The organism is Citrobacter freundii ATCC 8090 = MTCC 1658 = NBRC 12681, assembly GCF_011064845.1.
Lineage (GTDB): Bacteria > Pseudomonadota > Gammaproteobacteria > Enterobacterales > Enterobacteriaceae > Citrobacter > Citrobacter freundii.
Window position 1 is genome coordinate 172,415 of record NZ_CP049015.1, and the last position, 456,345, is coordinate 628,759.

Here is a 456,345-nt window from a genome sequence, read left to right on the forward strand (position 1 = left end):
GCTGGGTAAAACCACTTACGGTGACGTGTTCCATCAGAACGAAGTGGAGCAATCCACCTACAACTTTGAATACGCCGACGTGGACTTCCTGTTCACCTGCTTCGAGCAGTACGAGAAAGAAGCGCAGCAGCTGCTGGCGCTGGAAAATCCGCTGCCGCTGCCTGCGTATGAACGTATTCTGAAAGCCGCCCATAGCTTCAACCTGCTGGATGCGCGTAAAGCCATCTCCGTCACCGAGCGTCAGCGCTATATCCTGCGCATTCGCACCCTGACCAAAGCAGTGGCAGAAGCTTACTACGCTTCCCGTGAAGCCCTTGGCTTCCCGATGTGCAACAAAGACAAATAAGAGGCGGCCATGTCTGAGAAAACTTTTCTGGTGGAAATCGGCACTGAAGAGCTGCCACCAAAAGCACTGCGCAGCCTGGCTGAGTCCTTTGCTGCAAACTTTACCGCGGAGCTGGACAACGCTGGCATCGCGCACGGCAACGTTGAGTGGTTTGCTGCACCGCGTCGCCTGGCGCTGAAAGTCGCGAATCTGGCGGAATCTCAACCCGATCGTGAAGTTGAAAAACGCGGTCCGGCCATTGCCCAGGCGTTTGACGCTGAAGGCAAACCGAGCAAAGCGGCAGAAGGTTGGGCACGTGGCTGCGGCATCACGGTTGATCAGGCTGAGCGTCTGACTACCGACAAAGGCGAATGGCTGCTATATCGCGCGCATGTGAAAGGCGAAAGCGCTGAAACGCTGCTGCCAAACATGATTGCCACTTCGCTGGCGAAGCTGCCGATCCCGAAACTGATGCGCTGGGGCGCGTCTGACGTTCACTTCGTGCGTCCGGTTCACACCGTGACTCTGCTGCTGGGCGACAAAGTTATTCCGGCAACGATTCTGGGCATTCAGTCCGATCGTGTGATCCGTGGACACCGCTTTATGGGCGAGCCGGAATTCACTATCGATTCTGCCGATCAGTATCCGGAAATCCTGCGTGAGCGAGGCAAAGTCATTGCGGATTACGCTGAGCGTAAAGCGAAAATCAAAGCCGATGCTGAAGAAGCGGCGCGTAAGATTGGCGGTAACGCTGACCTGAGCGAAAGCCTGCTGGAAGAAGTCACCTCGCTGGTAGAATGGCCGGTAGTGCTTACCGCGAAATTCGAAGAGAAATTCCTCGCTGTTCCGTCTGAAGCGCTGGTACACACCATGAAAGGTGACCAGAAGTACTTCCCGGTTTATGCGAACGACGGCAAATTGCTGCCGAACTTTATCTTCGTTGCCAACATCGAATCGAAAGATCCGACCCAGATTATCTCCGGTAACGAGAAGGTTGTTCGTCCGCGTCTGGCGGATGCCGAGTTCTTCTTCAATACCGACCGTAAAAAACGCCTGGAAGACCATCTGCCGCGTCTGCAAACCGTGCTGTTCCAACAGCAACTGGGTACGCTGCGCGATAAGACTGACCGTATCCAGGCGCTGGCGGGCTGGATTGCTGGTCAAATTGGCGCTGACGTTAACCACGCAACGCGTGCTGGCCTGCTGTCCAAGTGCGACCTGATGACCAACATGGTCTTCGAGTTCACCGACACTCAGGGCGTGATGGGAATGCACTACGCGCGTCACGATGGCGAAGCGGAAGATGTCGCTGTGGCGCTGAACGAGCAGTATCAGCCGCGTTTTGCCGGTGATGACCTGCCGTCTAACCCGGTGGCTTGTGCCGTGGCGATTGCTGACAAGATGGACACCCTGGCGGGTATCTTCGGTATTGGTCAGCATCCGAAAGGCGACAAAGACCCGTTTGCGCTGCGTCGTGCTGCGCTGGGCGTGCTGCGTATCATCGTTGAGAAGAACCTGAATCTGGATCTGCAAACGCTGACGGAAGAGGCTGTTCGTCTGTATGGCGACAAGCTGACCAACGCCAACGTGGTGGATGACGTTATCGACTTTATGCTTGGTCGCTTCCGCGCCTGGTATCAGGACGAAGGTTATACCGTCGATACCATTCAGGCCGTGCTGGCTCGTCGTCCGACTCGTCCGGCTGATTTCGACGCACGTATGAAGGCGGTTTCGCACTTCCGTACCCTGGAGGCCGCGTCCGCGCTGGCTGCCGCGAACAAGCGCGTATCAAATATTCTGGCGAAGTCTGAAGAAACGCTGAATGACCGTGTGAATGCGGCAACGCTGAAAGAGCCGGAAGAAATTGCGCTGGCGATGCAGGTTGTGGTGCTGCGCGATAAGCTGGAGCCTGTTTTCGCCGCTGGCCATTACCAGGAAGCGCTGGTTGAGTTAGCGGAACTGCGTGAGCCGGTTGATGCGTTCTTCGAGAAAGTGATGGTCAACGTAGAAGATAAAGATCTGCGTATCAACCGTCTCTCCATGCTCGAAAAACTGCGCGAACTGTTCCTGCGCGTGGCGGATATTTCGCTGCTGCAGTAACGGTCCTGAGCTGACTTAGAAAATGCCGGATGGCAGCTTCGCCTTATCCGGCCTACGAGATAAACACCAGTAGGCCGGATAAGCATTGCGCCATCCGGCATTTTTTTATGTTGTTAGCGCAGCTGTAATTTAGTCAGACAGGTCTGGCTGTCTTCCATGGTCTTAATGGGATACTCCGCTTTTTTGCCGTTGTAGCTTACTGCGATGGTGCCTGCCATATTGCGCGGTAGCCAAACCCCGACGAAGCCATTTCGACCGCTCTTCATCTCTTTTTGTAGCACTACGTCACCCTTGTTATCCGTCACTTTGACATTGAATGTCTTCTCCGGCATTTCTCCCTGGCAACCGGAAAGGCTGTGGTTGAAGCAAGGATGTGTTTGCCATTCATAAGGGGCAAATGACAGATAGAACTTGTCACCGAGCGGCAGGGTATAGATCTGATCGCCTGAAGAGAGCTTCAGTTCAGTGCTGGTGACGGATGCCGAGTAGGGCAGTGGGCGGCTCTGGGGAGACTGGTCAATGGCCTCGACGATTTGCTCGACGGATTTTCCGCTGAGCCCGTGTTCCGCCAAAAAAGTGGCTTCAGGGGTTGCGGCGAACGCGCTACCGGTGGTGAGTAAACCTAAAACCAGCAACAATGAGGATTTCGACATAGCTTCAATTCCTTGTGAACGTTGTGGAATACAGACTGGCTCACTATAAAGCTTGCCCTTAGGGAAAGGTCAAAGGGGCGACGGGTAAAGTAATGCAAAGACGCGTGTGGGCGAGGCGTTTTAAGAAGTACAGATAAAAAAAATCCCCGCCGTTTGGCAGGGATTCAGAATCTTGAGCTTTTTAAGCTTACAGGCTGGTTACGTTGCCAGCTGCCGGGCCTTTAGCGCCGCTTTCGATGGTGAAGGAAACTTTCTGACCTTCGTCCAGAGATTTGTAGCCATCGTTCTGGATAGCAGAGAAGTGTACGAACACGTCTTTAGAGCCATCGTCAGGAGTGATGAAGCCGAAACCTTTGTCAGCGTTGAACCATTTTACGATACCAGTCATTTTACCGGACATAGTGTATTACCTTTTAAAAAATAAGTGTGCCTTTCGGCGATATGGCGTGCTTTACAGATTTTTTAACAGTAAAGGAAATGCTCACTACGAAGGGTATCAACGATAACTCTTGAAGGGACTTGCCTTACTAACTGCTGTAATGGTCTGTACGTCAAACCGTTGAGGGCATTAACTCATTTTACGCATGTGGATGCAACTACTATTTTCTTTTTTGTGGATAACCTTCGTAAGGGAACGGCCCCGTTACAGGACCGTTCTTAAGCAAAATTGAAAAATAGTTCAATCCATCAGTTGCTTACTTAATCTTGGATCTGCCTGGATCAGGCGCATTAACTTCAATTCGGTAGTGGAAGGCTTTACGCGTTTAGACTCCCATTCATGAACCATCGCGACTGTCACGCCCATTACTCGGGCAAAATCATCTGTTTTTAAACCCGTCCCTCGTCGTAACTGTTCAAATTCGGTGAAAGGGTTGGTTTTTTGCGGCAGAGTGACCGTCTGCGATACATCTTTAAAAACAATCTGCTCCAGACTGCTCAGCAGTTCAAACATAGGATCTTTGTATTCCATTGAGAACTCCTACAAATCACACAGCGGGATCGTGAATTTCTTCGAAGCTCATTAAGAGTAGTCGCAAAAAATGAAGTCGGATTCGGGGTTTGAGAGATGGATTCGTTTCAGCAAACGGTGGGCAACAATCTATTGCTGGCTAACGAACTGATAAAGGTCGGGATCTCCGAACGATCGATTCCGATTGTAAAGATGACTAAAATATGACGCCGAGTAGTAAATGCAGCATTGTTTAGCAAAACGAACGGTGGTGGGAACGGTTATTTTCCCCCACAAGATTATGCGGAAAGGGTATCTTGCGGGGCTGACCTGGACTATCCTTGTTAACGTCAGGCACGCGGGTGTCGTTGTGCGCATTTTTGGGTGAAAGGAGTATTAAAATGGCGACAGGTAAGTCCTGCTCTCGCTGGTTTGCGCCTGTTTTGGCGCTCTTAATGGTAGTTGGCCTGAGTGGGTGTTTTGATAAAGAAGGCGATCAACGCAAAGCGTTTATCGATTTTCTGCAGAATACTGCAATGCGTAGCGGAGAGCGTTTACCAACGCTGACCGCCGATCAGAAAAAACAGTTTGGCCCGTTTGTGTCCGATTACGCGATTCTGTATGGCTATTCGCAGCAGGTTAATCAGGCGATGGACTCCGGTCTGCGTCCGGTGGTTGATAGCGTAAATGCGATTCGTGTTCCTCAGGATTATGTGACTCAGCGTGAGCCGCTGCGTCAGGCAAATGGTGCGCTAGGTGTATTAGGGCAACAGTTGCAGAATGCGAAACTACAGGCAGATGCTGCGCATGGCGCGCTGAAGCAGGGCGAAGATCTGAAGCCGGTCTTTGACCAGGTTTACAATAAAGTCGTCACTGTACCTGCAGAGGCGTTACAGCCGCTGATCCCTGCAGCGCAAATCTTCACGCAGCAGTTAGTGCAGGTTGGTGATTTTGTGGCGCAGCAGGATACGCAGGTGAGCTTTGTCGCCAACGGTATCCAGTTCCCAACGTCACAGCAGGCAAGTCAGTACAACACGCTGATTGGCCCGTTGGCTTCTCAACATCAGGCATTTAACCAGGCCTGGACTGCTGCGGTGAATGCCGCTCAGTAATTAAGCCGCTGTAAGATATGGAGGGCCGGGTGAGCGTAAGCGCTACCCGGCCTTTTGTTTATCGCGCGACCTGCGGGTTTACGCAGTTCTTCTCAACGCGTCCTTGCAGCGAATCGATTAAGTTATCCACCGCACAGGCCGCCATGTTATAGCGCGTTTCGTGCGTGGCTGAACCAATGTGCGGCACAGCAACCACGTTTGGCAGCGACAGCAGCGGTGAGTCTGCCGGTAATGGCTCCTGCTCAAACACATCCAGACCAGCGGCATGAATTTCGCCGTTTTGCAGGGCGGCAATCAGTGCTTTTTCATCGACCACCGGCCCACGTCCGGCGTTAATGAAAATGGCGGAAGACTTCATTTTGGCAAACTGTTCGGTGCTGAACAGATGATGCGTTTCGTCGGTTAACGGCAGGATCAGGCAGACAAAATCGGATTCTTGTAACAGCGTATCAAGATCGCAGTAGCGCGCATTGAAGCGTTCTTCTGCTTCCTGATGATGACGGCGCGCATTATAGAGAATCGGCATGCTAAAGCCGAAATGCGCACGTTGTGCCAGCGCCAAGCCAATACGGCCCATGCCGACAATCCCCAGCGTTTTGTGGTGCACATCCGTACCGAACCAGTCCGGGCCGATACTTTTGGTCCATTCACCGACCTTCACCCGTTCAGCCACTTCTACCACGCGGCGAGCGGTGCTTAACACCAGCGCCATCACCGTATCGGCGACGGTTTCTGTCAGTACGGTTGGCGTGTGCATCAACAGTACCTTACGCGCGTTAAGGGCATCGACGTCGAAGTTGTCATAGCCGACGGAAATCGTGGAGGTCGCACGCAGTTTCGGCATTTTCTCCAGTAGAGCGGTATTGACGGCTTCACTGGAGCCCAGTAGACCTTCCGCATTGGCAAACGCTTCGGCGTGCTGTGCGACCGTTTCCGGGCGCAGGTTAGGCACACGAGTCACAGTAAAATGCTCTTCCAGGCGATGCAGTAAATCGTCAGGTAACGCTTTATAGAGAATAATGGACGGCTTCATGCGAATCTCCGTAAGTTAAAATTTAAGCGTGGCGTGCGCCAATAGGTAGCTGTTGATTATTAGCAGGCTTAACAATGAGAGTTAGCCATACTGAGACAAAAAGCGCTACCCCCATAAAAATGTACGAGGCGGACGGGCTGCCGGTAGCGCCATTGAGGTAGCCGACAAACCATGAACCAAAGAATGAGCCTAGTGCGCCCATACTGTTAATCAGCGCCATTGCCCCCCCGGCAACGTTACGCGGCAGCATTTCCGGAATGATGGCAAAGAAAGGACCATAAGGGGCATACATTGCCGCACCCGCAATAACCAACAGCGTGTAAGAAATCCAGAAGTGGTCTGCGCCCACGGCCCAGGAGCCGATAAAAGCGAAAGCAGCTATCAGTAACAGTGGCCAGACAAACAGCTTACGATTTTGCAGTTTATCGGAGGCCCAGGAAACGAGGATCATCGCCGCAGTCGCCGCCAGATAAGGTACGGATGACAGCCAGCCAACCTCAACCATCCCCAGATTTGCACCGCCGTTGCGGATAATCGACGGCAGCCACAGGACAAAACCATAGACGCCAATACTCCAGGTGAAATACTGCATACACAGCAGGATGACGTTACGTGAGCGGAAAGCCTCGCTATAGTTCCGTACGGCTTTGATTCCTTGCTGCTCTTTTTCCAGTTGTGCCTGAAGGGCGGCTTTTTCAGATTCTGACAGCCAACCGACCTGAGACGGTTTGTCTTTTACCAGCACCCACCAGCAGAACGCCCAGATGATGGCCGGGAAGCCCTCGATGATGAACATTTCCCGCCAGCCCAGCGCCTGGATCAGATACCCGGAAACCACGGACATCCACAGGACGGTAACCGGGTTACCGAGGATCAGGAAAGTGTTTGCACGCGAACGCTCGGACTTCGTAAACCAGTTACTGATATAAATCAGCATTGCGGGCATGACCGCGGCTTCAACGACGCCAAGAATAAAGCGGATGGCGGCAAGCATTGGAATATTGCTGACCATGCCGGTTAACGACGCACAGGCACCCCAGAGGATCAGACAGACAAAAATCAGTTTTCGTACGCTGCGACGCTCGGCGTAAATCGCGCCTGGGATCTGGAAGAAGAAATAGCCGAGGAAAAACAGCGCGCCCAGCAGGGAAGAGATCCCTTTAGTAATGCCGAGATCCTCGTTGATACCGGCGGCGGAGGCGAAGCTGAAGTTCGCGCGGTCGAGATACGCCAGGCTGTACGTGATAAACACGATTGGCATGATGTACCACCAGCGTTTTGCTGCATTTGTTGAGCTATTCATAGACTGCCCTCTGATTATGCTGTTACGCCGCCTCTGAATGTAGGGTACAGAGACAGAGTTGGCCGGGAATTTATTCCCCTAATTGTTCACGTGTGGGTAATCCTTCGCTGTCGCCCTGAACCTGAATGGCCAGAGCGCCAATTTTATTGCCGCGGGTCACCGCCTGATGCAGCGAGCGACCTTCCAGCAGGGCGCTGATAACGCCGACCGCAAAGCCATCGCCTGCGCCGACGGTGTCGACCACGTTGTCGACTTTTACCGGTGCGACGCAGCCCTGCTCGCCGTTGGCGGCTTTATACCAGGCGCCATCGGCCCCTGTTTTGATGATCACGGCCTTCACCCCGTGGCGCAGATAAAAGTCGGCGATGGCTTCAGGCGTCTGCTGACCGGTTAAAATCATGCCCTCTTTTAATCCAGGCAAAACCCAGTCGGCCTGGAATGCCAAACGGTTCAGTTTTTCCACCATCTCGGCTTCGCTTTTCCACAGCACAGGGCGTAAATTCGGGTCGAACGAGATGGTCTTCCCTTGTGCTTTCAGTGTGCGGGCGGTATGGGCTAACAGTTCATAAGAGCTGGCAGAAAGTGCCGCCGCTACGCCGCTCAGGTGCAGGTGGCGCGCGCTGGCGAAGTAGGCTTCGTGATAATCCTCAATGCTGAGGTGGCTGGCAGCGGAACCTTTGCGGAAGTATTCCACAATGGGATCGGTTCCATTTTCGACCTTAGATTTAAGCTGAAAGCCGGTAGCGTAACGCTCGTCCTGGGTGACTCCCTGCGCATCAATCCCTTCTTTTTCCAGCGACTTAACGATAAAACGGCCAAAACTGTCGTTGCCTACACGGCTTACCCAACCGACCTTCAGGCCCAGCCGGGCAAGACCGGTCGCCACATTGAGTTCAGCGCCAGCAACGCGCTTGATAAACTGCTCCACATCCGCCAGTTCGCCGGTTTGCGTGGCGACAAACATCGCCATCGCTTCACCAATCGTTACCACATCCAGTGACTTTTTCATGCGTTACTCCTCGCGTAACAACTCGACGTAACGGCGGGTAACCGCCGCCAAATCCTGCCCTTCCAGGGGAAACTCAATGCCGCGTGGAACATCGCCCGGCAGCGTTTTCAACAGCGTCAGCCAGCGCGGATCGGCTGCATCAGGCGGTACGGCACGGTAGCTGTCGCGATGTGCAACGGCGGCTTTGACATGGATATACCCAACGGTTGACGCCAGTTTCTGCGCCGCCTGTTCCGGGGAGTCGCCCACCCACAGCCAGTTGCCCATATCGAAGGTCAGAGATATCGGCAGATTTTGCGTCTGGCAGGCTTCGTTAAAGCGCTGCATCGGCTTCAGGCGTCCGCAGGCGGTCTGATCGTTTTCGACAACCAGTTCCATTCCGCTGTTGTCCAGCCATTCACGTAACACGTTGAACTGTTCTGTATGGGAGAAATGGCCGAGGGAGACTTTTAGCCATAGCGCCTGCAGGGCCTGTGCTTCTTCAAGTAGCGCAGGAAGTCGGGGATTGAGGCTACCGTCCTCAAGGAACAACGGCTCAGGCGCTGAGTAACAGGCCAGCAGGCCGAAGATTTCGATAGCAGATGCCACCGTAGACAGCGTGTGCAGCTCGGCGTCGGTCAGCAATTCGCGGCGGATTTCGACGCCGTCAGCACCGGCTTCAGCGATAATGGGCAGCATTGCCGTTTGCCCGCCAGCGGCCCGTACCTGGTCGTGGCCGTAAGCGGCGGTGACCACCATAATTTTTCTTTTCATGGAAACTCCAGACTAGCGTTCTTGCTATAACGCTAGATGGAACCGGTTCCAAAGAAAAGCTTATGATGTTGAATTTATGATCACCATCACGAAGGAAATTTAACGGGCGGTAGAGCCGCGAACGATCAGTTCGCCGGAGAAGACCTGTTCCTGAATGGCAGCAGAGCCGCCATCGATCCGGCGTACAACCTGCTCAACGGCGGTGTAGCCAATCTGCCAGGTAGGTTGTTTCAACGTGGTAATACCAACGCCCGCCAGTTCGGCCCATTCCAGTTCGTCAAAACCGAGCAGGCCGATATCGCTGCCCCAGTTAAGGCCAATGCGTTTCAGGGCGCGGGCAACCTGTAGTGTGAGAGCGCCATTAGCTGAGATAACAGCTTTGCGCATTCCCCGGTGCTGCTGGTGGAACTGGCGCAGGGTTTCGTCCAGCTGCGTATTGTCCGTGAGCGGGACTTCGGCATTTTGCGCGATAACGCCGGGGTACTGTGCGAGGGTGGCGCGAAAAGCGCTCAGGCGTTCGCGGCGGGTATTCACCATGCCGAGTGGTTCGCTGAGGAACAGGATGGCTTCAAAACCTTGTTCGACCAGATGTTCCGTGGCAACCGTTGCCGCCTGGGTGTTATCCAGCCCGACCATATCACAGGCGAAATCGGGGATTTTACGGTCAATCAGCACCATCGGCAGCGCAGACTGCTGCAGGCGGTTCAGCCCCTCTTCGCGCATCCCGACGGCGTTGACCACAATCCCTTCGACCTGGTAGCTGCGCAGCAGGTCAAGATAATGCAGTTCCTGATCCACTTCGTTGTTGGTGTTACACACCAGCGGGGTAAAGCCTTTATCGCGGCAGGCGGCTTCAATGCCGCTTAACACGTTGACGGAGTAGGGATTGGTAATATCGGCGATGATCAGGCCAATCAGGCGGGTACGACCGTGTTTCAGTCCTCTTGCCATCAGGCTGGGACGGTAGTCGAGATCGGCAATGGCTTGTTCAATGCGGGCCAGTAGCGCGTCGGAAAGCAGGTGCTTTTCACCGTTGAGATAGCGTGAAATGCTGGTCTTGCCGGTTTTTGCGGCTTTCGCCACATCGCTGATGGTTGCCCGTGTTGATTTGCTCATCGCTGATTTCCCTGAATTTCGTGTGAATACCTTAGCGGGAAAATCTGACGAAGCAAGTAATTTGCCCGGTGGCGCTGCGCTTACCGGGCCTACTTGTCGAACGTAGGCCGGGTAAGGCGAAGCCGCCACCCGGCTCAACGATTACTGCATAGGACTCAACGTAATCTCTACGCGACGGTTCTGCGCTTTACCTTCCGCCGTGCTGTTGCTGGCGATCGGATTTGACGGACCCATGCCCTGAGTGCGGATACGATTAGCGGCAACCCCTTGCGTGATTAAGGCGCTGGCCACGGAGTCCGCGCGTTGCTGAGACAGACGCATATTCAGATCCTGGCTGCCGGTGCTGTCGGTGAAGCCCAGCACGTTGACGGCGGTTTTATTGTACTCTTTCAGTACCATTGCCACGCCGGTCAGGGTGTTGGCACCAGCAGGTTTCAGGTTGGCGCTACTGCTGTCGAAGGTGACGTTATTCGGCATATTCAGAATGATGTTATCGCCACTACGCGTCACGCTGACGCCCGTTCCCTGCATTTTGTCGCGCAGTTTGGCTTCCTGCACGTCCATGTAATAACCGACACCGCCGCCAACGGCCGCACCCGCCGCTGCGCCAATCAGTGCGCCTTTACCGCGATCTTTCTTCGAAGAAGAGAGTGCGCCAATGCCCGCGCCGACCAGAGAGCCAATACCCGCGCCAATGCCGGATTTACCTGCTTCGCGTTCGCCGGTGTAAGGGTTTGTTGTGCAGCCAGAAACCGCCAGGGCGCCGCTCACAATGGCAGCAATAACAAAAACACGTTTCTTCATCTTAATTCCTTAATGACTTTTTCTTCTTTGCCACAGCGACCGTGGCGGTTGATTATGACGTGTGAACATGAAGAAAATTCCAGGGAAGACTCTGAAATTTGTAAGTAACATTGAACGGCATAATAAATAAGCCGTCACATCGCATTCAGGAGCGCCATCTTGGCTAATTCACCCGCACATTACTCGGTGTTAACCGCCGCCCACTGGGGACCAATTCTCGTCGACACCGATGGTGAGACGGTTTTCTCCTCGCGTGGCGCGCTGCCCACTTCCCATCCCAACTCTTTGCAAACCGTGGTGCGCGACCAGGTTCACAGTAAAACGCGGGTACGTTTTCCAATGGTGCGTAAAGGCTTTCTCGCCTCGCCGGAGAATCCCCAGGGCGTGCGTGGGCAGGATGAATTTGTTCGCGTAAGTTGGGACGATGCGCTGAATCTTATCCATACGCAGCATAAACGCATCCGTGATAGCTACGGCCCGGCCTCGATTTTTGCCGGTTCCTATGGCTGGCGCTCTAACGGCGTGTTACACAAAGCGGCAACCCTGCTACAACGCTATATGGCGCTGGCAGGCGGTTATACCGGGCATCTGGGGGATTATTCGACGGGGGCTGCGCAGGCGATCATGCCGTACGTGGTGGGCGGTAACGAAGTTTACCAGCAGCAAACCAGCTGGCCTGTGGTGCTTGAGAACAGCGAGGTGGTGGTGTTATGGAGCGCTAATCCGCTGAATACACTGAAGATTGCCTGGAATGCGTCCGATGAGCAGGGGCTCGCTTACTTTGAGGCTTTGCGCGACAGCGGTAAACGGTTGATCTGTATCGATCCGATGCGATCGGAAAGCGTCGAATTCTTTGGCGAAAAGATGGAATGGATTGCCCCGCATATGGGGACCGACGTGGCGCTGATGCTGGGCATCGCGCATACGCTGGTGGAAAACGGCTGGCATGACGAGGATTTTCTCGCCCGGTGTACCACCGGCTATGACCGTTTTGCAAACTATCTGTTGGGTAAATCTGATGATGTTGTGAAAACGGCAGAGTGGGCTGCGGAGATTTGCGGTATACCCGCAACAAAAATACGCGAACTTGCGGCGATATTTCACCAAAATACCACCATGCTGATGGCCGGATGGGGGATGCAGCGCCAACAGTATGGTGAGCAGAAACACTGGATGATCGTCACCCTGGCCGCCATGCTCGGGCAAATCGGGACGCCAGGCGGCGGTTTTGGGCTGTCGTACCATTTTGCCAACGGAGGCAACCCAACGCGCCGGGCTGCGGTGCTGGCTTCAATGCAGGGCAGCGTTAAAGGCGGTACCGACGCGGTAGATAAAATCCCGGTGGCGCGAATTGTTGAAGCGCTGGAAAATCCCGGTGGTTTTTACCAGCACAACGGCATGGACCGCCATTTCCCGGACATCCGCATGTTGTGGTGGGCTGGTGGCGCTAACTTCACCCATCATCAAGACACTAACCGTTTAATTCGCGCCTGGCAAAAACCGGAGCTGGTGGTTATCTCGGAGTGTTTCTGGACCGCCGCAGCGAAGCATGCCGATATCGTACTGCCGGCGACCACCTCCTTTGAGCGCAATGATTTGACCATGACCGGCGACTACAGCAACCAGCACCTGGTGCCGATGAAGCAGGTTGTGCCGCCGCAGGACGAAGCGCGAAATGATTATGATGTTTTTGCCGAGCTGAGTGAACGCTGGGAAGAGGGCGGTTACGAGCGATTCACCGAAGGCAAAAGCGAGCTGGAATGGCTGGAGACGTTTTACAATATTGCCGGGCAACGTGGGGCCAGTCAGCAGGTGACATTGCCGCCTTTCGCCGAGTTTTGGCAGCGCAACGCCCTGATCGAAATGCCGGAAAATGCCGCCAGCGCGCAGTTTATCCGTTTTGCGGATTTTCGCCGCGACCCGCAGGCTCATCCGCTGAAAACGGACAGCGGAAAAATTGAAATCTACTCCGCGAGGATTGCTGGTTACGGCTACGCGGACTGTGCGGGGCACCCGATGTGGCTGGAGCCGGATGAGTGGTTCGGTAACGCCGAACCGGACCAGCTACAGCTGCTTTCCGCCCATCCGGCGCACCGTTTGCATAGTCAGCTTAACTACAGTGCGCTACGTGAGCAGTACGCGGTAGCGGATCGTGAGCCGGTAACGATTCATCCGCAGGATGCCCACGCACGCGGCATTGCGGATGGCGATACGGTCAGGGTGTGGAACCAGCGTGGTCAAGTTCTGGCGGGCGCGGTGGTGACGGCGGGTATTAAACCCGGCGTTATCTGTATTCATGAAGGCGCCTGGCCTGATTTGGATCTCGCAGCGAACGGTATTTGTAAAAATGGCGCCGTCAACGTGCTGACCAAAGATCTCCCCAGCTCGAAGCTGGGGAATGGCTGCGCGGGCAACACCGCGCTGGCGTGGCTTGAAAAATACAGCGGACCCACGTTGACGCTTACGGCGTTTGATCCGCCTGCCAGCCCATAATCCACGTGGGATGGTGAGTCTCTTCCTGCCATGCGCCGTCTTCAATGCGAAAACCCAGCGCATGGTAGAAGTTCACCGCGGATTGATTCTTCTGGTAGACCTCCAGGCTGAGTAACGAAAAGCGCTGCTGCACATGCTGCACCAGCGCTTTGCCGATCCCGCTTCTGATGGCGGCAGGCGCGACAAACAGCGCGCCGAGGAAGCGGTCATCAATGACGCTGACAAAACCTTTGAGCTCGCCTTCTTCTTCCCACACCCAGGTTTGCGCGGCTGGCAGATAAACATCCCGCACCACTGATTCACTTTCGCGCCAGTAGCGCTCTTCGATAAACGGATGGGCATGGATTGTGCTTTCCATCCACAGCGTCAGAATCGCTGATATATCTTCAGCCTTTGATTCACGAATCATGTTGTTCTCCCGGATAACAGATGCAGCTGGTGACATGATCGTTGACCAGGCCGCATGCCTGCATAAAGGAGTAACAAATGGTGGTGCCGACAAACTTAAAACCGCGTTTTTTTAACGCTTTAGACAGCGCGTCTGACGCAGGCGTGGAGGTGGGAATATCGCTCAGGTTGGCGGCGCGGGTCACTTGTGGTTGGTTATCAACAAATGACCAGACGAACTCGCTAAACGACTCTCCGTTTTGTGCCATCGTCAGAAAGGCGCGAGCGTTGCCGATAATGGCCTGAATTTTTCCGCGATGGCGAATTATGCCGGCATCCAGTACCAGCCTTTCCACATCCTCTTCGGTCATGGTCGCCACTTTTTCCGGGTCAAAATGGTGGAAAGCGTGGCGATAATTTTCCCGTTTCTTGAGTACGGTAATCCACGATAACCCGGCCTGCTGGCCTTCGAGGCAGATCATTTCGAACAGCTTTTTGCCATCGGTTTCGGGGACGCCCCATTCCTTGTCGTGGTAGGCAATGTAAAGTGGATCCTGACTGACCCATCCGCAACGCTGCATATTCTTCCTCGCTGTTTTTACTGGCGTAAAAATTTCATTCGGCCCGCCTTGACGCGCCAGCTAAAAAGACAATATTTAATACAAGGCCTGCTGGCCCAAATACTTCACACAATGACAATAATATCGCCGAATTCGGCTCTTTTCTGGAGTCGCGTTGATGCTTATAAGAAACAGTAGTGGTCGCCAAAGGTTAACTCTGGCGAGCGTCATAGTTTGTGCGCTGTCCATCAATACAGCATATGGCTGGCAACAAGAATATATCGTTGATGCGCTGTCAGGGCATACGGCTGAACGTTATACATGGGACAGCGATCACCAACCACGTTATAACGACATTCTGGAAGAACGTATTCGTTCCACTCAGAACGTGGCGGGGCCCGTGGTGAATCTGGCGGATGAGACACCAATGGATGCCACCAGCGGCATGAGTATGGGCTGGAACTTCCCGCTTTCAAGGCAGGTGACAACCGGTCCGGTTGCCGCGCTGCATTATGACGGTTCCACCACATCTACTTACAACGAATTTGGCGATAGCGCGACGTCGGCAACGCAGAACGATCCGCTGTGGCATGCCAGCGTGAGCTCGTTGGGCTGGCGAGTCAATTCGCAGTTCGGTGATGTGCGACCGTGGGCGCAAATCAGCTATAACCAGCAGTTTGGCGAAAATATCTGGAAGGCGCAGTCGGGTCTCAGTCGCATGACGGCGGCGGGTCAGGACGGTAACTGGGTAGATGTTACCGTCGGTGCGGATATGCTGTTGAACCCGCACATGGCGGCTTACGCGGCGCTGTCGCAGGCGGAAAATAGCACCAACAACAGCGACTATATGTACACCATGGGAGTGAGCGCCAAATTTTAACGTAAACAATCATCACATAAACATCTTGATTACATGTTGAGATCAACAATCACACGCACTCCAGCGATAGCGTGTACTAACTCATGCGATAAAATTCAGTAACCCGACTTTTTGTCTCGTCATTCATTCCGCATTCCAGGCATTTCATTCCGTCCTGGCGGCATTTCATGCCGTTTTCCCCTGCTCATAAAAACGCTTCGGTATGGTTGTTGGCAGAGAATTTCCCCTTTTGTTTATGCAGGAAGACTGCCATGAAAACTTCTGATTATCAGCGTACCCGCTGGCTGACACTGATCGGCACCATCATTACCCAATTTGCTTTAGGTTCTGTTTATACCTGGAGCCTGTTTAACGGTGCGCTTTCTTCTAAGCTTGATGCGCCGGTGAGTCAGGTTGCCTTTTCCTTTGGCCTGCTGAGCCTCGGGCTGGCAATTTCTTCTTCCGTCGCCGGGAAACTGCAGGAACGTTTTGGCGTGAAACGCGTCACCATGGCCTCCGGTATTTTACTCGGTGTGGGCTTCTTCTTAACCGCCCACTCTGACAGCCTGATTATGCTGTGGCTGAGCGCTGGTGTGTTGGTTGGTCTGGCGGATGGCGCAGGCTACCTGTTAACACTTTCCAACTGTGTAAAATGGTTCCCGGAGCGTAAAGGGCTGATTTCCGCCTTCGCTATCGGTTCTTACGGTCTTGGCAGCCTCGGTTTTAAATTCATCGATAGCCAACTGTTGAGCACCGTGGGTCTGGAAAAAACCTTCATGATCTGGGGCGCGATTGTGCTGGTAATGATCGTCTTTGGCTCCACGCTGATGAAAGACGCGCCGAATCAGGAAGTGAAAACGAAAAATGGCGTGGTTGAGAATGACTACACCCTGGCGCAGTCCATGCGTAAACCGCAGTACTGGATGCTGGCGGTCATGTTCCTGACGGCGTGTATGAGCGGGCTGTACGTAATTGGCGTGGCGAAAGATATCGCACAAAGTCTGGCACATATGGATGTGGCAACGGCGGCAAACGCGGTGACCGTGATTTCTATCGCTAACCTGTCCGGTCGTCTAGTTCTGGGGATTCTGTCCGACAAAATCTCTCGTATTCGCGTTATCACCATTGGTCAGGTCGTTTCGCTGGTGGGTATGGCGGCACTGCTGTTCGCGCCGTTGAATGATGTGACCTTCTTTACGGCGATTGCCTGTGTGGCATTTAACTTTGGTGGCACCATCACCGTGTTCCCGTCACTGGTGAGTGAGTTCTTCGGTTTGAACAACCTGGCTAAAAACTACGGTGTCATTTACTTAGGTTTCGGTATCGGCAGCATTTGTGGTTCCATTATCGCCTCGCTGTTCGGCGGATTCTATGTGACCTTCTGCGTTATCTTTGCGCTGTTAATTATCTCGCTGGCGCTTTCTACCACTATTCGTCAGCCGCAGCGTAGCGTCTATACCGAGGCACACGCCTGAATCTATTAGTGGTCTGATTAATGCCCGGCGCATATATTTACAAAAATATATGCGCCGTTTGCATTCTCTATAAGCACTTTTCTTCCCTCCTGTGGTCTACTTACCTGCGCTGTAGAATTTTCTTATTATCTGCACTTGTCGCACTTTTCCCCTGTATGGCCTGACAGGCTTTTGCGCAGGGTGTTTTTATCCCTTCCTCCAGGGTTTGTTTGCATGAGATATATCAAATCGATGACGCAGCAGAAGCTGAGTTTCTTGCTGGCGATCTATATCGGTCTTTTTATGAATTGCGCTGTGTTTTTCCGTCGCTTTAGCGGATATGCGCACGAGTTTACCGTCTGGAAAGGACTCTCTGCGGTTGTTGAATTAGCTGGCACTGTGCTGGTGACCTTTTTTTTACTCCGTGTTCTCTCTTTATTTGGCCGACGCGTCTGGCGTGTCCTGGCAACGTTTGTGGTGCTCTGCTCTGCCGGCGCCAGCTATTACATGACCTTCCTGAATGTGGTCATTGGCTACGGTATTATTGCCTCGGTCATGACCACCGATATTGATTTATCAAAAGAAGTCGTCGGCTGGCATTTTATCGTTTGGCTGGTTTCAGTCAGTATTATCCCATTGGTGTTGATTTGGAGTAACCGCTGTCGTTATACCCTGATGAAACAGATTCGTACGCCTGGCATGAGATGGCGTAGCGTAGCGGCGGTTTTATTGGCTGGCCTGATGGTGTGGGCGCCCATTCGTCTGCTCAGCATGCAACAAAAAAGCGTTGAGCGTGAAACAGGGATCGATTTACCCAGCTACGGCGGAGTCGTTGCGAACTCCTATTTGCCGTCAAACTGGCTCTCTGCGCTGGGTTTATACGCCTGGGCGCAGGTGGATGAATCTTCAGACAACAAATCGCTGATGAACCCGGCGAAGAAGTTCACCTACGTTGCCCCCAACAATCTCGACGACACCTATGTCGTGTTTATTATCGGTGAAACCACGCGCTGGGATCATATGGGGATTTTTGGCTATGAGCGAAACACCACGCCAAGGCTGGCTCAGGAGAAAAACCTGGCGGCTTTCCGTGGATATTCCTGTGATACCGCGACCAAGCTTTCACTACGCTGCATGTTCGTTCGTGAAGGTGGGGCAGAGGAAAACCCACAGCGTACGCTGAAAGAACAAAACGTCTTTTCTGTGCTCGGCCAGTTAGGATTTAAAACCGATCTGTACGCGATGCAAAGCGAGATGTGGTTCTACAGCAATACCATGGCGGAAAACATTGCCTATCGTGAACAGATTGGCGCAGAGCCGCGTAACCGTGGCAAAAACGTTGACGATATGCTGCTGATTAATGAGATGCAGCAATCTTTACAGAAGACTGATGATGGCGAAAAGCGTCTGATTATTCTGCACACCAAGGGCTCGCATTTTAACTACACCCAGCGCTACACCCGCGAATATGCACAGTGGAAGCCGGAGTGTGTCAATGTTGATAGTGGCTGCTCGAAAGCTGAGATGATTAATTCATTTGATAATTCGGTAACCTACGTTGATCACTTTATTACCCAGGTGTTTGATCAGCTGCGCGATAAGAAAGCGATCGTGTTTTACGCCGCCGATCACGGTGAGTCAATTAACGAACGTGAGCACCTGCACGGTACGCCGCGTAAAATGGCGCCGCCTGAGCAGTTCCGCGTTCCTATGATGGTGTGGATGTCAGACAAATATCTGGAAGACCCTGACCATGCGAAGGCATTTGCGCACCTGAAGCAAGAAGCTGAGATGAAGGTGCCGCGTCGTCATGTGGAACTGTACGATACCGTTCTGGGTTGCCTTGGTTATACCTCGCCAAATGGGGGGATTAACGAGAATAACAACTGGTGTCGTATCCCGGACGCGAAGAAGGTTACAGCCCAGTAACAGAGCTGCTGACTTTCTCGCCGATCAAATGGCATTTTGATACTAAGGGATTGACGGGCGCGCGGCTGAGCAGTAAGATGCGCCCCGCATTCGGTGATTGGCGCAGCCTGGTAGCGCACTTCGTTCGGGACGAAGGGGTCGGAGGTTCGAATCCTCTATCACCGACCAAATTCAAAAACCCTGCTCAACGAGCAGGGTTTTTTGCTTTATAGCCCAGGAGGATGAGAACCTCCGGGGGTAAGAGGTTCGACTCGAGCGTAGCGAGAGAACGTTGCGTCAGCAACGGCCCGCAGGGCGAGCCACGTAGTGGCGAGTAATCCTCTATCACCGACCAAATTTAAAACCCTGCTCAACGAGCAGGGTTTTTTGCTTTGTAGGCCTGATAAGCGAAGCGCCATCAGGCAAAACATTGCACGGTTTTGGCATTGGCCGGATGGCGGCGCAAGCGCCTTATCCGGCCTACAGACTCAGTTTCATCCCGGCGTGTATGGCGTTATTCCAACCCCACCTTTGACCTTCCTTTTATCTGCAAAAATTGTGCATCACTTCCCACTGACAGTTAACGATTCTGTGACATATTCCATTGCCTTTTTTTATGTTTGCTTGAAACTTTTTTTGCGCTACTTATGGCTGGCGCTGGCATTTTCCGCTGTGCGTTTTAACGTTCATGGCATTAATCGCTCAGATATGCAGCATTCATTGGGAAAATTTGAATAAATTGCATAAATGTTAATCTCCAAATGTTGCGAAGTATGAAGATGTTTATTCTGGCATAGTGCGCGTAGCACAAATTTCCCTGCTGAAAATACCCGCTTGCACTTTTTTTAATCTTTGTTTGCCAATTCTCACCATTGGTGTAAATCGCGGTTACCTGTATTGACGTTTTCACATTCTGTTGACAGATTGTAGGGTATGAGGGGCATTTCATGGAGAATCCGCACTGCAACTCAGTCGCTTATGTGAACGGAATCCCCATCCTCTTAACGCTGACCCGGCCGGGTAAAAAACAAAAAAGGCCAGGCGGTGCAAACCCATTGCAAAGGGTAAAACAACAAACATCACATTTGGAGCAGAAGAATGAGTATTTCCTTGAAGAAGTCAGGGATGCTGAAGCTTGGTCTGAGCCTGGTGGCTATGACCGTCGCAGCAAGCGTACAGGCTAAAACTCTGGTTTATTGTTCAGAAGGATCTCCTGAAGGCTTTAACCCGCAGCTTTTCACCTCTGGTACCACCTATGATGCCAGCTCCGTGCCGATCTATAACCGTCTGGTCGAGTTCAAAACCGGCACAACTGAAGTGATCCCGGGACTTGCTGAGAAGTGGGAAATCAGCGAAGACGGTAAAACCTATACCTTCCACCTGCGTCAGGGCGTGAAGTGGCAGGACAACAAAGATTTCAAACCGACGCGCGATTTAAACGCCGATGACGTGGTGTTCTCTTTCGATCGTCAGAAAAATGCCCAGAACCCGTACCATAAAGTTTCTGGCGGCAGCTATGAATACTTCGAAGGGATGGGTCTGCCAGACCTGATCTCCGAAGTGAAAAAAGTGGATGATAAAACCGTTCAGTTCGTGCTGACTCGCCCGGAAGCACCGTTCCTGGCTGACCTGGCGATGGACTTCGCTTCTATTCTTTCCAAAGAATATGCGGACAACATGCTGAAAGCCGGTTCCCCGGAGAAAGTGGATCTGAACCCAATCGGTACCGGTCCGTTCCAGCTGCAGCAGTACCAGAAAGACTCTCGTATTCTGTATAAAGCATTCGAAGGTTACTGGGGCACTAAGCCGCAGATCGACCGTCTGGTCTTCTCCATTACGCCTGACGCTTCTGTGCGTTACGCCAAACTGCAGAAGAACGAGTGCCAGGTGATGCCGTACCCGAACCCGGCTGACATCGCACGCATGAAGCAGGATAAAAATATCAACCTGATGGAGCAGGCCGGTCTGAACGTTGGCTACCTCTCTTTCAACACCGAGAAGAAACCGTTTGATGATGTGAAAGTCCGTCAGGCGCTGACCTACGCGGTAAACAAAGAAGCGATCATCAAAGCGGTTTATCAGGGTGCTGGCGTTGCCGCGAAAAACCTGATCCCACCGACCATGTGGGGCTATAACGACGACGTTAAAGACTACACCTACGATCCTGAGAAGGCCAAAGCGCTGTTGAAGGAAGCCGGTCAGGACAAAGGCTTTACCGTTGAACTGTGGGCCATGCCGGTACAGCGTCCTTACAACCCGAACGCTCGTCGTATGGCGGAAATGGTTCAGGCTGACTGGGCGAAAATTGGCGTTCAGGCCAAGATTGTGACCTACGAGTGGGGCGAGTATCTGAAACGCGCCAAAGCGGGTGAACATCAGGCGGTGATGATGGGTTGGACCGGTGACAACGGGGATCCGGACAACTTCTTCGCCACCCTGTTTAGCTGTGCGGCAGCGAAAGACGGCTCCAACTACTCTCGCTGGTGCTACAAGCCGTTTGAAGACCTGATCCAACCGGCGCGTGCGACCGACGATCACAACAAACGTATTGAACTGTACAAGCAAGCTCAGGTTGTTATGCACGATCAGGCCCCGGCTCTGATTGTTGCTCACTCCACCGTGTATGAACCAGTGCGTAAAGAAGTAAAAGGCTATGTGGTTGATCCATTAGGCAAACACCACTTCGAAAACGTCTCTGTCGAATAATTAAAAGCAATCAAGGAAGCGCTGCGCCCCGGTATTGTGTAGGCCGGATAAGCGCAGCGCCATCCGGCGTAATGCTTTACCCACGATGCAGTTTGCGTGGGATAAGATTTGTGAGCAATGCAGACTCACGGTTCCAGGCCGTGCGTCATTAGAGAGAATCCGGGTTATGTTGCAGTTCATTCTCCGACGTTTGGGACTCGTCATCCCCACGTTTATCGGTATCACTCTTCTCACCTTTGCCTTCGTCCATATGATCCCCGGCGATCCGGTTATGATCATGGCAGGTGAACGTGGGATCTCCCCTGAGCGTCATGCTCAACTGCTGGCTGAACTCGGTCTGGATAAGCCTATGTGGCAGCAGTACCTCCACTATATCTGGGGGGTTATGCATGGCGATTTAGGTATCTCACTGAAAAGCCGCTTACCGGTGTGGGAAGAGTTCGTACCTCGATTCAAAGCCACGCTGGAACTCGGCGTCTGCGCGATGATTTTCGCCGTCGCAGTGGGTATCCCGGTGGGTGTACTTGCTGCCGTTAAGCGCGGCTCCATTTTCGATCACACCGCCGTTGGCCTGGCGCTGACCGGTTACTCCATGCCGATTTTCTGGTGGGGCATGATGCTGATCATGCTGGTTTCCGTGCAGTGGAACCTGACGCCAGTTTCTGGGCGGGTGAGCGACATGGTGTTCCTTGATGATTCCAATCCGCTGACCGGTTTTATGTTGATAGACACCGCCATCTGGGGTGAAGAGGGCAACTTTATCGATGCGTTGGCGCATATGGTCTTGCCTGCGATGGTGCTGGGTACCATTCCTCTGGCGGTCATTGTGCGTATGACACGTTCGTCGATGCTGGAAGTACTGGGCGAGGATTACATTCGTACCGCGCGCGCTAAAGGTTTGACCCGTATGCGCGTCATCATCATTCACGCTCTGCGTAACGCGATGCTGCCCGTTGTAACCGTTATCGGCCTGCAGGTTGGTACGTTGCTGGCTGGGGCAATCCTGACCGAGACTATCTTCTCGTGGCCGGGGCTGGGACGCTGGCTGATCGATGCGCTGCAACGCCGTGATTATCCGGTAGTGCAGGGCGGGGTACTGCTGGTCGCGACGATGATTATCCTCGTCAACTTGCTGGTAGACCTGCTGTATGGCGTGGTGAACCCGCGTATTCGGCATAAGAAGTAAGGGGCCATCATGTCACAGGTTACTGAAAACAAAGTTATTGCTGCACCGGTGCCGATGACGCCGCTGCAGGAGTTCTGGCACTATTTTAAACGCAACAAAGGCGCGGTTGTTGGGCTGGTGTATGTGGTGGTAATGATCCTGATTGCGGTCTTTGCCAACGTCCTTGCACCCTACAACCCGGCAGACCAGTTCCGCGATACGCTACTAGCTCCTCCTGCGTGGCAGGAAGGCGGTTCCATGGCGCATCTGTTTGGTACTGATGATGTGGGCCGCGACGTGCTGTCCCGCCTGATGTACGGTGCGCGTCTGTCGCTGTTGGTTGGCTGTCTGGTGGTTGTACTCTCCCTGCTGATGGGCGTGGTTCTTGGGCTGATCGCCGGCTACTTTGGTGGAATTGTCGATAACGTCATCATGCGTGTGGTCGATATCATGCTGGCATTGCCGAGCCTGTTACTGGCGCTGGTGCTGGTGGCGGTATTTGGCCCCTCGATAGGCAACGCTGCGCTGGCGCTGACGTTTGTGGCATTGCCGCACTATGTGCGTCTGACGCGCGCCGCTGTGTTGGTGGAAGTTAACCGCGACTACGTCACCGCATCCCGCGTGGCGGGAGCCGGCGCGATGCGCCAGATGTTCGTCAATATTCTGCCTAACTGTCTTGCGCCGCTGATTGTTCAGGCGTCGCTTGGCTTCTCTAACGCCATTCTCGATATGGCTGCCCTCGGCTTCCTGGGGATGGGCGCACAGCCGCCTACGCCGGAATGGGGCACCATGCTCTCTGACGTTCTGCAGTTTGCCCAAAGCGCCTGGTGGGTTGTGACCTTCCCGGGGCTGGCGATCCTGTTGACGGTGCTGGCATTTAACCTGATGGGTGACGGTCTGCGTGACGCGCTCGATCCCAAACTGAAGCAGTAAGAGGTTCGAGATGGCGTTATTAAATGTAGATAAATTATCGGTGCATTTCGGCGACGTAGGTTCCGAATTCCGCGCCGTAGACCGCATTAGCTACAGTGTGAATCAGGGTGAGGTGGTTGGCATTGTTGGGGAGTCTGGTTCTGGTAAGTCCGTCAGCTCGCTGGCGATTATGGGACTGATTGACTACCCTGGCCGCGTTATGGCCGAAAATCTGGAGTTTAATGGTCGCGACCTGAAGCGCATCTCTGAGAAAGAGCGTCGCCAACTGGTGGGTGCGGAAGTGGCAATGATCTTTCAGGACCCGATGACCAGCCTTAACCCCTGCTACACCGTCGGCTACCAGATTATGGAAGCCATCAAGGTGCACCAGGGCGGCAACAAAAAAACGCGTATTCAGCGGGCAATTGATCTGCTGACGCTGGTGGGGATCCCCGATCCGGCCTCGCGTCTGGATGTCTATCCGCACCAGTTGTCCGGTGGGATGAGTCAGCGCGTGATGATCGCGATGGCGATTGCCTGTCGTCCGAAGCTGCTGATTGCCGATGAACCGACAACGGCGCTGGATGTGACCATTCAGGCGCAGATCATCGAGCTACTGCTGGAATTGCAGCAAAAAGAGAACATGGCGCTGGTCTTAATCACGCACGATCTGGCGCTGGTGGCTGAAGCGGCACACAAAATCATCGTGATGTACGCTGGGCAGGTAGTGGAAACCGGGGCCGCGCAGGATATCTTCCGCGCGCCGCGTCATCCTTACACCCAGGCGCTGCTGCGCGCGCTGCCGGAGTTTGCTCAGGACAAAGCGCGTCTGGCCTCACTGCCGGGCGTGGTTCCCGGTAAATATGACCGCCCGAGCGGCTGTTTGCTGAATCCACGCTGCCCCTATGCGACCGACAAATGCCGCGCTGAAGAACCTGAACTGAACCTGCTGGAAGGCGGTCGTCAGTCGAAATGCCACTACCCACTTGATGATGCCGGGAGGCCTGGGCTATGAGTACGCAAAAGGCCGCCGCGCAACAGCCGCTGTTGCAGGCAATTGACCTGAAAAAACACTACCCGGTGAAGAAGGGCATGTTCGCCCCGGAACGCCTGGTGAAAGCGCTGGATGGCGTTTCCTTTACTCTGGAGCGCGGTAAAACGCTGGCGGTGGTAGGTGAGTCGGGCTGTGGGAAATCCACCCTTGGCCGTCTGCTGACGATGATTGAAATCCCGACTGGCGGTGAGCTGTATTACCAGGGACAGGATTTACTCAAGCATGACCCGCAGGCGCAGAAGCTGCGTCGGCAGAAAATCCAGATAGTGTTCCAGAACCCCTATGGTTCCCTGAACCCGCGTAAAAAAGTAGGGCAGATTCTGGAAGAGCCGTTGCTGATCAACTCCACGCTAAGCAAAGAGGAGCGTCGTGAAAAAGCGCTGGCGATGATGGCGAAAGTGGGGCTGAAAACCGAGCACTACGACCGCTATCCGCATATGTTCTCCGGCGGTCAGCGTCAGCGTATTGCCATCGCTCGCGGTCTGATGCTTGATCCGGACGTGGTGATTGCCGATGAACCGGTCTCAGCGCTGGACGTTTCGGTGCGTGCGCAGGTGCTGAATCTGATGATGGATTTGCAGCAGGAACTGGGGCTGTCATACGTCTTTATCTCGCACGACCTGTCGGTGGTCGAGCACATTGCCGATGAAGTGATGGTGATGTATTTAGGCCGCTGCGTGGAGAAAGGGACGAAGGACCAAATCTTCAATAATCCGCGTCATCCGTACACGCAAGCGCTGCTCTCCGCAACGCCGCGCCTGAACCCGGACGATCGCCGCGAGCGTATCAAGCTGACCGGTGAGCTGCCAAGCCCGCTGAATCCGCCACCAGGCTGCGCATTCAACGCCCGTTGCCGTCGTCGATTTGGTCCGTGTACTCAGCTTCAGCCACAGTTAAAAGACTATGGCGGTCAGCTGGTGGCCTGTTTCGCCGTTGACCAGGACGAAAACCCACAGCAATAAACGTGGGTTATGACCCGATAACCGGAGCCTTGTGCTCCGGTTTTTTTATATTTTGTTTTTCCGTCCACAATGTGAGTCCTCTGGCAGAACATTATTCCACAGCGTCTAAAATGTAGTCAGTTTTCCTCTCGTCACAGAAATATCTATTTCGCAGTTGCTAACTATCAGGAGCAAATGTGGTCACGATACGCTGGGATATTAAAACAATTGATCGTCTGTCGATGGTTGAGGATGTCCTGAAGGAATTTTCCTGCTGCGATATCAATATCATCTCCATGAAAGTCACACCTGGACGGATCCTGATTAAATCCTGGTGCCGCCAGCTACAGGATATTTCCTGTGTGCAATCCTGTTTAAGCCAGCGCGCCGATATTATTAATGTCGCTTACCTCTGTGAGGAGATAAGCGAGCTGTCAACGCCGGAGCCGGAACGCCCGCGTTATTTCTCTGACATTATTTGCAGCAGCCAGAGCATGCACGCGCTTATCGAAAAGGCGATAAAAATTGCTGACAGCAAATATACCGTTCTGATCCGTGGCGATACGGGTACCGGCAAAGAGCTGCTGGCCCGGGCTATCCATAATTCCGGGCAGCGACGTTTTTATCCGTTTATTCCGGTCAACTGCTCTGCGCTACCTGAGTCGCTTATGGAGAGTGAATTCTTTGGCTATGAGAAAGGGGCTTTTAGCGGCGCGGATTGTAAAGGCAAAAAAGGGCTGTTTGAAATGGCCGATAAAGGCACCCTTTTTCTCGATGAATTTGGTGAAATGTCGCTGGGCTTACAGGCTAAATTATTGCGCGTCCTGCAGGATGGCGGGATCCGTCGCGTTGGCGGGGCGCAAATTATTCCGGTTAATGTACGCATTATTGTGGCAACCAACGCCAATCTGGAAGATATGGTGGAACAACGTCTGTTGCGCGCCGATCTCTATTACCGCATCAATGTACTTTCCCTGACTATTCCGCCTTTGCGGGAGCGTCCGCAGGATATCAGTCTGTTGATTCGCCACTTTGTGCAGAAATACGCGAAGGAATTCCAACGGCGGATCATTCTGGATAAAGCTTGTTTTGATGCCTTGCACCATCACAGCTGGCCGGGAAACGTGCGCGAACTGGAAAATACCATTATTCGTCTGATGCTAATGGCGGAATCCGATGTCATTACGCCCGAAGAATTAGGGATGGTGAATTTGCCCGCCGCTGAGCAAGGCCCGACAGAACGTCCTTTTAAAGAGCAGGTTTTGTATGCGGAACGCCAGCTTATTGAACAAATGATGGAAGAGAATGTGTCGTCGCGGCATATCGCCAAAGCGCTGGGGGTATCACATACCACGGTACTGAATAAAATTCGCAGCTATCAACTGGAGAGTGTGAGCTAAGCGCCGCCAGGAGCTGACGGCGCAGTTTACGCGGGTTATTCAATCAGCTTCAGTAATGGCGACAGGCACAGCAGGATCCCGTACAGCAGGATTAGCCAGGTTTTCAGCCCGCGTAGTTTTTCCAGTTGTGTGACTTTATAGATCAGGAAAAACGGAATAATACACGACACAATCCCGTACAGCGGGCTGCCTAACTGGAAGAACACCAGTACTGATACGCGAAACGATACCCAAATCACCAGGGTGATAACAATAAAGGTACAAATACCCAGCGTAAGCACCAGAGGATTAATTTTTTCCACGTCAATAACGCGGCTCAGTACGTTAAGAATAATTCCTTTGATCGCCTCGTGGAATCCCAAATAAATACCAAAGAACGCGGTTAATACGGCGAAGATATTTAATACCGTTGAGGTGATATGAATAATCTGTCCCGGAATCACCTGTGCCGCCAGCGCCAGTGCGGAAATATTTTGTTCGAAGGCTGAAACGGCTTCTTCATGGCTAATGGAAAAGGTAAAAGAAAAAGAGAAAAACAGGATGACCGCAATCAGCGTAATGTAACTGATCCGATGCGTACGTATAGCCATACGAGTGGCCAGTACCCGGTCTGCCACCCGTTTGCGGTAGGCGATGTTCATAGGGTTCAACACCTGAATAAACACCGCGGAGAAGAAGCAGAACGGGATGGTTAGCAGCACATCGCGAAAGAACACCGAGGCTTCAGGGAAGGCGCTGATATTAGCGAAGTTCCAGTGCGGAACCATCGCAAAACCAAATACGATGATGATACCCACTTTGACCACTACCATCGGGCCGGAGATTTTGAACAGCAGTTTTTCTCCCCCGGAAGCAATGGCGACCAGCACGGCAAAAATGGCCACTTTGTAGATTATCGACTGTGAAAGATCGGTCTCGGTCAAGCCGAAGGTTTTGATATATGAAGCGCTGTCAAAAACCACGGATAAGGAATAAATAAATATGCCGTGAATAATCATCAGAAAATAGATGACGCCAAGAAATACGCCCCAGTTTTTTCCCAGATAATGACTTATAATGTCCGTGTAGTCATTACAGGTTTCACTTTCTGATAATGTTTTTAAATAAATATCCTGCACAATATAAGTTGCCGGATAAGCAATAATAAAGGCGACAATAAATACCCAAATGCCTGTTAAGCCAATTTGTACCGGCATCAGTACCGTTCCGGCACCAATGGCCATGCCTATGCACAGTAATACCCAGCCAAAATCGTATTTCGTAAACGGTATTTTTTTTGAGAATGGTACGGCGGTTGCTGTATTGTTGCTTAATTGTAATGTGTTGTCCTGCATAGAACCCCCTGCCCAAAATACACGTTCTCCCCGAAAGAGGATTGCGCGTATTGCCAGACTGTTGTGCCTTGATTCTCAACAACCTGAACCGAACGGCGTCGGTTCAGGCCATATTGGTCAGAATGTTGCCTTTCTGATGGCGTGTTCAAGGTCGTTAATAATATCTTCTGGATCTTCAAGACCCACAGAAAGACGGATAAGCCCGTCGGTAATACCTGCTTTAAGCCGTTCCTCTGGCGCAACGGGCGAATGTGTCATAGACGCTGGGTGCTGAATGAGGGTTTCGGTATCACCGAGACTGACCGCGAGGAGGCATAATTGTACAGAATTGATCATCCGTCTGCCAGCCTCGAGGCCGCCAGCGATTTCGAAGCTGATAATTCCACCTGGCAGGCTCATTTGTCGCTGGCCCAGCTCATACTGCGGATGCGATGACAGGCCTGGATAATACACCCGAGTAATGGACGGATGCCCTTCGAGGAAGCGGGCGATTTTCAGCGCATTTTCACAGTGACGCTCCATACGAATGCCCAGCGTTTTAACGCCGCGCAGCGTCAACCACGCATTGAAAGGACTCATGCAGCCGCCGGTGATATCTTTCAGGCCAACAAACCGCGCCTGGTCGATAAACTCCTGCTTACCAACAATGATGCCGCCAATCACATCCCCGTGACCGTTGATATATTTGGTGACGCTGTGCACCACAATATCCGCGCCCAGTTGCAAAGGCTGCTGACAGTACGGCGACATAAAGGTGTTATCCACCACCAGCAATGCGCCTTGCTGATGGGCGATACCGGCTACCGTTTCAATGTCGACCAGCGATAGCGTCGGGTTAGCGGGCGTTTCGATATATACAACTTTGGTTTCCTGGCGCATGGCGGCGCGGATTTCTTCAGGCTTTGCCGCGTCGACAAAGCTGACGTTAATCCCAAACTTCGGCATGCTGTGCGACAAAAACGCGTGGGTACAACCGTAAATCGCGCTGGCGGAAACGATATGGTCACCCTGCTGACAAAGCGTCAACAGCGTTGTGGTGATAGCAGAAATACCGGACGCGGTTGCCAGTCCGGCTTCACCTCGTTCCAGTACCGCCAGCTTTTTCTCCAGCGCATCGGTGGTGGGGTTACCCAAACGGGTGTAAATGTACCCGGACTCTTCGAGCGCAAAGCGGGCGGCACCTTGTTCGGCGCTGTCAAAAACAAACGTTGAAGTCTGGAAAATAGGCGTACTGAGCGCGCCAGTTGAAGGGTCGGGTTGTTGTCCCGCGTGAACGATCTGGGTGTTGAATCCGTAAGTACGACAGTCAGACATGATATCTCCTTTGATTCGGAACAGAACAGCTCACAGTCATATAGCAATCGCTGTGCCAGAAAATAAACTAATGTATATCAATGCTTTAGTGTTTTTATCGTGCGGGTAGCCGTCAGGAAAGTTGCCAGTTGGCAAGAAACTTTCCAGCGATTGGCGGATTTATTAAGCCGTAATTGCGAGGCTTTACGCAGACTGGATCACTCCGGGGTGATGAGACGGAAGTGTTACCGTAGAATCAGCAGCAAGCCGGGTTTACCCGGTGAGGCGCGATGTTGCGGGGGCTTGATCCCCGGCGGCATAGGTTGCTGGAAAGAGAAAACCCCCGCACGTTGTTCGGTATAAACCTGGCAACAAAACGGGGGCTAACTTGAACCTCAACAACTCAAGAATAGCCGCGAACAGTTGCCATTGCAACACAGGCGGCTATATGACGCTCGCACACTTAGGCGTGGCTTTCTGGCACGATTTAGCGGCTCCAATTATCGCTGGCATTATTGCCAGCTTGATTGTGAACTGGCTGCGTAACAGGAAGTAATGCACTTTGCGGGCGTCTGCCTGCCGTAATGGCAACATGCGCCCGAACCAGGCCGCAGGGGTTAACCTTGCGGCCTTTTTCGGCTTAAATGCAGATAAATCTCGTCGCCAGGTGCCTATCCTGTCGCGATAATGCACGCTGGGAAGTTTTCAGATACCGCCTCTCTTAATACCGCTACGATCGGGTATACTCTGACGGCAGTTTCGTCTATCCGTGGAGAGTCAGTTTGCGTGTCAGTCGCTCGTTAACAATTAAGCAGATGGCAATGGTTGCGGCCGTTGTTATGGTGTTCGTTTTTATTTTTTGCACCGTTTTGTTGTTCCATCTGGTCCAGCAAAACCGCTATAACACGGCTACGCAACTGGAAAGTATCGCTCGCTCCGTTCGTGAACCTCTGTCGAACACTATCCTGAAAGGGGATATTCCCGAAGCGGAAGCTATTTTAAGAAGTATTCGGCCAGCAGGCGTGGTAAGTCGCGCCGATGTGGTGCTGCCTAATCAGTTTCAGGCGCTGCGGATGAGCTTTATACCTGAACGTCCGGTTCCGGTTACGGTGACTCGCCTGTTTGAGCTTCCGGTACAAATTTCGCTGCCTATCTATTCTCTTGAACGTTCCGCTAACCCACAACCGCTGGCGTATCTGGTGCTACAGGCGGATTCGTACCGCATGTACAAATTCGTGATGAGTACGCTCTCGACGTTAGTGACCATTTACTTACTTTTGTCGCTAATACTGACCGTCGCTATCTCCTGGTGCATTAACCGCTTGATTGTGCACCCCTTACGTAAAATTGCCCGTGAGCTGAACGACATTCAACAGCAGGACCTGATTGGTTATCAACTGGCATTGCCGCGTCTACATCAGGATGATGAGATTGGTATGCTGGTGCGTAGCTACAATCTTAATCAGCAGTTGATTCAGCGACATAGCGAAGATCAAAGCGACTTAGCAATGCGTTTCCCGGTTTCCGAACTGCCCAACAAGTCGTTTTTAATGGGGCTGCTGGAGCAGGTGGTTACCCGCCAACAGACGACGGCGCTGATGATTGTCACCTGCGAAACCCTACGTGACACCGCGGGTGTGTTAACCGAAACCCAGCGAGAAATCCTGTTACTTACGCTGGTCGAAAAACTGAAGTCTGTATTGTCTCCCAGGATGGTGCTTACCCAGGTGAGTGGCTATGACTTTGCCATTATCGCCCATGGTGTAAAAGAACCCTGGCACGCTATTACGCTAGGTCAGCAAGTACTCACTATCGTTAATGAGCGGTTACCGATTCAGGGTATTCAACTACGTCCTACCTGCAACATTGGGGTGGCGATGTTTTATGGTGATTTAACCGCAGAGCAGCTCTACCGCCGCGCCCTGTCAGCCGTGTTAACGTCGCGTCATAAAGGTAAAAACCAAATTCAGTTCTTTGATCCGTTGCAGATGGAAGAGGCGCAGCAGCGTTTAACCCAAGAGAACGATATTTTAACCGCCATGGATAACCAGCAATTTGCGCTCTGGATGCAGCCCCAGGTTGAGATGTCCAGCGGCAAGGTATTGAGCGCAGAAGCATTGTTGCGGATGCAGCAGCCGGACGGTAGCTGGGAGCTGCCGGAAGGGTTAATCGACAGAATTGAGTCTTGTGGTCTGATGGTGACCGTCGGTTATTGGGTGCTGGAAGAAACATGCCGCCAGCTGTCAGCCTGGCAAGAACGCGGTCTCATGCTGCCGCTCTCGGTGAATTTATCCGCTCTCCAGTTGATGCACCCAAGTATGGTGTCTGATCTGCTGGAGTTGTTAACGCGCTATCGCATTAAGCCAGGCACATTGATTCTGGAAGTGACTGAAAGCCGGCATATTGACGATCCCCACGCCGCAGTGGCCATTTTGCGACCGCTGCGCAACGCGGGCGTGCGCATCGCCCTGGACGACTTTGGCATGGGGTATGCGGGTCTGCGACAGCTACAGCATATGAAGTCGCTGCCGGTGGATGTACTCAAAATCGATAAGATGTTTGTCGATGGCGTGCCCGAAGATTGCAGCATGATCTCCGCCATCATTCAGCTGGCACATAGCCTCAACTTGCAGATGATCGCCGAAGGCGTTGAAACCGAAGCGCAACGCGAATGGTTATCAAAAGCCGGGGTGGAAGTGGCGCAAGGATTCCTGTTTGCTCGACCCGTTCCGGCAAAGATCTTTGAAGAACGTTATCTGGCACCGGAAAACGCTGATTACAAAAGTTAAAAAAGGTCTCGCTTGTGCGAGCCAGCTCAAAATTTTTAACATTTTTGTATCAATTATGATCCAGGTGCATTTCTGTCATGTTGAGTGGGTGTTACTTTAAGGCCGCAGGTTAAACAAAACCTTACAAGACCTGTGGTTTTTACTTTAAGGACACCCTATGAAGACCTCTATATTCAAAAGCCTTTACTTTCAGGTCCTGACAGCAATTGCCATTGGTATTCTCCTTGGCCATTACTACCCTGAATTAGGCGCCCAAATGAAGCCGCTTGGTGATGCTTTCGTTAAGCTCATCAAGATGGTCATCGCACCTGTCATCTTCTGTACTGTCGTGACCGGCATTGCAGGCATGGAAAGTATGAAAGCAGTAGGCCGCACCGGTGCGGTTGCACTGCTCTATTTTGAAATTGTCAGTACGATTGCGCTGATCATCGGCCTTATCATCGTCAACGTGGTGCAACCCGGTGCCGGAATGAACGTCGATCCGGCGACGCTGGACGCTAAAGCGGTTGCCATTTACGCTGAACAGGCAAAAGACCAGGGGATCGTAGGCTTCCTGATGGATATTATCCCGGGTAGCGTGATTGGCGCGTTCGCCAGCGGTAACATCCTGCAGGTATTACTGTTTGCGGTAATGTTTGGTTTTGCGCTGCACCGTCTGGGCAGCAAAGGCCAGATGATTTTCAACGTGATTGAAAGCTTCTCGCAGGTTATTTTCGGCATCATCAATATGATCATGCGTCTGGCGCCGATCGGTGCTTTCGGTGCCATGGCCTTTACCATCGGTAAATATGGCGTCGGAACGCTGGTGCAACTGGGTCAGCTGATAATCTGCTTCTACATCACCTGTATTCTGTTTGTGGTTGTGGTTCTGGGCTCCATTGCTCGCGCAACCGGCTTCAGCATTTTCAAATTCATCCGCTATATCCGTGAAGAACTGCTGATCGTACTGGGTACGTCTTCTTCTGAATCCGCGCTGCCGCGTATGCTCGATAAGATGGAAAAACTGGGCTGCCGGAAGTCGGTTGTCGGGTTGGTTATACCCACGGGCTACTCGTTTAACCTTGATGGGACATCAATCTATCTGACGATGGCGGCGGTGTTTATCGCTCAGGCAACCAACAGCCATATGGATATCTTCCATCAGATAACCCTGTTGGTGGTGCTCCTGCTCTCCTCAAAAGGTGCAGCGGGTGTGACCGGCAGTGGCTTCATTGTTCTGGCCGCGACGATCTCTGCTGTGGGCCATTTGCCGGTTGCGGGTCTGGCTCTGATTCTTGGTATTGACCGCTTTATGTCTGAAGCACGTGCGCTGACTAACCTGGTCGGCAACGGTGTGGCAACTGTCGTCGTCGCTAAATGGGTCAAAGAACTGGACCATAAAAAGTTGGACGATGTGCTGAATAATCGTGCGCCGGATGGCAAAACGCACGATTTATCCTCTTAATCTCGTCACTTATGCCCGTAGTCCCTTCCAGGACTGCGGGCGTTTGCGCATAATTACCCCCTGTGCCTGAAACCGTCGATTCGGCGGCTCGGGATTTTTTCACTTCTTCCGTGACATTTTTATGTTCTCGCGGTCTAACACGAAGTGTTTTTAACGTCATATTCAGAGAGTCCTTTCGAGGGCTGTCTTTTTATTTCCAGGATAGTTGATCAGGGGTTCACATGCAGGGCACAAAAATTCGACTTTTAGCGGGCGGCTTGCTGATGATGGCCACTGCCGGCTATGTGCAGGCAGATGCGCTCCAGCCTGACCCGGCGTGGCAACAGGGCACGCTGGCAAATGGTCTACAGTGGCAAGTGTTAGCCACTCCCCAGCGCCCCAGCGACCGTATTGAGGTCCGCCTGCTGGTTAATACCGGTTCACTCACCGAAAGTACGCAACAGAGTGGTTTCAGCCATGCGATCCCACGTATCGCGCTGACGCAAAGCGGTGGCCTCGATGCCACGCAAGCCCGTTCATTGTGGCAGCAGGGGTTCGATCCCAAACGTCCCATGCCGCCGGTTATCGTTTCCTATGATTCCACGTTGTATAACCTTAGTCTGCCAAACAGCCGTAACGATCTACTGAAAGAGTCACTTTCTTACCTGGCGAATATCTCCGGCAATCTGAGCATCACCTCTGAAACGGTCAATCATGCGCTGAGCAGCGAAGATATGGTTGCAACCTGGCCGTCAGATACCAAAGAAGGGTGGTGGCGTTACCGTCTGAAGGGATCGACTCTGCTGGGACACGATCCCGCCGATCCGCTGAAAACGCCTGTAGATGCGGCGAAAATTCAGTCTTTCTACCAGAAATGGTATACCCCGGACGCGATGACGCTGATCATCGTCGGTAACGTTGATGCACGCAGCGTAGCTGAGCAAATCAATAAAACCTTTGGCGAGTTAAAAGGAAAACGCGAAACGCCTGCACCGGTACCTACGCTCTCTCCGCTGCGAGCAGAAGCCGTAAGCATTATGACCGATGCGGTACGCCAGGATCGCCTGTCTATTATGTGGGATACGCCGTGGCAACCGATCCGTGAATCTGCCGCGTTGTTACGTTATTGGCGCGCTGATTTAGCTCGTGAGGCGCTGTTCTGGCACATTCAGCAAGAGCTAACCAAAAACAATGCCAAAGACATTGGCCTCGGATTTGACTGCCGGGTGCTGTTCCTGCGCGCGCAGTGTGCGATTAACGTTGAGTCGCCAAACGATAAGCTGAACGCCAATCTGGGTACGGTTGCGCGTGAGCTGGCGAAAGTGCGTGATAAGGGACTTCCGGAAGAAGAGTTCAATGCGCTGGTCGCGCAAAAGAATCTGGAACTGCAGAAGCTGTTTGCCACCTATGGTCGTACCGATACCGATATTTTGATCAGCCAGCGTTTGCGCTCGCTGCAAAATCAGGTGGTGGATATTGCGCCTGAACAGTATCAGCGTTTACGCCAGAGCTTCCTCAACAGCCTGAGCGTTGAGATGTTGAATCAGGACCTGCGACAGCAGCTGTCGCAAGATATGGCGTTAATTCTGCTGCAGCCGAAGGGTGAACCTGAATTCAATATGAAGGATCTGCAGGCGACGTGGGATAGCATTATGGCGCCCGTTACCGCAGCGGCAACATCTGTTGAAACGGATGAATCACACCATGAAGTGACGGATATCCCGCCGGTACAATAACCTGTAGGCCGGATAAGACGATTACGCCGCCATCCGGCATTGGAGATGCCGGGGGCGCTTCGCTTGCCCGGCCTACGGTATGCAGACCGGATAATCGACGTTATTGCGGCATAGCGTCGCGTGGGATAATCGCCCCGCGGTGCTGAATCACGGTGCTTGCCGTCAGGTGGCCGCGTTTTGCGGCCTCAGCAGCATCGCCACCGGTCAGACGTACCGCCAGATATCCGGCGCTGAAGGAGTCTCCGGCCGCAGTGGTATCGATCACCTTCTCTTTCGGCAATTTAACGGCCGAAACGTCGATGAGCGCTTCGCCCGCGATGGAAACCAGGCAAGAGTCTGCGCCACGCTTCACAACCACTTCCTGTACACCAGCTGCGTGAGTACGGGCAATCACCTCAGCAACGGGTTTTTCACCCCACAGCGCGTCTTCATCGTCCAGCGTCAGGAATGCGATATTGGTGCATTCCAGCATCTGCTGATACACCTGCTGGGTTTCTTCTTTGCTGCTCCACAGACGTGGGCGGTAGTTATTATCAAAAATGACCTTTCCACCGTTGGCACGGCATTCACGCAGCAACGACAGCAGCTTGTCACGACTTGCCGGGCTTAAAATCGCCAGGCTGATTCCGCTCAGATACAAGTAATCAAATGTCGCCAGCTCTTCGCAAATCGCGGCAGACTGCTCGCTCTCCAGCCAGAATTTTGCGGCGGCTTCATTACGCCAGTAATAGAAGGTGCGCTCGCCAGTGCTGTCGGTCTCAATGTAGTAGAGACCCGGCAGGCGGTTTTCCATGCGCTGGGTTAATGAGGTATCCACGTTTTCACCCTGCCAGGACTCCAGCATTTGTTGGCTAAAACTGTCGGTACCCAGTGCAGTCACATAGTGTACGGAAAGTGCCGTAGCATCGACCTGACGGGCGATATAAACGGATGTATTCAACGTGTCGCCACCGAATCCGCGCTGAACGTCAGCGCCTTTCTGTGACAGCTCAATCATGCATTCGCCAATCACGGCAATCTTTCTGGACATAGTCGTAACCTGCTCTGAAAAAAATTAGCGTTAGTGTGCGCTGTGGGTGTTAAGTGGTCAACTATATTAAAACAACGTTCCATTATTTTTTTGAGCCAGCACGTGTTCTGCGTTGTTTTTGCCGCTTAGTTTTTATTTTTGCGCACAGCTGAACGTAAAGTTCTGCGTCTGAGCGCCGATAACCTTTGACGAGTCCGGTCAGTCACACTCTTATTTACAGGACATCTCAGATGATAAAGCAGGTTACCCAGCAGCTCATTACGCTCGATGCGAGTATTGAAAACTTGCAGGAGAGACGCTATTGGCTGCAGTGCGAGCGTGCTTACACCTACCAGCCAATTTACCAGACCAACGGACGACTGATGGCCGTTGAACTGCTGACTGTCGTGAGCCATCCTGATAATCCATCCCAACGTATTGCGCCAGACCGCTATTTTGCCGAAGTAACCGTCCGACATCGTGTTGATGTGGTGATAGAGCAACTTCTTCAACTTGAGCTGAAAGGGGACTTTTTCAGAGCCAACAACCTGCTGGCTTCCGTGAACGTCGACGGACCAACGCTCATAGCGATGCGCCAGGATCCCGAAATCCTGAAAATCATTGAAGGCCTGCCGTGGCTGCGTTTTGAGCTAGTGGAACATATCCGCTTACCGAAGGGGTCGTCCTTCGCCTCAATGTGCGAGTTTGGCCCGCTCTGGCTGGATGATTTTGGTACCGGAATGGCGAACTTCTCGGCGCTTAGTGAAGTGAGTTATGACTATATCAAAGTGGCGCGAGACCTGTTCGTCATGCTGCGTAAGACGCCGGAGGGACGTAATCTCTTCACACTACTATTACAGCTGATGAACCGCTATTGCCGCGGTGTGATTGTCGAAGGCGTTGAAACGCTGGAAGAGTGGCGCGATGTGCAAAACTCACCGGCTTTTGCCGCACAAGGCTATTTTCTCTCTCGTCCAGTGCCTCTGGACACGCTTGAAGAGGTGATCCTGTCGCTTTGATGAGGACGTAGCACACCTCCTTTTCATCCTGCTGGACTATCTTTAGGACAGGCAAGGAAGGAAGTAGAGAGGTTAGACATGACGAAAACAGGTAAAATAACCACTTCAGTAATAGGGGTTTTCTTGTTGTTGATCGTCGTACTCATCATTGTGATTGCGACATTTGACTGGAACCGGCTCAAACCGACCATCAACCAGAAAGTCTCTACAGAACTCAACCGGCCCTTTGCTATACGGGGTGACCTGGGCGTGGTTTGGGAACGCCAGAAGCAGGAAACCGGCTGGCGTAGCTGGGTTCCGTGGCCGCATGTTCATGCTGAAGATATCATCCTCGGCAACCCGCCAGACATTCCTGACGTTACCATGGTGCATCTCCCGCGTGTTGAAGCTACGCTCGCACCACTGGCACTGCTGACAAAAACCGTCTGGCTCCCGTGGGTCAAGCTGGTCAAACCCGATGCGCGGCTGATCCGTCTGTCGGAGAAAAACAATAACTGGACCTTTAACTTAGCTGGGGACGAAAACCGCGATCCTAATGCGCCGCCATCCGCGTGGTCGTTCCGGCTGGATAACATTCTGTTTGACCAGGGACGCATCGCCATTAACGATAAGGTGACGAAGTCGGAGATTGAGATCCTGGTCGATCCGCTTGGCAAACCGTTGCCCTTTAGCGAAGTGACCGGCGCAAAAGGTAAAGAGAGCAACGCCCGCGTCGAGGACTACGTGTTTGGTCTGAAAGTGCAAGGGCGATATAACGGCGAACCGCTAAGCGGTAGCGGAAAAATTGGCGGAATGCTGGCGCTGCGTGGTGAAGATACGCCTTTCCCGATTCAGGCTGATTTCCGTTCGGGCAATACGCGCGTAGCGTTTATCGGCACGATAAACGATCCGATGAACATGGGCGGGGCGGATCTGCGACTTAAATTCTCGGGAGATTCGCTAGGGGATTTATACGATTTGACCGGCGTGCTGCTCCCGGATACGCCGCCGTTTGAAACCGACGGACGTCTGGTAGCGAAAATTGACCCGGAAAAATCCTCTGTTTTTGATTATCGCGATTTCAATGGCCGCATTGGCGACAGCGATATTCACGGAACGCTGGCCTACACCACCGGCAAGCCGCGACCCATGCTGAAGGGCGATGTGGAATCACGCCAGCTGAGGCTGGCCGATTTGGGGCCGCTGATCGGGGTGGATTCAGGCAAAGGGGCGGAACGGGCAAAACAATCTGAACAGCGCAAAGGTGAGAAGAGCGTTCAGCCTGCGGACAAGGTGTTGCCGTATGACCGTTTTGAAACAGACAAATGGAACGTAATGGACGCTGACGTGCGTTTCAAAGGACGGCGTATTGAGCATGGCAGTAGTCTGCCGATCAGCGATCTCTCCACTCATATCATCCTGAAAAATGCCGACCTGCGTCTGCAACCGCTGAAATTTGGTCTTGCGGGAGGCAGCATTGTTTCCAGCATCCATCTGGAAGGGGATAAAAAGCCGATGCGGGGGCAGGCGGATATCCAGGCTCGCCGCCTGAAGCTTAAAGCGCTGATGCCGGATGTGGAACTGATGCAAAAAACGCTTGGTGAAATGAACGGTGACGCCAGGTTTAGTGGGAGCGGAAACTCGGTGGCGGCGCTGTTGGGTAACAGCAATGGCAACCTGAAACTGCTGATGAATGACGGTTTGATCAGCCGGAATCTGATGGAAATTGTGGGCTTGAATCTGGGGAACTATCTTGTCGGGCAGATATTTGGCGATGACGAAGTGCGGGTGAACTGCGCGGCGGCGAATCTGGATATTGTTAACGGCGTGGCGCGTCCGCAGATTTTTGCTTTTGATACAGAAAACGCAGTCATTAATGTCACCGGTACGGCAAGTTTTGCGTCGGAGCAACTGGATTTAACCATCGATCCGGAGAGCAAAGGGATTCGTATTATTACTCTGCGTTCGCCGTTGTATGTTCGCGGCACCTTTAAGAATCCGCAGGCAGGCGTGAAGGCCGGGCCGCTGATTGCGCGCGGTGCGGTTGCTGCTGCGCTGGCAACGCTGGTGACGCCAGCGGCAGCCCTGCTGGCGCTGATTTCACCTTCTGAAGGGGATGCTAATCAGTGCCGGACAATCCTGTCGCAGATGAAGAAGTGATGAGAGCGCCGGATGAGGTGTAAACACCTTATCCGGCCTACGGGGGATTGCAGTTTGTAGGCCTGATAAGCATAGCGCCATCAGGCAATCAAATTACAGCGATTGATGCCGTGTCTCATGGGTTAACAGCAGCGCAATTAACGTTAACGCCGCCATTGATGCCAGATACGTACCGACTGCCGCCAGACCATAATTCGCCTGCAACCATGCAGCGATGTATGGGGCAACGGAAGCACCAAGAATCGACGAAACGTTGTACGAGAACGACGCTCCCGTATAGCGCACTTCAGTCGGGAACAGCTCCGGCAGCAGCGCGCCCATCGGACCAAATGTCAGCCCCATCAGGCTTAAGCCCAGCAACAGGAAGGCGAAAACCAGCACCGGATTGCCAGAGCCGAGCAGTGGTTTAAAGGCAAACAGCGCAAACAGAATGATAAGCGTGGTGATAATGAGCATGCTCTTGCGACGACCAAATGCGTCGGCCAGCAGGCCCGCCACCGGCACCATGACGCCAAAGCCAATCACCGCCATCATCAGCATCCACAACACTTCATTACGCGGCAGGCCAAGTCCTACAGGCGCGGCAGCGGTGCTGAACGTCATCGAATAGACGGTCATGATATAGAACAGCGTATAGGTCGCCAGCATGATGAACGTGCCGAGGATCGTCACGCGAACATGTTTGGTCAGCAGAGTACCCAGCGGGATTTTCACCTGCTTTTTCGCCGCGGCTACTTTGGCGAAGACCGGGGATTCATGCAGCGAAACGCGAACGTACAGACCGATAATCACCAGTACCGCAGAGAAGATGAACGGTACGCGCCAACCCCAGCTCATGAACTGCTCGTCGGTCAGCAGCCAGGAGAGCAGCAGAAAGGTACCATTGGCGAAGAAGAAGCCAATAGGCGCGCCCAACTGCGGAAATGATCCGTACAGCGCGCGTTTGCGCGGTGGTGCGTTTTCCGTTGCCAGCAGCGCAGCACCGCCCCATTCACCGCCCAGACCTAACCCCTGGCCAAAACGCGCCAGCGCCAGCAGCAGTGGGGCGAAAATGCCGATCGTTTCATAGCCCGGGAGCAGACCAATGACGACCGTCGAAATCCCCATGGTGAGTAACGAAGCAACCAGCGTGACTTTACGGCCGACGCGATCGCCGAAATGCCCGAATACCGCAGAACCGATCGGTCGTGCCACAAAGGCGATAGCAAAAGTCGCCAGGGACTGTAGCGTCGCGGCAGTCGGATCCCCCTGCGGGAAGAAGATATGCGGGAACACGATCACCGCGGCGGTGGCGTAAATATAGAAGTCGAAGAACTCAATGGCGGTGCCAATGAGCGAGGCGACGACGACTTTATTGCGCGAGTTGACCGGGGTGTGTTCCTGTTCGTTGTCGAGCGTTGTGGCTGTTGCTTGCATAATATTTTCTTATTTTTGGCCGAACGAAAGGTCATATTACGCACAGCAAAAGAGACATTTCAATCTGTAACAAACTTTGAGGGTGGTCAAAAATGGAGCAAAAAGGGGATAATTTTTAGGCTTGAGATTTCACTTCCATGAAATGCTTCACATAATTTAAAACTTAGATGATAAAACTGGTTTTTGGTTAAATAAAAGTTACGGGTTGGATTTATTCACTAAATCGGTGAGATCGGGCGGCATTATAATTGCCGGATGGCGCTGCGCTTATCCGGTCTACAAAACTCACCCGTAGGCCGGATAAGACGCGTGCGTCGCCATCCGGTAATTCACAACTTATCCGGCGGTGGCTACTGCGTTTTCCCCGGCATACGCGGGTCGTCTTTGTATTCCGCCGTGGCAATCCAGGCTGCACAAAACAGAGTCAGACGAGCGAAGAAGTAGAAGAACGCCATCAATCCAAGCACGGAACCAAACGCCGCGCCTGACGGCGATTGCACCAGTGACGGCAGGGTATATGTCATGATCATTTTGATGACTTCAAACCCCAGAGCCGCGATAAATGTCCCGCGAATCAGCGCCTTTTTACGCGGTCGGTGACGCGGTAGCCGCCAGAAAATCCAGAAGAACAGTAAGTAGTTGGCGAAAATGGAGATGGTCAGACCGATCAGCCGCCAGGCGGGCTTCAGCCATTCGATACCGTCGAGATACAACGCAGAGATAATCATCTGCTGGGCGGAGCCGGCAATGGAGGTAATGGACAGGGTAACAATCAGCGCAATCAGTAAGCCAATCAATGAGATAAAATCACGCAGATATTTGACCCAAATTTTTTCCTGATCCTGTGGGGTACGCTCCCAGACATCCCGCGACTGGGCACGAATTGCTTCGCGCAGGTTTCCCATCCAGTTAATGCCGGAATAGAGCGCGATGCCAAGCCCTACCAGACCTACAGTGGTACGTTGCTGTACGGCAGTATTAATGGTGTTTTTCAGCGTAGAGGCGAGCGTCGGATCGCTGACGTTCAACAAAATCTTGCTGAAGATATCCTGCAATAGTGTAGGGTGCGAAGCGAGAATAAAACCCGCGGCGGCAAACGACACCATCAGAATAGGGATCATCGACAGAAACGAGAAGTAGGTAATGGCTGCGCCAAACTGATTTCCCATACGATCGTTAAACCGCTCTGCGGCACGGATAAGATGGGCGATGATGGGCTGACGTTGAATTTTATCGGCGAAGGTCAGAGCCGTTTTCAGCGCCTGGTTGGTCTTACCATTGGTTTCTGTATTTTCCTGCTCCAGGGGCTCAATTTTTAGGATGGGGGCGTGCTCAAGTTCCTGAATGGGGCGTTTAATCTCTTTTTCCTGCGTCATCAGGGCAATAATCCTTGTTCTGTTCATTCTCAGGACAGTATAGCTTGTCAGTCCACATAGTCTTTCATCACGCCAGTCAGCCATTCCATAAACAGATGTACCCGGCGAGAGAGGTTGCGTCGATGCGGATAAAGCAGAGAGACCGGCATTGGCTCGGCGCGATATTGCGGCAAAACTTCGACCAGCGTACCGGCGCGCAGGGCATCACGCACGCCAACGCGCGGTACCTGAATAATGCCCAGACCGGCAAGGCATGCCGCGTGATAGGTTTCGGTACTGTTTACCGTTAGCATGCCGCCGGTTTTAACCCATTGCGTGCCGTTTTCTGTCGCCACTTCGAAACCTTGCGCACGCGTTCCCAAATTGACCGAGTAGTGCACCACTGCATGTGAAGCTAAATCCTCCAGGCTTTCCGGATAACCAAAGCGGGCGAGGTACTGCGGGCTGGCGCAGTTAATCTGCGTGAGTTTCCCCAGTGGGCGCGCAATCAGCCCTGAATCTTTCAGCGTGCCTACGCGTACCACACAGTCGAAACCTTCGCGGACCAAATCCACCAGGCGGTCGCTGCTGCTGAGTTCGAGCTCAAGGCCGGGATACTGATGCAAGAAAGTGGGTAAGCGGGGCATCACCAGATTTCTCGCCACGCCAACCGGCATATCGACGCGCAGCTTGCCGCTGATGCTGGACGGATCGTGATGAAATAGTCCATCCAGCTCATCCAGATTGCTCAACAAATCTTTTGCGCGTTCGTAATAGATCATACCGTCTTGTGTGAGCTGAACGCGGCGGGTAGTGCGGTGCAACAACTGCGTGCCCAGATGATTTTCCAGGGCCTGGATTTGGCGAGATACGCTACCTTTAGGAAGACCAAGTGTGTCTGCCGCACGCGAAAAGCTCTCCAGTTCTGCGACGCGGATGAACAACTGCATTGCGTGAATTTTATCCATTCTTATGCCCTATTGTTGTTCCAAATGAAACAGTAATGCGCAACAGACGACATTTATTGTTTTTCTATCACCTAATAAGCTTTATCTCAATCATCACAACGTCGGAAATGAGGTTTCTTATGACGCAACGTATCGCATTAGTGACTGGTGGTAGTCGTGGGCTCGGTAAAAACGCCGCACTTAAGCTGGCTGACAGAGGAACGGACATTATCTTTACCTACAACAGCCAGCAGCAGGCGGCGCTGGATGTGGTTGCTGAAATTGAGCAAAAAGGCAGAAAAGCTGCGGCAATACAACTGAATGTCAGCGATGTGGCTGGCTTTGAGTCCTTTACCCATGAGGTACAAGCGCAGCTGAAGAGCATGTGGAATCGTGAAGCGTTTGATTATTTAGTGAACAATGCCGGAATTGGTCTGTATGGCGCTTTTGCCGATACCTCCGAAGCGATGTTTGATCAATTAGTGAACATTCACTTTAAGGGCCCCTTCTTCCTGACCCAACGTCTGTTGCCGTTGATCCAGAATGGCGGCAGGATCCTGAATGTTTCATCGGGACTGGCGCGTTTTGCACTGCCAGGGTATGCCGCCTATGCCTCAATGAAAGGGGCGATGGAAGTACTGACGCGTTATCAGGCGAAAGAACTGGGAGAGCGGGGTATTTCAGTAAATATCATCGCGCCTGGGGCGATTGAAACCGATTTTGGCGGCGGTCGACTGCGGGATAATAAAGAGCTGAATGCATATGTGGCATCGCAAACGGCGCTGGGACGCGCGGGCTTGCCGGATGATATTGGCGACGCGATTGCCGCGTTGCTCAGTGATGAGCTGGCATGGATGACAGCGCAGCGTATCGAAGTATCGGGCGGAATGTTCCTGTAAATCGCTCGTATCTTATTCAGCTTTTGAGCAATAGAAAACCGGTGCGCCACTCCAGGTAAAAATATAGCTAGTGGCGTTTACCGGTATTATCTGCAATCTAATTCAGCGATCGCGGTGCCGAAAGAAATCCGGGATAAACTTTCTGAATAACTCATTTTTCTTCGACAGCGGATTTGTCTCAGAAGAAACCATGATCACTTCCCCATCCCCCACGGATTCAGAATTTAATTCTTTAAAATGTTAAAAATTCGACATTAAAAATTGAGCGTTCGATCGCGTATGTGAAAACATGGCCTATGTGCTAAAAATTTCGCATAGGAAGAATAATAAATCGTGAATTTCATTTATAACCTTAAATCTACCATAAACGAATACTAAACGACCGCTTCCTCATAGTAGATTGGGATGAAGATTGGAAAGCATTTATAGCAGTCATATAATCCACCATACAAACGGTATGGATTATCTCAACGCTTATATGTAGAGGTGCATGTTCGTCTTCATTTAACGTGGGTATAAGATATGGGCTATCGTCTATATGGATTTATGATTGGTGCTGAAATTCATTTTGACATTTCTAATCGCCGACTGTATCGGCTTACTGGTAGCCATACCGAGAAAAACATCGTTTTTGCGTCAATTTACTTTAATGAAACAATGCTCAGGCTTTTCCTGTATTTATTAATAAATGCCAGGAGCCAGCCGATACCGAAAGAAGAATTATTTGAGAAAATCTGGGAAGCGCATAATCTGAGCCCCTCTGCGCAAAGATTATGGCAAGTCCTGCACAATCTTAATAATAAACTTGGCCTGCTGGGGTTACCCAGGGATTTTATCCTTAATATAAGAGGTCAGGGTTATGTCATCAATTATCCTGATGTCATTCCCGTTTATTACAAAGTGAGCGAACTCCCAACTCATGCTGTCAAAAAAAGGGAGAAAATAGATAACCTGAGTGAGTGATGTCAACCCAGGTATTTGCCCTGAGCATGCAGTGCGAGGGGCTTTTTTTATCGTTATCTTTACTTTTTATTTTCAATGTATTTTCGCTAAATAACGTTATTGTTCGATAGATACCAATAACGGCCAGGGCGATTGGGTCAGGTTCTGATGATTGCTGTGCGGTTGCCCTCAATAGGCCGCCGCACGCTTGAGGCTCGTGATGATTACCACAACCAGGCAACTCCCGATATTATTCTCTGACGCCAGCGAATTACTGGCCCGTTTCCTCACCTGTGCACCGGTAAAAACGTTGAATGCAGCCATTATTCAACGGCAGTTCCAACCGGTGTATCAACCCATTTTTAACAGCCAGACGGGTGAAATTGCAGGTATTGAGGTACTCGCCAGGTGGACGCATCCCCAGTATGGCGCTATTCCCCCTGATATATTTATTCCCCTTGCGGAAGAGCATGGTCTTATCGCCTCGCTGACGCATCAACTTATTCAGCAAGTCATTGCCGACCTGCAGTCGCGGCTCCCCCTTTTCCCAAATGGACTTTACCTTAACCTAAATCTGAGCCCCGAAAACTGCCTCGATCCGCGCTTTGAGTCGGACGTCGTGGCGCTCATGCAAAAGCTTGCCCCGGTTCAGGTTCAACTGGTTATCGAAATTACCGAAAGACGCCCTCTGCACTTTACCCCTCAGCTAAGCGAGTGGTTTGCCGCGTTGAGAAAATCCAATATCGCCGTAGCGTTAGATGATTTCGGGACGGGATACTCGAATCTGTGTTACCTCCACGCGCTGGAACCGGAGTTTATTAAGATAGATAAACTGTTTGTCAGCCAGATTGGTGAGGGGGGCGATACCCGCATTGTCGATACGCTTATTGAGCTGGCGCAGAAGATGGGTCTGCGAATGATTGCCGAGGGCGTTGAGACTCAGGTTCAGGCCGATTATCTGCGCATGAAACGCTGTGATTTTTTACAAGGGTATTATTTATGCAGACCCGTTCCACTTGAAGATCTGATCGGAGTGATGCAATCGCCCGCAACCTTTAGTGTCGATTGATACAGCAATACTGCCTGGGGAAACCACAGGTGATGATCAATTGATGCGACATTTTATTTTGTAACATATTTGTCTGTTACTGTGAGTTCCTTATTTTTATTAGAAAATATAGACTCCAAAAAATTAATATTAATAAGCTGATTTTGAGTATTGGATGTTAAGGATTTCCTTAATGTTTAGCGCCACTTTTGTCCCTTTGTGTGATTATTTGGTTTGAGCTGTAACTATTTGCGATTTCTACTTTTTTCTTCTCCGTCTATCGGTAAAATGGCCCCCGCCAAATGGTGACTTCTTATTTTACCCCTCGGGTAATACCCTTCCGCGTGTTAAGGCTAGTATCTTATTCAGACGGAGATAAGTAATGCAGGTAATAATGTTTGACAGGCAGTCGATATTTATTCATGGAATGAATGTAAGTTTACAAGAGCGTATTCCAGGAGTGGATGTTCAGGGTGTCAGTCAGGCAGATGACCTTTGGCAGAAACTGGAAGACACCCCTGATGCACTGATAATGCTGGATGGCGACCAGGACGCCGAGTTCTGCCGTAACTTGCTACAGCAGATAGCGCAACGCTTTTCGACAGTAAAAGTGCTGGTAACAGCAACGGACTGCCGTAAAAAATGGCTGCAGGAGGTTACGCAATTGAATGTGCTGGCCATTGTTCCACGCGACTCTGACGCGGAAACCTTCACGCTGGCTCTCAATAGCATTGCGATGGGAATGGTATTTATCCCCAGAGATTGTATGACAACCCCCGAGAGCAGCGGGCAAAATATCAGATCGCTTAGTGCGCGTCAGCGAGAGATTCTGACTATGCTTGCCGCCGGAGAATCAAATAAACAAATTGGTCGATTGTTAAATATCAGCACCGGAACGGTCAAAGCCCATCTTGAATCGCTGTATCAGCGCCTCGAGGTAAAAAACCGTACGCAGGCGGCAATGATGTTAAACGACGCTATTTAACGGGCGAATATTTCACAGTCAGAACGATTCTGGCTGTGAAATAACCCCCGAGCAGAATTCTGCAGCACAAAACCGGCTTATCCCCACGCTGAGCATCCACGCAATTAACGCTTCCTGTTGAAACCTTTCTTTTATTTGCGGCATTTTCTGGTGTATGAATTCCTCGCAGATTTCCAGATCCGCGAGCAGTAGTGTTTCTGCCTGCGTTACCGAAACAGGCGCAGGAAAGCTTTCATCGGATGTGATTTCGTGCCCGTAGCCAATCACCCAGACACCATTTTTGTCCTGATACTTTTCCAGTGACAGGCCTTGCCATTGTTTAATAAATGCAACACAAGCGGGCGTGAAATACGTTGAATGGAGTGGCATATTCATCTCTGTACAAAGAGACCTATTTTAAGAAACCGCCTCCGTTACGCCAGTTGTCATACAGCCAGTTTTTTCAGCAAAACGTCTTATTCTGCGGGTGGCTGATAGTCGTGTTTTAACAGGCCGAAAATCCAGTCATCATTCCAGGTTTGATGCAGCCAGTAGCTTTCCCGCAGCGTGCCTTCGTGAATGAACCCGACCTTTTCCAACAGACGCCGTGAGGCTTCGTTTCCTGCGGTGACGCAAGCCGTAAGCCGGCGTAGCCCTCCGGTGGTAAATGCAAAATCGCAAACTGCATGCAGAGATTCAGTACCATAACCTTTCCCCTGCGCTTCAGGGGCGAGCAGAAAACCGACCTCGGCACATTCATTGTTATCATGAATATATCCAGTCACTCCAAGCGGTGCTCCCGATGCCTTATCGCACAGGACCAGACATAGCCAGTGCGGGCTGCCGGGAGACCATTCAGGCAGGCGGGAGTTGAAGGCTATCCGTATCTCCTCTTCAGTACGCGTGTCAGCGACAAAGCGCATCACATCTGGATTCTTCTGTAGCGTTAAGAAGAACGTCCAGTCATTTTCTGTCAGTGGGCGGCAGAGCAGACGTGATGTTTGCAATACAGGCACAGGCTTATCTCCAGAATAATTTTCAATGATTGTGCGGAAGTCACTGTAAAACTTATTTATTTGCTATATGAATGTGTTTTAGTCTACATCGGCACAACGTTGCGTTTAAAAAAGATAATTACATACCATGATGAGGCCGCACGTTTTGGGTCCTTTTAGGGAAGATGATGACCAATAGCGCGTTACAAGCGACATGTACACCCTTTGAACATTGTCTGGGGATTATCCGTCAGGCGTCGATAGAAATATTATTGCTGTTAGGCGTACATGTCACAGAAGGCAAAGACCCTCGGTGGTTTCTCGAACAACTGGATCAGGCTCGACTGAATCTGGGCGGCTGGGGGGCTGTCGCCAGACGGTTGCAGATGAATGATGCGCAATTGAGCCAGTTCACTCTGCGGCTACGCCATCTTCAACAGAGTGTACCCCAATATGAAAATGGCCAGGACGTCAGTGAAAACCAGCTGATTTCAGCGCTGCGCTTTGTGGCCTCTCTGGAACAATTACGCCAGCAACAGCCCATCCTGAAGTATCAAACCGAAATTACACCTGTAGAGCCGGATGCTCAGATGCGGGCGCAGCGTCAACTTCGCGCAATAGAATTAACCCTCAAATCCCTGATTGCGCGGGTATGGCCGGATCAACATCCTCTCAACAGCTTTCTGAAACAGCACTTTGGCGGTGAACGTCTGCGTCGCTGGCTAAGGTTAGGCGAAGGACGAGATGCGCTGGACGGTATGATGTTTAGCGAGTTGGCACTGATGGTCGTCGATAAGAAATTATTCGTTCGCCACTTTACGCAGATTTTTAACGATACCTCGGTGCTGATGTCGTTTGTTGAGCCGCGCATCACGCTACGCATGTTTTTGGATGATTGCCGCCTGGCTCGTAACTGTGTTATCGCGCAACAACCGCTAACCTCAGTACAATTGCTGTTGCTGGACTACCAGTACCGACAGATAACTCATCCTGTGCAACGGGCATTTGAAGAACGGCGTACGCGCATTAATCCTGCGTCGTATCTGGAATCTGATGAGTCCATGGTCCGCCAGTTTTGGGAAACGGCAAAGCAAAAAGACGAGCAAGCGGGAGGCGATAAGCATGAAATCGCAGACAGTATTGATCCGCCGGAGAAGCGAGCCAAACGTTCGGCGGAAGAACGTGAACAGCTGATTTCCGTCATGTTGTGGGTAGCAGTCGGCGTGATGGTGCTGGCGATTTCGCTGGGTGCGTTCTGGTTATTCACTTCGCCAGCGCCACAGGCGTCATCCGGACAATCCGTTGAAATTGTGCAGGAGGAACCGCGACGTGACGCCCCCAGCGCGCGGGAGGCGGTGACCCGAATGGGTATCACCTGGGATGCCTTTAACATGCGGGCGGCTATCGATCGCAATGACACCCGCGTGACGTCACTGTTCCTGCAGGGTGGGATGGACTGGAAGCTGGCGTGGACGGAGCAGGCGTTCTCAGCGGGCAATACCGAGGTGTTGAGACTGCTGCTGCGTTACCCTTCGCAGATGGATGAAAGCAAACCATGCCGACAGTTTATGACTACGCTCAGCCATGCAATGTCAAATGGGGCGTCACTCACATCGCTGCATAAAAGTTATCTGCAAAGTTTTTGTTCCGTGCCTGCGGTCGTTGCGCGTCAGCAATATGATCTTGAGCAGGCCGAGCTGCGTGTTCGCGCCCAGCCCAGCCCTGAGAACAAGAAATGGCAGAGAATTCATGCCGAGTTATACGATGCGATTAACTGACATCCTGATGACTCAGACCGTCAGCCGCTAGGGTTCGCCATACAAACCGATGAGTCGGCGCACCACGCCATTGGTCCAGCCAAAGCCGTCCTGCAACGGATATTCCCCGCCGCCGCCTTCGCGCGGCGCTGCGTCGGCTATATGGTATTTTTCGATCAGTTTGTGGTGCTCCTGATAAAAGAGATTCACCGTTTTCAACCAGTTACGGGCGATTTCATCCCCGAGGTGGTCATCACCGTACAGTTTGAAGCCCTGGATCGCCATCCACTGCAGCGGCGCCCAGCCGTTGGGTTTATCCCACTGTTCACCCGTTTCATGCTCGGTTGCTAAAATCCCACCGGGCGTGAGCAGGCGACTGCGAACCGCGTTAGCAAGCCGGTCGGCTTGTTCATGTGTTGCCATACCGACATACAGCGGCACAATACTGGCGGCAGAGAACAGGGCCATTTGTTCGCGCCGCCAGTCGTAATCGCGATAGCAGCCGTTTTCATCGTCCCACAGATAGCGATTTACCGCATCGCGACGGTCACTGGCTTTCTGGCGAAACTGCGCTTCCGTTTCTTTGTCGCCTTTCAGCGCGGAAATATTGGCGATAGTGCTTTCCAGCTTGTAGAGGAAGGCGTTCAGATCAATCGGGATGAACTGCGTGGTGCGTATGCTGGCAAGGCGGCCTGCATCGCGTAGCCAGCGCGAGGAATAATCCCAGCCCGAGGCCGCGCCCGCGCGCAAATCCCGATACACCTCATTGGGTGGACGACCCGAATGCTTGGCGGTCTCAACGTCTTCAAGCCATGATTCATCACGCGGGGTATCACGATCGTCCCAATAGCGGTTGAGCAGAGAGCCGTCCGACATTCTGATCACGTGACGGTAGGCCTGGTTGAGCACCAGGGAATCGGCGCCATCCATCCAGAATGCGTATTCCATTTTTAGATGTTCAAGGTAGCGACGCGCGCCGCGCACGCCATCTTCTTCAAACAGTTCCACCATCAGCGCAAAAACCGGTGGCTGCGAACGGCTCAGGTAGTAGGTACGGTTACCGTTGGGGATGTGACCATAGTTTTCAATCATCCAGGCAAAGTTATCTGCCATACACTTCAGCAGATCTTCGCGGCCGCTCTCTGCCAGACCCAGCATGGTAAAGTAGGAATCCCAGTAGTAGGTTTCGCTAAAACGTCCACCGGGCACAATATATGACTGCGGTAACGCCAGCAGCGAGGACCAGGGAATGTGATCCTGCGGCTCGCGCGTCAGCACAGGCCACAGTTGATCGATATGCTCTTTTAGCGAGCTTGCCGGATCGGACACATACTCACTGGAGGGCGTTTCCGGTAGCCAGAAATGGTTCTCGACGAAACGTCGCAGATCAAAGTCGCGGTGGCGTTTAACTTTGCGATAGCGGATCAAAATGTCCAGTGGGTCCATTTTGGGCGCACAGTCGGGGAAGGTTTTGCTATCGGCAAACAGTTTCGACGACTGGACGTGTTCGAACAGCTCAAGGTAACGATCGGCCGGGGTTAACGCATCTGAGGCGGGCAGCCCTGCAATCATCTCCGGCTCAGGCTCTGCCTCAATCATTTCATCCAGCTTTAACTCGCACGGATCCATTTCATAAAGCAGATCGATATCGATCGTCATTTCTTCTGAAGGGGCGTGGGGTAGTTTCTGGTTGAGCATAATGAGAAAGACCTCCGATGGACGTTGAAAGATTAAGGCTATTGCCCGGTCGTCAGTTAAGCGTAGACATTCGCTTCGGTGTCTGGTGAGTAAAGCGTGCGGTTGATCACGTTTTAGTGCTGCGTATTATTTAGAAAATAAGACTATCCCAATGAATATAATGAAGAATTCATAATTCTGCGTGACCTGAAGATATTTCATTTTCAGAACATTCGATTGCAACGAGGTGTGAACGGAAAACCATAACGGCTTATCTCCGTAATAGGCACAGGCTATTCTATCGATAGTTATCCCCCATGTAATTGCTTGATACTTATCAAAATAATAAATCCCTTACTTTCTATGATGGTTAAGTCTGATAAAGACTATGCACTCATTATTCTAATTTTTCTGGGTCACAATAACTCACAACGGTGAGGGTAAAATAATGAAAATCATTACCCGTCTTACCGCGATAGCCATAGCTGGCGTCGTGATTTGTTATTTTGGATTATCCGGTTATGTGTGGTATCACGATAATCAACGTAGTAAACAGGCAGATGTTCAGGCCTCTACGCTGGAAGAAAATAATAAAGTATTAGGTTTTTTACGCGAAAAAGGATGCGATTATTGTCACACGCCTTCAGCTGAATTACCTTTCTATTCTTCTTTTCCTGTCGCTAAGCAGTTGATGAATTACGATATTCAACTGGGATACAAATCATTCAATCTTGAGGCCGTTCGTGCGGCGCTGGTCGCAGATAAACCCGTTTCGCAAAGCGATCTGAATAAAATTGAATGGGTGATGCAGTACGACACCATGCCGCCGACGCGTTATACCGCACTGCACTGGGCTGGCAAGGTAAGCGATACGGAGCGAGCAGAGATCCTGGGCTGGATTGCGAAACAGCGCGAGCAGTATTACGCCAGTAACGATACCGCCGCGCAGCATCGTAACGAGCCTGTGCAGCCGATACCGGAAAGCATTCCGACCGATGCCCGTAAAGTGGCGCTGGGCTTTACGCTTTACCACGACCCGCGTATTTCCGGTGACAGCACGATTTCTTGCGCGCACTGCCATGCCCTGAATGCGGGGGGCGTAGATGGTCGCAAAACGTCAATCGGCGTAGGCGGCGCGGTTGGTCCTATCAACGCGCCGACGGTATTTAACTCTGTCTTCAACGTGGAACAATTCTGGGATGGTCGAGCACCAACATTGCAGGCGCAGGCAGGCGGCCCGCCGTTGAACCCTATCGAGATGGCGTCTAAATCCTGGGATGAAATTATTCAGAAACTGGATAAAGATCCACAACTCAAACAAGAGTTTATCGCGGTTTATCCGCAGGGATTCAGCGGAGATAATATTACCGATGCGATTGCTGAGTTTGAGAAAACGCTAATTACGCCAAATTCGCCGTTTGATAAATGGCTACGCGGCGATGAAGCGGCGTTAACTGCCCAGCAGAAACATGGCTATCAGTTGTTTAAAGATAATAAGTGCGCGACCTGTCATGGCGGTATTATTTTAGGCGGGCGTTCATTTGAGCCATTGGGTTTGAAAAAGGACTTTAATTTCGGCGAGGTCACTGCTGCAGATATTGGCCGCATGAACGTCACTAATGAATTACGTGACAAGCTGCGTCAAAAAGTCCCTGGCTTGCGTAACGTTGCGCTGACCGCGCCTTATTTCCATCGAGGTGATGTGCCTACGCTCGACGGTGCGGTAAAACTGATGCTGCGTTATCAGGTGGGTAAAGAACTGCCGCAGGAAGATATCGACGATATCGTGGCGTTCCTCGAAAGCTTAAACGGCGTGTATACGCCATATATGCAGGGTAAGTAGACTTTGCCCTGGTCCTGATTCGGACGTAAAAAAACCGACTTCACGTCGGTTTTTTTACGCTTCAGCCCGAGTTGGTGGCTCTGGCCGAAGTGAGATAGTTATCATCTAACGCTTCAATCCTATTACCTTAACGGTACTATTGCAAGAATGCGCTGGCAGTTACGATTAAAAGAACTGTATACTTATCCAGTTAGCTCTGTAACTTATCCCTTCCGGACGCGCGCTAAACGCTTTCTAAGTCCTGATCGGCGAAACGGGTGGTGCCGTTGGCCGATGCTCTGGCCGGGGTGAGATAGTTATCATCTAACAATGGAGCATGCCCCGTGACAGGCAATGGATGAGTAAGCGGGTGCATTCTCACTCCATCTGATGGAGAAAACGGGTGATTGATAAAGCAATCATCGTTCTGGGAGCGTTAATCGCGTTGCTGGAGCTGATCCGCTATCTGCTGCAACTTTTGAACTGATAGCGGAAACGTAACTAAGGGCAAAGAGCTAACCCCTCTTTGCCCTTTAACACTCATGAAGTGCGATTAACGCATGGTAACGAACTCTTCTGCTGCCGTTGGGTGAATCGCAACGGTGTTATCAAAGTCTTTCTTGGTTGCGCCCATTTTCAGTGCGACCGCGAAGCCTTGCAGCATTTCATCCATTCCAAAACCAATACCGTGAATACCGACAATCTTCTCTTCCGGACCGACGCAAACCAGCTTCATGCGGCACGGCTGACGATGTGAAGTGACAGCGGTATACATCGCGGTAAACGATGATTTATACACTTTTACCTGGTCATCGCCGTGCTGTTCGCGAGCCTGCTGCTCGGTCAGGCCGACGGTGCCAATTGGCGGATGGCTGAAGACCACGGTCGGGATATTGCTGTAGTCCAGATGTTCGTCCGGTTTGTTGTTAAACAGACGCTCAGACAGGCGACGGCCCGCGGCAACAGCAACCGGCGTCAGCTCAACGGCACCGGTGTTATCGCCGACGGCATAAATTCCCGGCACGCTGGTGTTCTGATATTTATCAACGACGATGTAGCCTTTTTCGTTGGTTTTCACGCCAGTAACTGCCAGGTTGAAGTTATCGGTGGCTGGTTCACGACCAATTGCCCAAATCAGGCAATCTACCGTTTCGCTACGACCATCTTCCAGTTGCAGGGTCAGGCTGCCGTCAGCGTTTTTAACGACCGCTTTCGGAATCGCGTGAGTATGCAGAGTCGGGCCTTCGGCGTTCATCACCTCAACCAGCGTGTCGACGATCATCGGGTCGAAGCTGCGTAGCGGCGCGTGTTTACGCACGAACAGATGCGTTTGGGCACCCAGGCCGTTAATCACGCCTGCCAGCTCAACGGCGATGTAACCTGCGCCGACGACCGCAACGCGCTTCGGCAGTGCGGGCAGCTCAAAGAAGCCATCGGAGTCGATCCCGTATTCCACACCCGGAATGTTCGGATGGCTCGGGCGACCGCCGGTAGCAATCAAAATATGATCGGCAGTAATGGTTTCACCGTTCACTTCAATGGTTTTGGCATCCACAAAGCGGGCAAAACCTTTAATCACATCGACATTATTTTTGCCCAGCACATTGTCATACGAGGTATGAATACGATCGATATAAGCGGTACGCGTGGCGATCAGTTTATCCCAGTCGAACTTATTGATGGTGGTGTCGAAACCGTAATCCGGCCCGTACATGTGGATCGCTTCGCGAACCTGGGCGGCATGCCACATCACTTTCTTTGGTACGCAGCCCACGTTAACGCAGGTTCCGCCTAACTCTTTGGCTTCAATAAGTGCGCATTTCTGGCCATACATTGCTGCACGGTTAATGGAGGCAATACCGCCGCTGCCGCCGCCAATAGCGATGTAATCATAGTGCTTGGTCATGACCGCTCCTTCATGTTCATTGTAGGGCGGAGAAGCGTTACGCCATCCGCCAAAATATTCGCGATTGTATACCTGATATTAAAAGGTTCCACCGATGGCTGCGATTACTCCGGCACGATCCAGCTTACCGAGGTATGACCGGTTCCTGCCGGAACCAGTTTGCTGTGCAACCACGGCAGAACGTTGTTCATCTGCTGCTCCAGCTTCCACGGCGGGTTAATCACAATCATGCCAGACGCTGTCATACCGCGCTGATCGCTGTCCGGGCGCACCGCCAGTTCAATTTGCAGAATTTTGCGGATGCCGGTGTCTTCGAGATCGTGGATCATGCGCTTGATTTGCTGGCGCAGAACCACCGGATACCACAGCGCATAGGTGCCGGTCGCGAAACGCTTGTAGCCTTCGTTAATACCGGTGACCACCGCCTGGTAGTCGCTTTTGATTTCGTAGGGTGGATCGATAAGGATCAGCCCACGACGTGAAACCGGCGGCAATTTTGCTTTCAGCTGCTGATAACCATCTGCTTTGGCCACGCGTGCGCGCTCATCTTTCTGAAATTCGCCGCGCAGCAGGGGAAAGTCGCTCGGGTGCAGTTCAGTTAATTGCAGGCTATCCTGTTCGCGCAGCAGCTGGCGAGCAATTAACGGAGAGCCCGGGTAGTAGCGCAACTGACCGCTACGGTTGAAGTGTTGCACTACGCCAATGTAGGGTTCCAGTTCGGCAGGCAAATCGTCCTGCTGCCAGATACGGGCGATCCCTTCCAGATATTCACCAGTACGTTCGGCATGCTCACTGCTCAGCTGATAACGGCCAGCACCAGCATGGGTGTCCAGATAGAGAAACGGTTTTTCTTTCTCTTTGAGCGATTCAATGATCAGGCTCTGGACGGTGTGTTTCAGGACGTCGGCGTGGTTGCCTGCGTGATAACTGTGGCGATAACTGAGCATGGGTAATGAAATTCCGCTGAAATGACGATTTGCCACAGTTTACAGCAGATCGGCACAGATTACCCGTAGGCCCGGTAAGCGCAGCACCACCGGGCGTCTTTCCGTCACGGTTAGCATTGAAATCCTCTACACTTAACCCCATTGTACAAATTAATATGCACAGCGCCGGATACGCGCTTCATTCACTCTTTTCAACAGGACCGCGCTAATGACCAATCCATTGCTGACTCCCTTCGAACTGCCGCCGTTTTCTAAAATTCAGCCTGAGCATGTCGTGCCTGCCGTCACTAAGGCGCTGAACGATTGCCGCGAAAACGTTGAGCGAGTGGTTGCGCAGGGCGCGCCGTACACCTGGGAAAATCTCTGCCAGCCGTTGGCGGAAGTTGACGATGTGCTGGGGCGTATTTTCTCTCCTGTTAGCCACCTGAACTCGGTGAAAAACAGCCCGGAACTGCGCGAAGCCTACGAACAAACGCTGCCGCTGCTGTCTGAATACAGCACCTGGGTTGGACAACATGAAGGCCTGTACAAAGCGTACCGCGACCTGCGTGATGGCGATCATTACGCCACCCTGAACACCGCACAGAAAAAAGCGGTCGATAACGCGCTGCGCGATTTTGAGCTTTCTGGTATTGGTCTGCCGAAGGAAAAACAGCAGCGCTATGGTGAAATCGCCACCCGTCTGTCTGAGCTCGGCAACTTGTACAGCAATAACGTCCTTGATGCCACGATGGGCTGGACGAAGTTAGTCACCGATGAAGCCGAGCTGGCTGGTATGCCGGAAAGCGCGCTGGCTGCGGCGAAGGCCCAGGCGGAAGCCAAAGAGCAGGCAGGCTATCTGTTAACGCTGGATATCCCAAGCTACCTGCCGGTGATGACCTACTGTGACAACCAGGGACTGCGTGAAGAGATGTATCGCGCTTACTCCACCCGCGCGTCTGACCAGGGGCCGAACGCTGGCAAATGGGACAACAGCCCGATAATGGAAGAGATCCTCGCGCTGCGCCACGAACTGGCACAGCTGCTGGGCTTTGAAAGCTACGCCTTTAAATCTCTGGCTACCAAAATGGCGGAAAACCCGCAGCAGGTCCTCGACTTCCTGACCGATCTGGCGAAACGCGCCCGTCCGCAGGGGGAGAAAGAGCTGGCTCAACTGCGCGCCTTTGCGAAAGCGGAATTTGGCGTTGATGAGCTTCAGCCGTGGGACATCGCTTACTACAGCGAGAAACAAAAACAGCACCTCTACAGCATCAGCGACGAGCAGCTTCGTCCTTATTTCCCGGAGAACAAAGCCGTTAACGGTCTGTTTGAAGTGGTTAAACGTATTTATGGCATCACTGCCAAAGAGCGCACCGATGTTGACGTCTGGCACCCGGAAGTTCGTTTCTTCGAGCTGTACGACGAAAACAACGAGCTGCGCGGCAGCTTCTACCTCGACCTGTATGCCCGTGAACATAAACGCGGCGGGGCGTGGATGGACGACTGCGTCGGCCAGATGCGTAAAACCGACGGCACGTTGCAAAAACCGGTCGCCTACCTGACCTGTAACTTTAACCGTCCGGTGAACGGCAAACCCGCTCTGTTTACCCACGATGAAGTGATTACCCTGTTCCACGAGTTCGGCCACGGTCTGCACCATATGCTGACCCGTATCGAAACCGCGGGCGTTTCCGGTATCAACGGTGTGCCATGGGATGCGGTCGAACTGCCGAGCCAGTTTATGGAAAACTGGTGCTGGGAGCCACAAGCGTTGGCGTTTATCTCCGGCCATTATGAAACCGGCGAACCGCTGCCGAAGGAACTGCTGGATAAAATGCTGGCGGCGAAAAACTACCAGGCGGCGCTGTTTATTCTGCGTCAACTGGAGTTCGGTCTGTTTGATTTCCGTCTGCACGCGGAATTTAACCCGCAGCAAGGGGCGAAAATCCTCGATACGCTGGCGGAAATCAAGAAACAGGTCGCCGTGGTGCCGGGCCCAACCTGGGGCCGCTTCCCGCATGCCTTCAGCCATATTTTTGCAGGGGGCTACGCGGCGGGTTACTACAGCTATCTGTGGGCCGACGTGCTGGCGGCGGATGCCTTCTCTCGCTTCGAAGATGAAGGGATTTTCAACCGTCAAACCGGACAATCGTTCCTCGATAACATCCTCACCCGTGGCGGTTCTGAAGAGCCGATGGAACTGTTCAAACGCTTCCGTGGCCGCGAGCCACAGCTGGATGCGATGCTGGAGCATTACGGGATTAAAGGCTGATTTACCCGTCATACTTCAAGCTGCCTCTTCGGCAACTGCGCTCACTCACCCTGGTCACGTACTATTTGTACGTTCCCAGGGATTCCTTCACTTGTTGTCTTGATGCAACTCGAATTATTTAGGGTAAAGCGGAATTGAAAATCTGCTTAATTGATGAAACAGGCGCCGGAGACGGCGCCTTATCTGTTCTGGCCGCCCGCTGGGGACTGGAACACGATGAAGATAACCTGATGGCGCTGGTGATGACGACAGCACATCTGGAACTGCGCAAACGTGACGAACCTAAACTCGGCGGTATCTTCGTCGATTTCGTGGGCGGTGCGATGGCCCATCGGCGCAAATTTGGCGGTGGCCGCGGTGAAGCGGTGGCGAAGGCGGTCGGCATTAAAGGCGATTACCTGCCGGATGTGGTCGATGCAACCGCAGGGCTGGGGCGCGATGCGTTTGTACTGGCCTCGGTAGGCTGTCGCGTACGAATGCTGGAACGAAACCCGGTGGTTGCTGCGCTGCTTGACGATGGCCTGGCGCGCGGGTATGCCGACCCGGAAATCGGTCCGTGGCTGCAGGAGCGTTTGCAGTTGATTCACGCGTCGAGCCTGACGGCGTTAACCGATATCACGCCGCGCCCGCAGGTGGTGTACCTCGACCCGATGTTCCCACATAAGCAGAAAAGCGCGCTGGTGAAAAAAGAGATGCGCGTGTTTCAGTCGCTGGTGGGGCCGGATCTGGATGCGGATGGGTTGCTGGAGCCTGCTCGTCAGTTAGCCACCAAACGAGTGGTGGTGAAGCGTCCGGACTACGCGCCGCCGCTGGCCGACGTGGCAACGCCGAACGCGGTAGTTACAAAAGGGCATCGGTTCGATATTTATGCGGGAACGGCATAGGTCAGCTATAGTGCCCGATGGCGCTACGCTTATCGGGCCTACAGCTCGGTGCCGTTAGTAGGCCGGATAAGGCGGTAGCCGCATCCGGCATCACGGGTTAAACAAACGGTGCCAGCGGATCGGCAATCTCAAACGCTACCGCGCGATCCGCCTTCGGCGGGTAAATCAGCTCGCTGACAATCGACACCTTCAGCTTTTTCGCTTCTGCGCGCGTCAGTTTCACCTGCTGATCCCATCCTTCGCTATACACCGCACCCCAGGCACCAAGATCCAGGCAGGTGACGTAGTTTTCCTGACGATATGGCAGTGGTGTTATGTTTAACAGGTCTGCCGCGGCATTATTACCGGCGAATTTACCCAGCAAGATGGCGTGCTGGCAGGTCATCAGCGCATGATTGCCTTTGTCGTCGGTGGCGGCGTAGGCTACATCGCCAGTGGCGTAGATATCATCGTGACCCACAACCTGTAGATTGGCATTGACATGCAGACGGCCCTGGCGATCGCGCGGGGCGTTAATCTGTGCTGTCAGATTATTAGCCTGAACGCCGACGGTCCAGATAACCGTCTGGGAAGAAATCACCTGTCCATCTTTCAGCGTGACGCCAGAGGCATCCACGCACTCTACTTCCGCATTGACCAGCCACTCGACGCCCAGTTCAGCAGAGGCTTCGATAATCACGTCACGTAATTCCTGGCTCCAGCGTCCACCCGGCTGAGCGCCGCGTTCAACTACGACAACTCTGGTCTTAGAATCAGCGCCCAATATTTCGCGCAAACGACCTGGTAATTCCAGCGCCATTTCAATGCCGGTAAATCCGCCGCCGCAGACCACTACCGTATTGCGAGCCTCACTTTCCGGTTGTAATGCCAGATCGTTAATGTGCTGCTCCAGTACGGCGGCGCTCTCAAGTTGGTCGAGGTCAAACGCGTGCTCGGCGGCACCGGTGACGGTGTCGCGGTTTACGTGACTTCCGCTGGCAAGCACCAGGCGGTCGTAGCGGCGCAGATGAATGTCACCGTTGGCATCTTTCCAGCTCACCTCTTTAGAGTCCGGGAGGATTTGCTCGACGTGACCTTGCAGGAAGTTGACGCCGGTAACGTCAAACAGCGGTTGCAGTGGTGCGACCAGCGTATGAACGGCGCTTTCATAAAAACGTGGGCGGACACGCAGCTCTGGCTGTGGCGCAATTACTGTAATATCAATGGTCTGCTGATGTTTATCCGCCAGTCGTGCGGCGCTTAATGCTGCCCACATACCGGCAAAGCCGGCGCCCACGATCAGAATTTGTTTACGCATTGGGGTTTTCTCACTGGTGACTACGAATTATTTACTCGGATTTTATTTGTCGTAGTTAAGAATTGCAATGCGATCGAGATCCTTTTTGCTTCAAAGGGTGAGGGTTTTTTATTATCTATTTGATAAATATGTATTTAAATTTTTATTGTGAAGAGGGGTTACTTTGCTGTCTGGAATGAGTGAAACGAAAAAGCTACAATAAACTCAGATTAATTTTGACTGAGATAAGAGAATGGCATTCTACAGTTCTGGGGTTGAGTACGGCATTCATAGCCTGATGTGTATGGTCGATAGTAAGGGCGACGCGAGGGATATGAGCGTGCGGGAAATTGCCGAACTGCAAAGTGTGCCATATGACTATCTGGCAAAAATTTTCACCCGTCTGTCCAAAGCGGGTCTGGTGCGCAGCATTGAAGGCAAGGGCGGTGGTTTCCAGTTAGCTAAACCTGCTGAACACATCACTGTACTGGATGTGGTGAATGCTATTGATGGTGATAAGCGCATCTTTGAATGTCGTGAAATTCGCCAGCGGTTGGCGGTATTTGAGGAACATCCACCAGAGTGGGCCTGTGAAGGCATTTGTGGTGTGCGTTCGGTAATGGACATGGCCCAGCAGCGGATGGAAGAAGCGCTCGGTCAGCATACGATTCTGGACTTGGCGCGCAAAATGTACCGCAAAGCGCCGGACACCTTTGTGGTGGAAGTGCAGGAGTGGATAGACGCGCGTAAAGGGTAGCGAGTGAAAATGCCGGATAGGGCAATAGCCGCCATCCGGCACTGAAGGTTATTGCTCGGTGCTCGGCGTATTAATCATGCGGTTCAGCCATGGCACCATAATCGCCATCACCACCGTTACGGCCAGGGTCACCAGACCAATCTTACTGAAGACGTTGGTATAGATAGGCAGCGTTTGCAGCGGGTCGGTGATGTTCTCTGGTACGGCGGTGAATGTCGCGACATAACCCCCCATCAGGAAGGCTGCTGCCTGGGTCAGGAACCACATCCCGAGGATAAAGCCCATCAGGTGTTGTGGCACGAGAGCGGCGACCATAGCCAGCCCCAGGGCGCTAATCAGCAGTTCACCCAGGCTCTGGAACAGATACACCAGCACGATAAACCACGGCGACGTCAGCCCCTGCGCATCGGCAAACCACATTCCGGCTGCAGCGGCGGTCAGGAAACCCAGCGAGCACAGGAACATACCGAGCGTAAACTTCATCGGCATGGTCAGGTCTTTACCTTTGTTGCCCAGACGGGTATAGATTGCAGCCAGTACCGGACTCGCCAGTACCACCCAGAACGGGTTCAGCGCCTGGAAGCTTACCGGGTTGATGGCGAAACCAAGAATTTCATGGTGCACGTTATTGATAGCAAAGAAGTTCAGTGAAGTTGGCATCTGCGCGTACAGGACGTAGAACACCACCGCTTCCAGCATCAGGATAAAGGCCACGAACATTTTGTTGCGCCCGGTTTTATCCAGTTTGAAGGCCTGACGGAAGAAGATGATCGTCACGGCAATTGACAGGACGATCAGCACCAGGTTGGCAATCTGCACGTTGTGCATCAGCCAGGCGCAGATAAATACCATCACTACCGTTCCAGCCAGCACGCAGAATAGATTACGGAAATTCAGCGGCTTATGGTCCGGCTCTGAACCGATATTCTTCACCATTCCACGGCAGGCAAAGTAGACCAAAAGCGCGACAATAAGCCCGGCCCCGCACAGATTATAGGTCACCGCGTAGCCAAACTTATCGGCAATCACCGGTGCCAGCGACAACGACAGCAGTGAACCGATGTTAATCGACATATAAAACAGGGTGAAAGCACCGTCCAGACGGGCGTCTTTCGGTGGATAGCATTTTGACAGCAGGCTTGCCGGGTTGGCTTTAAACAGCCCATTACCGACGGCAATGGTACCCAAAGCAATAAAAATCAGGTCGGGCTTAAGCAGTGACATCCCGGTCATGAAGTAGCCGATCGCCAGCACAATGGCGCCGAGTACCAGCGTGCGCTTGGTACCTAACAGATGGTCGCCGACGTAGCCGCCGATCGAGATCAGGCCGTAGACCAGCGCGGCAAATGCACCAAAGGTGACAAATGCCTGTTCCTGCGAAAAGCCGAGCTGCTTAACAAAAAATACCGCCAGGATGCCCTGAACGCCGTAATAGCCAAATCGTTCCCATAATTCCACAAAGAAGATCATGAAGAACGGACGAGGTTGCTGCAGCAAGCCCGTAGGTGCAGTTTTATTCATATTCCATCGCCTTTCAAAGCCATCCCGAAAAGTATGAACGCGTATGCTTAAACGCGCCGAAAAAGTCTTATTTTGTTATAGACTGCGGTTATTGGCCGCAGGAGTAGAGTATTATAGAGATAGTTTTCGATCCAATTAGTTGATCACACTAATTATGATTTATTTGTTGGATTGATGTACTAATTGCGTCTGAATGATAAAAACAAAAACGCCCGCAAAGGCGGGCGTTTACAGGCTTAACGACTTGTAGCGCGTCGGGTTATCTCCCGACGGCCAGCGTTTTATGCTTCTTCGTCGTCACGCAGCGGAACAATCAGCATGTCGACGTGGACAGTGTTGATCAGTTGGCGCGCGGAGGACATTAGCTTGCTCCAGAAATCCTGGTGATGACCACAAACGACCAGATCCATGTCGTATTTTTTGATGGCATCAACCAGAACCTGACCCAGGTCGCCGCTACCGCTCAGGGTTTCGGTGATAGGGTAGCCTGCGTTGGTGGAAAGCTCGGTTAGCGCGTGGTGGGTTTCTTCAGAAATGCGTTTCTGCATGTCGCCCAGATTCACGTCGATAAGCCCGGTGTACAGGTCGGAATAGTTTACGTCAACGTGGATAAGGGAGACTTTAGCATTGTAAGGCCGCGCCATAGAGACCGCTTTTTCAACCAGAACTTTGCTTTCCGGAGAAAGATCAACCGCGATAAGAATGTGTTTATAAGCCATAGTGTTACTCCTTCCATAAGTTGTCGATGACTAGCCTGCTGGCGTTTACCTGCCGCCGCGTCATCCGCGTCCTGCGAACCTTGCGCGCGGGGCTAGCCCAGTCGTAAAAACGTACCATATAAGGACTATCCTTACATTATAGCGACCAGGATAATCCGTCAATCCGCCTTGCTTGCCAAGCAGTTAAACAAATTTTTTAGTTAATTGCATTGATAGCGATTAACCTTCTGGCAAAAAAATTAACTAATCTCCTACACTATCTAGAGAGGCGTTCGGATGCGTGATACTAATACGAACGGTTCGGCTGTACTCTTCACTGAATGGTTTGGCAGGGTATCGGGGAGCGGTAGTCCCGGAAAGGAGTTCCGTGGGCGGGTCGCCGGGGAGGAGGTATGATAAGCACCATTGCATTGTTCTGGGCTTTATGTGTCGTTTGCATTGTTAATATGGCGCGCTATTTTTCTTCGCTACGCGCACTGTTAGTGGTACTTCGTGGTTGCGATCCATTGCTTTACCAGTATGTAGATGGTGGGGGCTTTTTTACCTCGCATGGGCAACCGAACAAGCAGATGCGTCTGGTGTGGTATATCTACGCTCAGCGTTACCGCGATCATCATGATGATGAGTTTATTCGCCGCTGTGAGCGGGTTCGCGGTCAGTTCATCCTCACCAGCGCGCTATGTGGCCTGGTGCTAATCAGCATGGTTGCGCTGATTATCTGGCACTGATGCCAACGACAGATACAAAAAAAGCGGGTCAGAAAACTGACCCGCTTTTTTACCGTGCATTCGCTTAGATAAGCTTCAGAGAGAGCCAGTAAAGCCCGCCGGAAAGAAGAATTGCGGCTGGCAGGGTGAAGACCCAGGCCATCAGAATGCTGGTCACCGTTTTACGCTGTAAACCGCCGCCATCAACAACCATCGTCCCCGCAACGGAAGAAGAGAGAACGTGGGTGGTGGAAACAGGCATACCGGTGTAGCTGGCGAGACCGATAGAGACTGCGGCGGTCATCTGTGCCGACATCCCCTGGGCATAGGTCATGCCTTTCTTACCGATTTTCTCACCAATGGTGGTGGCTACGCGACGCCAGCCGATCATGGTACCAATGCCCAGCGCCAGTGCGACGGCCATAATGATCCAGATAGGCGCGTACTCAATGGTGCTCAGCATGTCAGCTTTCAGTTTCTTCAGCAGACGCTGATCGTCAGTGCTTACGCCAGGCAGTTTCACCACTTTATCGGTGGTATCAGAGATGCAGAGCATAATGCGACGCAGTTGACCGCGCTGTTCGACGCTTAACTTGTCGTAGGTTTCCAGGTTCGCCAGCATACCTTTCGCACGTTCCAGCGCGTTGATGGTATTCGCCGGGTGGCAATGGAACTCTGTCGTCGTCGCTGGTGCCGCGTCCGTCGGGGACGGAATCAACTGGTCTACGCCTGTGGCCTGTTTAAGGAGGTCAGGACGCTGCTGGAAGAAGACTTCGACGTTATTGATGGCATCACGGGTACGGGTAATCTCGTAACCGGAAGCATTCATATTCACCACGAAGCCTGCAGGCGCTACGCCAATCAGCACCAGCATCACCAGACCAATGCCTTTCTGCCCGTCGTTAGCGCCATGAGAGAACGCCACGCCGATAGCGGAGAGGATTAGGGCAATACGGGTCCAGAACGGCGGCTTTTTCTTGCCATCTTTCTTTTCACGTTCTGCTGGCGTCAGGTGGATACGGGCACGTTTTTTTGTACCGCTCCAGTAGCGACGCAGAATGAAAATAAGACCGCCCGCAACCACCAGACCAACAATTGGCGAGATGATAAGCGAGGCAAAAATACCGATAACTTTCGGAATGTTAAGTGCATCTACCACAGAAGTGCCGGTCATCAGCGCATTGGTTAAACCAATACCGATAATGGCGCCAATTAGCGTGTGGGAGCTGGATGCAGGCAAACCAAAGTACCAGGTACCCAGGTTCCAGATAATTGCCGCCAGCAGCATGGAGAACACCATGGCGAGGCCATGTGACGATCCCATATTGAGCAGCAGATCCGTTGGCAGCATATGCACGATGGCATATGCCACGCTGAGACCGCCCAGCAAAACACCAAAGAAGTTGAACACCGCAGCCATGACCACCGCCAATTGCGAACGCATTGCACGGGTATAGATCACGGTTGCGACAGCATTGGCTGTATCATGGAAGCCGTTAATCGCTTCGTAGAACAGCACAAAAGCCAGAGCAAGCAATAGTAAAAGCCCGGTATGTAAATCCAGGCCAGCAAACAAATGTAGCATAGGACGTTACGCCATTTTGAGGACATGAACGCGGCGCATTATCAGTGACTTTGGCGGCGCGGGCAAAGTGAAATATAGAGTTTTTTTGATTTGTCTCCTGCTTTGTTTTACACCACTAAAGAATTATCCTATATATTTCAGTTAAATACCCTTTATCGGTAGTTTGGTGCTGGTGCGACCACTGAGGAATCTTTACAATTCACACCCGCTTTTTAGAGAGGATCGCAACGTGGAAAGGTTTGATACCGTTATTATAGGCGCTGGCGCAGCGGGTATGTTTTGTGCCGCGCAGGCAGGACAAGCAGGTAGTCGCGTACTGCTGATTGATAATGGTAAAAAGCCGGGGCGTAAGATTCTCATGTCTGGCGGGGGACGCTGCAACTTTACCAATCTTTATGTCGAGCCTGCCGCCTATTTGAGCCAAAACCCCCATTTTTGCAAATCGGCGCTGGCGCGTTACACGCAGTGGGATTTTATCGACCTGGTGGGCAAACACGGTATTGCCTGGCACGAAAAAACGCTAGGCCAGCTGTTCTGCGATGATTCCGCACAGCAAATTGTCGATATGCTGGTAGACGAGTGTGAAAAAGGTAACGTAACTATGCGGTTACGTAGCGAAGTCCTGAGCGTCGAGCGAGAGGGTGATGATTTCATTCTCGAATTGAACGGGATGACCGTGGGCACGAAAAAGCTGGTTATTGCCTCCGGTGGTCTCTCTATGCCGGGGCTGGGCGCGACGCCGTTTGGTTATAAAATTGCCGAACAGTTCGGTCTGAACGTATTGCCAACGCGCGCAGGACTGGTGCCCTTTACGTTGCATAAGCCACTGCTGGAGCAGCTCCAGGTGCTCTCTGGCGTGTCGGTCTCCTCTGTTATCACCGCCGAGGACGGCACCGTCTTTCGTGAAAATCTGCTCTTTACACACCGCGGGCTTTCTGGTCCGGCCGTACTGCAGATTTCCAGTTTTTGGCAGCCAGGCGAATTTGTCAGCATTAATTTGTTGCCGGATGTTGACCTTGCGAGCTTCCTCGATGACCAACGCAGCGCCCACCCTAATCAGAGCTTAAAGAATACGCTTGCTATGCAGTTGCCAAAACGTCTGGTGGAATGTTTACAGCAGTTAGGGCAAATCCCGGACGTCTCGCTGAAACAGCTTAACGTGCGCGATCAACAAACGCTGGTTGAGACGCTGACCGATTGGCGGGTGCAGCCGAACGGTACAGAAGGGTATCGTACCGCTGAAGTCACGCTGGGCGGCGTTGATACCAATGAGCTTTCATCGCGCACGATGGAAGCACGTAAAGTGCCGGGACTCTATTTTATCGGCGAAGTTATGGACGTTACCGGCTGGTTGGGAGGCTATAACTTCCAGTGGGCATGGTCGAGTGCCTGGGCGTGCGCGCAAGATTTAGCGCCAGCCTGACTGTGACGCCCGACAACCTGAGCTGCCGGGCGTTATCATTAGTTCAGACCAAGAAAGTGCTGGGCGATTTTAAAGTAGATAATTAACCCGGTACCGTCGATAAGCGTGGCGATAAACGGGGCTGAAACCACGGCGGGATCAATGCCGATACGCTTGAGCACCATGGGGATCACTGATGACACCACGGCGCTCCACAGCGTAATGCAAACCAGCGTCAGGCTGACGATCAGCGTGATTTCCATACCGATGCCCATCATCCACGCGCGCAAGCACCCTGCCAGGCCCAGCGTCAGAGCGATCAGCAGCGAAGTTGAAACTTCTTTGCGGATCACCCGACCCATATCGCGCAGCCGCACTTCTCCCAGCGCCATTGAACGTACCAGCGTCGAAGTGATCTGCGTACCGCTGTTGCCGCCAGTACCAATTAATAGCGGAATAAAAAAGGCCAGGGCAATTGCAGATTCCAGCGCCTCTTCAAAATGCTGAAGCACGCTGCTGGTATAGGCTTCTGCGACAAACAGCAGCAGGAGCCAGACCGAACGTTTTTTCCACAATGTCCACGGACTAATTTCCAGATAGGGTTTTTCCAGCGGTAGCGTGGCGCCCTGAAGCTGAACGTCTTCGGTAACATCATCTTCCTGTAGATGAGCGATCTCTTTTTCCATCAGACAACCGACCAGCTCACCTCTCTCAACGACAGCAACCAGATCGACTTCGCGTTCGGCTAACTCGGCAACGACCTGCGCCCGTTCATCATCAGGCTTTACATGAAATAAACAGCTGTCCGTAAGATGATTGATGTTCAGCGACGTATCTTTTTCCTGCAATAAGCGCTTGATGGATAACACCCCGCGCAGCGCTTTTCCGGCCACAACAAAGACCTGGCCTGGGATGTCATCCGTTGTGAGTTGGGAGACAAAGTACTCGCGAGCGCCGTTCACGCTGAGATGGTCCGGCAGAGTAATAAAATCGGTGCGCATATATTGGGCGATAGCGTCGCCGTTGAAATCCGGCATAGGATGATGAGCGGCGCAGAGTGGCATAGATGACATGGTGTAATTCCCTATAAAAATCTCTCATAGGGGCGAACAAGACAGGGTTAGCACAGGCAGATCCCTACGTCCTGGTTTTAGCACTGAACAACGTATCTGTCCGATGGTGAAATCGTCAGAAGTTACCTTGGCAACACCTTGATTCGATGGATGCCTGTATTTCCCTGAGTGGTCTCTCTCGATACCAGCAGGGCGGTAACTTGTATTTGTACAGGAGCCTCGCCATAACGAGATCGGTAAATGAGCCGCTATTATAGGGATGCCTAATCATTGATTATGTTTATAGTTGCGATTGTTTATCAATCGTTGATATACGAAATATTTCTTGTGCCAGGGCTGAACTGGAAACGACAACCGAATAGACATATTGAATCCAGGTGTTAGTATTCAATAGACAGCAGTTATGAGTATGCGTGTTTCATTTCCGGCCAGGAACGCTGATGATGACAACATTACTACCCGATTTCACAGCATTTTCGTCACTCACTTCCTTCGCGGCGTGCGTTGCTATTACGCCTGTCCGCACTCTGGCCATTATTTCTCATTCCTTCTCATCCCGGATGGAATCTCCCGCTGAATAGCTGTTCAGTGGGCTTTGTGACACGCATCGTTTGATAACAGGGATTACGGCGGGTCGGATATGGAAAAGATTAAGCGTCATCTGGTGTGGTGGGGCGCGGGTATTGTGGTGGTGGTTGCTGCAATAGCATGGTGGATGTTGCGTCCTGCGGGGATTCCGGAAGGTTTCGCGGCCAGCAACGGCAGAATAGAAGCTACCGAAGTGGATATTGCCACCAAAATTGCCGGGCGTATCGATACGATCCTCGTATCGGAAGGACAGTTCGTTCGTCAGGGCGAGGTGCTGGCGAAAATGGATACCCGCGTGCTGCAGGAGCAGCGACTGGAAGCTGTCGCACAAATCAAAGAAGCCGAAAGCGCGGTGGCGGCGGCACGAGCGCTGCTGGAACAGCGGCAAAGTGAAATGCGCGCCGCGCAGTCGGTGGTAAAACAGCGAGAGGCGGAACTGCAGTCGGTCTCTAAACGTCACGTTCGCTCCCGTTCGCTATCCCTGCGTGGGGCTGTATCCGAGCAACAACTGGATGACGACAGGGCAGCGGCTGAAAGCGCTCGCGCGGCACTGGAATCCGCAAAGGCGCAGGTCTCTGCGGCAAAAGCCGCAATTGAAGCCGCTCGTACCAGCATCATTCAGGCGCAAACCCGCGTAGAAGCCGCGCAGGCTACCGAACGTCGCATTGCCGCTGATATTGATGACAGCGAGCTGAAAGCCCCGCGCGATGGTCGCGTGCAGTACCGTGTCGCCGAACCGGGCGAGGTGCTTTCCGCGGGCGGTCGCGTACTGAATATGGTCGATCTCAGCGATGTCTACATGACGTTCTTCTTACCTACCGAACAGGCTGGTTTATTGAAGATTGGCGGTGAAGCTCGCCTGGTGCTGGATGCTGCGCCGGATCTGCGTATTCCGGCGACCATTAGCTTTGTGGCTAGCGTCGCGCAGTTCACGCCGAAAACGGTCGAAACCAGTGATGAACGGCTGAAGCTGATGTTCCGCGTTAAAGCGCGTATCCCGCCAGAGCTGTTGCAGCAGCATCTGGAGTACGTGAAAACCGGTCTGCCGGGCATGGCGTGGGTGCGTGTTGATGAAAATCGCCCCTGGCCTGACGACCTGGTGGTGAGGTTGCCGCAATGACGCATCTGGCGCTGGTTCCCGTTCCTCCCGTGGCGCACCTTGACGGCGTGAGTCAGCATTACGGGAAAACGGTCGCGCTGAACAACATCACGCTGGATATCCCTGCCCGCTGTATGGTGGGGCTTATTGGCCCGGATGGCGTCGGAAAATCGAGCCTGCTGTCGCTCATCTCCGGCGCGCGGGTCATTGAACACGGCAACGTGATGGTGTTGGGCGGCGATATGCGCGACCCAAAACATCGACGGGATGTCTGCCCGCGCATTGCCTGGATGCCGCAGGGGTTAGGGAAAAACCTGTACCATACGCTGTCGGTGTATGAGAACGTCGATTTCTTTGCCCGGCTGTTTGGTCATGATAAAGCGGAACGCGAAGCGCGGATTACCGAGCTGCTGAACAGCACCGGCCTGGCACCGTTTCGCGACCGTCCCGCCGGGAAACTCTCGGGCGGGATGAAGCAAAAGCTGGGGTTGTGCTGCGCGTTAATCCACGACCCGGAACTGTTAATTCTCGATGAACCCACCACCGGGGTCGATCCGCTGTCCCGCGCCCAGTTCTGGGATCTAATTAACAGCATTCGCCAGCGGCAGACCAACATGAGCGTGCTGGTTGCGACCGCTTACATGGAAGAAGCCGAGCGCTTTGACTGGCTGGTAGCGATGAACGCCGGGGAGGTGTTAGCCACCGGGAGCGCCCAGCAGCTACGCGAACAAACCAACAGCAACACGCTGGAGCAGGCGTTTATCGCGCTGCTACCTGAAGCCCAGCGCCAGGCGCATAAGCCGGTGGTGATCCCACCGTATCACGCTGAGCAGGAAGAGATTGCCATTGAGGCGAAAGACCTGACTATGCGCTTCGGTAAGTTTGTCGCCGTTGACCACGTTAACTTTCGTATTCCGCGCGGGGAAATCTTCGGTTTTCTCGGCTCCAACGGCTGCGGTAAATCCACCACCATGAAGATGCTCACCGGTCTGCTACCCGCAAGCGAAGGTGAGGCCTGGTTGTTTGGGCAAGCGGTTGACCCGAAGAATATCGATACCCGCCGCCGGGTGGGCTATATGTCGCAGGCGTTTTCGCTCTACAGCGAGCTGACCGTCCGGCAAAACCTCGAACTACATGCGCGACTGTTCCATATCCCCGAAGCGGAAATCCCCGGGCGGGTACAAGAGATGAGCGAGCGTTTTTCGCTGACCGATGTCGAAGACGCGTTGCCCGGCGCGCTGCCGTTGGGGATCCGTCAACGCCTGTCGCTGGCGGTGGCGGTGATCCATCGCCCGGAAATGCTCATTCTTGATGAGCCGACCTCCGGGGTCGATCCGGTGGCGAGGGACATGTTCTGGCAACTGATGGTCGATTTGTCGCGGCAGGACAAAGTGACCATTTTTATCTCCACCCACTTTATGAACGAAGCGGAGCGCTGCGACCGGATGTCGCTGATGCACGCCGGAAAAGTGCTGGCCAGCGGCACGCCGCAGGAACTGGTGAAACAGCGTGGCGCCGCCAGTCTGGAAGAGGCGTTTATCTCCTGGTTACAGGAAGCGGCAGGCCCGGCTCCGGAAGCTCAGTTACCGCCAGCCAATGTTCCGATAGCGCATGAAAATAGTCAGCTGCCGCGGCAGGGCTTTAGCCTGCGGCGGTTGTTCAGCTACAGCCGCCGTGAAGCGCTGGAACTACGACGCGATCCGGTACGTTCAACGCTGGCGCTGATGGGCACAGTGATCCTGATGCTGATCATGGGCTACGGCATCAGCATGGATGTGGAGAACCTGCGTTTTTCGGTGCTTGATCGTGATCAGACCGTCAGCAGCCAGGCGTGGACGCTGAATCTGGCGGGATCGCGCTATTTTATCGAACAGCCTCCGCTCACCAGTTATGACGAGCTGGACAAACGGATGCGTTCGGGCGAAGTGGCGGTAGCAATAGAGATCCCGCCAAACTTTGGCCGCGATATCGCGCGTGGCACGCCGGTGAAGATTGGCGTCTGGGTCGATGGCGCAATGCCGAGCCGCGCTGAAACGGTCAGAGGCTACGTACAGGCGATGCATCAGACCTGGCTGCAGGATGTGATGGCGCGTCAACCCAATTCCAGTGGGCAAAACGGGCTGATGACCATTGAAACTCGCTATCGTTACAACCCGGATGTAAAGAGTCTGCCGGCGATTGTTCCGGCGGTGATCCCGCTGCTGCTGATGATGATCCCCTCGATGCTCAGCGCCCTCAGCGTAGTGCGTGAGAAAGAGCTGGGGTCGATTATCAACCTGTACGTTACGCCCACGACTCGCAGCGAGTTTTTACTCGGCAAACAGTTGCCGTACATCGTGCTGGGGATGCTTAACTTCCTGCTGCTGTGTGCGCTGTCAGTTTTTGTGTTCGGCGTCCCGCATAAGGGGAGTTTTTTAACCCTGACGCTGGCCGCGCTGTTGTACGTCACCATTGCCACCGGGCTGGGTCTGTTAATTTCCACGTTTATGAAAAGCCAGATCGCGGCTATTTTTGGTACGGCGATTATTACGCTGATCCCGGCGACGCAGTTTTCCGGGATGATCGATCCGGTCGCCTCGCTCGAAGGGCCTGGACGCTGGATTGGTGAAATTTACCCGACCAGCCATTTTCTGACCATCGCGCGTGGGACGTTCTCTAAAGCGTTGGATCTGACCGATCTCTGGCAGCTGTTTATTCCGCTGGCGGTAGCTATTCCGGTGGTGATTGGTCTGAGCGTATTACTGCTGAAAAAACAGGAGGGGTGATGCGCCGATTACGCAATATTTATAACCTCGGTATCAAAGAGTTGCGCAGCCTGCTGGGTGACAAAGCGATGCTGACGCTGATCGTCTTTGCCTTCACGATTTCGGTTTATTCTTCCGCGACCGTCCTGCCGGGTTCGCTGCATCTGGCGCCGATTGCTATTGCCGATATGGACCAGTCGCAGTTGTCGAACCGGATTGTGAACAGCTTTTATCGCCCGTGGTTTTTACCGCCGGAGATGATCACCGCTGATGAGATGGATGCCGGACTGGACGCCGGGCGCTACACCTTCGCCGTGAACATTCCACCTGATTTTCAGCGTGATGTGTTGGCCGGTCGGCAGCCGGATATACAGGTTAACGTCGATGCCACGCGGATGAGCCAGGCCTTTACCGGCAACAGCTATATCCAGAATATCATCAGCGGCGAGGTGAACAGCTTTGTGGCGCGTTACCGTGACAACAATGAGCCGCCGGTGGCGTTGGAAATGCGTATGCGCTTTAACCCTAATCTGGAACCTGCCCGCTTTGGCGCGGTGATGGCGATTATCAACAACATCACCATGCTGGCGATCGTGCTTACCGGGTCGGCGCTGATCCGCGAGCGCGAGCACGGGACAATAGAACATCTGCTGGTTATGCCGGTGACGCCGTTTGAGATCATGATGGCAAAAATCTGGTCGATGGGTCTGGTGGTGCTGGTGGTTTCCGGTTTATCGCTGATGCTGATGGTAAAAGGCGTGCTCGGCGTACCCATTGAAGGTTCGATACCACTGTTTATGCTGGGCGTGGCGCTGAGCCTGTTCGCCACCACCTCGATCGGAATTTTTATGGGCACGCTGGCGCGCTCTATGCCGCAACTGGGGTTACTGATGATTCTGGTACTGCTGCCGCTACAGATGCTCTCTGGTGGTTCTACACCGCGTGAAAGCATGCCGCAGGCGGTGCAGGACATAATGCTGACTATGCCAACTACCCATTTTGTCAGCCTCGCGCAGGCGATACTTTACCGCGGCGCTGGGTTTGGCATCGTCTGGCCGCAGTTCCTGACGCTGTTGGCGATTGGCAGCGCGTTCTTCCTGATAGCGCTGCTGCGCTTTAGAAAGACGATTGGCACGATGGCGTAATTGGTTGGCTTCATATCTTGACTGCATTGTATGCTGTTATAATATGACTTCAAAGGATGAAGTCATAAGGACATGCGATGAAGGAAAAAGTGTTGTCTTTACGCAAAAAGCAAAAGAACACGCTGGATCAGCTTTTTAAAGCACCGACGCCGCAGGGAATCAAGTGGTCGGAAATTGAGTCACTGATCAAGGCGTTAGGTGGCGAAATCAAAGAAGGACGAGGCTCGCGATGTAAATTTCTTTTAAATAAGAGCATTGCGAGTTTTCATAGACCACATCCTTCTCCGGATACAGATAAAGGCGCGGTCGAAAACGTACGTGACTGGTTAACAAGTATAGGGGTAAAACCATGATCAAACCCAAAACGCCAAACTCAATGGAAATCGCCGGTCAACCTGCGGTGATTAATTATGTCCCTGAGCTTAATGCGTTTCGCGGTAAGTTCCTGGGATTGTCAGGCTATTGTGATTTTGTCTCTGACAGCATTCAGGGGCTGCAAAAAGAGGGGGAGATCTCCTTACGAGAGTATCTTGATGATTGCTCTGCCGCAGGGATAGAACCTTACGCAAACCCGGAAAAGCTGAAGACGTTTACTCTGCGCTATCCAGAGTCTTTCGGAGAACGTTTAAGTTTTGCGGCAGCGGAAGAACAGGTATCAGTCAATACATGGATCATCGAAACGCTCAGCAAAAGTCTCAAACAGGCATAGTTGCTAGTTGGTTTGCTCATTATTGCCAGGGGGGCTTCGCTTGCCTGGCCTACAAACGGTAACGGAGTAGGCCGGATAATGCGTAGCCGCCATCCGGCAACGAAACAGGCAATTACTCTTCTTTCGGCAGGCACTGCAAATGACCGTGGCGCACGCCGCGCTGGGAGATCACGTCATCGGCAAAATGCTGTACATCGCCCATGTCGCCTTTTAGTACGGCGATTTCCAGGCAGTCGTCATGGTTGATGTGCACGTGCAGCGTGGCGACCGATAAATCGTGGTGGTGGTGTTGGGTAGAAACAATGCGGCTCGCCAGGTCACGCTTCTCATGCTCATAAACATACGAGAGCACCGCGAAGCCCTGAGTGCCGTGCTCCTGAGTGGTTTCCTGCGCCAGTGCGCCGCGCAGAATATCGCGGATCGCTTCGGAACGGTTGTTGTAGCCACGGCGCTGACTCAGGCCGTCGAGCGTTTCTAATAAATCGTCATCAAGTGTGATGGTGATACGTTGCATCAGATTTCAACCTTACGATATTGCGCGGCGGCGCACGGGAATGAAAACATTACAGCCTGTGTACGGCGTCGGCGGTCAGGGTAAATGGCGTGGGGGTGCAAACCGCCAGGCTCAGGGTATCGATCTGGCACTGGCTGACGGAGAGTGAGGAGGTCAGTGCGGTACTGTCGACGCTGACGATTTGCCAGGCACTGCCGCCGCGCTGTTTCACGATAGCTTCTTTACGCGTCCAGATGCGCCAGAACGCCGCCAGCTGTTGCTCCGGGTGTTCGGCTTCAACTTCAGCGTGTTCCCCAAGACTGAATACCGTATTTGCCAGCGTTTGCCAGTTATCGCGCGGGCGAATAACTTCAATATCGCAGCCGACTTCCCCTTCGTCGCTGAGCAGCAGGACGATGTCATCGCCGCTATGGCTGAGATTGAACCACAGCGGCGTGTCGGCGGAAAAGGCCGGTTTTCCTTGCTCGCCATAGATGATGTTCGGTAATGGCGAAAGGGCATGGGAAAGCAGCACGCGACCAGCCAGCCAGCGCGCACGGCGAACACCTTGCGGCGCTTGCTCTTTCATCGCGGCAGGCAGTTCGCCAGCGCTTAAAACAGAAACTTTCCCATGAACGATCCGGTACATATCAGGACTAACCTTTAGTAATAATGGGGTTGTGTACCACTCTTCACATGCTGTTTGCAAGTTTATCCCGGTAATCGACTTTTGGGCCTGCCGGGTCCCAGTAAAATTGCCAGTTTGCTACCGCCTGTGGTCGTTTCCATCCAGATTTTACACACGCTGGTTAGCGGCACGGAGAGCAGCATGCCTACCGGGCCGAGCAGCCATCCCCATACCAGCAAAGAGAGGAAGACGATAAGCGTCGATAATCCCAGCCGATGCCCCATCATGCGGGGTTCGAGGATATTGCCAATAACCATATGCACCACCAGGAACAGCGCACCAACCAGTACGCATTCGTAAATGCCGTTGAACAGCAGCGCCTGGATCATGGGCGGGATGGCGGAAATGACCGAGCCAATGTTGGGCACGTAGTTTAGCAGGAAGGCCAGCACGCCCCACATCAGAGCAAACTGAATCCCCATCAGCGCCAGACCCAGCCAGATAATGGCACCGGTCCATAAGCTGAGCAACGTTTTCAGTGCCAGATAGTGAGATACGCCCTTGAGCGCCCGATGCAGCCCCGCAATATGGATTTGTGGGTTGTTCAGCGAAAAGCGCAGCTTATAAGGAACATGACGTACCTCAAACAGCATAAAGACGACCGTCATCACCAGCAGAACGACGCTGGCCATGGCGCCGGAAAGACTTGTCATCAGCGTGGTGGTGAAGGTCATTATTTTGTCGGAGTCCATGCGTTGTAGCATGCGCTCCGGGGACATATGCAGATTTAAAAAGGGAACCATCTCTTGCAGATGCAGGACCTTACGTGTCAGCTCCTTGTTGTATTTGGGTAGCATGGCCATGAATTCCGTAATCGAAGACGCGAGGACGCCGATAAGTGCCGTGAGGACGAACAGCATCACCACCACTACGAGCGTAATGGCAACCGGGCGACGTACTCCCCGGCGAATAAACCAGGCGACCAGCGGATTCAATACAATGGCAAAAAAGAGGGCCAGCAGCAGTTGCACAATGATATCCGCCGCGGCATGAATACCGGCGAGGATCACCACCAAAGCAGCCAGTTTGAGTAAAATGTGCAAACCCGTTTTATCGGGCTGAGCGGTTGTCATATTTTCTTCCTGTTTGCGTTTTTGCATTAAGTGTAGCGGCTGGCTTGCGGCTGAGATTCCTAAACTGACTGCTGATTTCTGCGCGGCAACATGGTAGAAATGAAACACTGTTGTGAAAACGTGGTGACCCTCCATGCCCGAACCCGTCGCTGAACCGACGCTGAGCGGTTTACGCCTTAACCTGCGCATTGTCTCTGTGGTGATGTTCAACTTCGCCAGCTATCTGACCATCGGCCTGCCGCTCGCGGTATTGCCGGGCTACGTCCACGATGTGATGGGGTTCAGCGCCTTCTGGGCTGGGCTGGTTATCAGCCTGCAATATTTCGCTACGCTGCTGAGCCGTCCGCATGCCGGTCGCTATGCCGACCTGCTGGGGCCAAAGAAAATTGTGGTATTCGGGCTATGTGGCTGCTTTTTAAGTGGTCTGGGCTATTTGCTGGCAGGATCAACGAACGGCTGGCCGTTGGCTAGTCTGCTGCTGCTGTGTCTGGGGCGGGTGATTCTCGGAATTGGGCAGAGCTTTGCCGGAACTGGCTCTACGCTGTGGGGCGTGGGGGTAGTTGGCTCAATGCACATCGGACGGGTGATTTCCTGGAATGGCATCGTGACCTATGGCGCGATGGCGATAGGCGCGCCGCTGGGCGTTCTGTTTTATGCCTGGGGGGGCTTACAGGGGCTGGCGCTGACCGTGATGGGCGTGGCGCTGGTGGCGATACTGCTGTCGCTCCCTCGTCCTGCGGTGAAGGCCAGCAAAGGCAAACCGTTGCCGTTTCGCGCGGTGCTCGGGCGCGTCTGGTTGTACGGTATGGCGCTGGCGCTGGCCTCCGCTGGATTTGGGGTGATCGCCACGTTTATTACCCTGTTTTATGATGCCAAAGGCTGGGACGGCGCAGCTTTCGCGCTGACGCTTTTTAGCTGCACATTTGTCGGCACTCGACTGTTGTTCCCAAATGGTATCAACCGTTTAGGCGGGCTGAATGTGGCGATGATCTGCTTTAGCGTCGAGATTGTCGGGCTGCTGCTGGTCGGGATGGCTTCCATGCCGTGGATGGCGAAAATCGGCGTTCTGCTGGCTGGGGCTGGGTTCTCACTGGTTTTCCCGGCGCTGGGCGTGGTAGCGGTAAAAGCTGTCCCGCAGCAAAATCAGGGCGCTGCGCTGGCGACCTACACGGTGTTTATGGATTTATCGCTGGGGGTTACCGGGCCGCTGGCCGGGTTGATAATGACGTGGGCGGGCGTGCCGGTTATCTATCTGGCGGCAGCTGGGCTGGTGGCGGTGGCGTTATTGCTGACATGGCGGCTAAAAAAACGGCCTCAGGTGGTGTCACCGGAGGCCGCGTCATCGTCTTAACCGTTACTGGATAACCAGCGTGTTAATGATGTTTTCTGCGGTAGTCTGCGCTTTTTGCTGATCGTCAGCAGGCAGCGTGATTTGCAGGGTCAGCAGTTGATTGTCCACTTTACCCAGCACTACGGAAGAGTAAGCGGTCTGGCCTTTGGCTGAGATGATGCTGTCTAACTGCTGCAGCGTGTGGCCTTTCAGCTCAATAGATTTATTGGTGACGACCTGCAGCTGCGGGTCGCGGCTACGCTGCTGATCTTCCAGACGTTTTGCCAGCACAGCCAGGTCTTCGTTGGTGTTGTCGCCAACAATCACAATCACCGCTTTCTGGCCGGTTGCGTCAGAATAGACGTGCATATTGTTCGCCTGGGTGCCCAGCTTGCCGCTCTGATCGGTCATATCCGCTGGCAGGGAAAAACTGAGTTTGCCGTCCAGCAGGCTGACCGGTTGTCCGCTGGCGCTACTTTCTGCGGCAGCACCCTCTGCTGGCGCTTTTGTATCGCTATTATCACAGGCTGCAAGCCCCATAACCAGCAGGCCAATACCGACATATTTAACCAGATTGCGCATTGACTTCTTCCTTTCGATAAACGGCCATAACGGCTCATTCGTCCATCTTATCACAACTCGGAAAATGAACCTTTAACTCGTCTGCAATGCAGCGATTTCGGATTTATCTGCCAGCCTTTTCAGCAACATATTCAGCAGCACGCCGTACATCGGCAGGAAGAAAATAATGCTGATCAGCACCTTGAAACAGTAATCGACCAGCGCGATTTCCATCCAGTGCTCGGCCATGAAGGCATCCGGGCTACGCCAGAAAGCGATAAAGAAGAAGGCCAACGTATCGCTGATATTGCCAAATAGCGTGGACGCTGTCGGTGCCAGCCACCAACGACGGTTCTGGCGCAGGCGGTTAAAGACGTGCACATCCAGAATTTGTCCCAGCGCGTAAGCCATAAAGCTGGCGGCGGCGATACGGGCAACAAACAGGTTAAAGTGCAGCAGTGCGCCAAATCCCTGCCACGATCCCATATAAAACAGGGACGAAACGACATAGGAGATCAGCAACGCGGGGATCATCACCGCAAAGATGATACGTCGAGCCAGCGGCGCGCCAAAAATACGCACGGTCAGGTCGGTCGCGAGGAAAATAAACGGAAAGCTAAATGCGCCCCATGTGGTATGGAAACCAAAAATGGAGATTGGAAGCTGCACCAGATAGTTGCTGGAGGTGATCACCAGCAGATGAAATAGCGATAGCCAGAACAACGCTTTTACGCGCTGAGTTTGTGTAAACGGAGTCATATTGTGACCTTTTTGTTGGATGGGGTGAGGGAACCCAATAAAAAACCGTCGCATGATACTGCTTTAAGAGCACATTGCAATGGTTGTTTTTCACGCAATCGTTAACCTGATTGGCTTACGCCACAACAGAGCGTAAAATAACGCCGTTTTTGTATGAATGAGACGACGATGAGCGACCTGTTTACTTCCCCCGACCATACTCTTGATGCCCAGGGACTGCGCTGCCCGGAACCGGTGATGATGGTGCGTAAAACCGTACGTGGCATGCAGGCCGGTGAAACACTGCTGATTGTCGCCGACGATCCGGCAACAACCCGCGATATTCCTGGCTTCTGTACCTTTATGGAGCATGAGCTGGTGGCCAAAGAGACCGACTCGCTGCCGTACCGCTATCTGCTGCGTAAAGGTCACTAGTTTTGTTTGCTGGATGGCGCTAACGCTTATCCGGCCTACAAAGAACGTGTAACCCGTAGGCCGGATAAGGCCACGCCGTCATCCGGCAAAAAACTATCCTTTACGTAACAACCGCAGCGCGTTAGCGGTCACCAGTACCGTTGCCCCCGTATCGGCCAGCACTGCCAGCCACAATCCGGTTATCCCGAGCAGCGTGGTGACGAGGAAAATCCCCTTCAGGCCCAGCGCAATCGCAATGTTCTGGCGAATATTGGCGTGGGTGGCCCGCGCCAGTTGAATCATTTGCACCAGACCGCGCAGGCGGTTGTGGGTCAGGGCGGCATCGGCGGTTTCCAGCGCGACGTCGGTACCGCTTCCCATCGCAATGCCGATGGTAGCCGCTTTCATTGCCGGAGCATCGTTGATACCGTCGCCAACCATCGCCAGCGGCGATTGTCGGTTGAGATGGGTAACGGCCTGCACCTTATCTTCCGGCAAGAGTCCTGCTTTAAATTCGAGACCCAGTTCACCGGCAATGGCGGCCGCTGCACGCGGGTTATCACCGGTCAGGATCACGCCTTTCACGCCAATCTGATCAAGCTCGGCGATAGCGTTGCGAGCGTCGTCGCGCAGCGTGTCCTGTAGGGCCAGCACGCCGAGTACAGTATCGTTACGCAGCACCAGCACCACCGTTTGGCCCGCGCTTTCCAGCTCGCTTATCTGCCCGGCAAAGGCATCAGCAGGCTGCTTACCGGCGGCGCAAATCAGCACGCGCTCGCCGTCGACCAGCGCTTCAATTCCAGAGCCAACCAGAGCCCGTTGCTCTCTTGCGACAGGAATAGTCAGTTCGCGTGTTTGTGCTTCCCGGACAATCGCTTGTGCCAGCGGGTGTGTCGCACCTTGCTCTACTGCTGCCGCCAGTGCCAGCAGTTCAGCTTCACCAATACCGCTTGCCGGATGAATCGCTGTGACGCGCGGTTTACCGATGGTCAGGGTGCCGGTTTTATCAAACGCCACCTGTGTGACTCTACCCAACTGTTCCAGCGCGGCACCGCCTTTGATTAACGCTCCACGACGCGCCGCGGCGGCAAGGCCAGAGGTAATGGCTGCGGGGGTTGAAATCACCAGTGCGCAAGGACAGCCAATCAACAGCAGCGTCAGTCCTTTATAAATCCACTCCTGCCAGGATGCGGCAAACAGCAGCGGCGGTACGAGGGTGACCAGCAACGCAACCGCCATAATGGCTGGAGTGTAAATTCGACTGAAACGGTCAATAAAGCGCTCAATGGGGGCGCGACGTTCTTCCGCTTCTTCAATCAGCTTCAGAATACGATCAATGGCGCTGGCGCCCGGTTCGGAGAGCACTTCCAGCGTAACCAGACGGTCCACGCTGGTGGCACCTGCCGGGACTTTCTCGCCGGTGGCGCGTTCAACCGGGATCGATTCGCCGGTCAGGGCGCTTTCATCAAAGCTGGCAAAACCGGAAACCAGTTTGCCGTCGGCAGGTAAACGCCCACCCGCGGCAACTTCAATAACATCGCCAGGCCGGAGGGTATTGATAGCCACCTCTTCGCGCTCGCCGTTACGCAGGCGCGTGGCGGTTTCCGGTTTGAGCGCCATCAGTGCGCTGACCCCTTTACGGGCACGGCTGGCGGCCCATCCTTCCAGGCGTTCGCCAATTAAAAACAGCAGCAGCACCATGGCGGCTTCCGCCGTCGCGCCGATAAACAGTGCACCAATGGCGGCCACGCTCATCAATGTTTCAATGGCAAAGTAGCTGCCGGTTTTCATCAGACGCAGGGCCTGACGGGCAATGGGATACAGACCGACCAGCGTGGTGGCGATAAACGCTATCTGACCGAAGGGATGATTGAACTGCTCCAGCCCCCAGCTAATCGCCATCATGATAATCAGCGAAATCAGCGGTAGGTTTTCTTTAAAACGTGACTCGGGGGCGGCGTCCGTCGCGTGCTCATCGCGCAGGGTATAGCCTGCTTTTTGCACCGCGTTTTCAACTTGCTGGCGGATATCGGAACCGGCATCGACCACCAGTTTTTCAGTGGCGAACAGAACCTGGACCTGGTTGACGCCGCTGACCTGGCGGACCGCATTCTCTACTTTGCGGGCGCAGGCTGCACAGTCCATGCCCGCCACTTTCCAAGAATAGCGGGTACCTAGTACGGTATCGGATACGGGCGGTGTAGTGGAGCAGCTTCCTTCGCAGCAGCAGTCATCCGCCTTTTGTGGCGCAGGCGCTGGCTTGAAAGAAGAAAATTGTGGGGCCTTTTTGCCACTGGTATCAGGTGTCGACATGGCATCCTCCGGTTGATAATCATTTCGTATTAACCGGAGGATACACTCTGGAGTCGACTCCAGAGTCAAGCGTTTTAAAGATACAACGAACGAACAATCAGGAAATGTCCGGCGAAGTAGCAGGCGGCGGCAATGGCGTTATCGGCGCGAAAGCGACGACGGTAATGGCTACCCAGCCAGACAATATTGCCGATGAACAGGAGCGATGCGCCCATAAATGCCGACAGCGCCGGAGCGGTCGGGCGGAAGAACCACAGCTCACCGGCCATCCAGACCATCATCAGCGTGATGCCAATAAAGGTGCAGATAGCGACACGCAGCTCTTCCAGACGCGTCCAGATCACGGCGATCAGCAACGCCCCCAGTACCACCAGCACCAACGGCAAAGGCCAGAAGAATGACAGCGTCATTTGGCTGGCGAAGTAAATGGTATACAGCAGATGCGACAGGAAGAATGCCCCAACTGCGTACAGCAGGCGTTGGCGCGGCAATAGCGTCAGCGCGTCGCCCAGCAGCGAGGCCAGCAGACCAGCCAGTACCAGGTAACTGATAGCGTTAAACATTGGCGCCTGCCAGGCCAGCAGCGCCAGCAGGAGTAACGTCAGGGGTTTAAAGACCCAGCGTTGCCAGGCGGGCCCACGATAGGAAGCATCCACGAACAACCATGCGGAAAGGCAGACAGCGATAAACGACCAAAGCATCTTAGTTCCTTGAATTCGTTATTTTTTCGTAAGCGGGGTGCTTACGGCTCTACTGTCCAGTGTAGAGGTCGACACTGCCAGATGACAACACCATAACGGGCAATGTATGCTTATTTCCGCATTTTCTGATGGGTTAATACTATGAGCAAACCACCACTTTTTTTCATTGTTATCATTATCTTAATTGTTGTCGCCGCGTCGTTTCGCTTTGTTCAGCAGCGGCGTGAAAAAGCCGATAATGATGCGGCGCCGCTGGTGCAAAAGCAGGTGGTGGTGAGTAACAAACGGGAAAAACCGCTTAACGATCGACGATCCCGTCAACAGGAAGTGAGCCCGGCGGGAACCAGCATGCGCTATGAAGCCAGCTTTAAGCCACAAAACGGCGGCCTGGAGCAGACGTTTCGTCTGGATGCTCAGCAGTACCATGCGCTAACGGTCGGGGATAAAGGCACGCTAAGTTACAAAGGTTCGCGTTTTGAGGGGTTTACGCCGGTGCAATAATGCCGATCGGCGCTGTGTTTATCGCGTCAGCGCCGACAATAAATTTAAATTAAATATATAATGCTTATGAAGTATATTTTTTATTAATTTCTCGATAATTATTTTGTAGGTTACATATTTATTGCTTACCTAAAAACATCGATTGCATCACTATTTTTCCACCCGCCTTTCACTATTCTGCTATTTCAACTTCATCGTATATATAAATATTTTAAAAAATAGACTAAGGAATTTATATGGCGAATACAATGTGGCTGGCCTTAAATGGGCAGGCGCAGGGTTTGATTTCTGCTGGATGTGCTTCGGTAAGTTCAATCGGAAATAAATCACAACCTGCCCATCGTGACCAGATAATGGTAATGACAGTTAACCATGGCATGAGCCGGGTGCAAAATGTGAACCATCAATGTTTGACATTTATTAAGCCGGTAGATAAATCCTCGCCTTTGTTAGGAAAAGCCATAACAGACAATGAAATATTGAGCTGTGAATTTAGCTTCTATCGCACGAGTCCGGCGGGTTTAAACGAGTGTTATTACGTACTAAAACTTATCAATGCCAGAATATCCAGCATCCATTTGCAGGTGCCTCATACCATCGATGACAGTGCGGGTCAGCCAGAAGAAATCATTGAACTGTCTTACGAGTCTATTTCCTGGGAACATCTTATTGCTGGAACCAGCGCATACAGCCTTTGGGATGAGCGAATTTTTTAAGGAGCAATGATGGAAAGCTATTATGACTGGATAGGGAATCATCGTGAAGATATTCTTAGAGGAAATAACTGGCAGCGTAATCAGCGTATCGAGAACGAAATCAGAACGCTGAAAAATAACCTGAATAGCAATACACAACACATTATGCTGCTAACGCTTGAAGAGGCTCAGGGCGTGATTGATGATTTACTGGGCAGTAAACCCGTCAGTTTTTCGACGAATTATGCCGGTAATATCAAAGATACGGCTGATGCGACGAAAAAACTGCTAAAGCTTTTTTCTTATCAGCAGGCCGGGAAGATTGTCTTTACCTTAAAAGGCCTTGGGATTAAAGCAACGCAATATGCTTATCAGGGAAAGCTGTATGTGAAGATTACGGGCTACCCTTCTCTGCGGCGCATTCTTAACGGCACCCGTTACCGGATAAATCATCCTAAAGTACTTGAAGTGGGCATTGGCAGCGCCGGGTTTCGAAATGGCATAATGTCAGGGGCCAGATTCTGCATCTGGTTTTCCGCATGCTGGCGGTTCATTGAGCTGGTGTTTAAATCCGAACATGACGTTGCCGCATTGCTGGGAAACGTGACGATGGATGTGGCGAAGGTGATTGTGAGTGTTTTTGCCTCCAAATTAGCTGGGAGAACCCCTGTGTTGTTCTTATCTTCATGTATTGTAACGAGCGCAGCAGTTCCGGTTTGGGGAGAAATTGTTTGTGCTGTTGCATTAGGTTTCTTTATTGCTTATATCCTCAATGAAGTGGACGAAAAATACGAGCTGTCAGACAAACTTATAGCGTGTATTTGTGAGGGGATGAAAGAGCAGCAAAAAATTGCAGAGTGGAACTCTCGACACTCGGGATATAGCGGTTCACTTTACGGCGGAATTTATTGATATGAGCTTTAATATTAATCTGGAGAATATTAAGAAAAGATGTAAGTCGTTTTTTTTTATGCTTTTTGTTGGTGGGATTAGTTGGGGGTTTTATCACGCCAGTGTGCCAGACATTACCGATCTTATTGAATCCAGGAGCATTGTTTATTTTTTCTGGGGGTCATTTTCTCTGCTGCTGATGTTTCCTGTGGGTTTTTTCTTTACTTTATGTATTGCCTACGTGACCTTTACGAAAAGCATGCAGCCGCCCAAATTCTTCGACAGGGTATTTACTATCGGTATCCATGTTGCGGGTGTAGGGTTTGTTGTTGGAAATATCCTCTCTTTTATTGTTATTTTTTATCCTCTTGGTACTAACTATGTTTTATGCGAGCGTCCAGGCCCGACGTCTGGCACCTATTACACCCGGACCGAAGAGATTTGCGAGCAGGTGAAACACCTGCGGAAAACAAGAGCCAGTAGAGATATTCCAAAACTGAAAGATCAGCTGGACGGCGTATCACCACCGTGATGGTGTTTAACAGGCCCGGCTCGCAACGCGCCGCCGGGCGAAAAGATCGCCGTTATTTCTTCAACTGATCTTTAATCTTCTTCTGCCACACCAGTAGCTCAAAGACGCCGAACAGAAAAATACGGATTTTCTCTCCGTTGGTCATCTGCGGGCCATCTTTAGGCATGGTGCTTTTTAGTAGCGCCAGCTGCATGCCATGCATCAGCACCATAAATATCAGTGCGACGTTAACGAAGATGTTAAGCGGGCGTGGAAAGGGTTGGAAAATATTCAGTAGTAAAAATGCCCAGACGCACAGCATCAGCAGGCGTCCCAGGTTAATCAACATCGTGTTCTCCTCGTGCTTCACGTTGGTACAGGCGATAGGCGACCTGTCCGGCAACTTTCTCACGGTATAGCGACCAGTTCACCGGAACCGGCGGCAAACCGTTTTCTACTTCGCTTTCAACGTAAATATACGCTTCATTTGCCAGCCAGCCATGAGTTTCCAGAAGTGTTAATGTTTCTTCCAGTAACCCTTTGCGAAACGGCGGATCCACAAATACCACGTTATGCGGCGTACCCGTCTGAGCCAAAAATGTCAGCGTATTGGTATTGACGACGCGGGCATGGGAGGCTTTCAGGGTGGCGAGGTTCTTTTGTAGCTGCTGAGATACCGCGCGATCCATCTCCAGAAGCGTCGCATTTGCCGCATAGCGAGAGAGGGCTTCCAGCCCCAGCGCGCCGCTGCCGGCGAAGCAGTCCAGACAGTGAGCATCGACCATTACCGGGGCCAGCCAGTTAAACAACGTTTCGCGCACACGGTCGGTGGTCGGACGCAGGCCGGGGCTGTCCGGAACCGGGAGTTTACGGCCACGCCATTGCCCGCCAATAATGCGGATCTGGCCGCTACCAGAGTGATTCGGTTTTTTCATTTCTATTATTGCTCAATCCGCCTATAGCATGTCATTCCAGGCGGTGATGTGAGTTAAGTTAACCCGTCGCCTTTCAAGTTATCTCTTCGTTGGCTGCACTTACTCACCCGAATCACTTACTAAAAGTAAGCTCATCGGGATTCGTGCGCTTGCCGCCTTGACGTAACTCGAAATTCATTGGGTATAAGTGATAGACTATTTCATCATTTTTTTAGCTGCTATGTACATAGCGTTGACGCTGTGCCATGAAGCAACAGCGGGGGAGTGTAGTCGCAAATGGCGAAAGAGAAAAAACGTGGCTTTTTTTCCTGGCTGGGCTTTGGTCAAAAAGAGCAGGCACCGGAAAACGAGACAGAAGTAAAAAACGAAGAACAACAACCGGTTGCTGAAGAAACTACCGTCGTTGAAGAACAGCCGCGCGCCGAGGAAACCCGTAGCGAGGCGGAAACGCAAGCCTTTGCTGCTGAAGTCGTTGAAGTAACTGAACAGGTTGCGGAAATTGAGAAACTGCAGCCGGAAGAAGAACCTGTCGCCGAACAAGCGCAGCCGGAAATTGAGCCGGTTGCTGAACCCGTTGCTGAAACTGTAGTGGAAACGCCAGCGGCGGTGGTTATCGAACGCGAAGAATTGCCGCTGCCGGAAGAGGTGAAAACCGAAGAAGTTTCTGCCGAAGAGTGGCAGGCCGAAGCGGAAACAGTGGAAATTGTTGAGGCGGCTGAAGAAGAAGCTGAAAACGAGCCGCAACTGACCGACGAAGAGCTGGAAGCCCAGGCGCTGGCCGCTGAGGCTGCTGAAGAAGCGGTTATGGTGGTGCCGGTAGAAGAACCTGCTGTAGAAGAACCGGTAGAAGAAGAGGTAGTCCAGGAGCAGGAAAAACCAACCAAAGAAGGTTTCTTTGCGCGACTAAAACGCAGCCTGCTGAAAACAAAAGAAAACCTAGGTTCCGGATTTATCAGTCTGTTCCGTGGTAAAAAGATCGACGATGATCTGTTTGAAGAGCTGGAAGAGCAACTGCTGATCGCCGATGTGGGCGTAGAAACGACCCGTAAGATCATTGCGAATCTGACAGAAGGTGCCAGCCGCAAGCAGCTTAAAGATGCGGAAGCGCTGTACGGCCTGCTGAAAGAAGAGATGGGCGAGATTCTGGCGAAGGTTGACGAACCGCTGAATGTTGAGGGCAAAACACCATTTGTTATCTTAATGGTTGGCGTCAACGGTGTGGGCAAAACCACCACTATTGGTAAGCTGGCGCGTCAGTTTGAACAGCAGGGTAAATCAGTAATGCTGGCGGCGGGCGATACTTTCCGTGCGGCGGCGGTAGAACAGCTGCAGGTCTGGGGTCAGCGTAATAATATTCCGGTGATTGCTCAGCATACCGGTGCGGATTCCGCGTCCGTTATCTTTGATGCCATCCAGGCGGCGAAGGCGCGTAACGTAGACGTGCTGATCGCTGATACCGCAGGGCGTTTGCAGAATAAATCGCACCTGATGGAAGAATTGAAAAAAATCGTTCGCGTCATGAAGAAGCTGGACGAAGATGCGCCGCATGAAGTTATGCTGACTATCGACGCCAGCACCGGGCAGAATGCGATAAGCCAGGCCAAACTGTTCCATGAAGCGGTGGGCTTAACCGGTATCACTCTGACCAAGCTGGATGGTACGGCGAAGGGCGGGGTTATCTTCTCGGTTGCCGATCAGTTTGGCATCCCTATCCGTTATATCGGTGTGGGCGAACGTATCGAGGATTTACGTCCGTTTAAAGCGGACGATTTTATAGAGGCACTTTTTGCCCGAGAGGATTAACAATGATTCGCTTTGAACATGTCAGCAAGGCCTATCTCGGTGGGAGACAAGCGCTGCAGGGAGTGACCTTCCATATGCAGCCTGGCGAGATGGCGTTTCTGACCGGCCACTCCGGCGCGGGGAAAAGTACCCTGCTGAAGCTGATTTGTGGAATTGAACGGCCCAGCGCCGGGAAAATCTACTTTAGCGGGCATGACATCAGCCGTTTGAAAAACCGCGAAGTGCCGTTTCTGCGTCGTCAGATTGGCATGATTTTTCAGGATCACCACCTGCTAATGGACAGAACCGTGTTTGATAACGTGGCAATTCCGCTGATCATCGCGGGCGCCAGCGGGGACGATATTCGTCGTCGCGTGTCAGCGGCGCTGGATAAGGTCGGGCTGTTGGACAAAGCGAAAAACTTCCCGATTCAGCTCTCTGGCGGTGAACAACAGCGCGTCGGCATTGCCCGTGCGGTGGTGAATAAACCAGCGGTGCTGCTGGCGGATGAACCAACGGGGAACCTGGATGACGCGCTGTCGGAAGGGATCCTGCGCCTGTTCGAAGAGTTTAACCGCGTCGGGGTCACGGTATTAATGGCCACGCACGATATTGGCCTGATCTCCCGTCGCTCCTATCGCCAAATGGTTCTGAGCGATGGACATCTGCATGGAGGCCTGGCGCATGAATAGACGTGACGCTATTAACCAAATCAAACAGTTCGGTGGCCGACTGGATCGCTTTCGTAAATCGGGCGGTGCGCCGGGTGACGGCGGTCGCAACGCGCCTAAGCGTGCGAAGGCCGCGCCAAAGCCGAACTCGCGTAAAACCAATGTCTTTAATGAGCAGGTACGTTATGCGTTCCAGGGCGCGTTACAGGACCTGAAAAGCAAGCCGCTGGCGACATTCCTGACGGTGATGGTTATTGCCATCTCCCTGACGCTGCCAAGCGTGTGCTACATGGTTTATAAGAACGTAAACCATGCAGCAAGCCAGTATTATCCGTCCCCGCAGATCACCGTTTACCTGCAAAAAACGCTGGATGATGATGCGGCGGCGCGGGTGGTTGGTCAGTTGCAGGCCGAGCAGGGCGTGGAGAAAGTGAATTATCTTTCCCGTGACGACGCGCTGGGCGAATTCCGTAACTGGTCTGGATTTGGCGGTGCGCTGGATATGCTGGAAGAGAACCCGCTGCCGGCTGTGGCGGTGGTGATCCCGAAACTGGACTTCCAGGGTACGGAGTCGCTAAACACGCTGCGTGACCGTATCGCACAAATCAACGGTATTGATGAAGTGCGGATGGATGACAGCTGGTTCGCTCGCCTGGCGGCGCTGACGGGCCTTGTCGGACGCGTTTCCGCGATGATTGGCGTGCTGATGGTAGCGGCGGTCTTCCTCGTCATCGGTAACAGCGTGCGTCTGAGTATTTTTGCGCGTCGCGATACCATTAACGTGCAAAAACTGATTGGCGCGACGGATGGATTTATCCTGCGTCCGTTCCTCTACGGTGGGGCACTGCTCGGTTTTTCCGGTGCATTTCTTTCACTGATTTTGTCAGAAATTTTGGTGATGCGTCTGTCGTCAGCGGTGACTGAAGTGGCACAGGTATTTGGAACCAAGTTTGATATCAATGGCTTATCATTCGATGAATGCCTGTTATTGCTGCTGGTGTGCTCGATGATTGGCTGGGTGGCAGCCTGGCTTGCCACGGTTCAACATTTACGCCACTTTACCCCCGATTAAAAAATCTCTGGTATAATCTTTCCCTGCACTGAGTAGTTCGCTCTGCAGGGAAAGAGTCCCTGTGATCTCTTCCCGGCGTATTCATTGTGATGTCACATTTTGTGCGTAATCTATACACATTACGACATGGAACTTGTGGATAAAATCACTGTCTGATAAAAGATTGAATGATATTCTCGTTGCTCATAAGCTCTGGCATGGTTGTTGCTATTGGTTTTAGCCAATGCGCCAGATGAAAAGATTGAGAGGATTTGAATGACCAAAGAAATGCAAAATTTAGCTTTAGCCCCTGTTGGTAACCTGGAATCTTACATCCGGGCTGCGAACGCGTGGCCGATGTTGTCGGCTGACGAGGAGCGGGCACTGGCTGAAAAGCTGCATTACCAGGGCGATCTGGAAGCAGCTAAAACGCTGATCCTGTCTCACCTGCGCTTTGTTGTTCATGTTGCTCGTAATTATGCGGGCTATGGCCTGCCGCAGGCGGATTTGATTCAGGAAGGTAATATCGGCCTGATGAAAGCCGTGCGCCGTTTCAACCCAGAAGTGGGTGTGCGCCTGGTTTCCTTCGCTGTGCATTGGATCAAAGCTGAGATCCACGAATACGTTCTGCGTAACTGGCGTATCGTTAAAGTCGCGACCACTAAAGCGCAGCGTAAGCTGTTCTTTAACCTGCGTAAAACCAAGCAGCGTCTGGGCTGGTTTAACCAGGACGAAGTTGAAATGGTTGCTCGCGAGCTGGGTGTTTCCAGCAAAGACGTGCGCGAAATGGAATCCCGTATGGCGGCGCAGGACATGACGTTTGACATGTCTTCAGACGATGAGTCTGACAGCCAGCCGATGGCCCCGGTGCTGTATCTGCAGGATAAATCTTCTAACTTTGCCGACGGCATTGAAGAAGACAACTGGGAAGATCAGGCCGCGAACAAACTTACCCACGCAATGGAAGGTCTGGACGAGCGTAGCCAGGACATCATTCGTGCACGTTGGCTGGACGAAGACAACAAGTCGACGTTGCAGGAACTGGCCGATCGCTACGGCGTTTCCGCTGAACGTGTTCGTCAGCTTGAAAAGAACGCCATGAAAAAATTGCGCGCGGCGATCGAAGCATAATCTTCCAGCCGACCTGGAAATGCTGATAAACCCTGGATGAAAATCCGGGGTTTTTTGTTTTTATCTCTCCCCCTCTCTCCTGACGTTTATGCTTTTTGTCATCAAGTTGTTATCTGCATGTCAAATTTAGCTATTCCAAAATAATAAAAATCGGGTATGTTTTAGCAGAGTATGCTGCTAAAGCACGGGTGGCTATCCAATAATCGAAATAAAGTGCTGAACAACAACATCACAACACACGTAATAACCACAATAATGGGGATTGTCAGGATGAATATGAAGGGTAAAGCGTTATTGGCAGGATGTATCGCCCTGTCTTTGAGCAATATGGCGTTTGCTAAGGATATTAAAGTTGCTGTCGTCGGCGCGATGTCCGGTCCGGTAGCGCAGTATGGCGATCAGGAATTTACTGGCGCAGAGCAGGCGATTGCAGATATCAATGCCAAAGGCGGCGTGAAAGGCGACAAACTGGTCATGGTGAAATATGACGATGCCTGTGACCCGAAACAAGCGGTAGCGGTAGCTAATAAAGTGGTCAACGACGGGATTAAATATGTTATCGGCCACCTGTGCTCATCTTCCACTCAGCCTGCGTCAGATATCTATGAAGACGAAGGCATTCTGATGATTACCCCAGCGGCAACGGCGCCAGAGCTGACCGCACGCGGCTATAACCTGGTGTTACGTACCACCGGTCTGGATTCCGATCAGGGCCCGACTGCTGCCAAATATATCGTTGAAAAAGTGAAGCCGAAGCGCATTGCGATCGTTCACGACAAACAACAGTATGGTGAAGGCCTGGCGCGTTCCGTGCAGGACAACCTCAAGAAAGCCAACGCTGACGTGGTGTTCTTCGATGGGATCACCGCTGGCGAGAAAGATTTCTCTACGCTGGTGGCGCGTCTGAAGAAAGAGAATATCGATTTCGTTTACTACGGTGGTTACCACCCGGAAATGGGGCAGATTCTGCGCCAGGCACGCGCTGCGGGTCTGAAAACCCAGTTTATGGGACCAGAAGGGGTAGCGAACGTGTCGCTGTCTAACATCGCGGGTGAGTCTGCAGAAGGCTTACTGGTAACGAAACCGAAAAACTACGATCAGGTTCCGGCGAACAAACCGATTGTGGACGCGATCAAAGCCAAGAAACAGGATCCGAGCGGTGCATTCGTATGGACCACCTACGCCGCGCTGCAATCCTTGCAGGCCGGTCTGAACCAGTCTGACGACCCGGCTGAAATTGCCAAATACCTGAAAGCAAACTCAGTGGAAACCGTAATGGGGCCGCTGTCATGGGATGCGAAAGGCGATCTGAAAGGCTTCGAATTCGGCGTGTTTGACTGGCATGCTAATGGTACGGCGACAGACGCCAAGTAATTTTCCTGGCGCCTTTCGCGCTGCAGGTGCGTTGGCTACGTTATTCAACCCCGGTCACTTACTTCTGTAAGCTCCCGGGGACTTCATAACTTGCCGCCTTCCTGCAGCGCGAAATTCTTGGAAAATTGCGAGGTAGTTTTTTATTTTTTCTCCCAGCATGTAGGCCGGATAAGCGTCAGCGCCATCCGGCTTTTTTATCTTTTTTCCCAGCCATTTTCCTGGGCCGTAAACCCTAACGCCTGCATAAACGCGGCCATCACGCTGCGGTCTTCAACGCCGACGTCGGCCATCCACCATGAACTCACGTCAGGGTTTTCCCGGATCACTTCTTCGATCAAATACTGCCCGACGCCGCGGCGGCGGGTGATATCGCGTACGCGCAAGGAATCCAATGCGCCTTGCGTGCCGCTCAGGGTTACGCGAACTGCGCCTAACAGACGCTCGTTAAAGCGCGCGGCGTAGATCCGGTGCGTTTCATCTACGCTTAATGATGAGGCGGAATATTCCGGCCAGATTTTGCCCAGATCAATCTGGTCCTGGTCGCTAAAGTTATCTAAACGAACGATGGTCAGCTTCATTAACAGCATGTCCAAATCACAAAAGATGGAATGAGTGTACCGAAATAATTCGCCCGGATGCTTTCTCTTTTTTATGTGAATAACCAGATTAATAATTTTGTAACAACAGTAATGACAGTTTGAAACCGTAGAGATTGAAAAACAGGCAGAATAATACCCTGGAATGCAGCATTTTATTCGGCTCTTTGTGCCGTTATTTTATGCTGACAAACGTGCTTTTTTTTGTTTATCTATAGTGAAAAGCAGAATATTATCTTTTCTTAATCGACTGAAAAATAGAGATTTTAGCCTGATTTTGCTTAAATGGCTGCGCTAAACCATTAATGAGACTGGTAAAAATAGTGCAGTTCAAAAAAAGCACAGACTGCTTTTTAACCACATAAATACAAAATATTAATTACGTCACGAATGGGGATTCAGGTAATGAAACGGAATGCGAAAACAATTATCGCAGGGGTGATAGCACTGGCAATGTCACACGCGGTCATGGCGGAAGATATCAAGGTCGCTGTTGTCGGCGCGATGTCAGGTCCGGTCGCGCAGTGGGGTGATATGGAATTTAATGGCGCACGTCAGGCCATTAAAGATATCAATGCCAAAGGCGGGGTCAAAGGCGACAAACTGGTCGCTGTGGAATATGACGACGCCTGCGATCCGAAACAGGCTGTTGCGGTAGCGAACAAAATCGTCAATGACGGCATTCAGTACGTTATTGGACATCTGTGCTCATCTTCCACGCAGCCCGCATCAGATATCTATGAAGATGAAGGCATTCTGATGATTTCTCCGGGCGCCACAAACCCGGAACTGACCCAGCGCGGTTACGCTCACATTATGCGTACAGCGGGCCTGGACTCCTCTCAAGGGCCGACCGCCGCGAAATACATTCTGGAGAAGGTGAAGCCGCAGCGCATTGCCATCATTCACGATAAACAGCAATACGGTGAAGGCCTGGCGCGTTCAGTGCAGGACAGCCTGAAAGCGGGCAAAGCCAACATCGTTTTCTTTGACGGTATCACCGCCGGGGAAAAAGATTTTTCTGCGCTGATCGCTCGCCTGAAAAAAGAAAATATCGACTTTGTTTATTACGGCGGCTACTACCCGGAAATGGGGCAAATGCTGCGCCAGGCACGTTCCGTCGGGCTGAAAACCCAGTTTATGGGACCAGAGGGCGTCGGCAATGCGTCGCTGTCTAACATTGCTGGTGATGCCGCTGAAGGCATGCTGGTGACCATGCCAAAACGCTATGACCAGGATCCGGCGAATAAAGCTATCGTCGATGCGCTCAAAGCTGACAAGAAAGATCCAACTGGACCGTACGTGTGGATCACTTATGCAGCCGTCCAGTCATTGGCGACAGCAATGGATCGCAGCGGTAGCAAAGAGCCGCTGGACCTGGTGAAAGATCTGAAAGCACACGGGGCTGATACCGTGATTGGGCCGCTGAAATGGGACGAAAAAGGCGATTTGAAGGGATTTGAGTTTGGTGTCTTCCAGTGGCATGCGGACGGTTCATCGACCGTCGCGAAGTAATACCTGAAGACGAGTTATCCCACCGCCGTGTAAAATGGGCGGGTATAAAAAGGTTACCTTATGTCCGAGCAGTTCCTCTATTTCTTGCAGCAGATGTTTAACGGCGTCACGCTGGGAAGCACCTACGCGCTGATCGCCATCGGTTACACGATGGTGTACGGCATTATCGGCATGATCAACTTCGCCCATGGCGAGGTGTATATGATCGGCAGCTATGTCTCCTTTATGATCATCGCCGCGCTAATGATGATGGGCATTGATTCCAGTTGGCTACTGGTCGCGGCGGGCTTCGTCGGCGCGATTGTGATTGCCAGCGCCTACGGCTGGAGCATTGAACGCGTGGCGTATCGACCCGTGCGCAGCTCTAAGCGCCTGATCGCGCTGATTTCCGCTATCGGGATGTCCATCTTCCTGCAAAACTACGTCAGCCTGACGGAAGGTTCGCGCGATGTGGCACTGCCCAGCCTGTTTAATGGCCAGTGGACCGTTGGCAGTAGCGAAAACTTCTCTGCTTCCATCACCACCATGCAGTTGGTTATCTGGATTGTAACCTTCCTGGCGATGCTGGCGCTGACGCTGTTTATCCGTTACTCCCGTATGGGTCGCGCCTGCCGTGCCTGCGCGGAAGACCTGAAAATGGCCAGCCTGCTCGGCATCAACACCGATCGCGTGATTGCGCTGACCTTTGTGATTGGCGCGGCAATGGCGGCGGTCGCGGGCGTGCTGCTCGGTCAATTCTATGGCGTAATTAACCCATACATCGGCTTTATGGCCGGGATGAAGGCCTTTACCGCAGCGGTGCTTGGCGGCATCGGCAGCATTCCTGGGGCGATGATCGGCGGCCTGATTCTGGGCGTCGCGGAAGCGCTCTCCTCTGCTTATCTGAGTACTGAATACAAAGACGTCGTTTCATTCGCGCTACTGATTCTGGTGCTGCTGGTGATGCCGACCGGTATTCTGGGTCGCCCGGAGGTAGAGAAAGTATGAAACCGATGCATTTTGCAATGGCGCTGCTCTCTGCCGCCATGTTCTTCGTCCTGGCGGGCGTCTTTATGGGCGTTCAGTTAGAGCTTGACGGCACCAAACTGGTGGTGGATTCCGCGGCAGATATTCGCTGGCAGTGGGTGTTTATTGGTACTGGCGTGGTCTTCCTCTTTCAGTTGCTGCGTCCAGCTTTCCAGAAGGGCCTGAAGAGCGTCTCCGGACCGAAGTTTATTCTGCCGGCGATTGACGGCTCCACCGTTAAACAGAAGCTGTTCCTGGTGGCGTTGCTGGTGATTGCCGTGGCGTGGCCGTTTATGGTCTCGCGCGGTACGGTGGATATCGCCACGCTGACGATGATTTATATCATCCTCGGCCTCGGCTTAAACGTGGTGGTGGGGCTTTCCGGCCTGCTGGTGCTGGGCTACGGCGGCTTTTATGCCATCGGCGCTTACACCTTCGCGCTGCTGAACCACTATTACGGACTCGGCTTCTGGACCTGTCTGCCGCTGGCGGGGTTGGTTTCCGCTGCTGCGGGCTTCCTGCTCGGCTTCCCGGTACTGCGCCTGCGCGGTGATTATCTGGCGATTGTGACCTTAGGCTTCGGTGAAATCGTCCGTATCCTACTGCTCAACAACACCGAAGTGACCGGTGGCCCGAACGGTATCAGCCAGATCCCGAAACCGACCTTTTTCGGTCTGGAGTTTAGCCGTACCGCTCGTGAAGGTGGCTGGGATACCTTCAGCAACTTCTTTAACGTCAAGTACGATCCCTCTGACCGCGTCATTTTCCTCTATCTGGTGGCGCTGCTGCTGGTGGTCTTCTCGCTGTTTGTGATTAACCGTCTGCTGCGTATGCCGTTGGGCCGTGCGTGGGAAGCGCTGCGTGAAGATGAAATAGCCTGTCGCTCGCTGGGCTTAAACCCAACGCGCATCAAACTGACAGCTTTTACCATCAGCGCCGCGTTTGCCGGTTTTGCCGGTACGCTGTTTGCCGCGCGCCAGGGCTTCGTCAGCCCGGAATCCTTCACCTTTGCCGAGTCGGCCTTTGTGCTGGCAATTGTGGTATTGGGCGGAATGGGCTCACAGTTTGCGGTGATCCTCGCGGCCATCCTGCTGGTAGTGTCACGCGAGCTGATGCGTGATTTCAACGAATACAGCATGTTAATGCTGGGTGGTTTAATGGTACTGATGATGATCTGGCGTCCGCAGGGCTTGTTGCCGATGACCCGTCCACAGTTGAAGCTGAAAAACGGGGAAGCGAAAGGAGAGCAGGCATGAGTCAGCCATTATTATCCGTTAACGGCCTGATGATGCGCTTCGGCGGTCTGCTGGCGGTAAACAACGTTGAACTGGAACTGCGGCCGCAGGAAATAGTTTCGTTAATCGGGCCAAACGGCGCGGGAAAAACCACGGTCTTCAACTGCCTGACCGGTTTTTATAAGCCGACCGGTGGGACGATTAAGCTGCGCGACCAGCACCTGGAAGGACTACCGGGTCAGCAAATCGCGCGTATGGGCGTGGTGCGTACTTTCCAGCACGTACGTCTGTTTCGCGAAATGACGGTGATTGAAAACCTGCTGGTGGCGCAACATCAGCAACTGAAAACCGGCGTCTTCTCCGGCCTGTTGAAAACTCCGTCGTTCCGTCGCGCGCAGAGTGAAGCGTTGGATCGCGCCGCCACCTGGCTGGAGCGTATTGGTTTGCTGGAGCACGCCAACCGTCAGGCGAGTAACCTGGCCTACGGCGATCAGCGTCGTCTGGAGATTGCCCGTTGCATGGTGACCCAGCCGGAAATCCTGATGCTCGACGAACCCGCTGCGGGACTCAACCCGAAAGAGACCAAAGAGCTGGACGAACTGATTGCTGAACTGCGTAACCATCACAACACCACCATTTTGTTGATTGAGCACGACATGAAGCTGGTGATGGGGATTTCCGATCGTATTTACGTGGTGAACCAGGGCACGCCGCTGGCGAATGGGACGCCGGAACAGATTCGTAATAACCCGGATGTTATCCGCGCCTATTTAGGTGAAGCATAATGGGGGCGAGGATTAATATGGATAAGGCGATGTTATCGTTCGACAAAGTCAACGCCCACTACGGCAAGATACAGGCGCTGCACGACGTCAGCTTGTATATCAACCAGGGTGAAATCGTTACTCTGATTGGTGCCAACGGCGCGGGAAAAACCACGCTGCTCGGCACATTGTGTGGTGACCCGCGAGCGACCAGCGGGCGAATCGTCTTTGATGGTAAAGACATTACCGACTGGCAGACGGCGAAAATCATGCGCGAAGCGGTAGCGATTGTGCCGGAAGGGCGTCGCGTGTTTTCCCGTATGACGGTGGAAGAGAACCTGGCGATGGGCGGTTTCTTTGCCGAGAAAGACCAGTTTCAGGAACGCATCAAGTGGGTGTATGACCTGTTTCCTCGCCTGCATGAGCGTCGTATTCAACGTGCAGGAACGATGTCCGGCGGTGAACAACAGATGCTGGCGATAGGCCGTGCGCTGATGAGCCAGCCGAGGCTGCTACTGCTTGATGAACCGTCGCTGGGTCTGGCGCCGATTATCATCCAGCAGATCTTTAACACTATTGAGCAACTGCGCGAGCAGGGGATGACCATTTTCCTTGTCGAACAGAACGCTAACCAGGCGCTGAAGCTCGCCGATCGCGGCTACGTGCTGGAAAACGGTCATGTGGTGCTGGAAGACACTGGCGATGCGCTACTGGCTAACGAAGCGGTGCGCAGTGCGTATCTGGGCGGTTAATCATTCTCTGAATAGACAAGGGGCCCGCTGTGGCCCCTTTTTATTGCGCTATGTTATTATTGAGAATAGTTATCAATAATAAAAAATGAACATGGAGAAAGGATGATTCGTTCAGGTACCTGCATGATGATTGGCAGTTTGTTTTTGACGCTTTCTTTAACTACCCTGGCCTCGACACCGCCAGCGTTTGACCCGCGCGATCCCGCAATCTGGGAAGAGAAATCGGACAACCCGTTAGCGCAATCCGACTCGCCCTGCGAAGTGTTTACCAGCTCGGTATGCCCGGGCTGGGAAGATGATAAATCAGATATCCAACGTGAACGTGAGCGACGAGAGCAGCAGCGTTTACAGAATGAGTACGAACGACGCTGGCGCAGAGATTAATCTTTCTCCTGCAGCAACAGATAACGCCATCCTGGCCGGGTAAGGCATACCGCTACCCGGCTTTGTTGTGCACCACTCCGCATTTTCCTGTCACTACGCTTTCACCGCCTTGCCATCTGTTTGTCGCCTTACTATCTTTTTTTTGTAATAAAAAAGTTATTTTTCTGTCATTCGAGCATGTCATGTTACCCCCGCGAGCATAAAACGCGTGATATCGCGCATCCGGCACAACAAGAGAGATAACCGATGATATCGTTACGACATACAGCTTTAGGACTGGCACTTAGCCTGGCGTTTGCAGGTCAGGCACTGGCGGTCACCACCATCCCATTCTGGCACTCAATGGAAGGCGAACTGGGTAAAGAAGTTGATTCTCTGGCGCAACGTTTTAATGCCGCCAATCCCGACTACAAAATTGTTCCGCAGTACAAAGGCAACTACGAGCAGAGCCTGAGTGCAGGAATTGCCGCTTTCCGTACCGGAAACGCGCCCGCGCTGCTACAGGTTTATGAAGTGGGTACAGCAACGATGATGGCTTCGAAAGCCATTAAACCGGTCTATGAAGTATTCAAAGAGGCTGGTATTAACTTCGATGAGTCTCAGTTCGTACCGACGGTATCCGGTTATTACACCGACTCTAAAAGCGGACATTTGCTTTCTCAACCGTTTAACAGCTCCACTCCGGTGCTGTACTACAACAAAGATGCCTTTAAAAAAGCTGGTTTAGACCCTGAGCAGCCGCCGAAAACCTGGCAGGACCTGGCGGAGTACACCGCGAAGCTGAAAGCGGCAGGCATGAAGTGCGGTTACGCCAGCGGCTGGCAGGGATGGATTCAGATTGAAAACTTCAGCGCCTGGAACGGTCTGCCGGTAGCAACCAAAAACAACGGTTTTGACGGTACTGACGCAGTGCTGGAGTTCAATAAACCGGAACAGGTAAAACATATCGCTCTGCTGGAAGAGCTGAACAAAAAAGGCGATTTCAGCTACTTCGGGCGTAAGGACGAATCCACTGAGAAGTTCTATAACGGGGATTGTGCCATTACCACCGCCTCTTCCGGTTCGCTGGCTGATATACGCCATTACGCGAAATTCAACTATGGCGTCGGAATGATGCCGTACGATGCCGATGTGAAGGGCGCGCCGCAGAACGCAATTATCGGTGGGGCCAGTCTTTGGGTGATGCAGGGCAAAGACAAAGCCACTTACGAAGGCGTGGCGAAGTTCCTCAACTTCCTGGCGAAGCCTGAAATTGCTGCTGAATGGCACCAGAAGACCGGCTATCTGCCGATCACCACAGCTGCCTACGACCTGACCCGTGAGCAGGGCTTCTATGATAAGAACCCTGGGGCTGATATCGCCACCCGCCAGATGCTGAACAAGCCGCCGTTGCCGTTCACCAAAGGGCTGCGTCTGGGCAACATGCCGCAGATCCGTACCATTGTGGATGAAGAGCTGGAAAGCGTCTGGACCGGGAAGAAAACCCCGCAGCAGGCGCTGGATGCCGCCGTTGAGCGTGGCAATCAGTTATTGCGCCGCTTTGAGCAATCGACCAAATCGTAATGTGAAATGCCGGGTGGCGGCTGCGCCTTACCCGGCCTACAAATGCGCGTAGGCCGGATAAGCGTAGCGCCATCCGGCGCTGTTCAGGAATCAAACTTCCATGTCTTCATCTCGTCCGGTGTTCCGTTCGCGCTGGCTTCCCTATTTACTGGTGGCTCCGCAGCTGGTTATCACCGTTATTTTCTTTATCTGGCCTGCCGGTGAAGCGCTGTGGTACTCGCTACAATCCGTTGATCCGTTTGGTCTTTCCAGCCAGTTTGTCGGACTGGAAAACTTTGTCGCGCTGTTTCATGACCCGTACTACCTCGACTCATTCTGGACCACCATTAAGTTCAGTACGTTAGTCACGGTAAGCGGTCTGCTGGTGTCGTTATTTTTTGCGGCGTTGGTGAATTACGTGGTGCGCGGCAGCCGTTTTTACCAAACGCTGATGCTGTTGCCTTACGCGGTTGCGCCCGCCGTTGCCGCCGTATTGTGGATCTTCCTGTTTAACCCCGGGCGCGGGCTGATTACCCATTTTCTCGGTGAGTTTGGCTATGACTGGAACCATGCGCAAAACAGCGGTCAGGCAATGTTCCTGGTGGTGTTTGCGTCGGTCTGGAAGCAGATTAGTTACAACTTCCTGTTCTTCTTTGCCGCATTGCAGTCTATTCCTCGCTCGCTGATCGAAGCCGCCGCGATTGACGGTGCGGGGCCGGTTCGCCGCTTCTTTAAACTGGCGCTGCCGCTCATTGCCCCGGTGAGCTTCTTCCTGCTGGTGGTGAATCTGGTGTATGCCTTCTTTGACACCTTCCCGGTGATTGATGCTGCCACTGCAGGCGGGCCGGTACAGGCGACCACGACGCTGATTTATAAGATCTATCGCGAAGGTTTTGTCGGGCTGGATCTGGCTTCTTCCGCTGCACAATCGGTGGTGCTGATGTTCCTGGTCATTATTTTGACGGTGGTGCAGTTCCGCTATGTGGAAAGTAAGGTGCGTTACCAATGATTGAGAACCGTCGTGGGCTGACAATATTCAGCCATGCCATGTTGATTATGGGGATCATGGTGATCCTGTTTCCGTTGTACGTCGCGTTTGTCGCGGCGACGCTGGACAACAAAGCGGTGTTTGAGACGCCGATGACGCTGGTTCCCGGCTCGCAGCTGCTGGAAAACATGAAATACATCTGGGTCAACGGCGTGGGCGTCAACAGCGCGCCGTTCTGGCTGATGATGCTCAACAGTTTCATCATGGCGTTCAGCATTACGGTAGGGAAAATTACCGTCTCTATGCTCTCCGCATTCGCCATCGTCTGGTTTCGCTTTCCGCTGCGCAACCTGTTCTTCTGGATGATTTTTATCACCCTGATGCTACCGGTTGAGGTGCGTATTTTCCCGACGGTAGAAGTGATCGCCAATCTGAAGATGCTCGACAGCTATGCGGGTCTGACACTGCCGTTGATGGCATCTGCGACAGCGACTTTCCTGTTCCGTCAGTTCTTTATGACCCTGCCGGATGAACTGGTTGAGGCGGCGCGTATTGACGGCGCGTCACCAATGCGTTTTTTCCGCGATATCGTACTACCGCTGTCAAAAACCAATCTGGCGGCGCTGTTCGTTATTACCTTTATCTACGGCTGGAACCAGTATCTGTGGCCGTTGTTAATTATTACCGACGTCAATTTGGGCACTGCGGTGGCAGGTATCAAAGGCATGATTGCCACCGGTGAAGGCACCACGCAGTGGAACCAGGTAATGGCCGCCATGCTGCTGACGCTCATCCCTCCGGTAATCATCGTGTTAGCCATGCAGCGCGCGTTTGTGCGTGGTTTAGTGGACAGTGAGAAATAAAAATGGCTGGTTTAAAACTACAGGCAGTAACCAAAAGCTGGGACGGCAAAACCCAGGTGATTAAACCGCTGACGCTGGACGTCGCGGACGGGGAATTTATTGTGATGGTTGGGCCATCCGGCTGCGGTAAGTCTACGCTGCTGCGGATGGTGGCCGGGCTTGAACGGGTAAGCGGCGGCGATATCTGGATTGATAATAAACGCGTCACCGAGATGGAGCCGAAGGATCGCGGCATTGCGATGGTCTTTCAAAACTATGCTCTCTACCCGCATATGAGCGTGGAAGAAAACATGGCCTGGGGGCTGAAAATCCGCGGGATGGGCAAGGAGCATATTGCTGAGCGGGTAAAAGAGGCGGCACGTATTCTCGAGCTGGGTGAGCTGCTTAAACGTCGTCCACGCGAGCTTTCCGGCGGTCAGCGCCAGCGCGTGGCCATGGGACGGGCAATTGTCCGTGACCCGGCGGTATTCCTGTTCGATGAACCGCTTTCTAACCTCGATGCCAAGCTGCGCGTACAGATGCGTCTGGAGTTACAACATCTGCATCGCCGACTGAAAACCACCTCGCTGTACGTGACGCACGATCAGGTTGAAGCGATGACCCTCGCCCAACGGGTAATGGTAATGAACAAAGGTATTGCCGAGCAAATCGGCACCCCAGTTGAGGTGTATGAAAAACCCGCCAGCCGCTTTGTGGCGAGCTTTATCGGCAGCCCGGCGATGAATCTGCTCGATGGGCGCATCAGCGCTACGGGTACCCATTTTGAGCTGGAGGGCGGCATGACGTTACCCATTGGCAGAAGCGCCAGGGAGTGTATTGGGCGTAACATGACGCTGGGTATCCGCCCGGAGCATATTGCGCTAAGCTCGCAGGCCGAAGGCGGCGTGCCGCTGGTCGTCGACACGCTGGAAATGCTGGGTGCGGATAATCTGGCACATGGACGTTGGGGTGAGCAAAAGCTGGTGGTGCGACTGGCGCATCAGCATCGCCCGACGGCAGGCAGTACGCTGTGGCTGCATCTGCCAGAACATCATCTGCATCTTTTTGATGGCGAAACAGGACAACGCGTATGAATAACTGGCCTTACCCCCATATTGTCGCCCATCGCGGCGGCGGTAAGTTAGCCCCGGAAAACACCCTGGCGGCAATCGACATGGGGGCGCAATATGGGCATACCATGATTGAGTTTGACGCTAAATTGTCGAAAGACGGTGAGATCTTCTTACTGCATGACGACAACCTGGAACGCACCAGCAACGGCTGGGGCGTGGCTGGCGAATTGAACTGGCAGGATCTATTGCGCGTGGACGCCGGCGGCTGGTTTAGCGGTGAGTTTAAAGGCGAACCGTTGCCGCTGCTCTCGCAAGTTGCTGAGCGCTGTCGCCAGCACGGCATGATGGCAAATATTGAGATCAAACCCACCACCGGGACGGGGGCGCTCACCGGGAAGGTCGTGGCGCTGGCCGCACGTGAACTGTGGGCGGGAATGACGCCACCACTGTTGTCATCCTTTGAAATTGATGCGCTAGAAGCTGCGCAGCAGGCGGTGCCTGAACTGCCGAGAGGTTTGCTGCTGGATGAATGGCGCGAGGACTGGCGTGAGCTGACCACGCGGCTTGGCTGCGTTTCTATTCATCTTAATCATAAGCTGCTGGATGAGGCGCGCGTGGATGCGCTGCGCGATGCTGGGCTACGTATTCTGGTTTATACCGTCAACCGACCCCAGCGCGCGGCAGAACTGCTGCGCTGGGGCGTAGACAGCATCTGTACCGATGCCATTGATACCATTGGTCCGGATTTCCAGCCCAGTTAAGGCCCAATCGTTTTTAACGGAACGTTAGGTTGCGGCGTGCTGGAGGGCTTCAGCATGTCGCCGTTCTTTTTCTCCGACAGCATATGTTGCTTATTCAGCGAGCTGTCCGGATTACGGGTTCCACTCAACATCCCTCCGTTGCTGTTAGGCAGCATTTGCTGCTGTCCAGGATTCAACTCGCCCGGCTGAGACTGCAGCACGCGCTGGGTGTTGGTGTTGATTTGGTTTTCCATATGCTGTTGCTGCATGCGCGTCTGCGTTTGCAACTGCTGGTTGAGCATCCCTTTCTGCTGAATCTGCTGTGATTGCATTTGGGTTTGCATACGCTGCTGACTCGGGATCTGATAACCGGGTTGATTCGGGTTATTCATGGTGTTGATGGGCTGTGCAAAGCCAGCAAACGGCAAGAGCATGGCTAAAAGTAAGAGTCGTTTCATCGCTTTTCTCCTCTCGGGGATCGTTTAAGTTTACTCCTTTCTCGCCGTTACGATGATTATTTCAGAGTTATGCACCAGGCTTAGTGGGGGCCGACCCCCGTACATCTGGAGAATAACGATGATAAAACCGACGTTTTTACGCCGGGTAGCCATTGCTGCTCTGCTCTCAGGAAGTTGTTTTAGCGTGGCTGCCACGCCGGCTGCGCCACCGCCGGTATCCTACGGTGTCGAGGAAGATGTGTTCCATCCCGTTCGCGCGCAACAGGGGATGGTGGCTTCCGTAGATGCTTTAGCCACCCAGGTTGGGGTGGATATTCTGAAACAGGGCGGGAATGCCGTTGATGCCGCTGTTGCCGTGGGCTACGCGCTGGCGGTGACGCATCCGCAGGCGGGTAATCTGGGCGGCGGTGGGTTTATGCTGCTGCGTACCAAAGACGGTAACACCACGGCGATCGATTTTCGTGAAATGGCTCCCGCTGGCGCGACCCGTGATATGTTCCTTGATGAACAGGGCAATGCTGATGCGAAAAAGTCGCTGACATCGCATTTGGCATCCGGCACGCCGGGTACGGTGGCGGGTTTCTCGCTGGCGCTAGAGAAATACGGCACGATGCCGCTGAACAAAGTCGTGCGCCCGGCAATGAAGCTAGCGGAAGAAGGCTTTGTGGTTAACGACGCGCTGGCTGACGATCTGAAAACCTATGGCAGCGAAGTGCTCCCTAATCACGAGAACAGCAAAGCCATTTTCTGGAAAGACGGCGAGCCGCTGAAAAAGGGCGACAAGCTGGTGCAAACGAACCTGGCGAAAAGCCTGGAGATGATTGCCGAGAACGGTCCGGATGCGTTTTATAAAGGGGCGATTGCCGATCAGATTGCGGAGGAAATGCAGAAGAACGGCGGGCTGATGACGAAAGAGGATTTAGCCGCCTATAAAGCCGTGGAACGTACGCCGATTAGCGGTGACTATCGCGGATATCAGGTCTTCTCCATGCCACCGCCGTCCTCTGGTGGTATTCACATCGTGCAGATCCTCAATATTCTCGAAAACTTCGATATGAAGAAGTACGGGTTTGGCAGCGCTGATGCCATGCAGGTAATGGCTGAAGCGGAGAAATATGCCTACGCCGACCGCTCGGAGTATCTGGGCGACCCGGATTTTGTGAAAGTGCCGTGGCAGGCGCTGACCAACAAAGCCTATGCCAAATCACTTGCCGATCAGATTGATATCAACAAGGCTAAGCCTTCCAGCCAGATCAAACCTGGCAAGCTCGCGCCGTATGAAAGCAATCAGACCACCCATTTCTCGGTGGTGGATAAAGACGGTAATGCCGTGGCGGTGACGTATACGCTGAACACCACCTTCGGCACCGGGATTGTGGCGGGAAACACCGGTATTCTGCTCAATAATGAAATGGACGATTTCTCCGCTAAGCCGGGCGTGCCGAACGTTTACGGGCTGGTGGGCGGCGATGCTAACGCGGTTGGGCCGAAGAAGCGTCCGCTGTCATCAATGTCGCCGACTATCGTGGTAAAAGACGGGAAAACCTGGCTGGTTACCGGCAGCCCTGGCGGGAGCCGAATCATCACCACCGTGCTGCAAATGGTAGTCAACAGCATTGATTTTGGAATGAACGTTGCCGAAGCGACCAACGCGCCGCGCTTCCATCATCAGTGGTTGCCCGATGAACTGCGCGTTGAGAAAGGGTTTAGCCCGGATACTATTAAACTGCTGGAGCAAAAAGGGCAAAAAGTCGTGCTAAAAGAGGCGATGGGCAGTACGCAGAGCATTATGGTTGGACCGGATGGTGCACTGTATGGCGCGTCCGACCCACGTTCCGTGGATGATTTAACGGCGGGATACTGATTTTTGATTAATAGCCCGGTGTCAGGCACCGGGCGTTTTGTTGGCTATGCCGTGAGCAACCGCGCTGGGTTATCAATACAGAGCCTGCGTAGAGTATCGTTGTCTACTCCACGGGCGGCCAGATAGGCGAGGAAAACATTCGGGACAAATCCCCAACCGTTCCCCCCATTTTTTGCCCACATCTGTTTGAGAAAAACATCATGGCTTAAAACTATCTGATCGGCGTAACCCAATTCAATCAGATGTGCTACCGCATCTGCGGTTTCCTGAACGCCTGGGGCGATACCTTCTTTTGGGAAAGTGATGTCCAGGCCAATCATGTCAAATTCAAGCCATACGCCGCGATCGAGCATTTTTCGTTGATAGGCAACATCTTTTCCCGAAGGATCTGAATGCGCCAGCGAGACTTTTGCCGGAGAGACGTTCATCTCTTCAAGGACAATATCCAGCACCTCATCACCCAGCCGCAGCCACCCTGGCATATGGATATTCATCGCAGTATGAGGATTATTACGTTGTGCCAGAGAAGCCGCTCGCAGACTGTTGCGTTCCGCCTGCGTAAAAGCGGGTGATACGCCAATTTCACCTATCATGCCGGCGCGAATATCCGTCTCGCCTATCCCCTGATTCAGTTCCTTATCAATAAGTGAGGCTAACAACTCGACAGGTTTGTGGATCCTGGCACTTTCAAACTTCTCCAGATAAGGTCCTGATGAAGCTACGATGTTCAAACCGGTTTTTAATGCCACTTCTCGCAATGACAAGACATCTCGACCGATAGATTCAGAACCTGTCGCGTCGACAATCGTCCTGCCTCCCAGTGACATAAAGTTGTTGATTTCAAAGATGACATCATCAATCTCCTTTCTGTCCATGTTATCGGCGCAGCAGTAGGGATCATGTTTCAATCCCCACTGCAGATCAGCGCTGACCTTTTTCCCCACGAGTTGCTGTGAGAATTCATAATGCGGTTCGTCAACAACCGATGATAAATCGTTAAACAGATGCTCATGTGGTAGCGTCAGACCCATATCCGTGTGCGCCACTGGGCCTGTCACGGTTTGCAGGAAACCTTTCATCCTGACACCTCCATTTTTTGCGCCATTTTGGATGCTCTGTATTCGGGGATGGTGGTAACAATTGCGCCTATTAGCGCAAACAGCGTCCCAATGATCGTGACCAGATAGACCGTATTACCCAGTGACGGGATAAGTTCATCAATCAACACTGAGCCAAGCAATTGACCCGCGGTAGAAGCAACACCGAGCATCAACAGCCCTAAGCCTCTGACCAGAATCGCCATCAGCCCGATGGACAGCAGACCCAGCGGGCCACCGAGATACATCCACCACGTATCGGGTAACTGGACGGTGACATGACCTAATGCGACACGTATCGCCAGCGCAGCGCCCAGCACACAAAAGCCGACGATGAAGTTCCAGGTAATGGAAACCAGCATAGAGCCCGTTGCCTCGGCAACTTTGGCATTTCCAGCGGGCTGCCAGCCAGCGAGTAATCCTGCCAAAAATGGAAGGATAGCGAGCAGGATAAAGGAGGTTGAATGCCACTGTGGTGACACGACAAAAATCGTGGCAATAACAGCGAACAATGCGCCAGTAACGCGCCATGGCGTGAAGTATTTCTTCTCGTCCACACCGACACCAAAACGGTCGCACAGCAGGCCGGAAAGGAGGAGGGCGGAAATTAATGCAGTTTGAAACGTGGCAACGCCCAACGCGCTGGCTGATGCCCCTTCCGAAAATACAACCATCGCCCCGCATAATCCGGCAAACCAATTCCACAAAGGGATTTTCCGCGTTTTTATCAGAGCTGGGATCGACGCGAATTGCTGGCGTGTTTCTTTGCGCGCAATAATAATAAAAAACATGACGACCAGACCACTGGCGAACGAGATTACTGCGCAAGCATTTCCATCCTGCAACCAGTGTCCCAATTGCCCATTAACGGCGGACTGCATAGGGGAAAGCATACCGGCTAAGATAGTTGCAAGCATCAGTAAGGGGGTTGAGTACTTATTCTTGTTCATACATCAATCCTTATATTTTATAAAAGGAGTAACTTTCGTTACTCCATTGTTTTTTATTTTCTGGCGATGAATTGAAGCGTGTTAACCCACAGGTCGGTATAAAACGACCAGGACATAAATTGCTGTGTTCCCCAGTGCGGCGAACAGTCGCTCATGAAGCAGGCGGTTTTACCCTGTTGGTATTCACCAAACACTAACAGCGGGTCATTATTTATTGTTAAGACAACATCGGCATCTTCTCTGGAGACAACCTGGTTATATCCAAGAAATGCCGGGTAGTCGGTGAATCCGTTAACGACAGGATGTTCAGGGGAAATAGCCTCAGCGTAGATACCCTCTGGTTTTTCTACCCGGTCATCGCCGTCAAGCATAATAACTGGCAAAACCTCGGCAAGAATGGTGTTCTTGTAATTAGCTTTTGCCTCAATACCCATAAATGACAGATAGCCGCCAATCATGAGCAGTCCACCACCATTTTTGACATACTCTTTAATTGATTCCAGAGCATTGGGCTTTATTTTTAGCTGATAGAACGTCTCGTTTTGCAACAGAAACGTATTGCTGCCGATATCGCTAATGACAATGACATCGTAACGGTTTAGCTCATCAATGCTTTCTGGAAATGCGATTTGCACGGTGTGAGCAGGCATGTAATCAACTTCTACTCCGCCTTTCTTTAAGCATTCCAGTAACCATGTGGCACCCTCTTCATATTTACTGGAGGTAAAACTGTCATAGCCTTTTGAATGGATCATGTGAATATGCCAGGATTCTCCAATAAAGAGCACCTTTAGTTTTTTCTGTGTATTATTCATAGTCTGCTCCTTGATTTAGTGAGTCGAGATAGTTTGTTTGTAATGCGAACCTTGAATGCGATGAAGAACGGATTCGTTTTCTGGCATGTCAGAGGCATTGGGTGTTTCAACAGCAAGCGAGGCGAATGCACTGGCGTAGCACAATGCAGATGCCAGTGATTTTCCTTTAGCAAGGCCAGATGCGAGTGCACCATTGAAGGCATCACCCGCTCCTGCGGTATTTTTTACAACTGCCGGGAATGCCGGAGAATAGATGAATTGTGTTCCGTCATAAGCGAGGGAGCCTTTGCTCCCTAGGGTGATAATGGTATTTTTGACGCCTTTCTGATGAATAATCTTTGCCGCACTTTTTGCCGACTCAATATCATTGACGGACATGTTTGCCAACAGACCCGCTTCGGTTTCATTTGGCGTGATATAATCAATATTATCAATAATAGTATTGACCATTTCATTGTATGGTGCTGGATTTATAATGACAGGGATATCATTTTTCTGTGCGAGACGAATGGTTTGGTGAAGCGCTTCGTAATTTGTCTCCAGTTGTACGAGAACAATATCTGAATGAACGATGGCTTCTTTTTGTATGGTGATTTCATCAGGGGAAATTGTCATGTTAGCACCGGGGTAGATAGCGATGACGTTATCCCCGGTATCTCCATTCACCATAATAGTAGCAGTACCTGTTTGTGTTTCTTTGGTCTGATAGATAACGCTTTTATGGATTTTTGATGAGTTTATAAAATTAATGGCGTAATCACTGAAATGGTCTGACCCTACTTTAGTAATAAAATGCACATCAGAATCGGCATAGCTTGCAGCTAATGCCTGATTGCATCCTTTACCTCCGGGCGAAAAAATAAATTTATCGGCAAGTAATGATTCGCCTGTCGAGGGGAGCCTCGGTAGGTAACTGATAATATCAACATTGAACGAGCCAATAACACATACATTATTCTTCATGGCAGAGAGACCTTTTTTTATTTTCTGCGCTGATTCATATTTTTCCAGCACATAAGCAATTTCGTTTTTTGCAACGTTATCAAGAGAGTCAAGGGTAATAAATGCACCACCATGACAGCGAGTGAGATATCCCTGTCCGGCAAGTTCATTGAGATCTGAGCGAATAGTTTCCTTTGTTACCTTGAGACTTTTCGCCAGATTTGAAACTTTTACAACTCCCGAAATACTGATTTCTTTCAATATTCTATGATGGCGTTCAAATTTCATTTTTTACCTCACCGTGGTTAAGTTAGTCCCAGGGGAAGTATATTGTTGTGATTGTCACCATAAAGTGATGGCAGAAACCAAAAAAAAACAAAAATGTAATATTAATATTATTAAAGTTAAGATAAATAGCGATGAAGATAGTAAGTAAAATAACCCTATGATTCAGGCGGTTGTTACGCCTGAAGATGACGGCGGAGGCGATGGACTGCAATCAACAACTTTATGCCAGGATTGGATGGCAATTCCGCTTTTGCATGTAACGACGGGGAAATTAAGGATAATGACCTACAGCCTTCTGAACGTTGCAGGTCTTATTAGTTCCTTAAGGAACATACTGTTGCAGTGATTCAGACCAGTGAAATATTTGGCTGCTTTTATCCTGCAGGTTCACGACCTCTAAATCATAAAATCCCTGCGTCTTTGCCGACCGCAATTTCAGGATGTACTTACTCTCGCTGATGTCGTGCTGCCTTGTGCCGTCTTTATTCCAGTCTCCGGCGATATCCGAATAGTAATAAACAAGGTCAGAAAACACGTTGATTATCTTGCTGTCTTTGATGGTGTAGAGTTCCAGCACTTCATAAAACGCCCCGCCGCCGGAGTAGGCATCGGAGTAGCCACCGCGCACCCCGAGCGCCAAAGTATCGGGAGCGATTCGGTACGGTGCCAGATCCAATTTTGTATAATAAGCCAGCGGTCTGACGGACTCATCATCGCTCTCTTTCTCGGCAGCTTTATTCCACGCTGAGATCTGGTTTAATGGTTTTTCCGAGCGGGCAATCGGCTGCAGCTGTTGGTTCTGCCAGGAGAAAACGCCGAGATATAATTTATTGGCGCGTCCGTTGTTGTAGTTTTCCGGACAGGTGTTATCCGCGTACTTTTTTGCCTGCCCGGCATCGGCCTGATTGTCAGCAAAACAGGCAATGCCAATATATTTACCCTCTTTTCCCCAGGCTTTGGCGCCAGTGAGGATCAGATTATTAGGATTTTCGTTCGGCGCAACCCAGCCAATCCACTGGTTCTCTGATAATCCCTGTGGAAGTTCACCAAATCCTTTCGCAGGTGTTGCCCCTGCCATTTGCTCAGCAAAAATCTGTTTGCCTTCAGTATGTTGAATAGCGCTGGGTACGGCATCGAGATTTTGTACGGTAGTGGCAAAAGCTGGGGAGAACGAGGCCAGTAAAGCCAGGGGAACAAACTTTTTCACTATTGCGTCCTTTCAATAAGCAGGGCGATAAGACTCGCCCTTAAATTTATTTCACGCGTGCCATAAAATACGCATCCACGTACTCGCCGTTGCGCAGGCCGTATTTCTTACCTGTCCCTTCGATCTCAAAGCCATGCTTTTTATAGACCGCAACCGCAGGTTCGTTATCCACAAACACTGTTAACTCGATACGGTCGACGCGCAGCCAGTTGTCGCACATGTCGATCATCGTACGGAGAAGCGCGCTGGCAACGCCGCGATTCTGCCAGCGGGCATCAACGCAGATACCAAAATCGGCGACATGGCTGCGGCGCGGGCGCTGAGCAACGTCGATGCAGAGATGTCCGACGACGGTATCATCAATGCACGCGACCAGTTGTTTGATTCCGACCCGTTCGGTTAGTCGCTCTTGCCACATCTCCATGGAAGGATGAGGAACCTGTAGCGTGTTGTGATACACCTCTGGCTGGGCATGGATCTGACGAATTGCGTCGTAATCTTTCGGTTCAGCGTGGCGTATCACTATCTCACTCATTCCTTATCTCCTTCAGGGTTAATTGAGTCTTTACCCTCGCTGAGAAAGAAAATTCCGTCAACTGCATTTTTTTGCAAAAAGAAGTAGACAAGTGCGAATGAGAATGATTATTATTGCTCTGCGTTCAGGGGAACCCCTACGGAGAACCTGAAAGCACGACATTGCTCACATTGCTTCCAGTATTACTTTAGCCAGCTTTTGCTGGCTTTTTTTTTGGGGTTTTGTTTCAGCCTGGCTTACTTGTCATTTTGTCCCCGGGAAGTGCTCGTGCTCCTCACGTACATTTAGTACGCTCCGGGCCCTGCGCGCTTGCCGTGAACAAACTGACCGCGACGCCGACGGCCGATCTTGAGGCATCTGCTTTTGTAGGCCGGATAAGGCAACGCCGCATCCGGCACGATGACAGGATGGATTCAGTCTCCAGCCGCTTTGCGCTATGGTGTAGATAATCATCTTCAAAAGGACTGTCTCATGACCTTACACTGCGCATTTATTGGTTTTGGTAAAAGTACCACTCGCTACCATTTGCCGTACGTCCTCAACCGCAAAAATAGCTGGCATGTCGCGCACATTTTCCGCCGTAACGCCAGGCCGGAAGAGCAGGCGCCGCAGTATTCACATATTCACTTCACCAGCGACCTCGACGAGATCTTAAACGATCCGCAGGTGAAGTTAGTGATCGTTTGTACCCATGCTGACAGCCATTTTGACTACGCCAAACGTGCGCTGGAGGCGGGTAAAAACGTGCTGGTTGAGAAACCGTTCACGCCGACGCTGGCAGAAGCAAAAGTGCTGTTCGAACTGGCGCAAAGCAAAGGGCTGACCGTTACGCCGTATCAGAATCGTCGTTTTGATTCCTGCTTCCTTACCGCCAAAAAGGCGATTGAGAGCGGCAAGCTCGGCGAAATTGTTGAGGTTGAAAGCCATTTCGATTACTACCGTCCCGAGGCGGAAACTAAGCCGGGATTGCCACAGGATGGCGCATTTTATGGCCTGGGCGTACACACCATGGATCAGATTATCTCGCTGTTCGGACGCCCCGATCATGTGGCCTATGACATCCGCAGCCTGCGTAATAAAGCGAACCCGGACGATACCTTTGAAGCGCAGCTGTTTTACGGCGACCTGAAAGCCATTGTTAAAACCAGTCATCTGGTGAAAATCGACTATCCGAAGTTTATCGTCCATGGCACCAAAGGCTCGTTTGTGAAGTACGGCATCGACCAGCAGGAAACCAGTCTGAAGGCCAATATCATGCCGGGTGAGCCAGGTTTCGCTGCTGATGATTCCATCGGAATGCTGGAGTATGTCAACGATGACGGCATCACAGTAAAAGAAGAGGTGAAGCCGGAGGTGGGGGATTACGGTCGCGTCTATGATGCGCTGTACCAGACGCTGACCGCCGGTACGCCTAATTACGTCAAGGAATCTGAAGTTCTAACCAACCTGGAGATTCTCGAACGCGCCTTCGAACAGGCATCTCCGGCGACGATAACCCTCGCCAAATAGCCTGCACAGACTCCTCTGGGTTTATTCATATTTTTTGAACAGAGGAGTCAATTTTCACCCTCTATGATCCCAGGCGGATTGAGTCCACACTTACTCCATCGAAAACATCTGGGGGTGAACACAATGATCTATTTACGCAAAGCTAACGACCGCGGTCATGCGAATCATGGCTGGCTCGATTCCTGGCATACCTTCTCTTTTGCCAACTACTATGACCCGAACTTTATGGGGTTCTCGGCACTGCGCGTGATTAACGATGACGTGATTGACGCAGGCCAGGGCTTTGGCACTCACCCCCATAAAGACATGGAAATCCTGACCTACGTGCTGGAAGGCGCGGTGGAACATCAGGACAGCATGGGCAACAAAGAGCAGGTGCCAGCCGGAGAGTTTCAGATTATGAGCGCCGGGACGGGGATCCGTCACTCGGAGTACAACCCGAGTAATACTGAGAAGCTGCATCTGTATCAGATCTGGATCATGCCGCAGGAAAACGGTATTACGCCGCGCTATGAACAGCGCCGTTTCGATGCCGCTCAGGGTAAACAACTGGTGCTGTCGCCTGATGCCCGCGATGGCTCACTGAAAGTGTACCAGGATATGGAGCTGTACCGTTGGGCGCTGGTCAAAGATGAGCAGTCGGTACATCAGATTGCCGCTGAACGTCGCGTCTGGATCCAGGTCGTTAAAGGCAACGTCACCATTAACGGAACCAAAGCGACTACCAGCGACGGTCTGGCAATCTGGGATGAACAGGCAATTTCTATTCATGCCGACAGCGACAGCGAAGTGTTACTGTTTGATCTGCCGCCTGTCTAAAAATACACGGCATCATTCAAGCCGCATCTGTGTTGGCTTTCCTCGCTCACCCCGGTCGCGTACTTAATGTACGCTCCCGGGGATTTACTGCGTCGCCGCCTTGATGCAACTCGAATGATTTTGTGTATTTCTCACAATAAAAACTCCTTTTTTCTCTGCAAAGGTTCATGCACGTCCGTGGTAAACTGGGGGAATCTATCCCTTTTTAACGCTTCAGGACGATGAAAAAGAAAAGACCCGTACTTCAGGATGTAGCCGACCGCGTGGGCGTGACCAAAATGACGGTCAGTCGCTTTTTGCGTAACCCGGAGCAGGTCTCCGTGGCGCTGCGGGGCAAAATTGCCGCTGCACTTGATGAGCTGGGTTATATTCCCAATCGCGCTCCTGATATCCTTTCTAACGCCACCAGTCGCGCTATCGGCGTGTTGTTACCGTCTCTCACTAACCAGGTTTTTGCTGAAGTGTTACGCGGCATTGAGGCCGTCACCGACGCCCATGGTTATCAAACTATGCTCGCGCACTACGGCTATAAGCCCGAAATGGAACAAGAGCGCCTGGAATCGATGCTGTCGTGGAATATCGATGGCCTGATCCTCACCGAACGTAGCCATACGCCTCGTACGCTGAAAATGATTGAGGTCGCCGGTATCCCGGTGGTTGAGCTGATGGACAGCCAGTCTCCGTGCCTGGATATCGCCGTCGGTTTCGACAACTTTGAAGCCGCGCGCCAGATGACTGCCGCTATCATCGCCCGCGGGCACCGTCATGTTGCCTATCTTGGCGCACGTCTTGATGAACGTACTATCATCAAACAGAGGGGCTACGAGCAGGCAATGCGCGATGCCAACCTGGTGCCGTACAGCGTGATGGTGGAACAGTCTTCTTCCTACTCCTCCGGTATTGAACTCATCCGTCAGGCGCGGCGCGAATACCCGCAGCTCGACGGCATTTTCTGTACCAACGATGACCTGGCGGTAGGGGCGGCCTTCGAATGCCAGCGTTTAGGGCTGAAAATCCCGGATGACATGGCGATTGCCGGATTCCACGGTCACGACATCGGACAGGTGATGGAGCCGCGTCTGGCGAGCGTGCTCACGCCGCGTGAACGCATGGGCAGCATTGGTGCTGAACGCCTGCTGGCGCGCATCCGTGGTGAAGCAGTCACACCTAAAATGTTAGATTTAGGTTTCACCTTGTCACCGGGCGGATCTATTTAAGCCAACAAGTTTGAAGTAGCTCACACTTATACACTTCGAGCACGAATGGATATTGCTTCTCTATTTATCCGGCTGGACAATGTTACCGATAACAGTTACCCGTAACAATTTCCAGATTCTTGTACCAGTGGGGGCAACGCTTTGAGCACGACTAATCATGATCACCACGTTTACGTTCTGATGGGCGTATCGGGCAGCGGTAAATCTGCTGTCGCCAGCGAAGTGGCGCATCAACTGCAGGCCGCGTTTCTTGATGGCGATTTTCTCCATCCGCGCAGCAACATCATGAAAATGGCTTCCGGTGAGCCACTCAACGATGATGACCGAAAACCGTGGTTACAGGCGCTGAATGACGCCGCTTTTGCGATGCAGCGTACCAACAAGGTTTCGCTGATCGTCTGTTCCGCTCTGAAAAAAGTCTATCGCGACCAGCTGCGCGACGGTAACCCGAACCTCTCTTTCATCTATCTGAAAGGGGATTTTGACGTTATCGAAAGCCGTCTAAAAGCGCGTAAAGGCCACTTCTTCAAAACGCAGATGCTGGTGACCCAGTTTGAAGCGCTGGAAGAACCAGGTGCGAATGAAAACGATGTACTGGTGGTCGATATCGATCAACCACTGGACGGTGTGGTCGCCAGCACCATTGAGGTTATTAACCAGGGCAGTAAGTAGTGAGTACATTAACGCTTGTTTTAACAGCAGTAGGGTCCGTTTTATTACTGCTGTTTTTAGTGATGAAGGCGCGTATGCACGCCTTCCTTGCTTTGATGGTGGTGTCTATTGGTGCAGGTCTCTTTTCCGGTATGCCGCTCGATAAAATCGCCGCGACTATGGAAAAAGGGATGGGAGGCACGCTCGGTTTCCTGGCGATTGTTGTGGCGTTGGGGGCGATGTTCGGCAAGATTTTGCATGAGACCGGCGCAGTCGATCAAATTGCCGTCAAAATGCTGAAATCCTTCGGCCACAGCCGCGCGCATTACGCGATTGGCCTGGCCGGTCTGATTTGCGCGCTGCCGCTGTTCTTTGAGGTGGCGATTGTGCTGCTGATTAGCGTAGCGTTCTCGATGGCGCGCCACACCGGTACCAATCTGGTTAAATTAGTCATTCCGCTGTTTGCGGGCGTGGCTGCGGCCGCAGCGTTTCTGCTGCCGGGGCCAGCGCCGATGTTGCTGGCTTCGCAGATGCACGCTGACTTTGGCTGGATGATCCTGATTGGCCTGTGTGCCGCGATTCCGGGCATGATTATCGCCGGGCCGCTGTGGGGTAATTTCATCAGCCGTTACGTTGAGCTGAACATTCCTGATGACATTACCGAGCCGCATCTGGGCGAAGGTAAAATGCCGTCCTTCGGCTTTAGCTTGTCGCTGATCCTGCTGCCGCTGGTATTGGTTGGTCTGAAAACCATCGCCGCGCGCTTTGTGCCGGTTGGTTCTTCAACTTACGAATGGTTTGAGTTTATCGGTCACCCGTTTACCGCGATTCTGGTTGCTTGTCTGGTGGCGATTTACGGTCTGGCGATTCGCCAGGGTATGCCAAAAGACAAAGTGATGGAGATCTGCGGTCATGCGCTGCAACCGGCGGGGATTATCCTGCTGGTGATTGGTGCAGGTGGCGTGTTTAAACAAGTGCTGGTTGATTCCGGCGTCGGTCCGGCGCTGGGCGAAGCGTTAACCGGAATGGGTCTGCCGATTGCCATTACCTGCTTCGTGCTGGCGGCAGCGGTGCGTATCATTCAGGGTTCTGCGACCGTGGCGTGCTTAACGGCGGTCGGTCTGGTGATGCCGGTGATTGAACAGCTAAACTTCTCCGGCGCACAGATGGCGGCACTGTCTATTTGTATCGCAGGCGGCTCGATCGTGGTCAGCCACGTTAACGACGCCGGTTTCTGGTTGTTCGGTAAATTTACCGGCGCAACGGAAGCACAAACGTTGAAGACCTGGACGATGATGGAAACCATCCTCGGTACGGTCGGCGCGATTGTCGGTATGATTGCTTTCCAGCTGTTGAGCTGAGTCTTGTTGCCCGGTGGCGCTTGCGCTTACCGGGCCTGGAAACGAGCACACATCCGCATCGTAGGCCGGGTAAGCGCAAGCGCCACCCGGCTTTTTTACAGCACCATCACACCATCCTCTGTTTTCAACCAACGCGGCGCTTTCAGCGTGTCGGCGAAATACCCCACCAAATCCTGCAGCAAATCACCCGCTACTCGCTCCATATCATCAGAAAGCGTTTTGCTCATCAGCAAATGCGTCAAAAGCTGGCAGTAACGCCCCATCTGGTCTGGCTCAGGCTCGAAAAGGGGAAAACGGGTCGGGAATGTATCTACCGTCAGACTGGCCTGCAGATGCTGCGGTACAGGCTCCGTTAAGGTCGGTTGCAATAATGCGAGACAGGCCGACAAACGTGCACAAATCGCCAGTTTTTCAACCGGGTCATGGCATTCAACCAGTCCTTCGACAAAACGCTCGCAGTTATCCGCCAGTTCGGTGAAATCCGTGGCATGGCTAAAGGGCAGGGTAAATAAAGAGTGTGAAAAGAGAGGGGTAGTCGCCATAGGGCAGCCTCCAGTATGTTTTATTTAAACCACCACCGGAGAGGCTAATCTCGCGGGTGGCAGAATCGAGCGGAGTTAGCCTTACCGGTCATACTGGATACCGGCGCGTCTTGCGACGCCCCCGCTCGACCCGCCATTGAGACGAAATCGGTCGCACGACATAGAAGTATATGTCGCCAGTATGATTTTCAGAAGGCTAATTCTGACACCTGATTTTGCAGGTGCAGCGAGAAGATAAGGCTAATCCACGATGCTGACAAGAGGGCATTCCGGAAGGCGCTTCGCAGAAATGAAAATACGTTATATCAGCGACTTAAAAGCATAAGGAATACCTGAAATTACAGCGCAATGCCGTTCAGTTAAGCATGTAGGGTGAACATGTGATTATTGCTCAGGTTTCCGTTCACCTCAGTGGTGTCATTTCTTTGAAGCGCTGATACCCGTGAACGTGCAAGGGAGGCTCACCGCCGCCTCCCTTGCAACCCAGGCTCCCGGCGGGAAAATCGTCGCTGCGCGAGTTATTCGTCTTATTCCGTCTGCCTGTCGGGTCGGGGCCGAGCCTGCGTCCCTGCAGGCCGTCCCCTTTGCCCGCATCCTTGCGGGCAGACCCGGTCAGCCGTCAACGCCTCATCGATTTTCAGCCGGACCGGTGTCATCGCTTCAACGCTCTGACTTCCAGTTAAATTTGTTTTGCTGTCCAAACCTGTTCAAGTAAAAGCTCAGGTGGTCAGGTGTGGGCTGGTCCGGCTGAAAATTGCCGACGCGTTTCCGTAAGGCCGGGGGAGCCAGCATGGATGCTGGCTCAGGGCGCGTTTTACAGGGACGTTTCCTCGCGCCCGGCCCGGTAGCCTGGAGGAATAAGCGGAGGGTATTGCGCAGCAACAATTTTCCTGCCGGAGAGCCGGGATTGTTAAGGGGGCTGCGTAGCCCCCTTAACACGTTCACCGATGAAGAAACTCCAGAGAAGCAACGAACATAACGTGAACGGAACCGTTCTCTGAAATGCCATGTTCTTCCAGTTTCAACACCATTGCTCGGTGGCGCTATGCTTACCGGGCCTACAAATGAGCACACATCCACATCGTAGGCCGGGTAAGGCGAAGCCGCCACCCGGCGTGAAACGAGTAAATCACCCCTTCATCCACATCCGTACGCCGTCGAGGAACATCTGGGTGGCCATCATCACCAGAATCAGCCCCATCAGGCGCTCCAGCGCGTTCACCCCTTTTTCCCCCAGCAGACGCAAAAACAGCGACGACTGCAACAGAATCACAAACGTACCGCCCCAGGCGATCAGCAGGGCGATTACCAGATGCCCCATCTGATTAGGATACTGATGCGACAACAGCATTAGTGAAGCCAGGATTGTTGGACCCGCTACCAGCGGAATCGCCAGCGGCACGATAAACGGCTCTTCACCCGCCGGAAGCCCGGTGCTATTCCCGGTGGCGCTGGGGAAAATCATCTTAATGGCGATCAGGAACAAAATGATGCCCCCGGAGATAGAAACGGTTTCCGCGCGCAGGTTAAGAAATGCCAGAATTTTCTCGCCCGCAAACAGGAATATCAGCATCACCAACAGCGCAATGAACAGCTCGCGAATCATAATCGCGCGGCGGCGTTTTGGTTCGGTATGTTTCAATACGGACATGAAAATGGGCAGATTTCCGAGTGGATCCATAATCAGGATCAATAAAACTGCCGCTGAAATGATTTCATTCATAACTCAAATTCCCTGATAATTACCACGGACTTTCTGCTTGCTTGCGCAGCGGGATAAGTCGCATTACTGATGGCTTCGCTATCATTGATTAATTTCACTTGCGACTTTGGCTGCATTTTGTATGGTGAAGGATATGCCACCAGGACACTGGCATACATACACAGCACACATCTCTGCAGGAAAAAAACGCTATGAAAAATGTTGGTTTTATCGGCTGGCGCGGTATGGTCGGCTCTGTTCTCATGCAACGCATGGTTGAGGAGCGTGACTTCGACGCCATTCGCCCTGTTTTCTTTTCTACTTCCCAGCTCGGGCAGGCGGCACCGACGTTCGGTGGAACCGCGACCGGCACGCTTCAGGACGCTTTTGATCTGGATGCGCTGAAGGCGCTCGATATCATCGTGACCTGTCAGGGCGGCGATTATACCAACGAAATCTATCCAAAGCTTCGTGAAAGCGGTTGGCAGGGTTACTGGATTGACGCGGCCTCTTCGCTGCGTATGAAAGACGACGCCATCATTATTCTCGATCCGGTTAACCAGGATGTCATCACCGATGGCCTGAATAAAGGTATTAAGACCTTTGTCGGCGGTAACTGCACCGTTAGCCTGATGCTGATGTCCCTTGGTGGCCTGTTTGCCAATGACCTGGTCGACTGGGTCTCCGTGGCGACCTATCAGGCGGCTTCCGGCGGCGGCGCGCGTCATATGCGCGAGCTGTTGTCTCAGATGGGCCATCTGTATGGCCATGTGGCCGAGGAGCTGGCGACCCCATCCTCTGCTATTCTCGATATCGAACGTAAAGTAACGACGCTGTCCCGCAGCGGCGAACTGCCGGTTGATAACTTCGGCGTACCGCTGGCCGGTAGCCTGATTCCGTGGATCGACAAACAGCTCGATAACGGTCAGAGCCGTGAAGAGTGGAAGGGACAGGCGGAAACCAACAAAATTCTCAACACGTCTTCCGTGATCCCGGTTGATGGTCTGTGCGTGCGCGTCGGCGCGTTGCGCTGCCACAGCCAGGCGTTCACCATCAAACTGAAAAAAGATGTGTCTATTCCGACCGTGGAAGAACTGCTGGCGGCGCACAACCCGTGGGCGAAAGTAGTACCAAACGATCGTGAAATCACCATGCGTGAGTTAACCCCGGCGGCCGTTACCGGCACGTTGACCACGCCAGTAGGTCGTCTGCGTAAGCTGAATATGGGACCGGAGTTCCTGTCAGCCTTTACCGTAGGTGACCAGCTGCTTTGGGGTGCTGCGGAGCCATTGCGCCGCATGTTACGTCAACTGGCGTAATGGTTTGTTAATGATCAAAGGGTGCTGAGTCACCCTTTTTTTTGCGTAATACAGGAGTAAGCGCAGATGTTTCATTTTTTACCAGGAGTAAGATAAAGCATTGGCTATTCTTTAAGGGTGACTTAGTACCGGAGGTATTAAGTTGTTGCCTGAAGGTGGGACGACGCAGAGAGGATGCACAATTGTGCTGCGCCGTTCAGGTCAAAAAAAGTGTCGCTACCTGATGTCGAAAATCAGTTGGAAGGGGTGACACCATAAAACAGGATGACAACCATGTCCGTTCGTATCGATAGAGACGTGATTAATGCGCTAATTGCAGGCCATTTTGCGGATCCTTTTTCCGTACTCGGTATGCACCAAACTGACGCTGGACTTGAAGTCCGCGCCCTATTACCTGACGCCACCGAAGTGTGGGTGATCGAACCCAAAACCGGACGCAAAGTCGGCAAGCTGGATTGCCTCGACTCTCGTGGTTTTTTCTGTGCAGTACTTCCCCGCCGTAAAAATTTCTTTCGCTATCAGTTGGCCGTTGTCTGGCATGGACAGCAGAATCTGATTGATGACCCTTATCGTTTTGGCCCATTGATCCAGGATATGGATGCCTGGCTGCTATCTGAAGGTACGCACCTGCGACCTTACGAAACGCTGGGTGCGCATGCGGATACCATGGATGGTGTAACCGGCACGCGCTTCTCTGTCTGGGCACCTAACGCTCAACGCGTGTCAGTGGTTGGGCAGTTCAACTACTGGGATGGCCGTCGCCACCCGATGCGCCTGCGCAAAGAAAGCGGTATCTGGGAGCTGTTTATCCCCGGTGCGCAGCATGGTCAGCTGTATAAATATGAGATGATCGATGCCAACGGTAAGCTGCGAATCAAAGCGGACCCTTACGCCTTTGAAGCGCAAATGCGCCCGGAAACCGCGTCGCTTATCTGTGGTCTGCCGGAAAAAGTGGTGCAAAGCGAGGAGCGTAAAAAAGCCAACCAGTTTGATGCGCCAATCTCTATCTATGAAGTGCACCTGGGGTCATGGCGTCGTCATACCGATAACAACTTCTGGCTGAGCTACCGCGAGCTGGCGGATCAGCTGGTGCCTTACGCCAAGTGGATGGGCTTTACCCACCTTGAACTGTTGCCGATTAACGAGCATCCGTTCGACGGTAGCTGGGGTTACCAACCTACCGGCATGTATGCGCCGACCCGTCGATTTGGTACGCGCGATGACTTCCGCTATTTTGTGAATGCCGCGCATCAGGCGGGGCTGAACGTCATTCTTGACTGGGTGCCGGGCCATTTCCCGTCGGACGATTTTGGTCTGGCAGAGTTTGATGGCACTAATCTGTATGAGCACAGCGACCCGCGAGAAGGGTATCACCAGGACTGGAACACGCTGATCTACAACTATGGCCGCCGTGAAGTCAGCAACTATCTGGTGGGCAACGCCCTGTACTGGATTGAGCGCTTTGGTATCGACGCGCTGCGCGTGGATGCCGTGGCATCGATGATTTATCGCGACTACAGCCGTAAAGAAGGGGAATGGATCCCAAATGAATTTGGCGGTCGTGAAAACCTCGAAGCCATTGAGTTTTTACGCAATACCAACCGTATTCTTGGCGAACAGGTGCCTGGTGCGGTGAGCATGGCGGAAGAGTCCACTGATTTTGCTGGCGTTTCAAGACCGCAGGACATGGGCGGTTTAGGGTTCTGGTATAAGTGGAACCTCGGCTGGATGCACGACACGCTGGACTACATGAAACTGGATCCGGTTTATCGCCAACATCACCACGATAAGCTGACCTTCGGCATGCTGTACAACTACACCGAGAACTTTGTCCTGCCGTTGTCGCACGATGAAGTGGTGCACGGCAAGAAATCGATTCTCGACCGCATGCCGGGCGATGCGTGGCAGAAGTTTGCCAACCTGCGCGCCTACTACGGCTGGATGTGGGCCTTCCCAGGCAAGAAACTGCTGTTTATGGGCAACGAGTTTGCGCAGGGACGTGAATGGAACCATGACGCGAGCCTCGACTGGCACCTGCTGGAAGGCGGTGATAACTGGCATCACGGCGTACAGCGTCTGGTGCGCGATCTGAACCTCACCTATCGTCATCACAAAGCGCTGCACGAGCTCGACTTTGACGCCTATGGCTTTGAGTGGCTGGTGGTGGATGACAAAGAACGTTCGGTGCTGGCTTTCGTGCGTCGTGACAAGGTCGGCAATGAAATCATCGTGGTCAGTAACTTTACGCCTGTGCCCCGCCACGGCTATCGCTTCGGTATCAATCAGCCGGGGAAATGGCGTGAGATCCTCAATACCGATTCGATGCATTACCACGGCAGCAATACTGGCAACGGCGGTGCGGTGCACAGTGATGAAATCGCCAGTCATGGTCGTCAGCATTCACTGAGCCTCACGTTGTCGCCGTTGGCAACGATCTGGCTGGTTCGGGAGGGGGAATGACGCAACTGGCAACCGGCAACGCCACCCCCCATGGTGCAACGTATGACGGCCATGGCGTTAATTTTACTCTCTTCTCAGCCCACGCTGAACGCGTTGAATTATGCGTATTTGACGAGGACGGTTGCGAACTCCGCTACGACCTGCCGGGGCGTAGCGGCGATGTCTGGCACGGCTATCTGGCCAACGCCCGGCCCGGTCTGCGCTATGGCTATCGCGTCCATGGCCCATGGCAACCGCAGCAGGGCCACCGGTTTAACCCAGCCAAGCTGCTGCTCGACCCTTGCGCCCGTCGGGTAGAGGGCGAGTTAAAAGATAACCCGCTGCTGCACGGCGGGCTAAATGAACCGGATCACCATGATAATGCCACCATCGCGCTGAAGGGCGTGGTGGTGTCCGACCATTATGACTGGGAGGATGATGCCCCGCCGCGCACGCCGTGGGGCAATACCGTAATTTACGAAGCGCATGTCAAAGGGTTGACGTATTTGCATCCTGACCTGCCGGAAGAGATTCGCGGAACCTACAAAGCGCTGGGTCATCCGGTGATGATCGACTATTTCAAGCGTCTCGGCATTACCGCGCTGGAGCTGCTGCCGGTGGCGCATTTTGCCAGCGAACCGCGACTTCAGCGGCTGGGCCTGTCGAACTACTGGGGCTACAACCCGGTGGCCATGTTCGCGCTGCATCCGGCCTATGCCTGTTCGCCGGAGAGTGCGCTTGATGAGTTTCGCGACGCGGTAAAAGCGCTGCACAAAGCGGGGATTGAGGTCATTCTCGATATCGTTTTGAACCACAGCGCCGAGCTGGATCTCGAAGGGCCTGTCTTCTCGCTGCGCGGAATTGATAACCGTAGCTATTATTGGATCAGGGACGATGGTGATTACTACAACTGGACCGGTTGTGGGAACACCCTCAATTTGAGCCATCCCGGCGTTGTGGAATACGCATGTGAATGCCTGCGCTATTGGGTTGAAACCTGCCATGTAGATGGTTTTCGTTTTGATTTGGCTTCCGTCATGGGGCGTACACCTGCGTTTCGTCAGGATGCGCCGCTGTTTACCGCGATCCAAACCTGTCCGCTGCTCTCACGCGTGAAGCTGATTGCGGAACCGTGGGATATTGGTGAAGGCGGGTATCAGGTGGGGAATTTCCCCCCTCCGTTTGCCGAGTGGAATGACCATTTCCGCGATGCGACGCGACGCTTTTGGCTCCAGCGTAATCTCTCGTTGGGCGAGTTTGCCGGGCGTTTTGCCGCATCCAGCGATGTGTTTAAACGCCAGGGCCGCAAACCCAGCGCCACGGTCAATCTGGTGACCGCGCACGACGGTTTTACGCTACGCGACTGTGTGTGCTTCACAAATAAGCACAATGAAGCGAATGGTGAGGAAAATCGCGACGGCACTAGCAATAACTACAGCGACAATCATGGTAAAGAAGGATTAGGCGGCACGCTGGACCTGATTGAGCGGCGGCGCGACAGCATTCATGCGCTGTTAACCACGCTGTTGCTCTCCCAGGGGACGCCGATGTTGCTGGCGGGCGATGAGCATGGTCATAGCCAGCACGGCAACAATAACGCTTACTGTCAGGATAACGCCTTAACGTGGCTGGACTGGCAACAGGCAAACAGTGGGCTAACCACATTTACCGCCGCGCTGATTCATCTGCGCCGGCAAATCCCAGCATTAACAGGGGATTGTTGGTGGGAAGAGGGCGATGGCAATGTTCGTTGGCTGAATAAGTACGCACAACCCTTAAGTGCGGATGAGTGGCAAAACGGCCCGAGGCAGATGCAAATCCAGCTTTCAGACCGTTTTCTGATTGCAATAAACGCCACGCTTGAGGTGACAGATATCGTTTTACCTGAAGGGGAATGGCATGCCATTCCCCCATTTGCCGGAGAGGATAATCCGGTGCTTACGGCTGTCTGGCAGGGACCTGCGCACGGACTGTGTGTGTTCCAGAGAAGATAAAAAAGGAGTTAGTCATGGTGAGTTTAGAGAAGAACGATCGTGTAATGTTGGCGCGCCAGCTGCCATTAAAATCTGTTGCCCTGATCCTGGCCGGTGGCCGCGGTACCCGCTTAAAAGATTTGACCAACAAACGTGCCAAACCTGCTGTGCACTTTGGCGGTAAGTTCCGCATTATCGATTTTGCCTTATCCAACTGTATTAACTCCGGGATCCGCCGTATTGGCGTGATCACTCAGTACCAGTCCCACACGCTGGTGCAGCATATTCAGCGCGGCTGGTCGTTCTTTAGCGAAGAGATGAACGAGTTTGTCGATTTGCTGCCTGCCCAGCAGAGAATGCAGGGTGAAAACTGGTATCGCGGTACGGCGGATGCGGTGACCCAAAACCTGGACATCATTCGACGCTATAAAGCGGAATACGTGGTGATCCTCGCGGGCGATCATATTTATAAGCAGGACTACTCACGCATGCTGATCGACCACGTCGAGAAGGGCGCGCGTTGCACCGTGGCCTGTATGCCAGTGCCTATTGAAGAGGCCAGCGCGTTTGGCGTGATGGACGTGGACGACACCGATAAAATTATCGAGTTCGTTGAAAAACCCGCCAATCCGCCAGCCATGCCAGGCGACCCGACCAAATCTCTTGCCAGTATGGGGATCTACATTTTCAACGCCGATTATCTGTATGAACTGCTAGCGGAAGATGATCTCGATGAAAAATCCAGTCACGATTTTGGCAAAGACATTATCCCGAAAATCACCGAAGCTGGCATGGCGTATGCACATCCATTCCCGTTGTCCTGCGTGCAGTCTGACCCGGAATCCGAACCGTACTGGCGCGATGTGGGGACGCTGGAAGCCTACTGGAAGGCGAACCTTGATCTGGCTTCGGTGACGCCTGAACTGGATATGTACGACCAGGATTGGCCAATCCGAACGCACATGGAATCGCTGCCACCGGCGAAATTTGTGCAGGACCGTTCCGGTAGCCACGGAATGACGCTGAACTCGCTGGTTTCTGGCGGATGCATAATTTCAGGTTCGGTAGTGGTGCAGTCCGTTCTGTTCCCGCGAGTGCGGGTGAATTCATTCTGTAACATTGATTCGGCAGTGTTGTTACCTGAAGTGTGGGTGGGACGTTCGTGCCGCTTACGTCGTTGCATTATCGACCGCGCCTGCGTTATTCCTGAAGGCATGGTGATAGGTGAAAACGCGGAAGAAGATGCGCGTCGTTTCTACCGTTCAGAGGAAGGCATTGTGCTGGTCACGCGTGAAATGCTGCGCAAACTGCAGATCAAACAGGAGCGATAATGCAGGTTTTACACGTTTGTTCAGAGATGTTCCCCCTGTTAAAAACCGGGGGACTGGCGGATGTTATTGGGGCGTTACCTGCCGCGCAAATTGCGGACGGCGTGGATGCCCGCGTGTTGCTCCCGGCGTTTCCAGATATTCGTCGCGGCATTCCCGATGCACAGGTCGTGACGCGTCGCGATACCTTCGCTGGACGTATCACGCTGCTTTTCGGGCATTTCAACGGCGTGGGTATTTACCTGATTGACGCGCCGCATCTTTACGACCGTCCCGGTAGCCCGTATCACGACACCAACCTGTTCGCTTATACCGATAACGTCCTGCGTTTTGCGTTGCTTGGCTGGGCCGGATGTGAAATGGCCTGCGGCCTTGACCCATTCTGGCGCCCGGATGTGGTGCATGCGCACGACTGGCATGCCGGTCTGGCCCCAGCGTATCTGGCGGCGCGCGGCCATCCGGCGAAATCGGTGTTCACCGTACACAACCTGGCTTATCAAGGCATGTTTTATGCAAAGCATATGGATGACATCCAATTGCCATGGTCGTTCTTTAATGTGCACGGGCTGGAGTTTAACGGCCAGATTTCGTTCCTGAAGGCAGGGTTGTACTACGCAGACCACATTACGGCAGTGAGTCCAACTTACGCGCGGGAGATTACCGAGCCGCAGTTTGCCTATGGTATGGAAGGTCTGTTGCAGCAGCGTCATCGGGAAGGACGGCTTTCCGGCGTGCTGAACGGCGTGGATGAAAAAATCTGGAGCCCGGAAACCGACCTGCTGCTGGCGTCGCGCTATACGCGTGACACGCTGGAAGAAAAGGCGGAGAACAAACGTCAGCTGCAGATCGCGATGGGACTTAAGGTTAACGACAAAGTGCCGCTGTTTGCTGTCGTGAGCCGTCTGACCAGTCAGAAAGGGTTGGATCTGGTGCTGGAGGCTCTGCCGGGTCTGTTAGAGCAGGGGGGGCAACTGGCGTTACTTGGCGCGGGCGATCCAGTGTTGCAGGAAGGTTTCCTCGCCGCAGCGGCGGAACATCCGGGGCAAGTGGGCGTGCAGATTGGCTATCACGAAGCCTTCTCGCACCGCATCATGGGGGGGGCCGATGTGATATTGGTTCCCAGCCGTTTTGAGCCATGTGGCTTAACGCAGTTGTATGGACTGAAGTACGGCACGCTGCCGCTGGTGCGGCGCACCGGTGGGCTGGCTGATACGGTCTCTGACAGTTCGCTGGAAAACCTGGCGGACGGTATCGCCAGTGGGTTTGTATTTGAAGATAGTAATGCCTGGTCGCTACTACGTGCGATCCGGCGTGCTTTCGTATTGTGGTCCCGGCCTTCGCTGTGGCGGTTTGTACAACGTCAGGCCATGACCATGGATTTTAGCTGGCAAGTCGCGGCGAAGTCATACCGTGAGCTTTACTATCGCTTGAAATAGATATCCAGGAATCACCTATATGAATGCTCCATTTACTTATGCATCGCCCACACTCAGCGTAGAGGCACTTAAGCATTCTATCGCCTACAAGCTGATGTTCACGATTGGTAAGGACCCGGTCATTGCCAATAAACATGAGTGGCTGAACGCCACGTTGTTCGCGGTGCGCGATCGTCTCGTGGAGCGCTGGCTGCGTTCTAACCGTGCGCAATTATCCCAGGAAACTCGCCAGGTTTATTACCTGTCAATGGAGTTTCTGATTGGCCGCACGCTTTCCAATGCACTGTTATCGTTGGGTATTTATGACGATGTCAAAAATGCGCTGGAAGGTATGGGGTTGGATCTGGAAGATCTGATCGATGAAGAAAACGACCCGGGTCTTGGCAACGGTGGCCTCGGGCGCCTGGCGGCCTGCTTCCTGGACTCGCTGGCAACGCTGGGACTGCCGGGGCGCGGCTATGGTATTCGTTATGACTACGGCATGTTCAAGCAAAACATTGTTGATGGCCGACAGAAAGAGTCGCCGGACTACTGGCTGGAATACGGTAACCCATGGGAGTTCAAACGCCACAATACGCGCTACAAAGTGCGCTTTGGCGGGCGTATACAGCAGGAAGGCAAGAAAACGCGCTGGATAGAAACCGAAGAGATCCTCGCGGTTGCCTACGACCAGATTATCCCCGGTTACGACACCGATGCCACCAACACGCTGCGCCTGTGGAATGCCCAGGCCAGTAGCGAGATCAACCTCGGTAAATTTAACCAGGGCGACTACTTTGCGGCGGTGGAAGATAAAAACCACTCCGAGAACGTCTCCCGCGTGCTCTATCCGGATGACTCCACCTATTCAGGACGCGAGCTGCGCTTGCGCCAGGAGTATTTCCTGGTCTCCTCCACGGTGCAGGACATTCTGAATCGGCATTATCAACTGCACAAAACCTACGATAATCTGGCGGATAAAATCGCCATTCACCTCAACGACACCCATCCGGTGCTGTCGATCCCTGAGCTGATGCGTCTGTTGATTGATGAGCACAAGTTCAGTTGGGATGATGCGTTTGAAGTGTGCTGTCAGGTTTTCTCGTATACCAACCACACTTTGATGAGCGAAGCGCTGGAGACCTGGCCGGTGGATATGCTGGGCAAAATTCTGCCGCGCCATCTGCAAATCATTTTTGAGATTAACGACTACTTCCTGAAAACGCTGCAGGAGCAGTATCCGAACGATACCGGTCTGCTGGGGCGGACGTCGATTATCGATGAATCTAACGGCCGCCGGGTGCGTATGGCATGGCTGGCGGTCGTGGTGAGCCACAAGGTTAACGGTGTGTCTGAACTGCACTCCAACCTGATGGTGCAGTCGCTGTTTGCTGACTTTGCGAAGATTTTCCCGACTCGCTTCTGCAACGTGACCAATGGTGTGACGCCGCGTCGCTGGCTGGCGCTGGCTAACCCGCCGCTCTCTGAGGTGCTGGATGAGAATATTGGCCGCACCTGGCGTACCGATCTCAGCCAGTTGAGCGAGCTTGAACAGCACTGCGATTTCCCGTTGGTGAACCAGGCGGTACGCCGAGCGAAGCTGGAGAACAAAAAACGTCTGGCCACGCTCATTGCCCAGCAGCTTAACGTGGTAGTGAATCCGAAATCGCTGTTTGACGTACAGATCAAGCGTATTCACGAATACAAACGTCAGCTGATGAACGTGCTGCATGTGATCACCCGCTACAACCGCATTAAGGCCGATCCTGACGCCGAGTGGGTGCCGCGTGTGAATATCTTCGCCGGTAAAGCGGCTTCGGCCTATTACATGGCGAAGCACATCATTCATCTGATCAACGATGTCGCGAAAGTGATCAATAACGATCCGCAAATTGGCGACAAACTGAAAGTGGTGTTTATCCCCAATTACAGGGTCAGCCTGGCGCAGGTGATAATTCCTGCTGCCGACCTGTCTGAGCAGATTTCACTGGCCGGGACCGAAGCCTCCGGGACCAGTAATATGAAATTTGCGCTGAATGGCGCGTTGACCATCGGTACGCTGGATGGTGCCAACGTCGAGATGCTGGAACATGTGGGCGCAGAAAATATCTTTATCTTTGGTAATACGGCGGAAGAGGTTGAGGCTTTGCGTAGTCAGGGCTATAAGCCGCGTGAATATTACGAGAAAGACGAGGAGCTGCACCAGGTGCTGACGCAGATCGGCAGCGGCGTATTCAGCCCAGAGGAGCCGGGACGCTATCGCGACCTGGTGGACTCATTGATCAACTTTGGCGACCACTATCAGGTGCTGGCGGATTATCGCAGTTACGTTGATTGTCAGGATAAGGTTGATGAACTGTATCGTCACCCGGAAGAGTGGACTACCAAGTCGATGATTAATATCGCCAACATGGGTTACTTCTCATCGGACAGGACGATCAAAGAGTACGCCGAAAACATCTGGCATATTGATTCGGTGCGGTTGTAACTGTTACACGGCTGCTAATATAATCTGTTCAGGCAGTAGCGAATGTTGTTACTGCCTGAATTTTTTTAAATAAATAGAATAAAATGTCATTTATATTAAAGGGGGGGTATTTCAAAGCGAAGGGGCGTTATTGAGTTATTATTATTGCTGGTGGGTATGCACAAACTGAATAACGAAGATTATTTACTTTTTGAAAAAGTAGAGTGTGAGAAATAAAAACATGTGGTTCCTTGGTGCTGATATCTACAATGGTGGGTAAGACATAAAATTGAATATTAACTCGATGTTCTGTATATAAGCTGTTCTATTTATATGACTAATGTTGCGAACACTTAAAATGGTTCGTGTTTATCGTTATTAACTAATAAGATGATTATGCGTATAAGAGTATTGATTTTAATGCTTCTGGTATGATAACTATTAATGTGTTCTATTGGTTTTTATTAATGGGTTTACGAGTTTTATACAAATTATTAATGGATAGGGTGTTCTATGGATGATAAAAAGGTAACTAAAGGGGTAACAGCGAAGAATAATAATGTGATTACTCAAAAAATAACACGTCATGTAGAGATTTTTTTACTTCTTTGGGTTAACGAGAGTGATGCAGCAGTAAAAATGTTTTCTGAGTCGGCTCAAACCAGAATGAAAAATATAAAGAAGGCATCATGGTTTGATGAGAAAGTGCATAAAGTACACTGCCCTCCAGTACAATCCATTCAGGAGATAAAAATCGTGGTATCTGCATGGATTAATAAATACGGAGGGAAAGAGAAAGCTCGAGTGAAAGAGGTCGGTATTTTTTCTCATGCTGCACTAGATGGACCAATATCCATTTACACCGCGAATATGCCATCAGTCCCTGATTGTAGTTGCCAAATGGCTATTACAGGAGGTTGGGATGATATTGACTTTAATTGGGTGAGGAAAGATGCCCTATGTGTTTTTTATGGTTGCAATTCAGGCCATAAGAATGGTTTCTCTCAAAAAATATCAGCACTGGAAAATTTTAAAGATGTAACAATATGGGGGCAATCGACATCCACTTTTCCGTCTTCTTATCCTGATAAAAGAAAAACAACTCTGGATCGAGCATCTAATCTAGTGTGGGATTTAGAACCCACATATATGGTTGGTGGGAATGATAATGAGGGATATTTGGCTATAATGTCACTCACAGGTATTGATATAAATCCTCTGAACTATTTCCTTAATGGAGAGTATAAAGGGACAGATCATCAAGGAGTGTTTAATGATCATAGAGAAAAAAACTAAATGCTTTTTACTGATGTTGATTTTATTGATAACAGGATGCGATGAATTTCTTGGGTATCAAGAACCTTCTTTTGTTGTTTATGGTGATGAATCAATCCTGAAAAATACCATAATCAATGTAAACATCATTATGAACAACCGGAATCACCCAGGTAATTTATTGTATAAAACACAGTCTTTATTATATAAAGGGGATATCTATCCAATTAATTTTAGACGAGTGGATGATATTGTTCATTATGTAATATTTTATTCTTATAATAATAAAATAAATACACTAAGTTTTGATGCTGCTATTCCAAGGATTAAATTGAAAACGAGAAATGCTCAAATAATAGTAGTGAAAAAGCGTAAGCAGGATGTTTATATTGAGTATTATGGTCAGGAAATTAGTGCAAATAATAGAATACCTCTTTTCGTTGGTCAAGTAGTCATTTCTCAAAATGAATATTTGGAAAATAATGCGATGTATAGATATGGTGAGCAGTTTTCTTTGAATCATTTTTACGGTTTATTTAAGAGCTGAAAATAAGAGTGTTTATTCTCGATAATCGTTTATCTGATTCTGTTAATGTAAGGAGGATACTGGGAAGTATCCTCCTTACATTAGGTTAAGATGCCAGCGACAGCTGGTGCTTCTCAATGTATTCAGCCAGCCACTGGGTCATGCGCGACTGCTGCTCAGCGTTCAGCCACATACCTTCTTTCGTGCGACGCCACAACGCATCTTCTGCACGACGAACCCATTCGTGATCGACCAGATATTTCAGCTCGGCTTCATAAAACTCATGGCCAAAGTCTTCACCTAACTCGGCAAGCGAGGTGGCTTCGCCGATGACCCATTCGGTGTTGCTGCCGTAGGTGCGAGAATAATGGCGCGCCAGCGACTCGGTCAGGAACGGGTAGCGACGGCGCAGTTTGGCCGCGTAGTCTTCGCGATCGCCGCCAATGTCACCGCCTGGCAGAATGCACTCTTTGGTCCACGCCGGGCCGATGCCCTGATAGTACGACGCCAGTTTTTCCATCGCATGTTCAGCCAGCTTACGATAGGTCGTCAGCTTACCGCCAAAGACCGACAGCAGCGGCGCTTTGCCGTTTTCGTCGTGGATATCCAGCGTGTAATCACGGGTGATCGCCTGCGGTGAGTCAGACTCGTCATCGCACAGCGGACGCACGCCCGAGTAAGTCCAGACGATATCATCACGGCCCAGCTGCTTCTTAAAGTGCGCGTTGTAAACCTTCAGCAGGTAATTGATCTCGCTTTCATCAATTTTCACCGCTTTCGGATCGCCTTTGTATTCAACGTCTGTCGTCCCGATGATCGAGAATTCGTCCATCCATGGGATAACAAACACAATGCGTTTATCTTCGTTTTGCAGAATATAAGCTTGCTTCTGGGTATGGACACGCGGCACCACGATGTGGCTGCCTTTAATCAGACGAATACCGTACGGCGATGGCAGGTGCATACCGTCGTCGAAGAACTCTTTCACCCACGGACCGGTGGCGTTGACTAGGCCACACGCCTGCCAGGTGTGTTTTTTGCCGGTATCGATATCTTCAGCTTCAACAATCCACAAACCGTTTTCACGGCGAGCAGAGGTGGCGCGAGTGCGGGTTAATACTTCTCCGCCTTTGCGTACGACCATTTGGGCGTTTGCCAAAACCAGTCGTGCATCGTCTACCCAGCAGTCAGAATATTCGAAACCGCGCACAATCTCAGGTTTCATTACAGAATCTGCGCCAAAACGCAAACCGGTAGAACTTGGCAAACTGGTGCGTTTGCCCAGATGATCGTACATAAACAAACCAATCCGGATCATCCACGCCGGACGCAGGTGCGGGCGGTGGGGCAGACGAAAGCGCATAGGGAAGGCGATGTGTGGTGCCATTTTCAACAGCACTTCACGTTCGGCCAGCGCTTCGCTCACCAGACGAAATTCGTAGTGTTCCAGGTAGCGCAGGCCACCGTGGATGAGTTTGGAGCTAGCGGAAGAGGTGGCGCAGGCTAAATCCTGCGCTTCCAGCATCAGCACGGATAAACCGCGTCCAGCGGCATCTGCCGCGATACCGGCACCGTTGATGCCTCCACCTATCACAATCAGATCTTTGGTTTCCATGCTGGCCTCTCGCACTTTCGTTATAGCTCATTAATGTTCGTTATCGAGCATGATAGCAAAGATTCGCGCCATTGGTAACATCGGATAAACAATTTACAGTGATACATATAACATTATGGCGTTTAACTGCCGTCGGGACGTACACTAAGAAGTAACATGTCCGAAAAGCGTCACCTGCCATATAAAGAAGAGAGAGCAATGGATCAGTTTGAATGTATTAATGTCGAAGAAGCGCATCAGAAGCTGCATCAGGGGAGCGCGGTGTTGGTGGATATCCGCGATCCGCAAAGCTATGCGATGGGTCATGCCCCGCAGGCGTTTCATCTGACGAACGACACGCTGGGGTCGTTTATGCGCGAGCATGATTTCGACACCGCCGTATTGGTGATGTGTTATCACGGCAACAGCAGTAAAGGTGCGGCGCAATATCTTCTTCAACAAGGCTATGACGCGGTTTACAGCGTTGATGGCGGCTTCGACGCCTGGCATCGACATTTTCCGGCAGAAGTGGCATACGGTTCGTAAGCTAACAAAGATGCAGCCTGAAACGGGCAGGATAGATATACTGTCCTCTTTTGTGTGGAATAAGCGACAGCAACCATGTTGATGATTACCTCTTTTGCTAACCCCCGCGTGGCGCAGGCATTCGTTGATTATATGGCGACACAGGGCGTTATCCTGACGATTCAACAACATCAGCAAACGGATGTCTGGCTGGCGGATGAGTCCCAGGCTCAGCGCGTGCACGCTGAACTGGTGCGGTTTCTGGAGAATCCGGGCGATCCGCGCTACCTCGCAGCAAGCTGGCAGTCGGGTCAGACCGACAGCGGTCTGCGCTACCAACGTTATCCGTTCCTGGCCACATTGCGCGAACGCGCAGGTCCGGTAACCTGGTTGGTGATGGCCGCGTGTGTGTTGGTGTTTATCGCGATGAACGTGCTGGGCGACCAGGCTGTGATGCTCTGGCTGGCATGGCCGTTTGACCCTTCGCTGAAATTTGAATTCTGGCGTTATTTCACCCACGCTTTTATGCACTTCTCGCTGATGCATATTCTGTTCAACCTGCTGTGGTGGTGGTATCTCGGCGGTGCGGTTGAAAAGCGTCTGGGCAGTGGAAAACTGATTGTTATTACCGTGATCAGCGCCCTGTTGAGCGGTTATGTTCAGCAGAAATTTAGCGGCCCGTGGTTTGGTGGATTGTCTGGCGTGGTATATGCGCTGATGGGCTACGTGTGGTTGCGCGGCGAGCGCGATCCGCAGAGCGGTATTTTCCTGCAGCGTGGTTTGATTATCTTTGCCTTGATCTGGATTGTTGCCGGCTGGTTTGATCTATTCGGCATGTCGATGGCGAATGGCGCTCATATCGCCGGGTTGGCCGTGGGTTTGGCAATGGCGTTTGCCGATACTATAAATGTACGAAAACGAACTTGATTCAAGTTTTGTGGTGCCGGAAGGCGGTGTGCGTTTGGACCAATTTGTAGGCCGGATAAGCGTCAGCGCATCCGGCAAAATTTCAGGGAACAATAATGAAGCAAACACAACGACATGACGCGATCATCGAGCTGGTAAAAAAACAGGGATACGTCAGTACTGAAGAGCTGGTGGAGCATTTCTCCGTCAGCCCGCAGACGATTCGCCGCGATCTTAACGATCTGGCCGATCAGAACATGATTTTGCGCCATCACGGCGGCGCGGCGTTGCCATCCAGCTCGGTTAACACCCCGTGGCATGACCGTAAAGCAACGCAGACGGCGGAAAAAGAGCGCATTGCCCGCAAAGTTGCCACGCAGATCCCGAACGGTTCTACGCTGTTTATTGATATCGGAACCACGCCGGAAGCGGTGGCTCACGCGCTGCTCAATCACAGCAATTTACGCATTGTGACCAACAACCTCAATGTGGCGAATACGCTGATGGCGAAAGAGGATTTCCGCATAATCCTCGCCGGTGGCGAACTGCGTAGCCGCGACGGCGGTATTATGGGCGAAGCGACCCTCGACTTTATTTCTCAGTTCCGTCTGGACTTCGGCATCTTAGGCATCAGCGGTATCGACAGCGATGGTTCGCTGCTGGAATTTGATTATCACGAAGTTCGCACCAAACGCGCGATCATTGAGAATTCACGTCATGTGATGCTGGTGGTGGACCACTCGAAGTTTGGGCGTAACGCGATGGTGAATATGGGCAGCATCAGCATGGTGGATGCGGTCTATACCGATACGCTGCCGCCTGCTGGTGTGATGCAGGTGATTGCTGACCATCATATTCAGTTAGAGCTGTGCTAAGGTAATTCCAGGCCTGATAAGCGTCGCGTATCAGGCATTAACTAAACGCCGTATCCCATCATTTTCAGCAGCTTCTGCGCATGTTGCACCGCATCCTGGCGGTGTGCGACGCCGAGCTTTTGGTACAAATTGCGGATGTGCGTCTTGATGGTCGTTGCCGCGACGGCCAGCTCTGCGGCGATCTGCTCGTTGCTGTAGCCCGAATAAATTAGTCCCAGAACCTGCCATTCGCGCTGGGTCAGCGGGCTGGTGCGGATAAGCTCCGGTACTTCCGGGTGAGTCAGCAGACGCTCAACGAACCCTTCATCAAAGTGGGCGAATTTATGGCGATGGTGCTGGTTAATTTCACGCAAAATGCGCTGGGCGCGGTGCTGATCGAGTTCCGGTAAGGTATTGAGCTGAATCAGCTGACGCAGTTGTTGCGCCATGGCCTCGCCTTCGATAACAAAGTGGCTGATAAACCCGGTGCGGTTCGCCAGCTGTAGGGCCTCGAGTAACACACGCTGGGCGTCATTTTTGCGCCCTGCCTGCCAGTAGAGCTGATTAAGCAGCAGCAGGTTACGGTTCAGATCGCTCATTAGGCGCAGATTGCGCGCATTTTCATTCAACTCTTCCAGCACAATTTCAGCCGGTTCAAACTCACCCAACAGGATTTGCGCGCGAGCGATGTTGCGCCACTGGCTTTGCAGGAAGTGGTTATTGGCGAATTCTGGTTTCGGCGTGTGGCGCAGCCAGTTGGCGGCAGAGTTTTTGTCGCTCACCATTTGCCAGTAAATCACCCGCACCTTATCGGCGTTGGAGATCCAGTCGCTGTGATAGTGACCGTTGCCCAGCAGGTTTTCCAGACGGTTGAGCAGGCTGCGAGCGTTATCAAGATCGCCCCGCGCAAGTGAACACTGAACCAGCAGCGCCAGACACTGTAGCTGTTGCTGCGGCTGGAAAGTGGAAAGCAGTTCAATACCGCTACGGGCAGAGGCTTCTGATTCATCCAGACGCGCCCATGCCCACAGTAGCTGCGCACGAATGCGCACCAGGAACTCGTGCATTGGCAGCTGTTCCAGGTGCTGCTCTTTGATCAGCTGGAACGCTTTTTCCTGAGTCTCCCAGGCGGCCTGTAAAAAGCCTTGGGCAAACAAAATTTCGCTTTGCTGGATAAGGCTCCACAGTGCGTAATGCCAGACGTCATGATGACGTGCCATTTGCTCGGTTTGCTGCATTAACGCCAGAGAGCGCGTGAGATCGCCCTTACAGTGCAGGACTTCGCCGTGCACCGAGGTGGCGACGATACGACTATAGAACCAGGCGATGGGTAATTCATCCAGCGCCAGTTTTGCCAGGCGTTCGGCTTCGTCAGGGTTGCCATCGTTAATCGCTACCTGCGCCCGTAAAGCGTTGAATTCGGCGTGCAGCGTTGGCTCCATGTCGCCTTTTATTTCCTGCTCTGCGCGCGCCAGCAGGGTGTTAACCTCTCCGTAGCGGTGCTGGCTCTGCATCAGCCAGGCCTGTAGCAGAACCAGACGCGGATTTTCCAGCAGACTTTCCCACGGCAGGGCTTTCAGCGACTCTTCCAGTAACGTCAGCTCGCTGTGGTTAAACAGTCCCCACGCATGATTAAGCAGGATATCGCGCAGCATATGGGCGTCACCGGCCGCCAGCGCGTGGTGGATAGCTTCGCTGGGGAAGCCTTGCGCCATCCAGCTTTCGGCGGCGGCGCGGTGTATTTCGGGCAGTTCGTTCGCCAACTCCCATTGGCAGCGCTGGCGTAAAAAGCTGCCAAACAGCGGGTGATAGCTGAACCACTCGCCAACGTCATCCATCCGCTGCAGGAATAACCCCTGGCGCTCAATTTCTTCCAGCCGCATCTGGCCATTTTCTTCCCCGGTAACCCGGACGATCAGCGCATCGTTCATGGAACGCAGAATGGCGCTTTTCAGCAGGAAGTGACGGGTGCCGAGGTCGACGCTGTCCAGCACTTCATCAACCAGATAATCGGACAAATGGCTGGCGTTGATCCCCGCGAGACGGCGTGCGGACTGGTGCGCAGAATGGTTGTTCTGGCGGGCGGAGAGGGCGATCAGCTGTAACGCTGTGGCCCAGCCAGCAACGTCATCGCACATCCGGCTGCTTTCTGCCGCTTCAATGGGAGAGGACAAACGTCGGTCGAAAAATTGTTTGGCTTCCTGATGGTTAAAGGCCAGCTGTTGGCTGCCTATTTCCAGCAGTTGATCGCGCACCCGCAGATTGGCAATACCCAACTGCGGCAGGTTGCGCGACAGTACGACCAGCGTGAGGTTTTCAGGCTGGTGACGCAGGAAGAAACGCATCGCTTCGTGAATAGCCGGATTGGAGATCAGATGATAATCATCCACCACCAGGTAGAGCGGACGGTGCCACTCGGCCAGTTCGATAAATAGCTGGGCAAACAGTGACGTCAGACTGGCGTACTGGCGCTTTTGCACCATCGCTTCGCTGGTGGTGCAATGTCCACCCGTTGCCTGTTGGATGGCGGCGATCAGATAGCTGGCAAAGCGCTCTTGTTGATTATCGCCTTCATCCAGAGAGTACCAACCTAAGTCGTTCTTCCCCGCCGCCCATTGTGAAACCAGCGTTGTTTTTCCATAACCAGCAGGACTTGTTATCAGGGCAAGCCTGAAATTGTTCACGCCGGAAAGTTTAGCCAACAGGCGCTCACGAACCACCGTATGGTCGAGTCGAACCGGACGACTTAATTTAGACGGAATCAACATAAGTTAGTCACTTCACTGTGTGAAAATAGGGAAGAATGATTTTTTTTGCGCTTCGTAATTAATAGATATAAGGTCGGCCAGATTGGTGTTTTATGCAAGCTAAGCGGACTTTTTGTGTGTCTGATTTTGCACTATGTCACAAATCTATACATCTATTGCAATAATTGTTTTAAAGAGTCGCAACAGGCGTGGCGACTGGATCCGTTGTAATTTTTAATGTGTCGAAAAATCCCTCTGTTTTTATATGGTTACCCGGGCGGCTAATCAAAATCGACGAATTTTGTGGCCGACTTAAAATTTTTATGTGAATTATCTTACCCGGCATAGATATTTCAGGTTAGAAACTATTTCTCTATTTACATTTTGTTTCTCATCGTCACTCCACTATTTGAGATTGTCGATTAATCCTTTGTTATTAATGCGTCATCCAATGGGCGTTATGCACGGTTTGCGCGAATTTACGGGTGATTACGCCCCCTTTAAGTGGCGGTGATCACACTTTTATGCTCATCCCCGCTCCTCCTCCCTCCCTAATCCGTGCCAGGATGAGGAATGTCAACAACGAGCCAGGCAAACTAGCGATAACGTTGTTTTATTACCTAAGGATCTGGAACCCCTATGTCACAGCCTACTTTCAACAAAGATCAATTTCAGGCTGCCCTGACGCGTCAGTGGCAGCGCTTCGGTTTACTGTCGGCTCAAGAAATGACGTCGCGCCAGTGGTGGCAGGCAGTGAGTGGGGCGTTGGCTGAGTTACTCAGCGCCCAGCCTGCGGCGAAACCGGCAAAAAATCAGCGTCACGTTAACTACATCTCGATGGAGTTTTTGATTGGCCGTCTGACCGGCAATAACTTACTCAACCTCGGCTGGTATCAGGAGGTGAGCGATGAGCTGAAAGCACATGACGTCAACCTGACCGACCTGCTGGAAGAAGAGACCGATCCGGCGTTGGGTAACGGTGGATTGGGACGCCTGGCAGCCTGCTTCCTCGATTCGATGGCGACTGTCGGCCAGTCGGCGACGGGGTATGGCCTCAACTACCAGTACGGCCTGTTCCGTCAGTCCTTTGCCGATGGGCAACAGATGGAAGCCCCGGATGACTGGCATCGTGGCAGCTACCCGTGGTTCCGTCACAACGAGGCGCTGGATGTGCAGGTTGGGATTGGCGGCAAGGTCAGCAAAGAAGGCCACTGGGAGCCAGGTTTTACCATCACCGGTCAGGCCTGGGATCTGCCAGTTCTCGGCTACCGTAACGGCGTAGCGCAACCGCTGCGTCTGTGGCAGGCCAGCCACGCGCATCCGTTTAACCTGACCAAATTTAACGACGGTGATTTCCTGCGCGCAGAGCAGCAGGGCATCGACGCCGAAAAACTGACGAAAGTGCTGTACCCGAACGATAACCACACCGCGGGTAAAAAGCTGCGCCTGATGCAGCAGTACTTCCAGTGTGCCTGTTCCGTAGCTGACATTCTGCGCCGCCATCATCTGGCAGGGCGTAAACTGCATGAGCTGGCTGATTTTGAAGTTATTCAGCTCAACGATACTCACCCGACCATTGCCATTCCTGAGCTGCTGCGCGTGCTGATTGATGAGCACCAGATGAGCTGGGACGATGCGTGGGCCATTACCAGCAAAACCTTTGCTTACACCAACCACACCCTTATGCCAGAGGCGCTGGAGTGCTGGGACGAGAAGCTTGTGAAAGCGCTACTGCCGCGCCATATGCAAATCATCAAAGAGATTAACGAGCGCTTTAAGGCGTTGGTCGATAAAACCTGGCCGGGTGATGCTGAAGTCTGGGCGAAGCTGGCGGTGGTGCACAACAAACAGGTGCGCATGGCTAACATGTGCGTGGTCAGCGGCTTTGCGGTTAACGGTGTGGCGGCGCTGCACTCCGATCTGGTGGTGAAAGATCTGTTCCCTGAATATCACCAGCTCTGGCCGAACAAATTCCATAACGTCACCAATGGGATTACCCCACGTCGCTGGATTAAGCAGTGCAACCCGGCGCTTGCCGCACTGCTGGATAAAACGCTGAAAAAAGAGTGGGCCAACGACCTCGACCAGTTGATTAACCTGGAAAAATACGCCGACGACGCGAAGTTCCGTCAGCAGTATCGCGACATCAAGCTGGCGAACAAAGAGCGCCTGGTGAAGTTTATTAAAGCGCGTACCGGTATTGAAATAACGACTAACGCTATCTTTGATATTCAGATTAAACGTCTGCATGAGTACAAGCGTCAGCACCTCAACCTGCTGCATATTCTGGCGTTGTACAAAGAAATCCGTGAGAACCCGCAGGCAGATCGCGTGCCGCGCGTATTCCTGTTTGGCGCAAAAGCTGCTCCAGGTTACTACCTGGCGAAAAATATCATCTTCGCCATTAACCAGGTTGCACAAACTATCAATAACGACCCGCAAGTGGGCGACAAGCTGAAGGTCGTCTTCCTGCCGGATTATTGTGTCTCGGCGGCGGAAATGCTGATCCCGGCGGCGGATATCTCTGAGCAGATTTCAACCGCAGGGAAAGAGGCTTCCGGCACCGGTAACATGAAGCTGGCGCTGAACGGTGCGTTAACCGTTGGTACGCTGGATGGCGCAAACGTCGAAATCGCCGAGAAGGTGGGTGACGAGAATATCTTTATCTTCGGTCATACCGTGGAAGAGGTGAAGGTGCTCAAAGCCAAAGGCTACGACCCGGTGAAATGGCGTAAAAAAGACAAAGTGCTGGATGCTGTCCTGAAAGAGCTGGAAAGCGGGAAATACAGCGACGGCGACAAGCATGCCTTTGACCAGATGCTGCACAGTATCGGCAAGCAGGGCGGCGACCCGTATCTGGTGATGGCGGACTTCGCGGCCTACGTTGAAGCTCAGAAGCAGGTTGACGTGTTGTATCGTGACCAGGAAGCCTGGACCCGGGCGGCGATTCTGAATACCGCACGTTGCGGCATGTTCAGCTCGGATCGCTCCATCCGCGATTATCAGGCTCGTATCTGGCAGGCGAAACGTTAAGGAATCGCGATGGAAAGCAAACGTCTGGATAATGCCGCGCTGGCGGCGGGGATCAGCCCCAATTACATTAATGCCCACGGTAAACCGCAGTCTATTGGTGCCGAAACCAAACGGCGTTTGCTTGACGCCATGCATCGCACCACCGCTGCCACTCAGGTGGCGGTAACTCCGGTGCCGAATGTCATGGTCTACACCGCTGGCAAGAAAATGCCGCTGGCGGTTGAGGGAAGCGGAGAGTTTAACTGGCTGCTGACCACCGAAGAGGGCGTGCAGCACAAAGGGCATGCCGTCGGCGGTAAATCTTTCACTCTTCCGGCGAAGCTGCCGGAGGGGTATCACACGTTGACCCTGACCCAGGGCGAGCTGCGTACCCATTGTCGTATCATCGTGGCGCCAAAGCGCTGCTATGAACCGCAGGCGCTGTTAGCCGGGCAGAAGCTGTGGGGCGCATGCGTTCAGCTCTACACCCTGCGATCAGAAAAGAATTGGGGGATTGGCGACTTTGGCGATCTCCGCGCCATGCTGGTCGATGTGGCGCAACGCGGCGGCGCGTTTATCGGGCTTAATCCTATTCACGCGCTGTATCCGGCTAACCCGGAGAGCGCCAGCCCGTACAGCCCGTCTTCACGCCGCTGGTTGAACGTGATTTATATTGATGTGAACGCCGTAGACGATTTCCGCCTGAGTAAAGAGGCGCAGGCGTGGTGGCAGAAACCCGCGACTCAGCAAGCTCTGCAACGTGCGCGCGATGCCGAGTGGGTTGATTATTCTGCCGTTACTGCACTGAAGATGACGGCGCTACGTATGGCGTGGAAAAGCTTCTCCGTACGTGATGATGAGCAGATGGCGGCATTTCGCCAGTTTGTGTCTCAGGAAGGGGACAGCCTCTACTGGCAGTCAGCCTTTGATGCGCTGCATGCGCATCAGGTCAAAGAGGACGCATTACGCTGGGGATGGCCGGTGTGGCCGGAAGCTTTCCAGTCAGTGGACTCGCCAGAGGTAAAACGCTTCTGCGAAGAACATCGTGACGATGTGGATTTCTACCTGTGGTTACAGTGGCTGGCGTATACCCAGTTTGCTGACTGCTGGAAAACCAGCCAGAGTTTTGCGATGCCGATTGGACTGTATCGCGATCTGGCGGTTGGCGTGGCCGAAGGTGGGGCGGAAACCTGGTGCGACCGCGAGCTGTATTGCCTGAAAGCCTCGGTTGGTGCGCCGCCGGATATTCTCGGTCCGCTCGGACAAAACTGGGGGCTGCCGCCGATGGATCCGCACATCATCACGGCACGCGCCTACGAACCGTTTATCGAACTGCTGCGCGCCAATATGCAGAACTGCGGTGCGCTGCGTATCGACCATGTTATGTCGATGCTGCGTCTGTGGTGGATCCCCTACGGTGAAACTGCCGATCACGGCGCTTACGTGCACTATCCGGTCGATGACCTGCTTTCAATTCTGGCGCTGGAGAGTAAACGTCATCACTGCATGGTAATTGGTGAGGATCTGGGTACTGTGCCGGTGGAGATCGTCAGCAAGCTGCGCGACAGCGGCGTGTACTCCTACAAAGTGCTTTATTTCGAGAATGACCATGAGAAAAACTTCCGTACGCCGAAAGCGTACCCGGAACAATCAATGGCAGTCGCGGCGACGCATGACCTTCCTACGCTTAAAGGTTATTGGGATAGCGGCGATTTGACGCTGGGTAAAGCTCTGGGCCTGTATCCGGATGAAGTCGTGCTGCGCGGGTTGTATCAGGACCGAGAACTTGCGAAACAGGGGCTGCTGGACGCGCTGCACAAATACGGCTGCCTGCCAAAACGTGCCGGTCACAAGGCATCCCTGATGTCGATGACGCCGATTCTTAATCGCGGCATGCAACGCTACATCGCTGACAGCAACAGTGCGCTGCTGGGCCTACAACCGGAAGACTGGCTGGATATGGCTGAACCGGTCAACATTCCGGGGACCAGCGACCAGTACAAAAACTGGCGGCGTAAGCTCACCGCCACGCTGGAGCAGATGTTTGCCGATGAGAGAGTGAATAAGCTGATTAAGGATTTGGATAAGCGGCGAAAAGCGGCCGCGAAGAAGAAGTAAAAAGCCGGGGATTTCCCCGGCTTTTTTATGGTGATAGTTCGTAGCACGTAGGCCCGATAAGCGCAGCGCCATCAGGCAATTCTGACGCACATTGCCGGATGGCGGCTTTACCTTATCCGGCCTATAAACTGTCTCGATTAAACCACCATACCCAGCAGCAGACACCCTACCAGACCGCAGACGGAGATAATGGTTTCCAGCATTGACCATGACTTGATGGTTTCACCGATGGTTAGGTTGAAGTACTCCTTGAACAGCCAGAAGCCTGGATCGTTCACGTGGGAGAAGATGACAGAACCGGAACCAACCGCAATAACCATCAGCTCAGGGCTTACGCCGGTTGTTGCAATCAGCGGCGCCACTATCCCACCAGCGGTGATCGCTGCAACGGTTGCGGAACCCAATGCGATACGCAGTACTGCAGCGATAGACCATGCCATCAGCAGCGGAGACACGTTAGAGCCATGCATCATTGAAGCGATGTATTTGTCCACGCCGCTATCAACCAGGACCTGTTTGAAGGCACCGCCGCCGCCGATGATCAACAGCATCATCGCAATGATTTTGATTGAAGACACCAGCGTGTCGTTAATCTGATCCATCGAACGTCCGCGGTTCAGACCAAACGTGAACATCGCAATCAGCACTGCAATCAGCGTTGCCATGACCGGGTCACCGAGGAATTCTGCAACCGTCAGGAAAGCATGACCTTTCGGCAGAATCATCTCCGCCACGGCGCGCATTGCCATCAGAATAACCGGGACCAGAGAGGTCCAGACGCTGACGCCAAAGCCTGGCATCTCTTCTTCAGTGAAGGTTTTTGCGCTGTACAGACCTTCCGGGATTGGCTTATCAATGCCTTTCAGGAAACGTGCGTATACCGGACCGGCGAGAATAACGGTCGGGATTGCCAGAATCGTACCAAACAGCAGGGTTTTACCCATATCTGCGTGGAAAATGGTGGCAATAGCGGTTGGACCCGGGTGCGGTGGCAGGAAGCCGTGCGTTACGGACAGTGCCGCAGCCATTGGCACGCCAACGTACAGCAGCGGGATATTGGCAGCAGCGGCAATGGTGAACACCAGCGGCAGCATCAGTACGAAACCAACTTCGTAGAACAGGGCAAAACCAACGGTGAAGCCGGTTAATACCACCGCCCATTGAATATGTTTTTTGCCGAATTTAGCAATCAGGGTGGTTGCGATGCGCTGTGCGCCGCCGCAGTCCGCCAGCATTTTGCCCAGCATGGCGCCAAAACCCATAATCAGGGCGAGGCTGCCAAGGGTTCCGCCGACGCCGGCTTTAATTGAACCGATGACTTTATCCAGTGGCATCCCTTGCATCAATCCGACAGCAAGCGCCACCAGGACGAGAGCGATGAAACCGTTCATTTTGAAACGGATCATCAGGAGGAGTAACAAGATTACACCGATAGCAACGATGACTAATGGCATGATTTACCTGGCCTTAACTTTGTTATGGGTAACGTCAGTGTTTAGATGACAAATTCCGATTGTCCCGACCGGGAACAGAGTATTCTCAGCACCAATGCTGGTTGCCTGCAAAACTAATCAGTTTAGCTGGCTATTATGTGTGTGTTAGGTGCTGATACGAATGATACGGGTAACATGTGGCGCTTGAAAATCACCTGGGCAGGCAAAATTTAAATTATGAGAGGCTGGTCAAATTATGCAGGGGATTATTACAGGGTACGTGCAGAGAAATGTAAGGGCGTAGGCCGGATAAAGCGTTTACGCTGCCATCCGGCATCGATGCCCGGTGGCGACGCGGATGCGTCTTACCGGGCCTACAAGTCTGGTCGTTAGTAGTAAGAGTGCTCGCCGCGCTGGTGTTCGGTTAAATCGCGAACGCCTTTCAGTTCAGGGAATTCAGCCAGCAGCTGCTTCTCGATACCTTCTTTCAGCGTCACATCGACCATTGAACAGCCGTTACAGCCGCCGCCAAACTGCAGAATGGCGTAGCCTTCATCGGTGATTTCCATCAGAGATACGCGACCACCGTGACCAGCCAACTGTGGGTTGATCTGCGATTGCAGCATGTACTCCACGCGTTCCATCAGCGGCGCATCATCGGCAACTTTACGCATTTTGGCGTTTGGTGCTTTCAGGGTCAGCTGGGAGCCTAACTGGTCGGTAACGAAATCGATTTCTGCATCTTCCAGATACGGTGCGCTCAGTTCATCAACATATGCGGTCAGCAGGTCAAATTTAATGGCGGTGTCGGTTGCTTCCACGGCGTCCGGCGGACAATAAGAAACGCCGCATTCAGCGTTAGGCGTGCCGGGATTAATCACAAATACGCGGATTTGTGTCCCTTCTTCCTGATTTGCCAGCAGTTTGGCAAAGTGCGCTTGTGCAGCATCGGAAATATGGATCATAGTAATGGCCTAATAGTTGACTATTTTACTTGGTTATAATACGCCCATCATCGAGGCTCTACAAGGTTCGACACAGGCACCATACCTGGACAGTCGCCGCGCCGTTGCGTAAAAGCAGCTGCGCGATTTCCGCGACGGTACTTCCGGTAGTGACGACATCATCCACAATAACCATATGGAGTCCCTGCACCGGCAATTCAAGGCGAAAGGCATTTTTCAGGTTACGTTTACGTAATCGGGCGCTGAGATGGTGCTGCGTGGCGGTTGCCCGAACCCGCGAGACGGTCTGGCTGTCCCAGTCGCAACCCAGCCAGCGTGCAAGCGGACGGCACAGTAAATCGCTCTGATTAAACCCTCTGCGCCAGTGTCGACGTTGCCAGAGCGGGACGCTGACCAGCCTGTCCGGCAGAGGAAGGGCGCTGACGCGCCGGGCCTGTAGTACCTCCAGCAACAGCAAACGCGAAAGAGCGGAGGCTGTTTCGCTGCGTCGCGAAAACTTGAGCTGGTGGATAAGCCCGCTCAACGGCGGAACATAGTCGCTGACGGTGACCAGCCGCTGCCACGGCGGCGGTTTTTGCAGGCAGCGCCCACAGGGAATGACGGTATGAGCGGCAGGGAGTCCACATTGGGGGCATAGGCTGGCGTGTTGGCGCGTTGCCCGCGTACAGACTGAGCAGATCCCCCAATGCCCTAACGTCAGGGGCATTCGGCATAGCCAGCACAATCCCGGTACTGTTAGCATAGATGCATCCTTTCAGGCTAAAAGAGAACAATAACTGATGAATGACATCTGGTGGCAGACCCAGGGTTCGGGAAATTGCCATCTTGTGCTGCTGCACGGATGGGGACTGAATGCGCAAGTGTGGCATTGCATAAGCGAGGAACTGGGTTCGCATTTTACGCTGCATCTTGTCGACTTACCGGGATTTGGTCGTAGCCAGGGTTTCGGTGCAATGTCGCTGGAAGAGATGGCTGAGCGGGTATTGAAACAGGCACCGGAGAAAGCTATCTGGCTCGGCTGGAGTCTGGGCGGGCTGGTCGCGAGTCAGGTAGCCTTAACGCATCCTGAGCGTGTTCAGGCGCTGGTGACCGTCGCGTCTTCCCCTTGCTTTAGCGCGCGGGATGAGTGGCCGGGTATCAAGCCAGAGGTGCTGGCAGGCTTCCAGCAGCAGCTGAGCGAAGATTTCCAGCGTACAGTGGAGCGTTTTCTGGCATTGCAAACGATAGGTACGGAAACCGCGCGTCAGGATGCGCGAGCGTTGAAGAAAACGGTGCTTGCTTTACCCATGCCGGAAGTCGAGGTGCTTAATGGCGGGCTGGAGATCCTGAAAACAGTTGATCTGCGTGAACCGCTGTGCGCGGTGGAAATGCCTTTCCTGCGGTTGTACGGCTATCTTGATGGCCTGGTGCCGCGCAAAGTCGTCCCGATGTTGGATGCCCTGTGGCCGCAGAGTGAGTCGTTGGTGTTTGCTAAGGCGGCGCATGCGCCGTTTATCTCGCATCCGGCGGAGTTCTGCTCAGCGCTGGTGGCGTTAAAACACCAGCTATAGCCCCTGTTGATTTGCCCGGTAGCGTCGCGCTTGCCGGGCATGAAATTAATGGGGTTGTGCTGGCAGGTCTTCAGCGCTAAGCCCGGTAATTCTGAGTATTGTTAATCTGTCGATACCATCCGCTAGCATGGTCGTCGCGATGCGCAAAGCTTCCTCTCGTTTGCCCGTTTGTAACCCCTCTTGTAATCCTTTCCGATGGCCTTCCTGAAGGCCATTAAGATGCCCTTCCTGTCGTAATCTTTCGGCGATAGTCATCAACTTGTCCTTATGTTGGGGTAAACGTTCGGCGATTTCATGAATAAACTCGCCAAAATGCACGGTGTCTCCGGCTTGCATCAGGTAATTAAACAAGGCTTTCAACTGGCTGTCATTAGCGTGTCCTTTAACAAGCAGGATGGCCAGTTTTTCTACCAGCCCCATCAAATCGCGTTTACGGATATGTTTTTGGATGAGTTCCAACAGCGCCATCCGGCGATGCTGCATAATCTCGTCATCGGGCACAACGGTGATATCGATCAGTGGAAATGCGGTGCTATAAAGCTGTCTGGCGGACTCCGGGTCATCAAACTCGTCCAGCCAACAAAGTGAATAGGGGTATGGGCTTGCTGCACCATGATAAAAAAGTAGGGGGATTACCAGAGGCAGCTTCTTATGTCCCGCATCCAGATGACGCTGCATTACCGCAATGGCATAGCGTATTAGCCGAAATGCCATGTGAGCATCGGCGCTGCTTTGATGTTCAATAATGGTGTAAATGTAACCATCACCTTCGCGGGTAGCTGGCTGGAGGATAGATCTTTTTTGCTGAAATAATGAAATCTATGTGGAATCCATTACGCAAAAAAGCCGGATATCTGCATAAACGAATTATCCGGCCTGGACGTTTGCATCATTTGTAGGCCGGATAAGCGTAGCGCCATCCGGCAAAGAGCATCTGATTAGCGCAAAGCCCACCACTCGCGCAGGCAGGCTTTACCTTCCGGGCAACTTTTGCAGCTTCCGGAAAGACACCCGTCGGCATCTTCCTGAATCCGCACCGCTTTGCCCATCTTTTCTAACTGATTCAGCATGGCGTCAATCATGGGCTGCGGGGTATGCAGCGTGTGGCTTATTTGTGTCGCCTCCATGCGCCCCCGCAAAGCCAATAAATCACGAACCTGAATAAGTGATGCCATTGTCGATAACCTTAGTGGCAATCGCCAGTCGTGCTGGAACAGCAGGAACTCGCCGTTCTGTTGGTTGCCAGCAGTGCGAGGTCCACGCGGCTGCGAGCTCGACGCAGCAGGCCCAGTAACACGATGTTAAACAGGATGACCGCTAAAATGCACACCAGGCTGTAGGTCGGGTGCTCTTTGTAGCTGACCGTCTGATAAAACAGCGTCGACAGAGAGTAGGCGATATTCAGGCCCCACAGAATCGAGAAACTCATCCAGCCACGGCTGGATTCACGTGCGATAGCGCCCATCACTGAAATGCACGGCACATACAGCAGAACAAAGATCAGGTAGCTGTACGCGGCGGCGGCGCTGCCAAATTTCTCGCCCATCACGCCCATTGCGCCCGTCGCCATTTCGCCGTCGCCCTTGCTGGCTTCGATAGGGTTAGCCAGTACGCTCAGGCTGAAGGTGTCTTTCAGGCTTTGCCAGGTTTCATCCACTGCGCCGAGCAGCTCGTCACCAAGGTGGAAATCTGCCGGGTTGAACTCTTCTTCCTGAATGTTTTCCGCGGTATAGAGCGTGTTCAGCGTACCCACCACCACTTCTTTCGCCATCGCGCCGGTGAACAAACCTACGGTTGCCTGCCAGTTATCTTCGTGAACGCCAATCGGTTTAAACACTGGAGTAATAACACGGCTAACGGAGGCCAGAGCTGAGTCGTTGATGTTATCGACGATTTTCCCGCTCAGCGAGAAACTGTTAAACGCGCTGAGGAAAATGCTGACGATGATGATGACTTTACCTGCACGCAGAACGAAGCCTTTCAGGCGTTGCCAGGTCTGAATAATCAGACTCTTGATGTGCGGCACGTGGTATACCGGCAGCTCCATCACGAACGGCGTTGCTTCACCACGCATGATGGTGTGTTTGAGCATCAGGCCCGTCAACACAGCCATCACGATACCCAGTACGTACAGCGAGAAGACCGCCAGTGCGCCGTTCTGACCAAAGAACGCCGCGGCAAAGACGGCGAAAATCGCCAGACGTGCGCCGCAGGACATAAACGGCGCCATCATGATGGTCATCAGACGCTCACGCGGGGCGTCCAGCGTACGTGCGCCCATCACGGACGGTACGTTACAGCCAAAGCCGACGATCAGCGGGACGAACGATTTGCCCGGCAGTCCCAGCGCCTGCATCAGACGGTCCATCACAAACGCGGCGCGCGCCATGTAGCCGGAGTCTTCAAGGAAGGAGAGGAACAGGTACATCATGCCGATTTGCGGTACCAGCGGCAGCACGGTGTTAATCCCGCCGCCAAGGCCCTGGGCCAGGAAGATAGTGAGCCAGTCCGGGAAGTGCAGCGTGTAGCCAATCCACTGAATACCATGGATAAAGAGTGCTACGGAGCCAACGTCAAACAATGGTTGCAGCGCGCCGCCGATGTTAATGGCGAGCAGGAACATCAGGTACATCACGAACAGGAAAATCGGCAGCCCGAGGAAGCGGTTGAGAACGATTTTATCTACCGCGGTGGTGAAACGGCTCGGTTCTGCCGTCAGAGTATTGCTGACGGTATCGCAGATAGCGGCAATGCACTGATAGCGCGCATCGGCGATGTGCAGCGCCGGATCGTCCATAGTCTCGCTCAGGCGTGCGATGGAGGCATCGAGATTTTGCGCGGCATCACCCGCATATGCGCGGCTGTAGATATCGCCTTCCAGCATCTGCAGGCCCAGCCAGCGGCGCTGTTTGAGCGGCATATCTTTGGCCATCGCGTCGGCGAGGGAATCCGCTTCCTGCAGCAACGGCTGGGCATAATGGACCAGCTCGACAGTGTCGTTTTCTTTGTAGCGATCGATCGCCAGCTTCAGCGCTTCAATGCCGCGGGCGCGGGTGGAAACCAGCGGAACCACCGGGCAGCCAAGACGTGCTGAGAGGGCGTCGATATCAATACGGATTTGCTGTTTTTCAGCGATATCCAGCATATTCAACGCGACGATGCAGGGGATGCCCAACTCAAGCAGTTGCAACGTCAGATAGAGGTTGCGTTCAAGGTTTGAAGCATCGACCACGTTGATCAACAGATCCGCGTCGCCGCTTAAAATATAGTGGCAGGCAATCTGCTCATCGAGAGAGGTCTGGGATGAGATTGTCGTCAGAGAATAGGTGCCGGGTAAATCCACCAGCGTGACCTGATGGTCCGTTGTGGCGAAATGACCTTCTTTACGCTCCACGGTAACGCCAGCCCAGTTGCCTACACGCTGGCGCGCGCCGGTGAGTTGGTTGAATAAGGTTGTCTTGCCGGAATTAGGATTACCAATTAAACCAATGGTTAGTTTTTTCATTTTTATAGACTCACTGTATTAACAGGAAACCGCTTCCACTTCTAATAACGCCAAATCCTTTTTACGCAATACCAGACTTACGCGACGCGTTTCGATATGGATAGGATCGCCGAGCGGGGCGACGCGTACCACGTTGAAGGAGGAGCCGGGCAGCATGCCAAGTGACAACAGTTTCTGACGATAAGCCGGGCTGATTTCACGGGCAAAGCCGGTAATTTTCCACGCACTGTCAGGAGTGAATTGCATAGGGACCTACTTATATCTCGCTAACTGGATGATTACCTCATGGGGCGACAGGGCGGCATGAGACCAGATGATTAGCCAACGTAAGGAAAGAGTAAATAATCAACAAAACAATGATAATGAGAATGGTTTCTATCATCAATAGAATAAATGTGACGGAATGTACAATTGGATAATAATTTGAGCCAATTTTGATATTCCTCAATATTTATTCTGGTAGGGAAAGAATGGTTCGCGGAGGTAATTATTGAGAATCTTAATGTTTAATTAAGGTTTCATCTGTTAATAAAGTGATAAATATATTGTGGTGAAAAGCGGGGGATATATTAAATATGCCGGATAAGGTATTGATTCCGTCATCCGGCACACGGTTTAAACTTAGCGCTTTTTACCCATTGCCGCCGCCAGCGCATCCATCATCGCGCTGTTGCCCGCAGGCTGGGCGTCACGACCACGCGGTTTCGCCGCTTTTGGCGCTGGGCGATTGCCCTGAGTGCGATCGTTATTCCCGCCGCCGCGACGCGCATTGGTTTCACCCGGCTGCTCGTCCAGACGCATGGTCAGCGCGATACGCTTACGTTGCAGGTCCACTTCCAGCACTTTCACCTTCACAATGTCGCCCGCTTTCACCACGGTGTGTGGATCGTCGACGAACTTATTCGACAGCGAAGAGATATGCACCAGGCCATCCTGATGAACGCCGATATCAACAAACGCGCCGAAATTGGTGACGTTGGTGACCGCCCCTTCCAGGATCATTCCCGGCAGCAGATCGTTCATGGTTTCGACACCATCGGCAAACTGCGCGGTTTTAAATTCAGGACGCGGATCGCGACCCGGCTTTTCCAGCTCTTTGATGATGTCGGTGACGGTCGGCACCCCGAAGCGTTCGTCAGTAAAATCGGCGGCTTTCAGATTGCGCAGTTCGTTGCTGTTGCCCATCAGGTCACGCAGCGATTGCTCGGTAGCGGCCAGAATGCGTTCCACAATCGGATAGGCTTCCGGGTGAACGGTGGAGGCATCCAGTGGGTTATCGCCATGGTTGATGCGCAGGAAGCCTGCGCACTGTTCAAAGGCTTTTGGCCCCAGACGGCTGACTTTCAGCAGTTGCTGACGGTTCTGGAACTGACCGTTCTCATCGCGCCAGGCGACGATGTTTTGCGCCATCATGCGTGTCAGGCCGGCCACGCGGGTCAACAGCGGAACGGAAGCGGTATTTAGATCGACGCCGACGGCGTTCACACAGTCTTCCACCACCGCGTCCAGCTTACGCGCCAGTTGTGTCTGGCTAACGTCGTGTTGATACTGGCCCACACCGATCGATTTCGGATCGATTTTCACCAGCTCAGCCAGCGGATCCTGCAGACGACGGGCGATAGACACTGCGCCACGCAATGAAACGTCGAGATCCGGGAACTCTTGCGCCGCCAGCTCGGAAGCCGAGTAAACCGATGCCCCGGCTTCGCTGACGATCACTTTCTGCGCGGTGACTTTCGGGAACTGTTTCTGCACGTCGAGGAAGAAGCGCTCGGTTTCGCGCGACGCTGTACCGTTACCAATCGCCACCAGCTCAACGTTGTATTTTTCACACAGCGCCGCAACGGCAACGGCGGCTTTGGCGGCCTGACCGGTGTGTGGATAAATGGTGTCGGTCGCGACCAGCTTACCGGTACCGTCAACAACCGCCACCTTCACGCCGGTACGCAGGCCGGGATCGAGGCCCATGGTGGCGCGCAGGCCGGCCGGAGCCGCCATCAGCAGGTCATGCAGGTTACGGGCAAAGACGTTGATTGCTTCATCTTCCGCGCGTTCGCGCACGGTGCCCATCAGTTCGGTTTCGAGGTGCATCAGCACCTTAATTCGCCATGTCCAGCTTACAACGCCTTTACGCCAGCTGTCTGCCGGTGCGTTGTTCAGTCGCAGGCCAAGGTGATCCTGAATGATTTGCTCGCCGTGGCTCTCTTTCGGTGGCTCATCGAACTGCGGATCGGCATTCAGCGAAAGCTGAAGCACGCCCTCGTTACGGCCACGGAACATGGCCAGCGCACGGTGGGATGGCACGGTAGAGATCGGTTCGTGGTGATCGAAGTAGTCGCGGAATTTCGCGCCTTCCTCTTCTTTACCGCTTACCACGGTGGAAACCAAATGCGCGTTCTTCCACAGATAGTCACGCACTTTCGCCAGCAGCGCGGCATCTTCAGCGAAGCGTTCCATCAGGATGTAACGTGCGCCGTCGAGGGCCGCTTTGGTATCCGCCACGCCGTTGTCGGCGTTGAGATATTTAGCGGCTTCTGTTTCCGGGTCGTGAGACGGCTCGTTCCACAGCAGGTCTGCCAGCGGCTCAAGGCCTGCTTCAATGGCGATCTGCCCACGGGTACGGCGCTTAGGTTTGTACGGCAGATAGAGATCTTCGAGTTCGGTCTTACTTAACGTGCCGTTGATCGCTTTCGCCAGGTCGTCGGTCAGTTTGCCTTGCTCGCCGATAGATTTCAGGATTGCCTGACGGCGGTCTTCCAGTTCACGCAGATATCCCAGACGGGTTTCCAGATTACGCAGTTGCGTATCGTCCAGACCGCCGGTGATTTCCTTACGATATCGTGCGATAAACGGCACGGTGTTCCCTTCGTCAAGCAGGCGAACGGCAGCTTCTACCTGTTCAGCACGAGCCTGAATTTCACCTGCGATAATGCGGCAGAAAGAATCATTCATCATGGATAGCTTCGTCTATAGGATAAAAAATCAGGGGATAGTTATACGGATTGACTGACAAAAATGCCAGCCATCTGCCGGGGCTTCGGATTGTTCCGGTCTCACTTAACGTATTCAATCTCGTTCACGTACCAGCTGGCTTCGCCACCAGGAGTGTTTACTACTGCGAGATCGCCGACTTCTTTTTTCAGCAGCGCTCGCGCCATTGGTGAGTCGATAGAGATGTAATCTTTACGACCGAAGATCTCATCGTAGCCAACAATACGGAATTTGCGGATGTCGCCATCGTCATTTTCAATCTCAACCCATGCGCCAAAGAAGACTTTGCCCTCCTGCTGCGGGGAGTAATCGACGATTTTCAGATTCTCCATGCACTTGGTCAAATATCGGACGCGGCGGTCGATCTCACGCAGGCGCTTTTTATTATACTGGTAGTCGGCATTTTCGCTGCGGTCACCCAGACTTGCGGCCCAGGTAACTTTTTTGGTGACTTCCGGGCGCTCTTCACGCCAGAGATAATTCAGCTCTTGTTTGAGTTTTTCATACCCTTCACGGGTTATCAGGGGCGTTTTCATCTTATTGTTTTACCTTCGACTCTGTGATGATGCGCACAATTAGTATTACGTGAGCATATCAACAGAATAAATAATGTATTGCGAGAAACATTGTATACTTAAGCTGCTGTTTAATATGCTTTGTAACAATTTAGCCTGGAATTCATACCAGAATTCGCTGGTGACTCACGTTAGCTTTCTTAAGAATATACACTTAATTGTTGCGAACCTTTGGGAGTAATAACAATGCAAGAGAACTATAAGATTCTGGTGGTCGATGACGACATGCGCTTACGTGCGCTTCTGGAGCGTTATCTGACCGAGCAGGGCTTCCAGGTTCGAAGCGTCGCAAACGCTGAGCAGATGGATCGTCTGCTGACCCGTGAGTCTTTCCACCTGATGGTGCTGGATTTAATGTTGCCGGGAGAAGATGGCCTGTCTATTTGCCGTCGCCTGCGCAGCCAAAGCAACCCGATGCCGATCATTATGGTCACGGCGAAGGGCGAAGAAGTGGACCGTATTGTAGGACTGGAAATCGGCGCTGACGATTACATTCCGAAACCGTTTAACCCGCGTGAGCTACTGGCACGTATTCGCGCAGTCCTGCGCCGTCAGGCGAATGAACTGCCGGGCGCGCCTTCTCAGGAAGAAGCGGTCATTGCGTTTGGTAAGTTCAAACTGAACCTCGGTACGCGTGAAATGTTCCGTGAAGATGAGCCTATGCCGCTCACCAGCGGTGAGTTTGCGGTGCTGAAAGCACTGGTCAGCCATCCGCGTGAGCCGCTGTCCCGCGACAAGTTGATGAACCTCGCCCGTGGTCGTGAATATTCTGCGATGGAACGTTCTATCGACGTCCAGATTTCCCGTCTGCGTCGCATGGTGGAAGAAGATCCGGCGCATCCACGCTACATTCAGACCGTATGGGGTCTGGGCTACGTCTTCGTTCCGGACGGTTCTAAAGCATGAGGCGAATGCGCTTCTCGCCACGAAGTTCGTTTGCCCGCACGTTATTGCTCATCGTCACCTTGCTGTTTGCCAGCCTGGTGACGACTTACCTGGTAGTGCTGAACTTCGCGATTCTGCCGAGCCTCCAGCAGTTTAATAAGGTCCTGGCCTACGAAGTTCGTATGCTGATGACCGATAAACTACAGCTGGAGGACGGTACGCAACTGGTGGTGCCGCCCGCATTCCGTCGGGAAATTTATCGTGAGCTGGGTATTTCCCTCTATTCCAACGAGGCCGCTGAAGAAGCCGGACTGCGTTGGGCGCAGCACTATGAATTCTTAAGCCATCAGATGGCGCAGCAGTTGGGTGGCCCAACGGAAGTCCGCGTTGAGGTAAACAAAAGCTCGCCGGTTGTGTGGCTGAAAACCTGGCTGTCGCCCAACATCTGGGTACGTGTTCCGCTTACGGAAATTCATCAAGGCGATTTCTCTCCGCTGTTCCGCTATACGCTGGCGATTATGCTGCTGGCTATCGGTGGCGCGTGGCTGTTTATCCGTATCCAGAACCGACCGTTGGTGGATCTTGAACATGCGGCGCTGCAGGTGGGGAAAGGTATCATTCCACCGCCGTTGCGGGAGTATGGCGCTTCAGAGGTGCGCTCCGTAACCCGAGCCTTTAACCATATGGCCGCAGGTGTGAAGCAGTTGGCCGATGACCGTACGCTGTTAATGGCGGGCGTGAGCCACGATTTACGTACTCCGCTGACGCGTATTCGTCTGGCAACGGAAATGATGGGCGAAGAGGACGGTTATCTTGCGGAGTCCATCAATAAGGACATCGAAGAGTGTAACGCCATCATCGAGCAGTTCATCGATTACCTGCGTACCGGTCAGGAGATGCCGATGGAGATGGCGGATCTGAACTCGGTGCTGGGTGAAGTGGTTGCGGCAGAAAGCGGCTATGAACGTGAAATCGAAACTGCGCTGCAGCCTGGCGCCATTCAGGTGAAGATGCACCCGCTGTCGATCAAGCGTGCGGTTGCCAATATGGTGGTTAACGCCGCCCGCTACGGCAACGGCTGGATTAAGGTCAGTAGCGGTACGGAGACGCATCGCGCCTGGTTCCAGGTAGAAGATGATGGTCCGGGCATCAAGCCGGAGCAGCGTAAGCACCTGTTCCAGCCATTTGTCCGCGGCGACAGCGCGCGCAGTACCAGCGGCACGGGGCTGGGTCTGGCGATTGTGCAACGTATTATCGATAACCATAACGGCATGCTGGAGATTGGTACCAGTGAACGTGGTGGGTTGTCGATTCGTGCATGGCTTCCGGTTCCTTTCACTCGCGCGCAGGGTATCACGAAAGACGTATAAGAAAGGGAGGCGAAATGCCTCCCTTTGTTTACGGGATACAGAGTAAAACCTCTGGCTTAAATTGCTTTTAATTGATTAATTATAAATGGATTTTTTTGAATTAATAAAAGCAGTTTTCTTGGTGCACCAGTCGGCTGGCGTCGTTTCGTTTCCCAGCTTTTAACCAGGTCATAACTCACGCCAACAGCTATGGCAAAATCCTGTTGGCGTAACCCTGTTGCTTCGCGGATGGCTTTAACATCAATTTCGCTAAAGGTATGTACATGTTCAGGCTTAGGTGTTTCTTCACCTTTCTCTATACGCACCATTTCTTCTGCACTGGCCAGCAAATCGGCAAATAATTCGTCTTTCATTTTGGCCTCACCACACCGGATAGCGGTGTCCTGATGATTAAAATTCCCATGATTAAATCAGCATATTGGATAAGTGCATTAAAACTCTTTTTTGCTCTTCGGTTAAATCATCCTGTTCATTTTTAGGATAGAGCAAAGCGAGATAGATTCGACCTTTGCGCGTCACGTTGTAATAGATAACCCTAATACCGCTGCGTTTGCCCATACCAGAGCGACTCCAGCGAATTTTTCTGAATCCACCTGTACCAGCGATAGTACCTCCAGCCTCAGGGTTCTCTATAAGCGCCTCTTGAAAAGCGCGAAACTCATCGTCAGGCAAAAGTAACGGACGGCGTTTACTAAATCCTTGTAGCTCAATAAATGTGAACATAGCGCGTCCTGCGCATGGGGTTGATAGTACAGATTATAGGTGTACCGAGTACATTTTAAAAGATAAACACAATAAAAAACCCCTTACCCTCTCGGATAAGGGGCTATATAACGAATCAAAAATTACAGCTTCGGTCCGGCGCTAACCAGCGCTTCACCCGCAGGGGTGTCGGTGTATTTCTCGAAGTTCTCGATAAACAGTTTCGCCAGTGCATTGGCTTTTTCCTGCCACTGCTCTGGAGACGCGTAGGTATTACGCGGATCGAGAATGCGCGTATCCACGCCCGGCAACTCGGTCGGGATAGCCAGGTCAAACATCGGCAGACGGAACGTTTCTGCGTCATCCAGCGAACCGTTCAGGATGGCGTCAATAATCGCACGGGTATCTTTGATAGAGATACGTTTGCCAGTACCGTTCCAGCCGGTGTTAACCAGATACGCCTGCGCACCTGCTGCCTGCATACGTTTCACCAGCACTTCAGCATACTGCGTTGGGTGCAGAGACAGGAATGCTGCGCCGAAGCAGGCAGAGAAGGTTGGGGTCGGTTCGGTAACGCCGCGTTCGGTACCGGCCAGTTTGGCGGTGAAGCCAGACAGGAAATGGTACTGAGTTTGATCTGCTGTCAGGCGAGAAACCGGCGGCAGCACGCCAAATGCGTCGGCAGTCAGGAAGATCACTTTGGTAGCATGACCCGCTTTTGACACTGGCTTAACGATATTATCGATGTGATAAATCGGGTAGGAAACGCGGGTGTTTTCAGTTTTGGAACCGTCGTCGAAGTCGATGGAACCATCTTCGCGCACGGTGACGTTTTCCAGCAGCGCGTCACGACGGATCGCGTTGTAGATTTCCGGCTCGGCATCTTTAGACAGTTTGATGGTCTTCGCGTAGCAACCGCCTTCGAAGTTAAACACGCCGTCGTCATCCCAGCCGTGTTCGTCATCGCCAATCAGGCGGCGTTTCGGATCGGTGGACAGCGTTGTTTTACCGGTACCGGACAGGCCAAAGAAGACTGCCACATCACCTTTTTCCCCGACGTTTGCCGAGCAGTGCATGGAGGCAATGCCTTTCAGCGGCAGCAGGTAGTTCATCACGGAGAACATACCTTTCTTCATTTCGCCGCCGTACCAGGTGCCGCCAATCAGCTGGATACGCTCAGTCAGGTTGAAAGCCACGAAGTTTTCAGAGTTCAGACCCTGCTCTTTCCATTGTGGGTTGGTGCACTTAGCGCCGTTCATCACGATGAAATCCGGTTTAAAATCAACCAGCTCTTCGTCGCTTGGGCGGATGAACATGTTTTTGACGAAATGCGCCTGCCAGGCAACTTCGGTAATGAAGCGCACGGAAAGACGGGTATCGGCGTTAGCGCCGCAGAATGCATCAATGATAAACAGGCGCTTGCCGGAAAGTTGCTGGGTAACTAATCCTTTCAGATGCTGCCAGGTTTCCGGGGAGAGCGGTTTGTTGTCGTTCTTACCTTTACCTTTGTCTGACCACCAGAGCGTGTCGCGCGTGGTGTCGTCACGGACAATGTACTTATCCTTTGGCGAACGTCCGGTAAAGATACCGGTATCAACGGCAACGGCGCCCAGATTCGTTAACACGCCACGTTCATAACCTTCCAGGTTTGGATCAAGTTCTTCCTGGAAAAGCGTGTCGTAGTCTGGATTGTAAACGATATCCTGAACGTCATTGATACCATAAGCCTTGAGATCTTGCGGGGTTAAACTGTTGTTCACACGCATTTCACTGCTCCTTAGCCAATATGTATTACCTGGAATAGTAAGGTTTTTTAGGGATTGCTAACCGCGACAAGGCTCATAGATTTACGCATCCGGGAAAATCACGGGTTACCGAATACGCTGCGACTCCTGTCACAAAGAGGCGGATATTATGGCAGGAAACCCTTTTTTGTTGTGGAAAATGTTCTTAAAACGTTAATGAAGAGTGTTTTTGGCGGGAATCTTGTGAGTGTAATCGCATTCACGTAAGAAAATAACGTAACTCATACATATACAATATCGATTCACTTCCCGTCGCGTTAGTCTGAAATCAGCCTACCAATGCTCAAAATTGTGAAGTTGATGCGATAATTAGCTTTTCCCTTCATTCTGGAAACTGACATGGATAGTCCTGAAATTTCACGTACGACGCGTTTGGGCATGATATTTATCGGCCTGCTGCAGGGGGCATTATGCTACCTGCTGATGACATATCTGGTGCCCCATAACGACGGCTGGCTGTTCTATGGCATGCCTGCGACGATTGCGATCACCTCGGCACTTTTGCTTACTGTCGTTTCTTTCAAACAACGCGCGCTGTGGTACTGGATGGCGCTGATCTTTGTTGTGGTGCTGGCGATGAGCGTCTGGCTAAAGTGGCAAGTCGAGGACAGTGATAAGTGGCGGCAACATGAAGTTTTTATGTTCTACGGTTGGCGCTTACTGCTGATGGCGATGCTTGCCTTGCCCTGGATTCAGTACTCGCTTCGCGCGTCCCGCCAACAGACACGCTATGCGCAATTTTATACACAATTGTGGCTTAACACGCTGACGCTGCTGATTGTGTTCATTTCCAACGGGTTGTTCTGGCTGGTGCTCCTGCTATGGAGCGAGATGTTTAAGCTGGTCGGTATTCCCTTCTTCAGCACGCTCTTCTTTGATACCGACTGGTTTGGCTATGTGGCCTTTGGTCTGATTACCGCACTGGCAGTGGTACTGGCTCGTACACAGTCGCGTTTGGTCACGGCGGTACAAAAATTACTGACGTTTATTGCCACCGGTCTGTTACCTCTGGTCGCGCTGTTGGCGCTGATGTTCATACTGACCTTGCCCTTCACCGGACTGGAGGCTATTTCGCAACGCGTGTCTGCGGCCGGGTTGATGTCAACGCTGACGCTGCTCCTGTTGCTGTTGATGGCTATCGTGCGTGAACAGCAAAAAGAGGCATTACCCTATCCTGGCGCGTTACGCTACCTGAGCAAATGCTCTCTGATTGTCGCGCCCATCTATACGCTGATTGCCGGTTGGTCACTGTGGGTGCGAATACAGCAGTACGGTTGGACGCCTGAGCGTTTGTATGGCGTGCTGGTGGTCGTGGTACTGCTGGTATGGTCGTTTGGCTATCTGGCCAGCATTTTACGCCGCGGGCGCAATCCGCTTGAGCTTCAGGGGCCGGTCATTCTTGGCGTTTCGTTGCTGGCGTTGGGGCTGTTGGTTCTGCTGTCGTCGCCGGTTATTGATGCATGGCGTATCAGCGTTAACAGCCATATGGGGCTGTATCACAGCGGGAAAATCAAACCGGATCAGGTCAGCCTGTATATGTTGGATCACAGCGGAAAACCGGGGCGCGCAGCGTTGGAAGCATTACAAAAAGATGTGGCGTTTAATCAAGACAGTAAGCGCAGACGCGACTTGAATTCTCTGCTGCAAGGGAGCCGGGATCCGGTTAAAGAGCTAACCGCAACACAGTTAGTATCGAAGGTTGTGATTGCTCCGGGGAGCGAGAAGCCAGACGATGCGTTCTGGACGTTTGTCAAAGCACAGGGGTATCGCATCACCTCTTGTGCTGAGCAGAATGCGTGCGTATTGGTGAGTCAGGACCTCAATGCGGATGGTCATCCTGAGCAGGTGCTATATGCTTTTGGCGATGGGGAGAGTCTGGTCTTCGGCATGCAGAAAAACAAATGGGATTTGTTAGCTGTTGCCAGGCTACCTGAAGGATTCAATAAGGATAAATTGCTGCAGGCGGTGGCGAATCAGCAACTGGGTTCAGCCCCCAGAATCTGGCGGAATATCACTATTGATGGCAAAAGACTACCGATGACTTATTACACCGAGTGAGTGTGTTGCCGACCGCGTTTTTGCCGGATAGCAGCGCGAACGGCTTATCCGGCCTACGACAGTTTTTCCGTAGGCCTGATAAGCGCCGCGCCTTCAGGCAAGACGGTGATTAATGCACCTGTGGATCGGCAGGAGAGGCGTTGCTGCGGATCTCTGCAATATCCATGGCGTTAAACAGATAGTGGCTACCGCAGTAATCGCAGTGCATATCGATCTCGCCTTCTTCCGCCAGAATGCTGTCAACTTCTTCGTCCGGCAACGTTTTCAGTGCGCCTGCGCAGCGTTCGCGTGAACAGGTGCATTTGAACTCAACGTCCTGCGGATCGTAGAGAGTAACCTCTTCTTCGTGGTATAAGCGCCACAGCACTTCGTTGGCCGGCAGCGTCAGCAGCTCTTCGGCCTTGATGGTTTCGGTCAGGGCGGTCAGGTGATCGAAATCATCTGCCTGTGCGTTTTGCGCCGGCATCACTTGCAGCAGCATTCCGCCAGCAGCGGGTTTGCCATCAACGTCGCCAGTGCGGATGAACAGGCGTGTCGGCAGCTGTTCGGAACGCATGAAGTAGTCTTCCAGACAGGCTGCCAGCGTGTCACCTTCCAGACCGACCACGCCCTGATAACGCTCGCCTTCTTCCGGAGTAATGGTGATCACCAGGTAGCCGTTGCCCACCAGGGTTTTCAAATCGGCATCTTCAGGAATATCACCCTGCATGCGGGCCACGCCGCGCATCTGCTGATTGTTGTTGCCGTTGATGACGGCCAGGCTCAGCGGACCATCACCCTGCAACTGCACAGTGATATCACCGGCAAACTTCAGCGTAGCGGTGAGCAGGCTGGTGGCAACCAGCAGCTCAGCCAGTACGTTTTTGACCGGCTGCGGATAAGTATGATTTTCGAGGATCTGTTGCAGGGTTTCCGAAACGGTCACCAGCTCGCCGCGCACGGCAAAGTTTTCAAACAGATAACGATGTAATTGGTCATGTTGCGGCATAATCATCTCTCTTGCAGGTGACAGTCACTCGCTGTCGCCATGTTTAAATCGTAACAGGTCGCGGCGCTCTTTCTTGTCCGGTCGCCTGTCCGGGTGCGGCATGGTTAACGCGTTAAGTTTACGCGCCAGCGCCATTTTTTCGCGTTTTTCCACGCTTTCCGCGGTTTCTTCATACAGCGTAACGGCTTCCGTTGCCGGGCGACGCTGCTCGGTAATGGCCTTGATAATGACCGTTCGCTCGTCATTTCCCTGGCGAAGGGTGAGGGTGGCGTTCAGCTCGACAATCTTGCTCGGCTTACTGCGCTGGCCGTTGTAGTGCACCTTACCGCCTTCAACCATTTCGCGGGCTAGCGCACGCGTTTTGTAAAAGCGTGCAGCCCACAGCCATTTATCCAGCCTGACTTCAGCAGAGGGCTTTTCTTTCATGGCGTCTCCTTCACATCAGTGAGGGGATCAGTCGGCGGTAGTCATTCAGTGACGGATGGCGTGCGTACTGCTTTTCGGCGATGCCGGAGTCGGGATTGGTCACGCCGAGGCAGTAACGAATACCGTACAGAGCAGCGGCGTCGAGAATGGGTTCGCTGTCGTCAATAAACAGCGTCTTCTCTGCACTCATTCCCGTTTCTTCAGCCACAGCGTGCCATAACCGCTGATCCTCTTTGGGATAACCAAATGTGTGGGTGGAAAGTAATAAATCAAGGTGTGAGGCCAGACCGGTATGCTCCAGCTTCACCGCCAGATTATGCGGATGCGCGTTGGTGAGCAAAATACGGCGCTTGCCGCTGGCTTTTAAGGCATCAAGAAACGGTACGGTATCTTCACGCAAAACGGCGCGTGGTCCCTGTTCCGTTGTCATGGCGCAAATATCCAGATCCAGGCACTCGCTCCAGTAATCCAGGCAGTACCAGTTTAGCGTATGCTGCACGGCATGATACTGCTGACGAATATAGTCCTGGGCTTCCTGGGGAGAGATACCCTGCTTCGCGCCATAGGTTTCCGGCACCAGTTTTTGCCAGAAATAGTTATCGAATGCCAGGTCGAGCAGCGTGCCGTCCATATCTAACAACACGGTGTCGACATCCTGCCAGGCAATATTGATATGCATGGAAACTCCCCACAAGAAAACATGATGCGCGACAGAGTAGCATATCCTGTCGTGCGAGCGTGTTATCGAATCAGGCTTTCCGGGTCGTCAATCAGCGTTGGATTCAGGCAACTTTCGTAGTAGCTCTGAATTTCCGCGATGCGGGTGCGGTGACGCTGGTAGCGTCTGAATGCCTGCACGCTGTTGTAGACAGCGCATCCGAGCATGGAGAACATCAGCAGCGTCGTGCCAAGGTAGCGCCATAACCCTGAACGATCCGGGATACGGTGCAGGCCAATGTGCTGGGTGCCATTGGCGTCAGTCGAAATATTGGTGACGATCCCCTCTGCGCGAAATGGTGTCTGCATCAGCATCTGCGCCAGGCGCTGGAAGGCGTTCCACTGTTCCTGGGGAGGATAGTCATATAGCGAGGTCGTCGGCCACGGCTGATCGACCAGATCGCTGCCTTCATCGCTGATAATCAGGAAACCGCCGGGAGCAGGGCTATTCAGCGCCTGGGCCGCTCGCGCAGTCTCGCGTGAAATAAATGGTGCCGTAGAGGTATTCACCAGATTATCTAACGACTCAGCGCTTACCGGACGCAGCAGCACGTTCACCCCATCCAGTTTGCCTGCGTTCGCTCGCTTTACCAGCGCGGCCCAGTCTTTGCTGTTACCGAGGTTAACCAGCGCATTCTTTAAGCGTACACATTCATCTTTGGCTGCACACAGATCGGCCGTTTTCAGGACAATCTCACCAAAATCGTCCAGTAACACCATGCCGGACTTTTGGATTGCCGAGCGTAGTGATGCGCTGACGCGAGAGTCATCGTCAGGTTTGGGATGCAGCTGGCGGTTCACGGCCTGCGTGAGCGCAGTGGCCTTATTCACCAAATCGGATTCGGGCAGTGGTAATGCGCGTGCGTCATTCCAGATAATTTGCGAGCAATCGAAAGGCATAAACGGCGTGGTGGGCTGCGCATTCCAGCTCCCTTGGGTATGAATATTACACATACCCGTACCGCTCAGGTGCAGCGTGTCACCCACGCGAACGCCCGCGTTTTCGAGCTGTTTAACGCTGGTGGCTTCGATAGTTTGCGCGCCCTTCATCCAGGAAAGCGTGACCTTTATCGGCATATCCAGCGGGATCCAAAACAGCAGCATCAGCAGTACCAGCAACGAGCCGCCAGCGATGACGGCGTTGCGCAGCCAATGTTGCAACGGGAAATTTTTGACTTCATCGTGCAGAGATAAAAAACGCCCCTGGCGGACAACGTGGCGATCGAGATAAATATCGATATCCGTTTGCTGGCCAAGGTCTTGGGCGATGTAAGGTTGCCAGTGAGGTGGGTAGATCAGATCAATAATACCCAGCGAGATATTATTAATTTGCTCCTGGTCGTTTTCGCCAAACAACCCCCAGCGACGCGGCGTACCGCGCAGACAATGAATTTCCCGCAGGGCGGTTTTGGACGGCGGGGCGAATAATCCCCACAGACCCGCAGCTAACAGCAACACCGCGCCACCGACTGCCCATGGAACAAACGTATTCGGGATAACCAAACAGAAAAAGAACAGCAGGAATGATGCGGTTATCAGCAACGCCTCGCGCAATCCCGAAGGGCGGCTGAGCGCATATTCTTCATGGGTTTCCTGGCGAATATTCAGCAGTTCAATCTGCTCACTTTCTTCACCACGAATGGATGCCTGGGTAGAAGCGGTGTGCTGCAACGCATAGCCACGCGCTTCCTGCATATATTCCTGCAGCGTATGGCCGTTCAACGAGATAACCAGCGGTATTGTATCGGTATGGATTATCTCAACGCTGTTTTCGTCATTGATGTATTGTTCCCAGAAAGGGGGAAGGTGCACCTCAACGGAATCAAGATAGTAGCGCCATTTGTTAGGATCGTCGGTGGTGATGCCGTAACGTGTAATCGAACGAGTAAGCACGATGACGCTATTACTTTGGGCATTCAACGTTAATGAGACTGGCGCAGAACTGGCTCCAGTTGGACCAGGTACTTGCTGAATTTGACTAAGGCTTTCGAGATAGTTTTCGACGGCAGTGCGTTCTTCAGGCGCGAGTTTACGTTTCGAGGCGTCTGAGAAGACGCTGCTCAAGGGTAAATTTTTCTGCCTGGATTTTGATTTGAGTAGCCATCCTGCAAGCAATGAGCAGGCCAGCAAAGCAGCTAAAAAAATCAGAATGGTGCTCATGCTTTCCCCATCTTACTTAGTCTGTCAGGCGTGGTCAGTCGCACCCTGTTCAATATTCGTGATTCTGTGGTTGGCTATCGGCAAGTGTGGAGTCGAACTTGAGCATCTTTAAGTACAGCCCAGTAAAAGCGAATCATAGCAAAATCACTAAAAATGGAATATCAGCAAATTCCTGGAGTTATTTCAACCTATTGACTTTTAATTTGAAATAGGGATTAACTTTTAGTACGTTACATAAATGTAAATAAACGGCAATTCACATTGCCGAAACCGTGCGGTATATCGCACAATAACCCCAGATTTCACAGCAAAGATCCTCACAATGAGCAAATCATTACAGAAACCCACGATTTTGAAAGTGGAAACCGTCGCCCAATCCCGGCTGTTTAAAGTCGAAAGCGTGGACCTTGAGTTCAGCAATGGCGTACGCCGCGTTTATGAACGTATGCGTCCATCCACGCGTGAAGCGGTAATGATTGTGCCGATTGTTGACGACCACATGATCCTCATCCGCGAGTACGCAGTCGGGACCGAATCTTACGAACTGGGTTTTTCCAAGGGATTAATCGATCCTGGCGAAAGCGTTTTTGAGGCGGCGAATCGGGAGCTGAAAGAAGAGGTGGGGTTTGGCGCAAAAGATCTGACGTTTTTAAAGAAACTCAGCATGGCACCATCTTATTTCTCCAGCAAGATGAACATCGTGGTGGCAGAAGATTTATATCCTGAATCGCTGGAGGGTGATGAACCTGAGCCATTACCGCAGGTGCGCTGGCCGCTGGCGCATTTGATGGACCTGCTGGAAGATCCTGATTTTCACGAAGCGCGTAATGTCAGTGCGTTGTTCCTCGTACGCGAATGGCTGAAAGGGCAGGGGCGATTGTAGTTTATATTGCCGGATGGCGGCTGACGCCTTATCCGGCCTACAGAGTTCAGCACTTTCAAATAATTGCGCCGAAAATGTAGGCCGGATAAGACGCCCCTGGCGTCGCCATCCGGCAAAAGATTAGAATAGTTCGTGCGTCTCACCATTATCGATAATGGTCGTCCCCACTTCATGCACCGCCTGTTGCGTCGGCTGAGTGCCTTCAATGAAGTACTCTGCGCGGCTATTGCCACCGCTTGCCAGTTGTCCTGTGCTGCGATCGATATTGACCGTTACGATACCCGGTGGCGGCGTCAACGGCTGTTCAGGCACGCCTTCCAGCACGGACTTCATGTAGGCATCCCATGCTGGCTGCGCACTCTTCGCACCGCCTTCGTAGCCGGAGATTTGGTCTTTGATCGCGCCGGAAGCTGTCGTATGACCAAGGTTGCGGCGATGATCATCAAAGCCGATCCATACTGACGTCACCACGCCTGGTCCGTAACCGGAGAACCACGCATCTTTAGAGCTGTTGGTGGTTCCGGTTTTCCCGCCGATATCATGACGCTGTAAATCGCGACCTGCGCGCCAACCGGTTCCCATCCAGCCTGGTTCACCAAATATATTGGTGTTCAGCGCGCTTTTAATCAGGAAGGCCAGCGGTGTGTTGATCACGTGCGGAGCGTATTCCTGTGTGCCGCTTTGCGCGACCAGTGCCTGGTTAGCCTGCTCAAGCTGCGGCATAGGCACGGCGGCATTCTGCTGTTCCTGCGAGACGGCGACATCTTCTACGTTACTGTTTTCCAGCACGTTAGATTTCTGGGTATCGCCGTAAATCACTGGAATATCGCATTCTGGGCAGGCAATTTTCGGCTTCGCTTCGAAGATAACGCCGCCCATATCGCTTTCGATCTTACTGATGAAATATGGATCGACCAGGAAGCCGCCGTTAGACATCACTGCGTAACCGCGCGCCACCTGCAACGGTGTGAACGAAGCCGAACCCAGCGCCAGTGACTCGGTATGCACAATGTTCTGTGCCGGGAAACCGAAACGTTGCAGATACTCTGCCGCGTAATCCACGCCCATGGCACGCATGGCGCGTACCATCACCACGTTTTTCGACTGACCCAGCCCCTGACGTAAGCGGATAGGACCGGCGTACTGCGGCGGGGAGTTCTTCGGCTGCCAGTCGGAACCAGCACCGGCATCCCAGCGGGAGATTGGCACGTCGTTGAGCATGCTCGCCAGCGTCAGACCTTTATCCATCGCGGCGGTATACAGGAATGGCTTGATGTTAGAACCCACCTGGCGTAACGCCTGCGTTGCACGGTTAAACTTGCTCTGGTTGAAGTCAAAACCACCAACCAGTGCCAGCACCGCGCCGTTTTGCGGATTGATGGAGACCAGTGCGGAGTTGACGTCTGGCACTTGCGCCAGCCACCAGGCATCGCCCACCTGACGTACCCAGATTTGCTGGCCGGCCTGTACCACGTCGGTCACTTTACGCGGCGTTGGGCCTTGTTGAGTATCCGAGCGGTAAGGACGCGCCCAGCGCATACCATCCATGCGTAATGACACTGACGTACCATCCGCCAGCGCGGCAATGGCTTCCTGAGGATTGGCACTTGTAACAACCGCCGGTAACAGCGGTCCATAAGTCGGCAGCGCTTTCAGCGTATCGGTGATTTTTTTGCTGTCCCAACTGCTTTCGCCAACTTTCCACAGCACGTTCGACGGGCCGCGGTAGCCGTGGCGCATGTCGTAATCCATCACGTTATTGCGTACTGCCTGCTGAGCTGCCTGCTGTACTTTGCGTGTAATGGTGGTGGTGATGCGATACCCGTCTTCATAGGCTTTTTCACCATAACGGTTATACATCTCCTGGCGCACCATTTCAGACAGATACGGTGCCGAGAAAGCGATTTCCGGCGCGTGGTAGTTGGCGTCAATGGCCTCGCCTCGCGCCTGATCGTACTGGGCCTGCGTGATGTAGTTTTCGCTCAACATACGCGACAGTACAACGTTACGTCGCGCGGTTGCCCGGTCCATCGAATAGAGAGGGTTGAAGGTTGACGGCGCTTTTGGCAGACCGGCAATCACCGCAATTTCACTTAAGCTGAGTTGATCCACCGTTTTACCGAAATAGACCTGCGCGGCAGCACCCACGCCATAGGCGCGATACCCCAGGTAAATCTTGTTCAGATACAGCTCGAGGATCTCATCTTTACTCAGCAGTTGTTCAATGCGGATCGCCAGGAACACTTCTTTGATCTTACGCATCAGCGTACGTTCCGGGCTCAGGAAGAAGTTTCTCGCCAACTGCTGGGTAATGGTACTCGCCCCTTGCGACGCGTGACCAGAGAACAATGCTACGCTGGCCGCACGGAAAATCCCCACCGGGTCTACCCCGTGGTGCTCATAAAAGCGGCTGTCTTCTGTGGCGATAAAGGCTTTAACCATTACCGGCGGCATCTGATCCAGCGTGACCGGGATTCGACGTTTCTCGCCATACTGCGCGATTAGCTCGCCGTCAGCGCTGTAAACCTGCATCGGGATCTGTAAACGCACATCTTTGAGCGTCGCGACGTCAGGTAATTGCGGCTCGATATAGCGATAAAGGCCATAAATCGAGCCTGCTCCCAGCAGGATGCAACATACTGCAAGGATTAATAAATACTTTACGAACTTCACTGGAGATTTCCCATTTAGTGGCATTTGGGCAGTTTATAAACAAACGCGCGGTAGTATAAAGGCAAGCCAGACGCATTGATATACCCGTTAAAGCGACGGGTGATAAGGAGATCATCAGCAATGGCTTTCAATATCTGGAAAATTGGTCTGCATATTCAGCAACATGAAGTGCTGGCTGTCGCTATCGTTCGCGAAGCATCAGGTTGGTATCTGCAACGCTGGTGGCGTATACCGCTGACGCCTCAGGTTATCGTCGATGGTCATATTCGCGAGCCTGAACAACTGGTCGCCGCGCTACTGTCGTGGAGCCGAGAGCTCCCTCGCCGACACCATATTCATCTCTCTTTTCCCGCCAACAGGACGTTACAAAAAAAGTTTCCTCGTCCGACAATGACGTTACGCGAGCCAGAGCAAACCGCATGGTTGTCCGGTTCGATGGCGCGTGAACTGGATATGGCGCCGGATGCACTGCATTTTGATTATAGCGAAGACACGTTGAGCCCGGCGTTTAACGTCACTGCTGCGCAAAGCAAAGAGATTTCAGCGCTTCTGACGCTTATCCAAACCCTGAAGGTGCAGGTTACGGCGATTACCCCGGACGCCAGCGCGTTACAGCGATTTATTCCCTTCCTGCCGGAGCATCACCAGTGTCTGGTATGGCGTGATGATGCCCAGTGGTTATGGGCGACCCGTTCAGCATGGGGACGTAAATCAACGGGCGATATTGGCCGTATCGAGGAGCTTGCCACGACATTATCTCTGCCCACGACAGCCATTGCGCAATGCTCCCCCGGCGGCTTCGATCCTTTAAGCGCCGTGTCTGTACGCCAGCCGCCCATTCCAACGCAAAGCCATCACTTCGCCATTGCGCTGGGACTCGCTATGGGGGGCGTGTACTGATGATTGCGACCATTAATCTTCTGCCCTGGCGTCAGGCTCGGCGTTACGCTTGCCTGCGCTTCTGGGGCATCTTATTTAGCGCTTCACTCTTGCTTAGTATTGGCGTGTTGTTGCGCTATTACAGCGCTTTGAGTGTAGAAAATCGGGCTGAATTGTTGCTGGCAGACGCCGAAAAGACGCGGGCTGAGGCCCTCATGGCGCTGAAGCCGCGTGTGCAACAGCGCCAGCAACGATGGCAGCAGGTTCAGGCGCGGAACAAACAGCGTGAGCAGACCCGAAGCTGGCAGCGGGCTTTGCAAGGGCTGGCGGAATTACTGCCGGAGCAGGCGTGGTTAACAAAAATGACCTGGCAGGAGGACACGCTGGAACTGACGGGAAACACACTAAACTTTGCCGCATTGAAGGCATTGGAAGCGCAATTACGCCAGTTGCCGTTGTTTATGTTGAACAGCCCTGGAGAAACGCAGCAGGATGCGCAGGGACGCTGGCAATTCCACTTTCGACTGACACGGAGCGGTGCGCATGATAACGCTCTGTGATGTCTGGTTAGCGCAGTCGCCACGCTTTCGACTCATATGCTGGTGCGGCTGGATGTTGGGGTTACTCATACTGGTGACGCTATGTCTTTACCCCGTAGCGCGGGAGCGGACTATGCAACGCGAGTCGCTGGTCCAGCAACGTGCGGCTATTCAGATGCAATGGCGAGATGTATATCTGCTGGCGGCATCACCAGCAGAGTCTGAAGAGAAACTGACCTTGTTCTCCCCGCTGCTGTTTCAGAATTCACTTACCCGTCTTATCCACTGGCAACCCTCAGCTCAGGGGGGAGAGATGGCGCTGATATCGGCCTGGGATGCTATCCCGCTGACGTTTGTCCAGTTGGCGGCTCAGGGGATGAACGTCAGCCGATTTTCGCTTAGCGCAGAAGGCACGGAGCTGCTGCTAACGCTACAGCTGGAGCGCCTGAATGATGGTTGAACGCTGGTTGTTGGCATGTATAAGCGTACTGATGCTCACCGGTATGCGTAATCCCTTCCTGCCGCCGGAGGACCGTTGTCAAATTGCTGAGCTGTCGACATGGCGTTTTCAGGGCATGGTGAGTCAGGGCACACGACCCATCGGCATCGTTCAGGATAGCCAGAAAAAATGGCGGCGGGTTAAGCGAAATGACGTCCTGAAAAACGGTTGGACGATTATGCAGATAACGGCCCAGAACATAACCCTCGACACAGAAAAAAACTGCGAACCGCCGCGGTGGCAGTGGCAGCGACAAGGAGCGGTAAATGAAGCGATGGATAGCGTTGATAGTAATGGCACTGGCGGTCGGGATAACGAGCGCGCTGGCGACGAAACCGCAAAACGTGACGCTGGTGGTCGATGATGTGCCGGTTACGCAGGTATTGCAGGCGCTGGCTGAACAGGAACAAAAAAACCTGGTGATTTCGCCGGATGTCAGCGGTGTGCTGTCGCTGCATTTGACGGATGTCCCCTGGAAGCAGGCATTGCAGACGGTGGTAAAAAGTGCCGGTCTGGTATTACGTCAGGAAGGCAACGTCCTGCATGTGCATTCTGTTCAATGGCAGAGTGAAAATGCGGCTCGTCAGGAAAACGAGCAGGCGCGGATTCAGGCTAGTCTTCCGCTGGAACATCGCAGCATCATTTTGCACTATGCTGATGCCACCGAGCTGGTAAAAGCCGGAGAAAAGCTGCTCAGTGCTAAAGGAAGCATGACGGTGGATAAACGAACCAACCGCTTACTGCTGCGTGACAATCGTGTTGTTCTCGACACCCTGGAAACGTGGGTAGCGCAAATGGATTTGCCAGTTGCCCAGGTTGAACTGGCGGCGCATATCGTCACCATTAATGAAAAAAGTTTGCGTGAGCTGGGGGTGAAGTGGTCACTGGCTGACGCACAACAACCGGGGGCGGTTGGGAATGTCACAACGCTTGCCAGCGATCTCTCTGTAGCCACCGCCACATCCCGTGTGGGATTTAACATTGGCCGTATTAACGGTCGTTTACTGGAACTGGAGTTGTCTGCGCTGGAGCAAAAACAGCAACTGGATATCATTGCCAGTCCACGATTACTGGCATCTCACCTGCAACCTGCCAGTATTAAGCAGGGCAGTGAGATCCCTTATCAGGTCTCCAGCGGTGAAAGCGGTGCGACATCCGTCGAGTTCAAGGAAGCGGTACTGGGGATGGAGGTGACGCCAACGGTGTTGCAGAAAGGGAGAATCAGGCTGAAACTGCATATCAGCCAGAATGTTCCGGGACAGGTTCTACAACAGGCAGATGGCGAAGTGCTGGCTATCGACAAGCAAGAGATTGAAACGCAGGTCGAGGTAAGAAGCGGCGAGACGATTGCGCTTGGCGGGATTTTTTCACATAAGAATAAATCCGCAGCCGACAGCGTGCCGCTATTAGGCGACATTCCCTGGCTTGGCTCTCTTTTTCGCCATGATGGTAAAGAAGATGAACGGCGCGAATTAGTGGTCTTTATAACGCCCAGACTGGTTTCAACGGAATAACTTATGCATGAAAAGCCATTGTTTTTGCACTGAACACGTTTCAGGGATTTGACGTGAGGGTGTATTTAGCATACAAGGAGTACCGATTTGAGCGTCGGTACTTTTCTTTACTTATGCGGCAGTGAATACGCTTTGCCTTTCCGGTGGTGTGCCATAGGCTTATTGGGTGTCATTTGGCTGCGCGATACGTCGCCAGGTCTGATGTTTGCAGGGTAGCATGCCTGCCACGACCAGAAATGCGTTAGGTTTGGTGATTTATTCAGTTGCCAAACCCGCTTGAGTATTGAGATAATTTTCAGTCTGACTCTCGCAATATCTTATGAGGTTTCAGTTCATGTCCTGCTGCGCTGGGTGTCTGCGAAGCGGGTTTACCATTAACGAATAGTCTTAGTAGTACCGAAAAAATGGCAGAGAAACGCAATATCTTTCTGGTTGGGCCTATGGGTGCCGGAAAAAGCACTATTGGGCGCCAGTTAGCTCAACAACTCAATATGGAATTTTACGATTCTGATCAAGAGATTGAGAAACGAACCGGAGCTGATGTGGGCTGGGTCTTCGATGTAGAAGGTGAAGACGGCTTCCGTGATCGCGAAGAAAAAGTCATCAACGAGTTGACGGAAAAACAGGGTATTGTGCTGGCAACTGGCGGTGGCTCTGTAAAATCACGTGAAACACGTAACCGTCTTTCCGCGCGTGGCGTCGTGGTCTATCTTGAAACGACAATTGAAAAACAACTTGCGCGTACTCAACGTGACAAGAAACGCCCGTTGCTGCAGGTAGAATCACCGCCTCGTGAAGTTCTGGAAGCGTTGGCTGACGAACGCAATCCTCTGTACGAAGAGATTGCTGACGTGACCATTCGCACCGACGATCAGAGCGCAAAAGTCGTAGCAAACCAGATTATTCATATGTTGGAAAGCAACTAATTCTGGCTGAATACACACTCGTCTGCGGGTACAAGTAACTAAGGTGGATGTCGCGTAATGGAGAGGATCACAGTCACTCTCGGGGAACGTAGTTACCCTATCACCATCGCGGCTGGTTTGTTCAATGAGCCAGCTTCATTCTTACCGCTGAAATCGGGCGATCAGGTTATGTTGGTGACCAACGAAACCCTGGCCCCCCTTTATCTCGATAAGGTTCGCGGCGTACTTGAACAGGCGGGTGTTAACGTTGATAGCGTTATCCTTCCCGATGGCGAGCAGCATAAAAGCCTGACGGTTCTGGATACGGTTTTCACCGCGTTACTGCAAAAACCGCACGGTCGTGATACCACGTTAGTTGCCCTTGGCGGCGGCGTGATTGGCGATCTGACCGGTTTTGCGGCAGCCAGCTATCAACGTGGTGTTCGTTTTATTCAAGTCCCGACAACCCTGTTGTCGCAGGTCGACTCCTCCGTTGGCGGCAAAACCGCCGTAAACCATCCCCTCGGTAAAAACATGATTGGCGCGTTTTACCAACCGGCCTCCGTGGTGGTGGATCTCGATTGTCTGAAAACGCTTCCTGCGCGTGAGCTGGCATCGGGGCTGGCGGAAGTGATCAAATACGGCATCATTCTTGACGGTGAATTTTTCAGCTGGCTGGAAGACAATCTGGATGCGTTGTTGCGTCTGGACGGTCCGGCGATGGCGTACTGTATTCGTCGTTGTTGTGAGCTGAAAGCAGAAGTTGTCGCAGCAGACGAGCGCGAAATGGGCTTACGTGCTTTACTGAATCTGGGGCACACGTTTGGCCATGCGATCGAAGCTGAAATGGGTTATGGCAATTGGTTACATGGTGAAGCAGTTGCAGCAGGTATGGTAATGGCTGCCCGTACGTCTGAACGTTTGGGTCAGTTCACCTCCGCTGATACGCAGCGCATCATTACGCTGTTACAGCGAGCAGGCTTACCGGTGAATGGGCCGCGTGAAATGTCCACTGAGGCTTATCTGCCGCACATGCTGCGAGATAAAAAAGTGTTAGCGGGAGAGATTCGTTTGGTGCTTCCGCGAGCGATAGGGAAGAGTGAAGTGCGCGGCGGAGTGTCGCACGAGGTGGTTCTTAACGCTATTGCTGATTGCCAGCAGGCGTAACAACAAGAAAGGTCAGGCTTACGTTGCGAAACGTAGGTCTTTTAGCTTCAGGTTATGTGCAAAGTCGTAAGCATTAACCTTTGAGTGGGGTGTTAAATGGATGAATTCAAACCAGAAGACGAGCTGAAACCCGATCCCAGCGATCGTCGTACTGGTCGTTCTCGTCAATCGTCTGAACGCGATAATGAGCCGCAAATCAATTTTGATGATGTTGATCTGGATGCTGACGATCGCCGTCCTGCGCGCGCACGCAAAGAGCGTGATGAAGAGCAGAACATTGAAGAAGAGTATGAATCTGATGACGATACCGTGGATGAAGAGCGTGTAGAACGTCGTCCGCGCAAGCGTAAGAAAGCCGCCAGCAAGCCTGCCTCCCGCCAGTATATGATGATGGGCGTAGGGGTTCTGGTACTGCTGCTGCTGATTATCGGCATTGGTTCTGCGCTGAAAGCCCCCTCATCTTCTTCCAATGAGCAGGCAGCATCTGGTGAGAAGAGCATCGATCTCTCTGGCAGCAATGCAACGAATCAGGCGAGTGCAACGACACCTGCAACGGGCGCAGAGCAGACTGCTGGCAATACCCAGCAGGATGTTTCCCTGCCACCGATTTCCTCTACCCCGACTCAAGGTCAGGCACCTGCGGCAACTGAAGGGCAGCAGCGTGTTGAAGTGCAGGGCGATTTGAACAACGCTCTGACACAACCGCAAGGCCAGGAGCAAGTTAACAACGCTGTGGTTAACTCTACGCTGCCGACCGAACCTGCGACCGTTGCGCCGATGCGTAATGGTAATGCTGCGCGCCAGACTGCGAAAACGGAAACGACTGAACGTCCTGCGGCTACGCATCAGGAACGTAAACAGGCCGTAATTGAGCCAAAGAGCAAACCGCAAACTACGGTGAAAGCGACGCCGACAGAGCCGAAACCTGTTGCCCAGGCAAAACCAACCGCAACTGCGCCGACTACCACAACCAAAGCGCCTGTGGTAACCGCTACGCCGAAAGCGACCGCTGAGCCGAAAGCAACCACGACGGCGCCAGCACAGACCGCAACGCCTGCGCCAACGGCGACAGCAACAACGACAACACCTGTTGCTGGCGGAGCGAAAAGTGCAGGTAACGTTGGAGCGTTAAAATCTGCGCCGTCCAGCCATTACACGCTGCAGCTCAGCAGTTCTTCTAACTACGACAATCTGAACGGTTGGGCGAAGAAAGAAAACTTGAAGAACTATGTGGTGTACCAGACGACGCGTAACGGTCAACCGTGGTATGTTCTGGTGACAGGCGTGTATGCGTCTAAAGAAGATGCGAAACGTGCAGTGTCTACGTTACCCGCTGATATTCAGGCGAAAAACCCGTGGGCAAAACCGCTGCACCAGGTTCAGGCCGATTTGAAGTAAGATAGGATATGTTCTGCAATGGTTTGCTGTTTCGCCCAATTGCGGGACAAAGACTAAAGCGCAGGATGCTGTCGGAGCTTTCTCCACAGCCGGAGAAGGTGTAATTAGTTAGTCAGCATGAAAAAAAATCGCGCTTTTTTGAAATGGGCAGGGGGGAAATACCCCCTGCTTGATGATATCAAACGGCATTTACCTCAGGGTGAGTGCCTGATTGAACCTTTCGTGGGTGCCGGGTCGGTGTTTCTCAACACCGACTTTTCTCGTTATATTCTTGCCGATATCAACAGCGACCTTATCAGTCTCTATAACATCGTGAAGACGCGTACCGATGAGTATGTGCAGGCTTCTCGTGAGCTGTTTATGCCTGAAACCAATCAGGCTGAGGTGTACTATCGGTTCAGAGAAGAATTTAATGCCAGCCAGGATCCGTTCCGCAGAGCAGTGCTGTTCTTGTATCTGAACCGTTTTGGTTACAACGGATTATGCCGTTATAACCTGCGCGGCGAGTTTAACGTCCCGTTTGGGCGTTATAAAAAACCTTACTTCCCGGAAGCCGAGTTGTACCATTTTGCTGAGAAAGCGCAGAATGCGGAGTTCCATTGCCTCTCCTATGAAGAGTGCATGGACCGTGCGGATAGCAACTCTGTGGTCTATTGCGACCCGCCTTATGCACCACTTTCGGCGACGGCAAATTTCACTGCGTATCACACCAACAGCTTTAGCCCGAAAGAACAGGCGCATTTGGCCGAGATGGCAGAAAAGCTGGTCAGTAAGCAGATCCCAGTGTTAATTTCGAACCATGACACGCCCGATACCCGTGAATGGTACCGAGCGGCGAAACATTTTCAGGTCAAAGTGCGGCGCAGCATAAGCAGCAATGGCGGCACGCGTAAAAAGGTGAACGAACTGCTGGCACTGTATAAACCAGGAGTCGTAACGCCTGCGAAGAAATAAATCTCAAGGAGAAGCGGATGAAACAGTATTTGATCGCCCCCTCAATTCTGTCGGCTGATTTTGCCCGCCTGGGTGAGGACACCGCGAGAGCACTGACTGCCGGTGCCGACGTTGTGCACTTCGACGTCATGGACAATCACTACGTACCGAACTTGACCATCGGACCGATGGTACTGAAATCGCTGCGTAAATATGGCATCACTGCCCCGATTGATGTTCACCTGATGGTGAAACCGGTCGATCGTATTGTCCCGGACTTCGCCGCCGCCGGTGCCAGCATCATTACTTTTCACCCGGAAGCCTCCGAGCATGTCGATCGCACTTTACAGCTGATCAAAGAGCATGGCTGTAAAGCGGGCCTGGTGTTCAACCCGGCAACGCCGCTGAGCTATCTGGACTACGTCATGGATAAGCTTGATGTGATCCTGCTGATGTCCGTTAACCCAGGCTTTGGCGGGCAGTCCTTCATCCCACAAACGCTGGATAAACTGCGCGAAGTGCGTCGTCGCATTGATGAATCTGGCTACGATATCCGCCTCGAAGTGGACGGCGGTGTCAAAGTGAACAACATTGGCGAAATTGCCGCGGCAGGCGCAGATATGTTTGTCGCAGGCTCCGCTATTTTCGACCAACCAGACTACAAAAAAGTCATTGATGAAATGCGCAATGAACTGGCGAAGGTAAGTCATGGATAAGTTTCAGGATATTCGGGGCGCTGCATTTGACCTCGACGGCACGCTGGTCGACAGCGCGCCGGGATTAGCCGCAGCGGTGGATATGGCGCTGTATGCGCTGGAATTGCCGGTTGCCGGAGAAGAACGCGTTATCACCTGGATTGGTAACGGTGCAGACGTACTGATGGAGCGCGCGCTGGCGTGGTCTCGTCAGGAGCGCGCGACATTACGTAAAACGATGGGTAAACCGCCCGTTGATGATGATATTCCCGCTGAGGAACAGGTACGTATTTTGCGTAAGCTGTTCGACAGATACTACGGTGATGTCGCAGAAGAGGGGACATTCCTGTTCCCTGATGTTGCCGACACGCTGGGCGCGCTGCATGCGAAAGGATTGCCGCTGGGTCTGGTGACCAACAAACCGACCCCGTTTGTCGCGCCATTACTCGAAGCATTAGATATCGCCAAATACTTTAGCGTGGTCATCGGTGGTGACGACGTGCAGAATAAAAAACCGCATCCGGATCCGCTGCTGCTGGTGGCAAGCAAGCTTGGCATCAAGCCTGAGCAAATGCTCTTCGTAGGGGATTCACGCAATGATATTCAGGCGGCAAAAGCTGCTGGCTGTCCGTCCGTTGGCCTGACCTATGGCTACAACTACGGTGAGTCGATCGCGCTGAGCCAGCCCGACGTTATTTACGACCGTATTAATGAACTACTGCCCGCTCTCGGGCTTCCGCATAGCGAAAATCAGGAATCAAAAAATGACTAAGCCCATCGTTTTTAGTGGCGCACAGCCCTCAGGTGAATTGACCATTGGCAACTATATGGGTGCGCTGCGTCAGTGGGTGAGCATGCAGGATGACTACCATTGCATCTACTGCATCGTTGACCAACATGCCATCACCGTTCGTCAGGATGCTCAGCAGCTGCGTAAAGCAACGCTCGATACGCTGGCGCTATACCTGGCATGCGGTATTGATCCTGAAAAAAGTACAATTTTCGTGCAGTCTCACGTACCGGAGCATGCACAGTTAGGTTGGGCGCTGAACTGCTACACCTACTTCGGCGAGCTGAGCCGTATGACCCAGTTCAAAGATAAATCCGCACGCTATGCGGAAAACATCAACGCCGGCCTGTTTGATTATCCGGTACTGATGGCGGCAGACATTCTGCTGTATCAGACCAACCAGGTACCGGTTGGCGAAGATCAGAAACAGCATCTGGAACTGAGCCGCGATATCGCCCAGCGCTTCAACGCCCTGTATGGCGAGATCTTCAAAGTGCCTGAGCCGTTCATTCCTAAATCCGGTGCGCGCGTGATGTCGCTGCTGGAGCCGACGAAGAAAATGTCCAAGTCGGATGACAACCGCAACAACGTGATCGGTCTGCTGGAAGATCCGAAATCTGTGGTTAAGAAAATCAAACGCGCGATGACCGACTCTGAAGAGCCGCCTGTTGTACGCTACGACGTGCAGAACAAAGCGGGCGTTTCCAACCTGCTGGATATCCTCTCTGCGGTTACCGGCCAGAGCATTCCGGAGCTGGAACAGCACTTCGAAGGCAAAATGTATGGTCATCTGAAAGGTGAAGTCGCAGAGGCCGTTTCCGGTATGCTGACCGAGCTTCAGGAGCGTTATCACCGTTTCCGTAACGATGAAGCTTTCCTGCAGAAAGTGATGAAAGACGGTGCGGAAAAAGCCAGCGCACGTGCGTCTGTTACGCTGAAAGCCGTTTACGAAGCGATTGGTTTTGTCGCCAAGCCGTAATGCGCTCTGTGTTGTTGAAGAAACCGGGTTACGCCCGGTTTTTTTTCGCCTGTTGGTTTGTGAACCTCAAAAAATGTGAAGCGCCTCGCCGTTTGCATATTTCCTCATTGCGTTATATCTTCACTTTAATGAAGATATAAATATTCAATTTACTGAAAATATAAAATGCGTCGGACATTTATCAAGAAAGAGGGGGTTGTGCTGACAACCCTGGCCCGTTACCTGCTCGGTGAGAAGTGCGGTAACAGATTGAAAACTATCGATGAACTGGCAGCCGAGTGTCACTCATCGGTAGGGTTAACCCAGGCTGCGTTGAAAACGCTGGAATCCTCTGGGGCAATCCGTATTGAGCGTCGTGGGCGCAACGGTAGCTATCTGGTGGAGATGGATAACCGTACGCTGCTAAAGCATGTGGATATTAATAACGTGGTCTGTGCGATGCCGCTGCCTTACACCCGTTTATATGAAGGGCTGGCGAGTGGGCTGAAAGCGCAGTTCGATGGGATCCCGTTTTATTACGCACACATGCGTGGGGCTGATATTCGCGTGGAATGCCTGCTAAACGGCGTCTACGACATGGCGGTGGTTTCTCGTCTGGCGGCGGAAAGTTACCTTGCTCAGGACGGGCTGCGCATCACGTTGGCGCTGGGACCACATACCTACGTTGGCGAGCATCAGCTAATTTGTCGCAAGGGCGAATCTGCAGTTGTAAAACGTGTCGGGCTCGATAACCGTTCGGCGGATCAGAAAATCATGACCGAGGCCTGTTTTGGCAACCGTAACGTTGAATTGATCGATATGCCTTATCACGAAAGCTTGCAGCGCATCGCGAAAGGGGATGTGGATGCGGTTATCTGGAACGTGGTTGCAGAGGCCGAGCTGGCGGTACTGGGGTTAGAAGCCACGCCGCTCACCAACGACCCGCGATTTCTGCAGGCCACGGAGGCCGTGGTACTTACCCGCGCAGAGGATTATGCGATGCAGCAGCTACTGCGCGCCGTTGTTAACAAAGAGGCGCTGCTTGCCCACCAACAACGTGTGGCGAACGGTGAACAGGAACCCAGTTATTAAGTGAAGGCAAACGACATGGAAAACAGGCTTAACCTGCTGTGTGAAGCAGGCGTTATCGACAAGGATATTTGTAGCGGCATGCTGCAAGTGGTCAGGCGGTTGGATGAAGAGTGGCGTTTGCCGATTCACAGCGAGCAAGGAACCATGGCGATGACCCATATGGCGAGTGCGTTAATGCGCAGCCGCCAGGGCGAAGTGATTGAAGCGCTGGATGGCGAGTTGCTGGAGGAGTTGGCGCAATCTCATCTCTGGCCAACTATTTTGCTGGTACATCAGGCGCTGATGAAAGAGTTTACGGTGGCGCTGCACGCGAATGAAGAAGGCTATATGCTGGCGAACTTGTATGGATTGTGGATGGCGGCGAACGAAGGCGTCTGAAATCAATGGGGAATGAGCTTATTGCATCTTAAATATTCAAAAAAATGAATATTTAACTGAAGGATTAGAAACGAGGCCGAGAAATGTTTATAGACGCATTGAAACGCCAGAACCCCGCGCTAATCTCCGCCGCTATCGCGTTATGGCAGCAGGGAAAGATCGCCCCTGATAGTTGGGTCATTGATGTTGACCAGGTCATTGAGAATGGCAAACGTCTGCTGGATGTCGCGGGGCAACATGGTATCTCGCTGTATCTGATGACCAAACAGGTTGGACGTAACCCGTGGCTGGCGGAGAAACTGTTGCAGCTTGGCTATGAAGGCATCGTGGTTGTCGATTACAAGGAGAGTCGCGTCATGCGCCGTGCCGGGTTGCCGGTTGCGCATCAGGGACATCTGGTGCAGATCCCGTCGCGGCTGGTCAATGAGGCTGTAGCGCAAGGTACTGAAGTCATCACATTGTTCTCACTGGAGAAAGCGCGCGAAGTTTCCGCTGCTGCGGTGAAGGCCGGCTGTGAACAGAACGTGATGCTGAAGGTGTACAACAAAGATGATTTTCTCTACCCGGGGCAGGAAAGCGGATTTCCGCTGATGTATCTGACGGATGTGGTCAATGAAATCCGCAGGCTGCCGGGCCTGCGCCTGAGCGGCCTCACCCATTTCCCCTGCCTGTTATGGGATGAAAACTCCGCGCAGACGATGCCGACGCCTAATCTGCATACGCTGGTAAATGCCCGACGTCAGTTGGTTGAGGCCGGGATTGCCATTGAGCAGCTTAATGCGCCGTCAGCCAGTAGCTGTTCGTCACTCCCCCTGCTGGCGGAATATGGCGTCACCCATGCGGAGCCGGGTCATGCGTTGACCGGCACCATTCCTTCAAATCAAAAAGGCGACCAGCCGGAACGCATTGCGATGCTGTGGTTGAGCGAGATATCGCACAATTTTCGCGGAGACAGTTATTGCTACGGCGGGGGCTATTATCGTCGCGGCCATGCGCAAAATGCGCTGGTCTTTACGCCAGAAAATGACGCGCCGATCGCAGCGAAGCTAAAACCCGTGGACGACAGCAGCATTGACTACTACCTGCCTGTGGCCGGTGAGTTTCCGGTGAGCAGCGCGGTGATCTTCTGTTTTCGCACCCAGATCTTCGTGACGCGTAGCGACGTGGTACTGGTGTCGGGCATTCAGCGCGGCGTAGCTGAAATCGTCGCGCGATACGACAGTCTCGGCAATATTCTGGAGGACTAATGGCCCGATTCGTGGTGTTAGTAATCGACAGTTTTGGCGTTGGCGCAATGAAAGACGTCACGCGGGTCAGGCCGCAGGATGCCGGAGCGAATACCTGTGGTCATATCCTGGGCGAACTCCCGCAGTTACGGCTGCCAACGCTTGAGAAGTTGGGGCTGATTAACGCTCTGGGCTTTGCGCCGGGCGTGATGAAACCTTCGGAATCGGCAGTCTGGGGCGTTGCGGAGCTGCAGCATGAAGGGGGAGATACCTTTATGGGCCATCAGGAGATTTTAGGCACACGGCCTCAGGCACCGCTGCGGATGCCATTTAGCGACGTTATTGATCGCGTTGAGCAAGCGCTGAAAGTCGCGGGCTGGCAGGTGGAACGTCGCGGCGGCGAGCTGGCGTTTCTTTGGATCAACGATGCGGTTGCAGTGGGCGATAACCTAGAGGCGGATTTAGGTCAGGTCTACAACGTCACTGCCAATCTGTCCGCCATTGCGTTTGATGAGGTGCTAAAGATTGGCCGCGTAGTGCGCGAACAGGTTCAGGTCGGGCGCGTCATCACCTTTGGCGGTCAGCTTGCGAACAGCCAGCGCATTCTGGATGCCGCCGAAACGATGGAAGGGCGCTTTGTCGGCATTAATGCCCCACGCTCCGGCGCGTATGAAAGCGGTTTTCAGGTCAGGCATATGGGCTTTGGCGTAGATGAGCAGGTACAGGTACCGCAAAAACTGCATGACGCCGGAATCCCTACCGTGCTGGTCGGTAAAGTGGCGGACATCGTTGGCAATCCGCACGGGCGCAGCTGGCAAAACCTGGTAGATAGCCAGCAGATTATGGATATCACGCTTAACGAATTTAACGCGGAATCGACGGTATTTATCTGTACCAACATTCAGGAAACCGATCTCGCCGGACACGCTGAAGACGTCGCACGTTATGCCGAACGGCTGCAGCTTGTTGATCTTAATCTTTCACGCCTTCTGACCGCTATGGAGCCAAATGACTGTCTGGTGGTCATGGCCGATCACGGCAACGATCCGACCATAGGGCACAGCCACCATACCCGGGAAGTTGTGCCGGTATTGGTGTATCAACAGGGGCTTGAGCCTGCGCAATTAGGCATCCGGGCGACGTTATCCGATGTTGGCGCTACGGTGTGTGAATTTTTCGGCGCGGCGGCGCCACAAAACGGCTGTTCTTTTCTCTCGGCATTGCGCCTTACAGGAGACACCTTATGAACTTTGATCCGACGGGCTACACCTGGGTCCACGAACATCTGCATATCGATCTCTCCGGATTTAAGAATAACCTCGACTGCCGGTTAGATCAGTACGATCTCATTTGTCAGGAAATGAAGGATCTCCGGGCGTCAGGTGTCAGCAACATTATTGAGATGACCAACCGCTATATGGGACGTAATCCGCAATTCATGCTCGACCTGATGCGCGATACCGGAATTAACGTCGTGGCCTGCACAGGCTATTACCAGGATGCGTTCTTCCCTGAACATGTTGCGGCGCGCAGCGTGGAACAGCTCGCGCAGGAGATGGTCGATGAGATTGTCGTCGGTATTGATGGCACTGAATTGAAGGCCGGAATTATCGCGGAAATTGGCTCTAGTGAAGGCGTGATTACGCCGCTTGAAGAGAAGGTGTTTATCGCCGCGGCACGGGCACACATCGAAACCGGACGCCCCATCTCAACCCATACCTCTTTTAGCACGATGGGAGTGGAACAGCTGGTGTTGCTACAGGCGCACGGCGTCGACCTTTCCCGCGTAACCGTTGGTCACTGCGACCTGAAAGATAATCTCGACAATATCTTACGCATGATCGAGCTCGGCGCGTATGTGCAATTCGATACCATCGGAAAAAACAACTATTACCCGGACGAGAAACGCATCGCCATGCTGCACGCGATACGCGATTGCGGACTGCTTAGCCACGTCATGCTCTCTATGGACATTACCCGCCGCTCGCATTTAAAAGCCAATGGCGGCAATGGCTACGACTATCTGTTAACCACCTTTATCCCACAGCTGCGCCAGTCAGGATTCAGTCAGGCCGATGTGGACACGATGTTACGTGATAACCCCTCAAAATTTTTCCAATAAGGACAGAATCATGAAAAAGATTGGCGTTGCTGGCTTACAGCGTGAGCAGATTAAAAAAACCATCGAAACCGCAGCACCGGGCTGCTTTGAAGTCTCCATTCATAACGATATGGAAGCGGCGATGAAGGTGAAATCCGGACAACTGGATTACTACATCGGCGCTTGTAACACCGGTGCGGGTGCAGCACTGTCGATTGCCATCGCGGTGATTGGCTACAACAAGAGTTGCACTATCGCCAAGCCGGGTATTAAGGCGAAAGACGAACATATCGCAAAAATGGTTGCGGAAGGGAAAGTGGCGTTTGGTCTCTCCGTCGAACATGTTGAACATGCGATTCCGATGCTGGTTAACCACCTGAAATAAAAGGCATGACTATGGATCTGTATATTCAGATTGTGGTGGTGGCCTGCCTGACCGGCATGACGTCACTTCTGGCACACCGCTCGGCGGCCGTCTTTCATGACGGCATCCGCCCGATTCTGCCGCAGCTGATCGAGGGGTACATGAACCGCCGGGAGGCGGGAAGTATCGCGTTTGGTCTGAGTATCGGCTTTGTCGCGTCGGTGGGGATCTCCTTTACCCTGAAAACCGGCTTGCTCAACGCCTGGCTGCTGTTCCTGCCGACGGATATTCTCGGCGTGCTGGCAATGAACAGCCTGCTGGCGTTCGGTCTGGGCGCTATCTGGGGCATATTGATTCTGACCTGCCTGCTGCCGGTGAACCATTTGCTCACGGCGCTGCCGGTTGATGTACTGGGCAGCCTCGGTGAGCTGAGTTCTCCGGTGGTTTCCGCATTCGCACTCTTCCCGCTGGTGGCGATTTTCTACCAGTTTGGCTGGAAGCACAGCATTATCGCGGCGGTGGTAGTACTAATGACCCGCGTGGTGGTGGTGCGTTACTTCCCGCATCTGAACCCGGAATCGATTGAGATTTTTGTGGGGATGATGATGCTGTTGGCGATCGCTATTACGCATGATATTCGCCATCGTGGCGATGAAGAGATGGATGCCAGCGGATTATCTGTCTTTGAAGAACGAACCTCACGGATTATTAAAAACCTGCCGTATATTGCCATCGTTGGCGCGCTGATTGCCGCCGTTGCCAGTATGAAAATTTTTGCTGGTAGCGAGGTCTCAATTTTTACGCTGGAAAAAGCCTATTCAGCGGGGATTACGCCTGAGCAATCGCAGACGTTGATTAACCAGGCGGCGCTGGCGGAATTTATGCGTGGGTTGGGTTTTGTGCCGTTGATTGCCACCACCGCGCTGGCAACCGGTGTTTACGCGGTAGCGGGCTTCACCTTTGTTTATTCCGTTGGTTATCTGGCTCCGAACCCGTGGATAGCGGCACTCCTTGGCGCTATCGTGATTTCAGCGGAAGTGCTGCTACTGCGCTCCATTGGCAAATGGTTGGGGCGTTATCCGTCAGTGCGTAACGCGTCGGACAATATTCGTAATGCGATGAATATGCTGATGGAAATGGCGCTACTGGTAGGCTCGATATTTGCCGCCATCAAGATGGCGGGCTACACCGGCTTCTCGATTGCGGTAGCGATTTACTTCCTCAACGAATCGATCGGGCGTCCGGTGCAGAAGATGGCGGCCCCGGTCGTAGCGGTAATGATTACCGGTATCCTGCTCAACATTCTTTATTGGTTTGGTCTGTTTGTTCCGGTCTGAGGAGGCGTAAAACATGAAGACGTTCCCTCTGCAAAGCCTGACGCTTGCGCAGGCACAGCAAAAGCAGTTTGCGCTGGTGGATACGCTCTGTCGTCATTTTCCAGGTGCTGACTTTCTGGCCGGTGGCGATTTGGGGCTGACCCCGGGGCTGAATCAGCCCCGGATCACACAGCGTGTGGAAAAGGTGCTGGCCGAGGCGTTTCATGCTGAAGCCGCCGTGCTGGTTCAGGGCGCTGGCACCGGGGCTATTCGCGCCGGGCTGGCCGCACTGCTCAAACCCGGCCAGCGACTGCTGGTTCACGACGCGCCTGTGTATCCTACAACACAGGTGATCATCGAGCAGATGGGCATCACCCTGGTCAGGGCTGATTTCAACTGCCTCCCGGCAATCGCGCGAGCTATTACGCAGTATCGCCCTGATGCCGCGCTGGTACAGCATACGCGGCAGCAACCGCAGGACCATTACGTTTTAGCGGATGTGTTGGCGGAAATAACACAATGCGGCGTACCGACATTAACCGATGATAACTACGCGGTGATGAAAGTAGAGGGTATCGGCTGCGAGTGTGGGGCGACGCTGTCCACCTTTTCCTGCTTTAAGCTCTTCGGCCCGGAAGGCGTAGGGGCGGTTGTCGGCAAGGCAGAGGTCATCGCTAAAATTCGTAGCACCCTCTATTCCGGCGGCAGCCAGATCCAGGGAGCGCAGGCGCTCGAGGTACTTCGCGGTCTGGTTTTCGCTCCGGTGATGCATGCGGTGCAGGCTGGCGTTTCTGAGCGTCTGCTGAATCTGCTCGATAGTGGAGCGATACCTGAGGTGAAAAAAGCGGTTATTGCTAATGCCCAGTCGAAGGTGCTGATCGTGGAGTTTCACCAGCCGATTGCCGCCCGTGTGCTGAAAGCGGCGCAAGAGAGAGGTGCGCTACCGTATCCGGTAGGAGCGGAGTCGAAATATGAAATCCCGCCGCTGTTTTATCGCCTCTCCGGGACCTTCCGTGAAGCGAATCCAGAGCTGAGCGACTATGCGATTCGTATTAATCCCAATCGCAGTGGCGAGGACACGGTGCTGCGGATTTTGCGGGAAAGCGTGAGTGCATGTGAGTGAGCGTAAATCTAAAATGAAAAAACCGGGAAATTCCCGGTTTTTTGTATCTGCGCAATCGCGTATATTATTGATTTGCAGCCGGGCCGCAGCCACCAATAATTTTAGAAATTGAAATCGCCGGATGGAATAAATAATCGTAGCTACAGTTGTTTTTTGTGTTTTCAATATGACCAGTACATGCGGTCAGCGTAGCCAGTACACCTGCCACGATGGTGATTTTTGCAAATTTAAACATGATAAAATCCTTGTAAGATATCTATTTTTTAAATGGATGAAATCCATTTCTCGGCGGTTAAGATATCAACTAAGGAAGATTTTAAATAGTCCGAATAAGGACGTGATAATGTTAGGGTAAATTATATTTTTAATGAATTAAAATGCTATGAAATGTATCTATTATTAATAAATTGATGAATTATATTTTATTTAGATTAAATATTAACTTTTGTGAATCATAAATAAATGCCCTGAATATCAGGGCATTTATTAGCATTCAATTAATGATTCGAGAACCAGTTCAGCTTATCGCGTAGTCCAACCACGCGACCGACGATAATCAGCGCCGGACTTTCAACCTGCTGTGCCAGCTCGCCGAGCTGTGTCAGAACCCCGTTGACGACGCGTTGCTTCACGGAAGTCCCGTTTTCTACCAGCGCGACGGTCATATCAGGCTGCATGCCAAATTCAATCAGTTTTTCCTGGATGGTGGCTGCCTGATTCAGTCCCATGTAGAAAACCAGCGTCTGTTTCTCGGCCGCCAGGTTTTCCCAGTCCAGCTCACCGCCGGTTTTCAGGTGTCCGGTAACCAGACGCACGCTCTGAGCGTAATCACGATGGGTCAGTGGAATGCCGGAATAGGCAGAACAACCAGAGGCTGCGGTAATACCAGGCACTACAGAGAATGGAATACCGGCATGGCACAGCGTTTCCAGCTCTTCGCCACCACGGCCAAAGATGAATGGGTCGCCACCTTTCAGTCGTACCACGCGCTTGCCCTGCTGTGCTTCACGCAGCAGGATCTGATTGATCTCTTCCTGCGGTACGCAGTGATAGCCCGCACGTTTGCCGACGAACACCCGGTCTGCATCGCGGCGTACAAGGTTCATGATGTCGTCGGAAACCAGGCGGTCATAGACCACGACATCCGCTTGCTGGATCTGCTGTAGCCCTTTCAGCGTCAGCAGGCCGGCATCGCCAGGACCGGCGCCAACCAGTACCACTTCACCACGGTGATCCAGCGGTTCGCTGAGCATTTGCTCGGTGGTTTCCTCGACGGCTTTTAGGTCATTGTTCGCCAGCGACTGCGCCAGGCGGTCATTCACGAACAATTTTTCCCAGAAGCGGCGACGTTCACCCATGCTGGCAAACTGTTGCTTCACCCGGGAGCGCAACTTGCCGGCATATTGTGCGACCTGGCCCAAATGCTGAGGCAGTACGGATTCAAGCCTTTCACGCAGCAGACGGGCAAGCACCGGCGATGTCCCGCCGGAGGAGACCGCCACCATCAGCGGCGAGCGGTCGATAATGGAGGGCATGATAAAACTGGCTGTTTTTGGCGCGTCGACCACGTTGCAGAAGATACGGCGTGACTCCGCGGCGGTGCTGACGCTTTGGTTGACGGCATCGTCATCGGTGGCGGCAATAGCCAGCCAGCAGGTGTTGAGCAGGGACTCATCGAACGGTCCCTCAACCAGCGTCAGCATGCCTTCATCTGCCCATACTTTGAACTGCGGAATAAACGCCAGTGCATTAACCGTTAAACGGGCGCCCGCTTCCAGCAGTAACCGCGCTTTGCGTTCTGCGACATCACCACCGCCGACGATCAAGCAGTCGCGGTCACGTAGTTGACAAAATATAGGCAAATGGTCCACGACATTACCCCTTAATTAATTATTAGCAGCCGCCTCTGGCTGGTTGATTTTTGCCGGAGCCGGACGCTCCGATTTTGGCGTAGCATACCAATAACCTAATCCCATGAATACGACACCGGACAAAGTATTACCGAGTGTCACCCACAGCAGGTTATGACCAATTCCTGACAGGGTATAAGCTTCGCTGTGATGACCGAACCAGGAGAGGGCAAACAGCGTCATGTTGGCCACCGAGTGCTCGTAGCCTGAAGCGATAAACGCCAGCAGACACCACCAGATAGCGAGGAATTTTGCCGCGCCTTCGGTACGGATTGCCATCCATATTGCCAGACAAACCAACCAGTTACACAGTGCGCCTTTAAAGAACAGCACCGTTGCAGGCGCGGTGGTTTTCGCCAGCGCGACCGAATGGACGATGCTGGTATCGACCGGCAGCAGACTGCCGCCTCCCCAGCTATAAAGCAGGGCGACAAACACGGATCCGACCAGATTTCCCAGCCAGGTTTGCGGTAGGATAGCCCACATTTGGCCGTGGCTGATGGTGCCCGCTTTGACGCCGAGCGTCAGGAACATGGTGTGACCGGTAAACAGTTCTGAACCGGCAATAATAACCAGCGTTAAGGCGATACCAAAGGTTGCACCCATCACCAGCGGACGTACGGACGGGTCGAGCAGGTTACCGAGGGTAAAAATAAGGATGATGCCGAGGCCAACGTAGGCCCCTGCCATTGCCGAACTGACCCAGAACCCGAGCGGGTTATTTGCCGACAGGCGTGCGATGCGCGCAGCGTTAGCCGCACACTTATTGATAGTGTCTGTGAACATGTGTTGATTATCCTTTTCTCACTTCATCCTTTGCACTGCCTCTTTGTTGGCAGCCCTCGCTCACCCCAGTCACATAGTGAACTATGCTCTTGGGGGGTTGCTCAGTTGCCGCCGCGATGCAGCACAAATGATTTTGTGATAACAATTACAATGAAAAAAATACAAAAAAGGGGAGGCGTTGCGCCTCCCAAAAATTTATTAACCGCGCAGTTGCACCGTGCCGTCTTTCACTCGCGCTTCGTAATGTTTCACGGAGAACTGTTCGTCTTCCATGCACAGTCCGTCGCTTAAACGAAAACGCTGTTTTTTCAGCGGGCTGGCAACCCACAATTCGCCCTGATGTTCAGCAATCAGCCCACGAGAAAGCACGCTGGACTCAAAGAACGGGTCGATGTTGCTGATCGCAAACACCTGGTCGCTGTGATACGGGCGGAAAATCGCAACCTGCTCGTTACCTAACAGGGCGCAGACGCCTGTTGCAGGCAGAATGTCATCGATTTTGCAGATGTTTTTCCACTGGCTCATGCGTTTTCCTCCACCAGAGTCACCGGGATACGCTCATAAGGCGTGGCCGGACGATGTTGTTCACGTTCAGGCACAACCTGGACATTCGGATCGCGTTTATCGCTGTTGATAAAGTGTTTGAAGCGAACCTGCGCGGATGGAGTGTTAACGGTTTCTGTCCACTCGCAGACCACCGCTTCACGCAGACGGGCCATCTCTTCTTCAAGATGCTGGTTCAGGCCCAGCTTGTCGTCGATGATGACGGACTTCAGATACTCGATGCCGCCTTCCAGATTGTCTAACCACGGTGCGGTACGGGTCAGTTTGTCGGCGGTACGGATGTAGAACATCATGAAACGATCAAGATACTTGAGCAGCGTTTCGCGATCGATATCTGCTGCCAGCAGGTCTGCATGGCGAGGTTTCATCCCGCCGTTACCGCAAACGTACAGGTTCCAGCCTTTCTCAGTGGCGATGATACCCACGTCTTTGCCCTGAGCTTCCGCACATTCGCGGGTACAACCGGAGACGCCGAATTTCATTTTGTGCGGGGTACGAATGCCTTTGTAGCGATTTTCCAGCTCCACGCCGAAGCCGACGCTATCGCCGACGCCATAACGACACCAGGTGCTACCTACGCAGGTTTTCGCCATACGCAGCGCTTTGGCATACGCGTGGCCGGTTTCAAAACCCGCTTCAATCAGCTGACGCCAGATTTCCGGCAGGTCATCTTTCTGCGCGCCGAACAGACCGATACGCTGAGAACCGGTAATTTTGGTGTACAGGTTAAACTCACGCGCGATACGGCCCACGGCCACCAGGCCTTCAGGGGTAATTTCACCGCCCGCAGAGCGCGGGATCACGGAGTAAGTACCGTCTTTTTGGATATTGGCCAGGAAGTTGTCGTTGGTGTCCTGCAGCGGCGTGTGCTGTGGTTTGAGGATGTACTCATTCCAGCAGGACGCCAGCAGGGAACCCACGGTAGGTTTACACACTTCGCAGCCGTAACCTTTACCGTGTTTAGCCAGCAACTCTTCGAAAGTTTTAATGCCTTCTACGCGGATCAGGTGGAACAGTTCCTGACGTGAATACGGGAAGTGTTCGCACAGGTTGTTGTTAACTTCGATACCCTGTTTCGCCAGTTCGGCGTTCAGGACCTGCGTTACCAGCGGGATACAACCGCCACAGCCGGTACCGGCTTTGGTTTCCGCTTTCAGCGCCGCAACGGTATGGCAGCCTTTGTTGATAGCGGCAACCAGCATGCCTTTGGTGACGTCAAAGCAGGAGCAAATCTGCGCGCTGTCCGGCAGTTTATCGACACCGATAGATGGCTTACCGCTGCCCGCGTGTGCTGGCAGAATCAGTGAATCTGGATTTTCCGGTAGTTCAATGGCGTTCAGCACCAACTGCAGCAGATTGCCGTAATCGCTGGTGTCGCCAACCAGAACCGCGCCGAGCAGGGTTTTGTTATCTTCGCTAACGATCAGGCGTTTGTAGACTTCTTTGCTTTCGTCGAGATAGACATAGCTACGTGCGCCCGGCGTGCGAGCATGCGCGTCACCAATACCGCCGACGTCAACGCCGAGCAGCTTCAGCTTGGCGCTCAGGTCCGCGCCTTCAAAGGCGTTTTCAGTTTCGAGAATATGGTCAACGGCAACCTGCGCCATTTTGTAGCCAGGAGCGACCAGACCATACACGCGGTTGTTCCAGATTGCGCATTCGCCGATGGCATAGATGTCCGGGTCAGAAGTCTGGCAGGTGTCGTTAATGACGATACCGCCGCGTGGCGCGACGTCAAGGCCGCACTGGGTGGCCAGTTTGTCGCGTGGACGAATACCGGTAGAGAAGACGATGAAATCGACTTCCAGTTCGCTACCGTCGGCAAAACGCATGGTTTTGCGCGCTTCGGTGCCTTCCTGAACGATCTCTTTGGTGTTTTTGCTGGTGTGCACACGCACGCCCATACTTTCAATTTTGCGACGTAACTGCTCGCCACCCATATGATCCAGCTGTTCAGCCATCAGCATTGGGGCGAATTCAATCACGTGGGTTTCAACGCCGAGGCTTTTCAGCGCACCAGCGGCTTCCAGGCCCAGCAGGCCGCCGCCGACCACGGCACCGCGTTTGCTACGGCGCGCGCAAGACTCAATCGCGTTGAGGTCTTCGATGGTGCGGTAAACGAAGCAGTCCTGGGTTTCCGAACCTTTAATCGGTGGGATCCACGGGTAAGAGCCCGTCGCCATGATTAGCTTATCGTAGTAAACCGTACGACCTGCGCTGGAGTGGATTACTTTCTCCTGGCGGTTAATGGTAATTGCGCGCTCGCCCACTAACACCTTAACGCCGTGCTTCTCGTAGAATCCTTCACGCACCAGAGAAAGCTCTTCGGCGGTGTGGTGGGAGAAGTAGGAAGACAGGTGTACGCGGTCGTATGCTTTGCGGGGTTCTTCACAGAAGACGGTAATATCAAAATTGGCAGCGTCGGATTTATCAAGAAGATCCTCAATAAAGCGATGGCCGACCATACCATTACCGATAATAGCGAGTCTGACTTTGCTCATTTTTGCCTCGATTTCTTTTCTATTACTGCCTACCTTAACGATTCAGCAACCGCACTTATTGATGCAAATCAAATTCGCCCTTATATACTCCTTAAGAGGTATATAACTGATTTGTCAGCATTTTTATAAGTGACGGAATTATTTGAGTTTTCGTGTTTGTACAAATAGCGTACAAATTAAGGGGTTTTTGTAAGAATTGGCCTACATGACCAGAGAAAGAAGAGAGGAGGCGAAAATATGCCGGATGATGTGGATACCATCCGGCAGTGTGTAGGCCGGGCTAGCGAAGCGCCCCCGGCACTGAAATTAATGCGTTGCTGGCGCGTTATGCTGGCGATGACGCGTGACGAAGCCAAGAATAAAGCACATTACGAATACAACCGCATATAAGCCGTTAGCCGTCTGCAATGCCGCCTGTGGGCCGCTATGTGCCACAATAGGGCCGGTTACCACGAAGGTGAGCATAGTACCGATGGTGCCGCAGGTCAGAACGAAGTTAACCAGTTTGGGTGAGGCGACCTTCGTCTGCTGGGATCCAAGGGTAATGATGGTGGTATAAATCGCGCTGGAGAAGAAGCCCAGCGTTAGAATGAACCACGGCATATGTTCCGGCGTACCCGTGATAAACAGATACATCAGTACGGTGGCCAGACCCGCCAGTACGGTCAGGATGCGTTGCAAATCGAAGAAACGCAGAATGAAGCTAAACGCCCACATGCCAACCATGTAAGACATCCAGAAGTCGCTGACCAGTTTACCTGCGTCGTTCAGGCTCATACCCAGGCTTTTGGCGTATTCCGGAACCCAGGAGATAAAGCCCAACTGACCGAGGATGTAGCACAGCGCGGCGATCGCCAGAAACAGCACGCCAATCCCCCATTTTTCTTTTACTACCGGCGCGTCTGACTGCTGAGCGTGTTTACCCAGTGCCGGAAATTCACAACCAAAGGTCAGCAGGAAAATAGCGACGTATACCAGGCCGATGCAGGCATAGACCCAATACCATTCGATGCTGCGCGCTAACAGGAACGCGGCAACCATCGGGAAAATCATACCGGCCATGCTGAAGAAGGAGTCAGTAAACAGCAGGCGGGAACCGCGCTGGCGACCTTCGTACATTTGAGTTACCAGGAACGTACCAATCGACATGGTTATACCGCTCACAAGACCCAATACAAACATGGCGGCAGAGAACAAGGCCAGGCTATGGCTGAGCATCAGTCCGGCGACTGCCAGTACCATCAGGATAAAGCCGAAGCGCAACTGGGTTTTCAGGGGCACGATTTCCATTAGCCATGCATTTAGAAAGATAGAGATCAGAATGCCGGCATTCAGGAAGGTGAAGGTGTTACTCATGCTGGAAACGGGCAAATGGAAGTAATCTGCGATGTTTCCCATCACCATCCCGGTGACAATTACCAACGCACCTGTCAGGGCGTAGGAGAGAAAGCTAATCCATGTGAGCTTGATGCGATTGCTGTTAGTCATGACTGGCCTGTATAGAAGTGTAAGGCGCATTGACTGCGCCGTGAGCGGGCAGATTTTAGGTGCTTTTGTGATGTATTTAAATATTTATTGGTAATGACTTTGTTTATTACATTTTTGTATGTGATCTAAATCACATTGATTCATGCGGCAGTAAGGTTACATTTGTTTCAAGTACGTAAAATTAGGTAAAGGGATGGCCTTGTCCTTGAAGGCTCTTTAGAATCAATTCACTTGCTTCATTTCTGCTCTTGTTAAGGAATTCTCATGCTCAAATCGACTCTGGCGGCTGTTGCAGCTGTTCTCGCTCTTTCTGCTCTCTCTCCCGCAGCACTGGCAGCAAAAGGTGACCCTCATGTTCTGCTGACAACCTCTGCTGGTAACATTGAGCTGGAGCTGAACAGTCAGAAAGCCCCGGTTTCAGTGCAAAACTTTGTCGATTATGTCAACAGCGGTTTCTATAACAACACTACGTTCCACCGTGTGATCCCTGGCTTCATGGTGCAGGGTGGCGGTTTTACCGAGCAGATGCAGCAGAAGAAACCTAACCCGCCAATCAAGAATGAAGCCGATAACGGACTGCGTAATACCCGCGGCACGATTGCTATGGCGCGCACTGCGGATAAAGACAGCGCGACCAGCCAGTTCTTTATCAACATTGCAGACAACGCTTTCCTCGATCACGGCCAGCGCGACTTTGGCTATGCTGTCTTCGGAAAAGTTGTGAAAGGTATGGATGTCGCGGATAAGATCTCTCAGGTACAGACCCATGATGTCGGTCCATACCAGAATGTTCCGTCAAAACCGATTGTTATCCTTTCTGCTAAAGTTCTGCCGTAATCGTATCTCGCGCGGGTAGTTCTTGCCCGCGTTCCCCCCTCTCTCTGCGTAACCCGAAATTGCTGCTTATACTTGTGGCAAGTGTCGGCTCATTCAGGGAGGTCACGTGAAAAAACTCACCGATAAACAAAAGTCCAGGCTGTGGGAACAGCGGCGAAACGCCAATTTCCAGGCCAGCCGACGGCTGGAAGGCGTAGATATTCTACGGGTTACTCTGAGTGCTGAAGACGCTCTGGCGCGTCTTGAAGAGCTGAGGAGGCACTATGAGCGATAAATTCGGTGATGGTCGCGACCCGTATTTATATCCGGGCCTGAATGTCATGCGTAACCGTCTGGGGATTCATCAGGCGCAGCGTTTGGCGCAGGCGGCTTATGAACTGACGGCGCTGCGTGCGGCGACTATCGAATTGGGGCCGCTTAAACGGGGCTTACCGCACCTGTGCGCCATTCATCGCCAGCTGTATCGGGATATTTTTGACTGGGCGGGACACCTGCGCGAAGTCGATATTTACCAGGGCGATACTCGCTTTTGCCATTTCGCCTATATCGAGAAAGAGGGCAATGCACTGATGCAGGACCTGGAAGATGAGTCCTGGCTGGTGGGATTACCGGAAGACAAGTTTGTCGATCGTCTTGCGCACTATTATTGCGAAATCAATGTGCTGCATCCGTTTCGCATTGGTAGCGGTCTGGCGCAGCGTATTTTCTTCGAACAGTTAGCGATTCATGCAGGGTATGTGCTGAGCTGGGATGGCATTCCGGTTGAGGAGTGGAATCAGGCTAATCAGAGCGGGGCGATGGGTGACCTGTCTGCACTGCGGGCGATATTTCGTAAAGTGGTAAGCGAAGCACCGGAAACTGAGTAGAATAGCGCGGTTCTTATGTACCGGAGCCGCCATGATCCTGCTTATCGATAACTATGATTCTTTCACCTGGAACCTGTACCAATACTTCTGCGAACTGGGGGCAGATGTCCTTGTCAGGCGCAACGACGAGTTGACGCTGGCGCAAATTGACGCGCTGAGCCCGCAAAAAATCGTCATTTCCCCGGGACCCTGTACGCCGGATGACGCCGGTATTTCGCTGGAGGTTATTCGCTATTTCTCAGGGAAGATCCCACTGCTGGGCGTTTGTCTGGGGCACCAGGCGATGGCGCAGGCCTTTGGCGCGACCGTGGTTCGGGCGGCGAAAGTGATGCATGGTAAAACGTCGCCGATTACGCATAACGGGCAGGGCGTTTTTCAGGGGCTCGCCAATCCATTAACGGTAACGCGCTATCATTCTCTGGTGGTCGCTCCCGAAACCCTTCCTGACTGCTTTGAGGTGACCGCCTGGAGTGAAACGCAGGAGATCATGGGTATTCGCCACCGGGAGTGGGATATGGAAGGGGTGCAGTTTCACCCGGAGAGCATTCTCAGCGAACAGGGGCATCAGCTGCTGGCTAATTTCCTCAACCGGTGATTTGTGGTTGCTATTCAGTGATTTTTTATTCATATTTTGTGATTATAATTTCACTAGCATTTCTGCTTAACAGGGTGGTAATGACATGGCAACTGAACAAACTGCAATTACACGCGCGACATTCGATGAAGTGATTCTGCCGATTTATGCACCGGCTGAGTTTATCCCGGTAAAAGGGAAAGGGAGTCGAGTATGGGATCAACAGGGTAAAGAGTATGTTGATTTCGCGGGCGGCATTGCAGTTACCGCGTTAGGGCATTGTCATCCTGCGCTGGTTGAGGCGTTAAAAACCCAGGGTGAAACCCTGTGGCATACCAGCAACGTTTTCACCAACGAACCGGCGTTACGCTTAGGTCGTAAACTCATTGATGCGACTTTCGCCGAACGCGTACTGTTCATGAACTCCGGTACCGAAGCTAACGAAACCGCCTTTAAGCTGGCGCGCCACTATGCCTGCGTGCGTCATAGCCCGTTCAAAACCAAAATCATTGCCTTCCATAACGCGTTTCATGGTCGCTCGCTGTTTACCGTATCCGTCGGCGGGCAGCCGAAATATTCCGACGGCTTTGGACCAAAGCCGGCAGATATCATCCATGTCCCGTTTAACGATCTGCATGCGGTCAAAGCGGTGATGGACGATCACACCTGCGCGGTGGTGATCGAGCCTATTCAGGGCGAGGGTGGTGTTACTGCGGCAACGCCGGCATTCCTGCATGGCTTGCGTGAACTTTGTGATCAGCACCAGGCGCTGTTGGTATTTGATGAAGTACAGAGCGGGATGGGGCGTACTGGCTCACTGTTTGCCTATATGCACTACGGCGTGACGCCGGATATCCTCACCAGCGCCAAGGCGCTTGGTGGCGGTTTCCCGGTGAGCGCGGTGCTGACCACCCAGGAGATTGCCTCCGCGTTCCACGTGGGTTCACACGGCTCCACATACGGCGGTAACCCGCTGGCCTGCGCGGTTGCGGGAGCTGCGTTTGATATCATCAACACGCCGGAAGTGCTGGAAGGTATTCAGGCCAAACGCCAGGCGTTTGTTCAGCATTTGCAGAAAATTGACCAGCAGTTTGACATTTTCAGCGACATTCGCGGTATGGGACTGCTGATTGGCGCCGAACTGAAGCCGCAGTTTAAAGGCCGGGCGCGTGATTTCTTGTACGCCGCGGCGAATGAAGGCGTGATGGTACTGAACGCCGGACCGGACGTGATGCGTTTCGCGCCGTCGCTGGTGGTGGAGCAGACTGATATCGATGAAGGGATGCAGCGCTTCGCGCAGGCCGTGGCGAAAGTGATGGGTTGACGGATTGCCGGATGGCGCTACGCTTATCCGGCCTACGAATCACACCTTACTCTGTAGGCCGGATAAGGCGTTTACGCCGCCATCCGGCAATTCTCTTAACCTTTCATATCCCGCAACCGGCGGCTCAGCCAGATCCCATGGTGCGGTCGCTGACGCCATGCTACCGACGAAATGGTATGCATGGTGTTCAGATGCCCCAAAACCCGCTGCAGATGCTGCTCAAGGGTGCTTAAAGGCCCATGGGACAGCATCTCTGGCGCCTCAAGAATATTCACATCGCCGGAGCTTCCGGGTCCGTCATATTCCAGCCGCTGCTGACAGCGCTGGATCGCAATTTCACAGGACTCCAGATAACGCTGCGCCAAATCCGGCGTCAGCATCGTATGTTCCCTTGCCAGCGTAGTCATTGCGTTGATGTGTTCGACGATGAACTGACTATGCGTAACCCACAGTTTCATGTCCGCCAGATAGTGCGAGTTGAACCCAGGTTCCTGCATCGCCTGGTTAAGTGAGTTGAACAGCGTGTTATGCGCCTGGTTGACCCGCATGCGTTGATACGCCAGCGGTGTGGCCTGGGGATCGTTGCTAAGAATCAGGCGAATGGCCTCCTGATCGGCTTCTAACGCATCGTGGGCGTTTTTACGCAGCAAACCGCTCTGCCACTGCGGCCACAGCCAGAGCATCCCGCCAAAAGCGATCAGGCAGCCAGTGATCGTATCGATAAACCGCGGCACGATAAACTGTTCCCCGTTCAGCGTCAGCAGTTGCAGGGTATATACCGCGGTGACCGTAAAGCCGACGGTAGCCCAGCCGTAGTTTTTGCGGATGGTCAGATAACTCACCAGGGTTATCAGCAGCATGCCTGCCAGCGTGTAACCTTCCTGGATATGAAAGTGCAGCGTGACGCCAGCGATCACCAGGCCGACGAGCGTCCCTACTGAACGGTGTAAAATACGTACCCGGGTTGCCCCGTAGCCATTTTGCGTGACGAACAGGATTGTCATCAAAATCCAGTAAGGTTTTGGCAGGTGTAAGGCGCTGCCCATCAGGCTGGCAATGCTCAACATGACGCTGATGCGTCCGGCATTACGCAGCGCAGGGGATTTCAACGACAAATAGCTTTTCAGGGCAGGGATCAGCGGCAGCCGACGCTGCTTGTCAGCCATTAAATCACGGGCATACAGTGGTCGCTGGGTGCGTAGCACACGGGCAATACGGCTGAAGTGCCAGTAGCAAAATTGACCTACCGGATTGTCCGGATGCTGGTTGGCGATTTTCTCCAGCGTGCCAATCTGCTTTTCCATTGAGAAACGGGTCGGTAAGCGGTGATACAAAATATCATCGGCCAGTACGCGAAGGCGTTCGGCAACGGTGCGCGCATTCCAGCGAATCACTTGTTCGGCGTGGCTACGTTCGACCAGCTTTTGCACCTCTTCCGGCTGGTGGAGGCTAACGGAAATATGTTCCTGTAAATCGAGCGCCTCCTGAAAGGCACGTAGCAGGCGCTTATAATCGTTGTTGCGATGCGCCGACAGCATATGCATTTGCTGATAGCACTGGGTAATTAAATCCACCGCTTTTTGCTGGCGCACCAACAGGGGAGGCAGCGCTTTTTCTGGGTCGGCATGCTGAGTCAGCATGCTGTACTTGGCCTCACAGTAATCGGCTAATTCGCGGTACAACAAGCTGAGCGACTCACGCAGCGGCTGCTCGCGCCACATCCAGAACCAGAACCAGTTGAACAGGCCATACCACAATGTGCCCAGCGCGTAGATTAGCAGCGGCTCCCAGACGGGCATGTTACCTGCCAGACTGAGTGTGAAAATTGCCGCGATAAGCGAGGCTGGTAGTAGTCGCGCATGCAGAGGGCCTAATTCTGCGGTTACACCAAGAATCAGCGTCAGGCCGGTGAGGATCAGTGGCAGCGGTATAGTCTGTGCCAGCAGTAATTGCATGATCAGACTGCATCCGGCAAACAAAGACGCGCCAATCACTAAGCGTTTGAAAAAGCGCTTATGCGGGGTATCAAGACCGGCAATATTGCAGCAGGCAGGGACGAGGGAAAAGAGGAGTCCCAGATGAAGCTGACCGATGATCAGGCCGACGGCCACAGGTAAACATAGCACCAGCGTTTGTCGTAGTGCGTAGTTGATCTCTGGGTGGTATATCAGTCTTCGCCACATCGGAGCAAACAAAAGTGGCGCATTACGGGGTAACGCGCCACTTCGATGGGGTTAACGTGTGCCGTAGACGACGATGGTCTTACCGTGTGCGGAGATCAGGTTCTGATCTTCCAGCATCTTCAGAATACGACCGACGGTCTCACGGGAGCAGCCAACGATCTGGCCGATTTCCTGACGGGTGATTTTAATCTGCATGCCGTCCGGGTGGGTCATCGCATCAGGCTGTTTCGCCAGATTCAGCAGAGTCTGCACGATACGACCGGTAACGTCGAGGAAGGCAAGGTTGCCCACTTTTTCAGACGTGACCTGCAGACGGCGAGCCATCTGAGAGGACAGGCGCATCAGAATATCTGGATTGACCTGGATTAATTGGCGAAATTTTTTGTAGGAAATTTCAGCGACTTCACATGCAGTTTTAGCACGGACCCAGGCGCTGCGTTCCTGACCTTCTTCGAAGAGGCCTAATTCACCAATAAAATCGCCCTGATTCAGATAAGAAAGGATCATTTCTTTCCCTTCTTCATCTTTGATCAGCACTGCCACTGAGCCTTTAACGATGTAGTACAACGTTTCCGCTTTTTCACCCTGGTGAATCAGCGTGCTCTTCGATGGGTACTTATGAATATGGCAATGAGACAAGAACCATTCGAGAGTCGGGTCTGTTTGCGGTTTGCCAAGCACCATGCGCGGTTATCCTCTGTTATAAGCTGTCTCCAGAGCCAAAAAACATCCTGTCTCTGGGTTTGCAAAAATGTGCTTCCCGCTACCTGGGAAGGGGGCTGTCAATACGTGCGACGGCCTGTAATGTGATGTCCTCTGCATACATGCAGTACGTCAATGTATTACTGTAGCATCCCGACTGTTTTAGCATAGCTTTCGCCGTGTGTCTCCTGGTGTCTCGCTTCAGCATGACGCAGGTCGCCTTCCGTTGCGAGATTTGTTGTGTGCGCGTAATCTGTCAGGAAAATTGATGCATCGGAGTAATAAAATATGCAAGCACGTGTTAAGTGGGTCGAAGGGCTGACCTTCCTCGGTGAGTCCGCTTCTGGCCACCAGATTTTGATGGACGGTAACTCCGGTGATAAAGCGCCGAGCCCGATGGAAATGGTCTTAATGGCTGCGGGTGGTTGCAGCGCAATTGATGTGGTGTCGATCCTGCAAAAGGGTCGTCAGGATGTGACCAACTGCGAAGTGAAGCTGACCTCCGAGCGTCGTGATGAAGCGCCGCGCCTGTTTACCCATATCAACCTGCATTTCATCGTAACGGGTAACGATCTGAAAGATGCGTCCGTCGCACGTGCGGTCGATCTTTCGGCGGAAAAATATTGCTCCGTGGCGCTGATGCTGGAAAAGGCGGTGAATATTACCCACTCCTATGAAGTGGTTGCCGCGTAATTGCTGATGCCGGATGGCGGCGTTGCCTTATCCGGCCTATAGGGTGATGTTGAGTCGTAGGCCCGATAAGCGAAGCGCCATCGGGCGCTTTCCACATATCACTCTATCTTTTTGCCTTCCATCAGTCGCTGCACCAGCGGCAGCATAATCAATTCCATCGCCAGACCCATTTTTCCGCCCGGTACGACCAACGTATTGATATGAGAAATGAATGAGCCCTGCAGCATGGCCAGCAGCCACGGGAAGTCGATCCCTTCCAGATTACGAAAATGAATCACGACAAAGCTTTCATCGAGTGACGGAATGCTCTTGGCGGCAAAGGGATTAGAGGTATCGACGGTTGGTACGCGTTGGAAGTTGATATGCGTACGGGAAAACTGTGGTGTGATGTAATTGATGTAATCGTCCATTGAGCGCACCACCGAGTCCATCACCGCTTCACGCGAGTGTCCACGCTCGCTGGTATCGCGGGTCAGCTTCTGGATCCACTCCAGGTTCACGATCGGCACCACGCCAACCAGCAGATCGACATGCCGGGCCACATTTTGCTGAGGGGTGACAACGCCGCCGTGAAGTCCCTCATAGAACAGGACATCCGTCGGTTCAGGCAGCGGCTGCCAGGGCGTAAATGTCCCCGGAACCTGATTCCACGGTACGGCCTCATCGTAGGTGTGCAGGTATTTACGCGACTGACCTTTGCCCGTCTGGCCGTATTCAATGAAGGTTTGCTCCAGCAGACCAAAGTCGTTAGCTTCGGGGCCGAAATAGCTGATATGCCGCCCAGCATCGCGTGCTTTGCGAATCGCCATGTCCATTTCCGGACGGGTATAGCGGTGAAAACTGTCACCTTCCACCTCGGCGGCGCGCAGGTTTAACTGCGCGAAAATTTTACGAAACGCGAGGCTGGTGGTGGTGGTCCCCGCGCCGCTGGATCCTGTTACCGCAATCACCGGATGTTTGGCAGACATAACAACTCCATGAAATGGTTGTAATTATAGTAAAGTCGGCCGGCGGCTACGGATTACTCGTGAATCTGCTTCCTCGGCATAATGTTGACCGTTTCATGCAGTTCGGACCACACCAGCACGGCTTCACCTGATTGTAGTTGGCGTTTGACGTCGGCGACTTTTTGTTCGAGCGAGCGTTCATGTTCACCGTAATCGGTGCCTTCACGCAAGACAAAGCTTTCAATCAGATTGTCCAGCGCGTCCGGAGAGATATCTTGCCATGGGATAATCATGATGACGCCTCCAGATACGTTGTCAGCCAGTCCGGGATTCTTGATTCCAGCCACATCTCAGGACGGCGCACTGTGCCACCAATAAATCCGACGTGGCCGCCATGTTCAGTCAGCTGATATTCCACCTGCGAAGGCAGATTTTCCGGTTTCGGGATCACGTGATGATCCATAAACGGATCGTCTTTAGCATGGATAATCAGCGTTGGTTTGGCGATCCGATTGAGCAACGGCATGGCGCTGCACTGGCGGTAATAGTCTATAGCATCGGCGAAACCGTGGATTTTGGCGGTGATCAGATCGTCAAAATCGCGAATGCGGCGCAAAGATTTCAACTGGGCCAGGCTTACCGGCAGCGAACCGGGATACGCCTCAAGCTTACGCGAGGCGTTGGCTTTCAATAAATTGAGCAGGTAGCGCTGATAGACACGGGAAAAGCCCTTGTCCATATGGTAGCTACAGGCTTCGAGCACGAAAGGCGCAGAAACGATAACCGCTGCATCTATCGGAATATTGTTGCCTTCTTTTGCCAGCAGACAAGCCAGCATGTTTCCACCGAGTGAATAACCTACCGCGGCGGTCGGTGCGCGACCGAACTCACGTTCCAGCCAGTGTAAAAACCAGGTGCCATCTTCTGTTTCACCGGAGTGATAAATACGGTTCAAACGATTGGGCTCACCACTGCAACCGCGAAAATGCATTACCACGCCCAGCCAGCCGCGCTTTTGTGCTGCTTCAATCAGGCCATGTGCGTAGGGGCTGTTCAGACTACCTTCCAGACCGTGAAAAACCACCAGGCGCGGTTTGTGTTTCGCCTGTTGTGGATCTTCACTCCACGCCAGATCGACGAAATCACCGTCGGGCAATTCCAGACGCTGCCAGTGGGCGTCGAACTTCACCTTACGGCGAATTAATCGCGGCAGCATCGTCTGCAGATGGCGGTTACTGATACCGCGCATCGGGCGGAATTCTCGCGAATCGTCGGTAGGTGGGGTCATTTCTGTGGACGTGATTTCAACCATAACACCGGAGCAATTAATAATCGGAAAGAATAACTATACCGCGCACAGCGCGTGCGGGTTAGCCAATATGTGATTTTGTCGCTAGTCAGTCAGCAGGTTACGCGAGAAAAAATGAAAATCGACGTTAGGTTTACGTCGCCACAGACGGGCTTTACGCGTCCCTGTCGCCACGCTTTCTCCAGTATCTTCAAACATTCCTGACGCTTCAAAGCGACGAATCAGACTTTTACGCTGGATCGACTGACCGAGGATCACCTCAGTGGCTTCGAGTAGTTGCCCATGGGTAAATGTTTCCGGCAAGCAGTACACTGGCAGGAGCGAGTACATCGTTTTTTGCCGCAAGCGATGCAGCGCCGCTGTAATGATCTTCTCGTGATCAAACGCGAGTGAATAGTTTTTCAACTCATCAACCGGCACCCAACGGGCATTGCTGACGCTGGCGATATGGGGCGCGCAGTCTACCCAGGCGATTAGTGCAAACCAGGTGACCGTCAGGCTCCAGCCGCGCGGGTCACGATCAGGCCCGGAAAAGGTATCCATTTGTTCCAGCCACGAAGGCGAAACACCCGTTTTTTCAGTGAGTTTGCGCAGCGCGGTGGCACGGGTTGAATCATCATTTTCGATATCAATAAAGCCGCCGGGTAATCCCCAACGTCCTTTTTGCGGCTGCTTTGCCCGCTCGACCAGTAATACGCACAGCGCCTGCTGATGCAGGGTAAATAACGCACTATCTACCGTCACCAGAGGTGAAGGGAAGCGGCTGGCGTCGTACTGATTCAGGTAGTCGGCTTCGGTGGTCATAAGGTACTCACGATGATTTGTAACGCTGATAAGTGTACCAGCCCGGCACCGGGGGGCAAGGTTCGTTTTTTCTCATTATTTATCAGTAGATTAACTAACGGCTTAAAAATAATTCATTTTCTTCTTGCTTAATATGTGTCTTAGAGACATTATTAATTGTGTCGAAGGGACACAATTAAGGGGTGAGCGCGATGAACATAAAATTGACACTAACTTTGGACGACCAGGTCTATGCCGTTGCCAGCGGTGTTTTTCCTGATGGTGCTGTCTGGTTAAAAGTCACCGATGCGTTGCCAACCTTTGCTCGCCTGATGCGCATCCGTGCCACGGCTATGCGCGATATGAACGATTTTATGCTGCTGGCGCAACTGGTTGAGGCGGTCCGTCATCAGACCGATGTACTGGTCAGCCATCTCGACCTTCCCTGGCTGCCGTGGGCGCGTCAGGACAGACATATGGTATCGGGTGACAGCTTTGCGCTGAAAGTCTTCGCCAGTCAGCTCAATACGTTGAAATTTGACAAGGTCAACGTGCTCGACCCGCACAGTGACGCGGCGGCGGCTGCAATCGACAACTTTGTGGCGATCCCCCAGGAGGTTTGCCTGATGCAAAGCGCGTCATTATCGCGGCTGTTTCAGCAAAACGCGCTGATGTTGGTTGCTCCCGATGCAGGATCGCTGAAGAAGATTGATGCCGTAGCCAGAGCGGCCGGTGTGGAGCAGTACGCCATCCTGAGCAAAAAACGTGATGTGGCAAGCGGCAGCCTGACGGGATTTGCGTTATTGGCCGGAGACGTCAGGGGGAGGGATCTGCTGATTGTCGACGACCTGTGTGATGCTGGCGGCACCTTCATAGGTTCTGCGCAGGTGCTACGTGATGCCGGTGCCCGCAGCGTTAGCCTGTACGTCACCCACGGGATCTTTTCTAAGGGCGTTGAACACCTGTTTGCTAACGGTATTGACGCCATCTACACCACCACTTCTTTAGCTGCCCCGACGCTGGAACATCCGCAGCTTGAACTTATCGATATTGACGCGATTTACCGCGCCTGAGGGAGACACCTGTTATGAAAATGAATCCAATTTTAGCTATCGACGGCTACAAAGTGTCTCACCGCGTGCAGTATCCGCAGGGCACCCGTCGCGTATATTCCAACTTTACCCCACGCAGCGATCGCTTTTTCTCCTCGCCGTTGGCGGATGGCAAACTGGTATTTTTCGGCCTGCAGGGGTTTATGCAGTGGTTTTTAGTCGACCTGTTTAATGAGGCGTTCTTTGCCCGCCCGGAAGATGAGGTTGTGAGTGAATACAAACAGGTCATGGATAGCTATCTCGGCAAAGATGCGGTGGCGGTGGACCATATTCGTGCATTGCATCAGTTGGGCTATCTGCCGCTGCACATCAAGGCGCTGGATGAAGGTAGCAAAGTCCCAATGACGGTGCCGGTTTTAACCATTATCAACACCAAACCCGAATTTTTCTGGCTGGTGAATTACCTGGAGACCGTCCTGTCGGCGGAATTGTGGAAAGCGTCGACAAACGCCACGATTGCTCACCATTACCGCAAAATCTGCGCACGCTGGGCACAGAAAACCTGTAGCGACCAGACGCATCTTGACTTCCAGTGCCATGACTTTTCATTTCGCGGTATGTCCGGATTACAGGACACCATGCAGGCGGGCAGTGGGCATTTGTTGAGCTTTAAAGGGACCGACAGTATTCCATCTCTGTTGTACGCCCGCGATTACTACACCGACGGCGAGCCCTATTTTATCGGCGCCAGCATTCCAGCTACTGAACACAGCGTGATGTGTATGGGCGAGCGCGAGCATGAGATTGAAACCTTCCGCCGCCTGATTGCCGATCTCTACCCGCAAGGATTTGTATCGATAGTATCTGATACCTGGGACTACTGGCAGGTGCTGACGGAATATACCCGTGAACTGAAGGGCATCATTCTGGCGCGTGAAGGTCGTGTGGTATTCCGTCCGGATAGCGGCAACCCGGTAGAGATTCTGTGCGGTACTGGCGAAGATAACGATACAAGCAGCGATCGTACCGCTCAGGAGAAAGGGTCCGTGGAAGTGCTGTGGGAGATTTTTGGCGGTACGATTAACGCCAAAGGTTACAAGGTGCTCGACCCGCATGTTGGACTGATTTATGGCGACTCCATCACCCTTGAGCGAGCGAATGAGATCTTGCGTCGTCTGGAAGCGAAAGGCTTTGCCAGTTCAAACGTCGTGTTTGGCGTCGGTTCCTTTACCTATCAGTACAACACGCGTGACACCTTCGGTTTTGCGATGAAAGCGACGTGGGGAGAAGTCGACGGCAAAGGCCGGACGATTTTCAAAGAGCCGAAAACCGATAATGGCCTGAAGCGTTCAGCCCGTGGTCTGCTTCGCGTCACGCGTGATGAGCAAGGGGAACTGCGTCTGCATGATGAACAAACCTGGAAACAAGAGCAGGAAGGGGAGCTGAAAACTCGTTTTCTCAACGGCAAGCTGTTTAACTGCGAGCATTTCGAAGAAATCCGCCAGCGTCTGGCGATGCAACGCTAAGCTGGGCTTTTGCCGGATGGCGGCTTTGCCTTATCCGGCCTACGGGCAGCAGGCCGCACGCTTTATGTAGGCCGGATCAGACGCGCCAGCGTCGCCATCCGGCAAAACCTTACTCGGCGAGCATCTGCTCAAGCTGCTCCTGAGCCTCCAGCCAGGCCATTTCACACTCTTCCAGTCCGGATTTCGCACTGGCCTGCTGCTGCAGACAAGCGGTGAGTTCGGCTTTGCGGCTTTGGTCGTACAGTTCGCTGTCGCCGAGTTTCTCTTCCGCCTGAGCTAACTGCGCGTGCAGTTTCTCCATCTCTTTTTCCAGACGGGTGATCTCTTTGCGCAGCGGTTGCGTCAGGGTGCGCAGTTCCGCTTCGCGACGCTTCTGATCTTTACGCGCCTGGGCACTGTTAACGCTCTCTTTCGCCGGTTCGTCGCTCTGATTTTCCTGTTTCTGGACATCGCTCAGCCACTGCTGATAATCCTCCAGATCGCCATCAAACGGCTCGACTTTCTTGTCGTGTACCAGATAGAGGTCGTCGGTGGTGGAGCGGATCAGGTGACGGTCGTGCGAGACGACAACCAGCGCGCCTTCAAAATCGATCAGCGCTTCGGTCAGCGCCTGACGCATATCTAAGTCCAGGTGGTTGGTCGGTTCATCGAGCAGCAGCAGGTTCGGGCGCTGCCAGACGATCAATGCCAGCACCAGACGCGCCTTTTCACCACCGGAGAAGCGGCGAGTCTCTTCGCTGACTTTATCGCCCTGGAAGCCGAATCCACCCAGGTAGTCTCGTAGTTTCTGCTCCAGCTCCTGCGGCGCCATGCGTGCCAGATGCTGAATTGGTGATTCATCGGCGCGTAAAAACTCCAGCTGGTGCTGCGCGAAGTAGCCCAGCTTGATGCCTTTCGCCAGGCCAATCTCGCCGCTGATGGGGGCCAGTTCGCCGGCCAGCAGCTTAATCAGCGTCGATTTACCCGCGCCGTTGCGACCGAGCAGACCGATGCGGGAACCCGGCACCAGATTCAGTTTGATCGAATCGAGAATGACGCGATCGCCGTAGCCAGCGCTGACCTTTTCCATCTTCAGCAGCGGGTTTGGCAGGCTTTCCGGTTCACGGAAGCTGAAGTGGAACGGGTTGTCCACGTGCGCTGGGGCAATCAGCTCCATGCGTTCCAGCATTTTGATACGACTCTGCGCCTGTTTTGCTTTCGTTGCTTTAGCGCGGAAACGATCGATATAGCTTTGCAGATGTGCCACGCGCTCCTGCTGGCTTTCGTACATGGCTTGTTGCTGCGCGAGGCGGGTCGCACGCTGGATTTCAAACGCGCTGTAGTTGCCTGTGTACTCGAACATGGTTTGCTGTTCGATATGAATAATTTTATCCACCACCGGATCGAGGAAGTCGCGGTCGTGGGAGATCAAGATCAGCGTGCCCTGATAGCTTTTCAGCCATCTTTCCAGCCAGATCACCGCGTCGAGATCGAGGTGGTTGGTAGGTTCATCGAGCAGTAGTAGGTCTGAACGGCAAATCAGCGCCTGGGCCAGGTTGAGGCGCATACGCCAGCCACCGGAGAAGTCGCTGACCGGCCGTTCAAGCTGTTCGTTGGAGAAACCTAGGCCATGCAGCAGGCTGGCGGCGCGTGAACGCACGGTCCAGGCATCGATGGCATCCAGCTTGCCATGGACAGTGGCAATGGCATGTCCATCGTTACGTTCGTTGGCGTCGTTCAACTGCGCTTCCAGTTGACGATATTCGCGGTCGCCGTCAATGACGTACTCCAGCGCGGGCTGTGGCAACGCAGGCGTTTCCTGATTCACCCACGCGAGCTGCCAGTTTCCCGGATAGGTAAATCCTCCAGCGTCGGCGCTGAGTTCATTTTTCAGCAATGCCAGCAGGGTAGATTTACCGCAGCCATTTTTACCCACCAGGCCAACCTTCTGCCCTGGATTAATGGTGGCCGTGGCATTGTCCAGCAAGACGCGCACGCCGCGACGAATTTGTAACGATGAGAAAACAATCATAAGGCGCCGTATGTTCAGACTATGTTAATTTATCATTATGATAATGTAATGTGCGGGCCGTTTGCCGCACCGAGGCGCAATGGTAGCCCAAAACGTCGAAAATAGACAAAAGACAAAACCGGGAGGGGGATGATGTTCCAGCCAGCGAAAGTCTTGCTGCTGTATGCCCATCCGGAATCTCAGGACTCGGTCGCGAACCGTGTTCTGCTTAAACCGGCCATGCAGCTCAGCAATGTTACCGTGCACGACCTTTACGCGCACTATCCTGATTTTTTTATCGATATTCCGCATGAACAGGCGCTGCTGCGTGAGCATGATGTGATCGTTTTTCAGCATCCGCTTTACACCTATAGCTGTCCGGCGCTGTTAAAGGAGTGGCTTGACCGCGTACTGAGCCGCGGATTTGCCAGCGGTCCCGGAGGGAATCAACTGGCGGGAAAGTACTGGCGTAGCGTTATCACTACCGGAGAACCGGAAAGTGCCTACCGCTATGACGCGCTAAACCGTTATCCAATGAGCGATGTGCTGCGCCCTTTCGAGCTGACGGCCGGTATGTGCCGCATGCACTGGATGAGCCCTATTATCGTTTACTGGGCCAGAAGGCAAACGAAGCAGGAGCTGGACAGCCATGCGAAAGCGTATGGTGACTGGCTGGCGAATCCGATCCCTGTGGGAGGCCGCTGATGGAAGGTTCAGATTTGTTGACAGCCGGAGTGTTGTTTCTCTTCGCGGCGGTGGCGGCGGTACCGTTGGCGTCCAGGTTGGGTATCGGTCCGGTGTTGGGTTACTTGCTGGCGGGTATTGCCATCGGCCCGTGGGGATTAGGGTTCATCAGTGATGTGGATGAAATCCTGCACTTTTCCGAGCTGGGCGTAGTTTTTCTGATGTTCATCATTGGGTTGGAACTTAACCCGGCCAAGCTGTGGCAACTGCGGCGTTCAATTTTTGGCGTCGGCGCCGCGCAGGTGATGCTGAGCGCGGTGGTGTTGGCCGGATTATTGATGCTCACTGCGTTCTCCTGGCAGGCGGCAGTGGTTGGCGGCATTGGTCTGGCGATGTCATCGACCGCGATGGCGCTACAGTTGATGCGTGAGAAAGGCATGAACCGCAGTGAATCCGGGCAGTTGGGTTTTTCGGTGCTGCTGTTTCAGGATCTGGCGGTGATCCCTGCGCTGGCGCTGGTTCCGCTGCTGGCGGGGTCTGCTGACGAACATTTTGACTGGATTAAAGTGGGAATGAAGGTGCTGGCCTTTGCCGGCATGCTGATTGGCGGGCGCTATTTGCTGCGTCCGGTTTTCCGCTTTATTGCGGATTCTGGCGTGCGGGAAGTGTTCACCGCTGCCACGCTGCTGTTGGTGCTGGGTTCTGCTTTATTTATGGATGCGCTGGGGCTGTCAATGGCGTTGGGAACGTTTATCGCGGGTGTGCTGCTGGCGGAAAGTGAATACCGACATGAGCTGGAAACGGCAATCGATCCTTTTAAAGGACTGTTGCTCGGGCTGTTTTTTATCTCCGTTGGCATGTCGCTCAATCTCGGCGTGCTCTACACCCATATTCTGTGGGTGGCAGCGAGTGTGATCGTGCTGGTAGTTGTAAAAATGCTGGTGCTGTATGTACTGGCGCGTCTTAACGGCATGAGAAGCTCTGAACGGATGCAATTTGCCGGGGTTTTAAGTCAGGGCGGTGAATTCGCTTTCGTGCTGTTTTCAACGGCATCCTCGCAACGGCTGTTTCAGGGCGACCAAATGGCGTTGCTGCTGGTGACCGTCACGCTGTCGATGATGACCACGCCGCTGGTGATGAAGTTGATTGATAAATGGCTCTCCCGCCAGTTTAACGGCACGGATGAGGAAGACGAAAAACCCTGGGTGGAAGATGATAAACCGCAGGTGATTGTAGTGGGGTTTGGGCGTTTTGGTCAGGTTATTGGTCGCCTGTTGATGGCCAATAAAATGCGTATTACCGTCCTGGAGCGAGATATCAGCGCGGTGAATCTGATGCGCAAATATGGCTATAAGGTCTACTACGGTGACGCCACTCAGGTGGAACTGTTGCGCTCCGCAGGGGCAGAGGCGGCACAGTCTATTGTTATTACCTGTAATGAGCCTGAAGACACAATGAAACTGGTGGAACTGTGCCAACAGTATTTTCCGCATTTGCATATTCTTGCGCGAGCGCGCGGACGTGTAGAGGCGCATGAGTTATTACAGGCCGGTGTGACGCAGTTTTCCCGCGAAACGTTCTCCAGTGCGCTGGAGTTGGGGCGTAAAACGCTGGTTACACTGGGGATGCATCCGCACCAGGCCCAGCGTGCCCAGCTGCATTTTCGTCGGCTGGATATGCGCATGCTGCGGGAACTGATCCCCATGCATACAGATACGGTACAAATCTCTCGAGCCAGGGAAGCACGGCGCGAGCTGGAGGAAATTTTCCAACGAGAGATGCAGCAAGAGCGACGTCAGCTGGATGGCTGGGATGAATTTGAGTAGAGGATAATCATGGCAATTCGTAAACGTTTTATCGCAGGTGCAAAATGTCCGTCCTGCCAGTCGCAGGATACTCTGGCGATGTGGCGTGAAAATAATATCGATATTGTTGAGTGTGTTAAGTGCGGTCATCAGATGCGGGAAGCCGATAAAGAGGCGCGCGAGCACGTTCGCAAAGAAGAGCAAGTGATAGGGATTTTTCATCCGGACTAGCGATATGGCGCAGCTTTTTTTAAGCTAGAGGGTACACGGGTGCAGAATTCCGCTACAATCTGCGCCACTATTCTTTCCATGCTCAGGAGATATCATGAAAGTAGCAAAGGACCTGGTGGTCAGCCTGGCCTATCAGGTACGTACAGAAGACGGTGTGTTGGTTGATGAGTCTCCGGTGAGTGCACCGCTGGACTACCTGCATGGTCACGGTTCCCTGATTTCTGGCCTGGAAACAGCGCTGGACGGTCATGAAGTTGGCGACAAATTCGATGTTGCTGTTGGCGCAAACGACGCATACGGTCAGTACGACGAAAACCTGGTGCAGCGCGTTCCTAAAGACGTCTTCATGGGCGTTGACGAACTGCAGGTTGGCATGCGTTTCCTGGCTGAAACTGACCAGGGTCCAGTACCGGTAGAAATTACCGAAGTGGAAGACGACCACGTTGTGGTTGACGGTAACCACATGCTGGCTGGCCAGAATCTGAAATTCAACGTAGAAGTTGTTGCTATCCGCGAAGCGACCGAAGAAGAACTGGCTCACGGCCACGTTCACGGTGCGCACGGTCACGACCACGATCATGACCACGGTCATGACGGTTGCTGCGGTGGTCACGGCCACGACCATGGTCACGAGCACGGCGGCGAAGGCTGCTGCGGCGGTGGCGGTAAAGGTAACGGCGGCGGCTGCGGTTGCCACTAATACCCTTCGTCTTTCAACCCACAGCGGTGTTGGCTGCGCTTTCGAATCCTGGTCACATAGTTATCTATGCACCCAGGACTTCCTCAAGCTTGCCGCCTTGCTGTGATTTGAAATCCTTTGGGTATATGTGAGTAGATCCGATAAGCGTTAGCGCTTTCGGACACAAAAAAAGCGGGGATATCCCCGCTTTTTTACGTCTCAATAATGTGGCGGAGGGGTCTCTTCAGACTGCGACGCGATGTGGGACGGTTGCGTTGCTTTGAGCTTTTCCGTCAGCAGACGCAGATGGTCGCGCAGTTTGGCCATTTCCAGTTCATGCGCGGTCACCGTCACGTTGAGCTCTTCAATGGTTATCTCCTGAAATGCCAGGCGACTTTCCAGTTCAGCCAGGCGAGTTTCCATTGTTGTATCCTGCATGATTCACCTCTTTCTTTTTTCTCCGGCAGATCGCGGACTGCGGCGAATTCTACTTAACTTTGCCTGTTTGCACAGCACTCAATCTTCGGTCACGAAACTAATTTAAACAAAAAGAGTCTGAAAAGTGGTGATAATAGGGCGTGCCTGTATGTTGATTTGTTCTGCAACGCTTTATAGTACATTTTTATGTTAGTTAACCCTGGGGTGAGATGCCCCGGCCCTGGAGATATGGATGAAATCACTGTTTAAAGTAACGCTGCTGGCGACCACAATGGCTGTTGCTCTGCATGCCCCGATCACCTTCGCTGCTGATGCTGCGAAACCAGCCGCTACTGCTGACAGCAAAGCAGCATTCAAGAATGACGACCAAAAAGCCGCTTACGCGCTGGGCGCGTCCCTGGGTCGTTATATGGAAAACTCTCTGAAAGAGCAGGAAAAGCTGGGCATCAAACTGGATAAAGATCAACTGATCGCTGGTGTTCAGGATGCGTTTGCAGACAAGAGCAAACTGTCTGACCAGGAAATCGAACAAACTCTGCAGGCGTTTGAAGCGCGCGTGAAGAGCTCCGCTCAGGCGAAAATGGAAAAAGACGCGGCTGACAATGAAGCCAAAGGTAAAGTTTACCGCGAGAAATTTGCTAAAGAGAAAGGCGTTAAAACCTCGGCTACTGGCCTGGTCTACAAAGTAGAGAAAGAAGGTACCGGCGCTGCACCGAAAGACAGCGATACCGTGGTTGTTAACTACAAAGGTACGCTGATCGATGGTAAAGAGTTTGATAACTCTTATACCCGTGGTGAGCCGCTCTCTTTCCGTCTTGACGGCGTGATCCCGGGTTGGACTGAAGGCCTGAAAAACATCAAGAAAGGCGGCAAAATCCAGCTGGTTATCCCACCGGATCTGGCTTACGGCAAAACGGGCGTTCCGGGCATTCCGGCCAACTCTACGCTGGTCTTTGATGTTGAACTGTTAGACATCAAACCGGCACCGAAAGCTGACGCGCAGCCAGATGCTGCACCGGCAGATAAAGCTGCAGACAGCAGCAAAAAATAAGCTAACAGAAACCGCCGCCCACAGGGCGGCGGTTTTTTATTATCGACAGGATATAATTAATACTGGAAAGCGCCTTGTGCGCTGTATTACTTTAGATGCCCCTATAATAGTGATGAGCCTGCCCTGACAACATAACGACAGGCTCCTGAAAAGGAGTGCTTTTTTTCATGTCCAGGTCGCTTTTAACCAACGAAACCAGTGAGCTAGATTTGCTGGATCAACGTCCTTTCGATCAAACCGACTTCGATATCCTCAAATCCTACGAAGCGGTAGTGGACGGGTTGGCGATGCTCATTGGTTCCCATTGTGAAATCGTATTGCACTCTTTGCAGGATTTGAAATGCTCGGCCATCCGCATTGCTAACGGTGAACATACGGGCCGTAAAATTGGCTCACCGATTACCGACCTTGCGTTGCGTATGCTGCATGATATGACGGGTGCGGATAGCAGCGTGTCGAAGTGTTACTTCACACGTGCGAAAAGCGGTGTCTTGATGAAGTCGGTGACGATTGCCATTCGCAACCGTGAGCATCGCGTGATTGGTCTGCTGTGCATCAACATGAACCTTGATGTCCCTTTCTCGCAGATAATGAATACCTTTATCCCACCGGAAACCCCGGAAGTGGGCTCTGCCGTCAACTTCGCTTCTTCGGTGGAAGATCTGGTTACCCAGACGCTGGAATTCACAATCGAAGAAGTGAATGCCGATCGCAATGTTTCCAACAACGCGAAGAACCGCCAGATCGTCCTGAATTTGTATGAGAAAGGCATCTTCGATATTAAAGATGCCATCAACCAGGTCGCCGATCGGCTGAACATCTCCAAACATACGGTCTACCTCTATATTCGTCAGTTCAAAAGTGGCGATTTCCAGGGGCAAGATAAGTAATGCGTTTTGCCATCATGGTGACGGGGCCAGCGTACGGCACGCAGCAGGCGAGCAGCGCGTTGCAATTTGCTCATGCGCTACTCAAAGAAGGGCATGAGCTAAGCAGCGTTTTTTTCTATCGTGAAGGTGTGTATAACGCCAACCTACTCACTTCGCCTGCCAGTGATGAATACGATCTGGTACGGGCCTGGCAACAGCTGAACCAACAGCATGGTGTAACACTGAATATTTGCGTGGCTGCGGCGTTGCGACGCGGCGTGGTTGATGAGACTGAGGCAAAGCGGCTGGGGCTGGCAGGAGCTAATTTACAATCAGGTTTTAACCTCAGCGGGCTTGGATCGCTGGCTGAGGCTTCCCTGACCTGCGATCGCGTGGTGCAATTCTGATGAAACGTGTTGCTTTTGTCTTTTCTACCGTGCCGCACGGCAGCGCATCTGGCCGTGAAGGGTTAGATGCATTGCTGGCGACCTCTGCATTAACGGAAGACCTCGGCGTGTTTTTTATCGGTGATGGCGTCTTTCAAATCCTTCAGGGACAGCAACCGGATGCCGTGCTGGCGCGAGACTATATCGCGACCTTCAAGCTGTTAGGGTTGTACGATATCGATCAATGTTGGCTCTGCGCTGCCTCATTACGCGAGCGGGGCCTTCAGCAGGGGAGTAATTTTGTGATCGATGCGACAGCGCTTGAACCGGAAGATTTACGCCGTGAGTTAGGCAACTATGACGTCATTTTAAGGTTTTGAGACTCTCATGCTGCACACACTACATCGCTCCGCGTGGCTTACCGATTTCTCCTCTCTTCTTCGTCTGATTGATAAAGACGATGAACTTTTATTGCTCCAGGATGGCGTGACGGCAGCAATCGAAGGAAGCCGTTTCCTTGAAAGTCTGAAAAATGCCTCCATTAAGGTCTATGTACTGGAAGAAGACATTAAGGCTCGCGGGTTGAGCGGTCAAATTTCAGACAGTGTCGTCAGGGTTAGCTATACTGACTTCGTCAGACTTACGGTGAAGCATCCCAGCCAGATGTCCTGGTAATTGTGGGATCGTTGTATATTTCTTGACACCTTTTCGACACCGACCTAAAATTCTGCGTCCTCATATTGTATGAGGTCGTTTTATTACGTGTTTACGAAGCAAAAGCTAAAACCAGGAGCTATTTAATGGCAACAGTTAACCAGCTGGTACGCAAACCACGTGCACGCAAAGTTGCAAAAAGCAACGTGCCTGCGCTGGAAGCATGCCCGCAGAAACGTGGCGTATGTACTCGTGTATATACTACCACTCCTAAAAAACCGAACTCCGCACTGCGTAAAGTTTGCCGTGTTCGTCTGACTAACGGTTTTGAAGTGACTTCCTACATCGGTGGTGAAGGTCACAACCTGCAGGAGCACTCCGTGATCCTGATCCGTGGCGGTCGTGTAAAAGACCTCCCGGGTGTTCGTTACCACACCGTTCGTGGTGCGCTTGACTGCTCCGGCGTTAAAGACCGTAAGCAATCACGCTCCAAGTATGGCGTGAAACGTCCTAAGGCTTAATGGTTCTCCGTTAAGTAAGGCCAAACGTTTTATATTAATGTCAAACTAAACTCTTAGAGTTTTGGACAATCCTGAATTAACAACGGAGTATTTCCATGCCACGTCGTCGCGTCATTGGTCAGCGTAAAATTCTGCCGGATCCGAAGTTCGGATCAGAACTGCTGGCTAAATTTGTAAATATCCTGATGGTAGATGGTAAAAAATCTACTGCCGAAACTATCGTATACAGCGCGCTGGAGACCCTGGCTCAGCGTTCTGGTAAAAACGAACTGGAAGCTTTCGAAGTAGCTCTCGAAAACGTGCGCCCGACTGTCGAAGTTAAGTCTCGCCGCGTTGGTGGTTCTACTTATCAGGTACCAGTTGAAGTCCGTCCGGTCCGTCGTAATGCTCTGGCAATGCGTTGGATCGTTGAAGCTGCTCGTAAACGCGGTGATAAATCCATGGCTCTGCGCCTGGCGAACGAACTTTCTGATGCTGCAGAAAACAAAGGTACTGCAGTTAAGAAACGTGAAGACGTTCACCGTATGGCAGAAGCCAACAAGGCGTTCGCACACTACCGTTGGTAATCCCTTCGGAGTTTTAGTCACCAGGCGGGCGCTTCTAGTAAGCAGCCCGCTTTGGGCTACTTAAATTGAACGCCTAAAAGATAAACGAGGAATCAAATGGCTCGTACAACACCCATCGCGCGCTACCGTAACATCGGTATCAGTGCGCACATCGACGCCGGTAAAACCACTACTACCGAACGTATTCTGTTCTACACCGGTGTAAACCATAAAATCGGTGAAGTTCATGACGGCGCAGCCACCATGGACTGGATGGAGCAGGAGCAGGAACGTGGTATTACTATCACCTCCGCAGCGACTACTGCATTCTGGTCTGGTATGGCTAAGCAGTATGAACCGCATCGCGTAAACATCATCGACACCCCGGGGCACGTTGACTTCACTATCGAAGTAGAACGTTCCATGCGTGTGCTTGATGGTGCAGTAATGGTTTACTGCGCAGTTGGTGGTGTTCAGCCTCAGTCTGAAACCGTATGGCGTCAGGCAAACAAATATAAAGTTCCGCGCATTGCGTTCGTTAACAAAATGGACCGTATGGGTGCGAACTTCCTGAAAGTTGTTGGTCAGATCAAAACCCGTCTGGGCGCGAACCCTGTTCCGCTGCAGCTGGCAATTGGCGCTGAAGAAGCGTTCACCGGTGTTGTTGACCTGGTGAAAATGAAAGCCATCAACTGGAACGAAGAAGATGCAGGCGTAACCTTCACTTATGAAGATATCCCGGCTGACATGCAGGAACTGGCTGAAGAATGGCACCAGAACCTGATCGAGTCCGCTGCAGAAGCTTCAGAAGAGCTGATGGAGAAATATCTGGGTGGTGAAGAACTGACTGAAGAAGAGATCAAAAAAGCTCTGCGTCAGCGCGTTCTGAACAACGAAATCATCCTGGTAACCTGTGGTTCTGCGTTCAAGAACAAAGGTGTTCAGGCGATGCTGGATGCGGTAATTGATTACCTGCCATCCCCAGTAGACGTACCTGCGATCAACGGTATTCTGGACGACGGTAAAGATACTCCTGCTGAGCGTCATGCTAGCGATGACGAGCCGTTTGCTGCTCTGGCATTCAAAATCGCTACCGACCCGTTCGTGGGTAACCTGACCTTCTTCCGCGTGTACTCTGGTGTGGTTAACTCCGGTGACACCATCCTGAACTCCGTGAAAACTGCACGTGAACGTTTCGGCCGTATCGTACAGATGCACGCTAACAAACGTGAAGAGATCAAAGAAGTTCGCGCGGGCGATATCGCTGCTGCTATCGGTCTGAAAGACGTGACCACTGGTGACACTCTGTGTGACCCGGATCACCCGATCATTCTGGAACGTATGGAATTCCCTGAGCCGGTAATTTCCATCGCGGTAGAACCGAAAACCAAAGCTGACCAGGAAAAAATGGGTCTGGCTCTGGGCCGTCTGGCTAAAGAAGACCCGTCATTCCGCGTATGGACTGACGAAGAATCTAACCAGACCATTATCGCTGGTATGGGTGAGCTGCACCTCGACATCATCGTTGACCGTATGAAGCGTGAATTCAACGTTGAAGCGAACGTCGGTAAACCTCAGGTTGCTTACCGTGAAGCGATTCGCGCGAAAGTTACCGATATCGAAGGTAAACACGCTAAGCAGTCTGGTGGTCGCGGTCAGTACGGTCATGTTGTTATCGACATGTACCCGCTGGAGCCGGGTTCAAACCCGAAAGGCTACGAGTTCATCAACGACATCAAAGGTGGTGTAATTCCTGGCGAATACATCCCGGCCGTTGATAAAGGCATCCAGGAACAGCTGAAATCTGGCCCGCTGGCTGGTTACCCGGTTGTTGATCTGGGCGTGCGTCTGCACTTCGGTTCTTACCATGACGTTGACTCCTCTGAGCTGGCGTTTAAACTGGCCGCTTCTATCGCCTTCAAAGATGGCTTTAAGAAAGCGAAACCAGTTCTGCTTGAGCCTATCATGAAGGTTGAAGTAGAGACTCCGGAAGAGAACACCGGTGACGTAATCGGTGACTTGAGCCGCCGTCGTGGTATGCTTCGTGGTCAGGAATCCAACGTCACTGGCGTTGTTATCCATGCTGAAGTTCCGCTGTCTGAAATGTTCGGATATGCAACTCAGCTGCGTTCTCTGACCAAAGGCCGTGCTTCTTACTCCATGGAGTTCCTGAAGTACGACGATGCGCCGAACAACGTTGCTCAGGCCGTTATTGAAGCCCGTGGTAAATAATCCACAGGATTAAAACCTAAGTCCCGTGCTCTCTCCATAGGGGAGAGCACTATAGTAAGGAATATAGCCGTGTCTAAAGAAAAATTTGAACGTACAAAACCGCACGTTAACGTCGGCACCATCGGCCACGTTGACCACGGTAAAACTACCCTGACCGCTGCAATCACTACCGTACTGGCTAAAACCTACGGCGGTGCTGCTCGTGCATTCGACCAGATCGATAACGCGCCGGAAGAAAAAGCACGTGGTATCACCATCAACACTTCTCACGTTGAATATGACACCCCGACTCGCCACTACGCACACGTAGACTGCCCGGGCCACGCCGACTATGTTAAAAACATGATCACCGGTGCTGCGCAGATGGACGGCGCGATCCTGGTTGTTGCTGCGACTGACGGCCCGATGCCGCAGACTCGTGAGCACATCCTGCTGGGTCGTCAGGTAGGCGTTCCGTACATCATCGTGTTCCTGAACAAATGCGACATGGTTGATGACGAAGAGCTGCTGGAACTGGTAGAAATGGAAGTTCGTGAACTTCTGTCTCAGTACGATTTCCCGGGCGACGACACTCCGATCGTTCGTGGTTCTGCTCTGAAAGCGCTGGAAGGCGAAGCAGAGTGGGAAGCGAAAATCATCGAACTGGCTGGCTTCCTGGATTCTTACATCCCAGAACCAGAGCGTGCGATTGACAAGCCGTTCCTGCTGCCTATCGAAGACGTATTCTCCATCTCCGGTCGTGGTACCGTTGTTACCGGTCGTGTAGAGCGCGGTATCATCAAAGTTGGTGAAGAAGTTGAAATCGTTGGTATCAAAGAGACTGCTAAGTCTACCTGTACTGGCGTTGAAATGTTCCGCAAACTGCTGGACGAAGGCCGTGCTGGTGAGAACGTTGGTGTTCTGCTGCGTGGTATCAAACGTGAAGAAATCGAACGTGGTCAGGTACTGGCTAAGCCGGGCTCTATCAAGCCGCACACCAAGTTCGAATCTGAAGTGTACATTCTGTCCAAAGACGAAGGCGGCCGTCATACTCCGTTCTTCAAAGGCTACCGTCCGCAGTTCTACTTCCGTACTACTGACGTGACTGGTACCATCGAACTGCCGGAAGGCGTAGAGATGGTAATGCCGGGCGACAACATCAAAATGGTTGTTACCCTGATCCACCCAATCGCGATGGACGACGGTCTGCGTTTCGCAATCCGTGAAGGCGGCCGTACTGTTGGTGCGGGCGTTGTTGCTAAAGTAATGAGCTAATTATTGATTAATTAGCTTTGAGCTTAAAAAGGGCGCTTCGGCGCCCTTTTTGCTGCCTGCTATTTAGTAGCTGTCATATTTATTCGCATTTTTTATTCATTCTCCCGCCGCGTAAATAGCGTTGTGCTATTGTAATCATAACTATTCTCATTTACACTTTGCGCAGAAATTGAACGGGAGCGATCATGTACGTTTGTTTGTGTAATGCGATAAGTGATAAAAAAATACGTCAGGCTGTTCGCCAGTTTCACCCTCAATCCTTTCAGCAATTACGTAAATTTATTCCTGTAGGAAATCAATGCGGTAAGTGCATTCGTGCTGCCCGCGAAGTCATGCAGGATGAATTAACGCAAATGCCAGAATTTAAAGAGATCGCCTAAGTCACACTCTTTTTTTTGACATCCCTGTAGCCCCATCTACGCTCTAAGAGTGGAAGCGGAGGGACTATAAAATGAAAGGTGATGTTAAAATCATAAATTATCTCAATAAACTATTGGGAAATGAGCTTGTCGCGATCAACCAGTATTTTCTCCATGCTCGTATGTTTAAAAACTGGGGACTGACTCGCCTCAATGATGTTGAGTACCATGAATCTATCGATGAGATGAAACACGCTGATAAATATATCGAGCGTATTTTATTCTTAGAAGGGCTCCCGAACTTGCAGGATCTTGGCAAGTTGGGTATTGGCGAAGACGTTGAAGAGATGCTGCAATCCGATCTTCGACTCGAGTTGGATGGGGCGAAAGATCTGCGTGAAGCCATTGCCTATGCCGATAGCGTTCATGATTATGTCAGCCGGGACATGATGATCGAGATCCTGACTGAAGAAGAAGGGCATATTGACTGGCTCGAAACTGAGCTGGACCTGATTGCAAAACTTGGCTTGCAAAATTATCTGCAATCGCAAATTAAAGTCAGTGACTAACCGCCCTGTATCAGATTTATCCAGCCAATAACGAAACCCGCAGCCGCCAGATATGGCCCAAAAGGCAGCGGGTTTTTTAGCATCTGTCTCCCGTAACGGACGCAAGAAATCCCGGTGAGACAACATGCCATGCCCGCGGCAAGTAAAACCAACAGTGGTAATGATTCCCAGCGATGCCATGCGCCCAGTGCGGCAAGAAATTTGACATCACCAAAGCCTAATCCTTCCTGTCGGCATATCAAACGATACCCCCAGTAGAACAAAGCAAATACCCAATAGCCCGCTACGGCACCCCAAAGCGCGTCGGATAACTGTGCAGGTCTGCAGCACTGATGATAAATAAGACCGCCCCACAAAAGAGGGCAGGTAAATTTGTCGGGCAGCAACCCGGTACGCAGGTCATGGACTAAGAGCAACCCTGATAGCGAAACATAAATCAGCAGAAAGGGGAGGTCGATGTACATGGGCAAATCTCATTTGGTAAAGAGTTTACCTTCGGGTAAGTACGCCGGCCCCACAAGTCCGGGATGTGAGTTATGGATGCTCTCTTCCACGGAAAACGCGTTGCATCACAGGACATACAATCAGAGTGGAAGGAGGCCCGCATTTATGAACGAGTGATTAATTTCTACGCGGCACTTGCTTAAGACTGAGATTTACGTATAATGCGCGGGCTTGTCTAATATTGACAGCGGTTCGATATGAGCCACCGGTACTGCGAAAGCAATACCAGACAATGTTCCCAATCGGGGAACTCTGTAAGAACGGTTACACTCTCCCATCAATCGTAATGGGTTTGAGGAGTAACTATTTCGTCTATAAAATAATTGGAGCTCTGGTCTCATGCAGAACCAAAGAATCCGTATCCGTTTGAAAGCGTTTGATCATCGTCTGATCGATCAATCAACCGCGGAAATCGTCGAGACTGCCAAGCGCACTGGTGCGCAGGTTCGTGGTCCGATCCCGCTGCCGACCCGCAAAGAGCGTTTCACCGTTCTGATCTCCCCGCACGTCAACAAAGACGCGCGTGATCAGTACGAGATCCGTACTCACAAGCGTCTGGTTGACATCGTTGAGCCAACTGAAAAAACCGTTGATGCTCTGATGCGTCTGGACCTGGCTGCCGGTGTAGACGTGCAGATCAGCCTGGGTTAATCAGGTCATCGAGCGATTGAGAGGTTGATACAATGATTGGTTTAGTCGGTAAAAAAGTGGGTATGACCCGCATCTTCACTGAAGATGGCGTATCTATCCCAGTAACCGTTATCGAAGTTGAAGCAAACCGCGTTACTCAGGTTAAAGATCTGGCTAACGATGGCTATCGCGCTGTTCAGGTTACCACCGGTGCTAAAAAAGCTAACCGCGTAACTAAGCCGGAAGCTGGCCACTTTGCTAAAGCTGGCGTAGAAGCTGGCCGCGGCCTGTGGGAGTTCCGTCTGGCAGATGGTGAAGAATACACCGTTGGTCAGAACATTAGCGTTGAACTGTTTGCTGACGTTAAAAAAGTTGACGTAACCGGTACCTCTAAAGGTAAAGGTTTCGCTGGTACCGTTAAGCGCTGGAACTTCCGTACCCAGGACGCTACTCACGGTAACTCCTTGTCTCACCGCGTTCCGGGTTCTATCGGTCAGAACCAGACTCCGGGCAAAGTGTTCAAAGGCAAGAAAATGGCAGGTCAGCTGGGCAACGAACGTGTAACCGTTCAGAGCCTGGACGTAGTACGTGTTGACGCTGAGCGCAACCTGCTGCTGGTTAAAGGTGGTGTTCCGGGTGCGACCGGTTGCGACCTGATCGTTAAACCAGCTGTGAAGGCGTAAGGGGATAGCAATGGAATTAGTATTGAAAGACGCGCAGAGCGCGCTGACTGTTTCCGAAACTACCTTCGGTCGTGATTTCAACGAAGCGCTGGTTCACCAGGTTGTTGTTGCTTATGCAGCTGGTGCTCGTCAGGGTACTCGTGCTCAGAAGACTCGTGCTGAAGTAACTGGTTCAGGCAAAAAGCCGTGGCGCCAGAAAGGTACCGGCCGTGCGCGTTCAGGTTCTATCAAGAGCCCGATCTGGCGTTCAGGTGGCGTGACCTTCGCTGCTCGTCCACAGGACCACAGTCAAAAAGTTAACAAAAAGATGTACCGCGGCGCGCTGAAAAGCATTCTGTCCGAACTGGTACGTCAGGATCGTCTGATCGTTGTCGAATCATTCTCTGTAGAAGCGCCTAAAACTAAGCTGCTGGCACAGAAATTGAAAGACATGGCTCTGGAAGATGTGCTGATCATCACCGGTGAGCTGGACGAAAACCTGTTCCTGGCTGCGCGCAACCTGCACAAGGTTGACGTACGCGATGCAACTGGTATCGACCCGGTTAGCCTGATCGCCTTCGACAAAGTCGTAATGACTGCTGATGCTGTTAAGCAAGTTGAGGAGATGCTGGCATGATTCGTGAAGAACGTCTGCTGAAAGTGCTGCGCGCACCGCACGTTTCTGAAAAAGCGTCTACTGCGATGGAAAAAACTAACACCATCGTTCTCAAAGTTGCTAAAGACGCGACCAAAGCAGAAATCAAAGCTGCTGTGCAGAAACTGTTTGAAGTCGAAGTCGAAGTCGTTAACACCCTGGTAGTTAAAGGGAAAGTTAAACGTCACGGACAGCGTATCGGTCGTCGTAGCGACTGGAAAAAAGCTTACGTCACCCTGAAGGAAGGCCAGAATCTGGACTTCGTCGGCGGCGCTGAGTAAGTCGGAGGAGTAATACAATGGCAGTTGTTAAATGTAAACCGACATCTCCGGGTCGTCGCCACGTTGTTAAAGTGGTCAACCCAGAGCTGCACAAGGGCAAACCTTTTGCTCCGCTGGTTGAAAAAAACAGCAAATCCGGTGGTCGTAACAACAATGGCCGTATCACCACTCGTCACATCGGTGGTGGTCACAAGCAGGCTTATCGTATTGTTGACTTCAAACGCAACAAAGACGGTATCCCGGCAGTTGTTGAACGTCTTGAATACGATCCGAACCGCTCCGCGAACATCGCGCTGGTTCTGTACAAAGACGGTGAACGCCGTTACATCCTGGCCCCTAAAGGCCTGAAAGCTGGCGACCAGATTCAGTCTGGCGTTGATGCTGCAATCAAAGCAGGTAACACCCTGCCGATGCGCAATATCCCGGTTGGTTCTACCGTTCATAACGTAGAAATGAAACCAGGTAAAGGCGGTCAGCTGGCACGTTCCGCTGGTACTTACGTTCAGATCGTTGCTCGTGATGGTGCTTATGTCACCCTGCGTCTGCGTTCTGGTGAAATGCGTAAAGTCGAAGCAGACTGCCGTGCAACTCTGGGCGAAGTTGGCAATGCTGAGCATATGCTGCGCGTTCTGGGTAAAGCAGGTGCTGCACGCTGGCGTGGTGTTCGTCCTACCGTTCGCGGTACTGCGATGAACCCAGTCGACCACCCACATGGTGGTGGTGAAGGTCGTAACTTTGGTAAGCACCCGGTAACTCCGTGGGGCGTTCAGACCAAAGGTAAGAAGACCCGCAGCAACAAGCGTACTGATAAATTCATCGTACGTCGCCGTAGCAAATAATTTTAGAGGATAAGCCATGCCACGTTCTCTCAAGAAAGGTCCTTTTATTGACCTGCACTTGCTGAAGAAGGTAGAGAAAGCGGTGGAAAGCGGAGACAAGAAGCCCCTGCGCACTTGGTCCCGTCGTTCAACGATCTTTCCTAACATGATCGGTTTGACCATCGCTGTCCATAATGGTCGTCAGCACGTTCCGGTATTTGTTTCCGACGAAATGGTCGGTCACAAACTGGGTGAATTCGCACCGACTCGTACTTATCGCGGCCACGCTGCTGATAAAAAAGCGAAGAAGAAATAAGGTAGGAGGAAGAGATGGAAACTTTAGCTCAACATCGCCATGCTCGTTCTTCTGCTCAGAAGGTTCGCCTTGTTGCAGACCTGATTCGCGGTAAGAAAGTGTCGCAGGCTCTGGATATTCTGACCTACACCAATAAGAAAGCGGCTGTACTGGTTAAGAAAGTCCTGGAATCTGCCATTGCTAACGCTGAACACAACGATGGCGCTGACATTGACGATCTGAAAGTTACGAAAATTTTCGTAGACGAAGGCCCGAGCATGAAGCGCATTATGCCGCGTGCAAAAGGTCGTGCAGATCGCATCCTGAAGCGCACCAGCCACATTACTGTGGTTGTGTCCGATCGCTGAGACTCTGGAGACTAGCAATGGGTCAGAAAGTACATCCTAATGGTATTCGCCTGGGTATTGTAAAACCATGGAACTCAACCTGGTTTGCGAACACCAAAGAATTCGCTGACAACCTGGACAGCGATTTTAAAGTACGTCAGTACCTGACTAAGGAACTGGCTAAAGCGTCTGTATCTCGTATCGTTATCGAGCGTCCGGCTAAGAGCATCCGTGTGACCATTCACACCGCTCGCCCGGGTATCGTTATCGGTAAGAAAGGCGAAGACGTAGAAAAACTGCGCAAAGTCGTAGCGGATATTGCTGGCGTTCCTGCTCAGATCAATATCGCCGAAGTGCGTAAGCCTGAACTGGACGCAAAATTGGTTGCTGACAGCATCACTTCTCAGCTGGAACGTCGTGTTATGTTCCGTCGTGCTATGAAGCGTGCTGTACAGAACGCAATGCGTCTGGGCGCTAAAGGTATCAAAGTTGAAGTTAGCGGCCGTCTGGGCGGCGCGGAAATCGCACGTACCGAATGGTACCGCGAAGGTCGCGTACCTCTGCACACTCTGCGTGCTGACATCGACTACAACACCTCTGAAGCGCACACCACTTACGGTGTAATCGGCGTTAAAGTGTGGATCTTCAAAGGCGAGATCCTGGGTGGTATGGCTGCTGTTGAACAACCGGAAAAACCGGCTGCTCAACCTAAAAAGCAGCAGCGTAAAGGCCGTAAATAAGGAGCGTCGCTGATGTTACAACCAAAGCGTACAAAATTCCGTAAAATGCACAAAGGCCGTAACCGCGGTCTGGCTGCTGGCGCGGATGTTAGCTTCGGCAGCTTCGGTCTGAAAGCTGTTGGCCGTGGTCGTCTGACTGCCCGTCAGATCGAAGCAGCACGTCGTGCTATGACCCGTGCAGTTAAGCGTCAAGGTAAGATCTGGATCCGTGTATTCCCGGACAAACCGATCACTGAAAAGCCGCTGGCAGTGCGTATGGGTAAAGGTAAAGGTAACGTGGAGTATTGGGTTGCCTTGATTCAGCCGGGTAAAGTCCTGTATGAAATGGACGGCGTACCGGAAGAGCTGGCCCGTGAAGCATTCAAGCTGGCAGCAGCGAAACTGCCGATTAAAACCACCTTTGTAACTAAGACGGTGATGTAATGAAAGCAAAAGAGCTGCGTGAGAAGAGTGTTGAAGAGCTGAACACCGAGCTGCTGAATCTGCTGCGTGAGCAGTTCAACCTGCGTATGCAGGCTGCAAGTGGCCAGCTGCAACAGTCTCACCTGTTGAAGCAAGTGCGTCGTGACGTCGCACGCGTTAAGACTTTACTGACTGAGAAGGCGGGTGCGTAATGACCGATAAAATCCGTACTCTGCAAGGTCGCGTTGTTAGCGATAAAATGGAGAAATCCATCGTTGTTGCTATCGAACGTTTTGTGAAACACCCGATCTACGGTAAATTCATTAAGCGTACGACCAAACTGCACGTACATGACGAGAACAACGAATGCGGTACTGGTGACGTGGTTGAAATCCGCGAATGCCGTCCGCTGTCCAAGACTAAGTCCTGGACGCTGGTTCGCGTTGTAGAGAAAGCCGTTCTGTAATACAGTAGGCATTCTCAACGAATAAACGGCTCAGCGATGAGCCGTTTATTTTTTCTACCCATATCGTTGAAGCGGTGTTATAATGCCGCGCCCCCGATATGGGGCTTTTTTAACGACCTGATTTTCGGGTCTCAGTAGTAGTTGACATTAGCGGAGCACTAAAATGATCCAAGAACAGACTATGCTGAACGTCGCCGACAACTCCGGTGCACGTCGCGTAATGTGTATCAAGGTTCTGGGTGGCTCGCACCGTCGCTACGCAGGCGTCGGCGATATCATCAAGATCACCATCAAGGAAGCAATTCCGCGTGGTAAGGTCAAAAAAGGTGATGTGCTGAAGGCGGTAGTGGTGCGCACCAAGAAGGGTGTTCGTCGCCCGGACGGTTCTGTCATTCGCTTCGATGGTAATGCATGCGTTATTTTAAACAATAACAGCGAGCAACCTATCGGTACGCGTATTTTTGGGCCGGTAACTCGTGAACTTCGTAACGAGAAGTTCATGAAAATTATCTCTCTGGCACCAGAAGTACTCTAAGGAGCGAATCATGGCAGCGAAGATCCGTCGTGATGACGAAGTTATCGTGTTAACCGGTAAAGATAAAGGTAAACGCGGTAAAGTTAAGAATGTCCTGTCTTCCGGCAAGGTCATTGTTGAAGGTATCAACCTGGTTAAGAAACATCAGAAGCCGGTTCCGGCCCTGAACCAACCAGGCGGCATCGTAGAGAAAGAAGCAGCTATTCAGATCTCTAACCTTGCTATCTTCAACGCGGCAACCGGCAAGGCTGACCGTGTAGGCTTTAGATTCGAAGACGGCAAAAAAGTCCGTTTCTTCAAATCTAACAGCGAAACTATCAAGTAATTTGGAGTAGTACGATGGCGAAACTGCATGATTACTACAAAGACGAAGTAGTCGCTAAACTCATGACTGAGTTTAACTACAATTCTGTCATGCAAGTCCCTCGGGTCGAGAAGATCACCCTGAACATGGGTGTTGGTGAAGCGATCGCTGACAAGAAACTGCTGGATAACGCAGCAGCTGACCTGACAGCAATCTCCGGTCAAAAACCGCTGATCACCAAAGCACGCAAATCAGTTGCAGGCTTCAAAATCCGTCAGGGCTATCCGATCGGCTGTAAAGTAACTCTGCGTGGCGAACGCATGTGGGAGTTCTTTGAGCGCCTGATCACTATTGCTGTTCCACGTATCCGTGACTTCCGTGGCTTGTCCGCTAAGTCTTTCGACGGTCGTGGTAACTACAGCATGGGTGTCCGTGAGCAGATCATCTTCCCAGAAATCGACTACGATAAAGTCGACCGCGTGCGTGGTTTGGATATTACCATTACCACTACTGCGAAATCTGATGAAGAAGGCCGTGCTCTGCTGGCTGCCTTTGACTTCCCGTTCCGCAAGTAAGGTAGGGTTACTGAATGGCTAAGCAATCAATGAAAGCACGCGAAGTAAAGCGCGTAGCTTTAGCTGATAAGTACTTCGCAAAACGCGCTGAACTGAAAGCTATTATCTCTGATGTGAACGCGACCGACGAAGATCGTTGGAACGCAGTTCTCAAGCTGCAGTCTCTGCCGCGTGATTCCAGCCCGTCCCGTCAGCGTAACCGCTGCCGTCAAACAGGTCGTCCGCATGGCTATGTGGGCAAGTTCGGGTTGAGCCGTATCAAACTGCGTGAAGCCGCCATGCGCGGTGAAGTACCAGGCTTGAAAAAGGCTAGCTGGTAATTACCAATTGAATCACGGGAGTAAAGACAGATGAGCATGCAAGATCCGATCGCGGATATGCTGACCCGTATCCGTAACGGTCAGGCCGCGAATAAAGCTGCGGTCACCATGCCTTCCTCCAAGCTGAAAGTGGCAATTGCCAACGTGCTGAAGGAAGAAGGTTTTATTGAAGATTTTAAAGTTGAAGGCGACACCAAGCCGGAACTGGAACTTACTCTCAAGTATTTCCAGGGTAAAGCTGTTGTAGAAAGCATTCAGCGTGTCAGTCGCCCAGGTCTGCGCATTTATAAGCGTAAAGACGAGCTGCCGAAAGTTATGGCTGGCATGGGTATCGCAGTTGTTTCTACCTCTAAAGGTGTTATGACTGATCGTGCAGCGCGCCAGGCTGGTCTTGGTGGCGAAATTATCTGCTACGTAGCCTAATCGGAGGAAAAAATGTCTCGTGTTGCTAAAGCACCGGTCGTTATTCCTGCCGGCGTTGATGTAAAAATCAACGGTCAGGTTATTACGATCAAAGGTAAAAACGGCGAGCTGACTCGTACTCTCAACGATGCTGTTGCAGTAAATCATGCAGATAATGCACTGACCTTCGGTCCGCGTGATGGTTACGCAGATGGATGGGCTCAGGCTGGTACCGCGCGTGCCCTGCTGAATGCAATGGTTGTCGGTGTTACCGAAGGCTTCACTAAGAAGCTTCAGCTGGTTGGTGTAGGTTATCGTGCAGCGGTTAAAGGGAATGTAGTAAACCTGGCTTTAGGTTTCTCTCACCCAGTTGACCATCAGCTGCCTGCGGGAATCACTGCAGAATGTCCGTCTCAGACTGAAATCGTGCTGAAAGGCGCTGATAAACAGCTGATCGGTCAGGTTGCAGCAGATCTGCGCGCCTACCGTCGTCCTGAGCCTTATAAAGGCAAGGGTGTTCGTTACGCCGACGAAGTCGTGCGTACCAAAGAGGCTAAGAAGAAGTAAGGTAACACTATGGATAAGAAATCTGCTCGTATCCGTCGTGCGACCCGCGCACGCCGCAAGCTCCAGGAGCTGGGTGCAACTCGCCTGGTGGTACATCGTACCCCGCGTCATATTTACGCACAGGTAATTGCACCGAACGGTTCTGAAGTTCTGGTAGCTGCTTCTACTGTAGAAAAAGCTATCGCTGAACAATTGAAGTACACCGGTAACAAAGACGCTGCTGCAGCTGTAGGTAAAGCTGTTGCTGAACGCGCTCTGGAAAAAGGCATCAAAGATGTTTCTTTTGACCGTTCCGGGTTCCAATATCATGGTCGTGTCCAGGCACTGGCAGATGCTGCCCGTGAAGCTGGCCTTCAGTTCTAAGGTAGAGGTGTAAGATGGCTCACATCGAAAAACAAGCTGGCGAACTGCAGGAAAAGCTGATCGCGGTTAACCGCGTATCTAAAACCGTTAAAGGTGGTCGTATTTTCTCCTTCACAGCTCTGACTGTAGTTGGTGATGGTAACGGTCGCGTTGGTTTTGGTTACGGTAAAGCGCGTGAAGTTCCAGCAGCGATCCAGAAAGCGATGGAAAAAGCCCGTCGCAATATGATTAACGTCGCGCTGAACCACGGCACCCTGCAGCACCCGGTTAAGGGTACTCACACGGGTTCTCGTGTATTCATGCAGCCGGCTTCCGAAGGTACCGGTATCATCGCCGGTGGTGCAATGCGCGCCGTTCTGGAAGTCGCTGGAGTTCGTAACGTTCTGGCTAAAGCGTATGGTTCTACTAACCCGATTAACGTGGTTCGTGCAACTATCGATGGCCTGGAAAATATGAAATCTCCGGAAATGGTCGCTGCCAAGCGTGGTAAATCCGTTGAAGAAATTCTGGGGAAATAAACCATGGCAAAGACTATTAAAATTACTCAAACCCGCAGTGCAATCGGTCGTCTGCCGAAACACAAGGCAACGCTGCTTGGCCTGGGTCTGCGTCGTATTGGTCACACCGTAGAGCGCGAGGATACTCCTGCTGTTCGTGGTATGGTCAACGCGGTTTCCTTCATGGTTAAAGTTGAGGAGTAAGAGATGCGTTTAAATACTCTGTCTCCGGCCGAAGGCTCTAAAAAAGCGGCTCGCCGCCTGGGTCGTGGTATCGGTTCTGGCCTCGGTAAAACCGGTGGTCGTGGTCACAAAGGTCAGAAGTCTCGTTCTGGCGGTGGCGTACGTCGCGGTTTCGAGGGTGGTCAGATGCCTCTGTACCGTCGTCTGCCGAAATTCGGCTTCACTTCACGTAAAGCAGCGATTACAGCGGAAGTTCGTCTGTCTGACCTGGCTAAAGTTGAAGGCGGTGTTGTAGACCTGAACACGCTGAAAGCAGCTAACATTATCGGTATCCAGATCGAGTTCGCGAAAGTGATCCTGGCTGGTGAAGTCACTACTCCGGTAACTGTTCGTGGCCTGCGTGTTACTAAAGGCGCTCGTGCTGCTATCGAAGCTGCTGGCGGTAAAATCGAGGAATAAGTAGCAGATGGCTAAACAACCGGGATTAGATTTTCAAAGTGCCAAAGGTGGCTTAGGCGAGCTGAAACGCAGACTGCTGTTTGTAATCGGCGCGCTGATTGTGTTCCGTATTGGCTCTTTCATTCCGATCCCTGGTATTGATGCCGCTGTACTTGCCAAACTGCTTGAGCAACAGCGAGGCACCATCATTGAAATGTTTAACATGTTCTCTGGTGGTGCTCTCAGCCGTGCTTCTATCTTTGCTCTGGGGATCATGCCGTATATTTCGGCGTCGATCATTATCCAGCTGCTGACGGTGGTTCATCCAACGCTGGCAGAAATTAAGAAAGAAGGGGAGTCTGGTCGTCGTAAGATCAGCCAGTACACCCGCTACGGTACTCTGGTGCTGGCAATATTCCAGTCGATCGGTATTGCTACCGGTCTGCCGAATATGCCTGGTATGCAGGGCCTGGTGATGAACCCAGGCTTTGCATTCTATTTCACCGCTGTTGTAAGTCTGGTTACAGGGACGATGTTCCTGATGTGGTTGGGTGAACAGATTACTGAACGTGGTATCGGCAACGGTATCTCAATCATTATCTTCGCCGGTATTGTAGCGGGACTCCCGCCAGCCATTGCCCATACTATCGAGCAAGCGCGTCAAGGCGACCTGCACTTCCTCGTGTTGCTGTTGGTTGCAGTATTAGTATTCGCAGTGACGTTCTTTGTTGTATTTGTTGAGCGTGGTCAACGCCGCATTGTGGTAAACTACGCGAAACGTCAGCAAGGTCGTCGTGTCTATGCTGCACAGAGCACACATTTACCGCTGAAAGTGAATATGGCGGGGGTAATCCCGGCAATCTTCGCTTCCAGTATTATTCTGTTCCCGGCGACCATCGCGTCATGGTTCGGGGGTGGGACTGGTTGGAACTGGCTGACAACAATTTCGCTGTATTTGCAGCCTGGGCAACCGCTTTATGTGTTACTCTATGCGTCTGCAATCATATTCTTCTGTTTCTTCTACACGGCGTTGGTTTTCAACCCGCGTGAAACAGCAGATAACCTGAAGAAGTCCGGTGCATTTGTACCAGGAATTCGTCCGGGAGAGCAAACGGCGAAGTATATCGATAAAGTAATGACCCGCCTGACTTTGGTTGGTGCGCTCTACATTACCTTTATCTGCCTGATCCCGGAGTTCATGCGTGATGCAATGAAAGTACCGTTCTACTTCGGTGGGACCTCACTGCTTATCGTTGTTGTCGTGATTATGGACTTTATGGCTCAAGTGCAAACTCTGATGATGTCAAGTCAGTACGAGTCTGCATTGAAGAAGGCGAATCTGAAAGGCTACGGCCGTTAACAGTCGCCCGAGAAGTTACGGAGAGTAAAAATGAAAGTTCGTGCTTCCGTCAAGAAATTATGCCGTAACTGCAAAATCGTTAAGCGTGATGGTGTCATCCGTGTGATTTGCAGTGCCGAGCCGAAGCATAAACAGCGCCAAGGCTGATTTATTCGCATATTTTTCTTGCAAAGTTGGGTTGAGCTGGCTAGATTAGCCAGCCAATCTTTTGTATGTCTGTGCGTTTCCATTTGAGTATCCTGAAAACGGGCTTTTCAGCATGGTGCGTACATATTAAATAGTAGGAGTGCATAGTGGCCCGTATAGCAGGCATTAACATTCCTGATCAGAAACATGCTGTGATCGCATTAACTTCGATCTACGGCGTCGGCAAGACCCGTTCTAAAGCCATTCTGGCTGCCGCGGGTATCGCTGAAGATGTTAAGATCAGTGAGCTGTCTGAAGAACAAATCGACACGCTGCGTGACGAAGTTGCCAAATTTGTCGTTGAAGGTGATCTGCGCCGTGAAGTTAGCATGAGCATCAAGCGCCTTATGGACCTTGGTTGCTATCGCGGTTTGCGTCATCGTCGTGGTCTCCCGGTTCGCGGTCAGCGTACCAAGACCAACGCACGTACCCGTAAGGGTCCGCGCAAACCGATCAAGAAATAATCGGGGTGATTGAATAATGGCAAAGGCACCAATTCGTGCACGTAAACGTGTAAGAAAACAAGTCTCTGACGGCGTGGCTCATATCCATGCTTCTTTTAACAACACCATCGTTACCATTACTGATCGTCAGGGTAACGCACTGGGTTGGGCAACAGCCGGTGGTTCCGGTTTCCGTGGTTCTCGCAAATCCACTCCGTTTGCAGCTCAGGTTGCAGCAGAGCGTTGCGCTGAAGCCGTAAAAGAATACGGTATCAAGAATCTGGAAGTTATGGTCAAAGGACCGGGTCCAGGTCGCGAATCTACTGTTCGTGCTCTGAACGCCGCTGGTTTCCGCATCACTAATATTACTGATGTGACTCCGATCCCTCATAACGGTTGTCGTCCGCCGAAAAAACGTCGCGTATAACGCTGTCGTTTCTAGGATTGTTGGAGAAAGAAAATGGCAAGATATTTGGGTCCTAAGCTCAAGCTGAGCCGTCGTGAGGGCACTGACTTATTCCTTAAGTCTGGCGTTCGCGCGATCGATACCAAGTGTAAAATTGAACAAGCTCCTGGCCAGCACGGTGCGCGTAAACCGCGTCTGTCTGACTATGGTGTGCAGTTGCGTGAAAAGCAAAAAGTTCGCCGTATCTACGGTGTGCTGGAGCGTCAGTTCCGTAACTACTACAAAGAAGCAGCACGTCTGAAAGGCAACACCGGTGAAAACCTGTTGGGTCTGCTGGAAGGTCGTCTGGACAACGTTGTATACCGTATGGGCTTCGGTGCCACTCGTGCAGAAGCACGTCAGCTGGTCAGCCATAAAGCAATTATGGTAAACGGTCGTGTTGTTAACATCGCTTCTTATCAGGTTAGTCCGAATGACGTTGTTAGCATTCGTGAGAAAGCGAAGAAGCAGTCTCGCGTGAAAGCCGCTCTGGAGCTGGCTGAGCAGCGTGAAAAGCCAACCTGGCTGGAAGTTGATGCTGGCAAGATGGAAGGTACGTTCAAGCGTAAGCCGGAGCGTTCTGATCTGTCTGCGGACATTAACGAACACCTGATCGTCGAGCTTTACTCCAAGTAAAGCTTAGTACCAAAGAGAGGACACAATGCAGGGTTCTGTGACAGAGTTTCTAAAACCGCGCCTGGTAGATATCGAGCAAGTGAGTTCGACGCACGCCAAGGTGACCCTTGAGCCTTTAGAGCGTGGCTTTGGCCATACTTTGGGTAACGCACTGCGCCGTATTCTGCTCTCATCGATGCCGGGTTGCGCGGTGACCGAGGTTGAGATTGATGGTGTACTACATGAGTACAGCACCAAAGAAGGCGTTCAGGAAGATATCCTGGAAATCCTGCTCAACCTGAAAGGGCTGGCGGTGAGAGTTCAGGGTAAAGATGATGTTATTCTTACCTTGAATAAATCTGGCATTGGCCCTGTGACTGCAGCCGACATTACCCATGATGGTGATGTCGAAATCGTCAAGCCACAGCACGTGATCTGCCACCTGACCGATGAGAATGCATCTATTAGCATGCGTATCAAAGTTCAGCGCGGTCGTGGTTATGTGCCGGCTTCTACCCGAATTCATTCGGAAGAAGATGAGCGCCCAATCGGCCGTCTGCTGGTCGACGCATGCTACAGCCCTGTAGAGCGTATTGCCTACAATGTTGAAGCAGCGCGTGTAGAACAGCGTACCGACCTGGACAAGCTGGTCATCGAAATGGAAACCAACGGCACAATCGATCCTGAAGAGGCGATTCGTCGTGCGGCTACCATTCTGGCTGAACAACTGGAAGCTTTCGTTGATTTACGTGATGTACGTCAGCCGGAAGTTAAAGAAGAGAAACCAGAATTCGATCCGATCCTGCTGCGCCCTGTTGACGATCTGGAATTGACTGTCCGCTCTGCTAACTGCCTCAAAGCAGAAGCTATCCACTATATCGGTGATCTGGTACAGCGTACTGAGGTTGAGCTTCTTAAGACGCCTAACCTTGGTAAAAAATCTCTTACCGAGATTAAAGACGTGCTGGCTTCCCGTGGACTGTCTCTGGGCATGCGCCTGGAAAACTGGCCACCGGCAAGCATCGCTGACGAGTAACCGGATCACAGGTTAAGGTTTTACTGAGAAGGATAAGGTCATGCGCCATCGTAAGAGTGGTCGTCAACTGAACCGCAACAGCAGCCATCGCCAGGCTATGTTCCGCAATATGGCAGGTTCACTGGTTCGTCATGAAATCATCAAGACGACTCTGCCGAAAGCGAAAGAGCTGCGTCGCGTAGTTGAGCCGCTGATTACTCTTGCCAAGACTGATAGCGTAGCTAATCGTCGTCTGGCATTCGCCCGTACTCGTGATAACGAGATCGTGGCAAAACTGTTTAACGAACTGGGCCCGCGTTTCGCGAGCCGCGCCGGTGGTTACACTCGCATTCTGAAGTGTGGTTTCCGTGCAGGCGACAACGCGCCGATGGCATACATCGAGCTGGTTGATCGTTCAGAGAAAACAGAAGCTGCTGCAGAGTAATCTGTAGTAACGTAAAAAAACCCGCTTCGGCGGGTTTTTTTATATCCGTCATATCCCCACTTATCTACAATATCTGTACTCTTTTTGTTCATCCCCTGGAGTGTTGTATGTGGTTACTGGACCAGTGGGCAGAGCGCCATATCATTGATGCACAATCTAAAGGTGAGTTTGATGATTTACCGGGAACGGGTAAACCGCTGACTCTTGACGATGACTCCCATGTCCCGACTGAACTCCGAGCTGGATACCGTTTATTAAAAAATGCAGGTTGCCTTCCTCCTGAGCTCGAGCAACGCAGAGAAGCAATACAGCTGCTTGAAATACTCGCGGGGATCCGCAAAGATGATCCAAGTTATCCGGAGGTGAGCCGAAGACTGTCGCTGCTGGAACTTAAACTTCGGCAGGCTGGACTCAGTACCGAGTTTTTGCGCGGTGACTACGCAGATAAGCTGCTAAAAAAGATCAACGATGAATAGCGGAGAGAGCATGTACCGAATTGGTGAAATAGCGAAACTGGCTGACGTGACGCCAGATACTATCCGCTACTATGAAAAGCAGCAGATGATGGAGCATGAAGTGCGTACTGAAGGCGGATTTCGCCTCTATACAGAAAGCGATCTTCAGCGCCTGAAGTTTATTCGTTATGCCCGCCAGCTTGGTTTGTAGTGGTTTACTGAATTTGGCCACCTGAACAGAGGTGATATGCTCACCTCAGAACATTACAGGTGCCTCAATGAAAAAAAGAAATTTCAGCGCAGAGTTTAAACGTGAATCCGCTCAACTGGTCCTTGATCAGAACTACACCGTTGCAGCTGCGGCCAGTGCTATGGATGTGGGTCTTTCTACCATGACGCGATGGGTAAAGCAGTTGCGGGATGAACGACAGGGCAAAATACCTAAAGCCTCCCCTATAACCCCGGAACAGATTGAAATACGTGAGCTGAAGAAAAAGCTACAACGCATTGAAATGGAAAACGACATATTAAAAAAGGCTACCGCGCTCTTGATGTCAGACTCCCTGAACAATTCTCGTTAATCGGGAAACTCAGAGCGCAGTATCCTGTGGTCACACTCTGCCACGTGTTCGGGGTTCATCGCAGTAGCTACAAATACTGGGAGAAAAGCGCCGAAAAGCCAGACGGCTGGCGAGCTGTGTTACGCAGCCAGGTTCGGGAGCTGCATAACATCAGCCATGGCTCTGCTGGCGCAAGAAGTATCGCCATTATGGCAACCCTGAGAGGCTTCAGAATGGGACGCTGGCTTGCTGGCAGGCTCATGAAAGAACTGGGGCTGGTGAGTTGTCAGCAGCCTACCCACCGGTATAAACGTGTTGGTCATGAACACATCGCTATCCCGAATCGCCTTGAGCGACAGTTCGCAGTGACAGAACCTAACCAGGTGTGGTGCGGCGATGTGACGTACATCTGGACAGGCAAGCGTTGGGCTTACCTTGCAGTTGTTCTCGATCTGTTCGCAAGGAAACCAGTGGGCTGGGCAATGTCATTCTCGCCGGATAGCAAGCTGACCATCAGAGCGCTGGAAATGGCGTGGGAAGCTCGCGGTAAACCAGTCGGAGTGATGTTCCACAGTGACCAGGGTAGCCACTATACAAGCAGGCAGTTCCGGCAGTTACTGTGGCGTTGCCAGATCAGGCAGAGTATGAGCCGACGTGGAAACTGTTGGGACAACAGCCCGATGGAACGCTTCTTCCGTAGTCTGAAAAACGAGTGGGTGCCAGTGACAGGTTATATAAACTTTAGCGATGCTGCTCATGCGATCACAGACTATATCGTCGGGTATTACAGCTCGCTAAGGCCGCATGACTATAACGGTGGGTTGCCCCCAAACGAATCGGAAAACCGATACTGGAAAAACTCTAAAGCCGTGGCCAGTTTTAGTTGACCACTACAGTTTCACTCTGGAGTCGATCCGCGAATTGCTTTCGATCCGTGTTGATCCCGAGCACCATACCTGTCAGGAATCAAAAGGGATCGTCCAGGAAAGACTGCAAGAAGTCGAAGCACGTATTGCCGAACTTCAGACGATGCAGCGGTCTCTGCAGCGATTGAATGATGCATGCTGCGGCAAGTCACACAGCAGCGTGTACTGCTCTATTCTTGAAGCTCTTGAGCAAGGCGCCAGTGGAACAACATCAGGCTGTTGATTTCTTGAACTGCCGGGTCTACACTCGCGGCGTAAATTACTACAAACTGGAGATATTATGAGTCGTTATCAGCACACCAAAGGGCAGATAAAGGACAACGCCATTGAGGCGCTCCTGCATGACCCACTGTTCAGACAGCGCGTTGAGAAAAATAAGAAAGGGAAAGGAAGTTATCTACGTAAAGGCAAACATGGCAATCGGGGTAACTGGGAGGCCAGTGGCAAGAAAGTAATTAACTTTTTTACCACTGGCCTTCTTGTTTCAGTGAGTGCTTAAGAGCGGTTATTCTGTTCTTTCAGCAGGTCACGAATTTCACTCAGTAATACTTCTTCTTTCGATGGCGCTGGCGGTGCTGCCGGCTCCTCCGCTTTTTTACGGTTCAGTTTGTTGATCAGTTTGATTGCCATAAAGATAGCAAACGCAACAATAACGAAATCGAAGACATTCTGAATAAATACACCGTAATGCATGACCACGGCAGGGATGTCTCCCTGTGCATCACGTAGTGTTAAAGCAAACTGTTTAAAATCAATTCCACCAATTAACAACCCCAGTGGCGGCATGATGATATCGGCAACCAGTGATGAAACAATCTTACCGAATGCCGCACCAATAATGACACCCACTGCCAAATCGACAACATTCCCGCGCATCGCGAATTCGCGAAACTCTTTAATAATGCTCATTTTATTCTCCCTATGCAGCTGACGTTTATAAGTTTAACAAATGTTTAGGCAATTTCCATTTATGTATTGCCGAAAGGAAAATTTATTAGACCATGAAATATAAAGGGAAATAAAAAGGGCGCTGTATTAGCACCCTTTTTATTACAGGAAGAAAGGACTTGGCTGGAATAGTCGCTCGACGTCGGTAATAAACTTTTTATCTGTCAGGAACATAATTACGTGATCGCCCTGCTCAATGCGCAGGTTATCGTTGGCAATCATCACATCGTTACCACGCACAACGGCGCCAATAATGGTTCCAGGGGGAAGTTTAATTTCATCAATTGAGCGTCCCACCACCCGAGATGTTGTTTCATCCCCGTGTGCGACGGCTTCAATGGCTTCCGCGACGCCACGGCGTAGTGAAGAAACGCCGACAATGTCAGCTTTACGTACGTGACTGAGCAACGCGGAGATGGTCGCCTGCTGCGGTGAAATAGCAATATCGATCACGCTACCTTGCACCAGATCGACGTATGCTCTGCGTTGGATTAACACCATCACTTTCTTGGCACCCATCCGTTTGGCAAGCATCGCCGACATGATATTCGCTTCATCATCGTTGGTCACTGCGATGAACAGATCTACCTGATCGATATGTTCTTCGGCCAGTAACTCTTGATCCGAAGCATCACCAAAAAAGACGATCGTATTTTGCAGTTTCTCTGCAAGTTCGGATGCTCGCTGTTGATTACGTTCGATCAGTTTGACGCTGTAATCTTTTTCCAGACGACGAGCAAGACCCGCTCCGATATTACCGCCGCCTACTAACATAATGCGTTTGTACGGTTTTTCCAGACGTTGCAGTTCACTCATTACGGCGCGAATATGCTGTGATGCCGCAATAAAGAAGACTTCATCACCCGCTTCAACGATCGTAGAACCTTGTGGACGGATTGGTCGATCATGACGGAAAATCGCCGCAACACGGGTATCGATGTGCGGCATATGTTCACGCATTGTTGACAGCGCATTACCGATAAGCGGCCCGCCGTAATAGGCTTTTACTACTGCCAGACTGACTTTACCTTCGGCAAAATTGACCACCTGCAATGCACCCGGATATTCAATCAGTCGATAAATGCTATCGATAACCAGTTGCTCCGGCGCAATCAGGTGATCGATAGGTACCGCATCGGATTGGAATAGCTTGTCCGCATCACGAACATAATCCGGTGAACGAATACGGGCGATGCGATTAGGCGTATTAAACAGTGAATAAGCTACCTGGCAGGCAACCATATTTGTTTCATCTGAGCTGGTTACGGCAACCAGCATATCGGCATCGTCGGCCCCAGCTTCACGCAGTACGCGAGGATGTGAACCGTGCCCTTGCACGACGCGGAGATCAAACTTGTCCTGCAGGCTGCGCAGGCGTTCACCATTGGTATCGACTACCGTGATATCGTTGTTCTCTCCGACCAGGTTTTCAGCCAGCGTACCGCCAACTTGCCCTGCGCCCAGAATGATAATTTTCATCAGTCGCGACCCGTTATCCCATCACTTTTTGATTAGCTTAGCGTAAAAGAAGCCATCGCCATCTTCCGCACCCGGTAAATTCTGACGTCCGGGTTTTTCCGGCGTACCGGTTTCGCTTAATACCGCATCCGGCGTGCGTGCCAGGAAGGCGGTAATTTGCTGCTGGTTTTCTTCTGGCAGGATAGAGCACGTTGCATAAACCAGCGTGCCGCCAGGTTTAAGATGTAACCAGGTTGCATTCAGGATCTCGGCCTGCAGCTGCGCAAGTTCGGCAATATCCCGATCGCGACGCAGCCATTTGATGTCTGGATGGCGACGTATCACCCCGGTGGCAGAACACGGAGCATCTAGCAAAATACGGTCAAACTGTTGTTCGCCACACCATTGTTGTGGATATCGACCATCACCCTGTTTTACGGTTGCATTCATGCCCAGACGTTTCAGATTGTCGTAAACGCGCGATAAGCGTTTTTCATCCACATCGACGGCCATGACGTTAGCTTGCGGAGCAACTTCCAGAATGTGCGTCGTTTTACCGCCCGGCGCGCAGCACAGGTCGAGGATCTGTTCACCGTTCTCCGGCAACAGATAAGTTACACATCCTTGAGCTGAAGCATCCTGGACGGTTACCCAGCCTTCATCAAAGCCTGGGAGGGCGTGTACAGGAGCCGGCGTTTCCAGACGCACTGCATCCGGATAATCCGGATGTGGGAAGCCGGTTAATCCTGCTTCGCTAAGCAGGTCCAGCCAGGCGTCGCGCGTATGGTGGTTACGATTGACACGCAGCCACATCGGTGGTCGCTGATTATTGGCTTCAAGAATAGCTTCCCACTGCTGCGGATAAGCGGCCTTAATACGTTTCACCAGCCAGGAAGGGTGTAAGAAACGTAAATCGCTTTGCGCGAACTCGGCCAGCAGTTCATCCTGACGGCGTTGAAACTGGCGCAACACGCCGTTGATCAACCCTTTAAGCTGCGGACGCTTTATGACAACCGCACCTTCAACAGTCTCAGCCAGCGCAGCGTGCGGTGGAATACGGGTATGCAGCAGTTGGTAGAAGCCCACCATGATCAGATAGTGAACGGTACGCTGTTTACCCGTCATTGGACGTTCCATCAACTGCTGGATCATCCACTCCAGTTGGGAGAGAGTGCGCAATACGCCGAAGCAAAGTTCCTGCAACAGCGCTTTGTCTTTATCAGCAACTTTTTGCTGCATGGCAGGCAGCACGTTGCTTAATGACTGTCCTTTTTCGACAACCTGTTCGACGGCCTGGGCCGCCATACTGCGTAAATTAAGATGTTTTTTCATAAGCGCAAAAATAAAAATGCCCGGAAACACCGGGCTTAAAGAGATGAACCGTCAGACCAGACGGTTACCGGGTACAAACCATTCCCGGCGTGAATTAAGCAGATCCTGCGCGCTCATGGCTTTTTTACCGGCAGGCTGCAAAGAGACGAGATTCAGGATGCCGTCGCCCGTTGCGACCTGAATACCCTGCTTTGTTGCCTCCAGAATGGTGCCTGGCGCAGCCTGGGTGTTTTCCGCAATAACCGAAGCTTGCCAGACTTTCACTGGTTGACCGTCGATTTCAAGCCAGCTCATTGGCCATGGGTTAAAGGCGCGGATGCAGCGTTCCAATTGAACAGCCGAAAGCGACCAGTCGATACGGGCCTCTTCTTTGCTGAGTTTTTCTGCATGCGTAACCAGTGATTCATCTTGTACCACCGGGTTTATTGTGCCGGCAGCCAGCTGTTTTAGCGTTTCAATCAGCCCCTGCGGCCCCAAATCTGCCAGCTTATCGTATAACGAACCGCTGGTATCTTCCGCCGTAATCGGGCAAGACAGCTTAAGCAGCATATCTCCGGTGTCGAGGCCAACATCCATCTGCATGATGGTTACACCTGTTTCGGTGTCACCTGCCCACAGTGAGCGCTGGATCGGTGCTGCACCACGCCAGCGTGGAAGCAGGGAGCCGTGAACGTTGATACAACCCAGACGCGGCATTTCCAGTACGGTTTTTGGCAGAATCAGGCCATATGCCACCACCACCATCACGTCTGCGCGTAAATCAGCAACCAACTGCTGGTTTTCCTGAGGGCGAAGAGAGACAGGTTGGAAAACCGGTATCCCTTTTTCTTCCGCCAGCACTTTGACCGGGCTGGGCATCAGCTTTTTACCGCGTCCCGCCGGGCGGTCCGGTTGGGTAAACACGCCAACGACGTTGTGTCCAGAAGACAACAGCGCGTCGAGATGACGCGCTGCAAAGTCAGGTGTACCCGCAAAAATAATACGTAGTGAGTCTGACACGTTGATTCTTGTCCTTAAGCTCGGGCGTTCAGGCGGTCGAGTTTTTCAACTTTCTGACGAATACGTTGTTGCTTCAACGGAGACAGATAATCGATAAACAGTTTACCGACCAGGTGATCCATTTCATGTTGAATGCAGATAGCCAGTAGGCCATCGGCTTCCAGTTCAAAAGATTTGCCGTTGCGATCGAGCGCACGAATTTTTACTTTCTCTGCGCGTGGTACTAACGCACGCTGTTCAGGAATCGACAGACAGCCTTCTTCAATGCCGGTTTCGCCGTCTTTTTCCAGCAGCTCTGGGTTAATGAGTACCAACTGCTCGTCGCGGTTTTCAGAGACATCAATAACGATGATGCGCTGATGAATATCGACCTGTGTTGCTGCCAGGCCGATACCTTCTTCGGCATACATCGTTTCGAACATATCATCAACGATGCGCTGAATTTCTGCATTCACTTCTTCGACCGGTTTTGCGACTTTGCGAAGGCGCTCGTCCGGAATATGTAACACTTGCAAAACTGACATAGTTATCCAGAGTTGTGTTCAGGAGTTGAAAAGATTATTACCTCTATTCTAGACAAAACCCCCTCTGATTGACAGCATCAGTGACCAATCGCAAAGATTGCCAGGACTGCTTGTGGCAGGGGGACAAGGATGACCCAAATCGAAATTTGGCTACGTTTAGCGCAAGTGAATGAACTGTATGGTGATGAGATGGTGCGCATTGCCCACTGGCTCAATACTCAACCGTCGATTAGCAACGCGGTACTCCTGCAGGCAGGATTCTCTCCCCGCCAGGCAAGGCGCTTTTTAACCTTTTCGGATCTGACGCTGGAAAAAACGTTGCGTTGGCTTGAACAGCCTAACCACCATTTTGTGGTTGCCGACAGCGAGCATTACCCGCCACAGCTCCGTGCGATTGAGGATTATCCTGGGGTGCTTTTTGTCGCAGGAAATCCCGCATGTCTTCGCTCGTTCCAGGTGGCCGTTGTCGGCAGCAGACAGCACTCCTGGTATGGCGAACGCTGGGGGCGATTGTTTTGTGAAAAGCTTGCAGCATGTGGTGTGACGATCACCAGCGGTCTGGCCCGGGGAATTGATGGCGTGGCACACAGTGCTGCGATAAACCGACAAGGCACAAGTATTGCGGTGCTGGGAAATGGACTTGAGACCATTCACCCACGACAGCATATCCGTCTTGCTCAGCGACTGATTGAGGCAGGTGGTGCACTGGTGTCTGAGTTCCCATTAGATACGCTCCCTTTGCCACGCAATTTTCCCCGACGAAATCGCATTATCAGTGGTCTAAGTAAAGGTGTACTGGTCGTCGAAGCTGCACAGCGTAGCGGGTCACTGGTTACTGCTCGCTGTGCACTGGAACAAGGGCGGGAGGTGTTTGCTTTACCAGGGCCGATTGGGAGCCCGGGAAGTGAAGGCCCGCATTGGCTAATTCAGCAGGGAGCCATGCTTGTGACGACACCAGAGGAAATTCTTGAAAATTTGCAATATGGGCTGCAATGGTTGCCAGATGAACCTGAAAAATCAATTTATTCGCCAGATCACGAAGAGGTGGCATTGCCATTTCCGGAGCTCCTGGCTAACGTAGGAGATGAGGTAACACCTGTTGACGTCGTCGCTGAACGTGCCGGCCAACCTGTGCCAGAGGTAGTGGCTCAACTGCTCGAACTGGAGTTAGCAGGGTGGATCGCAGCTGTACCCGGCGGCTATGTCCGATTGAGGAGGGCATGCCATGTTCGACGTACTAATGTATTTGTTTGAGACATATATCCATAACGAAGCTGAGCTGCGTGTGGATCAGGACAAACTGGAACGGGATCTTACCGACGCTGGTTTTGATCGTGAAGACATTTACAACGCGTTACTTTGGCTGGAAAAGCTTGCTGACTATCAGGATGGCCTTGCTGAACCTATGCAACTGGCATCTGACCCTCTTTCTATACGTATTTATACTGCGGAAGAGTGCGATCGACTGGATGCAAGCTGTAGAGGATTCCTGTTATTCCTGGAGCAGATTCAGGTGCTAAACCTCGAAACGCGAGAAATGGTCATTGAGCGTGTACTCGCGCTGGATACGGCAGAGTTCGATCTGGAAGACCTGAAGTGGGTAATCCTGATGGTGCTATTCAACATTCCAGGTTGTGAAAATGCCTATCAGCAAATGGAAGAATTACTCTTTGAAGTGAATGAAGGTATGCTGCATTAATCAATCTTCATTCAGTATGAGTTGTTATGGCTAAATCAGCACTGTTCACGGTGCGTAAAAATGAGCCCTGCCCACAATGCGGGGCTGAATTGGTTATTCGTTCCGGGAAACACGGTCCGTTTCTCGGTTGTTCACACTATCCAGAATGCGATTACATCCGTCCGCTGAAATCTTCCGCGGACGGACATATTGTCAAAGTTCTGGAGGGTAAGCTTTGTCCTGCATGTGGCGCTGAGCTGGTGCTGAGACAGGGACGATTCGGTATGTTCATTGGATGCAGTGACTATCCTGCGTGCGATCACACCGAGCTCATCGACAAGCCTGATGAAACAGCAATAGTCTGTCCTCAATGCCAGACTGGTCATCTTGTCCAGCGGCGTTCCCGTTATGGCAAAACCTTCTACTCCTGCGATCGCTATCCGGAGTGCCAGTTTGTCATTAACTTCAAACCGTTATCCGGAGAATGTCCTGAGTGTCATTATCCGCTTCTCATCGAAAAGAAAACCGCACAGGGTGTGAAGCATTTCTGTGCCAGTAAACAATGTGGAAAGCCGATTTCGGCGGAATAAAAAAGTGAATAATAACCTGCCCACAGACGCTATCGCTGCGGCGATAGCGATTCTGAAACAAGAAAAAGTCATCGCCTATCCAACTGAAGCTGTTTTCGGTGTCGGTTGCGATCCCGACAGCGAAACGGCTGTTACCCGTCTGTTAGAGTTAAAACAACGCCCAGTCGATAAAGGTTTAATTTTGATTGCGGCAAGCTTTGACCAGCTTAAACCCTATATCGACGATAGCATGCTCACCGAGGCCCAACGTGAGGCTGTGTTCGCCCGCTGGCCTGGGCCTGTTACTTTCGTTTTCCCGGCGCCCGCGACTACGCCTCGTTGGTTGACCGGTCGTTTTGACTCGCTGGCCGTGCGTGTCACCGATCATCCGCTGGTGGTTGCATTGTGCCAGGCTTATGGCAAACCATTAGTCTCTACCAGTGCTAATCTGAGTGGCTTACCGCCTTGCAGAACGGTTGAGGAAGTCCGTGCGCAGTTTGGTACAGACTTTCCTGTGGTTGAGGGGGAGACCGGAGGCCGTTTGAATCCTTCGGAGATCCGTGATGCTCTGACGGGTGAACAGTTTCGACAGGGGTAATATGAAAGAAGCCTATGCTGTTTTTGGTAATCCGATAGCGCACAGTAAATCGCCCTTTATTCATCAGCAATTTGCAGAGCAGTTGAAGATTGATCATTCCTATGGGCGTGTACTGGCGCCCATCAATGATTTTGTGAATACACTGAACGCTTTTTTTGCTGAGGGCGGGAAGGGGGCAAATGTCACAGTGCCTTTTAAAGAAGAGGCGTTTGCACGTGCTGATGAACTAACGGAGCGGGCATCGCTTGCTGGAGCGGTCAACACCCTTAAACGGCTGGAGGATGGGCGTTTACTGGGAGACAACACGGATGGTATCGGCTTATTAAGCGATCTTGAGCGTTTATCTTTCATTCATCCCGGATCGCGAGTTCTGCTGATTGGTGCGGGTGGTGCATCCCGTGGAGTTTTATTACCTCTTCTTTCTATGGATTGTGCGGTGACTATTGTTAACCGTACCGCTTCGCGTGCTGAAGAACTGGCACAAATCTTCTCCCACACCGGCAGCGTGCAGGCGGTGGGAATGGACGATCTTGAAAATTGCAGTTTTGATTTGATCATCAATGCCACATCCAGCGGAATGAGCGGTGAGATACCAGCTATTCCAGCATCTCTTATCCACCCTTCGGTCTATTGTTATGACATGTTTTATCAGAAAGGGAACACACCGTTTCTTTCCTGGTGTGTTTCGCATGGGGCGAAACATTATGCCGATGGCCTGGGGATGCTGGTGGGGCAGGCTGCGCATGCAGTTTTACTTTGGCATGGCGTTTTGCCACAGGTGGAGCCTGTCATAAAAAGCATGCAACAGGAATTGTCGGCATGAATCAGGCGATCCAGTTTCCCGAACGGGAAGAATGGTGCACGGATGTTAACGCCGTTGTGTTTCCAGCGATGGTTCATGGTATGCAGTTAACATGTGCCATATCTGGAGAGATTATGGCGTCCCGCTTTGGCGGCGACACGCCTGAGCAGTGGTTGGAAATATTTCAACAGCATCGCTGGGATCTGGAAGAAGAAGCTGAAGCATTGATCCAGGCCCAGCAGGAAGATGCTCAAGGTTGGGTGTGGTTACTCTGACTTAAATACTCGTCTTTCCACTTAACATAGTTGTTAGCTGAATATTGTAAGCCTGCTTTCTCTTCATCGCTTAATGGACGGATTTGCTTAACCGGGCTTCCCAGGTACAGATATCCGCTTTCCAGGCGCTTGTTTTGTGGAACCAGGCTACCAGCCCCAATCATAACGTCGTCTTCTACGACTACGCCATCCAGCAGAATCGATCCCATGCCGACTAATACACGGTTGCCAATGATACAGCCGTGTAGCATGACTTTATGACCAACCGTAACGTCCTCACCCACGATCAGTGGGTTACCCTGCGGATTAGACGTGGATTTATGCGTGACATGGAGAACGCTGCCGTCCTGGATGTTTGTACGGGCACCAATTTGTACATAGTTAACGTCGCCACGAATGGCAACCAGTGGCCAGATTCCGACATCATCAGCTAAACGAACATCACCAATGACGACACTACTGGTGTCGATCATCACGCGATTTCCGATCTGTGGGAAAAGATCCTTATAAGGACGCAGTACATCAGACATGTTTACCTCAACGAAAATAGAGCAGTAATGAAAACTTTGGTTGGATTATTGAGACTGTGCAAGTGGTTTAGCTATCAAAAATCAGTCAAATTGCGCAGGAATGTAGCGAAAGGAGTGAAAAACAAGCATTCAGAAAAAAAGATCCAAAAAATACTTGTGCTAAAAAATGGGATCCCTATAATGCGCCTCCATCGACACGGCGGATGTGAATCACTTCACGCAAACAGCCGGTTCGGTTGAAGAGAAAAACCTGAAAATGAGGGTTGACTCTGAAAGAGGAAAGCGTAATATACGCCACCTCGCGACAGAGCGCTAAAGCGCGTCGCAACTGCTCTTTAACAATTTATCAGACAATCTGTGTGGGCACTCGAAGATACGGATTCTTAACGTCGCAAGACGAAAAATGAATACCAAGTCTCTGAGTGAACATGCGTAATTCATTACGAAGTTTAATTCACGAGCATCAAACTTAAATTGAAGAGTTTGATCATGGCTCAGATTGAACGCTGGCGGCAGGCCTAACACATGCAAGTCGAACGGTAGCACAGAGGAGCTTGCTCCTTGGGTGACGAGTGGCGGACGGGTGAGTAATGTCTGGGAAACTGCCCGATGGAGGGGGATAACTACTGGAAACGGTAGCTAATACCGCATAACGTCGCAAGACCAAAGAGGGGGACCTTCGGGCCTCTTGCCATCGGATGTGCCCAGATGGGATTAGCTAGTAGGTGGGGTAACGGCTCACCTAGGCGACGATCCCTAGCTGGTCTGAGAGGATGACCAGCCACACTGGAACTGAGACACGGTCCAGACTCCTACGGGAGGCAGCAGTGGGGAATATTGCACAATGGGCGCAAGCCTGATGCAGCCATGCCGCGTGTATGAAGAAGGCCTTCGGGTTGTAAAGTACTTTCAGCGAGGAGGAAGGCGTTGTGGTTAATAACCGCAGCGATTGACGTTACTCGCAGAAGAAGCACCGGCTAACTCCGTGCCAGCAGCCGCGGTAATACGGAGGGTGCAAGCGTTAATCGGAATTACTGGGCGTAAAGCGCACGCAGGCGGTCTGTCAAGTCGGATGTGAAATCCCCGGGCTCAACCTGGGAACTGCATCCGAAACTGGCAGGCTAGAGTCTTGTAGAGGGGGGTAGAATTCCAGGTGTAGCGGTGAAATGCGTAGAGATCTGGAGGAATACCGGTGGCGAAGGCGGCCCCCTGGACAAAGACTGACGCTCAGGTGCGAAAGCGTGGGGAGCAAACAGGATTAGATACCCTGGTAGTCCACGCCGTAAACGATGTCGACTTGGAGGTTGTGCCCTTGAGGCGTGGCTTCCGGAGCTAACGCGTTAAGTCGACCGCCTGGGGAGTACGGCCGCAAGGTTAAAACTCAAATGAATTGACGGGGGCCCGCACAAGCGGTGGAGCATGTGGTTTAATTCGATGCAACGCGAAGAACCTTACCTACTCTTGACATCCAGAGAACTTAGCAGAGATGCTTTGGTGCCTTCGGGAACTCTGAGACAGGTGCTGCATGGCTGTCGTCAGCTCGTGTTGTGAAATGTTGGGTTAAGTCCCGCAACGAGCGCAACCCTTATCCTTTGTTGCCAGCGGTTCGGCCGGGAACTCAAAGGAGACTGCCAGTGATAAACTGGAGGAAGGTGGGGATGACGTCAAGTCATCATGGCCCTTACGAGTAGGGCTACACACGTGCTACAATGGCATATACAAAGAGAAGCGACCTCGCGAGAGCAAGCGGACCTCATAAAGTATGTCGTAGTCCGGATTGGAGTCTGCAACTCGACTCCATGAAGTCGGAATCGCTAGTAATCGTGGATCAGAATGCCACGGTGAATACGTTCCCGGGCCTTGTACACACCGCCCGTCACACCATGGGAGTGGGTTGCAAAAGAAGTAGGTAGCTTAACCTTCGGGAGGGCGCTTACCACTTTGTGATTCATGACTGGGGTGAAGTCGTAACAAGGTAACCGTAGGGGAACCTGCGGTTGGATCACCTCCTTACCTTAAAGAAACGTTCTTTGTAGTGCTCACACAGATTGTCTGATGAAAAGTAAATAGCAAGGCGTCTTGCGATTGAGACTTCAGTGTCCCCTTCGTCTAGAGGCCCAGGACACCGCCCTTTCACGGCGGTAACAGGGGTTCGAATCCCCTAGGGGACGCCACTTGCTGGTATGTGTGAGTGAAAGTCGCCGACCCCAATATCTCAAAACTTACCTTCGGGTGACGTTTGAGATATTTGCTCTTTAAAAATCTGGATCAAGCTGAAAATTGAAACGACACACTGTTTCATTTCTCCGTAATAAGAAATGAAAAGCGGTGTGTTCGAGTCTCTCAAATTTTTGCAAGTCGATGATGTTTTACGAAACATCTTCGGGTTGTGAGGTTAAGCGACTAAGCGTACACGGTGGATGCCCTGGCAGTCAGAGGCGATGAAGGACGTGCTAATCTGCGATAAGCGTCGGTAAGGTGATATGAACCGTTATAACCGGCGATTTCCGAATGGGGAAACCCAGTGTGATTCGTCACACTATCATTACGTGAATACATAGCGTAATGAAGCGAACCGGGGGAACTGAAACATCTAAGTACCCCGAGGAAAAGAAATCAACCGAGATTCCCCCAGTAGCGGCGAGCGAACGGGGAGCAGCCCAGAGTCTGAATCAGCTTGTGTGTTAGTGGAACGGTCTGGAAAGTCCGACGGTACAGGGTGATAGTCCCGTACACCAAAATGCACAGGTTGTGAACTCGAAGAGTAGGGCGGGACACGTGGTATCCTGTCTGAATATGGGGGGACCATCCTCCAAGGCTAAATACTCCTGACTGACCGATAGTGAACCAGTACCGTGAGGGAAAGGCGAAAAGAACCCCGGCGAGGGGAGTGAAAAAGAACCTGAAACCGTGTACGTACAAGCAGTGGGAGCCTCTTTATGGGGTGACTGCGTACCTTTTGTATAATGGGTCAGCGACTTATATTCTGTAGCAAGGTTAACCGTATAGGGGAGCCGAAGGGAAACCGAGTCTTAACTGGGCGTTAAGTTGCAGGGTATAGACCCGAAACCCGGTGATCTAGCCATGGGCAGGTTGAAGGTTGGGTAACACTAACTGGAGGACCGAACCGACTAATGTTGAAAAATTAGCGGATGACTTGTGGCTGGGGGTGAAAGGCCAATCAAACCGGGAGATAGCTGGTTCTCCCCGAAAGCTATTTAGGTAGCGCCTCGTGAACTCATCTTCGGGGGTAGAGCACTGTTTCGGCTAGGGGGTCATCCCGACTTACCAACCCGATGCAAACTGCGAATACCGAAGAATGTTATCACGGGAGACACACGGCGGGTGCTAACGTCCGTCGTGAAGAGGGAAACAACCCAGACCGCCAGCTAAGGTCCCAAAGTCATGGTTAAGTGGGAAACGATGTGGGAAGGCACAGACAGCCAGGATGTTGGCTTAGAAGCAGCCATCATTTAAAGAAAGCGTAATAGCTCACTGGTCGAGTCGGCCTGCGCGGAAGATGTAACGGGGCTAAACCATGCACCGAAGCTGCGGCAGCGACACTATGTGTTGTTGGGTAGGGGAGCGTTCTGTAAGCCGTTGAAGGTGTATCGTGAGGTATGCTGGAGGTATCAGAAGTGCGAATGCTGACATAAGTAACGATAATGCGGGTGAAAAACCCGCACGCCGGAAGACCAAGGGTTCCTGTCCAACGTTAATCGGGGCAGGGTGAGTCGACCCCTAAGGCGAGGCCGAAAGGCGTAGTCGATGGGAAACAGGTTAATATTCCTGTACTTGGTGTTACTGCGAAGGGGGGACGGAGAAGGCTATGTTAGCCGGGCGACGGTTGTCCCGGTTTAAGCATGTAGGCGGAGGTTCCAGGTAAATCCGGTACCTTTTTAACGCTGAGGTGTGATGACGAGGCACTACGGTGCTGAAGTAACAAATGCCCTGCTTCCAGGAAAAGCCTCTAAGCATCAGGTAACACGAAATCGTACCCCAAACCGACACAGGTGGTCAGGTAGAGAATACCAAGGCGCTTGAGAGAACTCGGGTGAAGGAACTAGGCAAAATGGTGCCGTAACTTCGGGAGAAGGCACGCTGATATGTAGGTGAAGTGATTTACTCATGGAGCTGAAATCAGTCGAAGATACCAGCTGGCTGCAACTGTTTATTAAAAACACAGCACTGTGCAAACACGAAAGTGGACGTATACGGTGTGACGCCTGCCCGGTGCCGGAAGGTTAATTGATGGGGTTATCCGTAAGGAGAAGCTCTTGATCGAAGCCCCGGTAAACGGCGGCCGTAACTATAACGGTCCTAAGGTAGCGAAATTCCTTGTCGGGTAAGTTCCGACCTGCACGAATGGCGTAATGATGGCCAGGCTGTCTCCACCCGAGACTCAGTGAAATTGAACTCGCTGTGAAGATGCAGTGTACCCGCGGCAAGACGGAAAGACCCCGTGAACCTTTACTATAGCTTGACACTGAACACTGGTCCTTGATGTGTAGGATAGGTGGGAGGCTTTGAAGTGTGGACGCCAGTCTGCATGGAGCCATCCTTGAAATACCACCCTTTAATGGCTGGTGTTCTAACGTGGACCCGTTACCCGGGTTGCGGACAGTGTCTGGTGGGTAGTTTGACTGGGGCGGTCTCCTCCTAAAGAGTAACGGAGGAGCACGAAGGTTAGCTAATCCTGGTCGGACATCAGGAGGTTAGTGCAAAGGCATAAGCTAGCTTGACTGCGAGAGTGACGGCTCGAGCAGGTGCGAAAGCAGGTCTTAGTGATCCGGTGGTTCTGAATGGAAGGGCCATCGCTCAACGGATAAAAGGTACTCCGGGGATAACAGGCTGATACCGCCCAAGAGTTCATATCGACGGCGGTGTTTGGCACCTCGATGTCGGCTCATCACATCCTGGGGCTGAAGTAGGTCCCAAGGGTATGGCTGTTCGCCATTTAAAGTGGTACGCGAGCTGGGTTTAGAACGTCGTGAGACAGTTCGGTCCCTATCTGCCGTGGGCGCTGGAGAATTGAGGGGGGCTGCTCCTAGTACGAGAGGACCGGAGTGGACGCATCACTGGTGTTCGGGTTGTCATGCCAATGGCATTGCCCGGTAGCTAAATGCGGAAGAGATAAGTGCTGAAAGCATCTAAGCACGAAACTTGCCCCGAGATGAGTTCTCCCTGAGACTTTAAGTCTCCTGAAGGAACGTTGAAGACGACGACGTTGATAGGTCGGGTGTGTAAGTGTAGCGATACATTGAGCTAACCGATACTAATGAACCGTGAGGCTTAACCTTACAACGCCGAAGATGTTTTGGCGAAGAGACAGACATCAGATTCAGCTTGATTACAGATTACATTAACCGGCGAAAAGCGGGTTAATAACAGAATTTGCCTGGCGGCTGTAGCGCGGTGGTCCCACCTGACCCCATGCCGAACTCAGAAGTGAAACGCCGTAGCGCCGATGGTAGTGTGGGGTCTCCCCATGCGAGAGTAGGGAACTGCCAGGCATCAAATAAAAGCGAAAGGCCCGGTCGAAAGACCGGGCCTTTTGTTTTATCTGTGGTCTGTCGGTGAGCGCTCTCCTGAGGAGGACAAATCCGCCGGGAGCGGATTTGAACGTTGCGCAGCAACGGCCCGGAGGGTGGCGGGCAGGACGCCCGCCATAAACTGCCAGGCATCAAATAAAGTGAAGAAGCCCATCCTGACGGATGGGCTTTTTTGCGTGTGTGCGGGGTAAAAACCGCCGGGCTGAACGTATTGTGCAGGCCTGATAAGCGCAGCGCATCACGCACATCGCAGCACCATCGGGTGCAAAGCAATAATATCCTGAGCCTGCATAACACAAGCCATTCTGCGGCATACGCGATAAACACCCAATCTGAATTATCTGTATTACCTCCCGAAAATATCAGGATCTCCTGCGGCAGTTACGTGTACCTTTATCTATTAGTAAGGGTCAATCCGGAGAATAAAGTGTTCGGAAAAATGGTATTAAACTACATGCCGGGACTAAAAAATTTATTAGCGTACGATAAAAGCTGGCTAAAACATGATGTTAAAGCCGGGTTATCCGTTGCTGCCGTAGCACTACCGGTTGCGATTGCTTACGCTGAGTTGGCGGGAGTCGGGGCTATTGTCGGGTTATATTCCTGCGTTTTGCCAATGCTAGCTTATGCACTGTTTGGTTCTTCCCGCCAATTGATTGTTGGCCCTGATGCCACGACCTGCGCGGTAATTGCGGCAGTTGTGGTTCCTCTTTCTGCCGGAAATCCAGAACTCCACTGGCAGTTAACAATCGTCATGACCGTGATGATGGGAGGATGGTGTCTACTTGCCAGTAAGTTTCGCCTGGGTGCGCTTGCTGATCTGCTTTCTCATCCCATTCTAACGGGGCTGCTTAACGGCGTTGCCGTGACGATTATTGTCGGGCAACTCGGTAAGGTGCTGGGGATTACGCTTGATGAAGAGCAAGTGATAGAGAAGATTATTGCCCTGCCAGGCCGACTCTCGGAAATTCATTTATTAACCTTAGGGATCTCCATCCTAACGTTAGCGATTTTAATAGCTATCAAAACGTTTCGTAGCCAATGGCCAGCACCGTTGATTGCAATTGTGATAACAACGGCGCTGGTATGGATCACATCTGCACAGCAGTATGGTATTGCCACTATTGGGGGATCGGGCTTCCAGTCTGGTTTGCCTGTTGTTCACTGGGGCTCATTTCAGCCTGGTCTGGCGCGTGATTTATTGATCCCTGCGCTGAACCTGGCATTAGTCAGTTTTGTTAGCCTGATGCTAACCGCTCGCAGTTTTGCCGCGAAAAATGGATACGAAATAAATGCTGATGCTGAGTTCAGGGCTTTGGGTGTTGCGAATCTGATGTCTGGCTTATCTCAGGGGTTTGCGATTAGCGGAGCCGATTCCCGGACTGCGGTAAATGACTCCACCGGAGGGAAAAGTCAGCTGGTTTCCGTTGTTGCAGCCTTAATTATCGGAATTGTCGTGGTATTTTTCACGCAGCCATTACCATTTATTCCGGTATCTGCATTAGGCATTGTTCTAATTTATGCATCGTGGTCATTGATTGATTTACGCGGACTCTGGAATCTGAGGCGAAGAAATAAACCCGCATTTCGCCTGGCGTTCTTCACCTTTGGCTGTGTTCTGATTATTGGTGTTATTCAGGGGATCGGCCTTGCGGTATTGCTGGGTCTGTTGCAGTTCCTGCGCACAGTTTTTCGTCCTACTGAACACTTATTGGGAATTGACGAAAATGGGATGATTCACTCATTAGGTAATTCAACTGATGTGAAAATGATCCCTGGCGTGTTGATGTACCGATTTAACTCACCGCTGACCTATTTTAATGTGGCCTATTTTAAGCGCCGCGTTTTGAGTTTAGTCGATGGTGCAGTACTACAACCTAAATGGGTGGTCATTGACGCCGTTTCTTGCTTTACCTATTCAGATATCAGCGTCTTGGCAACCATTAATGAGTTAAAACGGGACCTGAAGGGGCGGCAGATTAAGTTAATTCTTGCGGGCCGGAAAACGGAGTTAACACGCTGGTTTAAAGAGAGTCGACCGACAATGAAAGACGACGACATGATTCTGGCACCAGACCTTTATTTGGCGCTGCGGTTTATTCAAAGCAAAGAAAGCATGAGTGAGGGTGAATCTGGCGTTGTTGAATAAAGCAGATTTAGGTAAATGATCAGGCTGGATGGAAGGCGCTGATGACGGGTTTTCGTCCAGCAGGACCTGACCTCGACCAGAACCCCATGTTGCTAAAGGGGGGATCAGCATCCGCCCGGGGACGGTGAGTTCCCCGGCAGAGCATTGATATCGGCAAGCTACCTGAAATATAAGCAGTGTGACTGTTGTTAACCTTACGCTGTGAATGCGACAGATCGCTTAAATGATATCCTTCCCATTGCTGGCTTCGAGCTCCCGAATCAGGCGCTTGTTGATCTTGCCAACGCTGGTTTTGGGAATATCCGGGACTATCCTTATCTGTCGTGGGATCGCCCATTTAGTGATGTGGCCGCGGTCGACGAATCCTTGTAGATGTGTCGCTATGGCCTGTGGCTCCAGGTCCTCCCCTTCCTTGCAAACCACCAGAGCCAGGGGGCGTTCTCCCCACTGCTCATCAGGTATCCCGACGATGGCTACCGACCTGACCGCCGCGTGTGAGCTGATGAGGCTCTCCAGCTCCAGCGTGCTTATCCACTCACCGCCCGTCTTGATTACGTCTTTGATGCGATCCTTGATTTCCACTATCCCATGGGGATCGATAGAGGCTATGTCGCCGGTGTGCAGCCAACTGCCATTCCATAGCTCAGCCCCTTTCTCGGGTTCCTTCAGGTAGCCCTGAGTCAACCAAGGGGCTCGTACCACTATTTCGCCCAGGGCTTCTCCGTCGTGCACCACCTCCCGACCTTCGCCATCGACGATACGCAGATCCACCAACGGGACAGGCAGGCCGGTCCGAATCCGCAGGGGTAACTGTTCATCCATGGGAAGGGCCAGCTCGGCATCGCTTAAGTGGGTCATACAGAGCAGGGGACAGGTCTCAGACATGCCATAGCCGGCGTGAATGCGTATGCCCCTATGGTGGGCCTGTGTCGCCAGTCCAAGGGACAGTGAACTGCCACCCAGTAACATCTTCCATCCTGACAGATCAGTCTGCGTGGCTTCTTCGCACTCAAGGATCATCTGCAAAATGGTTGGCACACAATGCGAGAAGGTCACACCCTCATCGTGATAAAACCGCACCAGTTTGTTGGGTTCGTAACGACCGGGGTATACCTGCTTCACACCCAGCATTGTTGCGACATAGGGAGCGCCCCAGGCATGCACGTGGAACATAGGGGTGATCGGCATGTAGACATCGTTCGATCGTAGCAGCGACTGTCCCTCGTGGGCAGCCAGGAGACCCAGCTCATTGAGCGTGTGCAGGACCAGCTGGCGATGGCTAAAGTAGACTCCCTTGGGATTGCCCGTGGTTCCAGTGGTATAGAACAAGGTAGCTATCGAGTTTTCATCGAAGTCGGGGAAGTCAAAGAGTTCTCCCGCTGCGGCCAGCAGGGTCTCATATTCCCCGAGCACCGGCAGGCTGGTCGCCTTCGATTCTTCGTCGCTAAGCTGGATGTATCCCCGGACAGTGGTCAGCGTCTCAGCCAGTGACTCGACAACCGGCAAGAAGTCGTCGTGCACCAGTACCAGGTTGTCCTCGGCATGATTCATGGTGTAAGCGATTTGGTCCGCCGAGAAGCGGACGTTCACCGTGTGCAGCACGGCCCCAATCATGGGTACCGCGAAGAAGCACTCGAGGGCGCGATGGCTGTCCCAATCTAGCAGGGCGACGGTGTCTCCAGGCATGACACCGGCCGCTGTCAGCATGTTTGCCAGGCGATGAATGCGCTGTTTGAGGGTACGATAGTCGTAACGGAGCTTATCGGCGTAGACGATTTCTCGCTCGGGATGAGAACGCCCACCCGACAGCAGTAGGCTCTTGATCAGCAACGGATAGGCATGAGCCCCCTGCGCTGGCTGTATGATTTTTGTTTTCACCATCCAGATTCCTCGTTGACTCACTATTTGCTCGGTATGATGGCAATTGTAGATGAAGGTTGGCTTTTACTCCCTGGCGTTTGCTTCAGATATCGAGGCGGCGACCAGTTCCAGCCCCTGGGGATGAATGTGCGTACCTTGCAACGCGATCGGGTTATTCGCTACCTGCAGAATCCTGGCTACTCTATGCCCAGTTTCTTCACCCGCTGGTTCAGTGCCCAAGGTTGTTCAGATAAATTACTCAAATCTGGCCTACGGTTAAGCACGTCAGAAAAAGAGGTGTGCCTGATACCGCTATATTTTTTGCAGTACCATCGTGGTCTCACTGGAAGGTTTAACTGGCGTGATGAGGTAGGGTAGGAGTCGCAGTGGACAGAACGATCAGAAATCTAGCAGAACCCTGAAAGCAAAAAACCCGCCATAGGCGGGTTCTTCTGAATAGTGGTGCCCGGACTCGGAATCGAACCAAGGACACGGGGATTTTCAATCCCCTGCTCTACCGACTGAGCTATCCGGGCAACGGGGCGCATTAAACCGTATTCACGTCTGTCAGTCAATCAAATTTCTGGAAACATTGTTCAACCGCTTAATATTGCGGCAATCTGCATGGTTATGCCTGAAGTTTGCACAAATCTTCCCGACAGATGCGGCTAAAACAGATAATGCTCGCTTAGGTCAGCGCACCGCCCATTCGGCACTGGGCAAAGCGTAAGATATCTTCAGCCAGGTGGTGTGCCGTTTCGACATCAGCATGACTACGATTAACCAGCATGCGGCTCAGGCAGCCTTCCAGCACCAGTTCCATCTGTTTGGCGACCATTGCCGGGTCGTCAACTTCCAGCGTCGTGAGCAGTTCATGGGTGAAGTCATGTGCTGCCTTTTTTTGCTGATCGGCTAACTGATGGATCGGATGCCCGGGATCAGGGTAAAACGTACAGGCGGCGATGAACAGACAGCCGGGATAGCGATTATTGCTCACGCATTCGGACAGTGCGGTGTAGCGCGCCAGTAATTTCTGCTCAGCGCTCAGGGTGTCATCCAGCAAAAGCTGACGCCGCCAGATATCCACCCGCTGGCTGAGGTAACGTAGCGCATCGTACAGAATGGCCTCTTTATCGGGCCAAAAGCGCTGCAGTTCATCCAGAGGATAATCGATACGTTCGGCCACCATTTCCAGCGTGGTATTGGCTATCCCTTGCACCTCAAGTAATTTCAGGGCTTCTCCCAGGACATCTTCACGTTGCACGGTATTCTCCTCCGTATTTCCTGTTGCAAGTGTCGCTCACGGTTGGCGATCGCGCAAATGTGCGCTGAAGGTAGCGGCATCCATAAAACCCGTTACCCGGGCCTCCGGATGCTCTTTTCCCTCGGCATCAAAGAACAAGATAGTCGGCAAACCTAAAACCTGTAGATGTTTCAGCAGAGCGACATCCTGGGCATTGTTTGCTGTCACATCCGCTTGCAACAGCACCGTGTTGCCTAGCGCTTGCTGAACCTGCGGATTACTGAACGTGTACTTTTCAAATTCCTTACAGGCTACACACCAGTCGGCATACAGATCCAGCATGACTGGCCTGCCTTTAGCTTGCTCCAGCGCTTGATTTAACGCATCTACCGATGCCACCGGCGTGAAGTTAAGGTGTGCCTGGGGTTGAGTATGCGGTGCGCCGAACGCCCAGTCTTGCAGTGGACGCACACATACCAGTGCTGCGGCTAACAGGACAATCTGCACGATACGCATCCAGGCGTGCTTTGCCTGCAGGCTGGTAATGAACGCCCAGCCAAAGAACGCGACGCCTAACAGTGACCATAAGCGAACGCCCCACTCGTCACCAACGATACGTTCGAGTAAGAAGACGGGAAGCGCCAGAATGACAAAGCCAAAAGCGGTTTTGACATGTTCCATCCATGGGCCACTTTTAGGCAACAGGCGATTGCCAAATACGGTAATCAGCATCAGAGGTAATCCCATCCCCAGCGCGTACAGATACAGCGTGCCGCCTCCCAGCCACATGTTCCCGCTTTGAGCGATATACAGCAAAATCGCGCTTAGCGGGGCCGTTGTGCAAGGAGAACAGATGAGGCCAGCAATCGCCCCCATCGCAAAGACGCTGCCGGGAGCTCCGCCTTGCTGGCGGTTACTCATTAGCGTGAGGCGCGTTTGCAGCGATGAAGGGAGTTGCAGTGTGAACAGGCCAAACATCGACAGAGCCAGCAGCGTAAAGATGACGGCAAGGCCAATCAGGACGTAGGGATGCTGAAGCGCGGCCTGGAACTGCAATCCGGCGGCAGCAACAACCAAACCCAGCGCGGTATAGGTGAGCGCCATCCCTTGAACGTAGATAAACGTCAGCAGCAGTGCCCGTCCGGTTGATAAGCGTTGCTTGCCGCCCAGTACGATTCCGGAAATCAGCGGATACATCGGCAGTACGCAAGGCGTAAACGCGATACCAATTCCAATCAGCAATGCCCACAGTGCGGAAAAGGGAAGTTGGGCCGTGGGCTGCGGTTTCTCTTGCGGATCTGTAGTGGCTGGGGCTGGCGCAGGGGAGGCCGCGGCACCGGTAGACACTTCACTTAATGGCACCGTTTTTGTTTCTGGTGGATAGCAAAATCCGGCGTCGGCGCAGCCCTGGTATGTGATCGTTAATGTTGCGCCAGACTTAGCCTGATTGACCGTGATCGGGATAGTCAGCTGTTTACGGTAAATCTCACTTTTGCCGTAAAACTCATCTTCATGCCAGACGCCTGGCGGCAGTTTTATCTCGGCAATATCGGCCTGAGATGGCGTAATGCTTATCTGTTTGCGATACAGATAATAGCCATCTTTAACCTGCCATGTGAGGTTCAGATCGTGTTGGTTTTGCTGAAAATCAAAAACAAACGCCCGATCGGCAGGTACAAACTGCGAGCGGCCAGGCGCGTCAAATAATCCAGCAAAGGTAGATGTGCTGCACAGCAGCAGGATCAGCGTAAGGATGCGTTGAGCCATGAGCGGTAATCAAAGTCTCCGTGAGTGACGGGTAAAACCAGAAGTTCAGGCGTTTGATACGGATGATGTGACTTCAGGCAATCGAGAAGGGCTTGCTGGTGTGTGACGGTGGTTTTTAAAATCATCTGCACTTCATATTCCTGTTCCAGTTTGCCTTCCCAATAGTAGAGGGAGGTCGCACCGGGTAGCAGGGTCACGCAGGCAGCCAGCTTTTCCGCCAGCACTTTGGCGGCGAGATCCTGGGCGGTTGCTTCATCCGGGGCGGTACAGAGCACCACAACGGTATCGGGGATGGAAATATCCTGACTCTTTACATCAAGCATAAACACCTCGAAAGAACAGAGTAACCAGCAAAAGAATGGTCACTATACAACGGACGAGGGAAGGATGTTAGCTAAAGCGGGGTGGGGAGGAGGAACTGCAGGGCGCGAAGGCACCCTGCAGTAAAGTCTTACAGCATGAAGCTGCCCAGCAAGAAGCCGAAGCAGACAGCCAGAACCACACCCAGAGTACCTGGGATGAAGAACGGATGGTTAAAGACGAATTTACCGATGCGAGTTGTACCGGTGTCATCCATCTGAACCGCCGCAACCAGAGTTGGGTAGGTTGGCAGAATGAACAGACCAGAAACAGCGGCGAAAGATGCAACAGCCGTCAGTGGGGAAACGTTCAGAGCCAGAGCCATCGGCATCAGTGCTTTAGCGGTTGCAGCCTGAGAGTACAGCAGCGCGGAAGCAAAGAAGAAGATGACCGCCAGCAGCCACGGATGACCCTGAATTACGCTACCTGCAGTATCTTTGATCCAGTCAATGTTGTGAGATACGAAGGTATCACCCAGCCATGCAACACCAAGGATACAAATACAGGCGCTCATACCGGCTTTGAAGGTGCTGGAGTTCAGGATGGAGTCAGTTTCAACGCGGCAGACGATCGTGGTCAGCGTCGCGACGCTCAGCATGATGATCAGGATTGCGTTGGTGGTGTTCATCAGCGGTTTAGCGACCAGGCCAAGGCTTGGGCTGTTGATGATGGCGTATACAACTACGCAAACCACGCCCAGCAGGAACAGCCAAACGGAGGTTTTCGCGCCAGCTTTGATTTCAACTTGTCTTTCACCGCGCAGTTCAACCAGGCCTTCTTCCAGACGCTTACGATAAATCGGGTCGTCAGACAGTTTGGAGTTGAACAGTGCGGTGATCAGGAAGGACATCACCAGAACGGCCAGCAGGGTGGACGGAATGACCACGGACAGCAGGTGAATGTAGCTGATGCCATGACCTTCCATGACGGAAGACATGTAAACCACGGCTGCGGAGATTGGAGAAGCCGTAATCGCAATCTGTGCAGAAACCACTGCGGTAGAGAGCGGACGGCAAGGCTTGATACCTTGTTCCTTCGCAACTTCAGCGATAACTGGCAGCGTTGCCAGAGAGATGTTGCCAGTACCGGCAAAGATAGTCAGGAAATAGGTCACGATAGGTGCAAGGATCGTGATGTATTTCGGGTTCTTACGCAGCAGTTTTTCAGTTTGATGAACCAGATAGTCCAGACCACCTGCAATCTGCATAGCTGAAATGGCAGCGATAACCGCCATGATGATGGAAATAACATCGAACGGGATATTACCGGGTTTTACGCCGATAGCGGCAAGAACCAGAACACCCAGCCCACCTGCAAATCCAATACCGATACCCCCAAGTCTGGCACCTAAAAAGATTGCCAGCAAAACGATGATAAGTTCTAAAACTATCATATTAGCCTTCCTTGTTGTTTAACAAGTTGATATTAAATTGTTGTTTTTAAGTAACTTCGAGTAAGAAAAAAGGCACGTCATCATGACGTGCCTTCTCCGGTACTACCCTACACGATTACTGTTCGCTTTCATCAGTATAACGTTTTGCTTTATAAGCAGGGTGCATCAGGTTCTGTGCAGAGAAGATATCGTCCAGTTCAGACTCGGTCAACAGACCGCGTTCCAGGACAACTTCACGTACGCTCTTACCAGTTTCGGCACAAATTTTACCGACGATGTCGCCGTTGTGGTGACCGATGAACGGGTTGAGGTAAGTAACGATGCCGATGGAGTTGAATACAAACGCTTCACAGACTTCTTTGTTAGCAGTGATACCACTAACGCATTTTTCCAGCAGGTTGTAGCAAGCGTTGCTCAGAATGTGAATGGATTCAAACATTGCCTGACCAATGACCGGCTCCATTACGTTCAGCTGCAGCTGACCAGCTTCAGATGCCATGGTGACAGTGATATCGTTACCGATGACTTTGAAGCACACCTGGTTTACGACTTCCGGAACAACCGGGTTCACTTTAGCTGGCATGATAGAAGACCCAGCCTGCAGTTCCGGCAGGTTGATCTCGTTCAGACCCGCACGCGGACCAGAGGAGAGCAAACGCAGGTCGTTACAGATTTTGGACATCTTCACAGCCAGACGTTTCAGTGCGCCGTGCACCATAACGTATGCGCCACAGTCAGAAGTTGCTTCAATCAGGTCTTCTGCCGGAACACAGGCGAAGCCAGTGACTTCAGCCAGTTTCTGTACTGCCAGCGGAGAGTACTCTTTCGGCGTGTTCAGACCAGTACCGATTGCTGTCGCGCCGAGGTTAACTTCCAGCAGCAGCTCAGCGGTACGCCCAATGTTTTTCACTTCTTCTTTCAGCAGTACGCTGAAAGCACGGAATTCCTGACCGAGAGTCATCGGTACAGCATCCTGCAGCTGGGTACGACCCATTTTCAGGATGTCCTGGAATTCATCGGCTTTTTTCTCAAAGCCTTCACGCAGTTGGTTCAGTGCATCAATCAGTTTGATGATGGATGCGTATACAGCGATACGGAAGCCAGTTGGGTATGCATCGTTGGTAGACTGACATTTGTTAACGTGGTCGTTCGGGTTCAGGTACTGATATTCACCTTTCTGGTGACCCATCAGTTCCAGACCGATATTGGCCAGAACTTCGTTGGTGTTCATGTTGACGGAGGTACCCGCACCACCCTGGTAAACGTCTACCGGGAACTGATCCATGCATTTTCCGTTATTCAGGACTTCATCACACGCCGCGATGATGGCATTTGCCACACTCTTAGGAATGGTTTGCAGCTCTTTGTTGGCCATTGCCGCTGCCTTTTTAACCATTACCATACCGCGAACAAATTCAGGAATATCGCTGATTTTGCTGTTGCTAATGTAGAAGTTTTCAATCGCTCTCAGAGTGTGGACACCGTAGTAGGCGTCCGCTGGAACTTCCCTGGTACCCAACAAGTCTTCTTCGATACGAATGTTGTTTAACATGTGAACCTTCTTTTTCAAGCTGCCAATGATTTGACTAAACACACAGGATATATGTGATTTCGATTGTTTCTCGACCGACGATTATCCCCTGCATCGGTCTGATACCCGAGATCATATGCTGGTTAAGGATTTCTACCGTAATCTGGATCACTTAAAGCGTGGAATTTACCCCTTATTTATTATTCTGTGAAATGGATCACCCCTTTGTGATTAACCCTAAATATTAGTGTACAAGCCACTTGAAATTTTGCTAACCACCACAATATCAAATCGATGCGATTAACATAATTTTTCGAATAGAAGTTGAACAAAACGGCTGTTATTAACAGGAGATCCCTTTGCGCTGGATACCATTACTTGCCATTTTTCTCTATGTTTACATAGAGATATCTATTTTTATTCAGGTTGCCCATGTGATGGGCGTCCTGATGACGCTGATTTTGGTTATTTTTACGTCGGTTATCGGTATGTCTCTGGTTCGTAATCAGGGATTTAAGAACTTTTTACTGATGCAACAAAAAATGGCGGCTGGTGAAAGTCCGGCTGCAGAAATGATCAAAAGTGTATCGCTGATTATCGCTGGTCTGCTGTTGGTACTGCCTGGTTTTTTCACCGATTTCCTCGGTCTTCTTCTTTTATTACCCCCGGTGCAAAAACATCTGACGATGAAACTGCTGCCACATTTACGTTTTTCGCGTATGCCTGGCGGTGGTTTTAGCGCCGGAACCGGTGGCGGTGAGACTTTTGATGGTGAATTTCAGCGCAAGGATGACAAGCGCGACAGCATCGAACATAAAGACGATCGTCGGGATTAAGGCTCAGTATGTAGGCCGGATAAGCGTTAGCGCCATCCGGCAAAAGTGTTTATAGGCCGGATGATGGCGTCAACGTTGCTTTATCCGGCCTGCGGGGTAAAAACAGCCACAGCCCTGCCAGCATAATCAACGCGTACAAACTCTTCCAGCCGACCATTGCCAGTAGTAGTAGGCACAGCAGACCACCAATGACCGCCAGTGCGCGGTAATGCCCTTTCAGTAATCGACAACCCGCCAACATGCACAGCAAATAAATCATAATAAAGATGCCGTTGGCGTAGACGATTAACGCATCGAGATTGATTTGCAGCATATAGATGCACAGAGTACTGACTACGCAGCAGCCCAATACGGCGTTTAGCGCATTGCGCGGAAGGTGGCGGGGGGACAGACGAGCCAGATAACTCTCAGGCTTATACTGCGCTTGCGACCAGACCAGTCGAGCGAAACTTTGAATATAAATGTTGAGGCTGGCAAAACAGGCCAAATAACCAATGATGCAGGCGACCCACAGTGCCTGTACACCAAACAGTTGCACGACGATTTCTGGCAGCGATGCCGCCGCCGCCATCTGCTCTCCGTACGCACCAAAATGAAGTACAACGACGGTACATGCCCAGTACACGGAACCGGCCAGTAGCAGACCTATCATCAGCGCGCGCGGGAAATCCCGTTCCGGATTTTTGAATTCAGAGGCCAGGTGTGCGAACGCTTCAAGGCCAACAAAGCACCAGAACATCACCGACAGCGCGGCAAAAAGCCCGGGAAACTCAATTTTGTCAATGGCAGGAAAGGGGATCTCACTCGGTTTCAACTCGCCAGCCCACCAGATGGCGACAATCAGCGCGACGATCAGTCCGGCAATCACCGTTTGCAGGTTTGCGCTGGAGCTGGCACCCCGCGAACCGATGTACCAGACCAATACCAGCGTGCCGAGCTCTGCTAACAGAAGCTGCCAACCATGCCAGCCAAACATTGCCTGGCCGAATCCGGCGGCAATGTGCAATGCCGCAGGTAACCCCACTGGAATTACCGATAAAAAAAGCCACCCGGTAACGCGCTCAAGCCGTGAGCCAAAGGCCATGCCGACAAAATGCGCCACGCCGCCTGCGCTGGGAAAATGGCGACCGAGTACGGCAAAGACAATCGCCACCGGAAAGACTAAAACGATCAGCACCGGCCATGCCCACAGGCTGTTGTTGCCAGCAACCAGCGCGGCAAGTGCGGGGACGGCGAAAACGCCTGTACCTAACAATGATGTCGACAACAGGCCAACGCCCTGAGCCAGTCCCAGCTCTTGTTTCAGTCCGCTCATAAGTGGTTATCCGATTATGCCCATTGACCGGGCTATAGCGCAGATTTTTGATGGTATCACAATCAGATTTGCTTATGACGACGTGACTGAAATCGTTATGAAATGTGAGGTGTGTCGGCGTTTTGACGGGATTTTCTGCTGATAAAAAATTTTTTTCGCTTGCCCCCTTGAAGGCACAAAACCCCATCCCCATCTCTCTGGTCACTAGCCGGGAAACCGTTTACGGGCCGGCGTCACCCATAACTGATAAAGACTTTCTCAAAGGAGAGCTATCAATGAGTATTCGTCCGTTACATGATCGTGTGATCGTCAAACGTAAAGAAGTTGAATCCAAATCTGCTGGCGGCATCGTACTGACTGGTTCTGCAGCAGGTAAATCAACTCGTGGCGAAATCATCGCTGTCGGTAAGGGTCGCATCCTGGACAACGGTACCGTACAGCCGCTGGACGTGAAAGTCGGCGATATCGTTATTTTCAACGATGGCTACGGTGTTAAATCTGAGAAGATCGACAATGAAGAAGTGTTGATCATGTCTGAAAGCGACATCCTGGCAATTGTTGAAGCCTAATCCGCGAACGACACTGAACATACGAATTTAAGGGAAAGAGAAAATGGCAGCTAAAGACGTAAAATTCGGTAACGACGCTCGTGTGAAAATGCTGCGCGGCGTAAACGTACTGGCAGATGCAGTGAAAGTTACCCTCGGCCCAAAAGGCCGTAACGTAGTTCTGGATAAATCTTTCGGTGCACCGACCATCACTAAAGATGGTGTTTCCGTAGCACGTGAAATCGAACTGGAAGACAAGTTCGAAAACATGGGTGCGCAGATGGTGAAAGAAGTTGCCTCTAAAGCGAACGACGCTGCAGGTGACGGTACCACCACCGCAACCGTACTGGCTCAGTCCATCATCACTGAAGGTCTGAAAGCCGTTGCTGCGGGCATGAACCCGATGGATCTGAAACGTGGTATCGACAAAGCTGTCGCTGCTGCTGTTGAAGAACTGAAAGCACTGTCCGTACCGTGCTCCGACTCTAAAGCTATTGCTCAGGTTGGTACCATCTCCGCTAACTCCGACGAAACCGTAGGTAAACTGATCGCTGAAGCGATGGACAAAGTCGGTAAAGAAGGCGTGATCACCGTTGAAGACGGTACCGGTCTGCAGGACGAACTGGACGTGGTTGAAGGTATGCAGTTCGACCGTGGCTATCTGTCTCCTTACTTCATCAACAAGCCGGAAACTGGCGCAGTAGAACTGGAAAGCCCGTTCATCCTGCTGGCTGACAAGAAAATCTCCAACATCCGCGAAATGCTGCCGGTTCTGGAAGCTGTAGCGAAAGCAGGCAAACCGCTGCTGATCATCGCTGAAGATGTTGAAGGTGAAGCGCTGGCAACTCTGGTTGTTAACACCATGCGCGGTATCGTGAAAGTCGCTGCGGTTAAAGCACCTGGCTTCGGCGATCGTCGTAAAGCAATGCTGCAGGATATCGCTACCCTGACCGGTGGTACCGTTATCTCTGAAGAGATCGGTATGGAGCTGGAAAAAGCAACTCTGGAAGATCTGGGCCAGGCGAAACGCGTTGTTATCAACAAAGATACCACCACCATCATCGATGGCGTGGGCGACGAAGCTGCAATCCAGGGTCGCGTGACTCAGATTCGTCAGCAGATCGAAGAAGCAACTTCCGACTATGACCGTGAAAAACTGCAGGAGCGCGTAGCGAAACTGGCAGGCGGCGTTGCGGTTATCAAAGTTGGTGCTGCGACTGAAGTTGAAATGAAAGAGAAGAAAGCCCGCGTTGAAGATGCCCTGCACGCTACCCGTGCTGCGGTAGAAGAAGGCGTGGTTGCTGGTGGTGGCGTTGCGCTGATTCGCGTAGCGTCTAAAATTGCCGGCCTGAAAGGTCAGAACGAAGACCAGAACGTAGGTATCAAAGTTGCGCTGCGCGCAATGGAATCCCCACTGCGTCAAATCGTACTGAACTGCGGCGAAGAGCCGTCTGTAGTGGCTAACACCGTGAAAGCCGGTGACGGTAACTACGGTTACAACGCTGCAACTGAAGAATACGGCAACATGATCGACATGGGTATCCTGGATCCAACCAAAGTAACTCGTTCTGCTCTGCAGTACGCGGCTTCTGTTGCGGGTCTGATGATCACCACCGAGTGCATGGTTACCGACCTGCCGAAAGGCGATGCACCTGACTTAGGTGCTGCTGGTGGTATGGGCGGCATGGGTGGAATGGGCGGCATGATGTAATCATGTTGTTCTGAACCTCTCAGAATTGAGAAACCCCTGGTCAGAAATGTCCGGGGGTTTTTCTTTTGGTCATCTTTTTAGTATATGATTCAGCTACGGACATAACGTCCAACTAATTGATCATGGGGAATGACATGCACGTGAAATATTTAGCAGGGATCGTTGGTGCCGCGCTACTGATGGCGGGTTGTAGCTCCAGCAACGAACTGAGTTCAGCCGGGCAAAGCGTACGCTTTGTCGAAGACAAGCCTGGCGCAGAGTGCCAACTGATAGGCACGGCAACCGGTAAGCAAAGCAACTGGCTTTCTGGCCAGCACGGCGAAGAGGGCGGCTCAATGCGTGGCGCAGCAAACGATCTGCGTAACCAGGCTGCGGCAATGGGCGGTAACGTGATTTATGGCGTCAGCAGCCCATCGCAGGGAATGCTGTCCAGCTTTGTTCCTACCGCCAGTGAGATGATTGGACAGGTTTATAAGTGCCCTAACTGATTACACTTCATCCTTCAACCAGCCTCTTTGTTGGCTGCGCTGTGAAACCCCAGTCACATAGTTATCTATGCTCCTGGGGATTTTCTTCGTTTGCCGCCGCGATGCAGATTGAATGATTTTGTGTAATAAAGTGGCCTGGACAGACTCATGCAATCGTAGGCCTGATAAGCGCAGCGCCATCAGGCATTCTGAGTCTTATGTGCAGACTGAACACGTAAATGATGCAGTGCTCGCAGGCACTGATCCTGATTGAGCTTTTGCGTCTTATCACCCGTCAACGTTCTGATAAACACCTGGCACGGTACACCGGCAAGTTTTTTCAGCCGTGGGCTGAAATCGAGCAGACGGCGAGTAATGGCTTCGGCCTCTTTGCTGCCGGAAGCGGCGCGAGTTTTTACTACCGAACCACAGAAATGGGCTTTTCCTTTATCATCCGTATAGCGGTAAATAATCGCCAGATAATGATTAAACAAGTTATGTTTCCATTCGGGTTGTGTATAAGAGTCGTATTCCAGATTGTCGTTTTGCTGGCAATCCACATCGTACAGCGGCAGGAAATCCAGCAGCGATGTAATTCGTAGCGCTAAATCCCGCATGCCAGCATTATTTATTGCATGAATAATTGCATGCGCCAACACCTGAATCTGTAATTCATTAACCAGTAATTCATCTGTTTTCCCGTCATGTAGCGTCAGAGAAAATGCTAAGTTCTCCCCTTTATCATCCACTAACGTCAGTGAATTTATGCGACGGTTAATATCCGCATTCTTTAACTCATCTTCCTGAATTAACGGAATGTTTTCGTGCATCTTTTTGCTGGCTTTGTCACGTTCTTTTTCATATTGCAAACGTGCGTCTTCGCTAAGTTGGTGCTTCATATAGAGCCTGCTCTCGAGCGCGATAAGCAGATCTCTTAGCCCAAGCGGAGAGAGAAAAAACAGCGACTCTTTATTTCTTGGTTCTTTAATCTTCAATGCCAAAGCAACAAATTCATTCTTCTGACGAATAACACCGGTATTAATACCTTTAATACTGATAGCCATCAAAGGTTCTCCCTAACCATATATTTATTGAAAATCTAGATTTGACTTGATTTATATATCTTGCAAATAACTAATTGCGCGCTGCGAGTTAAAATAGCACATATTAAAAGTGCGGCTCCACCTGCAGGGATATTAAATAATCGTGATCGATAGCGAGTGTCCGAAATCGGACACTCAATAATGGTTATTGTTGGCGTAACTGCAGGTCCAACGGCGTTTTACTTGGCTCTCCACCAATTTCACGCGCCAGTTTGGGGACCATGTAACCGGAAACCAGTGTCAGCAGTTCACGCATAATGTGACGCGCTTTATCATCGCTGACCATAAAGTGGGCGGCACCCTGTACTTTATCCAGCACGTGCAGGTAATAGGGCATCACACCGGCATCAAATAGTGCGTTGCTAAGGTTAGCCAGGGTTTGTGCGTTATCGTTCACGCCACGCAGCAATACGCTTTGGTTGAGCAGCGTAACGCCCGCGGCGCGCAGACTACTCATCGCCTGGCGAAACGTCTCATCAACTTCATTGGCATGGTTAATGTGATTGACCAGCAGAATCTGCAGAGAGGAGCGCGCAAAACGTTCGACCAGTCCTTCGGTAATGCGCGCAGGGATCACTATCGGCAAACGGCTGTGAATACGCAGGCGTTTAATGTGCGGAATGGCTTCCAGTTGCGTGAGCAACCAGTCCAGTTCGTGGTCTTTGGCCATTAACGGATCGCCACCAGAGAAGATGATTTCATCCAGCTCAGGATGCGCGGTAATGTAGTCGAGAGCGACCTGCCAGTTGCGTTTATTGCCTTGGTTTTCGGCATATGGGAAGTGTCGACGGAAGCAATAGCGACAATTCACCGCACAACCGCCTTTGACCAGCAACAGTGCCCGATTGCGATATTTATGCAGCAGACCGGGAACCACACTGTGCTGTTCTTCCAGCGGATCGGTTGAGTAGCCTGGCGCGGCAACAAACTCTTCCTGGGAGGTAAGTACCTGACGCAAAAGCGGATCGTCCGGGTTACCTTTCTCCATGCGGGCAATAAACGCGCGCGGCACGCGCAGGGCGAAAAGCCGTCTCGCATCGCGTCCGGCCAACAGTTTTTCATCTGCGTCTATATTCAAAAGATGCAGAAGTTCATCGGGATCGGTCACAACATCGGCAAGTTGCGATAACCAATCTTCTCTGGATGGGGTATTTAGGGTTACAATATGCGCCATTTTGTGGCTTAGCTACCAGTTAACAATTTTCAGAGGGCCTTATGGCAACGTACTATAGCAACGATTTTCGTGCTGGTCTTAAAATCATGTTGGACGGCGAACCTTATGCGGTTGAAGCCAGCGAATTCGTTAAACCAGGTAAAGGCCAGGCGTTTGCGCGCGTTAAGCTGCGTCGCCTGCTGACCGGTACTCGCGTAGAGAAAACCTTCAAGTCTACTGACTCCGCTGAAGGCGCAGACGTAGCCGACATGAACCTGACTTTCCTGTATAGCGACGGTGAGTTCTGGCACTTTATGAATAACACCACTTTCGAACAGCTGGCTGCTGACGAGAAAGCGGTAGGCGATAACGCTAAATGGCTGCTGGACCAGGCTGAATGCATCGTGACCCTGTGGAACGGTCAGCCGATCTCTGTAACTCCGCCGAACTTCGTTGAGCTGGAAGTTGTTGAAACCGACCCAGGTCTGAAAGGCGATACCGCTGGTACTGGCGGCAAACCGGCTACCCTGTCTACCGGCGCAGTCGTTAAAGTTCCGCTGTTCGTACAGATCGGCGAAGTGATCAAAGTGGATACCCGCTCCGGCGAATACGTTTCTCGCGTAAAATAAGTCTTCCATTTGATCTTATGGCGCAGGTTGCTGCGCCATACTTTTTCCAGGGCAGGAATGATGAAACGTCTTCTCGGTCTTGTAATGCTACTCCTTTTCACCAGCACCCTCCTGACGGGATGCAATACCGCGCGCGGCTTCGGTGAAGACATCAAACATCTTGGCAATTCAATCTCTCACGCTGCCAGCTAATCATTTCATATAGTCTTAAAAACGGTTGTTTATCCATCACACTCCCAGATCTTGTCTATTATTAAGTAGCTATACACAAACAATATTGGCTAGAAAAGGAAGACGTTATGGTTAAGAAGACAATTGCTGCGATCTTTTCTGTGTTGGTACTTTCTTCCGTTTTAACCGCGTGTAATACCACACGAGGCGTAGGACAGGATATTTCTGAAGGCGGTAGCGCCATTTCTGGTGCAGCGACAAAAGCTCAGCAATAATGAAGAACGGTACGACGTCGTGTCGTACCGTTAATCTCCCTTCCCTGGGAGTGACAGAAACGGCGAGAAGCGGTTCCCCAGGTGCAGTTTCATACGGATATTCCTCTTATAGGTGTAGACCGTTTTGCCATGTATGCTGAGTGCGGCGGCAATGGCATTGTTACTCACACCATCCATCCACATTGATAATACTTTCTCCTCCTGCGGCGTAAGCAAAGGCGTGGCGTTTTTGGGTATTTCTAATGCGGGGCGAACCTGAAGTGCTTCCTGAATTGTGTGGGAGAGTGTGTTCAGCGTGGTGTGCTTGGTCAAGACCGAATGGGCGACGGATTGAGAGGGTGCGATGGGGGCATGCTGTCTATCTGCTGATTGCAGTAAAATCAGTGGGATGACGCCACAACTCATAAAAAAAGGGTTAATTGGCGGACTGGAGTGCGTCTCGCTAATAAAACTGTATAAATCCGCGATCACCAGATGCGGTTTCCATTGCAAAATATGCTCTTTTGCTAACAGGAGATTATTGATTCCTGATACCAGAAATGAAGAGCTGAACCTGCCAGAATGATTAAGCAAGGCCTCTATCCCTGTGCGGGTAAAGTGGCACCGGTCAATCACTAAAATTTTAAGCATAAACGTTTCGCATTCAGAAGAGGGGCAATCGACTTTCCGGTTTCAGAAAGCCCTTCATCATAGAGAACTCCGATGAGTGCCAAATGCGGGAACTACGCCGCTAATTATGCTTAATTCTTGCTTTTAGCTGGCAGTGAATAAAAAGGTTGAAATTCATTTTCTTCCGGGCAAAAATGCCATTTCACACATCAGCTTTGTAGGACGACCTGCAAACGCTTCTTTCACCGGGGACGGCCCCATTGTTCTGGAGCCTGATATGTCCTGGATCGTTTTATTAATTGCAGGTTTGCTCGAAGTCGTCTGGGCGATTGGCCTGAAATATACCCACGGTTTTACGCGTCTTACGCCAAGCATTATCACTATTGCGGCGATGATCGTCAGTATTGCCATGCTCTCCTGGGCAATGCGCACATTACCTGTAGGAACCGCTTATGCGGTCTGGACCGGCATTGGCGCCGTCGGGGCGGCCATTACAGGGATTTTGCTGCTGGGTGAATCTGCCAGCCCGGCGCGTTTGCTGAGCCTTGGGCTGATCGTTGCTGGCATTATTGGTCTGAAGCTGAGCACTCACTAAGCGCCAGGCTGTTTCACCCAAATCAGCTTATTCACCTCAAACCCTTCCCGGGTCGCGATGGCTAACATTTGCTGTTTCATTTCATCTGAAATAGTTGGGGTCCGTGAAAGGATCCACAGGTAGTCGCGATCCGGACCGCAAACCAGCGCGTGACGATATTCCCGGTCGAGTGCAATTACGTTATACCCACCATAGAAGGGGCCGAAGAATGATACTTTAAGCGCGGCCGTGCTTGGGTCGCCGGTGAAATAGGCTTTCCCTTCCGTTTTCTGCCACATCTCCCTGTCAGGGTTATAGCCCTTGTTAATAACGTTGATGCCGCCGTCGTCGCGCAAGCTGTACGTTGCGGTCACTTTATCCAACCCGCGCTCGAAACGATGGTCGAAGCGCGCAATTTCATACCATGTTCCCAGATAGCGTTTGGCATCAAAGTTATTCACCACGGTAACGCCTTTCGGCGGTGTTGGGGAGCTGCAAGCGACAACCAGGAATGCAGCCGTAACTGCAGCAACGACGGGCAGAATGCGCATAGTGTTTTCCTTACTGTTTTTTGTTAAGTGTAGATGACAGCAGGGAAAAAAGAGCAAGAAAGGAGGTCCGATTTACCGGACCCCTCTGTCAGTTATTGCAGTTTTTCAAGAATGCGCCAGGCCGCCTCGACGCGAGCCGGGTTGGGGTAGCTTTTGTTTGCCAACATTACGATGCCAAGGTTTTTTTCTGGAACGAAGGCAACGTAGCTGCCAAATCCGCCTGTGGATCCTGTTTTATGCACCCATGAGGCTTTCACGGCAGGTGCTGGCGGGTTTACCTCAACGGCGGGAAGCGCTGCCAATGCCACTTTGCTGTCGCTGCCGTTGATGATCGAATCAGCTTTCAGCGGCCAGTTCAGCATCTCCCAGCCTAATCCCTGGTACATATCACCAATACGCCAGTAGCGAGACTGCGCAAGCTCAATGCCCTGCTGGAGCGTTTTCTCCTGAACGTGGCTGGCGTCCATGTTGGCCTGAACCCAGCGGGCCATATCGATAACGCTGGATTTCACGCCATAGGCTTCGGCGTCAAGTTGTCCCGGAGAAACGTGCACAGGCTTCCCTTCGAGATAGCCCCAGGCATAGTTTTTTTGTTCGCTTTGCGGAACCGTAATCCAGGTATGCGCCAGTTTTAATGGTTGCAGGACGCGTCTGGTCATTGCCTCTTCGTAGCTCATACCTGAAGATTTCACCGCCAGCGCACCAAACAGACCAATGCTGGAGTTAGCGTAAAGACGCTTAGCGCCCGGAGTCCATTGTGGTTGCCAGTTTTGATAAAAGCGCAGTAATTCGGCTTTATCCGTAACGTCATCGGGGATCTGCAGCGGCAGGCCACCCGCTGTATAGGTGGCTAAGTGCAGCAGGCTGATACCCCGCCACTGTTTGCCTGTCAGTTCTGGCCAGTATTTCGTGACCGGATCGCTGAGCTTAATTTCGCCGCGGGCGATAGCGTCGCCGCCCAACACGCCGTTAAACGTCTTACTGACCGACCCTAGCTCAAACAGCGTTTGCTGCGTGACTGGGTGGTTATTGGCGATATCGGCTTTACCCCAGGTAAAGTAATAAGGTTTCCCCTCGTAGATAATCGCCACGGCCATACCCGGAATAGCCTGCTCCTGCATCAGTGGTGTGATGGTGCGGTTAACGATATCGGCAATTTGTTGTTCTGTTTTTGCGGCAGCAAACGTGGAGAAAGAGGCTGTCAGCAGCAGCGCGCAGCATATCGATTTTTTCATCATGAAATCAGTTCCGTAATTAAAAGCAAAAGGGTGTCCGGGCCCGTCAGACGCAATCAGTGTGTTTGATTTGCACCGTGTTGACAAACGGTTAAATTTAGCAGCAGATATAAGTTTTTCTAACAGGCTTAATGATGACGCGTAGCTATATCCCTCTTAACTCGCTGCGGGCTTTTGAAGCCGCGGCCAGACATCTCAGCTTTACCCGCGCTGCGATTGAGCTCAACGTGACGCATTCTGCCATCAGCCAGCATGTCAAATCGCTGGAGCAGCAGCTGAATTGTCAGCTTTTTGTGCGCGGTTCTCGTGGATTAATGTTGACGACTGGAGGGGAAAGTCTGTTACCTGTACTTAATGACTCCTTCGATCGTATGGCGGGGATGTTGGATCGTTTTGCCACTAAACAGACCCAGGAAAAACTTAAAATTGGCGTAGTGGGAACCTTTGCTATCGGCTGTCTTTTCCCGCTGTTGAGCGATTTTAAGCGCAGTTACCCACATATTGATTTGCATATTTCTACCCATAACAATCGCGTGGATCCCGCCGCCGAAGGGCTGGATTATACCATTCGCTACGGTGGGGGAGCCTGGCACGATACCGATGCGCAATATTTATGTAGCGCGCTGATGTCTCCACTGTGTTCGCCAACATTGGCTTCGCAGATTCAAACGCCTGCGGATATCCTGAAATTTCCGTTATTACGATCGTATCGGCGGGATGAATGGGCGCTTTGGATGCAGACGGTCGGAGAGGCGCCTCCGTCACCGACGCACAATGTGATGGTGTTTGATTCGTCAGTCACCATGTTGGAAGCTGCACAGGCGGGAATGGGTGTGGCAATTGCGCCAGTCAGAATGTTCACGCATTTACTCAGCAGTGAACGTATCGTTCAGCCGTTTTTAACGCAGATTGATTTGGGAAGCTACTGGATAACGCGTTTGCAATCTCGCCCGGAGACGCCCGCGATGCGTGAATTTTCCCGTTGGTTGACCGGGGTGCTGCACAAATAAAAAAGGCCCGCCAATGGCGGGCCTGATAATTAACGCATGTACTTAGATGGTCAGAATACCAATCGCCGTTACAACGGTCAGGATAGCTGCCAGTCCGTAGAATACCCATTTGCCAGCCGGCACGTGGATTTTCAGGTCATGCATCGCGTGGTGCATACGGTGTAAACCACACCACAGCGGCAGAACGATCATCAGGAACAGAAACGCACGTCCGATGAAGCTCTGAGCGAATGCCAGTACGCGTTCATAGCTGAAAGCATCAGGAACAAAGCCCAGCGGCAGCATAATGCCTACCAGCAGGATCATTACCGGCGCAATGATTGCGCTCCACATACCGCCTGCACCAAACAGGCCCCAGAATACGGGTTCGTCAGAGCGTTTTGGATTTGGATTAATCATTCCGGACTCCTTACCAGAACAGGGCAACAAACAGTATGACTACTGTAGCAACCACAGTGACTGCCCAGAGACCTTTGATGATCGGCTCTGGCCCCATTTTTTCGTCTTTTACGATGATGTTGGCTGCTTTTGGTGCCAGCTCAAACCAGGTTTTGGTATGCAGCAGAGCTGCTGCCAGGGCGATAATGTTAAGGATTACCACCACCGGGTTTTGTAAAAAGGCGACAAAGCCCATCCAGGACTCTGCACCATGCTTGAGTGCAAACAGGCCGATAATCAGTTCAATGCTGAACCAGACTGCCGGGACTGCCGTGCCTTCACGCAGCATGTAAAAACGATAAAATGGCAGCTTTTTCCACCAAGTGGACGTCATTGGCCGCACATAGGCTTTACGTTTAGTCGTCATCGTGCACTCCTTAGCGTGGTTTCAGGGTAGCGATAAGAAAGTCTTTTGAACTTTCAACTTTACCCTGCTGAATGGCCGCAGCCGGATCGACGTGTTTCGGGCAGACTTCGGAGCAGTAGCCCACGAAAGTACAGGTCCAGACGCCGTTCGGGCTGTTCAATTGAGCCATACGCTCCTTCTTACCGTGGTCGCGGCTATCTTCGTTGTAACGATGCGCCAGCGTAATCGCAGCCGGTCCAATGAACTCAGGGTTCAGGCCGAACTGCGGGCACGCGGCGTAGCACAGACCACAGTTGATGCAACCGGAGAACTGATGATACTTCGCCATCTGCGCCGGAGTCTGGGTATTTGGACCCTGATCCGGTGTACGCGGGTTACCGATGATGTACGGTTTGATCGCTTCCAGGCTTTCGATAAAGTGCGTCATGTCGACGACCAGATCGCGCTCAATCGGGAAGTTACCCAGCGCTTCAACCTTCATGCCGTTTGTGTAATCACGCAGGAAGGTTTTGCACGCCAGTTTCGGTACATTGTTGACCATCATGCCGCAGGAGCCGCAGATTGCCATACGGCAGGACCAGCGGTAGCTCAGGTCCGGTGCCAGGTTATCCTTGATGTAGCCCAGCGCATCCAGCAGTGACGTGGTTTCATCATAAGGAACTTCGTAGAAAGCACTGTGCGGCGCGGTATCGGTTTCCGGGTTATAGCGCACCACCTCAACTTTCAGGTTTTTCATCTCAGCCATTCGCCTTCTCCTTCTTATCGGCTGCTTCCGCTTCGCCACCGTAAACACGTTTAGCCGGTGGCAGAGTGGTGATTTTCACGTCGCTGTATTCCAGGCGAGTCGTGCCGTCAGCATCGCGGAAGGCGAGGGTGTGTTTGAGGAAGTTCACGTCGTCACGCTCGGTACAGCCTTCATCCAGACGCTGATGCGCGCCGCGGGATTCTTTACGCGCCAGCGCGGAGTGCGCCATACATTCAGCAACGTTCAGACCGTGACCCAGTTCGATGGTATACAGCAGGTCGGTGTTGAAGACGCTGGAGGTATCAGTGATACGTACGCGCTTGAAGCGTTCCTGCAGTTCAGCCAGCTTATCAACGGTTTTCTGCATCAGTTCCGGCGTACGGTAGATACCGCAACCTTCTTCCATGGAGATACCCATTTCATCACGGATCTTAGACCAGTTTTCGTTACCTTCCTGGTTAACCAGATCTTTCAGACGTTTTTCAACGCCAGCAACCTGTGCATCCAGAGCGGCACTGTTTGCAGCGCCAGCCGTTGCAGCGCGTTCCGCAGCTTGTTCACCGGCCATACGACCGAAGACCACCAGTTCCGCCAGGGAGTTAGAGCCCAGACGGTTAGCGCCATGCAGACCAACAGAGGAACATTCGCCGACAGCGAACAGACCTTTAATGCGGGTTTCACAGTGCTGATCGGTTTCGATACCGCCCATGGTGTAGTGCGCGGTCGGACGTACCGGGATCGGTTCTTTAACCGGATCGACACCCACGTAAGCTTTCGCCAGTTCGCAGATGAACGGTAAACGTTCGAGCAGTTTTTTCTCACCGAGGTGACGCAGGTCGAGGTGAACCACATCGCCACGCGGAGTGGAAATGGTGTTACCTTTGCGCCATTCGTGCCAGAAAGCCTGAGAAACTTTGTCGCGCGGACCGAGTTCCATGTATTTGTTTTTCGGCTCGCCCAGCGGGGTTTCCGGACCCATGCCGTAGTCTTGCAGATAACGGTAGCCGTTTTTGTTGACCAGGATACCGCCTTCACCACGGCAACCTTCTGTCATCAGGATACCGGAGCCTGGCAGACCCGTCGGGTGATATTGAACGAATTCCATATCACGCAGCGGAACGCCGTGGCTCAGCGCCATGCCCATACCGTCGCCAGTTACGATGCCGCCGTTGGTATTGTAACGGTAAACACGACCAGCGCCGCCCGTTGCCATTACGACTGCGTTAGCACGGATCTGCACCAGCGTGCCTTCCATCATGTTCATGGCAACCAGGCCGCGGGCATGACCCTCGTCCACCAGGATATCCAGAACGAAGTGTTCGTCAAAGCGCTGAATCTGCGGGAACTGCAAAGATGTTTGGAACAGCGTATGCAACATGTGGAAGCCGGTTTTATCTGCGGCAAACCAGGTACGCTCGATTTTCATGCCGCCGAAGCGACGTACGTTGACGCTACCGTCTTCACGACGGCTCCATGGGCAGCCCCATTGTTCCAGTTGCGTCATTTCAGTTGGGCAGTGGTGGACAAAGTAATCCACGACATCCTGCTCACATAGCCAGTCTCCGCCTGCTACCGTATCGTGAAAATGGTAGTCAAAGCTGTCATGATCCTGCGCGACAGCAGCAGAGCCGCCTTCGGCAGCAACGGTATGGCTGCGCATTGGGTACACTTTTGAGATCAGTGCGATTTTAGCGTTGGGATTTGCTTGTGCGGCAGCAATTGCAGCACGTAATCCCGCGCCACCGGCGCCTATAATGGCAAGATCGGCTTGAAAGGTTTGCACGACATTCCTCCAGATTGTTGTTATTTCATCCCCGCCTGAAATCAGATGCTTCATCGGCTTCAAACAGGTTATGAACGCGTTTCCACTGCTCCTTTATAGGTACAATAGTATAGTCTTAGGGATGTGCGGGAAATTTGACGTGTTCGATTTTTTTAGCGTGTCACAGGGGGGAATTATCATTGAATTTGATTAATTTAATTACTAAACCACCCTATGTCGCTTTTTTTATCCAATTGCCGGTGCTGATTACTGCTGCCTGAAATTTGTCTCGTTAGCGCGATACGAGTAGACTTCGTGCCCTTGTCATAAATCGGAGAAACAACCATGAGCGAAACGGCAACCTGGCAGCCGAGCGCGTCCATCCCCAATCTGTTAAAACGTGCAGCAATTATAGCGGAGATTCGCCGCTTTTTTGCCGATCGTGGCGTGCTTGAGGTTGAGACCCCTTGTATGAGTCAGGCAACGGTAACGGACATCCATCTGTTCCCGTTCGAAACGCGTTTCGTTGGCCCTGGACACTCCCAGGGGATGAATCTCTATTTAATGACCAGCCCTGAATACCATATGAAGCGCCTGCTGGTGGCAGGGTGCGGCCCGGTGTATCAACTGTGCCGCAGCTTCCGTAATGAAGAGATGGGGCGCCATCATAACCCTGAATTCACCATGCTTGAGTGGTATCGTCCGCACTACGATATGTATCGCCTGATGAATGAGGTGGATGATTTGCTTCAGCAGGTGCTGGACTGTTCGCCTGCGGAAAGCCTCTCTTACCAGCAAGCCTTCCAGCGTCATCTGGAGATAGACCCGCTGTCTGCGGATAAAACCCAACTGCGGGAAGTGGCGGCGAAATTGGATCTCAGCAATATTGCCGATACCGAAGAAGACCGGGACACCTTACTGCAACTGCTGTTTACGATGGGCGTTGAGCCGCATATTGGTAAAGACAAACCGACGTTTGTGTATCATTTCCCGGCCAGCCAGGCATCACTGGCGCAAATCAGTACCGAAGATCACCGCGTTGCTGAACGTTTTGAGGTTTATTACAAAGGTATTGAACTGGCGAATGGTTTCCATGAATTGACCGACGCGCGCGAGCAGCAGCAACGATTTGAACAGGATAACCGCAAACGTGCCGCACGTGGTCTGCCGCAGCAGCCTATCGACACCAACCTGCTGGAAGCGCTGAAAGTAGGCATGCCGGATTGCTCAGGCGTGGCTCTGGGTGTTGACCGTCTGGTGATGCTGGCGCTGGGCGCAGAGAGCCTGGCCGAGGTTATCGCATTTACCGTCGATCGCGCATAACTTACTCTTCCGCAATACAAAGTGGCGGCTTAATCGCCACTTTGTAGCATATTTTTTCATTTCCCCTCTAATAGCCACAATTTACACCTGGATATTTGATATCGTTTAGGTATCAATTCTGTGTTGATTTTTTTATCGCTGAACTCTGCAAAGAGAGCAGTGCCAACCGGTGAGCGGCGTTTGCTAAACGCTTGCCAGAGTAAGGGATGGTTTAATGACCCAAACAATAAAAAAGATGAGCCTGCCAGGTCTCATTCTCATGATATTTACGTCAGTTTTCGGTTTTGCTAATAGCCCATCCGCATTCTATTTAATGGGGTATAGTGCAATACCGTGGTATATATTTTCTGCATTATTATTCTTTATTCCATTTGCTTTAATGATGGCGGAAATGGGGTCTGCCTATCGGAAAGAAGAGGGGGGAATCTATTCGTGGATGAATAATAGCGTTGGACCGCGCTATGCCTTTATCGGCACGTTTATGTGGTTTTCTTCTTATGTGATATGGATGGTAAGTACTGCGGCGAAAGTCTGGGTACCTTTTTCAACCTTCTTGTTTGGCGCAGACATGACGCAGCACTGGCGTATTGCAGGGCTTGAGCCTACGCAGGTTGTCGGGCTGCTCGCCGTCGGCTGGATGATCCTGGTGACCTGCGTGGCATCCCGGGGTATTAATAAGATTGCGCGTATTACGGCAGTAGGCGGAATTGCCGTAATGTGTCTTAATTTAGTTCTGTTGTTAGTGAGTGTCGCTATTTTGTTATTAACTGGTGGCCACTTTGCACAGGATATTAATTTTATCTCCTCACCTAATCCCGGATATCAGTCCGGGCTGGCAATGTTGTCATTTGTTGTGTTTGCCATTTTTGCTTATGGCGGAATTGAAGCTGTAGGGGGACTGGTTGATAAAACAGAAAAACCAGAAAAGAACTTTGCTAAAGGCATTGTTTTTGCCGCTATTGTCATTTCTGTTGGTTATTCACTGGCCATCTTTTTATGGGGCGTTAGCACCAACTGGCAGCAGGTATTAAGCAATAGCTCGGTCAACCTCGGCAATATTACTTATATCCTGATGAAGAGCCTCGGGATGACGTTGGGTAATGCGCTGCATCTTTCCCCTGAGACCGCGATGGTGATGGGCGTATGGTTTGCACGTATTACCGGGCTTTCCATGTTCCTTGCCTATACCGGCGCTTTTTTCACCCTCAGCTACTCACCGCTGAAAGCGATTATTCAGGGCACGCCGAAAGCGTTGTGGCCCGCGCCGATGACCAAACTGAATGCCGTAGGGATGCCGACGACGGCAATGTGGTTACAGTGCCTGCTGGTGAGCCTGTTTATCCTGTTGGTTTCATTTGGTGGCGATACGGCTTCAGCGTTCTATAACAAACTGACGCTGATGGCGAACGTATCCATGACGCTGCCGTATCTGTTCCTGGCGCTGGCGTTTCCGTTCTTTAAATCCCGTCCGGATCTGGAAAGGCCGTTTGTTGTCTTTAAAACCCGAGCGGCGACGCTGCTGGCAACGGGTGTGGTCGTTCTGGTGGTGACGTTTGCCAACGTGTTCACCATCATCCAGCCGGTAATTGAAGCCCGGGACTGGAACAGTGCCTTGTGGATGACCGGCGGCCCGATCTTCTTCTCGCTGCTGGCGATGGCGATTTATGAGAACTATCATCGCCGCGTTGACCGTCAACCGGTTCTGGTGACAGAGTAAACTGGGCCGTTGTAGGCCGGATAAGGCAATGCCGCCATCCGGCAATCAGCATCGAATTGCCTGATGGCGCTACGCTTATCAGGCCTACAAGACCCACACCGTAGCTCGGCGTCACTGCGTTCGGGCTACTCAGGTATTACAAACTTCCCGCCGGGCGACTGCCTCTTCCTGCAGAACTTAATGTTCTGCCTGTTTGCTTACCGCCGAGACTTTCCAGACGCATCTGGAACGGTGGGAATGGCATATCAATACCATGCTCGCGGAAGCCTGCCAGAATCAGCTGGTGGATTTCATGGCGCAGCGGCATGCGATGCCCCATTTCAGCGGCATAAATACGCAGTTCGAAGATTTGAATTCCTTGTTGCAGGTCAACCAGGAAGACTTCTGGCGCCGGGTTATCGATAACCAGCGAGCAACGATGTGCGGCAGTCAGCAGGATCTGCGTAACCTCCTCGCTGTTAGCCTCCGACGGTGCCGGGATGGTTAACACCACACGGGTAACCGAATCGGATAGCGACCAGTTGATAAACTGTTCGGTGATAAAGGCTTTGTTGGGTACGATGATCTCTTTGCGGTCCCAGTCGCTGATAGTGGTGGCACGGGTATTAATTTTCGTCACGCTACCGGTGAGATCGCGAATTGTAACCGTGTCGCCAATGCGGATTGGCTTTTCAAACAGGATAATCAGGCCGGAAATAAAGTTGGCGAAGATCTCCTGCAAACCAAAGCCCAGACCGACACCGAGAGCCGCCACCAGCCATTGCAGTTTGGACCACTCAATACCGATCATCGAGAAGCCCACCAGGCCGCCAATCAGCATCAGAAGATACTTAGTGATAGTGGTGATGGCGTAACCGGTGCCGGGGGTTAAATCCAGATGTTGCAGTAGCGCCAGCTCCAGCAACGCGGGTAGGTTGCGCACTAGCTGGGTGGTGATGATAAACACCAGAATAGCAATGAGCACCGCGCCCAGCGTTATCGGTTCTAAGCTTTCCACGCCCTGCACCGTGGAGGTGACATCCCACAACGAGATGTTTTCCAGGAAGCCGAAAGCGGAATGAATTTCTGACCACAGCACAATGACCGAGAGCAGGGCGATAAGCATCAGAATAGAACGTACCAGGCGCAGCGATTGCGCGCTGATTGCATCCAGATCCACTTCGCTTTCATCTACATCGATCGTACCTTCAAGGCTGGTTGAATGAGGTGGTTCCTCTTCGCCCCGCGCACGTTGCGCCAGCATTTCGGCGCGTCGATGTTTGGCGCGGTCAAACGCAAGGCGGCGGCGCTGAATTAGCATCCAGCGGCGGATGACGTGATACACCACCAGTAATAAGAACCAAATCGCCACGGATGTTTCCAGACGTGCCAGCAGGGCTTGCGATGTGGCGAGATAACCCACTGCCGCAGCGAGAATGGCAATCAGCGGCGCGCCCATCAGCATATTCCACAGCATACTATTGACCATGTTATCGCTGTTGCCCTCTTTATCGAGGTACAGCGGTATCCCGGCGCGTTTCAGGCTCAGGGTCACGACCGCCAGCGCACCGCAAATCAGAATAAAGCACAGACGTCCCAGTGAGGCGGAGAATTCTCGGTCATTGAGATTATCAAACATAATCACCGCCATGATCAGCGGGACAATCAGTCCGATGCTCATCAGGTAGTAGTGCATGGCTTTCGCGACGCGGTTACGTGGCCAGCCAAAGTGGGCAATGAACAGACCGTTGGGACGCGCAAAGGTGGCGCAAATCATTACCGCCCATAGCATAGGCACCGTGGCGGTAACGCCATCGCCGATAGCAACAGCCAGCGGGTAAGGCCAGGCTTCCTGCAACCCGTAACCGAGCGTTGCCCATAACACCGGCAACGGAGAAGCGACGAGTATTGACCAGAATACCGTGCGTATTGTCAGCCAGAAATGGTCCTGGGTGACTTTCCCGACTCGCGCGGACGAGCGTTCAAGGAAACGGGTGAAGTGCTTGCGCGAAGAGAGGCTAAAGCCAACCAGCACCAACGCCGCGAACAGCGGCAATAGTGTTTCTTTGCTGGTCAGCATCATGACGCTGGCTTTACCCAACTGATTAAACGTATCTAATGAGATCAAACGCCGCAGATCCTGAACGATGTCGACAGGCCAGGAGAGCGAGATGGGACTGACGTCTGACGTCCAGAACAGATAGCGGTGCGTTGCTTCGTTGACCTCTTTTAGCGCATCTTCCAGTTGGCTGTTGGAGACTTTGAGCTTGGTCAGCTCAAGGATCAGCGTATCGCCGCCCTGTAACAATGAGTTCAGCAGCTCGCGCTGGGTGCGTAGCTGGGCGTTGAGAATACTGCTCTGTTCAGCGGTCAGAGGTTGTCCATCGGCCTGATGAATTTGACGCAGCTGCGGCTGTTTGTTGAGGAGATCCTCATAGCGCATACGGTGCACGCGAAGCTGCGCCATTTCGGTATCCAACTGCTGGGGCTTGGGCATTTCCGGCAGACGGGATACCTGCGCGCGCAGCGCTTCTCCCAGCATATTTGAAACCCCAAGCCACTGAGACTGCTCTCGCAGCGTATTCAAGGCCTGGCGGACCTGCAGCGTTTGGCTGGCAGCCTGACGCTGCTGCGAGGCGACCAGGTCCATACGTTGCGCCTGTTGGTTCAAGGCCTGAGACAGCTCGCGGTTAACCTTGAACTGATCGACAATACCTTCCGGCAGTCCCGCGCTGTTTTCCGCCAGCAGTTCGGTACTTTCCAGCGCTCGCTCTGCTTCGCGCTGACGCTGACTGTTGAGTTGATTGCGCAAAGCCTGCAGGTAAGTGTCGAGTTGTTGACTCTGCTTTTCTGCCAGTTCGGAGCGCATACGCGCCAGTTCCTGACGGTTATTGGCGGAAAGCTGTGCCAGCTCCAGTTCATCGACCAGGGCTTTAAGTTTGGCGGATTCAGCTTGCATCGCCTGATTCTGCGCGGAATTGCCGTTGGCGGTACCAATGCGGCGCTCAAGCTCATTGAGCTGGCGGCGGGCATCGGTTTGCTGTTGAGGAAGCTGGCTTAACGAGTCGGCGATTTCCCGGGCGCGATCCTGCTCCTGCTGGGCCTGACGACTCTTTTCCAGCAGTTGGCTGCTAACCTGGAGGATCTCCTGGTTTAATGCATCGGTAGAGAGCCCGGTTGGTACATTGCGCGGTTCATCGCGCAGGTTACTAAGCTGTGCGCGTAACGTTGCGGACAGCTTGGGGAAGTTATCAATAACCTGCTGATATTGCTGTGCGCGCTCGAGAGAGCCTTTCCGCTCCTCAAGGGCATTCAGCGCGGACTGGAGCGCCTCGACGGTTTCTGGCTGAGCGGGTTTTGCCGCTTTTGCCTGCTCCAGTTCCTGGGTGAGTTGTTTGGCATCGGGGGCCGTCGCAGCGTACGCCCCCAGGCTGAGGCACCAGGCCATCAGAAAAGTGATAATCAGGCGCACAGCAGCGATTCCTATGTTTAACTTTCGTCTTTTTTGTCGTCAACCAGCGGGCTGGCGTCGTGTTCTGCTTCGATCTCTTCTTTCGTCAGCGGGGTCGGTTCTGCCTCTGGCGTCACGAAAGTCTCGGTCGAGATGGCCATTGGTTGGCCGATTTTGGTCACGGAAAGATCCTGCAACTGCTCAACCAGGTTAACTTTGCCAGGTGCGAACAGGTTGATGACGGTGGAACCGAGCTTAAAGCGGCCCATTTCCTGACCTTTCAACAGCGCTACCGACCCTTCGCTTTCGCCTTCCGGCCAGGTCCAGCGCTTGATGACGCCTTCACGCGGTGGGGTAATGGTGCCAGCCCATGTGGTTTCAATGCTGCCGACGATAGTCGCGCCGACCAGAATCTGCACCATCGGACCAAATTCGGTATCAAACAAACAGATTACGCGTTCGTTGCGGGCAAACAGGTTCGGTACGTTTTGCGCAGTCAGGATGTTTACAGAGAAGAGATCGCCCGGCACATACATCATTTCACGCAGGATACCGTTACACGGCATGTGTACACGGTGGTAATCGCGTGGAGACAAGTAAGTGGTTACAAACGTACCGTTGCGGAATTTGTCCGCCATCTGATAGTTGCCAGCCAACAGTGCTTCAAGGGTATAGCTGTGCCCTTTAGCCTGCAGCAATTTGTCTTCTTCGATGTTGCCTAACTGGTTGATCACGCCGTCAGCGGGCATGACCAGTACGTTTGGATCGGTATTAATCGGGCGAGCATCGTCGCGCAGCGGGCGAACAAAGAAGTCGTTAAAGGTGCGATAGCTGGCGGTGTCCGGCTTTTGCGCCTCTTTCATATCGACCTTGTAATATTTCACGAACAGATCGATAACCAATTTGGTCAGCCATCCCGCTCGTTTGCTCGCACCCCAACCCGCCAGGCGAGTGAGCCATAGTTTCGGCAGAATGTATTGTAGCGAAAGCTTAAATGAGTTTAACAAGGTAGCCTCCAGGCCATAATTTGTTCCCGATCCGGCATGTGGACCGGATCCTGAAAAAAGGGGGACGATTCTAGCGATGCTTAGCTTAGTTGTCAGTTGTCTGTATCAGAAAAGTTTTTACGCGTTTTTACCTGCGCCATGCTTTCCAGGATGCGGTGATAATTTTCAAACCGGGTTTCGGCTATGGCTCCTTTTTCTACAGCCTCACGGATAGCGCAGCCTGGATCGGTATCATGCTTGCAGTCGCGGTATTTGCAATGGCCCAGGTAGTCATGAAATTCGACAAAGCCATGCGTGATTTGTTCCGGCTCCAGATGCCACAGTCCGAACTCACGTACGCCAGGGGAGTCGATAACGTCGCCGCCGTGCGGGAAGTGATACAGGCGAGAGGCCGTGGTAGTGTGCTGTCCAAGACCGGAGTTGTCGGAGACATCGTTGGTCAGGATCTCTTCCTGCAGGCCGAGAAGATTATTGAGCAGGCTGGATTTACCTACGCCCGACTGACCGGCAAAAATGCTGATGCGATCGGTTAATGCTTCTTCAAGTGGTTTCAGGCCGTCTTTAGTACGGCTGGATACCATCAACACCCGATAGCCAATGTCGCGATAGATATCCATCTGTTCGTTAACGAAGGCCATGCCTTCATCATCAAGCAGATCGATCTTATTCAGTACGATAATTGGTTCAACATGTAGCGTTTCGCAGGCTACCAGATATCGGTCGATAATATTGAGTGACAGCTCGGGTAAGATGGCTGAGACAATAACGATCTGGTCGATGTTGGCGGCAATAGGTTTTACCCCGTCGTAAAAGTCGGGACGTGTCAGTACCGAGGTACGATCGTGTACCGCTTCAACGATACCTTTGACATTCACGCCTTCAGCCGCCGCTTTACCCGGGCGCCAGACTACGCGATCGCCAGTAACCAGCGAGCGAATTGTACGGCGGATGTTGCAGCGGTGAATTTCACCGTCAGCAGACTCTACGTCGGCATGCATGCCAAAACGGCTGATAACGATGCCTTCAGCGGTTTCGCCAAAGAGGTTGTCGTCGTAGTCGGGCTTCTCCGTGGACGTTTTAAGACGACGCTGGTGATTGGCGTTCACACGGCGCTGTTGGCCTTTGGAGAGTTTATTCTTACTCAATCGGACTGGCTCCTGGTCGCCCATGATGGGCAAAACATTTATGATACACACAATTTTAGATCAATGTAGTCACACTGAATGTGACGCTGAAGGGTGGAAAATAGCATGAGTGCCAATGAAAACAACCTGATTTGGATCGATCTGGAGATGACAGGTCTGGATCCCGAGCGCGATCGCATTATTGAGATCGCCACGCTGGTGACGGATGCCAACCTGAATATTCTGGCAGAAGGACCGACAATTGCGGTGCACCAGTCCGACGAACAACTGGCATTAATGGATGACTGGAACGTACGTACGCACACCGGTAGCGGGCTGGTGGAACGCGTGAAGGCGAGCACCATGGGCGATCGTGAAGCAGAACTGGCCACGCTGGCTTTTTTGAAAGAGTGGGTTCCGGAAGGGAAATCACCTATCTGTGGCAACAGCATCGGCCAGGATCGTCGTTTCCTGTTTAAATACATGCCGGAGCTGGAGGCGTATTTCCATTATCGCTATCTTGACGTTAGTACGCTCAAAGAACTGGCGCGTCGTTGGAAGCCGGAGATCCTGGCTGGCTTCACCAAGCAGGGAACGCATCAGGCGATGGACGACATTCGTGAATCTGTTGCTGAGCTTGCTTACTATCGCGAACATTTTATTAAGCTTTGATTTTGTTCTCCGGTGGCTTGCGTCACCGGCTTTTTGACGCTAAATTGTTCAGCTTGATTGTAAAGTAATCACTTGAACGAATTTTCGAAAAAAACGTATTCAAGGGGGTTGCAGCTAAACGGATTTCTCGTATAATGCGCCTCCCGTAACGACGCAGAAATGCGAATTACGACAGCAACAAATTTGCGGGAATAGCTCAGTTGGTAGAGCACGACCTTGCCAAGGTCGGGGTCGCGAGTTCGAGTCTCGTTTCCCGCTCCAAAATTTGAAAGTGCTTATTAAGCACAGACGCACCCAAGCGGGAATAGCTCAGTTGGTAGAGCACGACCTTGCCAAGGTCGGGGTCGCGAGTTCGAGTCTCGTTTCCCGCTCCAAAATTTGAAAGTGCTTATAAGCACAGACCACCAATCGCAGTATTTCGAATTGCGACAAGGCGGCAACTGAATGAGTCCTTAGGAGCTTACTGAAGTAAGTGACTCAGGCGAATGAAGGCAGCCAACGCAGTAGCGGTTCGAAAGACGAAGATTATGCGGGAATAGCTCAGTTGGTAGAGCACGACCTTGCCAAGGTCGGGGTCGCGAGTTCGAGTCTCGTTTCCCGCTCCAAATTCTTACCTCAATAAAAATATCCACAACGAATAATCGCGTTGGGGACGTTTTGTTTCGTCATTGACATACTCTTGTAAACAGACTTATCCACAGGTTCGGGTATTATTCCTGGAATGCAAAAAGCTTCGCCGGGTAAATAGTATCATTTTAACTAATTGAAATTATTGACTTAATTATCATTTCAAATTGTTAATGCGATCACTTGACGATTTTTTCCTTCTTGAATATCAATGTGTTTTTATTTTTATACACAAGCTGTGGATGACTTAAGCGTCGCGCGGCAGACCCTTCTCAATGACCCTGACCAAACGTTGTTTCTTCGGTAGCTGCACCTCAACTACGCAGGCATTTCGCTTCTCGATTTGCTGAGCAACCGCCCAGTCTATGTGTTCGTCGAGAAGTGGGTGCTCACCTCTGCGACTTTCCAGCGCGAGAATAACAGCGTCATTCCAGGGAGCATTACCCAACGCAACGGCGATATTTCGCAGCCAGCGCAGGTGGCCAATACGACGAATGGCAGACCCCTCCGTGACTTTTAAAAACCACGCTTCGCTCCAGCTAAACAGCTCTATTAACTCTGGAGCATGAAGCTGCTTGCGCGGGCTGAAGTCATCCTCTGCCGTCAACTGCGAATAGCGATTCCACGGGCAAATAAGCTGGCAATCATCGCAGCCGTAAATTCGATTCCCCATCAAGGGACGAAATTCTTCCGGGATCGGGCCTTCCAGTTCGATAGTGAGATAAGAGATACAGCGGCGCGCATCTACGGTGTAGGGTTCAACGATGGCCCCGGTGGGACAGATTGTCATGCAGGCGACGCATTTCCCGCATCCTTCTTCTGCTGGTTGGTCGACCGGCAAGGGTAAATCGATCAGTAATTCCCCGAGGAAGAAAAATGAACCGGCTTCGCGATTGAGGATTAGTGAGTGCTTACCTGTCCAGCCAAGCCCGGCTTTTTCCGCCAAAGGACGCTCAAGAATGGGCGCAGAATCGACAAAAGGTCTAAAATTCAGCGAAACGCAGTGCTGTTGAATCATCTCTCCCAGCTTTTTTAAGCGGTTACGTAGCAGCTTATGGTAGTCGCGGCCAAGCGCGTAACGGCTGACGTAACCCAGAGAAGGGTTCTTCAACGTGCTGGCAAAGGCCGCTTTGGCAGGAAGATAGTTCATACGTACGCAGATGACACGTAGCGTACCGGGCAATAATTCGTGGGGGCGGGCGCGCATCATGCCGTGACGGGCCATCCAGTCCATCTCGCCGTGGTATTGTTTATCCAGCCAGGCCTGCAGTTTGGGCTCTGCTTCGCTGAGGTCGGTATCGGCAATACCGACTTGCTGAAAGCCAAGCTCCAGCCCCCACTGCTTAATATTTTGCGCTAACTGATTGAGATCGAGGGGCTCTGACATGACGGACCATACAATGAAGAAAAACCCCGCAAGTATACCACACTCCATCTGGCACGCCGATGACATCAGGCGTATGGAGCGAGAGGCGGCAGACAGTTTAGGGCTGACGTTGTATGAGCTGATGCAACGGGCGGGAGAGGCGGCGTTTCAGGTCACCCGCGAGGCCTATCCGAACGCCCAACACTGGCTGGTGCTATGTGGTCACGGCAACAACGGCGGTGATGGTTACGTGGTGGCAAGACTTGCCAAAGCGCAGGGTTTTAATGTTACGTTGCTGGCGCACGAGAGTGATAAACCGCTCCCCGAGGAAGCGCAGCAGGCGCACGACGCCTGGCTTAACGCCGGTGGCGTTATTCATGCTGCTGATATTAACTGGCCAGACAGCGTGGACGTCATTATCGACGCGCTGTCAGGTACTGGCTTAAAAAACGCGCCGCGTGAACCTCTCCCGGCGTTGATCGAACGTGCCAATAGCCACCCAGCCCCTACCATTGCAATCGACATTCCCTCCGGCCTGCTGGCGCAGACGGGGGCGGCGCCGGGGGCAGTCATCAACGCTGCGCATACCGTTACCTTTATTGCGCTCAAGCCAGGTCTGCTCACCGGTAAAGCACGCGATGTCACCGGACGTCTGCATGTTAACGCACTCGGGCTGGACGACTGGCTGGCGGTGCAGAACGCGCCGCTGCAACGTTTTGATGCTCAACAGCTTGCGCACTGGCTAACGCCGCGTCGGCCCACCTCACACAAAGGCTCTCACGGTCGGCTGGTGATTATCGGCGGCGACCACGGCACGGCAGGTGCAATACGTATGGCCGGTGAAGCGGCGTTGCGTGCGGGAGCCGGGCTGGTCAAAGTATTGACGCGCAGTGAGAACATTGCGCCTGTTCTGACTGCCAGACCAGAACTGATGGTCGATGCGCTGACGCCGCAGACTCTGGAAGAGAGCCTGGCATGGGCGGGTGTTGTGGTGATAGGACCAGGGCTTGGTCAGCAGGAGTGGGGCAAAAAAGCGCTGCAAAAAGTAGAGAATTTTCGCAAACCGATGCTCTGGGATGCGGATGCGCTGAACCTGCTGGCAATCAACCCCGATAAACGTCACAATCGCGTGATCACGCCGCATCCAGGTGAAGCCGCGCGACTGCTGGGCTGTTCCATTGCAGAAATTGAAGACGATCGCTTACTTTGCGCACAACGTCTGGTAAAACGGTACGGAGGCGTGGTAGTGCTGAAAGGCGCGGGTACGGTTGTTGCTGCTGAACAAGCTGAGTTAGGTATTATTGATACAGGCAATGCAGGGATGGCCAGCGGCGGAATGGGAGATGTGCTTTCCGGTATTATTGGCGCATTGCTCGGACAGAAGCTTACCCCGTATGATGCAGCATGTGCGGGATGTGTTGCGCACGGAGCGGCTGCGGATGTGCTGGCGGCGCGTTTTGGTACGCGCGGCATGCTGGCGACAGATCTCTTTACCACGCTACAGCGTATTGTTAACCCTGATGTGATTGACGTTTATCATGATGAATCGAGTAATTCCACTACCTGATGAGCAGGCAACTTTAGACCTGGGACTGCGGGTAGCCAAAGCCTGTGACGGCGCGACGGTTATATATTTGTACGGCGACCTGGGGGCGGGTAAAACCACTTTCAGCCGGGGATTTCTGCAGGCGTTAGGTCATAAAGGTAATGTAAAAAGCCCCACCTACACGCTGGTTGAACCCTATTCACTCGATAACTTGATGGTATATCACTTCGATTTATACCGACTTGCGGACCCGGAGGAGCTGGAATTTATGGGGATCCGCGATTATTTTGCCAATGATGCCATCTGCCTGGTGGAATGGCCGCAACAAGGTAAAGGTGTACTGCCAGACCCGGACGTCGAAATACACATTGAATATCAGGCGCAAGGTAGGGAGGCGCGCGTAAGCGCAGTCTCCTCATCGGGTGAATTATTGCTGGCGCGTTTAGCCGAATAACCTTAAGGGTGGCGGGATGATTTATCGCATCAGAAACTGGCTGATGGCAACCCTGGTCCTGCTGTGCGCGCAGGCTGGGGCCGCCAGCCTCTCCGATCTTCAGGTTTCCAATGGCAATCAACAGGCGCGGATTACGCTGAGCTTTATTGGCGAGCCTGAATACGCCGTGAGCCAGGACGGGAAACGCACCGTCGCGCTGGATATAAAACAAACCGGAGTGATTCAGGGATTACCGCTGCTGTTTAGCGGCAATAATCTGGTGAAATCTATCCGCTCCGGTACGCCAAAAGATGCGCAGTCCTTGCGTCTGGTGGTGGATTTAACCGAGAACGGCAAGGCCGAAGCCGTTAAACGACAGAACGGCGGCAATTATACCGTTGTGTTTACCATCAAAGCGGATGCGCCGCCGCCTCCACCTCCCGTGGTTGTTAAGCGTGTTGAAACGCCGGTTGTCGCCCCTCGTCCTGCCGAGCCTGCGCGTAACCCGTTTAAAGCAGAGAACGATCGCACCACGATGGTGACCAACAGTAATACCTCCACACGACCTGCGGCGCGCGCCAGCACCGGCAGCGGTGAAAAAGTGGTTATTGCCATTGATGCCGGACACGGCGGGCAGGATCCGGGGGCGATTGGCCCTGGCGGCACGCGTGAGAAAAACGTCACGATTGCCGTGGCGCGTAAACTGCGCAGCTTGCTCAATGATGACCCAATGTTTAAAGGCGTACTCACCCGTGATGGCGATTACTTTATCTCGGTGATGGGGCGTTCAGACGTCGCACGTAAACAAAATGCCAATTTCCTGGTTTCTATTCACGCGGATGCCGCGCCAAACCGTGATGCCACAGGTGCTTCCGTTTGGGTGTTGTCGAACCGTCGGGCGAACAGTGAGATGGCCGGCTGGCTGGAACAGCATGAAAAACAATCGGAGCTGTTGGGCGGCGCGGGCGATGTGCTGGCAAACAGCCAGTCCGATCCTTATCTCAGCCAGGCCGTACTGGATCTGCAGTTCGGTCATTCGCAGCGCGTCGGGTATGATGTGGCGACCAGCATGATCGGCCAGTTAGAACGTATTGGTTCGATGCATAAGCGCCGTCCGGAACACGCCAGTCTTGGCGTACTGCGTTCGCCTGATATCCCGTCTGTGCTGGTTGAAACCGGCTTTATCAGTAACAACAGCGAAGAACGTCTGTTGGCGAGCGATGATTACCAGCAGCAACTGGCTGAGGCGATATACAAAGGATTGCGTAACTATTTCCAGGCGCACCCGATGCAAACCGGACCGCAGGGCGCGCCGGCGCAAACCGCCAGCGCCATATCGCCGGGTAACACGTTAACAAATTAAGGATTAGCCATGCCGATTCAGGTTCTACCGCCACAGCTGGCGAACCAGATTGCCGCAGGCGAGGTGGTAGAACGGCCTGCGTCAGTGGTGAAAGAGCTGGTGGAAAACAGCATCGATGCCGGTGCGACGCGCATTGATATCGATATTGAGCGCGGCGGCGCGAAGCTTATCCGTATTCGTGACAACGGCTGCGGGATTAAAAAAGACGAGCTGGCGCTGGCGCTGGCGCGTCATGCCACCAGTAAAATAGCCTCGCTTGACGATCTTGAGGCCATCGTTAGCCTCGGATTTCGTGGCGAAGCGCTGGCAAGTATCAGCTCCGTGTCTCGTTTAACCCTGACGTCGCGCACACAAGAGCAGCCTGAGGCCTGGCAAGCCTATGCTGAAGGGCGCGACATGGATGTGACGGTAAAACCTGCTGCGCATCCAGTGGGAACCACACTGGAGGTGTTAGATCTGTTCTACAACACCCCGGCGCGGCGCAAATTTATGCGCACCGAGAAAACTGAATTTAATCATATCGACGAGATTATTCGCCGCATTGCGCTGGCGCGTTTTGATGTGACGATTAATTTGTCTCACAACGGCAAAGTGGTGCGTCAGTACCGGGCAGTGGCCGCGGATGGGCAGAAAGAGCGCCGGCTGGGCGCGATTTGCGGCACGCCGTTTCTGGAGCATGCGCTGGCGATTGAATGGCAGCATGGTGATTTGACGCTGCGCGGCTGGGTGGCCGATCCTAACCACACAACGGCGGCACTGGCAGAAATACAGTACTGTTATGTGAATGGTCGGATGATGCGAGATCGGCTGATCAACCATGCTATCCGCCAGGCCTGTGAAGATAAGCTGGGAGCCGATCAACAACCCGCTTTTGTGCTGTATCTGGAAATCGATCCGCATCAAGTGGATGTCAACGTACACCCAGCTAAACATGAGGTCCGTTTCCATCAATCCCGCCTGGTGCACGATTTTATTTACCAGGGCGTGTTGAGCGTCCTGCAACAGCAGCTTGAAACGCCGCTGCCGTTGGCTGATGACGACGAACCCGCTCCAAGGCACATTCCGGAAAACCGCGTTGCTGCCGGACGTAACCATTTTGCCGAGCCGGCTCCCGCGCGTGAACCTGCGACACCGCAGTACTCAGCTGTCGCTGGAAACGGCAGTAGTGGCGCAGGCCGTCAGGCGGGGGCCAGTTGGCCTCATGCCCAACCCGGATACCAAAAGCAGCAGGGCGAAATTTATCAGAAACTGATGCAGACGCCGGCTCCAACGCGTAAAACGCCGGTCTCTGAAACATCATCGGTACCTCTGAGTGGCAGTAGTCAGGGCTTTGGCCGGGTGCTAACGATTGTCGGTGCAGACTGCGCGTTACTCGAGTGCGATGGCCATATTCGGTTGCTGGCATTACCGGTGGCTGAGCGTTGGCTGCGTCAGGCGCAATTAACGCCGGACCAGGGGACCGTTTGCGCCCAGCCGTTGCTGATCCCTTTACGTTTAAAAGTCAACGCCGATGAAAAAGCGGCGCTGCAAAAAGGACAGAGCCAACTGGCTGAGCTGGGCATTGAATTTCAACTGGATGCGCAGCATGTGACCATCCGGGCGGTGCCTTTACCCTTACGCCAACAAAATTTACAAATCTTGATTCCTGAACTGATAGGCTACCTGGCGCAGCAATCCGTATTCGAGCCGGGCAATATTGCGCAGTGGATCGCACGTAACCTGATTAGCGAGCATCCACAGTGGAGTATGGCACAGGCGATTACGCTGTTAGCGGATGTTGAGCGGCTCTGCCCACAACTCGTGAAGGCACCGCCGGGCGGTCTGTTACAACCTGTTGATTTACATTCGGTAATGAATGCCCTGAAACATGAGTGATACCCGTAAGGCGAGCCTGCCAAAGGCGATTTTTTTGATGGGGCCAACGGCCTCCGGTAAAACGGCACTCGCAATTGAATTGCGTAAAGTTTTGCCCATAGAGTTGATAAGCGTTGATTCCGCCCTTATTTACAAGGGGATGGATATCGGTACAGCCAAGCCCGATGCAGATGAATTACAGGCCGCGCCGCACCGATTACTGGATATTCGCGATCCGTCGCAAGCGTACTCCGCTGCGGATTTTCGTCGCGATGCGTTAGCCGAGATGGCCGACATCACCGCCGCGGGGCGTATCCCGTTGCTGGTGGGCGGCACAATGTTATATTTCAAAGCCTTGCTTGAAGGGCTGTCGCCGTTACCGTCGGCGGACCCGGAAGTCAGGGCCAGAATTGAGCAGCAGGCGGCAGAGCAGGGTTGGGACGCGTTACACCGACAGCTTCAGGACATCGATCCGGTGGCTGCGGCGCGTATTCATCCAAATGATCCGCAAAGACTTTCCCGGGCACTGGAAGTTTTTTTCATTTCGGGTAAAACTTTAACGGAGCTGACGCAAACGTCAGGAGATGCTTTGCCGTATCAGGTGCATCAGTTTGCAATCGCCCCGGCGAGCCGTGAACTGCTCCATCAGCGAATTGAGCAGCGTTTTCATCAGATGTTAGCTTCAGGTTTTGAAGCAGAAGTCCGGGCGCTTTTTGCCCGTGGAGATTTGCATACGGATTTGCCTTCCATTCGTTGTGTAGGGTATCGCCAGATGTGGTCATACATTGAAGGTGAAATTTCATACGATGAAATGGTTTATAGAGGTGTTTGCGCCACGAGGCAGTTGGCGAAGCGACAGGTAACCTGGTTGCGTGGTTGGGAAGGGGTGCACTGGCTTGACAGTGAAAAGCCTGACCAGGCGCGAAACGAAGTATTACAGGTTGTTGGTGCTATCGCGAACTGAATGTGTACAATTGAAACGTATCGTGCGCAATTTTTCAGAATCGAAAGGTTCAAAGTACAAATAAGCATATAAGGAAAAGAGAGAATGGCTAAGGGGCAATCTTTACAAGATCCGTTCCTGAACGCATTGCGTCGGGAACGTGTTCCAGTTTCTATTTATTTGGTGAATGGTATTAAGCTGCAAGGTCAAATCGAGTCTTTTGATCAGTTCGTGATCCTGTTGAAAAACACGGTCAGCCAGATGGTTTATAAGCACGCGATTTCTACTGTTGTCCCGTCTCGTCCGGTTTCTCATCACAGCAATAATGCCACCGGCGGCACTGGCAGCAACTACCATCACGGTAGCAACGCGCAAGGTTCATCTGCGCAACAGGACAGCGAAGAAACCGAATAAGGTTATTAGCTGTTTTACATACGGGGAGCCAGCGATCCTGCGTTCCCCGTTGATTTATATTAAGGGGTTGACGCTTGTTTGACCGTTATGATGCCGGTGAGCAGGCGGTACTGGTACACATCTATTTTTCGCAAGACAAAGATATGGAAGACCTCCAGGAGTTTGAATCTCTGGTTTCTTCCGCCGGTGTCGAAGCAATGCAGGTGATTACCGGGAGCCGTAAAGCACCGCACCCGAAGTATTTTGTTGGTGAAGGTAAGGCAATCGAAATTGCCGAAGCCGTAAAAGCGACTGGCGCTGCGGTGGTGATTTTTGATCATGCTCTGAGCCCCGCCCAGGAACGTAACCTGGAACAGTTGTGCCAGTGTCTTGTTATCGACAGGACCGGTCTTATTTTAGATATTTTTGCCCAGCGTGCGCGCACCCATGAGGGTAAGTTGCAGGTTGAGCTGGCGCAGTTGCGCCATATGGCTACGCGTCTGGTCCGTGGCTGGACCCACCTTGAAAGGCAAAAGGGCGGGATTGGTTTGCGTGGTCCGGGTGAAACCCAGCTCGAAACCGACCGTCGTTTGCTGCGTAATCGCATTTTGCAAATACAGTCGCGCCTGGAAAAAGTTGAAAAGCAACGTGAGCAGGGGCGGCAGTCGCGCAAGAAAGCGGATGTTCCAACCGTATCACTGGTGGGATATACCAACGCCGGAAAATCCACCCTGTTCAACCAGATCACCGAAGCCCGGGTTTATGCAGCGGACCAGCTGTTTGCGACCCTGGACCCAACGCTGCGCCGCATAGACGTGGCGGACGTGGGGGAGACCGTGCTGGCGGATACCGTAGGGTTTATCCGCCATTTGCCGCACGACCTGGTGGCGGCATTTAAAGCCACCTTGCAGGAAACACGTCAGGCGACATTGCTGCTGCACGTTATTGATGCTGCAGATTTTCGTGTGCAGGAAAACATCGAGGCAGTCGACACGGTGCTCGAAGAGATCGATGCGCATGAGATCCCGACCCTGCTGGTGATGAATAAAATCGATATGTTGGATGACTTTGAGCCGCGTATCGATAGAGATGAAGAGAATAAACCCATTCGCGTTTGGGTATCAGCGCAAACGGGGATTGGTATACCACAACTTTTTCAGGCTTTGACTGAGCGACTTTCCGGTGAGGTGGCGCAGCATACGTTGCGTTTGCCGCCGCAGGAAGGGCGTTTGAGAAGCCGGTTTTATCAACTTCAGGCAATAGAAAAAGAGTGGATGGAGGAAGACGGCAGCGTAGGTCTGCAGGTTCGTATGCCGATCGTAGACTGGCGTCGCCTCTGTAAACAAGAACCGGCACTGGAAGACTATGTTGTCTGATCTGACGGATATGGCCTGAAGATTTTTTCGCCTCTATACCTTGTGGATTTTGTGCGGCAGGAAGGCGGCAAGTCCTGAAATCTCCAGGAGCATAGTCAACTATGTGACTGGAGTTGAGGGACGCAGCCAACGCATCGGCAGCGCAAAAGACGCAGGTATAGCATCGCATAACAAATATGGAGCACAAAAATGGCGTGGAATCAGCCCGGTAATAACGGACAAGACCGCGACCCCTGGGGAAGCAGCAAACCTGGCGGCAACCCTGAGGGAAATGGAAACAAAGGTGGTCGCGAGCAGGGACCTCCCGATCTGGACGATATCTTCCGCAAACTGAGTAAAAAGCTCGGTGGTCTGGGTGGCGGTAAAGGTACTGGTTCTGGCGGCGGTAGTTCATCTCAAGGCCCGCGTCCGCAACTGGGCGGTCGAGTCTTTACTATCGCAGCGGCCGCCATCGTCATTATCTGGGCGGCTAGCGGTTTCTATACCATTAAAGAAGCGGAACGTGGCGTGGTGACACGCTTCGGTAAATTCAGCCATTTGGTTGAACCGGGTCTGAACTGGAAACCGACCTTTATCGATGAAGTGACACCGGTCAACGTTGAAGCCGTGCGTGAACTTGCCGCATCCGGCGTTATGCTGACCTCTGACGAAAACGTCGTGCGCGTCGAAATGAACGTACAGTACCGCGTGACCGATCCGCAGCGTTACCTGTTTAGCGTAACCAGTGCGGATGACAGTCTGCGTCAGGCAACTGACAGTGCCCTGCGTGGGGTTATCGGTAAATACACCATGGACCGTATCCTGACCGAAGGGCGTACCGTTATTCGTAGCGATACCCAGCGTGAACTGGAAGAAACGATCCGTCCGTACAACATGGGTATCACCTTGCTGGACGTCAACTTCCAGGCTGCACGTCCGCCGGAAGAAGTAAAAGCCGCGTTTGACGATGCTATCGCAGCACGTGAAAACGAACAGCAGTACATCCGTGAAGCAGAAGCGTACACCAACGAAGTTCAGCCGCGTGCAAACGGTCAGGCTCAGCGTATTCTGGAAGAAGCGCGTGCGTATAAGACTCAGACCATCCTGGAAGCACAGGGTGAAGTGGCTCGCTTCGCAAAAATTCTGCCGGAATATAAAGCCGCACCGCAAATTACCCGCGAGCGTCTGTATATCGAAACCATGGAAAAAGTGCTGAGCAATACCCGCAAAGTCCTGGTTAACGATAAAGGCAGCAATCTGATGGTTCTGCCGCTGGATCAAATGCTGAAAGGTGGTAGTGCGCCAGCAGCAAAGACTGACAGCAGTTCAAACCTGTTGCGTCTGCCGCCAGCAACGACTTCCAGCACTGGAGCAAGCAATACATCGTCCACCAGTCAGGGCGATATTATGGACCAACGCCGCGCGAATGCGCAGCGTAACGACTACCAGCGTCAGGGGGAATAACGATGCGTAAGTCAGTTATTGCGATTATCATCATCGTTCTGGTAGTTCTGTTCATGTCTGTCTTTGTGGTCAAAGAAGGCGAGCGCGGTATTACTCTGCGCTTTGGTAAAGTTCTGCGTGACGATGAAAACAAGCCGCTGGTCGTTGCACCAGGCCTGCACTTCAAGATTCCGTTTATTGAATCTGTGAAGATGCTCGATGCGCGTATTCAGACCATGGACAACCAGGCCGATCGCTTTGTTACCAAAGAGAAGAAAGACCTGATTGTTGACTCCTACATCAAGTGGCGCATCAGTGACTTTAGCCGTTACTACCTGGCAACGGGCGGTGGCGATGTTTCTCAGGCGGAAGTCCTGCTGAAACGTAAGTTCTCTGACCGTCTGCGTTCTGAAATTGGTCGTCTGGACGTGAAGGACATCGTTACCGATTCCCGCGGTCGTCTGACCCTGGAAGTTCGTGACGCGCTGAACTCCGGTTCTGCTGGCACGGAAGATGAAGTGGCGACTCCGGCAGCAGATAGCGCGATTGCCGAAGCGGCTGAACGTGTTCAGGCTGAAACGAACGGTAAAGTACCGGTCATCAACCCGAACAGTATGGCGGCATTGGGCATCGAAGTGGTTGACGTGCGTATTAAGCAAATCAACCTGCCTGCTGAAGTGTCCGAGGCTATCTACAACCGTATGCGCGCTGAGCGTGAAGCCGTAGCGCGTCGCCATCGTTCACAAGGCCAGGAAGAGGCGGAAAAACTGCGTGCAACGGCGGACTATGAAGTCACTAAAACGCTGGCAGAATCTGAGCGTCAGGGTCGTATCATGCGCGGTGAAGGCGATGCAGAAGCCGCTAAGCTGTTTGCCGATGCGTTTAGTCAGGATCCTGACTTCTACGCCTTCATCCGTAGCCTGCGTGCTTACGAGAAGAGCTTCGAAGGCAACCAGGACGTGATGGTCATGAGTCCGGACAGCGATTTCTTCCGCTACATGAAGACACCGAGTTCCGCGACACGCTAATCGCGTTCCAGCGGTTTTAAAGCAGCAAAACCACCGGCATCTCCAGGGATGCGGTGGTTTTCTTTTTATATAAGGGCGATGGATGAATTCAACAATTTTGCTGGCGCTCGCGCTGGTTTTGGTGCTGGAAGGGCTGGGTCCGATGCTTTATCCCAGCGCATGGAAGAAAATGATCTCTGCAATGGCGCAACTTCCCGAAAATATTTTGCGTCGTTTTGGTGGCGGTCTTGTGGTTGCGGGCGTTGTGGTCTACTACATGTTGAGGAAAACGATTGGCTGATTAATTAGTAGACTAATTTGCGGATTTTCGCATGCAAAAAGTGCTGTATATCTGAAAAAGCGGTGGTAGAATCCATTTTTAAGCAAACGGTGATTTTGAAAAATGGGTAACAACGTCGTCGTACTGGGCACCCAATGGGGTGACGAAGGTAAAGGGAAGATCGTCGATCTTCTGACTGAACGGGCTAAATATGTTGTGCGCTACCAGGGTGGTCACAACGCAGGCCATACTCTCGTAATCAACGGTGAAAAAACCGTCCTCCATCTTATTCCATCAGGTATTCTTCGCGAGAATGTCATCAGCATCATCGGTAACGGTGTTGTTCTGTCTCCGTCCGCGCTGATGAAAGAAATGAAAGGACTGGAAGATCGTGGTATCCCGGTTCGCGAGCGCCTGCTGCTGTCTGAAGCTTGTCCGCTGATCCTTGATTATCACGTTGCGTTGGATAACGCTCGTGAGAAAGCTCGTGGCGAGAAAGCGATCGGTACTACCGGTCGTGGTATCGGTCCGGCTTATGAAGACAAAGTAGCTCGTCGCGGTCTGCGTGTTGGCGATCTGTTTGATAAAGCAACCTTCGCTGAAAAACTGAAAGAAGTGATGGAATATCACAACTTCCAGCTGGTGAATTTCTATAAAGTTGAAGCAGTTGACTACCAGAAAGTGCTGGATGATGTGATGGCTATCGCCGACATCCTGACCTCGATGGTTGTTGATGTTTCCGATCTGCTGGACCAGGCGCGTAAGCGTGGCGATTTCGTCATGTTTGAAGGTGCGCAGGGTACGCTGCTGGATATCGACCACGGTACCTATCCGTACGTAACGTCCTCCAACACCACCGCAGGTGGCGTGGCAACCGGCTCCGGCCTGGGCCCACGTTATGTGGACTACGTTCTGGGTATCATCAAAGCTTACTCTACTCGTGTAGGTGCGGGTCCGTTCCCGACTGAACTGTTTGATGACGTTGGCGAGTTCCTGTGCAAACAAGGTAACGAGTATGGTGCGACCACCGGTCGTCGTCGTCGTACCGGCTGGCTGGACTCCGTTGCTGTACGCCGTGCAGTACAGATTAACTCCCTGTCTGGCTTCTGCCTGACCAAACTGGACGTACTGGACGGTTTGAAAGAGGTGAAAATCTGTGTCGCTTACCGAATGCCGGATGGCCGTGAAGTAACGACTACTCCGCTGGCAGCAGACGACTGGAAAGGTATCGAGCCGATTTACGAAACCATGCCGGGCTGGTCTGAATCTACCTTCGGCGTGAAGGAACGTAGCGGTCTGCCGCAGGCTGCACTGAACTACATCAAGCGTATTGAAGAACTGACCGGTGTGCCGATTGATATTATCTCAACTGGCCCAGACCGTACTGAAACCATGATCCTGCGCGACCCGTTCGACGCATAATTCTGGTTATAGCGTGGCGTCGAATGGCGCTGCGCTTGCAATATCTCAAGCCGGATAAGGTGCTTTGCATCAGAATCCGGCTTAAAATCACGTAAGTTCCTCGCTTTTTTCCTTCCCGAACTGAAATAAATTAGCGACCTGGCTGGTGGCTGGTTTATCATCAATATAATTAATACCACCAGGTTTATCCGTTTTATCCCTTTTCCTGAGGTTGATGTGCAGTTAACAAGTTTCACCGATTACGGATTACGTGCGCTAATCTACATGGCGTCACTTCCCGAAGGACGTATGACCAGTATTTCTGAGGTGACAGAAGTCTACGGCGTGTCCCGTAATCATATGGTCAAAATAATCAATCAACTTAGCCGGGCGGGCTTTGTTACTGCTATTCGAGGAAAAAATGGCGGTATCCGCTTGGGTAAACCCGCTAAGGATATTGGTATTGGTGATGTGGTTCGCGAGCTGGAACCCTTATCGTTGGTCAACTGTAGCAGCGAGTTTTGCCACATTACCCCGGCCTGTCGACTCAAACAGGCGCTTTCTAAGGCAGTGCAAAGTTTTCTCACGGAGCTGGACAACTACACACTTGCTGATTTGGTTGAAGAGAATCAACCGCTTTATAAATTATTGCTGGTGGAGTAATGAAGTCCAAAGTATTTCGCGTCGCATCGCGGCGGCAACTGAGCGAGTCGCCAGGAGCTTACAAAAGTAAGTGACTGGTGGGAGCAAAGGCAGCCAACAAAGAGGCGTCGTGAAAGACGAAGGAATTCCATCAGAGCTGACAATGGAGGAACCTCAATGTCACAAGATCCTTTCCAGGAACGCGAAGCTGAAAAATACGCGAATCCTATCCCAAGCCGGGAATTTATCCTCGAACATTTAACTAAACGTGAAAAACCGGCCAACCGTGATGAGCTGGCCGCTGAACTCAACATTGAAGGTGAAGAGCAGCAGGAAGCACTGCGCCGCCGTCTGCGCGCGATGGAGCGTGACGGACAACTGGTCTTCACCCGTCGTCAGTGCTATGCGCTGCCGGAGCGTCTCGACCTGCTGAAAGGTACCGTTATTGGCCACCGTGATGGCTACGGCTTTCTGCGCGTTGAAGGCCGCAAAGATGACCTGTACCTGTCCAGCGAGCAGATGAAAACCTGCATTCATGGCGATCAGGTGCTGGCGCAGCCGCTGGGCGCGGACCGTAAAGGTCGTCGCGAAGCGCGTATTGTGCGCGTACTGGTGCCAAAAACCAGCCAAATTGTCGGTCGCTACTTCACCGATGCTGGCGTTGGGTTTGTCGTCCCTGACGACAGCCGTCTGAGTTTCGATATCCTGATCCCGCCGGAAGAGGTGATGGGCGCTCGTATGGGCTTTGTGGTCGTCGTTGAACTGACCCAACGTCCGACTCGCCGCACCAAAGCGGTGGGTAAAATTGTAGAAGTGCTGGGTGACAACATGGGAACCAGCATGGCCGTTGATATGGCCCTGCGTACTCATGAAATCCCATATATCTGGCCGCAGGCTGTTGAGAAACAGGTCGCCGGACTGAAAGAAGAAGTACCGGAAGAGGCGAAAATAGGACGTGTCGATCTGCGCGACCTGCCGCTGGTGACTATCGATGGCGAAGATGCGCGTGACTTCGACGATGCGGTTTACTGCGAGAAGAAACGCGGCGGCGGCTGGCGTTTATGGGTGGCGATTGCCGACGTAAGCTATTACGTTCGCCCGCCGACTCCGCTGGACCAGGAAGCCCGCAGCCGTGGCACATCCGTTTACTTCCCGTCGCAGGTTGTCCCGATGCTGCCGGAAGTGCTTTCTAATGGATTGTGTTCGCTCAACCCGCAGGTGGACAGGTTGTGTATGGTCTGTGAAATGACCATTTCGTCGAAAGGCCGTTTAACCGGCTTTAAATTCTACGAAGCGGTCATGAGTTCCCATGCACGTCTGACCTACACCAAGGTCTGGCACATGCTGCAGGGCGACCAGGAGCTGCGTGAGCAGTACGCACCGCTGGTCAAACACATTGAAGAGCTGCATAACCTCTACAAAGTGCTGGATAAAGCCCGCGAAGAGCGCGGCGGTATCTCGTTTGAAAGTGAAGAGGCGAAGTTTATCTTCAATGCTGAACGCCGTATTGAGCGTATTGAGCAGACGCAGCGTAACGACGCGCACAAGCTGATTGAAGAGTGCATGATCATGGCGAACATCTCAGCGGCGCGATTCGTTGAGAAAGCCAAAGAGCCCGCGCTGTTCCGTATTCACGATAAGCCGACGACCGAAGCGATTAACTCGTTCCGTTCCGTCCTGGCAGAGCTGGGACTGGAGCTGCCAGGTGGCAACAAACCTGAGCCGCGCGATTACGCTGAACTGCTGGAGTCGATTGCTGACCGTCCTGACGCAGAAATGCTGCAAACCATGCTGCTGCGTTCGATGAAGCAGGCGATTTACGATCCGGAAAACCGTGGTCACTTCGGCCTGGCGCTGCAATCTTATGCACACTTTACTTCACCGATCCGTCGTTACCCGGATCTCTCCTTGCACCGGGCGATTAAGTATCTGCTGGCGCAGGAGCAGGGTCATAAAGGCAACACCACGGAAACGGGTGGCTACCATTATTCGATGGAAGAGATGCTGCAACTGGGTCAGCACTGTTCGATGGCCGAGCGCCGTGCTGACGAAGCCACGCGCGATGTCTCTGACTGGTTGAAGTGCGACTTCATGCTGGATCAGGTAGGGAATGTCTTCAAAGGCGTGATCGCCAGCGTCACCGGATTTGGCTTCTTTGTCCGTCTTGATGAGTTGTTTATCGACGGTCTGGTGCATGTCTCCTCCCTGGATAACGACTACTATCGTTTCGACCAGGTTGGGCAGCGCCTGACGGGGGAATCCAGCGGTCAGATGTATCGCCTGGGCGATCGCGTGGAAGTTCGCGTGGAAGCAGTCAACATGGACGAGCGTAAGATCGACTTTAGCTTGATCTCCAGCGAACGTACGCCGCGTAATGAAGGTAAAACTGCGCGCGAAAAAGCCAAAAAAAGCGATGCGGGTAAAAATACCGGTAAACGTCGTCAGATGGGCAAAAAGGTGAATTTCGAGCCGGACAGCGCTTTCCGCGGCGAGAAAAAAGGCAGAGCCAAACCTCAGGCGGAAAAGAATGCGGCTGAGAAGAAAGGCGACAAAAAAGCGAAAAAGCCATCGGCAAAAACGCTTAAAATTGCTGCCGCCACCAAAGCTAAACGTGCGGCGAAAAAGAAAGTCGCACAATAACTGCCATAAACAGTAAGTCGGGCAATCTCGTGTTGCCCGCGTTATGCATAAACTATTAACGAGTACATTCATGAGTGAAATGATTTACGGCATCCATGCGGTGCAGGCTCTGCTGGAACGTGCGCCTGAGCGCTTCCAGGACGTCTTTATTCTCAAAGGTCGTGAAGATAAACGCCTGCTGCCGCTGATCCACGCACTGGAAGCACAGGGTGTTGTCATTCAACTGGCTAACCGTCAGTTTCTGGATGAGAAAAGCGAGGGTGCGGTACATCAGGGGATTATTGCTCGCGTGAAGCCGGGCCGTCAGTATCAGGAAAACGATCTGCCGGATCTGATTGCTACGCTCGATCAGCCGTTCTTTTTGATCCTCGATGGCGTCACCGACCCGCATAACCTGGGGGCATGCCTGCGTAGCGCCGATGCTGCTGGCGTACATGCTGTAATCGTACCGAAGGATCGTTCCGCTCAGTTGAATGCTACGGCGAAAAAAGTGGCCTGCGGTGCGGCAGAAAGCGTACCGCTGATCCGCGTGACCAACCTGGCGCGCACCATGCGTATGCTGCAGGAAGAGAATATCTGGATCGTCGGAACCGCTGGCGAAGCCGACCATACTCTCTACCAGAGCAAAATGACCGGACGTCTGGCGCTGGTGATGGGAGCAGAAGGTGAAGGTATGCGCCGTCTGACCCGTGAACACTGTGACGAACTGATCAGTATCCCGATGGCAGGTAGCGTTTCGTCGCTGAACGTTTCAGTTGCGACGGGCATCTGCCTGTTTGAAGCAGTCCGTCAGCGCAGCTAAACTATCTCCCTGATTTCTCTCTTCTCTCGAGCCATCTTTCGGGATGGCTTTTTTGTGACCGTTGTCCCATGCGTTCTCTCTGCTGCCTGACCATACTTAAAGCGACGGCCATTGACGGAGGGAGACACAATGCACTGGCAAACGCATACCGTTTTTAACCAACCTGTACCGCTCAATAACAGTAACTTATATTTGTCCGACGGCGCGCTGTGCGAAGCGGTTATCCGTGAAGGCGCTGGCTGGGATAGCGATCTTCTCGCCAGTATTGGTCAGCAGCTAGGGACTGCCGAGTCGCTCGAACTGGGTCGTCTGGCCAATGCTTTTCCACCTGAACTATTGCGCTACGACCCGCAGGGGCAGCGGCTGGATGATGTGCGTTTTCATCCTGCCTGGCATTTGCTGATGCAGGGATTGTGCGCCAACCGCGTACATAATCTGGCCTGGGAAGAAGACGCGAGGCAGGGAACATTTGTTGCCCGGGCGGCGCGTTTCATGCTGCATGCGCAGGTTGAAGCAGGCACTTTGTGTCCGGTGACCATGACGTTTGCCGCCACGCCGCTGTTACTTCAAATGTTACCCGCCCCCTTTCACGACTGGCTGACGCCGCTGCTAAGCGATCGTTATGACTCGCATTTACTGCCCGGAGGGCAAAAGCGCGGGCTACTGATTGGTATGGGTATGACCGAAAAACAGGGTGGTTCAGATGTGCTGAGCAATACCACTCAGGCAGAACGTCTTGTCGACGGCTCGTATCGGCTGGTGGGACATAAGTGGTTTTTCTCCGTGCCGCAAAGCGATGCCCATTTGGTGCTGGCCCAGGCAAAGGGCGGCTTATCCTGCTTTTTTGTACCGCGATTTTTACCTGATGGGCAGCGTAATGCCATCCGTCTTGAACGACTGAAAGATAAGTTAGGCAACCGCTCCAACGCCAGCTGCGAGGTTGAATTCCACGATGCGATTGGCTGGCTATTGGGCGAAGAAGGGGAAGGCATCCGCCATATCCTGAAGATGGGCGGGATGACGCGTTTTGACTGCGCGCTCGGCAGTCACGGCATGATGCGACGTGCTTTTTCCGTCGCGATTTATCATGCGCACCAGCGACAGGTTTTTGGCAAGTCATTGATTGAACAGCCGATGATGCGTCAGGTATTAGGTCGGATGGCGCTCCAACTGGAAGGTCAAACGGCGCTACTGTTTCGACTGGCGCGGGCCTGGGACCGTCGTGCTGATGCCAAAGAAGCGCTGTGGGCCAGGTTGTTCACGCCAGCAGCGAAATTCTCCGTTTGCAAGGTCGGTATGCCGTTTGTGGCTGAGGCGATGGAAGTGCTGGGCGGGATTGGCTATTGCGAGGAGAGTGAGCTGTCGCGCCTGTATCGTGAGATGCCGGTAAACAGTATCTGGGAAGGCTCCGGCAACATTATGTGCCTTGATGTATTGCGGGTACTGACAAAACAACCCGGCATCTACGATATGCTCAGCGAAGCCTTTGCGGAGGTAAAGGGGCAGGATCGACATTACGATCGGATGGTGCGTCAGCTACAGCAGCGTTTACGTAAACCCAGTGAGGCATTGGGACGAGAGATTACGCAGCAGCTTTTCCTGCTCGGTTGCGGGGCGCAGATGTTGCGTTATTCTTCCCCGCCAGTGGCGCAGGCCTGGTGCCAAATGATGCTTGATACGCGGGGTGGACTACGATTGTCTGAACAGGTGCTGAACGATTTGCTCCTGCGGGCAACGGGGGGGTTACGGTAATAACTTGCCTGATGGCGACGCGGGTGCGTCTTATCATGCCTACGCTCAGTCCAGGTCAGATAAGTTTACGCCATCCGGCAATCTGTTATGCATAAAGTATGGCCTGTACGCGCCAGTTGTCGGGCTGCTGGTCTTCGTACATCTGAATGATCCGATACCATGAGGCACCTTGTTCATCCGCTTTTAACGCGATTACACGTTCTACATCCTGCGGATTCCCTGCAATGTTACTGACAGAGATCAGGCCAATTTCGTTCAGGCCAGTAACGCAGTCAGCACTGGCGAATTCGGCAGACTGCGCCGTAGTGCCTGCCAGTCCAGCAGAAAGCAGCAGTGAGGATAAGGCAAGAGATTGTTTCATCGTCAGCTCCATTATTCGTACCCCTACACACGGCAGGGCATTCCATCGCGATAATAAACCTCAAGCTTCCTGCTGTTGGTTTATTGTGCACAGGTAAACGCATAGAGGCGCAAAGCAATGTAAAGCTGACTAAATTTCAACCCAATGTTATTTACGATACAAAATTGCCTGTGAATACCATTGGCCTGTCACGATGGTTTCATCCACTAATAAAACCACGTAGTAATCAGCTTTAGCCGCGACGGCTTTGGCACGGATCTCTGCCAGCGCATCATCCGGAGAGCCTCTTACCAGCGCGCTAACCGTCCCTAATCGCTGTAACCCATTACTCTGGTCACGGCGGATCTCCTGCGGGTGGTCGGCAACGGGCGGTGCGGGTTGCGGCGTTCCCTGTAGCACGCTACAGGCGCTTAAAAACATAACCAGCAACAAAGAGGCAAACCGACGCATAACTCTATCTCGTTTCCTGATAGCCATAGTGTAGTGCCTTATTAATTTCCCTTTAGGGGAATGTTCCCGAATTGTTATCTCTCACGCGATTTTCGAATGAAAATGTTGCGAAAGCGTAACCCAGTTCTCAACATTATGAATCATTGCCGAACACATTCGCTTGCGTTAAGTATTGCTGCATGGCATACCAGAAAAAAAGGGGCAACAAATGATAGAAATTGAGACACGACAGTTAGCTGGTATCCCTGTCCTGCACGCCGTTCCGGCTGGTAAACGCGAATGTTCACTCCCTTGTATTCTCTTTTATCACGGGTTTACATCTTCAAGTCTGGTCTACAGTTATTTTGCTGTTGCGCTGGCTCAGACCGGATTTCGCGTCGTCATGCCAGATGCGCCCGAACATGGCGCCCGCTTTAAAGGTAATGCTCAGGAGCGAATGTTCCGCTTCTGGCATATATTGCAGCAAAACATGCAGGAGTTTACGACGTTACGTGCGGCTCTGGTGGCAGAAAATTGGCTTTCAGATGAGCGGCTTGCCGTCGGTGGGGCATCGATGGGGGGAATGACTGCATTGGGCATAATGGCGCGCCATCCTGAGGTTAAATGTGTAGCCAGCCTGATGGGCTCAGGCTATTTTACCCGGCTTGCGCAGACGCTTTTTCCTCCTTTACAGGTTCAGACCCCAGAGCAACAGGCGGAGTTTGATGCCGTTATCGCCCCGCTTGCCGAATGGGATGTTACGCATCAGTTGCCACGCCTTGCCGACAGGCCGTTGCTGCTGTGGCATGGACAGGATGATGATGTTGTACCGGCTGTTGAAACCTTCCGCTTACAGCAAGCGCTGATTCAGGCAGGTTTGGACAACAATCTGACCTGCCTGTGGGAAGCGGGCGTACGGCATCGCATCACGCCAGAAGCGTTGGCCGCAACAGTGACGTTTTTCCGCCAGCACCTTTAAACGCGCATAATGCTCACGCCCTGAGCTTCAAGCTGTTGCAGAATCTCAGGGTTTGCATTTTTGCCGGTAATGAGCATATCGATTTGATCGGCGCGACTGAACAGCATTCCCGCACGTTCACCGACTTTACTGCTATCGACCAGCACCACCAGTTTTCCCACCACGTTAAGCATCTTCTGCTCGGCCATCGCGGTCAGCATATCGGTTTTATACAGTCCGTCCGCGGTCAACCCTTTGCCGCTGGTAAACATCCAGTGTCCGGCATACAGGCTATTTTCACTGCCTTGCGGGCTAAGCGTAATGGATTGGCTTTTGTTATATTGCCCTCCCATGATGATCACGCTGTCATGCTCCTGGTCGATCAGATAGTTCGCCAGCGGCAAATAATTGGTGATGATCTGCACCGGCTTGCCGCACATTTCGCGACCCAGCAGGAAAGCGGTCGATCCGCAGTTGATCACTACGCTTTCACCCGCATTCACAAGCTGGGATGCTGCCTTGGCAATGCGAACTTTTTCATCGTGGTTCTGCGCCTGGTGCAGATTCATTGGCGTCCAGCGCGGTCTCTGTTGGGTAATAGCTTCTGCGCCGTTGCGTACTTTCTTGAGTTTGCCGCTTTCGTCGAGCTTGTTGATGTCCCGGCGCGCAGTGGCGGGTGAAATCCCCAGACGCTCAACTACGTTCTCAACGGTAACAAAGCCCAACTGCGCCAGCATATCCAGCAATATTTGATGTCTTTGTGCTTCAGTCATGAGCTATTCCGATACAAATTGATTTGAAAAGATGATATTTGAAATAGCCTGGAAATACTAAAGTAAATGGGAAAAAAATGCCGGGATAGCCCGGCATTTTGTGTGGATCACAAGAATGATTTAAACGGTAAATCCGGTTCAATGGTGAAGCAGTCATCAAAGCCGCGCGGATAGTGATATTCAAAGTTATCTTTGTCCAGCGGCCAGGTGAACTTGCCACCTACCTGCCAGATGAATGGCTTAAAGCCATACTTAAGGCGATCTTTTTTCATCTCCCACAGTACGCGGATCTCCTGCGGATCGGCCTGAAAGTTTGACCAGATATCATGATGGAAAGGGATCACCACTTTTGTATTCAGGGCCTCCGCCATACGCAGCATGTCAGAACTGGTCATTTTGTCCGTAATACCCCGTGGGTTCTCGCCGTAGGATCCGAGTGCGACGTCGATCTGGTGCTCGTTGCCATGCTTTGCATAGTAGTTGGAGTAGTGTGAGTCGCCGCTATGATAAAGCGTACCGCCCGGCGTTTTGAACAGATAGTTTACGGCGCGGGCATCCATACCATCCGGCAGTACGCCAGCGGCTTTCTGATCGGCGGGCAGGGTGATTAACGCAGTACGATCGAACGCATCAAGCGCATGAATTTCAATATCTTTCACTTTTACCACATCGCCTGGTTTTACCACGATGCAGCGCTCTTTTGGTACACCCCAACCGATCCACAGATCCACACAAGTCTGCGGTCCAATAAACGGCACGTCGTCGGCACAGTTCTGCATGACGGCTGCCGCAACATTTACGTCGATGTGATCGTTATGATCGTGCGTGGCCAGCACCGCATCGATCTGACGAATGGCAAACGGATCAAGAACAAACGGCGTGGTGCGCAGGTTTGGCTGCAGCTTCTTCACCCCTGCCATGCGTTGCATCTGGTGACCGGTTTTCATCAGCGGGTTACCGTGACTCTGTTTGCCCGTGCCGCACCAGAAATCGACGCAGACGTTAGTCCCGCCTTCCGACTTCAGCCAAATTCCGGTACAGCCGAGCCACCACATCGCGAAAGTACCTGGTGCGACCTGTTCCTGCTCGATCTCTTCATTCAGCCAGCTTCCCCACTCCGGGAATGTGCTCAGGATCCATGATTCACGCGTGATGCTTTTTACTTTACTCATCGCAATTACCTTCATGTTTGTTCAAGTTGAATCAAATTATGATTTGTTTTGATTGATACTGACATCATTTTCTCAAGAAGGCAATGCGTTGATTTTTGGTGTTGAATGAAAAATTGTTAACAAATTACAACGTGACAAGATGGTTTATATGAAATGTATTTTTGTATTTTATTGTTTTAAATGGTTTTATTTTGAATTGAATGAATTCGAAGTAAATCCACTCTGCAAGTAAGAGAATTATTTGCGTACTGCATCACATTTAATCAAATTCAATCTTGTTGTGATTACTTTTGAAAATTAGAGTGAGGGCACAACATCCTGGGCATCTGTAATGAATGTTCAGCAACTTCGTCTACTGGAGATCGTTATGGAGATCCTCTACAACATCTTTACCGTCTTTTTTAATCAGGTCATGACCAATGCACCGTTGCTGTTGGGTATTGTGACCTGCCTCGGCTACATCCTGTTGCGTAAAAGTGTCAGCGTCATTATCAAAGGCACGATCAAAACGATTATCGGTTTTATGTTATTGCAGGCAGGGTCGGGCATTCTGACCAGCACGTTTAAACCGGTAGTGGCGAAGATGTCCGAGGTTTACGGTATCAACGGTGCGATTTCCGATACCTATGCCTCCATGATGGCAACCATCGAACGTATGGGGGATGCCTATAGCTGGGTAGGGTACGCGGTACTGTTGGCGCTGGCGCTAAACATTTGTTATGTACTGCTACGGCGGATTACCGGTATTCGTACCATCATGCTGACCGGGCACATCATGTTCCAGCAGGCGGGCCTGATCGCCGTCTCTTTCTACATCTTTGGCTATTCCATGTGGACCACCATCATCTGTACCGCGGTGCTGGTGTCGCTCTACTGGGGCATTACCTCCAATATGATGTACAAGCCGACCCAGGAAGTGACCGACGGCTGTGGTTTTTCCATCGGTCACCAGCAGCAGTTCGCCTCCTGGATTGCTTACAAAGTCGCGCCGTATCTGGGTAAGAAAGAGGAGAGCGTAGAAGATCTCAAGCTGCCAGGCTGGCTGAATATCTTCCATGACAACATCGTTTCTACCGCGATTGTGATGACCATCTTCTTCGGGGCGATCCTGCTCTCTTTCGGCATTGATGTGGTTCAGGCGATGGCGGGTAAAACCCACTGGACGGTGTATATCCTGCAAACCGGTTTTTCGTTTGCTGTCGCTATCTTCATCATCACCCAGGGCGTACGTATGTTCGTTGCTGAACTTTCAGAAGCGTTCAACGGTATCTCTCAACGCCTGATCCCGGGCGCGGTACTGGCCATCGACTGCGCGGCGATTTATAGCTTTGCTCCTAACGCGGTGGTCTGGGGCTTTATGTGGGGGACCATCGGCCAACTGATTGCGGTGGGCATCCTTGTGGCCTGCGGCTCTTCCATTCTGATTATCCCAGGCTTTATCCCGATGTTCTTCTCGAACGCCACTATCGGCGTATTTGCTAACCACTTTGGCGGCTGGCGCGCAGCGCTCAAGATTTGCCTGGTGATGGGGATGATCGAAATCTTCGGCTGCGTCTGGGCGGTGAAGCTCACCGGTATGAGCGCTTGGATGGGCATGGCGGACTGGTCAATTCTGGCACCGCCGATGATGCAAGGCTTTGCCTCCATCGGCATCGTGTTTATGGCCGTCATTATTCTGATTGCACTGGCTTATATGTTTTTCGCAGGACGCACGTTGCGTGCTGAGGAAGACGCAGAAAAACAACTGGCAGAACACTCTGCTTAATAAGGAGTTCCGATTATGACCGTACGTATTCTGGCTGTGTGTGGCAATGGGCAGGGCAGTTCCATGATCATGAAAATGAAGGTGGACCAGTTTTTAACCCAGTCAAATATTGACCATACGGTAAACAGCTGCGCCGTGGGTGAATACAAAAGTGAACTGAGCGGAGCGGATATTATCATCGCCTCTACGCATATCGCCGGTGAGATTACCGTTTCTGGCAATAAATATGTCGTTGGCGTACGCAACATGCTGTCTCCTGCCGATTTTGGACCAAAACTGCTGGAAGTGATCAAAGCGCATTTTCCGCAGGACGTGAAGTAAGGGGCGGCATATGAAATTACGTGACTCGCTGGCAGACAATAGTTCCATCCTTTTGCAAGCCGAGGCCAGTACCTGGCAGGAAGCGGTAAAGCTTGGCGTGGATCTGCTGGTTAAGGCTGATGTGGTTGAACCACGCTACTACCAGGCCATCCTTGATGGCGTTGAGCAGTTTGGCCCGTACTTTGTGATTGCGCCAGGCCTGGCGATGCCGCACGGCCGTCCGGAGGAAGGGGTCAAGAAAACCGGTTTTGCGCTGGTGACGCTGAAAACGCCGCTGGTGTTTAACCACGAGGATAACGACCCGGTCGACATTCTGATCACGATGGCGGCAGTTGACGCCAACACGCATCAGGAAGTGGGCATCATGCAGATCGTGAATCTCTTTGATGACGAAGCCAATTTCGACCGTTTACGCGCCTGCCGCACCGCGCAGGAAGTGTTGGATTTAATTGATAACGCCACTGCGGCGGCTGTTTAAAAGGATACCAAAATGTCATTACCTATGTTGCAGGTTGCGCTGGATAACCAATCAATGTCTTCCGCGTATGAAACGACGCGTCTGATTGCCGAAGAGGTCGATATCATTGAGGTGGGCACTATTCTTTGCGTGGCAGAGGGCGTGCGCGCCGTTCGCGATCTGAAAGCGCTTTACCCACATAAAATTGTGCTGGCGGACGCCAAAATTGCCGATGCGGGAAAAATCCTCTCCCGCATGTGTTTCGAAGCCAACGCTGACTGGGTCACCGTCATCTGCTGTGCCGATATCAACACCACTAAGGGTGCGCTGGAGGTGGCGAAAGAATTTAACGGTGATGTACAGATTGAACTGACTGGTTACTGGACCTGGGAGCAGGCGCAAGAGTGGCGTGACGCAGGGATTGGGCAAGTTGTATATCACCGCAGTCGTGATGCGCAGGCGGCGGGCGTGGCGTGGGGAGAAGCGGATATCAGCGCGATCAAGCGTCTGTCCGAGATGGGCTTTAAAGTCACCGTCACCGGCGGTCTGGCGCTGGAAGATCTGCCGCTGTTCCAGGGAATTCCGATTCACGTCTTTATTGCCGGCCGCAGTATTCGCGATGCCGCCTCTCCGGTGGAAGCGGCCCGTCAGTTCAAACGTTCTATCGCCCAACTGTGGGGATGAGGAGCGACTATGTTGTCGAAACAGGTCCCGCTCGGTATTTATGAAAAAGCACTCCCCGGCGGGGAGTGCTGGCTGGAACGCTTGCAACTGGCGAAGGAACTGGGCTTTGACTTTGTCGAAATGTCGGTTGATGAAACCGACGCTCGCCTGGCGCGTCTTGACTGGAACCGCGAGCAGCGACTGGCGCTGGTGGCCGCTATCGCCGACACCGGGATACGGGTACCGTCCATGTGCCTGAGCGCTCATCGTCGTTTTCCGCTTGGTAGTGAAGATGATGCGGTACGCGAACAGGGGCTGGAGATCATGCGTAAAGCCATCCAGTTCGCCCAGGATATCGGCATCCGTGTGATTCAGCTGGCGGGTTACGACGTTTATTACCAGCAGGCCAATAACGAAACGCGTCGTCGGTTCCGCGATGGGCTGAAAGAGAGCGTAGAGATGGCGAGCCGTGCACAGGTGACGCTGGCGATGGAAATCATGGATTATCCACTGATGAATTCGATCAGTAAGGCACTGGGATACGCCCACTATCTCAACAATCCGTGGTTCCAGCTGTATCCCGATATTGGCAATTTATCGGCGTGGGATAACGACGTGCAGATGGAGCTGCAGGCGGGAATGGGCCATATAGTTGCCGTACACGTGAAAGATACCAAACCCGGCGTATTCAAAAATGTGCCGTTTGGTGAAGGGGTTGTCGATTTCGAACGTTGTTTTGCGACGCTCAAACAGAGTGGGTATTGCGGGCCATACCTGATTGAGATGTGGAGCGAAACGTCGGACGACCCGGCACGTGAAGTGGCGAAGGCGCGCGACTGGGTGAAAGCGCGTATGGCCAGCGCGGGCCTGGTGGAGGCAGTGTAATGCAAAAACGTAAACAGCAGGTTTTTGAGGCCAACATGGATCTGCCGCGCTACGGTCTGGTGACGTTTACCTGGGGTAACGTCAGCGCCATCGACCGCGAACGCGGGCTGGTGGTGATTAAGCCCAGCGGCGTCGACTACCAAACAATGACAGTGGATGACATGGTGGTTGTGGATCTGCACGGTAATGTGGTGGAGGGACGCTATCGTCCTTCTTCCGATACCGCCACCCATCTGGCGCTGTATCGCCGTTATTCCTCTCTCGGCGGCGTGGTGCATACCCACTCAACCCACGCGACGGCATGGGCGCAGGCAGGTCTGGCAATTCCTGCGCTCGGCACGACGCATGCTGACTACTTCTTTGGCGATATTCCCTGTACCCGGGCTTTAACTGAAGCTGAAGTTCAGGAGGAGTATGAACTTAATACCGGTAGGGTGATTATTGAAACGCTCGGGGAGGTGGAACCTTTACATACGCCTGGCGTAGTGGTGTACCAACATGGCCCGTTTGCCTGGGGCAAAGATGCTCACGACGCGGTACATAACGCTGTGGTGATGGAAGAGGTGGCAAAAATGGCATGGATTGCGCGTGGCATTAATCCGGCGCTCAGCCCCATCGACAGTTACCTGATGAATAAGCACTTCATGCGTAAGCACGGCCCAAATGCCTATTACGGCCAGAAGTAAGAAAAAACGTTCCGGAGCCAACTCTTCATGGGGATGAGATCGGTCTGGCTTCGGGATTGTTTTGCAAAAAAAAGCCCCCAGTGAAGGGGGCAAGTCAAACTGTGGCAATGTTCTCGTTGGTTGTTTCTGGTGCTAGCGATAAATATCTGCACTGGCGTGCATATTTCCGTTACTACCGGGTTCCCTGGTGAGGATCACGTGATAGTAGGTTGCGCCTTGCGCATCGGTTTCTTCATTCAGGGCCTGAGTGGCTTCACTTTCAGTGGCGAAGTTATGATTTATGTAAATAACGCCTAAGCTCTGCACATCATCCATATTCCTGGCCTGATGATTGTCAATTTTGATGGCTGCCGTTGCATTTGCACTGAGCAAAAGTACAGCCAGAAGGGTCAAAACACGGGCTCGCATATGTACCTCCTCGACTGCGGTCTCTGGTTAGCTCTCTCCTGTGAGTGGATAACTTCTGATTTAATTTTAACCGCTGCCGGCGCAGTCGATAGCGACCATTTCTGATGCAGTTGTTCAAAAAATTACCGCAAAGCCATCTTTTCTTTAATTAACAATCAGCTGATGCCTTCCGCTACGGTTAAAAATACCTGCCTTGCGCGCATAAGCTCTTACCAAATAGTCAATTTAATCGGGTGAGTACGCCGTTTATAGTGAGCCAGATAATTAATATAACTTTATGATAATAAGGCAAAAACTTATGGATACTTCATTCATGGATTTCAGCTATTTCGTGATTATGTTTATGGTCGCGCTGGTGGCTGGCTTTATTAACGTGGTGTCGGGCGGCGGTGGTTTTCTCTCTATTGGCGCTCTCTTAATTTCTGGTTTACCCCCGGCTAATGCGCTGGCAACCAATAAAATTCAGGCACTGGGTAGCTCGCTGACCTCCGGAATTTACTTTTTACGCCGTGGACATATTAATGTGCAGGAGCACAAATATGTCTTTTTATCTGCCTTTATCGGTTCTGCGCTGGGTACGACGCTTATCCAGTTTATTGAACCGGACGTGTTGAAGAAACTGCTGCCGATCCTGATTATCGCGGTCGCTATCTACTTTATTTCTTCGCCTAATCTTAGCGAACCGAAAAGGAAGCAGCAGGTATCCCTGTTTCTCTTCTCGTTGATCTGCGGGGGAGGTATTGGGTTTTATGATGGTTTTCTCGGTGCCGGGGCCGGCTCCTTTTATACGCTCTGTTATATCCTGCTGTGGGGATACAGTATCGATAAAGCGCAAATCCACTCGAATTTTATTAACCTAGCGTCGAACATTGCCTCGATTCTGTTCTTCATTTTCGGCGGTAAAATGATCTGGTCGCTGGGGCTGGTGATGTTTGCCGGACAATCCCTTGGCGCACGTCTGGGGGCGACAGTCGTACTGACGCGCGGCAAGAAAGTCATCCGACCTATGATTGTCATCGTCTCTATTTGTATCAGCGTCAAAATGCTGCTGGATATGTATTAATGGCGACATGATAAATAATCGTACAAGCACCTTGAGTTTAACTGCTGACCCCAGTATTATGACGCGTCATTTTTCAGCCGACCTTTAACACGTTCCTTGCCTCCATGGGCCTCGGCTGACCCAGACAGGAGGCTGAATAATCCGTAAGGAGCAATTCGATGCGTCATTACGAAATCGTTTTTATGGTCCATCCTGACCAGAGCGAACAGGTTCCGGGTATGATCGAACGCTACACTGCTGCCATCACTGGTGCAGAAGGCACGATCCACCGTCTGGAAGACTGGGGCCGCCGTCAGCTGGCTTACCCGATCAACAAACTGCACAAAGCTCACTACGTTCTGATGAACGTTGAAGCGCCGCAGGAAGTGATCGATGAGCTGGAAACTACCTTCCGCTTCAACGATGCCGTTATCCGCAGCATGGTTATGCGTACTAAACACGCTGTTACCGAAGCATCTCCGATGGTTAAAGCGAAAGACGAGCGCCGTGAGCGTCGCGATGATTTCGCTAACGAAACCGCAGATGATGCTGAAGCTGGGGATTCTGAAGAGTAATTTCTGATGACCAACCGTCTGGCGTTGTCCGGCACCGTGTGCAGGGCTCCCCTTCGAAAGGTCAGTCCATCAGGAATTCCTCATTGCCAGTTCGTGCTTGAGCATCGTTCTGTGCAGGAGGAAGCCGGGTTTCACCGGCAGGCGTGGTGCCAAATGCCCGTTATTATTAGCGGACACGAAAACCAGGCCATTACTCACAGTATAACGGTCGGTAGCGCAGTGACCGTTCAGGGGTTCATCTCTTGCCACAAGGCAAAGAACGGCCTGAGCAAAATGGTTCTGCATGCCGAGCAGATTGAATTGATAGATTCTGGAGACTAGCCATATGGCACGTTATTTCCGTCGTCGCAAGTTCTGCCGTTTCACCGCGGAAGGCGTTCAAGAGATCGACTATAAAGATATCGCTACGCTGAAAAACTACATCACCGAAAGCGGTAAGATTGTCCCAAGCCGTATCACCGGTACCCGTGCAAAATACCAGCGTCAGCTGGCTCGCGCTATCAAACGCGCTCGCTACCTGTCTCTGCTGCCGTACACTGATCGTCATCAGTAATCGGTCACGGTCCATTAATACGACTTTGAGAGGATAAGGTAATGCAAGTTATTCTGCTTGATAAAGTAGCAAACCTGGGTAGCCTGGGTGATCAGGTTAACGTTAAAGCGGGCTATGCTCGTAACTTCCTGGTACCACAGGGTAAAGCTGTTCCTGCTACCAAGAAAAACGTTGAATTTTTCGAAGCGCGTCGCGCTGAGCTGGAAGCTAAACTGGCTGACGTTCTGTCCGCTGCTGAAGCTCGTGCTGAGAAAATCAACGCACTGGAAACCGTAACCATCGCGTCTAAAGCTGGCGACGAAGGTAAACTGTTCGGTTCCATCGGTACTCGCGACATCGCTGACGCTGTAACTGCAGCTGGCGTTGAAGTAGCTAAGAGCGAAGTTCGTCTGCCGAACGGCGTTCTGCGTACCACTGGTGAGCACGAAGTGAGCTTCCAGGTTCACAGCGAAGTGTTTGCTAAGCTGACTGTAAACGTAGTTGCAGAATAAGTTTTTATTCTGATGACCGCGTAAAAGCGCCGGCCCTGTGCCGGCGTTTTGCTTTTCTGTTCCCCCGCTTTTCTCTCTGGCTATTCTTTATCCTTTTCGGGATAATCACAAAAATAAAACATTATTTCAAAGTGGTGATGGAATGGAACCAACGCACCAACCTCTGTTTGCGCGTAAAAATGTTGTCTATCTGAGTGCGGCGTTCTGCTGCCTGCTGTGGGGGAGCGCCTATCCGGCGATCAAAAGCGGATATGAGATCTTCCAGATTGCCACGGATGACATTCCCTCAAAGATTGTCTTTGCCGGATATCGCTTTCTGTTTGCGGGAATATTGCTGCTAATGCTGGCGCTGGCACAGCGAAAACCGATTGGCCGGTTAAGCCCGCGTCAGTATGGCCAACTCACGCTGTTGGGGCTGACGCAAACCTCGCTGCAATACATCTTCTTCTATATCGGCCTGGCGTTCACGACGGGGGTGAAAGGGTCCATCATGAATGCGACCGGGACCTTCTTCAGCGTGCTGCTGGCCCATTTTATCTACCATAATGACAAATTGAGCTACAACAAAGCGCTGGGCTGTATCCTCGGCTTTGCTGGGGTGATGGTAGTGAACTTTAGCAGCGGAATGGATTTTAGTTTCAGCCTGTTAGGAGACGGTTCAGTAGTGATGGCGGCCTTTATTCTTTCTGCTGCCACGCTATATGGAAAACGTATTTCTCAGACGGTGGATCCGACGGTAATGACAGGGTACCAGTTGGGCGGTGGCGGTCTAGCGTTGGTTATCGGTGGCTACGCTTTTGGCGGCACGCTGACCGTACACGGTGCGTCTTCGGTGGCAATTCTGGGCTACCTGACGTTACTCTCTTCTGTCGCCTTTGCCTTGTGGAGTATTCTGCTCAAGCATAATCGTGTGGGAATGATTGCGCCGTTTAACTTCCTGATCCCGGTTTCGGGGGCGCTGCTGTCGGCGATATTCCTCGGCGAAAACATTCTCGAATGGAAATACGCACTGGCACTGGTGCTGGTCTGTTCGGGGATCTGGTGGGTGAATAAGGTGAAGCGCTGACGCTTCACCTTGATGCCTGATGGCGTCGCTTAACGGGCGCGAATAAAACTGCCGTTTGGCTGGCGGGTGAACAGAACCTGCTGGCCATTCCCGGTATCAATGGTTAATCCCGTCACCACGCCATTGGCATTCTGCCTGATCTGCACCATCTGACCGTCTTTCAGGTTGCTTAGCGGTTTTCCCGCGCCTTCAACCTGCGCCATTGCATACACATCGGTTGGCGGGAGGTTATGGTCACGGAAGACCTGGGCCAGCGTTTTGCCCGAGTCTACGCGATAAGAGCGCCACTGTTGCTCAATTCCGTTATCCTGTTGGAAAGGTTGCGTCTGCGGCTGAGATTGCTGAGCCTGCGGCTGCGCATCAGGTTCTCCTTCCTGGATTGGCTCTGGAGCAACCGGAGCGACCTGGCCGGGATCGTTTTGCGGGGCGACTAACTGTGCCTGTAGCTGAGCCTCGGTTGGTGGCTGCGACTGTGACTGTAAATCCAGCTGGGCAGTACGCGTCACCACAGGGGCATCGCTGGTGTCACTGGAAGGAAGCAGGAAACCTATCACCAGCACGATAGCAGCAATAATAATGCCGCGGCGGTGCATAGGCGGTAGCGGATCCATAATGCGAAAATTGTCCGGTGCATGCCAGATTTTCGCCAGGGTTGGTTTTAATTCAAAGCGCCCGGGCATGGCTTTCCTCCTGCTCCGCGTCTCGTTCCTCGATCATAGAGTATAGATGGCTAACGCTATGATGTTCGTCATATTACCCGCTTTCGTGACGTCAACGCGGGATATTCCTATTGTTTATGTTTCCTCGCGATTTGTCATCTGTTCCCGAGACAAAGTTTTACCGGATGCGGCATGGCTGATATGCTGCCCGCTACTTTACATCCGATGAAAGGAAATATGATGGCTAACCCGACTTTTGACACTATCGAAGCGCAAGCAAGCTACGGCATTGGTTTGCAGGTAGGACAACAGCTGAGCGAATCCGGACTGGAAGGACTGTTGCCTGAAGCGCTGGTAGCGGGTATCGCTGACGCGCTGGAAGGTAAGCACCCGGCAGTGCCGGTTGATGTTGTGCATCGCGCGCTGCGTGAAATCCATGAACGCGCCGATGCAGTACGTCGCGAACGCTTCCAGGCTATGGCGGCTGATGGCGTCAAATATCTGGAAGAAAACCGTGAGAAAGAGGGTGTGAACAGCACTGAATCCGGTTTGCAGTTCCGTGTTCTGACTCAGGGCGAAGGGGCTATTCCGGCGCGTACTGACCGCGTTCGCGTGCATTATACTGGTAAACTGATCGACGGTACCGTGTTTGACAGCTCTGTCGCACGTGGCGAACCGGCTGAATTCCCGGTTAACGGCGTAATCCCTGGCTGGATTGAAGCACTGACCCTGATGCCGGTAGGTTCGAAATGGGAACTGACTATTCCTCAGGAACTGGCTTACGGCGAGCGTGGTGCTGGCGCGTCCATTCCTCCGTTCAGCACGCTGGTGTTCGACGTTGAGCTGCTTGAGATCCTGTAAGCAGTGACTTCTGTTCCCCCCGAGGCCGGGGGGAGCAAAAAAATAGCGTGAAAAGCTATAGTTACGTCGTTGTCGATATTTTATCTTGCAAATGCCGCATCAGCGTGTATTTTTGTGAGCTGATTCGCGCTATCAGAGTGATATGACACTCACTTTAAACATTAAATTAACATTATATCTAAATCTTAGTATTCATCCCGCCAATTCTTACCTAATATCGATGAGTCCTGATAACAGGATCGTCGTATCATAGACACACTAAAGGCCGTAGAGCCTGAACAACACAGACAGGTACAGGAAGAAAAAACATGGTAGATCAGGTAAAAGTCGACACCGCTGAAGAGGCGTCGTCTGAACAGTCGCTACGGCGCAATCTCACAAACCGTCATATTCAACTTATTGCTATTGGTGGTGCTATCGGTACTGGCCTGTTTATGGGCTCCGGTAAAACCATCAGTCTCGCCGGACCGTCGATCATCTTTGTATATATGATCATCGGTTTTATGCTGTTTTTCGTGATGCGGGCAATGGGTGAATTGCTGCTCTCGAATCTGGAGTACAAATCGTTTAGTGATTTCGCCTCCGACCTGCTCGGGCCGTGGGCCGGGTATTTTACCGGCTGGACCTACTGGTTCTGCTGGGTCGTTACTGGGATGGCAGACGTTGTCGCGATTACCGCGTATGCGCAATTCTGGTTCCCCGAACTGTCAGACTGGGTCGCCTCGCTGGCGGTGATTGTGCTGCTGCTGAGCCTCAACCTCGCCACCGTAAAAATGTTCGGTGAGATGGAGTTCTGGTTTGCGATGATCAAAATCGTCGCCATCATCGGCCTGATTGTCGTCGGTCTGGTGATGGTGCTGACGCACTTCCAGTCGCCAACCGGCGTTCAGGCATCGTTCACGCATCTGTGGAATGACGGTGGCTGGTTCCCGAAAGGTCTGAGCGGCTTCTTTGCCGGCTTCCAGATAGCGGTGTTCGCGTTTGTGGGTATTGAGCTGGTGGGAACGACCGCTGCGGAAACCAAGGATCCTGAGAAATCTCTGCCGCGCGCCATTAACTCGATTCCAATCCGTATTATCATGTTCTACGTGTTCGCGCTGATCGTGATTATGTCCGTAACGCCGTGGAGCTCAGTAGTACCAACCAAGAGCCCATTCGTTGAACTGTTTGTGCTGGTTGGTCTGCCTGCTGCGGCGAGCCTGATCAACTTTGTGGTTCTGACTTCAGCGGCCTCTTCCGCAAACAGCGGCGTGTTCTCTACCAGCCGTATGCTGTTCGGCCTGGCGCAGGAAGGCGTTGCACCGAAAGCATTTGCCAAGCTGTCTAAACGCGCAGTTCCGGCGAAGGGGTTAACCTTCTCCTGTATCTGTCTGTTGGGCGGCGTGGTGATGCTGTACGTGAACCCGAGCGTGATTGGCGCGTTCACCATGATCACCACCGTGTCGGCGATTCTGTTCATGTTCGTCTGGACCATCATTCTTTGCTCGTACCTGGTGTACCGCAAGCAACGTCCTCACCTGCATGAAAAATCAATCTACAAGATGCCGTTAGGCAAGCTGATGTGCTGGGTATGTATGGCGTTCTTCGTCTTCGTACTGGTACTGCTGACGCTGGAAGATGATACCCGTCAGGCGTTGATGGTGACGCCGCTGTGGTTCATCGCGCTGGGTCTGGGCTGGTTGTTTATCGGTAAGAAACGTATGGCGGGTATGCGTTAAGCGTTGTCATATCGGACACAAAAAAGGCCACATAAGCAGTGGCCGAATTCGGACTTCAGGAAGGCGCTCTCGGGCGCCTTTTTTTATTCACCTGCGAGGGCACGCGGGAACAACACATTGTTTTCCAGGCTGATGTGTTCCATCAGGTCATCGATCATTTCGTTAATGCCGTTATACATGGCTTTCCATGTGGTGCAGGCTTCTGGCGGCGGCGTCACGTTGTGGGTGATGTGTTTGATCACTTCCACCAGTTCACCCGCATCGTCATGTTCGCTTTCCATCACGCTGATTGGCCCCATCGCCTGGCTACCCATGCCCTGTTTGATCATCGGGAACAGGATCTGCTCTTCTTTCATCATGTGGCTGGACAGCTCTTCATGCAGCATGGTCAGGTTTTTCGCCAGACCGCGCGGTACGTTCGGTTTGTCTGCGTGAACGCGTTCAACTTTTGTGGCCTGCAGGATCAGCTCCGGCAGCTGTTCGCGGTGTCTGTCGTGATAACGCACGATGATATGGTCGATGATTTCAGCCAGAGCCACGGTACGCCAGTCTTTCTCCAGCGGCTGTTCAGCCAGCTGCGCAAGCTGCGCCTCAATAACGTCTAAATCCAGCTCTTTACGCGCGGCAGCGCGTGCCAGCGTTTGCTTACCGCCGCAGCAGTAATCCATATCGTATTTACGAAACAGGGCCGAAGCGCGAGGAATAGAGAGCGCCAGTTCACCTAAAGGTTGATCGCGATAAGACATTGCCGTTACCTCATTCTCAATAATATAAGATGTATTTTAAATACAACTTATGGCGAAGGATATAACCCTTTCGGGGTGGGGTGATTTGTGATGAACGTCACGAAAATTTCTTATTTCGTTAAGGTGCTGAATCTTATTGGAAAGGTGAGGGGCGGCGAAAAAAGCGGCACGACAGGATTAAATAAGCGCACGCCGCTGCCGATAGTTAGACCTCAGACAATACCTGCATAATAAAAAGGCTACAGATGTTCAAACGAATCAAAGTGATAACCTTACTTATCACCGTGTTACTCGCCCTGGGCGCAATGCAGCTCATCTCCGCGGGCGTTTTTATTGGCGCACTCAATAACGATAAGCAGAACTTTAACGTGTCTCAACTTTCCAGCCAGAACGTGGCCGAGTTTACCGATGCGTGGATTAGCCTGAACCAGGCTCGCGTCACGCTCAACCGGGGCATGCTGCGTTTACAGGGAACGATGGCCAGCGAGATTAACGGCGGTCAGTTGAAGGAGCTGGTGAACACGGCAAATCGCCTGTTGGCCGAATCGAAAGAGCATTACGATAAATACTACGCTCTACCGGAAACGCCGGGGTTGGATGAGCATCTGGCCGATCGACTGGAAGAACAGTACGGCATCTATTCTGCGACGCTGGCAAAAATGAACGCGCTGCTGGCTGAAGGAAAGCTGGAAGAGATGTTCAAGCAGAACGCCGAGCAAAAGCAAACGGCCATGCAGGAAGTTTATCGGGAATGGCGTAGCGCGCAAACGGCGCTGGCCACTGCCGGAGTACAGGACAATGAGAGTGACTACCAGAAGATAATCTGGCTGCTGTCCGCGGTGATGTTGATTGTCGTCACCGTGATTATCGCCAGTTGGCTGGCGATGCAGCGAGTGCTGCTCAAGCCGCTCCACGAGGTGATGGGACATATTCGCCATATTGCCGCAGGTGATTTGACTCACTGCATCAACGCCGATGGCAGTAATGAAATGGCGCTGCTGGCAGGCAACGTCCGCGACATGCAGCAGGCGCTGGCGAACACGGTCAGCGTGGTGCGTGACGGGGCTGACACCATCTATACCGGCGCGGGTGAAATTGCCGCTGGCAGTAACGATCTCTCGTCACGTACCGAACAGCAGGCCGCCTCTCTGGAGGAGACCGCAGCCAGCATGGAACAACTTACCGCAACTGTGAGACAGAACGCAGATAACGCGCGTCAGGCGACCAGCCTGGCAAAAAACGCCTCACATACGGCGCAAAAAGGCGGAACAGTGGTTGATAGCGTGGTGCGTACGATGGATGAAATCGCCACCAGTTCCAGCAAAATCGCGCAAATTACCACTGTTATCGACGGTATTGCTTTCCAGACCAACATCCTGGCGCTGAACGCGGCGGTAGAAGCGGCGCGGGCTGGCGAACAGGGGCGTGGCTTTGCTGTAGTCGCAGGTGAGGTGCGCACGCTGGCGCAGCGTAGCGCTCAGGCGGCGAAAGAGATTAAGGCGCTGATTGATGACTCAGGGAATCGGGTCAATGCCGGTACGGCGCTGGTGCATGAAGCGGGTGAGACGATGGCGGAAATTGTCAGTGCCGTCACCCAGGTAACCGATATTATGGGTGAAATTGCGTCGGCCTCTGATGAACAGAGTCGGGGTATCGATCAGGTCGGTCAGGCGGTGGCTGAGATGGATCGCGTCACGCAGCAAAATGCCTCGCTGGTGGAGGAATCCGCTTCCGCCGCAGCCGCGCTCGAAGAGCAGGCCGCACGGTTGAACCAGACGGTGGCGGTGTTTACAGTTTAACGTCTGCTCCGGCCTACAAGATATTATCCAGTAGGCCGGATAAGCGGAGCACCATCCGGCACATTATGATTGTGAAACCACCATGACGCTGGGTTTCTGCGGCTTGGCTCTGACGGCTATCACTACCCCAACCATCAGCAGCGTAATACCGCTTACCGTCAGCAACGGTGGAAATTCCTGGCGCAGTATAAAGGTGTACAGCAGGCCAGCCAGCGTTTCGAAGACAATCAACGGGCCGAGGATCACCGTCGGCAGCTTCTGGCTGGCGACGTTCCAGCACAGTGCGCCAACCCAAGAACACAATACCGCAATGGCTATCATCAGGCCGATAAACACGGCTGGACGCGGACCGAAGGGCAGAGCGAAGTCCGGCGTTTGCCCGTTCAGCCACAGGCAGGCGGCAATATAGCCGAGCAGAGAAACAGGCAGCGTTACCAGAGCCTGAGCCGTCGCCCACATCATCGGGTGCTTATCCGGATTCTCGCGCAGCCAGCGGGCATTACGCAGCGCATACCACGCCCAACACACCACCGAAATCAGCGCCAGTGCGATTCCAGAGCCATATCGCCAGCCGCTAAAGTCAGGGAGTCCCTGATTCAGCTCCGAGATATTCACGCACAGCAGGCCTATACCAATCAACACCAGCGCAGGCGACAAACGCCACCATGATAATTTGCCGTCACGCTGGCTGTAGAGGAGGTTAGCGAAGACCGGGATCACCACCGGCAATGTACCAATAATCATCGTGGAGACCGGTGCGCCGGTGCGCTGGATAGCGCTTGCCAGGCAAACGTAATAAATCAGATTCCCCATCATTGTTAGCGTCAGCGCAGTTACCCAGTCTTTCCGCCCGAGTTGACGCAGGCGCACACGTCCCAGCCAGGCAATCGGCAATGCGATCAGCCCCAGCGCCAGATAGCGCCCCATCGACTGCAATACCGCCGGGTATTCCGGTACGATCAGCGGTCCAACAAAAATTAATCCCCACATCAGCCCGGCCAGCAGGGCATACAACACACCGCTAATCATTTTTGATATCCACATCGCTTAACAATACGTCGAGTGTAGGCAGGAAAAATGCCGCCGTATTGTATGAGATTGCTGATCAACGCCGGACGACTTGTTTCTGATAACGCACTGGCGTAATGCCGTAGCGATGGGTAAACGCGCGGGTGAGATGCGACTGGTCGGTGAGGCCGGTTGCGGCGGCGACCTCTGCGGCGGGCATACCGCAAGTGAGAAAACCTTTGGCTCGCCACAGGCGGATCGCCATCAACATCTGGTGCGGCGTGACGTGGAAATGAGATTTAAACTGGCGCTGAAAATGCCAGGGACTCAGCGATGCAACCCGCGCCAGCTCGTCGAGCGTGACCGGATGCATATAATTATCGTGCAGATACTCGCGTACTCGTTCAAAGCGATGCGCCCCCTCCGGCAAAACCGGTGCATGGCGGGCCAGCGGCTGGAACGTGTCGATCAGATCGAGCAATAGTCCTTTTTGCGCCAACGGATCTTCCGTGTTCCACAGGCCGTGGATCAGCGAGCAGATCTGGCGCGAGCGCAGCGGATCATGACGCGTTACGTCATGAAACCACCAGTGGCGGATCCCAGTGACCTCTTCCAGAAGATCGGGCTCAAGATAAATCATCCGATAGCGCCAGCCATCGGCGGTTTCGGCCTCGCCGGTGTGCAGCTCATCGGGATTCATGGTTACGACGGAATGGGCGGGGGCCACGTACTGCGTGCCGCGATAACGAAAACGTTCGGCTCCGGCTTCTATCGCGCCAATGCCGAATGCTTCATGTGTGTGCGGCTCAAAGGCGTAACGTGAGATGTGCGCATGATACAGCTCTACGCCCGGCACCTGCGCCAGATGGCGAAAGCGGGCGCTGTCTTTCTCATCAATAAACTGCTCAGGTACACCTTGCACGTTTTCTCTCCCCACGCATCATCCTGTCATTATCAGAGAGGATGCGTGGGGATGCCACCACAATTAACTAATTTTTAACACTTACACGATGCCTTTGACGCTGTCAGCCAGCGAGGTGGTCGGGCGACCAATCAGTTTGCTCAGCGTATGGCTGTCGTCGAACAGACCGCCTTTGGAGGCGCCAGTGTCTGAGTCAGCCAGCATGTCCGCCAGTCCGGCAGGCAGACCTACACCTTTTAGCGCGGCGGCAAAATCAGCTTCGCTCAGGTTCTGATACACCACTTTTTTACCACTCTGTTTTGCCAGCTCGGCAGCCAACTGACTCAGGGTCCAGCCTGCGTCGCCCGCCAGCTCATAGGTTTTACCGGCGTGACCGTCTTCACTGATGACGCGCGCGGCGGCAGCGGCATAGTCGGCGCGGGTCGCTGAGGCAATTTTGCCTTCACCTGCAGCCCCGATAAACACGCCATGTTCCAGAGCAGCCGGTGCGCTGGCGAGATAGTTTTCGGTGTACCAGCCGTTACGCAGTAGCGCGTAGGCGATACCGGATTCAGCCAGCATCTGCTCGGTTGCCACATGCTCATCAGCCAGCCCCAGCGGAGAGGTGTCGGCGTGCAGCAGGCTGGTGTAGGCGATAAATTTCACGTGAGCGGCTTTCGCTGCATTAATCACGTTGCGATGCTGCGGGGCACGTTGTCCCACTTCGCTGGAGGAGATCAGCAGTAGCTTGTCGATACCCTGTAAGGCAGTTGTAAAGGCGGCTTCATCGCTGTAATCCGCCTGACGAACGGTAATGCCCTGCTGACTAAGCGCCGTCGCTTTAGCGGGATTACGCACGATTGCCACAATCTGGCTGGCAGGAACGGTTTTCAGCAGAGATTCAATAACGTGTTGGCCCAGTTGGCCGGTGGCGCCGGTAATCGCGATCATGGGGTGACTCCTTGGTATTGGTCTTGTGTTTAATCACGCTAACACCTAAACTTACTTTTAGTAAGTACGTACAAAAAGGTTAGTATGAAAATGACAGCTTCGACGCTCTCCCAGCAGTTACGCGATGGCAACTTGTTTGCCGAACAGTGTCCCTCCCGCGAGGTGTTAAAACACGTCACCAGCCGCTGGGGTGTATTGATTCTGGTGGCGCTGCGCGACGGTACGCACCGTTTCAGCGATTTGCGCCGTAAGATGGGCGGGGTCAGTGAAAAGATGCTGGCGCAATCTCTGCAGGCGCTGGAGCAGGACGGGTTTATCAATCGGGTGTCATATCCGGTGGTACCGCCGCACGTGGAATATAGTTTGACGCAGTTGGGGGAGCAGGTGAGCGATAAAGTCGCCGCGCTGGCGGACTGGATAGAACTGAATTTGCCGCAGGTTTTAGCGCAGCGGGAAGAGCGGGCGGCGTAAAGTATTGCCGGATGGCGGCTAACGCCTTATCCGGCCTACAGATTACTTCGACTCGTAGGCCGGATAAGACGCTATTGCGTCGCATCCGGCACGAAAATTACTTACTTAAATCCAGCTGGTAAATGGCGAAACCGATGTCATCGGTCGCGACTTTTTTCAGCGGATACTGGCCTTTCTCTTTAATAAACGCCGCGGCTTTATCAGACGGTGATGTTTCAAAGCGAATATCCAATGGCGTATCGCTGTGAATTGGCGCCAGACGCCAGTTGTTATCTGCCGCCGGATGAATTTCACCGGCACGCTTCGTCTCCGCACCAATCCACGCGGCCAGCACCGAGCGGTTTTCATCCGGAGAAGCAAACGCGATGTGGTTGTCGCCGGTTCCGGCAAACTTACCGCCGTAGGCGCGGTAGTTGTTGGTCGCGACGAGGAAGGTAGCATTCGGATCGATTGGTTTGCCGTTAAAGGTCAGATTTTTAATACGTTCCGCTTTCGGATTAATGGTCTGACATTCCCCGTCGTAGCGGGCGGGTTGTGAAACATCAATCTGATAATTCACGCCATCAATCACGTCGAAATTATAGGTACGGAAGCCGTCCCAGTTAATCAACGACTGTGGTTTGCTGCTGTGGATATCAATCTGATTGAACTGCCCGGCGGAACATTCCAGCCACTCTTTCACCTCTTTACCGCTGGCTTTCACCACCACCAGAGTGTTGGGATAGAGATACAAATCAGCGGCGTTACGGAAGGTTAACTGGCCTTTTTCGACTTCTACAAAGCTTGCCGGATCGTTCTTACGCCCACCGACCTTAAACGGCGCGGCGGCGGAAAGTACCGGTAGTTTTGCCAGATCCGGATCGCCCTGAATAAAGTGTTCCACATAGGCTTTCTGCGCGTTGTTCACCACCTGTACGGTCGGATCATCCTGTACCAGCGCCAGATAGCTGTACATATTGTCGGCGGATTTACCGATCGGTTTGCTGACAAACTCACGCGTGGCGTCGTGATCGGCTTTCAGGATCTCAACGATTTTTTTGTCTTCTGCTGCCAGTGATTTTTTCGCTGCCGCGTCATAAATCGGACGTGCTTCGGCTTTCACCTGGGTGACCTGCCATTTACCGCTGTCGTTATTCAGCACTAAATCCACCACCCCCAGATGATCGCCCCACATACCCGGCATCACCGCCGGAACCCCATTCAGCGTACCTTTTGTGATATCTGCACCTTTGATGTTGGCAAAGTCTTTACCAGGGAAAACGGCGTGAGCGTGGCCAAACATAATGGCATCCACGCCTGGGACTTCACTGAGGTAATAAACGGAGTTTTCCGCCATGGTTTGATACGGGTCGGCAGAAAGCCCGGAGTGAGCAACTACCACCACGACATCGGCACCTTTTTCTCGCATTTCGGGAACATATTTGCGTGCAGTTTCCGTAATGTCGTTCACCGTCACTTTACCGCTGAGGTTGGCTTTATCCCAGGTCATAATCTGCGGTGGCACAAAACCGATATAGCCAATCTTCAGCGTCTGCTTGTTCCCTTCTTTGTCGACAACCTCAGTGTCTTTGATCAGATAAGGCGTAAACAGCGGCTTTTTGGTCTTAACGTCGATGATATTGGCGTTAACGTAAGGGAACTTCGCCCCTGCCAGCGCGTTGTGCAGATACTCAAGACCGTAGTTGAATTCATGGTTGCCGAGGTTACCCACCGCGTAATCCAGGGTATTCAGCGCTTTATATACCGGGTGAGTTTCGCCAGCTTTCAGCCCTTTGGCCGCCATGTAATCCCCGAGCGGGCTGCCCTGAATCAGATCGCCATTATCAACCAGCACGCTGTTTTTGACTTCTCCACGCGCAGCGTTGATAAGACTTGCCGTTCGTACCAGACCGAATTTTTCAGTCGGTGTATCTTTGTAATAATCGAAATCCATCATATTGCTATGCAAATCAGTGGTTTCCATTATACGCAGATCGACGGTCGCGGCATTGACGCTGGCTGCAATCAGCGTTGCCAGAAGCGTTGCACTAAACTTAATCATCAGGGGCATCCTTTTAAGATCTAAGCCACAAAAGAAAATGTATATAAATCTTCTTGCTTACAGAACTGTGAATCATGACATGAATATAGCGTTTAAAACCGCAGACGCTATCACAGTTGGCGGATCCCCTGACGATCGGGTATAAGTAAAACAACGAGTTAACACCACTGACAGAAACGAGGTGGAGAATGCTAGAACATGTATGCCAGCTTGCACGGAACGCGGGCGATGCCATTATGCAGGTCTACGATGGAATCAAACCGATGGAGATTACCAGCAAGCAGGATGATTCTCCGGTCACGGCGGCGGATATCGCCGCGCACAAGGTTATCCTCGAGGGATTACTGGCGCTGACGCCGGATATTCCCGTCCTGTCTGAAGAAGCGCCTCCTGGCTGGGATGTCCGCCAGCACTGGCAGCGCTACTGGCTGGTGGACCCGCTGGACGGGACCAAAGAGTTCATTAAGCGTAACGGTGAATTTACGGTCAATATTGCGCTGATCGAAAAGGGAAAGCCGGTTCTGGGCGTGGTTTACGCGCCGGTAATGAAAGTGATGTACAGCGCAGCAGAAGGTAAAGCGTGGAAAGAAGAGTGCGGCGTACGTAAACAAATTCAGGTTCGTGACGCGCGTCCGCCGCTGGTGGTCATTAGCCGCTCGCATGCCGATAATGAGTTAAAAGAGTATCTGCAACAGTTGGGCGAGCACCAGACCACGTCGATTGGCTCATCGTTGAAGTTCTGCCTGGTGGCGGAAGGGCACGCACAGCTGTATCCGCGTTTTGGGCCCACTAACGTATGGGACACCGCCGCGGGCCACGCTGTTGCCGCTGCAGCCGGGGCGCACGTTCACGACTGGCAGGGGAAACCTCTGGATTACACCCCACGTGAATCGTTCCTCAACCCCGGCTTCCGCGTTTCTATTTACTGAGCAATTTGTGCAGCAGGGCAATTACCTGCTGCACCTCTTCCTGCGTTAATGCGCCATCTTTTGCCCACTGCACGCGTCCGTCCTTATCGAGTACGACGATAGCGGAGCTCTCTTCATCCAGTTGCCAGGCTTTACGCGCAATGCCATTGCTGTCGACAATGAATTGCGACCACGGGTAGAGCTTCTTATTGCTCTCCAGACTGCTGCGCACAAACATACCGGAGCCGGGGATGGCGTCATCTGTGTTGACGATAGTGGTGGTCTGATATTTGTCGTGCGGCAGGTTGGCGGCTTTGATTGCCTCGATCAGTGTCGCATTTTTCTCTTTGGCGGAGGTGCGTCCGGCAATGTGTTGCACAATTCGCACTTTCCCAGGCAATTGCGCGCTATTCCAGCTTTTGTAGCTAAACTTATCGTTATCGAGAATCAGTTCGCCGCGATCGGCGATCCCCACCGGTGGTACGCGTTGGTCAGTCTCAAACTTATGTGCGGAGGCAATCATCGGCAGCAGCAGAAACGACAGCGCCAGCAGTTTTCGTAAGGTCATAGGTTTTCCTTCTTTCTTTTATTTTGCAGGTGATCCGACCACTTGGGTCTGGAATTTAATCATATGTGCGATTGATGCTTTTTCCCGCAAGCGCGATGCCAGTTTGCGGACGGGCGCACAAATCCTGCGAAAAATGAAGGCTTATACTGAAGACAGCGAAGCGTTGAAAAGATAATTCTGAATAATTGTAACCTGAAGGTAAATAAACTTATACACGCTGGAAACATCAACGAGATAGTCTATAGTCATAGGGCATTAAAATTTGCGCCTGAGGATTGTCGGACCGATTGTGGTACCGCAAAGGCGTAATGCTCAGCAGGAGACAACAATGAAAATTTTCCAACGATACAACCCGCTGCAGGTGGCGAAGTACGTGAAGATCCTGTTTCGTGGACGGTTATATATCAAGGATGTAGGCGCTTTTGAATTTGATAAGGGTAAGATTCTTATCCCAAAAGTGAAGGACAAGCTGCATTTTTCCGTGATGTCCGAAGTTAACCGTCAGGTCTTGCGTCTGCAAACTGAGATGGCTTGATCAAGTGCTATGCAGTAGTTAAAAAAACGGCTCCTGGACAGGAGCCGTTGATGTTTCTGTAAGGCGTTACGACGCCTTTGCCTCTTCTTTTGCATCTGGCAGTTTTGGTACCAGAACTGTAGGTTTGCTGTCCAGACGCGTCACCAGCAGCTGATCGATCTTGTAGTTATCGATATCCACCACTTCAAATTTGTAGCCAGAATACTTCACCGAGTCGGTGCGTTTCGGGATTTTACGCAGCATGAACATCATAAAGCCGCCGATGGTTTCATAGTTGCCGGACTGCGGGAACTCGTCGATATCCAGCACGCGCATAACGTCATCAATCGGCGTACCGCCATCAACCAACCATGAGTTCTCATCACGCGCCACAATCTGCTCTTCCAGACCCTGGCCAACTAAATCACCCATCAGCGTGGTCATCACGTCGTTGAGCGTGATAATCCCTACCACCAGCGCGTACTCGTTCATGATGACGGCAAAGTCTTCGCCTGCGGTTTTGAAGCTTTCCAGTGCTTCAGAGAGCGTCAGCGTGTCCGGGACGATCAGCGTATTGCGGATCTGTACGCCGCTGTTCAGCGCCATGCTTTGGTTCGCCAGTACGCGGTTGAGGAGATCCTTTGAATCGACATAACCAATGATGTGGTCGATATCTTCGTTACACACCAGGAATTTGGAGTGCGGATGTTCCGCCACCTTGTTCTTCAGGCTTTGCTCATCTTCATGGAGATCGAACCAGATAATATTCTCGCGCGAGGTCATTGAAGATGGGACGGTACGCGATTCCAGTTCGAACACATTTTCAATCAGCTCATGCTCCTGTTTGCGCAGAACACCCGCCAGCGCACCGGCTTCGACCACGGCGTAAATGTCGTCTGAGGTGATGTCGTCTTTTCGCACCATTGGGATCTTAAACAGACGGAAAATGTTGTTTGCCAGACCGTTAAAGAACCACACCAGCGGGCGGAAGACCAGCAGGCAGAAGCGCATCGGGTTGATGATACGCAAAGCCACAGCTTCTGGCGCAATCATACCGATGCGTTTCGGGGTTAAATCCGCGAACAGGATGAACAGGCCAGTAACCAGCGAGAATGACAGAATAAAGCTTAACTGTTCGGACAGCTCTGGAGCGAAGTACTTCGAGAAAAGGCTGTAAAACGCCGGGGAGAATGCTGCATCACCGACGATACCGCCGAGAATGGCGACCGCGTTAAGGCCAATTTGCACGACGGTAAAAAACATGCCGGGGTTTTCCTGCATCTTCAAAACACGTTGTGCGTTTACGTTGCCTTCATCGGCAAGCAGTTTAAGTTTTATTTTGCGTGATGCAGCAAGCGAGATCTCAGATATCGAGAAAAACGCACTCACGGCGATCAGGCAGAGAATGACTAAAATACTGTTTAACATATCTTATCCGACCGTTCAGGTCAGATCCTCGGAAGGGAGAAGTTGATACTCGTCGTCTTTCAAGCTACAGGTGCGTTAGCTGCACTCATTCACCCCAGTCACATAGTTATCTATGCTCCTGGGGATTCACGAGTTTGCCGCCTGCCTGCAACTCGAAATCCATAGAGTATAAATCCAATGGAATATTCAATGAAAACCGGTCCGAAGGGAGTGGACCGGTAATTTCAGAAGCTAGTATAGCGTAAGGTACTGTAAAGTCGCCAGAGGAGCTTTTTTGGCCTTATCCTGCGGCGTTAAGCCTGCGCACCATCTGCATCTCTTTTTCGCTATAAGGCGAACCATCCGACTTCAGCACATCGTGGAACCATAGCTGCGCCGTCGTCTCGTTCCGCGGGATATCCGGCCACGGCAACCAGGTTTGCGTTTTCCCCTGTACCAGCCCCCAGTGAAAGCTGGAAACGCGCTGGGCGCGAAATAGCGGCAGCTGTTCTTCTATTCGGCTATCGACATGGCGTGCCAGCCACTCGGTACAAAAGAGCGGCCTGCCAAATTCGGCCAACTGTGACAGAAGAGACAGCTGGCCAGGGGTGTCGACATAGGCATGGTAGCTAATCACATCGGAAAGCCGCAGCGCCGCTATATCAACAGGATGCGTAAACGCATTCCCGCACGCCGCGCGATCGTCAATATGCCAGGCTGCTACGGTCAACGGTTGAGAGGGTGACTCCTGTCGGGCCCAGCTAAACAGATGGGTCATTAGGGTTAAGGCGTAGATTTCCAGCCTGTCATCATAGCGGGCAAATTCGCCAGTATGACAAAAAATCCCGCCGTTGCCTGGCTCATTATATAAATCCCAGACGCTGATGCGCGAGTCATGGCGAAAGTAACGGATGATATCTCTGACGTAGGCTTCAATGTGCGGCCAACAGCGTCGATCCAGCACGCAGGCGCGCCCAGGGCTACCCGCCGCCTGGCTGTTGTGAATGCCGGGAACCGGCGGTTTTTGCTGACCGATAACGGGCTCATCACCAGAAAAAGCGCAGTCGTCGAGCAGCGTCAACATCACTTTTATACGGTGGCTATGGGCAATGCTCAGGAAGATATTTATGCGCTCGAGAAGCCCGTCACGGTCATACTGCCAGACGGTAAAAGGTAAATTTGTTCGCAACTGGTTATAGCCATACTGGCTGGCCCAGCCGAGTTCCTGATCGATAGTACTGCTATCGAAACTCTCTGCCTGCCACATTTCGAGCCAGTTAACCGCGGTGCGCGGCAAGTAGTTAAAACCGCAGCCCCAGGGTTGCTGTTGATACCAGCTTTGCGCCCGTGCTTTGTTCCATGGGTTATACATGATGCGCTCCTTATTCTGCATCTGAGAGACTGACGCGTCCCGTCGCACGCTGCGTGGCGCTGCCACCCCAAACTTCATCGTACTCGTAGCCAGTAAGTTGCTTGATCACCACCCGAGTTTCTTCATCGCAGTCACGATAGTTGCCACCCAGCTTGCGGCGAGCGATCTCTTTAAGCAGAACTTTGTGGGTTTCGCGAGTGAGTTTGAATTTGTAGGTCGCGTAGAAACTCACCGCCAGCAGCGCCGCGGTAGCAAAGATCATCAATCCGATAATAGCGTGGAGCGCGCTTTCCGGCTGTGCGCCGCTGCCTTTTATAAAGCCAGACTCTTCCAGCACCATGCCGATAAGCAAAATAGCGATTGCCACGGTACTTTTGCGGGTGAGTACCATAACGCCTGCAAAAATCCCTTCACGGCGCTGTTGGGTAACCATTTCGTCGATATCAGGAATAAAGCTGTAGATATTCCATGGGATATAGTAAAGGCCGGAACGCGCCATACCGAGTAGAATAAATACCGCCGAGAACAAAATGTTGGATACTTGGGTTTCAGTGTAATAAATAATAAATAAAAAGAGTAATACACTAAATATACAGGTGTAAGAAAGACGTAGTGCCGCTGACGGGGTGATATTGAGTTTGTTCAGTAGTAGCATAAATCCATAGGTGCCAAATACTGAAGCAAAGGCGGCAATACTTAACCAGCCCGAAACGGAGGCGGCATCCTGGCTTAAACAATACACCACGTAATAGGTGAAAACCGAGCCGAATACATCCATGGCGGTAAATGAGAAAATATAAATAATGATATGCAAGCGAAATGCCCGGATACGGAATGACGAAAATAGATCAAGTATTAAATATTTAAGGTGATTCAGTAGCCCGCTATTTCGTTGTAAGTCAGCCTGAAATGTCTCTTCCTGAACGTCTTTGGCTTCCCATGTACAGCGCCAGGTTATAAATACGGCAAGACAGAACACGACGGAAAAAATCAGTCCGGTTAGCGTATAGGTAAAGGGATTATCTTTGCCGGTGAACTGCATTAGGATACCGGGTACCGAGACGGCAAGGAATCCGCCCAACTGCGAGCAGATCATGCGCACGCCGGAGAGGCGACTGCGTTCTTCGTAGCGATTGGTCATCTCTGCGGCGAGGGTTTCCCACGGCACTAGCACCATCGCTGACAGTAGCTCAATTGACAGATAGGTTCCCAGGTAATACCAGTAACCCATGTCGGTCAGCCACAGCAGAGCATAGAGAAACATTAAAGGAGAACTGAGTAATAAAAAGAAGCGACGGCGGCCAAATCGTCGACCCAGCCACGTGTTGCCAAAGTTATCAGTGATGTAACCCATAATTGGGCTGAGTACCGCATCAATCACGCGGGCAATAGCAAATATTGAGCCTGCTTCCAGTACGCTTAAACCGCAGTAGGTGGTATAAAAAAATAAAAGCCAGGTTCCGATAATGGCGAAAGCACCGCCGCCAAATAAATCAGTAATGCCATAGCCGATCGCTACACCATAACTGACTCTGCGTTCAGTTGGTTTGACCATAATATTTTCCAGTATGTAGGGTATTTGTACTCCGGTATTATCCGGCTGATGTTTATTAATTCTGTAGTGCTAGGTTAATTTTTAATTATTAATGGTTATCCATTGTCGGGTTTTAGACGAATGATAAATAGCATCGACCATCGCCAGTGATTTGCGGGCATCATTAATATTGATATATTCTGTTTGACCTCCATGAGTAATAGCATGATAAAACTGACGAATGGCCTGCTGGTGGCCCAGACCCCAGTAACTTTTACTGTGGCCGTCCGGTGAACCGTCGCAATCCAGCTTCAGGCGCCGATCCGTTGTAACGCGCCACAGGGTGTTATCCGTGAGCTGCAGCATGCCGTGTTCGCAATGGATCTCCAGCAGCAGCGGTGAATCGAGGGTATTGCAGTTGCTGGCATAAAACAGACCGCGGGCACCGTTGGTAAAGTGCAGGGTCGCCATCGCGCAGTCTTCGGCTTCGGTAACGTCTGCCAGCTCGCCGCTGTCCACCACGCCTTTCAAACGCGTTACACCGCCGGCGAACCACTGCATCAGATCGAGAGTGTGAATGGCCTGGTTGATCAGTAAACTGCCGCCTTCGCTGGCAAAACGCCCACGCCACGGGCTTTCGCTGTAATACGCTTTAGAGCGTGACCAGGTCAAAACCGCTTTAATACTTAACATTCTACCCAGCGTATTTTTCGCCAGTTCGTCGCGGATACGTAAACTGGTTGGATTAAGCCGGTTTTGATAACACACGCCCAGCAAGCCCTGGGCGGACGCTGCTGCGTTAGCGATGTCTGCGACTTCTGTGCAATTCAACCCCACCGGCTTTTCACAAAACACATGTTTCCCGGCGGCAAGCGCGGCGGTAATCATGTTTTTGTGCTCGAAATGAGGTGTACAGATATGGACGACGTCGATGTCATTATCCAGCAGCATTTCACGGTAATTCTGGTAAAAGCGGCAGTTATACGCCATGGCCTGTTGCAAACCGTTGGCGCTATCAATATCGACCAGCGCGCGCAGCGTGACCCCCGGCAAAAGCCGGAGGGCGTTAACGTGGCTGCGGTGAATCGCCCCCGCGCCGATGATGGCGGCATTGAGTGTTGTCATGTCACCTCCGGTTATGTGCGGGCATTCGCCAGCATTTGCGCTTTCACGCATAGCTCTGCGGCTTTAAAGGCGTGGGCCTGAGTCATGGCGTTTTCCGTGCGATTCAGACAATCGAGAATGAATTCACCGAAGAACGGGAAACCGACTTTTCCCGCGACCGGGAGACGAAACTCTCCTTCTTTATTCACCAGATACACCACGTCCTGTTCGCCTCTGGTGATATCCACATACTTGCGGATCTCAATGTAACCTTCGGTACCCAGCAACGTCAGGCGTCCATCCCCCCAGCTACTGAGCCCCTGCGGCGTGAACCAGTCGCAGCGGAAATAACCCGTTGCGCCGTTGTCGCCCGCCAGCATGGCATCGCCAAAGTCTTCAAACTGCGAAAACTGCGGATGATTAACGTTACGCACCTGGCTGGCGACGACGTGTGCCTCGCGGTTGCCGGTATAAAACAGGAATTGTTCGATTTGATGGCTACCGATGTCGCACAGAATGCCGCCAAAGTAGCGTTTGTCATAAAACCAGTCCGGGCGCCCATTGCCTTCACGGTGCGGCCCTGTGCCCAGGGTTTGCATCACGCGCCCAATCGCCCCTTGCTGAATGAGCTGACCAGCAAAGACAGCGCTTTCAACGTGCAGACGCTCGCTGTAATAGATTGCGTATTTGCGTCCGGTTTTCGCCACCATCGCTTTGGCGTCTTCCAGTTGTGCAAGGGTGGTTAACGGAGCCTTGTCGGTGAAGTAGTCTTTCCCTGCCGCCATTACCTTTAGCCCCAGCGGGCAGCGTTCAGACGGAATAGCCGCCCCGGCAACCAGTTGTACCTCACGATCGTTCAGGATTGTCTCGAGCGAATCGGCCACCTGCGCCTGCGGATACTGCTGCAGAAATTGATCGATTTTGTGCGGATCGGGATCGTAAACCCATTTCAGCGTGGCACCTGCCTCAATCAACCCGTTGCACATGCCGTAGATATGGCCGTGGTCGAGCGTGGCGGCGGCAATGACAAACTCGCCAGGCTTCACGACCGGCTGAGGCTTCCCGGTAGGGGCGTAGTTCATTCCGTCTTGCTTGTTCATGATTTAACTCCTGAATCTAAGTCTTTACCCAGAGGGATGGCGCCTACTTCCGCAAAATTGCTCACGGAGGCGGATTTCTCATAGAAATGCGGGGCGATTTCAATCAGGCCGCCGGTGCGATAAAACGCATCGCTGTGGTGGATGGGCAGCGCCACCACCGTGCGGGTGATGGCGGATTTATAGATAGCGGTGATCAGCTCCAGCGAGCGTTTGCCCTGTTCGCCATCGACCAGCGGACGGGTTTGTCGTTCGATGGCGCTAAGCAGGTTGTCGATTTGCCCGGTATGCAGCGTCCATTGCAGCGCTGGCGTAGCGTGAAAAAGTGCGTCCAGACCTTGTTCCAGCTCACCGTTATTTTCCGTTTGCGGAAAGCCGTTGTCCGCCGACTGGCTGGCATGGACTTGCCACGGCGCAGAAATTCGCGCTTTTTCGCCCTGAATAACAATTTTCTGGTCTTCACCGTGATGCACCACCGAGGCGGTCAGTTGCGTCAGCGCCCCGTGTGAGTATTTGAAAATAGCCGCGCTAAGATCTTCGACTTCGGCGTTGTCGTGGGCGACGTTGGTCATCATCGCCACCACTTCCGTTGGGAAGCCGAGCATCCACTGAATGGCGTCGATGTGGTGCACCGCGTGATTCAGCGTGCAGCCGCCGCCTTCCTTCTGCCACGTGCCGCGCCACCACAAATCGTAATAACAGTGTCCGCGCCACCAGAACGAATCCACCTGCGCATGGCAAATCTTGCCCGCCAGCCCGGAATCAACCACGGTTTTCAAACGCCAGAAGGCATCGGTAAAGCGGTTTTGGGCGATGACCGATAAGATTTTCCCGCTGGCCTTTTGCGCGGCGATCATCGCATCGCACTCTTCGAGCGAGGCGGCCATCGGCTTTTCGCACAGCACATGTTTTCCGGCGTGCAGCGCTTCAATGCTGATGCCTGCGTGTACGTACGGCGGCGTGCAGACATCGACCACATCGACCTCAATGCCTGCGTTAAGCATCGCCTGATGGCTGCGGAAGACTTGCGCTTCGCTCAGGCCATAGCGTGATTTCTTCTCCTCTGCTTTCTCCGGGTAGATATCGACCAGCGCAACAATCCGACAACGATCCGCGAACTGTAAATAGCCCTGAATGTGGTTGTGGGAGATATTCCCGGTACCGACAATCGCAATGTTCAGCATGATTTTCTCCTGCGCGTTACCAGCTACCGGAAGCGTCCAGCGTGCGGCTGGCCGTATTTTTTTCCACTGAAGAGGCGATACGTTCCTGTAACAGCTGGAAGTAGCGTTGCTCGTCAAGCGGCAGCTCTACCCAGTCATCCGTCCAGGTAGAGAGGTGCATCGCATTGGAAAGCGTCAGGCCGCGAATGCCTTCCAGGCCAGGGGCGATCAGCGGCTCGCCGTGCAGGATCGCGGCGGTAAAATTGCGGGTAATGACATAGTGCTCGCTGCATTCCGGTTCGGTAGGGATGGTGGCCTCCCAGCATTCCGGCTCACCAAAACCGTTTTGCCAGCGGGCGTTGAACTCGGTTTCGGATTCACGCAGTCGCCAGAAGCGCAGGCGACCTTCTTCTACCACCACTTTTCCCCTGCTGCCGACAATTTCGAGGCGGTTGGTGCCAGGCGTTTCGGCTACGGTGGTTATGAACACCCCGGTTGCGCCGTTGGCGTATTCTGCGTAGGCCGTGACGTCATCTTCGACCTCAATCTGACGATGCTTGCCAAACTGGCAAAAAGCGCGCAAGCGTACCGGCATGCCGACCAGCCATTGCCATAAATCGAGTTGGTGCGGATCCTGATTCAGCAGCACGCCGCCGCCTTCACCTTTCCAGGTCGCGCGCCAGCCGCCGGAGTTGTAATAGCTTTGCGAACGATACCAGTTGGTAATGATCCAGTTAGATCGACGCAGCTCGCCGAGTTCGCCGCTGTCGATCAGATCTTTTACTTTCTGATACAGCGGATTGGGGCGCTGGTTGTACATCATGCTGAACACCACATCGCATTCGCGCGCGCAGGCGTTCATCTCTTGTACCTGCGCGGTGTAGACCCCTGCAGGCTTCTCACATAGCGTATGAATACCAAGACGCATGGCCATCATCGATAAACCCGGATGGTCATAATGCGGCGTGGCGACGATGACGGCATCGATCAGCCCACTTTCCAGCATCTCTCGCGCATCGCTGAACAATCTCACCTCTTCGCCGACCAGCCGGCGGATCGCCGGATGTTTATCCGGATTGTTATCGCACACTGCGGCGAGCACTGCTTCTTGTACCGTTCCGGCCAGCAGGTAGCGTGCGTGGACGGTACCAATGTTGCCAACCCCAATAATGCCAAAGCGTATTTTTTTCATGTCGTGCCTTTTTCGTCAGAAATAAGGGATATGCGGAACATAAGAAACGCCTGGAATATCGACAATGTGATTTTGTGAGAACGGTTGCAGGATGAAAAAGAAGTTGGTCCAGTCATTGAAAAAGTGTTTTAGAGTCAATGAACTGCGTTTGCAAAAAATTGCAAAGATTGATTGCGAGTGAGGTCACAGAATGTCTGGCAAGCTAAAAATGGACGAAATTGCTGCTCTGACGGGCTACTCGGTAAGTACGGTGTCGAGGGTGCTTAGCGGAAAGTCATACACCAGCGATAAAGCACGTGAGGCGATTGTCAGTTGCGCGCGCAGGCTGGGGGTTCTGGACTCGTTGTCCAGCGGGCGGTTGTTGATCAACGGCATTGCTGTTTTCGCCCCGTTGCGCACCTTTACCGCCCGTGGCGATGCATTTTACCTCGAAGTGACACGCGGCATTGCCGAGGCGATAGCGCCGCATGATGTCTATCTGAGTTACTGCGGACTGGATGAGCAACGTGCGGACATCAAGGTCTTTCAGGAAAAGGCCAACAATAAGAATATTAATGCGATTATTCTTATCGGCATTGATGACCCGACCGTGCATAAACTGGCGCAACTGTTGGATAAACCCTGCGTGTTGATTAATTCGCAGGACCAGGAAGGGTTGCTGGATGCGGTATCCCCCGATCATCGGGCGATTGGCAACCGTGCTGTGCAATATCTTTTTGATCAGGGGCACCGGCGTATTCTCCATGTTACCAGCCTGCGTCGGGAAACGATGTACTGGCGTCTGGAGGGCATCAAGGAGGTCTACCGACAGTATCAAATACCGTTTGATACCGGGCGCGATCTGCTGGTAACGGAGGGCTTTTCTGAGGACGAATCAGAGCGGGCGATAGGCAACTGGCTAAATGAGACACCGCGTGAAGCGTGGCCGGAAGTTATTTTCTGCGCCGGGGCGTCAATGTCGACGGGCATCCGGCGGGTGCTGGAAAAGATTGGCGTGGAGATACCCGGTGAGTTGTCGCTGATGACGACGGATGTTCAGGAACTGGACGCGCATATCGTTGCTGCGGTGACCAGTATCACGATTCCTTGTCGGGCGTTGGGCGTGGAAGCGGTGCATTTGCTGCAGAACCGTCTTAATCGACCCTCTGCGCCGGTTTTTAACCTGTTGCTGAAAGGAAAGGTGACAGATCGAGGCACCGTTCCCCACGCAACGCGCCATGCCGCGCGGGTGACGGTAGCGCGTTAATCGCGGATTAACGCTCTGGCGGCAGGCAAACGCCAATTCCGCCAATGCCACAATATCCATAAGGATTTTTATGCAGATATTGCTGGTGATCGTCCTCGGCATAGTAGAAAGGCGTTGCCGTAGTGATTTCTGTGGTAATGGTGCGCTCGTCGCCTGCGGCGGTCATTGCTGCCTGAAAACGCTCAAGGCTGGCCTGTGCGGCGGCGGTTTGTTCCGGCGCTAACGGGTAAATGGCGGAGCGATACTGCGTACCCTGGTCGTTCCCCTGACGCATGCCCTGCGCCGGATCGTGATTTTCCCAGAACACCTGCAGCAGTTGTTCGTAGCTGATAACATGCGGGTCATAGACGATGCGTACCGCTTCGGCATGTCCAGTGTCGCCAGAACACACTTCCCGATAGGTTGGGTTTGGGGTGTAGCCGCCGGTGTATCCGGCTGCCGTGCTGTATACACCGGGTAATGACCAGAATAAACGCTCAACGCCCCAGAAACATCCCATGGCGAAATAAGCGGTCTCCATACCGTCGGGCACGTTGGTCATCGAATGTTGGTTAACCGCATGCAGCGTTGCCACTGGCATCGGGGTGTTGCGTCCAGGTAGCGCATCTGCTTGAGTAACAAGATGCTTTCTATCAAATAAACTCATGGCCGTTCTCCCGAAATCAGTCATTTGGGTTAAGGTTGTAACGAGACGCGTCTTTGCCCACAATAAACGGCGTGAATACGTCTAGAGTTAAACATAAGAAATATTTGGGTTGCCGTCTGTTTTTCAACTCTTATTGTTGATTTTTTGTTAAGCCGAGGAACGGCATAGTATTTTTTTCCAGGGGTGGGAAAAAAGGATATTCAGGAGAAAATGTGCCACATATCCGTCAGTTATGTTGGGTGGGATTACTGTGCTTAAGTGGCTCCGCCGCCGCCGCGAATGTTCGCTTACAGGTCGAAGGATTATCAGGACCGCTGGAGAAAAACGTCCGTGCGCAGCTGTCCACGATTCAAAGTGATGAAGTCACTCCAGACCGACGCTTTCGTGCGCGCGTTGATGATGCCATCCGCGAAGGGCTAAAAGCGCTGGGCTACTTTGAGCCGACCATTGATTTTGAACTACGTCCACCGCCGGCGAAAGGCCGCCAGGTGCTGATCGCCAAAGTGACCCCCGGCGAGCCGGTGCTGATTGGTGGCACCGAGGTGATTTTGCGTGGTGGCGCGCGTACGGATAAAGATTATCTGGATCTGTTGAAAACGCGCCCGGCAATCGGCACCGTGCTGAATCAGGGGGACTATGACAACTTCAAAAAGTCACTCACCAGCGTGGCGCTGCGCAAAGGTTATTTCGACAGTGAATTTAATAAAAGCCAGCTTGGAATAGCGCTTGAGCGCCGCCAGGCGTTCTGGGATATCGATTACAACAGCGGTGAACGCTATCGCTTTGGGCATGTCACCTTTGAAGGCTCGCAAATTCGCGATGAGTATCTGCAAAATCTGGTGCCCTTTAAAGAAGGTGAAGAGTACGAGTCGAAAGATCTGGGCGAACTGAACCGTCGTCTGTCGGCGACCGGATGGTTTAACTCCGTGGTCGTCGCGCCGGAGTTTGATAAAGCCCGCAAAACCAAAGTGCTGCCGCTGAAAGGCGTGGTCTCACCGCGCACCGAAAACACCATCGAAACCGGGGTCGGCTATTCAACTGACGTCGGGCCACGGGTGAAGACCTCGTGGAAAAAGCCGTGGATGAACTCCTACGGCCACAGCCTTACGACCAGCGCCAGTATCTCGGCACCAGAGCAGGTGCTTGATTTCAGCTATAAAATGCCGCTGTTAAAGAACCCGCTGGAACAGTATTACCTGGTACAGGGCGGCTTTAAGCGAACCGATTTAAATGACACCGAGCAGGACTCTACAACGCTTGCGGTTTCCCGCTACTGGGACCTCTCCAGCGGCTGGCAGCGCGCGATTAACCTGCGCTGGAGCCTCGACCACTTTACCCAGGGTAACGTCACCAACACCACTATGCTGCTCTATCCGGGCGTGATGATCAGCCGGACGCGTTCACGCGGCGGCTTGATGCCTGTCTGGGGCGACTCTCAGCGTTATTCTATTGATTACTCCAACACCGCCTGGGGGTCAGATGTTGATTTCTCCGTTTTCCAGGCGCAAAACGTCTGGATCCGCACGCTGTACGATCGCCATCGCTTTGTGATGCGCGGCAACCTCGGCTGGATTGAGACCGGAGACTTCGACAAAGTACCGCCGGACCTGCGTTTCTTCGCCGGGGGCGATCGCAGTATTCGCGGCTATAAATACAAATCTATTTCGCCGGAAGGTAGCGACGGCAAGCTGAAAGGGGCCTCCAAGCTGGCAACTGGCTCGCTGGAATACCAGTACAACGTGACCGGTAAATGGTGGGGCGCGATGTTTGTCGATAGCGGTGAAGCGGTCAGCGATATTCGCCGAAGCGATTTCAAAACCGGTGCCGGGGTCGGCGTACGCTGGCAATCACCAGTGGGGCCTATCAAGCTCGACTTTGCCGTCCCGGTCGGCGACAAAGATGAACATGGTTTACAGTTTTACATCGGTCTGGGGCCTGAATTATGAGTTTATGGAAGAAGATAAGCCTCGGCGTGCTGATTTTTATCCTGCTGTTGTTAGGCACGGTGGCGTTCCTCGTCGGTACCACCTCGGGCCTGCATCTGATCTTCAAAGCAGCTAATCGTTGGGTTCCGGGGCTGGAGATTGGTCAGGTCACCGGCGGCTGGCGGGATTTATCACTGAAAAATATTCGTTATGACCAGCCTGGCGTGGCGGTGAATGCCGGCGAAGTGCATCTGGCTGTGGGGCTTAACTGCCTGTGGAACAGCAGTCTGTGCGTCAACGATCTGTCGCTGAAAAATATCAATGTGGCGATCGACAGCAAAAAGATGCCGCCATCCGCGCCGGTTGAGGAAGAAGAGAGCGGTCCGCTTAATCTTTCCACGCCTTACCCCATCACGCTTTCGCGCGTGGCGCTGAACAACATCAATATCAAAATCGATGACACCACGGTTTCGGTGCTGGATTTTACCTCCGGCCTGAACTGGCAGGAAAAAACGCTGACGTTGAAGCCAACGTCATTACAGGGGCTACTGATTGCCCTACCTAAAGTGGCGGAAGTGGCGCAGGAAGAGGTTGTCGAACCGAAGATTCAAAACCCGCAGCCGGATGAAAAGCCGCTCGGCGAAACGCTAAAAGATCTGTTCTCACAGCCGGTGCTGCCGGAAATGACCGATGTCCATCTGCCGCTCAATCTCAATATTGAAGAGTTTCGCGGCGAGCAGCTGCGCGTGACCGGAGATACGGATTTAACGGTCCATAGCATGCTGCTAAAAGTGAGCAGCATTGACGGCAACATGAAGCTCGACGCGCTGGACATCGACTCGAATCAGGGAACGGTAAAAGCCAGCGGCACGGCGCAACTGACCGACACGTGGCCGGTTGATATTACGTTAAACAGCACGCTAAACATCGACCCATTAAAAGGCGAAAAGGTGAAGCTGAAGGTCGGCGGCGCGCTGCGCGAGCAGCTGGAAGTCGGCGTCAATCTGTCTGGTCCGGTGGATATGGACCTGCGTGCACAGACGCGTCTGGCTGAAGCCGGATTACCGCTCAACATTGAGGTGGTGAGTAAGCAGGTTTACTGGCCGTTTACCGGTGAGAAACAGTTCCAGGCCGATGACATCAAACTCAAACTGACCGGTAAGATGACCGACTATACACTGTCGATGCGTACCGCCGTGAAAGGTCAGGATATTCCACCGGCTACCATCACGCTGGACGCCAAAGGCAACGAGCAGCAGATCAATCTCGACAAACTCAGCGTTGCGGCACTGGAAGGGAAAACCGAGCTGAAAGCGCTGGTGGACTGGCAGCAGGCGATCAGCTGGCGCGGGGAGCTAACGCTGGATGGTATCAACACCGCAAAAGCGATCCCGGACTGGCCGTCAAAACTGAATGGCCTGGTGAAAACTCGCGGCAGTCTGTACGGCGGAAGCTGGCAGATGGAGGTTCCCGAGCTGAAGCTGACCGGCAACGTGAAGCAGAATAAGGTCAATGTGAACGGTTCGCTGAAGGGGAACAGCTACCTGCAGTGGACGATCCCGGGCCTGCATCTGGAACTGGGACGCAACAGTGCAGACGTAAAAGGTGAACTGGGGGTTAAAGACCTCAACCTCGACGCGACGATTGATGCCCCAAGCCTGGATAACGCGCTGCCGGGGCTGGGTGGTACGGCGAAAGGGCTGGTAAAAGTTCGCGGTACGGTTGAAGCACCACAGCTGCTGGCGGATATTACCGCCCGTGGTCTGCGCTGGCAGGAACTTTCCGTTGCTCAGGTACGTGTTGAAGGGGATGTTAAATCGGCCGAGCAAATCGCCGGTAATCTTAATGTTCGCGTAGAGCGGATTGTACAACCTGACGTGAATATTGGCCTGGTGACGCTCAACGCCAAAGGCAGTGAAAAGCAGCACGAGCTGCAGTTGCGCATTCAGGGGGAACCGGTTTCCGGGCAACTGGATCTTGCCGGGAGCTTTGATCGCAAAGAACAGCGCTGGAAAGGAGAGTTAAGCAATACCCGCTTCCAGACGCCGGTTGGTCCGTGGTCGCTCAACCGGGCTATCGCGCTGGATTACCGTAATCAGGAACAAAAAATTAGTATCGGACCGCACTGCTGGAACAACCCGAATGCGGAGCTGTGCGTACCACAGACGATTGATGCGGGTGCGGAAGGGCGCGCGGTGGTGAATCTAAACCGCTTCGACCTGGCGATGCTAAAACCGTTTATGCCGGAGACAACCCAGGCCAGCGGTGTGTTCACCGGTAAAGCCGATGTGAGTTGGGACACCACCAAAGAGGGTCTGCCACAGGGGCAGGTCACCCTGAGCGGACGTAACGTGAAGGTCACGCAAAGCGTGAATGATGCACCGCTCCCCGTGGCGTTTGAAACGTTGAATCTCACCGCCGACCTGCACAATAACCGTGCCGAGCTGGGCTGGCTGATTCGTCTGACCAACAACGGACAGTTTGACGGACAGGTGCAGGTAACAGACCCGCAAGGGCGCCGTAATCTGGGCGGTAACGTCAATATTCGCAACTTCAATCTGGCGATGGTGAACCCCATCTTCTCGCGCGGTGAAAAAGCGGCAGGGATGATCAACGCCAACCTGCGGCTGGGCGGCGATGTGCAAAGCCCGCAGTTGCTCGGACAGCTGCAACTGAGCGGTCTTGATATAGACGGTAACTTTATGCCGTTTGACATGCAGCCAAGCCAGTTAGCTGTTAACTTCACCGGAACACGCTCAACGCTGGCGGGCGTGGTGCGTACGCAGCAGGGAGAAATTAACCTGAGCGGCGATGCCGACTGGAGTCAAATAGACAACTGGCGGGCGCGCGTCGCGGCTAAAGGCAGTAGGGTACGTATTACCGTACCGCCAATGGTCCGCCTGGATGTCTCGCCGGACGTGGTCTTTGAAGCCACGCCAAGCCTGTTCACCCTTGATGGCAACGTGGATGTGCCGTGGGCGCGTATCGTGGTACATGACCTGCCGGAAAGCGCGGTTGGGGTTTCCAGCGACATGGTCATGCTTAACAACAATCTGCAGCCCGAGAAACCGCAGACTGCCGGCATTCCGATCAACAGCAACCTGAACATCCACGTCGGTAACAACGTGCGTCTTGACGCCTTTGGTCTGAAAGCGCGTCTGACGGGCGATCTGAAAGTGGTGCAGGATAAGCAGGGGCTGGGGCTGAACGGACAAATTAATATTCCGAGCGGTCGCTTCCATGCCTATGGTCAGGATCTGATTGTGCGTAAGGGCGAGCTGTTGTTCTCCGGTCCGCCGGATCAGCCGTTGCTTAACATCGAAGCGATTCGTAACCCTGATGCCACCGAAGACGACGTGATCGCTGGCGTTCGCGTCACTGGTACCGCCGATGAACCGAAGGCGGAGATCTTCTCTGACCCGGCAATGTCGCAGCAAATGGCGCTTTCCTACCTGCTACGCGGACAAGGGCTGGATAGCGAGCAGAGCGATAGCGCAGCGATGACCTCAATGCTTATTGGTCTGGGGGTTGCACAAAGTGGTCAGGTTGTGGGTAAAATCGGGGAGACATTTGGCGTAAGCAATCTGGCACTGGACACGCAAGGGGTGGGCGACTCATCTCAGGTGGTTGTCAGCGGATACGTACTGCCAGGTCTGCAGGTGAAATATGGTGTGGGTATATTTGACTCCTTAGCGACACTCACGCTACGTTATCGTCTGATGCCTAAGCTATATCTGGAAGCAGTGTCTGGCGTAGATCAGGCACTTGATTTGCTCTATCAGTTCGAGTTTTAGCAATGCGAATATTTGTCTACGGCAGTTTACGAACCAAACAAGGCAACAGCCACTGGATGACCAATGCCCTGTTGCTGGGAAATTTCAGTATCGATAACTACCAGTTGTACAGCCTGGGCCACTATCCAGGCGCGGTTCCGGGAAATGGAACAGTACACGGGGAAGTTTATCGTATTGATAACGCCACGCTGGCAGAGCTTGACGCTCTGCGTACCCGCGGCGGTGAATACGCACGCCAGTTAATTCAAACGCCGTACGGAAGTGCATGGATGTACGTGTACCAACGTCCGGTTGATGGCTTAACGCTGATTGAAAGCGGTAACTGGTTAGACAGAGACCAGTACTAACATATACCTGATGGATTTCGAGTTGCATCAAGGCGGCGACGCAGAGAATCCCCAGGAGCGTACTTCAGTACGTGACTGGGGTGAGCGAGGACAAACTGGCACAGCCAGTTTGAACAGCGCTTACGCTGGCCCCGAAGGGGCGAGGCCAAAGGCCGAGTAAAGCCAACGCAGAGGCAGTTTGAAAGACGACAGGTATAACACGCCACCCTCGGGTGGCGTTGTTTTATACGATGGTCGCTGTAATCCTGGGCTATCAGGAAGCATTTCTCTTTTTTTTCATCACATAAAAATACCTGTTCAATAAAGCGTTAATTAATATAATTTATTATTTTACTCAAAACATCACCGTGGATTATTGTAAGGCAATATGATCACGTTAGCAGAAATAATTTTATTTTAGTTGCACTCTCATTCTGTAAAAATAATTATCCAGGTAAGGATAGTAATGGAATGAGTAATATTGTTTATCTCAAGCTCATTGGTGAACAACAAGGCGATATTTCTGATGGATGTGGCACAATTGATTCAGTTGGTAATCGGTGGCAACAGAATCATGTGAATGAAATATTTGTTTTTTCTCTGGTTGCAGGAGTAGCGAGTACAGGTAAAGGTACGAATCTAAAGAACTTAACATTCAGTAAGCAAATAGATAAAAGCTCACCACTATTAATGAATGCGATTAATAACAATGAAAACCTGTTTCTAGAGTTTTGGTTTTATCACATAAATAGATATGGTCAATGGGAGAAGTATTATTATATTCAGCTCAGAGGTGCATCGATATCAAGTATTCAGATGAGGGTTATAAAAGACCAGATAGATACAGAAATAATATCAGTAAATTATGATTATATCCTTTGTAAGCACCTGATAAGCAATACCGAGTGTAGCTATCTGGCTTTACCTGCAGACTACAATAAGCTTTTTGTTCCGATTCCGAAACCCCAGACTCAAACTCTTAACAGTGCAGGTGTGGGCCGATTGCTGGCGGCTGGAGGGATTTATAACGGTAACATCGAAGGGTTCAGGGACACTGCAGAAAAACTGGGTGGTGATGCCGTCAAAGGCTACGATCAGATTCTTAATGAGAAAACGGTCGGCGTCGCCATTACGGCTGCCTCTATTGCCGCTGGTTATGGGCTTGGGAGGATGGAGTTAAGTTCGACGATAAGAAGTCTTGAAAAGCTGGGGCGGATTGAAACCAAGAGCATATCATTAGGGCGTAGTAACACCACTGAAAATTTATATCGTCGGACTAGCAATACTGAAGTGTTTTCAGATCTAAAAGTGCCTATGCAGATGCGCTATGTTGAACAGGCTGCACGTGAAGGTGGGATAGGCTTGGGGGGAGTTAAAGTGAGAATTATCAGGGATTCTGACCTGAAAGGTAAGAATATCTATGGTTATACTCACCCTAGTGGTGATATTGATTTGTACCCGGATGCTTTTGCGGATATTGAGCAATTAATAAAAACGTTAGGACATGAAAGAACACATACTATGCAAATCTATCTCTTTAAGCATCCAAATACATATGCTGATGATGCAATCAAGATGAATAAAGAATTGATATTGAATGAAAAAGCCGCCCATAGTATTGAAGATAGCTTTTGGCAATTTTACCTGAATAATAAGACCGGAAAGCTAGAGGAGTACAAATAGATGAACTCTTTGACCTATCTTGAATGGATGAAGCACTTACCAAAAGATGATGGTAGTTACAGTTCATGTGAATGCCCAGCATGTGGTAAAAAAGGACTTTCTTATCAATACTTTGGTTTCGATAATGGTGATATTGGCTGGAAGGTTATTTGGTGCGAAACCTGTAAATCTGGAGTGAAAATTTCGAGAACCAAAATACCTGAAGGGGCTAGTAGGTTAATAGATTTTCAAGAACAAGAACGTTTCTTTGAAACGAAGCCTGAACTGAAACTAATTGTTTAGATTGATCTCAATAAAAGCCCCTCATAAAGTGAGGGGCTTCAATAAGTTATGCTGACCTTAGAAAGCCAACTTACTTCTTCGCGCGCTCGAAGGAAGCAACGATTTCAGCTTTAGCAGCTTCAGCGTTGTCCCAACCGTCAACTTTTACCCATTTGCCAGCTTCGAGGTCTTTGTAGTGCTCGAAGAAGTGGGTGATCTGCGCTTTCAGCAGTTCCGGCAGATCGGTCACATCTTTGATGTGATCGTATTCTTTGCTCAGCTTGGTGTGCGGTACCGCAACCAGTTTCGCATCTTCACCGGATTCGTCGGTCATTTTCAGTACGCCAACCGGGCGGCAACGGATCACTGAACCTGGCTCCAGCGGGTACGGAGTCGGGACCAGAACGTCTACCGGGTCACCGTCCAGAGACAGGGTGTGGTTGATGTAACCGTAGTTGCACGGATAGAACATCGCGGTGGACATGAAGCGGTCAACGAACAGGGCGCCGCTCTCTTTGTCAACTTCGTATTTGATCGGATCTGCGTTAGCAGGGATCTCGATAACAACGTAGATATCTTCCGGCAGGTCTTTACCGGCAGGGACGTTGAGTAAGCTCATGTCTGTTTCCTTTAAATAAGCTATGGCAAACAAGTGGCGGGTATTATAGCCAACTCGCGCGGAATGTCTCCGCTTGTTTTCGCTTTCTCTGCGTGCATTTTCTTCTTTTTACCTCTCTCTCGTGACAGAAAAGTCCATATCTTCAGCCGCATTTTTCATAGCGAGATGAAAGCGATTACAAAGTTGTGATTAACGTTTTATTTACTTTTTTGAAGTGTGATGTAACGCAATCCGTTACATGCTCAATTGTCTATAGTTTTTTCGCAACGGTTAATTAACCAACAATAATCACCCTACGAGGACGCACTTATGTGGAAGCGCTTACTTTTAGTCACAGCAGTTTCGGCAGCCATGTCGTCTATGGCAATGGCAGCCCCTTTAACCGTAGGATTTTCGCAGGTTGGCTCTGAATCCGGCTGGCGCGCAGCAGAAACCAACGTCGCGAAAAGCGAGGCCGAAAAGCGGGGAATTACGCTGAAAATCGCTGATGGCCAACAAAAGCAGGAAAACCAGATTAAAGCAGTTCGCTCATTTGTTGCCCAGGGCGTCGACGCCATCTTTATTGCGCCGGTCGTGGCAACAGGTTGGGAGCCGGTTTTAAAAGAAGCGAAAGATGCCGACATTCCGGTCTTTTTGCTTGATCGTTCCATCGATGTAAAAGACAAATCTCTCTATATGACCACCGTCACCGCCGACAACGTGCTGGAAGGCAAATTGATTGGCGACTGGCTGATTAAACAAGTGGACGGCAAGCCGTGTAACGTCGTTGAGCTGCAAGGGACCGTCGGGGCCAGCGTGGCGATCGATCGTAAAAAAGGCTTTGCTGAAGCCATCGCCAGTGCGCCAAACATCAGAATTATCCGTTCTCAGTCCGGTGACTTCACCCGCAGTAAAGGGAAAGAAGTGATGGAGAGCTTTATCAAAGCAGAAAACAACGGCAAGAACATCTGCATGGTTTACGCCCACAACGATGACATGGTGATCGGTGCTATCCAGGCGATCAAAGAAGCGGGTCTGAAACCCGGCAAAGATATTCTCACCGGTTCTATCGACGGCGTACCGGATATCTACAAAGCGATGATTGACGGTGAAGCCAACGCCAGCGTTGAACTGACGCCGAATATGGCGGGTCCGGCATTCGACGCGCTGGAGAAATTCAAAAAAGACGGCACGATGCCTGAGAAGCTGACCATTACCAAGTCGATCCTTTATCTGCCGGATACGGCGAAAGAAGAGTTAGAGAAGAAGAAAAACATGGGCTACTAAGCCTTCATGAAAATGCCGGGGGGCTGCGCTTGCCCGGCCTACATTACGCTCTTTTGTAGGCCGGATAAGCGTAGCGCCATCCGGCGTGATGCAGGGGGAATCATGACCACCGACCAACATCAGGAAATCCTCCGCACCGAAGGATTAAGCAAATTCTTTCCCGGCGTCAAAGCGTTGGATAACGTGGATTTCAGCTTGCGTCGCGGTGAAATTATGGCGCTGCTGGGGGAAAACGGAGCCGGCAAATCGACGCTCATCAAAGCGCTGACCGGCGTTTACCATGCCGATCGCGGCACTATCTGGCTCGAAGGCCAACCGATCTCCCCCAAAAACACCGCCCATGCCCAGCAACTGGGGATTGGCACCGTGTACCAGGAAGTGAACCTGCTGCCCAATATGTCGGTCGCCGATAACTTATTTATTGGCCGTGAGCCGCGGCGTTTTGGCCTGCTTCAGCGCAAGCAGATGGAAAAACGCGCGACGGAGCTGATGGCGTCATACGGTTTTTCCCTTGACGTGCGTGAGCCGCTGAACCGCTTTTCCGTGGCGATGCAACAAATCGTCGCCATCTGTCGGGCGATCGATCTCTCCGCGAAAGTGCTGATCCTCGATGAGCCGACCGCCAGCCTCGATACCCAGGAAGTTGAAATGCTGTTCGGCCTGATGCGTCATCTGCGCGATCGGGGCGTCAGCCTGATCTTCGTCACTCATTTCCTCGATCAGGTTTATCAGGTCAGCGATCGCATCACCGTTCTGCGTAACGGCGGCTTCGTTGGCTGCCGTGAAACCCGGGAATTACCACAAATTGAACTGGTCAAAATGATGCTGGGTCGCGAACTGGATACCCATGCGCTACAGCGTGCGGGACGCACATTGCTTAGCGATAAGCCGGTGGCGGCCTTTAGCGACTTTGGCAAAAAAGGTACCATCGCGCCGTTTGATCTACAGGTGCGTCCCGGTGAGATCGTCGGTCTCGCAGGGCTGCTGGGATCCGGGCGAACGGAAACGGCAGAGGTGATCTTCGGTATTAAACCCGCCGACAGCGGAAGAGCGCTGATCAAAGGCAAACCGCAGACCTTGCGATCGCCGCATCAGGCTTCGTGTCTGGGGATCGGTTTCTGTCCGGAGGATCGCAAAACGGATGGCATTATTGCCGCCGCTTCGGTGCGGGAAAACATCATTCTGGCATTGCAGGCGCAGCGCGGCTGGCTGCGGCCTATCCCACGGAAAGAACAAAACGAGATTGCCGAGCGTTTTATCCGCCAGCTCGGAATTCGCACTCCTAACGCTGAACAGCCGATCGAGTTTCTCTCCGGCGGCAATCAGCAAAAAGTGTTGCTCTCGCGCTGGTTACTGACCAAACCGCAGTTCCTGATCCTCGATGAACCCACGCGTGGGATCGACGTCGGCGCACATGCCGAGATCATCCGCCTGATCGAAACGCTGTGCGCGGATGGTCTGGCGCTGCTGGTCATTTCATCCGAACTGGAAGAGTTAGTGGGCTATGCCGATCGGGTCATTATTATGCGCGATCGCAAACAAGTGGCCGAGATCCCACTGGCTGAACTGTCCGTACCGGCGATCATGAACGCCATTGCGGCCTAAGGAGACTATGGTGATGCCTCAATCTCTCCCTCAATCCAATCCGCCTAAACGGCGGTTCCGTTGGCCAAAGGGGATGCCACAACTGGTGGCGTTACTGCTGGTGCTGCTGGTGGATAGCCTGGTCGCCCCGCACTTCTACCAGGTGATTTTGCAGGATGGTCGGCTGTTTGGTAGCCCGATTGATATTCTCAACCGCGCCGCTCCCGTGGCGCTGTTGGCGATTGGTATGACGCTGGTGATTGCCACCGGCGGCATCGACCTTTCCGTGGGGGCCGTCATGGCTATTGCTGGCGCCACTACTGCGGCGATGACGGTGGCCGGGCACAGTCTACCGGTGGTGCTGCTTGCCGCCTTAGGCTCCGGCATTCTGGCTGGGCTGTGGAATGGGATTCTGGTGGCCATACTCAAGATCCAACCGTTTGTCGCCACGCTAATCCTGATGGTGGCCGGGCGTGGAGTGGCGCAGCTTATCACTTCCGGGCAAATCGTCACTTTCAACTCGCCCGAGCTGTCGTGGTTTGGTAGCGGCTCGCTCTTACTGTTCCCTACGCCGGTAATTATTGCACTGCTCACGCTGGTGGTGTTCTGGCTGCTGACGCGGAAAACGGCGCTGGGTATGTTTATCGAAGCGGTGGGTATCAACATTCGTGCGGCAAAAAACGCTGGGGTGAACACCCGCATTATCGTGATGCTCACCTATGTGCTGAGCGGCCTGTGCGCGGCTATCGCTGGCATTATCGTCACGGCGGATATTCGTGGGGCAGATGCCAATAACGCCGGATTATGGCTGGAACTGGATGCCATCCTGGCGGTAGTCATCGGTGGTGGCTCGCTAATGGGCGGGCGCTTTAACCTGCTGCTGTCGGTGGTAGGCGCGTTGATTATTCAGGGCATGAACACCGGGATTTTGCTGTCGGGCTTCCAGCCGGAACTGAATCAGGTGGTCAAAGCCGTGGTGGTGTTGTGTGTGCTGGTCGTGCAATCACAACGCTTTATCAGCCTGATAAAAGGAGTGCGTGGTCATGATAAAACGTAATTTACCGCTGATGATCACCCTCGGCGTGTTTGTGCTGGGCTACCTTTACTGCCTGACGCAGTTTCCAGCTTTTGCTTCCACCCGGGTGATTTGCAATATCCTGACCGATAACGCTTTTTTAGGGATTATTGCCGTGGGCATGACCTTCGTGATCCTCTCTGGCGGGATCGACCTTTCCGTTGGCTCGGTGATCGCGTTTACCGGCGTATTTTTGGCGAAGGCCATTGGCTATTGGGGTATTTCCCCGCTGCTGGCGTTCCCCCTGATTTTGCTGATGGGCTGCGCGTTTGGCGCATTTATGGGGTTACTGATTGATGCGCTGAAGATCCCAGCATTCATTATTACGCTGGCGGGAATGTTTTTCCTGCGCGGCGTCAGCTATCTGGTCTCTGAAGAGTCGATCCCAATTAACCATCCGATTTATGACACGCTCTCAAGTCTGGCATGGAAAATTCCTGGCGGCGGTCGCCTGAGCGCGATGGGGTTGTTAATGCTGGGCGTGGTGGTGATTGGCATCTTCCTTGCGCACCGTACGCGCTTTGGTAATCAGGTTTACGCCATTGGCGGCAACGCCACCTCTGCTAACCTGATGGGCATTTCTACTCGCAGCACAACGATCCGCATTTATATGCTGTCTACCGGGCTGGCGACGCTTGCCGGCATTGTGTTTTCCATTTACACCCAGGCGGGTTATGCGCTGGCGGGCGTTGGCGTTGAGCTGGATGCGATTGCCTCAGTGGTGATTGGCGGAACGCTGCTAAGCGGCGGCGTGGGAACGGTGTTGGGTACGTTGTTTGGCGTCGCCATTCAGGGGTTGATCCAGACCTACATTAATTTTGATGGCACATTAAGTTCCTGGTGGACGAAGATCGCGATTGGCATTTTATTGTTTATTTTTATAGCGTTACAACGCGGTCTGACGGTACTTTGGGAAAATCGTCAAAGCTCGCCGGTTACCCGAGTGGGTACGGCGGCAACACCAAAGTAACATCCTGATTTTGCACAAAACATTTAAATACCTAAACTTTTTCCGGTTGTAGTCGATAGGTTCTGTACAGGTCTGTTTTAACCCTACAACCGGAAATATAACGATGCCAAAATCCCTTTCAATTCGATCAAGTTTGTTGGTGTTATTGTCTTTGCTGACTTTCCTTCTGTTACTGACCGGTGGTATGGGGCTATATGCCTCGACGCGTGTCATTACATCATTGATTTATCACGGTATTATGAGCGCTGCGATGTTGGCTGCTATCGCATTGCTGGCGGTTATTTGGTTTATGCTGCGAAATAAGTTTCTCAAACCGCTGGATAATATGGTTGAGCAACTGGAACGTCTGGCGACGGGGGATTTATCACCGGTTACCACGCTGTCGGCCAGCGCTGAATTCAACCGACTGAACGCGGCAATGGATGACATGCGCCATGCGCTGGGCGACTCGGTACAACGCGTACGCGATGCCAGTTCGCAAATTGATATTGGCAGTCGTGAACTGACGGCCGGGAACCAGCATCTGGCGCAACGCACTGAATCGACAGCCACTTCACTGGAGCAGACCGCCGCCAGCATGGAAGAACTCACGGCGACGGTGAAACAGAATGCGCAGAACGCGGAACAGGCTCACCAACTGGCAAAATCGGTGTCGGATACCGCCGATCGCGGTAGTGAAATGGTGTGCTATGTGATCGAGAAAATGCGCGATATTTCCGGCAGCTCCAGCCGAATCGCCGACATCCTCAGCGTAATCGACGGTATTGCTTTCCAGACCAATATCCTGGCGCTCAACGCTTCCGTTGAAGCGGCGCGCGCCGGTGAGCAGGGGCGGGGCTTTGCGGTTGTTGCAGGTGAAGTACGTAATCTGGCCAGCCGCAGCGCCGAGGCGGCCAAAGAGATCCGCACGTTAATCAGCGATTCGCACACCCACGTAGGGGAAGGCAGCGAACTGGCGCAGCAGGCGGGCGAAACCATGGATGAGATTGCCAATGAAGTCATGCGCATGACCAAACTGATGCGTGAAATTGCCAGTGCGTCCCAGGAACAGAGTCGCGGCATAGAACAGGTGAATATTGCGGTGATTCAGATGGATGAAACGGCGCAGCAAAATGCGGCGCTGGTACAGCAGTCGTCAGCGGCTACCCGCTCGCTGGAAGAACAGTCTTCAGCGCTAATCGAAGCAATGGCCGTATTTAAGCTACAGACAGCGTAACCGCGCGTAGGCCGGATAAAGGCGTTTACGCCGCCATCCGGCAATATCACCGTATTGTGCCGGATGGCACTTCGCTTATCCGGCCTGCAACGTGCTGTAGGCCGGATGTTGCGCTTACGCGTCCGGGAACTCGCGGATAAAGCGTTCTACATCTTCAACCATATGGTCGTTACCCACGAAGAAGGAGCGGCGCTGGTGCAGGCTTTCCGGGATGATATCCAGAATACGATTTTTACCGTCGCTCGCCTTGCCGCCCGCTTGCTCGGCCAGCAGGGCCATTGGGTTGCATTCATACAGCAGACGCAGTTTCCCTTCCGGGTGGCTGGCGGTGCTTGGGTACAGGTAGATCCCGCCTTTCAGCAGATTGCGATGGAAGTCCGCAACCAGAGAGCCAATGTAGCGCGAGGTGTACGGGCGCTGGGTTGATTTATCTTCTTCCTGGCAGAATTTAATGTACTTCTTCACGCCGTTCGGGAATTTGATGTAGTTACCTTCGTTAATGGAGTACGTGCTGCCTTTCGCCGGGAAGCGCATACGTTCCTGGCTGAGGCAGAATACGCCCAGAGAAGGATCGTAGGTGAAGGCGTGCACGCCACAGCCGGTGGTGTACACCAGCATGGTGGAAGAACCATAAACCACGTAACCTGCAGCAACCTGCTTGTTGCCCGGTTGCAGGAAATCCTCTTCCGTGACCGGAGTACCGACTGGGGTTACGCGGCGGTAAATAGAGAAAATCGTACCGACAGAGACGTTAACATCGATGTTGGATGAGCCATCCAGCGGATCCATTAGCACAACGTATTTAGCGTGTTCACAGCCTTCAAAGACGACGATTTCATCTTCTTCTTCCGAGGCAATGCCCGCCACAATGTCGCGCGCCTTCAGTGCAGCTTTCAGTTTTTCGTTCGCGAACAGATCGAGTTTTTGCTGAACCTCTCCCTGCACGTTCTCAGCACCGCTGGCACCCAGGATATCGACCAGACCGGCCTTGTTGATATCGCGGTGGATGATCTTGGCGCCCAGCTTTATTGCCGACAACAAAGCAGTGAGTTCACCGGTAGCATGAGAAAACTCGTGCTGCTTTTCGACAATAAATTCACCTAACGTTTTCATAACACTTTCCCTGCAATTTATGTGGAGTAAAGCGACCGCAACAATATTAACAAATATTTCCATTGTTGCGCTTAGGTGAATCGCGCCAGCAAACTGCGGAATATCCTGAAATGCGTTTCTCACTTGCCGGACATGTGCGTAAAATGGCCCCCAGATTAAAAAAGGATAGTGACGTATGCGCATTCATATTTTGGGAATTTGTGGCACTTTCATGGGCGGTCTGGCGATGCTGGCGCGCTCGCTCGGTCATGAAGTAACCGGTTCGGACGCCAATGTGTATCCGCCGATGAGTACCTTACTTGAGAAGCAAGGCATTGATCTGATTCAGGGTTACGATGCCAGCCAGCTCGACCCGCAGCCGGACTTAGTGATCATCGGCAATGCCATGACCCGTGGTAATCCGTGTGTGGAAGCGGTTCTCGAGAAGAACATTCCGTACATGTCTGGCCCGCAGTGGCTGCATGACTTTGTATTGCGCGACCGCTGGGTACTGGCGGTTGCGGGTACGCACGGCAAAACCACCACCGCCGGAATGGCGACCTGGATCCTCGAAGCCTGCGGCTATAAGCCTGGCTTTGTGATCGGCGGCGTACCGGGTAACTTCGAGGTTTCTGCGCGTCTTGGCGAAAGCGACTTCTTCGTGATTGAAGCAGATGAGTACGACTGCGCGTTCTTCGACAAGCGTTCTAAATTCGTGCATTACTGCCCGCGTACGCTGATCCTCAACAACCTTGAGTTCGATCACGCGGACATCTTTGACGATTTGAAAGCGATCCAGAAACAGTTCCACCATCTGGTGCGTATCGTGCCGGGCCAGGGACGCATCATCTACCCGGAAAACGACATCAATCTGAAACAGACGATGGCGATGGGCTGCTGGAGCGAACAAGAGCTGGTGGGCGAACAAGGTCACTGGCAGGCGAAAAAACTGACCACCGATGCTTCTGAGTGGGAAGTATGGCTGGACGGTGAAAAAGTCGGCGAAGTGAAGTGGGGCCTGGTGGGCGAGCACAATATGCATAACGGTCTGATGGCGATTGCGGCCGCGCGCCATGTGGGCGTCGTGCCTGCAGATGCAGCTAATGCGCTCGGTTCATTCATTAACGCCCGTCGTCGTCTTGAGCTGCGCGGTGAAGCCAATGGCGTGACGGTGTATGACGATTTTGCCCATCACCCGACGGCCATTCTGGCAACGCTTGCGGCGTTGCGCGGTAAAGTGGGCGGTACGGCGCGCATCATCGCAGTGCTGGAGCCTCGCTCGAACACCATGAAAATGGGCCTGTGCAAAGACGATCTGGCGCCGTCGCTAGGCCGTGCGGACGAAGTGTTCCTGCTGCAACCTCCGCATATTCCGTGGCAGGTAGCCGAAGTCGCTGAAGCCTGCGTTCAGCCGGCACACTGGAGTGGCGATGTGGATGCCCTGGCAGATATGGTGGTGAAAACCGCGCAGCCAGGCGATCACATTCTGGTGATGAGCAACGGCGGATTTGGTGGTATTCATCAAAAACTGCTGGATGGCCTGGCGAAGAAAGCTCAGGCAGAAGCGGAAGAGTAAAAAAATGCCCGGTGGCGCTACGCTTACCGGGCCTACAACGTGTTAACGGATTGTAGGCCGGATAAGGTGATTGCACCGCCATCCGGCACTTTCGGCAGACGAAGAGGTTAGGCCTCGTTTTCCGCCAGTTCACGCAGATACTGGAAGATCTGGCGGGAAGATTTTGGCGGCTTGTTGCCCGCTTTTTCTTTCCTGGCGTTACGTACCAGCGAACGCAGTTGCTGGCGGTCGGCGTCAGGCCACAGACTCATCACTTCTTCGATGGCTTCATCGCTACCGTCAACCATACGGTCACGCAGTTGCTCCAGCTTATGGAAGACAACGACCTGCTGGTTGTGACGATTTTTCAGCTTGTCCAGCGCCTGACGGATAGGATCAACATCGCGCTGGCGCAACATTTTGCCAATCAACTGCAGCTGGCGGCGGCGTCCTTCCATCTTAATACGCTGGGCCAGCTCAATGGCGGCACGTAAATCCGCATCAAGCGGGATCTTATCCAGCGCGTTTTTCCCCAGATCAACCAGTTCCGCACCCAGGCGTTTTAACTCCTCGGCATCGCGTTTAATTTCACTTTTACTGACCCAGATAATTTCATCGTCTTCGTCTTCGATGTCATCACCGGGAACGTCGTCGAGCCAGTCTTCGGGCTGCTTTGTCATTTCAGGCTCCTTAAAAAAAGAGGCTAATGTTACCAGTTAAGATGCGCACTGAAAAACGGTTCTCTGTTAGACTTCAGAGAAACTCTCTCTACATTATGGCATTTGCGATGAAAGTAATCTCACAAGTTGAAGCGCAGCGTAAGATTCTGGAAGAAGCAGTCTCGACGGCACTGGAATTAGCGTCAGGTAAGTCGGATGGCGCGGAAGTCGCTGTGAGCAAGACCACGGGTATTAGCGTCAGCACCCGTTATGGTGAAGTGGAGAACGTCGAATTCAATAGCGATGGTGCTCTGGGGATTACGGTTTATCACCAGAACCGTAAGGGCAGCGCATCGTCCACCGATTTAAGCCCGCAGGCGATTGCACGCACCGTGCAGGCTGCGCTGGACATTGCACGTTACACTTCGCCGGATCCGTGCGCAGGCGTGGCAGATAAAGAACTGCTGGCCTTTGATGCGCCCGATCTGGACCTGTTCCACCCGGCGGAAGTTTCCCCTGATGAAGCCATCGAACTGGCCGCTCGTGCTGAACAGGCGGCGCTGCAGGCTGATAAGCGTATCACCAATACCGAAGGCGGCAGCTTTAACAGCCACTATGGCATCAAAGTGTTTGGTAACAGCCACGGCATGCTGCAGGGCTACTGCTCCACGCGTCATTCCCTTTCCAGCTGCGTGATCGCGGAAGAAAATGGTGATATGGAGCGTGATTACGCCTACACCATTGGCCGGGCGATGGGCGATCTGCAAACGCCGGAGTGGGTGGGGGCTGACTGTGCTCGCCGTACCTTATCACGCCTGTCTCCGCGTAAGCTGTCCACCATGAAAGCGCCGGTGATTTTCGCCAACGAAGTAGCGACCGGACTGTTCGGACACCTGGTCGGCGCGATCGCCGGCGGTTCGGTGTACCGCAAATCCACCTTCCTGCTGGATTCGCTGGGCAAACAAATTCTGCCGGAATGGCTGACTATTGAAGAACATCCGCACCTGCTGAAAGGGTTGGCGTCTTCACCGTTCGACAGTGAAGGGGTACGGACTGAACGCCGTGACATCATTAAAGAAGGCGTGCTGACTCAATGGCTGTTGACTAACTATTCCGCACGTAAGCTGGGCCTGAAGAGTACTGGGCATGCAGGCGGGATCCACAACTGGCGAATTCCGGGACAAGGTCTAAGCTTCGAGCAGTTGCTCAAAGAGATGGGTACAGGTCTTGTGGTTACTGAGCTGATGGGACAGGGCGTAAGCGGCATTACCGGCGATTACTCGCGCGGCGCGGCGGGCTTCTGGGTCGAAAATGGTGAAATTCAGTATCCGGTGAGCGAAATTACCATCGCCGGTAACTTAAAAGAGATGTGGCGCAATATTGTGACCGTGGGGAACGATATTGAAACGCGCAGTAATATCCAATGTGGTTCGGTATTGTTACCGGAGATGAAAATCGCCGGGCAGTAATACTCGTTAAGGCGTTAATTTTTAATAATAAAAAAGGAAGTGAGCAATGCGTAAACACCTGTTAGCGATCGTCGCGGCTTCAACGCTGGTTCTTGGTTCTTCTGCGTTTGCAGCCGATCTCGAAGATGACATGGGGATCCTCAACGACAACCTGAAAATTGTCGAAAAAACGGATAATGCGACTGAACTGAAAGACGCGTTAACCAAAATGCGTGCAGCCGCGCTGGACGCGCAAAAAGGTACGCCGCCGAAGCTGGAAAACAAATCCCCGGACAGCCCGGAGATGAAAGATTTCCGCCACGGCTTTGACACGCTGATCGGCCAGATTGACGGCGCGCTGAAGCTGGCGAACGAAGGTAAAGTTAAAGAGGCGAAAGCCGTTGCGGAAGAGCTGAAAACCACGCGCAACGAAAACCACAAGAAGTTCCGCTAATCTGCGCTACCCGGCCTGCATACCCGTAGGCCGGATAAAATCCCCCGCTACTACACGCCCATAAGTAAACGCTATCCCCATCACATTTTTTCATTTTTATCGTCCATTCATTGTTCGCACTTCCTTCCATTTTGCTGCCCACTCTTGCGATCTCAATCACATTCTTCCGGTGATAAATCGTGGTTCCAGCCCTTTTTGCGGCACAGATCACTATCGCTGCACACCTTTCCACTTCGAAGTGGAAAACAACTCGCTACAAACTTATAACCTCCGTCGCTAATTTACCCTCAGAGACATTAACGGGGTAAGACGAGTGAATAACGGAGCTGTAATGAATGACATGGGGGAATCGGTGGAACTGGCCGACCGCATGCTGGCGCAGGTGTATGCCTTGCTGCGTGAACGCAACATTATTCCCAACGCCGTACAGGAACAGATGCTGACGTCGCATGTTCGCGCCATGGCGCACCGCTCGGTAACGGGTGAACCCTTACCAGAAGTCGATGCCAGCTTGTTTGATGAAATATCTGCCGAGTCAATGGCGCTTGCCCGCGACGTGGTCGCCGAGTTTGGCAATCTTCCTGAGGAAGAGGCCTGGCTGCTGTCGGTGCACTTTGAAGTCGCGAAAGACAACCTTTAAGGAGAAAAAGATGGAACAGATTACCGTAGTGATTGGCGATCGTCTGGGTAAAGGCCAGAAAGTGGCGGCAGGCGTAGAGAAAGCGGGTGGCCGTGCCGTTGTGGTGCCGGGCGTTGCAGCAGATATGAAGCTGGGTGACGTGATGAAGGCGGAAAACGCCACCTTTGGTATCTCGTTTTGCGGCAGCGGTGGTGCGGGTGCGATTACTGCGCAGACCAAATACGGCTACAAGGCGAAATACGGCATGCGTTCGGTCGATGAAGGGGTAACCGCCATCAACGAAGGGTGCAACGTACTGGGATTCGGCTTTATGGACAAAGAAGAGCTCGGCGAGCGCCTGGTGCAGGCCTGGCAAAAGAAACACGGCGCTTAAGCATGAAAGAGCAATTCACCACCACGGTGAGAGTCACGGGTAAGGGCGAGACCAAAGCTCGCGCCTTTGCCGATGCCCTGAACCACGTTCAGGCTGCGGTGATGAAAGCGTCGCCGCATATCTTACTGCGTATTGAGCCACAGGATGTGCAGGTTGTTCAAGCGCGTGAATCGGTGCGTAAAGAGGCGTTTTTATTCCTCTTTTTGCGCCGGGAAAGACGCACTTTCAGCGTGGAGCTGGACGTGACCGTCAACGTGACTGCCATCAATCTCGACAAGGTGGATTTCGTTACGCAACGCTGATTTTCTATTAAAAGGCATAATTATGTTCCTGATAATATTAATAAAATCGCTCATCATCGGCGCGTTGGTTGGCGTTGGTGTCGGCGCTGGGGCTGCACGCATGTTTCATGCGCCTACCACTCAAGGGATGGGCGCGTTTCGTACTCTTGGAGAACTGAATTCCTGCGAAGGGGATCCGGCTTCTCACTTCTCGTTCGGTCTGGGCTTCTTCTTTAACGCCTGGGCTTCCTCCGTTGCGGCGGGGGCGTTCACTCAGGACGTCGACCATCGCATCATCCCCAACTGGGGTGCCGCCGCGCTGATGATTAAAAATCGCAACGTCGGTGAAACGCTGCACGATCCTAAGCGCATGGCAATTGCCTGCGGCGTTATCGGGATGATCGTGGTGACCTTCCTGAACCTCACTGCGTCATCCGTACCGGAAGCGCTGCAGGTTACCGCCGTCAAGGTGCTGGTGCCAGCGGCTAACCTGCTGGTTAACACCGTGATGCCGGTGATCTTCTGGCTGGCGGCGATCGACGCCGGTAAGAAATCCGGCTTCTGGGCCACCGTTTTTGGCGGCGCGGCGCAGCTGATCATGGGCAACGCCGTTCCGGGGCTGGTGCTCGGTATTCTGATCGGCAAAGGTGTTGAAGAAAGCGGCTGGAACCACGTCACGAAAGTGATGATGGTAGCTATCGTCGCGCTGTTTGTCCTGAGCGGCTTCTTCCGCGGTTTCGATATGAAGATGATCGAATCCTTCCATCTGACCGTGCCTAACTGGCTCGAACTTATCCACAACTCGCTCAGCGGCAAATAACGGAGGTCATCATGGAACAGAATAAAGGTTTTTGGTTCGCTGACTGGTCGTTCCCGATCTTCGTGGGCCTGCTCTCATCCGGCGTATTTGCCGGAACGCACATGTACTACCTGTACGGTATTGGCGCATTTAACGAAGTGGCTTTTGTGGCGATGCTGAAGGCGGGAATGGATACCGGCTCCTACGGGGCGGTGGCGGCATTTGGCGCAAGTTTCCTGTTTGCCCGCATCATTGAAGGTTCGCTGGTGGGGATTCTGGATATCGGCGGGGCGATTCAGACCGGGGTTGGGTTAGGCGTTCCGGCGCTGCTACTGGGCGCGGGCATTATCTTCCCGGTCGCCAACTTTGCCGCCTCGCTGGTCACCGGTCTGGTGATTGGTCTGGCGATTGGCTACATCATCATTCTGGCGCGTAAGTTCACCATCAACCAGAGCGACTCAACCTACGGTGCGGACGTCATGATGGGGGCCGGTAACGCCTCCGGCCGCTTCCTCGGACCGTTGATTATCCTCAGCGCGATGACGGCTTCTATTCCTATCGGAATCGGTTCTCTGGCGGGTGCGCTGCTGTTTTATCTGTGGCAAAAACCGATTACCGGCGGGGCGATCCTTGGGGCAATGATCCTCGGGTCCATCTTCCCGATTGCCATTAGCTAACTGTTGATTTGCAGGCCGGATAAGGCGGTTACGCCGCCATCCGGCATAGGAGAGAGCGATGTTTGATTTACTCCTGCGCCGTGCGCGCCTCGTTGACGATACGGTGAGTGATATTGCGCTCAAAGACGGCAAGATCGCGGCGTTGGGCGACGTTGATGGCCCGGCGCTGAAAACCATTGAGCTGGGCGGCGAGTGCTACGTCAGCGCAGGCTGGATTGACTCCCACGTTCATTGCTACCCGAAATCCCCGATTTACCACGACCAGCCGGATAGCGTCGGTATTGCGACTGGCGTCACTACTGTGGTGGATGCGGGCAGTACCGGGTCGGATGACATCGACGATTTTTACACCCTGACCCGGGAAGCTGCCACCGAGGTGTATGCGTTGCTGAATATCTCTCGCGTTGGGCTTATCGCCCAGAACGAGCTGGCCAACATGGCCAATATTGACGCTGATGCGGTGCGAGAGGCGGTGAAACGCCACCCTGATTTTATCGTCGGTCTGAAGGCACGTATGAGTAGCAGCGTAGTCGGTGAAAATGGCATCACCCCGCTGGATCGCGCCAAAGCGATGCAAAAAGAGAACGGCGACCTGCCGCTGATGGTGCACATCGGCAACAACCCGCCGGACCTGGATGAGATCGCCGAGCGCCTGAGCGCGGGTGACATCATTACCCACTGCTACAACGGTAAGCCGAACCGCATTCTGACGCCGCAAGGCGAGCTGCGGGCGTCAGTGACGCGGGCGATTTCACGCGGCGTGCGTCTGGACGTTGGGCATGGCACCGCCAGCCTGAGCTTTGCGGTGGCAAAACGCGCTATTGAACTGGGGATTTTGCCACACACCATCAGTTCCGATATTTACTGTCGCAACCGTATCAGCGGCCCGGTGCATTCTCTGGCGAATGTGATGTCGAAATTTCTCGCCATTGGGATGTCGCTTCCGCAGGTCATTGAGTGCGTTACCGCCAATGCTGCCGACGGCCTGCGCCTGAAACAGAAGGGGCGACTGCAGGTCGGTCTTGATGCTGATTTAACCCTCTTTACGCTTAAGCGCCAGCCAACCGTGCTGGTAGATGCAGAAAACGACAGCCTGCAGGCTGAACAACTGCTGGTGCCGCTTGCCGCAATACGTGCGGGCAAGGGCTATACGACCGAACAAGGGAGCGCGGAACATGCCTTCGATTTTTGAGAAATACGATTTAAAACAGGTGATTAATACCTCCGGCCGCATGACGGCGCTTGGCGTTTCCACGCCGCGACCAGAAGTGGTTGAAGCGGCGATGGCGGGGATGAACCACTATTTCGAGATGAAAGATCTTGTCAATAAAACCGGCGACTACATCGCGAAATTGCTGGAAGTGGAAGGGGCAACCGTTGTCTCTTGCGCCTCGGCGGGGATCGCCCTGTCGGTGGCTGGCGTATTGGTTAAAGACAGCGACTGGCTGCTGGAGAACCTGCACGTCACGCCCATCGAGAACAACGAAATCGTGCTGCCCAGAGGCCACAACGTCAACTTTGGCGCTCCGGTGGGGACCATGGTGGCGCTTGGCGGCGGTAAGTTAGTAGAGGCTGGTTATGCCAACGAATGTTCCGCGGCGCAGCTGGCGGCGGCCATTACACCGCGTACGGCGGCCATTCTGTATATCAAATCTCACCACTGCGTCCAGAAAAGTATGCTCAGCGTGGAGCAGGCTGCGGTGGTGGCGCGTACGCATAACCTGCCGCTGATCGTGGACGCGGCGGCGGAAGAAGATTTGCAATGCTACTACCGGGTTGGCGCAGATCTGGTTATTTATAGCGGCGCGAAGGCGATTGAAGGACCAACCAGCGGTCTGGTGATAGGTAAAACCCAGTACGTTGAGTGGGTGAAACGCCAGACGGCGGGAATTGGCCGGGCGATGAAGGTGGGGAAAGAGGGAATTCTTGGCCTAACCTGCGCCATCGAACTGTATCTGAACGCGCAGAAAGAGAGTGGCGCGGAGATGGTCGAGAAAATGACGCCGTTCATTAATGCGTTGAACCAGCTTAACGGCGTGAGCGCCCGCGTGGTGTGGGATAGCGCAGGGCGCGACATCGCACGCACGGAAATTAAGTTTGATGAAGCGGTAACCGGGATCGCCACGGGCGAACTGGTTGAAGCCCTGAAACAAGGCGAGTACGCGATTTACTTCCGTGGTTACAAAGCTAACGAAGGCATTATCGAAGCCGATGTGCGCAGCGTCGATCGTGCGCAGCTGGAGATTGTGGCCCGTCGAATTGGTGAAGTGATTTCGCAGGAGAAAGAAGTATGAAACTGACCCCTAACTTTTATCGCGACCGCGTCTGCCTGAACGTGCTGGCAGGCTCCAAAGAAAATGCGCGGGATATTTACGCGGCGGCGGAAGGACACGTGCTGGTTGGTGTGTTGTCAAAAAATTACCCGGATGTCGCAAGCGCAGTAGCGGATATGCGTGAATACGCAGCGCTTATCGACAATGCGCTCTCCGTGGGATTGGGGGCAGGCGACCCAAACCAGTCGGCGATGGTCAGTGAAATTTCCCGTCAGGTACAGCCGCAGCATGTTAATCAGGTCTTTACCGGCGTGGCCACAAGTCGCGCGCTGCTGGGCCAGCAGGATACAGTAGTCAACGGTCTGGTCTCGCCAACCGGCATGCCGGGCAGGGTGAAAATCTCCACCGGTCCGCTGAGCAGCCAGACGCCGGACGGTATTGTGCCGGTAGAAACCGCGATTGCGCTGCTCAAAGATATGGGCGGTAGCTCGATTAAATACTTCCCGATGGGCGGCCTGAAATGCCGTGAAGAGTACATTGCCGTAGCGCAGGCCTGCGCCCGTCATGACTTCTGGCTGGAGCCAACCGGCGGTATCGACCTGGATAATTTCACTGAAATCCTGCAGATTGCCCTCGATGCCGGAGTGAGTAAAATCATTCCTCACATCTATAGTTCGATTATTGATAAGGTGAGTGGTAACACTCGTCCGGATGACGTACGCCAGCTGATGGCGATGACCCGGGCCTGCGTAGGCTAACTGACTGATGAGGAAACTGACGTGCGATTCCCCAACCAACGTTTAGCACAGCTGTTTGACATGTTGCAAAACGAAGCGCTTCCACAGGACGAGCTGGCGCAGCGGTTGTCGGTTTCCACACGCACCGTACGGGCGGATATCACCGCGCTAAACGCGCTGCTCACCCAGTACGGCGCACAGTTTGTCCTCAGCCGGGGTAACGGTTATCAGCTCAAAATTGACGACCCGGCAAGTTATAACACCCTGCAAACGCAGCAGCCCAACGCGTTGCTACGCATCCCTCGAACCAGCCAGGAACGGATACACTGGCTGGTGGTGCGTTTTCTGACGTCGGCTTTCTCGCTAAAGCTGGAAGATTTGGCTGATGAATGGTTTATCAGCCGCGCGACGCTGCAAAACGATATGGCTGAGGTGCGCGAGCATCTGCAACGTTATCATCTGACGCTGGAAACGCGTCCCCGTCACGGCATGAAACTGTTCGGCAGCGAAATGGCGATTCGCGCCTGTTTGACCGATCTGCTGTGGACGCTGGCACAGCAGGATCCGCAGCACCCATTAGTGATGCAGGAGGCGCTTAATGCCGGGATCCCTGAGCAGCTACAGCCCGTTTTACAGGATATTTTCGCTCGTTTTCATATTCGTCTGACCGATGAGGGCGAGCTGTTTTTACGCTTGTACTGCGCGGTGGCGGTACGGCGGATTAGCGAAGGGTATCCACTCCCGGATTTTGCCGCAGAAGAGGCCGATCAATCGGTGTGCCTGGCCACGCGGGAAATCGCGGCGGTACTGCACCGCCTGGCAGACAAACCGCTTTCCGTTTCCGAAGAAAACTGGCTACAGGTGCATATTGCTGCCCGCCAGGTACAAGAGATCGCGCCCAGTGCTATCAATGCGGATGATGATGAAGCGTTGGTCAATTACATCCTGCGTTTTATCAACACCCAGTACAACTACAACCTGTTGAATGACAAACAGTTGCATGCTGACCTGCTGACGCATATTAAGACGATGATCACCCGGGTGCGTTACCAGATAATGATCCCCAATCCGCTGCTGGAAAATATTAAACAGCACTACCCCATGGCGTGGGACATGACGCTGGCCGCCGTCTCGGGATGGGGAAAATATACGCCGTACACCATCAGTGAAAATGAGATCGGCTTCCTCGTGCTGCATATTGGCGTCGGGCTGGAGCGTAGTTACAACATCGGTTATCAGAGACAGCCGAAGGTTCTGCTGGTATGCGATGCCGGAAATGCGATGGCGCGGATGATTGAAGCGGTGCTGGCGCGTAAGTATCCGCAGATAGAGATCGTCGATACCGTCACGCTGCGTGACTACGAACAGCGGGAAAGCATCAGCGAAGATTTTGTCATCTCTACCGCGCGGATCGGTGAAAAAGATAAGCCTGTAGCGATGATTGCGCCGTTCCCGACCGATTATCAACTGGAACAAATTGGCAAACTGGTGCTGGTGGATAGAACCCGCCCGTGGATGTTGAACAAATTCTTCGATGCCGCCCATTTTCGTGTAATTGACGAGCCAATGGATCAACAAACGTTGTTCAAAACCTTATGCCGTCAGTTGCAGGATGAAGGTTTTGTCGACGCAGAGTTCCTTGATTCTGTGGTTGAGCGTGAGGCCATCGTCAGCACCATGCTGGGTGACAGCATTGCCCTGCCGCACGCCCTCGGTCTGCTGGCCAAGAAAACGGTGGTCTACACCATACTCGCCCCGCAGGGTATCGCCTGGGGCGATGAAACCGCGCACGTGATCTTCCTGCTCGCCATCAGTAAAAGCGAGTACGAAGAAGCGATGGCGATCTACGATATTTTCGTCACCTTCCTGCGTGAACGCGCCATGACGCGGCTCTGCGCATGCCGGAATTTCACCGAGTTCAAAACCGTCGCCATGGAGTGTGTCAGTCGTTTTTGAGAGGCGTTATCCAGAATTCGATGTAATGCGTATGTAATGTTAAACTGCATTACACATTCGATTCTACTGGAGGCATAATGGCCACGCTGAACGTCCGTCTGGATGACAAACTCAAAAATGAGGCTTATGCCGTGCTGGAAAAACTGAACATTACTCCAACGGAAGCTGTGCGATTACTGTTTCAGTACGTCGCGGAAACGGGGCGCATGCCAGTGAAAACCGTCACCGTTAGCGACAGCGAAGATACACTGATTCAGACAGTCCGGGAGAGGCTGGCCAGCCCGCAAAAAGGAATCAAGGTTAGTCTGGATGACTTATGAACTGGAATTCGACCCGAGAGCCTTAAAAGAGTGGCATAAACTGGGTGATACGGTGAAGGCTCAGTTTAAGAAGAAGTTGGCCGACGTGTTGTTGAACCCCAGAATTGACTCTGCCCGTTTAAACGGTCTTCCAGATTGCTATAAAATTAAGCTTAAATCGTCCGGCTATCGTCTGGTGTACCAGGTTCGGGATGAGGTTGTGACCGTGTTTGTTGTCGCGGTCGGCAAACGAGAACATTCGGCCGTTTATCTCGATGCAAACAAACGGCTTTAGCGATCAACGCAAATGATGTACAACCTGGTTGCTGCTGCCGCGCCAGATTAGCGCCGGGTCTTTAAGATCCTGCACGTATTTGCCATCGACCAGTACGTTGATGAGATCGACCACCTGCATTTGCGCGGCGTTGAGTTCATCGAGCTTGTAGCCGGTCCACACCCAGATATCTTTGCCGGGGCACTCAGCGCGAACGCGCTGCACTAGTTGCAGGATTTCCGGCACGTTTTGCGGATGTAGCGGATCGCCACCGGAGAGCGAGATCCCCTGACGCTTGATTCGCGTATCGTTCAGATCGGCAATGATCTTGTCTTCCATCTCTTTGGTAAATGGCTCGCCGGAATTGAGCCGCCAGGTGCTTTTGTTATAGCAACCGGGACATTCATGCACGCACCCGGACACAAACAGCGTGCAGCGGGTGCCGGGGCCGTTAACGATGTCGACGGGATAGTATTGGTGAAAGTTCATTTTCGCTTCTCATCCGCTTATCAATTCGCGCCATAGCTGCGTTAGCTGCATTCGTGCGCCCGAGTCACTTACTTATGTAAGCTCCCCGGGACCCACTCATTTGCTGCCTTGCTATGACGTGAATTGCGTTGCGGAAAAAATGGCCCGAAAAGCATCGCATTGCCGGGCAATAATACTGTCGAAATTAACCTATCTGCCCATTACCCAAATGCTTAACGCGGCGCTTCACTTCTTCCTGCTTACCGGCGTTAAACGGACGGGCGTCCGGGCTGCCTAAATAACCGCAGACGCGGCGGGTGACCGACACGCGCGCGGCGTCGTGGTTACCACATTTCGGGCAGGTAAAGCCTTTGCTGGTGCACTCGAACTCACCGGTAAAGCCGCACTCGTAGCATTCATCAATTGGCGTGTTGGTCCCGTAATACGGCACGTGCTGATAGCTGTAATCCCAGACGTCTTCCAGTGCTTTCAGGTTGTGCTGAATATTCGGGTATTCGCCGTAGCAAATGAAGCCTCCGTTCGCCAGCGGCGGGTATGGCGCTTCGAAATCGATCTTGTCGTACGGGTTAACCTTTTTCTCCACGTCGAGGTGGAAGCTGTTGGTGTAGTAACCTTTGTCGGTAACGCCTGGCACCACACCAAACTCGGCGGTATCCAGACGACAGAAACGATCGCACAGGTTTTCACTCGGCGTGCTGTACAGGCTGAAGCCGTAGCCGGTCTCGTCTTTCCACTGATCGACTGCCTGACGCAGGCGTTCGACAATGGCGATAGCTTTGGCGCGAAGCTGCTCACTGTCGTACAGATGTTTGTCGCCAAACAGCGCGTTAATGGTTTCGTGAATGCCGATGTAACCCAGCGAGATGGACGCGCGGCCATTTTTAAAGATTTCTGACACGTCATCGTCCGCTTTCAGACGCACGCCGCAGGCACCTTCCATATACAGGATTGGGGCCACGCGAGCTTTCACGCCTTCCAGACGCGCAATGCGGGTCATCAGCGCTTTACGTGCCAGCACCAGTCGATCGTCGAGCAGTTTCCAGAAGGTGGCTTCATCGCCGTGGGCTTCCAGCGCGATACGCGGCAGGTTGAGGCTGATAACGCCGAGGTTGTTACGCCCGTCGTGAACCTGTTCGCCGTTCTCGTTTTCCCACACGCCGAGGAAGCTGCGACAGCCCATCGGCGTTTTGAACGAACCGGTCACTTTAACCACCTGATCGTAGTTCAGGATGTCCGGATACATACGCTTGCTCGCGCACTCCAACGCCAGCTGTTTGATGTCGTAGTTCGGATCGCCAAACTTGTGGTTCAGGCCGTCGCGAATGGCGAACACCAGTTTCGGGAACACGGCGGTTTTACGATTTTTACCGAGGCCCGCAATGCGGTTACGCAGAATGGACTGCTGGATCAAACGTGATTCCCAACTGGTTCCCAGGCCAAAACCGAAGGTGACGAACGGCGTCTGGCCGTTAGCGGTATGCAGGGTATTCACTTCATACTCGAGGGACTGGAATGCGTCGTAGCACTCTTTCTCGGTACGGGAATGCGCATAACCGTCGGCATCCAGGATCTGCCACTCTTCAGCGGTTTTGCGATGCTTGTTAAAGCTCTCGGTCACGAATGGTGCGAGAACTTCGTCAATACGGTTAATGGTGGTACCGCCATAAATATGGCTGGCAACCTGCGCGATAATTTGCGCGGTGACGGCCGTCGCGGTGGAGATGGATTTTGGCGGCTCAATCTCCGCGTTACCCATCTTAAAGCCCTGCGTCAGCATGCCTTTCAGGTCGATCAGCATGCAGTTAAACATTGGGAAGAACGGAGAGTAGTCGAGATCGTGATAGTGAATATCACCACGCTCGTGCGCCTGGACGACATCACGCGGCAGCAGGTGCTGACGCGCATAGTGTTTGGCGACGATACCGGCCAGCAGGTCACGCTGCGTCGGGATCACTTTGCTGTCTTTGTTGGCGTTTTCGTTCAGCAGAGCAGAGTTGGTTTGCTCAACCAGACCACGAATTTCCTGGTTCAGACGGCCACGCTTTTCACGCTGTATATCACGGTCGTGGCGATATTCGATGTACGCACGGGCGAGTTGTTTGTACGGACCAGACATCAGCTGGTTTTCTACCGCTGTCTGGATCTCGTTGATATCGACCTGGCTGCGCTCATTCATCTGGCTACTAACGACTTCTGCGACGGTGGCACAGTAATCTGCGTCATCGACTCCCGCTGCTTTAGCTGCACGCAGAATGGCTTCTTTGATGCGCTCTGATTTAAACGGCACTTTACAGCCATCTCGTTTCATCACATGCGGTGTCATGATCACTCCATATTTATAAGAACAGGTTATCCACAGAGGTTGGGGAAGCGGCCATGGCTTTATTCATCTCTATTGCCAATGACTTCCCGCAATCCTGACCCACTTTATCCACAATTTCACCGTAAAGCGGTGCACTGTAGTTGTAGCAATTGTAGTCGATTAATACAACATATTGGGTCGGCGTGCATTTTAAGTTCTATATGTAGTGATTTGCATCAAGGATGTTTACGATTTATTTGATGTAGCGCAAAGTAAAAATCGGAGCGTACAGATGACGGGCAGTACAGCGATTGTAAATTGTGGGCAGAAAATTCTGATTAATTATTCAACAAAAACAGGAAGGTAAAGCCGGGCAGGCATCTGCTGCCCGGAACACACTATGACGACAGCGACTGCATCCAGTGGATACCTGCATTAATGAAGGCTGCCGAGGCGACGAGACCCAGAATGAGTGGTACAAGGTAACTGCTCTTCACGCGGTTTTCTGGCACTTCCTGAGCTGGTGTCGTTCCAGTCGAGAGCAGCGCCAGTACTTCTTCGGCAGACGTAGCGTTAAGCATGGCGTTTCGCATCTCATCCTCAACCAGCGACGAGGTGAGCTGGGTGAGCAGTTGCATATGCGTTGTACCCGCTTCATTTGGCGGGATCGCCAGCAGGAATACTAACCGTACTGGTTCAGGCCCTTCAAGACCCGGCCACAGTATTGGCTCGGGAAAAAGGGCGACGCAGAACGACGCCTGCACGACGGAATCACATTTTCCGTGAGGGACGGCCAGCTCTTCTCCCAGCGCGGTTGGTCCTTCATTTTCACGGCGCAGAACGCTGTCAATAAAAGCGTCTTTATTGGTAATGAGTCCGCATTCAGACAATGCTGAAGACATATACCGGATGATCGCATCGGGAGACGATTGCGGCGGATCGATAAAAATTAGCGTCTGACGAGTCAGTGTAGACAATTCCATGTTTTATGCCTCCGGTTGCGCTTTGACGTGGATCCAGATCGTTTGCCAGCCCGCCAGTTCGCAAACGCCATTAAAGGGGGTTCCTGTCAGGAGATCTGTCCCCGTCACGGGTAAGAAAAGTGTTTGTGATGCGCCAGTGACATTCACAATACCGTAGACAGTTTCTTCCTCTGTCTGGTGGTGGCGTTTGACGCCAAATAGCGCATCCGGCAGTGTAAGGACTTGCTGAGCTGCTGCCGGTGAGAACGCGGGATGTTGTTGGCGAATGCGCAGTAATGTCGTTAGTGCGGCATAGATCTTCGCTTGTCGGGATTCTGGCGTGACTAATGCCTGATGCGTGGTGGCGAAATCCAGTTTTTCACGGTTAATACGGCGATTGATCCCTGACGCGTTCAACCCTGCGATATCATTTTCGCTACCGAGAAGGCTGTGGTAGTAAATTGCAGGAACGCCCTGCAACATAAAGAGGATGGCGTGAGCGGCGGCAAATCTGGCAACCTGCGTGTCGGGAGCTTCTCCCGGTTCGCTTAACGCGCTCAGAAAGTTAATGTTCATCTCGTACGGCGACTGGCTGCCGTCTGGATTGGTGCGCCAGGAAATTCGTCCTTGCCTACGTTCTACTTCACTGACCAGGAACGCTTTTTCTTCCGTCGAGAGGATGTTTTCGACAGGTCGCAGGCCAATGCCGTCATGGCTAGCGAGGAAATTGAAAAATGTAGTGTTGGCAGGAAAGGTTTCTTGCTCCAGGCTTTGCGCCCACTGGCGTAGCCAGCGTGCGTTGCCGCGCAGGCAGGCATGCAGTGTCAGCGGTGGTAGCGGGAATTGATACACCATATGAGCCTCATCCCCGGCACCCAGATAGCTGATGTTTTCCTGATGTGGCACATTGGTTTCGGTAATCAGCAGGCAGTCAGGCCAGATCTCTTCCAGGATCGCCCGCCAGAGTTTGATTACCTGATGGGTTTGCGGCAGATGAATGCAGCGGCTGTTTTTCTCTTTCCACAAGAAACCGACGGCATCGAGTCGAATTGCCTGGGCACCGCGTGAAGCATATTCCAAAAGAATATCAATACTTTCCAGTAAAACCTCGGGTTCACGGAAGTTAAGATCGATTTGATCGGCGCTGAATGTGGTCCATATATGCGCCGTTTCCCCTGTTTTAAGCGTGAATGGCGTTAATAAAGGAGATGTACGCGGACGTGTGATCCGGCTGTAATTTTCATCCGGATCGGCGTTGATAAAGTAGTTCTGGTAGCGAGGCTCACCATGCAAATAGCCCTGGAACCAACGGCTTTGCTGTGAAATATGGTTAATCACAAAATCGAACATTAAATTGAAATCGCCCGCCAGCGCGGCAATATCTGACCACTGCCCAAGATGGGGATCAACCTGTCGGTAATCCACCACGCTAAAACCGTCATCGGAGGTCCACGGGAACATCGGCAGCAGGTGAATGTCACTGATCGTCCCCTTCAACCACAGTTTTGCAAACTGGTGGAGAATCGATAGGGGATTTTCCCCTTGCGCGCAGATGCTATCGCCATAGGCGATCATCCAGATACGGCTTTGATCTAACGGAATCGTCGTTTGCGTTTTGGGTTTCCAGCGTTGGATAAGCTGTTCAATCTTCGCTGCGATTGCCTGATGATCCGCTTGCGGATAGAGCTGTGCCAGCGTGTCGCGGATAAATGCTTTATGTGGGGAGATATTCATACTTTTGCGTCACGCTCCGGCAGTGAGAAAAGGAAATCGCATGTGGCGAAAGGCGCAATTTCGCGGCAGTGCTTAACGGGTTCTTCCAGATAGTTAATCTGCGGCATTTCTTGCAGCAATGGTGGGAGTTCAACAGGATGCTCACCGGCATTGAAAATACGTAATATTGTTCCATTTATCGTCTGGGCGTGTGGCAGCGCCGAGAGCATAAGCGGCTCAGGCAACGTCAGCAGACTGAAAGTTTCTGGCAGTGAACGCGGTGTGAAATTGAGCGTGAAGCGCTCCAGACGGTTGTCCAGCGTATTCAATTTCTGGTTCTGCCAGCTGAAAGGCTGACGTAAAGCTCTGGCCTCAAGGCGGCGTAATGTCAGATGGTCGGCACGCTCGCTAAGTGTCAGGGTCAGGCTAAAGATCAGGGGCTTGTGGAGCTGGGCCTCGGGCGTGTAAACGACGGTATTATTGATGCCGGAAGCGCGTCCGGGGCGCCAGGCCAGATCGTCGCGTCCCAGAACGCCTGTCGATTTGAAGAGCGTCAGCGCCACCTGTGATGTTGCGTTTTGCAGGATCTGATACTCTTTCATGCCCAGGCTGTTTATAACCAGAGCGTTGTCGTTTTCCGCAATGGCGATAATTCCTTCGCTGGTTTCGATATCGACAGGTTTCTCACGATAGTTTTGCTGCCAGTTCTCAGGGGCGTCGGCAATGGGGCGGTGAATAATGCCGAAAGGCTGAGAGGCTATTGATTCCTGAGTATGAATATCGCTGTTGATCAGCAGGCGCAGGCGGTGGTCGCAAACGTTGTTTTCTAAACGGGCATCAATAAAAAGATGGGCTTCGCCCTGACGGAGTTCGCAAACAACCTGTACCGGGCATTCTTGTGTTGCGCGTTGGCTTAATGAATAGGGCAGGTTGAGCGTGATGCCCAGCGTTAAGCGCTCGACGTGCTGGCTCTTTTCGCAGGCGAGAAGTGTGAAATGATTGAACTTTTGGGGGATATCATCTTGCAGCGGTGAAAAATCATAACTGTCACCTGCATCCGCACAATCTTCGAAGGTCAGCAGGTCGGAGAGAGTTCTGCCGGTACGTTTATCCCGTAGTGTCAGTGTTCCGTCATCAAGGCTTAGTCGATAATGGTCATTTTCAATATGGTTTTCGGCATAAGGGCGCAGCGTAGAAACCGTGTGCGTGCCCTCGCGAACGGCAATATTGATATAACCCAGTGCGGGCAGTTCCTGCGTGTCGATAGCGACCTGCGAGCGATAATAAGGCGGAAGCTCAACCTCTTTTTCTCCCTGCGGCGTAACCTGAATCACGCGTCCACCGGAAAGCTCTGTTTGTTCAATAATGCTAAATGAGAGAGTCTGCTCGCCAGCGCAGAGTTCAAGGGATGGTGTGCTGGTATATAGCGTGGCGTTGACAACCCCGGACCAGGGCGTCGCGCCAGGGTTCACCACAAAGAGGTCGTTCTCCTGGCTGCTGGCAATGGCCAGCTCTTTAATCACCAGATTCTACAGGCTATGGCTGAGCTGTTCCGTCTGTTCCAGGCGATGCAGAATATCCCGGTTGGTGGCATCACTGTTACACCCGCCTATGGAGTCATGGGCATGGTTGCGTAACAGGTTTTTCCAGATTTGATCAACCCACTGGAGGTTGACGTGAATATCATGATGGCGGGCCAGCGCAATAGTCGGTTCCAGCTTGCCCAACAAAAATTGTTCGATATCGTAATTTTTCTTTTTAATGTCGTAACGAACGGAGCCGATGGTTTTGTGGATCCGGGTATAGCGCGGGGATTTCAGTTCGCCTTGCCAGCAGGTAAATCCATCGGCTTGCTGACGAAGCGTATCAACAAACGCTTCCAGCGATGATATCTGGAACCGATCGCCTGTAGGGGAGCGTTCGCTGACCGTCTGCAGAATCTCGGGTAACAGAGGATCAATATTGACCTGATCGCCGCCGCAGGGCAGGAGTAAGTCATGCAGACCGGCGCGTTGGCGGATGAGATTCACCATTGGAAAGATTTTTTCCTGCAGGTGGGCATCGTCCGGTTGAATATTTTTGGCTGCCCCGTAGCCAAACAGCATTGCGCAGGCAATGACTTGCGAACCTGACGGCGCACGCCAGATAAACTGGCTCTGTGCAACCTGCGTGTCATGATCAATGCCGCGCCAGAACACGATGTTGTCCAGGTTGCATCCGCGAAGCAGCGTCGGGAGCTGGCTGTTATGACCAAAGGTATCGGGCAGATATCCCACCATCATGGCGTGGCCCAGTTTACGCGCGGAAAGTATGCCGTACTTCAGGTTGCGGATAATCGATTCGCCGTGAACGTTGAACGTATCCGTCTGGGTGTACCACGGGCCGATGTAAAGCCGCTTGTTTTTGACCAGCAGCTTCAGGCGGTCAGCGTATTGCGGATTGACGGCCAGAAAATCCTCAACCACGGCGGTTTGTCCGTCGAAATGGTAACAGGTGTAATCGGCGTAACGTTCTAATGTATCAATAACATCGGCAAAGTTTCGCGATGCCAGGATATTGCTGTCCTGCAACGTGAAATACCACTCTTGATCCCAGTGCGTGTGGGCGATGACATGGATATGACTCATTTTACTTTCCTGAATTTGTTGCCAGTTTCGGGCTGAAGAAAAGTACGCCCAACGCGCACACCAGAGAGCCTGCGAAAACGCTTACCAGATAGCCGGTGACGTTGGTGGCGAGCGGCCATCCCCAAACGGCAGGTAGCGGTAAGGATTGTTTGACACCTAACGTTGTGGCGATGAATGCGCCAGACATTGCGCCGACCATAAAGACGGGGATCAGACGCGGGTTTTTCAGAATAAAGGGGATCGCGCCTTCGGAAATGCCAATGAATCCCAGCAGTAGTGAGGTACTACCGATAGTTTTTTCTTCATTATTGAACACATCAGGAAGACCGAAGCGGTTATTGAGCAATGCGGCAATGCCGACGCCGATTGAAGGGATGACGATAGCCAGTTCTCTGGCTGTTAAATCGAAGGTATCGCTCACGCCGTTAAGTCCCAGCGCCACCGACCCCGCAGCTTTGTTAATTGGCCCGCCGAGGTCGAAAGCGGTACCTGCTGCGATCATCAGCGAGTAAAAGCTGCGCCCGGAGTCTCCGGCGGAAGTAAAAAAGGCCACCATCGCCTGATTCAGCGCGCCAAAAATGGGGTTAATCAGATACTGCATCACAATAACCAGTGTAATACCGGTACACAGTGGCACGATCAGCATGGTTTTTATGGTGGTGATTTGCTGACGTACTTTTATTGTATCGTTGAGCCATTGCACCAGATGACCGACAAAAAAGCCGATGGCGATTGCGCCAAAGAATCCCGAGGGCATAAAACCTTCGAGATTAAAAAAGCGCTTGTAGACTTCGTCAGACATAATTCCGCCGATAAGACCAGGTATCAGTGCGGGTTTCCCGGCAATTGAAAAGGCGAGGTACATGGCAAATACCGGGTACATAAACTTGATGACCATAAAGCCCAGTTTATCCAGCACCTCGAACGGCGTTCCGGCGATGGGAATAAATTGCCCGGTTATTTTCGCCACCGCCATAAGTAATCCACCGAGAACGACAACAGGCAGCATATAGCTGATTGCTGCCATAATATGGCCAATAAATATCTGCCATGCGGAACGATGCTCTTCGGGTTCGTCAGTTATTTGGGTGGAGCCTTTGCTCAAGGCTAGCGCCTGGCGAATATAGCGCTCGGTATTCTTAATCAGTTCCTGGGTACGAATTTTAAGATGTAGCGTGTTTGCGAATCGTTCAGCATCCTGGATAGGAACGTCCGTTGCCAGTATGACAGCGTCAGCGCTGGCGATATCTTGCCGGGAAAGCTTATTTTTGACCCCATCGCTTCCTTGTGTTTCTACCTTAACGTCAAAGCCATTTTCTTTCGCCCAGGTGACAATTTTGTTGGCCGCCATAAATGTATGGGCGATACCTGTAGGGCACGCCGTTACTGCAACAATTTTTAGTTTTGTCATTGTAAAATCTCTAAAAATAGGACTGCGGAAATTATAAAGAGAAATAAAAGAACCATTAAACGTTTGGTGATACTAATTGCGTATGGGCATACCTGTATCCTGATAGTGTGATTCGCATTGCAGTGTCAGGTATAAGATACGAGTATGATTATTCTATCTTTAGTTAAAGAGTGCTGTTTTATGAATTCTTTTCAAGGTAGTGAAAGATTAATATTCGAATATATACAGTGCCATGCACATGAAATTTCTGATATTTCCGCTAAAGTGATTGCGACCGAGACCTTCACGACGACGACGTCGGTGAATCGGGTGTGTAAGAAAATGGGGTATCAGAGTTATACCGAACTGCGTTATAAATTTTCACGAGACAGACGTGTTGCCGAACCGGTAAAATATAGTGTTGGCAACGAAAAAACAGAACTAATTATACAATTATGTAACCTGCTGAGTAATTCAAGTCATATATTTTTATATTCACGTGGTGCATCGCTGACCAGTTTGAATTACCTTTCTCGCTTTCTTTCACTGGCGAGTTTACCCCATTTAATTCTCAATGATATTCATCAGCTTACCCGGGTCTCGCGAGGAACGCTGGTGCTGATCAGTAAATCGGGAGAAACCGCTTCTTTAGTTGAGATGGCAAGAAATGCTTTGCGAAAAGGGCTAAAAATAATTGCGATTACCAGGAGAGAATCGTCGTTAGCGGCGCTGGCTACGCTGTGTTGGCCCCTGGACATTGATATCGATGCGATTTCCTTGTACCAACGGGAAGGTCAACTGGAGTTGTTGACCGTTGTTGACCGCATCGGTTGCTATTTGTTGCAACACGATGCGGCGTAAAACATCAGAGTTGCTTAACGATACCCAGACGCACGGCGTAATCATTTTCATGATTTCCGTGGTCATTGATGTAGGTTTTATCAAGAGACACTAGCTCAACATACGGGGTCCAGCCATCGTCCAGTTTATAATTGAACGCCACGGTATGCTCCCAATACGTATCATCACCCGTTCCCTGGTCGACACCATCCTGCCAGCGGAAGCGGGGATTATAAGACATGCCAAACTTGCCGATATTATAGGCAAACCAGATATCGAACTGGTGAGATTGACGGCGAGTGTAACCGCTGCCGTCTAATTCTCTGTCACTGTGTGAGTCATTTACGGTGTTATAGCGATAACGCGCGGAGAGATTAAGTCCATTATCAAAAGACTTCCATCCCTGAATAAAGGGACGGTAATGCGTGTTGCTGGTGGTAAATACAGTAACCATCCCCGGCGCAATTGCATAACCATCGCCTAAATCAAAACGCCAGCGTGTTTCTATTTCTTGAGCGGCTTCAGTGACACCTTTATCATCGGGGTCGTTACGATCGGTATCGCCAAAAAATGTGTCATTGTGATTTTGTGCAGCCTCAACGGAAAAATAAAATCCATTATCGGCCTGGTGCATGACTTTAATACGTGAGTCATTAACGTCAGAGTTGGTGTTATGACCAAAGCGTAAATCAACAGCAGTATTTCCACACCATCCCTGGCTGCTAATCAGTAATGCTGAAAGAGAACATGTTCTAATAAGATTTTTCATAATATCCTGCCGGGTTATATAATAAGAGGCAGGGGTATTTTTGTTTTATTCTCCAGCGCTTGTAAATTTTATCATGGTACATTTCAGGTATCGCTATACGTCACTCCTGAATTGAATAATAAAAGATACGGATAAAGATGCTTATCCGTATCTTTGCGGCGTTACTTCTGCAACCACCAGACGGCCTCAAAAGGACGTAGTGTCATGTCCCCAGGTTGGCTGGCGACCTCGGCATAGTTGTGCATCAGCACCTGCCAGTTTCCATCGGCCAAGGCTGGCTGCCAGTTCTGGAAGTCATCGCTCAGATTAGCAATGACCAGCAGCCGCTGCCCTTGCCACTCGCGTTGGTAACACCACAGATGTGGGCTGTCCGGTAACAGATCCTGATAGTTGCCCCAGGTAATAACTGGCTCCGCTTTGCGCAATGCGATCAGTTTCTGATAGGTGTAGAACACCGAGTCGGTATCGTTCAGTGCTGCAACCACGTTGATCTCCGCCGCGTTGTCACACAGATTGATCCATGGCTCGCCCTCGGTAAAGCCCGCGTGTTGGCTGGCATCCCACTGCATCGGCGTGCGGCTGTTATCGCGGGATTTACTGGCGAGGATCGCCAGCAGTTCGTCGGCATCCCGCCCCTGACCGTTCAGTTCGGCAAACATGTTATGGCTTTCCACATCGCGATAATCGGTAATCTGGCTGAAGTGCGGGTTGGTCATGCCGATCTCTTCACCCTGGTAGATATAGGGCGTGCCCTGCATGCCATGCAGCACCATCGCCAGCATTTTGGCCGACGGAATGCGGTATTTACCTTCATCGCCAAAACGCGACACGATGCGCGGCTGATCGTGGTTACACCAGAACAGCGCGTTCCAGGCCTGATTGTGCATGCCTTGCTGCCAGTGACGGAACAGGGTTTTCAGCGCGACATAATCGGGTTTGGCTAACGTCCACTTCTCACCGTTGGGGTAATCCACTTTCAGGTGGTGAAAGTTAAAGGTCATCGACAGTTCGCTGCCATCGAGCGCGGCGTACTGCTGGCAATTTTCCAGTGTGGTGGAAGACATCTCGCCCACCGTCATCAGGCCGCGTGGCGTGAAGACGTCGCGGTTCATCTCGCGTAAAAACGCATGCGCGCGCGGGCCGTCGGTATAAAAACGCCGCCCATCGCCGTCGGGATCGTGCGGGAAGTCCTGATCTTTAGAGATAAGATTCACCACGTCGAGGCGTAATCCGTCCACGCCGCGATCGGCCCAGAACTCACAGACTTTTTTTAGCTCGGCGCGTACCGCCGGATTTTCCCAGTTCAGATCGGCCTGCTCCGGAGCAAAGAGGTGCAGATAGTACTGCTCGCTTTCGGCGTGCCAGCCCCAGGCGTTACCGCCAAATTTGGAACGCCAGTTATTCGGCGGGCTGTCTGGCGTGCCGTCGCGCCAGAGATAAAACTGACGATACGGGCTGTCTTTATCCAGCGCTTCACGAAACCAGGCGTGCTGGGTTGAGGTGTGGTTAAACACCATATCGAGAATAATACGGATGCCGCGCGCTTTCGCCTGCGCCACCAGTTCGTCAAAATCTTCCAGCGTACCGTAGGCCGGATCGACAGACAGGTAATCCGCGACGTCGTAACCGTTATCAACCTGCGGCGAAATATAGAACGGCGTCAGCCAGATGGCATCAACGCCCAGTTTTTGCAGATAGTCGAGGCGCTGCGTCACGCCGCGTAAATCGCCGGTGCCGCTGCCGGTAGTGTCCTGAAAACTCTTGGGGTAAACCTGATAGATAACGCCGTTTTGCCACCAGTGGGGAATATTCATGGTTGTTTCCTGGAAATACGCTGGGGCGCAACTGCGCCCCGAAGAAAAGTTAGATAATTTGTAATGTGCCCAGACGGTATTTACGCTGGTAAACAAATGAGGTCAGTATCATTGGGATAACAATCGCAATGACCATCGCCATGCCAAATACCTGCCAATAAGTCGGCTGGATGGAGAGGATGCCCGGCAAACCGCCGACGCCAATCCCGTTTGCCAGCACACCGTTCAGGCCGCACAGCAGTCCGGCGAGACCGGAGCCGATCATCGCGCACAGCATCGGGAAGCGGTATTTCAGGTTGATCCCGTACATTGCTGGTTCAGTTACTCCAAGATAAGCAGAGATCGCGGCAGGAACGGAGATTTCACGTTCGTTGTGCTTGCGACTGGAGATAATGATCCCGACCACCGCAGAAGCCTGAGCGATATTCGACAGTGCGATCAGTGGCCATACCGGCGTGCCGCCCATGCTCTGAATCATCTGCATGTCGATAGCCAGTGTGGTCTGATGCACACCGGTGATCACCAGCGGGGCGTACAGGAAGCCGAACAGAGCCGCGCCAATCGGAGCAAAACTGCCGGTCAGCAGATGGCGGACCGCAAACGCGACACCGTCGCCGATCATGCGGCCAAACGGACCGATAAAGGCGTGCGCAAGGAATACCGCAAGGATCAGCGAACACACCGGGACGATCACCAGATACAGGTAATCCGGCACGATGCGCTTCATGCGTGTTTCAATAAACCCGAGCGCCAGCCCGGCCAACAATGCCGGAATGACCTGCGCCTGGTAGCCCACTTTCTCAATGCTGAACAGGCCGAAGTTCCACACTTCCGGTACCTGCTGACCGAGCAAATAAGCGTTCATTAACTGCGGTGAAACCAGGGTTACGCCCAGCACAATACCGAGGATCGGCGTACCGCCCATTTTCTTCACCGCCGACCAGCAGATTCCGACCGGCAAATAGAAGAAGATCGCCTCGCCAATCAGCCACAGGAAGTCGTAAAGGGTTTTCAGCGAAGGATGCATCTGCGCCAGCGTCTGGCCATTGCTCATCGGCAGATCGCCGATCACGTTACGAAAACCTAAGATCAAGCCGCCGCTAATCAGCGCGGGCAGCAGCGGGAAGAAGATCTCCGCAAAATGAGAAATCAGCTGTTCATGCCATTTCATATTCTGCCGCGCCGCTTTTTTCGCCTGCTCTTTGTCGGCGCTGGCTTGTCCGGTAGTTGCCAGCAGTGCTTTGTAGTAATCACCTACCTCGGTGCCAATCACCACCTGAAATTGCCCGGCGTTGGTGAAGCAGCCTTTGACCATCGGCAACTGTTCGATCTCTTTCGGCCTGGCGTTCGCAGGCTGATTCAGCACAAAACGCAGGCGAGTAATGCAGTGACTTACCGTGGCGATATTGTCGCGCCCGCCTACCAGCTCAATCAGCCGGTCGATGTCTGCTTGTTTTATTTTGCTCATGATGACGTGTGTTCCCCGTAGGCCGGATTAGACGCGTTAGGTCGCCATCCGGCAACTCTCGCGTTGTTGGCGCCAGAGTATATCGTCGATGAATATTTAAAAATGGGAACGTTCCCGAAACGCAGCGAAGATCACAAATTAACGCTCAGAAAGCGGTCAGGAGAGGGTGGAAGGAATAACGATTTGTCGTGGTTCGCTGCGGCCGTTGATCTGCTCGATCAGCTGCGAGGCCGCTTGTCGCCCGGCTTCGGCGTATCCTGGGTCGACGGTGATAATTTCCGGATGGAGGAATTTCATCAGCGGCGTGCTGCCCACGCTCGCCAATTGCAGGTTCTCTATTCGCTGCTCCTGTAGATATTTACTGACCCCAAGGGCGAGGGTGTCTGTCGCGCAGACTAATGCGGTGGTTTCCGGGGTGATGACACTGGCGGCCTGCTCATAGCCCTGCTTCATGGCCAGACCCGGCAGCGCGGCAACCGGATGCAGTTTGTATTTCTTACAGAATGCCAGATAAGCTTCATGGCGGCGCTTACCGGTGGTCACGTCGCTATGAGGAACGCCAAGAAAGCTAATATGGCGATGCTCGCGTTCATATAAACGCTGCATCAGGGTGCGAATGGCACCCTCATCGTCATAGCAGACCGAGGCAAAGCCTTTGGCATCGCGTGCCAGCAGCACCAGCGAATCCTGCCAGGTGGTGAGCATGGATTCAGTAATGCCGGTAAAACCAAACAGCACCACGCCGTCAATATTACGGCGTCTGAGCATGCCGAGATGTTCTTCAACCAGTTCGGGTGAGAACTGGCTTTCCATCATGATCGGATCGTAACCCTGTTCATAAAAGGCGGGCAGCATGGTCTGCACGGCGAGATTTTCCGAAAGTGAGTCCAGACGCGTGACGATAATCGCCACTACCTTGTCGCTTTGCCCACGCATGGCGCGTGCGGAGCGAGAAGGGGAAAAACCGTGCTGATTCATCACCGCTTCAACGCGCTCGCGGGTGCGTTCACTCACGCCGCTTTCATTGTTGAGCACACGGGAAACGGTTGATTTTCCCACACCGCTTAAGCGGGCGATGTCTTTAATGGTCAGCCGATTTTGCATCCTGTTTTCCCATGTTGCGTGTGAAGTTATGCCAAATAGAGAATAACTTTACTCAAGCGCAGTGCAATGGGCAAAGTCTGGTATACATTTGGTTTAGTTTCCGTGCTGTATCATACCGCCATAATTGCCACAAACCTTATGGTTTTCTGCGTATAATCCGCAGCGCAAATCTTTCACTTACCGGAGGCTATATGGATCCTGATCCCACCCCTCTCCCGAGACGGAGAAACAACCCTTTCCGGTAAGCCTGTCTTTCATTGTCTTACCGGATGCGTAAGACAGTGACGTTCTGACGTCCCTGTTACGATTTTGAGATTGCCATCAGGCAAGGCTTTGCCACGCCTGAAGGATTTACTGCGCCTGTTTATACTGGTGCAGGGGGACTGCCTATGTTCAAAAATATTACTCGCCAGCTATTTGCCCGGCTAAACCGCCATCTACCGCATCGTCTGGTGCATCGCGATCCGCTACCCAATGCGCAAACCGTTGCCAGCACGCCGATCCCACCCTCGCTGAGCGAACATTGCCTGAAAATGGCGCTGATGGACGAAGCCGCGCTGTGGAAAACGTTCGGCGCGCACCCAGAAGGGTTGAACGCCGCAGAAGTCGAGAACGCCCGCGAAATCCATGGCGAAAACCAGTTGCCGGCGCAGAAGCCGTCGCCCTGGTGGGTGCATCTGTGGGTCTGCTACCGCAACCCGTTTAATATTCTGCTGACTATCCTTGGTGCGATTTCCTATGCCACCGAGGATCTGTTCGCTGCTGGCGTCATCGCGCTGATGGTCGCCATCTCGACGCTGCTGAATTTTGTGCAGGAGGCGCGTTCCACCAAAGCGGCGGATGCGTTGAAAGCGATGGTCAGCAACACCGCCACGGTGCTGCGCGTTATCAACGAGAAAGGGGAGAACGGTTGGGTTGAACTGCCGATCGATCAGTTGGTTCCTGGCGATATTATCAAACTGGCGGCAGGGGATATGATCCCGGCCGATCTGCGCGTGGTACAGGCTCGTGACCTGTTTGTGGCTCAGGCTTCGCTGACCGGTGAATCGCTGCCGGTAGAGAAAGTTGCAACCAGCCGCGACCCGCAGCAAAGCAACCCGCTGGAATGCGATACCCTGTGCTTTATGGGCACCAATGTGGTGAGCGGCACGGCGCAGGCCATCGTGATTGCGACCGGGGCCAATACCTGGTTCGGGCAACTGGCGGGCCGCGTCAGCGAGCAGGAAAGCGAGCAGAATGCCTTCCAGAAAGGGATCAGCCGCGTCAGCATGCTGCTGATCCGCTTTATGCTGGTGATGGCGCCCATCGTGCTTATCATCAATGGCTACACCAAAGGTGACTGGTGGGAAGCGGCGCTGTTTGCGCTGTCTGTGGCGGTGGGACTGACTCCAGAAATGCTGCCGATGATCGTCACCTCGACGCTGGCGCGTGGGGCGGTGAAGCTGTCAAAACAAAAGGTTATCGTTAAACACCTCGACGCTATCCAGAACTTTGGCGCGATGGATATTCTGTGCACCGATAAAACCGGCACTCTGACACAAGATAAAATAGTGCTGGAGAATCATACTGATATATCTGGAAAGCCCAGCGAACACGTCCTGCATTCTGCGTGGCTGAACAGCCACTACCAGACCGGGCTGAAGAATCTGCTGGATACGGCAGTGCTGGAAGGCGTGGACGAAGAATCCGCCCGCCGGCTCTCTACCCGCTGGCAAAAAATCGATGAGATCCCGTTTGATTTCGAACGTCGCCGTATGTCGGTGGTGGTGGCAGAAGAAATCGATGTGCACCAGTTGGTCTGTAAAGGGGCACTACAGGAGATCCTCAGCGTGTGTACCCAGGTGCGCCACAATGGTGAGATTGTTCCGTTAGATGACAACATGCTGCGTCGGGTGAAACGCGTCACGGACACGCTGAACCGCCAGGGGCTGCGCGTGGTGGCGGTGGCGACGAAATACCTGCCAGCGCGTGAGGGGGATTACCAGCGTATTGATGAATCCGATCTGATCCTCGAAGGCTATATCGCGTTTCTCGATCCGCCGAAAGAGACCACCGCACCGGCGCTTAAAGCGCTGAAAGCCAGCGGTATTACGGTGAAAATTCTGACGGGCGATAGCGAGCTGGTGGCGGCGAAAGTGTGTCATGAAGTGGGACTGGATGCGGGCGATGTGGTTATCGGTAGCAGCATTGAGGGGTTAAGTGACGACGAGCTGGCCCAACTTGCCCAGCGCACCACGCTGTTTGCCCGCCTGACACCAATGCACAAGGAGCGTATTGTCACGCTGCTCAAGCGCGAAGGTCATGTGGTCGGCTTTATGGGGGATGGCATTAACGACGCCCCGGCGCTGCGCGCGGCGGACATTGGTATCTCCGTTGACGGCGCGGTTGATATTGCCCGTGAAGCGGCTGATATCATCCTGCTGGAAAAGAGCCTGATGGTGCTGGAAGAAGGGGTAATCGAAGGACGCCGTACCTTCTCTAACATGCTGAAGTACATCAAAATGACGGCCAGTTCTAACTTCGGTAATGTGTTTAGCGTGCTGGTGGCGAGCGCCTTCTTACCGTTCCTGCCGATGTTGCCGTTGCACTTACTGATTCAGAACCTGCTGTACGATGTATCCCAGGTGGCGATTCCGTTTGATAACGTTGATGAAGAGCAGATCAAAAAGCCGCAGCGCTGGAATCCCGCCGAGTTGGGCCGCTTTATGATCTTCTTTGGACCGATCAGCTCTATCTTTGACATTCTAACTTTCTGCCTGATGTGGTTCGTCTTCCATGCCAATACGCCTGAACATCAGACATTGTTCCAGTCTGGCTGGTTCGTGGTGGGCCTGCTGTCGCAAACGCTGATTGTGCATATGATCCGTACCCGTCGCGTGCCGTTCATCCAAAGCCGCGCCGCATGGCCGCTGATGCTGATGACGCTGGTGGTAATGGTGGTGGGCATTGCATTACCGTTCTCGCCGCTGGCCAGCTATCTGCAATTGCAGGCGCTGCCGCTGAGCTACTTCCCGTGGCTGATTGCGATTCTGGCGGGTTACATGACATTAACCCAGCTTGTGAAAGGTTTTTATAGCCGCCGCTACGGCTGGCAGTAATCCTCAACTTCTCTTCTGCAGGATGGTGTTAATACCATCCTGCATTTCTCTTTTTCATTCGAAAGATATTCTCCCGAAATATTGGTGTTTTATTTTTATTGAAATGCTAACGCGGGTTGTTAGTATCAAATCGCCTTCCTTGCGTTGTTTTTTTATCAATAAAACGATCTGTATTGCAAAAATGAAACAGTGTGCTAAAAATTTTAAGCGTCTGCTATTTTTTGTGAACGTAGTCATCGAAATAAATTGTTACACCAGTTAGTCTGCGCAGGTAACGTCGTTAAGAAAGTTTCTCGCTGCCCGTTTTTAATTCCGGCAGTCATTTGCTCTGCAAGCTATTCCTGTTAATGGATATTATGAACTTCTGGAGAAGGACAAATGAAACTGACAAAAAACCTGTTAAGTCTGTGTATTGGCGCGTCTGTATTACTGGCGAGTCATGCAACGCTGGCACAAACCTTTCGCGCCGCAGATGTGCATCCGGCTGATTACCCGAACGTTGTTGCCGTGAAACATATGGGGGAAAAACTTAGCGCCGCCACCGAAGGTCGTCTGGAGATTAAAACCTTTCCCGGTGGTGTGTTAGGCGACGAAAAACAGATGATTGAGCAGGCACAATTAGGCGCTATCGATATTATTCGTGTCTCAATGACGCCAGTCGCCGCTATTCTCCCTGAAATTAACGTGTTTACCCTGCCATATATTTTCCGTGATGAAGACCATCTGCATAAGGTTCTCGACGGCATGATTGGTCAGGAGATTGGCGACCGCCTGACGGCCAACGCCAAATCGCGGCTGGTGTTCCTCGGCTGGATGGATGCCGGAACGCGCAACCTGATCACCAAAAATCCAGTGGTGAAACCGGAAGATTTACACGGTATGAAAATCCGTGTTCAAGGGAGTCCGATAGCGCTGGATACCCTGAAGGCGATGGGCGCTAACTCCGTTGTCATGGGCGTCAGTGAAGTATTTAGCGGTATGCAGACCGGCGTTATTGATGGCACGGAAAATAACCCGCCAACGTTTGTTGCGCATAACTATTTGCCGGTCGTGAAAAACTATACCTGGAGCAAACACTTTATTATTCCTGAGCTTTTTCTGTTCTCGAAAGCCAAATGGGATAAGTTAAAAAAAGAAGACCAGGACCTCATTATTAAACTCGCCAAAGAAGCACAGGTAGAGCAACGAAAACTTTGGCAGGATTATAATGCAAAATCGCTGGAGACCATGAAAGCCAACGGCGTTCAGTTCCACGATATTGATACGGACTATTTCTATAAAGCCACGCAGTCAGTGCGGGATAATTACGGTAAAGACCACCAGGATTTGATCAAACGAATTCAGGATGTGAAGTAATTCATCAGGTGGAGGATATCAACCCTCCGCCTGAATCTTTTGATTAATTCGAGGTGATGATTATGGGTGAATGCTATTCATCGGTAATGGATTTTCTTTATCGGGTGTCAATGTGGATTGCCGGTATCGCATTATTAGTCATGGTCGCCATTATCCCCATTGGTATATTCGCGCGTTATGTTCTGAATAACGCCCTGTCATGGCCTGAACCCGTCGCTATTCTGTGTATGGTGACATTCACCTTTATTGGCGCGGCGGTGAGCTATCGTGCAGGCTCGCATATCGCGGTAAGTATGGTGATTGACCGTCTGGGTGATGCTTCCCGCCGTTATTGCTCTGTAATCGCTGACGTTATGTTAGTGGCGATAAGCCTTTTTATCCTCTGGTACGGAACCAATCTCTGTCTTGAGCTGTGGGGACAGCCCGTGGCCGAATTCCCGCTTTTAAGCGCCGGGCAAAACTACCTTCCATTGCCGATTGGCTCTGCCATAACGCTGCTGTTTATCGCAGAAAAGATTTTCCGTGGTCCACAGTACCAACGTCCCGTTGTCATGCTGGGATCGACCAGCTAGTTACCGCCCCCATTTCAGAAAGGAAAGCAGATGGATGCATTTATTCTCGTCTTTACGCTCGGCATTATGCTGGCAATTGGGGTACCGGTAGCGTACGCGGTAGGGATTAGCGCCATCATTGGCGCCTGGTACATTGATATTCCGCTGGAAGCGGTGATGATCCAACTGACCAGCGGGGTGAATAAGTTCTCCCTGCTGGCGATCCCGTTCTTTATTCTGGCCGGGGCTATTATGGCCGAAGGGGGAATTGCGCGGCGACTGGTGAACTTTGCCTATATTTTTGTTGGCTTTATTCGCGGCGGACTGTCGCTGGTAAACATTGTGGCATCAACCTTCTTTGGCGCTATTTCTGGATCGTCTGTAGCGGATACCGCATCCATTGGTTCGGTAATGATCCCGGAAATGGATAAAAAAGGTTATCCGCGCGACTTTGCCGCGGCGGTAACGGCCAGTGGTTCGGTGCAGGCGATTCTTACGCCGCCCAGCCATAACTCGGTTATTTACTCGCTGGCTACAGGCGGAACGGTGTCGATTGCCGCACTGTTTATCGCCGGGATCCTACCGGGCCTGCTGTTAAGTTTCAGTCTGATGGTAATGTGCGTGGCTTTTGCGCACAAGCGCGGTTATCCAAAAGGGGAACGCGTACCGTTTCGCCAGGCGCTGAAGATTTTCGTCGATACGCTGTGGGGCCTGATGACGGTTGTGATCATCATGGGCGGCATCCTGTCAGGTATCTTTACCGCGACGGAGTCTGCTGCGATTGCCTGCCTTTGGGCCTTCTTTGTCACCATGTTTATCTATCGTGACTATAAATGGTCTGAGCTGCCAAAGCTGATGTTCCGCACGGTGAAAACGGTCACGATCGTCATGATCCTGATAGGCTTTGCCGCTGCGTTCGGCGCCGTCATGACTTATATGCAGTTGCCGATGCGTATCACTGAAGCCTTCACCAGCATCTCGGACAACAAATACGTCATTCTGATGTGCATTAACATCATGCTGCTGCTGATCGGTACGCTGATGGATATGGCGCCGTTGATCCTGATTTTGACGCCGGTTCTGCTGCCAGTGACCAACGCGCTCGGCATTGATCCGGTCCATTTTGGCATGATCATGCTGGTGAACTTAGGGATCGGCCTTATTACGCCACCGGTAGGGTCGGTGCTGTTTGTGGCCAGTGCGGTGAGTAAGCAGAAAATAGAACAGGTGGTAAAGGCGATGCTGCCGTTCTACCTCGTGCTATTCCTGGTGCTGATGCTCGTGACATACATTCCGGCGATTTCACTGTTCCTGCCGAAATTGTTTGGCGTGATGTGATAAATGCCCGGTGGCGCTCACGCTTACCGGGCCTACAAACTACGCTTGCGTAGGCCGGATAAGGCGAAGCCGCCATCCGGCACAAGGAGACTTAGCGACGAACGGCGATCGCTTCAATCTCGATTTTCACGTCTTTCGGCAGACGGGCAACTTCTACGCAAGAACGCGCCGGGAAGGTCGCGTTGTGCTCGGTGAAGAATGCTTCGTAGGTCGCGTTTACGGTGGCGAAATCGTTCAGGTCTTTAACGAAAACGGTCGTTTTTACGATGTCGCCCACTTTCAGGCCTGCTGCTTCAACGATAGCTTTTACGTTTTCCAGCGACTGACGTGCCTGAGCGGATACGTCTTCCGCTACGGCACCGGTTTTCGGATCGACCGGGATCTGACCGGAAGTGATTACCATGCTACCCAGGTCAACGCCCTGAACGTATGGGCCGATTGCTGCTGGTGCATTTTCCGTCGCGATAGTCTTGCTCATGATTTCTCCTGAATTTACAGCGGTAGTAGAATGTTCCCGCCCATTATACACGTCATCCTTCACACTGCCTCTTCGTTGGCTACGTCCTCTTACCCTGGTCACATAGTTTACTATGCTCCCAGTGATAATCGGACTTGCCGCCTCGATGCATTGCGAATGCTTATGTGTAACGGGAGCCGGGATCTCATAACCAACCCCAATTAGTTGGCCAGCACCACATAATGCGAAAACTCTTTTTCACAGTATTTGCATTTGAGTGCGATGTCATCAGCGCGTTTTTTCACTGCAAAACTGGAAGAAACCGGCTCAGCATGACTGATGCAGTTGCTGTTCGGGCAAACCAGCACGTTATCGATACGCTCAGGCAGGCTCGGACGTGATTTACCCACCACGTCGTAATCGTCAATGCGGTTTACCGTTGCCTGCGGGGCGTACAGGGAGAGCTGGTTTACCTGCTCGTCGGTCAGGAACGTGTTTTCGATTTTAATCAGATCCTTACGACCCATCTCGCCAGACGGCAGGTTCAGACCGATGGTGATACGTTGGTCGGTTTCCGTCAGTTTGAACAGCGTCAGCAGCTTAAAACCAACCTGTGCGGGAATATGGTCAATCACGGTGCCACGTTTGATGGCTTCAACCTGCAGTTTGTTATCGTGTGTCATCTCTTTTTCTCCCTTACAGTGCCAGTTCGCTATTCAGTACCAGTGCCAGTAACGCCTGGCGGGCGAAGATGCCGTTGCCAGCCTGCTGGAAATACCAGGCGTGCGGCGTCTTATCGACGTCGGTGGTGATTTCATCGATGCGCGGCAGCGGATGCAGCACCTTCATGTTCGCTCTGGCACCGTTCAAATCGCTGGCGCGCAGGACAAACTGTGCTTTCACGTTGGCGTATTCGGACGGGTCCAGACGCTCTTTTTGTACGCGGGTCATGTAGAGGATATCGACCTCCGCCATCACCTCTTCGATAGTGCCGTGCAGGCTCCAGGCGATACCTTTTTCGTTCAACATATCCAGAATGTATTGCGGCATGGCCAGTGCGTCCGGGGCGATGAAGTAGAAACGGTTACCTTCGAACTTCGCCAGCGCCTGGGTCAGGGAGTGGACGGTACGGCCATATTTCAGGTCACCCACCATGGCGATGTGCAGATTGTCCAGGCGACCCTGCGTTTCCTGAATGGTAAACAGGTCCAGCAGCGTTTGGGTGGGATGTTGGTTGGAGCCGTCGCCTGCGTTCAGTACCGGAACGTTACCGGAGAACTCTGTAGCCAGACGTGCGGCGCCTTCCTGCGGATGACGCATGACGATGGCGTCGACATAGGTGCTGATGACGGAAATGGTATCGGCCAGGGTTTCGCCTTTTTTGCCCAGCGACGTGTTGCTGCTGTCAGAAAAACCCACCACGCTGGCGCCCAGGCGGTGCATGGAGGTTTCAAAGGATAAACGGGTGCGGGTTGACGCTTCAAAGAAGCAACTGGCGATAACCTTATGCTTTAACAGCTCCGGCTGTGGGTTAGCTTTTAATTTCGCCGCCGTCGCGAGGACCAGATTGAGGTCATCGCGGCTGAGGTCGTTTATGGAAATGATGTGTTTTTGATAGAGCGGGTTAGCCATGTTTATCTCCTGACGCCTGGGCAAAAAAAAAGCCCCTCAATTGAGGGGCTCGGAATGGGTGATCAACGGAAAGAAAAACGGCAGGCCAGCGTCCTTTTTCAGACGCGGTAAGACAAAATGTCGTACACACTGAACCATACATCCTCCCGGCAAATTGTCCGCGATTATACTCAGCTCCGTTATGGGATCAAGCGGAAAATGCACAATTTATTCACCGCAAACGGTTCTTATGAATTTTAATTCATTTTAAATAGATAGTTAATCTGCTTGTGCACCAGCCCCGTTCGCTGCACAACTCGCGGCGCAACCCAGACAATACTGCTGCCAGCGATGACACCCAGAATCTCTGGTAACGCGTGGTAATCGAGGATTCTGGCAACGGCACGGCCATAACCTGCCGCCGTGTGGATGAGGATAAATTCGCTATTGTGCTCAACGCTGACCACCATTTCAGCAATCGATCGGGCAGCATCAGGAGCGGGGCGCGACTGCGGATTTACAGAATAAATTTTTTGCCCTTTTGTATTTCTTATTTTTATAGCCCCGAGCAGTTTCAGCAGACGGGATACCGTTGACTGGCTAATTCCGGTAAAACCATGGTGTTGGAGATCGCGGCGAAGCGCTTCCTGAGAAAGGTAGCTTTTTTCGCTAATCAGGCGCTGACAAATCGCCAATTGTTTCTGCTCTTTGGTCGAGTAATCATCGAATTCCTTCATAAATACACCCTAAGTTTATCATTTGTATCAATGTGATGGCGGAATTCACCACATTTGCAGTATCAATAACGGCTCAAACGGGCGGTTGCGCAGAAAAACGAGAGTGCGCTCAAAAAAGCCGTCGGGATCCGACGGCTAAAAGGGCTACAACATCGCGCCGATACTCAGGACGGCCATGTTCAGTAACGTCAAAATGAGCAGGAGCGGGGCGACCCATTTCAGGTAGCGCACGTAAGGAACACGGGCGATGGCTAACCCACCCATCACGACGGCAGAGGTGGGTGTAATCAGATTCACAATGCCGGAAGCGGATTGATACGCGGTGACGACCAGATCCCTCTGTACATGCGCGAAGTCGGCTAGCGGGGCCATAATGGGCATCGTGAGCACCGCCAGGCCAGACGAGGAAGGGACCAGGAAGGAGAGCAATACTTCCAGCCAGTAGGTTACATTGATGAAAATGGTGGTGGACAGACCTGAGACTAAATTTTCGGCGCTGTGCAAAATAGTGTGGGTGATCATGCCGTTGTCCATCACCACGACGATACCGCGTGCAATGCCGATAATCAGCGCCACGCCAAGCAGATCCCGCGCACCGTCAATGAAGGTACTGGTGAAGGCTTCTTCACTCATGCGGGCAATCACGCCGACGATAATGGCAGAACCCAGAAAGACTGCGGATATTTCTGCCATCCACCATCCGAGTACCGCGACGCCATAAATCATTACCGCAAAGGCGGCGGCGAATATCAGCAGGATCCACTTACGCGTGGCTGTGAATTCAAGATTGGTATTGCCGCGATTGCCGAGAAAATGCGCACGGTTTTCCTCCATTTTATCCGCCACAATCGACAACTCCGGGTGATTGCGGACTTTGCGCGCATAACGCATGACCCACACCACACAGATAACATAGCCGACGACCAGCAGCAGAATGCGCATCAGCATTCCCTGGGTGAAGGGGATCCCGGCGGCGTTAGCCGCGATAACCGTTGCGAAAGGGTTGATTGTCGAGCCGAGTGTGCCAATGCCCGCGCCGAGCAGAACGGTGGCGGCGGCAACCAACGGATCAAAGCGTGCGGCCATCATGACCGGAACCAGCAATGTGTAGAATGGGAGTGATTCCTCCGCCATCCCGTAAATCGTACCTCCGGCGGCGAAAAGTCCCATTAGAATGGGGATCATCCACTCCTCTTTACCGTTCAACCTGACCGTCACGCGCTCGATACCTGCGTCGATGGCGCCTGTTTTGTTTACTACGCCGAGAAACCCACCAATAATCAGGACAAACAACGCCACATCAATTGCGCCTGCGGTATAGGTTTCGTGGTTGTAAAGACCGTCAATCGGGGCCAGCAGTACAGCGGTAAAACCTTGCGGGTGCGCCTCTGTGGGGGCATAAGTACCGGCAACTGGCACTTCTTTGCCCAGAGTAGCATTCATCGCCATCTGGTATTTCCCTGCCGGGACTATCCAGGTCATAACCGCGACGAGTGCAATGAGAATAAACAGGATGGTATATGCGCTGGGAAATTTGAATTTGCCCATGATGTTCTCCGGATAGCTTGGGCATATGCCGTCAGGCGACATACGCCCGCTGGGGTTAGTCGCCAAGGGTCGCTACCATTACCGCTTTAATGGTATGCATCCGGTTCTCTGCTTCGTCGAAGACGATGGAATGAGCTGACTCAAAAACCTCTTCCGTGACTTCAAGCCCTTTCAGGCCGTAGGCCATTTCGATTTCACGTCCAACCTTTGTGTGCTCGTTATGGAAGGCGGGCAGACAGTGCATAAATTTCACATTGGGGTTACCGGTTGCGTTGATGACCCGCTGGTTAATTTGATAGGGCGTCATCAGGCTAACGCGTTCTGCCCAGGCTTCTTTGGGTTCGCCCATAGAGACCCAGACATCGGTGTAGAGGAAATCGACGTCGTATACGCCTTCCTCAACATCCTCTGTGAGCGTAATGCGTGCGCCAGTCAAGCTGGCAATTTCACGGCATTCGGCAACCAGTGCCTCGTCAGGCCAGAAGGATTTAGGTGCGACCAGACGGATATCCATCCCCATTTTCGCTGCGCCAACCATCAGCGAATTACCCATGTTATTGCGGGCGTCACCGAGATAAGCGAAACTCAATTCCGGCAAGGTTTTACCCGGCGCGTGTTCCAGCATAGTCATCAGATCCGCGAGGATCTGGGTGGGGTGAAATTCATTTGTCAGTCCATTCCAAACAGGAACTCCGGCAAATTGCCCCAGTTCCTCCACAATGTCCTGGCCGTATCCGCGATATTCAATGCCGTCGTACATGCGGCCTAGCACGCGGGCAGTATCTTTCATTGATTCTTTATGGCCGATCTGCGATCCACTTGGGCCGAGATAGGTCACCTGTGCGCCTTGATCGAAAGCGCCGACTTCAAAGGCACAGCGGGTACGGGTTGAGGTTTTTTCGAAGATCAGCGCGATATTTTTACCGACCAGCGTCTGTCTTTCGCGCCCGGCCTTTTTTGCCGTTTTTAACTCGATAGCCAGATCGATCAGGTACTGGATTTCCGTAGGGGTGTAGTCCAGCAGTTTGAGAAAATTGCGATTTTTCAGGTTAACAGTCATGAAAATGTCCTTATGTTGGCCGGATAAGGCGAAGCCGTCATCCGGCAAAAAAAAGTCCTACGCGTTAGCGTCGGTGGTTTCGAGACGAATTAGCGTGCCTTTGTCGCCGGCGAGAATGGCTGAGCCGTCGGCCAGTGAACCGATGCCAGCAATCCCACGACAGTGAGAGACGAATTCCGCGCAGGCGGTGACTTTGGGGCCCATTGAACCGGCGTCGAATTGCATTTCACCGAGCAGTTCCGGGGTGACCTGGGACAGCGGGCGCTGGGTAGGTTTGCTCCAGTCGAGGTACACGGCATCAGCATCGGTGAGGATCAGCAACGCATCGGCATGGAGTTGGCGGGCGAGTAGGGCGGCGGAGAGATCCTTGTCGATCACCGCTTCAATGCCGTGGTAGCCATCGGCTTTTTCCACCACCGGTACGCCGCCTCCGCCGTTGCAAATCACCAGATGATCGCGTGCGATCAATGTGCGAATGGCATCACTTTCAACGATACGTTTGGGTTGTGGAGAGGGCACAACGCGGCGGAACGCTTTGCCATCGGCTTTGAAAATCCAGCCCTTTTCCGCGTGTAGCGTTTTAGCCTGAGCGTCGTCATAAATCGGTCCGATATATTTGGTCGGATTGCTGAAGGCTGGATCGTGGGCATCGACTTCAACCTGAGTCAGCAGCACACTAATTTCACGCTGTGGAAGCTGGTTTTTCAGCGCCTGTTGCAGCATATAGCCAATCATTCCCTGACTTTCCGCGCCGAGAATGTCGAGCGGATAGGGGGTGACGCTGGCATACGCACTGTTTTGCAACGCCAAAAGTCCAACCTGCGGGCCATTGCCGTGCACCAGAATCACGCGCCATTGCTGTGTGAGCTGAGCGATAGTCTTTGCCGCCAGCTCAATGTTCTTGCGCTGGATGTCAGCTTCCAGCGGCTCGCCGCGTTTGAGCAGCGCATTGCCGCCCAACGCCACAACCAGAGTAGGTTTGTTTTCCATGACTTTTCCTTAGATACCGTCGCGTTCCAGTGGGCAGCTCATGCAGCGTGCGCCGCCGCGTCCACGTCCAAGTTCGTCGCCAGGAATGGGTAAAACGGTGATGCCCGCTTTGTCGTATTTCTCGTTGGTCCAGATGTTGCGCTCATAGCCCACGACCACACCGGGGCGTAGCGTCAGGACGTTGTTGGCGTCATTCCACTGTTCGCGTTCAGCTTCGAAGGCGTCGCCCCCGGTGGTTATCAGCGTGATTTGGTCGAGGCCCAGCGCTTTTTCGAGGGCATGTATCAGAGTACTTTCCTGGGTGCGTTTCAAGCCGCCGCGCCCGTCTGGCGTCAGGGTCCAGCACTGGACATCCGGGCGTACCACTTCCGGGTAGACGGAGAAGGTATCGATATCAATGTGGGTCATGACGGTATCGAGGTGCATACAGGAGCGATGTTTCGGCAGTTCAACCGCGATGACGCGTTCAGCCTGGCGATGCTTAAACAGCGACTGGGCAAGGAATTCAATGCCCTGCGGCGTGGTGCGTTCCGACATACCGATGAGTACCGCGCCGCGACCAATGACCAGCACATCTCCACCTTCTAATGTGGCGTGGTCGTAATTAATATTTTCATCGCCGAAATATTTAATAAATTCACCATCAGCAAATTGAGGGTGCCAACGGTAGATCGCCCGCAGGTTATTGGTTTCTCTTTGTCGCGCGGTTTTTGCCATTGGGTTAATTGACACACCGTTATATATCCAGCATGAGGTGTCGCGGGTAAATAAATGGTTGGGCAATGGCTTCATAATAAAATCATTAATATCGTGAGTATCGACCACCATATTTTTGATTGAGGCAGGAATTTCTCCGTAGGTTAGCCCACCGCTTAAATGCCGGGCCAGTTCCCGGTGCTGCATATCTGCAAGCCAGGCGCGAATATCCGTGGCGAAAGCGGGGCCAAGGCGATAATCAGAGATTTGTGTCTCCAGCAACCAGTCTTTGGCATCTTGGACATCTAAGGTTTGTGTCAATAAATCAGTGAGTAACAGAACCTCAATCCCTTGCTGACGTAACGTGTTGGCGAAAATGTCATGTTCTTCTCCTGCACGTTCTACCGAAAGAACATCATCAAAAAGCAGTTCCTGGCAATTTGATGGCGTCAGCCTTTTTAAGCTGAGATTAGGGCGATGTAGCATTACGCTACGTAATTGACCGATTTCAGACCCGACATAATGCTTTTCCATCATTATTCCTTTAATACTATTTTAAAAAATAAAGAGGATGTGCCTGCAAATAATATTTATTGCAGTCATGACTTTTCAGCTGATTTCGGAATCTATATTTAGATCTTATTTGATGAGGAAACGTGATTTATTTCACAGTCAGGTCGATATTTGACTTTTGATGTTTAATTTATGATATGGCTCGGAGAATTAATAAAATAAAAACATGAATAATTGAATTACTACGCGGGAATATGTCTTGTTATTTATCGGTGTTAATTTTATGTACACTTTTAGTGTGCTGTAATATAAGTAATGCATTGATTTATTTGTGCTTTTTTCTGCGTGGTGAATTATTATGCGAATATATTATTTTATTATTTGCGCGGTAAAGTTTATTTCAAAATAAATATGACGATGAAGAAGGATAGCGAAGGAGAGGTGAACTGTGATCGATAGCTGGTTTTTCTAATAAAACTTTTAATAACAGTATGTTACTGATCAGATTGAAAAAGGGTAGCCGAAAGTTATGCAAAGTTTATGCATAACCTGTTGCTGAGAGTTAGCAATTATTTAACACCATCAGCGATAAACATGCGTTGACGCAAAATATCGGCAAATAGCAGTAGTATGGCAGGCCGTTTTTTCGTATAACAACTAAAATGAAACGATGTTTTAATTAAGGGGTTTGAGATGATTGTTGGCAATATTCACAACCTGGATGCCTGGCTGCCGGAAGAGCTGCGTCAGGCAATTGAACACATTAAAGCGCATGTGACGGATGCGACGGAAAAAGGTAAGCATGACATTGACGGCGATCGCCTGTTTTATCTGATTGCCGAAGATATGACGGAGCCGTTTGCACAGCGCCGCGCCGAATATCACGCTCGCTATCTGGATATTCAGATCCTGCTCAAAGGCCAGGAAGGAATGACCTTCAGCACGCAGCCTGCGGGCGCGCCGGAAACTGACTGGCTGGCGGATAAAGATATCGCCTTCCTGCCGGAAGGGGTACAGGAGAAAACGGTGGTGCTGAACGAAGGTGATTTCGTGGTGTTCTATCCGGGTGAAGTGCATAAACCGCTGTGCGCGGTCGGTGCTCCAGCGCTGGTACGCAAAGCCGTAGTGAAAATGCAAGTGGCATAAGCGTATTTGCCGGGGGCGGCTTCGCCTTGCCCGGCCTACGAGAGCGCGGTTGTAGGCCGGATAAGATGCTTAGCATCGCCATCCGGCATTCTTTTCATCCATGCCCTCACTTCGCCAGCGTCGCCACCATCACCGCTTTGATGGTGTGCATCCGGTTTTCCGCCTGATCAAATACGATGCTGGCGGGTGATTCAAAGACCTCATCGGTCACTTCCATACCGCCGTGCAGACCATATTCCTGTGCCATTTGTTTGCCAAGCGTGGTTTGATCGTCATGAAACGCGGGCAGGCAGTGCAGGAATTTCACCTGTGGATTGCCGGTCAACGCCATCATCGTGCTATTAACCTGGTACTTACGCAGCAGCGCAATACGTTCGGCCCACTTCTCTTTTGCTTCGCCCATTGATACCCAGACGTCGGTATAGATAAAGTCCGCACCTTTCACGCCCGCGGCGACATCTTCGGTCAGCGTAATATTGCCGCCGTTTTTCTGCGCCAGCGCTTTGCACTCTGCAACCAGACTTTCCTCTGGCCAGCAGGCCTGCGGTGCGACCAGGCGCAGATCCAGCCCGGTTAACGCAGCGGCTTCCAGCATGGAATTGCCCATATTGTTGCGGGCATCACCGGTGTAGACCAGCGTCATCTCATTAAACGCTTTACCCGGCAGGTGTTCCTGCATAGTTAACAGATCCGCCAGCAGCTGGGTGGGATGAAACTCGTTGGTTAATCCGTTCCACACCGGAACTCCGGCATATTCCGCCAGCGTCTCGACAATCTCCTGGCCGTGTCCCCGATACTGAATACCGTCGTACATGCGGCCGAGCACGCGGGCGGTGTCTTTGATCGACTCTTTATGGCCAATCTGGCTGCCGCTTGGCCCGAGATACGTCACGCGAGCGCCCTGGTCGTATGCGGCAACTTCGAAAGAGCAACGGGTGCGGGTTGAGTCTTTTTCGAAGATGAGCGCGATGTTTTTACCGGTGAGCTTTGCGACTTCAGTGCCGTTTTTCTTATCTGCCTTTAGCTGCGCGGCGAGCAGGAGCAGTGACGTGAGTTCAGCAGAGGTGAAATCAAGCAGTTTCAAAAAATGTTTATGATAAAACGCAGACATGGTTCCCTCACATGGCTTAGGCCATTTATTGAATTAAAATTCAATTTATATGGATGTTTATTCATTTGCAACCTTGTTTAACAAATCTTTCCAGGAAAGGTGGAGGCAATGACAGCGGTATGTGACAATAAGAGTATCGGCAGGACATTATGAGGAACGAGCCATGGCAAACCCGGAACTACTGGAAGAACAGCGTGAAGAAACGCGCTTGATTATTGAAGAGTTACTCGAAGATGGCAGCGATCCAGACGCGCTGTACACCATTGAGCATCACCTTTCCGCGGATGACTTCGAAACCCTGGAAAAAGCGGCAGTAGAAGCCTTCAAGCTGGGTTATGAAGTGACCGAGCCGGAAGAGCTGGAAGTGGAAGAAGGCGACACGGTTATTTGCTGTGACATTTTGAGCGAATGTGCACTGAATGCGGAGTTGATCGATGCTCAGGTTGAGCAGCTGATGAACCTGGCTGAAAAATATGATGTGGAATACGACGGTTGGGGCACCTATTTTGAAGACTCGAACGGCGAAGAAGGTGAAGACGGCGACGATGAAGATCTCGTCGACGAAGATGATGACGGCGTGCGTCACTAAGTCATCTACTGACCTGCGGTAGCCCAGGCTGCCGCAGGCCAAGGACAATGTATGGATTATCTGCAAATACTCTCCCCGATCCACAATTTCCTGCACTGTAAAACGCCCCAGGCCTGGCTTGATAAAGCGCGAGACCCGGCTAATCTGCCTCTGTTATTGACCGACCACCTCGTCTGTGAGCTGAAAGCGGCGCAAACGGCGATGCTGCTGGTGCGTAAGTATGTCGCAGATAAACAGGGATCTCAGGCGCTGCTGGACTGGCTGAAACCCTATGAAGCGTTTGCTTTCAGAGAAGGGGATGAGCCGGATTTTATCGCGCTGAATAAACAGATAAGCAAAAGCGTGATGCCGCAAACCGACGATCCGTGGGGACGCAAGCTTATCGACAGCATGGTTTTGCTGATCAAAGAAGAACTGCATCATTTCTGGCAGGTGCGTGAGGCGATGATGAGTCGCAACATTCCCTATATTAAGATTACCGCCAGCCGTTACGCCAAAGGCATGCTCAAAGAGGTGCGCACCCACGAGCCGCTGACATTAATCGATAAACTGATTTGCGGGGCTTACATTGAGGCGCGTTCCTGTGAACGGTTCGCCGCGCTCGCACCGTATCTGGATGACGATTTGCAGGCGTTTTATCTGTCGCTGCTGCGATCCGAGGCGCGGCACTATCAGGATTACCTGGCGCTGGCGCAGCAGGTTTCAACCGATGATATCAGTAGCCGGGTGCAGTTTTTTGGCGAAGTAGAAGCCGCGTTGATCACCTCTCCTGACGATGAATTCCGCTTTCACAGCGGTGTGCCAGCTTAGTTCCTTTCTTTGACGCGCGTGCCCATCGCCGCGCGGTTTAATCCTTCCTGTTTCTGTTAGCAAAATCTGGTGGCTGGAAATAGCTCGCTGCTGCCGTAATAATCAAAACATCGAAGGGGAAATATATCCCTGTAACAGAGACGATTTGGCATAAGGATGGTTAATGAACTGGGCACACGTTTTGTTGGCAGGTTATATCGGGGCGGTGATTGCTATCGTCGTCGGCATGTTTCGCAAAAAAGGCTGGCTGGGCAAGGTCTCTGGCGCGGTGGTCTTTGTGGTGGCGATTATCGCGTGGAATCTGTTTGATGTGCACTACCTGATCCCACGCGAAAGCCCGGATTATGGTCTGACGGATGCGCAGAAATTTGAAAACGCGATGCTGTCCATGCCCGTTTATCAGGTGCTTAAGGAGCAGGAGCCAGCGCTGTGGCAGAACATCCTCACCCAGGCAACGCAGCTGAAAGAGGCGGGGAAAAGCGAGCAACAGATTATCGACGCTATTCAGCCGCAGATCCTACAGGTACAGATGGCGCGTTTGCAGCAGGCGCCTGATGCCAACGTGATCGAGTATATGAAGATTAATCTCGAGCAGATTGCCGCGGTGGCAAAAGTGGGCAATGACGAATGTTTTCGCTTTTTGTTCCCGGCAGTGAAAGGCGGGATTAACCCGGTGCGTATTATTCCGCGCGAGCTCATGAACCGTCGTATGGCCAGCGACATGAGTATGATGCACGCGGCCTATGGCCCGAACAAACATACGGTTACGGCGGAAGAAAAACAGTTGGCGCTTCAGGATCTGCAATCCATCAGTCCGGGGCTGGTACAACGCTTTGGACCGGATATCCAAATCATGGCCGATCCGAGTAAAGGCGTGGGCAAAGAGAAAGTCGCCTGTGAAATGGTGCAAGATTTATGGTCACAGGTGCTGAAGCTGCCAACCGCTCGCGCGGCTGGCGTTATTCGACTGATGCTCTCAGCCGAGATGCAGTAACGCGGTTAAAGCCTCTCGGCGTAAGGTCAGAGGGGCTTTAACATTCGCACTTCACAATCTACGTGCCCGGTACAGCCCAGCGCTTCGCTGATATGCTCAAAGCCTAAATGCTCATACAGGCGGATTGCCTCAGTCAGAAACGCCGTGGTCTCAAGATAGCACTGCTTGAAACCTTGCTCACGGGCATGTTCAAGCGCCATCAGCGCCAGTTTTTTCGCCAGCCCCTGACCGCGCGCGCTCGACAGGAAGTACATCTTTTGCAGCTCGCAAATGTCTGGTTCACTACATCCTAACGGTGCAACACCACCGCCGCCCACGACTTCACCGTTTTGCTCAACCACCCAGTAGGCCGCGCCCGGCTGGCTGTAAACCTGGAACAATTCGTCCAGATTAGGGTCGGCAACGGTGTAGCCTTTATCGGCGGTAAGGCCGTATTCAGCGGAAACTTTGCGGATAACGCGGGCAATTGCGGCGTTATCATCGGCAGAAATTCGGCGCAGCGTTGCCGCGACGGAGGTAATGGCACTCATAGCGAACTCATGACATAAAAGTGAGACATATGCAGTTAATACCACTGCGGTGAGGGGAAGCGCAAGCGAGGATAATTCAATAAAAAGCCTCTGAGCATATGCGTCAGAGGCTTTTATTGTCTGCGGCGTCGGATGCGCTACGCTTATCCGACCTACGTTGACGGTGCCCGTAGGCCGGATAAGCGCAAGCGCCATCCGGCAAACGTACGGGCACGATTTTTACAGCGCGGCGATAACTGCCTGCTGCTCAATCAGCTTCGCTTTGGCTTCTGCGTAACCGTCCAGCTTCTCACGCTCTTTGGCGATGACCGCTTCCGGTGCGCGGGCAACGAAACCTTCGTTGGACAGTTTGCCTTCGATACGGGCAATCTCACCTTCGATTTTCGCCACTTCTTTTGCCAGACGCGCCAGCTCATCTTCTTTGTTGATGAGGCCCGCCATCGGGATCAGCAGTTCGGCGCCGTCGATGATTTTGGTTACGGAAACCGGACCTTTGTCATCGGCTGGCAGCACGGTGATGCTTTCCAGACGCGCCAGGTTCAGCAGGAAGCTCTTGTTGTCGTTTACACGACGCATCGCATCCGCGCTGCAACCACGCAGCAGCAGCTCCAGCGGTTTGCCCGGGGCAATGTTCATTTCCGCGCGAATATTACGTACGGCAACGATCGCCTGCTTCAGCCATTCGGTATCGGCCAGCGCCGCTTCATCTACCTGAGCCGCGTTATATTCCGGGAACGGCTGCAGCATGATGGTATCTGCGGTGTTGCCACAAATCACTTTCACGCGCTGCCAGATGGTTTCGGTGATGAACGGAATGATCGGGTGCGCCAGGCGCAGCAGACCTTCCAGCACGGTCACCAGCGTATTGCGGGTGCCGCGCAGTTCAGCATCAGTTCCTCCGGTCATTACCGGCTTGGTCAGCTCCAGATACCAGTCGCAGAACTGGTTCCAGGTGAACTCGTACAGGATGCCCGCGGCGATATCGAAGCGGAAGTTATCCAGCGCTTCGCGGTACGCTTTGATGGTCTGGTTGAATTCAGCGAGGATCCAGCGGTCGGCCAGAGACAGGGTCATTTCGCCGCCGTTGAAGCCGCAATCCTGATCTTCGGTGTTCATCAGCACGAAGCGGCTGGCGTTCCACAGCTTGTTACAGAAGTTACGGTAACCTTCCAGACGCTTCATATCCCAGTTGATGTCGCGGCCAGTAGAGGCCAGCGCCGCCAGGGTGAAACGCAGGGCGTCGGTGCCGTGTGGCTCGATGCCGTTCGGGAACTGCTTCTCGGTACGTTTGGCAATCTTCTCAGCCAACTGCGGCTGCATCATGTTGCCGGTGCGTTTCTCCAGCAGCTCCGGCAGTGAGATACCGTCGACCATATCCAGCGGGTCGATAACGTTGCCCTTGGATTTGGACATCTTCTGGCCTTCGTCGTCACGGATCAGACCGGTCATGTAGACGGTATGGAACGGAACCTGCGGCTTGCCGTTTTCATCTTTGATGAAGTGCATGGTCATCATGATCATGCGGGCAATCCAGAAGAAGATAATGTCGAAGCCGGAGACCATCACGCTGGTTGGGTGGAACTGACGCAGCGCGTCGGTGTTTTCCGGCCAGCCCAGGGTAGAGAAGGTCCACAGCGCGGAGGAGAACCAGGTGTCGAGAACGTCTTCGTCCTGACGCAGCGCAACGTCGGCGCCGAGGTTGTTTTCCTGACGCACTTCATCTTCGGTACGGCCAACATATACGTTGCCGTCGTTGTCATACCATGCCGGGATACGGTGACCCCACCACAGCTGACGGGAAATACACCAGTCCTGAATGTCACGCATCCAGGAGAAGTACATGTTTTCGTACTGCTTCGGTACGAACTGAATGTCGCCGTTTTCAACCGCTTCAACCGCCGGTTTCGCCAGCACGTCGGCACGGACGTACCACTGGTCGGTCAGCATCGGTTCGATAACTACGCCGCCACGGTCGCCGTAAGGTACGGTCAGGTCGTGCGGTTTAATTTCTTCCAGCAGGCCCAGCGCATCAACGGCGGCAACCACTGCTTTACGCGCGGCAAAGCGCTCCAGCTTCTGGAACTCAGCCGGGATTTCATTGGAGTAAACGTCGGACTCTTCGCCTTTGGTGTCGTACACTTCCGCGGTTTCACGGATGTCACCGTCAAAGGTCAGAATGTTGATCATCGGCAGGCCGTGACGTTTCCCGACTTCGTAGTCGTTAAAGTCGTGTGCCGGGGTGATCTTCACGCAGCCGGTACCTTTTTCCATATCGGCGTGTTCATCACCGACGATCGGAATACGGCGGTCAACCAGCGGCAGAATAACGAATTTGCCGATCAGATCTTTATAGCGCGGATCTTCCGGATTCACGGCCACGCCGGTGTCGCCCAGAATGGTTTCCGGACGGGTGGTCGCCACGACCAGGTAATCTTTACCGTCTGCGGTTTTCGCGCCGTCGGCCAGCGGATAGCGGATATGCCACATGGAGCCTTTAGACTCGCGGTTTTCCACTTCCAGGTCAGAAATAGCGGTGCGCAGTTTCGGGTCCCAGTTTACCAGGCGCTTGCCACGGTAAATCAGGTCTTCTTTGTACAGGCGAACAAAGACTTCTTTCACGGCATTGGAAAGACCTTCGTCCATAGTGAAACGCTCGCGCTCCCAGTCAACGGAGTTGCCGAGACGGCGCATCTGGCGGGTAATGGTGCCGCCGGATTCCGCTTTCCACTGCCAAATTTTATCGATAAACGCTTCGCGACCGTAGTCATGACGGGTTTTACCTTCTTCAGCGGCAATCTTACGCTCAACCACCATCTGGGTAGCGATACCCGCGTGGTCGGTACCAGCCTGCCACAGGGTGTTTTTACCCTGCATGCGCTGGTAGCGAATCATGGTATCCATGATGGTTTGCTGGAAAGCATGACCCATATGCAAACTGCCGGTGACGTTCGGCGGCGGGATCATGATGCAGAAGGACTCTTTGCTTTCATCGCCGTTAGGTTTGAAATAGCCCTGCTTTTCCCAGTGCTCGTAAAGCGGCTGTTCGATATCTTGTGGGTTGTATGTCTTTTCCATTATTTCCAGGTTGCCGTATTCAGGTTAAAACCAGCCACGCGGTAAGCTTTGTAGCGATCGCGTGCCGATTGTTTCAAAGAATCTTCGTAAGGAACGAAGTCTATCACTTCTGTGAAAGCGGTGGCAAAATCTGCAAAGCCAACGCGCAAACTGATGAGCAGGTCGCGCGGGCTGCTATTGCGTTTCTCCGGCCAGGCAATCTCTACCGGCGCGCCGCCTCTGGGGCCTTCGCCCGCCAGATTATGCGGAACAAAGCTTTCTGCCGGTCTTGCCCACAGGGCTTCATCCAGTCGAAGAGCCTGCTTTTCGTTTTCACAGGCGATAAGCACGCGCTTGCCAGCCCGCCAACGTTCTGCGGCAATTTCACACACCAGTTGCTCGACGGCGCTTAAACCATCTTGTTGTGTGTCGTTGTCCAGAAGATAGAACGTCGCATTCTTCATATATGGGGCTTCTTGTGGTGGATTTAAATGCAAAGCCGGGTGGCGCTACGCTTACCCGGCCTACGGTTGAGTGACGTTGTAGGCCGGGTAAGGCGAAGCCGCCACCCGGCGTTTTACATCACTCTTCGCCGTTAAAACCCGCGCGATTGAGCAGGAACTGCGACAGTAACGCGACCGGACGACCGGTTGCGCCTTTGGCTTTCCCTGAACGCCATGCGGTACCAGCGATATCCAGGTGCGCCCAGTTGTACTTACGGGTAAAGCGTGACAGGAAGCAGCCCGCGGTAATGGCGCCGCCAGGACGTCCGCCGATGTTCGCCATATCCGCAAAGTTAGACTCTAACTGCTCCTGGTATTCATCACCCAGCGGCAAACGCCACGCGCGGTCGCCAGCCTGCTCGGACGCACCGATCAGCTCATGCGCCAGCGGGTTGTGGTTCGACATCAGGCCGGTGATGTGATGGCCCAGCGCAATCACGCACGCGCCGGTCAGGGTCGCAACGTCAATCACCGCCTCCGGCTCAAAGCGCTCGACGTAGGTTAACACGTCGCACAGCACCAGACGGCCTTCGGCGTCGGTATTGAGCACTTCAACGGTCTGACCAGACATGGTGGTCAGCACGTCGCCTGGGCGATACGCGCGGCCACCCGGCATATTTTCGCAGCCCGCCAGTACGCCGACGACGTTGATGGGCAACTGAAGCTCGGCCACCATGCGCATCACGCCGTACACAGCCGCCGCGCCGCACATGTCGTACTTCATCTCATCCATGCCTTCGGCTGGTTTGATGGAGATACCGCCGGAGTCGAAGGTTAACCCTTTACCGACCAGCACAATCGGACGCGCGTCTTCGGACGGATTGCCTTTGTACTCGATGACTGACATCAGCGACTCGTTCTGCGAACCGTGACCGACGGCGAGATAAGAGTGCATACCCAGCTCTTTCATCTGCTGCTCGCCGATCACGCGGGTCACCACATTTTTGCTGTAGCTGTCTGCCAGCTGACGCGCCTGAGAGGCCAGATAAGCTGCGTTACAAATATTTGGCGGCATGTTGCCGAGATCTTTCGCCGCTTTAATGCCAGCGGCGATTGCCAGACCGTGTTGGATCGCACGCTCACCGCTGGTCAGCTCGCGGCGGGTCGGCACGTTGAAGACCATTTTACGCAGCGGGCGACGCGGCTCGCTTTTGTTGGTCTTCAACTGGTCAAAGCTGTACAGCGTTTCCTGTGCCGTCTCAACGGCCTGGCGCACTTTCCAGTAGTTATTACGCCCTTTGACGTGAAGCTCAGTCAGAAAGCAGACGGCTTCCATTGAGCCAGTATCATTCAGCGTATTGATGGTTTTCTGAATGACCTGCTTGTACTGGCGCTCATCAAGTTCGCGCTCTTTGCCACAACCAATAAGGAGAATTCGCTCAGACAGAACGTTAGGAACATGGTGCAGCAACAGGGTTTGACCCGGTTTGCCTTCCAGTTCGCCACGACGCAGCAGTGCGCTGATGTACCCGTCGCTGATCTTGTCGAGCTGCTCTGCAATCGGAGAGAGGCGGCGTGGTTCAAAGACACCCACGACGATGCACGCACTCCGCTGTTTCTCCGGGCTACCGCTTTTTACACTGAACTCCATGCACTACGCTCCTGAATCTTAAAGACAACGGCGGTGGCTACGGATAGAATTGCAAGCTTTCGTAACTCATACCCGCTGTTGCGGTGACTTCGTGTTAATCTTAACGTTATTACGGCATTGGCACGTCAGAACAATTTCTGAGAGGTGGATCCGTTGAGTATAATGATCTTAGCGACGATTTCGACGACTCAAGAGAATAAATGACGTTTAAGCCATGAAACAAGCTAAATTCCGGCAAAAGACGGGTTTTTACGGGCGTATTTAAAGTGATAATCATAAGATATCTGGTTCGGGAAACGCTCAAAAGCCAACTTGCGATCCTATTCATCCTGCTTTTGATCTTCTTTTGTCAAAAGTTGGTCAGGATCCTTGGTGCGGCTGTTGACGGTGATATCCCGGCAAATCTGGTGCTCTCGCTGCTGGGGCTGGGCGTGCCAGAAATGGCGCAACTTATCTTGCCCTTAAGCCTGTTCCTCGGGCTGCTGATGACGCTGGGCAAACTGTATACCGAAAGTGAAATTACGGTCATGCATGCCTGTGGGCTGAGCAAGGCTGTGCTTGTTAAAGCGGCGATGGTGCTGGCGTTGTTTACCAGTATTATTGCGGCGGTCAACGTGATGTGGGCCGGACCGTGGTCCTCCAGACATCAGGACGAAGTCCTGGCAGAGGCGAAAGCGAACCCCGGTATGGCGGCGCTTGCTCAGGGGCAATTCCAGCAGGCGACCAACGGCAGTTCGGTGCTGTTTATCGAAAGCGTTGACGGCAGCAACTTCAAAGACGTGTTCCTCGCGCAAATCCGCCCGAAAGGCAACGCTCGTCCTTCGGTCGTCGTAGCCGATTCCGGACATCTTACCCAATTGCGCGATGGCTCTCAGGTTGTGACGCTAAACCAGGGGACGCGCTTTGAAGGTACCGCGCTGCTGCGCGATTTCCGCATTACCGACTTCCAGGATTATCAGGCGATTATCGGCCATCAGGCCGTGGCGCTGGATCCAAACGATACCGAACAGATGACCATGCGTACGCTGCTGGCGACCGACACCGATCGTGCCCGCGCGGAGCTGACATGGCGTATCACGTTAGTATTCACCGTATTTATGATGGCGCTGATGGTTGTACCGCTGAGCGTGGTAAACCCGCGTCAGGGTCGCGTGCTGTCGATGCTGCCGGCAATGCTGCTCTATTTGCTGTTCTTCCTGGTTCAGACATCGCTGAAGTCGAACGGTGGCAAAGGTAAGCTGGATCCGGTGTTCTGGATGTGGGTGGTTAACCTGGCTTATCTGGCGCTGGCGATTGTGCTTAACCTCTGGGATACGGTGCCGATGCGCCGCTTGCGTGCCCGTTTTATGCGTAAAGGAGCGGTATAATGCAGCCTTTTGGTGTACTTGACCGCTATATCGGTAAAACCATTTTCACCACCATCATGATGACGCTGTTCATGCTGGTGTCGCTCTCCGGGATCATCAAGTTCGTTGACCAGCTGAAAAAAGCCGGGCAGGGGAGCTACGATGCGATGGGCGCCGGGCTGTATACCCTGCTCAGTGCGCCGAAAGATATCCAGATCTTCTTCCCGATGGCGGCGCTGCTAGGGGCATTGCTGGGGCTGGGCATGCTGGCCCAGCGCAGTGAACTGGTGGTGATGCAGGCTTCTGGCTTTACCCGTATGCAGGTGGCGTTGTCGGTGATGAAAACCGCGATTCCGCTGGTGCTGCTGACGATGGCCATTGGCGAATGGGTCGCACCGCAGGGTGAACAGATGGCGCGTAACTACCGTGCGCAGCAGATGTACGGCGGCTCGCTGCTCTCTACCCAGCAGGGTTTGTGGGCGAAAGACGGTGACAGCTTTGTCTACATCGAGCGGGTGAAAGGCGAGGCCGAGTTGGGCGGGATTAGCATCTACTCGTTTAACGACAAGCGCCGTCTGCAGTCTGTACGCTACGCTGCGAGCGCGACGTTTGACCCGGAGCAGAAGGTTTGGCGTTTGTCGCAGGTGGATGAATCCAACCTGACCGATCCGAAACAAATCACCGGCTCGCAGACGGTGAGCGGCACCTGGAAAACCAATCTCACGCCCGACAAGCTCGGCGTCGTGGCGTTGGATCCTGACGCGCTGTCGATTAGCGGACTGCATAACTACGTGAAGTACCTGAAGTCGAGCGGCCAGGATGCCGGACGCTACCAGCTCAATATGTGGAGCAAAGTCTTCCAGCCTCTGTCAGTGGCGGTCATGATGCTGATGGCGCTGTCGTTTATCTTTGGTCCGCTGCGTAGCGTCCCGATGGGTGTGCGTGTGGTGACGGGGATTAGCTTCGGTTTTGTGTTCTATGTGCTGGACCAAATCTTTGGCCCGCTGACGCTGGTGTACGGCATTCCGCCGATTATCGGTGCGCTGCTGCCAAGCGCCAGCTTCTTCCTGATAAGCCTGTGGCTGATGCTGCGTAAATCGTAATCATAGTAATCGTAGGCCTGATGGCGTTGCGCTTTTCAGGCCTACTCCGGACCCGTAGGCCGGATAAGGCGTTAAGCCGCCATCCGGCAACGTAATACGGGCTAGCGTTTTCTCCCGCCCATCAAACTCCCCAACATGCCGCGGATTATCTGATTAGTAACCTGTCGTGCCGCGCTTTTCGCCACGCTCTGTACCACGCCATCACGCTTGCCGCCGCGCGGCCCTGTGCTGCCAAATAAAATATCCTTCAATCCACCGAGGATACCGCCATCCACCTCGACCGCTTTACCGTTGGCGGGAGGCGTATTTTGCTGCTCGGTACTGGCCTGCACGCCTTGCTGTAAACGTTCATAGGCGGACTCTCGGTCGATATCTTCTTCATATTTGCCGTACAGCGAAGAGTGATTAATCAGCCCGTTGCGCTCGTCGTCCGTCACCGGTCCCATCCGTGAGCACGGCGCAATCACCATCGCCCGTTCAACCACCGACGGGCTGCCTTTGGCGTCCAGAAACGACACCAGCGCCTCGCCGGTTCCCAGCTCCTGAATGGCTTTTTCGGTATCAAATGCCGGGTTGGCGCGCATGGTTTGCGCCGCGGTTTTCACCGCTTTCTGATCTTTCGGCGTGAACGCGCGCAGGGCGTGCTGCACGCGGTTGCCCAACTGACCAAGCACGTTGTCCGGAATATCCGACGGGTTTTGCGAGACGAACCACACGCCGACCCCTTTCGAGCGGATCAGACGGATCACCTGTTCGATTTTATCCAGCAACACCTGCGGGGCATCGTTGAACAGCAGGTGCGCTTCATCAAAGAAGAACACCAGTTTTGGTTTCTCCAGATCGCCCGCCTCCGGCAACTGTTCGTACAGTTCAGAGAGCATCCACAGCAGGCTGGCGGCGTACAGTTTGGGCATCTGGTAGAGCTTCTCTGCGCTGAGAATATTAATCATCCCTTTGCCGCTGGCGTCGGTACGCATCCAGTCTTTGATGTCCAGCATCGGTTCGCCAAAGAAGTGTGCCGCTCCCTGCTGCTCCAGCGACAGTAGTCCGCGCTGGATAGCCCCGACCGAAGCGCTGCTGATATTGCCGTACTGATTCTGGAAGGATTTAGCGTTATCGCCGATGTACTGAGTAATGGCCCGCAGGTCTTTGAAATCGAGGAGCAGCAGGCCCTGGTCATCGGCAATGCGGAAGATAATATCCAGCACGCCAGACTGAACGTCGTTAAGATTCAGCAGACGAGCCAGCAGCAGAGGTCCGAGGTCAGATACCGTAGCTCGCACCGGATGACCTTTTTCGCCGAAGATATCCCACACCGTGACCGGATTACCATGCGGTTGCCAGTCGGTAATGCCGATGTTTTTCAGGCGGGCGAGCAGCTTTTCAGAGGCTTGTCCTTCTTCGGCCACGCCGGTTAAGTCACCTTTCACATCGGCCATAAATACCGGTACGCCAATCCCGGACAGCGATTCGGCCAGCTTTTGTAGCGTGACGGTTTTACCGGTCCCGGTCGCGCCGGTAATCAGCCCGTGACGGTTGGCCATGCCTGGTAGTAAAAACAGTTCGGTGTCCGGCGTGCGGGCAATTAGCAGGGGTGCGCTCATTGAGATTTCCTCCATTTATCCTGCCTGGAGTATAGGCAACCGTGACGCACTCTTCACCGCTAAATTGCGGAGATTGTGAGGAGAATTTTACCTGCCTGGAATAGCGGGGAGAATAGCCGGGAAGCTTACGCCTCCCGGCAAAGACGATCAGAAGTCGGCTTTCAGCACCACGCGGTAGCGGGCCTTGCCGTCACGCACGTGCTGGATTGCTTCGTTAATTTGCGACATCGGGTACAGCTCGGTGGTAGGCGACACCTTGCTGCGCCCGGCAAACTTCATCAGCTTGCGCAGCTCGAATGGCGTCCCGGTCGCCGAACCGGAGATGCTGCGATCCCCGGCAATTAAGGTAAACGCCGGTACTGGCAGCGGCTTCAGCACTGCACCGACGGTATGGAAGTTACCGCCGTAGGCCAGCGCTTCAAAATAGGGCTGCCAGTCGAGATCGACGTTAACCGTGTTAATGATGAGATCGAACTGGCCCGCCAGTGCTTTTAGCGCATCTGGATCGCGGCTGTTGACCACCTTATCTGCCCCCATCGCCAGCACTTCCTGCTCTTTCGCCGGATTGGAGCTGAACGCGGTCACTTCGCAGCCCATCGCGTGTAACAGCTTAATGGCGATATGCCCCAGCCCGCCGATGCCGATCACCCCGACGCGGCTGGTGGCGGTGATATGGTGCATCAGCAGCGGTTTGAACACCGTGATGCCGCCGCACAGTAATGGGCCAGCTGCCGCCAGATCGATACTCTCCGGCAGCGGGATCACCCACTGCCAGTCGGCTCGTAGCTTCTCGGCAAAGCCGCCGCGATTGAGAATAGTGGGAACGGAGCCTTCCAGGCAGTTAATCTGATTACCGCTGATACAGGCGTCGCAGTGTCCGCAGCTGCGGGCCGTCCAGCCAATACCGACGCGCTGACCAACCTTCAGACCTTTATCCTGCGCCGCGCTGCCGAGCGCCGCCACGCGACCAATCACCTCATGCCCGGCAACCAGCGGATACTGAGAGAACCCCCATTCGTTGTCGATCATCGACAAATCGGAATGGCAGATACCGCAGTAATCGACCTGGACTTCGACATCTTCCGGCTTAAGCTCGCCCGCATCATATTCATAGAGTTCGAGTTCGCTGCCCGCCGCTTTTGCAGCGTAGCTTTTTATCATCGACATCGTGTTTCCCTCAGTGTGGTGTTGAACTGGAAGTGTAGAGCATGGGGAAACGGGTCGCTTCGCAGAAGGGGGGATTAAGAAGCGGGTAAACTGTGATGATGGTTACAGGTAAGAAAGGTAATGCTGAAATTTTCAACACTTAGCGAGCCAGACACACGCTGGCGCTTGCATGGTGGCGCACGACAGGTATAATCCACAACGTTTTCCGCATCCCTTCCGTGCCGGAGTGGCGAAATCGGTAGACGCAGTTGATTCAAAATCAACCGTAGAAATACGTGCCGGTTCGAGTCCGGCCTTCGGCACCATACAAAGCTTTTTTCAAGTCTACTAACATCTGCTTTAGTCCATAAAAACAGTAAGTTAAGCAGAATTTTGGCTTTTCTTAGTCTGTCCACGTCTACTTACTTCTATCCACATATACCAACGAATGATGGTATAACTGGTGGTATCTTCGGTTCGATTGATTTTGATACCAACAGCGGAGGTATCAACTGATGGCACTCACTGATATCAAAGTTAGGACTACCAAGCCCTCCGACAAACCTTTCAAACTCACAGATGGGCAGGGTATGCACCTGCTGATCAACCCCAATGGTTCAAAATACTGGCGACTCCAATACCGTTTCGATGGCAAACAGAAAGTTTTAGCATTGGGTGTTTATCCAATGGTCTCTCTTAGTGAAGCTCGCAGGAAACGAGATGAGGCCAAAAAGTTGGTATCTGATGGTATCGACCCTTCCGAGAAGAAAAAAACAGACAAGATTGAGCAAAGCGAAGCCCTGACATTCGAAGCTGTTGCAAGGGACTGGCATACTGCCTGTAAAAGGAAATGGTCAGATTCCCATAGTGAGAGGGTTTTGAAGAGCCTTGAAGATAACCTTTTCTCTTCCATAGGAAAGAGAAAAATAGCCGAGCTTAAAACCAAGGATCTACTCGTTCCGATCAAGGTTGTTGAAGCTTCTGGACGGTTAGAAGTAGCAGCCCGTCTACAACAACGAACCACAGCAATTTTGCGATATGCCGTCCAGAATGGCTTAATTGACTATAATCCGGCCCAAGAAATGTCTGGGGCTATTGCTGTAGCAAAAAGAACCCACCGACCGGCATTACCGTTTGACCGCTTCTCTGAACTCCTGGAGCGAATTGAAATATTCAAAGGTAGAAAGCTCACGAAGTTAGCCGTAAAGCTTACATTGCTCATTTTCATTCGTTCGAGTGAACTCAGGTTTGCTCGTTGGTCAGAGATAGATTTCGACAATGCCATGTGGACTATTCCTGCAGAGCGAGAGCCATTACCCGGAGTGAAACATTCGCATCGTGGTTCGAAAATGCGAACTCCACACCTTGTTCCTTTGAGTCGTCAGGCATTGGCTGTGTTGACTGAAATTAAAGAGATCAGCGGTGACCATGAACTCGTGTTCATTGGCGACCATGATTTCAGAAAGCCCATGAGTGAAAATACGGTAAACAAGGCTTTAAGGTCTATGGGCTATGACACAACCGTGGAGGTCTGTGGACATGGATTCAGGGCTATGGCTTGTAGTGCCTTGATTGAATCCGGTTTGTGGTCGAAAGATGCTGTTGAACGGCAAATGAGCCATCAGGAGCGGAACTCAGTTCGTGCTGCCTACATACATAAAGCAGAGCACCTTGATGAGAGAAAGCTTATGTTGCAGTGGTGGGCCGATTACCTTGACCTCCTTAGAATACGACGAGTTTCACCATTTGATTTTAAAAGGATTTAACTATGAATAAGTAGTTAAGTAATCGCTCTCCCTTATCAACCTTGTTAAGGGAGAATTAATTCAAATATGCAGTGTTAACTCATTCAAGCTTTGAATACAGTGGAGGGATTAATGAAAGTAGTAAGCCCTTATGAAGAATTAAAAAGCTGGTTTAGTCTCGAAAACTATGAGCAGTTAAAATCACTTACAATCAAAGAACTGCATACTGAGCTTGCCTTTAGAGAAGCGATTTTCGACAGTGTAAATTTTGGATGGGAAGATGATAATCAAAATTTAAGGTCTGTCCTTGAAGGTAATCCTATTTTAAGCAGACAAGATAATAATCATGGTCGTTTTGGCAAGGCCCAAAGACATGTTGCGCAGGTTAGCTTTGGTGATATAAAAAAATTAGAGAACAAGTTAATAATGTTTAGCATGGATTTTTTTGAAGAAAATGGCGATTTCAAAAAAGAGTTGAAAAAGAAACCAATAACAAAAACTATGAGAGACTTTTTTCTTAACCAAAATAGCAGCAAGATGTATGTTTCATTCGATTTAGGAATGTCCAGCGATGAAGAAATTATAACAGCCTTACAAACGATGCTACCCGTTCTCAGGAAAGAATATGAAATTGAGCCAGTAAAAACAGAAAAAATTGGACTGGCAAAAATAAGAAAACTTGTCGATTACAATATTATCCCAATGATGGATCTATTGATTTGGGCAAAATTTAAAAAAGTAAAAATCTCAAATATGGTGTTGTCTCGTGTCTTGTATCCCGACTTTACAAATGAGATCAGAGGAGAAGATCACATTAAAGATACAGACAGGCCTGTTGCAGAGAAGTCATTGAATGGAGAAACAACCCGTAGTCTGGAATACTTTATCAGCAAAAACAGCCACCTCCTTAACATACCGATTTCTGAACTCGGTTCTTTCTAGTTGTAAATCAGCATGTTAATTGTCAAGGGGAGGGCATAAATATTTTTCTTCCCCGGAATTTCCTTTCATTCTTCCCTCATCTAACTTTTCAGTTATCAGCATTCCCTTCATAGATACAAATCTGTGTGGCTAATATCTCCGTAACAGAAGCGGAGGAGACAGCCAAATGAATACAATCAATCAAAGCTTAATTCGTTTACCAGAAGTCTTGAAACGAACTGGTTTCGGCAAAGCCTGGGTCTATCGTCTGATCAAAGATGGTAAGTTTCCTGCCCCTGTCAAAATTGGAACTCGTGCAGTAGCTTTCGTCGAAAGTGAGATTGATGCCTGGATTCAGTCTGTTATCGAAACAAGTCGAAATAATGCTGCTTAATTGAACTTAGGAGAGATTTTATGGATATCGAAGAATTTGTGAGTGAAGAAAACCATATGTGTAATTTAGGCGAAGATCTTTTTTACAAGATCATCGAGTTTGGGGCAATCTATGATTTACCTGATAATGAATTTAACAGAAAGATTGTTTACTGGTTAAGCCAGTATTTAGTAGGGAATCTGAGAGAACCGTTAGATGCGATCTCTGAGCTTAATATGTTCAATCAGTTTTACGTTTATGAGACATGGTTCTCGCTAATTAAATGTCCTGTTGAGATGAAAAGTCTTTCAAAGCGAATAATCCAATACCACATTAGACTGAGAACTCTTTTGTAAAAATGTAAAGTTTGACTCCATATTTCAACTTAAAACCTTACAAAATTACTTACATTATTTTGGATGCCGTTTATTAGCAAGGCAGTGAGATAGTTTCCCAAGTATTAGGTGTACATAATATATACTAGATCTACCAGATGATAATTTGACAAGAATAATCGTCTATCTCACTGTTTTAATTTAAATAAATGAATCTAGCGATTCAAATAAATTTGTAAATCTACGAAATACTTATTATTAATATATTGGAATTATACTTTTTGTAAGGTTTAGGAGGAAAATATGTGCAGTATTTGTGTAGATTCGTTTATGTTTGAAAATGGTGAGAGATATTGTCATGTTGTAAATAAAGAAAATGGTGAGCCATTGTATTATCCAAACTTGTATATAACAACACAAGTAAGAAATCGGTCAGAGTCTATATCAACAATGAAAGTTATTGCCGGTAGCATTTCATTGTTATATCGATTCTTTATGAGGAAAGAGATCAATATTGATGAAAGAATTCAGAAAAGGATATTTCTGGCTCCTCATGAAATTGATGATTTGATTGAGTTTACTTCATTCAATTTTAAAAGTGGCGGATATAATAATTATTGTGTTTCGAATGTCAAAAAACCAACTAAGTATTTTCGGGTTACAACCATAGCTAACTATCTGGAATGGTTATGTAAAATACTTCTTTCTCATACAGGTCAGAAAGATACAATCAAAGAGATACTTGTTTTCACTAACAACATAAAAAGAAAGAAGCCAAGAAATAATGACAAATATCTTATGGATATCGAAAAGAGCTTAGACAAAGCTCAACTGGATTCTTTGTTTAGCATTCTTTCGCCAGGAAGTAACTTGAATCCGTTTACGGAAACAGTACAAAAAAGAAATAACCTAATATTCCTGTTATTACATTGCTTTGGCATGAGAGCCGGTGAACTTTTGAATCTGCGAATTGGTGACATAGATTTTGCAGATTCAACAATAGCAATAAGGAGGAGAGCAAATGATAAAACAGATCCACGAGTTTATCAGCCATTAGTGAAGACTTGTGAGAGGAAATTAATTGCTGATGCGAATCTTATATATGAAATTTCAGATTATGTCTTGAATGATCGTAGGAAAGTTAAAAATGCTACTAAGCATGACTTTCTGTTTATTACCTATAAGGAAGGGAAGACTCAAGGGCAACCTTTGTCATTTTCTTCATACCATAAGATAGTGAGTGTTGTTCGTCAATCATCCTCACTTCTGAGTGGGTTAACAGGCCACAAACTACGACATACATGGAATTATGAGTTCTCAAAAGCAATAGACAAGAATCAGGACATATCCGATGAAAAAGAGCAACAAATCCGTTCTTATCTCATGGGATGGCGACCTGGTTCAGATACTTCAATAATTTATAATCGCAGACATATTTTTGAGTTATCAAAAAAAACTGCACTTGAACAACAAGAGCAACTATTCAAAGGAGGATTTGATGAATAATTTAATTAAATATAATCCTGATAAAATGTCTATTCATGAACATAAAATCGTCACTTCGATTGAGAGCCATGGAATTAATATTCGAGACTTGATATGTGTTATGAACAAAAATTTGGTTTGTGGATTTGTGAATACATTACAGTATTATTTTTGTAGTAAAAGCCATTTATATGTAAAAACAATAATTAAAAACATGAAGAATTTTATTAACAATGTTTCGCCTAATTATATTGATGATAAGGTAATGATTCAATATCGAAATATGCAATCAGAAAATAAACCATCATATTTACGAAGTTTAGGGCCATTTTTAACTAAATGGTTTGAATTAGGATACCCCGGAATAGATGAAAGTGCTGTTGAAATAGCAAAGCATTTTGACCTAAAAATTAAAAAAGCTGGTCAACCTATATTACAAGATGATCCAACTGTGGGTCCACTGACTAAAGAGGAACACACTTCCTTGATCAAGGCTATGAGTCATGCATATAACATAGGTGAACTGTCACTGTCAGATTATGCAATATCACTATTAATAAGTCTTACCGGTAGAAGACCACAGCAGTTAGTTATGTTGAAATATAAAGACATTCTTCAAAAGAACTTAGATAATGGTAAAGTAGAATATTTAATCTCAGTACCACGAATTAAACAACAGGGCAAACAACTACAATATCGAGAACTGCCAATAATCTCAGAGGTTGCATCAATTGTTCAACTTCAAGCTAATCATTCCGTGAGGCTTGTTGAGCAAATTCTTGGCAAAACCCTTGATGAACATACCAAAGGCAAGATTCCTGTTTTCTTGAACGAGGAAAAACTTCCTGATTTTGACATAACAGATCCATTTCTTCTGGAATCTAATAAATTATATGCAAAAACAACAATTGCTGATGCAGCACTGAAAAGTATTGTTAATAATGGGAAAGTAATCTCAAACCGTACTGGTTCGCTATTAAATATTACTCCGCGTAGGCTTCGTTATACAATAGCAACAATGCTGGCTAAGGATGGTCATAATGCTAATACTATAGCTGAATTGTTGGATCATTCTTCAACATCAAGTACTGGTATTTATATTAAGAATCTTGCTGATAGTGTTGAAAGGATTGATTTCGCAGTTTCAGAACAGTTGTCATTTATTGCCGATATTTTTATGAATGGAATCACTTCGAAAGAGAACTATCATATTAAGTTTTGTTCTTCAAGAAAATGCCTAAGTCAGAATTTAAATGAAAAATTCCCTTGTGAAGAATGTGCTTTCTTTATGCCAGTTGATATTGATGAGGTAAATGTACAATGAACAATATTATTTTATTTAAATCTAAAAAACAATTTACGGCAGAAAACAATTATAATGAATTCATAAAATTTTGTCGTTATCAACTATCTGGGCTAACCCAAGCTCAGGATTGGGAACAATATGTTTGGAAAGGGTATGTAACCTTTAGAAAGATAGGGATTGGCCATAAAGTATTTAACTCTAAAGATGTAATGCATGAAGATTTTCTCGATTTTGCAAAAGCATATATCAGATATCAGCACTCATTGAAACCCTTAAAAAATTATGGGGCTATAATGATGGCTTTAAGATGTCTCGAACAGGCTCTTTTGCAGGTTCTGAACAGTGGTCTCATTTATAATGTTACAGCCGTTGTTTTTGATGAGGCAATGCAAATCGGAAGTAAATATTTTGAAGGTAATGTTCTCGCTCAATGTGGGATACAGCTTGAAAAATTATCAAAATTTCTATGTGAACATAACCTTGTGAAATCAGGATACATATCCTGGAAAAACCATGTGAAGCAGAAGGTCAAAAACAACTATCTTCCTGAGATTGAGGACTATCACAGAAACGATAAGTTACCAGATGAAGCTGCATTACTTGCTATTGCTGATATTTTTTCTAAAAATGATGAGCAACTGAGTCCAAGGGATAAGTTCACCAGTGCAGTATTTGCACTTTTGCTTTGTTGTCCGAGCAGAATTTCTGAGATTTTAGCCTTACCTGCTGATTGTGAGATTACACAAAGAGATGAGAAGGGTATCGAAAGATATGGTCTGAGATTCTATTCGGTTAAGGGGTATGGCCCTAATATCAAGTGGATTCCACAGGTTATGATACCAGTTGCAAAGAAAGCGATTAGAAGATTGCTTTCCTTATCACAAAATGCAAGGGCATTTGCTCAATGGTGCGAAAAATACCCTGATAAATTTTACCAGCATGAACTTTGCCCAAAAGTTGATGAAAAATCAAAGTTGACAGTTACACAGGTTTGTCATGCACTTGGCTACCCTTTACATGATCACAAATCTTGCTTTCTAAAAATTAGAAAGACAAGTTTGGATGGTGGGAAAAGTTTCTTAAACTCCAATGATTATAACTATTCATTGAGTGAGCTATGGGAAATGATTAGCTCTGGTTTTAGCAGAGACTTTCCTTGGTATGATGAAGAAAAATCTATAAAGTTTAGCAATGCATTATGTTTATTGAATCCTCGCCAATTTACTTTATCTAAAATGGTTGATTTCTATTCATTTCATAAACCAACTAAAGCATTCTTTTTTAATGATATACAAAATAAAAAATGTCATGAGTATGGATATAAAAATATTTTCTCCCGACACGGATATTATGATACTGAAGGTCAGCCACTGCTTATTCGCTCACACCAACCACGCCACCTTTTAAACACTATAGCCCATTATGGTGAAATGTCTGAACTGGATATTGCTAAATGGTCTGGTCGTGTCAATGTGAATCAGAACAGAGTTTATAACCATGTTTCGGAAGAAGATATGTTAGATAAAATCAAAGCTATTAAATTGAATAGGAGTAATTATTGTCAAAGGGACTCAATTATCACAAATGAATCGACAATTGATTTTAATAACCTTAATCAAGGTGCAATACACTTAACTGAATTTGGTTACTGTGTACATAACTATTTAATTAAGCCTTGTGCAAAAATTAATCAGTTTGTTGAGTGTGATAATAAAATATTGGGCATTAATTCAGTAGATAGAATTAGACTGCAATCTGTCCGAGAGAAAGTAATGCAATTAAAGAGAATAACTCAGATCGCTTATGAAAATGGTGATTATGGTGCAGACAAATGGTTGCAACACCATGAAAAAAATTTGGAAAGAATTAATAAGCTTTTGAATAATTAAAACAGGAGATACTTATGGCAAAACATTTAAACAGGAGTGAAATAAAGGCAATTAAACACATTATACTGACTTGGGACGGCAAAATAACATGGAGTGATTTATGTGAATCAGTTTATAAGAATTTAAACAGAACTATCACAAGGCAATCTTTAAGTGCTCATGATGAAGTTGTTGAAGCATATAGATCAAAGAAAAATTTGTCTAATTTGAAAAAATCTGGCCTTAAAAAGCCAGCTAACTTAACGATTGCGGCACAACAAATAATAAATCTTAAAGCCGAAAATGAAATGTTGAAAAAACAGAATAATAGATACAAAGAGCAGTTTAGCTATTGGCAGTATAATGCTTATAGACATGGTCTTACTATGGAACAATTGAATAGGCCATTTAATAAAAAATAATAGTTGATAGGTTACACCTATTGACAAGTTAAATAAATGCGATAAATATAAATATATGGTCAGGAAGACTATTTCAATTATGCAAGGATGCATTTTATGGACAAAAACATCATCAATTCAGAGTTTACTCTGGAAGAGCAACTTATCATTATTGTCGATAAGTATATTTCAAAAAGATACCATCCCGGAGATAAAAATTTCTCATACCAGCTTTATTTAATTTTTGTAGGATACCATTTAAAATATTTCTACCCTAAAAGGATTTATTCCAAATCCAACCGTAATATTGATAACATAATGGCTATGTTTAGCTCGGTATATAAAAGTTTGACAAGCAATCTACTGCAACGATTAAATAACAAAGAAGGGGTTCTTAGAGAGCTAAACTCGCTTGTTAATTACATAGATAACAATCAAGAAAAAGCAGAAGAAATCTATACTACTCTCAGAGCACAATATGAAATGAAAGTGATTGAGAAAGAGCTAACCCATGAAGTTCGTGTAAGAACCGTCAGATTATAAGCAATAGAAAGCCCCTGTACAGGGGCTGAATGACACTTCTTGATATAGGCTACTACTGAACCTCTTTCCAGACACCATCAGATTTCACAAGCTTAACAGGCTTTGTTTGTTTCATGTTGCTTATAGAAGCATCGACAATACAGTTGTAAACATTGTTTGCTTCTTCTGTGCAGCTAACTTTTTTCACATAATCTACTTTAATTAGATCTTTTTCTGAAATGCTTGGATTTAGAGATATCATACTTGCGTTGGATCTATCTACAACACTTTTAAAAACATTGGTTATGTCCTTTTCCGAAGGTTCAGAATTACAGGCAGTTAATAAAAAAGATGAAAGAATAATTACCAGGATTGAATGAGCTTTCATTTTTAAATTCCTTTTATTCCAAATTAATTCTTATGTGTGAATAGGGCTTTGTGCGCAAATTTCTTACGTAAAAACAATCTTATTGAAATTGCTAATGCAAAAAACATTACTACGGTTAACAAAAAACTTTGACTAATTGCGAATATGAAGAAAGCAATAACTGTTAATAAAATCCCCAAGGCTAATGCAAGCCAGGCTGAAACAGCCCCATATTTAATAGTTGAATGACAGCCAGTGCAGACATGGACACCAAACGGGCTCTCTTTGAAGCAGAACGGGCACTTTATTGTTTCGTTTGTCATAGCAACCCCAGGAAGGAAAATTTACTTCGTATTTGTAGGGATTCTCGATGACTATCTCGCTTTAGTAAAATTGCTTGTACCGATCGATGATTGTTACTTGATAGGTATTGACTATCATAACTAGATTATCGATCTGTAATAACGATCAATATTTTCTTGACTTAACATAAATTTTTTACTATTTGGTGAGGTGGTTTTTCGGGAGAGTGGTGCAATACATTGGCTATAAACGGATTTTTCTTTTCTGGCTTAGATGCTGAGTTGCATAGACTTTTGAGAATCTTGCGGGCTTGTTGTGAAGGATGCTCTTACCATAGCTTCGAAGAAGCTCTACGAGCCTCCTTAGAAATGGAATCCAGCCGATGATCCTGAGATGCTTTTGCTGTTTGACGGCATTCTTTTGAAGAATCTTTTCTACGATTTCGTTCCGTTTGTCTTCTCTGAGCCGTAATTCCAGTTCTGCAATTTTTCCCCCAATACTTTCCCTTCTCTCAGTTGTCCTTAAAATCGTTGCAGGAGCAGGAGCAGGAGCAGGAGCAGGAGCAGGAGCAGGAGCAGGAGCAGGAGCAGGAGCAGCTTCTTTTGCCGGTATGCTGATTCGTATAGCTTCTAAGTGGTCAGGGTTGTAGTTAAGTTGCTTTTGAAGATTTGCCCAAGAATAACCCTTGCCTAACTGTGAAGCCTTGAATGCAATATCGCGGTAGGAGAATGAGAAGCCGTTCATTTTACCTGTCCTTGCGACATTCGCTTTCCAACCGACTTCTGCTTCTTCCAGCCTCTTGATAAAAGTTAAAAGGTCAGGTGTATCCGCCAAACTTTTATCAATGATCTGTTGAAGGGATATCTTGGGGCAGGGAACACCAGTTCGTTCTGATAGCATCTGTTCGTTGCGAGAGATTCTTTTCCGCTTCGATTGCTTTGGTGCAATCGTAGGGGCTGTCCTAGTCACTGTCAGGTTATGAGTGATTTCAAGTTCACTGATGATCCGGGTGCTGATGAGGTTCTCATTCCTGCCAAGGTAAAGTTTACCGCCGTTGACGTCGATACGGCTTGCGATGATATGTATGTGCTGGCCGGCAGAATCGTCATGTAGAACATAGCAGCGGAGATGGGTCTCATTGAACCCCATCTTCTTCATATAGTCGTCAGCTATCTTTGCCCATTGGTCATTCGATAATGATTCACCATCAGGTAAGCGAAGCGAGTTGTGCCATACTGTTTTCTGGATATCTGGCCGAAGCTGTTTAGTGCCATCAAATTCAGCGATCAGTTCAGAGGCTGAATCACCTAATATGTTCCCGCCAATGACGATTGGATCACTTTTATGATGTGCTCCCGGCTTCAATGCATATTGAACAACACCTGCGAAGAGCTTACCCCTCTTGATCTTCCGCATTCCCTTCATAAGAAAAAACTATCTTGAGAAGGGTTCAGAAGCTGTAAGACATGACCGAAGCTCTTTAATCTGTTTTTTTATAGCGAAGATCTCTGTTTTCGTTAACTCACTATTACTGCTTTTAGTGTCCAGATGATTTATCAACTTGTTTAACTTTTGGGATATATCGGACAATGATTGCCATGCCTCTAAATTAATTTCAGGAATAGCCGAAGGGAAGTTTTGAAGTAAAGCCATGCGAAGCCATTCAGCGCGATTATATCCGTATCTTTTATCGTCTAAGAATAATAATTCTTCGTCATTAAATCTTACACTTACATTATGTGTCCTTTTTAACTGCTTTGGTAATAACTTTACGCCGAATCTTCCTTTGTTGCTTTTAATAAAATCTTTATCAAAAATCGCATCATTCATATGAACTCCATTTCATATTATATAGAATTATAACATCTCTTATAGTAAATTATCTAAAAGTCAAGCTGATATAGCTTCATCATCTAAGAATGAGGTGAAGTTTAGGCGACTGAGCCATCAATCGCCAGAGATGCCCTTAATTAATATTAGATTTTTGTATGGACAGTAATTCTTCTTGCATAAATTTTCTCTTATCTAATTGAGATTTAATTTGTGCATTTACTGATTCTAAAAGATACTTTGTTTTCGATGCTTGTTCACATGTATTGCTGTAGCCTACAGGATTTGCTTTATCACATTCCTTCTGGGAGTAACCATAATCAGCACCAAGTAAGGATTGTTTGCTATATAATTGTTTAATATCATAGTCGAGTGCAGCAAGGTCTTTTTTTAGGACGGAAATATTCTTTTCCTGATTATTATTTGAAGCCAACTTGGCATTGTACGAAAATTCTGCTAACTGATTTTTTTGAGATTCTACTGTTTGTGAAAGCTGTTTGTTTTTAATTTCGTAATCATTCAATTGTTTCTGATAAAGACTGATTATTTTATCAATTTGAATTGAATTCTTATGTTCATTTTCACTTGCATTTTTAGATAACTGTTCCCTCAATTCACTATTTTGTTGGTGATAAAAATCACGGTCCTTAGTTAAATTATCAATTGTGTAGGTAAGTCCTTGAACTATGAAAAATTGCATTGCGAGATAAACAATAGCCCCGCCACCTACAAAAATAGAGAAATAAATCACTAATGGTTTAATATGTTGGTTCTCTTTTATTTCTTTAATAATAGAATCTAACAGTCCCATAAAACACCTTCTGGAAAAATAAAACACAGTAGACTTATTCTATTGTGTGAGAAGTTATTAATCAAATTATTGAGTCTAATATCTCATACGCTTGGAGGTTTATCTTTTTCAACTAAAAGGCAGAAAAAGCAAGGGAACTCAGAGATGCTTCCGCAGGAGCATCTCTGAGTTAGCCCTTGCTTGTTAAATGCTATAAGTAGTGTATTGACTATTTATTTAATGATGATAAGTTATAAGTATTCAATAAAATAGGAGTGATTATATGAAAAAAAGAATGTTATCCTGTAATGATATCGATAAAAATTCCAAGAGAAGAATGAAATTTAATTTTTATTTTTTAGTTTTTATCATGCTCCTGTTATCAATGATATATTATTTTGTGAATCAAGATGAAGTGTTAAGCTATATTTTAATTGTATCATTTATAAGCTTCCCTGCTTATGTAATCGGTGTATCCCCTTTAATGGCAAAAAAATAATTTTTGGGGGTCATCGCTTTTTTTTATAAAGTCTTCTGGTCTTGTACTTCCAAAGCAGAGTCAATTTTGGAGTTAAATTGTTTGAAACGGATTTTTCACACAGAATGAGATACTTACTAACGCTTTCTGAAAAAGCTATTGAACATTTTATTATAGTACTTCCTGCGATCACGCTTAACGTGACATAGACATACCAATGGTGAACAGCTTCGATCTTTAACTTTTCACTGATATTTGTCACAGAATTTAATATATAAAATACTGCTAAAATTGAGGCTGGTACGTAAATGATTGTATCGATTAACGGTTTTAAAAAATCAATCATTTTAGGAATACCAGAACAAGAAATTGCCAGTCCAACAATCATTGGTAAAATGAGAAACCAGAAAACTGCTTCGATTTCAATTTCGAATAGATACACATAGTGGAAAATTATCAAGCATGATACAATAACTATCGTAATTGCCAGAGGTTTTTTTATATCAGTTACTGCTTTTATATTCCTTTTTCTTATCCTTTGCAGCCGATTTTCTTCAACATTCGTCTTTCCTGGTTGTATCGAATGGTTCATGTTTGACATTAAACTTTCCTTAAATTAATCTACGTTGTGCTTATAATCATACAAGCATAATAATCTTCTATATGCCGTGCTATTTTTATCTTGAAATGCCAATAAAAAACTCTTGACATCTTCAGTTGCTATTTTATTTTGATAATAACTATGGAATATACAATCATCTTTTTTTGAAAAAGATAATGTCCTGTCTTCAATTATTTCTGAAATGGTATTGTGAGTATTGTTGCAATTATTAGCGGAGGTTCTTTCAAAATGATCTGCAAGCTTTCTTCTTTGTTGATCTTTGTATAATTCAATATTGTCTAATTCAGGGCAGATTTCACTGAATGCGAAAATAGGAAAGAATTGGGAACTTTGTATTTTCTGTTTATTTAACAATATAATTAATTGCTTATTTGCTTCATCTACGATCTTGAAATAATCTTGCATCATTTCAGGCTTGGTTTGAAACTCATATTTGACTCGTTTATGAGAACCTACGGCTAATACCATTTGTCCATTTTTTAACTGGTCTAAATCTTCTGTGATTTTTACTTCAATTTCACCACCGCTTTTTATTTCATTCCAGACTTTTTGAACTTTCCTAATATCCATTGCTGAAACTGGTAATATTAAGTCTGATAAACTTTTATATATAGAAGCGTAATCGTCGGTCTTGATTTTATTTATTCTTATAGTGGTAGCATTCCCTATATATATATCGTGCTCAGATATAGCAGTAGATCGTGAATCTTTTTCATATTCCACAAGTAAAAAATTACTTCTAATTTTATTGGCTATATCTGAGTTAGTAGGTACATAGGAAAAAATAGTCTTTAGAATTTGCTGTATGTTTCTGTCACTAATGCTGTATCCAATAAAGATAACAGGATTATGAATAAATAGTGAGAGTAATTGTGCTCTAATTAGTTCATATTTGTTATCGAAATAGTCATAATCTTGTTCTGTAATCGTTAGTTCGTAAGGGGCTGACACACAACCATGTATCTTATAGACCGAACCATAAGGATTACTTAAAAGTATGCTATTGCCTATTAGTGGTTCAAATTCAAAGAGTTGCTCAATCAATAAATCATAGTTCGTCGTGATGATTGATCCGATATTTTTTCTCATCTTAATGAGTTCAGCTATCTCTTCGCTTTTTTCTTCTTTTAATTCTACAGTTGATAATAACTGAGTAATATATATTTTAAATCTACTTAAATTAATTCCCTTATCCATCTCTTTATAGAAAATATCATTTATTTCTTTAAACTTTCCATTTCTATCGTTAGACAAAGTTTCATTGAATTTTCTTTCTATATCACTGGCAATTTTATCATATTTATATTCACCATTAATTTGACATTTTGATTTAATATCAAGATATGTTTCTTTATCACCAGTGAGTTCGAAACAAATATGTGAGAGTAAACCATTCCAATCATAGGAATTAGAGAGATATCGCAAGCTAAACCCAGTTCCGATGAAGAGCACTGGATGATTTCGATACTTTGCAATAAATTCTTGAATTTCCATCTTTCCCCTGCCTCATCACGTTGATTTTTCATAAGATTTTTGTAAGTGAGATTTTGTTAATTATTGCTCCCAAATATGGGGGTTGTCCAGTCTAGATGATTGGAAATTAGACGTAATCTTGCTAAAGGTTAGAGTAACTACTTTAACTAAACAAATAGTTAAATTAATCATTACCCGCTATATATAAAAGTTATTGTGTTTTTTTAGACATTTTACTGCGTGATGAAAGGAAATATCTTCAAGCCCATCATTTGTTTTAATATAGAAACATGTTGTACCGTGTATTGATTTACCGACTGTAATTCCCAGAAAGCCATTTGAAGTTTTATGTTCCCATTCGTCATGGTTTTTTAGCAGGCCTAAGATGAAATCATAATTTTCACCATTAATTTCATCACCGGTATTTGTGACCGAAATTATATTTTGGGCTCTGCTTATGATATCAGACTTCTTTTTGTAGATTTCCTTGTTGATTAAATAAGACATAGATATTCATCTTCTCCATTCAAGTAACAAAGCTAAGTTCTCCATCATGTTTAGTACACCATGAAAACTGAATTTACAAATTAAAAATGGCACAGAATTAATTTTTTTATTTCATTAAAGCTACCTCTAAGTTTTTCTCATTAAAATCATGTGGTTAAATTAGTCATTAAGTTGATTATTAGTTTTGGAATGTATTGTTTGTTAACATTACCGTTTTAATGACAAATTCGTTTAAACCCCTGTAACTTCAATGGTTTGTGCTATATCTCACAAATTCAAAGTTTGTAGACACCTATAATGAACCTGAGTGCAGGACTACATTCCAATTGCTTAGAGATTTCTTTGCAGAGCACTGCTGGTTTGGTAACCTAAGGTGAAGATATTTTCATAGCTTTCCTACACGATGAACGACTCTTATGTGGGGTTGCTAAGGATTTTGACAGTAGCCAAACAAGATCCTGAACGATGGACTATGTGATTCACCATGATGAGAAGTAACGATCTTAACTCTTTTCAATTGACTGCTTTAAGTAGACTTTTTTCCGCTTCAGTCTTCAGCGAGATAGCGAAAAAAGGGCAGTCTCCTATGTTTGCTCGCTCTCTCCGAGAGACCGAGCTTTTTGACCATGCAGATACACATGGGATTACCGTTGGTGAAGCCTTCAATGAGGCATTTGCCTTACTCAGACAAACAGGCTTGCGGAATGAGTATGTTTATCGTTCTGCACTCACACACAATCTTTTACTTGGGAAGCATTCATTAAGAACTGCCTGTATGCTTAACGAATTCAGAATCGGCTCTTGCAAGGCTGATCTCATCATTCTGAACGGAACTGGAACGGTTTACGAAATAAAATCCGAAAGAGATTCCTTAAGCCGTCTACAAAACCAAATAACAAACTACCGTAAAGCATTTGGGAAAATCTATGTAATAGCAGGTTCAGAGCATATAGATGATGTGCTGAAAACAACTGAATCTACCATTGGGGTATTGAGTTTAACCCGATGGAATCGAATCTCTACTATAAGAGAAGCTGAAGAAGTTTTAGACTTTATATGCCCTGTAACAATCTTTGAATCATTAAGAATTAATGAGGCGAAAATTATTGCTTCCGAGTTAGGTATAAAAATTCCCAACTTACCGAATACCCAAATGCATGGTTTCTTAAAAGAAGAGTTTAGTGGCCTACCACCTGTTTCTGTATATAATTTAATGCTAAAAACTTTAAAGGAAAGCAGAAGTTTACTTTCTTTAAGAGAGTTGATTCTCAACTTACCAAAGTCTTTACAACCAGCAGCACTTTCTATTCAGCTTCGCTCTAAGGATCATGAGCGATTAATTAATACTATGCAGCTTCCTCTTAATGAGGCATTGTTATGGGAGTAACAAACTATGTATTATCCTTATTTTCGTGGGAAACAATTTGAACTGTTGGCTATTAGAGACACTGCTAATGTAATGGCTGAGGCAGGTTTTACTCCAATTATAGAGCCTGTGAGAGAGGCTCTCAATGGTCTTGAGCGAACACTGAAAACAATAAAAGAAAATGATGGTAGGGCTATTGTCATCATTAATCCGGCATGTGGTGATCACTCTACCGATGGACAAAGTATAGCTCAATTATTAAAAAATGAATTTAGTAAGTATGAAAAAATTTCTGTAGGAATACTCCTTGATAAGAGTATGACTATTGCTAAGGTTGATAATCTCCTTCATTCAGATCTCGTTCATAAAGTCACCTTTATTCATGCCGGGTTTGATGAGCCAAAAGCTTTACATGAAAGATTTGGGGATGGATACAAACATGTATTTATTTCTAACTATTGTTCTAAAGCTTATCGAAAACATTTTTCGGGTTCAGAAAGAATTTTAATTAAAGATGGCTTTGAAAAAAGACGAAATGCTGACCATCCCGATTCTGAGTTCTTTTCAGATCTTCATCTTAATTATGAAGAAGAGGGTATGAATGGTTTTGGTGATTTCTTAATTGTTGGTGATGAATTTAGTGAGTCCGGTGGCCCTGCGTATGCGGTTGCTATTCATCTTACTTACATTAATACGAAGCATGAAGATGAAATGTACATCTATCATTTTGTTTCGACAACACGTGATACACCGACAGACCCAGCAGGTAAGTTCGCACAGTCCCTTGATAAATTAATGGCTGCTTTAAATTCAGGCAAATCCATGTTGCTTGAAACGTCGGCTATCAAAGAGTTTAGGCGATTACATAATCCGAGTCACTTCCCTGGTTTAGGGACAGTTAAAAAATTGTCTATGATTCACCATATAGAAACCCTAGCCGATTTCATGGATGGTAAATAATATGATCAAGTACTGCTGTGCGAGCTGTTTTGGGGATAATGGTTTAAAGAAAAATATCATACCTTCACTTTCCCCTGATTTTGGCGATTGTTCGTATTGTGGTACCAAAGGTATTGAGATTATTGAGCCTCATGCTTTATTTGATCATTTTAGTTCATTGATAAACATCTACGAAAATCATCCGGATGGTAAGAGTCTAGTTGCACATTTGAAAGAGGATTGGAAGCTATTCTCACATCCTCTTTTAGATGAGGCTCATGCCAAAGAGTTATTAGGTGATATACTTGATGATGGGAATGTCGTTAGAAAAACTTTCGTACTTTCTGATGCTTATAAGAGTGAATCTCTCGCATTATGGGATCATCTTTGTCAGGAACTCATGTATGAAAATAGATATTTTTTGAATAAATCACTTGATACAGATAGGCTTGGCGAGTTATTAAGTTTCCTTGCTTTGGATGATTTTTCTAAAACTTGGTATCGAGCCCGTATTTATGCAGACGATGCTGCTTTTATGATAGACAAAATGGGGGCTCCCCCAAAGAGATTAGTTAGTCATGGGAGAGCAAATCCTACAGGTATACCGTATTTATATCTTGGATCTAAACCAGATACAGCTTTGTCTGAAATTCGACCTCATACAGGTGACAGAGCTTGTGTCGCAGAGTTTACTCTAAGAGATAACTTGACTCTAATAGACCTAAGAAACCCTCGTGAAACCGTTTCACCGTTTTTATTAACCGATCCAGGTGAAATGGGTAAAATGCTTGCAGATATACCTTTTCTTGAACGACTTGGTTATGAACTAACAAGACCTGTATTACCTAAAAGTGCAGCCCTTGATTATATTCCAAGTCAATATATATGCGAATTTATTAAGAAAACTGGCTTTCATGGAGTACTTTATAGTAGTTCTGTAAGTGAAGGAATCAATCTTGCTCTTTTTGATCCGTTAAATGCGACTGGAGGAAATGTAAGTATTTATGATATAGATAAAGTCGAAGTTAGTGTAAGTAAACAAAATTAAGATACTCTTTGTTCGATTATCACCAGTCGGGACTGATAGTATCATCGACAATGTGGGTCGCATTAATTACTAAAGATCATAAGGATAGTTGCGATGTTAGAGTCCGGCCTTCGCGATTATTTTTACGTAATTAGGTTGCAATAGCTTTTAGCCTTTGAGTTTGCGCATAATCACTCCACCACTGCGTGAGAGCCACTCGTTCTGCCAGATATTCCGGGCGATTGTAAGCTGCAATTATTTAATCTTTCTTCGAGTGGGCAAGGGCCGCTTCTAAGACACCAGTCCCGAACTTACCAGATTCCTCTGTCGTCGTTCTCGCAATAGATCTCATTCTGTTAACCATAATTCACCTCCTTAAACCGTTCGAATGATTACGGCTTATACTGCCTACTTATGCTAATATCTAAGAGAAGCCATTCTGGTTGTGTAAGTATACTTCTTGGTTTATTTCGGCTATATAAAACCATACCTATGACTGGCTGTTTTCAGCAAGAGTCTTATCATCTAAAGAATTTATTTTCGAAATTCTTTTTAACTCATTAAGATAATCAACCTCGTTTTCCAAGAACCAATGAAGAACTTTAGAGTTACCAAGTAATTTATTAATATATGACTGGATTATAACGAATTTCAACATATCTGAACCATACTCGGTTTGAAGCTTTTTTGTTTCTTCCGAAGTTGTTGCCATTTCCTGTTCCAGACGAAGTATGGTTTTTTTTATGTCCTTTTTATAGGGAGTGTTTTTCCCTTTATTTACTATCATCGATGCCGGTGTAGCATCCAAGATGCTCATTGCAAATTTTTTACTATAATTATCAAAATTTATCATTGTACCGACTGCTTCAATTTGGCGTATGGGTTTCATCTTCCTCAATACATCAAATGTTGCTTTGGGAATGGGCTTATCAGAAAGTTTTGATATTACACTGGGATCAATTCCGTTCATAACATTAGCCTTATCTCTAATAGACTCAACTGACATACCCAAAGCAGCACTCAACTTTTCAATTGATACCTTAGCAAGTGCCTTGATTATCATTCTATGCTCTTCAACAACATTAATATGATTCACTTGTTTGTTCGGAGTAAAGGCATCATCAATACTCGAAAGTATGCATGGGGCTTTTTCTATGCCTAAGTCTTTTAGAGCCTCAATCCTTAAATGACCATCAAGTATCTTTGTAACATCATTTTCTTTATCATAAAATACTATTATTGGTTCAATAATACCTAAGCTCTCAATGGATGTAACTATTTGATGATATTTATGGCTTCGTTTCACATTTTCCAATAACTCTTTGGAAGGGGTTAGGTTGTTAGTTTCTAAATAAATAAAATTATCACCAAAGCGTAACTTAATCATTGTGATACCTCTTTATTTATTGGGTTTATGATCTGCGATGGTAGTTCTGATAGGTTCTCTTGCTCAAGTAGGTTTTGAAAGCTTTTATTCATAATTATTATATTGAAAATTTCGTTTACTATTAATAGATTGGTTTTTACAAACTTAGAGTGGTTATAAACAGATCTATGTTCAGCGATGCTGTTCTCATATAAAGAGATTAATTCTTCTGCTGACATTTTTTTAGTTGGTTTGTGATAAAAAAAACCTGCTGCTTTTGCCCCTTTATTTCCTGTGATTCGCTGATTTAGTATGTGTTTTATTTTTATAATGTCCCGACTCTTTATTATCTTTTTATCATATGCTTCAGTAAGAAGATTTTGGGCTTCTTCCGTTTCACATCTTGCAAATTCAACTGCGAGATACAATGGTAAATTACCTCTTTCAACAGCAGAAAGAAGTTTATGCTCTCCCTTATCAAGAAGCATGTTTATACTGTTTACCCAATTCGTTGAATAGCCCGTAATCTCGCTTATCTCAGAATCAGATAGCCCTCTGATTTTCATATCCTTTATAATCTGAAGTAACTCATTAGAACGCGGTCGCCTCCTTGCAATATTTTCAACTAAACTCATAACATAAGCATCTTCCTCTGAAACATCTCTTATAATTGCGGGGATTGTTGTTTCACCCAATGCAATAAGAGCTTCTATTCTTCCTTGACCACAGATTAAAGCATATTTGAAATCCACTTCATCAATAGCTCTTACACTTATCGGCTTGCTTAAACCTCTTTTTTTTATACTTTCTTTTATTTCGTCATGTACTCCTTTGTTCCTAGTCCGTGGGATAACTATTTTTATTTTTGCAATTTCAATGTGGATTATGGAGGATTCATTAATTTTAGGCTGCATAGAGATCCCTCACTCTTATATGATTAATGATGTTTAGAAATTTATCTAAGTTGTCAAATCTATAGAGTTCTAATCGGAGGTTGTTTTTTTCTGATATAACCATTTTACTAAATGCATTGTCAATTTTTGGTATGATATAGAAATCACGAGGTGATTCATTTTGAGAATCCATTCGTATTACGATGGTTATGTCTGCCCTCGATGTATTATCGAATCTCACTTTCCATCTTAGTTTCCCAGATTTCATATGGTTGCATTTTGTTATGACTACAGAAACTATAAGTTCTTCATTAATATATAGCATCGGCGCATATTTATGTTCATCTACATAACAGTTGTTTTGCAAAATATTATTTTTGAAATCTTCAATTACATCAGAATAGAATGTTCTTAGTGCTTCATTTATTTGGAGGTAACTGTAATCATGCTCTGGCTTATAGCCAATTAAACTATATGCTCTTAAAAGACCACCAAAGCGAGCTCTATAGACAGATGATGATGGACCTGTATCATCTTCATCAATGATAAACCCTGATAGTTTTCCATTGTTTTCTAATTTTTGCTTTAACTTTTCTAAAAGATCATCATTTGATAAATGTATCGACCTAAGCTGGATTATATTCTGTGCTTTATTAAATTTTTTCTTTGAAATAATTGGCTTAAATGCTTTATCACATCGTACCCATTCATGTTTAGGGTTTTTAATGGATTTACTTTTAAGTTTGGAAGAGGTTTTATTGTATATATTATTGCCAATGTACTTTTCATTAGTCAATATTTGGTGTATTTTCCCACGAGTCCAGTATGAACCGTTTTCTGCTGCTATATTTTGTTCATTTAATTTTTCAGCAATGATAAACTCTGGTACATGATGATCTATAAAAAGGTCATAGATTTTGTTTACAATTTGTATTTCAATTTTAGGTCCAGGGATTAATATAACCCTATCTGTTTGGATGCTTTTTCTTTTTCTAAAATTTAAGATTTCCTTAGCTATGTCATTTTCATCCACTAAAAGTCTTCTAAGTCCATAACCAGCCATACCTCCCTGATGATAACCACGCTTTATTAAATTTACTTGCCCTATGAAAACTTTTTCGGATAAATTTCTACTATGATAAGCTGCACTTGATCTTTTTATATTCAATATGACGGATGATTCTAAAGGAAACTCCTTAGTGGGTATGGGTTCTGAGCAATATATAAGATCCACACCATTTCTCTCAAAGAGAAAAGAGTAATAAGCAGCTTCATCACTATTTTGAAAACGACCAAAGCGACTGACATCATAAAATAATACAGCTTGTATATTTATTTTTTTCTGTTCCACATCACTAAGTAGCTGTTGTAAAGAATGTCTCCCTACGATGCTGACCCCGCTCTTGCCTGCATCATCATAAGTATAAGCAATCTCCATATTATTCTTTTCTGCATAATTTTTGATGTATTCAGACTGATTATGTAAAGAATACTGCTGATGGTCAGTGGACATCCTTAAGTACTGTGCAACTCTAACCTTATGATTTTTATCATTTTCGCCAGTCATGCACTAAACCTCATGGATGATCTTATGTAATATGCTGAATAAAATTGATCATTTTTTAATCAATTACAACTGTTTTTATCGATAGTTGGAGGGGTTTAGTGAAAGCTTCAGGGTCTATGACTATCCAGCAAGGATTTGAGTTGTTTAGCTGATATGACAGTTAGCCTTAGAATGTTTCCTAAGACTATCCGGTTGTTAGTGGCTACGATTGGACTGCATAAGTAAATGGTGTAATAGCTTCTTCTTTACATGTATCGAGATAGTTAGCCCACCATTGGAGCATCAACTTTCGCTCTTCAAGATGTTCCGCTTTATGAATGTAAGCTGCTCGAACGGAGTTCCGTTCCTGGTGACTCATTTGCTTTTCCACAGCATCTCTTGACCAAAGACCTCACTCAATAAGGGCACTACATGCCATTGTCCTGAATCCATGTCCACACACTTCTTTTTTTGTATCGTAGCCCATTGTCCGAAGAGCTTTGTTAACGGTGTTCTCACTTATGGGTTTGTCATCTTCACATAAAATGTAGGACTTCTGAGGCAATGTATTACCTACCTACTGAGTTCCCAGCTTTGAAATATGTATCCGATAATGGAATTTATCCCTTTCACTTTTCCTATACTGGCGACACAAAATAATTGGAGTATCGCCATAGTATTTTTTAATATATCAAATTCATGTAAATATAAAGATGATCCCTGGTTTCATTTTTCCAGTAAAAGATATTGCAAATGCTAATGATTTATTCATCGTTTTGTTGTTTTATTTTTTTTGCAAATTCAAGGATTTCTTTCAGATATTGCAAATGATTTGCAATATTTTTAAGTGCTAATGCTCCAAGCGATAACCCTAAAAGTAAAGCTAATCCAAATACAATTAATGTATTTGCTGTGCCGGAATTAAAGAGCCCTTTTGATATAGTATCACCCAATTTGTCTAACCCACCAAAACCTTGAATTGCTGAATATGCCAATCCAATTATTGATAAGACGGCAGTTTTTTCTCCAAAAAAATCATTTATCCTTGATTTCACTCTTTGTATCTTTATGTTTAACCAATCTATTGAATAGTTTAATTCAGTCAACGAGTAAGGCATCAGTTTTTGTATATTTTGTTCATCATTGTCAATTTCACAGATTAGATCATTGAAAATTTCTTTTTTGAAGTTGAGCATGAACTTCACACCTGGAATTATAGGTGTAAACAAATAAACTATACCGGCAACAGAATTGAGGGCATACAGAACGAGTGCTGGTAAAAGAAATGGCTCTTTAGGAAGGTCACAAATCTTATAGATAACTGCCATTATCACCATTAAAACAAGAGAAATGAGAGATGTGAGATGTGAGAAATGAATATACTTGAATCTTTCTAAGTAAGTTACTTTTTTTATTTATCTGATTATAGGGAGCATAAGAGTTCATTTTGCTTATGGTTTTGATGATTTGATTTACTCTATACATTATTTATGGTCATTGATTACAGTATGTATAAATCTTACACTACCAAGGTTGAATAACTAATATAGTTTGTTCGATTATCACCAATCGGGACTGATGGTATCAATGATGGTATCATGCCCAATTTTTAAGGTTTAATCTCTTAAGATCATAAGGATAGTTGCGATGTTCGAGTCCGGCCTTCGCACTCATTCCCTGAACACCTCCTTCCTGTGCCATTCCACAAACCCTTCTTTTGGATAATTCTCGTGCATTATCGGCAGAGCAATCTCCTTCCCGACAAAATCCCAGAACAGTCTGCCCACTATGCCGCTGCCATTTACTGCGGGAGATACCTGAACTCGCATATTCTCATCCAGGCCAATCGAACCTTTATCAAAGGCTTTATGGTGGATTGCGCACAGCGCCAGGCCGTTTGAAATCTCGCACGGACCGCCGTGCTGTTTCCATTTGATATGGGCGGCTTCCAGGGCGACCGAGGTGCTGTCGTGGCGCATATTGAAGCCACAAATAGCGCATTCATAGTTATAGGCACGCAGAACCTGCTGGCGGAACAATGGGTCCCGCTGTTTGCGGATTTGCAGGATATCAAATCCCAGTTCATCCGCGATCTCTTCCTGGATGCTTTCGGTGAAGTGCGCCTCGAGGATTTGCTGGGCCAGGGTGTTGATGAGGCTCTTGCTCTTTTTCAGCAGGGCAAAATGCTGTTCATCAAAACCTCCGGCAACGTTGTGCGTTACCAGTTCCCCGGCAGGGGGCTGTTTGCTGCTACCGGATGTTGAACAATGCTCGGCGTTTTGTAGCTCCCAGAACCCATCTCCCTGTAAGCGCCAGAAAGGCATATCCGGGCGGTACTGCGCGCGCTGGGGTCCAAATCGCTCCAGCAGACTATGCAACGGGTCGCGAACTTCCGAACCGTAGTCAAACAGGCGACCGTGGCCCTGCTGATAACCCGCCAGCACATGAAGCAGAAGCAGAGGCTTGTGCGGCGCACGCTGCTCGCCTTTACGCCAGATGGTGATGTCGGCAATTGCCTGTTGTAGGGTTTTACTGGAAGTCATTGATTTCATTATCGGGTAAATAATTGCGATGATGCTCGCAAAATATCACCTGATCAAGAGGAGTGAGGCCGATACACTATCGACGTCACTTTATCGCTTGCCGTTATTTCAGAAAGTCTTTGGTTAAAGGAACCTGCCCGATGAATGAACTACCTGACACGCTGCCGCGCGAGTACATCATCAAGGCCATTCACGCCTATGACTCGGGCTTCTCACATCGTTTCAAAGAGGCACGGCTTTACGAGCTGGAATTTCAGGGGCGTCGCTATCCGTCAAAAGCCATTGCCGGAATTGCGGCGACGCTTTTGACGGGTAAAGCGTTTACCCCTCAGGATTTCTCCGGCGGTATCAGTTCGAAATGCGTCAGATTATTGACTGAGCAAGGTTTTCATATTGTTCAGGATAAAAAGCGCGCTGCGGCGGTGAGCGACACGATCTTTCCTGAAGAACTCGAAGCGCAAACTGAATATATAGAAGGGGCAGCGACTCAGGTGACCGTGAATCGCTATGAGCGCGACCGCAACGCCCGACAGGCAGCGCTTCGCCATCACGGTTGTCAGTGCAAAGTCTGTGGCATCGATATGTCAAAGGTCTACGGTAAGATTGCCGAAGGGTTTATCCATGTTCATCACCTGGTACCCTTATCGGCAATTAAAGAAGACTACCGCCTTGATCCCATCAATGACCTGATCCCCGTGTGTCCAAATTGTCATGCTATGCTGCACCGGCGCATACCGCCATATACCCCAGAAGAACTGAAAAATATGCTGTGCTAAACGCTCAAGAAAGGCGCCCGCAGGCGCCTCAATTACAATCACACACTCACCCCTTCAACGCTTTCCCCGCAATTACCCCGATAAACTCCAGCACCTGCTTTTGCTTACGCGCGGAGAGCTTTTCCACGGCGCGCAGGGATTTCATCAGTTCTGACTCTTCGGGTTCGGCGGCGCGGGCAGTTAATACGATGCAGCCTTGCATTACGCGCACATCAACGCTGGTGCCGGTGTCGAATCCGGCGGCTTTCAGCCACTGGCCCTTCATCACAATGGACGGAAACCGGACGTACTTCACCGGAATACGGCTGTAATCAGGATAACGGCTCGCATAACCCACCTTCAGACGACGGTTATCTGCGGCGTGGACTTCTGGATCAAACGAAACTGCAATACAATGCGTATCAGTCATGGCTGCTATTCTCTATTAATAGTTGCTGTGATTAGCGATGCGGAGGTGTTGGCGCACCTTCGCATCGCGCTAATAAAACCCCTGTAAATTACGCCAGTATCCTGGGGGAAGTCCAGATGTAAATAAGATGAAATAAGCGCGAATTGCACGCTTTCGGAATAAATAGAAAACCCACTCATCACAATAGATTCGGTATTATTCATCGTATTTATTCATTACCTTTCACACGCCTGAATATCCCCACGTTCCAGAAAACAACGCCTGTCGGCATCTGGCCAAAAATGCGATCTGACTCACTGAAGCAAATAGCAAACTCTGAAACAACACCGTTTTGTACACTTTGCTTTACACTTTTAGTGATGTGAATCACAAATATCACTCTGTGAAGTGATCCGACTCTCACAAAATGAGGTGTACTCATTCACCAATACATTATGCGCCCAGCCTGGAAAGTTATGTTTTCAGTATTTCCACTCTCCGCAGACACACTACGACGAATGGCAAATCGAAAAGCAAAAAAAAACTTGTTGAATATTAACGGGTAAAAAAATGACGTGTGATTTGCATCACCCACATTTACAGCTTTTTAAATTATTGCCAGTGATTAATGTTGACCGGGCTATTTCCATAATCAATCAAATCTTGCATAGTGCCTCCACATTATTTCTCCCCCTGACTCAGGAGGCGAATAGTTATATTTCATCAGGATTTGTTGATGAACCAGGTATGATTTACTTCACATTAATACGTACATGACCACTGTTACTGGAGAAACAAAATGAATTATCCGGCAGAACCCTTCCGTATTAAAAGCGTTGAAACTGTATCTATGATCCCGCGTGATGAACGCCTCAAGAAAATGCAGGAAGCGGGTTACAATACTTTCCTGTTAAATTCGAAAGATATTTATATTGACCTGCTGACAGACAGTGGCACTAACGCAATGAGCGACAAGCAGTGGGCCGGAATGATGATGGGTGATGAAGCGTACGCGGGCAGCGAAAACTTCTATCATCTGGAAAGAACCGTGCAGGAACTGTTTGGCTTTAAACATATTGTTCCGACTCACCAGGGGCGTGGCGCAGAAAACCTGTTATCGCAGCTGGCTATTAAACCTGGGCAATATGTTGCCGGGAATATGTATTTCACTACCACCCGTTATCACCAGGAAAAAAATGGTGCGGTGTTTGTCGATATCGTTCGTGACGAAGCGCACGATGCCGGTCTGAATATTGCGTTTAAAGGTGATATCGATCTTAAAAAATTACAAAAGCTGATTGATGAAAAAGGCGCAGAGAATATTGCGTATATCTGCCTGGCGGTGACGGTTAACCTCGCGGGCGGCCAACCGGTCTCGATGGCTAACATGCGTGCGGTGCGTGAACTGACAGAAGCGCATGGCATTAAAGTGTTCTACGACGCTACCCGCTGCGTAGAAAACGCCTACTTTATCAAAGAGCAAGAGCAGGGCTTTGAGAACAAGAGCATCGCCGAGATCGTGCATGAGATGTTCAGCTACGCCGACGGTTGTACCATGAGTGGTAAAAAAGACTGTCTGGTGAACATCGGCGGCTTCCTGTGCATGAACGATGACGAAATGTTCTCTTCTGCCAAAGAGTTAGTCGTGGTCTACGAAGGGATGCCATCTTACGGCGGCCTGGCCGGACGTGATATGGAAGCGATGGCGATTGGCCTGCGTGAAGCCATGCAGTACGAATATATTGAGCACCGCGTGAAGCAGGTTCGCTACCTGGGCGATAAGCTGAAAGCCGCTGGCGTACCGATTGTTGAACCGGTAGGCGGTCACGCGGTATTCCTCGATGCGCGTCGCTTCTGCGAGCATCTGACGCAAGATGAGTTCCCGGCACAAAGTCTGGCTGCCAGCATCTATGTGGAAACCGGCGTGCGCAGTATGGAGCGCGGAATTATCTCTGCGGGCCGTAATAACGTGACCGGTGAACACCACAGACCGAAACTGGAAACCGTGCGTCTGACTATTCCACGTCGTGTTTATACCTACGCACATATGGATGTTGTGGCTGACGGTATTATTAAACTTTACCAGCACAAAGAAGATATTCGCGGGCTGAAGTTTATTTACGAGCCGAAGCAGTTGCGTTTCTTTACTGCACGCTTTGATTACATCTAAAAAATAGTTATGGCCCCATCACGTGATGGGGCTTTTTTGTATTCCTTTTCCATGAACAGGAAACCTTTGCGGTGCCCGTTACCGTGACATAACTAAAAAAAAGTAAACCCTGACTCCGACATTTTTATTATCCGCATGATGTACAAATGACAGCTGTAATTATAACGAATAGTCTACAGGAACATTTATCATGGATATTAATGCCATTGAGCGACAGAGTAGTACCCCCGGACTGATTAGCGGAACCATGTTGGTTATCGCGACCGTAGTGGGTGGCGGGATGTTCTCCCTGCCGATTGCGATGGCCGGCGTATGGTTCCCCGGTGCGTCTGTTATTCTTCTGTTTATCGCCATCATGATGTTATTAACCGGTCTGATGCTGGTCGAAGTTAACCTGCATTATGGCGCTGGTGCCAGTTTTAATACCTTTACTCAGGATTTATTAGGCAGGAAGTGGAATATCGTGGTTGGTATCGCTTTCGGCTTTGTGCTGTATATTCTGACCTATGCCTATATCTCCGGTTCGTCGGCGGTGATGGCGCAAACCGTGTTCAAATACAGCGGTGTGCGCTTTCCGGCGAATATCTCGGTGGTGATCGTCAGTATGCTGGTCGGTGCGATTGCCTGGTACAGCTCCCTGCTGGTTGGACGCATCACTACCGTGCTGATTATCGGTAAGTTTGTGGCGTTCTTTGCCACGTTCTCCGGGCTGATTGGCCATATCGAAGTGGCAAAACTCATCGACAGCGTGGCGGTGGCGTTGCCCAATTCGCAGTATCTGCCGTACATCCTGATGACGCTGCCGTTCTGTATTATCTCGTTTGGTTTTCACGGTAACGTGCCGAGCCTGGTTAAACTGTATGGCACAAGCGGAGTCTCGAATATTACGCGTTCGATTATCATCGGTACGCTGTTTGCTCTGCTGCTGTATATTTTCTGGCTGGGCGTGACGATGGGTAACATCAGCCGTTCCTCATTCCCGCCGATTATCGCCAAAGGCGGCAATATCGATGTGTTTGTCGAGGCCATCAGCGGGCTGTTCACCAGCCGGTATATGGATCTGATCCTCACCTTTTTCGGCAACTTCGCGGTAGCCAGTTCCCTGCTGGCGGCGACGCTTGGCCTGTTCGATTACATCGCCGACCTGTTTCACTTCCCGGACGACGGCATGGGCCGCCTGAAAACCGCGCTGGTGACCTACTTCCCGCCAGCCGCCGTGTGCTTCTTCTTCCCGAACGGTTTTGTGCACGCGATTGGTTACGCCGGTCTGGCCTTTACCATCTGGAGTGTGATCCTGCCGCCGTTCCTGGTGAAAGCCGCGCGGAAACGTTTCCCAACCGCCAGCTATACCGCGCCCTGTAATAACACCGTGCTTAACCTGGTGATTGTCTGCGGAGCGGTTGTCTATCTGACGGTTGTTCTGGACGTATTTGGTCTGCTGCCAACGTTTCGTTAGACGGAGTCAAAATGAAAAACGTGTTGTCTGTTCAGTCGTCGGTTGTTTATGGCTATGCCGGAAATAAAGCCGCTGTGTTGCCGATGCAGCTCTCGGGGATCGATGTCTGGCCGTTTTACACCGTACAGTTTTCCAACCACACCCAATATGGGATGTGGCAGGGCATGGCGATGCCGCACGGCGAGCTGAGCGCGATCATCAGCGGGTTGGATGACCTGCAAAAGCTGGCGCAATGCGATGCCGTATTGTCTGGGTATCTTGGAGATAAACGCCATTGTGAAGAGGTGAAGCACGCGGTCACCACCATTCGTCAGCGTAATCCGCAGGCGCTCTATTTTTGCGATCCGGTAATGGGCGACCCGCAAAAAGGCTGCATTGTCGCGCAGGGAGTGGAGTCATTTTTTGTCGATGACGCCATTCAGCTGGCCGACATGATGGGACCGAATCTCTATGAGCTGGGCGTGCTGACGGGCAGACAACTGCGTAGTTTTGACGAGGTGGTGGAAGCGGCGCGGCAGCTGGTGTCGTGGGGCGTAAAGAAGGTGCTGGTGAAGCATCTCGGCGACTGTTCGCGGGACAAACAGGCGTTTGAAATGCTGCTGGTGACGCCGGAACAGACGTTACACATTGCCCGGCCGCTGTATACCTTTGCCAAAATGCCGGTGGGCGTTGGGGATCTGATTTGCAGCGTGATGCTGGCCTCACTGCTCAATGGTTATGAGGACAAGCAGGCACTGGAGCGGACCACCAGTGTTGTTGACGCGGTAATGCGGCTGACGAAAGAACATGATTCGTATGAACTGCGGCTGATTGACGCGCGCCACCAGATTATGGACCCACAGGTTCGCTATCAGGCAACGGTGATCTGACGCCGCAAGGGGGCTCTGTGTTTCTGACATTGCTGAGGTTTCAGCATCCGCTGGTCTACCGTTTTGCGTGGCTTCGTATTTGGGTTGTGATGTTAAGAGCGTGCGGACTGCGTAAGAGAAAGGGGTGAACATTTTACGCTGCTGCCGGATGCGGCTAGCGCCTTATCCGGCCTACAAATGAGCGTGAAACGCAGGCCTACAAATGAATGCGAAACGTAGGCCTGATAAGCGAAGCGCCATCAGGCATAAGTGCCCAGTATTACACGCGGAAGTAGCGTGGTGGAATCAACGCGGAAAAGGCGTCGAACTTCTTCACCATCTTTTTCCAGAACAACATAACAACAATCCTCGATTTGAAACATCGGCGCTATTTTAGTCAGCGCCGACAAATCGTAAAGTCTGTCGCCTCGTTCCGTTCCCGGGGAGGTGTAAACCTTTTTGGTCACCGCGTCGTCAAATACGGTTGCCGCAAATTTGACGGGGTTGACAATGGCTTACGCCATAAACCAGTAATAAAAGAGGCCAACCTTTAAGCCGAGGATCACGATATAGGCGCAGCAGTATTTCATGGTGCCAGACATGATCTGGTTGGCCTGACCGTCCATTTTTGTGGCGGATACCGCGATGGCGATGCTTTGCGGCGAAATCATTTTCCCGCCCGTTGCGCCAGAAGTGTTGGCCGCCGCCAGCCAGTTGGGATCGATATGCAGTTTGCTGGCGGCAATGGTTTGCAGTTTTCCGAACAAAATGTTCGAGTTGGTATCGCTGCCGGTAACGAACGTGCCCAGCGCGCCAATCACCGGGGCGAGGAAGACGTACGAGCTGCCGGTCAGATCGACAATTGATTGTGCCAGCGTGGAGATAATCCCGCTGAGATCCATCACCGTGGCCAGCGCGACAATCGCCATAATTGCGACGATAGAGTTTTTAAGCTGGAAAATCGTTTTGATAAATACTTCCAGCATCCCGCGTGCGGACGCTCCCTGAATAAAACCACCGATAATGGTCGCAAAGATGATCAGCATCCCTGGCGTGGTCACCCATTCAACTTTCAACGCCATCGTTTTGCCGTCAGCCAACGTGAAATGTAGCACCGAGGCCAGTTGTGAGGCTGCGCCTTTTATCGTCGGGAACAGCGGCGAACACATCAGGATAAACACAAAAATAAACAGATAAATAGAGCCAACTCGGAACAACACTTTTGCCGAGCGCGGCGTGGTTTCGCGGGTATGGCTGACTTCAATTCGCCACTCGGGATCGGTTTTCCCTTTGCGCAGACGGCTAACCATCGCCACGGCAAACAGGCTGACCAGGCTACCGGCAAAGGCGGGTAATTCAGCACCGAGATGAATAGCGACAAAATACTGCGGAACCAGTGTGGTAATACCGCAAATCAACGTGATCAGAAATACGCCGCGAATGGCTTTCAGGCCGCCGCCAATAATGCAGACAATCACAAACGGCAGCAGGATATTAAACAGCGCGAGCTGCAGAATAATGGTTCCGCCTAAGGTATAAACCGGCAGGTTAACCTGTTCCGCCAGAATAGAAACCGGGATCCCGACCGCGCCGAATGCAGTGGGAACGGTATTTGCCACCAGAGAGGCAATCGCCGCCTTCAGCGGATTGAAACCCAGTGCGATAAGAATACCGATCGGAATGGCGACCGCTGTACCATAACCCGCCGCGGCTTCAAGAAATCCACCAAAGCACCATGAAATCAGCAGCACCTGAATACGCTTATCTTCGCTTATACTGGCGAGAATATCGCGCAGAATATCCAGCGCTTTGGTCGCCTGCATGACGTTATAACTGAAGATAGCGCCGAGGATCACGATCACAATCGGCCATAATCCCTTCAGCGCGCCATAGCCTATCGCGGCTTTTAGATTTTGTACGGGCATTTCCCAGAATATTGCCGATAGTGCAGCGGTGAATACCAAAGAGATCAGTACTGAATAATGGATGGGCATTTTCAATTTCAATATTAAAAATACCATCAGTAGTAACGGAGAGAGTGCCAGGGCAAACATAAAATATTCGTTCATTGCTATTCCCAATTGGTTCATTAAACCTGATTTATATTTATGGTGGGGAGGCTACATTGCTGTTCTAATAAAGTATGCAAACTGAATCGCTTCAGTGAATAAAGTAATTATGATTTATAGTTTTGTAACTATTGTAATCTTTTAATTAAAATCCAATGCCAGGTAAATATACTTAAGTGCCGATTAAATACCTATAAGTAGTTATTTAATAAACTTTTTAATAATGGTAGTGACAACAGTGGTAATCACCTGAAACTGTTTTCTAAGGTGTTAATAACGCTGTGGTTTCCAATATAAAAATGTGAGCGAGGCCGAAATAAATAAACCAGGGTATTGCATGTGCGAGTCGATTAGGGGATTATTTGGTTTTGTCATACAAATGAAAATACAGACATTTGCGATTGTCCTGATATAAGAAGAGGAGAGTCGTCATCAAAGGAAAACGATCAGAGCATCACCATGAACCCAGGTATTGGTAAAACCAGCAAACAGAAAAACTGGGCATGAAATACGAATGAACATTTGTTTGATATCGCGATATCAAGCGCAATAAACAGAAATGAAGCAATGGAGTAGTTATTGTGAATGTAAATTTCTTTGTTACCTGTATTGGTGACGCACTGAAATCACGGATGGCACGAGACTCCGTATTGCTGCTGGAAAAACTGGGTTGTCGCGTTAATTTCCCCGAGAAGCAAGGGTGTTGCGGTCAGCCAGCCATCAACAGCGGTTACATCAAAGAGGCGATCCCCGGGATGAAAAACCTGATCGCCGCCCTGGAAGACAACGACGATCCGATTATCTCCCCGGCAGGCTCCTGCACCTACGCGGTAAAAAGCTACCCGACGTATCTGGCGGATGAGCCTGAATGGGCGCTGCGCGCCGAGAAGGTTGCCGGACGTATGCAGGATCTCACCTCTTTTATCGTCAACAAACTGGGTGTGGTGGACGTGGGTGCCAGCCTGCAGGGCCGCGCTGTGTATCACCCTTCCTGTAGCCTGACCCGCAAACTGGGGGTGAAGGAAGAGCCGCTCACGCTGCTGAAAAACGTGCGCGGACTGGAGCTGTTGACGTTTGCCGATCAGGACACCTGCTGCGGCTTTGGCGGGACGTTCTCGGTCAAGATGGCCGAGATCTCCGGCGAGATGGTGAAAGAGAAAGTTTTACATCTGATGGATGCGAAGCCGGAGTTTTTGATCGGCGCTGACTTCAGCTGCCTGTTGAACATTGGCGGCCGACTGCAACGCGAAGGCCAGCCGGTCAAAGTGATGCATATTGCTGAAGTGCTGATGAGCCGCTGAGGGGAAAGAGATGTCGATAAAAACCAGCGATGTAGAATTTAAACTGCGCATTCGTCAGCAGATCGAAGATCCGATCATGCGCAAAGCCGTGGCCAACGCGCAGGAGCGTATTGGTGCGAATCGGCAGAAAATGGTTGATGAGCTAGGCCACTGGGAAGACTGGCGTGATCGTGCCAGCCAGATCCGCGATCACGTTCTGAGCAACCTCGATGCTTACCTGTATCAACTCTCCGAGAAAGTGACGGAAAACGGCGGGCACGTCTATTTCGCCAAAACCAAAGAAGACGCCACCCGCTACATTTTGCAGGTTGCGCAGAGTAAAAATGCGAAGAAGGTGGTGAAGTCCAAGTCGATGGTGACCGAAGAGATCGGTGTCAACCATGTGCTGCAGGATGCCGGAATTCAGGTGATCGAAACCGATCTCGGCGAATATATCCTGCAGTTGGATCAGGATCCGCCTTCGCATGTCGTGGTCCCGGCTATTCATAAAGATCGCTACCAGATCCGCCGCGTGCTGAACGAACGTCTGGGCTACGACGGCCCGGAAACCCCGGAAGCCATGACCTTGTTCATTCGCCAAAAGATCCGCGAGGATTTCCTCAGTGCCGAAATCGGTATTACCGGCTGTAACTTTGCCGTGGCGGAAACCGGCTCTGTTTGCCTGGTGACCAACGAAGGCAACGCGCGCATGTGTACCACGCTGCCGAAAACGCACATTGCGGTGATGGGCATGGAGCGTATCGCGCCGACCTTTGCCGAGGTGGATGTGCTGATCACCATGCTGGCGCGCAGCGCTGTGGGCGCACGTCTGACGGGCTACAACACCTGGCTGACCGGCCCACGCGAGGCGGATAACGTCGACGGCCCGGAAGAGTTCCATCTGGTGATTGTCGATAACGGCCGCTCGCAGGTGCTGGGCTCAGAGTTTCGCGATGTGCTGCGCTGCATCCGCTGCGGGGCTTGTATGAACACCTGCCCGGCGTACCGCCACATTGGCGGACACGGTTATGGTTCTATCTATCCCGGCCCTATCGGCGCGGTGATCTCTCCGCTGCTCGGCGGCTATAAAGATTTTAAAGATCTGCCATACGCCTGTTCATTATGCACGGCCTGTGACAGCGTTTGTCCGGTTAAGATTCCGCTGTCAAAACTGATCCTGCGTCATCGCCGGGTGATGGCCGAGGAGGGCATAACGCCGAAAGCCGAGCGACGGGCGATCAAAATGTTCGCCTACGCCAATAGCCATCCGGGGCTGTGGAAAGTCGGGATGATGGCGGGCGCACATGCGGCGAGCTGGTTTATCAATGGTGGCAAAACGCCGCTCAAGGTTGGCGCGATTGGTGACTGGATGGAGGCGCGCGATCTGCCTGATGCCGACGGCGAGAGCTTCCGTAGCTGGTTTAAGAAACATCAGGCGCAGGAGAAAAAGAATGGATAACCGTACCGCGTTTTTAAATACCATCGCCCAGGCGCTGGGTCGCCCGCTGCGCTTCGAACCGCAAGCGGATGTCGCGCCGGTTAACAACTATGCTAACGAGCGCCTGACCGAACTTAGCCCGCAGCAGCGCTGCGATGCGTTTGTCCAGTTTGCCAGTGAAGTGATGCTGGCTCGCTGTGAGCTGACTCGCGAAGATCAGGCCGCAGACGCGGCGCTCCGTCTGTGCGAAGAATTGGGTCAGCAGCCGGTGGTGCTGAGCGGCGACAGCCGGCTGGCGGCACTGGGCATTACCGAACGCTTGCAACAGGAATGCAACGCCGTGGTCTGGGATCCGGCGCGTGGCAGTGAAAATATTACCCAGGCCGAAAAGGCGAAAGTGGGCGTGGTGTATGCCGAGTATGGCCTGACCGAGTCCGGCGGCGTGGTGCTGTTTTCCGCGCCGGAGCGCGGGCGTTCCCTGAGCCTGTTGCCGGAATCCTCAATTTTCGTGCTGCGTAAAAGCACTATCCTGCCGCGCGTGGCGCAACTGGCAGAAAAACTGCATCAGAAGGCGCAGGCCGGTGAGCGTATGCCATCGTGCATTAACATCATTAGTGGGCCCAGCTCGACGGCGGATATTGAGCTTATCAAGGTGGTTGGAGTGCATGGCCCGGTGAAGGCGGTGTATCTGATTATTGAGGATTGTTGAGGCAGGATGGATAACCGCTCTGGCGCTGCGGACCAGAGCGGTATCGACGTTATGCAATCATGCTGATGATCAATACGATAATCAGGCCAACCACGGAGTTCACCAGCTCCAGCAGACCCCAGGTTTTCAGCGTATCCTTCACCGACAGGTCAAAGTAGCCTTTGAACAGCCAGAACGAGGCATCGTTGATATGGGTCAGGGTGTTGGAGCCCGCCGCCGTTGCCAGTACCAGTAACGCCGGATCGACGCCCACCAGTTGACCGGTTGCCGGGTCGAGAATGGCGGCGCTAATAATCCCTGCAGCCGTCATGGCGGAGACCACGCCCTGACCGGTTGCCAGACGAATCAGCACGGTTATCAACCACGCCATGATGTACGGAGAGATATTGCCGTGTGACATCAGCATGCCGATGGTATCGCCAATGCCGGTATCAATAATGGTCTGCTTCAGTACACCGCCCGCGCCGATGATCAGGATCACCATGGCGATGCTTTTCACCGCGTTTTCAAAGGCATTCATCACCCACTGCATGTCGTGACCACGCGCGGTACCAAACAGCACGAAGGCGACAACCATAGCGATAAACATTGCAATCGGTGAAGAGCCTAAGAAGTTGACCACTTCCCACGCCTGCGTCCCTTTCACCAGCCAGATGTTGGCTATGGTGGTGGAGATCATGATGATCGCCGGGATCAGCGGCACCAGGATAGAAACACCGAAGGATGGCAGGTTATTCTGGTCAACCGGTACGTCGGCCTTCATGAATGACGGCGTTGGGCGATCGAGGTTGCCGAGGAACTTCGGCAGGATAAGCCCGGCGCAGATCACGCTCGGAATGGTCACCAGAATACCGTAGATGTAGACCATGCCCATGTCCGCGCCGTAGGCGTTAACCAGCGCCACCGGACCCGGCTGTGGTGGGAACAGCGAGTGGGCGGTGGTGGCGGCGGCAACGGCAGGAATCGCCAGCTTGAGGAACGGGATCTTCGCTTCTGCTGCAATGACGATCACCAGCGGCGCCAGCATAATAAATGCCACTTCATAGAACATCGCCAGGCCGAAGATCAGACCAATAATGATTACCGACAGCTGCACATAGCGCAGGCCGAGGCGCGCCAGCAGCGTATGGGCAATCTGATGCGCCGCCCCGGAATCAACCATCAGCTTACCGATGACCGCCCCGAATACCACGATAATCGCCAGTTCACCCAGCGTGCTGCCAAAGCCGGATTTCATGGTGTGCAGCAGCTCCATTAAATCCATACCCGCCAGCATACCGACCGAGAGCGCCGCCAGCAGCAGGGCGACCATCGAGTTTATTTTGAATCTTAGATTGAGCACCAGCATCAGACCGATGCCGAATACGACCCACAGAATATTGAGA

General features: G+C 51.6%; 439 protein-coding genes, 7 tRNA genes, 3 rRNA genes, 1 other RNA gene, 9 pseudogenes and 1 riboswitch (2 of these 460 only partly in view). Of the genes and pseudogenes, 281 read left to right on the forward strand and 178 right to left on the reverse strand.

From position 1 onward, the window contains the following. Positions 1 to 346, forward strand: partial view of a glycine--tRNA ligase subunit alpha gene (gene glyQ / locus G4551_RS00825; protein ID WP_001168551.1) — the 3' end only. It extends 566 nt beyond the left edge of the window; only the last 346 of its 912 coding nucleotides appear in the window; the start codon falls outside the window, past its left edge; it ends in the stop codon at positions 344 to 346. A gap of 9 nt (positions 347 to 355) precedes the next feature. Further along, positions 356 to 2,425, forward strand: a complete 2,070-nt coding sequence (glyS, locus tag G4551_RS00830; protein WP_003837705.1) for a glycine--tRNA ligase subunit beta — start codon at positions 356 to 358, stop codon at positions 2,423 to 2,425. A 113-nt stretch (positions 2,426 to 2,538) separates the two neighbouring features. Here glyS and cueP read toward each other — a convergent pair whose 3' ends face one another. From cueP to G4551_RS00845, 3 genes are all read right to left on the reverse strand, one after another. Beyond that, complete coding sequence (gene cueP, locus G4551_RS00835; protein ID WP_003024269.1) at positions 2,539 to 3,078, reverse strand: copper-binding periplasmic metallochaperone CueP; 540 nt, start codon at positions 3,076 to 3,078, stop codon at positions 2,539 to 2,541. A 187-nt stretch (positions 3,079 to 3,265) separates the two neighbouring features. Then, on the reverse strand, positions 3,266 to 3,478 hold the full coding sequence (gene cspE / locus G4551_RS00840) for a transcription antiterminator/RNA stability regulator CspE (RefSeq protein WP_000014594.1): 213 nt from the start codon (positions 3,476 to 3,478) through the stop codon (positions 3,266 to 3,268). Positions 3,479 to 3,757: 279 nt separating this feature from the next. Continuing rightward, the gene (locus G4551_RS00845; protein ID WP_003827383.1) at positions 3,758 to 4,048 is read right to left on the reverse strand and encodes an HTH-type transcriptional regulator; all 291 of its coding nucleotides are present in this window, start codon (positions 4,046 to 4,048) and stop codon (positions 3,758 to 3,760) included. Between the two features lie 380 nt (positions 4,049 to 4,428). Here G4551_RS00845 and G4551_RS00850 point away from each other — a divergent pair, with 380 nt between their 5' ends. Then, positions 4,429 to 5,139: a DUF3053 domain-containing protein gene (locus G4551_RS00850; RefSeq protein WP_003837709.1), complete on the forward strand. Its 711-nt coding sequence runs from the start codon at positions 4,429 to 4,431 to the stop codon at positions 5,137 to 5,139. Between the two features lie 58 nt (positions 5,140 to 5,197). Here G4551_RS00850 and ghrB read toward each other — a convergent pair whose 3' ends face one another. From ghrB to G4551_RS00880, 6 genes are all read right to left on the reverse strand, one after another. Next, positions 5,198 to 6,172: a glyoxylate/hydroxypyruvate reductase GhrB gene (gene ghrB, locus G4551_RS00855; RefSeq protein WP_003837711.1), complete on the reverse strand. Its 975-nt coding sequence runs from the start codon at positions 6,170 to 6,172 to the stop codon at positions 5,198 to 5,200. A 22-nt stretch (positions 6,173 to 6,194) separates the two neighbouring features. Then, entirely contained in the window at positions 6,195 to 7,475 is a 1,281-nt protein-coding gene (locus G4551_RS00860) for an MFS transporter (protein WP_003837713.1), read from the reverse strand. A gap of 70 nt (positions 7,476 to 7,545) precedes the next feature. Then, positions 7,546 to 8,484, reverse strand: a complete 939-nt coding sequence (locus G4551_RS00865) for a sugar kinase (protein ID WP_003837715.1) — start codon at positions 8,482 to 8,484, stop codon at positions 7,546 to 7,548. Between the two features lie 3 nt (positions 8,485 to 8,487). Beyond that, entirely contained in the window at positions 8,488 to 9,237 is a 750-nt protein-coding gene (locus G4551_RS00870; RefSeq protein WP_003024284.1) for a sugar phosphate isomerase/epimerase family protein, read from the reverse strand. Between the two features lie 99 nt (positions 9,238 to 9,336). After that, positions 9,337 to 10,353 carry a LacI family DNA-binding transcriptional regulator gene (locus G4551_RS00875; protein ID WP_003837718.1) on the reverse strand — a complete coding sequence of 339 codons (1,017 nt, stop codon included), beginning with the start codon at positions 10,351 to 10,353 and terminating at the stop codon, positions 9,337 to 9,339. Between the two features lie 141 nt (positions 10,354 to 10,494). Beyond that, positions 10,495 to 11,157, reverse strand: coding sequence for an OmpA family lipoprotein (locus G4551_RS00880; protein WP_003837719.1), 663 nt, complete (start codon positions 11,155 to 11,157; stop codon positions 10,495 to 10,497). Positions 11,158 to 11,316: 159 nt separating this feature from the next. On the opposite strand from G4551_RS00880, the gene G4551_RS00885 reads away from it, so the two are divergent. Next, positions 11,317 to 13,650, forward strand: a complete 2,334-nt coding sequence (locus tag G4551_RS00885; protein WP_003837720.1) for a molybdopterin guanine dinucleotide-containing S/N-oxide reductase — start codon at positions 11,317 to 11,319, stop codon at positions 13,648 to 13,650. On the opposite strand, the gene G4551_RS00890 is transcribed toward G4551_RS00885, so the two are convergent. Both G4551_RS00890 and tag read right to left on the reverse strand, forming a co-directional pair. Further along, complete coding sequence (locus tag G4551_RS00890; RefSeq protein ID WP_003837722.1) at positions 13,619 to 14,059, reverse strand: N-acetyltransferase; 441 nt, start codon at positions 14,057 to 14,059, stop codon at positions 13,619 to 13,621. The two genes, G4551_RS00885 and G4551_RS00890, sit on opposite strands and share 32 nt — an antisense overlap. After that, positions 14,049 to 14,618 carry a DNA-3-methyladenine glycosylase I gene (gene tag, locus G4551_RS00895; RefSeq protein ID WP_003837723.1) on the reverse strand — a complete coding sequence of 190 codons (570 nt, stop codon included), beginning with the start codon at positions 14,616 to 14,618 and terminating at the stop codon, positions 14,049 to 14,051. Before tag ends, G4551_RS00890 begins: the two co-directional genes overlap by 11 nt. A gap of 157 nt (positions 14,619 to 14,775) precedes the next feature. Between tag and G4551_RS00900 the strand changes: the two genes are divergently transcribed. The 12 genes from G4551_RS00900 (at position 14,776) to G4551_RS00955 (ending at position 26,996) form a co-directional block, all read left to right on the forward strand. Continuing rightward, positions 14,776 to 15,477, forward strand: a complete 702-nt coding sequence (locus G4551_RS00900) for an autotransporter outer membrane beta-barrel domain-containing protein (protein ID WP_003024299.1) — start codon at positions 14,776 to 14,778, stop codon at positions 15,475 to 15,477. 251 nt (positions 15,478 to 15,728) lie between these two features. Further along, positions 15,729 to 16,931 carry an L-lactate MFS transporter gene (locus G4551_RS00905; RefSeq protein ID WP_003024301.1) on the forward strand — a complete coding sequence of 401 codons (1,203 nt, stop codon included), beginning with the start codon at positions 15,729 to 15,731 and terminating at the stop codon, positions 16,929 to 16,931. A 213-nt stretch (positions 16,932 to 17,144) separates the two neighbouring features. Next, a complete protein-coding gene (gene eptB, locus G4551_RS00910; protein ID WP_003837727.1) occupies positions 17,145 to 18,839 on the forward strand; it encodes a kdo(2)-lipid A phosphoethanolamine 7''-transferase in 1,695 nt (564 codons plus the stop codon). A 91-nt stretch (positions 18,840 to 18,930) separates the two neighbouring features. Next, positions 18,931 to 19,007 (forward strand) — tRNA-Pro (locus G4551_RS00915). A gap of 32 nt (positions 19,008 to 19,039) precedes the next feature. After that, positions 19,040 to 19,173: non-coding RNA, RtT sRNA (locus G4551_RS00920), on the forward strand. 592 nt (positions 19,174 to 19,765) lie between these two features. Next, entirely contained in the window at positions 19,766 to 20,002 is a 237-nt protein-coding gene (locus G4551_RS00925; RefSeq protein WP_127674029.1) for a hypothetical protein, read from the forward strand. Further along, the gene (gene dppA / locus G4551_RS00930; protein ID WP_003837731.1) at positions 19,917 to 21,524 is read left to right on the forward strand and encodes a dipeptide ABC transporter periplasmic-binding protein DppA; all 1,608 of its coding nucleotides are present in this window, start codon (positions 19,917 to 19,919) and stop codon (positions 21,522 to 21,524) included. Before G4551_RS00925 ends, dppA begins: the two co-directional genes overlap by 86 nt. A gap of 166 nt (positions 21,525 to 21,690) precedes the next feature. After that, positions 21,691 to 22,710: a dipeptide ABC transporter permease DppB gene (dppB, locus tag G4551_RS00935; RefSeq protein WP_003837733.1), complete on the forward strand. Its 1,020-nt coding sequence runs from the start codon at positions 21,691 to 21,693 to the stop codon at positions 22,708 to 22,710. Positions 22,711 to 22,719: 9 nt separating this feature from the next. Next, complete coding sequence (gene dppC / locus G4551_RS00940) at positions 22,720 to 23,622, forward strand: dipeptide ABC transporter permease DppC (protein ID WP_003837734.1); 903 nt, start codon at positions 22,720 to 22,722, stop codon at positions 23,620 to 23,622. 10 nt (positions 23,623 to 23,632) lie between these two features. Then, positions 23,633 to 24,616, forward strand: a complete 984-nt coding sequence (gene dppD / locus G4551_RS00945) for a dipeptide ABC transporter ATP-binding protein (RefSeq protein ID WP_003024317.1) — start codon at positions 23,633 to 23,635, stop codon at positions 24,614 to 24,616. Beyond that, complete coding sequence (gene dppF, locus G4551_RS00950) at positions 24,613 to 25,617, forward strand: dipeptide ABC transporter ATP-binding subunit DppF (RefSeq protein WP_003024319.1); 1,005 nt, start codon at positions 24,613 to 24,615, stop codon at positions 25,615 to 25,617. Before dppD ends, dppF begins: the two co-directional genes overlap by 4 nt. Positions 25,618 to 25,793: 176 nt before the next feature. Then, entirely contained in the window at positions 25,794 to 26,996 is a 1,203-nt protein-coding gene (locus G4551_RS00955; protein WP_003024321.1) for a sigma-54 interaction domain-containing protein, read from the forward strand. A gap of 35 nt (positions 26,997 to 27,031) precedes the next feature. On the opposite strand, the gene G4551_RS00960 is transcribed toward G4551_RS00955, so the two are convergent. After that, positions 27,032 to 28,330: an aromatic amino acid transport family protein gene (locus tag G4551_RS00960; RefSeq protein WP_003837738.1), complete on the reverse strand. Its 1,299-nt coding sequence runs from the start codon at positions 28,328 to 28,330 to the stop codon at positions 27,032 to 27,034. 117 nt (positions 28,331 to 28,447) lie between these two features. Then, entirely contained in the window at positions 28,448 to 29,644 is a 1,197-nt protein-coding gene (gene megL, locus G4551_RS00965; RefSeq protein ID WP_003837740.1) for a methionine gamma-lyase, read from the reverse strand. A gap of 427 nt (positions 29,645 to 30,071) precedes the next feature. Between megL and G4551_RS00970 the strand changes: the two genes are divergently transcribed. The 4 genes from G4551_RS00970 (at position 30,072) to G4551_RS00985 (ending at position 35,571) form a co-directional block, all read left to right on the forward strand. Beyond that, complete coding sequence (locus tag G4551_RS00970) at positions 30,072 to 30,179, forward strand: type I toxin-antitoxin system toxin Ldr family protein (protein ID WP_003837741.1); 108 nt, start codon at positions 30,072 to 30,074, stop codon at positions 30,177 to 30,179. Between the two features lie 226 nt (positions 30,180 to 30,405). After that, positions 30,406 to 32,412, forward strand: coding sequence for a biofilm formation regulator HmsP (gene hmsP, locus G4551_RS00975; protein WP_003837744.1), 2,007 nt, complete (start codon positions 30,406 to 30,408; stop codon positions 32,410 to 32,412). 157 nt (positions 32,413 to 32,569) lie between these two features. Continuing rightward, entirely contained in the window at positions 32,570 to 33,856 is a 1,287-nt protein-coding gene (gene dctA, locus G4551_RS00980; RefSeq protein WP_003837746.1) for a C4-dicarboxylate transporter DctC, read from the forward strand. Positions 33,857 to 34,077: 221 nt separating this feature from the next. Next, positions 34,078 to 35,571: a M16 family metallopeptidase gene (locus G4551_RS00985; protein ID WP_003837748.1), complete on the forward strand. Its 1,494-nt coding sequence runs from the start codon at positions 34,078 to 34,080 to the stop codon at positions 35,569 to 35,571. A 100-nt stretch (positions 35,572 to 35,671) separates the two neighbouring features. On the opposite strand, the gene kdgK is transcribed toward G4551_RS00985, so the two are convergent. After that, positions 35,672 to 36,601: a 2-dehydro-3-deoxygluconokinase gene (kdgK, locus tag G4551_RS00990; RefSeq protein ID WP_003837750.1), complete on the reverse strand. Its 930-nt coding sequence runs from the start codon at positions 36,599 to 36,601 to the stop codon at positions 35,672 to 35,674. Between the two features lie 230 nt (positions 36,602 to 36,831). Between kdgK and pdeH the strand changes: the two genes are divergently transcribed. Both pdeH and G4551_RS01000 read left to right on the forward strand, forming a co-directional pair. Continuing rightward, positions 36,832 to 37,599, forward strand: a complete 768-nt coding sequence (gene pdeH / locus G4551_RS00995; RefSeq protein ID WP_003837752.1) for a cyclic-guanylate-specific phosphodiesterase — start codon at positions 36,832 to 36,834, stop codon at positions 37,597 to 37,599. Between the two features lie 78 nt (positions 37,600 to 37,677). Further along, positions 37,678 to 39,738, forward strand: coding sequence for an AsmA family protein (locus tag G4551_RS01000; protein WP_003837754.1), 2,061 nt, complete (start codon positions 37,678 to 37,680; stop codon positions 39,736 to 39,738). A gap of 93 nt (positions 39,739 to 39,831) precedes the next feature. On the opposite strand, the gene G4551_RS01005 is transcribed toward G4551_RS01000, so the two are convergent. The 3 genes from G4551_RS01005 to G4551_RS01015 all read right to left on the reverse strand — a co-directional run bounded on the left by G4551_RS01005 (position 39,832) and on the right by G4551_RS01015 (position 43,477). Then, positions 39,832 to 41,154: an MFS transporter gene (locus G4551_RS01005; RefSeq protein WP_003023312.1), complete on the reverse strand. Its 1,323-nt coding sequence runs from the start codon at positions 41,152 to 41,154 to the stop codon at positions 39,832 to 39,834. A gap of 350 nt (positions 41,155 to 41,504) precedes the next feature. Next, positions 41,505 to 42,530, reverse strand: coding sequence for an inner membrane protein YhjD (gene yhjD, locus G4551_RS01010; protein ID WP_003837756.1), 1,026 nt, complete (start codon positions 42,528 to 42,530; stop codon positions 41,505 to 41,507). 47 nt (positions 42,531 to 42,577) lie between these two features. Continuing rightward, positions 42,578 to 43,477 carry a LysR family transcriptional regulator gene (locus G4551_RS01015; RefSeq protein ID WP_003837759.1) on the reverse strand — a complete coding sequence of 300 codons (900 nt, stop codon included), beginning with the start codon at positions 43,475 to 43,477 and terminating at the stop codon, positions 42,578 to 42,580. Between the two features lie 119 nt (positions 43,478 to 43,596). Between G4551_RS01015 and G4551_RS01020 the strand changes: the two genes are divergently transcribed. The 4 genes from G4551_RS01020 to G4551_RS01035 all read left to right on the forward strand — a co-directional run bounded on the left by G4551_RS01020 (position 43,597) and on the right by G4551_RS01035 (position 47,330). After that, positions 43,597 to 44,355: an SDR family NAD(P)-dependent oxidoreductase gene (locus tag G4551_RS01020; protein WP_003023319.1), complete on the forward strand. Its 759-nt coding sequence runs from the start codon at positions 43,597 to 43,599 to the stop codon at positions 44,353 to 44,355. 522 nt (positions 44,356 to 44,877) lie between these two features. Next, positions 44,878 to 45,318, forward strand: coding sequence for a winged helix-turn-helix domain-containing protein (locus G4551_RS01025; RefSeq protein WP_003837762.1), 441 nt, complete (start codon positions 44,878 to 44,880; stop codon positions 45,316 to 45,318). A gap of 199 nt (positions 45,319 to 45,517) precedes the next feature. Beyond that, positions 45,518 to 46,366, forward strand: coding sequence for an EAL domain-containing protein (locus G4551_RS01030; RefSeq protein ID WP_003837764.1), 849 nt, complete (start codon positions 45,518 to 45,520; stop codon positions 46,364 to 46,366). Positions 46,367 to 46,727: 361 nt separating this feature from the next. Next, the gene (locus tag G4551_RS01035) at positions 46,728 to 47,330 is read left to right on the forward strand and encodes a response regulator transcription factor (RefSeq protein ID WP_003837766.1); all 603 of its coding nucleotides are present in this window, start codon (positions 46,728 to 46,730) and stop codon (positions 47,328 to 47,330) included. A gap of 18 nt (positions 47,331 to 47,348) precedes the next feature. Here G4551_RS01035 and G4551_RS01040 read toward each other — a convergent pair whose 3' ends face one another. Both G4551_RS01040 and G4551_RS01045 read right to left on the reverse strand, forming a co-directional pair. Next, positions 47,349 to 47,699, reverse strand: coding sequence for a glycoside hydrolase family protein (locus G4551_RS01040; RefSeq protein WP_003837768.1), 351 nt, complete (start codon positions 47,697 to 47,699; stop codon positions 47,349 to 47,351). Between the two features lie 86 nt (positions 47,700 to 47,785). Next, a complete protein-coding gene (locus tag G4551_RS01045) occupies positions 47,786 to 48,325 on the reverse strand; it encodes a GNAT family N-acetyltransferase (RefSeq protein ID WP_003837769.1) in 540 nt (179 codons plus the stop codon). 167 nt (positions 48,326 to 48,492) lie between these two features. On the opposite strand from G4551_RS01045, the gene G4551_RS01050 reads away from it, so the two are divergent. Next, positions 48,493 to 50,082, forward strand: coding sequence for an STY4199 family HEPN domain-containing protein (locus G4551_RS01050; protein WP_003837771.1), 1,590 nt, complete (start codon positions 48,493 to 48,495; stop codon positions 50,080 to 50,082). Between the two features lie 27 nt (positions 50,083 to 50,109). Here G4551_RS01050 and G4551_RS01055 read toward each other — a convergent pair whose 3' ends face one another. After that, positions 50,110 to 51,759, reverse strand: coding sequence for an alpha,alpha-trehalase (locus G4551_RS01055; protein WP_003837772.1), 1,650 nt, complete (start codon positions 51,757 to 51,759; stop codon positions 50,110 to 50,112). A 427-nt stretch (positions 51,760 to 52,186) separates the two neighbouring features. Between G4551_RS01055 and G4551_RS01060 the strand changes: the two genes are divergently transcribed. After that, complete coding sequence (locus tag G4551_RS01060) at positions 52,187 to 53,581, forward strand: cytochrome-c peroxidase (protein ID WP_003837773.1); 1,395 nt, start codon at positions 52,187 to 52,189, stop codon at positions 53,579 to 53,581. Positions 53,582 to 53,804: 223 nt separating this feature from the next. Here the strand turns inward: G4551_RS01060 and G4551_RS23935 are convergent, their stop codons facing one another. Next, on the reverse strand, positions 53,805 to 53,936 hold the full coding sequence (locus tag G4551_RS23935) for a hypothetical protein (protein ID WP_005122496.1): 132 nt from the start codon (positions 53,934 to 53,936) through the stop codon (positions 53,805 to 53,807). A gap of 27 nt (positions 53,937 to 53,963) precedes the next feature. Between G4551_RS23935 and dinQ the strand changes: the two genes are divergently transcribed. Next, complete coding sequence (gene dinQ / locus G4551_RS01065; protein ID WP_003837776.1) at positions 53,964 to 54,047, forward strand: damage-inducible type I toxin DinQ; 84 nt, start codon at positions 53,964 to 53,966, stop codon at positions 54,045 to 54,047. Between the two features lie 66 nt (positions 54,048 to 54,113). On the opposite strand, the gene gorA is transcribed toward dinQ, so the two are convergent. Then, entirely contained in the window at positions 54,114 to 55,466 is a 1,353-nt protein-coding gene (gorA, locus tag G4551_RS01070; RefSeq protein ID WP_003837777.1) for a glutathione-disulfide reductase, read from the reverse strand. A gap of 104 nt (positions 55,467 to 55,570) precedes the next feature. Further along, positions 55,571 to 56,413 (reverse strand): 23S rRNA (adenine(2030)-N(6))-methyltransferase RlmJ, encoded by an 843-nt coding sequence (locus tag G4551_RS01075; protein ID WP_003023347.1) that lies wholly within the window; start codon positions 56,411 to 56,413, stop codon positions 55,571 to 55,573. 208 nt (positions 56,414 to 56,621) lie between these two features. Here G4551_RS01075 and prlC point away from each other — a divergent pair, with 208 nt between their 5' ends. Together prlC and rsmJ are read left to right on the forward strand one after the other, a co-directional pair. Further along, positions 56,622 to 58,664, forward strand: a complete 2,043-nt coding sequence (gene prlC / locus G4551_RS01080) for an oligopeptidase A (RefSeq protein WP_003837780.1) — start codon at positions 56,622 to 56,624, stop codon at positions 58,662 to 58,664. A gap of 134 nt (positions 58,665 to 58,798) precedes the next feature. After that, positions 58,799 to 59,548: a 16S rRNA (guanine(1516)-N(2))-methyltransferase RsmJ gene (rsmJ, locus tag G4551_RS01085; RefSeq protein WP_003837787.1), complete on the forward strand. Its 750-nt coding sequence runs from the start codon at positions 58,799 to 58,801 to the stop codon at positions 59,546 to 59,548. Positions 59,549 to 59,645: 97 nt separating this feature from the next. Here the strand turns inward: rsmJ and G4551_RS01090 are convergent, their stop codons facing one another. Then, entirely contained in the window at positions 59,646 to 60,845 is a 1,200-nt protein-coding gene (locus G4551_RS01090; protein ID WP_003837789.1) for an NAD(P)/FAD-dependent oxidoreductase, read from the reverse strand. Between the two features lie 232 nt (positions 60,846 to 61,077). Here G4551_RS01090 and G4551_RS01095 point away from each other — a divergent pair, with 232 nt between their 5' ends. Further along, on the forward strand, positions 61,078 to 61,581 hold the full coding sequence (locus G4551_RS01095; RefSeq protein WP_003023361.1) for an RrF2 family transcriptional regulator: 504 nt from the start codon (positions 61,078 to 61,080) through the stop codon (positions 61,579 to 61,581). Positions 61,582 to 61,629: 48 nt separating this feature from the next. Here G4551_RS01095 and dtpB read toward each other — a convergent pair whose 3' ends face one another. Beyond that, entirely contained in the window at positions 61,630 to 63,102 is a 1,473-nt protein-coding gene (gene dtpB, locus G4551_RS01100; RefSeq protein WP_003023364.1) for a dipeptide/tripeptide permease DtpB, read from the reverse strand. Positions 63,103 to 63,383: 281 nt separating this feature from the next. Next, positions 63,384 to 63,821, reverse strand: coding sequence for a universal stress protein UspA (gene uspA / locus G4551_RS01105; protein WP_003023368.1), 438 nt, complete (start codon positions 63,819 to 63,821; stop codon positions 63,384 to 63,386). A gap of 392 nt (positions 63,822 to 64,213) precedes the next feature. On the opposite strand from uspA, the gene uspB reads away from it, so the two are divergent. After that, a complete protein-coding gene (uspB, locus tag G4551_RS01110) occupies positions 64,214 to 64,549 on the forward strand; it encodes a universal stress protein UspB (protein ID WP_003023371.1) in 336 nt (111 codons plus the stop codon). 64 nt (positions 64,550 to 64,613) lie between these two features. Here the strand turns inward: uspB and pitA are convergent, their stop codons facing one another. After that, entirely contained in the window at positions 64,614 to 66,113 is a 1,500-nt protein-coding gene (pitA, locus tag G4551_RS01115; protein WP_003023373.1) for an inorganic phosphate transporter PitA, read from the reverse strand. A gap of 229 nt (positions 66,114 to 66,342) precedes the next feature. On the opposite strand from pitA, the gene G4551_RS01120 reads away from it, so the two are divergent. Beyond that, positions 66,343 to 67,536: a BaiN/RdsA family NAD(P)/FAD-dependent oxidoreductase gene (locus G4551_RS01120; protein WP_003837793.1), complete on the forward strand. Its 1,194-nt coding sequence runs from the start codon at positions 66,343 to 66,345 to the stop codon at positions 67,534 to 67,536. 38 nt (positions 67,537 to 67,574) lie between these two features. On the opposite strand, the gene G4551_RS01125 is transcribed toward G4551_RS01120, so the two are convergent. Beyond that, positions 67,575 to 68,588: a magnesium transporter gene (locus tag G4551_RS01125; RefSeq protein WP_003837796.1), complete on the reverse strand. Its 1,014-nt coding sequence runs from the start codon at positions 68,586 to 68,588 to the stop codon at positions 67,575 to 67,577. A gap of 55 nt (positions 68,589 to 68,643) precedes the next feature. Beyond that, a riboswitch (M-box (ykoK) riboswitch) is annotated at positions 68,644 to 68,827 on the reverse strand. Between the two features lie 401 nt (positions 68,828 to 69,228). Here G4551_RS01125 and G4551_RS01130 point away from each other — a divergent pair. From G4551_RS01130 to G4551_RS01150, 5 genes are all read left to right on the forward strand, one after another. After that, complete coding sequence (locus tag G4551_RS01130) at positions 69,229 to 70,296, forward strand: HlyD family secretion protein (protein ID WP_003023381.1); 1,068 nt, start codon at positions 69,229 to 69,231, stop codon at positions 70,294 to 70,296. Next, positions 70,293 to 73,040, forward strand: a complete 2,748-nt coding sequence (gene rbbA, locus G4551_RS01135; protein WP_003837799.1) for a ribosome-associated ATPase/putative transporter RbbA — start codon at positions 70,293 to 70,295, stop codon at positions 73,038 to 73,040. Before G4551_RS01130 ends, rbbA begins: the two co-directional genes overlap by 4 nt. Then, complete coding sequence (locus G4551_RS01140; RefSeq protein ID WP_003837801.1) at positions 73,040 to 74,164, forward strand: ABC transporter permease; 1,125 nt, start codon at positions 73,040 to 73,042, stop codon at positions 74,162 to 74,164. Before rbbA ends, G4551_RS01140 begins: the two co-directional genes overlap by 1 nt. A 77-nt stretch (positions 74,165 to 74,241) precedes the next feature. Next, the gene (locus G4551_RS01145; protein WP_003837806.1) at positions 74,242 to 74,517 is read left to right on the forward strand and encodes a type II toxin-antitoxin system HicA family toxin; all 276 of its coding nucleotides are present in this window, start codon (positions 74,242 to 74,244) and stop codon (positions 74,515 to 74,517) included. Next, positions 74,514 to 74,873: a type II toxin-antitoxin system HicB family antitoxin gene (locus G4551_RS01150; protein WP_003837808.1), complete on the forward strand. Its 360-nt coding sequence runs from the start codon at positions 74,514 to 74,516 to the stop codon at positions 74,871 to 74,873. Before G4551_RS01145 ends, G4551_RS01150 begins: the two co-directional genes overlap by 4 nt. Positions 74,874 to 74,985: 112 nt before the next feature. On the opposite strand, the gene nikR is transcribed toward G4551_RS01150, so the two are convergent. From nikR to G4551_RS01165, 3 genes are all read right to left on the reverse strand, one after another. Then, positions 74,986 to 75,387, reverse strand: a complete 402-nt coding sequence (nikR, locus tag G4551_RS01155; RefSeq protein ID WP_003023387.1) for a nickel-responsive transcriptional regulator NikR — start codon at positions 75,385 to 75,387, stop codon at positions 74,986 to 74,988. 49 nt (positions 75,388 to 75,436) lie between these two features. Continuing rightward, positions 75,437 to 76,015, reverse strand: a complete 579-nt coding sequence (acpT, locus tag G4551_RS01160) for a 4'-phosphopantetheinyl transferase AcpT (RefSeq protein WP_003837810.1) — start codon at positions 76,013 to 76,015, stop codon at positions 75,437 to 75,439. A gap of 62 nt (positions 76,016 to 76,077) precedes the next feature. Continuing rightward, positions 76,078 to 77,127 carry an AI-2E family transporter gene (locus G4551_RS01165; protein ID WP_003837812.1) on the reverse strand — a complete coding sequence of 350 codons (1,050 nt, stop codon included), beginning with the start codon at positions 77,125 to 77,127 and terminating at the stop codon, positions 76,078 to 76,080. Between the two features lie 133 nt (positions 77,128 to 77,260). Between G4551_RS01165 and G4551_RS01170 the strand changes: the two genes are divergently transcribed. Further along, complete coding sequence (locus tag G4551_RS01170; RefSeq protein WP_003837814.1) at positions 77,261 to 78,478, forward strand: MFS transporter; 1,218 nt, start codon at positions 77,261 to 77,263, stop codon at positions 78,476 to 78,478. Positions 78,479 to 78,481: 3 nt separating this feature from the next. Here G4551_RS01170 and G4551_RS01175 read toward each other — a convergent pair whose 3' ends face one another. Then, positions 78,482 to 79,039, reverse strand: coding sequence for a DcrB family lipoprotein (locus G4551_RS01175; protein ID WP_003837816.1), 558 nt, complete (start codon positions 79,037 to 79,039; stop codon positions 78,482 to 78,484). Positions 79,040 to 79,111: 72 nt separating this feature from the next. After that, entirely contained in the window at positions 79,112 to 79,777 is a 666-nt protein-coding gene (locus G4551_RS01180) for a 7-cyano-7-deazaguanine/7-aminomethyl-7-deazaguanine transporter (RefSeq protein ID WP_003837818.1), read from the reverse strand. 168 nt (positions 79,778 to 79,945) lie between these two features. On the opposite strand from G4551_RS01180, the gene tusA reads away from it, so the two are divergent. Next, complete coding sequence (tusA, locus tag G4551_RS01185; protein WP_003023404.1) at positions 79,946 to 80,191, forward strand: sulfurtransferase TusA; 246 nt, start codon at positions 79,946 to 79,948, stop codon at positions 80,189 to 80,191. A 93-nt stretch (positions 80,192 to 80,284) separates the two neighbouring features. Here the strand turns inward: tusA and zntA are convergent, their stop codons facing one another. After that, positions 80,285 to 82,483, reverse strand: a complete 2,199-nt coding sequence (zntA, locus tag G4551_RS01190) for a Zn(II)/Cd(II)/Pb(II) translocating P-type ATPase ZntA (RefSeq protein ID WP_003837820.1) — start codon at positions 82,481 to 82,483, stop codon at positions 80,285 to 80,287. A gap of 74 nt (positions 82,484 to 82,557) precedes the next feature. Continuing rightward, on the reverse strand, positions 82,558 to 83,184 hold the full coding sequence (locus tag G4551_RS01195) for a lysoplasmalogenase (protein ID WP_003827558.1): 627 nt from the start codon (positions 83,182 to 83,184) through the stop codon (positions 82,558 to 82,560). Between the two features lie 141 nt (positions 83,185 to 83,325). Here G4551_RS01195 and G4551_RS01200 point away from each other — a divergent pair, with 141 nt between their 5' ends. The 4 genes from G4551_RS01200 to G4551_RS01215 all read left to right on the forward strand — a co-directional run bounded on the left by G4551_RS01200 (position 83,326) and on the right by G4551_RS01215 (position 85,803). Beyond that, positions 83,326 to 83,685 (forward strand): DUF2500 domain-containing protein, encoded by a 360-nt coding sequence (locus tag G4551_RS01200; RefSeq protein WP_003837824.1) that lies wholly within the window; start codon positions 83,326 to 83,328, stop codon positions 83,683 to 83,685. Between the two features lie 236 nt (positions 83,686 to 83,921). Further along, complete coding sequence (locus G4551_RS01205; protein ID WP_003837826.1) at positions 83,922 to 84,401, forward strand: Hcp family type VI secretion system effector; 480 nt, start codon at positions 83,922 to 83,924, stop codon at positions 84,399 to 84,401. A 6-nt stretch (positions 84,402 to 84,407) separates the two neighbouring features. Beyond that, the gene (locus tag G4551_RS01210; RefSeq protein ID WP_231501062.1) at positions 84,408 to 85,292 is read left to right on the forward strand and encodes a hypothetical protein; all 885 of its coding nucleotides are present in this window, start codon (positions 84,408 to 84,410) and stop codon (positions 85,290 to 85,292) included. A gap of 1 nt (position 85,293) precedes the next feature. Continuing rightward, on the forward strand, positions 85,294 to 85,803 hold the full coding sequence (locus tag G4551_RS01215; protein WP_099975503.1) for a DUF1240 domain-containing protein: 510 nt from the start codon (positions 85,294 to 85,296) through the stop codon (positions 85,801 to 85,803). 52 nt (positions 85,804 to 85,855) lie between these two features. Here the strand turns inward: G4551_RS01215 and G4551_RS01220 are convergent, their stop codons facing one another. Continuing rightward, on the reverse strand, positions 85,856 to 86,131 hold the full coding sequence (locus tag G4551_RS01220) for a DUF1145 family protein (RefSeq protein WP_003023415.1): 276 nt from the start codon (positions 86,129 to 86,131) through the stop codon (positions 85,856 to 85,858). Next, positions 86,121 to 86,717, reverse strand: coding sequence for a 16S rRNA (guanine(966)-N(2))-methyltransferase (gene rsmD, locus G4551_RS01225; RefSeq protein WP_003837832.1), 597 nt, complete (start codon positions 86,715 to 86,717; stop codon positions 86,121 to 86,123). Before rsmD ends, G4551_RS01220 begins: the two co-directional genes overlap by 11 nt. 276 nt (positions 86,718 to 86,993) lie before the next feature. On the opposite strand from rsmD, the gene ftsY reads away from it, so the two are divergent. From ftsY to livJ, 5 genes are all read left to right on the forward strand, one after another. After that, positions 86,994 to 88,520, forward strand: coding sequence for a signal recognition particle-docking protein FtsY (gene ftsY / locus G4551_RS01230; protein WP_003837834.1), 1,527 nt, complete (start codon positions 86,994 to 86,996; stop codon positions 88,518 to 88,520). A 2-nt stretch (positions 88,521 to 88,522) separates the two neighbouring features. Then, positions 88,523 to 89,191, forward strand: coding sequence for a cell division ATP-binding protein FtsE (gene ftsE / locus G4551_RS01235; protein ID WP_003023420.1), 669 nt, complete (start codon positions 88,523 to 88,525; stop codon positions 89,189 to 89,191). After that, a complete protein-coding gene (gene ftsX, locus G4551_RS01240; protein WP_003837835.1) occupies positions 89,184 to 90,242 on the forward strand; it encodes a permease-like cell division protein FtsX in 1,059 nt (352 codons plus the stop codon). The genes ftsE and ftsX overlap by 8 nt, the downstream gene beginning before the upstream one ends. A 255-nt stretch (positions 90,243 to 90,497) precedes the next feature. Continuing rightward, positions 90,498 to 91,352 (forward strand): RNA polymerase sigma factor RpoH, encoded by an 855-nt coding sequence (gene rpoH / locus G4551_RS01245; protein WP_003023425.1) that lies wholly within the window; start codon positions 90,498 to 90,500, stop codon positions 91,350 to 91,352. 270 nt (positions 91,353 to 91,622) lie between these two features. After that, the gene (gene livJ, locus G4551_RS01250) at positions 91,623 to 92,726 is read left to right on the forward strand and encodes a branched chain amino acid ABC transporter substrate-binding protein LivJ (RefSeq protein WP_003023428.1); all 1,104 of its coding nucleotides are present in this window, start codon (positions 91,623 to 91,625) and stop codon (positions 92,724 to 92,726) included. Between the two features lie 83 nt (positions 92,727 to 92,809). Here the strand turns inward: livJ and G4551_RS01255 are convergent. After that, a pseudogene (locus tag G4551_RS01255) lies at positions 92,810 to 92,936 on the reverse strand (hypothetical protein). Continuing rightward, positions 92,921 to 93,304: an aspartate 1-decarboxylase autocleavage activator PanM gene (gene panM / locus G4551_RS01260; protein WP_003827573.1), complete on the reverse strand. Its 384-nt coding sequence runs from the start codon at positions 93,302 to 93,304 to the stop codon at positions 92,921 to 92,923. The pseudogene G4551_RS01255 and the gene panM overlap by 16 nt, the downstream one beginning before the upstream one ends. Positions 93,305 to 93,727: 423 nt before the next feature. On the opposite strand from panM, the gene livK reads away from it, so the two are divergent. The 11 genes from livK to ugpQ all read left to right on the forward strand — a co-directional run bounded on the left by livK (position 93,728) and on the right by ugpQ (position 104,183). Further along, positions 93,728 to 94,837, forward strand: a complete 1,110-nt coding sequence (gene livK / locus G4551_RS01265) for a high-affinity branched-chain amino acid ABC transporter substrate-binding protein LivK (RefSeq protein WP_003023433.1) — start codon at positions 93,728 to 93,730, stop codon at positions 94,835 to 94,837. Positions 94,838 to 94,897: 60 nt separating this feature from the next. After that, on the forward strand, positions 94,898 to 95,824 hold the full coding sequence (gene livH, locus G4551_RS01270) for a high-affinity branched-chain amino acid ABC transporter permease LivH (protein ID WP_003023435.1): 927 nt from the start codon (positions 94,898 to 94,900) through the stop codon (positions 95,822 to 95,824). Further along, positions 95,821 to 97,098: a branched chain amino acid ABC transporter permease LivM gene (gene livM, locus G4551_RS01275; protein WP_003023436.1), complete on the forward strand. Its 1,278-nt coding sequence runs from the start codon at positions 95,821 to 95,823 to the stop codon at positions 97,096 to 97,098. The genes livH and livM overlap by 4 nt, the downstream gene beginning before the upstream one ends. Next, the gene (livG, locus tag G4551_RS01280; protein WP_003023438.1) at positions 97,095 to 97,862 is read left to right on the forward strand and encodes a high-affinity branched-chain amino acid ABC transporter ATP-binding protein LivG; all 768 of its coding nucleotides are present in this window, start codon (positions 97,095 to 97,097) and stop codon (positions 97,860 to 97,862) included. Before livM ends, livG begins: the two co-directional genes overlap by 4 nt. 17 nt (positions 97,863 to 97,879) lie before the next feature. Then, positions 97,880 to 98,593 (forward strand): high-affinity branched-chain amino acid ABC transporter ATP-binding protein LivF, encoded by a 714-nt coding sequence (livF, locus tag G4551_RS01285; RefSeq protein ID WP_003827581.1) that lies wholly within the window; start codon positions 97,880 to 97,882, stop codon positions 98,591 to 98,593. Between the two features lie 102 nt (positions 98,594 to 98,695). After that, on the forward strand, positions 98,696 to 98,977 hold the full coding sequence (locus tag G4551_RS01290; protein ID WP_003023442.1) for a hypothetical protein: 282 nt from the start codon (positions 98,696 to 98,698) through the stop codon (positions 98,975 to 98,977). 246 nt (positions 98,978 to 99,223) lie between these two features. Beyond that, complete coding sequence (gene ugpB, locus G4551_RS01295) at positions 99,224 to 100,540, forward strand: sn-glycerol-3-phosphate ABC transporter substrate-binding protein UgpB (RefSeq protein WP_003837839.1); 1,317 nt, start codon at positions 99,224 to 99,226, stop codon at positions 100,538 to 100,540. Positions 100,541 to 100,640: 100 nt separating this feature from the next. Continuing rightward, entirely contained in the window at positions 100,641 to 101,528 is an 888-nt protein-coding gene (ugpA, locus tag G4551_RS01300) for a sn-glycerol-3-phosphate ABC transporter permease UgpA (protein WP_003837841.1), read from the forward strand. After that, complete coding sequence (ugpE, locus tag G4551_RS01305) at positions 101,525 to 102,370, forward strand: sn-glycerol-3-phosphate ABC transporter permease UgpE (protein ID WP_003837843.1); 846 nt, start codon at positions 101,525 to 101,527, stop codon at positions 102,368 to 102,370. Before ugpA ends, ugpE begins: the two co-directional genes overlap by 4 nt. 2 nt (positions 102,371 to 102,372) lie before the next feature. Continuing rightward, positions 102,373 to 103,443: a sn-glycerol-3-phosphate import ATP-binding protein UgpC gene (locus G4551_RS01310; RefSeq protein WP_003837845.1), complete on the forward strand. Its 1,071-nt coding sequence runs from the start codon at positions 102,373 to 102,375 to the stop codon at positions 103,441 to 103,443. Beyond that, positions 103,440 to 104,183, forward strand: coding sequence for a glycerophosphodiester phosphodiesterase (gene ugpQ, locus G4551_RS01315; RefSeq protein ID WP_003837846.1), 744 nt, complete (start codon positions 103,440 to 103,442; stop codon positions 104,181 to 104,183). Before G4551_RS01310 ends, ugpQ begins: the two co-directional genes overlap by 4 nt. On the opposite strand, the gene G4551_RS01320 is transcribed toward ugpQ, so the two are convergent. Continuing rightward, on the reverse strand, positions 104,180 to 104,620 hold the full coding sequence (locus G4551_RS01320) for a DUF2756 family protein (protein ID WP_003023456.1): 441 nt from the start codon (positions 104,618 to 104,620) through the stop codon (positions 104,180 to 104,182). The two genes, ugpQ and G4551_RS01320, sit on opposite strands and share 4 nt — an antisense overlap. A 118-nt stretch (positions 104,621 to 104,738) precedes the next feature. On the opposite strand from G4551_RS01320, the gene ggt reads away from it, so the two are divergent. Continuing rightward, positions 104,739 to 106,484, forward strand: coding sequence for a gamma-glutamyltransferase (ggt, locus tag G4551_RS01325; protein WP_003837847.1), 1,746 nt, complete (start codon positions 104,739 to 104,741; stop codon positions 106,482 to 106,484). Between the two features lie 44 nt (positions 106,485 to 106,528). Here the strand turns inward: ggt and G4551_RS01330 are convergent, their stop codons facing one another. The 6 genes from G4551_RS01330 to yhhY all read right to left on the reverse strand — a co-directional run bounded on the left by G4551_RS01330 (position 106,529) and on the right by yhhY (position 112,318). Further along, positions 106,529 to 107,563, reverse strand: a complete 1,035-nt coding sequence (locus tag G4551_RS01330; RefSeq protein ID WP_003023461.1) for a phosphotriesterase family protein — start codon at positions 107,561 to 107,563, stop codon at positions 106,529 to 106,531. Continuing rightward, positions 107,560 to 108,531 (reverse strand): DMT family transporter, encoded by a 972-nt coding sequence (locus tag G4551_RS01335; RefSeq protein ID WP_003023463.1) that lies wholly within the window; start codon positions 108,529 to 108,531, stop codon positions 107,560 to 107,562. Before G4551_RS01335 ends, G4551_RS01330 begins: the two co-directional genes overlap by 4 nt. Before the next feature lie 53 nt (positions 108,532 to 108,584). Further along, a complete protein-coding gene (locus tag G4551_RS01340; RefSeq protein WP_003023464.1) occupies positions 108,585 to 109,346 on the reverse strand; it encodes a glutamine amidotransferase in 762 nt (253 codons plus the stop codon). Between the two features lie 15 nt (positions 109,347 to 109,361). Next, on the reverse strand, positions 109,362 to 110,576 hold the full coding sequence (locus G4551_RS01345) for a PfkB family carbohydrate kinase (RefSeq protein ID WP_003023466.1): 1,215 nt from the start codon (positions 110,574 to 110,576) through the stop codon (positions 109,362 to 109,364). 322 nt (positions 110,577 to 110,898) lie between these two features. Beyond that, the gene (locus G4551_RS01350; protein ID WP_003837853.1) at positions 110,899 to 111,783 is read right to left on the reverse strand and encodes a hypothetical protein; all 885 of its coding nucleotides are present in this window, start codon (positions 111,781 to 111,783) and stop codon (positions 110,899 to 110,901) included. Positions 111,784 to 111,829: 46 nt separating this feature from the next. Continuing rightward, positions 111,830 to 112,318 carry an N-acetyltransferase gene (yhhY, locus tag G4551_RS01355; RefSeq protein WP_003837854.1) on the reverse strand — a complete coding sequence of 163 codons (489 nt, stop codon included), beginning with the start codon at positions 112,316 to 112,318 and terminating at the stop codon, positions 111,830 to 111,832. A gap of 471 nt (positions 112,319 to 112,789) precedes the next feature. Between yhhY and G4551_RS01360 the strand changes: the two genes are divergently transcribed. From G4551_RS01360 to gntU, 5 genes are all read left to right on the forward strand, one after another. Beyond that, positions 112,790 to 113,827 (forward strand): oxidoreductase, encoded by a 1,038-nt coding sequence (locus tag G4551_RS01360; RefSeq protein WP_003837856.1) that lies wholly within the window; start codon positions 112,790 to 112,792, stop codon positions 113,825 to 113,827. 123 nt (positions 113,828 to 113,950) lie between these two features. Beyond that, positions 113,951 to 114,646, forward strand: coding sequence for a quercetin 2,3-dioxygenase (gene yhhW / locus G4551_RS01365; protein WP_003023472.1), 696 nt, complete (start codon positions 113,951 to 113,953; stop codon positions 114,644 to 114,646). Positions 114,647 to 114,867: 221 nt separating this feature from the next. Then, the gene (gntR, locus tag G4551_RS01370) at positions 114,868 to 115,863 is read left to right on the forward strand and encodes a gluconate operon transcriptional repressor GntR (RefSeq protein ID WP_003023473.1); all 996 of its coding nucleotides are present in this window, start codon (positions 114,868 to 114,870) and stop codon (positions 115,861 to 115,863) included. 141 nt (positions 115,864 to 116,004) lie between these two features. Next, positions 116,005 to 116,535, forward strand: a complete 531-nt coding sequence (gene gntK, locus G4551_RS01375; RefSeq protein ID WP_003023475.1) for a gluconokinase — start codon at positions 116,005 to 116,007, stop codon at positions 116,533 to 116,535. Then, on the forward strand, positions 116,535 to 117,875 hold the full coding sequence (gene gntU / locus G4551_RS01380) for a gluconate transporter (protein WP_003023477.1): 1,341 nt from the start codon (positions 116,535 to 116,537) through the stop codon (positions 117,873 to 117,875). Before gntK ends, gntU begins: the two co-directional genes overlap by 1 nt. A 95-nt stretch (positions 117,876 to 117,970) precedes the next feature. On the opposite strand, the gene G4551_RS01385 is transcribed toward gntU, so the two are convergent. Continuing rightward, positions 117,971 to 118,417: a lipoate--protein ligase family protein gene (locus tag G4551_RS01385; protein WP_003837860.1), complete on the reverse strand. Its 447-nt coding sequence runs from the start codon at positions 118,415 to 118,417 to the stop codon at positions 117,971 to 117,973. Between the two features lie 1,129 nt (positions 118,418 to 119,546). Beyond that, complete coding sequence (yhgN, locus tag G4551_RS01395) at positions 119,547 to 120,140, reverse strand: NAAT family transporter YhgN (RefSeq protein WP_003023480.1); 594 nt, start codon at positions 120,138 to 120,140, stop codon at positions 119,547 to 119,549. A gap of 191 nt (positions 120,141 to 120,331) precedes the next feature. Here yhgN and asd (G4551_RS01400) point away from each other — a divergent pair, with 191 nt between their 5' ends. The 8 genes from asd (G4551_RS01400) to G4551_RS01435 all read left to right on the forward strand — a co-directional run bounded on the left by asd (G4551_RS01400) (position 120,332) and on the right by G4551_RS01435 (position 132,882). Further along, positions 120,332 to 121,438: an aspartate-semialdehyde dehydrogenase gene (asd, locus tag G4551_RS01400; RefSeq protein ID WP_003837862.1), complete on the forward strand. Its 1,107-nt coding sequence runs from the start codon at positions 120,332 to 120,334 to the stop codon at positions 121,436 to 121,438. Between the two features lie 273 nt (positions 121,439 to 121,711). After that, complete coding sequence (gene glgB, locus G4551_RS01405; protein ID WP_003837864.1) at positions 121,712 to 123,898, forward strand: 1,4-alpha-glucan branching enzyme; 2,187 nt, start codon at positions 121,712 to 121,714, stop codon at positions 123,896 to 123,898. Next, positions 123,895 to 125,871, forward strand: coding sequence for a glycogen debranching protein GlgX (gene glgX / locus G4551_RS01410; RefSeq protein ID WP_003023487.1), 1,977 nt, complete (start codon positions 123,895 to 123,897; stop codon positions 125,869 to 125,871). The genes glgB and glgX overlap by 4 nt, the downstream gene beginning before the upstream one ends. Before the next feature lie 14 nt (positions 125,872 to 125,885). After that, positions 125,886 to 127,181: a glucose-1-phosphate adenylyltransferase gene (gene glgC / locus G4551_RS01415; protein ID WP_003023489.1), complete on the forward strand. Its 1,296-nt coding sequence runs from the start codon at positions 125,886 to 125,888 to the stop codon at positions 127,179 to 127,181. Next, complete coding sequence (gene glgA / locus G4551_RS01420) at positions 127,181 to 128,614, forward strand: glycogen synthase GlgA (protein WP_003023490.1); 1,434 nt, start codon at positions 127,181 to 127,183, stop codon at positions 128,612 to 128,614. The genes glgC and glgA overlap by 1 nt, the downstream gene beginning before the upstream one ends. Before the next feature lie 19 nt (positions 128,615 to 128,633). Continuing rightward, positions 128,634 to 131,081 (forward strand): glycogen phosphorylase, encoded by a 2,448-nt coding sequence (glgP, locus tag G4551_RS01425; protein ID WP_003837868.1) that lies wholly within the window; start codon positions 128,634 to 128,636, stop codon positions 131,079 to 131,081. Positions 131,082 to 131,573: 492 nt separating this feature from the next. Further along, complete coding sequence (locus G4551_RS01430) at positions 131,574 to 132,356, forward strand: hypothetical protein (RefSeq protein ID WP_003837870.1); 783 nt, start codon at positions 131,574 to 131,576, stop codon at positions 132,354 to 132,356. Further along, complete coding sequence (locus G4551_RS01435; protein WP_003837872.1) at positions 132,334 to 132,882, forward strand: hypothetical protein; 549 nt, start codon at positions 132,334 to 132,336, stop codon at positions 132,880 to 132,882. The genes G4551_RS01430 and G4551_RS01435 overlap by 23 nt, the downstream gene beginning before the upstream one ends. An 85-nt stretch (positions 132,883 to 132,967) precedes the next feature. Here G4551_RS01435 and glpD read toward each other — a convergent pair whose 3' ends face one another. Further along, positions 132,968 to 134,476, reverse strand: a complete 1,509-nt coding sequence (gene glpD, locus G4551_RS01440; protein WP_003837873.1) for a glycerol-3-phosphate dehydrogenase — start codon at positions 134,474 to 134,476, stop codon at positions 132,968 to 132,970. 198 nt (positions 134,477 to 134,674) lie between these two features. On the opposite strand from glpD, the gene glpE reads away from it, so the two are divergent. The 3 genes from glpE (at position 134,675) to G4551_RS01455 (ending at position 136,761) form a co-directional block, all read left to right on the forward strand. Next, positions 134,675 to 135,001, forward strand: a complete 327-nt coding sequence (gene glpE, locus G4551_RS01445) for a thiosulfate sulfurtransferase GlpE (protein ID WP_003827629.1) — start codon at positions 134,675 to 134,677, stop codon at positions 134,999 to 135,001. A 75-nt stretch (positions 135,002 to 135,076) separates the two neighbouring features. Beyond that, positions 135,077 to 135,907: a rhomboid family intramembrane serine protease GlpG gene (glpG, locus tag G4551_RS01450; protein ID WP_003023496.1), complete on the forward strand. Its 831-nt coding sequence runs from the start codon at positions 135,077 to 135,079 to the stop codon at positions 135,905 to 135,907. Between the two features lie 95 nt (positions 135,908 to 136,002). Continuing rightward, positions 136,003 to 136,761 carry a DeoR/GlpR family transcriptional regulator gene (locus G4551_RS01455; RefSeq protein WP_003023499.1) on the forward strand — a complete coding sequence of 253 codons (759 nt, stop codon included), beginning with the start codon at positions 136,003 to 136,005 and terminating at the stop codon, positions 136,759 to 136,761. 41 nt (positions 136,762 to 136,802) lie between these two features. Here G4551_RS01455 and malT read toward each other — a convergent pair whose 3' ends face one another. Next, positions 136,803 to 139,508 (reverse strand): HTH-type transcriptional regulator MalT, encoded by a 2,706-nt coding sequence (gene malT, locus G4551_RS01460; protein ID WP_003837876.1) that lies wholly within the window; start codon positions 139,506 to 139,508, stop codon positions 136,803 to 136,805. A 618-nt stretch (positions 139,509 to 140,126) separates the two neighbouring features. On the opposite strand from malT, the gene malP reads away from it, so the two are divergent. After that, entirely contained in the window at positions 140,127 to 142,520 is a 2,394-nt protein-coding gene (malP, locus tag G4551_RS01465; protein WP_003837878.1) for a maltodextrin phosphorylase, read from the forward strand. A 9-nt stretch (positions 142,521 to 142,529) separates the two neighbouring features. Then, positions 142,530 to 144,617 carry a 4-alpha-glucanotransferase gene (gene malQ / locus G4551_RS01470; protein ID WP_003837880.1) on the forward strand — a complete coding sequence of 696 codons (2,088 nt, stop codon included), beginning with the start codon at positions 142,530 to 142,532 and terminating at the stop codon, positions 144,615 to 144,617. Between the two features lie 137 nt (positions 144,618 to 144,754). On the opposite strand, the gene gntT is transcribed toward malQ, so the two are convergent. From gntT to gntX, 3 genes are all read right to left on the reverse strand, one after another. Then, the gene (gntT, locus tag G4551_RS01475) at positions 144,755 to 146,071 is read right to left on the reverse strand and encodes a gluconate transporter (protein WP_003023507.1); all 1,317 of its coding nucleotides are present in this window, start codon (positions 146,069 to 146,071) and stop codon (positions 144,755 to 144,757) included. A gap of 368 nt (positions 146,072 to 146,439) precedes the next feature. Beyond that, the gene (gene nfuA, locus G4551_RS01480) at positions 146,440 to 147,015 is read right to left on the reverse strand and encodes a Fe-S biogenesis protein NfuA (RefSeq protein ID WP_003023509.1); all 576 of its coding nucleotides are present in this window, start codon (positions 147,013 to 147,015) and stop codon (positions 146,440 to 146,442) included. A gap of 58 nt (positions 147,016 to 147,073) precedes the next feature. Continuing rightward, the gene (gntX, locus tag G4551_RS01485) at positions 147,074 to 147,757 is read right to left on the reverse strand and encodes a DNA utilization protein GntX (protein ID WP_003023511.1); all 684 of its coding nucleotides are present in this window, start codon (positions 147,755 to 147,757) and stop codon (positions 147,074 to 147,076) included. A gap of 37 nt (positions 147,758 to 147,794) precedes the next feature. Here gntX and bioH point away from each other — a divergent pair, with 37 nt between their 5' ends. Beyond that, complete coding sequence (gene bioH / locus G4551_RS01490; RefSeq protein ID WP_003837884.1) at positions 147,795 to 148,565, forward strand: pimeloyl-ACP methyl ester esterase BioH; 771 nt, start codon at positions 147,795 to 147,797, stop codon at positions 148,563 to 148,565. A gap of 45 nt (positions 148,566 to 148,610) precedes the next feature. Here bioH and G4551_RS01495 read toward each other — a convergent pair. The 6 genes and pseudogenes from G4551_RS01495 to greB all read right to left on the reverse strand — a co-directional run. Then, a pseudogene (locus tag G4551_RS01495) lies at positions 148,611 to 149,342 on the reverse strand (Rpn family recombination-promoting nuclease/putative transposase); the annotation flags it as partial. 161 nt (positions 149,343 to 149,503) lie between these two features. Continuing rightward, positions 149,504 to 149,740: a [Fe-S]-dependent transcriptional repressor FeoC gene (gene feoC, locus G4551_RS01500; RefSeq protein WP_003023516.1), complete on the reverse strand. Its 237-nt coding sequence runs from the start codon at positions 149,738 to 149,740 to the stop codon at positions 149,504 to 149,506. A gap of 11 nt (positions 149,741 to 149,751) precedes the next feature. Then, the gene (feoB, locus tag G4551_RS01505) at positions 149,752 to 152,070 is read right to left on the reverse strand and encodes a Fe(2+) transporter permease subunit FeoB (RefSeq protein ID WP_003023518.1); all 2,319 of its coding nucleotides are present in this window, start codon (positions 152,068 to 152,070) and stop codon (positions 149,752 to 149,754) included. A gap of 18 nt (positions 152,071 to 152,088) precedes the next feature. Continuing rightward, complete coding sequence (feoA, locus tag G4551_RS01510) at positions 152,089 to 152,316, reverse strand: ferrous iron transporter A (protein ID WP_003023519.1); 228 nt, start codon at positions 152,314 to 152,316, stop codon at positions 152,089 to 152,091. A gap of 375 nt (positions 152,317 to 152,691) precedes the next feature. After that, complete coding sequence (locus tag G4551_RS01515) at positions 152,692 to 155,025, reverse strand: Tex family protein (protein WP_003023521.1); 2,334 nt, start codon at positions 155,023 to 155,025, stop codon at positions 152,692 to 152,694. A gap of 98 nt (positions 155,026 to 155,123) precedes the next feature. After that, positions 155,124 to 155,597 (reverse strand): transcription elongation factor GreB, encoded by a 474-nt coding sequence (gene greB / locus G4551_RS01520; RefSeq protein ID WP_003023524.1) that lies wholly within the window; start codon positions 155,595 to 155,597, stop codon positions 155,124 to 155,126. Positions 155,598 to 155,822: 225 nt separating this feature from the next. Between greB and ompR the strand changes: the two genes are divergently transcribed. Then, positions 155,823 to 156,542 (forward strand): osmolarity response regulator transcription factor OmpR, encoded by a 720-nt coding sequence (ompR, locus tag G4551_RS01525; RefSeq protein WP_001157751.1) that lies wholly within the window; start codon positions 155,823 to 155,825, stop codon positions 156,540 to 156,542. Beyond that, entirely contained in the window at positions 156,539 to 157,891 is a 1,353-nt protein-coding gene (gene envZ, locus G4551_RS01530) for a two-component system sensor histidine kinase EnvZ (RefSeq protein ID WP_003837891.1), read from the forward strand. Before ompR ends, envZ begins: the two co-directional genes overlap by 4 nt. 56 nt (positions 157,892 to 157,947) lie before the next feature. Here envZ and nadS read toward each other — a convergent pair whose 3' ends face one another. The 3 genes from nadS to pckA all read right to left on the reverse strand — a co-directional run bounded on the left by nadS (position 157,948) and on the right by pckA (position 160,359). Beyond that, positions 157,948 to 158,244, reverse strand: a complete 297-nt coding sequence (gene nadS / locus G4551_RS01535; protein ID WP_003837894.1) for a NadS family protein — start codon at positions 158,242 to 158,244, stop codon at positions 157,948 to 157,950. A gap of 52 nt (positions 158,245 to 158,296) precedes the next feature. After that, complete coding sequence (locus G4551_RS01540) at positions 158,297 to 158,614, reverse strand: hypothetical protein (RefSeq protein WP_003837895.1); 318 nt, start codon at positions 158,612 to 158,614, stop codon at positions 158,297 to 158,299. 122 nt (positions 158,615 to 158,736) lie between these two features. After that, entirely contained in the window at positions 158,737 to 160,359 is a 1,623-nt protein-coding gene (pckA, locus tag G4551_RS01545; protein WP_003023529.1) for a phosphoenolpyruvate carboxykinase (ATP), read from the reverse strand. A gap of 378 nt (positions 160,360 to 160,737) precedes the next feature. On the opposite strand from pckA, the gene G4551_RS01550 reads away from it, so the two are divergent. Further along, a complete protein-coding gene (locus G4551_RS01550) occupies positions 160,738 to 162,456 on the forward strand; it encodes a DUF4153 domain-containing protein (RefSeq protein ID WP_003837898.1) in 1,719 nt (572 codons plus the stop codon). Between the two features lie 109 nt (positions 162,457 to 162,565). Here G4551_RS01550 and hslO read toward each other — a convergent pair whose 3' ends face one another. The 4 genes from hslO to igaA all read right to left on the reverse strand — a co-directional run bounded on the left by hslO (position 162,566) and on the right by igaA (position 166,747). Beyond that, positions 162,566 to 163,444 (reverse strand): Hsp33 family molecular chaperone HslO, encoded by an 879-nt coding sequence (hslO, locus tag G4551_RS01555; RefSeq protein ID WP_003023531.1) that lies wholly within the window; start codon positions 163,442 to 163,444, stop codon positions 162,566 to 162,568. A 24-nt stretch (positions 163,445 to 163,468) separates the two neighbouring features. Next, positions 163,469 to 163,870 (reverse strand): ribosome-associated heat shock protein Hsp15, encoded by a 402-nt coding sequence (gene hslR, locus G4551_RS01560; protein ID WP_003837900.1) that lies wholly within the window; start codon positions 163,868 to 163,870, stop codon positions 163,469 to 163,471. Positions 163,871 to 163,880: 10 nt separating this feature from the next. Then, positions 163,881 to 164,549 carry a GMP/IMP nucleotidase gene (gene yrfG, locus G4551_RS01565; protein WP_003023533.1) on the reverse strand — a complete coding sequence of 223 codons (669 nt, stop codon included), beginning with the start codon at positions 164,547 to 164,549 and terminating at the stop codon, positions 163,881 to 163,883. Between the two features lie 62 nt (positions 164,550 to 164,611). Then, a complete protein-coding gene (gene igaA / locus G4551_RS01570; RefSeq protein WP_003837902.1) occupies positions 164,612 to 166,747 on the reverse strand; it encodes an intracellular growth attenuator protein IgaA in 2,136 nt (711 codons plus the stop codon). A gap of 322 nt (positions 166,748 to 167,069) precedes the next feature. Here igaA and nudE point away from each other — a divergent pair, with 322 nt between their 5' ends. Further along, on the forward strand, positions 167,070 to 167,630 hold the full coding sequence (gene nudE, locus G4551_RS01575; protein WP_003837903.1) for an ADP compounds hydrolase NudE: 561 nt from the start codon (positions 167,070 to 167,072) through the stop codon (positions 167,628 to 167,630). 120 nt (positions 167,631 to 167,750) lie between these two features. On the opposite strand, the gene mrcA is transcribed toward nudE, so the two are convergent. After that, positions 167,751 to 170,303 carry a peptidoglycan glycosyltransferase/peptidoglycan DD-transpeptidase MrcA gene (gene mrcA, locus G4551_RS01580; RefSeq protein WP_003837905.1) on the reverse strand — a complete coding sequence of 851 codons (2,553 nt, stop codon included), beginning with the start codon at positions 170,301 to 170,303 and terminating at the stop codon, positions 167,751 to 167,753. A 120-nt stretch (positions 170,304 to 170,423) separates the two neighbouring features. On the opposite strand from mrcA, the gene G4551_RS01585 reads away from it, so the two are divergent. From G4551_RS01585 to G4551_RS01680, 20 genes are all read left to right on the forward strand, one after another. Next, a complete protein-coding gene (locus G4551_RS01585; RefSeq protein WP_003837907.1) occupies positions 170,424 to 171,203 on the forward strand; it encodes a type IV pilus biogenesis protein PilM in 780 nt (259 codons plus the stop codon). Continuing rightward, positions 171,203 to 171,742 carry a PilN domain-containing protein gene (locus tag G4551_RS01590; protein ID WP_003837909.1) on the forward strand — a complete coding sequence of 180 codons (540 nt, stop codon included), beginning with the start codon at positions 171,203 to 171,205 and terminating at the stop codon, positions 171,740 to 171,742. Before G4551_RS01585 ends, G4551_RS01590 begins: the two co-directional genes overlap by 1 nt. Next, positions 171,726 to 172,181 (forward strand): HofO family protein, encoded by a 456-nt coding sequence (locus G4551_RS01595; protein ID WP_032941102.1) that lies wholly within the window; start codon positions 171,726 to 171,728, stop codon positions 172,179 to 172,181. The genes G4551_RS01590 and G4551_RS01595 overlap by 17 nt, the downstream gene beginning before the upstream one ends. After that, on the forward strand, positions 172,171 to 172,584 hold the full coding sequence (locus G4551_RS01600; protein ID WP_003837912.1) for a HofP DNA utilization family protein: 414 nt from the start codon (positions 172,171 to 172,173) through the stop codon (positions 172,582 to 172,584). Before G4551_RS01595 ends, G4551_RS01600 begins: the two co-directional genes overlap by 11 nt. After that, positions 172,487 to 173,734, forward strand: coding sequence for a DNA uptake porin HofQ (hofQ, locus tag G4551_RS01605; protein ID WP_032941103.1), 1,248 nt, complete (start codon positions 172,487 to 172,489; stop codon positions 173,732 to 173,734). Before G4551_RS01600 ends, hofQ begins: the two co-directional genes overlap by 98 nt. A 404-nt stretch (positions 173,735 to 174,138) precedes the next feature. Continuing rightward, positions 174,139 to 174,660: a shikimate kinase AroK gene (gene aroK / locus G4551_RS01610; RefSeq protein WP_003023552.1), complete on the forward strand. Its 522-nt coding sequence runs from the start codon at positions 174,139 to 174,141 to the stop codon at positions 174,658 to 174,660. 57 nt (positions 174,661 to 174,717) lie between these two features. Beyond that, a complete protein-coding gene (gene aroB / locus G4551_RS01615) occupies positions 174,718 to 175,806 on the forward strand; it encodes a 3-dehydroquinate synthase (protein WP_003837915.1) in 1,089 nt (362 codons plus the stop codon). A 96-nt stretch (positions 175,807 to 175,902) separates the two neighbouring features. Beyond that, entirely contained in the window at positions 175,903 to 177,204 is a 1,302-nt protein-coding gene (damX, locus tag G4551_RS01620; protein ID WP_003837917.1) for a cell division protein DamX, read from the forward strand. A gap of 117 nt (positions 177,205 to 177,321) precedes the next feature. Then, complete coding sequence (dam, locus tag G4551_RS01625; protein ID WP_003023558.1) at positions 177,322 to 178,158, forward strand: adenine-specific DNA-methyltransferase; 837 nt, start codon at positions 177,322 to 177,324, stop codon at positions 178,156 to 178,158. Positions 178,159 to 178,175: 17 nt separating this feature from the next. Continuing rightward, positions 178,176 to 178,853 (forward strand): ribulose-phosphate 3-epimerase, encoded by a 678-nt coding sequence (gene rpe / locus G4551_RS01630; protein WP_003023561.1) that lies wholly within the window; start codon positions 178,176 to 178,178, stop codon positions 178,851 to 178,853. After that, the gene (gene gph / locus G4551_RS01635) at positions 178,846 to 179,604 is read left to right on the forward strand and encodes a phosphoglycolate phosphatase (protein WP_003837920.1); all 759 of its coding nucleotides are present in this window, start codon (positions 178,846 to 178,848) and stop codon (positions 179,602 to 179,604) included. Before rpe ends, gph begins: the two co-directional genes overlap by 8 nt. Continuing rightward, complete coding sequence (trpS, locus tag G4551_RS01640; RefSeq protein ID WP_003023564.1) at positions 179,597 to 180,601, forward strand: tryptophan--tRNA ligase; 1,005 nt, start codon at positions 179,597 to 179,599, stop codon at positions 180,599 to 180,601. Before gph ends, trpS begins: the two co-directional genes overlap by 8 nt. A 165-nt stretch (positions 180,602 to 180,766) precedes the next feature. Beyond that, positions 180,767 to 181,672, forward strand: a complete 906-nt coding sequence (gene yhfZ / locus G4551_RS01645) for a GntR family transcriptional regulator YhfZ (RefSeq protein WP_003837923.1) — start codon at positions 180,767 to 180,769, stop codon at positions 181,670 to 181,672. Between the two features lie 15 nt (positions 181,673 to 181,687). Beyond that, the gene (locus tag G4551_RS01650) at positions 181,688 to 182,050 is read left to right on the forward strand and encodes a hypothetical protein (protein WP_003023568.1); all 363 of its coding nucleotides are present in this window, start codon (positions 181,688 to 181,690) and stop codon (positions 182,048 to 182,050) included. 83 nt (positions 182,051 to 182,133) lie between these two features. Continuing rightward, positions 182,134 to 183,297, forward strand: a complete 1,164-nt coding sequence (locus tag G4551_RS01655; protein ID WP_003837926.1) for a YhfX family PLP-dependent enzyme — start codon at positions 182,134 to 182,136, stop codon at positions 183,295 to 183,297. After that, positions 183,297 to 184,523: a phosphopentomutase gene (locus G4551_RS01660; protein ID WP_003837928.1), complete on the forward strand. Its 1,227-nt coding sequence runs from the start codon at positions 183,297 to 183,299 to the stop codon at positions 184,521 to 184,523. The genes G4551_RS01655 and G4551_RS01660 overlap by 1 nt, the downstream gene beginning before the upstream one ends. Further along, positions 184,520 to 185,398, forward strand: a complete 879-nt coding sequence (locus G4551_RS01665) for a phosphotriesterase-related protein (protein ID WP_003837930.1) — start codon at positions 184,520 to 184,522, stop codon at positions 185,396 to 185,398. The genes G4551_RS01660 and G4551_RS01665 overlap by 4 nt, the downstream gene beginning before the upstream one ends. A 10-nt stretch (positions 185,399 to 185,408) precedes the next feature. Then, positions 185,409 to 185,762 (forward strand): DUF2620 domain-containing protein, encoded by a 354-nt coding sequence (locus G4551_RS01670; RefSeq protein WP_003023576.1) that lies wholly within the window; start codon positions 185,409 to 185,411, stop codon positions 185,760 to 185,762. 11 nt (positions 185,763 to 185,773) lie between these two features. Continuing rightward, entirely contained in the window at positions 185,774 to 187,078 is a 1,305-nt protein-coding gene (locus G4551_RS01675; protein ID WP_003837933.1) for a YhfT family protein, read from the forward strand. Positions 187,079 to 187,091: 13 nt separating this feature from the next. Beyond that, positions 187,092 to 188,180, forward strand: coding sequence for an aminotransferase class I/II-fold pyridoxal phosphate-dependent enzyme (locus tag G4551_RS01680; protein WP_003837935.1), 1,089 nt, complete (start codon positions 187,092 to 187,094; stop codon positions 188,178 to 188,180). Positions 188,181 to 188,244: 64 nt separating this feature from the next. Here the strand turns inward: G4551_RS01680 and G4551_RS01685 are convergent, their stop codons facing one another. The 6 genes from G4551_RS01685 to tsgA form a co-directional block, all read right to left on the reverse strand. Continuing rightward, positions 188,245 to 188,415, reverse strand: a complete 171-nt coding sequence (locus tag G4551_RS01685) for a YhfL family protein (RefSeq protein WP_003837939.1) — start codon at positions 188,413 to 188,415, stop codon at positions 188,245 to 188,247. A 262-nt stretch (positions 188,416 to 188,677) separates the two neighbouring features. Further along, positions 188,678 to 190,051 (reverse strand): siroheme synthase CysG, encoded by a 1,374-nt coding sequence (gene cysG / locus G4551_RS01690; protein WP_003837940.1) that lies wholly within the window; start codon positions 190,049 to 190,051, stop codon positions 188,678 to 188,680. 15 nt (positions 190,052 to 190,066) lie between these two features. After that, entirely contained in the window at positions 190,067 to 190,876 is an 810-nt protein-coding gene (nirC, locus tag G4551_RS01695) for a nitrite transporter NirC (protein ID WP_003023587.1), read from the reverse strand. 198 nt (positions 190,877 to 191,074) lie between these two features. Beyond that, positions 191,075 to 191,401 (reverse strand): nitrite reductase small subunit NirD, encoded by a 327-nt coding sequence (gene nirD, locus G4551_RS01700; protein WP_003023590.1) that lies wholly within the window; start codon positions 191,399 to 191,401, stop codon positions 191,075 to 191,077. Beyond that, complete coding sequence (nirB, locus tag G4551_RS01705; protein WP_003837943.1) at positions 191,398 to 193,941, reverse strand: NADPH-nitrite reductase large subunit; 2,544 nt, start codon at positions 193,939 to 193,941, stop codon at positions 191,398 to 191,400. The genes nirD and nirB overlap by 4 nt, the downstream gene beginning before the upstream one ends. A gap of 306 nt (positions 193,942 to 194,247) precedes the next feature. After that, positions 194,248 to 195,429, reverse strand: coding sequence for an MFS transporter TsgA (tsgA, locus tag G4551_RS01710; protein WP_003023593.1), 1,182 nt, complete (start codon positions 195,427 to 195,429; stop codon positions 194,248 to 194,250). Between the two features lie 264 nt (positions 195,430 to 195,693). On the opposite strand from tsgA, the gene ppiA reads away from it, so the two are divergent. The 6 genes and pseudogenes from ppiA to G4551_RS24015 form a co-directional block, all read left to right on the forward strand. After that, positions 195,694 to 196,266 (forward strand): peptidylprolyl isomerase A, encoded by a 573-nt coding sequence (gene ppiA / locus G4551_RS01715; protein WP_003023595.1) that lies wholly within the window; start codon positions 195,694 to 195,696, stop codon positions 196,264 to 196,266. A 106-nt stretch (positions 196,267 to 196,372) separates the two neighbouring features. Then, positions 196,373 to 196,540: a YhfG family protein gene (locus tag G4551_RS01720; RefSeq protein ID WP_003023597.1), complete on the forward strand. Its 168-nt coding sequence runs from the start codon at positions 196,373 to 196,375 to the stop codon at positions 196,538 to 196,540. After that, complete coding sequence (locus G4551_RS01725) at positions 196,530 to 197,132, forward strand: putative adenosine monophosphate-protein transferase Fic (RefSeq protein WP_003023599.1); 603 nt, start codon at positions 196,530 to 196,532, stop codon at positions 197,130 to 197,132. Before G4551_RS01720 ends, G4551_RS01725 begins: the two co-directional genes overlap by 11 nt. A 31-nt stretch (positions 197,133 to 197,163) precedes the next feature. Continuing rightward, positions 197,164 to 197,727 carry an aminodeoxychorismate synthase component 2 gene (gene pabA, locus G4551_RS01730; protein ID WP_003837945.1) on the forward strand — a complete coding sequence of 188 codons (564 nt, stop codon included), beginning with the start codon at positions 197,164 to 197,166 and terminating at the stop codon, positions 197,725 to 197,727. 85 nt (positions 197,728 to 197,812) lie between these two features. Then, entirely contained in the window at positions 197,813 to 199,030 is a 1,218-nt protein-coding gene (gene argD / locus G4551_RS01735) for a bifunctional acetylornithine/succinyldiaminopimelate transaminase (protein WP_003837946.1), read from the forward strand. 4 nt (positions 199,031 to 199,034) lie between these two features. Then, a pseudogene (locus G4551_RS24015) lies at positions 199,035 to 199,133 on the forward strand (hypothetical protein); the annotation flags it as partial. Here the strand turns inward: G4551_RS24015 and G4551_RS01740 are convergent. Together G4551_RS01740 and crp are read right to left on the reverse strand one after the other, a co-directional pair. Next, positions 199,126 to 201,213: a YccS/YhfK family putative transporter gene (locus tag G4551_RS01740; RefSeq protein ID WP_003837947.1), complete on the reverse strand. Its 2,088-nt coding sequence runs from the start codon at positions 201,211 to 201,213 to the stop codon at positions 199,126 to 199,128. The pseudogene G4551_RS24015 and the gene G4551_RS01740 overlap by 8 nt on opposite strands. A gap of 51 nt (positions 201,214 to 201,264) precedes the next feature. After that, positions 201,265 to 201,897: a cAMP-activated global transcriptional regulator CRP gene (gene crp, locus G4551_RS01745; protein ID WP_003837950.1), complete on the reverse strand. Its 633-nt coding sequence runs from the start codon at positions 201,895 to 201,897 to the stop codon at positions 201,265 to 201,267. A gap of 306 nt (positions 201,898 to 202,203) precedes the next feature. Here crp and G4551_RS01750 point away from each other — a divergent pair, with 306 nt between their 5' ends. Next, on the forward strand, positions 202,204 to 202,608 hold the full coding sequence (locus tag G4551_RS01750) for an OsmC family protein (RefSeq protein WP_003023611.1): 405 nt from the start codon (positions 202,204 to 202,206) through the stop codon (positions 202,606 to 202,608). A gap of 98 nt (positions 202,609 to 202,706) precedes the next feature. Here G4551_RS01750 and G4551_RS01755 read toward each other — a convergent pair whose 3' ends face one another. From G4551_RS01755 to G4551_RS01770, 4 genes and pseudogenes are all read right to left on the reverse strand, one after another. Further along, positions 202,707 to 203,576 carry a phosphoribulokinase gene (locus G4551_RS01755; protein ID WP_003827751.1) on the reverse strand — a complete coding sequence of 290 codons (870 nt, stop codon included), beginning with the start codon at positions 203,574 to 203,576 and terminating at the stop codon, positions 202,707 to 202,709. Between the two features lie 53 nt (positions 203,577 to 203,629). Continuing rightward, positions 203,630 to 203,848 (reverse strand): YheU family protein, encoded by a 219-nt coding sequence (locus G4551_RS01760; RefSeq protein ID WP_003023615.1) that lies wholly within the window; start codon positions 203,846 to 203,848, stop codon positions 203,630 to 203,632. Beyond that, positions 203,845 to 204,913, reverse strand: a pseudogene (locus G4551_RS01765) (hydrolase). The gene G4551_RS01760 and the pseudogene G4551_RS01765 overlap by 4 nt, the downstream one beginning before the upstream one ends. A gap of 35 nt (positions 204,914 to 204,948) precedes the next feature. Next, positions 204,949 to 205,668 carry an NUDIX hydrolase gene (locus G4551_RS01770; protein WP_003837957.1) on the reverse strand — a complete coding sequence of 240 codons (720 nt, stop codon included), beginning with the start codon at positions 205,666 to 205,668 and terminating at the stop codon, positions 204,949 to 204,951. Between the two features lie 191 nt (positions 205,669 to 205,859). Between G4551_RS01770 and prs the strand changes: the two genes are divergently transcribed. Further along, positions 205,860 to 206,720 carry a ribose-phosphate diphosphokinase gene (gene prs / locus G4551_RS01775; protein WP_003023622.1) on the forward strand — a complete coding sequence of 287 codons (861 nt, stop codon included), beginning with the start codon at positions 205,860 to 205,862 and terminating at the stop codon, positions 206,718 to 206,720. Between the two features lie 14 nt (positions 206,721 to 206,734). Continuing rightward, entirely contained in the window at positions 206,735 to 208,225 is a 1,491-nt protein-coding gene (locus G4551_RS01780; RefSeq protein WP_003837959.1) for a nicotinate phosphoribosyltransferase, read from the forward strand. A 109-nt stretch (positions 208,226 to 208,334) separates the two neighbouring features. On the opposite strand, the gene G4551_RS01785 is transcribed toward G4551_RS01780, so the two are convergent. Then, a complete protein-coding gene (locus G4551_RS01785) occupies positions 208,335 to 210,236 on the reverse strand; it encodes an ABC transporter ATP-binding protein (protein WP_003023627.1) in 1,902 nt (633 codons plus the stop codon). A gap of 132 nt (positions 210,237 to 210,368) precedes the next feature. On the opposite strand from G4551_RS01785, the gene kefG reads away from it, so the two are divergent. From kefG to slyD, 4 genes are all read left to right on the forward strand, one after another. Further along, positions 210,369 to 210,920, forward strand: coding sequence for a glutathione-regulated potassium-efflux system ancillary protein KefG (kefG, locus tag G4551_RS01790; RefSeq protein WP_003023629.1), 552 nt, complete (start codon positions 210,369 to 210,371; stop codon positions 210,918 to 210,920). Continuing rightward, positions 210,920 to 212,725, forward strand: coding sequence for a glutathione-regulated potassium-efflux system protein KefB (kefB, locus tag G4551_RS01795; RefSeq protein WP_003023630.1), 1,806 nt, complete (start codon positions 210,920 to 210,922; stop codon positions 212,723 to 212,725). Before kefG ends, kefB begins: the two co-directional genes overlap by 1 nt. A 9-nt stretch (positions 212,726 to 212,734) precedes the next feature. After that, entirely contained in the window at positions 212,735 to 212,935 is a 201-nt protein-coding gene (locus G4551_RS01800) for a YheV family putative zinc ribbon protein (protein WP_003023632.1), read from the forward strand. A 94-nt stretch (positions 212,936 to 213,029) separates the two neighbouring features. After that, the gene (slyD, locus tag G4551_RS01805) at positions 213,030 to 213,635 is read left to right on the forward strand and encodes a peptidylprolyl isomerase (RefSeq protein WP_003023634.1); all 606 of its coding nucleotides are present in this window, start codon (positions 213,030 to 213,032) and stop codon (positions 213,633 to 213,635) included. A gap of 198 nt (positions 213,636 to 213,833) precedes the next feature. Here slyD and G4551_RS01810 read toward each other — a convergent pair whose 3' ends face one another. Next, complete coding sequence (locus tag G4551_RS01810; RefSeq protein ID WP_003023639.1) at positions 213,834 to 214,052, reverse strand: protein SlyX; 219 nt, start codon at positions 214,050 to 214,052, stop codon at positions 213,834 to 213,836. 232 nt (positions 214,053 to 214,284) lie between these two features. Between G4551_RS01810 and fkpA the strand changes: the two genes are divergently transcribed. The 11 genes from fkpA (at position 214,285) to bfr (ending at position 222,492) form a co-directional block, all read left to right on the forward strand. Further along, positions 214,285 to 215,103, forward strand: a complete 819-nt coding sequence (gene fkpA / locus G4551_RS01815) for an FKBP-type peptidyl-prolyl cis-trans isomerase (RefSeq protein ID WP_003023641.1) — start codon at positions 214,285 to 214,287, stop codon at positions 215,101 to 215,103. A gap of 167 nt (positions 215,104 to 215,270) precedes the next feature. Continuing rightward, positions 215,271 to 215,993 carry a helix-turn-helix transcriptional regulator gene (locus G4551_RS01820; RefSeq protein ID WP_003023643.1) on the forward strand — a complete coding sequence of 241 codons (723 nt, stop codon included), beginning with the start codon at positions 215,271 to 215,273 and terminating at the stop codon, positions 215,991 to 215,993. Further along, entirely contained in the window at positions 215,993 to 216,379 is a 387-nt protein-coding gene (gene tusD / locus G4551_RS01825) for a sulfurtransferase complex subunit TusD (RefSeq protein ID WP_003023646.1), read from the forward strand. Before G4551_RS01820 ends, tusD begins: the two co-directional genes overlap by 1 nt. Continuing rightward, positions 216,379 to 216,738, forward strand: a complete 360-nt coding sequence (tusC, locus tag G4551_RS01830) for a sulfurtransferase complex subunit TusC (protein WP_003837966.1) — start codon at positions 216,379 to 216,381, stop codon at positions 216,736 to 216,738. Before tusD ends, tusC begins: the two co-directional genes overlap by 1 nt. Positions 216,739 to 216,745: 7 nt before the next feature. Next, on the forward strand, positions 216,746 to 217,033 hold the full coding sequence (gene tusB / locus G4551_RS01835; protein ID WP_003837968.1) for a sulfurtransferase complex subunit TusB: 288 nt from the start codon (positions 216,746 to 216,748) through the stop codon (positions 217,031 to 217,033). Between the two features lie 125 nt (positions 217,034 to 217,158). After that, positions 217,159 to 217,533, forward strand: a complete 375-nt coding sequence (rpsL, locus tag G4551_RS01840) for a 30S ribosomal protein S12 (protein ID WP_003023654.1) — start codon at positions 217,159 to 217,161, stop codon at positions 217,531 to 217,533. Between the two features lie 95 nt (positions 217,534 to 217,628). Then, positions 217,629 to 218,099 (forward strand): 30S ribosomal protein S7, encoded by a 471-nt coding sequence (gene rpsG, locus G4551_RS01845; protein WP_003023657.1) that lies wholly within the window; start codon positions 217,629 to 217,631, stop codon positions 218,097 to 218,099. 96 nt (positions 218,100 to 218,195) lie between these two features. Further along, the gene (fusA, locus tag G4551_RS01850; protein WP_003023659.1) at positions 218,196 to 220,310 is read left to right on the forward strand and encodes an elongation factor G; all 2,115 of its coding nucleotides are present in this window, start codon (positions 218,196 to 218,198) and stop codon (positions 220,308 to 220,310) included. Positions 220,311 to 220,379: 69 nt separating this feature from the next. Further along, positions 220,380 to 221,564, forward strand: a complete 1,185-nt coding sequence (gene tuf, locus G4551_RS01855; RefSeq protein WP_003031109.1) for an elongation factor Tu — start codon at positions 220,380 to 220,382, stop codon at positions 221,562 to 221,564. A 185-nt stretch (positions 221,565 to 221,749) separates the two neighbouring features. Continuing rightward, positions 221,750 to 221,944, forward strand: coding sequence for a bacterioferritin-associated ferredoxin (bfd, locus tag G4551_RS01860; protein ID WP_003031111.1), 195 nt, complete (start codon positions 221,750 to 221,752; stop codon positions 221,942 to 221,944). Positions 221,945 to 222,015: 71 nt separating this feature from the next. Continuing rightward, positions 222,016 to 222,492 (forward strand): bacterioferritin, encoded by a 477-nt coding sequence (gene bfr, locus G4551_RS01865; RefSeq protein WP_003031113.1) that lies wholly within the window; start codon positions 222,016 to 222,018, stop codon positions 222,490 to 222,492. Here the strand turns inward: bfr and G4551_RS01870 are convergent. Continuing rightward, complete coding sequence (locus G4551_RS01870) at positions 222,489 to 222,956, reverse strand: prepilin peptidase (protein WP_003842090.1); 468 nt, start codon at positions 222,954 to 222,956, stop codon at positions 222,489 to 222,491. The two genes, bfr and G4551_RS01870, sit on opposite strands and share 4 nt — an antisense overlap. 379 nt (positions 222,957 to 223,335) lie before the next feature. On the opposite strand from G4551_RS01870, the gene rpsJ reads away from it, so the two are divergent. The 33 genes and pseudogenes from rpsJ to arfA all read left to right on the forward strand — a co-directional run bounded on the left by rpsJ (position 223,336) and on the right by arfA (position 239,425). Then, complete coding sequence (gene rpsJ, locus G4551_RS01875) at positions 223,336 to 223,647, forward strand: 30S ribosomal protein S10 (protein WP_001181005.1); 312 nt, start codon at positions 223,336 to 223,338, stop codon at positions 223,645 to 223,647. A gap of 32 nt (positions 223,648 to 223,679) precedes the next feature. Next, positions 223,680 to 224,309 carry a 50S ribosomal protein L3 gene (rplC, locus tag G4551_RS01880; protein ID WP_003031117.1) on the forward strand — a complete coding sequence of 210 codons (630 nt, stop codon included), beginning with the start codon at positions 223,680 to 223,682 and terminating at the stop codon, positions 224,307 to 224,309. 10 nt (positions 224,310 to 224,319) lie between these two features. After that, the gene (gene rplD / locus G4551_RS01885) at positions 224,320 to 224,925 is read left to right on the forward strand and encodes a 50S ribosomal protein L4 (RefSeq protein WP_003031119.1); all 606 of its coding nucleotides are present in this window, start codon (positions 224,320 to 224,322) and stop codon (positions 224,923 to 224,925) included. Beyond that, the gene (rplW, locus tag G4551_RS01890) at positions 224,922 to 225,224 is read left to right on the forward strand and encodes a 50S ribosomal protein L23 (protein ID WP_000617546.1); all 303 of its coding nucleotides are present in this window, start codon (positions 224,922 to 224,924) and stop codon (positions 225,222 to 225,224) included. Before rplD ends, rplW begins: the two co-directional genes overlap by 4 nt. 17 nt (positions 225,225 to 225,241) lie before the next feature. Continuing rightward, positions 225,242 to 226,063 carry a 50S ribosomal protein L2 gene (gene rplB / locus G4551_RS01895; protein WP_000301869.1) on the forward strand — a complete coding sequence of 274 codons (822 nt, stop codon included), beginning with the start codon at positions 225,242 to 225,244 and terminating at the stop codon, positions 226,061 to 226,063. Positions 226,064 to 226,079: 16 nt separating this feature from the next. Beyond that, positions 226,080 to 226,358, forward strand: coding sequence for a 30S ribosomal protein S19 (rpsS, locus tag G4551_RS01900; RefSeq protein WP_001138115.1), 279 nt, complete (start codon positions 226,080 to 226,082; stop codon positions 226,356 to 226,358). Positions 226,359 to 226,372: 14 nt separating this feature from the next. Beyond that, positions 226,373 to 226,705 (forward strand): 50S ribosomal protein L22, encoded by a 333-nt coding sequence (gene rplV, locus G4551_RS01905; RefSeq protein ID WP_000448832.1) that lies wholly within the window; start codon positions 226,373 to 226,375, stop codon positions 226,703 to 226,705. A gap of 17 nt (positions 226,706 to 226,722) precedes the next feature. Further along, entirely contained in the window at positions 226,723 to 227,424 is a 702-nt protein-coding gene (gene rpsC, locus G4551_RS01910; RefSeq protein WP_000529945.1) for a 30S ribosomal protein S3, read from the forward strand. Between the two features lie 12 nt (positions 227,425 to 227,436). Then, a complete protein-coding gene (gene rplP / locus G4551_RS01915) occupies positions 227,437 to 227,847 on the forward strand; it encodes a 50S ribosomal protein L16 (RefSeq protein WP_000941208.1) in 411 nt (136 codons plus the stop codon). Beyond that, a complete protein-coding gene (rpmC, locus tag G4551_RS01920) occupies positions 227,847 to 228,038 on the forward strand; it encodes a 50S ribosomal protein L29 (RefSeq protein WP_000644742.1) in 192 nt (63 codons plus the stop codon). The genes rplP and rpmC overlap by 1 nt, the downstream gene beginning before the upstream one ends. Next, positions 228,038 to 228,292 carry a 30S ribosomal protein S17 gene (gene rpsQ, locus G4551_RS01925; protein ID WP_003031120.1) on the forward strand — a complete coding sequence of 85 codons (255 nt, stop codon included), beginning with the start codon at positions 228,038 to 228,040 and terminating at the stop codon, positions 228,290 to 228,292. Before rpmC ends, rpsQ begins: the two co-directional genes overlap by 1 nt. A gap of 163 nt (positions 228,293 to 228,455) precedes the next feature. Then, positions 228,456 to 228,827: a 50S ribosomal protein L14 gene (gene rplN / locus G4551_RS01930; RefSeq protein ID WP_000613954.1), complete on the forward strand. Its 372-nt coding sequence runs from the start codon at positions 228,456 to 228,458 to the stop codon at positions 228,825 to 228,827. A gap of 10 nt (positions 228,828 to 228,837) precedes the next feature. Then, the gene (gene rplX / locus G4551_RS01935) at positions 228,838 to 229,152 is read left to right on the forward strand and encodes a 50S ribosomal protein L24 (RefSeq protein ID WP_003031122.1); all 315 of its coding nucleotides are present in this window, start codon (positions 228,838 to 228,840) and stop codon (positions 229,150 to 229,152) included. Between the two features lie 14 nt (positions 229,153 to 229,166). Then, positions 229,167 to 229,706 (forward strand): 50S ribosomal protein L5, encoded by a 540-nt coding sequence (gene rplE, locus G4551_RS01940; protein WP_003031123.1) that lies wholly within the window; start codon positions 229,167 to 229,169, stop codon positions 229,704 to 229,706. A gap of 14 nt (positions 229,707 to 229,720) precedes the next feature. After that, complete coding sequence (gene rpsN / locus G4551_RS01945) at positions 229,721 to 230,026, forward strand: 30S ribosomal protein S14 (protein WP_003031125.1); 306 nt, start codon at positions 229,721 to 229,723, stop codon at positions 230,024 to 230,026. A gap of 30 nt (positions 230,027 to 230,056) precedes the next feature. Continuing rightward, on the forward strand, positions 230,057 to 230,449 hold the full coding sequence (gene rpsH / locus G4551_RS01950; RefSeq protein ID WP_003031127.1) for a 30S ribosomal protein S8: 393 nt from the start codon (positions 230,057 to 230,059) through the stop codon (positions 230,447 to 230,449). Positions 230,450 to 230,461: 12 nt separating this feature from the next. Next, a complete protein-coding gene (gene rplF / locus G4551_RS01955) occupies positions 230,462 to 230,995 on the forward strand; it encodes a 50S ribosomal protein L6 (RefSeq protein WP_003031129.1) in 534 nt (177 codons plus the stop codon). Positions 230,996 to 231,004: 9 nt separating this feature from the next. After that, the gene (gene rplR / locus G4551_RS01960) at positions 231,005 to 231,358 is read left to right on the forward strand and encodes a 50S ribosomal protein L18 (protein ID WP_000358960.1); all 354 of its coding nucleotides are present in this window, start codon (positions 231,005 to 231,007) and stop codon (positions 231,356 to 231,358) included. A gap of 14 nt (positions 231,359 to 231,372) precedes the next feature. Continuing rightward, entirely contained in the window at positions 231,373 to 231,876 is a 504-nt protein-coding gene (gene rpsE, locus G4551_RS01965) for a 30S ribosomal protein S5 (RefSeq protein WP_003031131.1), read from the forward strand. Positions 231,877 to 231,879: 3 nt separating this feature from the next. Next, on the forward strand, positions 231,880 to 232,059 hold the full coding sequence (gene rpmD / locus G4551_RS01970; protein ID WP_001140434.1) for a 50S ribosomal protein L30: 180 nt from the start codon (positions 231,880 to 231,882) through the stop codon (positions 232,057 to 232,059). Positions 232,060 to 232,062: 3 nt separating this feature from the next. Then, positions 232,063 to 232,497, forward strand: coding sequence for a 50S ribosomal protein L15 (gene rplO, locus G4551_RS01975; RefSeq protein WP_003031132.1), 435 nt, complete (start codon positions 232,063 to 232,065; stop codon positions 232,495 to 232,497). Between the two features lie 7 nt (positions 232,498 to 232,504). After that, the gene (secY, locus tag G4551_RS01980; RefSeq protein ID WP_001118864.1) at positions 232,505 to 233,836 is read left to right on the forward strand and encodes a preprotein translocase subunit SecY; all 1,332 of its coding nucleotides are present in this window, start codon (positions 232,505 to 232,507) and stop codon (positions 233,834 to 233,836) included. Between the two features lie 30 nt (positions 233,837 to 233,866). Beyond that, complete coding sequence (gene rpmJ / locus G4551_RS01985; RefSeq protein WP_000868187.1) at positions 233,867 to 233,983, forward strand: 50S ribosomal protein L36; 117 nt, start codon at positions 233,867 to 233,869, stop codon at positions 233,981 to 233,983. Between the two features lie 146 nt (positions 233,984 to 234,129). After that, positions 234,130 to 234,486: a 30S ribosomal protein S13 gene (gene rpsM / locus G4551_RS01990; protein WP_003031135.1), complete on the forward strand. Its 357-nt coding sequence runs from the start codon at positions 234,130 to 234,132 to the stop codon at positions 234,484 to 234,486. 16 nt (positions 234,487 to 234,502) lie between these two features. Next, on the forward strand, positions 234,503 to 234,892 hold the full coding sequence (rpsK, locus tag G4551_RS01995) for a 30S ribosomal protein S11 (protein WP_003031137.1): 390 nt from the start codon (positions 234,503 to 234,505) through the stop codon (positions 234,890 to 234,892). A gap of 33 nt (positions 234,893 to 234,925) precedes the next feature. After that, positions 234,926 to 235,546: a 30S ribosomal protein S4 gene (rpsD, locus tag G4551_RS02000; RefSeq protein ID WP_003031138.1), complete on the forward strand. Its 621-nt coding sequence runs from the start codon at positions 234,926 to 234,928 to the stop codon at positions 235,544 to 235,546. A 25-nt stretch (positions 235,547 to 235,571) separates the two neighbouring features. Beyond that, on the forward strand, positions 235,572 to 236,561 hold the full coding sequence (locus G4551_RS02005; protein WP_003031139.1) for a DNA-directed RNA polymerase subunit alpha: 990 nt from the start codon (positions 235,572 to 235,574) through the stop codon (positions 236,559 to 236,561). Positions 236,562 to 236,601: 40 nt separating this feature from the next. After that, the gene (gene rplQ / locus G4551_RS02010) at positions 236,602 to 236,985 is read left to right on the forward strand and encodes a 50S ribosomal protein L17 (RefSeq protein ID WP_001216370.1); all 384 of its coding nucleotides are present in this window, start codon (positions 236,602 to 236,604) and stop codon (positions 236,983 to 236,985) included. Positions 236,986 to 237,092: 107 nt separating this feature from the next. Then, positions 237,093 to 237,461, forward strand: a complete 369-nt coding sequence (locus tag G4551_RS02015) for a DnaJ family domain-containing protein (protein WP_003842100.1) — start codon at positions 237,093 to 237,095, stop codon at positions 237,459 to 237,461. 10 nt (positions 237,462 to 237,471) lie between these two features. Next, a pseudogene (locus tag G4551_RS02020) lies at positions 237,472 to 237,645 on the forward strand (MerR family transcriptional regulator); the annotation flags it as partial. Between the two features lie 73 nt (positions 237,646 to 237,718). Beyond that, a protein-coding gene (locus tag G4551_RS02025) for an IS3 family transposase (RefSeq protein WP_085951607.1) occupies positions 237,719 to 238,887 on the forward strand; the annotation gives its coding sequence in 2 pieces (ribosomal slippage) (positions 237,719 to 237,968 and positions 237,968 to 238,887; 1,170 coding nt in all). Positions 238,888 to 238,897: 10 nt separating this feature from the next. After that, positions 238,898 to 239,149, forward strand: a pseudogene (locus G4551_RS02030) (MerR family DNA-binding protein); the annotation flags it as partial. A 57-nt stretch (positions 239,150 to 239,206) separates the two neighbouring features. Next, on the forward strand, positions 239,207 to 239,425 hold the full coding sequence (arfA, locus tag G4551_RS02035; RefSeq protein WP_003828276.1) for an alternative ribosome-rescue factor ArfA: 219 nt from the start codon (positions 239,207 to 239,209) through the stop codon (positions 239,423 to 239,425). Here arfA and mscL read toward each other — a convergent pair. From mscL to def, 5 genes are all read right to left on the reverse strand, one after another. After that, a complete protein-coding gene (gene mscL, locus G4551_RS02040; RefSeq protein ID WP_003842149.1) occupies positions 239,422 to 239,835 on the reverse strand; it encodes a large-conductance mechanosensitive channel protein MscL in 414 nt (137 codons plus the stop codon). The two genes, arfA and mscL, sit on opposite strands and share 4 nt — an antisense overlap. Positions 239,836 to 239,976: 141 nt before the next feature. Then, positions 239,977 to 241,353 carry a Trk system potassium transporter TrkA gene (gene trkA / locus G4551_RS02045; RefSeq protein WP_003031153.1) on the reverse strand — a complete coding sequence of 459 codons (1,377 nt, stop codon included), beginning with the start codon at positions 241,351 to 241,353 and terminating at the stop codon, positions 239,977 to 239,979. Between the two features lie 21 nt (positions 241,354 to 241,374). Next, positions 241,375 to 242,664 (reverse strand): 16S rRNA (cytosine(967)-C(5))-methyltransferase RsmB, encoded by a 1,290-nt coding sequence (rsmB, locus tag G4551_RS02050; RefSeq protein ID WP_003842151.1) that lies wholly within the window; start codon positions 242,662 to 242,664, stop codon positions 241,375 to 241,377. Between the two features lie 51 nt (positions 242,665 to 242,715). Continuing rightward, positions 242,716 to 243,663 carry a methionyl-tRNA formyltransferase gene (gene fmt / locus G4551_RS02055; protein ID WP_003031157.1) on the reverse strand — a complete coding sequence of 316 codons (948 nt, stop codon included), beginning with the start codon at positions 243,661 to 243,663 and terminating at the stop codon, positions 242,716 to 242,718. A 14-nt stretch (positions 243,664 to 243,677) separates the two neighbouring features. Next, on the reverse strand, positions 243,678 to 244,187 hold the full coding sequence (gene def / locus G4551_RS02060; RefSeq protein ID WP_003031159.1) for a peptide deformylase: 510 nt from the start codon (positions 244,185 to 244,187) through the stop codon (positions 243,678 to 243,680). A gap of 129 nt (positions 244,188 to 244,316) precedes the next feature. Here def and dprA point away from each other — a divergent pair, with 129 nt between their 5' ends. From dprA to G4551_RS02090, 6 genes are read left to right on the forward strand one after another with little or no spacing between them, the layout of a single operon-like run. After that, positions 244,317 to 245,441: a DNA-protecting protein DprA gene (dprA, locus tag G4551_RS02065; RefSeq protein ID WP_003842154.1), complete on the forward strand. Its 1,125-nt coding sequence runs from the start codon at positions 244,317 to 244,319 to the stop codon at positions 245,439 to 245,441. Then, positions 245,413 to 245,886 (forward strand): DUF494 family protein Smg, encoded by a 474-nt coding sequence (smg, locus tag G4551_RS02070; protein WP_003031162.1) that lies wholly within the window; start codon positions 245,413 to 245,415, stop codon positions 245,884 to 245,886. The genes dprA and smg overlap by 29 nt, the downstream gene beginning before the upstream one ends. Before the next feature lie 26 nt (positions 245,887 to 245,912). Next, positions 245,913 to 246,455 (forward strand): DNA topoisomerase family protein, encoded by a 543-nt coding sequence (locus tag G4551_RS02075; protein ID WP_003842156.1) that lies wholly within the window; start codon positions 245,913 to 245,915, stop codon positions 246,453 to 246,455. 4 nt (positions 246,456 to 246,459) lie between these two features. Next, a complete protein-coding gene (gene tsaC / locus G4551_RS02080) occupies positions 246,460 to 247,032 on the forward strand; it encodes an L-threonylcarbamoyladenylate synthase type 1 TsaC (RefSeq protein ID WP_003842158.1) in 573 nt (190 codons plus the stop codon). A 1-nt stretch (position 247,033) separates the two neighbouring features. Further along, positions 247,034 to 247,855 (forward strand): shikimate dehydrogenase, encoded by an 822-nt coding sequence (aroE, locus tag G4551_RS02085; protein WP_003842160.1) that lies wholly within the window; start codon positions 247,034 to 247,036, stop codon positions 247,853 to 247,855. After that, a complete protein-coding gene (locus tag G4551_RS02090; protein WP_003842161.1) occupies positions 247,852 to 248,109 on the forward strand; it encodes a DUF1488 family protein in 258 nt (85 codons plus the stop codon). The genes aroE and G4551_RS02090 overlap by 4 nt, the downstream gene beginning before the upstream one ends. Here the strand turns inward: G4551_RS02090 and G4551_RS02095 are convergent. Continuing rightward, on the reverse strand, positions 248,085 to 248,639 hold the full coding sequence (locus tag G4551_RS02095; RefSeq protein WP_003842163.1) for a gamma carbonic anhydrase family protein: 555 nt from the start codon (positions 248,637 to 248,639) through the stop codon (positions 248,085 to 248,087). The genes G4551_RS02090 and G4551_RS02095 overlap by 25 nt on opposite strands. A gap of 471 nt (positions 248,640 to 249,110) precedes the next feature. On the opposite strand from G4551_RS02095, the gene G4551_RS02100 reads away from it, so the two are divergent. From G4551_RS02100 to G4551_RS02120, 5 genes are all read left to right on the forward strand, one after another. After that, a 16S ribosomal RNA gene (locus tag G4551_RS02100) occupies positions 249,111 to 250,652 on the forward strand. An 85-nt stretch (positions 250,653 to 250,737) separates the two neighbouring features. After that, a tRNA-Glu gene (locus G4551_RS02105) sits at positions 250,738 to 250,813 on the forward strand. 219 nt (positions 250,814 to 251,032) lie between these two features. Then, positions 251,033 to 253,939: ribosomal RNA gene (locus tag G4551_RS02110) — 23S ribosomal RNA — on the forward strand. A 97-nt stretch (positions 253,940 to 254,036) separates the two neighbouring features. Then, a 5S ribosomal RNA gene (gene rrf / locus G4551_RS02115) occupies positions 254,037 to 254,152 on the forward strand. The 16S, 23S and 5S rRNA genes sit together here with 1 tRNA gene alongside, the layout of an rRNA operon. Positions 254,153 to 254,618: 466 nt before the next feature. Next, positions 254,619 to 256,340, forward strand: a complete 1,722-nt coding sequence (locus tag G4551_RS02120) for a SulP family inorganic anion transporter (protein WP_003839453.1) — start codon at positions 254,619 to 254,621, stop codon at positions 256,338 to 256,340. Between the two features lie 219 nt (positions 256,341 to 256,559). Here the strand turns inward: G4551_RS02120 and G4551_RS02125 are convergent, their stop codons facing one another. The 7 genes from G4551_RS02125 to aspA form a co-directional block, all read right to left on the reverse strand. After that, the gene (locus G4551_RS02125; RefSeq protein ID WP_003839454.1) at positions 256,560 to 258,221 is read right to left on the reverse strand and encodes a fatty acid--CoA ligase; all 1,662 of its coding nucleotides are present in this window, start codon (positions 258,219 to 258,221) and stop codon (positions 256,560 to 256,562) included. A gap of 439 nt (positions 258,222 to 258,660) precedes the next feature. Beyond that, a tRNA-Phe gene (locus G4551_RS02130) sits at positions 258,661 to 258,736 on the reverse strand. A gap of 152 nt (positions 258,737 to 258,888) precedes the next feature. Beyond that, entirely contained in the window at positions 258,889 to 259,464 is a 576-nt protein-coding gene (locus tag G4551_RS02135; protein ID WP_003025441.1) for a transcriptional regulator, read from the reverse strand. A 36-nt stretch (positions 259,465 to 259,500) separates the two neighbouring features. Then, positions 259,501 to 261,210 (reverse strand): protein-disulfide reductase DsbD, encoded by a 1,710-nt coding sequence (locus tag G4551_RS02140; protein ID WP_003839455.1) that lies wholly within the window; start codon positions 261,208 to 261,210, stop codon positions 259,501 to 259,503. Next, positions 261,186 to 261,533 (reverse strand): divalent cation tolerance protein CutA, encoded by a 348-nt coding sequence (gene cutA, locus G4551_RS02145; RefSeq protein ID WP_003025447.1) that lies wholly within the window; start codon positions 261,531 to 261,533, stop codon positions 261,186 to 261,188. The genes G4551_RS02140 and cutA overlap by 25 nt, the downstream gene beginning before the upstream one ends. A gap of 128 nt (positions 261,534 to 261,661) precedes the next feature. After that, on the reverse strand, positions 261,662 to 262,963 hold the full coding sequence (gene dcuA / locus G4551_RS02150; protein ID WP_003025449.1) for an anaerobic C4-dicarboxylate transporter DcuA: 1,302 nt from the start codon (positions 262,961 to 262,963) through the stop codon (positions 261,662 to 261,664). Positions 262,964 to 263,078: 115 nt separating this feature from the next. Beyond that, entirely contained in the window at positions 263,079 to 264,515 is a 1,437-nt protein-coding gene (gene aspA, locus G4551_RS02155; RefSeq protein ID WP_003025452.1) for an aspartate ammonia-lyase, read from the reverse strand. Between the two features lie 338 nt (positions 264,516 to 264,853). Between aspA and G4551_RS02160 the strand changes: the two genes are divergently transcribed. Further along, positions 264,854 to 265,330, forward strand: a complete 477-nt coding sequence (locus tag G4551_RS02160) for an FxsA family protein (protein ID WP_003025457.1) — start codon at positions 264,854 to 264,856, stop codon at positions 265,328 to 265,330. A 49-nt stretch (positions 265,331 to 265,379) separates the two neighbouring features. Here the strand turns inward: G4551_RS02160 and yjeH are convergent, their stop codons facing one another. Beyond that, positions 265,380 to 266,645, reverse strand: a complete 1,266-nt coding sequence (yjeH, locus tag G4551_RS02165; protein ID WP_003839456.1) for an L-methionine/branched-chain amino acid transporter — start codon at positions 266,643 to 266,645, stop codon at positions 265,380 to 265,382. Between the two features lie 275 nt (positions 266,646 to 266,920). Here yjeH and G4551_RS02170 point away from each other — a divergent pair, with 275 nt between their 5' ends. From G4551_RS02170 to G4551_RS02180, 3 genes are all read left to right on the forward strand, one after another. Next, complete coding sequence (locus G4551_RS02170; protein WP_000027827.1) at positions 266,921 to 267,214, forward strand: co-chaperone GroES; 294 nt, start codon at positions 266,921 to 266,923, stop codon at positions 267,212 to 267,214. A 43-nt stretch (positions 267,215 to 267,257) separates the two neighbouring features. Continuing rightward, positions 267,258 to 268,904 (forward strand): chaperonin GroEL, encoded by a 1,647-nt coding sequence (gene groL, locus G4551_RS02175; protein WP_003025464.1) that lies wholly within the window; start codon positions 267,258 to 267,260, stop codon positions 268,902 to 268,904. Positions 268,905 to 269,038: 134 nt separating this feature from the next. Continuing rightward, entirely contained in the window at positions 269,039 to 269,392 is a 354-nt protein-coding gene (locus tag G4551_RS02180) for a DUF4156 domain-containing protein (protein ID WP_003025468.1), read from the forward strand. 179 nt (positions 269,393 to 269,571) lie between these two features. Here the strand turns inward: G4551_RS02180 and yjeJ are convergent, their stop codons facing one another. Beyond that, positions 269,572 to 270,435 (reverse strand): YjeJ family protein, encoded by an 864-nt coding sequence (gene yjeJ, locus G4551_RS02185; RefSeq protein ID WP_003839457.1) that lies wholly within the window; start codon positions 270,433 to 270,435, stop codon positions 269,572 to 269,574. A 184-nt stretch (positions 270,436 to 270,619) separates the two neighbouring features. Next, positions 270,620 to 271,648, reverse strand: coding sequence for an EF-P beta-lysylation protein EpmB (epmB, locus tag G4551_RS02190; RefSeq protein ID WP_003839459.1), 1,029 nt, complete (start codon positions 271,646 to 271,648; stop codon positions 270,620 to 270,622). A gap of 41 nt (positions 271,649 to 271,689) precedes the next feature. Between epmB and efp the strand changes: the two genes are divergently transcribed. The 3 genes from efp to ecnB all read left to right on the forward strand — a co-directional run bounded on the left by efp (position 271,690) and on the right by ecnB (position 272,702). Beyond that, positions 271,690 to 272,256, forward strand: coding sequence for an elongation factor P (gene efp / locus G4551_RS02195; protein WP_003025478.1), 567 nt, complete (start codon positions 271,690 to 271,692; stop codon positions 272,254 to 272,256). A 57-nt stretch (positions 272,257 to 272,313) separates the two neighbouring features. Then, positions 272,314 to 272,448, forward strand: a complete 135-nt coding sequence (gene ecnA, locus G4551_RS02200) for a lipoprotein antitoxin entericidin A (protein ID WP_003830568.1) — start codon at positions 272,314 to 272,316, stop codon at positions 272,446 to 272,448. A gap of 107 nt (positions 272,449 to 272,555) precedes the next feature. Further along, positions 272,556 to 272,702, forward strand: a complete 147-nt coding sequence (gene ecnB / locus G4551_RS02205) for a lipoprotein toxin entericidin B (RefSeq protein WP_003025482.1) — start codon at positions 272,556 to 272,558, stop codon at positions 272,700 to 272,702. Between the two features lie 30 nt (positions 272,703 to 272,732). Here the strand turns inward: ecnB and G4551_RS02210 are convergent, their stop codons facing one another. Continuing rightward, entirely contained in the window at positions 272,733 to 273,332 is a 600-nt protein-coding gene (locus G4551_RS02210) for a helix-turn-helix transcriptional regulator (protein ID WP_003025485.1), read from the reverse strand. Between the two features lie 256 nt (positions 273,333 to 273,588). On the opposite strand from G4551_RS02210, the gene sugE reads away from it, so the two are divergent. Continuing rightward, positions 273,589 to 273,906, forward strand: a complete 318-nt coding sequence (sugE, locus tag G4551_RS02215; RefSeq protein ID WP_000118520.1) for a quaternary ammonium compound efflux SMR transporter SugE — start codon at positions 273,589 to 273,591, stop codon at positions 273,904 to 273,906. Here the strand turns inward: sugE and G4551_RS02220 are convergent. Together G4551_RS02220 and G4551_RS02225 are read right to left on the reverse strand one after the other, a co-directional pair. Beyond that, a complete protein-coding gene (locus tag G4551_RS02220; protein WP_003025522.1) occupies positions 273,903 to 274,436 on the reverse strand; it encodes a lipocalin family protein in 534 nt (177 codons plus the stop codon). The two genes, sugE and G4551_RS02220, sit on opposite strands and share 4 nt — an antisense overlap. 92 nt (positions 274,437 to 274,528) lie before the next feature. Then, positions 274,529 to 275,674 (reverse strand): class C beta-lactamase CMY-72, encoded by a 1,146-nt coding sequence (locus G4551_RS02225; RefSeq protein ID WP_032939209.1) that lies wholly within the window; start codon positions 275,672 to 275,674, stop codon positions 274,529 to 274,531. Between the two features lie 131 nt (positions 275,675 to 275,805). On the opposite strand from G4551_RS02225, the gene ampR reads away from it, so the two are divergent. After that, positions 275,806 to 276,681 (forward strand): LysR family transcriptional regulator AmpR, encoded by an 876-nt coding sequence (gene ampR / locus G4551_RS02230; protein WP_003839466.1) that lies wholly within the window; start codon positions 275,806 to 275,808, stop codon positions 276,679 to 276,681. A 42-nt stretch (positions 276,682 to 276,723) separates the two neighbouring features. On the opposite strand, the gene frdD is transcribed toward ampR, so the two are convergent. The 4 genes from frdD to frdA are packed head-to-tail and all read right to left on the reverse strand — an operon-like array spanning position 276,724 to position 280,014. Beyond that, the gene (frdD, locus tag G4551_RS02235; protein WP_003025535.1) at positions 276,724 to 277,080 is read right to left on the reverse strand and encodes a fumarate reductase subunit FrdD; all 357 of its coding nucleotides are present in this window, start codon (positions 277,078 to 277,080) and stop codon (positions 276,724 to 276,726) included. A 10-nt stretch (positions 277,081 to 277,090) separates the two neighbouring features. Continuing rightward, positions 277,091 to 277,486 (reverse strand): fumarate reductase subunit FrdC, encoded by a 396-nt coding sequence (frdC, locus tag G4551_RS02240; RefSeq protein WP_003025537.1) that lies wholly within the window; start codon positions 277,484 to 277,486, stop codon positions 277,091 to 277,093. Between the two features lie 10 nt (positions 277,487 to 277,496). Beyond that, the gene (frdB, locus tag G4551_RS02245; RefSeq protein ID WP_003025540.1) at positions 277,497 to 278,231 is read right to left on the reverse strand and encodes a fumarate reductase iron-sulfur protein; all 735 of its coding nucleotides are present in this window, start codon (positions 278,229 to 278,231) and stop codon (positions 277,497 to 277,499) included. Further along, positions 278,224 to 280,014, reverse strand: a complete 1,791-nt coding sequence (gene frdA, locus G4551_RS02250) for a fumarate reductase (quinol) flavoprotein subunit (protein ID WP_003025543.1) — start codon at positions 280,012 to 280,014, stop codon at positions 278,224 to 278,226. Before frdA ends, frdB begins: the two co-directional genes overlap by 8 nt. A 324-nt stretch (positions 280,015 to 280,338) precedes the next feature. Here frdA and epmA point away from each other — a divergent pair, with 324 nt between their 5' ends. Further along, entirely contained in the window at positions 280,339 to 281,316 is a 978-nt protein-coding gene (gene epmA / locus G4551_RS02255) for an elongation factor P--(R)-beta-lysine ligase (RefSeq protein WP_003830517.1), read from the forward strand. Between the two features lie 214 nt (positions 281,317 to 281,530). After that, positions 281,531 to 283,033: a glutamate/gamma-aminobutyrate family transporter YjeM gene (yjeM, locus tag G4551_RS02260; RefSeq protein WP_003839470.1), complete on the forward strand. Its 1,503-nt coding sequence runs from the start codon at positions 281,531 to 281,533 to the stop codon at positions 283,031 to 283,033. A gap of 136 nt (positions 283,034 to 283,169) precedes the next feature. On the opposite strand, the gene mscM is transcribed toward yjeM, so the two are convergent. The 3 genes from mscM to rsgA form a co-directional block, all read right to left on the reverse strand. Continuing rightward, positions 283,170 to 286,484 carry a miniconductance mechanosensitive channel MscM gene (mscM, locus tag G4551_RS02265; RefSeq protein WP_003839472.1) on the reverse strand — a complete coding sequence of 1,105 codons (3,315 nt, stop codon included), beginning with the start codon at positions 286,482 to 286,484 and terminating at the stop codon, positions 283,170 to 283,172. Between the two features lie 17 nt (positions 286,485 to 286,501). After that, complete coding sequence (gene asd / locus G4551_RS02270; protein WP_003839474.1) at positions 286,502 to 287,470, reverse strand: archaetidylserine decarboxylase; 969 nt, start codon at positions 287,468 to 287,470, stop codon at positions 286,502 to 286,504. Between the two features lie 92 nt (positions 287,471 to 287,562). Continuing rightward, positions 287,563 to 288,615, reverse strand: coding sequence for a small ribosomal subunit biogenesis GTPase RsgA (rsgA, locus tag G4551_RS02275; protein ID WP_003025561.1), 1,053 nt, complete (start codon positions 288,613 to 288,615; stop codon positions 287,563 to 287,565). A 105-nt stretch (positions 288,616 to 288,720) separates the two neighbouring features. On the opposite strand from rsgA, the gene orn reads away from it, so the two are divergent. The 4 genes from orn (at position 288,721) to G4551_RS02295 (ending at position 289,871) form a co-directional block, all read left to right on the forward strand. Then, the gene (gene orn / locus G4551_RS02280; RefSeq protein WP_003839477.1) at positions 288,721 to 289,266 is read left to right on the forward strand and encodes an oligoribonuclease; all 546 of its coding nucleotides are present in this window, start codon (positions 288,721 to 288,723) and stop codon (positions 289,264 to 289,266) included. A 185-nt stretch (positions 289,267 to 289,451) separates the two neighbouring features. After that, positions 289,452 to 289,527, forward strand: a tRNA-Gly gene (locus tag G4551_RS02285). 37 nt (positions 289,528 to 289,564) lie between these two features. Further along, a tRNA-Gly gene (locus tag G4551_RS02290) sits at positions 289,565 to 289,640 on the forward strand. 155 nt (positions 289,641 to 289,795) lie between these two features. Continuing rightward, a tRNA-Gly gene (locus G4551_RS02295) sits at positions 289,796 to 289,871 on the forward strand. 269 nt (positions 289,872 to 290,140) lie between these two features. Here the strand turns inward: G4551_RS02295 and queG are convergent. After that, complete coding sequence (gene queG, locus G4551_RS02300; RefSeq protein WP_003839478.1) at positions 290,141 to 291,280, reverse strand: tRNA epoxyqueuosine(34) reductase QueG; 1,140 nt, start codon at positions 291,278 to 291,280, stop codon at positions 290,141 to 290,143. Here queG and nnr point away from each other — a divergent pair. From nnr to G4551_RS02375, 15 genes are all read left to right on the forward strand, one after another. Further along, positions 291,279 to 292,826 (forward strand): bifunctional ADP-dependent NAD(P)H-hydrate dehydratase/NAD(P)H-hydrate epimerase, encoded by a 1,548-nt coding sequence (gene nnr, locus G4551_RS02305; RefSeq protein ID WP_003839480.1) that lies wholly within the window; start codon positions 291,279 to 291,281, stop codon positions 292,824 to 292,826. The genes queG and nnr overlap by 2 nt on opposite strands. Further along, positions 292,798 to 293,259, forward strand: coding sequence for a tRNA (adenosine(37)-N6)-threonylcarbamoyltransferase complex ATPase subunit type 1 TsaE (gene tsaE, locus G4551_RS02310; RefSeq protein ID WP_003025570.1), 462 nt, complete (start codon positions 292,798 to 292,800; stop codon positions 293,257 to 293,259). The genes nnr and tsaE overlap by 29 nt, the downstream gene beginning before the upstream one ends. Positions 293,260 to 293,275: 16 nt before the next feature. Further along, positions 293,276 to 294,601, forward strand: coding sequence for an N-acetylmuramoyl-L-alanine amidase AmiB (gene amiB, locus G4551_RS02315; RefSeq protein WP_003839482.1), 1,326 nt, complete (start codon positions 293,276 to 293,278; stop codon positions 294,599 to 294,601). A 9-nt stretch (positions 294,602 to 294,610) separates the two neighbouring features. Then, on the forward strand, positions 294,611 to 296,476 hold the full coding sequence (gene mutL, locus G4551_RS02320; RefSeq protein WP_003839484.1) for a DNA mismatch repair endonuclease MutL: 1,866 nt from the start codon (positions 294,611 to 294,613) through the stop codon (positions 296,474 to 296,476). Then, positions 296,469 to 297,419, forward strand: coding sequence for a tRNA (adenosine(37)-N6)-dimethylallyltransferase MiaA (miaA, locus tag G4551_RS02325; protein WP_003839486.1), 951 nt, complete (start codon positions 296,469 to 296,471; stop codon positions 297,417 to 297,419). Before mutL ends, miaA begins: the two co-directional genes overlap by 8 nt. A gap of 84 nt (positions 297,420 to 297,503) precedes the next feature. Further along, a complete protein-coding gene (gene hfq / locus G4551_RS02330) occupies positions 297,504 to 297,812 on the forward strand; it encodes an RNA chaperone Hfq (RefSeq protein ID WP_003025584.1) in 309 nt (102 codons plus the stop codon). Between the two features lie 74 nt (positions 297,813 to 297,886). After that, positions 297,887 to 299,167, forward strand: coding sequence for a ribosome rescue GTPase HflX (gene hflX, locus G4551_RS02335; RefSeq protein WP_003025589.1), 1,281 nt, complete (start codon positions 297,887 to 297,889; stop codon positions 299,165 to 299,167). A 189-nt stretch (positions 299,168 to 299,356) separates the two neighbouring features. Continuing rightward, entirely contained in the window at positions 299,357 to 300,610 is a 1,254-nt protein-coding gene (gene hflK, locus G4551_RS02340) for an FtsH protease activity modulator HflK (protein WP_003025593.1), read from the forward strand. Between the two features lie 2 nt (positions 300,611 to 300,612). After that, positions 300,613 to 301,617 (forward strand): protease modulator HflC, encoded by a 1,005-nt coding sequence (gene hflC, locus G4551_RS02345; protein WP_003025595.1) that lies wholly within the window; start codon positions 300,613 to 300,615, stop codon positions 301,615 to 301,617. Between the two features lie 82 nt (positions 301,618 to 301,699). Beyond that, on the forward strand, positions 301,700 to 301,897 hold the full coding sequence (locus G4551_RS02350) for a DUF2065 domain-containing protein (RefSeq protein ID WP_003025602.1): 198 nt from the start codon (positions 301,700 to 301,702) through the stop codon (positions 301,895 to 301,897). 102 nt (positions 301,898 to 301,999) lie between these two features. Beyond that, the gene (purA, locus tag G4551_RS02355; protein WP_003025606.1) at positions 302,000 to 303,298 is read left to right on the forward strand and encodes an adenylosuccinate synthase; all 1,299 of its coding nucleotides are present in this window, start codon (positions 302,000 to 302,002) and stop codon (positions 303,296 to 303,298) included. A 216-nt stretch (positions 303,299 to 303,514) separates the two neighbouring features. Next, positions 303,515 to 303,940 (forward strand): nitric oxide-sensing transcriptional repressor NsrR, encoded by a 426-nt coding sequence (gene nsrR / locus G4551_RS02360; protein ID WP_003025609.1) that lies wholly within the window; start codon positions 303,515 to 303,517, stop codon positions 303,938 to 303,940. 156 nt (positions 303,941 to 304,096) lie between these two features. Beyond that, positions 304,097 to 306,559 carry a ribonuclease R gene (rnr, locus tag G4551_RS02365; protein ID WP_003839493.1) on the forward strand — a complete coding sequence of 821 codons (2,463 nt, stop codon included), beginning with the start codon at positions 304,097 to 304,099 and terminating at the stop codon, positions 306,557 to 306,559. Positions 306,560 to 306,629: 70 nt separating this feature from the next. Then, entirely contained in the window at positions 306,630 to 307,361 is a 732-nt protein-coding gene (rlmB, locus tag G4551_RS02370) for a 23S rRNA (guanosine(2251)-2'-O)-methyltransferase RlmB (protein WP_003025615.1), read from the forward strand. A gap of 129 nt (positions 307,362 to 307,490) precedes the next feature. Continuing rightward, positions 307,491 to 309,113 (forward strand): isovaleryl-CoA dehydrogenase, encoded by a 1,623-nt coding sequence (locus G4551_RS02375; protein WP_003839495.1) that lies wholly within the window; start codon positions 307,491 to 307,493, stop codon positions 309,111 to 309,113. A gap of 85 nt (positions 309,114 to 309,198) precedes the next feature. Here the strand turns inward: G4551_RS02375 and yjfN are convergent, their stop codons facing one another. Next, positions 309,199 to 309,474, reverse strand: a complete 276-nt coding sequence (yjfN, locus tag G4551_RS02380) for a DUF1471 family protease activator YjfN (RefSeq protein WP_003839497.1) — start codon at positions 309,472 to 309,474, stop codon at positions 309,199 to 309,201. Positions 309,475 to 309,621: 147 nt separating this feature from the next. Next, on the reverse strand, positions 309,622 to 309,951 hold the full coding sequence (gene bsmA, locus G4551_RS02385; RefSeq protein WP_003025640.1) for a biofilm peroxide resistance protein BsmA: 330 nt from the start codon (positions 309,949 to 309,951) through the stop codon (positions 309,622 to 309,624). Between the two features lie 181 nt (positions 309,952 to 310,132). Here bsmA and yjfP point away from each other — a divergent pair, with 181 nt between their 5' ends. Then, a complete protein-coding gene (gene yjfP / locus G4551_RS02390; RefSeq protein WP_003839499.1) occupies positions 310,133 to 310,882 on the forward strand; it encodes an esterase in 750 nt (249 codons plus the stop codon). Here the strand turns inward: yjfP and ulaR are convergent. Together ulaR and ulaG are read right to left on the reverse strand one after the other, a co-directional pair. Continuing rightward, on the reverse strand, positions 310,879 to 311,634 hold the full coding sequence (ulaR, locus tag G4551_RS02395; protein WP_003839504.1) for an HTH-type transcriptional regulator UlaR: 756 nt from the start codon (positions 311,632 to 311,634) through the stop codon (positions 310,879 to 310,881). The two genes, yjfP and ulaR, sit on opposite strands and share 4 nt — an antisense overlap. A 107-nt stretch (positions 311,635 to 311,741) precedes the next feature. Then, positions 311,742 to 312,806, reverse strand: a complete 1,065-nt coding sequence (ulaG, locus tag G4551_RS02400; protein WP_003025649.1) for an L-ascorbate 6-phosphate lactonase — start codon at positions 312,804 to 312,806, stop codon at positions 311,742 to 311,744. A gap of 367 nt (positions 312,807 to 313,173) precedes the next feature. Between ulaG and ulaA the strand changes: the two genes are divergently transcribed. From ulaA to G4551_RS02430, 6 genes are read left to right on the forward strand one after another with little or no spacing between them, the layout of a single operon-like run. Continuing rightward, the gene (gene ulaA / locus G4551_RS02405) at positions 313,174 to 314,571 is read left to right on the forward strand and encodes a PTS ascorbate transporter subunit IIC (RefSeq protein WP_003025652.1); all 1,398 of its coding nucleotides are present in this window, start codon (positions 313,174 to 313,176) and stop codon (positions 314,569 to 314,571) included. 15 nt (positions 314,572 to 314,586) lie between these two features. Further along, positions 314,587 to 314,892: a PTS ascorbate transporter subunit IIB gene (ulaB, locus tag G4551_RS02410; protein ID WP_003025655.1), complete on the forward strand. Its 306-nt coding sequence runs from the start codon at positions 314,587 to 314,589 to the stop codon at positions 314,890 to 314,892. A 10-nt stretch (positions 314,893 to 314,902) separates the two neighbouring features. Next, on the forward strand, positions 314,903 to 315,370 hold the full coding sequence (ulaC, locus tag G4551_RS02415) for a PTS ascorbate transporter subunit IIA (RefSeq protein ID WP_003025658.1): 468 nt from the start codon (positions 314,903 to 314,905) through the stop codon (positions 315,368 to 315,370). 12 nt (positions 315,371 to 315,382) lie between these two features. After that, the gene (gene ulaD / locus G4551_RS02420; RefSeq protein ID WP_003025660.1) at positions 315,383 to 316,033 is read left to right on the forward strand and encodes a 3-keto-L-gulonate-6-phosphate decarboxylase UlaD; all 651 of its coding nucleotides are present in this window, start codon (positions 315,383 to 315,385) and stop codon (positions 316,031 to 316,033) included. Positions 316,034 to 316,042: 9 nt separating this feature from the next. Continuing rightward, positions 316,043 to 316,897, forward strand: a complete 855-nt coding sequence (locus G4551_RS02425; protein WP_003839508.1) for an L-ribulose-5-phosphate 3-epimerase — start codon at positions 316,043 to 316,045, stop codon at positions 316,895 to 316,897. Continuing rightward, complete coding sequence (locus G4551_RS02430) at positions 316,897 to 317,583, forward strand: L-ribulose-5-phosphate 4-epimerase (RefSeq protein WP_003839510.1); 687 nt, start codon at positions 316,897 to 316,899, stop codon at positions 317,581 to 317,583. The genes G4551_RS02425 and G4551_RS02430 overlap by 1 nt, the downstream gene beginning before the upstream one ends. Positions 317,584 to 317,715: 132 nt before the next feature. Here G4551_RS02430 and yjfY read toward each other — a convergent pair whose 3' ends face one another. Then, entirely contained in the window at positions 317,716 to 317,991 is a 276-nt protein-coding gene (gene yjfY, locus G4551_RS02435; RefSeq protein WP_003025668.1) for a DUF1471 family protein YjfY, read from the reverse strand. Between the two features lie 298 nt (positions 317,992 to 318,289). On the opposite strand from yjfY, the gene G4551_RS02440 reads away from it, so the two are divergent. From G4551_RS02440 to G4551_RS02465, 6 genes are all read left to right on the forward strand, one after another. Next, on the forward strand, positions 318,290 to 319,054 hold the full coding sequence (locus tag G4551_RS02440; RefSeq protein ID WP_003839513.1) for a TSUP family transporter: 765 nt from the start codon (positions 318,290 to 318,292) through the stop codon (positions 319,052 to 319,054). 158 nt (positions 319,055 to 319,212) lie between these two features. Next, on the forward strand, positions 319,213 to 319,608 hold the full coding sequence (gene rpsF, locus G4551_RS02445) for a 30S ribosomal protein S6 (protein WP_003025672.1): 396 nt from the start codon (positions 319,213 to 319,215) through the stop codon (positions 319,606 to 319,608). Between the two features lie 6 nt (positions 319,609 to 319,614). Next, positions 319,615 to 319,929 carry a primosomal replication protein N gene (gene priB / locus G4551_RS02450; protein ID WP_003025674.1) on the forward strand — a complete coding sequence of 105 codons (315 nt, stop codon included), beginning with the start codon at positions 319,615 to 319,617 and terminating at the stop codon, positions 319,927 to 319,929. A 4-nt stretch (positions 319,930 to 319,933) separates the two neighbouring features. Then, positions 319,934 to 320,161 carry a 30S ribosomal protein S18 gene (rpsR, locus tag G4551_RS02455; RefSeq protein ID WP_000135199.1) on the forward strand — a complete coding sequence of 76 codons (228 nt, stop codon included), beginning with the start codon at positions 319,934 to 319,936 and terminating at the stop codon, positions 320,159 to 320,161. A 41-nt stretch (positions 320,162 to 320,202) separates the two neighbouring features. Further along, positions 320,203 to 320,652: a 50S ribosomal protein L9 gene (rplI, locus tag G4551_RS02460; protein WP_003025676.1), complete on the forward strand. Its 450-nt coding sequence runs from the start codon at positions 320,203 to 320,205 to the stop codon at positions 320,650 to 320,652. A gap of 142 nt (positions 320,653 to 320,794) precedes the next feature. Further along, complete coding sequence (locus tag G4551_RS02465) at positions 320,795 to 321,718, forward strand: DMT family transporter (protein ID WP_003839516.1); 924 nt, start codon at positions 320,795 to 320,797, stop codon at positions 321,716 to 321,718. Positions 321,719 to 321,747: 29 nt separating this feature from the next. Here G4551_RS02465 and G4551_RS02470 read toward each other — a convergent pair whose 3' ends face one another. Continuing rightward, complete coding sequence (locus G4551_RS02470) at positions 321,748 to 322,398, reverse strand: LysM-like peptidoglycan-binding domain-containing protein (protein WP_003839518.1); 651 nt, start codon at positions 322,396 to 322,398, stop codon at positions 321,748 to 321,750. A gap of 219 nt (positions 322,399 to 322,617) precedes the next feature. Here G4551_RS02470 and fklB point away from each other — a divergent pair, with 219 nt between their 5' ends. Both fklB and cycA read left to right on the forward strand, forming a co-directional pair. Then, on the forward strand, positions 322,618 to 323,238 hold the full coding sequence (gene fklB / locus G4551_RS02475; RefSeq protein ID WP_003025685.1) for an FKBP-type peptidyl-prolyl cis-trans isomerase: 621 nt from the start codon (positions 322,618 to 322,620) through the stop codon (positions 323,236 to 323,238). Between the two features lie 308 nt (positions 323,239 to 323,546). Next, on the forward strand, positions 323,547 to 324,956 hold the full coding sequence (cycA, locus tag G4551_RS02480) for a D-serine/D-alanine/glycine transporter (RefSeq protein ID WP_003025688.1): 1,410 nt from the start codon (positions 323,547 to 323,549) through the stop codon (positions 324,954 to 324,956). 83 nt (positions 324,957 to 325,039) lie between these two features. Here cycA and ytfE read toward each other — a convergent pair whose 3' ends face one another. Further along, positions 325,040 to 325,702 (reverse strand): iron-sulfur cluster repair protein YtfE, encoded by a 663-nt coding sequence (gene ytfE / locus G4551_RS02485; protein WP_003025690.1) that lies wholly within the window; start codon positions 325,700 to 325,702, stop codon positions 325,040 to 325,042. 245 nt (positions 325,703 to 325,947) lie between these two features. Between ytfE and G4551_RS02490 the strand changes: the two genes are divergently transcribed. After that, positions 325,948 to 327,501: a methyl-accepting chemotaxis protein gene (locus tag G4551_RS02490; protein WP_003839521.1), complete on the forward strand. Its 1,554-nt coding sequence runs from the start codon at positions 325,948 to 325,950 to the stop codon at positions 327,499 to 327,501. 63 nt (positions 327,502 to 327,564) lie between these two features. On the opposite strand, the gene G4551_RS02495 is transcribed toward G4551_RS02490, so the two are convergent. The 3 genes from G4551_RS02495 to G4551_RS02505 form a co-directional block, all read right to left on the reverse strand. Continuing rightward, positions 327,565 to 328,530 (reverse strand): DMT family transporter, encoded by a 966-nt coding sequence (locus G4551_RS02495; RefSeq protein WP_003025693.1) that lies wholly within the window; start codon positions 328,528 to 328,530, stop codon positions 327,565 to 327,567. 76 nt (positions 328,531 to 328,606) lie between these two features. Beyond that, positions 328,607 to 329,431 (reverse strand): AraC family transcriptional regulator, encoded by an 825-nt coding sequence (locus G4551_RS02500; protein ID WP_003025695.1) that lies wholly within the window; start codon positions 329,429 to 329,431, stop codon positions 328,607 to 328,609. 81 nt (positions 329,432 to 329,512) lie between these two features. After that, positions 329,513 to 330,361 (reverse strand): SDR family oxidoreductase, encoded by an 849-nt coding sequence (locus tag G4551_RS02505; RefSeq protein ID WP_003839523.1) that lies wholly within the window; start codon positions 330,359 to 330,361, stop codon positions 329,513 to 329,515. A 90-nt stretch (positions 330,362 to 330,451) separates the two neighbouring features. On the opposite strand from G4551_RS02505, the gene G4551_RS02510 reads away from it, so the two are divergent. Then, complete coding sequence (locus G4551_RS02510) at positions 330,452 to 330,832, forward strand: winged helix-turn-helix transcriptional regulator (protein WP_003839526.1); 381 nt, start codon at positions 330,452 to 330,454, stop codon at positions 330,830 to 330,832. Positions 330,833 to 330,929: 97 nt separating this feature from the next. Here the strand turns inward: G4551_RS02510 and G4551_RS02515 are convergent, their stop codons facing one another. Further along, positions 330,930 to 332,873 carry a 2',3'-cyclic-nucleotide 2'-phosphodiesterase gene (locus G4551_RS02515; RefSeq protein ID WP_003839528.1) on the reverse strand — a complete coding sequence of 648 codons (1,944 nt, stop codon included), beginning with the start codon at positions 332,871 to 332,873 and terminating at the stop codon, positions 330,930 to 330,932. A gap of 188 nt (positions 332,874 to 333,061) precedes the next feature. On the opposite strand from G4551_RS02515, the gene cysQ reads away from it, so the two are divergent. Beyond that, entirely contained in the window at positions 333,062 to 333,802 is a 741-nt protein-coding gene (gene cysQ, locus G4551_RS02520) for a 3'(2'),5'-bisphosphate nucleotidase CysQ (RefSeq protein ID WP_003025705.1), read from the forward strand. Here cysQ and G4551_RS02525 read toward each other — a convergent pair. After that, positions 333,792 to 334,349 carry a YtfJ family protein gene (locus tag G4551_RS02525; RefSeq protein ID WP_003025707.1) on the reverse strand — a complete coding sequence of 186 codons (558 nt, stop codon included), beginning with the start codon at positions 334,347 to 334,349 and terminating at the stop codon, positions 333,792 to 333,794. The two genes, cysQ and G4551_RS02525, sit on opposite strands and share 11 nt — an antisense overlap. Positions 334,350 to 334,677: 328 nt before the next feature. Between G4551_RS02525 and G4551_RS02530 the strand changes: the two genes are divergently transcribed. After that, positions 334,678 to 334,884 carry a DUF1107 domain-containing protein gene (locus G4551_RS02530; protein WP_003025710.1) on the forward strand — a complete coding sequence of 69 codons (207 nt, stop codon included), beginning with the start codon at positions 334,678 to 334,680 and terminating at the stop codon, positions 334,882 to 334,884. A gap of 66 nt (positions 334,885 to 334,950) precedes the next feature. On the opposite strand, the gene paeA is transcribed toward G4551_RS02530, so the two are convergent. The 7 genes from paeA to G4551_RS02565 form a co-directional block, all read right to left on the reverse strand. Next, entirely contained in the window at positions 334,951 to 336,291 is a 1,341-nt protein-coding gene (gene paeA / locus G4551_RS02535; RefSeq protein ID WP_003025713.1) for a polyamine export protein PaeA, read from the reverse strand. Between the two features lie 280 nt (positions 336,292 to 336,571). Then, complete coding sequence (locus G4551_RS02540; protein ID WP_003839531.1) at positions 336,572 to 337,642, reverse strand: glycoside hydrolase 5 family protein; 1,071 nt, start codon at positions 337,640 to 337,642, stop codon at positions 336,572 to 336,574. A 10-nt stretch (positions 337,643 to 337,652) separates the two neighbouring features. Next, entirely contained in the window at positions 337,653 to 339,197 is a 1,545-nt protein-coding gene (locus G4551_RS02545) for an MFS transporter (RefSeq protein WP_003839533.1), read from the reverse strand. Positions 339,198 to 339,278: 81 nt separating this feature from the next. After that, positions 339,279 to 340,301 (reverse strand): Gfo/Idh/MocA family protein, encoded by a 1,023-nt coding sequence (locus tag G4551_RS02550; protein ID WP_003839535.1) that lies wholly within the window; start codon positions 340,299 to 340,301, stop codon positions 339,279 to 339,281. An 11-nt stretch (positions 340,302 to 340,312) separates the two neighbouring features. Beyond that, on the reverse strand, positions 340,313 to 341,380 hold the full coding sequence (locus G4551_RS02555) for a Gfo/Idh/MocA family protein (RefSeq protein WP_003839537.1): 1,068 nt from the start codon (positions 341,378 to 341,380) through the stop codon (positions 340,313 to 340,315). Continuing rightward, complete coding sequence (locus G4551_RS02560) at positions 341,377 to 342,561, reverse strand: Gfo/Idh/MocA family protein (RefSeq protein WP_003839539.1); 1,185 nt, start codon at positions 342,559 to 342,561, stop codon at positions 341,377 to 341,379. Before G4551_RS02560 ends, G4551_RS02555 begins: the two co-directional genes overlap by 4 nt. Before the next feature lie 16 nt (positions 342,562 to 342,577). Continuing rightward, positions 342,578 to 343,732, reverse strand: coding sequence for a Gfo/Idh/MocA family protein (locus tag G4551_RS02565; RefSeq protein WP_003839540.1), 1,155 nt, complete (start codon positions 343,730 to 343,732; stop codon positions 342,578 to 342,580). Between the two features lie 190 nt (positions 343,733 to 343,922). Between G4551_RS02565 and G4551_RS02570 the strand changes: the two genes are divergently transcribed. Continuing rightward, positions 343,923 to 344,978, forward strand: a complete 1,056-nt coding sequence (locus G4551_RS02570) for a LacI family DNA-binding transcriptional regulator (protein ID WP_003839542.1) — start codon at positions 343,923 to 343,925, stop codon at positions 344,976 to 344,978. A 7-nt stretch (positions 344,979 to 344,985) separates the two neighbouring features. On the opposite strand, the gene msrA is transcribed toward G4551_RS02570, so the two are convergent. Beyond that, complete coding sequence (gene msrA / locus G4551_RS02575; RefSeq protein ID WP_003839545.1) at positions 344,986 to 345,624, reverse strand: peptide-methionine (S)-S-oxide reductase MsrA; 639 nt, start codon at positions 345,622 to 345,624, stop codon at positions 344,986 to 344,988. Positions 345,625 to 345,836: 212 nt separating this feature from the next. Between msrA and tamA the strand changes: the two genes are divergently transcribed. From tamA to G4551_RS02600, 5 genes are all read left to right on the forward strand, one after another. Then, complete coding sequence (tamA, locus tag G4551_RS02580; protein ID WP_003025718.1) at positions 345,837 to 347,570, forward strand: autotransporter assembly complex protein TamA; 1,734 nt, start codon at positions 345,837 to 345,839, stop codon at positions 347,568 to 347,570. Continuing rightward, positions 347,567 to 351,343 (forward strand): autotransporter assembly complex protein TamB, encoded by a 3,777-nt coding sequence (tamB, locus tag G4551_RS02585; RefSeq protein WP_003839546.1) that lies wholly within the window; start codon positions 347,567 to 347,569, stop codon positions 351,341 to 351,343. Before tamA ends, tamB begins: the two co-directional genes overlap by 4 nt. A 2-nt stretch (positions 351,344 to 351,345) precedes the next feature. Further along, complete coding sequence (locus G4551_RS02590; RefSeq protein WP_003025723.1) at positions 351,346 to 351,690, forward strand: gamma-glutamylcyclotransferase family protein; 345 nt, start codon at positions 351,346 to 351,348, stop codon at positions 351,688 to 351,690. 450 nt (positions 351,691 to 352,140) lie between these two features. Beyond that, entirely contained in the window at positions 352,141 to 353,352 is a 1,212-nt protein-coding gene (gene tssD / locus G4551_RS02595) for a type VI secretion system tube protein TssD (RefSeq protein WP_003839551.1), read from the forward strand. Continuing rightward, positions 353,353 to 353,634 carry a hypothetical protein gene (locus G4551_RS02600; protein ID WP_003839553.1) on the forward strand — a complete coding sequence of 94 codons (282 nt, stop codon included), beginning with the start codon at positions 353,353 to 353,355 and terminating at the stop codon, positions 353,632 to 353,634. Between the two features lie 70 nt (positions 353,635 to 353,704). Here the strand turns inward: G4551_RS02600 and ppa are convergent, their stop codons facing one another. Beyond that, positions 353,705 to 354,232, reverse strand: a complete 528-nt coding sequence (ppa, locus tag G4551_RS02605) for an inorganic diphosphatase (RefSeq protein WP_003025726.1) — start codon at positions 354,230 to 354,232, stop codon at positions 353,705 to 353,707. A gap of 309 nt (positions 354,233 to 354,541) precedes the next feature. On the opposite strand from ppa, the gene ytfQ reads away from it, so the two are divergent. The 5 genes from ytfQ (at position 354,542) to G4551_RS02630 (ending at position 360,343) form a co-directional block, all read left to right on the forward strand. Continuing rightward, positions 354,542 to 355,498 carry a galactofuranose ABC transporter substrate-binding protein YtfQ gene (gene ytfQ, locus G4551_RS02610; protein WP_003839556.1) on the forward strand — a complete coding sequence of 319 codons (957 nt, stop codon included), beginning with the start codon at positions 354,542 to 354,544 and terminating at the stop codon, positions 355,496 to 355,498. A 102-nt stretch (positions 355,499 to 355,600) separates the two neighbouring features. Then, positions 355,601 to 357,103: a galactofuranose ABC transporter, ATP-binding protein YtfR gene (gene ytfR, locus G4551_RS02615; protein WP_003839558.1), complete on the forward strand. Its 1,503-nt coding sequence runs from the start codon at positions 355,601 to 355,603 to the stop codon at positions 357,101 to 357,103. 13 nt (positions 357,104 to 357,116) lie between these two features. Beyond that, positions 357,117 to 358,139, forward strand: coding sequence for a galactofuranose ABC transporter, ATP-binding protein YtfT (gene ytfT / locus G4551_RS02620; protein WP_008323019.1), 1,023 nt, complete (start codon positions 357,117 to 357,119; stop codon positions 358,137 to 358,139). Further along, positions 358,126 to 359,127 (forward strand): galactofuranose ABC transporter, permease protein YjfF, encoded by a 1,002-nt coding sequence (yjfF, locus tag G4551_RS02625; protein WP_003025736.1) that lies wholly within the window; start codon positions 358,126 to 358,128, stop codon positions 359,125 to 359,127. Before ytfT ends, yjfF begins: the two co-directional genes overlap by 14 nt. Positions 359,128 to 359,230: 103 nt before the next feature. Further along, on the forward strand, positions 359,231 to 360,343 hold the full coding sequence (locus tag G4551_RS02630) for a methyl-accepting chemotaxis protein (RefSeq protein WP_003839560.1): 1,113 nt from the start codon (positions 359,231 to 359,233) through the stop codon (positions 360,341 to 360,343). 114 nt (positions 360,344 to 360,457) lie between these two features. Here the strand turns inward: G4551_RS02630 and fbp are convergent, their stop codons facing one another. Beyond that, the gene (gene fbp / locus G4551_RS02635; RefSeq protein ID WP_003025742.1) at positions 360,458 to 361,456 is read right to left on the reverse strand and encodes a class 1 fructose-bisphosphatase; all 999 of its coding nucleotides are present in this window, start codon (positions 361,454 to 361,456) and stop codon (positions 360,458 to 360,460) included. 175 nt (positions 361,457 to 361,631) lie between these two features. Here fbp and mpl point away from each other — a divergent pair, with 175 nt between their 5' ends. Next, positions 361,632 to 363,011 carry a UDP-N-acetylmuramate:L-alanyl-gamma-D-glutamyl-meso-diaminopimelate ligase gene (gene mpl / locus G4551_RS02640; RefSeq protein WP_003839563.1) on the forward strand — a complete coding sequence of 460 codons (1,380 nt, stop codon included), beginning with the start codon at positions 361,632 to 361,634 and terminating at the stop codon, positions 363,009 to 363,011. Between the two features lie 107 nt (positions 363,012 to 363,118). Here the strand turns inward: mpl and yjgA are convergent, their stop codons facing one another. Next, positions 363,119 to 363,670, reverse strand: coding sequence for a ribosome biogenesis factor YjgA (yjgA, locus tag G4551_RS02645; protein WP_003839565.1), 552 nt, complete (start codon positions 363,668 to 363,670; stop codon positions 363,119 to 363,121). 95 nt (positions 363,671 to 363,765) lie between these two features. On the opposite strand from yjgA, the gene pmbA reads away from it, so the two are divergent. The 13 genes from pmbA to G4551_RS02710 all read left to right on the forward strand — a co-directional run bounded on the left by pmbA (position 363,766) and on the right by G4551_RS02710 (position 373,881). Then, the gene (gene pmbA / locus G4551_RS02650; RefSeq protein WP_032937740.1) at positions 363,766 to 365,118 is read left to right on the forward strand and encodes a metalloprotease PmbA; all 1,353 of its coding nucleotides are present in this window, start codon (positions 363,766 to 363,768) and stop codon (positions 365,116 to 365,118) included. 46 nt (positions 365,119 to 365,164) lie between these two features. Continuing rightward, a complete protein-coding gene (gene cybC, locus G4551_RS02655) occupies positions 365,165 to 365,551 on the forward strand; it encodes a cytochrome b562 (RefSeq protein ID WP_003025756.1) in 387 nt (128 codons plus the stop codon). Positions 365,552 to 365,882: 331 nt separating this feature from the next. Further along, positions 365,883 to 366,191, forward strand: coding sequence for a glycine dehydrogenase (locus G4551_RS02660; protein ID WP_003025758.1), 309 nt, complete (start codon positions 365,883 to 365,885; stop codon positions 366,189 to 366,191). Between the two features lie 10 nt (positions 366,192 to 366,201). Further along, positions 366,202 to 366,564 carry an SFCGS family glycine-rich protein gene (locus G4551_RS02665; protein ID WP_003830384.1) on the forward strand — a complete coding sequence of 121 codons (363 nt, stop codon included), beginning with the start codon at positions 366,202 to 366,204 and terminating at the stop codon, positions 366,562 to 366,564. 2 nt (positions 366,565 to 366,566) lie between these two features. Continuing rightward, positions 366,567 to 366,866, forward strand: a complete 300-nt coding sequence (locus G4551_RS02670; RefSeq protein WP_003025762.1) for a DUF4312 family protein — start codon at positions 366,567 to 366,569, stop codon at positions 366,864 to 366,866. A 22-nt stretch (positions 366,867 to 366,888) separates the two neighbouring features. Continuing rightward, positions 366,889 to 367,665, forward strand: coding sequence for a DUF4311 domain-containing protein (locus G4551_RS02675; RefSeq protein ID WP_003025764.1), 777 nt, complete (start codon positions 366,889 to 366,891; stop codon positions 367,663 to 367,665). Positions 367,666 to 367,676: 11 nt separating this feature from the next. Then, positions 367,677 to 368,321: a DUF4310 family protein gene (locus G4551_RS02680; protein WP_003830379.1), complete on the forward strand. Its 645-nt coding sequence runs from the start codon at positions 367,677 to 367,679 to the stop codon at positions 368,319 to 368,321. A gap of 58 nt (positions 368,322 to 368,379) precedes the next feature. Then, positions 368,380 to 369,513, forward strand: a complete 1,134-nt coding sequence (locus tag G4551_RS02685) for an amidohydrolase/deacetylase family metallohydrolase (protein WP_003839572.1) — start codon at positions 368,380 to 368,382, stop codon at positions 369,511 to 369,513. Beyond that, positions 369,497 to 370,615, forward strand: coding sequence for a DgaE family pyridoxal phosphate-dependent ammonia lyase (locus G4551_RS02690; RefSeq protein ID WP_003025770.1), 1,119 nt, complete (start codon positions 369,497 to 369,499; stop codon positions 370,613 to 370,615). The genes G4551_RS02685 and G4551_RS02690 overlap by 17 nt, the downstream gene beginning before the upstream one ends. After that, on the forward strand, positions 370,612 to 371,352 hold the full coding sequence (gene dagF / locus G4551_RS02695; RefSeq protein WP_003025772.1) for a 2-dehydro-3-deoxy-phosphogluconate aldolase: 741 nt from the start codon (positions 370,612 to 370,614) through the stop codon (positions 371,350 to 371,352). Before G4551_RS02690 ends, dagF begins: the two co-directional genes overlap by 4 nt. A 21-nt stretch (positions 371,353 to 371,373) precedes the next feature. After that, positions 371,374 to 373,287 (forward strand): BglG family transcription antiterminator, encoded by a 1,914-nt coding sequence (locus G4551_RS02700; protein ID WP_003839574.1) that lies wholly within the window; start codon positions 371,374 to 371,376, stop codon positions 373,285 to 373,287. 77 nt (positions 373,288 to 373,364) lie between these two features. Then, positions 373,365 to 373,607, forward strand: a complete 243-nt coding sequence (locus G4551_RS02705) for a type II toxin-antitoxin system RelB/DinJ family antitoxin (RefSeq protein WP_003839576.1) — start codon at positions 373,365 to 373,367, stop codon at positions 373,605 to 373,607. After that, the gene (locus G4551_RS02710) at positions 373,597 to 373,881 is read left to right on the forward strand and encodes a type II toxin-antitoxin system RelE family toxin (RefSeq protein WP_003839578.1); all 285 of its coding nucleotides are present in this window, start codon (positions 373,597 to 373,599) and stop codon (positions 373,879 to 373,881) included. The genes G4551_RS02705 and G4551_RS02710 overlap by 11 nt, the downstream gene beginning before the upstream one ends. A 3-nt stretch (positions 373,882 to 373,884) precedes the next feature. Here G4551_RS02710 and nrdG read toward each other — a convergent pair whose 3' ends face one another. The 6 genes and pseudogenes from nrdG to G4551_RS02740 all read right to left on the reverse strand — a co-directional run bounded on the left by nrdG (position 373,885) and on the right by G4551_RS02740 (position 383,364). Continuing rightward, on the reverse strand, positions 373,885 to 374,349 hold the full coding sequence (nrdG, locus tag G4551_RS02715; protein ID WP_003839580.1) for an anaerobic ribonucleoside-triphosphate reductase-activating protein: 465 nt from the start codon (positions 374,347 to 374,349) through the stop codon (positions 373,885 to 373,887). Positions 374,350 to 374,533: 184 nt separating this feature from the next. Further along, the gene (nrdD, locus tag G4551_RS02720) at positions 374,534 to 376,672 is read right to left on the reverse strand and encodes an anaerobic ribonucleoside-triphosphate reductase (RefSeq protein WP_003839582.1); all 2,139 of its coding nucleotides are present in this window, start codon (positions 376,670 to 376,672) and stop codon (positions 374,534 to 374,536) included. Positions 376,673 to 377,049: 377 nt separating this feature from the next. Next, positions 377,050 to 377,634: a fructose PTS transporter subunit IIA gene (locus G4551_RS02725; protein ID WP_003839584.1), complete on the reverse strand. Its 585-nt coding sequence runs from the start codon at positions 377,632 to 377,634 to the stop codon at positions 377,050 to 377,052. 3 nt (positions 377,635 to 377,637) lie between these two features. Continuing rightward, positions 377,638 to 379,347 carry a sugar phosphorylase gene (locus tag G4551_RS02730; protein ID WP_003839586.1) on the reverse strand — a complete coding sequence of 570 codons (1,710 nt, stop codon included), beginning with the start codon at positions 379,345 to 379,347 and terminating at the stop codon, positions 377,638 to 377,640. Further along, positions 379,344 to 381,953: pseudogene (locus G4551_RS02735) on the reverse strand (glycoside hydrolase family 38 N-terminal domain-containing protein). The gene G4551_RS02730 and the pseudogene G4551_RS02735 overlap by 4 nt, the downstream one beginning before the upstream one ends. Position 381,954: 1 nt before the next feature. Further along, positions 381,955 to 383,364 (reverse strand): PTS fructose transporter subunit IIC, encoded by a 1,410-nt coding sequence (locus tag G4551_RS02740; protein ID WP_071524311.1) that lies wholly within the window; start codon positions 383,362 to 383,364, stop codon positions 381,955 to 381,957. A gap of 180 nt (positions 383,365 to 383,544) precedes the next feature. Here G4551_RS02740 and G4551_RS02745 point away from each other — a divergent pair, with 180 nt between their 5' ends. Further along, positions 383,545 to 384,204 (forward strand): MurR/RpiR family transcriptional regulator, encoded by a 660-nt coding sequence (locus G4551_RS02745; RefSeq protein ID WP_003839591.1) that lies wholly within the window; start codon positions 383,545 to 383,547, stop codon positions 384,202 to 384,204. A gap of 4 nt (positions 384,205 to 384,208) precedes the next feature. On the opposite strand, the gene G4551_RS02750 is transcribed toward G4551_RS02745, so the two are convergent. The 4 genes from G4551_RS02750 to treR form a co-directional block, all read right to left on the reverse strand. Then, complete coding sequence (locus tag G4551_RS02750) at positions 384,209 to 384,952, reverse strand: oligogalacturonate-specific porin KdgM family protein (protein ID WP_003839593.1); 744 nt, start codon at positions 384,950 to 384,952, stop codon at positions 384,209 to 384,211. A gap of 161 nt (positions 384,953 to 385,113) precedes the next feature. Further along, positions 385,114 to 386,766 (reverse strand): alpha,alpha-phosphotrehalase, encoded by a 1,653-nt coding sequence (treC, locus tag G4551_RS02755; protein ID WP_003839595.1) that lies wholly within the window; start codon positions 386,764 to 386,766, stop codon positions 385,114 to 385,116. A 49-nt stretch (positions 386,767 to 386,815) separates the two neighbouring features. Continuing rightward, on the reverse strand, positions 386,816 to 388,234 hold the full coding sequence (gene treB, locus G4551_RS02760) for a PTS trehalose transporter subunit IIBC (protein ID WP_003839598.1): 1,419 nt from the start codon (positions 388,232 to 388,234) through the stop codon (positions 386,816 to 386,818). A gap of 156 nt (positions 388,235 to 388,390) precedes the next feature. Then, on the reverse strand, positions 388,391 to 389,338 hold the full coding sequence (gene treR, locus G4551_RS02765; protein WP_003839600.1) for a trehalose operon repressor TreR: 948 nt from the start codon (positions 389,336 to 389,338) through the stop codon (positions 388,391 to 388,393). Between the two features lie 191 nt (positions 389,339 to 389,529). Between treR and mgtL the strand changes: the two genes are divergently transcribed. From mgtL to G4551_RS02785, 5 genes are all read left to right on the forward strand, one after another. Continuing rightward, entirely contained in the window at positions 389,530 to 389,583 is a 54-nt protein-coding gene (mgtL, locus tag G4551_RS24020) for a mgtA regulatory leader peptide MgtL (RefSeq protein WP_191229402.1), read from the forward strand. A 144-nt stretch (positions 389,584 to 389,727) separates the two neighbouring features. Then, positions 389,728 to 392,436 (forward strand): magnesium-translocating P-type ATPase, encoded by a 2,709-nt coding sequence (gene mgtA, locus G4551_RS02770; protein WP_003839602.1) that lies wholly within the window; start codon positions 389,728 to 389,730, stop codon positions 392,434 to 392,436. Between the two features lie 378 nt (positions 392,437 to 392,814). Then, the gene (locus tag G4551_RS02775) at positions 392,815 to 393,792 is read left to right on the forward strand and encodes a TRAP transporter substrate-binding protein (protein ID WP_003839604.1); all 978 of its coding nucleotides are present in this window, start codon (positions 392,815 to 392,817) and stop codon (positions 393,790 to 393,792) included. Positions 393,793 to 393,854: 62 nt separating this feature from the next. Further along, positions 393,855 to 394,364: a TRAP transporter small permease gene (locus G4551_RS02780; RefSeq protein ID WP_003839606.1), complete on the forward strand. Its 510-nt coding sequence runs from the start codon at positions 393,855 to 393,857 to the stop codon at positions 394,362 to 394,364. 30 nt (positions 394,365 to 394,394) lie between these two features. Then, positions 394,395 to 395,681 carry a TRAP transporter large permease gene (locus G4551_RS02785; protein ID WP_003839607.1) on the forward strand — a complete coding sequence of 429 codons (1,287 nt, stop codon included), beginning with the start codon at positions 394,395 to 394,397 and terminating at the stop codon, positions 395,679 to 395,681. Between the two features lie 91 nt (positions 395,682 to 395,772). On the opposite strand, the gene ridA is transcribed toward G4551_RS02785, so the two are convergent. The 5 genes from ridA to pyrL all read right to left on the reverse strand — a co-directional run bounded on the left by ridA (position 395,773) and on the right by pyrL (position 397,908). Beyond that, positions 395,773 to 396,159 (reverse strand): 2-iminobutanoate/2-iminopropanoate deaminase, encoded by a 387-nt coding sequence (gene ridA / locus G4551_RS02790; protein ID WP_000047544.1) that lies wholly within the window; start codon positions 396,157 to 396,159, stop codon positions 395,773 to 395,775. Between the two features lie 200 nt (positions 396,160 to 396,359). Beyond that, positions 396,360 to 396,821, reverse strand: coding sequence for an aspartate carbamoyltransferase regulatory subunit (gene pyrI, locus G4551_RS02795; RefSeq protein ID WP_003025816.1), 462 nt, complete (start codon positions 396,819 to 396,821; stop codon positions 396,360 to 396,362). A 13-nt stretch (positions 396,822 to 396,834) separates the two neighbouring features. Then, a complete protein-coding gene (gene pyrB, locus G4551_RS02800) occupies positions 396,835 to 397,770 on the reverse strand; it encodes an aspartate carbamoyltransferase (RefSeq protein WP_003025818.1) in 936 nt (311 codons plus the stop codon). Between the two features lie 2 nt (positions 397,771 to 397,772). Continuing rightward, on the reverse strand, positions 397,773 to 397,826 hold the full coding sequence (locus G4551_RS24025) for a pyrBI operon leader peptide (RefSeq protein ID WP_106875647.1): 54 nt from the start codon (positions 397,824 to 397,826) through the stop codon (positions 397,773 to 397,775). After that, entirely contained in the window at positions 397,807 to 397,908 is a 102-nt protein-coding gene (gene pyrL, locus G4551_RS02810) for a pyr operon leader peptide (protein WP_003025819.1), read from the reverse strand. Before pyrL ends, G4551_RS24025 begins: the two co-directional genes overlap by 20 nt. On the opposite strand from pyrL, the gene G4551_RS02815 reads away from it, so the two are divergent. Next, positions 397,888 to 398,010: a hypothetical protein gene (locus G4551_RS02815; protein WP_085951582.1), complete on the forward strand. Its 123-nt coding sequence runs from the start codon at positions 397,888 to 397,890 to the stop codon at positions 398,008 to 398,010. The two genes, pyrL and G4551_RS02815, sit on opposite strands and share 21 nt — an antisense overlap. On the opposite strand, the gene G4551_RS02820 is transcribed toward G4551_RS02815, so the two are convergent. From G4551_RS02820 to arcA, 5 genes are all read right to left on the reverse strand, one after another. Next, entirely contained in the window at positions 398,007 to 398,486 is a 480-nt protein-coding gene (locus G4551_RS02820) for an arginine repressor (protein ID WP_003839609.1), read from the reverse strand. The two genes, G4551_RS02815 and G4551_RS02820, sit on opposite strands and share 4 nt — an antisense overlap. A 144-nt stretch (positions 398,487 to 398,630) precedes the next feature. Continuing rightward, a complete protein-coding gene (locus tag G4551_RS02825) occupies positions 398,631 to 400,034 on the reverse strand; it encodes a YfcC family protein (RefSeq protein ID WP_003839611.1) in 1,404 nt (467 codons plus the stop codon). A gap of 55 nt (positions 400,035 to 400,089) precedes the next feature. After that, positions 400,090 to 401,094 (reverse strand): ornithine carbamoyltransferase, encoded by a 1,005-nt coding sequence (gene argF, locus G4551_RS02830; protein WP_003839613.1) that lies wholly within the window; start codon positions 401,092 to 401,094, stop codon positions 400,090 to 400,092. Positions 401,095 to 401,151: 57 nt separating this feature from the next. Next, positions 401,152 to 402,084: a carbamate kinase gene (arcC, locus tag G4551_RS02835; protein ID WP_003839615.1), complete on the reverse strand. Its 933-nt coding sequence runs from the start codon at positions 402,082 to 402,084 to the stop codon at positions 401,152 to 401,154. Between the two features lie 9 nt (positions 402,085 to 402,093). Beyond that, a complete protein-coding gene (gene arcA, locus G4551_RS02840) occupies positions 402,094 to 403,314 on the reverse strand; it encodes an arginine deiminase (RefSeq protein ID WP_003839616.1) in 1,221 nt (406 codons plus the stop codon). Positions 403,315 to 403,986: 672 nt separating this feature from the next. Here arcA and G4551_RS02845 point away from each other — a divergent pair. Beyond that, positions 403,987 to 404,439 carry a YhcH/YjgK/YiaL family protein gene (locus G4551_RS02845; protein WP_003839618.1) on the forward strand — a complete coding sequence of 151 codons (453 nt, stop codon included), beginning with the start codon at positions 403,987 to 403,989 and terminating at the stop codon, positions 404,437 to 404,439. 106 nt (positions 404,440 to 404,545) lie between these two features. Here G4551_RS02845 and argF (G4551_RS02850) read toward each other — a convergent pair whose 3' ends face one another. Then, positions 404,546 to 405,550, reverse strand: a complete 1,005-nt coding sequence (gene argF / locus G4551_RS02850) for an ornithine carbamoyltransferase (protein WP_003839620.1) — start codon at positions 405,548 to 405,550, stop codon at positions 404,546 to 404,548. Next, positions 405,520 to 405,615, reverse strand: coding sequence for a putative translational regulatory protein ArgL (argL, locus tag G4551_RS24030; protein ID WP_371303384.1), 96 nt, complete (start codon positions 405,613 to 405,615; stop codon positions 405,520 to 405,522). Before argL ends, argF (G4551_RS02850) begins: the two co-directional genes overlap by 31 nt. A 98-nt stretch (positions 405,616 to 405,713) precedes the next feature. On the opposite strand from argL, the gene rraB reads away from it, so the two are divergent. From rraB to G4551_RS02865, 3 genes are all read left to right on the forward strand, one after another. Beyond that, positions 405,714 to 406,139, forward strand: coding sequence for a ribonuclease E inhibitor RraB (gene rraB, locus G4551_RS02855; protein WP_003839621.1), 426 nt, complete (start codon positions 405,714 to 405,716; stop codon positions 406,137 to 406,139). A gap of 51 nt (positions 406,140 to 406,190) precedes the next feature. Then, positions 406,191 to 406,949: a tRNA isopentenyl-2-thiomethyl-A-37 hydroxylase MiaE gene (gene miaE, locus G4551_RS02860; RefSeq protein ID WP_003839623.1), complete on the forward strand. Its 759-nt coding sequence runs from the start codon at positions 406,191 to 406,193 to the stop codon at positions 406,947 to 406,949. Positions 406,950 to 407,112: 163 nt separating this feature from the next. Continuing rightward, positions 407,113 to 407,943 carry a hypothetical protein gene (locus G4551_RS02865; protein WP_003839625.1) on the forward strand — a complete coding sequence of 277 codons (831 nt, stop codon included), beginning with the start codon at positions 407,113 to 407,115 and terminating at the stop codon, positions 407,941 to 407,943. A gap of 26 nt (positions 407,944 to 407,969) precedes the next feature. Here the strand turns inward: G4551_RS02865 and G4551_RS02870 are convergent, their stop codons facing one another. The 4 genes from G4551_RS02870 to pepA all read right to left on the reverse strand — a co-directional run bounded on the left by G4551_RS02870 (position 407,970) and on the right by pepA (position 413,621). Beyond that, positions 407,970 to 408,473, reverse strand: a complete 504-nt coding sequence (locus G4551_RS02870; protein ID WP_003025856.1) for a GNAT family N-acetyltransferase — start codon at positions 408,471 to 408,473, stop codon at positions 407,970 to 407,972. A gap of 219 nt (positions 408,474 to 408,692) precedes the next feature. Further along, the gene (locus G4551_RS02875) at positions 408,693 to 411,548 is read right to left on the reverse strand and encodes a valine--tRNA ligase (protein ID WP_003839627.1); all 2,856 of its coding nucleotides are present in this window, start codon (positions 411,546 to 411,548) and stop codon (positions 408,693 to 408,695) included. After that, on the reverse strand, positions 411,548 to 411,991 hold the full coding sequence (holC, locus tag G4551_RS02880) for a DNA polymerase III subunit chi (protein WP_003025862.1): 444 nt from the start codon (positions 411,989 to 411,991) through the stop codon (positions 411,548 to 411,550). The genes G4551_RS02875 and holC overlap by 1 nt, the downstream gene beginning before the upstream one ends. Before the next feature lie 118 nt (positions 411,992 to 412,109). Then, positions 412,110 to 413,621, reverse strand: a complete 1,512-nt coding sequence (gene pepA / locus G4551_RS02885; RefSeq protein WP_003025870.1) for a leucyl aminopeptidase — start codon at positions 413,619 to 413,621, stop codon at positions 412,110 to 412,112. 153 nt (positions 413,622 to 413,774) lie between these two features. Between pepA and G4551_RS23785 the strand changes: the two genes are divergently transcribed. The 3 genes from G4551_RS23785 to lptG all read left to right on the forward strand — a co-directional run bounded on the left by G4551_RS23785 (position 413,775) and on the right by lptG (position 416,070). Further along, positions 413,775 to 413,825 (forward strand): hypothetical protein, encoded by a 51-nt coding sequence (locus G4551_RS23785; RefSeq protein WP_212723231.1) that lies wholly within the window; start codon positions 413,775 to 413,777, stop codon positions 413,823 to 413,825. A 62-nt stretch (positions 413,826 to 413,887) separates the two neighbouring features. Then, positions 413,888 to 414,988: an LPS export ABC transporter permease LptF gene (gene lptF, locus G4551_RS02890; protein WP_003839630.1), complete on the forward strand. Its 1,101-nt coding sequence runs from the start codon at positions 413,888 to 413,890 to the stop codon at positions 414,986 to 414,988. Then, positions 414,988 to 416,070, forward strand: coding sequence for an LPS export ABC transporter permease LptG (gene lptG, locus G4551_RS02895; RefSeq protein ID WP_003025875.1), 1,083 nt, complete (start codon positions 414,988 to 414,990; stop codon positions 416,068 to 416,070). Before lptF ends, lptG begins: the two co-directional genes overlap by 1 nt. A gap of 101 nt (positions 416,071 to 416,171) precedes the next feature. Here lptG and G4551_RS02900 read toward each other — a convergent pair whose 3' ends face one another. Together G4551_RS02900 and ahr are read right to left on the reverse strand one after the other, a co-directional pair. Continuing rightward, entirely contained in the window at positions 416,172 to 417,674 is a 1,503-nt protein-coding gene (locus tag G4551_RS02900) for a helicase HerA-like C-terminal domain-containing protein (RefSeq protein ID WP_003839633.1), read from the reverse strand. 147 nt (positions 417,675 to 417,821) lie between these two features. Further along, positions 417,822 to 418,841 carry an NADPH-dependent aldehyde reductase Ahr gene (gene ahr, locus G4551_RS02905; protein ID WP_003839634.1) on the reverse strand — a complete coding sequence of 340 codons (1,020 nt, stop codon included), beginning with the start codon at positions 418,839 to 418,841 and terminating at the stop codon, positions 417,822 to 417,824. Positions 418,842 to 419,061: 220 nt separating this feature from the next. On the opposite strand from ahr, the gene G4551_RS02910 reads away from it, so the two are divergent. The 10 genes from G4551_RS02910 (at position 419,062) to G4551_RS02955 (ending at position 427,797) form a co-directional block, all read left to right on the forward strand. Next, positions 419,062 to 419,146 (forward strand) — tRNA-Leu (locus G4551_RS02910). A 189-nt stretch (positions 419,147 to 419,335) separates the two neighbouring features. Further along, positions 419,336 to 420,586, forward strand: coding sequence for a tyrosine-type recombinase/integrase (locus G4551_RS02915; RefSeq protein WP_003839637.1), 1,251 nt, complete (start codon positions 419,336 to 419,338; stop codon positions 420,584 to 420,586). Between the two features lie 111 nt (positions 420,587 to 420,697). Then, the gene (locus G4551_RS02920; RefSeq protein ID WP_003839640.1) at positions 420,698 to 421,507 is read left to right on the forward strand and encodes a DUF6387 family protein; all 810 of its coding nucleotides are present in this window, start codon (positions 420,698 to 420,700) and stop codon (positions 421,505 to 421,507) included. 166 nt (positions 421,508 to 421,673) lie between these two features. Continuing rightward, positions 421,674 to 421,880 carry a helix-turn-helix transcriptional regulator gene (locus G4551_RS02925; RefSeq protein ID WP_003839642.1) on the forward strand — a complete coding sequence of 69 codons (207 nt, stop codon included), beginning with the start codon at positions 421,674 to 421,676 and terminating at the stop codon, positions 421,878 to 421,880. A 20-nt stretch (positions 421,881 to 421,900) separates the two neighbouring features. After that, positions 421,901 to 422,215, forward strand: a complete 315-nt coding sequence (locus G4551_RS02930) for a hypothetical protein (protein WP_003839644.1) — start codon at positions 421,901 to 421,903, stop codon at positions 422,213 to 422,215. Positions 422,216 to 422,497: 282 nt separating this feature from the next. Further along, positions 422,498 to 423,700 carry a tyrosine-type recombinase/integrase gene (locus G4551_RS02935; protein ID WP_032941162.1) on the forward strand — a complete coding sequence of 401 codons (1,203 nt, stop codon included), beginning with the start codon at positions 422,498 to 422,500 and terminating at the stop codon, positions 423,698 to 423,700. Continuing rightward, positions 423,693 to 425,003 carry a tyrosine-type recombinase/integrase gene (locus tag G4551_RS02940; RefSeq protein WP_003842252.1) on the forward strand — a complete coding sequence of 437 codons (1,311 nt, stop codon included), beginning with the start codon at positions 423,693 to 423,695 and terminating at the stop codon, positions 425,001 to 425,003. Before G4551_RS02935 ends, G4551_RS02940 begins: the two co-directional genes overlap by 8 nt. After that, positions 425,000 to 426,874: a hypothetical protein gene (locus tag G4551_RS02945; protein WP_003842250.1), complete on the forward strand. Its 1,875-nt coding sequence runs from the start codon at positions 425,000 to 425,002 to the stop codon at positions 426,872 to 426,874. The genes G4551_RS02940 and G4551_RS02945 overlap by 4 nt, the downstream gene beginning before the upstream one ends. A 14-nt stretch (positions 426,875 to 426,888) precedes the next feature. Further along, the gene (locus tag G4551_RS02950; RefSeq protein WP_032941163.1) at positions 426,889 to 427,275 is read left to right on the forward strand and encodes a hypothetical protein; all 387 of its coding nucleotides are present in this window, start codon (positions 426,889 to 426,891) and stop codon (positions 427,273 to 427,275) included. A 96-nt stretch (positions 427,276 to 427,371) separates the two neighbouring features. Further along, positions 427,372 to 427,797 carry a hypothetical protein gene (locus tag G4551_RS02955; RefSeq protein WP_032941164.1) on the forward strand — a complete coding sequence of 142 codons (426 nt, stop codon included), beginning with the start codon at positions 427,372 to 427,374 and terminating at the stop codon, positions 427,795 to 427,797. A gap of 52 nt (positions 427,798 to 427,849) precedes the next feature. On the opposite strand, the gene G4551_RS02960 is transcribed toward G4551_RS02955, so the two are convergent. The 8 genes from G4551_RS02960 to G4551_RS02995 all read right to left on the reverse strand — a co-directional run bounded on the left by G4551_RS02960 (position 427,850) and on the right by G4551_RS02995 (position 434,146). Next, on the reverse strand, positions 427,850 to 428,164 hold the full coding sequence (locus G4551_RS02960; protein ID WP_003842231.1) for a hypothetical protein: 315 nt from the start codon (positions 428,162 to 428,164) through the stop codon (positions 427,850 to 427,852). A gap of 23 nt (positions 428,165 to 428,187) precedes the next feature. Beyond that, positions 428,188 to 428,466, reverse strand: coding sequence for a hypothetical protein (locus tag G4551_RS02965; protein WP_071524350.1), 279 nt, complete (start codon positions 428,464 to 428,466; stop codon positions 428,188 to 428,190). A gap of 223 nt (positions 428,467 to 428,689) precedes the next feature. Further along, positions 428,690 to 429,871 carry a relaxase/mobilization nuclease domain-containing protein gene (locus G4551_RS02970; RefSeq protein WP_003842233.1) on the reverse strand — a complete coding sequence of 394 codons (1,182 nt, stop codon included), beginning with the start codon at positions 429,869 to 429,871 and terminating at the stop codon, positions 428,690 to 428,692. Positions 429,872 to 429,880: 9 nt separating this feature from the next. Then, positions 429,881 to 430,276, reverse strand: a complete 396-nt coding sequence (locus tag G4551_RS02975; RefSeq protein WP_003842235.1) for a hypothetical protein — start codon at positions 430,274 to 430,276, stop codon at positions 429,881 to 429,883. A 136-nt stretch (positions 430,277 to 430,412) separates the two neighbouring features. Then, positions 430,413 to 431,087: a hypothetical protein gene (locus G4551_RS02980; protein ID WP_032941165.1), complete on the reverse strand. Its 675-nt coding sequence runs from the start codon at positions 431,085 to 431,087 to the stop codon at positions 430,413 to 430,415. 488 nt (positions 431,088 to 431,575) lie between these two features. Continuing rightward, positions 431,576 to 432,145: a hypothetical protein gene (locus tag G4551_RS02985; protein ID WP_032941166.1), complete on the reverse strand. Its 570-nt coding sequence runs from the start codon at positions 432,143 to 432,145 to the stop codon at positions 431,576 to 431,578. Positions 432,146 to 432,160: 15 nt separating this feature from the next. Continuing rightward, on the reverse strand, positions 432,161 to 433,660 hold the full coding sequence (locus tag G4551_RS02990) for an SIR2 family protein (RefSeq protein ID WP_032941167.1): 1,500 nt from the start codon (positions 433,658 to 433,660) through the stop codon (positions 432,161 to 432,163). Positions 433,661 to 433,837: 177 nt separating this feature from the next. Continuing rightward, positions 433,838 to 434,146 (reverse strand): DUF3223 domain-containing protein, encoded by a 309-nt coding sequence (locus G4551_RS02995; RefSeq protein WP_003842199.1) that lies wholly within the window; start codon positions 434,144 to 434,146, stop codon positions 433,838 to 433,840. 586 nt (positions 434,147 to 434,732) lie between these two features. Here G4551_RS02995 and G4551_RS03000 point away from each other — a divergent pair. Genes G4551_RS03000 through G4551_RS03010 form a run of 3 tightly spaced genes read left to right on the forward strand, consistent with a single transcriptional unit; the run spans position 434,733 to position 437,499 of the window. Then, positions 434,733 to 435,533, forward strand: coding sequence for a sce7726 family protein (locus tag G4551_RS03000; RefSeq protein ID WP_003842197.1), 801 nt, complete (start codon positions 434,733 to 434,735; stop codon positions 435,531 to 435,533). A 6-nt stretch (positions 435,534 to 435,539) separates the two neighbouring features. Next, positions 435,540 to 436,472, forward strand: coding sequence for a sce7725 family protein (locus G4551_RS03005; RefSeq protein WP_003842195.1), 933 nt, complete (start codon positions 435,540 to 435,542; stop codon positions 436,470 to 436,472). A gap of 1 nt (position 436,473) precedes the next feature. Next, positions 436,474 to 437,499 carry an RES family NAD+ phosphorylase gene (locus G4551_RS03010; protein ID WP_003842192.1) on the forward strand — a complete coding sequence of 342 codons (1,026 nt, stop codon included), beginning with the start codon at positions 436,474 to 436,476 and terminating at the stop codon, positions 437,497 to 437,499. A 130-nt stretch (positions 437,500 to 437,629) separates the two neighbouring features. On the opposite strand, the pseudogene G4551_RS23790 reads toward G4551_RS03010, so the two are convergent. From G4551_RS23790 to G4551_RS03045, 7 genes and pseudogenes are all read right to left on the reverse strand, one after another. Next, positions 437,630 to 437,833: pseudogene (locus G4551_RS23790) on the reverse strand (integrase); the annotation flags it as partial. Positions 437,834 to 437,968: 135 nt separating this feature from the next. Beyond that, a complete protein-coding gene (locus tag G4551_RS03020; protein WP_003842189.1) occupies positions 437,969 to 438,865 on the reverse strand; it encodes a plasmid partitioning protein RepB C-terminal domain-containing protein in 897 nt (298 codons plus the stop codon). After that, positions 438,862 to 439,758: a ParB/RepB/Spo0J family partition protein gene (locus tag G4551_RS03025; RefSeq protein WP_003842187.1), complete on the reverse strand. Its 897-nt coding sequence runs from the start codon at positions 439,756 to 439,758 to the stop codon at positions 438,862 to 438,864. The genes G4551_RS03020 and G4551_RS03025 overlap by 4 nt, the downstream gene beginning before the upstream one ends. Beyond that, on the reverse strand, positions 439,748 to 441,304 hold the full coding sequence (locus G4551_RS03030) for a recombinase family protein (protein ID WP_032941169.1): 1,557 nt from the start codon (positions 441,302 to 441,304) through the stop codon (positions 439,748 to 439,750). The genes G4551_RS03025 and G4551_RS03030 overlap by 11 nt, the downstream gene beginning before the upstream one ends. Before the next feature lie 202 nt (positions 441,305 to 441,506). Continuing rightward, a pseudogene (locus G4551_RS03035) lies at positions 441,507 to 441,812 on the reverse strand (tyrosine-type recombinase/integrase); the annotation flags it as partial. Between the two features lie 235 nt (positions 441,813 to 442,047). Next, positions 442,048 to 442,611: a hypothetical protein gene (locus tag G4551_RS03040; protein WP_003837143.1), complete on the reverse strand. Its 564-nt coding sequence runs from the start codon at positions 442,609 to 442,611 to the stop codon at positions 442,048 to 442,050. Positions 442,612 to 442,953: 342 nt separating this feature from the next. Beyond that, on the reverse strand, positions 442,954 to 443,826 hold the full coding sequence (locus G4551_RS03045) for a phosphorothioated DNA-binding restriction endonuclease (RefSeq protein ID WP_003837145.1): 873 nt from the start codon (positions 443,824 to 443,826) through the stop codon (positions 442,954 to 442,956). A gap of 140 nt (positions 443,827 to 443,966) precedes the next feature. On the opposite strand from G4551_RS03045, the gene G4551_RS03050 reads away from it, so the two are divergent. Beyond that, a complete protein-coding gene (locus tag G4551_RS03050) occupies positions 443,967 to 444,602 on the forward strand; it encodes an HNH endonuclease (protein ID WP_003837147.1) in 636 nt (211 codons plus the stop codon). A gap of 46 nt (positions 444,603 to 444,648) precedes the next feature. Here G4551_RS03050 and symE read toward each other — a convergent pair whose 3' ends face one another. Continuing rightward, positions 444,649 to 445,011, reverse strand: coding sequence for an endoribonuclease SymE (gene symE, locus G4551_RS03055; RefSeq protein ID WP_003837149.1), 363 nt, complete (start codon positions 445,009 to 445,011; stop codon positions 444,649 to 444,651). Positions 445,012 to 445,789: 778 nt separating this feature from the next. Here symE and G4551_RS03060 point away from each other — a divergent pair. The 3 genes from G4551_RS03060 (at position 445,790) to pdxY (ending at position 449,485) form a co-directional block, all read left to right on the forward strand. Further along, positions 445,790 to 447,160, forward strand: a complete 1,371-nt coding sequence (locus tag G4551_RS03060; protein WP_003837154.1) for a tyrosine phenol-lyase — start codon at positions 445,790 to 445,792, stop codon at positions 447,158 to 447,160. A 190-nt stretch (positions 447,161 to 447,350) separates the two neighbouring features. Further along, the gene (locus G4551_RS03065; protein WP_003837156.1) at positions 447,351 to 448,616 is read left to right on the forward strand and encodes an aromatic amino acid transporter; all 1,266 of its coding nucleotides are present in this window, start codon (positions 447,351 to 447,353) and stop codon (positions 448,614 to 448,616) included. Positions 448,617 to 448,627: 11 nt separating this feature from the next. Beyond that, entirely contained in the window at positions 448,628 to 449,485 is an 858-nt protein-coding gene (pdxY, locus tag G4551_RS03070; protein WP_003837157.1) for a pyridoxal kinase PdxY, read from the forward strand. A 494-nt stretch (positions 449,486 to 449,979) separates the two neighbouring features. Here the strand turns inward: pdxY and G4551_RS03075 are convergent, their stop codons facing one another. Beyond that, positions 449,980 to 451,533 carry an L-lactate permease gene (locus G4551_RS03075; protein WP_003837161.1) on the reverse strand — a complete coding sequence of 518 codons (1,554 nt, stop codon included), beginning with the start codon at positions 451,531 to 451,533 and terminating at the stop codon, positions 449,980 to 449,982. 581 nt (positions 451,534 to 452,114) lie between these two features. On the opposite strand from G4551_RS03075, the gene G4551_RS03080 reads away from it, so the two are divergent. Genes G4551_RS03080 through G4551_RS03090 form a run of 3 tightly spaced genes read left to right on the forward strand, consistent with a single transcriptional unit; the run spans position 452,115 to position 454,960 of the window. Then, positions 452,115 to 452,834 carry a (Fe-S)-binding protein gene (locus G4551_RS03080; RefSeq protein WP_003837164.1) on the forward strand — a complete coding sequence of 240 codons (720 nt, stop codon included), beginning with the start codon at positions 452,115 to 452,117 and terminating at the stop codon, positions 452,832 to 452,834. A gap of 10 nt (positions 452,835 to 452,844) precedes the next feature. Beyond that, positions 452,845 to 454,272, forward strand: a complete 1,428-nt coding sequence (locus G4551_RS03085; RefSeq protein ID WP_003033254.1) for a LutB/LldF family L-lactate oxidation iron-sulfur protein — start codon at positions 452,845 to 452,847, stop codon at positions 454,270 to 454,272. After that, entirely contained in the window at positions 454,265 to 454,960 is a 696-nt protein-coding gene (locus G4551_RS03090) for a LutC/YkgG family protein (RefSeq protein WP_003837166.1), read from the forward strand. The genes G4551_RS03085 and G4551_RS03090 overlap by 8 nt, the downstream gene beginning before the upstream one ends. Before the next feature lie 49 nt (positions 454,961 to 455,009). On the opposite strand, the gene gntP is transcribed toward G4551_RS03090, so the two are convergent. Then, on the reverse strand, positions 455,010 to 456,345 hold the 3' portion of the coding sequence (gene gntP, locus G4551_RS03095) for a gluconate permease GntP (protein WP_003033260.1). It continues 8 nt past the right edge of the window; the window shows 1,336 of its 1,344 coding nt (coding positions 9–1,344); its start codon lies beyond the right edge, outside the window; its stop codon occupies positions 455,010 to 455,012.

What these genes read in the sequence shown, in the direction of transcription:
- glyS (WP_003837705.1), top strand. Translation starts at nt 356, where the DNA reads ATGTCTGAGAAAACTTTTCTGGTGGAAATCGGCACTGAAGAGCTGCCA.
- cueP (WP_003024269.1), bottom strand. Translation starts at nt 3,078, where the DNA reads ATGTCGAAATCCTCATTGTTGCTGGTTTTAGGTTTACTCACCACCGGT.
- cspE (WP_000014594.1), bottom strand. Translation starts at nt 3,478, where the DNA reads ATGTCCGGTAAAATGACTGGTATCGTAAAATGGTTCAACGCTGACAAA.
- G4551_RS00845 (WP_003827383.1), bottom strand. Translation starts at nt 4,048, where the DNA reads ATGGAATACAAAGATCCTATGTTTGAACTGCTGAGCAGTCTGGAGCAG.
- G4551_RS00850 (WP_003837709.1), top strand. Translation starts at nt 4,429, where the DNA reads ATGGCGACAGGTAAGTCCTGCTCTCGCTGGTTTGCGCCTGTTTTGGCG.
- ghrB (WP_003837711.1), bottom strand. Translation starts at nt 6,172, where the DNA reads ATGAAGCCGTCCATTATTCTCTATAAAGCGTTACCTGACGATTTACTG.
- G4551_RS00860 (WP_003837713.1), bottom strand. Translation starts at nt 7,475, where the DNA reads ATGAATAGCTCAACAAATGCAGCAAAACGCTGGTGGTACATCATGCCA.
- G4551_RS00865 (WP_003837715.1), bottom strand. Translation starts at nt 8,484, where the DNA reads ATGAAAAAGTCACTGGATGTGGTAACGATTGGTGAAGCGATGGCGATG.
- G4551_RS00870 (WP_003024284.1), bottom strand. Translation starts at nt 9,237, where the DNA reads ATGAAAAGAAAAATTATGGTGGTCACCGCCGCTTACGGCCACGACCAG.
- G4551_RS00875 (WP_003837718.1), bottom strand. Translation starts at nt 10,353, where the DNA reads ATGAGCAAATCAACACGGGCAACCATCAGCGATGTGGCGAAAGCCGCA.
- G4551_RS00880 (WP_003837719.1), bottom strand. Translation starts at nt 11,157, where the DNA reads ATGAAGAAACGTGTTTTTGTTATTGCTGCCATTGTGAGCGGCGCCCTG.
- G4551_RS00890 (WP_003837722.1), bottom strand. Translation starts at nt 14,059, where the DNA reads ATGATTCGTGAATCAAAGGCTGAAGATATATCAGCGATTCTGACGCTG.
- tag (WP_003837723.1), bottom strand. Translation starts at nt 14,618, where the DNA reads ATGCAGCGTTGCGGATGGGTCAGTCAGGATCCACTTTACATTGCCTAC.
- G4551_RS00900 (WP_003024299.1), top strand. Translation starts at nt 14,776, where the DNA reads ATGCTTATAAGAAACAGTAGTGGTCGCCAAAGGTTAACTCTGGCGAGC.
- G4551_RS00905 (WP_003024301.1), top strand. Translation starts at nt 15,729, where the DNA reads ATGAAAACTTCTGATTATCAGCGTACCCGCTGGCTGACACTGATCGGC.
- eptB (WP_003837727.1), top strand. Translation starts at nt 17,145, where the DNA reads ATGAGATATATCAAATCGATGACGCAGCAGAAGCTGAGTTTCTTGCTG.
- G4551_RS00925 (WP_127674029.1), top strand. Translation starts at nt 19,766, where the DNA reads ATGGAGAATCCGCACTGCAACTCAGTCGCTTATGTGAACGGAATCCCC.
- dppA (WP_003837731.1), top strand. Translation starts at nt 19,917, where the DNA reads ATGAGTATTTCCTTGAAGAAGTCAGGGATGCTGAAGCTTGGTCTGAGC.
- dppB (WP_003837733.1), top strand. Translation starts at nt 21,691, where the DNA reads ATGTTGCAGTTCATTCTCCGACGTTTGGGACTCGTCATCCCCACGTTT.
- dppC (WP_003837734.1), top strand. Translation starts at nt 22,720, where the DNA reads ATGTCACAGGTTACTGAAAACAAAGTTATTGCTGCACCGGTGCCGATG.
- dppD (WP_003024317.1), top strand. Translation starts at nt 23,633, where the DNA reads ATGGCGTTATTAAATGTAGATAAATTATCGGTGCATTTCGGCGACGTA.
- dppF (WP_003024319.1), top strand. Translation starts at nt 24,613, where the DNA reads ATGAGTACGCAAAAGGCCGCCGCGCAACAGCCGCTGTTGCAGGCAATT.
- G4551_RS00960 (WP_003837738.1), bottom strand. Translation starts at nt 28,330, where the DNA reads ATGCAGGACAACACATTACAATTAAGCAACAATACAGCAACCGCCGTA.
- megL (WP_003837740.1), bottom strand. Translation starts at nt 29,644, where the DNA reads ATGTCTGACTGTCGTACTTACGGATTCAACACCCAGATCGTTCACGCG.
- G4551_RS00970 (WP_003837741.1), top strand. Translation starts at nt 30,072, where the DNA reads ATGACGCTCGCACACTTAGGCGTGGCTTTCTGGCACGATTTAGCGGCT.
- dctA (WP_003837746.1), top strand. Translation starts at nt 32,570, where the DNA reads ATGAAGACCTCTATATTCAAAAGCCTTTACTTTCAGGTCCTGACAGCA.
- G4551_RS00985 (WP_003837748.1), top strand. Translation starts at nt 34,078, where the DNA reads ATGCAGGGCACAAAAATTCGACTTTTAGCGGGCGGCTTGCTGATGATG.
- kdgK (WP_003837750.1), bottom strand. Translation starts at nt 36,601, where the DNA reads ATGTCCAGAAAGATTGCCGTGATTGGCGAATGCATGATTGAGCTGTCA.
- pdeH (WP_003837752.1), top strand. Translation starts at nt 36,832, where the DNA reads ATGATAAAGCAGGTTACCCAGCAGCTCATTACGCTCGATGCGAGTATT.
- G4551_RS01000 (WP_003837754.1), top strand. Translation starts at nt 37,678, where the DNA reads ATGACGAAAACAGGTAAAATAACCACTTCAGTAATAGGGGTTTTCTTG.
- G4551_RS01005 (WP_003023312.1), bottom strand. Translation starts at nt 41,154, where the DNA reads ATGCAAGCAACAGCCACAACGCTCGACAACGAACAGGAACACACCCCG.
- yhjD (WP_003837756.1), bottom strand. Translation starts at nt 42,530, where the DNA reads ATGACGCAGGAAAAAGAGATTAAACGCCCCATTCAGGAACTTGAGCAC.
- G4551_RS01015 (WP_003837759.1), bottom strand. Translation starts at nt 43,477, where the DNA reads ATGGATAAAATTCACGCAATGCAGTTGTTCATCCGCGTCGCAGAACTG.
- G4551_RS01020 (WP_003023319.1), top strand. Translation starts at nt 43,597, where the DNA reads ATGACGCAACGTATCGCATTAGTGACTGGTGGTAGTCGTGGGCTCGGT.
- G4551_RS01025 (WP_003837762.1), top strand. Translation starts at nt 44,878, where the DNA reads ATGGGCTATCGTCTATATGGATTTATGATTGGTGCTGAAATTCATTTT.
- G4551_RS01030 (WP_003837764.1), top strand. Translation starts at nt 45,518, where the DNA reads ATGATTACCACAACCAGGCAACTCCCGATATTATTCTCTGACGCCAGC.
- G4551_RS01035 (WP_003837766.1), top strand. Translation starts at nt 46,728, where the DNA reads ATGCAGGTAATAATGTTTGACAGGCAGTCGATATTTATTCATGGAATG.
- G4551_RS01040 (WP_003837768.1), bottom strand. Translation starts at nt 47,699, where the DNA reads ATGCCACTCCATTCAACGTATTTCACGCCCGCTTGTGTTGCATTTATT.
- G4551_RS01050 (WP_003837771.1), top strand. Translation starts at nt 48,493, where the DNA reads ATGACCAATAGCGCGTTACAAGCGACATGTACACCCTTTGAACATTGT.
- G4551_RS01055 (WP_003837772.1), bottom strand. Translation starts at nt 51,759, where the DNA reads ATGCTCAACCAGAAACTACCCCACGCCCCTTCAGAAGAAATGACGATC.
- G4551_RS01060 (WP_003837773.1), top strand. Translation starts at nt 52,187, where the DNA reads ATGAAAATCATTACCCGTCTTACCGCGATAGCCATAGCTGGCGTCGTG.
- G4551_RS23935 (WP_005122496.1), bottom strand. Translation starts at nt 53,936, where the DNA reads ATGCACCCGCTTACTCATCCATTGCCTGTCACGGGGCATGCTCCATTG.
- gorA (WP_003837777.1), bottom strand. Translation starts at nt 55,466, where the DNA reads ATGACCAAGCACTATGATTACATCGCTATTGGCGGCGGCAGCGGCGGT.
- G4551_RS01075 (WP_003023347.1), bottom strand. Translation starts at nt 56,413, where the DNA reads ATGCTCAGTTATCGCCACAGTTATCACGCAGGCAACCACGCCGACGTC.
- prlC (WP_003837780.1), top strand. Translation starts at nt 56,622, where the DNA reads ATGACCAATCCATTGCTGACTCCCTTCGAACTGCCGCCGTTTTCTAAA.
- G4551_RS01090 (WP_003837789.1), bottom strand. Translation starts at nt 60,845, where the DNA reads ATGCGTAAACAAATTCTGATCGTGGGCGCCGGCTTTGCCGGTATGTGG.
- G4551_RS01095 (WP_003023361.1), top strand. Translation starts at nt 61,078, where the DNA reads ATGGCATTCTACAGTTCTGGGGTTGAGTACGGCATTCATAGCCTGATG.
- dtpB (WP_003023364.1), bottom strand. Translation starts at nt 63,102, where the DNA reads ATGAATAAAACTGCACCTACGGGCTTGCTGCAGCAACCTCGTCCGTTC.
- uspA (WP_003023368.1), bottom strand. Translation starts at nt 63,821, where the DNA reads ATGGCTTATAAACACATTCTTATCGCGGTTGATCTTTCTCCGGAAAGC.
- uspB (WP_003023371.1), top strand. Translation starts at nt 64,214, where the DNA reads ATGATAAGCACCATTGCATTGTTCTGGGCTTTATGTGTCGTTTGCATT.
- pitA (WP_003023373.1), bottom strand. Translation starts at nt 66,113, where the DNA reads ATGCTACATTTGTTTGCTGGCCTGGATTTACATACCGGGCTTTTACTA.
- G4551_RS01125 (WP_003837796.1), bottom strand. Translation starts at nt 68,588, where the DNA reads ATGTCATCTATGCCACTCTGCGCCGCTCATCATCCTATGCCGGATTTC.
- G4551_RS01130 (WP_003023381.1), top strand. Translation starts at nt 69,229, where the DNA reads ATGGAAAAGATTAAGCGTCATCTGGTGTGGTGGGGCGCGGGTATTGTG.
- rbbA (WP_003837799.1), top strand. Translation starts at nt 70,293, where the DNA reads ATGACGCATCTGGCGCTGGTTCCCGTTCCTCCCGTGGCGCACCTTGAC.
- G4551_RS01140 (WP_003837801.1), top strand. Translation starts at nt 73,040, where the DNA reads ATGCGCCGATTACGCAATATTTATAACCTCGGTATCAAAGAGTTGCGC.
- G4551_RS01145 (WP_003837806.1), top strand. Translation starts at nt 74,242, where the DNA reads ATGAAGGAAAAAGTGTTGTCTTTACGCAAAAAGCAAAAGAACACGCTG.
- G4551_RS01150 (WP_003837808.1), top strand. Translation starts at nt 74,514, where the DNA reads ATGATCAAACCCAAAACGCCAAACTCAATGGAAATCGCCGGTCAACCT.
- nikR (WP_003023387.1), bottom strand. Translation starts at nt 75,387, where the DNA reads ATGCAACGTATCACCATCACACTTGATGACGATTTATTAGAAACGCTC.
- acpT (WP_003837810.1), bottom strand. Translation starts at nt 76,015, where the DNA reads ATGTACCGGATCGTTCATGGGAAAGTTTCTGTTTTAAGCGCTGGCGAA.
- G4551_RS01165 (WP_003837812.1), bottom strand. Translation starts at nt 77,127, where the DNA reads ATGACAACCGCTCAGCCCGATAAAACGGGTTTGCACATTTTACTCAAA.
- G4551_RS01170 (WP_003837814.1), top strand. Translation starts at nt 77,261, where the DNA reads ATGCCCGAACCCGTCGCTGAACCGACGCTGAGCGGTTTACGCCTTAAC.
- G4551_RS01175 (WP_003837816.1), bottom strand. Translation starts at nt 79,039, where the DNA reads ATGCGCAATCTGGTTAAATATGTCGGTATTGGCCTGCTGGTTATGGGG.
- G4551_RS01180 (WP_003837818.1), bottom strand. Translation starts at nt 79,777, where the DNA reads ATGACTCCGTTTACACAAACTCAGCGCGTAAAAGCGTTGTTCTGGCTA.
- tusA (WP_003023404.1), top strand. Translation starts at nt 79,946, where the DNA reads ATGAGCGACCTGTTTACTTCCCCCGACCATACTCTTGATGCCCAGGGA.
- zntA (WP_003837820.1), bottom strand. Translation starts at nt 82,483, where the DNA reads ATGTCGACACCTGATACCAGTGGCAAAAAGGCCCCACAATTTTCTTCT.
- G4551_RS01195 (WP_003827558.1), bottom strand. Translation starts at nt 83,184, where the DNA reads ATGCTTTGGTCGTTTATCGCTGTCTGCCTTTCCGCATGGTTGTTCGTG.
- G4551_RS01200 (WP_003837824.1), top strand. Translation starts at nt 83,326, where the DNA reads ATGAGCAAACCACCACTTTTTTTCATTGTTATCATTATCTTAATTGTT.
- G4551_RS01205 (WP_003837826.1), top strand. Translation starts at nt 83,922, where the DNA reads ATGGCGAATACAATGTGGCTGGCCTTAAATGGGCAGGCGCAGGGTTTG.
- G4551_RS01210 (WP_231501062.1), top strand. Translation starts at nt 84,408, where the DNA reads ATGATGGAAAGCTATTATGACTGGATAGGGAATCATCGTGAAGATATT.
- G4551_RS01215 (WP_099975503.1), top strand. Translation starts at nt 85,294, where the DNA reads ATGAGCTTTAATATTAATCTGGAGAATATTAAGAAAAGATGTAAGTCG.
- G4551_RS01220 (WP_003023415.1), bottom strand. Translation starts at nt 86,131, where the DNA reads ATGTTGATTAACCTGGGACGCCTGCTGATGCTGTGCGTCTGGGCATTT.
- rsmD (WP_003837832.1), bottom strand. Translation starts at nt 86,717, where the DNA reads ATGAAAAAACCGAATCACTCTGGTAGCGGCCAGATCCGCATTATTGGC.
- ftsY (WP_003837834.1), top strand. Translation starts at nt 86,994, where the DNA reads ATGGCGAAAGAGAAAAAACGTGGCTTTTTTTCCTGGCTGGGCTTTGGT.
- ftsE (WP_003023420.1), top strand. Translation starts at nt 88,523, where the DNA reads ATGATTCGCTTTGAACATGTCAGCAAGGCCTATCTCGGTGGGAGACAA.
- ftsX (WP_003837835.1), top strand. Translation starts at nt 89,184, where the DNA reads ATGAATAGACGTGACGCTATTAACCAAATCAAACAGTTCGGTGGCCGA.
- rpoH (WP_003023425.1), top strand. Translation starts at nt 90,498, where the DNA reads ATGACCAAAGAAATGCAAAATTTAGCTTTAGCCCCTGTTGGTAACCTG.
- livJ (WP_003023428.1), top strand. Translation starts at nt 91,623, where the DNA reads ATGAATATGAAGGGTAAAGCGTTATTGGCAGGATGTATCGCCCTGTCT.
- panM (WP_003827573.1), bottom strand. Translation starts at nt 93,304, where the DNA reads ATGAAGCTGACCATCGTTCGTTTAGATAACTTTAGCGACCAGGACCAG.
- livK (WP_003023433.1), top strand. Translation starts at nt 93,728, where the DNA reads ATGAAACGGAATGCGAAAACAATTATCGCAGGGGTGATAGCACTGGCA.
- livH (WP_003023435.1), top strand. Translation starts at nt 94,898, where the DNA reads ATGTCCGAGCAGTTCCTCTATTTCTTGCAGCAGATGTTTAACGGCGTC.
- livM (WP_003023436.1), top strand. Translation starts at nt 95,821, where the DNA reads ATGAAACCGATGCATTTTGCAATGGCGCTGCTCTCTGCCGCCATGTTC.
- livG (WP_003023438.1), top strand. Translation starts at nt 97,095, where the DNA reads ATGAGTCAGCCATTATTATCCGTTAACGGCCTGATGATGCGCTTCGGC.
- livF (WP_003827581.1), top strand. Translation starts at nt 97,880, where the DNA reads ATGGATAAGGCGATGTTATCGTTCGACAAAGTCAACGCCCACTACGGC.
- G4551_RS01290 (WP_003023442.1), top strand. Translation starts at nt 98,696, where the DNA reads ATGATTCGTTCAGGTACCTGCATGATGATTGGCAGTTTGTTTTTGACG.
- ugpB (WP_003837839.1), top strand. Translation starts at nt 99,224, where the DNA reads ATGATATCGTTACGACATACAGCTTTAGGACTGGCACTTAGCCTGGCG.
- ugpA (WP_003837841.1), top strand. Translation starts at nt 100,641, where the DNA reads ATGTCTTCATCTCGTCCGGTGTTCCGTTCGCGCTGGCTTCCCTATTTA.
- ugpE (WP_003837843.1), top strand. Translation starts at nt 101,525, where the DNA reads ATGATTGAGAACCGTCGTGGGCTGACAATATTCAGCCATGCCATGTTG.
- G4551_RS01310 (WP_003837845.1), top strand. Translation starts at nt 102,373, where the DNA reads ATGGCTGGTTTAAAACTACAGGCAGTAACCAAAAGCTGGGACGGCAAA.
- ugpQ (WP_003837846.1), top strand. Translation starts at nt 103,440, where the DNA reads ATGAATAACTGGCCTTACCCCCATATTGTCGCCCATCGCGGCGGCGGT.
- G4551_RS01320 (WP_003023456.1), bottom strand. Translation starts at nt 104,620, where the DNA reads ATGAAACGACTCTTACTTTTAGCCATGCTCTTGCCGTTTGCTGGCTTT.
- ggt (WP_003837847.1), top strand. Translation starts at nt 104,739, where the DNA reads ATGATAAAACCGACGTTTTTACGCCGGGTAGCCATTGCTGCTCTGCTC.
- G4551_RS01330 (WP_003023461.1), bottom strand. Translation starts at nt 107,563, where the DNA reads ATGAAAGGTTTCCTGCAAACCGTGACAGGCCCAGTGGCGCACACGGAT.
- G4551_RS01335 (WP_003023463.1), bottom strand. Translation starts at nt 108,531, where the DNA reads ATGAACAAGAATAAGTACTCAACCCCCTTACTGATGCTTGCAACTATC.
- G4551_RS01340 (WP_003023464.1), bottom strand. Translation starts at nt 109,346, where the DNA reads ATGAATAATACACAGAAAAAACTAAAGGTGCTCTTTATTGGAGAATCC.
- G4551_RS01345 (WP_003023466.1), bottom strand. Translation starts at nt 110,576, where the DNA reads ATGAAATTTGAACGCCATCATAGAATATTGAAAGAAATCAGTATTTCG.
- yhhY (WP_003837854.1), bottom strand. Translation starts at nt 112,318, where the DNA reads ATGAGTGAGATAGTGATACGCCACGCTGAACCGAAAGATTACGACGCA.
- G4551_RS01360 (WP_003837856.1), top strand. Translation starts at nt 112,790, where the DNA reads ATGACCTTACACTGCGCATTTATTGGTTTTGGTAAAAGTACCACTCGC.
- yhhW (WP_003023472.1), top strand. Translation starts at nt 113,951, where the DNA reads ATGATCTATTTACGCAAAGCTAACGACCGCGGTCATGCGAATCATGGC.
- gntR (WP_003023473.1), top strand. Translation starts at nt 114,868, where the DNA reads ATGAAAAAGAAAAGACCCGTACTTCAGGATGTAGCCGACCGCGTGGGC.
- G4551_RS01385 (WP_003837860.1), bottom strand. Translation starts at nt 118,417, where the DNA reads ATGGCGACTACCCCTCTCTTTTCACACTCTTTATTTACCCTGCCCTTT.
- yhgN (WP_003023480.1), bottom strand. Translation starts at nt 120,140, where the DNA reads ATGAATGAAATCATTTCAGCGGCAGTTTTATTGATCCTGATTATGGAT.
- asd (WP_003837862.1), top strand. Translation starts at nt 120,332, where the DNA reads ATGAAAAATGTTGGTTTTATCGGCTGGCGCGGTATGGTCGGCTCTGTT.
- glgB (WP_003837864.1), top strand. Translation starts at nt 121,712, where the DNA reads ATGTCCGTTCGTATCGATAGAGACGTGATTAATGCGCTAATTGCAGGC.
- glgX (WP_003023487.1), top strand. Translation starts at nt 123,895, where the DNA reads ATGACGCAACTGGCAACCGGCAACGCCACCCCCCATGGTGCAACGTAT.
- glgC (WP_003023489.1), top strand. Translation starts at nt 125,886, where the DNA reads ATGGTGAGTTTAGAGAAGAACGATCGTGTAATGTTGGCGCGCCAGCTG.
- glgA (WP_003023490.1), top strand. Translation starts at nt 127,181, where the DNA reads ATGCAGGTTTTACACGTTTGTTCAGAGATGTTCCCCCTGTTAAAAACC.
- glgP (WP_003837868.1), top strand. Translation starts at nt 128,634, where the DNA reads ATGAATGCTCCATTTACTTATGCATCGCCCACACTCAGCGTAGAGGCA.
- G4551_RS01430 (WP_003837870.1), top strand. Translation starts at nt 131,574, where the DNA reads ATGGATGATAAAAAGGTAACTAAAGGGGTAACAGCGAAGAATAATAAT.
- G4551_RS01435 (WP_003837872.1), top strand. Translation starts at nt 132,334, where the DNA reads ATGATCATAGAGAAAAAAACTAAATGCTTTTTACTGATGTTGATTTTA.
- glpD (WP_003837873.1), bottom strand. Translation starts at nt 134,476, where the DNA reads ATGGAAACCAAAGATCTGATTGTGATAGGTGGAGGCATCAACGGTGCC.
- glpE (WP_003827629.1), top strand. Translation starts at nt 134,675, where the DNA reads ATGGATCAGTTTGAATGTATTAATGTCGAAGAAGCGCATCAGAAGCTG.
- glpG (WP_003023496.1), top strand. Translation starts at nt 135,077, where the DNA reads ATGTTGATGATTACCTCTTTTGCTAACCCCCGCGTGGCGCAGGCATTC.
- G4551_RS01455 (WP_003023499.1), top strand. Translation starts at nt 136,003, where the DNA reads ATGAAGCAAACACAACGACATGACGCGATCATCGAGCTGGTAAAAAAA.
- malT (WP_003837876.1), bottom strand. Translation starts at nt 139,508, where the DNA reads ATGTTGATTCCGTCTAAATTAAGTCGTCCGGTTCGACTCGACCATACG.
- malP (WP_003837878.1), top strand. Translation starts at nt 140,127, where the DNA reads ATGTCACAGCCTACTTTCAACAAAGATCAATTTCAGGCTGCCCTGACG.
- malQ (WP_003837880.1), top strand. Translation starts at nt 142,530, where the DNA reads ATGGAAAGCAAACGTCTGGATAATGCCGCGCTGGCGGCGGGGATCAGC.
- gntT (WP_003023507.1), bottom strand. Translation starts at nt 146,071, where the DNA reads ATGCCATTAGTCATCGTTGCTATCGGTGTAATCTTGTTACTCCTCCTG.
- nfuA (WP_003023509.1), bottom strand. Translation starts at nt 147,015, where the DNA reads ATGATCCATATTTCCGATGCTGCACAAGCGCACTTTGCCAAACTGCTG.
- gntX (WP_003023511.1), bottom strand. Translation starts at nt 147,757, where the DNA reads ATGCTAACAGTACCGGGATTGTGCTGGCTATGCCGAATGCCCCTGACG.
- bioH (WP_003837884.1), top strand. Translation starts at nt 147,795, where the DNA reads ATGAATGACATCTGGTGGCAGACCCAGGGTTCGGGAAATTGCCATCTT.
- feoC (WP_003023516.1), bottom strand. Translation starts at nt 149,740, where the DNA reads ATGGCATCACTTATTCAGGTTCGTGATTTATTGGCTTTGCGGGGGCGC.
- feoB (WP_003023518.1), bottom strand. Translation starts at nt 152,070, where the DNA reads ATGAAAAAACTAACCATTGGTTTAATTGGTAATCCTAATTCCGGCAAG.
- feoA (WP_003023519.1), bottom strand. Translation starts at nt 152,316, where the DNA reads ATGCAATTCACTCCTGACAGTGCGTGGAAAATTACCGGCTTTGCCCGT.
- G4551_RS01515 (WP_003023521.1), bottom strand. Translation starts at nt 155,025, where the DNA reads ATGATGAATGATTCTTTCTGCCGCATTATCGCAGGTGAAATTCAGGCT.
- greB (WP_003023524.1), bottom strand. Translation starts at nt 155,597, where the DNA reads ATGAAAACGCCCCTGATAACCCGTGAAGGGTATGAAAAACTCAAACAA.
- ompR (WP_001157751.1), top strand. Translation starts at nt 155,823, where the DNA reads ATGCAAGAGAACTATAAGATTCTGGTGGTCGATGACGACATGCGCTTA.
- envZ (WP_003837891.1), top strand. Translation starts at nt 156,539, where the DNA reads ATGAGGCGAATGCGCTTCTCGCCACGAAGTTCGTTTGCCCGCACGTTA.
- nadS (WP_003837894.1), bottom strand. Translation starts at nt 158,244, where the DNA reads ATGAAAGACGAATTATTTGCCGATTTGCTGGCCAGTGCAGAAGAAATG.
- G4551_RS01540 (WP_003837895.1), bottom strand. Translation starts at nt 158,614, where the DNA reads ATGTTCACATTTATTGAGCTACAAGGATTTAGTAAACGCCGTCCGTTA.
- pckA (WP_003023529.1), bottom strand. Translation starts at nt 160,359, where the DNA reads ATGCGTGTGAACAACAGTTTAACCCCGCAAGATCTCAAGGCTTATGGT.
- G4551_RS01550 (WP_003837898.1), top strand. Translation starts at nt 160,738, where the DNA reads ATGGATAGTCCTGAAATTTCACGTACGACGCGTTTGGGCATGATATTT.
- hslO (WP_003023531.1), bottom strand. Translation starts at nt 163,444, where the DNA reads ATGCCGCAACATGACCAATTACATCGTTATCTGTTTGAAAACTTTGCC.
- hslR (WP_003837900.1), bottom strand. Translation starts at nt 163,870, where the DNA reads ATGAAAGAAAAGCCCTCTGCTGAAGTCAGGCTGGATAAATGGCTGTGG.
- yrfG (WP_003023533.1), bottom strand. Translation starts at nt 164,549, where the DNA reads ATGCATATCAATATTGCCTGGCAGGATGTCGACACCGTGTTGTTAGAT.
- igaA (WP_003837902.1), bottom strand. Translation starts at nt 166,747, where the DNA reads ATGAGCACCATTCTGATTTTTTTAGCTGCTTTGCTGGCCTGCTCATTG.
- nudE (WP_003837903.1), top strand. Translation starts at nt 167,070, where the DNA reads ATGAGCAAATCATTACAGAAACCCACGATTTTGAAAGTGGAAACCGTC.
- G4551_RS01585 (WP_003837907.1), top strand. Translation starts at nt 170,424, where the DNA reads ATGGCTTTCAATATCTGGAAAATTGGTCTGCATATTCAGCAACATGAA.
- G4551_RS01590 (WP_003837909.1), top strand. Translation starts at nt 171,203, where the DNA reads ATGATTGCGACCATTAATCTTCTGCCCTGGCGTCAGGCTCGGCGTTAC.
- G4551_RS01595 (WP_032941102.1), top strand. Translation starts at nt 171,726, where the DNA reads ATGATAACGCTCTGTGATGTCTGGTTAGCGCAGTCGCCACGCTTTCGA.
- G4551_RS01600 (WP_003837912.1), top strand. Translation starts at nt 172,171, where the DNA reads ATGATGGTTGAACGCTGGTTGTTGGCATGTATAAGCGTACTGATGCTC.
- hofQ (WP_032941103.1), top strand. Translation starts at nt 172,487, where the DNA reads ATGAAGCGATGGATAGCGTTGATAGTAATGGCACTGGCGGTCGGGATA.
- aroK (WP_003023552.1), top strand. Translation starts at nt 174,139, where the DNA reads ATGGCAGAGAAACGCAATATCTTTCTGGTTGGGCCTATGGGTGCCGGA.
- aroB (WP_003837915.1), top strand. Translation starts at nt 174,718, where the DNA reads ATGGAGAGGATCACAGTCACTCTCGGGGAACGTAGTTACCCTATCACC.
- damX (WP_003837917.1), top strand. Translation starts at nt 175,903, where the DNA reads ATGGATGAATTCAAACCAGAAGACGAGCTGAAACCCGATCCCAGCGAT.
- dam (WP_003023558.1), top strand. Translation starts at nt 177,322, where the DNA reads ATGAAAAAAAATCGCGCTTTTTTGAAATGGGCAGGGGGGAAATACCCC.
- rpe (WP_003023561.1), top strand. Translation starts at nt 178,176, where the DNA reads ATGAAACAGTATTTGATCGCCCCCTCAATTCTGTCGGCTGATTTTGCC.
- gph (WP_003837920.1), top strand. Translation starts at nt 178,846, where the DNA reads ATGGATAAGTTTCAGGATATTCGGGGCGCTGCATTTGACCTCGACGGC.
- trpS (WP_003023564.1), top strand. Translation starts at nt 179,597, where the DNA reads ATGACTAAGCCCATCGTTTTTAGTGGCGCACAGCCCTCAGGTGAATTG.
- yhfZ (WP_003837923.1), top strand. Translation starts at nt 180,767, where the DNA reads ATGCGTCGGACATTTATCAAGAAAGAGGGGGTTGTGCTGACAACCCTG.
- G4551_RS01650 (WP_003023568.1), top strand. Translation starts at nt 181,688, where the DNA reads ATGGAAAACAGGCTTAACCTGCTGTGTGAAGCAGGCGTTATCGACAAG.
- G4551_RS01655 (WP_003837926.1), top strand. Translation starts at nt 182,134, where the DNA reads ATGTTTATAGACGCATTGAAACGCCAGAACCCCGCGCTAATCTCCGCC.
- G4551_RS01660 (WP_003837928.1), top strand. Translation starts at nt 183,297, where the DNA reads ATGGCCCGATTCGTGGTGTTAGTAATCGACAGTTTTGGCGTTGGCGCA.
- G4551_RS01665 (WP_003837930.1), top strand. Translation starts at nt 184,520, where the DNA reads ATGAACTTTGATCCGACGGGCTACACCTGGGTCCACGAACATCTGCAT.
- G4551_RS01670 (WP_003023576.1), top strand. Translation starts at nt 185,409, where the DNA reads ATGAAAAAGATTGGCGTTGCTGGCTTACAGCGTGAGCAGATTAAAAAA.
- G4551_RS01675 (WP_003837933.1), top strand. Translation starts at nt 185,774, where the DNA reads ATGGATCTGTATATTCAGATTGTGGTGGTGGCCTGCCTGACCGGCATG.
- G4551_RS01680 (WP_003837935.1), top strand. Translation starts at nt 187,092, where the DNA reads ATGAAGACGTTCCCTCTGCAAAGCCTGACGCTTGCGCAGGCACAGCAA.
- G4551_RS01685 (WP_003837939.1), bottom strand. Translation starts at nt 188,415, where the DNA reads ATGTTTAAATTTGCAAAAATCACCATCGTGGCAGGTGTACTGGCTACG.
- nirC (WP_003023587.1), bottom strand. Translation starts at nt 190,876, where the DNA reads ATGTTCACAGACACTATCAATAAGTGTGCGGCTAACGCTGCGCGCATC.
- nirD (WP_003023590.1), bottom strand. Translation starts at nt 191,401, where the DNA reads ATGAGCCAGTGGAAAAACATCTGCAAAATCGATGACATTCTGCCTGCA.
- nirB (WP_003837943.1), bottom strand. Translation starts at nt 193,941, where the DNA reads ATGAGCAAAGTCAGACTCGCTATTATCGGTAATGGTATGGTCGGCCAT.
- tsgA (WP_003023593.1), bottom strand. Translation starts at nt 195,429, where the DNA reads ATGACTAACAGCAATCGCATCAAGCTCACATGGATTAGCTTTCTCTCC.
- ppiA (WP_003023595.1), top strand. Translation starts at nt 195,694, where the DNA reads ATGCTCAAATCGACTCTGGCGGCTGTTGCAGCTGTTCTCGCTCTTTCT.
- G4551_RS01725 (WP_003023599.1), top strand. Translation starts at nt 196,530, where the DNA reads ATGAGCGATAAATTCGGTGATGGTCGCGACCCGTATTTATATCCGGGC.
- pabA (WP_003837945.1), top strand. Translation starts at nt 197,164, where the DNA reads ATGATCCTGCTTATCGATAACTATGATTCTTTCACCTGGAACCTGTAC.
- argD (WP_003837946.1), top strand. Translation starts at nt 197,813, where the DNA reads ATGGCAACTGAACAAACTGCAATTACACGCGCGACATTCGATGAAGTG.
- G4551_RS01740 (WP_003837947.1), bottom strand. Translation starts at nt 201,213, where the DNA reads ATGTGGCGAAGACTGATATACCACCCAGAGATCAACTACGCACTACGA.
- crp (WP_003837950.1), bottom strand. Translation starts at nt 201,897, where the DNA reads ATGGTGCTTGGCAAACCGCAAACAGACCCGACTCTCGAATGGTTCTTG.
- G4551_RS01750 (WP_003023611.1), top strand. Translation starts at nt 202,204, where the DNA reads ATGCAAGCACGTGTTAAGTGGGTCGAAGGGCTGACCTTCCTCGGTGAG.
- G4551_RS01755 (WP_003827751.1), bottom strand. Translation starts at nt 203,576, where the DNA reads ATGTCTGCCAAACATCCGGTGATTGCGGTAACAGGATCCAGCGGCGCG.
- G4551_RS01760 (WP_003023615.1), bottom strand. Translation starts at nt 203,848, where the DNA reads ATGATTATCCCATGGCAAGATATCTCTCCGGACGCGCTGGACAATCTG.
- G4551_RS01770 (WP_003837957.1), bottom strand. Translation starts at nt 205,668, where the DNA reads ATGACCACCGAAGCCGACTACCTGAATCAGTACGACGCCAGCCGCTTC.
- prs (WP_003023622.1), top strand. Translation starts at nt 205,860, where the DNA reads ATGAACATAAAATTGACACTAACTTTGGACGACCAGGTCTATGCCGTT.
- G4551_RS01780 (WP_003837959.1), top strand. Translation starts at nt 206,735, where the DNA reads ATGAAAATGAATCCAATTTTAGCTATCGACGGCTACAAAGTGTCTCAC.
- G4551_RS01785 (WP_003023627.1), bottom strand. Translation starts at nt 210,236, where the DNA reads ATGATTGTTTTCTCATCGTTACAAATTCGTCGCGGCGTGCGCGTCTTG.
- kefG (WP_003023629.1), top strand. Translation starts at nt 210,369, where the DNA reads ATGTTCCAGCCAGCGAAAGTCTTGCTGCTGTATGCCCATCCGGAATCT.
- kefB (WP_003023630.1), top strand. Translation starts at nt 210,920, where the DNA reads ATGGAAGGTTCAGATTTGTTGACAGCCGGAGTGTTGTTTCTCTTCGCG.
- G4551_RS01800 (WP_003023632.1), top strand. Translation starts at nt 212,735, where the DNA reads ATGGCAATTCGTAAACGTTTTATCGCAGGTGCAAAATGTCCGTCCTGC.
- slyD (WP_003023634.1), top strand. Translation starts at nt 213,030, where the DNA reads ATGAAAGTAGCAAAGGACCTGGTGGTCAGCCTGGCCTATCAGGTACGT.
- G4551_RS01810 (WP_003023639.1), bottom strand. Translation starts at nt 214,052, where the DNA reads ATGCAGGATACAACAATGGAAACTCGCCTGGCTGAACTGGAAAGTCGC.
- fkpA (WP_003023641.1), top strand. Translation starts at nt 214,285, where the DNA reads ATGAAATCACTGTTTAAAGTAACGCTGCTGGCGACCACAATGGCTGTT.
- G4551_RS01820 (WP_003023643.1), top strand. Translation starts at nt 215,271, where the DNA reads ATGTCCAGGTCGCTTTTAACCAACGAAACCAGTGAGCTAGATTTGCTG.
- tusD (WP_003023646.1), top strand. Translation starts at nt 215,993, where the DNA reads ATGCGTTTTGCCATCATGGTGACGGGGCCAGCGTACGGCACGCAGCAG.
- tusC (WP_003837966.1), top strand. Translation starts at nt 216,379, where the DNA reads ATGAAACGTGTTGCTTTTGTCTTTTCTACCGTGCCGCACGGCAGCGCA.
- tusB (WP_003837968.1), top strand. Translation starts at nt 216,746, where the DNA reads ATGCTGCACACACTACATCGCTCCGCGTGGCTTACCGATTTCTCCTCT.
- rpsL (WP_003023654.1), top strand. Translation starts at nt 217,159, where the DNA reads ATGGCAACAGTTAACCAGCTGGTACGCAAACCACGTGCACGCAAAGTT.
- rpsG (WP_003023657.1), top strand. Translation starts at nt 217,629, where the DNA reads ATGCCACGTCGTCGCGTCATTGGTCAGCGTAAAATTCTGCCGGATCCG.
- fusA (WP_003023659.1), top strand. Translation starts at nt 218,196, where the DNA reads ATGGCTCGTACAACACCCATCGCGCGCTACCGTAACATCGGTATCAGT.
- bfd (WP_003031111.1), top strand. Translation starts at nt 221,750, where the DNA reads ATGTACGTTTGTTTGTGTAATGCGATAAGTGATAAAAAAATACGTCAG.
- bfr (WP_003031113.1), top strand. Translation starts at nt 222,016, where the DNA reads ATGAAAGGTGATGTTAAAATCATAAATTATCTCAATAAACTATTGGGA.
- G4551_RS01870 (WP_003842090.1), bottom strand. Translation starts at nt 222,956, where the DNA reads ATGTACATCGACCTCCCCTTTCTGCTGATTTATGTTTCGCTATCAGGG.
- rpsJ (WP_001181005.1), top strand. Translation starts at nt 223,336, where the DNA reads ATGCAGAACCAAAGAATCCGTATCCGTTTGAAAGCGTTTGATCATCGT.
- rplC (WP_003031117.1), top strand. Translation starts at nt 223,680, where the DNA reads ATGATTGGTTTAGTCGGTAAAAAAGTGGGTATGACCCGCATCTTCACT.
- rplD (WP_003031119.1), top strand. Translation starts at nt 224,320, where the DNA reads ATGGAATTAGTATTGAAAGACGCGCAGAGCGCGCTGACTGTTTCCGAA.
- rplW (WP_000617546.1), top strand. Translation starts at nt 224,922, where the DNA reads ATGATTCGTGAAGAACGTCTGCTGAAAGTGCTGCGCGCACCGCACGTT.
- rplB (WP_000301869.1), top strand. Translation starts at nt 225,242, where the DNA reads ATGGCAGTTGTTAAATGTAAACCGACATCTCCGGGTCGTCGCCACGTT.
- rpsS (WP_001138115.1), top strand. Translation starts at nt 226,080, where the DNA reads ATGCCACGTTCTCTCAAGAAAGGTCCTTTTATTGACCTGCACTTGCTG.
- rplV (WP_000448832.1), top strand. Translation starts at nt 226,373, where the DNA reads ATGGAAACTTTAGCTCAACATCGCCATGCTCGTTCTTCTGCTCAGAAG.
- rpsC (WP_000529945.1), top strand. Translation starts at nt 226,723, where the DNA reads ATGGGTCAGAAAGTACATCCTAATGGTATTCGCCTGGGTATTGTAAAA.
- rplP (WP_000941208.1), top strand. Translation starts at nt 227,437, where the DNA reads ATGTTACAACCAAAGCGTACAAAATTCCGTAAAATGCACAAAGGCCGT.
- rpmC (WP_000644742.1), top strand. Translation starts at nt 227,847, where the DNA reads ATGAAAGCAAAAGAGCTGCGTGAGAAGAGTGTTGAAGAGCTGAACACC.
- rpsQ (WP_003031120.1), top strand. Translation starts at nt 228,038, where the DNA reads ATGACCGATAAAATCCGTACTCTGCAAGGTCGCGTTGTTAGCGATAAA.
- rplN (WP_000613954.1), top strand. Translation starts at nt 228,456, where the DNA reads ATGATCCAAGAACAGACTATGCTGAACGTCGCCGACAACTCCGGTGCA.
- rplX (WP_003031122.1), top strand. Translation starts at nt 228,838, where the DNA reads ATGGCAGCGAAGATCCGTCGTGATGACGAAGTTATCGTGTTAACCGGT.
- rplE (WP_003031123.1), top strand. Translation starts at nt 229,167, where the DNA reads ATGGCGAAACTGCATGATTACTACAAAGACGAAGTAGTCGCTAAACTC.
- rpsN (WP_003031125.1), top strand. Translation starts at nt 229,721, where the DNA reads ATGGCTAAGCAATCAATGAAAGCACGCGAAGTAAAGCGCGTAGCTTTA.
- rpsH (WP_003031127.1), top strand. Translation starts at nt 230,057, where the DNA reads ATGAGCATGCAAGATCCGATCGCGGATATGCTGACCCGTATCCGTAAC.
- rplF (WP_003031129.1), top strand. Translation starts at nt 230,462, where the DNA reads ATGTCTCGTGTTGCTAAAGCACCGGTCGTTATTCCTGCCGGCGTTGAT.
- rplR (WP_000358960.1), top strand. Translation starts at nt 231,005, where the DNA reads ATGGATAAGAAATCTGCTCGTATCCGTCGTGCGACCCGCGCACGCCGC.
- rpsE (WP_003031131.1), top strand. Translation starts at nt 231,373, where the DNA reads ATGGCTCACATCGAAAAACAAGCTGGCGAACTGCAGGAAAAGCTGATC.
- rpmD (WP_001140434.1), top strand. Translation starts at nt 231,880, where the DNA reads ATGGCAAAGACTATTAAAATTACTCAAACCCGCAGTGCAATCGGTCGT.
- rplO (WP_003031132.1), top strand. Translation starts at nt 232,063, where the DNA reads ATGCGTTTAAATACTCTGTCTCCGGCCGAAGGCTCTAAAAAAGCGGCT.
- secY (WP_001118864.1), top strand. Translation starts at nt 232,505, where the DNA reads ATGGCTAAACAACCGGGATTAGATTTTCAAAGTGCCAAAGGTGGCTTA.
- rpmJ (WP_000868187.1), top strand. Translation starts at nt 233,867, where the DNA reads ATGAAAGTTCGTGCTTCCGTCAAGAAATTATGCCGTAACTGCAAAATC.
- rpsK (WP_003031137.1), top strand. Translation starts at nt 234,503, where the DNA reads ATGGCAAAGGCACCAATTCGTGCACGTAAACGTGTAAGAAAACAAGTC.
- rpsD (WP_003031138.1), top strand. Translation starts at nt 234,926, where the DNA reads ATGGCAAGATATTTGGGTCCTAAGCTCAAGCTGAGCCGTCGTGAGGGC.
- G4551_RS02005 (WP_003031139.1), top strand. Translation starts at nt 235,572, where the DNA reads ATGCAGGGTTCTGTGACAGAGTTTCTAAAACCGCGCCTGGTAGATATC.
- rplQ (WP_001216370.1), top strand. Translation starts at nt 236,602, where the DNA reads ATGCGCCATCGTAAGAGTGGTCGTCAACTGAACCGCAACAGCAGCCAT.
- G4551_RS02015 (WP_003842100.1), top strand. Translation starts at nt 237,093, where the DNA reads ATGTGGTTACTGGACCAGTGGGCAGAGCGCCATATCATTGATGCACAA.
- arfA (WP_003828276.1), top strand. Translation starts at nt 239,207, where the DNA reads ATGAGTCGTTATCAGCACACCAAAGGGCAGATAAAGGACAACGCCATT.
- mscL (WP_003842149.1), bottom strand. Translation starts at nt 239,835, where the DNA reads ATGAGCATTATTAAAGAGTTTCGCGAATTCGCGATGCGCGGGAATGTT.
- trkA (WP_003031153.1), bottom strand. Translation starts at nt 241,353, where the DNA reads ATGAAAATTATCATTCTGGGCGCAGGGCAAGTTGGCGGTACGCTGGCT.
- rsmB (WP_003842151.1), bottom strand. Translation starts at nt 242,664, where the DNA reads ATGAAAAAACATCTTAATTTACGCAGTATGGCGGCCCAGGCCGTCGAA.
- def (WP_003031159.1), bottom strand. Translation starts at nt 244,187, where the DNA reads ATGTCAGTTTTGCAAGTGTTACATATTCCGGACGAGCGCCTTCGCAAA.
- dprA (WP_003842154.1), top strand. Translation starts at nt 244,317, where the DNA reads ATGACCCAAATCGAAATTTGGCTACGTTTAGCGCAAGTGAATGAACTG.
- smg (WP_003031162.1), top strand. Translation starts at nt 245,413, where the DNA reads ATGTTCGACGTACTAATGTATTTGTTTGAGACATATATCCATAACGAA.
- G4551_RS02075 (WP_003842156.1), top strand. Translation starts at nt 245,913, where the DNA reads ATGGCTAAATCAGCACTGTTCACGGTGCGTAAAAATGAGCCCTGCCCA.
- aroE (WP_003842160.1), top strand. Translation starts at nt 247,034, where the DNA reads ATGAAAGAAGCCTATGCTGTTTTTGGTAATCCGATAGCGCACAGTAAA.
- G4551_RS02090 (WP_003842161.1), top strand. Translation starts at nt 247,852, where the DNA reads ATGAATCAGGCGATCCAGTTTCCCGAACGGGAAGAATGGTGCACGGAT.
- G4551_RS02095 (WP_003842163.1), bottom strand. Translation starts at nt 248,639, where the DNA reads ATGTCTGATGTACTGCGTCCTTATAAGGATCTTTTCCCACAGATCGGA.
- G4551_RS02125 (WP_003839454.1), bottom strand. Translation starts at nt 258,221, where the DNA reads ATGGTGAAAACAAAAATCATACAGCCAGCGCAGGGGGCTCATGCCTAT.
- G4551_RS02140 (WP_003839455.1), bottom strand. Translation starts at nt 261,210, where the DNA reads ATGGCTCAACGCATCCTTACGCTGATCCTGCTGCTGTGCAGCACATCT.
- cutA (WP_003025447.1), bottom strand. Translation starts at nt 261,533, where the DNA reads ATGCTTGATGTAAAGAGTCAGGATATTTCCATCCCCGATACCGTTGTG.
- dcuA (WP_003025449.1), bottom strand. Translation starts at nt 262,963, where the DNA reads ATGATAGTTTTAGAACTTATCATCGTTTTGCTGGCAATCTTTTTAGGT.
- aspA (WP_003025452.1), bottom strand. Translation starts at nt 264,515, where the DNA reads ATGTTAAACAACATTCGTATCGAAGAAGACTTGTTGGGTACCAGGGAA.
- yjeH (WP_003839456.1), bottom strand. Translation starts at nt 266,645, where the DNA reads ATGAGCGGACTGAAACAAGAGCTGGGACTGGCTCAGGGCGTTGGCCTG.
- G4551_RS02170 (WP_000027827.1), top strand. Translation starts at nt 266,921, where the DNA reads ATGAGTATTCGTCCGTTACATGATCGTGTGATCGTCAAACGTAAAGAA.
- groL (WP_003025464.1), top strand. Translation starts at nt 267,258, where the DNA reads ATGGCAGCTAAAGACGTAAAATTCGGTAACGACGCTCGTGTGAAAATG.
- G4551_RS02180 (WP_003025468.1), top strand. Translation starts at nt 269,039, where the DNA reads ATGCACGTGAAATATTTAGCAGGGATCGTTGGTGCCGCGCTACTGATG.
- yjeJ (WP_003839457.1), bottom strand. Translation starts at nt 270,435, where the DNA reads ATGGCTATCAGTATTAAAGGTATTAATACCGGTGTTATTCGTCAGAAG.
- epmB (WP_003839459.1), bottom strand. Translation starts at nt 271,648, where the DNA reads ATGGCGCATATTGTAACCCTAAATACCCCATCCAGAGAAGATTGGTTA.
- efp (WP_003025478.1), top strand. Translation starts at nt 271,690, where the DNA reads ATGGCAACGTACTATAGCAACGATTTTCGTGCTGGTCTTAAAATCATG.
- ecnA (WP_003830568.1), top strand. Translation starts at nt 272,314, where the DNA reads ATGATGAAACGTCTTCTCGGTCTTGTAATGCTACTCCTTTTCACCAGC.
- ecnB (WP_003025482.1), top strand. Translation starts at nt 272,556, where the DNA reads ATGGTTAAGAAGACAATTGCTGCGATCTTTTCTGTGTTGGTACTTTCT.
- G4551_RS02210 (WP_003025485.1), bottom strand. Translation starts at nt 273,332, where the DNA reads ATGCTTAAAATTTTAGTGATTGACCGGTGCCACTTTACCCGCACAGGG.
- sugE (WP_000118520.1), top strand. Translation starts at nt 273,589, where the DNA reads ATGTCCTGGATCGTTTTATTAATTGCAGGTTTGCTCGAAGTCGTCTGG.
- G4551_RS02220 (WP_003025522.1), bottom strand. Translation starts at nt 274,436, where the DNA reads ATGCGCATTCTGCCCGTCGTTGCTGCAGTTACGGCTGCATTCCTGGTT.
- G4551_RS02225 (WP_032939209.1), bottom strand. Translation starts at nt 275,674, where the DNA reads ATGATGAAAAAATCGATATGCTGCGCGCTGCTGCTGACAGCCTCTTTC.
- ampR (WP_003839466.1), top strand. Translation starts at nt 275,806, where the DNA reads ATGACGCGTAGCTATATCCCTCTTAACTCGCTGCGGGCTTTTGAAGCC.
- frdD (WP_003025535.1), bottom strand. Translation starts at nt 277,080, where the DNA reads ATGATTAATCCAAATCCAAAACGCTCTGACGAACCCGTATTCTGGGGC.
- frdC (WP_003025537.1), bottom strand. Translation starts at nt 277,486, where the DNA reads ATGACGACTAAACGTAAAGCCTATGTGCGGCCAATGACGTCCACTTGG.
- frdB (WP_003025540.1), bottom strand. Translation starts at nt 278,231, where the DNA reads ATGGCTGAGATGAAAAACCTGAAAGTTGAGGTGGTGCGCTATAACCCG.
- epmA (WP_003830517.1), top strand. Translation starts at nt 280,339, where the DNA reads ATGAGCGAAACGGCAACCTGGCAGCCGAGCGCGTCCATCCCCAATCTG.
- yjeM (WP_003839470.1), top strand. Translation starts at nt 281,531, where the DNA reads ATGACCCAAACAATAAAAAAGATGAGCCTGCCAGGTCTCATTCTCATG.
- orn (WP_003839477.1), top strand. Translation starts at nt 288,721, where the DNA reads ATGAGTGCCAATGAAAACAACCTGATTTGGATCGATCTGGAGATGACA.
- nnr (WP_003839480.1), top strand. Translation starts at nt 291,279, where the DNA reads ATGACGGACCATACAATGAAGAAAAACCCCGCAAGTATACCACACTCC.
- queG (WP_003839478.1), bottom strand. Translation starts at nt 291,280, where the DNA reads ATGTCAGAGCCCCTCGATCTCAATCAGTTAGCGCAAAATATTAAGCAG.
- tsaE (WP_003025570.1), top strand. Translation starts at nt 292,798, where the DNA reads ATGATGAATCGAGTAATTCCACTACCTGATGAGCAGGCAACTTTAGAC.
- amiB (WP_003839482.1), top strand. Translation starts at nt 293,276, where the DNA reads ATGATTTATCGCATCAGAAACTGGCTGATGGCAACCCTGGTCCTGCTG.
- mutL (WP_003839484.1), top strand. Translation starts at nt 294,611, where the DNA reads ATGCCGATTCAGGTTCTACCGCCACAGCTGGCGAACCAGATTGCCGCA.
- miaA (WP_003839486.1), top strand. Translation starts at nt 296,469, where the DNA reads ATGAGTGATACCCGTAAGGCGAGCCTGCCAAAGGCGATTTTTTTGATG.
- hfq (WP_003025584.1), top strand. Translation starts at nt 297,504, where the DNA reads ATGGCTAAGGGGCAATCTTTACAAGATCCGTTCCTGAACGCATTGCGT.
- hflK (WP_003025593.1), top strand. Translation starts at nt 299,357, where the DNA reads ATGGCGTGGAATCAGCCCGGTAATAACGGACAAGACCGCGACCCCTGG.
- hflC (WP_003025595.1), top strand. Translation starts at nt 300,613, where the DNA reads ATGCGTAAGTCAGTTATTGCGATTATCATCATCGTTCTGGTAGTTCTG.
- G4551_RS02350 (WP_003025602.1), top strand. Translation starts at nt 301,700, where the DNA reads ATGAATTCAACAATTTTGCTGGCGCTCGCGCTGGTTTTGGTGCTGGAA.
- purA (WP_003025606.1), top strand. Translation starts at nt 302,000, where the DNA reads ATGGGTAACAACGTCGTCGTACTGGGCACCCAATGGGGTGACGAAGGT.
- rnr (WP_003839493.1), top strand. Translation starts at nt 304,097, where the DNA reads ATGTCACAAGATCCTTTCCAGGAACGCGAAGCTGAAAAATACGCGAAT.
- rlmB (WP_003025615.1), top strand. Translation starts at nt 306,630, where the DNA reads ATGAGTGAAATGATTTACGGCATCCATGCGGTGCAGGCTCTGCTGGAA.
- G4551_RS02375 (WP_003839495.1), top strand. Translation starts at nt 307,491, where the DNA reads ATGCACTGGCAAACGCATACCGTTTTTAACCAACCTGTACCGCTCAAT.
- yjfN (WP_003839497.1), bottom strand. Translation starts at nt 309,474, where the DNA reads ATGAAACAATCTCTTGCCTTATCCTCACTGCTGCTTTCTGCTGGACTG.
- bsmA (WP_003025640.1), bottom strand. Translation starts at nt 309,951, where the DNA reads ATGGCTATCAGGAAACGAGATAGAGTTATGCGTCGGTTTGCCTCTTTG.
- yjfP (WP_003839499.1), top strand. Translation starts at nt 310,133, where the DNA reads ATGATAGAAATTGAGACACGACAGTTAGCTGGTATCCCTGTCCTGCAC.
- ulaR (WP_003839504.1), bottom strand. Translation starts at nt 311,634, where the DNA reads ATGACTGAAGCACAAAGACATCAAATATTGCTGGATATGCTGGCGCAG.
- ulaG (WP_003025649.1), bottom strand. Translation starts at nt 312,806, where the DNA reads ATGAGTAAAGTAAAAAGCATCACGCGTGAATCATGGATCCTGAGCACA.
- ulaA (WP_003025652.1), top strand. Translation starts at nt 313,174, where the DNA reads ATGGAGATCCTCTACAACATCTTTACCGTCTTTTTTAATCAGGTCATG.
- ulaB (WP_003025655.1), top strand. Translation starts at nt 314,587, where the DNA reads ATGACCGTACGTATTCTGGCTGTGTGTGGCAATGGGCAGGGCAGTTCC.
- ulaC (WP_003025658.1), top strand. Translation starts at nt 314,903, where the DNA reads ATGAAATTACGTGACTCGCTGGCAGACAATAGTTCCATCCTTTTGCAA.
- ulaD (WP_003025660.1), top strand. Translation starts at nt 315,383, where the DNA reads ATGTCATTACCTATGTTGCAGGTTGCGCTGGATAACCAATCAATGTCT.
- G4551_RS02425 (WP_003839508.1), top strand. Translation starts at nt 316,043, where the DNA reads ATGTTGTCGAAACAGGTCCCGCTCGGTATTTATGAAAAAGCACTCCCC.
- G4551_RS02430 (WP_003839510.1), top strand. Translation starts at nt 316,897, where the DNA reads ATGCAAAAACGTAAACAGCAGGTTTTTGAGGCCAACATGGATCTGCCG.
- yjfY (WP_003025668.1), bottom strand. Translation starts at nt 317,991, where the DNA reads ATGCGAGCCCGTGTTTTGACCCTTCTGGCTGTACTTTTGCTCAGTGCA.
- G4551_RS02440 (WP_003839513.1), top strand. Translation starts at nt 318,290, where the DNA reads ATGGATACTTCATTCATGGATTTCAGCTATTTCGTGATTATGTTTATG.
- rpsF (WP_003025672.1), top strand. Translation starts at nt 319,213, where the DNA reads ATGCGTCATTACGAAATCGTTTTTATGGTCCATCCTGACCAGAGCGAA.
- priB (WP_003025674.1), top strand. Translation starts at nt 319,615, where the DNA reads ATGACCAACCGTCTGGCGTTGTCCGGCACCGTGTGCAGGGCTCCCCTT.
- rpsR (WP_000135199.1), top strand. Translation starts at nt 319,934, where the DNA reads ATGGCACGTTATTTCCGTCGTCGCAAGTTCTGCCGTTTCACCGCGGAA.
- rplI (WP_003025676.1), top strand. Translation starts at nt 320,203, where the DNA reads ATGCAAGTTATTCTGCTTGATAAAGTAGCAAACCTGGGTAGCCTGGGT.
- G4551_RS02465 (WP_003839516.1), top strand. Translation starts at nt 320,795, where the DNA reads ATGGAACCAACGCACCAACCTCTGTTTGCGCGTAAAAATGTTGTCTAT.
- G4551_RS02470 (WP_003839518.1), bottom strand. Translation starts at nt 322,398, where the DNA reads ATGCCCGGGCGCTTTGAATTAAAACCAACCCTGGCGAAAATCTGGCAT.
- fklB (WP_003025685.1), top strand. Translation starts at nt 322,618, where the DNA reads ATGGCTAACCCGACTTTTGACACTATCGAAGCGCAAGCAAGCTACGGC.
- cycA (WP_003025688.1), top strand. Translation starts at nt 323,547, where the DNA reads ATGGTAGATCAGGTAAAAGTCGACACCGCTGAAGAGGCGTCGTCTGAA.
- ytfE (WP_003025690.1), bottom strand. Translation starts at nt 325,702, where the DNA reads ATGTCTTATCGCGATCAACCTTTAGGTGAACTGGCGCTCTCTATTCCT.
- G4551_RS02490 (WP_003839521.1), top strand. Translation starts at nt 325,948, where the DNA reads ATGTTCAAACGAATCAAAGTGATAACCTTACTTATCACCGTGTTACTC.
- G4551_RS02495 (WP_003025693.1), bottom strand. Translation starts at nt 328,530, where the DNA reads ATGATTAGCGGTGTGTTGTATGCCCTGCTGGCCGGGCTGATGTGGGGA.
- G4551_RS02505 (WP_003839523.1), bottom strand. Translation starts at nt 330,361, where the DNA reads ATGATCGCGATTACCGGCGCCACCGGCCAACTGGGCCAACACGTTATT.
- G4551_RS02510 (WP_003839526.1), top strand. Translation starts at nt 330,452, where the DNA reads ATGACAGCTTCGACGCTCTCCCAGCAGTTACGCGATGGCAACTTGTTT.
- G4551_RS02515 (WP_003839528.1), bottom strand. Translation starts at nt 332,873, where the DNA reads ATGATTAAGTTTAGTGCAACGCTTCTGGCAACGCTGATTGCAGCCAGC.
- cysQ (WP_003025705.1), top strand. Translation starts at nt 333,062, where the DNA reads ATGCTAGAACATGTATGCCAGCTTGCACGGAACGCGGGCGATGCCATT.
- G4551_RS02525 (WP_003025707.1), bottom strand. Translation starts at nt 334,349, where the DNA reads ATGACCTTACGAAAACTGCTGGCGCTGTCGTTTCTGCTGCTGCCGATG.
- G4551_RS02530 (WP_003025710.1), top strand. Translation starts at nt 334,678, where the DNA reads ATGAAAATTTTCCAACGATACAACCCGCTGCAGGTGGCGAAGTACGTG.
- paeA (WP_003025713.1), bottom strand. Translation starts at nt 336,291, where the DNA reads ATGTTAAACAGTATTTTAGTCATTCTCTGCCTGATCGCCGTGAGTGCG.
- G4551_RS02540 (WP_003839531.1), bottom strand. Translation starts at nt 337,642, where the DNA reads ATGTATAACCCATGGAACAAAGCACGGGCGCAAAGCTGGTATCAACAG.
- G4551_RS02545 (WP_003839533.1), bottom strand. Translation starts at nt 339,197, where the DNA reads ATGGTCAAACCAACTGAACGCAGAGTCAGTTATGGTGTAGCGATCGGC.
- G4551_RS02550 (WP_003839535.1), bottom strand. Translation starts at nt 340,301, where the DNA reads ATGACAACACTCAATGCCGCCATCATCGGCGCGGGGGCGATTCACCGC.
- G4551_RS02555 (WP_003839537.1), bottom strand. Translation starts at nt 341,380, where the DNA reads ATGAACAAGCAAGACGGAATGAACTACGCCCCTACCGGGAAGCCTCAG.
- G4551_RS02560 (WP_003839539.1), bottom strand. Translation starts at nt 342,561, where the DNA reads ATGCTGAACATTGCGATTGTCGGTACCGGGAATATCTCCCACAACCAC.
- G4551_RS02565 (WP_003839540.1), bottom strand. Translation starts at nt 343,732, where the DNA reads ATGAAAAAAATACGCTTTGGCATTATTGGGGTTGGCAACATTGGTACC.
- G4551_RS02570 (WP_003839542.1), top strand. Translation starts at nt 343,923, where the DNA reads ATGTCTGGCAAGCTAAAAATGGACGAAATTGCTGCTCTGACGGGCTAC.
- msrA (WP_003839545.1), bottom strand. Translation starts at nt 345,624, where the DNA reads ATGAGTTTATTTGATAGAAAGCATCTTGTTACTCAAGCAGATGCGCTA.
- tamB (WP_003839546.1), top strand. Translation starts at nt 347,567, where the DNA reads ATGAGTTTATGGAAGAAGATAAGCCTCGGCGTGCTGATTTTTATCCTG.
- G4551_RS02590 (WP_003025723.1), top strand. Translation starts at nt 351,346, where the DNA reads ATGCGAATATTTGTCTACGGCAGTTTACGAACCAAACAAGGCAACAGC.
- tssD (WP_003839551.1), top strand. Translation starts at nt 352,141, where the DNA reads ATGAGTAATATTGTTTATCTCAAGCTCATTGGTGAACAACAAGGCGAT.
- G4551_RS02600 (WP_003839553.1), top strand. Translation starts at nt 353,353, where the DNA reads ATGAACTCTTTGACCTATCTTGAATGGATGAAGCACTTACCAAAAGAT.
- ppa (WP_003025726.1), bottom strand. Translation starts at nt 354,232, where the DNA reads ATGAGCTTACTCAACGTCCCTGCCGGTAAAGACCTGCCGGAAGATATC.
- ytfQ (WP_003839556.1), top strand. Translation starts at nt 354,542, where the DNA reads ATGTGGAAGCGCTTACTTTTAGTCACAGCAGTTTCGGCAGCCATGTCG.
- ytfR (WP_003839558.1), top strand. Translation starts at nt 355,601, where the DNA reads ATGACCACCGACCAACATCAGGAAATCCTCCGCACCGAAGGATTAAGC.
- ytfT (WP_008323019.1), top strand. Translation starts at nt 357,117, where the DNA reads ATGCCTCAATCTCTCCCTCAATCCAATCCGCCTAAACGGCGGTTCCGT.
- yjfF (WP_003025736.1), top strand. Translation starts at nt 358,126, where the DNA reads ATGATAAAACGTAATTTACCGCTGATGATCACCCTCGGCGTGTTTGTG.
- G4551_RS02630 (WP_003839560.1), top strand. Translation starts at nt 359,231, where the DNA reads ATGCCAAAATCCCTTTCAATTCGATCAAGTTTGTTGGTGTTATTGTCT.
- fbp (WP_003025742.1), bottom strand. Translation starts at nt 361,456, where the DNA reads ATGAAAACGTTAGGTGAATTTATTGTCGAAAAGCAGCACGAGTTTTCT.
- mpl (WP_003839563.1), top strand. Translation starts at nt 361,632, where the DNA reads ATGCGCATTCATATTTTGGGAATTTGTGGCACTTTCATGGGCGGTCTG.
- yjgA (WP_003839565.1), bottom strand. Translation starts at nt 363,670, where the DNA reads ATGACAAAGCAGCCCGAAGACTGGCTCGACGACGTTCCCGGTGATGAC.
- pmbA (WP_032937740.1), top strand. Translation starts at nt 363,766, where the DNA reads ATGGCATTTGCGATGAAAGTAATCTCACAAGTTGAAGCGCAGCGTAAG.
- cybC (WP_003025756.1), top strand. Translation starts at nt 365,165, where the DNA reads ATGCGTAAACACCTGTTAGCGATCGTCGCGGCTTCAACGCTGGTTCTT.
- G4551_RS02660 (WP_003025758.1), top strand. Translation starts at nt 365,883, where the DNA reads ATGAATGACATGGGGGAATCGGTGGAACTGGCCGACCGCATGCTGGCG.
- G4551_RS02665 (WP_003830384.1), top strand. Translation starts at nt 366,202, where the DNA reads ATGGAACAGATTACCGTAGTGATTGGCGATCGTCTGGGTAAAGGCCAG.
- G4551_RS02670 (WP_003025762.1), top strand. Translation starts at nt 366,567, where the DNA reads ATGAAAGAGCAATTCACCACCACGGTGAGAGTCACGGGTAAGGGCGAG.
- G4551_RS02675 (WP_003025764.1), top strand. Translation starts at nt 366,889, where the DNA reads ATGTTCCTGATAATATTAATAAAATCGCTCATCATCGGCGCGTTGGTT.
- G4551_RS02680 (WP_003830379.1), top strand. Translation starts at nt 367,677, where the DNA reads ATGGAACAGAATAAAGGTTTTTGGTTCGCTGACTGGTCGTTCCCGATC.
- G4551_RS02685 (WP_003839572.1), top strand. Translation starts at nt 368,380, where the DNA reads ATGTTTGATTTACTCCTGCGCCGTGCGCGCCTCGTTGACGATACGGTG.
- G4551_RS02690 (WP_003025770.1), top strand. Translation starts at nt 369,497, where the DNA reads ATGCCTTCGATTTTTGAGAAATACGATTTAAAACAGGTGATTAATACC.
- dagF (WP_003025772.1), top strand. Translation starts at nt 370,612, where the DNA reads ATGAAACTGACCCCTAACTTTTATCGCGACCGCGTCTGCCTGAACGTG.
- G4551_RS02705 (WP_003839576.1), top strand. Translation starts at nt 373,365, where the DNA reads ATGGCCACGCTGAACGTCCGTCTGGATGACAAACTCAAAAATGAGGCT.
- G4551_RS02710 (WP_003839578.1), top strand. Translation starts at nt 373,597, where the DNA reads ATGACTTATGAACTGGAATTCGACCCGAGAGCCTTAAAAGAGTGGCAT.
- nrdG (WP_003839580.1), bottom strand. Translation starts at nt 374,349, where the DNA reads ATGAACTTTCACCAATACTATCCCGTCGACATCGTTAACGGCCCCGGC.
- nrdD (WP_003839582.1), bottom strand. Translation starts at nt 376,672, where the DNA reads ATGACACCGCATGTGATGAAACGAGATGGCTGTAAAGTGCCGTTTAAA.
- G4551_RS02725 (WP_003839584.1), bottom strand. Translation starts at nt 377,634, where the DNA reads ATGGAATTGTCTACACTGACTCGTCAGACGCTAATTTTTATCGATCCG.
- G4551_RS02730 (WP_003839586.1), bottom strand. Translation starts at nt 379,347, where the DNA reads ATGAATATCTCCCCACATAAAGCATTTATCCGCGACACGCTGGCACAG.
- G4551_RS02740 (WP_071524311.1), bottom strand. Translation starts at nt 383,364, where the DNA reads ATGACAAAACTAAAAATTGTTGCAGTAACGGCGTGCCCTACAGGTATC.
- G4551_RS02745 (WP_003839591.1), top strand. Translation starts at nt 383,545, where the DNA reads ATGAATTCTTTTCAAGGTAGTGAAAGATTAATATTCGAATATATACAG.
- G4551_RS02750 (WP_003839593.1), bottom strand. Translation starts at nt 384,952, where the DNA reads ATGAAAAATCTTATTAGAACATGTTCTCTTTCAGCATTACTGATTAGC.
- treC (WP_003839595.1), bottom strand. Translation starts at nt 386,766, where the DNA reads ATGAATATTCCCCACTGGTGGCAAAACGGCGTTATCTATCAGGTTTAC.
- treB (WP_003839598.1), bottom strand. Translation starts at nt 388,234, where the DNA reads ATGAGCAAAATAAAACAAGCAGACATCGACCGGCTGATTGAGCTGGTA.
- treR (WP_003839600.1), bottom strand. Translation starts at nt 389,338, where the DNA reads ATGCAAAATCGGCTGACCATTAAAGACATCGCCCGCTTAAGCGGTGTG.
- mgtA (WP_003839602.1), top strand. Translation starts at nt 389,728, where the DNA reads ATGTTCAAAAATATTACTCGCCAGCTATTTGCCCGGCTAAACCGCCAT.
- G4551_RS02775 (WP_003839604.1), top strand. Translation starts at nt 392,815, where the DNA reads ATGAAACTGACAAAAAACCTGTTAAGTCTGTGTATTGGCGCGTCTGTA.
- G4551_RS02780 (WP_003839606.1), top strand. Translation starts at nt 393,855, where the DNA reads ATGGGTGAATGCTATTCATCGGTAATGGATTTTCTTTATCGGGTGTCA.
- G4551_RS02785 (WP_003839607.1), top strand. Translation starts at nt 394,395, where the DNA reads ATGGATGCATTTATTCTCGTCTTTACGCTCGGCATTATGCTGGCAATT.
- ridA (WP_000047544.1), bottom strand. Translation starts at nt 396,159, where the DNA reads ATGAGCAAGACTATCGCGACGGAAAATGCACCAGCAGCAATCGGCCCA.
- pyrI (WP_003025816.1), bottom strand. Translation starts at nt 396,821, where the DNA reads ATGACACACGATAACAAACTGCAGGTTGAAGCCATCAAACGTGGCACC.
- pyrB (WP_003025818.1), bottom strand. Translation starts at nt 397,770, where the DNA reads ATGGCTAACCCGCTCTATCAAAAACACATCATTTCCATAAACGACCTC.
- G4551_RS02815 (WP_085951582.1), top strand. Translation starts at nt 397,888, where the DNA reads ATGTCGTACACACTGAACCATACATCCTCCCGGCAAATTGTCCGCGAT.
- pyrL (WP_003025819.1), bottom strand. Translation starts at nt 397,908, where the DNA reads ATGGTTCAGTGTGTACGACATTTTGTCTTACCGCGTCTGAAAAAGGAC.
- G4551_RS02820 (WP_003839609.1), bottom strand. Translation starts at nt 398,486, where the DNA reads ATGAAGGAATTCGATGATTACTCGACCAAAGAGCAGAAACAATTGGCG.
- G4551_RS02825 (WP_003839611.1), bottom strand. Translation starts at nt 400,034, where the DNA reads ATGGGCAAATTCAAATTTCCCAGCGCATATACCATCCTGTTTATTCTC.
- argF (WP_003839613.1), bottom strand. Translation starts at nt 401,094, where the DNA reads ATGACTGTTAACCTGAAAAATCGCAATTTTCTCAAACTGCTGGACTAC.
- arcC (WP_003839615.1), bottom strand. Translation starts at nt 402,084, where the DNA reads ATGGAAAACAAACCTACTCTGGTTGTGGCGTTGGGCGGCAATGCGCTG.
- arcA (WP_003839616.1), bottom strand. Translation starts at nt 403,314, where the DNA reads ATGGAAAAGCATTATGTCGGGTCTGAAATCGGTCAATTACGTAGCGTA.
- G4551_RS02845 (WP_003839618.1), top strand. Translation starts at nt 403,987, where the DNA reads ATGATTGTTGGCAATATTCACAACCTGGATGCCTGGCTGCCGGAAGAG.
- argF (WP_003839620.1), bottom strand. Translation starts at nt 405,550, where the DNA reads ATGTCTGCGTTTTATCATAAACATTTTTTGAAACTGCTTGATTTCACC.
- argL (WP_371303384.1), bottom strand. Translation starts at nt 405,615, where the DNA reads ATGAATAAACATCCATATAAATTGAATTTTAATTCAATAAATGGCCTA.
- rraB (WP_003839621.1), top strand. Translation starts at nt 405,714, where the DNA reads ATGGCAAACCCGGAACTACTGGAAGAACAGCGTGAAGAAACGCGCTTG.
- miaE (WP_003839623.1), top strand. Translation starts at nt 406,191, where the DNA reads ATGGATTATCTGCAAATACTCTCCCCGATCCACAATTTCCTGCACTGT.
- G4551_RS02865 (WP_003839625.1), top strand. Translation starts at nt 407,113, where the DNA reads ATGAACTGGGCACACGTTTTGTTGGCAGGTTATATCGGGGCGGTGATT.
- G4551_RS02870 (WP_003025856.1), bottom strand. Translation starts at nt 408,473, where the DNA reads ATGAGTGCCATTACCTCCGTCGCGGCAACGCTGCGCCGAATTTCTGCC.
- G4551_RS02875 (WP_003839627.1), bottom strand. Translation starts at nt 411,548, where the DNA reads ATGGAAAAGACATACAACCCACAAGATATCGAACAGCCGCTTTACGAG.
- holC (WP_003025862.1), bottom strand. Translation starts at nt 411,991, where the DNA reads ATGAAGAATGCGACGTTCTATCTTCTGGACAACGACACACAACAAGAT.
- pepA (WP_003025870.1), bottom strand. Translation starts at nt 413,621, where the DNA reads ATGGAGTTCAGTGTAAAAAGCGGTAGCCCGGAGAAACAGCGGAGTGCG.
- lptG (WP_003025875.1), top strand. Translation starts at nt 414,988, where the DNA reads ATGCAGCCTTTTGGTGTACTTGACCGCTATATCGGTAAAACCATTTTC.
- G4551_RS02900 (WP_003839633.1), bottom strand. Translation starts at nt 417,674, where the DNA reads ATGAGCGCACCCCTGCTAATTGCCCGCACGCCGGACACCGAACTGTTT.
- ahr (WP_003839634.1), bottom strand. Translation starts at nt 418,841, where the DNA reads ATGTCGATGATAAAAAGCTACGCTGCAAAAGCGGCGGGCAGCGAACTC.
- G4551_RS02915 (WP_003839637.1), top strand. Translation starts at nt 419,336, where the DNA reads ATGGCACTCACTGATATCAAAGTTAGGACTACCAAGCCCTCCGACAAA.
- G4551_RS02920 (WP_003839640.1), top strand. Translation starts at nt 420,698, where the DNA reads ATGAAAGTAGTAAGCCCTTATGAAGAATTAAAAAGCTGGTTTAGTCTC.
- G4551_RS02925 (WP_003839642.1), top strand. Translation starts at nt 421,674, where the DNA reads ATGAATACAATCAATCAAAGCTTAATTCGTTTACCAGAAGTCTTGAAA.
- G4551_RS02930 (WP_003839644.1), top strand. Translation starts at nt 421,901, where the DNA reads ATGGATATCGAAGAATTTGTGAGTGAAGAAAACCATATGTGTAATTTA.
- G4551_RS02935 (WP_032941162.1), top strand. Translation starts at nt 422,498, where the DNA reads ATGTGCAGTATTTGTGTAGATTCGTTTATGTTTGAAAATGGTGAGAGA.
- G4551_RS02940 (WP_003842252.1), top strand. Translation starts at nt 423,693, where the DNA reads ATGAATAATTTAATTAAATATAATCCTGATAAAATGTCTATTCATGAA.
- G4551_RS02945 (WP_003842250.1), top strand. Translation starts at nt 425,000, where the DNA reads ATGAACAATATTATTTTATTTAAATCTAAAAAACAATTTACGGCAGAA.
- G4551_RS02950 (WP_032941163.1), top strand. Translation starts at nt 426,889, where the DNA reads ATGGCAAAACATTTAAACAGGAGTGAAATAAAGGCAATTAAACACATT.
- G4551_RS02955 (WP_032941164.1), top strand. Translation starts at nt 427,372, where the DNA reads ATGGACAAAAACATCATCAATTCAGAGTTTACTCTGGAAGAGCAACTT.
- G4551_RS02960 (WP_003842231.1), bottom strand. Translation starts at nt 428,164, where the DNA reads ATGAAAGCTCATTCAATCCTGGTAATTATTCTTTCATCTTTTTTATTA.
- G4551_RS02965 (WP_071524350.1), bottom strand. Translation starts at nt 428,466, where the DNA reads ATGACAAACGAAACAATAAAGTGCCCGTTCTGCTTCAAAGAGAGCCCG.
- G4551_RS02970 (WP_003842233.1), bottom strand. Translation starts at nt 429,871, where the DNA reads ATGAAGGGAATGCGGAAGATCAAGAGGGGTAAGCTCTTCGCAGGTGTT.
- G4551_RS02975 (WP_003842235.1), bottom strand. Translation starts at nt 430,276, where the DNA reads ATGAATGATGCGATTTTTGATAAAGATTTTATTAAAAGCAACAAAGGA.
- G4551_RS02980 (WP_032941165.1), bottom strand. Translation starts at nt 431,087, where the DNA reads ATGGGACTGTTAGATTCTATTATTAAAGAAATAAAAGAGAACCAACAT.
- G4551_RS02985 (WP_032941166.1), bottom strand. Translation starts at nt 432,145, where the DNA reads ATGTCAAACATGAACCATTCGATACAACCAGGAAAGACGAATGTTGAA.
- G4551_RS02990 (WP_032941167.1), bottom strand. Translation starts at nt 433,660, where the DNA reads ATGGAAATTCAAGAATTTATTGCAAAGTATCGAAATCATCCAGTGCTC.
- G4551_RS02995 (WP_003842199.1), bottom strand. Translation starts at nt 434,146, where the DNA reads ATGTCTTATTTAATCAACAAGGAAATCTACAAAAAGAAGTCTGATATC.
- G4551_RS03000 (WP_003842197.1), top strand. Translation starts at nt 434,733, where the DNA reads ATGTTTGCTCGCTCTCTCCGAGAGACCGAGCTTTTTGACCATGCAGAT.
- G4551_RS03005 (WP_003842195.1), top strand. Translation starts at nt 435,540, where the DNA reads ATGTATTATCCTTATTTTCGTGGGAAACAATTTGAACTGTTGGCTATT.
- G4551_RS03010 (WP_003842192.1), top strand. Translation starts at nt 436,474, where the DNA reads ATGATCAAGTACTGCTGTGCGAGCTGTTTTGGGGATAATGGTTTAAAG.
- G4551_RS03020 (WP_003842189.1), bottom strand. Translation starts at nt 438,865, where the DNA reads ATGATTAAGTTACGCTTTGGTGATAATTTTATTTATTTAGAAACTAAC.
- G4551_RS03025 (WP_003842187.1), bottom strand. Translation starts at nt 439,758, where the DNA reads ATGCAGCCTAAAATTAATGAATCCTCCATAATCCACATTGAAATTGCA.
- G4551_RS03030 (WP_032941169.1), bottom strand. Translation starts at nt 441,304, where the DNA reads ATGACTGGCGAAAATGATAAAAATCATAAGGTTAGAGTTGCACAGTAC.
- G4551_RS03040 (WP_003837143.1), bottom strand. Translation starts at nt 442,611, where the DNA reads ATGGCAGTTATCTATAAGATTTGTGACCTTCCTAAAGAGCCATTTCTT.
- G4551_RS03045 (WP_003837145.1), bottom strand. Translation starts at nt 443,826, where the DNA reads ATGACTTCCAGTAAAACCCTACAACAGGCAATTGCCGACATCACCATC.
- G4551_RS03050 (WP_003837147.1), top strand. Translation starts at nt 443,967, where the DNA reads ATGAATGAACTACCTGACACGCTGCCGCGCGAGTACATCATCAAGGCC.
- symE (WP_003837149.1), bottom strand. Translation starts at nt 445,011, where the DNA reads ATGACTGATACGCATTGTATTGCAGTTTCGTTTGATCCAGAAGTCCAC.
- G4551_RS03060 (WP_003837154.1), top strand. Translation starts at nt 445,790, where the DNA reads ATGAATTATCCGGCAGAACCCTTCCGTATTAAAAGCGTTGAAACTGTA.
- G4551_RS03065 (WP_003837156.1), top strand. Translation starts at nt 447,351, where the DNA reads ATGGATATTAATGCCATTGAGCGACAGAGTAGTACCCCCGGACTGATT.
- pdxY (WP_003837157.1), top strand. Translation starts at nt 448,628, where the DNA reads ATGAAAAACGTGTTGTCTGTTCAGTCGTCGGTTGTTTATGGCTATGCC.
- G4551_RS03075 (WP_003837161.1), bottom strand. Translation starts at nt 451,533, where the DNA reads ATGAACGAATATTTTATGTTTGCCCTGGCACTCTCTCCGTTACTACTG.
- G4551_RS03085 (WP_003033254.1), top strand. Translation starts at nt 452,845, where the DNA reads ATGTCGATAAAAACCAGCGATGTAGAATTTAAACTGCGCATTCGTCAG.
- G4551_RS03090 (WP_003837166.1), top strand. Translation starts at nt 454,265, where the DNA reads ATGGATAACCGTACCGCGTTTTTAAATACCATCGCCCAGGCGCTGGGT.